Origin of the sequence: Marinobacter nitratireducens (assembly GCF_000708045.1) — a bacterium.
GTDB classification, from domain to species: Bacteria; Pseudomonadota; Gammaproteobacteria; order Pseudomonadales; family Oleiphilaceae; genus Marinobacter; species Marinobacter nitratireducens.
In genome coordinates, this window is the sequence record NZ_ANIE01000007.1 from 55,694 (window position 1) to 517,066 (window position 461,373).

Below are 461,373 nucleotides of genomic sequence, written 5' to 3' on the forward strand. Positions count from 1 at the left end.
CATCGAGCAAGGCCAGTGGCCGCGCATCTCTGTTATCATGCCGCCAGATTTCACATTACTGCAGGAGCCCACATGAGCCGCACAGTATTTTGCCGAAAATATCAGAAGGAACTCGAGGGCCTCGACTTCCCACCCATGCCCGGCAAGAAAGGCGAGGACTTGTTTGAGAATGTGTCCAAGCAAGCCTGGGAAGAATGGCAGGCCCAGCAGACCATGCTGATCAACGAAAAGCACCTGAGCCTGATGGATCCGACCAACCGGAAATACCTGCAGGCGCAGATGGAGCATTTCTTCAACAACGAGCCTTTCGACAAAGCCGAAGGCTACGTGCCACCGGAGAAATAAGTGCCGATTGAGCAAAGGCTGACCAACCGGAAAAAGAATCGGAAATTTTTCCAAGTCAGCCTTGACTCAAAACCGCTAAACCGGTTTAATAGCGCCCCGTTGCAGCACAGAGCTCAACATGCCCGGATAGCTCAGTTGGTAGAGCAGGGGATTGAAAATCCCCGTGTCCGTGGTTCGATTCCGCGTCCGGGCACCACGAATTCAATGACTTAACCCGCCTCTTGGCGGGTTTTGTCGTTTCTGGTGTCCACGAAGTGCTTTCCCCGCATCACGATTGGCATGCGTGAACAGCACCGGCATTCAGCTCATGCTCCGCCAGGCCTTTCTCAAACAAAGCTCGCTTCATCACCGAATAGTTTGTAGGGCTTGGATCCTGCTCATACACGGCTTTGGCCCAGGTTGCCTCACGGCATTTTTCATCCCACCGCGCGATTACTTCCGTCTTATTCATTGCTCATGCCTCCGTCAGCTCACTGTACAATCACCATACAAAACATCTCGGGATTGATCTCAGCAGCTTTCCGCATGAACTATGACGAAAGATGGCCCCACTGGATTGTGGGACCATTTGGAGAAGTCAGTGGGTCGTCACGCGCTTCCCGGAAGACCAATGCAGCACCTTGCCCTCAGGATCAAAGTGAACGAAGCCCTTGAAACCATCCTCGTCTTGCCAGGTTTTGACGTAACCGACGACAACCCCCTGCGCGGACACCATTTCGTAGGAAAAGTCCTTAGACCCTGACGACGAATAAGGGCTTTCAACATGAATTTGCTTGAGGCTACAACTCGGATCATCAAGAACTAATTCATCAAGAATATCTGGCTTCATAACACCCTCCGACCATGAATCGCTTCACAATAAATCTGAGACTCTAGCCAATATACTCTGCGTATATGTTCGAAAAATGACCGGGCTCAAGATTTCCTGAATATGAGAGGTATCAGGACAAAAGCCAACTAACAGCTGCGTCAGGTCAGCGCCAACAGAGCTTCGGCCAACTTCACGTCATCGTAACGATGGGTATCGCCTGCCGCGGTCGCCAGGTCCACATCAATAATCTGAACCCCCAGCTCATTGGCGATTACGTCCACCTGTTCCTGAGACGTTTTCAGCAATCGCGAATCAAACAACAGGACATCAAGCGGGCATTGGCCCGAGTTCTTCGGGGAAAGGTGGCTGCAAAGCACCCGAACCTGATCCACCAGTGTCATGCCCAGGGTCTCGAGATCCGTGCCCAGGCTGGGCACATACACCCGGGGTGAGGGGTTTTTGCTGAGCGCCTTGCTCACGCCTTTGGGCAGGAGATTGGCAATCACACTGCTGTAAAAACTGCCGGGCGGGAAAACCAGAAGTTCTGCAGAATCGATGAGTTTTCGGGTTTCCTTGCAGACTTTGGAGACGTCCTGCGTATCTACGTCGTCGGCCACCCCGGACAGCTTGATGGATTTGATCGGCGAGTCGATTTCCGCCATTTCCTTACCCGTAAAACGGTGCTGCCCGGTAATGCGCCGGCCGTTCTCGAGATCCACCTGCAGCTGCAGATCCGCGTCGGTTGTGGTTCGTACGGTACCCCGGGTTTTGATCAGTTGACCAAACAGGAAGGCGATTGGGTCCAGGGAACGGTTATGCATGAGGTAGCCGCCAGTGAGGATCAGGTTACCAACACTCGCACCCGCCAACTCGAAGCTGTCTGGCATCTGGTTGGCAAACTCCGCAATGTAGCTCTGGATCAGGGACCGCATGGGCTCTGCGATGGCCTTGAGTAATGGATGCTTGCCAGTGACCAATGCCTTCAGGTCCTGCTCAAGCAACTCCCGGCGTCGTCCTTTGTCGAGCCGGTGAGAAAACAGCGCAGCGATTTCCGGGTGACCGGTGACCGAATCATCCGCCAGCGATAACAGCCGCGCCCGCAGATCCCCGACTGCGGGCATTGCGAAGGCTTTTCGCAACTCGGCTGAACTGCCTCCGGAATCGAAAGGGGTGACGAGATGGATGGAGTTGTGAGTGTACCCCGCCAGGATCTCAGAAAAGCTCCTGAGCGCCGTTCCGCCACTGAAGAAAAGGATCTTGGGACCTAGTTCGGGGGCCTTGCGATAGCGGGCCAGTCGCAGTCCATTAGCGTTCCCGAACCCTCTGGGTAAGCTCAGGCTTGTGGCGGAGAATCGGTGTTTCGACATAGTTGGTTGTATGCTGTAAGAAATGTGTAACACAAAAGGCGACGCAGTTGCTTATAGTGTGCGCCATCCCAACGTTTTGCGACCGATGAGGCAACCCATCAACGTATCCATCCTGGAGCACCTCTATTTTCTGCGATTCGAAGTAGAAAATCACTTCGACCTGGTTGAAGCTTTTGTGACTCGGCCCAGGAGCTCCATCGCCCAGCGGCTTATCAACCGGAAGGGGTATCGAAAAACCCTGGTTGAAAAGGTCGATCTGTCCGTGGCCATGGACGTTCAGAGGCGCAAGGTGGACGGCCCGGCGTTCCAGCGCTCCAAATCCCTGGAGCGGCTCGCCCGCTTGCTGGATCAGCTCGGGCAGGCATGCATTGAGTTCACTGACATTGAATCTCTCGCAGAGACGTCCGATAAGCGCTACAAGGATTACGCCAAGCTGATACGGCGGGTGCGCAAGTCGTTGGCACTGGTGATTATCAATCCAGAGGATGCCAATACCCGCCAGGGCCTGAAGATCGGTCGACGAGCGGCCAAACTCAGCGCCAGCCTCAAGGAAACCAGCGCCCAGAGGACACCGCCCCCGAAGGGCACCCAGGACGCCAGCCCGGTTTTACACTTCCAGATTCACCGGATGATCCTGCTGCTGCGGGAACTGGCGGATGCTTTGTTGGCCGCGAATTTCGGGCCCGCCGTCCGATTGCAGAACTACAAGCAACTCAGAGACGCAGCCCACGCCTACACCGAGGATGGCGGCAGTTTCGGCGTGGAAAGGCTGGCCCTGACCCGCAGCGGCAGCACAATTGCGGCACTGAAAGCCGAGCACGACTCATCCCGTGAGTTCATGGCCGTTTATAAGGAAGGTCAGGCGGAAAAGGTACTGGAGGAAGTGTCCGGCGTAGACCAGTGGAAACAGGTTTACCCGAAGGTTGCGCCAACGGTGCTCTCTCACCACGTTGAGCAGGAGACGGATCTTGGCTCCATGATGATCGAGCACCTGCCCGGTCGCACCCTCGAAGCGCTGCTACTCAACAGCCAATGGGACGATGCCCGCCTTCTCATCAGCGAGCTCGGCAAAACCCTGCGTAAAATCTGGAAGAGTTCCCGCACCAAAGAACGGGCGGAACCCCGATATATGCAGCAGCTCAGGAACCGGATGCCGGAAACGCGCCAGGCCCACCCCTCTTTGTTCAGTGAGGGCCAGGTTATCTGTGGCATGTCGCGCCCGCGGTTTAACGCCCTGATGGATGAGGTTGAGACCCTCGAAAAGACCATACGTGCGCCCTTCTCAGTGCTGATCCACGGCGACTTCAATGTTGATAACCTGATTTTCGATGATCTGAAGAACCGAATCTATTTCATCGATCTCCACCGGGCCTCCTATTCCGACTATGTTCAGGATCTGTCGGTGCTGATGGTGTCGATCTACCGCTTGCCAGTGATGGACCCAGCCCCCCGGGCCGAGATGATGGCACTGATCAGGGAGCTGTATCTGTTTGCTCGACGCTTTGCCAAGAGCAACAAGGATTCCAGCTTCGACGTCCGCCTGGCCATTGCGCTTGCCCGGTCCTTCGCCACATCCACTCGGTTCATCTACGACACCGGTTTTGCCCGCAGGCTCGCTTTCCGGTCCGGCTATCTGCTGGAAACGGTCGCGCGGCTGGATCCGGAAAAGCTCGAAAAATTCAAACTTCCCCTGGAGGAAATTTTCAGTGATTAACAAGCGGATTGCCGTAATCGGCACCCCCGGAAAATGGTCTACGGAGGTACTGGCCGACCATCTTGAACGGCTCACCGGATTCCGCTGTGTGGTCGATATGGCTGAGGTCGTACTGAATCTTCAAACCGGGAAGCTCACCTATCGAGACGTTGTGCTCAACGAACTCGATGGCGTGATCATCAAGAAGATCAGTGAAACCTATTCCCCCGCAGCCGATGACCGGATCCGAATGCTGGACGGCCTGAGGGCCGATGGCGTCCGGTGTTTCAGCGCACCAGAGCAGGTGGGCAGACTGATCAACCGACTCGAAGGCACTGCGGCGCTGGCCAGGGGCGGTGTTCCCCTGCCCGAGACCCGGATTACCGAAAATACCCAGGCTGCACTGGCAGTGGTTGACGAGTTTGGCAAAGCAATCCTGAAGCCACTCTACTCCACCAAGGCCCGCGGCATGATCGTTCTGGAAGCCGCCGATGGCACTGAGGTGAACACCCACAAGCTGGAAACCTTCAGGACGGAACACGGCCTTTTCTACCTGCAAAAATTCGTCAACCTTGGCGGCCAGGATCTGGGCATGGTTTTCCTCGGTGGTGAGTACTTGTGCACCTATGCCCGTGTCGGCGACGCCAATGCCTGGAACACCACTATAAACAGTGGCGGCAAATATCAGGCCTACGACGCCAGTCCGGAGTTGATCGAACTGGGTTACAAAGCTCAATCGTGCTTTGATCTGAGCTTTACCACCGTAGACATTGCGCTGACGGAGGAAGGCCCCGTGGTCTTTGAAGTGTCCGCATTCGGCGGATTCAGCGGCGCACTGAAAGGTTGCGGGATCGACGCGGCCGAGAAGCTTTGTGAATATGTCCTCAATGAACTCGAGACAGGCTGAATGATCGATCTTTTTGACAATACCCAGGTCGCTCGCGCCCAATCCGCGTGCACATTTGAACTGAGCCTGAGCTTTGTTGGGTTAAGGGTCCAGGTTTTTGCCAACACCCCGGAAATCCTCGATTATCTGGATGACTACTACGCCAGCCTGACTCAGGGCGGGACTGGCACTTCTGAGATACGCGTTTTCCTGATTAACGACACGCCCGATACCGGCGGCGCCGAATGGACCCCGGTCAAACGCTCCAAACCCAGCCCACTCGGCCTGAAGGAAGCGTTTGTTGATATGCCCTCCGGTCGCTGGATCCACAAGGTTCGCACCGGCATGGTCATGTTTCAGTCCATGATCGACCCGATAGCCCTTGGGGATCTTCAACACAACCGGGCGCAGGTCGTGAACTTCATCAACAACCAGTTCCTCAACCATTACCAGCGGCAAGGCTATCTGCTCGGACATGCGTCCGCATTCGACATCGGAGGGGATACGACAGCCATCGCGGCCTGTTCCGGAGGCGGCAAATCGACCCTGATGCTGCGTGCTCTGGAGAACCCGGAAGCCCGTTTCCTGTCCAACGACAGAATCCTGTTCAGAGCCAGGGATGGGCAGACAAAAGTCCTCGGGTTAGCCAAGCACCCCCGGGTAAATCCCGGAACCCTGGTCAATTCCAGCCGACTGGCCAGTGTATTGCCAGAGTGTGAGCGAACGAGATTCGAGACCATGCCTCGCAATGAACTGTGGGAGGTCGAGCAGAAGTACGACGTGCTGATTCCGGAAATCTACGGTGAACAAAAAACTGCGCTTGAGGGGCAATTGAAAAACCTGATCCTCCTGGACTGGTCCCTTGAGTCCACAGAACCGACGGCTCTGAGCCCGGTTGATGCGCAAAGCACTCCCGAAGCGCTGGAAGGATTACGCAAAAGTGCCGGTCCCTTTTTCCAGGCCGAGGATGGGCACTTCCCGCAACAAAAGTGCGAGTCTGCCGAGACATACGCCAGCAATCTGAAAGGCGTTTGCGTCTGGCGGCTGACGGGCTCTGTCGATTTTGACCGGGCCGTCGCTCAACTGGAAAGGCAAGGCATTCTCTAATGGCAGCGATCGCCCTGATCCGACACGGCCAGTACGAACAGCTGGCAAACACGCCCAGCGCACTTCAACCCTATCCGCTGACAGCTGAGGGTATTGAACAGGTCAGGGAGGAGGCCCGGCGGTTCCGAGCGTGGCTGGAAGCGAGTGATTACCTGCTGGAACCGGAAATACACAGCTCTACACTCTTGCGGGCCTGGCAAACTGCCGAGATCTATCGCGAAGAACTGCGGCAGCTATTCCCGTCTCCCCCCATCACGAAGAGCTTTCCGGCGCTGTGTGAGCGTAGTGTCGGATCCGTGGCCAACCTGAGCGTTCGAGAAATAGAGCGCATAGTGGCGCTAGATCCCCGCCTTGAGGCGCTCCCGAAAGGCTGGAAATCCACCAGCGATTTCAAACTCCCTTTCGACGGGGCAGAATCCCTGTTGGAAGCCGGCGAACGGGTTGCCCGGCATCTCGACGGACTGGCCAGCCCTGCGCCCGACAAGCGAATCCAGCTGATCATCGGACATGGCGCGTCCATTCGTCATGCGAGTTATCATTTAAATGTCATCAACTTCGACGATATTAGACGGTTAAGCATGTTTTACGGCCATCCCGTTGTATTTGAGAGGCATGGACAAGCCTGGACACGCTTGTATGGCAACTGGAAACAGCGCCAACCTTCAGACTCCATCGACTAGCAGACCAACGCCATGACAGCTTCAGGTTTCATTCCCAAAGTACGTGAACACAAATTCCATGAGGCTGTCCTGGCGCGCTTACCGAAGGAGTGGGAACCCTGGCCGGATGATGACACCTCGGTCAACAGCGACGAGGCGCTCAGCGCATTCCTGAAACGATCCACCAAAGGGAGCTTCTCCTGGCCGAAACAACCGATCGTTTTTCTTTCCGACCCCCATGCGGATGCAGAGGCATTCGAGGCGTCGCTGATTGCAGCGGGTGTCATCAAACGCGAAGGCTCCAACCTTTGCGAATACCGGCTGACGAAGTTTGGAAAGAAGGCTGAAATTGTCATCGGCGGTGACTGCCTGGACAAGGGTCCGAGCAACCTGTCGCTGTTAAGGAGCCTGGCACACCTTTACCGGATCAACGCAGACGTCACTCTGCTTGCGGGCAATCATGACCTTCGGTTTTTGATGGGCCTGCTGGTTCTCGAGCGAAGCAAAGACATGGGCAGCCAGCACATGTTCGTTCGCATGGGACGCAAAGTTGTGCCTCTGTTCAGAGAGGTTTTTGATCAGTACCTGCTGAACACGCACTGGCAAGAAGGTCTGCCTTCTGAAGATGAGTGTCGCGAGGCTCTGTTCCCTGCTGACGACTGGTTTGAGAACTTTCCGTTCTTTGCGGCCGGCTTTCTCACCGCAGAGGGGATCGACCGGGAAATGCGGAAAATGGAATCCAAAATCGCAAGCTTCGAAGACCACTGCGCCGATGCTGGAATGTCTTTGCAACAGGTCTACGCCGCGGCAATGAAATGCCGGTCACTGTTTCTGAAAGACTCCGGCGAATTCAACTGGTTCTTCCAAAAAATGCAGCTGCTCAAGCAGCGCGGTTCCTTTCTGTTCCTCCATGCCGGCCTGGACGATCACATGGCCGCACTACTGTCCAAGCGCGGCGTTAAACACGCGAACCGGGCGTTCAAGAGGAACCTGATGACGCAGCATCTGTTCAACTTCTACTACAGCCCGCTCGCCAATACCTTCCGGACAAAATATCGTAAGGCGGACCTTCCCCTCACCCCCCGTGGTGCCAAAGCGGTCAAGAAGGCGGGCATTCACGTTCTGGTTCATGGGCACGTCAATCAGCACAATGGCCAGCGAATCGCGCTCAAGAATGACCTGGTCCATATTGAAGCGGATATCACCCTGGACTCCCATTCCCGGAAGAACGAGGGGCTGGAGGATTACGGCGTGGGCGTGACACTGATTGACAAGAAACTCGGTGTTGTTGGCCTCAGCAGCGATTACCCCAAGGCCAAAGTATTCAAACCGGGCCGAAAAGGGCAACTTACGGGAGCTAATCAATGAAGTCCAAAACCAAGTTCAGCCACGATTCGCTGCTTGATCGCCAGTCCACCCGGGAGCTATTGGTTACCCTGGCCAATGCCATCAAAAAAGGGGAACTGGAATTTCAGGAGAGTGAGGGTGATCTGGTGCTCACCCCAAAGAACCTGATTGAGGTTTCTGTCAGAGCCAGCTCTGACGACGACAAGCAGGAGGTTGAGCTGAAGCTGAAGTGGCGAACGAAAGCCAAGGAAATCTCCGACACGCCGCCGAAAATCAAGTAAAGCGGCTAGTGTGATCACATGCCATTGAGCAGAAGAATCTCGATGTAATGCCGCGCAGAGTGCTCACTGATTGAGCTGTAAAGCACCGTGCCATTGGTCAGCCTCACCTCATAACTGTATGAGCTCAAACCTCCCGGTCCGGCCGGGATACTGTGTTCCACCAGCTCCAGACAGGCATCCCTGTTGCTCCAGATTACCCTGGAATCCGGGAGGCCTGGCCCGTCTGTCAGACCTTTTTGAAGATGAGGCTTTGCGTGTGAAGTCATAACCCGGAAGTCCTGAAGTTTACAATTCACTCCAACAGCATCCCTACTTCCATGAGTAATGAATAGCGACAGATTTCCATTGTTCTAATGAACTATAGACGCTTTTAAGAACAAACGTGGAAGAAAACACGGCTTTCAAGGCCAGAATCCCACGGATCAAAAAGCAGACTGCACTTACCGGACTACCCCCTTGGAACGAAGGGTGTCCAGATAGCCTTCTTCGGGGAACAGCTCGTCCAGCACCTCCCGGGTGTGCTGCCCCAGACCTGGCGGGGGCTGGTCAGCCGTCAGTTTCTGATTGTCGAATCGAACAGGGCTGGTGACCAGGCTCAAACGTCCGGAATCCGGGTGCGAGACTTTCATCTGCATTTCCCGATGCCTCACCTGCGGATCCTCAAACACCTGCTCAATGGAATTGATGGGGCCACAGGGCACCCCCTGTTTCTCCAGAGCCCTGAGCCAGAAGGCTGAGGGTTTCGTGCGAATCAGGCGCTCGAGTTGTGGCACCAGCAAGTCTCGATTCTGAACCCGTTTGCGGTTGGTCGAGAAGCGCTCGTCGGATGCCAGCAAAGGCACATCGGCTACGTCGCAAAAGCGCTGGAACTGAAGATCGTTCCCGACCGCCAGGATGATGTGACCATCAGAGGAGGCAAACGCCTGATATGGCACAATATTGGGATGAGAGTTACCCAGCCTTCCGGGCGAATCCCCCGAAGCGAGGTAGTTTTGCGCCTGGTTTGCCAGCATGCTGACCTGCACATCCAGCAACGATATATCGATCCAGGTGCCCTCTCCGGTCCGCCCCCGCCCGATCAGGGCAGACAGAATCGACGTAGCCGCATACATGCCGGTAAACAGATCCACGACCGCCACGCCAACCTTCACAGGCCCACCGCCCTCCGCACCATCCGGATGGCCGGTGATCGACATCAACCCGCCCATTCCCTGCAGAAGAAAGTCGTAACCCGCTCTGTTGGCATAGGGCCCGCTCTGACCAAATCCTGTGATGGAACAGTAAATCAGATCAGGCTTTATCTCTTTAAGGCTTTGATAGTCCAGGCCATAGCGCTTGAGGCCGCCAACCTTGAAATTCTCAAGCACGACATCGCAAGTTGATACCAACTCACGGATAACCGCCTGCCCTTCAGGGTGAGCGATGTCCACCCCGACGGAACGTTTTCCACGATTGGCACACATGAAGTAGGCGGCATCCTTGCAGCCTTCCGGGTAAGGAGGCCCCCACCCTCGGGTGTCATCACCCCGCTCTGGATGCTCAACTTTGATCACTTCAGCACCAAGATCCGCCAGGTGCTGGCTACACCAGGGGCCGGCCAGAATGCGGGACAGATCCAGAATTCTTATACCTTCCAGGGGCTTATCCAAGCTCAGGTCTCCAGAGCGGGACCGAGTCCCGCTATTGCAACGAACGTCAGAAAAACGCCTGAATATCAGTCTGGGCACGCCCCAGAATCAGTGCGTGTACGTCATGGGTCCCCTCGTAGGTGTTCACCGTTTCCAGGTTTACCATATGACGCATCACTCCGAACTCATCAGCAATGCCATTACCGCCGTGCATATCTCGGGCAACGCGGGCAACATCCAGAGCTTTGCCACAGTTGTTACGCTTGATCAGCGAAACCATCTCGGGCGCCCAGTTACCACTGTCCATAAGGCGACCAACCTGCAGCGCGGCTTGAAGGCCCAGGGTAATTTCGGTCTGCATATTGGCGAGCTTGAGCTGGACCAGTTGGTTGGCTGCCAGAGGACGCCCGAACTGCTTGCGGTCCAACGTGTACTGACGGGCCGCATGCCAGCAGAACTCGGCCGCACCCAGGCTACCCCAGGCGATGCCAAAGCGCGCCTTGTTCAGGCAACCAAACGGACCGGACAGTCCACTCGCATTGGGAAGGAGGTTTTCTTCAGGGACGAATGCTTCATCCAGTACGATTTCACCGGTAATAGAAGCCCGTAAACTCAGCTTGCCCTCAATTTTCGGCGTGGAGAAGCCTTTGGTTCCGCGCTCGACAATAAAACCACGGATCTTGTTATCGTGAGCTTCAGATTTAGCCCAGACAACAGCCAGGTCAGCGATAGGGCTGTTGGTAATCCACATTTTCTGGCCACTGAGCAGATAGCCACCGTCCACTTTCCTGGCGCGAGTAATCATGGAACCGGGATCAGATCCATGGTCGGGCTCAGTCAGGCCGAAGCAACCAACCATTTCGCCGCTGGCAAGTTTTGGCAGGAACTTCTGCTTCTGTTCTTCCGAGCCATAAGCTTCAATCGGATACATGACCAAGGAGGACTGCACGCTCATCGCCGAGCGATATCCGGAATCCACGCGCTCTACCTCGCGCGCGATCAGACCATAGGCAACGTGATTTAGGCCCGCACCGCCATACTGTTCAGCAACGGTCGCACCCAACAGCCCCATCTCGCCCATTTCGCTCATGATTTCGCGATCGAACCGCTCTTCCCGGTACGCTGTCAAAACCCGCGGCTGGAGCTTTTCCTGGCAATACGCCCTTGCGGCGTCACTGATCTGCCGTTCTTCCGCTTCCAGCTGCTGAGTCAGCAGCAGAGGATCTTCCCAGTTAAAACCTGATGAATGTGCCATTGCTCTTCTCCTCGAATGAATGTCTGTGGCTGGAATTGACTCTGGTTTGTTGTCACGCCAAATCTGACTATACTATTTATACTAATAAATATAATGATTCAACCAAGTCGTAAAAAAAATGCGTGTGTGGCAGAATGCGACATCGATTGGAAACGGCCCCAAAATGACAGACACCAACCTTAGAATTCCGAAGCGAGTAAAACGTTCCGACCAGATTGTTGAATCTGTCAAACGCTGGATCGCCGTCAATCGGATGCAGCCGGGAGACCGGCTCCCCAATGAGCGGGAGCTGATGGATCAGTTCGAGTGCTCCAAAGGTACCGTCCGGGAAGCGCTGAAATCGCTGGAAGTTCAGGGTCTGGTATCGATCAGGACGGGCCCCAATGGAGGCGCTGTTCTGGAGAGGGTGGCATTCGAGAAGGCGAGTGAGTTGCTGCGTAACTATCTGCACTTTGAGCAGCCATCCGGACCAGACGTTTATGCATTACGCACCCTCGTCGAACCGGAGATTGCGGCACTGGCTACCCCCAGGCTGAATGAAGAGGATCTGACGCTGCTGGAATCGCTGGTAAACCGTTGCGAGAGCGATCCAGAAACGTTTGAAGAGCGCATCGACCAGCGCATTGCGGAGCTGGAGTTTCACGTTGTTCTGGCTCAACGCTGCAACAACGCCCTCCTGTCGTTTATCGGGCGTTTCCTCAACGACATGATTCGTGACCTGGTGATCTTCAAGAAATCGGCCTTGCCGGAACAACGGGAATTCTCGTGCTCCAACCACGACTATCACAAGCGTCTACTTGAGGCTTTCCGGGCGGGTAACGCGGATGAGGCCCGACAGCTCATGCACGATCACATGAAATCAGCCGAGCATTTCAACCGGGAACTGGAAGGCCAGCTGAACCAGCACTTCCTGGGATCCGGTCAATCTAACGCCTGACAAAACGCAGGTCTTTTGCGACCTCCAGCCACATCTGGCGATAAGCCTCTGCCGCCGGGCTTCTGGGATCCAGAAGCTCCAATGGCCTACCCTCTTCTCCCATACGCTCGACGACGCTCGCATAGGGAATAGATACTCCCATGGCATTTACCAAGACATCTTCTCCCCGCTCAACGAGATCCTTGTGCAGGTTTTTGCGGCGGTCTACCAGCGAAAAAAACGGGCGCAATTTCTTGGCACCGAGCTTCTTGTCCTTCATGAAATCCCGTAACTGGTTCCAGCTGTTTAGGGAGAGCCAGGTTGGAACCACGGGCACATAAACCTGGTCGACCATGTCCAGCACCTGTTCGGTCAAACGTGACAGAGTAGGAGGGCAGTCAAGAATCACCAGGCTGGTGTCCTCCGACAATGGCGCCAGCATCTGTCGAATGGTGTTACCGCCCTCTTCCTGTTCAAGACGAATGTCAAAATTCCGGAAGCTGCTGTGTGCGGGAATAAAATCGAGGTCCGGGTAGACATCTTCGTGGATATAGCGGGCTATAGGTGCTTTGCCCTCAAGAAGTTTGGACAGTTTTTTGCCTTTGACTGTCTCGGCCCCCGACAGATAAAAGCTCGCAGCTCCCTGGGGGTCCAGGTCCCAGAGCAGGGTTTTGTGGCGATGCTGGCTCGCCAGATACGCGATATTCACAGCGGCGGCGGTTTTCCCTACTCCACCCTTTGGGCTGTAGAAAGCTATGGTCCTCATCAATACCTGACTCCAAAACAGTAAACGACTCAGTCCACCACAGTACGTGGCTCACTGTCGATGCCAAGAAGCATGCGAATATAGTGCTCCTGAACAGATTTCATCAATATGGACAATTCAGCCCCCAATCAAACAAACCGCTGGCGCGGCGACAACAGCGACAAGGACTCATCCTGAGTGGCACAAGGCCTGCCCCCTCGGCAGCCTTGTGAAAGAGCGATCGATCTCTTCGGCACGCATTCAACCAATGAAATGTTTCAGTTATGTGAAACATCATACAGATCAATACCTTTCACAATTCGGTCATAGTCTTGGCGTAGCCTCGGCCTCCCATTCACAAGGAGAGCTGTACCCCATGTCTGGAGATTCCTCCCTGCTGGTTGAAAAACTGTGGCGACTGAAGCGTCGCATCGACAAAGGCGCCTGTCCGGGCGTTGAATTCGTTCACCTGAACACGCTTCTGCGAGAACCCGGTTATCGGGCAGATGTATTACGCCGCGTTGAGCAGAACGGCACGGAAGAACTGAAAGCACTCGCCAGGGAAATCCAGGCAAACGACAATGGCGCCCCCCTGATGGCCCAGAGCAATACCAGCCGGCTGTCTGCGAGCACAGACGAACCAGACAAACAATCAGGCTGGCTGCGCCGGAACAGCCTGATACTGATCCCGTCACTGGCTATCGCATCCATCGCGGTCGGCTTTACCGCGTTCGAAAATCGTGCCGTCCGTATCGACGCCGATATTACCCACGATACGACCTGGGAAAGCGGCAAGCGTTACATTCTCGAAGACACCGTTTACGTCGAGAATGCCAACCTGACCATCGAGCCGGGAGTCACGGTAGAGGGAGAGAATGGCTCCGCGCTGGTGATTACCCAGAACGCGAGGCTGTTTGCCCGCGGCAAGGCCGACAAACCGGTTGTATTTACCAGCGCCCTCAGTGAAGGAAATCGTTCCCGCGGCGATTGGGGTGGCGTGGTGATGCTGGGCCACGCACCTGTAAACGAGCCGGAAGCCGCCATCGAAGGCCTGCCCCCGGGCGAAACCCGCGGTCGCTTTGGAGGAAGCGATACTGACGATTCCTGCGGCGTGATCGAGTACACCCGAATCGAGTTTGCCGGTTTCGAGGTCTACAAGGACAACGAACTCAACGGCCTCACGCTCGGCGGATGCGGCAAAAACACCATCATCCGCAATTTACAGGTTCATCGCTCGCTGGACGATGGCATCGAAATGTTCGGCGGCAATGTGGATCTCCAGAACATTGTTATCTCCGGTGCCGGTGATGACAGTATCGACTGGGACTGGGGCTGGAGCGGACGAGTCCAGTTCGCCGTGATCCAGCAACACCCCGATGCCGGAGATAATGCCTTCGAAGGCGACAACAATGGCAGCAACCACGAAGCCTCACCCCGCTCGGAACCCACGTTCTACAACGTCACGCTGGTCGGAGCCGGAAATGCCCAGAAAAGGCACCGCGGGATGGTTATTCGCGAAGGCTCTGGCGGCCACTTCCATAACATGCTGATCGACAGCTACGGCATCGAGGCACTGGACACCCGTGACGAAGCACTCTCGCTGGTTAACCGGAATCTGTTGACGTTCAGTCATAACCTCATGGCCAACCTTGGACACCTGGGGCAAGTCACCCGGGAAGACCGGGACAGCAATGACGACTTCGGTTTCGATGAACAGAACTGGATGGAGTCGGCGGCTAACAACAACGTATTCCGGGTGGATACCGCCTTGTTTCCGAACGCCAAGGACCTGATAAACCCCAACTTTATGCCCCGCATCCAGCTACGTCAGATGAACGCAACCCGCCCTCAACAAAGCGAGTTCTTCGACGAATCTGCCAATTTCGTGGGCGCCGTCAGCCCCGTTTCCGGTAGCAGCTGGCTCGACGGCTGGACCAGTTTCCCGGAGTCGTGACCTCGGAAGCCGCTTAGCTCTCTGAATGACGCTAAGCGGCTCACCGTTCAACCCAGAATGCACTCCCGACTCAACTTCTTGCTCACCGCCCGGCGCCGCTGACGGAGTGAATTGCCCTTGTCGTTGCTGTACCCGTTTCTGAGCTGGGCCTGAATGACGTCCAGTTTGTCGCGGTAGGCAGCGCAGGCTTTTTTCCGCTTTGCCTCCGCTCTGGCTCGCGATCTGCCGCGGGATTTTACCGGGCGCTCCGGCTTAGACAGCGCCTCCTGGACCTCATCCCGTATCCGGGAAACGCGCTCGCCTTGATCCAGATTCTCGGACATGGGAACCGTCGCCACGGGTCGTACCGTGATTCTTTCATGCTCCATCTTCGAAGGCGGGTGATCGGAGAAATGGGCGACACCCTTCTCGTCAATCCAGGTATAGACGCCGGCAAGTGCCGTGCCGGAGCTGAAAACGGTCAAAACAATAGCGGCCAGAATCCTTGGCATCATCATCCACTCCCTGTGGTTTCATTGCTGAGCAACGCAGTATAGCTGAATCCGGCGGCACGGGGTTTTGACCTTGTCCCCAAAAGCCACGACCCCGACCCTTTACGCCAACACCCCCAACGCTCTCCGCTGATAGTCTGATCAACGATGGTCACGACAATCATGGAGCCCCTATGCAAAGTAATTTTCAGGTGAACAACGGTGATATATCGCTGAACGTGGTCACCTATGGCGATGCGCGCAAGGTGCCCATCGTATTGGTTCACGGTTATCCCGATAACCACAGCGTATGGCAGCCGGTAGCCACGCGGCTGGCCAGCAAGCACTTTGTCATCACCTACGATGTGCGGGGCGCTGGGGAATCGAGCGTACCAGAGCATCAGTCAGACTACCGTATGTCGATTCTCTCTGACGATCTCCGGGCGGTTGTCGACTCGGTCATTCCCAATCGGCCGTTCCACCTGGCCGGCCATGACTGGGGCTCCATTCAAAGTTGGGAGTCTGTTACATCAGGCCCTCTGCAGAAGCGTATCCTGTCCTATACAACCATTTCCGGGCCCTGCCTGGACCATATGGGCTATTGGGTACGTAACAAAACACTGAACCTGTCACCGGCTGCCAAGACCGAATTACTCAAGCAGCTGTTCAGCTCCTGGTACATCGGCTTCTTCCACTTGCCCATTCTGGCGCCCGCTGCCTGGCAGGGAGGTCTGGACAAACTATGGCCCCACTATCTCAGGCGCCGGGAACAGGTGTCGGAACCAGGGCCCAATCCGACCCAGGAAAAGGATGGCCGCAATGGCGTGCAACTGTACCGTGCAAATTTCCGCACCAAGCTGCTCCGCCCCGAGCCACGTCCCGCCCATTGCCCAGTCCAGTTGATTGTGCCGACGAGAGACAACTATGTCGGCACCCATCTGTTCGACGGTCTGCATGAGTGGGTCCCGGAGCTCTATCGCCGCGACCTGAACGCGAACCATTGGGTCCCTCTCAGCCACCCCGACCGGATCGCTCAATGGCTGGGCGAATTCATTGCCGGCGTTGAAACCGGAACCATGCCCCCAGCCCTTCAACACGCCAGGGTAAGGCCCGAGCGTCTCGGACTCCCCCTCACCGGCAAGACCGCCGTAATAACAGGTGCCGGGTCTGGTATAGGCAGAGCCACGGCCCTGCGACTGGCAGAAATAGGCGCAGATCTCGTTTGCGTCGACATCAACGAACAAGCCGCCGAAGAAACCGCGGAGAAGGTCCGTGAATCGGGCGCGAACGCCTGGAGCAGGAAAGTCGATGTCGGCTCAGCCGCCGCGATGCAAAAGCTGGCGAAATGGGTCGAGAAGGAACTGGGGTGCGCCGATATCGTTGTCAACAACGCCGGCATCGGCATGGCCGGCGGCGTGCTGGACACCACAACGAAAGACTGGGACCGCATCCTAAAGGTCAATCTCTGGGGCGTGATCCATGGTAGCCGTCTGTTCGGTCAGCAGATGGTCGATGCCCATTGCGCCGGACACATCGTCAATGTCGCGTCCGCTGCAGCCTTTGGTCCCAACCGGAAACTCGCGGCCTATTCAACCAGCAAAGCCGCAGTGCACATGCTGACCGAATGTCTGCGGGCCGAGCTTGCGGAATATGATATCGGTGTTACCTCGGTGTGCCCCGGTTTTGTGGCTACCGGCATTGCCCAGAATACGGTTTATGCCGGCCTGAGCGAGGAAGAGCAGGCGGAAAAGAGAGACAAGGCAGACAGCCTGTACCAGCGTCACGCCACCTTCACCCCGGAGGACGTCGCCGAGCGCATCTGCCAGTCAGTGCTTAGCAATCCCGCCATCAGTCTGGTGGGGCCAGAGGCGCTCGCGACACGGTTTGTAAGCCGCTTTGCCCCGAGCGTATCGCGCATGATCGCGCGGTTGGATATTACCCCGTAAGCGAGGGAAACCATCGACATGACCGACACTCAACGCCATCAACTGAAAGCCCGCAGGGTAGAATTTGATTTCCAGCAAACGCCACTGCACTGGCTGAAGGATGACCCGTTTTCAACCCACGTTATCAACGGCATCCACATGCTCCTGCCGGAGGGCGAACTCTGGTTTTGCCGGGTCTACAACAAAGCCCTGCCCCTGATCACGGACGATGATCTCAGGGCGGATGTGGAAGGCTTCATCCGTCAGGAAGCCATTCACTCCCGCGCGCACAGCAGGGCCCAGGTCTACCTGAAAGCACATGACCTGGAGCTGGATGAATACCTTGAAAGGGTCGAATGGCTATTCAAGTCTCTCCTTGGTGAACAACCGTTGGGACTGGCTGCGCTGCAACGCAAGCCTCTGGAAAAGCCGTGGCTCGTTCTACGAGTCGGCTTGATCGCTGCGATCGAACATTTCACCGGGGTGCTTGGCCAGTGGGCAATGGATAACACCAGCTGGGAAGCCAACGGAGATCCGGCGATGGTGGACCTGTTCAAATGGCACCTTGCCGAAGAGGTGGAGCATCGAACGGTGGCATTCGATCTGTTCGACCATTTGTGTCAGACACAGCTGGGGTTCTATGTCTCGAGGCAGGCGCTGATGGCGATGGTGTTTCCGCTGATAGTCTACTTCATTGCCGAGGGCGGTCGCACTCTGATGCGCCAGGACCCGAATGCCGATGTTCGAAAAATGGGACGCAAATACCTGCCGGCGGTGCTGAAGCAGTTGCAACGCACCGGACGGGCAACCAACAACGTACCCACCTTTACCTTTCTGCTAGAAGCAACCTTGCGCTGGATTGCCCCGGGGTTTCACCCGATTGATGAAGGCAATACCGAGCAGGCTCTGGCGTACCTTGCCCGTTCGCCGGCGGCTCAGGCGGCAGCCCGCCGGGAGCTTCACTGACCCAATAAAAAAGCCAGAGACTGTCGGTCTCTGGCTTTTTCTTTCGTCATGATCCAGCAATTACTGGTCGAGCAATTCAATCCAGTGCTGAACCGGGACTGACGCTTTGGTCTCCAGATGCATCTGGCAACCGATGTTCGCGGTTACAATGCGATCTGGCTGATCAATGGTCAAAGCCTCCAGCTTGTTATTCAACAACTTCTGGCTCAGTTCCGGCTGCAGTACCGAGTAGGTTCCGGCAGACCCACAGCACAGGTGCTTGTCTTTGGTTTGCGCCAGATTGATGCCCGCCTTGGTGAGCACCTGCTCAACCACGCCACTCTGCTTCATGGCATGCTGCAGTGTGCACGGACAGTGGAAGGCCACTTTGCCCGGACTCTGGTTCAGCTTGAGCTTTTCAAGGTCCTGTTTAAGCAGGTACGCGCCGATGTCGGTGCAGAGCTCACTGACCTTCCGCGCCTTCTCGGCATAAACCGGATCATCTTTCAGCAGATGGCCGTAATCCTGCACCATGGCACCGCAACCGGACGCGGTCATGATGATGGCTTCGGCACCCGCTTCAACAGCAGGCCACCAGGCATCGATGTTCTGGCGCATCCGCTCCAGGCCTTTCTCGTGCTCGGACAGGTGATAGTTCACCGCACCACAGCATCCGGCTTCCGGGGCCTCGACCATGGTGATTCCCAGCTTGTCCAGCACTCGTGCCGCAGCCGCGTTGGTGTTCGGCGTTGCCGAAGGCTGAACACAACCCGCCAGCGCCAGTACGATGCGGTTGTGACTGGCCGCAGGCCAGGGGCTGGCGTGCTTCTTCGGTGGCACCTTGGTGCGGAGCTTGCCCGGCAATACCGGGCGGAACAGCTGCCCGAGACCAAGCAGCAGGCCAAACAACTGACGGTTCGGCAGCACCCGGGCCAGCGCCCAGCGCATCCATTTGTCTTTCGGTTCCCGGGGCACTTCACGTTCGATCAGCTCACGACTGATGTCCACCAGACGGCCGTATTTCACACCCGACGGGCAGGTGGTTTCACAACTACGGCAGGTCAGGCAGCGATCCAGATGCTCCCGGGTTTTCTCGGTGACTTCCTCGCCTTCGAGAAACATTTTCATCAGGTAGATTCGACCGCGAGGACCATCCCGCTCGTCGTTCAGTTCCTGGTAGGTCGGACAGGTCGCAGTGCAGAACCCACAATGGACACACGCCCGAAGGATGGATTCTGCCTCCTGCCCCTCAGGGGTATTGGCAAATTGTTGAACCAGATTCGTTTGCATAATTACAACCAACTATAGAGACGGCCCGGATTGAAAATACCGTCGGGGTCAAACGAGCTTTTCACACGACGCTGGATAGCCTTGAGAGCCTCAGGCTGACGGTGCAGAACCTCACCGGTACGATCGCCGCCACGGAACTGGCTGACCTGTCCGCCAGCGGTTTTGGCCAGAGGCTCAAGATCCGACAGGTTAACCGCACCACGGAACCAACGCTGAGAACCGATCCAGTCGATAAACCAACGACCTTCCACATCGGGCGTGGGTGCCGTTGAGTCGACGGAAAAACGCCAGAGGGGCACATCGTTTCCGGCAAAGAACTCATGCTGCATGTCCTGCACGCTGCGCCAGAACTCGTCGCCACCTTCCATCACGTCGCCGGACCATTTTTCAGCCGTGGCTTCCACCGCCGAGCGGGCTCCAGACAAGCGCAGATACACCTTGCCGTCCACCCAGCAGGCACCGGTAATCGGCTTGGACTCACCGGCACGACGGTTCATGTATTCGATGACCTCGTCCATACCCATTTCCTGAACCAGAGTCGCACTGGCCGCAGGCTTCGGCATGACTTTCATGCTGATTTCAGTGATCGCGCCCAGGGTACCCATAGCTCCGGCCTGGAGACGTGATACGTCGTATCCGGCCACATTCTTCATGACCTGGCCGCCGAAACGCATGTGTTCGCCTTTGCCATTTAACAGCCTCACCCCCAGCACCTGATCCCGGACCGAACCGGTCCAGGGGCGCGCGGGTCCAGAAAGGTTGCAGGCCAGCGTGCCGCCGATAGTCGAGGCCTCGCCGAAGTGCGGCGGTTCGAAATGCAGACACTGCCCTTCTGCGTCCAGCGCCTCCTCGATCTCTTTGAGTGACGTACCGGCGCGTACCGTGAGTACGAGTTCTACCGGGTGGTACTCAACAATACCGGTGTGCTCAGCCAGGCTGAGCGTACCCGCATCAGCCTCGGCGGCGCGCCCCATAAACGATTTGGTGCCACCGCCAACGATATTGAGTTTCTGCCCGTTACTGCGGGCCTGGAGCACCTGCTCCTGAAGTTGCTGGGTCAGATCAGCCATGTGCGCCATCCGTCTGTTCGTGCTTGTGTTGCTTGTGCTCAATGGAACGGTATTCCTGACAGAATTTGAGGGTCGGCACCCCCTTGCCCGGATTCAGCATACCGGTCGGATCAAACGCGGCTTTGACGTCATGGAACTGCTGGAGCTCTTCGTCATTGAACTGCACAGCCATCTGGCGGATTTTCTCCACGCCCACGCCGTGCTCACCGGTGATACAGCCTCCCACTTCCACACACAACTCGAGAATCTTGCTGCCGAAGGCCTCGGTGGTCTCGAACTCGCCCGGGACGTTTGCATCGAAAAGGATCAGCGGATGCAGATTTCCGTCGCCGGCGTGGAACACGTTTGCTACCCGCAGCCCGAATTCATCGGACATTTTTTCCATTTCCAGCAGTACATGGGCCAGGTAGCGACGGGGAATGGTGCCATCCATACAGTAGTAATCCGGGGAAATCCGGCCTACGGCAGGGAAGGCGGACTTCCGTCCTTTCCACAGCAGGGCCCGCTCCTCTTCACTCTGGGACGTTCGAATCGACGTCGCCCCCAGTTTGCGGAAGACTTCCTCGGCCTCCGCTATGTGCTCATGCACTTCTTCCTCGGTGCCGTCGACTTCACACAGCAGCAACGCCTTGGCGTCGCGCGGGTAACCCGCCTGGGCAAAATCATCGGCGGCAACAATCGCGTGGCCGTCCATCATTTCCAGGCCGCCCGGAATAATGCCGTGGGAGATGATGCCGCCCACGGCATCGCCGCCCTTCTCGACACTGTCGAAGCCGGCCATGATGACCTGGGCCACCTCCGGCGTCGGCAACAGCTTGACCTTCACTTCGGTCACCACACCCAGCAGGCCTTCGGAGCCGGTGATCAATGCCAGCAGGTCCATGCCACAGCTATCGAGGCCGTCGCTGCCGATGTTGATCAGCTCACCGTCTGCGGTGACCATTTCGACACTCAGAATGTTGTGGACGGTCAGACCGTACTTGAGACAGTGCACACCACCTGAATTCTCAGCCACGTTACCGCCGATGGTGCAGGCAATCTGGGATGAGGGGTCCGGACCATAGTAGAGGCCGTACTGGGCCGCCTCCTCACTGATGGCCAGGTTGCGAACACCGGGCTGGAGCCTGGCCGTTCGACCAATGGGATCAATGTTGATAATCCGGTCGAACTTCGCCAGCGAGAGCACCACCCCTTCCTTGTGCGGCATCGCGCCGGCACAGAGTCCGGTCCCCGCACCGCGGGCAACCACCGGCACATCATTCTCATGGCAGATGCGCATGACCCGCTGCACCTGATCCACGGTTTCCGGCAACACCACCAGCATGGGCATTTCGCGATACATCGCGAGGCCATCACACTCGTACGGCTTCAGGGTTTCGTCATCGGTGATGACGTAGTCCGGATCAATAAACGTCCGGAACTGCTCCGCCAACTGCGCTTTGGTAGCTTTTGGCTTGGTAGTCATAGCATTCTCTGATAATTACTGGCGTTGGGCTTCGAAATGATCGAGGCCAGCCTGGGCACAATCCATATCCTGTTGCGGAGTACCGGAACTCAGCCCGATACCGCCCACAACCTCACCATTGACGATCACCGGCAAGCCGCCACCCACCGAGCTCACGCGGCCACCCACCTCGGTATGAATACCGAAAGCCAGGCTACCCGGCGTATTGACCTTGTTGTAGTCATGAGTGGCCTTTTTGGCGGCCGCCGCCGTGAACGCTTTGTCCTGAGCAATGGTCACACTGGTAATTTTGCCACCGTCCATACGCTCGAACGCGATCAGGTTACCAGACTCGTCAACCACCGCGATGCACATCGGCACACCAATCTCGCGAGCTTTCTCGGCGGCTCCCTCAATCAGGATTCGAGCCTCAGAGAGGTCAAGCCGGTTGATCGTCAACATGTCATGTTACTCCTTGGGTATCAGCTATAAACAAGACTTGGCAGCCATGTGGTAATGGCCGGGAATACGATGCAGAGGAATACGCCCAGAGCCTGGATCGCCAGGAACACCAGCGAAGACTTGAAAATAGTCCCCATGGTGATTTCCGGAGGGCACACACCGCGGATATAGAACAACGCATAACCGAACGGCGGACTCAGGAAGGACATCTGCATGTTTACGAGGTACAGAACACCGAACCACAGCACCACGTCATCGCCCTGAACTCCCGGCATACCAAAGACACCAGGGAACTCGAGAGCCTCAACAATGGGGATGAAGATCGGCACGGCCAGCAGCAGAATGCCGACCCAATCCAGGAACATACCCAGAATCACCAGCAGCACCATCAGCAGGAAGAGGATGCCGTAGGCTGGCAGACCGGTTCCCAGGATGGACTCGGTGATAAAGTCCTGGCCACCCTGCAGAATGTAGAAACCGACAAACACCGAAGCCCCAAACATAATCCACAGAACCATGGCCGACGCTTTCGCAGTGGTCACCGAGGCATCGCGCAGCGTGGCGATGGTGAATACCTTGTGCTTCATCGCCACCAGAATGGCACCGAAGGAACCGATACCCGCAGCCTCAACCGGCGTGGCGATACCACCGAACAACAGACCAAGTACGAGGAACACCAGAATCAGCGGCGCGATCAGGTCCTTTAGCATCAGGAGCTTATCGACAAAGCCAATGCGCTCCTCCTCGGGAATCGGAGGACCGAGCTTAGGATTCAGCTTGGCACGGATCCAGACATAGAACACATACAGACTGGACAGCAGCACGCCGGGGATCACCGACCCCAGGTACAGCTCACCCACCGACTGCTGTGCCACCACGGCATAAAGGATGGCCAGAATCGATGGTGGAATCAGGATACCGAGAGTACCACCGGCCATGATCGATCCCAGGGCGATCTTGTGGTCGTAGCCGCGTTTGAGCATGGCAGGCAATGCAATAATGCCCATGGTAACCACGGCGGCGCCAATAACACCGACCATCGCCGCCAGGATGGTGGATGCCACGATGGTCGCGATGGCAAGACCACCACCAACACCGCCCATCCACTTGTAGACCACGTTGAACATCTCTTCGATCAGGCCCGCGCGTTCAAGCATCGACGCCATGAAGATGAACAGCGGGATGGCGGCCAGATCCGAGTTGGTCATCATCGGGAAGATTCGGCTGGGAATGATGTTCAGCATCAGGGAGTCGCCGACCAGATAGATAAACGCGACACCAAGACCACCGGTCACAAAGGCCAGTGGAAGCCCCATCATCAGGGCCACCAGCAGAGAGCCGAACATCAGATAGGTCAAGGGTCCGATGGAGACTCCGGAAAGGCTGCCGGCCAGTTTGAACAGAAATTTCTCGTCGCTGAACGGATCGTAGAAGAGAATATTGACGATCTCGACAAACATCACGAAGGCCAGCGCCACCGTGGCCAGAATCATCAGCCAGGTACCAAGCTTGCCCGCGAGTCCGCCGGAATTCGGAGTGTTTACAGTGGTGGAACTCATGCTTTCTGCTCCCGGCCAAACTTGATGAACAGGGCGATGTCCTTGATCAGCTTGGACAGGCCCGCCAACGTAATCAGAACTGCTCCCAGAAGCATCATGGCCTTCACCGGCCAGTACTGGATGCCCCAGGTCTCAACGGTGCGTTCATCCATTGAGTAGGAGTTCTGAAAGAAGGTCCAGGAGGTAATAATCAACGCCAGCGAGAACATGAAGAAGAACATGGAGGTGAAAATATCCATGCCGATCCGGCCACGCTCCGGCAGGAGGTTGTAGATCACGTCCACACGCACATGGGCACCGTGCAACATGGCAAAGGCACCCGCCAGCAAATACTGCATGCCGAACAGCAGGAAGCTCGCCTCGTGTACCCAGATGGTGGGCATGTTGAAGATGTAGCGCATCACCACTTCAAAGAAATAGAAGACAACCGCATTCACGGTCCAGAACGAGATAAACAGACCAGACTTGTCACTGATCCAGTCGATGATCCGGGTAAACCAGTTCTCGTAGTCGCCTTCGATGGTCTTCGACATTTCCGCTTCAATTTCCTGAAGCTTCTCGTTGGCCAGAGCATTCTTGTCCATGGCCTGGACGCCCCGGCTGCTGGACCAGCGGTCCCATGCCATCATGATCAGCGGCATAATGGCCAGCCATCCCCAGTAGAACCAGTGGGGAAGAACAAAGCCGAAATTACTCAGATCCGACATACTGTCATCACCTCAATCACAGCGCGGGGAAGGGAGAGAATGCCCTGGACCTGAAGCCCCGGCATTCCCTGCCCTTCCCCGCATTATCGTTATTGTTGAATCAGCTGGATTACATCTGCTTCTTGGCAGCCTCGAGGTCTTCCTCGGTGATGTAACCGACGGTATCGTTCATCATGTACTTGAGCTGCATGTCGAAGATCTCTTTGGCATCCTCGTTCTTGTTCGCCCAGTTGTACCAGATGGGAATCGCCGCACGACGGAACTCACGGAGATCTTCCTGGCTCAGCCGGGTGACCGTGTCTCCATCAGCCTTGAACTTTTCCATGGCTTCGATGTTGCGCTTCTGGATGGTCAGGTAGTGCTTCTGTGAGTAAATCCGCACTTCGTCTTCGACCAGTTGCTGCAGTTTCGGATCCAGGGCATTCCAGGCTCGCAGGTTGACGGTCAGGTCCATCAGATCCACCGGCTGGTAGATGGACATAACGCCCGGAGGCCCAAAGATGATGTAGTCGGTCACCTGAGAGAAGCCCAGTTCGTAGTTCACCGCGGGGCCTACATAGTCCGCTGCATCGATGGTGCCCTTCTCGAGCGCAGGGAAGATATCGGAGCCCGGCAGACTGACGGTGGATACGCCGAACTGCTGGAACACTTCAGCCACCATGCCGCCCGGAACACGGATCTTCATGCCCTTGAGATCTTCAAGACTGTTGACCGGCTTCTTCGAGTGGATGATGTTCGCATCGTGCTGAATTGGACCTACATAGAACAGGCCGTACTTCTTGTAGATTTCACGGGTCTTTTCCAGCATTCCCAGGGAATAGAACATGGTGTCCCACTGGTGGGGCTGATCCGGGCCAGCCGGGTAGGACGACAGGAATACGGATGCCGGGATCTTACCGGACCAATACAGGGTGAACGGGTTCATGCCTTGCAGAACGCCATTGCGCACCGCATCAAACAACGCGTTGTTGTCTGCGGCCACCGCTTTGGCCGGGTAGGGTTTGAATACCAGTTCACCACCGGACTTTTCTTTGATGCTCTCGCACCATTCCTCGAACAGGTCATAGCCGACGGTGCCGGCATCCCAGACAGACTGGATTTTCCAGGTAGTCGCTGCCTGAGCCTGCCCCGCTCCCATCAGCATGGCGCCAGCAAATGCAGCTCCCACAGCGGCGGTTTTCAAAAAGCTGCGACGAGGCGGCGTGTCGGCAGCCTCACAATGATTACGGATGTTCTTGTTGGAATTCATCAACTCTATCTCCGTTCACGTTATTTTTTTAAGTCAGAGTCTTAAGCAACGTTCGTTAGGTGACGGCTAAGCGGTTTGCGCCCGCCGGCATCTGAAAGATATTCGTCACGAATTCCAAAATAGTCCAGATAACGGAACACTGGTCAGACCAGTTTTTAATTTACAAAAAATGGACGAACACGACGGAATCAGCCATATTTACGGGGCTCAGGAGCACTTCAGTTGATGGATCAATCAGGTAAAATCAAAACAACGACTGGTCAGACCAGTAGCTAGAGACAGGCAACTGAATGGCAATTTCCCAGGAAATCTCATACCGGCTCGAACGGCTGATTCTTGATGGCGGCCTCGCGCCCGAACAGAAAATCCCCTCCGAGCGGCAGTTGGCAGCTCGGCTAGGCGTGTCGCGCGCGGTCATACGCGAAGCCCTTCACGAGCTTCAGGGTCGCGGAGTGATCGAAACCCGCCACGGCAAAGGTTCGTTCGTTGCCAGCATGGTGCCGCAACCGGACAACACCAGTGACCACAGCCCTCTGATGCATCTGTTCGAAGGGCATCCCCGAACCCTTTACGATCTCCTTGAGGTCCGGGAACAGCTGGAAGGGCAGGCCGCTTTCCTGGCCGCGCAACGAGCAACCAGCCTGGATCGGCACCGGATTACCAAGGCTTTCAAGGCCCTGGAAGATACCGACCCACTCAGCAACGCCCGTCCTGATCACGGCTTTCATCTGGCTATTGTCGAGGCCTCGCACAATCCCGTTCTGGTGCATGTACTCAACAGCCTAAAAAATATGATGCTGATGACGGTCCAGGCCTCCGTGGCCAACCTCAACCCCCGGGAGGAGATGCGTAAAAAGATCGTTCGCCAGCATAGACAACTCTATGATGCCGTCATGGAGGGGAAACCGGCGATCGCTCAGAAAGTGGCCACGGCCCACGTTCGATTTGTGAGCGAAGCCATGAGGGATATGGAAAAACAGGGCAGCAAGGTGATCCGGATGCCTGTCCCGGGGGAAATCCCGGCACGGGATTCGCTTCAAAACCCTCATTAATAGGTATTGATTTCCTGTTCCACAGTACGTAAAACATGCGCCTTTGAATGACAGTCCAGGAGCCACCCATGGCGGACCAAGCACCCTTGATCTGCAGGGATATACATAAAACCTTTAATAAACTGGAAGTGCTCAAGGGCATCTCCCTGGAAACCCGAAAGGGAGATGTCGTCTCCCTGATTGGCAGCTCAGGTTCCGGCAAAAGCACGTTTCTGCGCTGTATCAACCTGTTGGAAACGCCAACCTCCGGCGACATTATCGTGCACGGCGACCCAATACGGTTCAAAGAAAATCGCAAAGGCGAACGAGTTCCCGCAGACAATCGGCAAGTGGAGTTAATCCGCGCCAAGTTGTCGATGGTCTTTCAGGGCTTCAATTTGTGGTCACACATGACGGTGCTGGAAAACATCATTGAAGCACCCGTCCACGTGCTCAAGGTCCCCAAAAAGGAAGCCATAGAGCGCGCCGAGGCCTACCTCCAGAAAGTCGGTATCTACGAACGAAAGGATTACTACCCCGCCCAGATGTCCGGTGGCCAGCAGCAGAGAGCTGCCATAGCCCGGGCGCTGGCAATGGAACCGGAAGTCATGCTGTTCGACGAACCTACGTCGGCACTGGATCCCGAGCTGGTAGGCGAAGTTCTCAAGGTTATGCAAAGTCTGGCAGAGGAAGGCCGAACCATGATCGTGGTCACTCACGAGATGGCATTTGCAAGGGATGTGTCAACTCAGGTCCTGTTTTTGCATCAGGGCGTGATCGAGGAACAGGGTACACCGGATAAGGTATTCGACAATCCCGAGTCTGAACGCATGAAACAGTTCCTGGCTCCAAAGTTTTGATACCCGGTGCTATCTTGAATCCAAGTTGACATGAAAACGTCAGAAAAATAAGCCCAAAAGGCAACAACTGGAGAAGTGACACATGAAAAAACTGATCGTTGCAGCAAGCTGCGCCCTCGCCATGGCGGCAGGTACCGTCCAGGCCAAAGACTGGAAAGAAATCCGCATTGCCTTCGACGTACCCTACGAGCCATTTGAGTACAAAGATGAAAACGGCGAACTGACCGGCTTCGAAGTGGAACTGGCGGAAGCCATGTGCGAAGAAATGAAAGCCGATTGCGAGTTCGTTATTCAGGCATGGGACGGCATGATTCCCGGCCTGCTGGCACGCAAGTTCGACGCCATCATGTCTTCCATGTCCATCACCCCTGAGCGCGCCGAGCGAGTCCTGTTCTCTGAACCTTACTACAACACGCCTGGCGGCTGGTTCGGACCCGACGCTTTCAACACTGACGTCACCGACATGGATGCCATGAAAGGCAAGACTGTGGGTGTCCAGCGCGGTACCACCATGGACACCTTCGTGACCGAAAACATGGGCGGCATCGTGACCATCAAGCGCTACACCACCGCCGATGACATGGTTCTGGACCTGGAAGGCCAGCGCCTGGACGTTGTATTCGTCGACTACCCGGTAGGCGAGCAGACCGTGCTGTCCAAAGACGGCTTCAAGGAAGTCGGTGAGCCGGTCAAGCTGGGCGAAGGTGTCGGCGTTGCCATGCGCAAGCGTGACAAGGACCTGGCTGGCAAGGTGAATGCGACGCTGAAGAAGCTGAAGAATGACGGCACTTACGATGCCATCATGCAGAAATACTTCACCTACGACGTCAAGATGTAAAACCTGTCGGGGTGGCCTCGTCGGCCACCCCTGCTGACCGGAATTATCCATGCTCGATCTGAAAGGCTACGGCCCGAGCCTGCTTGACGGTGCCGTCATCACCATCGAACTGGCCTTCCTATCTCTTGCCCTGTCGCTGGCCCTCGGGCTGATTGGCGCATCCTCAAAGCTGTCAGGCAATCGGCTGGCAAAAGGTATTGCGACAGGTTACACCACCGTCGTGCGTGGCATCCCCGACCTGGTGATGATGCTGCTTTTCTACTATGGCGGGCAAGTTGCGGTGAATAATCTCTCTGACTACCTCTGGGAAGCCTACGAGATCGACTTTTTCTTCCAGTTCGATCCCTTCATCTCCGGCGTGGTGACGATTGGACTGATTTTCGGCGCGTATATGACGGAAACCTTCAGAGGCGCCTTTCTGGCGGTTGAAACCGGACAGGTGGAAGCGGCCAAGGCCTACGGTTTTACCCGCTGGCACACCTTCCGTCGAATCATTTTCCCGCAGATGCTCCGGCACGCGCTTCCGGGCATAGGCAACAACTGGCAAGTGCTGCTGAAGACCACGGCGCTGGTCTCCATCATCGGTCTGACGGATATGGTCCGGGTTGCCGAGGAGGCTGCCAAGGCAGAGCGGATGCCATTCCATTTCTTCATCCCGGTTGCAGCGGTCTATCTTGCCCTGACCGCGGGCTCGGAGCTGTTTATCAAATGGCTCGACAAACGCGCCAATGTTGGCGTGGTTCACGGGGGATAAGTGATGCCTGATTTTATCGCCCAATGGCTGAACCAGAACGACATTTTTACCGCCATGACCATCATGGAATACTGGGACGGTCTGGTCACGACGGTTCACCTGGTGTTTCTTTCCCTGGTCATCGGTCTGGTGTGCGCAATTCCGCTGGCGATTCTGCGCACGGTTAAAAACCCCTTTGTCTCCGGTCCGGTCTGGCTGTACACCTATCTGTTCCGGGGTACACCGCTGCTGATCCAGCTCTATATCATTTATTACGGCATTGCCCAGATACCCGGTATTCAGGAAACTTTCTGGTGGGAGATTTTCAGGGAGCCGTTCTACCCTGCCCTTCTGGCCTTTGCTCTGAATACCTGCGCCTATACAACGGAGATCATTCGAGGCGCGATTGTCTCCACCCCGAACGGGGAAATTGAGGCGGCCAAGGCCTATGGTATGAACTGGTGGCTGCGCACTCGTCGGATTGTGCTTCCGAGTGCGGCGCGGCGGGCGGTGCAGGCGTACTCCAATGAGGTTATTTTCATGCTGCATTCGAGTGCGATTGCCAGCGTGGTGACGATTGTGGATCTTACCGGGGCGGCGCGGAACATTTACTCGCGGTTTTATGCGCCGTTTGATGCGTTTATCTTTGTGGCATGTTGTTATCTGGTGCTGACGTTTATTCTCGTGTTTGCCTTTCGCAAACTGGAGAGTCATCTTTTGCGGCATCAGAGGCCTATTCAGAACTAGGCTCTTTGTTCCCCTTTTGGCTTTGGTGCCGGGCCAGCGGGTTCATTGCCTTCCGGGAACCGCTACGAGCACATCCATGTGCGCTTGTTTTCGGCCATCCTTGGCCTTCAACATTCCCGGAAGGCAATGAACCCGCTGACCTTCTGACACTACTCGGGGACGATGACATGGATACTTCCTCTGAACTTTTTGGATCGTCCATCGACTGGCTGGCTCATACGCTCAACCACAGTGATTCGAATATCCCAACTACCACAATCCCGCTGGTGGACGACACAGAGGTGGTCCGGCAGGATGTCGGCATTCTGGAGCTGACGCCCCCCTCATCTCGCCCTAACACAAACCACGAAGCCCTTATCATTTCCGCCGGTGTCCATGGCAATGAAACGGCACCCATCGAAGTTCTGAACGAGCTCGTTTCAGATATCCTTCAGGGCGACCTGGTGATTACCTGCCCGCTGCTTCTGATCCTCGGCAATCCTCCGGCGATGGTGGCCGGGGAGCGGTTTCTGGATGTAAACATGAACCGGCTCTTTGCCGGCGCCCATTCCAGGCCAGAGTATAGAGAGTTTCCGGAGGCTGGTCGGGCCGGGGAGCTTGAGGAGCTCTGCCGGGACTTTGCAGCCCGGCACTCGGGGTTGGCGTTGAGTCATTACGACCTGCATACGGCGATTCGCCCCTCCCGCCGTGAGAAGTTTGCGCTTTATCCGTTTGTTGAAGGGCGCGAGGTGCCCGCCAGTCAGTGCCGTTTTTTGCTGGAAGCGGATGTGGAAACGCTGCTGCTTCAGCACAAGGCTGGCACCACGTTTTCGTCGTTTACGTCATCGGAGCTCGGGGCGGAGAGCTTTACAATTGAGCTGGGAAAGGTGCGGCCGTTTGGTGAGAATGACCTTGGCCGGTTTTCCGGTATCCGGGAGGCGCTGCGGCGGCGGTTTGCCGGCGAGTCAGCCCCTGCCTCATCCTCGGATCTCGATCGGTTGACGGTGTTTGAGGTGGTTCACGAGGTGCTGAATACGGGAGACGGGTTCCGGTTTCATGTGCCGGACGATGCGTCGAATTTTACCGAATACCACCCCGGCACAGTGATCTGGGAAGACGACAACACCTCGTACCGGGTCGGCGACCGCGCGGAGGCGATTGTGTTTCCGAACCGCCATGTGCCGGTCGGGCAAAGGGTCGGTTTGGTTATCAGGCCCCGGAAGGTATCCGGGGCCTGACCGGTGCTTATGCCGGGGCGTTTTCCGGTTCCGGTACCGGCGTCCGGATCAGTTGGGTACAAACCGCCGGGATGACCAGCAGGGTCAGCACAGTGGAAGCCAGCAGGCCGGAGATGATCGCCCAGGCCATGGGCGGCCAGAGGGTGGAGCTGGAGAACGCCAGCGGCAGGAGACCCGCAACGGTCGTTGCCGTGGTGAGCAGAATGGGCCGAGTGCGCTGCTCTACCGCTTTGCGTACGGCATTACGGATATCCTCGCCACTCGCCAGTTCCCTGTCCATCACGTCCAGCAGGACAATCGCGTTGTTGACCACAATACCCACCAGGGCGATCACGCCCAATAGGGACTGAAACCCGAACGGCGAGTCCGAAAGGACCAGGCCCGGGAAGATGCCCACGGTTGCCAGCGGCACGGTCAGCAGGATGATGCCGACCCGGCGGAAGGAGTTGAACTGAAGCAACAGGAAGAAGAGCAACAGCAATACGCCAATCGGGGCGGCTGTGAGCAGGGCGCCGTTGGCATCGCCCGAGCCTTCGGCATCACCGCCCAGTTCAATTCGGGTTCCCGGTGGCAGCGGTTGTTTTTCCAGCCCGGCGTAAAGGCCTTCCAGGGCCTGACTGAAACTGTAGCCGGTCAGCAGGTTGGCGGTCACTGTGTTCATCCGCACACCGTCTCGCAGGTATCGTGCGGCCGGCTCCCAACTGGTGCTCACACTGGCCACCGCTGACAACGGGATGGCATCGCCGCGGTCGTTATAGACGTTGACCGACAACAGTCTGGAGAGCGACAGGGAGGTGCCCTCCCGGGAACGGAGCACCAGCGGGATCGGATCTTCTTCCTGGCGGTACTTTTCAGCAACCACACCGAAGCTTTGGCCGTAAAGGCTCTGCGCGACATCGGCACGGGTCAGTCCATACCGGGCTGCCGTGGCGTCGTCTACATTGATGGCGATGCTCGGCACGCCGATATCGAGATCATGGCGAACGTCTACGGTACCCTGGGTGCCACGGAGGATGGCGAAGATCTGCTCCACCGCTTCGGCCCGAGTCTCGTCGTTGGCGTGGTATACCCGAACGGCGACCGGAGCCGCCCTCGGTGGCCCCTGGCCGAGAATACCGACGGTCACGTCCAGCTCCGGCATTTCATCTTTCACGTGAGCGCGTATCCAGCTCATCATATCCGTGGTATCCGCCAGCGTCGGCGTTCGCACAACCAGCCGTGCCCGGTTGGGTGCCTGAGGTGCCCTCTGCAGGTTGTAATAGAAGGTTGGCCCGGTGAAACCAACGAACCGGTGTACTTCCAGTGCTTTGGGCTGGGTCCGGATCATCTGTTCAAGCTCGGCAGCCGCTTCGGACGTTCGGCTCTGATCGGTCCCTTCCGGCATGTAAAGCTCAACAATGACTCTCGGACGGTCCGCATTGGGGAAAAACTGCTGGGCCATGAACGGCGTCATGCCAACGCTGATGACCACAAGCAGAGCCCCTCCGACAATCAAACGCCCGGGATACCGTGAAACCAGGCTTCCCAGATACTGAGCCAGCCCAAGAAGACGATCACGGGCCGTGTTTCGACGGGGTTTCAGGAACCGGGCGGCCAGCAGCGGGACGGCCGAGATTGCCAATAGATAGCTGACAGACAACGTCAGCATGATCATCACCGGCACGCCGCGCGTGAAGTCGGCGGCACCGCCCTTGGACAGCAACAACGGCGCGAATGCCGCCAGTGTTGTGCCCGTCGACGCACCCAACGGCCCCGCAAGTTCACTGACAGACTGGCGCAGGGCATCAAGACGACGCATACCCTGATCCAGGTATCCCTGGATGTTCTCGACGATCACAATGGCGTTATCAATCAGGATACCCAGAGAAATCACCATGCCGATCACGGCGATCTGATGCAGAACGCCGCCTCCGAGGTCATACAGGCCGATACTGATCAGGGCCACCATGGGCAAAATGGAGGCCACCAGTAGGCCCATACGAATGCCCATGCCGGTGAACACCACGGCGACAATAATCAAAACCGAAAGGACCAGGCTCCAGGCCAGGTTATCCAGCCGATCCTTGACCTTGTCGGGCTGGAAAAACATTTCGCGGATCTCGTAGGGCTCGAACTCCGCCCGGATCGTCTCGATCCGATCCCGGATACGCTCACCGAACCGGATGGCATCGGTGCTGCCCTCCTCCATGATGATCGACACCAGAACCACCCGCTCGCCGTCGTACCAGGTTTCCGGTTGCCGGGGTTCGGCAGGGCCGCGCCACACGTCAGCAGCGGCAGCCAGCGGTACCTGGGAACCATCGGGTAACTCGATCGGCGTTGCGCGAATGGCATCAATACTGGCAAATTCGCTATTCGGCAGCACGGAGAGTCGACGACCGTCGCTCACCACGAAGCCACCCGGAATAGTCTGGTTTCGTCTTGCCAGGGTATCCATGACCCGGGCCGGAGAGATGCCGAGCCGGAACATCGCGGCGTCATCCAGCGCCAGTGTGATCTGCTCGTCAGCATCGCCCTCAAGGTCGATTCTTGAGACACCCGGGATATCCGCCAGATTCTGTTTCAGCCGCTCAGCAACCTTGCTCAACTCGGTGACCGAAGGCGAACCGGACACCGCCATCACCACCGCCGGTATGTCGATCAACCGGTCATCCAGAGCCATCTGGCTGACCTCATCCGGAAAATCCATTCGGGCCCGGTCCATGGCCTGGCGCACCCGATCCCAGGCCGGGGCGGTGTCGTAGATGGTATCGTTAAGCCTCAGCCTGACCAGAGCAACCCCCGTTCGCGCCGTGCCCTGACTGAAATCCACTTCTTCGACCTGACGCAATTCGTCAGCCAGTGGACGCAGCACCAGGCGCTCGACATCCTCGGCGCTGGCACCAGGGTACTGCACACTGATCAGGCCAGCGCGGTAGGGAAACGAGGGATCTTCCTGCCTTGGCATGGTGCTGTAGGCCGCCACGCCGAGCAGGCAAAGCATGGTTACGACCATGCCCAGGAGACGCTGACAGTTAAGAAGGCGGCGAGTCATCAGCGCACCTCCACCGCATCACCGTCGGTCAGCCTGGTCATACCCGCATAAACCACCTGATCACCCGGTGTAAGAGATTCCGAACGGACAACCACCCGCTCGCCAATAACCCGGTCAACACTCACCGGGACTCGTCGGGCAACACCGCCCTCGACGCGATAGACGCCCGTCCCTTCTGCCGTGCGGATTACGGACAGTAACGGTACGGTTGTCGCTTCAACCCGTACCGGCGTAATCCCCACCTCGACAGGCTGTCCAGCCTCCAGGCCGCCGACCGGCAAACGAACAAGAATCGGGTGCAGCTCACCCCGGATGGAGCCGGCCTGGGCGATCTCCACGACTACCCCCGTCTGTGCCGGCTGGGTACGATCCTGAACCGGCCACACGGGCAAGCCCTGCTGTAGCTCTACATGTTCGAGCAGGTAGGCCGGAACACGAACCTCGACTTCCCTTCCATCGGGTGAGGAAAGGCGGACAACCGGCTGCCCGGCAGCAACAAACTCATCCCGCTCCACCAACAACGCCTCAACCCGCCCCGAGAAGGGAGCCCTGAGTACACTTTCTTTCAGTAGCTGGGTCGCCTCTGCCAGGGCTGCCTCTGCCGTCGCCACACTGGCCTTGAGGCCGTCACGGCGGGCAGCAATCTGCTCCAGGCTCTGCTCGGACACCACCCCGCGTTCGTGAAGGCTGCTGGACCGCTCCCACTCTCGCTTGGCTTGCTCATACTGGGTTGTCAGCTCTTCCAGTTTGGCACGGGCGGAGTCCCGTGCCGGCGCCAGAGCCGGGTTGTATACACGAGCCAGAACAGCGCCGGCATTCACCTGCTGGCCAAGCTCTACGGATCGTTCTTTCAGCGTTCCGCTGACCTGAAAAGTCAGAGTTGCCCTCTGGCTTGCCCGGACAATGCCCGAGAATCGCAGCGGAATATCCTGGGCCTCGCCACCGGCAACCTCGGACACCCTGACCGAGACACCCGCCGATGGCGTCTCCGAAGCAACCTCACCGGCCCGGCAACCTGCGAGCAAAACGAATGCAGCCGCTAACAAGACAGTAACTGGGGATCTGAGGAGTAGCTTCATGATTCATCCTTTCATCCGTGTTCCGTTGATGATGGATTACCACGTCCGTTGGTAATCCAACTTGTGTTTTCGACATAATGTCATTCTTTGACATTTTGTCAATGATCAGGTTTCATTCGCTTTCAGGTATGATGCGACAGCAGTAACGAACAAACGGGCAACAACATGACAGAACCGCTGAAATCGCGCCGGGAGCGGGAAAAACAGGCTCGCTACGACGCCATCCTGGACGCCGCAGAACTGGTATTTTCAGAAAAGGGTTACGAGCGGACATCAATGGATGACATCGCGCGGACCGCCAGCCTCAGCCGGGCATTGCTCTATGTCTATTTCAAGGACAAAGCGGCCATTCAGCGGGGCATCATGCTCAGGGCCGGACAGTGCCTCACAGCGCGCTTTGAGGAAGCCAGGAAGACCGCAGAGACAGGCCTGGACCAGATCACCGCGATGGGCATCGCCTACTACCGGTTCTACCAGGAAGAACCCGACTATTTTTCGGCGCTGACACAGGCTTCTACCGCCATGGTTGAGGCCGACGCCGTCCAGGCGGAAGAAATGCTGTGCTCAAAATCGGAATTGATGGGGCTTATGATAGGCGCCATCCGACAAGGTCTTGAGGACGGCACCATGAGCCGGGAGAGAATCAACGATCCGGAGCAGACAGCGCTATACCTTCGCGGGGCACTGCACGGAGTGATCCTGCTTTGTCAGTCAGAGCTCGGGAATGACATGAGCAGCCAGGGCGACAACTTTCAGGCCGACGCCCTTATCCGCCATTCAATGGATATGCTTACTGCGTCCATCGCCTCTCAGAGCTGGAAGTCGTAGATCGAACCCAACCCCAGAATACCGGTCAGCTCATCCAGTGCCTTGCGCACTTCTTCCAGCAGCATGGGGTCGGCCAGGTCAGATTGTGACAGCCGATCCCGGTAGTGCGCTTCTACCCAGGTAGTCAAACGTTCGTACAGCGCATCGTCCATCAGCACCCCCCGGTGCATCGCCGCAAGCTCGTCATCGTTGAGTACCACCCGGAGGCGCAGGCACGCCGGGCCACCACCGTTTCGCATGGATTGCTTTACGTCAAACACCTCCACCGAGGTAATCGGCCCGCCAGCCTGTATCAGCTCGTCCAGGTATCGACTGACCGAGGCAATCTCGCGACACTCCCCTGGTACCGCCAGCATCATGCCGTCCGGCGTATTCAATAACTGGCTGTTGAACAGGTAGGAGGCCACGGCATCTTCGATGGGCACCTCGTCACCGGATACGCGAACAGCCTCCAGCTCAGCACCGGTCAGGCGAGCCCGAATATCCGACAGAACCTGCTCTTCATCGAGGAAAGCCATCTCATGGTAGAACAGAGCATTTCCATTGCCGACGGCGATCACGTCGTTGTGAAAAACGCCGGCATCAATGGCTTTGGGATTCTGCTGCGCAAACACACAATGCGCATCGCTCAGGCCATGCAGGCGGGCGATAGCCTGGGATGCCTCCAACGTCTGTCTCGCCGGGTACTTCGAGGGTGCGGCAGCCTGCTCATTGAACGCCACCTGCCCGTACACAAAGAGCTCGACCCCGGAGGCGCCATAGGCATTGCATAGCCGGGTGTGATTTGCTGCGCCCTCATCCCCGAACTGAGCAACAGACGGCAAAGCGGGGTGGTGGGCGAAATAGCCCTCATCCCCGAAAATGGACTTCAGCGCTCGGCCGGTGACCCGGTGTTCGATAGAACGGTGAAACTTGGCGCTCAGATTGGCCGGGGTAAAGTGCACCCGATGGTCCGCGGTGTCGGCGCTTGGGGAAACGGTCGCAGCATTGGCCGTCCACATGGCCGAAGCGGAGGACGCTGCTGCCAATAGCGATGGATTAGCCTTGACCACCTGCTCAAGCACCCGCGCATCACTGCCATCAAAACCCAACGCCCGCAGCGTTGGCAAATGTGGCCGCTCGTGGGGAGGCAGTATTCCCTGCACATACCCGCGATCGGCCAGCCGTTTCATCTTCGCCAGCCCCTGCAGCGCCGCTTCCCTGGGATTGGAGACCGAGTCTACATTGGACTTCGATGCCACATTGCCCCAGGACAGGCCCGCATAGTTATGGGTCGGCCCGACCAAACCGTCAAAATTCGCCTCAACTGCATGCTTCATAGCCATCGGTCCTGTGGTTACTTGCTGAAATCCAGGCCGGGCGCCAGGGACTCCGGGAGCTCACTTCTATCCGCCTCGAGCGAGGCCATCGGCCAGGCACAGTAATCCGCAGCATAGTAGGCACTGGGGCGATGGTTTCCGCTGGCGCCGACACCACCAAATGGCGCCGCACTGCTGGCGCCGGTCAGCGGTCGGTTCCAGTTGACAATACCGGCCCGGGCTTCTTCAACCAGCCGCTCATACAGCTTGCGGTCGTCACTCAGGATGCCCGCTGACAATCCATAATGGGTATCGTTTGCCAGCTCCAGCGCGTCATCGAAACTCTTGTAGCGGTATACCGTGAGCAGCGGACCGAAAAACTCATCGTCAGTCAGATCGACGCCGGTGGCATCAACGATTCCCGGGGAGAGAAGCCCGGTACCCGCCCTTACCTGTTTCATCTCCAGTAATGACCTGGCGCCTTGTTCAAGCATCGATGCCTGCGCATTCAGCAGTTTTTCAGCGGCGCCTGCCGAGATTACCGACCCCATAAACGGCTGGGGCTCGGCATCGAAATCACCGACCTGAATACGCGCCGCCACCGCAACCAGTCGCTCGAGGAACTCGTCACCCTTCTTGCCTTTCGGCACCAATAGCCGGCGGGCACAGGTACAACGCTGCCCGGCCGAGAGAAAAGCAGACTGGAGGGCATGATGAACCGCGCCGTCGATATCGGCCACGTCCTGAACGATCAGCGGGTTGTTGCCGCCCATTTCCAGCGCCAGTATTTTTTCAGGCTGCCCGCCAAACTGCTTGTGCAGCAGGTGCCCGACCGTCGAGCTGCCGGTAAAGAACAGCCCATCAACCATTCCGTGCCCGGCCAGGGACTTGCCGGTATCAGAACCACCTTGCACAAGATTGATTACGCCATCCGGAATGCCGGCCTTCTCCCAGAGTTTGACGGTCATTTCCGCCACACCCGGCGTCAGTTCACTGGGCTTGAAGACTACCGTGTTTCCTGCCAACAGGGCCGGCACGATATGCCCATTGGGCAGGTGCCCCGGGAAATTATAGGGGCCAAACACCGCGACCACGCCATGGGGGCGATGGCGCAGCACCGCATGACCGCCGGCCACGTCGCTTTCCGAGTGCCCCGTGCGCTCATTGTAGGCTTTCACCGAAATGGCAATTTTGCCAATCATGGCCGCCACTTCCGTCCGGGACTCCCACAGGGGTTTGCCGGTTTCCAGTCCGATTTGATGCGCCAGAGCTTCCTTGTTTTCTTCCAGCAGCCCCCTGAAGGCTTCAACCACTGCGAGCCGCTCCGCAAAACTCTTACGGCGCCAGGCAGTGAATGCATTTCTCGCCTCACGCACCGCGGCATCAACGTCTTCCAGGTTGGCGCCGACACCATCCCACACGACATCCCCGGTCACCGGCTGTACCGATTCAAAGGGCTGTCCATGGCCTTCGATCCACAATCCGTCAATAAATAGCTCGCCTGTCAGGTTTGTCATTTCAACGCACCTCCCGGTACTGGAAACTTCGTTCTCTGTGATAGTGGTTGGGCCATGGGCCGGAATCTTTCAAGGGCGCCAGCCTGACCGGGTCCCCGGATTCAACACGCAGGGCCGCAGCCACCTCCGGAGAAAGTTTGACCGTATCCGGATCCACACAGCTGATTGGAATGGTGGTCACGCGGAAATCCTGGAACGACCGGTTTGAGATCATGGCCCGTTCGGAGACAGGGACATCAAGATCAATCGGCTTTCGAGTAACCATGGCGTGGCGATTTACCGATTCACGCACCGTGCGGATGTTGTGAACAAACGCCTCGACCACCGGCCCACCGTCAAAGATGTCCACCAGACCGTTGAAGTTGAACCCCTCAGCCTGCAACATCTTCAACGCTGGCGCCGTGTTGTTGTGTACCCGGCCAACCACCGATCGGGCCGACTCCGGCAACATTGGCAAATAGATGGGATACTTGGGCATCAGCTCGGCAATGAACGACTTGTTCCCGAGGCCGGACAGAACATCCGCCTGGCTGAATTCCATATCAAAGAACTTGCTGCCCAGAGCATCCCACAAGGGGCTTTGCCCATTGCTGTCCGAGACACCCCGCATCTCGGCAAATACTTTCTCGGAGAAATGCTTTCGGAACTCATCGAGGTACATAAACCGGCAGCGGGATAACAGCAGGCCGTTGCCTCCACCCTTGTAGTCGTCGGACAACAACAGGGAGCAGATTTCACTGGTGTCCGTCATGTCGTTGGAGAGATGAAGTGTTGGCGTGCGCACGTGCACACCCAGCTCCCGGGATGCGTTAACGGTCACGCTCAGGCGATAGTTATAGAACACCTCATCCAGCCCTACACGGGCCTGGATACCGCTGATCCCCACGGTCTTCCCGGAGCCAATGTCCTCAAGAGCAAATAGATACAGTCCCGCTTCCGGCGCACAACGCTGATTGAACGTTTCCTGTGCCAGATCGATTTTCCGCTGCAGCAACTCCCGGTCAGCTGGCAGGGTTGTCAGCCCTTTTCCGGCATTCTGCGCCATGGCGTAAAGGTCATCGAGGTCACCGTTTTGCAGCGGACGAATTACCAGCATGCTTTCGCCTCCTGAATTACGACAGCGGTCATAACGGTGCAATCCTCACCGGATCTCCCGCAGTTTTTCCCAGCGCCTTCCAGGTTTTGACCGGCACCTTAACCTGATCATCCAGCGACTCATATACGGTAGTCAGTGTGCACCGGAAATCCGAGCCATTTCCTGCAGCGATCAGACAGGTATCACCACGCTCGTCATGGGAAGCGTGCAGGGTTTTGCGACGACTGGTCACGACCGTGTGAAGGCTATCCGTGCGAGCTTCCAGGACAGGCCCCGCATCGAAAATATCCAGGTGACAACCGGCCTGGAAACCCTCGCGTTTCAGCAACTCCAGATTAGGCACTGTCAACTCATGAGCCTGCCCCAAGGCCGTCTGGGCCGCCTTGGAGAGCAAGGTCACATAAATGGGATTGGGCGGCATCAACTCGGCGATAAAGGTCTTGCTGAGCACACCTGAATACTGATCGGCCGTATCGAAATCCATGTTGAAAAAATGCCGACCCAGACTGTCCCAGAATGGCACATTGCCGCTGTCTGTCTGCACCCCCTGAATTTCAACAACCACCCGACTGTTGAACCACTGTCGGTGCTCGGCAATAAACAGCATCCGTGACCGGGACAGCAGCTCGAAGGCGTTCGTCCCCCTGAGCTCGGGACGAATGGAGAACGAACACAGAAGCGTATGATCGGTCAGTCCATGTGAAGGATAAAGAACCTCGACTCTGCGGGAAATCCCAAGTTCATGGGAGGCATGGATAAGTGCATCACGTCGATAGTTGTAAAAGGGCTGACCATTGCCAGCACGGGCATCAATGGCCGCCGTGCCGTCGATGGCACCGGTTTCGGCATTCTGCAAAACAAACAGGAACCGGGCAGGCCGATCGTCAGGGGCCTTACCGTCAAACGAGAGCAGGGAATGCTCAATTTTCCGGGACAGAGCCTCGGGTTGTTTAGGCAAGGTTGAGGAGAGGCGGGCACACTGGGTGCCCGCGATTTCGAGAATCTGGTCCAGATCATCCAGCTCTGCCGGACGCACCAGCCACATAAAGACTCCTTAGGCCGCCAGTTTTTTCACCGCCGCTTCAAACCGCTCGAGTGCGTCATCAATATCAGTTTCCGGGATAATCAGAGACGGCGCCAGGCGAACCACATTGGCCCCCGCTACCAGCACCATCACGCCCTCGTCGAGTCCTGCGTTCAGGAAGTCCTTGGCTTTGCCCTGCCACTGCTCTGTCAGTACGCATCCGAGCAGTAACCCGGCGCCGCGCACTTCGCTGAAAACACCATAACGCTCACCGATGTCTGTCATCGCTTTGCGCAGGCGCTCCGAACGGGCCTTAACCCCTTTAAGAATATCTGGCTGGCTGACCGTATCGATCACCTTCTGGGCAACCGCACAAGCCAGGGCATTGCCACCGTAGGTGCTGCCATGGGTTCCTACCCCAAGACTCGCTCCTACTTTTGCCGTCGTCAGCATGGCGGCGACCGGGAAGCCTCCGCCCAGCCCTTTGGCACTGGAAAGAATATCCGGCACCACGTCATACATCTGATATGCGTACAGGAACCCTGTACGGCCGACACCCGTCTGGACTTCATCAAATACCAGCAATGCATCATTCTCATCGCAAAGCTTACGGAGCCCCTGAAGAAATTCCGGATCCGCCGGCAACACGCCGCCTTCACCCTGAACTGGCTCGACCACAATTGCGCAGGTCTTTTCCTTCGAAATCAGTTTTCTGACGGATTCCAGATCATTGAATTCTGCATGATGAATACCACCCGGCGCAGGCTCGAATCCCTCCAGGTATTTCGGTTGCCCACCGACGCTGACCGTAAACAAGGTCCGACCATGGAAGGAGTTGCGGAAAGAGATGATTTCATTCTTTTCCGGGCCGAAGTGCTCCCACGCATAGCGACGGGCCAGCTTGAACGCGGCCTCGTTGGCCTCACCGCCGGAGTTGGCAAAGAACACACGCTCGGCAAAGGTGAGGTCGCATAACGTCTTGGCAAGGCGCAATGCGGGCTCGTTGGTCATGACATTGGAGAGATGCCAGATTTTCTCAGACTGTTCCTGAAGCGCCCCCAGCAAGCCCGGGTGGGAGTGGCCCAGACAGGTCACGGCAATACCACCCTGCAAATCCACAAACTCACGGCCTTCCTGATCCCAGATTCGCGAGCCCTCCCCTCGAACCGGCACGATAGAACCGGGAGCATAATTGGGGACCATGACTTCATCGAAGAGTTCGCGACTGACGGGTTCTCTGTTCATAAATCTCTCTCGGGGAAAGCGGCTAAACCAGTAAAAATAGTTCAGTGACAGCGAAGAACAAGTAAGTACCTTCGCGGACACCTCCCCATAATATACGCCACTCAAGGCATAAGAACATCCGGCTGTCTGGCCGCGGGCAATTCAATCACCCGGAACGATTGTGAGGTTTTGCCCAGCAGTGCACTGACAAGGAGCTTGTAGGAATCGAGATCAAAGCTCACCGATTGACCGCGGAACGACATCCCGTCCAGCTCGCGCTCATCATTGACTGTCGCAACATGAACCCAGTTGTAAACCACGAGAATGTCTGTGCGATCACGCTCAGCATCGTGCTCCACCACACCCACAGGGCCTGACCAGGGCCAGGTTTTCAGCCGTAACCCGTGGAACGCAATCTGGGTACGGAGGTTGTAACGTGTCACGTCCTCAAGCGCCTCGCACGCCCCCCGGCAACGCCCCAGGGAGCGCTGGAAACACGGTCCCGGCTGCTCCGGCTCAAGCCCCAACAGGCGGTTACAGAGATCGTTTGTTGCCGCTATCCCGCTCAAGGCTCTCTCCGCATCCCGCTTGCTGCGGAAAAGCCCGAAATAATCCCCCAGTCGATGGGCTTCGATCTCCCGAACCATTCTCGCCTGCAGGTAACCAGCCTCGTTTTCCCGAAGTTCCAGGGTGACGAGGTTTTTGGCGGCACGTGAACGCCGGTTGAACATGGGCTTCAGAGTTTTGATCTGCTTCAACTCCAACAGCAATGCGCCGAGCTCTCCTGCAGTCTCTGTCCACTCAACCCTCCGCAGAGCTTCCGACATCCTTACACCGCGACTGCTGGCATGGTCCCCCGAGAAATGGGAAGCAACGCGCTGGGCAATATTGATGCTTTTACCTACATATAGCAGAACGTCGTTATCACCATAGAAGCGATAGACACCAGGGCAGGATGGAAGCCCTTCGAGCACCTCCGGCGCAAGATGTGATGGCACGCTCGGGCGTTGCAGTAAATCCCGGATCGCCTGTTCAAGCACGTGCCTGCCTCGTTCAGCCAAGGCATGCTGAAAGAAAGCCTGCATCGCGGCCACGTCTCCCATTGCCCGGTGCCTTTCAACAGGCGGCAAGCCATGACGCTCAATCAACGCGTCCATGTTGTGGCGGCGGAACCCGGGGTAGAGTCTGCGAGACATTTTGACGGTGCACAGAACCCGAGCGGAAAACGGCCGCCCTATCCTGCGGAACTCAGCCTTGACGAAGCCATAGTCAAAACGGGCATTGTGAGCGACAAACACCGAACCCTTGAGCTTTTCCTCCAACACATCCGCAATCTCGCCAAACCGGGGAGCCGTCTCGACCATCCCATCGGTGATACCGGTAAAGCTCTGAATAAAGGTCGGGATCCGGGTCTCCGGGTTTACCAGCGTTTGCCACTCACTGACAACGTTGCCATTACGCCAGAGACGCAAAGCGATCTCGGTTATACGATCGCGGGTCGAATTGCCGCCCGTGGTCTCTACATCGAGGAACGCGAAAGTGGCATCAGTCAGATATGTACTTTGGGAGGTCATGACTCATCATTACGAAACGAAAGCAACCGCAGATGTCTGTATAAAAACGAAAACCTGTTATAGACATTCGTCTAATCTCTGTACGAATTTATTTGAATTGTCACACTTTCGTAACTACTTTGTTTGTGGGTCCAACAACAATAAACGTGTGGAGACAACAACGATGCAAAGCAACAATAAACTGAGAATGGCAATTCGAGCGACGGCAGCAGCGGCTATGTTTGGTGTAGCTGGCCAGGCTGGTGCTGTCAGCTTTACTGCCGGCGACTACGACATGGCCGTGTACGGTTATGCTCGCTTCAACGCAAGTTACGACGTAGACAGCAACCAGGCTCTCAGCACCCGTTCCGGCTCTTACTCTGGCCTGGCCACAAACAGCGGTGCAGCTGAAGGCCACTTTGGCGCAGACGCGTTCCAGAGCCGCTTGGGCGTTAAAGCCACCAGCCCTGAAGGTGTGATGGTCAACATCGAGGGCGATTTCCGCGGTAGTGGTGGCGGCAGTTTCCGTCTACGTCATGCCTACGGTTCCTACCAGAACATCCTGGCCGGCCAGACCTGGTCCAACTTCACCAGCTTTGTCGGCAACACATCCACGCTGGACTTTGACTCTCTTCCAGGCGTAGCTGGTTACCAGAGCCGGACACCGCAGGTCCGCTACACGTCCGGCCCGCTGTCTCTGTCCCTGGAAGATCCGCGCTACAGCTTCGTTACCACTGCTGCCAACGACATCAGCAAGAACGGCATGCCGACGCTGACCGCACGTCTTGAAGATTCCGCTGACGCCCTGTCCTACTCTGCTGCCGTTCTGGCGCATCAGATTGCCTACGACGATGGCACCGATGACGACAGCGCGTTCGGTTTCGCAACCTTTGTTGCGGCCAAGATGGCGATCACCGACATGATCACCGTTCAGGGCAGCCTGTCCTACACCGACGGTGCCAACAGCTACCTGTACCGTTCCGGTGAGAACTTCGGTGCTGCGAGCGCCTATGTTGATCTGGCGACTGGCAGCGTAGAGACCATCTCCGGCTATGGCGGCAGCATCGGCGCCGGCATCAACATGGGTGGCGGCCGCAGCGTTAACATTGGATACGGGCTCGTTACAGTAGATTGGGACGATGCTGAAGCAGACGGCGTTGCCGTTCAGGACCAGAGTGAAACCAACTCCGCTGTTATGGCCAACTACAAGTGGACGCCAGTCAAGAACGTAATGATGGGCGTGGAATACCAATTCCTCAGCCGTGAAAACGTCAGCGGTGTGGACGGCGACGCAAGCCGCCTGCTGTTTGCAGCGCAGTACAACTTCTAATCTTCCTTAGAAGTAAAAGCGTTAACTCAGGGAAAACCCCGGCAGGATGCCGGGGTTTTTTCGTAGCCGCCTTTGACCCAAAGCCGTGCGCGCGGCACCACACCGACCCATTCAACCGAAGCATAAGCTCGAAAAAGCGCTCACCATGCTGGAAGAGCCTCTTACTCCCCGGCTCGCAGGCGCGTCCTGACTCCGCGGGTCGTCATCACCCCCAGTACCTCCATCAGCGACAGCAGGCCTCGATCGTGCTTGCGGGGGGCCTTGCCCTTTCCCATGCGGCCTAGCTGCCGCGTGTACCAGCTAACTTCCATCAAGGCCATGTTATCCACTAAGCGGATGCCAGTTCGAATCGGGCGAACGGCACTGGTGATCGACTCCCCGGCCAGAACTCTCTTGGGCAAGTCCGGCTCAACAGCCAATGGCCGCGCAAGCCCCACCAGATCCGTCGCGCCCGACTCGATTGCTTCCGCCATACCCTCACTGGTGCGGAAACCGCCGGTCACCATCAACGGAACCGATACCCGTGCACGAACCTTCTCCGCAAACTCCAGGAAATACGCCTCCCGGGCTCGCGTGCTGGCTTTAACCTGGCCGTCACCCTTTGCCATCGCCGGATTTTCATAATTGCCCCCGGATATTTCTACCAGGTCGATACCCTCGGCTGACAGCACCTCAATAACGGACAAGGACTCCTCCTCCGTGAACCCGCCCCGCTGAAAATCAGCGGAGTTCAGCTTGATGCCCACGTTGAAGCCGTCGCTGGTGGCTGCCCGTATCGCCCGATAGATCTCCAGTACAAATCGCATCCGTTTTTCCGGGGTGCCACCCCACTCATCGGTACGCTGGTTGTGATGGGGCGACAGAAACTGACTCACCAGATACCCATGCGCCCCATGAATCTGCACGCCGTCAAAGCCAGCTTTCTCCGCCAATTCTGCACTGCGGGCGAAGCGCGCTACGATGTCCTCAACCTCCGGCCCGGAAAGCGCGCGAGGAGTCGCAAACATTCCCCGGAGCTCCTTCCGGAACGGCACCGCACTGGGAGATACCGGATCCCTGTTCAGCATCTTCGGACTCTGCTTGCCCGGATGATTCAACTGCATCCAGATCTGACCACCTTCGACCTTCCCCGAGGCAGCCCAGGCTTTCAGAAGCTCCATGTCACGATCGTCTTCCAGCACCACATTCTGGGGCTCACCAATATGCCTGCGATCAATCATCACGTTACCGGTAATCGACAGCCCCGTTCCGCCGTTGGCCCAGGTTCGGTAGAGCGTCACCAGATCTTCCGTTACTCGATTATCAATGGTCCCCAGCGTCTCGCTCATGGCGGACTTGGCAAAACGGTTGGGGAGCTCCGAGCCATTGGGTAGCTTGAGCGGTTGGGCAAGAGTCTGGGCGGGGTTCATGGGTGGCCTCAATGATTGTTCTGTTATTCGTGAGCAACCATATTGAATAGCCAACCTGCCATGATCATTGGCTTTGGAGACGCGCAGATGAGGTAACGCGCCAGGAGATCGTAAACGAGGAGTCAGAACGACAAAGGCCGGCAAACCTCGCCAGAACTGTTGAGGGCCAAGGATGGCCCGAAACAAGCCCACATGGACGTGGTCTTTGCGTGTTCTGGCGAGGTTTGCCGGCCTTTGTCGCCACTCCCAACCCGAAGGCCGGGAGGGCGTTATAGAGCCAAATTAAAGCAACAGGGTTCGAATGTCCCCCAGACTCTGAGCAAGCGCCGACGTAAACCGGGCCGCATCCGCCCCGTTCACCGCACGGTGATCGTACGACAGCGACAACGGCAACATCAGCCGAGGTTGGAATTCCTTGCCATCCCAAACCGGCTTCATCGCCGCCTTGGAAACACCAAGAATCGCCACCTCCGGCGTATTCACGATCGGCGTGAACGCCGTACCTCCGATGCCACCCAGGCTGGTAATGGTGAAACACGCGCCCTGCATCTCGGCCGGCTTCAGCTGCTTGTCCCGGGCCTTCTTCGCCAGCTCGGCACTCTCGGCTGCCAGCTCCCAGAGCCCCTTCTTGTCCACATCCCGAATTACCGGAACCATCAGCCCGTGAGGCGTGTCCACCGCAATGCCGATGTGGATGTACTTCTTGCGAATCACCTCTTTCTTTTCCATGTCGATTGAGACATTGAACTGAGGCAGTTCCGCCAGCGCGTTGGCACACGCCTTCAGCAGGAACGGCAGTGGCGTCATCTTCACACCACGCTTCTCGCCGGCCGCCTTCTGCGACTTGCGGAAGTCCTCCATGTCGGTGATGTCCGCATCCTCGAACTGGGTTACGTGGGGCACGTTCAGCCAGCTACGCTGCATGTTGGTGGCCGTCGCCGCCATCATGCGTGACATGGATTCCTTCTCGATGTCACCAAACTGACTGAAGTCCGGCAGCTTTACGCCGGGAATTCCGGATCCCGTGCCGACACTACCACCTTGCTGACTCTGCTGAAGCTGGCTCTTCACATAGGCCTGGACATCGTCTTTGACAATACGCCCCTTGGGACCGCTGCCTTTAACACGAGTCAGATCAGCACCCAGCTCACGCGCCAGCTTCCGAACGGCCGGGCCGGCATGCACTTTGGTGCCCGGTGCCGGTGGCTCGTACGTCGAGCCCTGAGGTTGCGGCGCCGCTTCCGGTTTCGCGGATGGCTGCGCCGGCTGTTCCGACGCGGCTGGCTTCTCGGGCTCTGCCGCGGGAGACTTTTCACCACCTTCTTCTTCAATGGTGAGCTCAACCAGCTCATCGCCCTCAGAAACCTTGTCGCCTTCTTTTACCAGGATCTTCCCGACCTTGCCTGCGTATGGCGAGGGCACTTCCATGGTGGCCTTGTCGGACTCAACGGTAACCAGCGCCGATTCAGCCTCAATGGTATCGCCTTCAGAGACGTTGACCTCGATAACAGGCACGTTCTCCATCCCATCCAGGGAGGGTACCTTAATGGTTTCCTTGCGACTGCCTCCAGATTTCTTCGGCGCAGGCTTCGGTTCTTCGGGTGCTGCCTCGACTTTCTCCTCGGACTCTTCCGCTGGAGCGGACTGCTCGGCAGAGCCGGCATCGCCGTCGGCCGCCATCACTCCCACAACATCCCCCTCACGCACCTTATCACCCACCTTGACGGTGATTTTGGCAATCTTGCCAGCGGCAGGGGCCGGCAACTCGACAGAGGCCTTGTCAGACTCGACCGTCAGAATGGGATCCTCTTCGGCGACCGAATCCCCCTCACTGACAATGATCTCGATAACCTCGACCTCGTCTGCACCGCCGAGATCGGGAACCTTGATTTCCTGTTCACTCATGGCGGTCTCCTTAGCTCTGCACCGGGTTCGTTTTGTTGCGATCGATTCCATACTTGCGCATGGCCTCGAGAACCTGGTCCTGCTTGATCTCGCCGTCTTTTGCCAGAGCAGCCAGGGCCGTCACAGCAACGTAGTAACGATCCACTTCGAAGAAACTACGCAGCTTCTCGCGAGTATCACTACGCCCGAAGCCATCGGTACCCAGCGTCATGAAGGTCTTGGGAATAAAGGCTCGCAACTGCTCGGAGTGCAGTTTGATGTAATCCGTGGAAGACACCACGGGGCCCTGCTGCTCTTCCAGCATCTGGGTCACGTACGCTTTCCGTGGCTTGTCATCCGGGTGCAAATGATTCCAACGCTCCACATGCTGACCGTCTCGGGCCAGTTCGTTGAAGCTGGTGACACTCCAGACATCCGACGCGACACTCCAGTCCTCTTTCAGCAGATCCGCAGCGGCGAGCACTTCGTTCATGATCGCCCCGGAGCCCAGCAACTGGACTCGTGGCGATTTCTTGCGGCCCTTGGTTTCCACCGAGGAGAACTTGTACATCCCTTTGATGATGCCGTCTTCACAATCTTTCGGCATCGCCGGCTGAGCGTAGTTTTCGTTTTCAATGGTGAGGTAGTAAAAGACGTTCTTGTTCTCCTCGAACATCTCTTTCATACCGTGGCGAATGACCACGGCCATCTCATACCCGTATGCCGGATCGTACGATTTGCAGTTCGGGATGGTATTGGCCAGCACATGACTGTGGCCATCCTGATGCTGAAGACCTTCACCGTTCAGCGTTGTGCGGCCCGCTGTGCCACCAACCAGGAAGCCACGGGCCTGCATATCACCGGAAGCCCAGGCCAGATCACCGATGCGCTGGAAACCGAACATCGAATAGAACACGTAGAACGGGATCAGCGGGAACTGGTTGGTGCTGTATGAAGTCGCAGCAGCCATCCAGGTCGCCATGGCGCCGTCTTCGTTGATGCCCTCCTGCAGGATCTGACCCTTTTTGTCCTCCCGGTAATACATGATCTGTTCACGATCCTGAGGCACATATTTCTGGCCTTCCGATGTGTAAATACCGAGCTGACGGAACATGCCTTCCATGCCGAAGGTACGGGCTTCGTCCGGCACGATTGGAACAACGCGCTTGCCGATACGCTTGTCCTTCACCAGCGCACTCAGGATTCGCACAAATGCCATGGTGCTGGAAATCTCACGACCGTCCGAGCCCTCCAGTACCTGCTTGAAGATATCCAGTTCCGGAATCTGCAGTGGCTGGCAGTCCTGGTTTCGCTTCGGATAAAAGCCACCCAGGTCCTGACGACGCTTCTTCATGTACACCAGTTCCGGGCTGTCCGGTGCCGGCCGGTAGTACGGTACCTCTTCCAGTTCATCATCCTTGAGCGGAACACCAAAACGGTCACGGAAAGCTTTGAGGGTATCGATGTCCAGCTTCTTCAGGGAGTGCGCGGTATTCTGCGCTTCCCCTGCAGCCCCAAAACCGTAACCCTTGATGGTGTGAGCCAGAATTACAGTCGGCTTGCCGTTCGCCTGATTGACCGCCTTGTGATAAGCCGCATAAACCTTGTAAGGATCGTGGCCACCGCGGTTCAGTTTGCTGATATCCTCATCGGACAGGTTCTCGGCCAGCTTGGCAAGCTCGGGGTATTTGCCAAAGAATTCCTTGCGGGTGTAGGCCGGCCCCTTGAAGGTCAGGTTCTGCAACTCGCCATCACAGATCTCATCCATGGTGCGCTGCATGACGCCGTCTTCGTCTTTCTCGAACAGCGGGTCCCACATCCGGCCCCAGACCACCTTGATGACGTTCCAGCCGGCGCCACGGAAGACACCTTCCAGTTCCTGAACAATCTTACCGTTACCGCGAACCGGCCCGTCCAGGCGCTGGAGGTTACAGTTGACCACGAAAATCAGGTTGTCCAGATTTTCACGTCCTGCCTTGGAGATAGAGCCCAGGGTTTCCGGCTCGTCACACTCGCCATCCCCTACAAAGCACCACACCTTGCGGTTATCCATTTCGATCAGCTCACGGCTGTCCAGATACTTCATCACATGGGCCTGGTAAATGGCCTGAATCGGCCCGAGTCCCATGGATACCGTCGGGAACTGCCAGTAGTCCGGCATCAACCAGGGATGGGGATAGGAGGACAGGCCCTCGCCATCGACTTCTTCCCGGTACTTATCCAGCTGCTTCTCATCAAAACGCCCTTCCAGGAAGGAACGGGCGTAAATGCCTGGCGACGCATGGCCCTGAAAATAGACCAGATCAGACTCACGCTTGTCATCGCCGCCGTGGAAGAAATAGTTAAAGCCGACATCGTAGAGCGTGGCCGCAGAAGAGAACGTGGAAATGTGGCCACCCAGGTCACCGGGGCGCTTGTTGGCCCGGACCACCATCGCCATGGCGTTCCATCGGATCAGAGAACGAATACGGCGCTCCATGAACAGGTCGCCAGGCATACGGGCTTCGTTGGTAACAGGAATGGTATTCCGGAATGGCGTGGTAATGGAGTATGGCAGCTCTGTGCCATCGCGGCTGGCGCGCTCGGAGAGCCGCTCCAGAATGTATTTGGCGCGCTCTACGCCCTCGTTCTCGATCAGAGATTCCAGCGCATCAAGCCATTCACTGGTTTCAATGGGATCATCGTCCTGGTACATCAAACCCTCCCCTTGGCATCAAAGAGTGCATCGCGGGCCACGATCAGCAGCCAGTCACGTTGCGGTGTCGATAAACTGCAGTGGGATGCAGTGTGTTGTTATCGGTATGTCAGCCCGGTAGTAGCCCTGCCGCAAAGTACACAGAACCTCCACCAAGCATAGAACAGCATTCACAGTTTTCCTGTCCGCAGACCTTCGCAACCAGAGGCTTTTGACCAAACCGAAGGCGCTGCTATCTGACAGGTGATTCGCCGTTACCGCGAATCGAGTTGTATTTTTACTACACAAAGCCAGAAAACCGATTAAAACCCTGGCCAATTCTGCGGCATCACAAAGTTATTTTAGGTTAGTTACGCAATAATGACGTTTTTACCACCTATCAACAAGCATATTCAGACCAAGGTCGTAGTTTTACTACCTGACAAATTTCCTTCACACGCTAAAAATTTTTAAACCTGAATTTCGTGACCTCGGCACGTCTTTTCTGCAATTTTGGCGACAAATACCCGGGGTTACCCCCGATAACTCAAAAGAAATCCAAGGATTTTTAATTAGACCTGAAAATAAACTTCAATTTATGTATACTCGCCTGCCCGTTTTTTAACCAATGGAGCGGCGGCGATCCCGCACTCCTGTCTTTTGGCTTCTATTAATTGAGGGCGATCTATGAACTCCATCGTCAGCTTCCCGAACCGGATTCCAACCACCGAATTCGAGGAACGCCGCTTCAAGGTCTACACAGACCGCCAGCTCGACAAAATCGAGATCATCCAGAATCTCCCGGAAGAGACCCTGTTTGAGATGAAGGTCGTGGCCAGCGTGCTGCCGTTTCGCGTCAACGAGTACGTGATCAACGAGCTCATCAACTGGGACAAGGTACCGAATGATCCGATCTACCAACTTGTCTTCCCTCAAAAAGGCATGCTCAAGGATGAACATTTCGAGCGTATGGCAAAGCTGCACAGAGAAGGTGCCGACAAAAAGGAGATCCAGGAGGCAGCCAAGGAGATTCGGGACGAACTGAATCCGCACCCGGCCGGGCAGATGGAAATGAACATGCCGGAACTGGATGGCGAGGTATTGGACGGTATCCAGCACAAGTACCGCGAGACCGTGCTGTTCTTCCCGTCCCAGGGCCAGACTTGCCACTCCTACTGCACCTTCTGTTTCCGCTGGGCGCAGTTTGTCGGCGACAAAGATCTGAAGATGGCCAGCACTGATGCCGAGAAGATGCATGGCTATCTCCGCAACCACACCGAAGTGACCGACCTGCTGGTCACCGGCGGCGACCCGATGGTCATGAAGACCAAGAACCTGGTGCAATACCTGGAGCCACTGCTGGAGCCGGAGTTTGACCATATCCAGACTATCCGCATCGGCACCAAGGCCCTGACGTTCTGGCCGTATCGCTTCGTGACCGACAAAGATGCCGACGAACTGATCGAACTGTTCGCCAAGCTGGTCGACGCGGGCAAGCACGTTGCCATCATGGCTCACTACAACCACTGGCAGGAAATCAGCACTGACATCGCCGAAGAGGCCATCCGCCGCATTCGGGCGACCGGCGCCGAAATCCGCGCCCAGGGCCCGCTGATCAAGCACGTGAATGACGATGCCGATGCCTGGGCCAAGCTCTGGAAGAAGGAAGTGAAGCTGGGCATCATCCCCTACTACATGTTTGTAGAGCGGGATACCGGCGCCAAGAACTACTTCGAAGTTCCCCTCGCCGAGGCCTACAAGATCTACCGGGAAGCTATGAAGCAGGTATCCGGCCTGGCGCGCACAGCCCGCGGCCCCTCAATGAGTGCCGGCCCGGGTAAAGTGGAGATTCAGGGCATTACCGAAATCAAGGGTGAGAAGGTTTTCGTGCTGCGCTTCCTGCAGGGTCGGAATCCGGACTGGGTCCAGCGCCCGTTCTTCGCCAAGTACAGCGAGACAGCCACTTGGCTGCACGACCTGGAACCCGCTCTCGGGGAAGAGAAGTTCTTCTTTGAGGACGAGTACGCGGAGATGCAGAAAGGAAACGGCTAATCACGCCGTTCGACTGAGGGTGCCGCTAGTCCGGCGCCCTCATATAGTCTCTCGGTGAACACCCGGCCCAGCGCCGAAACGCACGACTGAAGTTTGTCACATCGGAATAACCCAGAAGATCCGCCACCTGCCCAATGCTCTTCTGGCGCAAGGCGAGCAGCCGTTTGGCGTGTTGCTCACGAATGGCTTCCACGATATCACGGAACACCACCCCCTCGGTCTGAAGCCGCCGCTGGAGCGTCCGGGGCGTCACATTCAGCTTCCCCGCCACAGTTTCCAGAGATGCAAATCCCAGCTCTTCATCAAACACCAGATCCCTGACCTGCTGCATCAGGGAACGGCCACCACCCAGACGCCCCAGTTCCTGCTTACACTGTTCTCTCGCAACCCGGGCCGCCACCGGGTCAGACATGACCAGCGGATAATCCAATATCTCAGGGTAAAAAAGGAATCCATTGAACGCACCTCCAAAGGTCAGGGGCCCGGCAATGAGGTGATCAAAGCGGTTTATGTAGGATGGCCTCGCGAAACGAACAACCCCCTCCCCCCTGAGCTTTTGACCGGTCAGGGCCTCTGCCATTGCAGCAAACCCCGTTAACAGAAACATCGCCCCAACTTCGCCAAGCTGATATCGCTCATCCCGTTCAACCAAGGACAGACGAACCCGCTCACCTTCGCGATCAAGCTTCAACTCAAGGTCAGACGAAGGAAGACCGAAATAAGCCTGCGCTATTTCCAAGGCCTCCCCCAGTGTTTTCGCCACCATCGCCGCCTGACCAATCACCCCGTGACAGGACACTTTCATTTGCAGCCCCATCAGGAAGCCAATGCCTGGCTCATCAGTCAGCGTTATCGCGCGCTGGATCAGTCGCGCAAAACTCTCCCTTGGCAGGCGAAACCCGCTTCGCAGAAGGTCTTCTGGCACCAAGCCTTCATCCGCCAGCAGCTCTTCCATCGGAATGTGCCAACGCTCCACTACATCCAAGAGTAACAGGACATAGGTGCCGGGGACTGTCGACTGGCTGGATACTATTGAAAGTGCCACCATGATTTTTGTCGTCTAATGATCGTTTTTTGTCATCTCATCATGCCCGAGATTGGCAAGCTCTCCACAACAATAACAGCAGACAGCAACGGCCACAGGTGCCTTAATGCCAAACACAAACGCTAGAAAGGTCAAAACCATGTCTGCTGACCCCAATCTTATGAGCGATGCCGAGAAAACCGATTACATCCGTCGATCCATCCTCCAAGAGGGCCGCGACCTTCGCCGCCGGCACCCCTGGCTGGAGAAACACCAGAACCTGATCGGGGCAACGATCATGGCGGTTTCACTCATGGGCATGATCGCCAGCGGAACGCTCTACGTGATGAACCTCATCCCCTGGTGGGCGTGCATTCCGGTAACAGCGATATTTGCTTCTTTCATCCATGAACTGGAACACGACTTGATTCACCTGATGTATTTCAAGAATCGTCCATGGGCAAACAATCTTATGCTCGCCCTCGGCTGGCTAGCGCGGGCAAGCACAATCAGCCCTTTCGTCCGGCGCAAGCTGCACCTCCACCACCATAAATTCAGCGGTACCGAAAGTGATCTGGAGGAAAGAGGGATTACCAATGGTGAATCTTGGGGGCTACGACGCCTTCTTATGACCGGTGACAACATGATGGCGGTTTTTCTGCGGCCATTCACGATGCAGCGCGCTGTGCGGCAGTATATTCGTGCCCAGAAAACGGACTCTCGCACTGAAAAGCGAAAAATGGGGATCCAACAGCTGTTTGCATATGCCCCACTTGGAAATGTTTACTACCTGCTGTTCCACGGCTGGGTAGCAGTCCATCTGACACTGTTCGTCGCAGAACTCAGCGGTGTTTCCATTGAACTACCATCGGGGCCCGCTTCGGCACTGAACCTGCTGGACATCTTTGCGGTGGTGTACATGCTGCCCTCATTCCTGCGCACCTTCTGCCTCCACTTCATCAGCTCCAACATGCACTACTATGGCGATGTCGAGCCCCGAAACGTGATGCAACAATGCCAGGTTCTAAACCCTTGGTGGCTGCTCCCAATGCAGGTCTTTTGCTTCAACTTCGGCAGCACCCACGCCATTCATCATTTTGCCGTGCGGGAGCCATTCTATATCCGGCAGTGGACCGCTCCGGCGGCCCATGAGGTGATGAAAAAAATGGGGGTTCGGTTCAATGACTACGGAACCTTCCTGCGAGGCAACCGATTCTCCAAAGACCCGGCCGGGGAGGCACGGCGGGCGGCATAGAGCCGCCTGCCAAAGTGCGCGTTCTTGCGGCGACGATGCTCGGGTCAGTGCATTAACGCGTACAGCTTTCTGCGATAGGTCCGAACATCAGGGTTGCTGTTGCCAAGCTTGTCGAATAACTCCAGCAGTGTCGTCTTCGCCACCTCATCCTTGTACTTGCTGTCTGCACGCATCAGGCGAATCAGCAACTCCATGGCATCGGCGTTGTTTTCCTGCAGCACGAAATGCAGCGCCAGCTGGTGCAGCGCATCGGGATTATTCGGATCCTGAGCCAGCATCTCTTCCAGCTCTGCTTGCGGCGTCAGCTCAGCCGACTGCTTGAGAAACTTCACCCTTGCAGCCAACTGCTTCGCCTGGTGCTGCATTTTTTCTTCGGGGGGCAGACTGTTAAGTACCTGCTCGGCGGTTTCCAGATCACCCATTTCGGCCTTCAGCTGGGCCAGGTCGATGAGCACCTTCAGGTTCTCCGGATCTTTCTGGTTCATTTCGGAAAGCACAGCCAACGCACCTTCGGTATCGCCATCGTTCCAGAGCCTATGGGCCTTGTCATACGGATCCTCCTGCGGCGCCTCCACGTGCTTGTCGAGCACCTGGCGAATTTCTCCCTCGGGCAGGGCACCATTGAAGCCATCCACCGCCTGACCATCCTTGACCAGAATCACCGTGGGCAGGCTTCTCACTCCCAGACTCGCTGTCAGCTGCTGCTGTTCGTCGGCATTCACCTTAGCCAGCAGGAAAGCGCCCTGATACTCGTCCGCCAGCTTTTCCAGCAATGGCATCAGCTGCTTGCAGGGGGCACACCACTCCGCCCATACATCCACCAGAATCGGAGTATTGGCAGAGGCATCCATCACCTGCTGCTGGAAGTTATCCATGGTGGCTTCGAAAATGTACGGAGAGCTGCTCATTAATAACACCTGCGTAAATGGTCTGGACTGACAGCAATCACTGATCGCCGATATGGAGGACTGAATGGGGGCAGTTCGAGCAAAATCAACCGTCTGCCAGTGTTCCCCATCGTCTTGAAAAAACCGGATTTGACGTTACATAGCCTATATCACACGTCTCCGGAACCGGTTTCCGGACCTTATCACAACTCTCGGCATGGGACGCTCCCGGCATGAATGACGAAAACCCGAAAGATACGTTTGAGGAATTCGAGGAAGACGTAACCGAGTACATCGGCAAGGACGAGCATTCCAAGAGTCTCGCTCTTCCGCAACAGATGATGCCACAGCGCATGTACGTTCTGCCGGTGACCAATCGGCCGTTTTTCCCGGCCCAGGTCCAGCCCATCATGGTCAACCAGGATCCATGGCAGGAAACCCTGAAGCGGGTCGGCGAAACCGATCACAAGGTCCTCGGTGTTTGCTTTGTCCCCGAGCAGGACATCGAGGATGGCACCCCCGACAGTGAGAGCCTGGAAACCATCGGCTGCGCCGTCCGGGTTCACCACGCCCAGAACGAGGAAGGCAAGGTCCAGTTTGTTGCGCAGGGGCTTCAGCGCTTCCGGATCGTCCAGTGGCTGAGGCGGAAACCGCCCTACCTGGTGGAAGTCGAATATCCGACCGAGCCGGAGGAGGATGCCGACGAGCTAAAAGCCTATACCCTGGCTATCATCAGTGCCATCAAAGAGTTGCTGAGGACAAACCCGCTCTACGGCGAGGAGGTCAAGCAGTACCTTTCTCGGTTCGGCCCCGACGACAGCTCCCCGCTGGCCGACTTTGGCGCCTCAATGACCAGCGCACCAGGCGCAGAACTTCAGGATGTTCTGGACACGGTGCCACTGCTGCGCCGCATGGAAAAAGTACTCCTGCTCATGCGTAAGGAGCAGGAAGTCGCCAGACTTCAATCCGAGATCAGCGAAGAGGTGAACGCCAAGGTCCAGAAGCATCAACGGGAGTTTTTCCTCAAGGAACAGCTGAAGGTCATTCAGCGGGAACTCGGAATGGCCAAGGACGACAAGACGGCGGACATCGAGCGTTTCGAAGCCCGGATGGCCGAACTGAGCCCGCCTGAGCAGGTTCAGGAACGCTTCAAAGACGAGGTGCAAAAACTGCAGGTACTGGAGCAAGGATCCCCGGAATATGGGGTTACCCGAAACTACCTGGATTGGCTGACCCAGGTGCCATGGGGCATCCACTCGGAGGACCACTTTGACCTTGCCGAAGCGCGCCGTATTCTCGACCGGGATCACGACGGCCTCGACGACGTGAAATCCCGCATCATCGAGTTTCTCGCCGAGGGCACCTTCAAGGGTGAAGTCAGCGGCTCCATACTGCTGCTCGTCGGCCCTCCGGGCGTTGGTAAGACGTCGATCGGGCGCTCAGTTGCTGATGCGCTCGGCCGTGATTTCTACCGGTTCAGTGTTGGAGGCATGCGTGACGAGGCGGAGATAAAGGGCCATCGCCGCACCTACATCGGCGCCATGCCGGGCAAGTTCGTGCAGGCCCTGAAGGACACCGGGGTGTCCAATCCGGTGATCATGCTCGATGAGATCGACAAGATCGGCGCGTCGTACCAGGGAGATCCGGCGTCAGCGCTGCTGGAAACGCTGGACCCGGAACAAAATCGCGAGTTCCTGGATCACTACCTCGACGTGCGCATGGATCTGTCCAAGGTACTTTTCGTTTGCACGGCCAACCAGCTGGACACCATTCCCCGGCCACTACTGGATAGAATGGATGTCATTCGCCTGTCGGGCTACATCGCGGAAGAAAAGGTGGCCATCGCAAAGCACCATCTCCTGCCACGACTGCTGAAACGCGCCGGGCTCAAGAAGAAGCAGCTGAATATTACCGATGCTGCCCTTAAGCAGGTCATTGATGGGTACGCCCGGGAAGCCGGGGTCAGGAACCTGGAAAAGCATCTGCACAAGATCATCCGGAAAGGCATAGTGAAGCTGCTGGAAGGTCCGGACACACCCATCAAGGTTGGCGTTGCAGATCTGGCGACCTACCTCGGCCAACCAATCTTCCGCAAGGAAAAGTCCCTGAAAGGCACCGGGGTAGTGACCGGCCTGGCCTGGACGGCCATGGGTGGCGCTACCCTGAGCATCGAAGCATCCCGAATTCACAGCAGCCAACGCGGCTTCAAACTCACCGGGCAGCTCGGGGATGTCATGCGGGAGTCGGCCGAGATTGCGTACAGCTACGTATCGTCGAACCTCAAACGCTTCAAGGGTGACCAAACGTTCTTCGACAAATCGTTCGTTCACCTCCATGTGCCGGAGGGCGCCACGCCCAAGGATGGCCCAAGCGCGGGCGTGACCATGGCAACCGCATTGCTCTCCATTGCCCGCAAAGAAGCGCCACAGCATAACATTGCGATGACCGGTGAGCTCACACTGACGGGGCAGGTGCTGCCAGTCGGAGGGATTCGTGAAAAAGTGATTGCCGCCCGGCGCCAGAGGATCAGCAACCTGATTCTCCCCGAGGCCAATCGGGGCGATTACGAGGAACTACCGGACTATCTCAAGGAAGGACTGAGCGTGAACTTTGCGAAGCACTATAACGATGTTTTTCAGGTGTGCTTCGGCAACAAACCGAGGAAAGGCTCCTCGGTTCACTGACCATTACTCAGGAACGGGGCCGGATGATGGCATTCGGCTCCGCCCGGCGTCAGGCCCGCTCTTTCCAGCCGTCGTCTTTCAGAACCGGCCCCACATCCAGCACCGGTGAAGCATCAATATCATCCGCATCCATCATATTGGCCACGCGCTGCAGGGACGCCAGAATCATAGTTTGCTCCCACTCGTGCAGGCTCTGAAACTTCTTGATGAAGTCCTCCTGAAGCGGGTTTGGTGCCCGGGAGAGAATCTCCGCGCCCTGCTCGGTCAGATGAGCATGGACTTTACGCTTATCCCGGGTACTACGAACCCGATACACCAGTTGACGATGCTCCAATCGATCCAGAATGGTCGTGACCGTCGCCTGGCTGAGACTGACCTTCTCTGCAATGGTGCCGATGGTGACCTCACCCAGATCCCGAATACTTCGCATGATCAGCAACTGTGGCCCCGTGAGACCTGCATGCTTACTCAAGCGTTTGGAGTGAAGATCCGTTGCCCTGATCACGCGCCTGAGCGCCACCAGGACCTTTTCGTAGTTATCGTCTGAAATGCTCCGATCCGACGTCATGGGTGTCTGAATTCCATACGGCCAAATTTATTTATACCACTAACTATTAGAGGTCTCTGGATCATAAAAAGCAAGTGGTGAATATTACCTAGCAACCGCCGACAGGTGCATTTTTTCTGTTTGCCACTATGGTAAGGTCACACGTTTCGTGAAATCCCGACAACGGAAACCACTTGATGATCGACAGACGACTGCTTCTCACCGGAGCGCGATGCCAATCTTCCGCCGCCCACCGCGGCTCGCCATCATTTCGAATACTAGCCACCGTATTCGCAGTGCTGCTGCAGATATTCGCTTCGCTGTCACACGCCCAGAGTGACGAAAGCGCCGCTGCACCGGAACGGCAGGATGTCACCTCAGAAGATGTGGCGGCAGCGCTGTCGGACCTTGAAGAGCCCATGTACACCCCCTTCATTGAGCTGTATCTGCTCGAAGAGAGCAAAGCCCTCCGCAAAGAGATGCAGAACACCCGCGCGGAACTGATTGAAAAGGTGGTCGACAAAGAACTGTCGGTGGCAGACAAAACCATGGCCTACGCCACCGATACCGTTACCTACTTCTTTTACCTGATTGCCGGCGCGACATCCGTGCTGGTGGTCTTCGGCTGGAACTCGATCCGCGATATGCGCAATCAGCTCACGAGTCTTGCCGAGAAGCGGGTCAACGAACTGGTTGTGGAGTATGAGTCACGCCTGAAGTCCATTGAAGAGCAACTCCAGCAGAAGTCCGACATCATTCACCAGAACCAGGCAGAGATAGAGCGCACCAACGAGGTGCATTCGCTCTGGCTTAAGGCAAGCCAGGAGACCTCACAGCAGAACAAAATCGCCGCCTACGACCAGATTCTTGACCTTCGGCCCGATGACGTCGAGGCTCTCAGTTATAAAGCCGATGCGGTTCTGGAAATGCAGGAACCGCTTTGGGCCATCAGCCTTTGCCTGCGAGCCCTCAAGCTGGCTCCGGATAACGGACATGCCCACTACCAGTTGGCCTGCGCCTATGCAGAAATCGGCCGCTGGGAAGACGCCATCGCCACATTGCAGAAAGCCATCGACATTTCAGAAGCCTATCGGGATGATGCCTCCGTCGATATGAGCTTCGAACACCTGCGCGAGCACGAAAATTTCCGCGCACTTGTATTTAACGACCAGGACGAACTCGACGACAGGGACGCGTGACAGCTCTCAGAACGGCACAGGGTTTGCTATACCTTCGAGGACAGTCAGTCTTACAAGGCGGGAGTCGTCTCAGCCTCCGCCAAAAAGCAACTCTGTGTTCCCGAGCAAACTATGGCCCGATCTGCTTGACAAGCAGCAGGCTGTGGTGTTTGTTTAACTCTCTGAGAACACAAGAATAACCCTGAACCAGACAGGACAGAACCCAATGAGAACTCCAGTTAAAAAACTCGCAATCGCTGTCAGCACATCCATTGCCCTCCTTGGCGCGGGCCAGGCCGCTGCCGAGATCCAGGTAGGCATCGCCGGCCCGATGACCGGCCCCGTTGCCCAGTATGGTGACATGCAGTTCTCCGGAGCCCGCATGGCCATTGAACAAATCAATGCCAACGGCGGCGTTAACGGCGAAAAGCTGGTGGGCGTCGAGTATGACGACGTCTGCGACCCCAAACAGGCCGTTACCGTTGCCAACAGTCTGGTCAATGATGGCGTCCGCTTTGTGGTCGGCCACCTCTGCTCCAGCTCCACCCAGCCCGCGTCCGACATCTATGAGGATGAAGGCATCCTGATGGTAACCCCAGCCTCTACCAGCCCGGAAATCACCGAGCGTGGCTATGAGCTGGTATTCCGCACCATCGGTCTCGACAGCATGCAGGGACCGGTTGCCGGAAACTATATCGCCAGCCTGAACCCAGAGCGTGTCGCCATCGTTCATGACAAGCAGCAGTATGGTGAAGGTATCGCAACCGCCGTGCGTGACACCCTCAAGGGCCAGGGCGTTGAAATCGCCATGTTCGAGGGCATCACGGCTGGCGACAAAGACTTCTCGTCTCTGATCACCAAACTCAAGCAAGCTGACGTCGACTACGTTTATTACGGTGGCTACCACCCCGAGCTCGGCTTGATTCTGCGCCAGGCACGCCAGGCTGACCTTGATGCCACCTTCATGGGCCCGGAAGGCGTGGGCAACAAGGACATCAACACCATCGCTGGCGAAGCCGCCGAAGGTCTGCTAGTAACCCTGCCACCGAGCTTTGACCAGAAAGCTGAAAACCAGAAGCTGGTTGCCGCTTTTGAGTCCAAAGGTGAAGACCCGTCAGGCCCGTTCGTCCTGACGTCCTACGCTGCCGTACAACTGATTGCCGAGGGCATCGAGAAGGCCGACTCAACCGACCCCTTCGACGTCGCCGAAGCTCTGCGCAGCAACAGTTTCGAGACGCCCATTGGCACCGTTGAGTACGACAAAGCCGGCGATATGAAGTCATTCGAATTTGTTGTCTACGAATGGCATTCAGATGGAAGCAAAACTCCGGTAAAATGAGCCAAAATCGTTAAAAAACGGTAATACTGAGAGCACCTTCTCACCGCGATCCGGGAGAAGGTGTTTTTCTAGGCTCCTGTTGAACCTCCCCCATGACTGGCACGGATAACCCGTTCCGGGGATGCGGAAGCGGAGGGAGCAGGCTTTCGGAGCTCCAAAACAATGCAAGACCTCCTGTACTTTTCCCAACAGCTCATTAACGGGCTAACGATCGGGAGCGCCTACGCCCTGATCGCCATCGGTTACACGATGGTTTACGGCATCATCGGCATGATCAACTTTGCCCATGGTGAAATCTACATGATTGGCGCATACACCGCGCTGCTCGCCATCACCGGACTCGCCACACTCGGCGTGACCTGGTTGCCTCTGATACTTCTCATCGCGCTGATTTGTGCCATGATCGTTTCCAGCTCCATGGGCTGGGCCGTCGAGCGTGTCGCCTATCGGCCAGTCCGGGGACGACACCGCCTGATCCCGCTGATCTCAGCCATCGGCATGTCGATTTTTCTCCAGAACTACGTCCATCTGGCCCAGGGATCCCGCAATATCGGCTTCCCGGCGCTGATTGAAGGCGGCTTCCAATTCGGCTCATCAGGCGCATTCCAGATGTCCCTCTCCTACATGCAGATCACCATCTTCATAACCACCCTCATCTGCATGACCCTGCTCTCCCTGTTCATATCCCGTTCCCGCACCGGCAGAGCCTGTCGGGCTGTGTCCCAGGATATTGGGATGGCCAATCTGCTAGGCATCGACACCAACCGGATCATTTCCGCCACGTTCGTGATTGGTGCCGCCCTGGCGGCCGTTGCCGGCCTGTTGCTGGGGATGTACTACGGTTCTATCGACCCACTGTTCGGATTCATCGCCGGCCTCAAGGCCTTCACTGCAGCAGTACTCGGCGGCATCGGCAGTATCCCGGGCGCTATGCTGGGCGGTCTGATCCTGGGCGTATCCGAGAGCATGACCTCAGGCTACCTCAGCGGTGAATACAAGGACGTGGTTTCCTTCGGCCTACTCATTCTCATTCTGCTGTTCAAACCCACCGGCCTGCTCGGCAAACCGGAGGTTGAGAAAATCTGATGGCTGCTAACAACCTCAAGCACGCGCTGTTTTGCGCGGTCGTAACGCTCGTTATCGCCTACCCGATCCTGGGCCTCAACCTGGAAGCCCAGGGCATCAACGTCACTCTCGAAGGCGCCGACGCATCCACCGTGATCTCGGTTCTGGCTGCGGCTGTCGTGGTCTTCCTGTTCCAGCTGTTCCGGGACAACATCCTGTCCGTCCTGAAGAGCGTCCCATCGCCGCTCCCCAAAAGCCAGAAGGAGCCCATGGCGGAGAACAAGCGCGCACGGATTGAATCCTGGGTGCTGACGGGGATTGTGATTCTCGCCCTGTTCTGGCCGTTCTTCGTGTCCCGCGGCGCCGTGGATCTGGCCACACTGGTGCTGATTTACATCATGCTGGCGTTGGGATTGAACGTCGTGGTCGGCCTGGCCGGCCTGCTGGATCTGGGCTATGTCGCCTTTTACGCCGTAGGGGCCTATACCTTCGCCCTGCTCTCCCAGTATGCCGGCGTGTCTTTCTGGGTAGCCCTGCCCATTGGTGCGTGCCTGGCCGCGCTGTTTGGTTTCACTTTGGGCTTTCCGGTACTGCGACTGAGGGGGGATTATCTCGCCATCGTCACCCTCGGGTTCGGCGAGATCATCCGGATCCTGCTCAACAACTGGACCTCCCTGACCGGTGGCCCGAATGGCGTGGGCGGCATTCCCGACCCGACACTCTTCGGCATGGAATTTGGCCGGAGGGTAAAGGAAGAAGGCAATGTTTCATTCCATGAAACCTTCGGTATCGCCTACAGCGGTGAACACAAGGTTATCTTCCTCTACCTCATCGCCCTGGTCCTGGCGGTCTTTACCGCACTCGTGATTCGCCGCTTTATGCGCATGCCGGTCGGACGCTCCTGGGAAGCGCTGAGAGAAGACGAAATCGCCGCGCGTTCTCTGGGCATGAGCCGGACTGCCGTCAAGCTGTCCGCGTTCACCATTGGTGCGTTTTTCGCCGGTTTTGCCGGAACCGTGTTTGCCTCAAAGCAGGGTTTCATCAGCCCTGAATCGTTCGTCTTCCTGGAATCCGCCATCATTCTCGCCATCGTCGTTCTCGGCGGAATGGGCTCCCAGATCGGTGTGGTACTGGCAGCAATCGCCGTCACCATATTGCCCGAGCTGGCCCGGGAATTCTCAGAATACCGGATGCTGATTTTCGGTGCCGCCATGGTGCTGATGATGATCTGGCGACCACAGGGCCTGATGCCTGTGCGCCGCATCCACATTGAACTCAGCAAGCAGGAGTGACGGACGATGCTTGAAGTACAGAATCTGTCCATGCGCTTTGGCGGCCTGCTGGCTGTTGATCAGGTGTCCCTGGACGTAAACGAGCGTGAAATCGTGTCGATCATCGGCCCAAACGGCGCCGGAAAGACCACTGTATTCAATTGCATGAGCGGTTTTTACAAGCCCACGGGCGGCAAGATCCTGTTTCAGGGCCAGGAAGTTCAGGGCAAGCCTGACTACAAGATTTCACGGCTGGGTATGGTGCGCACCTTCCAGCACGTTCGCCTGTTCAACAACATGACCGTGGTAGAAAACCTGCTGGTCGCCCAGCACCGGCATCTCAATACCAACCTGCTGGCCGGGCTGCTAAAAACGCCCGATTACCGCGAGCGGGAGCGGAAGTCCCTGGACCGTGCTGCCTACTGGCTCAACCGGGTCGGCCTCATGGACATGGCCAATCGGGAGGCCGGCAACCTGGCCTACGGTCAGCAGCGCCGTCTGGAGATCGCACGGTGCATGGTGACTGAACCCAAGCTGCTCATGCTGGACGAACCGGCAGCAGGCCTGAACCCGGCGGAAACCAAGGACCTCAACCAACTGATCGTCAGCCTTAAAGAAGACTATTGTGTGTCTGTCGTGCTGATCGAGCACGATATGAGCCTGGTAATGGACATCTCGGACCGGATCAATGTCATCAACCAGGGGCGCCCCCTGGCCAGTGGCACCCCGGAAGAAATCCGCCAGAATGACGACGTGATCAAAGCCTATCTGGGTGAGGCCTGAGGAAAAACCATGCTAGTACTAGAAGATGTCCATACGCATTACGGCAAAATCGAAGCACTGCACGGCGTCTCGGTTGAGGTCAACAAAGGCGAAATCGTCTCCCTGATCGGCGCCAACGGAGCGGGTAAAACCACCCTTCTGATGACCGTCTGTGGCAACCCACAGGCCAGCTCTGGCCGCGTCATTCTGGAAGGCCGGGATATCACCCGTGCACCAACCGCCGAGATCATGCGCTCCGGCATATCCATTGTGCCCGAGGGGCGGCGTATTTTCTCTGGCTTGACCGTCGAGGAAAACCTCTTCATGGGCGGTTTCTTCAATGGCAAAGCCGAAAACCGGAAGACCCTGGAGCACGTCTACGAGCTGTTCCCGCGCCTGAAAGAGCGGGAACTCCAGCGTGCAGGCACCATGTCCGGCGGCGAGCAGCAGATGCTGGCCATCGGTCGGGCGCTGATGAGCAAGCCAAGAATGATCATCCTTGATGAACCATCGCTTGGGCTCGCCCCCATCATTATCCAGCAGATCTTCGAGATTATCGGGCACCTTCGGGATGAAGGTATTACCGTGTTTCTGGTAGAACAGAACGCCCACCAGGCCCTGAATCTGGCTGATCGCGGATATGTCCTGGAAACAGGGCGCATCCGCCTTCAGGATACCGGCAAAAACCTGCTCGCCAACCCGGACGTCCAGAACGCCTATCTGGGCGGCTGAGCCTGCGAGGGCCCCAAGCACAAAAAAGCCGGAGCATGTCACCATGCCCCGGCTTTTTTGTCTCAGGCACCGCGTTTACTTAACGCTTTTGATCGTGCCCTTGTAGCCTTCAACAGTCACGTCAATGGTGCCGTAAACGACGTAGTCGTTTTTCTTGACGGTGTAGCGCGGAGCCACAATCACGTCAGCACCGGATGCTGAAATGGCGTTGTACGCGGCTGCAGATTTCACTGCGGAAACCGGATCGAGGCCGCCCAGACCCAGGCTGCTGCCACCGCCGTTACCATAGGCCATACCATCCGCGTATTCGTTGTCATCACTCATGGTGAAGAACAGAATTTTGGTGGCGGATGAGGTGCCAGTGATTTTCTCGCCAACTTCGATATCAGCCTTGATATCCGTATCAACAGAGCCGTTCAGGGGAACGGGGCTGGAGCTGACGTTAAGGGAGGAACAACCGGTGAGGGCGCCGGCCAGTACGAGACTGGAAGCGATAAGTACGTTTTTCACAAAAAACTCTCCATGTGTTTGTCGATCAGCCTTCATGGCTGCGCGCACTATACTGAATTCACCTTTATGTAACAATACGCAATTTAAAATCTCTGTTTAGACACTTTTGAAATATGAACACGTGATCAGATTTCTCCGGATTCTTGGGCCAAATCAATAACTCACTAATCTTTAAGCTTGCAGATGCAGGATTTGAACTATACTCAAGCCAACGGTCGTTCTGTCTCCACAAAACAGTCAGGGCCGTTCAAGCATTCACCACCCGACCGCGGTGGCGAAATGTGCGACGACAGCTAAAAAACCACATAAAGGAGTGGATAATGAAAAAACTGATCGCAGGTGCAATTCTTCTCGGCGCTTCCTCCATGGCTTTCGCACAGCCTGGCTGTGGCGTTGGTGCCATGATCTGGAAAGGACAGTCCGGTATTGCCCCACACGTCCTGGCCGCAACCACTAACGGTACTTTCGGTAACCAGACTTTCGGTATGACCACCGGTACCCTCGGCTGCTCCACCAACCAGGCCGTACAATCCATGGCCATGTACATGGACAGCAACATCGACAAGGTTGCCCGTGACATGTCCCGCGGATCCGGCGAAAACATCGACACCCTGGCCGTACTGCTGGGCGTTGAAGAAGCCGATCGTGACACTTTCCGCAAGACCCTGCAGGACAACTTTGCGACCATCTTCCCGAGCTCTGACACCACCTCTGGTGAAGCGGTAGACGCCATCGTTGCCCTGATGGAACAGAACGACGATCTGAGCAAGTACGTCGCAGCCTGATCCAGGCCGCACTGAAGGAATCGCTCATGCGCCAGGGACGGCGCATCATTTCTCAAAATCCTCCAACTTCCGGACAATGATCAACAGCCATGGGCAACCTGCTTCGCCTTGGGCCAGCCTTGTTATTGCTCGCCCTCACTCTACCCGCCCAGGCGGACACACACACAAACGACGAAGCCCTGTACCAGGATCCAGCCTGGCTCATTCTTGGCCACTACCAGGAGGACACCTGGGGCGACGGCTACACCAGCCAGGCCGACGATCCCGATTTTTTCCTCAGCGATCTCGGCAAGCATTCGCCGCAGGCCGAACTGCAGGCCACGCTCAGCGCGATACGTCAGCCCGGTAACGGTGACGAACACGCACGCTGCCGTTTTCCAGCCCGCACCGAATGGCTGCAGCAACGCCTTGGACTGGAGCTGCCTCCGATCGAATGCCCCTCCTATGACGAGTGGGTAAATACCCTGAATACAGAGACAGTGACACTGGTCTTCGCTGCCTCCTACCTGAACAGCCCTTCCTCCATGTTCGGGCACACGTTCCTGCGACTCGATCCGCCCAGCGATGACGAACAAACCAATCTCCTGTTGGCCAGCACGATTTCCTACGCCGCAGACGCCGCCGCTCATGACAGCGAACTCCTGTTTGCCTACAAGGGGATCTTTGGCGGCTATCCCGGCATCACCACCGTCCAGCCCTATTACGAAAAAATCCGCCTCTACTCGGATATTGAGCACAGAGACCTCTGGGAATACACCCTGAACCTCGACCAGAGCGAAGTGGACTTGCTGCTTGCCCATGCCTGGGAAATTCGGGACCACAATTTTGACTACTACTTCTTCGACGAGAACTGCGCCTACCGCCTACTCGCATTGATTGACGTGGCACGCCCGGGCACTGACCTGCTGGGCGAAGTGAGCACCCACGCCATACCATCAGACACCGTGCGTTGGGTTGTGGACAAGGACTTGGTCAGCGACGTCTATTACCGCCCATCGGCAGCCACATCCGTCGCCTACAGCTTGTCTACGCTGCCATCCGAGCATCAGACCTTGTCGGCGGCCATCGCCAACGGCTATGTCGAAGTGGATTCCGACGAGGTTACCGAATTGCCGCCCAAAGCGCGTGCCAGGGTTCTGGATGCAACCTATGATTATGTCCGCTACCAGAGCGAGGCGGAGGGCTGGCCAAGGGATATAGCCGCGCCGTTGTCCCACGACCTGCTGAGAGCCCGCAGCAGGATCGACCACGCAGCAGCACCAGAAACGCCGCCGGAGCCGGGCGTCAGGGATGATCAGGGCCACGACACCTTTCGCCTGAGCCTTGGCGGAGGCCAGCATGCGCACCGGGAGTTTACTCAGGTGACCCTGCGTCCGGCGTACCACGACGTTCTCGATCCACCGGCTGGTTATCGTGGCGGAGCCCAGTTGCAGTTCCTCCGCATGGACGCGCGCTATTACACCGACAATGATGAACTCCAACTGGAAAAACTGACGGGCGTGGAAATACGTTCCCTGAGCCCCCGAAACCAGTTTTTCTCCCCGCTGTCATGGCAAGTCGGGTTCGGCGGGCGCAGGACGGATATCGGTAACAAGAGGGTCCTGACCCCTTACCTCGAAGGTGGCGCCGGCGGCAGCTGGCGGCTTGCCACCGGCACCCAGGCCTTTGCCATCGCCACTGCCGATCTGGAAATCGACGACGACCTTCGCCGGGGCTACGACGCCGCCCCTGGCGCTGACCTTGGTCTGCTGTTTCAAAGCGACCGCCTGAGCCTGATAGCCGGCGCCAAAACCAAAGCATGGATCGTGAGCAGCCAGCATCGACAGGACCAGGCCTACGCCAAAGCCAATTGGCACTTTGGCCGCGAATTCAGCCTATTTGCCGAATTCACCCGGGAAGATCACTACGACAGGTACCAGAGTCTATGGCAGGCAGGATTGCACGCTTACTTCTGACATCGCCAACGGGCAGTTCACTCCAACCCGGGCGTTTCAGGCAGGCTATAGTTAGCCTACTGCTGATCACCGCGGCCTTATTAAGCGGGGGCTGCAGCAGCGTGTTCTTTTATCCGGATAACGTAACTTACATTACCCCGGACCGATTGAACCTGGAGTATGAAGACATCTACCTCGACACACCCGACGGCGAACGCCTTCATGGCTGGTGGCTCCCGGCAGCAAACGACAACGCCCCTGTAAAAGGCACCATCTACTACCTGCACGGCAATGCCCAGAACATCAGCAGCCACCTACTCAACGTTGCCTGGTTGCCCGCTGAGGGCTACAACGTCTTCACCATCGACTACCGCGGCTACGGCAAGTCCAGTGGCGCCCCAGACCTTGAGGGCGCCTTACATGACGTGGAAACCGGCCTGCGATGGCTGGGCGCAAAAAACGGCGTTAGTGATCGCCCACTTTACCTTCTGGGCCAGAGCCTCGGCGGCGGACTGGGCATTGCGCTTGCCAGCGAATGGGTCAAGCGCGAGGAACAGCCAGCACTGAATGGTGTGGTCCTGGACAGCACCTTTTCCGGTTTCCGCCTGATTGCACGCGAAAAACTTGGCTCATTCTGGCTCACCTGGCCTTTCCAGATCCCCCTGAGCTGGACCATCCCCGACGACTATGAGGGCATCGACCGAATCCCGGAGATCAGCCCCACTCCGGTCATGATCATCCACAGCGCCCGTGACGGAATCATTCCCTACCACCACGGCGTCGCACTCTACGGCGCAGCGAAAGAACCCAAGACGTTCCTTAAAACGGATACCCCACACGCGGCTACTTTTGTGATACCGGCGTACAAAGGGGAAGTTTTGGAATTCTTAGAAAAACGTTCAGAAAAATAGCGAGTCAAAAAACTGGGCAGGCGCGATCATTATTTGGGGTGAGGTTCGGGCGGTGGTTTCCAAAACTGTTGAGGGCCATGGACGGCCCGAAACAAACGCACATGGATGTGCTAGTAGTGTGTTTTGGAAGCCACCGTCCGAATCTCACTAGCACCATGACCCGAACACAAGACACAAAAAAACCCGCCAAAAGGCGGGTTTTTCAAGACTGTAAAAACTAACCAGTCTTAGTCAGAAAAGTCAGTCGGCTGCTCGCCTTCCTGAACTTCCTTCATGGACAGCTTAACGCGACCACGATTGTCCACATCCAGCACTTTAACCAGAACTTCCTGACCTTCGCTCAGCTCGTCAGAAACATTCTCGATGCGACGCTCGGAGATCTGGGAGATATGAACCAGACCATCCTTACCCGGCAGAATGTTTACAAACGCACCGAAGTCCACAATCCGCTCAACGCGGCCCTTGTAGATGGCACCAACTTCAATCTCAGCGGTAATTTCCTTCACCCGATTCACGGCCGCTTGAGCCGCCGCCTGGTCGTCCGCATAGATCTTCACATTGCCGTCATCGTCCAGATCGATAGACGCACCGGTTTCTTCACAGATGGAGCGGATGGTTGCACCACCCTTACCGATCACATCGCGGATCTTGTCCGGATTGATCTTGATAGCGGTAATGCTAGGTGCACGGGCAGACAGCTCCGGACGGGACTCGGCGATCACCTTGTTCATCTCACCCAGGATATGCAGACGTGCAGAATGAGCCTGCTCCAGAGCGATTTCCATGATCTCGTCGGTGATGCCGTTGATCTTGATATCCATCTGCAGAGCAGTAATACCGTCTTTGGTACCGGCAACCTTGAAGTCCATGTCGCCCAGGTGATCCTCATCACCCAGGATATCGGTCAGAACCGCGAAACTCTCGCCTTCCTTGACCAGACCCATGGCAATACCCGCAACTGGCGCCTTCAGAGGAACACCTGCGTCCATCAGTGCCAGACTGGAACCACAGACAGAGGCCATGGAGCTGGAACCGTTGGATTCAGTAATCTCGGATACCGCGCGGATGGTGTACGGGAATTCTTCGATGGTCGGCATAACCGCCGCAACACCACGCTTGGCCAGACGACCGTGACCGATTTCACGACGGCCCGGGCTGCCCATACGACCAGCTTCACCAACGGAGTACGGAGGGAAGTTGTAGTGGAACAGGAACGGATCCTTGCGCTCACCTTCCAGAGCATCAATGATCTGCATGTCACGGGCCGTACCCAGAGTGGCCGTTACGATGGCCTGGGTTTCGCCACGGGTGAACAGAGCAGAACCGTGAGTGCTCGGCAGAACACCAACCTCAACCTCGATCGGACGAACGGTCTTGTTGTCACGACCATCAATCCGTGGCTTGCCGTCGATAACCTGCTGACGAACAACCGACTTCTCGATCTTGCCGAAGTACTTCTTGACCTCTTCCTCGGAAGGCTGGCCTTCTTCCTCACCGGCAAACTTTTCAACCGCTGCGGTCTTGATCTCGCCAAGACGAGCGTAGCGATCCATCTTGTCACGGATGCTGTAGGCTTCTTCGATGGCACCGGAGAACTCCCCTTTCAGGGCGTTCAGCAGCTCGGTGTTTTCCGCTTCCGGAGTCCACTCCCAGCGCGGTTTGCCGTTCTCGGCAGCGAATTCCTTGATCGCGGTGATCGCGGTCTGCATTTCCTGGTGAGCAAACAGAACGCCACCCAGCATCTGGTCTTCGCTGAGGCCTTTCGCTTCGGACTCAACCATCAGTACCGCGTCTTCGGTACCGGCAACGACCATATCCAGCAGAGACGTTTCCAGCTCTTCGTAGGTCGGGTTCAGGAAGTAGCCACGCTCGTTGGTGAACGCCACACGGGAAGCACCGATCGGACCGTCAAACGGGATACCGGAAATAGCCAGCGCTGCAGACGCAGCCAGCATAGCGGCAATGTCCGGATCCTGGGTTTTGTTGGCAGACATCACAGTCAGGACAACCTGAACTTCGTTCATGTAGCCATTGGGGAACAACGGACGAATCGGACGGTCGATCAGGCGGGAGGTCAGAGTTTCCTTTTCGGACGGACGACCTTCGCGCTTGAAGAAACCACCTGGAATTTTACCAACCGAGTAAGTCTTCTCGGTATAGTTAACGGTCAGCGGGAAAAAACCCTGTCCCGGCTTCGGCTCTTTGGCACCAACAACCGTACCAAGTACGGATACGTCGTCGATGGAAACGAGAACCGCACCGGTTGCCTGGCGCGCAATCCGACCAGTTTCCAGAGTGACCGTCTTGCCACCCAGTTCAAATGTCTTCTTTACGGGATTCAGATCCACAAGTAACTCCTGATATATCTTTTTCAAATTGATTCGATCCACGCACCCCTGTGCGTTGATCGTTTATCTGCAGGTCACCGCCGTGGGATCCGAACCCAACCCGTCTGAAAGCTAACAGGCTGTTGCAAAACCCCGGAAACACCAAGGCCCGGGCCTTCCAACAACCTGCTATCAATTTCGGCTTTCCATTTAACGACAGGGAATTCCTCGAACTCACTGACAGCATCGCTGCAATACTTGCTTAGCTAAAAAGCACAACCGGCGAGACTTCAAAGAGCCCCGCCGGTTGTTGGCTGGTGCCGGCCGGGGCCGAACCAGCCTTCAGGTCGAAAAGACCGGATTAGCGACGCAGACCCAGACGCTGGATGAGATCCAGGTAACGGTCAGCGTTTTTGCGCTTCAGGTAGTCCAGCAGCTTACGACGCTGGTTTACCATCCGAATCAGACCACGGCGGGAATGGTGATCCTGCTTGTTGGTCTTGAAGTGATCCTGCAGCTTGTTGATGTTGGCGCTCAGCAGTGCAACCTGAACTTCAGGAGAACCGGTATCGCCTTCACCTTGCTGAAAATCCTTAACGATCTGTGCCTTTTCGTTGGCTGAAAGAGCCATAACTCACCTCATTGTTTGCGATGCTTTCGAATACGGCCGGACCGCGCATCTCTACAGCCCGGCTAGACAGCAAAGGGATTAACGCCTGTTGCTGCTTTTCACCAGACGTCGTGGCACCAGCTTGGTGACCTCGCCGTCCGGGAATGCTTCTGCCAGCCCCACAAAACTGCCCTTTTCGCCGTTACCGGCATACAGGCGAACAAAACCTTGCTGAGGCTGATGCGATATTCTAACCGGTTGTCCGTTCAATATCGACACCAGGGAGGCGCCTCCCAGCGCCACTTCCGGGAACATGGACAATGCCGCATCCGGTGCCACCAGCAGCCCATCCAGGCTCTCACCACGCTCCCGTTTTTCCTCCAGATCCGGCACTTTATTGGTGTCCGCCAGAGTGAATCCGGATGCCATTGTGCGCCGCAATGCCGTCACATGGGCACCACATCCCAGCGCCTCACCGATATCCTCAACCAGTGAGCGAATATACGTACCCTTGGTGCAGCTAACCGCAATATCCAGCTCGCCGTCACGGACATCCAGAAGGGTCAGCTCGAAAATGGTTACCGGCCGGGCAGGACGCTCGACTTCAATACCCTCACGGGCATATTCATAGAGGGGACGGCCCTTGTGCTTGAGGGCGGAATACATCGAGGGAACCTGCTGAATGTCTCCGCGAAACTGCTCCAGAACAGGTTCAAGGGTCTCTGCTGTCAGATCTGACGGTACAGGTTTTTCTTCAACAACAGCGCCTTCGCTGTCACCGGTCTCCGTGCGTACACCCAGGCGTGCCGTAGCGATGTATGCCTTGTCGCTGTCCAGCATCATCTGGGAGAACTTGGTCGCCTCACCGAAACACAGGGGCAGGACCCCCGTTGCCAGCGGATCCAGGGCGCCCGTATGCCCCGCCTTGGCCGCGCCGTAAAGACGCTTGACCTGCTGGAGAATACCGTTGGAGGTGACACCCTGGGGCTTATCGATCACCAGGATGCCATTAACATCACGACCTTTGCGTCTTCGACTCAAGCGTCTCGCTCCGGGTTGTCCGAAACCGGGTCGTCGTTATCGTCCCGTGGCACAGCCGGGTGTTCACCGACAGCCTGACGAATCAGACTGTCCATATGCCGACTGTATCCCTGCAGCGTATCGAAGTGGAAACGAAGGTGTGGCACAACCCGCAACTTCATCGCTCGCCCGACCTGACCACGCAGGAAACCCGAGGCTTTGTTGAGGACGGCCAGAGAATCCTTGACCTCCGGCGATTCCTCAGTGAGCTCCTCAGTGGACAGCAGCGACACGTAAATGTCCGCATAGCCCAGATCACGGCTCACCTTGACGGCATTCACCGTGACCATACCGACGCGGGGATCCTTGATCTCCCTCTGAATCAGCTGGGCCAATTCGCGCTGCATCTGATCGCCGATGCGATCGGTGCGACTGAACTCTCTGGACATCAGGCCCCCGTGGACTCGAGCTTGCGCTCGACCCTGACGCGATCAAAGACCTCGATCTGGTCACCGACCTTCACGTCGTAGCCCTTAACACCGATACCGCACTCCATGCCGTTCCGGACTTCCGGCACGTCATCCTTGAAGCGACGCAGGGATTCCAGCTCGCCTTCAAAGATGACGACGTTGTCCCTGAGCACCCGGATCGGCTTGTTCCGGTAAACCGTGCCTTCCGTAACCATGCAGCCGGCAACCTGGCCAAACTTCGGCGAACGGAACACGTCCCGAACATCGGCGATACCGACAATGTCCTCACGGAATTCCGGAGCCAGCATACCGGTCAGCGCAGCTTTAACATCATCAATCAGGTTGTAGATGATGCTGTAGTAACGCAGATCCAGGCCTTCCTGCTCCACCAGACGCTTGGCAGACGAATCCGCACGAACGTTGAAGCCGAAGATAACGGCGTTGGTTGCTGCCGCGAGGCTGACGTCGGTCTCGGCGATACCACCGACACCAGAGGACACCACTTTCACCTGAACTTCTTCATTACCCAGATCCAGCAACGCCTTGGTGATGGCTTCCAGAGAACCGCGTACGTCGGTCTTGAGGATAACGTTAAGCGTCTTAACCTCATCCTTACCCATGTTCTCGAACATGTTCTCCAGCTTGGCCGCCTGCTGACGCTGCAGACGCTGCTCACGCTCGCGGGTCTGGCGGAACTCGGCAAGCTCCTTGGCTTTCTTCTCGTCCGCAACCGCGAAGAACTCATCACCGGCGTCCGGCGTACCGTTCAGACCGAGAATCTCAACCGGGATAGACGGTCCAGCAGTTTTCACCTGCTTTCCGGCCTCGTCGGTCATCGCACGAACCTTACCGAAGAAGGAACCGGCAACCACCATATCGCCCTGACGCAGGGTACCGTTCTGAACCAGAACCGTCGCCACAGAACCACGACCACGCTCGAGGCTGGACTCAACGACCACGCCTTTTGCCGGCGCATCCGGCGAAGCTTCAAGCTCAAGCATTTCAGACTGCAGCAGAACGGCCTCAAGAAGGTCATCAATACCCAGGCCGGTATGAGCAGAAACCGGTACAAACTGAGTATCACCGCCCCAGTCTTCCGGAATCACTTCCAATGCGGCCAGCTCGTTCTTGATGCGGTCGGGATCGGCTTCTTCCTTATCCATCTTGTTGACGGCGACCACGACAGGTACACCGGCGGAGCGGGCATGCTCTACGGCTTCTTTGGTCTGTGGCATAACACCGTCATCGGCAGCGACAACCAGGATAACAATATCCGTGCACTGAGCACCGCGAGCGCGCATGGCCGTGAAAGCTGCGTGGCCCGGGGTATCCAGGAACGACACCATGCCGTGGTCGGTTTCTACATGATAAGCGCCGATATGCTGGGTAATGCCACCGGATTCGCCTGCAGCAACCTTGGTACGACGGATGTAATCCAGCAGTGAGGTTTTACCATGGTCGACGTGACCCATGACGCTCACAACCGGCGCACGTTTGGTTTTTTCCATGCCTTCGACGCCTTCGCTGATTTCACTCAGCACTTCTTCTTCGAAAGCATCTTCGCTGACGGTCTTGGCCTTATGCCCTAACTCTTCCGTCACCAGGATTGCAGTTTCCTGATCCAGGGCCTGGTTGATGGTGGCCATGACTCCCATGCCCATCAGGGTTTTGATGACATCTGCTGATTTGACAGCCATGCGCTGAGCAAGGTCACCCACCGAAATTGTTTCTGGAATTTCTACTTCTCTGACCATTGGTTTGGTCGGCCTCTCGAAGCCGTGACGCTTCTCTTTCGGTTTCTTTTTCATACGCAGCGATTTACGCGGCGCAGACTCTTCTTCGTCCTCGGACAAAACAACCGGCTCTTCAACCGGGCGACTACGAGGACCACGGTGACCAGCCTGCTTCTTCTTCGGCTTGCCTTCTTCCTCATCACCGCGCTCACGACCCTTTTCTTTCTTCTTCTTGGCCTTGCGATCCTTGCCATCCTTCTCAGGCGGAGGAACAGGAATGTCTTCCGGCTGAACCACCGGCTCAGCCGCAACTTCGGGTTCCGGTTCTGCCGCTTTTTCCTCGGACTTGGATTCTTCTGTCGCCGGTGCCTCTTCTTTGACTTCAGGCTCGACCGGCGCCTGCGCCTCAACCTCAGCGGCACCCGTTTCTACCTTCGGAGCCTCTTCCGCCGGTGCTTCAACGGCTGCCTGCTCTTCTACCGGTTCTTCAGGCTTAGCGACCTCCGGCTCAGGCTGCAATTCTGCGCGCTTGACGTATGTCCGGCGCTTGCGAACTTCCACGTTGACCGTCTTCGCCTTACCAGCTTTGAGTGTCGTCGTGGTTTTCCGCTTCAATGTAATCTTGCGGGGCTCGGCTTCTGCCTCACCGTGAGCTTTTCTCAAATAGGCCAGCAACTGCTGCTTCTCATCGCTGGACACAGAATCCTCTGCAGAACGCGCCGTCAGGCCCGCTTCTACAATCTGCTTCAGCAAACGATCCACGGGAGCGCCTACATCCTCGGCCAGTTGTTTTACCGTTACTTCCGCCATACTGGTCCTCCTCCCGAATTACGCCTGGTCTTCAAACCAGGGGGCACGTGCAGTCATAATCAACTGACCCGCACGCTCTTCATCCATATCGTCAATTTCGAGCAAGTCGTCTACCGACTGCTCCGCCAGGTCCTCCATGGTACGAACACCCATGCCCGCCAGCTTGAACGCGAGGCCACGGTCCATACCATCCATGCTCAGGAGGTCCTCTGCCGGCTCAGCGCCCTCGAGCGCCTCTTCACTGGCCAGGGCCTGATTCAAAAGCACATCTTTTGCGCGCCGACGAAGCTCGGTAACGGTTTCTTCATCGAAACCATCAATGGCGAGCATCTCTTCCATGGGCACATAGGCCACTTCCTCAAGAGAGGTGAAACCTTCCTCGATCAGCACGCCCGCAAATTCTTCGTCCACATCCAGGTTGGCGGTAAAGTGTTCCACCAAGCGGCCGTATTCCTGTTCCTGGCGCTCGCCGGCCTCTTCTTCAGTCATCACGTTCAGAGTCCAGCCAGTCAGTTCAGTTGCCAACCGGACATTCTGGCCGTTCCGACCAATAGCCTGAGCCAGATTATCCTCGGCAACCGCAACGTCCATGGTGTTACGGTCCTCGTCCATCACAATGGAGGCAACTTCCGCCGGTGCCATCGCGTTGATCACCAGCTGCGCCGGGTTATCGTCCCAAAGCACGATATCAACACGCTCGCCACCCAACTCGTTGGATACGGCCTGAACCCGCGAACCACGCATACCGACGCAGGCGCCGACCGGGTCAATCCGACGGTCATTGGTCTTCACTGCGATCTTGGCCCGCGAACCGGGATCACGAGCCGCGCCACGGATTTCAATGAGCTCTTCAGCGATCTCGGGCACCTCGATGCGGAACAATTCGATCAGCATCTGCGGGGCGGTTCGACTCAGTATCAGCTGGGGACCACGGTGATCGGTTCGGATTTCGAGCAGCAATGAACGAACACGGTCGCCCATCCGGAAGGTCTCCCGGGGGATCAGGTTCTCACGAGGAAGCAGGGCTTCCGCGTTGGCGCCAAGATCAACGATAACATTGTCCCGTGTCACCTTTTTAACGGTACCGGAGACCAACTCACCAACCCGGTCACGGTAGCTGTCAACAATCTTGGTACGCTCGGCTTCGCGCACCTTCTGGAAAATAATCTGCTTGGCAGCCTGAGCCCCGATACGGCCAAAAGCAACAGACTCGATCTGTTCTTCGTGAATGTCGCCCGGCTTCAGGTTGGTGTCGATTTCTTCCGCTTCTTCAAGCGTCAGTTCGGTACCAAGTGCCGGAACCGCGTCGTTATCTACGACCAGCCAGCGGCGGAAGGTGTCGTACTCACCAGTCCTGCGATCAATGGCAACCCGGATATCGGCCTCTTCTTCCTCATAGCGCTTCTTGGCGGCCGTGGCGAGCGCCAGCTCGATCGCCTCGAAAATCACGTCCTTCTCGACACCTTTTTCGTTCGAGACGGATTCAACCACCAGCAAGATCTCTTTACTCATTGGATTGCCCTGCCCTTAAAAATAAAACGGTACGTCCACTGACTTTTCAATACGGTTTACTCGAACACCGGAACGATGTGCGCTTTCTCGATACTGTCAAACGGCAACAGGTATTCGTGATCATCTACCACGATCACAACCTCATCGCCTTCAACGCCCTTGATCAGCCCGAGGTATTTTCGACGGCCCTCAAAGGCCATTCGCAAACGAATTTCCACCTTGTGACCAACGAACGCCTGATATTGCTCTGGCCGAAACAGAGGCCGGTCCATGCCCGGAGAGGAAACCTCAAGGGTGTACTCCACCTGAATGGGATCTTCCACATCCATAACACCGCTAATCTGGCGACTGACTTTTTCACAGTCGTCGATGCCTATGCCATTTTCGACATCATCAATAAAGACCCGGAGCAAGGAGTGGCGGCCCTGGGAGCGGAATTCTAGCCCCCAGAACTCATACCCCAGACCTTCAACCACCGGCCGAAGGAGGTCTTCCAGTTGTGTTAGCTTGGCTGACACGTTATGCCATCTCCGTATTCAGATTTTCCGGCTACAAAAACAAAAAAAGGGCTGTCGACCAGCCCTTTTTATGCACCAGGGCCCTTTGCGCCAGGCCCCTTAATCAAAAAGCCCCTTGAAATGGGGCTCTTTGTTGCAAGAACTCGCAGGAAGCAAAACGATATACCGCATTCCTGCTGACAGACACCTGGCCTGCCGGAGCCCCAAGGACCTAAGTCCGCTGGCTCCAATCTCCGCCGGAGTATAGAGATGCCGGCAGAACTGGTCAAGGACTGACCAAAAAAAACGGCCTGGGAATTCCAAGCCGTTTTTTATTATATGGTGCCCGGGGCCGGACTCGAACCGGCACGGCTTTCGCCACTACCCCCTCAAGATAGCGTGTCTACCAGTTTCACCACCCGGGCATCATTCTTACTCGAGTTCAGGGAGGCCTTGCTCCCCACCCTCGGCTTCAGCTGGCTGAGCCGCATCTTTTTCAGCAGCCTGCTCGACCGGAGCCGCAACATCGCTGGATTCCTCAACAACCGGAATACCTGCTTCGCCTGCCACTTCCGCGCGCTGCTTTGCAAAAACAGCCAGTGAAAAACTTGTCACAAAGAACACGATTGCAAGGATAGTCGTTACACGGGTCAGAAAGCTTCCGCTACCCTGGCTACCAAACACAGTCTGGGAAGCGCCACCACCAAATGCCGCTCCAGCATCAGCACCCTTACCCTGCTGAATCAGAACCAGACCCACCAGTGCCACCGCGATCACCACGTGCACAACGACTACCAGTGTTTCCATCCAATCCATATCGACTCTCGCGAACCTTAATCTTTAGCTACCTGCCGGCATTGCCCGGCAAATGCTCACAAAATCTTCTGCTATCAGCGATGCTCCGCCGATCAAGCCGCCATCAATATCCGGCTCGGCAAAAAGAGCGGCTGCATTATCCGCTTTTACGCTACCGCCGTAAAGTACTGAAACGTCTTTTGACGGCGCACCAATCCCTTCAAGCACCTTACGAATCGATGCGTGCATAGCCTGCGCATCTTCCGACGTCGCTGTTTTACCGGTCCCAATTGCCCATACAGGCTCGTAGGCAACAACAACACGCTCCCACTGACTGACTTCAACCTTCGCCAGCCCGCGCTCAATCTGCGCAGCGACTACAGCTTCGGCGTCGCCTGCCTCGCGCTGCTCGAGCGTCTCGCCAACACAAACAATGGCAACCAGACCATCTCCCAGCACTCGCGCCACCTTATCAGCAACCACCTCATCGGTTTCGCCGAAAAGCTGACGACGCTCGGAATGACCAACCAGTGCGTACCCGCACCCCTGATCAACCGCCATACCTGAGGAAACCTCCCCGGTATAAGCTCCGGCTTGCCAGCCACTTACATTCTGAACGCCAACGGCCAAGTCACCAGCCGCCTGCGCGACAACATCACTGATGTAAATAGCGGGCGGAATGATAACAACCTCCACGCCATTATCAAGCGACCCGGCCTCAGACCGGACATAGCCAACCAACTTTTCTGCCAGGTCTTTCGACCCGTTCATTTTCCAGTTTCCGGCTACGATCTTACGGCGCATAACAGTTCCCGAATGTAAGGGAGGGCGAACTATACAGCACTACCTGCAGACAGACAACCGCCCCCAGACACAAAATCAGCCCACGGACCGCTCAACGACTGCCGCAAGCTCTTCAGCGATTCGAGCGATGTCAGCAGCGTCTTGCCCTTCTGTCATTACCCGTATCAGAGGCTCGGTTCCGGATGCCCTCAACAGCACGCGCCCCGCCGCGCCCAGCTCTGCCTCGGCTTTACGAACAGCGGCGACAATATCCTCGCGCCCCAACGGGTCAAAGCGTTCAGCGACACGCACATTGATCATTGTCTGCGGCAACTTACTCATACCCTGGCGCAACTCGGACAGGGAGCGACCGGACTTGCGCACCGCCAACAAAGCCTGCAACGCCGACACAATACCATCACCGGTCGACGTGCAGTCGCGGATAACCATGTGTCCGGACCCCTCACCACCCAGAACCCAGTTCTGCGCGAGCAGGCGCTCCATCACATATCGATCACCTACCTTCGCGCGCTCGAACTCGATGCCGATCTCCTTCAACGCCAGCTCGACCCCGAGGTTGGTCATCAGGGTACCTACAACTCCCCCTTTGAGCCGACCTTCGGCGTATCGCTGGGAGGCAATTACATACAGCAATTCATCGCCGTCAACTTCAGAGCCATCGCGATCGACCATCAGCACCCGGTCACCATCGCCGTCAAAAGCGATACCGAGATCCGCGCCCCGATCCATCACCGTCTGGCGCAGCGCACCCAGATGAGTAGAACCGACGTTCAAATTGATGTTCAGACCATCCGGCTCATTCCCAATCACAGTCACGCTGGCGCCCAGCTCACGAAACACCTTCGGCGCAACGTGATAGGTCGCGCCATGGGCACAATCGAGGACGATGCTCATCCCTTCCAGGGAAAACTCATTTGGCACGGTGCTCTTGCAGAACTCCACGTATCGGCCCGGCGCGTCGTCAACCCTCGAGGCCTTGCCCAGCTCAGAGGATTCACACACCTGAATCGGCTGATCCAGCCAGTACTCTATCTCGGCCTCGAGATCGTCATCCAGCTTGGTGCCATTGGCGGAAAAGAACTTGATGCCGTTGTCATGGTGAGGATTGTGGGAGGCACTGATCACGATACCCGCAGAGGCTCGGAATGTGCGAGTCAGGTAGGCGATGGCCGGCGTCGGCATTGGCCCCAACAACTTGACGTCTACACCGGCGGCCGCGAGCCCGGCCTCAAGCGCCGATTCGAACATATACCCGGAAAGACGTGTATCCTTCCCAATCAACACACTATTGCGCTGGCCATCCCGCTTGAACGCCTGCCCTGCAGCCCACCCCAGGTGAAGCATAAACTCCGGCGTGATTGGAAACTCACCTACGCGGCCACGAATGCCATCCGTGCCAAAATACTTTCTCTCGGCCATTAACCCGACTCCCTCATCGCCGCCACTACCTTGACGGCATCCACTGTTTCCCGAACATCATGCACCCTCAGGATGCTGGTCCCTTTCATTGCCGATATTGTGGCGGCCGCCAGACTCGCCGGCAAACGCTGATCGACTTCCCTGCCGGTTATGGCTCCAAGCATCGACTTCCTGGAGATCCCTACTAACAGCGGATGCCCCAGAATATGCATCTGATCCAACGCGGACAGCAACTGCAAATTATGCTCCACGGTCTTACCAAATCCGAAGCCCGGGTCCAGAACAACGTTATCCGTACGAACGCCAGCAGCTTCAGCTACCCTCACCCGCTCGGTCAGAAATGCACTGACCTCTCGAAGGACATTTCGGTAAGCCGGGCGATCCTGCATGGTGTCCGGCTCACCCTGGATATGCATCAGACAGACTGGAATTTCTGCACGCGCGGCGGCCTCCGGCGCCCCCGGGCGCTGCAAAGCACGCACATCATTGATCAAACCTGCGCCCAGCCGGGCCGTTTCAGTCATCACTTCCGGCGAACTGGTATCGACAGAAACCACAACATCCAGGTCGCGAGTGATCGCCTCGACAACTGGACAGACCCGATCCAACTCCTCCTGAAGCGACACCGGCTCGGCACCTGGTCGGGTTGATTCACCACCAACATCGATAAACGCCGCACCCTCGGCAGCCATGGCTGAGGCACGAGCCAACGCACTATCCGGGCAATTAAACTTGCCACCATCGGAAAAGGAATCAGGCGTTACATTCAGAATGCCCATTACGTGACAGCGGGACATATCCAGCACCCGCCCGGCAAAATTCATTTCCATAACCTTCCCGCACAGCAACAAAAACAAACGCCGCCCGGAGTCCGGGCGGCGTCGTGATCACCTCATTTTAAAGGCAGCAGAGACTCAGTGCTCTCCGGCCGGACGACCGACACCCGGCTGACGACCGTCGTCCGCCCCCTTGGACTCAGGAGCAGCGTCCGCGTCATCGGCCTTCACTCCGCCAGTCGGGCCGTTATCCCCCCAACCTTTTGGCGGACGGGGCACCTTGCCTTCCATGATGTCATCAATCTGGAAGCGGTCGATTGTCTCGTACTTCATCAGGGCATCAGCCATCAGGTCCAGCTTGTCCCGATTATCAACCAGGATCTGCTTGGCCTTTTCGTAGCAGGTATCAATGATATTACGAACCTCTTCATCGATACGCTGCGCCGTTTCAGGCGAATAGACCGTCTGAGCCTGACCTGCGGAGCGACCCAGGAACGGCTCGTCTGAGTCTGTATCGTACTGCAACGGTCCCAGCTTTTCCGACAACCCCCAACGAGTCACCATGTTTCGGGCCAAACTCGTAGCACGCTCGATATCGTTCGAAGCGCCCGTCGTCACTCCTTCGAACCCAAGAGTCAGTTCCTCAGCAATGCGCCCGCCGAACAGGCTGCAGATGGAGCTGTCCAGATAACGCTTACTGTGGCTGTACTTGTCCTCTTCCGGCAGGAACATGGTTACACCCAGTGCCCGACCGCGGGGAATGATACTGACTTTGTACACCGGATCATGCTCCGGCATCAGACGACCAACAATGGCATGCCCGGATTCATGGTAAGCCGTGTTGAGCTTTTCTTTTTCGCTCATCACCATAGACTTGCGCTCAGCGCCCATCATGATCTTGTCTTTGGCGAGCTCAAACTCTTCCATGGATACCAGACGCTGATTGCGGCGCGCTGCGAACAGAGCAGCCTCATTAACCAGGTTGGCCAGATCTGCGCCTGAGAAGCCAGGGGTACCACGGGCGATCAGCGCGGGCTCCACGCCATCCGCCAGGGGTACCTTCTTCATGTGCACCTTGAGGATCTGCTCACGGCCAATGATGTCCGGCAGACCGACAACAACCTGACGGTCGAAACGGCCCGGGCGAAGCAATGCCGGGTCGAGAACGTCCGGACGGTTGGTGGCAGCGATAACGATAACGCCTTCATTGCCTTCAAAACCGTCCATTTCCACCAGCAGCTGGTTCAGGGTCTGCTCACGCTCGTCGTGACCACCGCCCATGCCAGCGCCACGATGGCGACCTACGGCATCAATCTCGTCAATAAAGATAATACACGGGCTCTGCTTCTTCGCCTGCTCGAACATATCGCGAACCCGGGAGGCACCCACGCCCACGAACATCTCGACGAAATCGGAACCCGAGATGGAGAAGAAAGGCACTTTCGCCTCGCCCGCAATCGCTTTCGCGAGCAGGGTCTTACCAGTACCTGGCTGACCAACCATCAGAACGCCCTTGGGAATGCTGCCACCCAAACGCTGGAATTTGCTTGGATCGCGCAGGAAGTCCACGAGCTCCTTCACATCTTCCTTGGCCTCATCGACACCCGCCACGTCGGCGAAGGTTGTCTTGATCTGATCCTCACTCATCAGGCGCGCTTTACTCTTGCCAAACGACATGGGGCCTTTGCCACCACCGCCGCCCTGCATCTGGCGCATGAAGAAAACAAACAACGCAATGATGATCAGGATGGGAAACGCCGCGACCAGAAGCTGGGTCCACAGGCTCTGGCGCTCAGGCTCTTTACCGATCACTTCAACGTTGTTTGCCAGCAGATCGTCCATCAGCTTGTTGTCCGCCACCTGTGGGCGAATGGTCTGAAACTGGGAGCCATCGCCACGGGTGCCCTGGATTTCCAGGCCGTCGATGGTTACCCGGTTGACCTGGCCCTGCTGGACCATCTCAACAAACTGGGAATAATTGACTTGTTGCCCGCTGGTGGTGGGAGAAAAGTTCTGAAATACCATCAGCAGCACGGCGGCTATGATTAGCCAGAGAACCAGATTTTTTGCCATATCGTTCAAGGATCGTCACCTGTGAATTGAAGGGTGGCCCATGCAGGCCCAACCCCTTTTTGACACCTTACACCAATTGTACGCCTGTCCACCAGAAACGGCCCATCCGTATCGGCCACAGGCCGGCTGAACTCCTCAGCCCTTAAACCCCTTGCAAACCTGATAGATTTCCCGGGACCGGGCCCTGGAAGAATCCGGCTTGCGACTGACCACGGAACTGAAACTTCCCCGCATGTCTGCCAGCAGTGCATCAAAGCCCTCGCCCTGGAAAACCTTGGCAACGAAGGTGCCACCGGGCCGCAATACTCGTTGCGCCATATCAAGGGCGAGCTCGACCAGCCCCATCGCTTTTGGAATATCTACGGCAGCCATACCACTCATATTGGGCGCCATATCCGAAATTACAACGTCTGCCCGGCGATCACCCAATAATTCCAGCAATTCCTCGAACACGTCGTCCTCGGTGAAATCGCCCTGAACAAAGTCCACACCTGCGATCGGATTCATCGGCAAGATGTCACTGGCGATCACCACGCCGGAATCACCGACACGCTCAACAGCAACCTGAGACCATCCGCCTGGAGCGGCGCCAAGATCCACGACAAGCTGCCCCTGACGGAATAGCTTGTCTTTCTTATCAAGCTCCACGAGCTTGTAACTGGCGCGGGAACGGTAGCCATCTTCCTGGGACTTTTTGACCCAGACGTCATCAAAATGTTCCTTGAGCCAGCGATCACTGGACTTCGAGCGGGCCAAATTCAACCTCCATCAATCGTTGTCAGAACAACCTTTATCCGCACCGATAAGTGTTAACGGCGATTTTTAGCGGGCGCTGATCTGTTACACTTCGCCGATTATACGTTTATGGCAGCGAAACCTCCGCTGACCTTTTGTTAATTGCACCTATTAAGAGATTACATCATGAGCGTTTCACCGGAACAGCGCCGGGAATACCGTGCCATTGCCCACAACCTGAAACCCGTCATCATTGTTGGCGACAAAGGTCTGTCCGAAGGGCTCCAGGAAGAATTGGAGCGGGCGCTCAACGACCACGAGCTTATCAAGATCAAAATCGCCAGCACGGACCGCGAGGCTCGCCAGGAAGCCATCGCAGAACTCTGCCAAAGCTCCGGCGCCGAACTGATCCAGACCATTGGCAAAATTGCCGTTATCCTACGCCGAGCCAAGAAGCCCAATCCGAAGCTATCCAACCTGCTTCGCCACAAGCGCTGAACAAGCGAGCGCCAAATCGCAATAACTGTTTTTTCAGGCTCAAACAAAAAAGCCGGCTGCGAATCCCCAGCCGGCTTTTTTATGGTTGCACCAAAATCAGATGTACTCGACTTCTCCAATTTCGTACTCGACGGTGCCTGAAGGAATGCGGATGGCTACCACATCGCCTTCATTCTTGCCGACGAGGGCGCGCGCGATCGGAGACGAGATGGAGATCTTTCCGGCTTTAATATCAGCCTCATCTTCGCCAACGATCTGATATTTGACCTCTTCGTCGGTTTCCATGTTGATCAGGTGCACCGTGGTACCGAAAATCACCTTCCCGGTGTTCTCTATGGTCGTCACGTCAATCACCTGGGCTGCGGAGAGCTTGCCCTCGATTTCCTGAATGCGCCCTTCAATGAAACCCTGTTGTTCACGGGCCGCATGATATTCCGCATTCTCCTTCAGATCGCCGTGCTCGCGAGCTTCGGCAATAGCCGCGATCACCTTGGGGCGATCGTCGGACTTCAGTTTCTGAAGCTCCTCGCGCAGACGGGCTTCGCCCACCTTGGTCATGGGTACTCTTTCAGACATAGCCTTATTTTCCTGCGTGAAGATCCTGGAGACGACGTACCGTGCGTTCCGGGCCGAACTTGATCGCCCGACAGAACGCCTCGCCACCTGCCAGAGTCGTTGTGTATGTTACCTTGGTCTGCAGCGCGGACTGTCGGATCTGCGCCGAATCCGAAATGGCCTTGCGACCTTCAGTGGTGTTGATAATTAACTGAACCTTGCCATTTTTAATGGCATCCACGATGTGCGGCCGACCTTCCCGAACCTTGTTCACCCGCTCCACGTCGATACCGGCCTCGGCCAACGCCTTGGCAGTACCGGTGGTAGCTACAATCTTGAAGCCGGCTTCCACCAGATCCCGGGCAACACTGGCAGCGCCCGGCTTGTCGACATCACGTACAGACATAAAGGCCGTACCCTTGGCCGGCAAACGCTCGCCAGAAGCCAGTGACGCCTTGGCAAAAGCCTCATCGAAGCTGTCACCCAGCCCCATCACCTCACCGGTGGACTTCATTTCCGGCCCCAGAATCGGGTCAACGGCCGGGAACTTGTTGAACGGGAATACAGACTCCTTCACGGCGTAGTACTCCGGCACGATTTCCTGGGTAAAGCCCAACTCCGCCAGGGTCTTGCCGGACATGACCCGGGCCGCAACAGCCGCCAGGGACTCGCCCACAGCCTTGGACACAAACGGTACCGTACGGGACGCACGTGGATTGACTTCGATGACGTAGATTTCGCCGTCCTGCCAGGCCAGCTGAACGTTCATCAGACCAACAACCTCGAGCTCGATCGCCATCTTGCGCACCGCTTCACGCATCTCGTCCTGCACGTCCTTCGGCAGGCTGTATGGCGGCAGCGAACACGCGGAGTCACCGGAGTGCACACCGGCCTGCTCAATATGCTGCATGATGCCACCGATCACCACATCCGTGCCGTCACAGATAGCATCGATGTCGACCTCAATGGCGGCATTCAGGAAGTGATCCAGCAGAACCGGGCTGTCGTTGGAGACCAGAACCGCGCTGCGCATGTAACGCACCAGCTCGGTTTCATCGTAAACGATCTCCATGGCACGACCGCCAAGCACGTAGGACGGGCGAACGACCAGCGGATAACCGATTTCACGAGCCGCCAGGATACCTTCTTCGTGGCTGCGAACCGTCGCGTTTTCCGGCTGCTTCAGACCCAGACGCTGAATCATCTGCTGGAAGCGCTCGCGATCTTCCGCACGGTCAATGGCATCCGGACTGGTACCGATGATCGGCACACCGGCCGCTTCCAGGCCTCGCGCGAGTTTCAGCGGTGTCTGGCCACCGTACTGCACAATCACACCCTTCGGTTTTTCAAGCTCGACGATCTCAAGAACGTCTTCCAGGGTGATGGGCTCGAAATACAACCGGTCGGAGGTGTCATAGTCGGTGGACACCGTCTCCGGGTTGCAGTTGATCATGATGGTTTCGTAGCCATCCTCACGCATGGCCAGAGCCGCGTGCACACAGCAGTAATCGAACTCGATACCCTGGCCGATCCGGTTCGGGCCACCGCCAATGACGACGATCTTTTCACGATCGCTAACGTCCGATTCGCACTCTTCCTCATAGGTGGAGTACATGTACGCGGTGTCGGATGCGAACTCGGCCGCACAGGTATCAACCCGCTTGTAGACCGGTCGAATATCCAGCTCATGGCGCAGTTTACGCAGGCTGACTTCGGAGATACCCAGCAGCTTGGCCAGACGGGCATCGGAGAAACCTTTGCGCTTCAGACGGAACAGGGTCGCCTGATCGATATCCGCTTTACCGGCACTCTTCAGCGCCTGCTCTTCGCGGATAATGTCTTCAATCTGCACCAGGTACCAAGGATCGATCTTGGTGTGCTGGAACACATCGTCAACGGTCAGGCCGGAACGGAAGGCATCGCCGAGGTACCAGATGCGATCGGCGCCCGGAACATTCATTTCCTGGATCAGGGTTTCCTGCGAATTCTCGGATTCGAGCTCTTCCAGCTTTTCATCAAACCCTTCCGACCCGACTTCCAGACCACGGAGCGCCTTCTGCAGGGATTCCTGGAAGGTCCGCCCGATCGCCATGACCTCACCCACCGACTTCATCTGGGTCGTCAGGCGGGCATCAGCCTGCGGGAATTTCTCAAAAGTGAACCGGGGAATCTTGGTAACGACATAGTCGATGCTGGGCTCGAACGAGGCCGGAGTTATGCCGCCGGTAATATCATTGCTCAGTTCGTCCAGGGTGTAGCCCACGGCCAGCTTGGCGGCCACCTTGGCAATCGGGAAGCCGGTCGCTTTGGACGCCAGGGCCGAGGAGCGGGACACCCGCGGGTTCATCTCAATGACCACCATACGGCCGGTCTCCGGGTTGATCCCGAACTGCACGTTGGAACCACCAGTTTCCACACCAATCTCACGCAGCACCGCCAGCGAGGCGTTCCGCATGATCTGATATTCCTTGTCCGTCAGCGTCTGGGCCGGCGCAACAGTAATGGAATCGCCGGTATGCACGCCCATCGGATCGAAGTTTTCGATGGCACAGACAATGATGCAGTTGTCCGCTTTGTCGCGAACCACTTCCATCTCATACTCTTTCCAGCCAATCAGGGACTCGTCGATCAGCAGCTCGTTGGTCGGAGACAGGTCCAGACCACGCTGACAGATCTCTTCGAACTCATCCTTGTTGTAGGCGATACCACCGCCAGAGCCACCCATGGTGAAGGACGGGCGAATGATGCACGGGAAGCCGATGTCTTCGGAAATGGTCCAGGCTTCCGCCATGGTATGGGCAATGGAGGCACGCGGGCATTCGAGGCCGATTTTCTTCATGGCCTTATCGAAGCGATCCCGGTCTTCCGCCTTGTCGATGGTATCGGCATTGGCACCGATCATCTCAACGCCGTGCTTTTCCAGAACGCCATGTTTTTCCAGATCAAGGGCACAGTTCAGCGCCGTCTGGCCGCCCATGGTGGGCAACAGAGCGTCTGGCTGCTCTTTCTCGATGATCTTTTCGACCGTTTTCCAGGTAATCGGCTCGATGTAGGTGGCATCGGCCATCGCCGGATCGGTCATGATGGTCGCCGGGTTCGAGTTAACCAAGATAACCCGGTAACCTTCCTCGCGAAGCGCCTTACAGGCCTGGGCTCCGGAGTAATCGAATTCGCACGCCTGCCCGATCACAATAGGGCCGGCCCCCAGGATCAGGATGCTTTTGATGTCTGTACGTTTTGGCATGTCTTGATAAACCTGTCAGCAACTTTTGAATTCTTGCAGCGCAAAACGCGGCGCGTATGAGCTATCCACGGCGAACTGCCCTCAGGCAGTTCGCTTTTCCATCAACCGGATAAACTCGTCAAACAAAGGCGCCACGTCATGAGGACCCGGGCTCGCTTCCGGGTGCCCCTGGAAGCTGTACGCCGGCTTATCGGTCCGGCGAATACCCTGCAGCGTGCCATCAAACAGGGATTTGTGGGTGGCCTCGACGTTGGCTGGCAGCGTGGACTCGTCCACGGCGAAACCGTGGTTCTGGCTGGTGATCATGACGGTACCATCGGCCAGATCCTGTACGGGGTGGTTGGCACCGTGGTGGCCATGCCCCATTTTCATGGTGCCCGCACCGCTGGCGAGCGCGAGCAACTGATGACCAAGACAGATACCAAAGACCGGGATTTCCGTTTCCAGCACTTCGCGAATCGCGGCGATGGCGTAGTCACAGGGCTCGGGGTCGCCCGGGCCGTTGGACAGAAAGATACCGTCCGGGTTCATCGCCAGCACGTCTGAGGCTGGCGTCTGAGCTGGTACGACCGTGATGTCGCAACCGCGGGCCGCCAGCATGCGCAAAATGTTGTATTTAACGCCGTAATCCCAAGCCACCACTTTGAAGCGGCTTTCGTTGCGATCGCCGTAGCCACTATCAAGACTCCACTCGGACTGACTCCATTTGTACCCGTTGTCACAGGTGACTTCTTTGGCCAGATCCATTCCCTTGAGGCCGGGGAAGGCTTTCGCCAGCTCGAGAGCCTGCTCTGCCGTAGCGCCTTCGCCTGCAACGATGGCACCATTCTGCGAGCCCTTGTCACGAAGAATGCGGGTCAGGCGACGAGTATCGATGTCAGCGATGCCAACGATGTTGTTGCTTCGCAGGTAGTCATCCAGGGTTTGTTCGTTGCGCCAGCTGCTGGCCAGCAGCGGCAGGTCCCGGATAATCAGGCCAGCAGCCTGAACGCGATCGGACTCCACATCCTCCTTGTTAACACCGGTGTTGCCGATGTGAGGATAGGTCAGGGTTACGATCTGGCGGGAGTAGGACGGGTCGGTCAGAATTTCCTGGTACCCGGTCATGGCGGTGTTAAACACCACCTCACCACTGGTTTCTCCGTCAGCGCCAATGGCGGTGCCGTAGAACAGGCTTCCGTCTGCGAGTGCAAGGATTGCAGGTGTGCTCAAGGCTTGTATCCTCATCGAGTGGCGTATCGGTTCGTCACGAACAGGAACGCAAGCGCAAATTCAGGTCGCAAAAAAGCGAGAGGGAGTCAGTACTCCGTCCCGCTTTTTTGTTGTCCGGGAACGATTTGCGTTCCCTGGGCGTTATCAAAGCTACGCTTGGTGCAGTTAAACCGCCTTATTGTAGGAAATATGGCAGTTTTTGTCCACGGCAATTAGCCCTTCAAACCCAAGACATCCTGCATATCGTACAAACCTGCCGGCTTGTCACTCAGCCACAGCGCTGCCCGCATCGCACCTTTCGCGAAGGTCATCCGGCTGCTTGCCTTGTGAGTGACTTCGATACGCTCGCCTTCAGTGGCAAAAAGCACCGTGTGATCACCCACAACATCGCCAGCGCGAATGGTTTCGAAACCGATTTCCTTACGGGTACGCTCGCCGGTAAAGCCTTCACGCCCATAGACAGCACACTCCTTCAGATCGCGACCGAGCGCGTCGGCAACGACCTCGCCCATGCGCAGCGCGGTGCCTGAGGGCGCATCTTTCTTATGGCGATGGTGCGCCTCAATGATTTCCACGTCGTAGTCGTCACCCAGGGTCGCAGCCGCCGTGCGCAGCAGGTTGAGGACGACATTAACACCAACACTCATATTCGGCGCAAAGACCACGGGTATGGCATCCGCATTCAAGGCCAACTGCTCTTTCTCGGCCTCGGTCATACCGGTCGTGCCAATGATGAGCATCTTGCCGTTGGCATTGCAGAACGCGGCATTCTCCAGGGTCAGGTCAGGAAAGGTGAAGTCGACGAGTACGTCAAAATCGCTTTTCACATCCTCCAGACTCCCGGCCATCTTCACGCCGGTTTTACCGATGCCGGTCATTTCTCCTGCGTCAGCACCAATGAGACTGCTGTCCGGCTCGACAATCGCCGCGCCAAGCTCCAGCCCTTCGGTACCATCGACCGCTTCAATCAGGACCTTGCCCATACGCCCGGCGGCGCCAATGATTGCTACCCTCATGGTCGGATTCCTTTTACAACCGATCAGAATTTCATTTCATCGAAGAAGCTTTTTACTCCCTCGAACCAGGACGTCTTTTTAGGCGCGTGATGGGTACCGTTGCTGCCACCGAGAGTTTGCTGAAACTCATCCAGCAGCTCTTTCTGGCGCTTGGTCAGATTGACCGGCGTTTCAACAATGACGCGGCACAGCAAGTCACCCGCAGCGCCACCCCGAACCGGAGCAACACCCTTGTTGCGAAGGCGGAACAGCTTTCCGGTCTGGGTTTCGGCCGGGATCTTCAACTTCACGCGGCCATCCAGGGTCGGTACTTCCAGCTCGCCCCCCAGGGAAGCATCGACGATGCTGATCGGCACTTCACAGTAGAGGTTGCGGCCATCACGGGTAAAGATGGAATGCTCGCGAACAGCAATCTGCACATACAGATCTCCGGGAGGCCCACCATCAACGCCCATCTCGCCTTCACCTGACAGGCGAATACGATCACCGGTATCAACGCCCGGCGGCACCTTGACCGACAGCGTCTTCTCTTCCTGAACACGCCCCTGACCATGACAGACTTTACAGGGGTTCTTGATTACCTGGCCGGAGCCACGGCATGTCGGGCACGCCTGCTGGACCGTGAAGAATCCCTGCTGCATACGCACCTGCCCCATACCCTTACAGGTACCGCAGGTCTCAGCGCTGGAGCCTTTTTCGGCGCCACTGCCATCACAGGAATCGCACTCTTTGTGGCCCGGCACCTTGATCTGGACGGTCTTGCCTTTCACCGCCTCTTCCAGATCCAGCTCAAGGGTGTAGCGAAGGTCAGCACCACGGGTGTTGCGACCTCGACCGCCACCACCGCCGAAAATGTCGCCGAACACATCACCAAAGATATCGGAGAAGCTGGCACCGCCGCCTCCGAAGCCACCACCACCGGCCTGACCATCAACACCGGCATGGCCGAACTGGTCGTAAGCGGCTCGCTTGGACTGATCCGCAAGTACTTCGTAGGCTTCGCTGGCCTCTTTGAACTTGTTCTCGGCTTCAGTGTCGTCCGGGTTACGGTCGGGGTGATACTTCATCGCAAGCTTTCGATACGCTCGCTTGATTTCCTTCTCGTCCGCGTCCCGGGAGATCCCGAGAACTTCGTAATAATCGCGCTTGGCCATGCTTTAAAAACCCTGCTTTTTATACACGGAAAACGCGGGGAGATTCCCCGCGTTTTCCAACTGCCTGATGTACTTCAGAATTACCGCTTGTCGTCGTCTTTGACTTCTTCGAACTCAGCGTCGACAGCATCGTCAGCCTGCTGGGCCTGGGCATCTTCCTGGCCGCCAGCCTGCTGAGCCTGATCACCGTGCTCGGCGTACATCTTCTGAGCCAGCTCGGAGGATACTTCGGTCAGCTTCTGGGTCTTGGCTTCGATGTCTTCTTTGTCGGAACCTTCCAGGGCCTGCTCCAGATCCTTGATGGCCGCTTCGATCGACTCTTTCTCGCTGTCGGTCACCTTGTCACCGGCATCGGTCAGAGTCTTGCGTACAGCGTGAACCATGGCGTCGCCTTGGTTACGGGCCTGCACCAGCTCCTCGAACTTGCGATCTTCCTCGGCGTTGGCCTCGGCGTCCTGAACCATCTTCTCGATTTCATCATCGTTCAGACCAGAAGAGGCCTTGATGACGATGGACTGCTCTTTGCCAGTCGCCTTGTCCTTCGCGGACACGTTCAGGATACCGTTAGCGTCGATATCGAAGGTGACTTCGATCTGCGGCACGCCACGCGGAGCCGGCGGAATGTCGGCCAGGTCGAAACGACCCAGGGACTTGTTCTGCGTCGCCTGCTTGCGCTCACCCTGAACCACGTGAATGGTCACGGCCGTCTGGTTGTCATCCGCAGTTGAGAAAGTCTGGGACTTCTTGGTCGGGATGGTGGTGTTCTTCTCGATCAGCGGAGTTGCCACGCCACCCATGGTTTCGATACCCAGGGTCAGCGGAGTAACGTCCAGCAGCAGAACGTCCTTCACATCACCAGACAGGACCGCAGCCTGGATCGCAGCACCCATGGCCACGGCTTCGTCCGGGTTTACGTCCTTGCGCGCTTCTTTGCCGAAGAACTCTTTCACCTTCTCCTGCACCAGCGGCATACGAGTCTGACCACCAACCAGGATAACTTCGTCGATTTCACTCGCGCTCATGCCAGCATCCTGCAGAGCCACTTTGCACGGCTCGAGGCTACGCTGAACCAGGTCTTCAACCAGAGATTCCAGCTTGGCACGGGTCAGTTTGACGTTCATGTGCTTGGGACCGGACGCATCGGCGGTGATGTACGGCAGATTAACGTCGGTCTGCTGGCTGCTGGACAGCTCGATCTTGGCCTTCTCACCAGCTTCTTTCAGACGCTGCATGGCCAGGGAGTCGCCACGCAGGTCGATGCCACTGTCTTTCTTGAACTGGTCTGCCAGGTATTCGATAACCTTCAGGTCGAAATCTTCACCACCCAGGAAGGTGTCGCCGTTGGTTGCCAGCACTTCGAACTGATGCTCGCCATCAACGTCTGCAATCTCGATGATGGACAAGTCGAAGGTACCACCACCCAGGTCGTATACAGCCACGGTACGGTCGCCGCTCTGCTTGTCGAGGCCGTAGGCCAGGGCTGCTGCGGTCGGCTCGTTGATGATCCGCTTCACTTCCAGACCGGCAATTCGACCGGCATCCTTGGTCGCCTGACGCTGGCTGTCGTTAAAGTAGGCCGGAACGGTGATAACCGCTTCAGTCACCTTCTCACCCAGGTAATCTTCCGCAGTCTTCTTCATCTTCTTCAGAACTTCTGCAGAAACCTGAGGCGGCGCCATCTTCTGGCCTTTCACCTCAACCCAGGCGTCGCCGTTATCTGCCTTGGCAATGGTGTAAGGAACCATCTTGATGTCTTTCTGAACCACGTCGTCTTCAAACCGACGACCGATCAGACGCTTGATCGCGTAGAGGGTGTTTGCCGGGTTGGTAACCGCCTGACGCTTTGCAGACTGGCCAACCAGCGTTTCACCGTCTTCTGTGTACGCGATGATGGAAGGCGTGGTGCGATCGCCTTCTGCGTTTTCAATAACCTTAACCTTGTCGCCATCCATCAGGGCAACACAGGAGTTTGTGGTTCCCAGGTCAATACCGATAATCTTGCTCATTGAATCACTCCAAATCTTCTGAATGCTTTCCCGGAGATTCTGCCCCGGCTTTCGCCATTTAATGGCTATATTGGCGCTTTAATCGGCTTTTCAAGCCTGCTCATCGATTTTTGGTGCATCATCGGCCTTGGCCACGACCACCATCGCCGGACGGACCACACGACCATTCAACAGATAACCCTTCTGCACTACTGCCACGACGCTGTTCGGCTCCGCATCCGGAGCCGGCACCATTGACATGGCTTCATGGTGCTGCGGATCAAACGGCTCACCAACCGGATTAATTTGCTCCACATTGAATTTCTTCAGGCTCGACATGAAGAGATTCAACGTCATCTCGACGCCTTCACGGATAGAGGCAACCAGCTCTCCGGATTCTTCATGACCCTCGGTGCTTTCAACCGCTTTTTCGAGACTGTCCGCGACAGGCAGGAGCTCCTTGACGAACTTCTCAACCGCAAACTTGTGCGCTTTCTCGACATCCATCTCGGCCCGGCGACGAACATTCTGCATCTCAGCCTGGGAGCGCAGCACCTGATCCTGAGCCTCCTTCACCTGAGCCTGGAGAGCCTCCAGCTCAGAGCCCCCACTTTCATTGGCCTCACCTTCGCCAGGCTCTGCGCCTTCGGCAGCCGCCTCAACGGCATCCTTCAGCTCTTCCTCAAACTGTTCGTTGCGATTTTCGTCAGTGCTCATGACTACTCCTGCTGGATATATCTAGCTGCCGGCGCGTTGCCGACCAATTAAACGTGGCTTCCGGCCGAAGCATGCCGGAAAACTGTAGATGCGAACCGATATGGGGCCCGTCTGCCAGGTTTCAACCACCAACGACTGCAAACCTGAAGAATTTCGTGATTGTGCATTTGCAAACAGCAAAAACCCTGTATATATTCACAGTCACTGTATGAACGAACAGTATTCAAGGAACGCGGAGGGTCATCTCTATGCTTACCCAGCTTACAGTCTCCAATTACGCCATTGCCGAACGAGTCGAACTCCAGTTCAGCAAAGGCATGACCGCGCTCACCGGTGAAACCGGTGCCGGCAAATCCATCGTACTGGACGCACTGGGACTGGCCATGGGCGGGAGAGCAGATGCCGGCGCAGTGCGCCACGGCGCCAAACGTGCGGGCATCACCGCGTCCTTTGACGTCTCCAGCATCCCGGAAGCGCTCCAGTGGCTCGAGCAGCACGAACTTGATGACGACAAGGACTGCATCCTTCGCCGCGTCATCAGCAAAGACGGTCGCTCCCGTGCCTACATCAACGGACAGCCATGCCCGCTTGCCCACCTGAAAGATCTGGGCGGCCTGCTGATGGACATTCATAGCCAGCACCAACATCAATCTCTCCTGCGCAAGGAGACTCACCGCAAACTGCTGGATGAATTCGCCGGGGCCGAGCAACTGGCCGCTCAAACCCGCGACGCCTGGAAAGCGTGGAACACCACCCGCCAACGTCTGGACGAACGCCAGCAGAATGCCGATGAGGCAGAAGCCCGACTGCAGCTGCTGCGCTATCAGGTGGAAGAGCTGGATCGACTGGCCCTGAGCGAAGGCGAGCAGGCCGATCTTGAGCAGGAACAGGAGCAACTGAGTCAGGCGGATACCGTTCTTCACAGCAGCCATCAGGCCGCCTTGCTTTGTACAGAAGAAGAAACCAGCGCAGCGGATCTCGTTCGCCAGGCGCTGCAACAGCTGGAGCAACTTCCCATCGAGGTACCGGCACTGGCAGACACCATCCAGATGCTCAATGAAGCACAGATCCAGATCAGCGAGGCTGGCGACAATCTCCGCCGTTTTGTGGAGGATTACGAAGCCGACCCTGCCAGACTGGCCGAGGTGGAAGAGCGCCTGAGCGCCATTTTCCAGCTGGCCCGTAAGCATCGGGTGCTACCCGAGGAACTGCCGGAACTGCACCAGCGCCTGAGCACCGAACTGGCAGAACTCGATGGCGGTGAAGGCAGCCTGGAACAACTGGAGGCTGAGCTGGACAAGCAGCGCGGCGATTTTGACAAGCTCGCCAGCGAGCTGTCCGGCGTGAGAGAAAAGGCCGCTATCGAACTGGACCACCGGATTGCCGGCGAACTGGCGCAGCTGAGCATGCCATCGGTTCAGTTTGTGAGCCACCTGAACCGTAACGACAATGACGAACCCGCTCCTCACGGCATGGAAGACGTTGAATTCCTGGTAAGCGCTAACCCGGGACAGCCGGCGCGCTCGCTGGCCAAAGTGGCCTCCGGCGGCGAGCTGTCACGCATCAGTCTGGCCATCCAGGTGGTTGTCGCGCAGACCTCCACGACACCGACTCTGGTGTTTGATGAGGTGGACGTGGGCATTGGCGGCGGCACTGCTGAGGTTGTCGGTCGCCTGCTCCGGACCCTGGGTGGGAATGGGCAGGTTCTTTGCGTCACTCACTTGCCACAGGTGGCAGCACAGTCCCACCAACACCTGTTTGTCAGCAAGTTTACCGAACAGGACGCAACCTTCTCGAAAATTGAAACACTGGACGACCAGGGAAGAATCAGCGAAGTGGCAAGAATGCTGGGCGGCGTGGACATGACAGATCACACAATTGCGCACGCACGGGAGATGTTTTCCAAGGGGCAGGCGACCCATCACTAAATCGCCACAAATCCCTACCCCTCTCGATCCTGAGAGCTGTTGGGCGGGTTAATCCCCGCCCTTTTTTCATCCTACGATCAGGACTTGGCGGGCTTCACGTATAGAATGAGGCTGTGGTCGACAATCTCGTAACCACGCTCCTCGGCGATCTTCTTCTGACGCTCTTCGATCACCTCATCCACGAATTCGATGACTTCGCCGGTCTGGGTGCAAACCATGTGGTCGTGGTGATCATCACCCGCCATTTCGAACACGGCATGACCGCCTTCAAAGTTGTGACGCAGCACCAGGCCCGCTGCTTCAAACTGGGTCAGTACCCGGTAAACCGTCGCCAGACCCACATCATCTCCCTGATCCAGGAGCTTCTTGTAGACATCTTCAGCACTCAGGTGATGCTCGTCTGCATTCTCCAGAATGTTGAAGATCTTGACGCGTGGCAGTGTGACCTTGAGCCCGACTTTTCTTAATTCGGCGTTTTCAGATGACATGTTACTATTCACTCTTTGGTGTGCCTTACGGCTTCCGGTATGATGAAGCCGCCATTTTAACGGATACCCCGTGTCACACCTGCCCCAGGCAGGCGAATTCAAGATAGAGGATTTCCCCCGGCGATGCAAAAGCTCACAGCTCTGATTCTCACTCTCGTTATGTCCGGCTGCATCTTCCCGGGCGTTTACAAGATAAACGTCCAGCAAGGCAGCATTGTCACAGACGAGGAGCTTACGGCATTGACCGAAGGTATGCCCCGTAGCCAGGTTCATGCGGTCATGGGATCGCCACTGATGCTGAACCCGGTTGATCCTTCACGGGAATACTATGTGTACACTTTCCAACGGCGGGGAGGAGACATCAAGGAACAACGCATTGTTGTTTACTATGATGACGATCGCTTCTCTCACTATGAAGCCCAGCTTCTGGAAGAAACGCCCGCCTACTGAGACAAAGCTCAGGCTTTCTTTTTCGCCCGGTTCAAGCGCGCCTGTTTGGGATCGATCTTGAGCGGGCGATACAGCTCCACCCGGTCCCCGTCCCGCAGTTCGTGATCAGCAGGGGCTTTGATCACCTTGCCGAAGATGCCCATATCGATACTATCCGGGTCCACCTCCGGAAAAATCCCGGTAATCCCTGACAGTTTTACCGCCTCCAGTGCTTTGGTCCCCCGCGGCACCTGAAAGGATACGATTTCCTGTTTGTCCGGCCTCGCGTACGCCACTTCCACAGAAATCATCAGGCACCTCCTCGATACAGGTCGTCAGCTCTTCGGCAGAATGCATCCACCATGGTGTTGGCAGCCTGGCTGAAGACCGAGCCGAAAGCCATCCGTGAGAGCTTGCCGGAGAACTCGAATTCCAGGGTCAGAATGACCTTGCAGGCATTCTCATCCAGCGACTTGAAATGCCAGCGCCCGGTCAGGTTCTGAAACGGGCCGTCCACCAGACTCATCTCGATGGCCTCGGGCATCAGCAGCTGGTTCCGGGTGGTCAGCGTATGCCGGATGCCGCCCTTGGCAATTTCCATAGATGCGGTGATCTGGTCCCCACCCAGCTCGTGCACCTCCGTGCTCGCACACCAGGGCAAAAATTCGGGGTACCGGGCCACGTCGTTGACCAGGTGAAACATGCGCTCCGCGGAGTGCATCACAAGCGCGGATTTGTCTATCTGATGAGCCATCGAGAGGAACTAACCTGCCAAATACTTAACGAGATATACGACTTCAAAACGAAGACGGCTTTGAACTAGACGCTATGATAAAGGATATCATCCTCTTTTGGGGCATTTTCCCTGCCTTCGACGCCTTCGTCCACCTCTCCGGTCTCCTCGATTTCCTCAGCTGCCGGGGTTTCGCCAGGCACAACATCGATGACCGCAGACCCTCCTGTTTCATTCTCATCAGGCCCTGGACCGTCCTCCCCGGTGTCGGCAGCCCCTTCAGCCTCATCCGTGCCAGGTTGGGCCACGACCGGCTCGGGCTTCTGGCACCACATCGCGCTGTTGCCGTCAATGCACAAGCTATTCAAAGAGAAGGAGGTATAGAGAATGCCGATGTAGGCCACCACCACCGGCAAAACCAGGCGCATCACCCAGTACCAGATAGCCGCAAACAACGCCGGCGTCTTGCCGAGAATTCGGTGAGAGAAACTGCGGGTCAGGCACCAGCCGGTGAAAACACAGATCAACACCGCAACAATGGGTATCAGAAGGCCTCCAGTAATCAACTCGAGCCAGCGGAAGATGGTCGCGCCCGCCAGCCGCTCCTGAGACCACACATTGAACGACAGCAATGACGCCAGCCCAACAAACCAGGCTCCCAGCCCAATCAGTAACGCCGACCAGCCCCTGGGTGACCCCGTCCACTCACGAAACCAGCCGACAACCGGCTCCAGCAAGCAGATGGATGTCGTCCAGACAATCAGCACCACCAGGAGGAACACAGCTGCAATCACAAACTGGCTGCCCGGCAACTGCGCCAGCGCCACCGGCAATGAAACAAACAGCAGACTGAAACCACGCTCTCCATCCAGACTGACATCGCCGGCGGCCACCGAGAAAATCATCATCCCCGCCATCATGGCCACGAGGGTATCCATCAGCACGGCGGCCAGAATCGATCGTTTGAGCCGTGTATTCGGTGCGGTATAGGCGCCAAAGATAGACCACACACCCATCCCAAGGCCCAGAGTAAAGAAGGCGTGAAACAACGCTGCCTTCACACTTTCAATACTGACGTCGTCCGGGTGCATCTCCAGTATCTGACTAACCGAACCGTCCATCTTCCCCTGCCAGGCGGCTAAACTGAACAGCGCTATCATCAGCAATAAGGTCCCCGGCACCACAACCCGCAAGGTGCGCTCAACGCCCTTCACCACACCCTGAATGGAAACCCAGGCCACCAGAATCAGAAAGGCCGCATGCCACCCCATGAAGACCCGGTAGTTCCGGGGGTCCGACACCAGATCGGTGAGAATGCCCGTAGCCCCCGAGGCATCCGCATCCGCGAAATAGCCCATGGCACCATAGAACATGTAAGCCAACGCAATGGCCCCGAAGACCGCGGTAAAAGAGAGCACCAGAAACGCCGCCAGAATGCTCAGCCGACCCGCCAGCATCCACAGTCGGGACACCTGGGCGCTGCGAACAAACCCGTCCATGGCCAGCACGATGCCATGGCGGGCGTAACGGCCAAACGAGGCCTCCGTCACCATCAAAGGAAGGGTGACCACCAGCACGCAGGCCAGGTAAATAAGGACAAACAGCCCACCGCCGTGCAAACTTGCGAGATACGGGAACTGCCACAGATTGGCGAGGCCGACCGTCGCACCGACGGCCGCCCAGAAAAATGTTGATTTGCGTGTGAAGGACCCGATCGGAGTCTGATACGGCGTTGGCATTCATGCCCCCAGGATCATGTGGGCCAACATTGTAGCCGAACAGCAGCGAATGGCACGACCTACAAACCGGTAACCCGCCTATTTCGTGACCGGTCTGGCACTCCTGCGCTACAATGGTCGTTTTGCCGGACATCGACCACCCGGCATTATCCATCTACTGGTCTACCCCGGATTTAGAGATACATGAGCAAGAAAAAGCCCGGAACTCCGAGCAGCACCATCGCCCTCAATAAAAAGGCGAAACACGAATACCACATTGAGGAACGCTTCGAGGCGGGCCTCTCCCTGCTTGGCTGGGAAGTCAAATCCCTGCGCGCAGGAAAAGCTCAGCTCGTCGATGCCTACGTGTTACTCAAGGATGGCGAGGCCTGGCTCCTCGGCGCTCACATCACCCCCCTGAGCACGGCATCCACCCACGTCATCGCGGACCCGACCCGGACCCGCAAGCTGCTCCTGCACGCCAAAGAAATCGCCAAGATCGTCGGCAAGGTTAACCAGACCGGCCACACCTGCATTCCGCTGGCGCTTTACTGGAAGAAGAACAAGGTGAAGTGCGAGATCGCGCTGGTGAAAGGCAAGAAGCAGTTCGACAAACGGGCGACCGAGAAAGAGCGTGACTGGAACCGTCAGAAGCAGCGGATCATGCGCGAGAACAACGTCTGACGCCTCTGACTCAACCTCCTCTTTACTGATCCGGGTCAAAAGCGGCACCAAATAATATGTCGCATACTCACTCTCTTTGCCCATAATGGCATGATGCCTATACTCGGTAGTCCCGGTGCAGGGCAAGGAGAGAGCTTATGTCACCCAACCAGACGCCCATGACCTCCGTAGATCGGGCCTGGCTCAAAATGGACACCCCTGAGAACCCGATGATGATATCGGGCATACTCGCCCTCGAGAAGCAGGTTTCCATCAACCGGCTGAAACGGCTGCTGGAAGAGCGTTTTCTGCGGTTCCGACGCTTCCGCCAGCGCATCGTCGAGCATGGCGACAAAGCCTTCTGGCAGGACGACCCGCTGTTTGATCTGGACAACCACCTGCATCAGATCGCCCTGCCCGGTAAAGCCGATAAAGCCGCGCTCCAGCAACTCGTGGGCGATCTCAACAGCACCTCCCTGGATTTCCGCCGCCCTCTCTGGCAAATGCACTACATCGACAACTACGAGGGCGGTGCCGCCCTGCTGGTGAGGATTCACCACTGCATTGCCGATGGCATTTCCCTGGTGCGGGTCATGCTGGCTCTGGCCGACAAGACCCCGGAACCCAGACTGACCAAAGTCGCGGCCAATCAACCGGCTTCCGTGCCCGGTGAACGCTCGTTCCTGCAGAATACCCTGCACCGGGCGGTAGACAACATCCACACCGCCGTCGATCAGACCAGCCTGTTTGTGAAGTCGGTGCGAGAGCAGCCCAACTACCCGATCAAACTCGCCTCCACTGCCGGCGACATCGCCATGGATCTGCTCAAGCTCGGTCTGGCACGTTTCGAGCCGGAGACCGGATTGAGACACCCCCTGAGTGGCCGCAAACAGGTGGCTTGGGCCGAACCGCTTGACCTGGCGGAAGTAAAAGCCTGCGCAAAAGCCCTTGGCGGAACAGTGAATGATGCACTGCTGTGTGCGGCCACCGGTGCCATTCACCGCCTGTTCAAGGCCAATAAAGAAGCCATTCCGGATTGCGGCATTCGGGTCGCCGTGCCTTTCAACCTGCGCCCCCTGGACCAACCTATCGACACTCTGGGTAACGAGTTCGGCCTGGTTCTGGTGACCCTGCCGGTTGAAGTGGCGGACCCCGTGATGTGCTTCCGCCAGGTGCAGGAAAACATGAACCGGATAAAGCGCTCGTATCAGGCCCAGGTCACCTACAGCCTGCTTGATTTGTTCGGACGAGGCCCCGATATACTGGAACGGCGGGCACTGGGCCTGCTCAGCCACAAGGCCTCCGCCGTGCTGACCAACGTACCCGGTCCGAAAGACGCCCTCTACCTGGCCGGCAGCAAGATCACGCAACCGATGTTCTGGGTCCCCCAGAGTGGCACCATCGGCATTGGCATGAGCATCTTCAGCTACGCTGGCACCGTGCAGTTTGGGATCACCGTGGACAAGGCCATCCAGGCCAAGCCGGATGCGGTGATGAAACACTTCCGGGAAAGCTTCCAGGCCCTGAGCCACGCCGCGCTGGCCGGACGACAGGGCCCAACCGGCCAGCCACCGGGGCGCCAGGCGGTGTAGGTACAACTACCGGACCGAAACTACAAAAGTTACACAAAGATGTCTTGAAGTCCGGGAATGCGCACCCATATACTAACTATGCAAGGGGACGACTTGGCTTCGACGCTGGTGGCGAACCCTTGGGTGCATGTCGAGATGGCAGCCAATCTCGTTAATCGAAAGCTGCAATTTAATAGTCGCAAACGACGAAAACTACGCACTGGCGGCGTAAGCCGTTCCAGTCGTCCCGGCTAGGATGCCTGTAACCTAGTAGCAACATCCCGGGACGTCATCGCTAACAGGATGCTCCGTTAATCAGATCTCACTGTTTAACGGCTAAGATTTAAAGAGATCGCCTCTTACACCCTGACCTTCGGGTCGTTTGAGGTTAAACGAATAGAAGGATGCTAAACATGTAGACCTCAAGGCAGAGTACTGGCGGACGCGGGTTCAATTCCCGCCGTCTCCACCAAACAACCAAGAGAAAGCCCCTGATTTCAGGGGCTTTTTTTCGCGCAAACTATTTCACCTAGCATGAGTGTCAACCAGACGTCAACGTTATCAATAGTCCTCAACCCAGAGAATAGTGTTTGCATGCATTGACGAACCGTGCAAATCAGGAAACAAAGAAAGATGGTTGATATTCATTCTATTCAAGTTTTTTAGTGCTATATCATACTCATTCGAAGGAACCAGAATACGGAGAAGAACAGCCCCTCCCTCGTTGCCTCTCTCTTGAAAGTTTCCATAAACCCAATCGATAACGCACTCCCCATCCAAGCACCTGGTGAAGAGTCCTTGCTGACTTATCAACCTCGCGTTGTCATCTGTGAGAGGGTTTACAAACCTGAGAACATGATCGCCTTCCCCGGACTCAGCAAGCTCGTCAGACTTTGCCATAACCGAGTCCTGGTGAAGCGCGTAGATTGCGCAGTATTCGGAGTCAACCTTGTTGGCACCTTCGAAAGCGAAAAAAGCAGCCACGTAAGGGGAAAACGTCCAATCTAACAAAGGGGTTGCCAAGCCATAATGCTGGCCAAGAGCCCACCAATCATCTTCATTCTGAAGCAAAGGCGGGTTTGCACCTCGCCGGCCGCGAATAGAGAACTTAAACCTCTCTAGGTGTTGAGCGCGAACATCATCATCAGTGGGATCAGGCCAGCTCTCAGTGCTTTCCAAAATCCGATCTAAGAGAGGCAGGAGCTCCCAGTCGACAGATGAGTGGCCACGGAAAACGTATCCCGTGTACTCGAAAAGGTAGGAATTCAGAAACTCGGTAAAGCCTAGCCATGAATGACACACCGCATCCATTATCCCGTTTGTAGGTGATTTGAGTTCCCAACCTTCCGATTTTCCCGATTTAAATCCAAACATAGTTTTAAACCAAATTAAGCTCACTACCCTGCTGAGGGGCCCAGTCTGACGGCGTCCTCCAAGTGATCAGGGGATAAATGTGCATACCTCATAGTCATCGCAATGGAAGAATGTCCCAAAATTGCCTTCAAGGTCAAAATATTACCGCCGCTCATGATGAAATGACTCGCGAAGGTATTTCTCAGAATGTGCGCACACTGCCCCTTGGGCAACTGGATACCGGAGCGATCGACGGCTCTCCGAAAAGAACATATAGAGGAGCACCAAAACTACCGTAGTGCTCCAGATGCTTCTTAATTGTTTCATAGAGTTCCTTGGAAATTGGCACTGAGCGCTTTTTACCTGACTTTGTTTGGTCGTATGTGACGCGGTAGGGCTTGAGTCTATCAATTGTGAGACCTTCTGCTTCTGACCATCTAGCACCAGTCTCGAGAGAAAGTCGTGCTACCAATATTGCATGAGGGTTTGTTGTTCGTAATCTCAGCTCGGTAAAGATCGCCCGGATCTGTTCCTGATCCAGATATCCCATTTCCCGCTCCTGGATCTTAATGGGACGGATTTTTCCGAAAGGATTTGAGTAAATGATTTCACCAGTTCGGTGAAGCTCATTGAACACCGCATTGAGATAGCCGAGATCGTTGTTGCATGTCTTAGGTGAGATTCCGTCTTGTATTCGCACCGCGCGATAGACCAAGTAATCATTAGCCGTAACTTTTGCCGCTATCGGGTTTCTAAACGATTCCGCAATTCGTTTGAGTTGACGATAGCGGCGCTCCCCATCCCTCAGATATTTGCCATGTGCCAGGTACCAAGTTTCCAGAATTTCTAAAAGCTTGCGCCGATCACTTTTCAGCTGGGGAATATTCGCTCCAGAGTCATGCTGACTCATTGCCCAACGCTCAAACCGTAGCGCTTCTGCTTTGGAATCAAAGGATTTCCGGACGCGTTTCTGCCCTCTTCCACCTGGCTGGATATCGACCTGCCATCGTCCCGACGGTAGCTTTTTGATCATGCAGCCACCTTTGTCAGTAGTCGTCGTTTTATGAGTCCATCCTGGACGAGCTGGAACAGCTCGTTCTCATAGATCTCCCGTCGTCGGTAATAGGCGCACACAAAAGACCCTATGTGTTCAGGCTTGAACGAACAGATAGATACCCAGAACTTCTGTTATTTATGACGAAAAAAATACTGGACGCTTGCGAGATTGAAAATAGAAACGAGGTTTACGAGAAGGTGTTATCAGGTCAGTTTACTTGGCTAGTTGACGAAAATGGCAACTTTAACAAAAGGTCGATGCATCAAAAGCCATAAACGAAAACCAATCAGAACTCTCCCTGCAGTCACACAACTATGCAGGTGTCGCGCTTGCCACGCATCCCTGCCAGCGGTGAGCCCTGGTCTCTCTAGCCGGGTGGCTCAGGAGAGAAGTTTGCCATGATGGTCCACTCAAACCAGCCTACCTCTCCTAACCAGTCGTAAGAGATTTCTTACAATAAAATCATCTGCCAATTGCACCACGAATAAATTAACGAAGTCCTGTTGCGAATGACTAGTGAAAAGAAACTGAGAGACAGACAGATATATGTGACCCGGAACGTTGATGATCTATTGGTTAAGCACATCCAGACGGCGTGGAAAGAAGGGGTGTAGCTCTTGAGTGACAATAAACAGTATCCACCTCAAAAGATCTCAAGCAAAGGCGTGAACAGTCTCGAGGTGATTGGGAAAGTAGTATGGGTCGGAAAAGATTTATAGGGCGATCCAAGAACGCCCTATAAATCAACTAAAGACATAACCACTCAAACTATTCTCGCCATCATCATGGGAGCGCCCGACCTTGCGCCTACTACCTTGGCGAAGAAGCCCACGAGGGCGATGGTGCAACTTATCAGAACTCCAAAATTCGGCATTCCAGAAATCGTCATCTACAACTGAAACAAAGTTTTGTTGGTCCATATACGAAGCAGCCTCGATAAGGTCAGCGTAATAATCAGCCAAAATATCATTTTCGCAAATAAGCGAAATATCTGAATTTAAACTCTTAATGGAAAGCTCATCAAAGCCAACATCTGGCCTCGAAAAACGCAAAACGCTCTCAATCGCGGCCCGGGCTTGATCATCTGCAACAGAGTACGGATCACGATCTCTTTGTATCGAAGAAGAAACTTCTTCGCCACCCTTTGCCTGGACCAAAGAAGCCGCCAAACGCTGAACTTCTACGACATCTGCTCGAAGCATAGAAGCTGCACTATCAATCGCATCCATTCTTTTCGAACGAATGAGGTATTGATTAACAGTTAACACGACAACTATTAACGCGACCACTAGAGCAAGCCAGATCATCGTTTTCTCCAACTATTTTCGACCAACAACATCTCGTATAACTTCCGTGTTCGTTTGAATTGCACTTCTACAATCAACTATTACAGAAGCACACCTTTCGAGACTGTTATTAATCCTTGATGATTCAAGATGATTAAGAATCAATTTAGTAAAAAAATAAGCCAATCCGCCAAATATGATTGCCAAAAGCAAAAACTGAATGAAGCCATGCAACTCGCTAAAAGCTCTGATGGCCCCTTCTATATATTTTACTTTTTCCATAAAGCCATCCCTTGCTTACTTTAAAAGGCCCAGCTCTCTGGTGATAGAAAGCTTTTTCTTAGCCCTTTGTAATTCTTCTATCACTTCATCGATATCATCTTCACTCATCTCAATAACGAACTCATCGTCATCGGCATCAAATGAAACAATAACCATGTGAAGACATTTCTTTATCTCTTCTCTTTTGATATCAAAAACCGGCCTAATATCAACCGTAGCATTAACATCTTTAAATCGATTAAAGCGATCTTTTAGCTCTTGCTCTTTTCTAGAAAAAATAAAGTCATCGATGAAATTTTTGTTAGTCCTAAGCTTGGCCCAACCGGCAGCAACCTCATCATCATCGCCCGCAAGCTTTGCAAAAACAGCATCGACCTCCGAAAACTCTTGCTCAAAATCCTTAGCTGTAGCCAATCCTCGAGCAAGGTGGTTTAAAACTCTAAACAACCCTCTGACATCACCATCGTCTCCTAAAGCTACCTCTATCTCTCTAATAACTTCAGCTCGGTCAACCGGACTAGATTTTTCTCTCCCTGCAACATTTAGAAATTTTGTCAGGAGGTCATCGTCCAGCTTAGAAAACAACCGAAGATCATCAGTAATATCCATCTACAGTCTCTAATGCCAAAAGGTTATAAGTAGGTTGCGCCTCAGTCCGCCCAAAAATCACACAGTTTGTAGCGAAAAGATAGCAATAATACGCTCAAAGAGCCAACTAGACCATTTATACAATCTACTTGGGCGGAGAATCTCAGGAACCGAGCGCCTGTGCTGGAAATACCCACCGAACTATCTTAAATCTAACTACAGGCCTCTCCCTGAAGTCACTTTGCAGGTGTCGCGCTTGCCAGGCATCCTTGCCGGCGGTGAGCTCCGGTAGTCCTAACCGAGGGACTCGGGGCAAGTGTAAAGAACTCCAGATCTGCCTCAACACTACATTTCCGAAACCCATGTGAGCCTTTGCCTACACACTAAGTCTGATCAGCGTTAGATGAGGCTGCTGCAGCTTGCTCGTGCTGCCTATTTAAAATCAAAATCTCGCCCGTAATTTTACGAAGCGTTTCTTCAAGACCATCTCGTTCCGGTTGCACCAAGCCTTCAGGAGTTTCGGAATCCCACCGTGCCATTAAGCGTTTGATTCTGTATAGATGGTACCAGCTGCTCCTTTGCGCTAATTCTCGAAGCGTGGAATCAACTTCAGAAATTACCTCCTGAACCACTGCTGCATTTTTCTCTTTGATCAAACGTTTACACACCGCCCTAGTATTCTCGACAACATAGCGCGGTAGCGATTGGTCAGAAAGTTTTGCACTGAGCTGCTCGATGCTAGAAATATATTCCTGCTGGGACTCAAGCACTGAGGGCAACTTGCTAATGAAAGTGATCTTATTCGCCATGAACGGATCGCTTTTCGACAACTCCCTGGTAGCGTTTCTTATGGAATCGGCGAAACTCGCACCATCCAAAGCAAAAAAACGCTCTTCCAAAGCTAATCCGAACTGTTCGGCTTGATCCTTGTTCACTTGAAGTGATTCCTCGTCGACTGGAACGCCCAACCCTCCTAGATCACCAATCAAAGACTCTACAGTGTTCGATAAGCTACCTTTTACGTCCTCAGAATGAGACGAGAGGGTGATTCTTACCTGCATCACGAGGAACAATGCGTGCCTAACAGACTGCTTTGCCTCTAACCTGGTCTTGTAAGCAAAGGCGATCGCAGCAACGAGGGCCGAGAATACAACTCCGTTTTGCTCAACAACGGGGAACACCGATTCCGAGAGGAACGCCATTATGTCCTGCATTATGAGATTTCCTTTCCTTGGATAAGACTCTTCACCTCATCCACAGTAAGCGTGCGGTTTCTTCTACGGTGAACTATGGTGTGGCAATTTGCACACAGTGGTACCAGGTCTGTCTCCGGGTTTACATACTGAGCTTCACCTGCTTCGAAAAGCGGCCTTATGTGATGAATGTGTATCAAGCCTTTTCCGTAAGGGCCATAAGTCTCCCCGAAGTTGAAACCACAAGCTTTGCAGGTCAATCCGTGAATTTCGATGGCTTGCGCCCTTAGGTTACTGTCTCTCTCGTAAACCGTGCTATAGACAACCTTTTTCTTACCTTCGATGCTGGTAGAAGTAAGGCGACCCTGGCCGCCATCGCGACCACTATCTGAGGTTAAGGGAAGGCTGGTAGCCTTGCTCAAGATATGTTCGAAAACAGCTTGAGAGATATCTCTGACACTTCGGCGCCAATAATTAGATTTCTGCTTCTCGGGGATCTCTTCTAAAGGTTCGCCATCCACTTTATGGAGGACGGCCTCTGAAAACTCACGGTAGCCATCTATGTGGGCAATCAACTCGCCACCCTGCTCCCCATCAACCCGCTCGATACTTGAAATCTCTGCTACCGCAAAATAGTGAGGATCGTGGTACTGCACACCAGTCTCATCATCCCATTTAGATTCGTCGTTTTCTGTGATGACGGCGAAGCCTGTCGACATCGCAAATCTCCTTTTGCCAATTCATTCAAAGAGTACCAGGCATAAATTGAAGGCGCGAAGCAAACTAACGATGAATTAGATTGCTCTGCCGAGTGTCAACAAAGTGTCCACGGCTTTGCGTTTATGTGTGGTCCTATGTGGATGTGATTTTTAGCAACTTTCTGTTTTTACGAAAATTGTGGTTTTCTGTGGTGCTCCGAAGACGCGCGGCATCGGGTTCAATTCCCGCCGTCTCCACCAAACAACCTCAAAAAAGCCCCTGATTTCAGGGGCCTTTTTTATGCCTGTAACCGAGCCTCACGCCCCCAACCAAGCCGCTCCCCGAACCCCACTAGAATCCCCATGAACCGCCCTTACCACTGGCGTGTCACACTCCCCACCAAACACGTACCTCGGTAGTCGCTCGGGCAACTGCTCGTAGATCTGTTCAGCATTGCTCATACCACCACCCAGCACGATGATGTCCGGGTCCAGCACGTTGACAACGGCGGCGAGGCCTCGCGCCAGGTGCTCCAGGTAGTGATCCATCGTTTTGCCTGCCTCCGGGTCTCCTTTGCCGGCATCTTCAGTAATGGTATGGGCCGGTGTTTGCTGGCCCGTGAGGAGTTGGTGCGTGAGGGACAGGCCGGTGCCTGAGAGAAAGGTTTCGTTGCAACCGTGGCGGCCACAAAAACAGGGGCGTTGCTGCAGCTCGGTTTCCGGGGTCCAGGCCAACTGATTGTGCCCCCATTCACCGGCCACGCCGTTCGGACCGCTGAGCAAGCGCCCATTGACGCTCACACCGGCACCGCAACCGGTGCCGAGTATGGCGGCGAATACGGTGTTACAGTCCTTCGCGGCTCCGTCTGTTGCTTCCGAGAGGGCAAGGCAGTTGGCATCGTTGGTGAGGGTGACTGGCCGGTGCAACAGTTGGCGCAGGTCCTCCTGCATGGGCTGACCGTTTATCCAGGTGGAATTGGCGTTTTTGATGCGTCCGGTTTTGCGGGAGATGCTGCCGGGAATGCCCACACCCACTGGGATGCCCGTCGTGCCTGCCTGGGTTTCGGCTTCGGCCACCAGGCTCTCGATGGTCTGGAGAGTCGCCTGATAGTCGCCAGTTATGGTGGCTCGGCGGGTCCGGAAATGCTCCCGGCTCTGTCGGTCCATCAGGATGACTTCGGTTTTGGTGCCACCGAGGTCGACACCGATCAGCCACTTCTGGTCCATGGGCATAATTTTTTGATTACTTGCTTTAAACAAAGCCCCTGAAATCAGAGGCTTTGATACGCCAACCAGCGATCAACCAAACTCGAAAAACGCCAGCTTATTTCCGTCCGGGTCCCGCACATAGGCGCCGTAGAATTGATCCGGAATACGCTGCCCCGGCTCACCGTCACAGGAGGCGCCCAGCTCAATCGCTTTCTTGTAAAGCGCGTCCACCGCTTCCTTGGAGCCCGGCGGAATGGCCAGCATGTTGCCGTTGCCCGGGTGATTGGGTTCGCCGTCAAACGGGGTACACACGGCCAGCATGGGCTCTTTCATGCTTTTGCCGATGAAGGCGATGCGGCCCATGTCCAGCAGCACTTTCGCGCCCAGATCGCCCAGCAGGTTCGAGTAGAACTGTTTGGCCCGGGCCATATCGCTAACGCCGAGTGTTACGTATCCGATCATGGTGTTTCTCCTTTGTTTTGGATGTCCGAGTATAGAGGGAATCTTCCTTTCGGGTGAACCTGTCACCAAATGATACAAACCTACCCACTGCGCCTTCCGGCAAAACTGCTAATATTGCAGAAACATGTGGCACATAAACTACTTATCATTCCATTGACACTTTCGTGCCCAAAACCCTTTGGATTAACCCTATGTCCGGCAAGACCAAACAGTCCCAGAAACTTCTGCTTTTCCAATTGGCAGGAACGCGCCTGTTCGGGTTAGGCACCCTGAAGATTCGTGAAATTCTTCCGATGATGCCGCTGACGAAGCTGCCTCAAAGCCATCATGCCGTCATCGGGACAGCCACCTTTCGGGGGTCCGCTGTACCGGTTATTGATATGGCGTCGGCCGTCGGCTACCCGCCGCTGACACCTGAGGAGCGGGAGTCTGCATCCATCATCATTACGGACGTGCAGCGTCAGGAGATCGGTTTTCTGGTGCGCGGCGTCCGGCAGATTATCGAGGCAGACTGGAAGCACGTCATGCCACCGCCCAAGGCGCTTGGCAGCAAAGCTTTCATCACCGGGTTGCTGGACGTGGAGGGCGATATCATCCAGCTGCTGGATGTAGAGCTACTGCTGGCAAAGGTGTATCCGGAATCGTTGGATGCGAAGGAAGTGATGCTGACGGATATTCAGAGCGAGACGCTGAAATCCCTGAATATCCTCCTGGTGGACGATTCCCAGGTGGCCCGCAAGCAACTCAGCGATGTGCTGGACAGCAAGGATATTTCCTATCAGGTCACCTCCAACGGGGACGAGGCGCTTCAGATCTTGCTCAAGGAAGATGAACTGGGCCGGCCCATTGATATTCTGGTGAGCGACATCGAAATGCCCGGCCTGGATGGCTACGAACTGACGTTCAACGTGCGGGACAACAGCAGTCTCAGCCAGCCGTACATCATTCTGCACACGTCACTGAACAGCGAGATGAGCCTCAGCTATGCCAACCAGGTGGGCGCTAACGAGGCGCTCACCAAGTTTGACGCCGAGGAGCTGCTTCAGGCCATGTTGCGAGGGGCAGGACAAACCGAATGAGCCGTCAGATGGAAAACCAGTTCTGCTTGATCTGCTCATACTGATCGCGGCTGATCACGCCGGCTTCAGAAAGACGCCTCATGTCCGCCACCGCCAGGGGGACTCTGCCCTTACCATCGGGCAGATGGCGTTGGCCCCGGAGGATGCCCTCCCTGAGTTCCGTCAGGAACAGATCCACCCGTTCACGGCTCGGCGTCCGGGCATCGATGGTGAACAGCACCACATCACTGTTCAGAGCCCGGAACTCAAACACATGCCGACCCGAGCGTATGGCGGAGAACATGAAAGCCACTGCCGCAAACAGCGGCACCACCAGCCACGCCAGCGGGGCCGGAAAGGCCGCGTAGAGAACGGCCGGCACGGCCAGGCAAAGTGCACCAGCCAACCACAGCCAGAACCGGTAATCCCGGATTTCTCTCGGCTCCTCCTGCACAAACGTTAGATCGATCACCTGCTCCGGCAGGTCCTTTTTCCGCCGATTGGTCTGTATCAGCAGGTAGTGGCTACTGAACCGGGTGAACAGGGTGCTGGTTTTGGCCGACACCCGGGTCTGGCGCAGCCGGCGGTCAATCCGCCAGCTGTCGCGGGGAGGTACAATCCAACAGTCACGTTCCAGTTCCAGGTCCGGCACGCTCCACCGGTCCAGTTCTATGACATCGTCGTGGCTTACTGCAGTCGTCACGGTACGTCTCCCTGCTTATGGTGTCGGAAACTCGAACTTTTCCGGGTCGTTATAGATGTGCGCACCGGTGTCGAGCCATTCCGCGATCAGTCTCAGTTCCGCCCGGGTGAGCATGCCCTGATGGCTCTGGCGGATGGCGGCCGTTTCAGCGGTTTCCACTTCGTATTCATCATCGTCCGGGTCATCGTCGAACAGGCTGAAGAAGCGCGCGCTGGCTATGGCGCCACGGCCACTCATCAGGCGCCGAGCAAAGCAGACGCCGGGCTCGGGCAGAATGGTCATGTCACCCTGAACCCCATCCGGGCACTGGGCATCCAGATCGGCCGAGTCCACTTCCACCCAATCGCCGGTTTCGGTTTCCCGGAGGTAGTAGTCCGGCTCGAACAGCTCTACATAAGATTCAAGCTGTCGGTTGTCCCAGGAGGCATTACCCGATCCCAACAGCAGATTGGTGCTGGCGCCACCGCCGCCAACGCCGTCCGGGCAGGATTTGCTTTCGGCTGCGCGGTGGCAGTTCTGACAGGAAGTCACTACATTCTGGTTCGGGTCGACACGGCACGCGTTCCAGATCGGCTGGATGTGCTCCTTGTAGTTGATCGTGGACTTGCAGTTCGCATTCCAGTCGGTCAGGCAATTAACATCTGCGACGGGCACTGGCGTTGTCAGCCCACTGTAGGGAACTTCGAATGCCAGTGAAGGCTCCGGCGGATTGTTCCAGAAATCCTCGTAACGCACGGTGTCTGCCCAGGTCGCCTGAAGGCTGTTCAGGGAATCCACCAGGGCCTGGGCCATGGTGTCTTTCCAGCGATAGGCGCGTATTTGCGGGTTGGCGTTCGGGAAGGCCATGCCATCTCCCGGGGCGCCCGGGTTCGCAGACGCCAGCTCCACGTCTGTCCGGGCGTGAGGAATGTCCACTTCCGGGTCATGGCAGCCATAACAGGTCAGTTTTTCACCCTCTTCCAGCAACAACGGACGCGGGTGCTGGGTCAGGTAGTTGTAGTTGTAATCCGGCGCTGCAATCAGCTCTACGCGCTTGCCGTACTTGTTCACCACTTCGAAACTGAAGTTGGTGTCTGCGGGCACCTTCACCATCGCCGACCCATCCGGCTCAACCATGGCGTAGGACAGCACATCGTAGAGGGTTCGGTTACCGGAGCCCACCAGCGGGGTCAGTCCCAGTGGCGGCTGAGGGCCGGAGGGTGGGTTCAGAACTTCGTCACTGAGGATCGCCTGCTCCAGCTCCGGTGGGATCTGGCGCACGCCCAATACGCGGATAAAGCGCTCGGAGCGATCATCCGGTTGAGTCAGGCTGGGGTCGCGGCGGGTTTCAATGCCACCGTCGAACTGCTCGGCCATATCAGCGCCGTCAAGATCGTAGATGCTGCGGATCTCGAACAGCGCCGAGTTCTCTTCCAGGTCCAGCTTGTGACGTTCACCAGTGTAGGGCCGGGCCAGCTCGTTGTAGTCGGCAATCACAATGTCGGTGTACAGAGCCCGTTCGTGGCCCTGCACAACCGGCAACCGGGTATTGGTGGCCGGATCAATGGTCCAGATGCCGTACCTCGGTTCACCAAGGCTTTCCGTCGTGGCACTACCTTCGCAGGGCGTACTGGTCTCGCCATTGGAGGTGAGGCACTGGGCCCAGCTGGTAAGCATGCGGCCAGTGCCATCGTTATACGGCGCGACGGAGCTGTACCAGCCAGTCGGGGAGACCTGGTTCGGGTAGAAGTTCACCAGCCCCGGTGTCATGGATTCCTCCGCCTCTCCGGTAATGCCCTCCGTCACCGGCTGGCCGACTGCAAAGAAATTCTGGCTGTTAATCTTCACCACATCACCACCGTAAATCGGGTTATAGATGTGGCGCATGGTGGTCAGCAGGTTGCCGTCATCCAGGGGAATCGGGTCCATGTAGTGAATGAACGAGGCATCAGAGAACTCTTCACTCAGACTGCCGAAATACCGGTGCACATTGCCGCCGGCGGGAGTGATACGGTACATGCTGAGCACGTCTTCAACAAAGACTCGCTCGCCATCGACCTCGCCGGCCAGGGAGGCACTGCACTTATCATCCACCGTCCATTCTTTCGGATCTTCGAGACCGGAGGGGAAGCCACTGCCGTTGCCCTGACCATAACCGCCACCGTGGGGGTGCTGGTTGAAGTTGGGGTCGTCGATATTTTCCAGGGTGCAATCCTGAAGCGTTTCGTAGATCCGGCCAAATCGGATGAAAACCACGTGCCCATCGTTCATGGTGGCGGGCTCGATATCGTGGAACTGGCCGAAGGTGATCTGGGCCAGCTCGGTACCATCGGGTTTTACCGAATGCAGCAGTGAGGCCGGCTCGTTGAAGTCTTCGAGGTATTCACGGAGATCCAGAGCCTGCCAGTCTCCACGAGAAGACTGGCGACTGGATGAGAAGATAATCCTTCCCTCGTTGGTATAGGTCGGATTGGTGTCCTGGCCGGAATTAGCCACAAGATCATCCTGGAATATCCGGCGTACCTTGCCACTGGCAAAGGTGTATTCGAAGATATTCCAGGTGAAATTGTTGGGGCTGTCCGCAGGACCGTGGGCGGCAAACACCATGCGTTCACCGTCCGGAGAAACATCCAGATCCTTAACATCGTATGCACCTCCGAAGTACCCCTCCAGGGCATGCCTTTCCCCGGAACTCAGGGCAATCCGATCACGAACCATCAGCTTCGCGCCGGGATTAAAGGCATAGGGGGCACGGGGGTCCAGAGGCGGCCGCACATTCACGGACGACGTGTCCCCCATCTCGGGGTAGCCCCTCACCACGTAAGCGAAGGGCTGGTCCGAGAGCATTGCCTCCTGATTGTCACTCAGCTCACCCTCAAAGCAGCCGGTGAGTGAGACCAAACCCAGGGTGGCAAGGGCCAAAAGGCGCATTCCTCTGTTTATTCTGATCATGGTGTTTCTCCTACCCGATCAACCAGGCATGAAATCAAACTTGTAGTTCACGGGTGTTGCGGCCACGTCTTCCGGACCGAACGAGATCATCTGGATCCGCGCCAGCAGTTTGAGCTCCAGGCGCTGGTCCTCCAGTTGGCTGTCTACCAGGTCGATACTGGAGATACTGCCATCCGGCTCGATCACGATGTGGAAAACGAACTTGCCCTGCAGTCCGGGATCGCTGCGCAATGCCCGGTTGTAGAGCGCGTAGATGGCCCCTTTGTGCTGCTCGAAGACGCGACGAATGGATTCCATATCGCGACCGCCGGCCACCGACGAGCGACTGGAACCACCATTGCCGCTGGCACCACTGCCACCGCCACCGGTCCCGCTGCCAATGGGGCTTTCCACCGCAGTGGAGCCTTTGCCTGCCAGCTGTGTACCGGAACCGGTGTCGTTCATCACCGAGCTGTTCACGCCGCCACTGGTTTTGGTGGCAGAGGTCGCACCCAGTACCGAGCGGGCGGCTTTCGCTGCTGCGCCGGTTTTCACGTTAGTGTTCCGGGCCTGAAGCTTGGCGACATTCAGCGAGCTACGCAGTGAAGAGAGTTCCTTCGAGAAGGCTGCCACGCCCATGTTGGATACCTTTTCACGGGCCTTTTTCACTTCTTTGGCCGGCGCCGGCTCCGGAGTCTTTTTAACTTCCTTCGTCGGTTCGGTTTTCTCTTCCTGCTTCACGGGTTCGGGGGGCGGCGGCGGAGGAACCACTTTTCGCTGTTCAATCAGAACCTTGGCCAGCGTCGGCGGTACCCGCTCCTTTTCCTCTCGATCAATCTCCGGCAACGGCAGCCAGGGGAAGGCCACGGCCAGAAGCAGGAGCAACAGCAGCAGGCGCTTGAGAATGCGCTTGAAGCGGCTGTCCTCCTCGCCACTCGCTTCCCAGGGCAGCGCGAAGTCGTAGGGTGTTGTTGTCATTGCAGTCATTGAGTCCCTCCCGTTACGCGCCGCTGCTGCCGGATATCCGGGAAACAGCCATGGAGAGATCCCGATAATCCGCCTTGGCACAGGTCAACATCACCCGTTTCAGAAGCTCATAAGGAATCTCCTGGTCGCCCAGGATGGTCACTGCCCGTCCGAGGCTCTTCTCACGCTCGGTCAGTTCCTCCCGCTTGCTGGCCTGGAAGCTCAGTTCCTGCATCAGGCCATCAATCAGGCCATTGGAGGTGATTACCTCATCAATGGTCGCCACCGGCCGGCCATCCACGAGGATGTCGTCCTCGGTAATCGTGACCACGGTGGTTTCCCTCGGGCGCTCCTCAGCCGTGGAGTCCGGCAAGGCCACATCGTTCACCTTGATCAACTGGTTACTACCCGAGTTGAGCAGCAGGAAGAACACCAGAATGGTGAAGATGTCCATCAGCGACACCAGGTTGAGCTTGGCCGGTTTCATGAAGGTCTTGGCGCTGCCCTGCAGGCCGAACGAAGTCATCTTATCGCTCATGACTTGCCTCCTTTGGCCGGGGCATCACCCAGGGAAATGTCGGGAAACAGTTCCACGTCCACGGCGTCGGTCACCACCAGGGTCTTGGCCACCCGCAGGGTGTCCATAGTGGACACCAGGGACTGGTAGGTCACACCGGGCTCGGACAGCAACAGCGCATCACTCTTGGCGATGTTCTTTGCCGCCAGCTGGCTCTTGATCTCCTGCAGCACCTTGGAAAGCATTTTGAAGTCATGGTGAGCATCCGCGCCTTCGGCTTCCGGCTCGACCTTGTCGATACGCTTCACCAGGTTACCGCTGGGGTAATAGACCTCGATTCCGGATTGCCGAACCACCACTTCCAGCTGGCGGTTCTCTTCTGCACTGGCCGTCTGGGCGCCAGTCAGGTCGGGCAGGTTGAGCTCCAGAATCGAGATATGGTTGAACACCATACTCATCAGCAGCACCGGCACCAGAACGATCATAAGATTCATGAACGCGGTGATATCGATGTCTGCTTCTTCCTGTTCTCTGCGTTTTGCAAACATAACGAATTACCCGCTGTGATCAGGCGTCGGAAGCACGTGTATTAACTGAGTTACGGTTGCTCCGAACGATAGTGTTCAGCGCCTTCACGCCGGCCATTTCGATACTTTCGACAATTTCCAGGGTCTTGTTCTGCAGCAGGGAGTGAATCAGCAGCAGCGGGATAGCGGCGATCAGGCCAAACGCAGTGGTGTTCATCGCCACGGAGATGGACTGGGACAGCAGCGTGGCCTTATCCGCCGGATCGGCGTTGGCAACGGCGGTGAAGGCTGCGATCAGGCCAATGATGGTACCGAGCAAGCCCAGCAGCGTGGACACGTTGGCCAGGATAGACAGGTAGTTGGTGCGCTTCGACAGACGCGGAATGCTCTCCATCACGCCTTCCTGCATGGCAGCATGAATGTCGTCACGACGGGGAGAAGCGCGCATGGTGTCCAGGCCCACGGCAACCAGGCGGGCAATGGCAGCGGTGTTGGACTCCGCGGCTTTCTCAGCCTGCTCGAACTTGTTCTCGTTCATCAGCGGCAATAGTTCACTGTAGGCGGCACGGTTGGACTTGTAGGCACGCTTGAGGAAAAACCAGCGCTCTACGGCGATTGCCAGGCCGATCATCAGCACCAGGGCAATCGGAAACATGAAGGCACCGCCTTCCTGGAAGAATGAAACAATGCTTGTGTAAACGTTCATGAGTAGTTCTCCAGACAGTTCTGTTCGTATTTCTTGGTGTTTCAGTTGGTGCTTTGCCCTGAGGTCCCGGCAGGGCTCTCGAGGGAAAGTTCGTCATAGAAGCGCATGGTTCGGGCGTGAACGTCCCGATCGACGACTTCGAATACCCGACCGGACACGGACGTGATCGATCGATACAGGTTTTCCGGTCCTTCGGGTGGTTTCCAGGGGATGAAGTAGCTCACCGACGGCTGTTCCTTGTCGCCGACGAAGGTGCTCTCCAGATCAATGGACTCTTCAGCGCTGGCCGCGCCTGCCAGAACTCCACTCAGGAGTAGGACGGCAAAGCGGCTGGTGTTTTTATTCCACATGGTCATGACCACCTCTTAGCCTTGTTCTTCAGACTTGGCAGGCGCACTGCTGCCGGCATCGGCCGAGACAGCCTCACCCGCGGCATTCGTATTTGCAGGCACCTCTGGAACTTCCGGAACCGGCGGCGGATTATCGATAAAGCTGGTTTCGATACCGGTGCGACGACGAATCTCGATCAGCCAGTTCGCAACCCGCTCATCGGTTTTTCCGGTGAGGAAGTCATAAGCCTCGTAATGGGGCTGCGCCTCCTCCGGCAGGTTCATGTAGAGGTCGTACAGAATGGCCAGGTTCAGATGAGCCTCGGGGTAGTCCTTCCACACCTGCAACGCGGCCAGGTAGGCATCCCGGGCGTTATTAAACTCGCCCTGGCGACGCTCGAACATCGCCTGCTCGATGTAGGCATTGACGTTATTCGGGTTCACTTCCAGCGCCTTGTGGTAGTACTCCCGCGCTTTTTCCGGCTTTTCCCGCTGTTCGGACAGGCCTGCCAGTTGAACCCAGGGGCCGGAGAGCGTCGGAAACTCCTTGGTCATGGCACGGAAACCTTTGCGGGCCATGCGCAAATCACCGTTCTCCCGTTTGGCCCTCGCGTCCGCAAACGCGGCCTTGGCAGCCGCAGGAACCAGTGTTACCTGCTGGGTGTAGGGATTCGGGGCCGCCACATAGGGGATCTTCTTGCCCTGGGCGTCGTAGCCCTGCTGTGGCAGGTATTTCCCTTCAACGGCCGGGGCCGTGCTCTGCTCGGCCACTTCTTGAACCGGCTCGCGCTCCACGGTTTTTGGCTCGGGGTCAGGCTGACTGACCGGCAGGATACCGGCACAGCCCGAGAGCATGGCCAGCATCATGACCGCCACCGGGCGGGATGCCTTAACGGATACCATCGCCATACGCCACCTTTACTTCCTGTTTGTCGAACCGGGCGGGGTTCAGCTTGGCCATCGCCTCGAAGCTGCGCTCGATCCACGGGTTGAATGTGCCGCTCCATGAGCGTTCGATGTTGGCCTGGTGCACTTCGATCGCCAGGTCCTCGAAAGGGATTGCCTGTTCTTCCAGTACCAGTTCGTATTGCATGGCCTCCAGCTGGCTCAGCCCCTTTGGTCGGGGAGCATCCATCAACTCGCGGGCGAACTGACCATACAGATCGGCGATATTGAAGGTGGCCCGAGTGGTCTGATCCATCACCTCGTAAGCAGCCGCCTGCTGGTAGCGGTCAAGGGCGTTTTTCAGCTTCTCGTTCTTGCGCGGAATGCTCTTGTTCAGCGGGTGCTTCAGCCGAACCCGATCAAACTCGATGCGCCAGTAATCGCCGTACTTGTTGTTGGCCCAGGCTGCCAGCCACTGGGAACGGTCGGTCTTCCAGTTATCCGGCGCCTTGTTGTGGCCATCGATGACGCGGCGCAGCCAGTAGAGGTGGCGGTGATAATCGTCCCGACGCTCGTACAGGTAGGCCACGTGATAACGCGCCTCCATACGGGTATCGAAGGGTTCTTCGTAGTCGAATGCCCACTTCTTGAAGTAAGCCAGGGCCTGATCCTCATCACCGGCTTTCTCGTAGAGTTCGGCGGCGAGGAACAGGGCATCCCGGCGCACGTCGGCGCGCTGGTCGGTTCGGTAGATCTGCTCATACTCGGTCGCAGCCATTTGCCACTGTTCGTCCTGCTCATACGTCCAGGCGATCTTCTGGGACAGGTCTTTGGCCAGTTTGTGGCGCGGGAACAGGCGGCGCAGTTCCAGCATCTCGGTCAGGGCTGGCTCCCACTCTTCCAGGGTCAGCAGATGAGTCGCCGCATCAAACTGCGCGACGACACGCACATCGGTTTTCGGCGCCACGGTTTTGATGCGCAGGAAATGCTCGACCGCCTTTTCCAGGTTGGAAGCTGTGATGGCCTGCTCACCCTGTTTGTAGATGGTGACCGCCATACGCTCGGTGACGCTCTGGTATTCCGGATCGGTCGCGTCGATGTATCGCAACTGGCTCAGGTAGCCTTTTTCCGCCGCGGCGAAATCACCCAATTCGTATTGGCTATGAGCAATCACACCCCAGGCAGTCCGATTCAGCTCGCGATCCACCTCACCGGCCTGGCTGACGATTCCGGTGGCCACTTCCAGGGCTTTTTCATAGCGGCCCAGGGCAAACAGTTCTTCCGAGGTTTTCGCCAGTACAGCTCCGGAACGTTCGTCATCCCGGAAGGTCTGTACGAAACGAAGCTGGCTTTCTACGCCTTTGCTTCGCCAGGCCCGGAGCTTTTCGCCGCCTTTGCCGGACTCGGCAATCAGGCGTTCAGCCTCTTTCTGATAAGCGATGATCGCGGCATACCCCGAGTCGGCGCCGAACTCGGAGTTCTTGAACTCGTAGGCCGTGCGCTCGTAGTGGGTAATTGCCGTGGGATAGTCGCCGCCATCGAAGGCCGCCTCGGCGCGCATATACACCATCTCGGGCACTTTCGGATCGTCCGGGAAGGTTTCCTCGAACTCGCCGTAGAACTGGGCCGCTTTCAGGAAGCTGGTCTGACGGCTGGCTTCGGTGCTGGCCACCGCAGATGCCTTGATGGCGCCATCCGCCAGTTCGCGGGTCAGGCGCTGGCCAGTGGCGTGGTAGTGGCGGGCCAGTTCGTCGATGTAGGTTTTCAGGTTCGGAATGACCTTGGCTTTAATCTCTGCCGGCTTGGTCTTCCAGAACTCGGAACGCACACCGTAGTTACGAACGTAGTTTTCCTTCTCCGGCAGAACCTGCTGGGAAAACTCACCATCCACGTAGGCACGGATCATCTCCGCGTGCATTTCCGGCGCCCGCTCGGAGTCCGGGTTCTGCACGACGAACGCTCGGAAGGAAGAAGCGGAATCTTCGTACCGTTCTTTTTCCAGGTAGTGCTGACCCAGGCTGGAGTAGAGAATCCAGGTGTACTTCTTCGCCTCAGGCCGGTTGGCAAACATGCTGTCGATCTTCGAAGCCCCGCCGGCATAGGCCAGGCCCACGCTCATGATGCGCAGCGTATCGTCCACCAGGGAGCGGTTAACCTTGTCGAGCGTCTCCACTTTGCCGTCTGCCGGCACCAGACGGTCGAGCACACGGGAGAACGACTGCAGGCTGCGGTCGTAATCCGACAACTTGTACTGGGACCAGCCCAGCAGGTACCAGGAGTTGTTCAGGAACGGGGATTCGTTACCGATGGCCACCACCGCGCGGTAGGCCCGCTCGGCCTGCTCATACTCCTCGTGGCGGAAGTGGATATCACCCTTACGGAAATAGACCTCCGCCAGTCGTTTAGAATGGGGGTGTTCGGTAATGAACTCCTCAAGAACCGCCTTGGCCTCCTGATCCCGACCATCCAGATCGTAGGCCTTGGCAAGCTGGTACATGGCCTCGGCATTGCGTTCCGAGTCCGGGTACTTGTTCAGCAGCTCGTGATAGGCGGAAATCGCTTCGGGGAAGTAGCCGTCGTCGCCGGGCATCACCCCGCGCAGTTGATCGTAGTCCCCCTCCAGCATGTAAACGCTGGCAATACGACGCTCGATTTGCTCGTAGAGGCGGCGGTCTTCGATGGTCTTCAGCAGTTCCTGATATTCCCGGCGCACGTCTTCGTGCATGACCCGCGGCAATGGCAGGTCTTCCAAAGGTTCCTGCTGCTTCTGGAGCCCGGCGATCGTGGTCGGGTTCTGGAACGAGGCACAGCCGCTTACCATGATACTCAGCAACAGGAGGCTAGATCTTTTCATCACGGTTTCCCTCCTGTGGGGCAGCCTGACTCTGCGCCTGAACGGCACCGCTCTCATCAAGTATTTCGTCCTCAGGCTCCAGGGTCTGCAGTGAACGATCCAGGATCCGGACCTTGGCGAGCTGGGCCTCAACCTGATACTGCTCAAGACGATGCTGGTGGATATCAAGCTCGGTGCGAACCAGGGTCACCATGACATCCTCCAGGCGGGTGATGAGGCTTTCGGTGCGAACGAGCTCGGCATCAACATCCGCCATCCGTCCGGTGACCTGCTGTTCGAAGTGGGCACTGCTGGCCAGGCTGTTACCCGCCTGCAGTGCTTCAATCGCGGTCTCCGCCTTGCTGATTTCGAACGTCAGTTCCTCCAGCAGCCAGCGAATGGATGACTGCTTGTCTTGCGGTAACTGCGCCAGCCGCGTAGCCAGTTGCTCACGCTCACTTAGAGCCTCATTGAGCTGGCGCTTAATGACTCGGATACGGCCACCGTGACTGGCCCCTCCCGCACCGCCAGCGCGGGCTGCCAGGATGGTATCGAAGTCCGAACGGCGCGCTTTCCAGCGTTCAAGGTTGTTGCGAATGGCATACAGGTCACGCAGGTCCTTGAGCACGGACTGAAAGCTGTGATCCGACATCAATTGCACCAGGAAAGGCGACAGGCGGTTGACCGCGACGGACGGTGCCCGGCCGAACCAGTCGCTCTCATCGAGAACGTCATTGAGGTTGCGAACAAACAGCTCCAGCACGTCTGAGCGATCGAGGGTCTCACGGGCGTCATCCAGCTCTTTCAGCGCATGCCGAAATCGGCTGTCTGCGGCGATAAAGCCCCGGGCTGCACGGCCTTCAAGCCCCATCCGCTCGTAGACATGAGGACGCAGAAGTACGGCTTCCTGCACTTCCGGCAACGCCATGGAACGGGCCGTCAGAACGTCCAGTGGCGCCAGAGCCTGGCGAAAGTCACCGGCGTTGATGGACATCCAGCTGGCGCCCAGAAGGCCGCGATTGGAGTAGGCCCCAGTGGTGTTGATGCTGGTGAGCTGTAACCCGGCGTTGAGCGTGTCTTCGTGGCTGGCATACACGTAGGCGAGCGCCATCCGCGCGCGGTCCGCCAGCCGCTGCAATTCGGCGGAACCGTCGTTGAGTGCGATCACTCGATTCAGCGCCTCGATGGCATCGTCCGTACGTTCCTGCCCCTCCAGGGCAATGGCGAGATTAAAGTAGAAATAGGGTGCGTAAGGGCTATCCTGCTCAATGGTTTCCGCAACAGCTTCGCCGGCATCCAGATAGCCCAGCTTTACGTTCACCAGTGCGGCCAGATATCGGTACTCGGCATCCACAGCTGCTGGCAGCTCACCCCGTATCTGGTTCAGATTTCGGGCCGCTGTATCTGTCTCACCGCGCAGATATTGCATCTTGCCCAGAAAGAAGCGGGCCCGATTGCGTACCGGCTCGCTCAGATTGCTGGCTGCCAGCCGATCGAAAATGTCTTCGGCCTGCTCATCAAGCCCATAGGAAAGGCTCACCCCACCTTTAAGCAGCTCCGGATAGGTGCCGTGGTTGGCGATACCGCCCTGCTCTTCCGCCCAGGCGTACTCAACCAGTGTTTCGAAATAATTCTGCTGGTAATACTGGAACAGGACCGCGCCGTACTTTAGATCACGGGCTTCGGTTTCAGCGGCCAAGACCGGTGTCGCCGTGGTTGCTGACAGCGTCAGCACCAGCGACGACAACAACGCCTTGGCGCGAGGGGGAAACGATACCTGGGAGAATGCCGACCGTGCCGCCATGGTTTACCACTCCCGGACCGAAAACTCGGGCTGCTGACGGGCTTCGGAATCGGCCACGGCCAGTTCGACGAACTTCGGCCCCTGGCTTTTGGTGAACTTCAGGCTGCTGCCGCGCTTGTATTCACGACCGTTCGGGCCTTGCCCGACGAAGAACGCTGACAGTGTGTGCTTACCGGGGCTGAGGTTACCGAGGTAGAGCTGGTGCTTCCCGCCTTTGGCCAGCGCCTGGCGTTCTTCACCACTGTAGAGGTAACTGGTAACCACGTCGTTATCCAGCCGCAGCTCCACGCCTTCAAGCCTGAAATACTCCCCGACGTTCAGAGACACGAACACATGGAACCGGGTGTTCGCGGGGAATAAAAGGTCTTCCTCCAGCACCCGAAGGTCTTTGTTCAACGCCACAACGTTTTGCTTGAGGCCCTGAATTTCCCTGGATAGCTCATTGACAGCACGCTGGGCCCGTTCCCGGCTCTCGCGGACGGAAAGCGGCGTTTCAATGATCCGCTCAAGCGCAACACCGGCATCACCGGCGGATTTCGCGACCGCTACTTCGGGGACGGTCGCCCCCTCCTGCGCGAATCCCTGACCACTCACCAGTGCGAGACACACAAGCACCAGACTTGCCAGACGCCCTAATGACAGGCCTCCGGAAAGAGCGCTTGATCCACTTTTCTGTTGAAAATCCACCATCCTGCTCCTGCGCCGACTCGCACACATTGTTGTCGACGAGTTCTGTTGAACATTCTGGGGACTGACTTGTTTGAGGTAACTGACTCTTGCTCGGAGGGGCTCTTTTTGGACGGCCTTTCACTGAGATGTCGGTCAGTTTTTTTATTGAGAACGCTTCAATCGTCAAATCGTGTTAAATAACCTATCACATGTTCTCAATGTTAATACGAAGCTTTTGACATCCGATTTTCATTCTGAGAAGGCCATCTCAAAAAAACATCGTGACAGTTGCCTAACGACCAGCCGCGCTCCAGAGTTCCCTTTAATTTTTAAATTTTCCCTTTAAAAACATTTATTTACATTTGTTAACGCATTTTAACAATTGGCACAGGTGGGCTCTCTGGTGATCAGTACGAACAGAAAGACAGGTAAGCCAGCCCGGCGACATTCCCTGCCCGGAGTCAGGCAGTCGGTGGGATCGGCGCTGACTGCGGTTCTTGTCGCGCTCGTCGGTAACGGCACGGCACACGCTGAAGACGCCGTACCGGCGCTGGAAGTCAGCGACCCGTTTATTGAACTGCACACAGCGCCCGGGCGCGGGTATCCCATTTTCCATGTCATTGAGAAAGGCGAGCAGGTCGAACTGCTGAAGCGCAAGACCAACTGGTACAAGGTCCGGGCCGCCTCGGGTGAAACCGGGTGGACCAAGGCCAGTCAACTCGGCCGCACACTGCAGCCAACGGGACTGCCCGCAGACCTGCCAGAGGTGAGCCATGGGCAGTATCTCGAGTCCAGCTGGCGAGTGGGGTTCACTGCCGGTCAGCTTGAGCAGTCCCCGAGTTTCAGTCTGACGGCCGGCTATCGCCCCCTGACCTGGCTGGGAGCGGAAATTGAGGCAGGAAAGATTTACAACCAGTCAGTGACCAGCGACTACTACGGCGCCAACCTGATTCTGGAACCCCTGCACCAGTGGTCCCTGACACCCTACGCACTGATTGGCTACAGCCAGTTCTCGTTCGATGCCAGGCAGAAAGTCCTGCTCAGCGATCTGGGAGACGCCGATGGCGTCACCCTGGGCGGCGGCCTGGGTTATTACATCGGTCGCAACTTTTTGATCCGTGCCGAGTACCGGGTGTACTCGGTGTCGTCCAACTCTGACAGCACAGGTTTAAGCGAATGGAAAATCGGACTGAACACTTTCTTCTGAGCAGCCTTCGCGGGCTCAGTAAAAAATCCGCCTGGTTTGCCGGGTTGCTTGCGCTGGTACCATTGGGCGCGGCGCAGGCACAGGAAAACGAATCAACTTCCGCGCCAGTACAGGTCATTGAGCCGGACATCAGTCCCCGCAGCATCAGCGAGGCGAATCTCGACACCGAGTTCTTCGAAGTGGGCGCCTTTGCCGGCCTGCTCTCCATCGACAATTTCAGCACCGAGCCCCTATATGGCATCAGTGCCGCCTTCCATGCCACGGAAGACTTTTTCATCCAGTTCAATTACGGCATGAGTGAAGCAGGGCTGACCTCATTCGAGGAACTGAGCGGCTCCAACGTCCGGCTGCTGACGGATGATGACAGGGATTACAGCTACTATGATTTTCTCGTGGGATACAACATCTTTCCGGGGGAGATTTTCTTTAGTGACTCGCTGACCTTCAACTCAGCGTTTTATCTGGTAGGCGGTGTCGGTAACACCGAATTTGGTGGCGAAAGCAACTTCACCACCACCCTGGGAACCGGGTTCCGGATCGTACTGCTGGACTGGCTCACGGTACACGTGGATTTCCGCGATCACATGTTTAACAGCGACCTGATCCGGCAGTCTCAGCTGACGCACAATATCGAACTCTCTTCAGGATTCACCCTGTTCTTCTGAACACCAGCTTACAGATCCGGGCCAGCTCTCAACGCTGGCCCAGATCTTCAAAGAAGGCCTTCATGTCATCCCGGATCTCGTCGAGGCGCTCTTCCCACTGGCCCCGGTATTCGGCCCAGGTCTCACTGCTGAGGCGACTCAGACGCTCACCGGTGGCAGCGATGGAACGGCTGGCATCGGCAAGGTGCTCAGCGGTAGGCTCTTCCAGCGCATCCGCTTTCTCACCCAGATCCCAGGACGCTTGCTCCAGGATTACCCGATCCTCCGCGGGTGCCTGCTCGTTATCCTCAAGGGCCTCATCCAGCGAGTCTTCCAGATCCTTCATGGCATCACGAAGCTGATCCCCGAAGTCGCTCATAGCTTCGTCGGTCTGACGGCGCAGATCATCAGAATACGCTTCCAGATCCCGGGCGAGCTCGTCCATACGCTGGCTCAGGTCGTCGGATGACTGATCAAAGCTCTCGGAAAGTTTCTCACCCAGCTTGTTTAACTGCCCCATCAGGCCACTGAACGGAGACGGGTTGAGGATGGGGTCACCGGTACGCTCATAGTCCACAACCCAGCCATCTTCAGCAGACACCAGATAGGTAATCAGCTCCAGGCGTTCGCCTTCGGAACCTTCCTCTGGGGGCAACCGGGTGACAATGGACGCCTCACGCTCTTCAATAACCACGCGGCCAAACGAGGGAACCGCGTTGGTCCAGCCACGCTTGTAGCCGTCAAACTGGCTCGGCGATGTGAGTGTGGATAACGCCACAACTTCGTCTGCATCGTTGTCAGCCACTGACTGCCAGAATGCCGCAGCCACCTCCTGAGGCGTCTCAGGTCTGCTGCACCCCGCAGACACCAATACCGCAACCAAGACCAACAGCCAACCAAGCCGGACATTCATAATCGGTTTGTTCCTTTCAGTGGATCCAGCGCTATCATACAACGCTAGAGCGGGCAGGTCAGTTGCGCCAGCTCTTCATCAAACACCCGTCGGTTCTCACTGTAATCCACTGGCACCTCAACAAGATGCACGCCGCCCGCCGACAGCGCGCGCTCCAGGATCGGGCGCAATTCATCGGTGCGGGTGACCCGATGGCCAACGGCACCGTAAGACTCCGCGTACTGCACGAAATCCGGGTTACGGTAGTCCAGCCCGAAATCGGCAAAGCCTTCCTGACCCTGTTTCCATTTGATCATGCCGTAGGCGCTGTCGCTGATAATAAGCACCACCAGATTCAGCTCCAGACGGACCGCCGTTTCCAACTCCTGGCTGTTCATCATGAAGCCGCCATCGCCGCAGATGGCCATGACCTTGAGGTGCGGATAGAGCATGGATGCCATCATCGCACTGGGCAGGCCGGCGCCCATCGATGCCAGCGCGTTATCCAGCAGCACGGTATTGTTGTCGTATGCCGGATAATTCCTGGCAAACCAGAGCTTGTACATGCCATTGTCCAGGGCGATGATGCCGTCCTCCGGCATCACCCGACGCACATCGTGCACGATACGCTGAGGGATGACGGGAAAGCTGTCGCTCTCTGCGCGATCCCCCAGGTGCTTATCCACCGCCGCCTTCACTTCCATAAAACGGCTGAAGTCGTGATTGGTGCACACGCCGCAGTGGTCAGCCATGTATTCAACGCTGTTAGCGATATCCCCTACTACCTCATGCTGGGGGAAATAGACCGGATCGACATCTGCGCCTGAAAAATTGACGTGGATAACCTTCTTTCCCCCCGGCTGCATAAAGAAAGGCGGCTTCTCGACCACGTCATGGCCGACATTGATTACCAGATCGGCATGATCGATGGCGCAGTGGATAAAGTCTCCGGCGGAGAGCGCCGCGTTGCCGAGATAACGGGGGTGCCGTTCGTCCACCACCCCTTTCCCCATTTGTGTCGTGAAGAAGGGGATACCGATCACGTTCACCAGGTGAATCAGCGCCTGGGAGACCCGCTTACGGTTGGCTCCGGCACCGATCATAATCAATGGGTGACGCGCTTCCCGGAGCATATCGCAGGCCATTTCAAGGCTTTTCGGGCTGGCAGACGGCCGCCGGGCGTCGCTGGGGGAGAAGATGTGGGTGTCCGGCGCGGGCGCCTCGGCGGCGATGTCCTCGGGAAGCTCAAGATGAACCGCTCCGGGGCGTTCTTCGGACGCCAGCCGGAATGCCTCCCGGATCTTGGCCGGTATGGTGTTGGCGTTACTGATCTGCCGGGTGTATTTGGTCAACGGCCGCATCAGATCCACCACATCCAGAATCTGGAACAACCCCTGCTTGGAGGACTTGATCGGCTTCTGGCCGGAGATCATCAGCATGGGCATACCACCGAGTTGGGCATAGGCGGCCGCCGTGACCAGATTGGTGGCCCCGGGCCCCAACGTAGACAGGCACACCCCAACCTGACCGGTCAGGCGGCCGTATGTGGCTGCCATAAATCCCGCGGCCTGTTCGTGCCGATTCAGAACAAGCTGGATGCTGCTGCCCCGAAGCGCCTCAAGCAGGGCAAGATTTTCCTCCCCCGGAACGCCGAAAATATACTTTACGCCCTCATTCTCGAGTGCCCGGATAAACAGCTCTGCACCGTTGCTCGCTTGCCCCTGCTCTGCGGTCATAAAGTCGCTCCTGCCTGGTCGTTTTTCTGGCTCTACCCTTGTGGCGAAGGCTCGGCCTGCAGGCCGTCTGACGGCAACCGGTCCGCGCCCCAGGTACGATGCACCCCATCCAGTACCCGCGCCAATTCCTCCTCACTCACATCCGCCGGCTCCCCACGTTCCAGTGGATCGAAATGGAAGATGTAGAGCCTTGAGGTGAATTGCTCAAACGGGAGCGACGATTCGCCAAAACGTTCGCCATGCCCTGCCGTACTTACGCGCACGCCATCTCCCCAGTTCTGTCCGCTGTCGTTATTGGGGTTGAAGAAGTAGACGCGCATAGCGTTTTCTGGATCCAGTGCCACACGAAGAATGGTGATCGCATGCCAACCGATGAATCGGGCGGCGGAATCCGTAACCGCAATACCGGCGGGCTGGGGATGAATCAGCGGCTGATTGCCGTTGTAGTAGGGGTGGTAACTGGCATAGAAGTGACGGACGAAACCGGGTAGATCGTCCAGTTTGCCGGTGGCGACGTCCACATTGATGGCGAAGCCCCGGCCAGCAGACCAGCCGTGAAACTCCGGATTTACCCAGCGATGCGGGTCCCCTTCACGACCGGCGCAGAGCCGGCCCATTTCGGCGTAAATCCGGTCCAGATGGGGAACCACGATCAACGACACCGGATCCAGATCCAGCGTCACTTCCGACGCCACCCCGCCAAGACTCGACAGGGAAGACACTGGCTGACCTTCGAAGTGCATCATGATCTCGTTGTCCCGGGCAGCCCAGGCCACCATTTGTAACAGGTAGTCGGGATCGTTGTAAGCCCACATGGACAACGCACGGGCGGACTGGCAGGTCGGATTGTTACCCTGGCCCACGCCCAGGGGTTGCCCCAGCATGTTCAGCACGCCCTGGAGCAGCCAGGCCCCCGGTTGCGGTTGATAGCCATAGGCCAATTGCAGCCGTTCCCGGGCTTCCGCACAGAGCGGCAGCCTGACCTGCCGCCAGAGCGCCGGGGCGACCGGCGGCTGGTAAAGAATGCCGCGTTCCAGCATCAGGGCAAGACCGTAGAGCCCCTGGGCGGTCTCCGGGAAGATGCCATCGGTAATGAGAGCGTGCACCAACTCCCGATAACACAGCAAGCAGTCCCGCCCGGTACTGGACAGGCCCAAAGCCTCACTGAGCAGGGTATCCCGATCTTCCAGAATAAACCGCACGAAGGCGGCGTGATAGGGCGATACCAGCCCGGTATCGTGCATGGATCGGGCGAAGCCCGTGGCCTCATTCTGCAGGGCCTGTGCGTCCATCGACGCGAGCCGCTGCTCGTATACCACCACTCCCGGGTCTTCGCTGCACGCCCGGGTAGGGCCGTAGAGGCTGGAGATCAGCCGATCTGCGCCACCACCAGCACCGCCGAGATCCGCATTCGGATCGGCCCGGCACATGGCGATCTGGGTGATCATCCTGCGCACGTCGGCAACCTGAATTGGGCGCTGCTGGAGGATTCGCCAGATCTCCTCGATCAGGCTTTCGATCACGTGTTCGTAACCGATCTGCTGAGCCACATACTGCACCACAGCCTGACCGATCAGCGCCAGCTTGCCCTGCTCCCGCTCGGCCTCACCGGTCATACCGAACAGTAGCCCCAGGTTAATGGCCAGCACCTGGGTCAGGTAGTGGTGGGCCTGTTCGGCGGAAACCGACGGATGGAAATAGGTCCCCCTGGCCACCGCCAGTAATCGAAGCTCACTGATGGCCTCGACAACCACGGTATCGGCACTCTGGCTCTGGAGGGAAAAGGTGGTCAGAGATGGCAGCAGGATGGCGGGGTCAGCCCAATCGGTGCCAACAAACACCCCCGCCTGTTCAAGGCGCTGCGCTCGAGCCTCAACAATCTCGCAACCACCCGGTTGCTGAAGGATTCGCCGGGCAATATCGAATACACGAGGAAGCTTGCCAGCCCTGGCAAAGGGCCGGCTCTGCTCAAGCGACTCTATCGAATGATCAAGTCTCTCTGCCAACGCGTCCATATTAACCGCTGGCACTGCGCTGCCCGGCTGGCGATCGTTCAACGACGTTCTCCTGAGGGCCTGCACCAAACCCGTTATTGTTAATGGCTCTCCTGATTATACATAGAAATCGAGATCTTCCTGATGTTTCAAAAGATCCCGCATCCGGTAGGGATCGTCACCGAAGAAGTAGACCAGCCCCCAGTGGGTTCCGAATGCCGTTCTCTTGGTCACCGTTGCCTCAAGTGGCGGTGTGAGCTCGTGGCTCTCGAAATACTCGTGATTTTCCGTTTCTTCAGGCACCTCCAGGCGGCTAACCACTCGCAGGCGCGGGTACACGCCGAAGCATCCGGCATACCCTTTCGCACCCACCACTTCCTCGGGGAAGAAGGCCTCGATTTCTTCGTCGGTTGTTTTCGGGTCGAAGGCCAGTATCAGCCCCTGATAGGCATTGAATCCATAGGCCCTCTCAAGCAGTTCGAACACCTTGAATCCCGGCGGTCGATAGGCCACCTCGCCGAAGTACATGGTGCCATCGCTGGTCACAAAGTATTCCGGGTGGACAAAGCCGAAATCGATATCGAAGGTTTTGATCAGCTTCTCGATTTCAGCCGTGATCTGGGGCCGGTATTTCTCAAGGTCAGGCGTTGCCGGGACAAACACGGAATAGCCCAGAGTGACGTACTCGGAGATATTCAGGAAACGGATCTTGCCATTGTGGATCCACGCCTCGACGGCAAACTCCCAGCCATCCAGGTGGGACTCCATCAAAACGGGAAATTCCTCGTCCGGGATCGTATCAACCTCATCCGGGGTGCGAATCACCCGGTGCCCGAGGCAGCCCGCTTTATCGAAGGCTTTCAGGTGGATCGGATCGTTGGGATCCCCATCCAGTTTCAGCAGGGTCTGGTTGACCCGCTTCAGGAAGCGGATGACATCGTCTTTGTCATGGGCTTCCTCAAAAATCCCTACTCGAATACCCCCGAGCTGCGCCCGCCGCTTCATCAGCGCCTTATCCCGCAAAAGCATGGCCTGACCGAACAACCGGGGCTTGTCCATCAGCACAGAATTGATGGCGCCGGCCCACTCCACCGTTTCTTCGAACAGGGGAATGGCCACATTCACCCCCATATCCTTTAGTGTCTGGGCGATTTCAAATGATCGGTCATTGAGCCGCTCGAAGTTCCACGGTACGTAGGGGATATCGTGCTCTTTGCAATACGCTTCGGCCCAGTCCGGAGCCACAACCACATATCGGCGGTCGAACTTGTCCGCGGCCTCTACCGCATTCAGGCTCCATCCAAGCAGGGCGACATATCCCTTGGAAGGGTCGTATTTTTGCTCGCTCATGCGCGTTCTCCTTTTTTTAAAGGGCATTACCTAACCCTAGGAGCCCTGAGAAGAATCGCAAACCGGAAGCGACCGGAACACCGGCCAAAAAAAAAGCGGACAGTTGCCATAGCCCCTGTCCGCCGCACCTATCCGGCATTCTATACCGTTTAGTTATATCAGTTGAGTTTGAGGGTGGACAGCGTCCGTTCGCGGACCTCGTTCAACAATGCCTCATTCTCAACCAGCGATTGCCCGTAAGAAGGCACCAGCGTTTTCATACGCTCCTGCCATTCCGGTGTTTTCATACTCTCCGGGAAACAGCGCTCGAGCACATTGATCATCGCATTCGCCGCCGTGGAGGCTCCCGGGGAAGCTCCAAGCAACGCCGCCAGCGTGCCATCTTTAGCCGCCACGATTTCAGTACCGAATTCCAGTTTGCCCCCGCCATCGGACGTCTGCTTGATGATCTGCACCCGTTGGCCAGCCATCTGCAGTTTCCAGTCGTCCTCACGGGCATCCGGGAAGAAGTTTCTCAGAGACGACACCCGATCCCCGTGAGACTGGAACACTTCCCCAATCAGATAACGGGTCAGGTCCATATTACTCTTGCTGACCGACAGCATCGGCTTCAGGTTAGTCGGCTTAACCGAACCGAACAGGTCGAACACCGATCCCTGCTTCAGGAAGCGGGTCGTGAAACCGGCAAACGGGCCGAACAACAACGCTGGCTCGCCGTTAATGATCCGGGTATCCAGGTGAGGTACGGACATCGGCGGCGCGCCAATAGGCGCCTTGCCGTAGACCTTGGAATGATGCTTTTCGACAATGTCCGGTTTGCCGCACACCAGCCACTGGCCGCTGACCGGGAATCCGCCATAACCACGGGCTTCCTCGATACCGGATTTCTGCAGCAACGGCAGAGCACCGCCACCGGCACCCAGGAAAACAAAGCCCGCTTCCAGCTTGGTCAGTTCCCCGGTTTTCTGGTTCTTCACCCGGACTTTCCAGCGCCCATTGTCCCGCTGATCAATGTAATGCACCGGGCAGCTCAACATCAGCTCGAAATTAGGCTGACTTTCCAGGTACTTCACCATGCTGCGGGTGAGCGAGCCGAAATCGACATCCGATCCGTGCTTGATCCGCGTGGCGGCAACCGACTGCATGGGGTCACGGTGGTTGACCACCAGCGGCATCCACGTTTCCAGTTCCTCCGGAGACTCGGTGTACTCCATCTCCCGGAACAAGTGGTGGCTACTGAGCTTCTCGTATCGGCGCTTGAGGAAGGCTACGTCTTTCTCTCCCCAGACAAAACTCTGGTGCGGCGTGCGGTTAATGAAACTCTTGGGATCGGGCAACATGCCCTGCTCAACCAGATGCGACCAGAACTGGAGGGACACTTCGAACTGTGCGTTGATCTGGAGAGCCCGCTCAATGGCGACATCGCCATCGTCGGTTTCGGGGGTGTAGTTAAGTTCACAGTAGCCGGCGTGGCCGGTGCCTGCATTGTTCCATCCGTCGGTGCTTTCATGGGCAACGTGGTCTAGACGTTCCACCATGACGATGTCCAGGGACGGATCCAGTTGCCTGAGCATCATGCCGAGAGTGGCGCTCATGACGCCACCGCCGACCAGCACTACATCTGCCTGTCTAACGGCCATTGGTTTTTACCCTAGCTAGTATTGAGCCTGTTCACTCCTCCACGATCAGCAAAGGAGCCTTTCGGAAACCGGTCGCACGCGTGATAAAAAGCGTTGCCGTCTGCTTCCTGTCTGAATTTGGGCGCAATTATCCCGATTTTCGCCGAAATAATAAATTGCGATTATCAATCAGGGCACCTGAATCGGCCTGTTGTCAGTTGATCCAGGTAATGTGTGTCCCACTTAAGAACAGTGGTTTGCTGCAGGTCAAAGGTCTAAAATCCGGCCCCACAATCTTGCCTGGCCATTCTTTGGCCCTATCGAAAACCTGGACGGGATTTTCCCAATGTCTGCCCTTGAAGCTGTATTAATTATTTTTGCTGTACTCGCGCTGCTTGGCGTTATCTTCGAAGAGGTCACCCACGTCAACAAAGCCAAGGTAACGCTTTTCTTCGGCACCCTGAGCTGGATTCTGCTCTTTCTGGCCAGCCCTAACGAGGGTGAAACGTCTGCAATTTCGACCGGCCTTACCGAGAGTATCGCGGAGATCGCAGGTCTATGGCTGTTCCTGGTCGCCGCCATGACCTTTGTGGCCTACCTGAACAAGAAAGGAATGATCGAGAATCTGATTTATCTGATCATGCCGAAACAGGTAAGTGAGCGAAAACTGCTGTTCCTGACCGGTCTGTTTTGCTTCATTTTCTCCTCTTTAGCAGACAATATCACCGCCACTTTAGTCTCATGCTCCCTGATCCTGTCCCTGGATCTGGAGCTCAAGAAACGCCTCCAGTTTGTTACCCTGGTGGTATTCGCGGTGAACTCAGGCGGCGTCTCCCTGATCACCGGCGATGTCACCACGCTCATGATCTTCCTCGCCAAAAAGGTTGAAATACTGACACTTTTGACCCTGGCGATACCCGCGTCCATCACCGTTTTCATCCTTGCTGTGTTTCTCTCCAGAGGTTTGACCGGCACCATCACACTGAGCGCGACCAAGTCGGAACTCCGGCCCGTGGACATTACGATTGCCGGCCTGTTTTTGTTAACAATCCTGAGCACCATTGCAGGCAACGCATTGTTCAGTGTGCCTCCGGTCCTGACCTTCCTGTTCGGTATGTCTGTCATGTTCCTGGTATCCCGGTTCATGAGTAACGATTCGGACCTGGATCCGATTCTCGAGTACATCCGTATCATCGAGTTCGAAACCTTGCTTTTCTTCCTTGGCATCCTGCTGTTGGTTGGCATGCTCAAGGAGATCCACGCCCTGGATTCGTTTGTGGCGATCTACGATCTCCTGCCACCGCTGTACGCCAATTACCTGATGGGTATTTTCTCGGCCGTGATCGACAACGTGCCGCTGACTGCTGCGCTGCTCAAAGCAGGCATCACCATGACTCCGGGCGAATGGATGGGTCTGACCTATGCCGTTGGTGTCGGCGGCTCCTTGCTGGTGATCGGTTCCGCGGCAGGTATTGTCGCCATGAGTAAGATTCCGGGGCTGACCTTTGGTGCCTATTTGAAGTATGTTGTGCACCTTCTCGCGGCCTATACACTTGGCTACGCGGGGGTATACATACTCGGAACATTCATTCACTGAGGCTTTTCTATGCTTTTGCCGATTGGCGCAATCCTTGCCGGGCTGGTGCTGCTGGTCTGGAGTGCCGATAAATTTGTTGAGGGCGCTGCTGCGACCGCAAAGCACCTGGGCATGCCCACACTGCTAATTGGTATGGTAATCATTGGCTTCGGAACCTCCGCGCCGGAGCTGGCTGTGTCCGCCATGGCGGCCTCTGACGGCAATCCCGGCCTGGCTCTGGGTAACGGCTATGGCTCCAACATCACGAATATCGCGCTGATCGTTGGCCTGACGGCGGTGATCGCGCCCATCGCGGTTCATTCACAGGTGGTTCGCAAAGAATTGCCGCTCCTGGTTGTACTGACCCTCATCGCTGGCGCCCAATTGCTCGATGGCGAACTGTCCCGTCTGGACGGCTGGGTCCTCCTGGCCGTCTTCGCTGCGGTGATGGGCTGGTCGATCTATCAGGGCCTTAAAGGTAAGGCAGATCCTCTGGCCAATGAGGCCGATGCGGAAATGACCGAAATGATGGAACATCCGATGCCACTGAAGTCCTCGCTGATGTGGCTGGTGGTGGGGCTGGTTCTGTTGATTGTCAGCTCGAGGCTATTGGTCTGGGGCGCGGTATCCATTGCCCAGAGCCTGGGTGTCAGCGATCTGGTCATCGGCCTGACCATTGTCGCCATCGGTACCTCCCTGCCGGAACTCGCCTCAGCCCTCGCCGCCGTGAAGAAAAATGAGCATGATCTGATCCTGGGGAATATCCTTGGCTCGGGCATTTTCAACACCCTGGCCGTGGTAGGCCTGGCCGCTGCAATCCAGCCGCTAACGGTTGACCCAGAAGTGCTCTATCGCGACTGGACGCTGATGCTGGCCTTAACGCTGGGACTTCTTGCCATGGGCTTCGGTTTCACTGGCAGTCGCAAACTGATCAGCCGTTTCGACGGAGCCGTGTTACTCGTTGCCTACGTTGCCTACACCGGTTACCTCCTGTCTACCGTGGTGACCGCGAGCACAGCCTGAACCGGATTCGGGGCCGATTACTCGGCCTCGCCATCCCCCAACAACGTTTCGATACGACTGCGCACTTCCTGCATGATTTCCGGCAGGTCTTCTTTGGTTTTACCCGAGGTATCCAGGGGCTCACCAACGCGGACGTCTACAGGCTGTCCCAGGTTGATCTGCCAGCTACGAGCCGGCAGCACCCTGTGAATACCGCGAATGGCCACGGGGACAATAACGGCTTCGGTATCGAGCGCCAGGTGAAAACACCCTTTCTTGAACGGCAACAGCTTTCCATCCGGAGAGCGGGTGCCTTCCGGCGCCGCCCAGAGCACAATACCGCTTTCCATCATTTCCTTTGCCCGCGCCAGGTCCTTCACGGCCTTCTGACGATTCGAGCGGTCCACCGAGGGGAAATCGCCCGCCTTCATGGCCTGTCCCAGAAGCGGAATACTGAACAGCTCTTTCTTGGCCAGCATGCGTATCGACCCGGGCAAAGACACAAAGGACACCGGGATATCGTAGTGGCTGGCGTGAGTACACATGACGATGTACCGGCGACCGTTACTGAAATCCGGCACTTCACCACGAACCGTCAGGCTTGAGCGCACCAGTCGCAACAAGCCGGCAGACCACTCCCGGCAATACTTATCCATCATGGGACGATCAAGACGACCGAACATTGCCCGGAGAAGGACCATCAGCGAGTAGATCGCCGTCAAGCCCACCGAGCCCAGCACCACGACTGCTCGCCAGAGCAGGGTCGCGGATTCCGTCAGCGGGTTCAGTTTCAGTCGGTTCATGCTTCCCTGAACACCATGGCAATGGAGTTCAGGCAGTAGCGCTGACCGGTTGGAGGCGGGCCATCAGGGAACACATGCCCGAGGTGGCTATCACAACGAGGACAGCGGATTTCGGTACGAGTCATCCCGAGGCTGCTGTCTTCCAAGTATCGGATATGCTCCGGATCGAATGGCTGGAAGAAGCTTGGCCACCCGGTGCCTGAATCAAACTTTGCGTTCGAGCTGAACAGCGGCAGGTCGCACAGGCGGCAGTGATAAGCGCCCGTTTTCTTGTTGTCCAACAAAGTGCCACAAAAAGGATGTTCAGTACCATGATCCAGCAGAACCCTGCGCTCTTCTTCCGTGAGGTCCGCAGCCTTCTGTTCGATCTCGTCGCGGGTCAACGGCGTCAGGTCATAACCTGCGGCAGAAACGCTCATGCTTTGCCTCCTTCGGCATCGGTATCCTGGTTGTCGGTATATTCCGGCTTAAGCCTGTCCCCATAATAATCCGTCAGCTTTTCCATTTTTGGAGCTGCGACAGCCATAATGTACGGCTGCCAGGGGTTTCGGGCTGCAAAGTTCTGATGATAGGCCTCTGCCGGGTAGAAAGCCTCCAGAGGTTCCAGCGTCGTGACGATCGGCTCGGGGTACACGCCAGCGTCGTCCAGCTGCCGGATGTAGGCCTCGACCACGTCTTTCTGTGCCTGCGTCTCGTAGAACACGGCCGAACGGTACTGGGTTCCCCGGTCATTGCCCTGGCGATTGAGCTGAGTAGGATCGTGGGCCACCGAGAAGAACACCTTGAGCAGCTCACCGAAGCTGACTTTGGTTGGATCATAGTGGACATCAACAACCTCAGCATGGCCCGTGGCCCCGGTGCACACTGCTTCATAGTTCGCAGTATCGGCCTGGCCACCCGCGTAGCCCGACTCAACACTTTTCACCCCGTTTATCGCGATCAACACGGCTTCGACACACCAGAAACAACCGCCAGCCAGGACCACGCGGGCGTCGTCGCCAGATTGTTCCAGATTCTGCTCCGGGTCCGGAAACCGACTCCGGGGAACCGTCAGCCCCGGTATATCACAGGAAGTCGCCATCGTATCCTCGCTTTCATCCTAAGGTGAGTGTATTCGTGAATTGTGGCGGTTACGGACAGACTTTGCCAATGATTCAATACCCGGGCCAAACATGAACAAAACCACAACGCAGTTGCATCCCCGCCTCTGAGATCCATAATGACAGACAGGGTTTGCCGCTTTTTCAGAACGGTAATAGCCCGCTCGGCATATCAAGGACAGAACAATGACCGCAAGGGCTCATACACCTGAAAACCAGGATGAGCTGCTGGAATATCGCCTCAGCCTGAGATTGGGGCCTGTTCATGCTCGCCAACGACTCGGAATAGAACGGGAAGCCGAAGCCCTGGTTTTCGGAAAAGATCATCGCTCCTTTCACCTGGAGAACATCACCTCAGCTCCGGGCTTTATCCGTTTTTGCCTGAAAATGGCCGGCCTTTTCCGGCGGGGCCAGGAAAACAGTCGGAAGCTGACCGTTGCCCGGAACCACTTTCACCTGCCGGATCTGCCGGAAGCCTTTGAGGGGTTCCGCATCCTGCACCTGACCGATCTGCACGTCGACATGGATGAGGCCAATCTGCAGGCGGTGATGCAGATTATCGAGCCATTGCAATACGACCTGTGCGTACTGACCGGGGATTACCGAAAACAGACCTGGGGTCCCGTGGACGCTGCCCTTGATGGCATGTCCCGCCTGCGCAGCAGCATCCGGGGGCAGGCCTGTGCGGTACTGGGCAATCACGACAGTGTGCGCATGCTGCCAGGCCTTGAAGACATGGGGTACACGTTGCTAATGAATGAGATGCTGCCCATCCGGTACAAGAACGAAGAGATCTACCTTGCCGGCGTCGATGATGCCCATTTTTACAAGGCTCATAATCTACATCAGGCGGGCAACGACATCCCTGCAGGCGGCGTGGGCATCTTGCTCAGCCATACGCCTGAGATCTGGCGCGAGGCAGCTCACGCCGGATACGACGTGTTCCTCTGCGGCCACACCCACGGCGGCCAGATCTGCCTGCCCGGCGGTATTCCTGTCACCCTGGATTCAGACTGCCCCCGGCACCTGGGCCGCGGTTACTGGCGAGCCAACGGAATGCAGGGATATACCTCACCGGGGGCCGGTACATCGGTAGTCAATGTCCGTCTGAACTGTCCTCCGGAAGTGACCATACACACCCTCACCCGCGGCCCCAGGTAAACCAGCGCTCGTCAGTGCGGGTGTCGGCGTATCCCGACGCGGTAAAGAATGGGTGAAAAGTAGATATTGGAAAGGGTAAACAGAGCAACAATGAGCAGCCCATCCAGCAGACTCAGTGGCAGCCAGAACAATGCAAGCAGCATCGGAAGCAGAGCCTCCGGAATCTGATCCAGCCCCAACGCGCGGCTACTGGAAGGCCTCCCCAACCGACGCTTTACGAAGCTACTGATGAGATCCCCGATCAATGCCAGCAGGCCGAAGGCCGCACCAAACAGGAAACCAAGCCCGGCAACCAGGGAAAACAGCGCACAGGATAAGGAGCCGGCCGCCAGCCCCCGCCAGGTTTTGCTATGACCAAAGACCGGCCTGCCATCTCGCCAGGTACGCCCCCCGTCAACGGATAGGGCCCAATGGCCTTTGAGTAACTTGGCCACAACAACCGGAGCGCCGTTGGCAAGTACCAGCATGGCAAACAGCTCAAACGGAATCAGCAAGCGCCTGCACTCCCTTCCCTGCCCGGCGAGGTCTGATCGATGGCAGCCCAGGTCAGGCCAGGCCGCCCCGGGTCAGCTTCAATGGATCCATCAGCTCTTCGAGTCGTTTTCGGCTCAAACCACTTCGTTCTTCAGCCACATCGATTACCGGCCGTCCTGTACGATAGGCCTCTTTGGCGATATCCGCGGCCAGGCTGTAGCCAATTTCCGGGTTAAGTGCTGTGACCAGTACGGGGTTCCGCCCCACGCCGGCATCCAGCGTCTCGGTGTTTACCGTGAAATCCCTGACCGCCCTGTCCGCCAGCATCGTTGACGCGTTGCTCAGCAGTTCGGTCATATCCAGCAGGTTAGCCCCGACCAGGGGCAACATCACGTTGAGCTGGAAATTACCGGACTGCCCTGCAATGGTGACCGCGGTATCCAGCCCCATCACTTGCGCCCCGACCATCGCAACGGACTCCGGAATCACCGGATTGACCTTGCCCGGCATGATACTGCTTCCGGGTTGTAACGCCGGCAGGCTGATCTCTGCCAAACCGTGGATAGGGCCACTGTTCATCCACCGCAGGTCGTTTGCGATCTTGGTGAGCACCACAGCCACGCCACGCAGCTGCGCTGACAGCGCTACCGGCCCATCCACAGCACTCTGCCCCACGAACTTATGCTCCAGAGTCCGGAACCCGTAGCCGGTGCTGTTTTTCAGAAACCGGACGAACTGATCCGCAAACTCTGGCGCTGCATTCACACCCGTTCCAACAGCGGTCCCGCCCTGAGGTACGGCCAGCAGATCATCACTGGCCCTCTCGACCCGCTCCTCTGCGGCCAACAACTGCTCGCGCCAGGTACGAAGCTCCTGCCCTAGAGTGACCGGCATGGCATCCATCAGGTGGGTTCGTCCTGTCTTTACCTGTTCCGAGAAGATCGCCTCGCGCTCATAGATAATGCCCCTCAGATGCGTCAGCGCGGGTATCAACATCTCCTTGACGGCCATTACCGTACTGACGTGAATAGCCGTCGGAACCACGTCGTTGGAGCTCTGACTCATATTAACGTGATCGTTCGGGTGCACCTCGACGCCCGCTTTGGCTGCGATTGCGGCGATTACCTCATTGACGTTCATGTTGGTGCTGGTGCCGGAACCAGTCTGATACCGATCCACCGGAAACTGGTCCCTGTACTCACCGGCAACCAGTTGGTCACACGCCTGCACGATGGCATCTCTCAGAGCATTGTCCAACAGACCCAAGCTGGCATTCGCCTCGGCTGCGGCACGCTTGATGTGGGCAGTGGCTGCAATAAACCGGAAAGGCATACCCCGCCCGCTGACAGGGAAGTTCTCCACCGCCCTCTGAGTCTGGGCACCCCAGAGCGCATTTGCCGGAACCCGAACCTCACCCAGGCTGTCTGTTTCGGTTCTGTATTCGCTCATGCTACCTCCTTTTCAGGATCAGCCGTCCCCGTGGGACTTCAGTCTGACATGGTCGCAAATGCCGGTTACCTGCTCAAAATTCAGCACCAGTGTATGAACAGTGTTGGTGTAGGTGTCATGAAGGTGAAATTTGTACCGCTGCTGTTTCTCACCCTGAAGCCAAGCATCGTATTCGCGCACCAGCTCCCGGACGTCGCCGCCATCGCCCTTGCTCCAAGTTGCATTAAAAGGTCCCAGCACAGCACCGCCAGCCAGGCAAATCGTGACTTCATGGTTGGTAAGACCATTTTCCTGAACACTCATAATCATCCTCGCTTGCTTTGGTTCGACCGTCGTTGTTCCGATAAGTTTAGTCGCTCCGCGAGCGAGCGCTCGAACTCGACGCCAGTTCGTATTTTGCCAACTCCGTCACAGCCCTCGAGGAATTGCTTGAAGCGCATCGCGTTTGTAGGAAGTTCCTACAAACGGGTTACTCAACTGCTGGTACCCTCGATCCAATGGGTAAAGGGACGTCACAGAATATGGATCGTTGCCAACGGCCACTGATCATTCTCCGATACGACAAGGATGTGGAGCGCGAGCACTTTGAATATCAGTTTGAGGCAGATTTCCGAATCATCGCCTTCAATTCTGATCTCGCCGTGACGGACTATCTTGGCCAGGATGAAACCACGCCAGTAGCCCTGTGCCTGATGTCCGACCAGGCAGGCGATCCCGACCGGCGTACTCTTCTCGCACACCTCCGCGATCGGCACCCGGCGGTATTACGGGTTCTGATGACAAACACCATGCCCCTGAACCTGCTGAGCTCCATGTTGGAAAACGGCTTGGTGGATCGATGCTTTGAAAAGCCGCTGAACGAAGATCTGGTACGGTCCCATATCCTGACTGCGGCACTCGCCCCGGCGCTCCCACTTTCAAAGACCCCAGACAAGAAAATCAGCGGGTGCTCCGGGAAAACCGCTGTTCTGATCGTGGACGACGAACCCGCCGCAACACACTATCTCGCCCGTCAACTGGAACGGCTGCAGGACGAGTTTTCCGTCATCTGTGCTGAGAACGCCACGGCAGCGCTGTCCCAGTTTCACGCTCATGGCGACAGAATCGCCGTCATCATGGCGGACCAGAGAATGCCTGGCATGCAGGGAAACGAACTGCTGGATCAGCTAAAACGATCTCACCCGGATGTCGTTCGGATACTGACCTCGGCCTATGGCGAGGTGAATGTGGCAATGGATGCGGTCAATGAGGGCCGGATATTCCGCTACCGTCAAAAACCGTGGCGCGCAAGTGAGCTCATGGCGCTGTTTAGAGACGGCATCCGGAAGCACCGCGAGCTTGTCGAATCACGAGACAGGGACAATGCTCAGACCTTATCCCGGTTCGACAAAATCCGTGCTCGGCGGCAACGCCGCCTTAGTCAGACATTGTCACCTGTGGTTGATTCTCACGTTGTCGATCGTTTCTTGAACGCTCTGCTCACGATCAACACGCTCCCGGCAAGCTCATCACATTTGCGGGCCAGCCTGGAAACGCGCCTGGAGTCCGAGCTGATTGATCGCTTTGAGCACACGGCCATTCAAGCCATCACATTAATAGATCGGGCGTCTTCACCTGCGCGCGCGTTGACCGTGGAGAACCTGACTCACGCCCTCGAACACACCGATGGCTCAGGGAGCCATGCCTCCCCGGACTCTTTGTCGTTGCTGGAGCTGTTTGCCCACTTCCTGAATACTCTTCTCAGGGCTTCTGGAATGCACCGTTCCGAGCTCACGCTTGACGCTGAATCAAGCTCAGGCTCGCTACGCCTGTTTCTGACGTCTCCCCTGAGGATCTATTCGCACCTATTGTCCCCGATCACCCGCGTCTCTTCTCCGCTGCTGGAGCAACAAGTCGCGCTACTCGCACTCTATGCCTGTGTTGCCCGTCTCAGTGGAGACATCGATAGCCGGGGCGGCCATCAGGTGTGTGAGCTTTGCATCCGGCTCCCCACCAAAACCTCTGAGGAAGGCTGACGGTGAAGCCCCATCGCAGCATCCGCCTCTTTGTCACGGTCGGTCAGCGACTGTTCAGGGACAGTCTTTTGTTTCAGCTTTTACAGCAGGACGAGGTCGATCTGGTGGGTGAATCCGAAACCGGCATAGACACCCTTAACCGCCTCCTGAACGCTGATGTGAATGTCCTGATCATAGAGGAGAATCTCAGGGACAACGATGGCCTCACCATCGCAGAGAACGCGTTGAGTCTATGCCCATCGATGTCAGTGCTACTGATATCCGATAGCCCCGTCAGCGCGAGCCGTATGTCAATTTACCTGGAAGCAGGCATCAAATCGGTCGTTTCCAAGACCCACCCGATTCAGGAATTGATCAAGACCCTGCTCTATATCCGGAACGGTCAAACGTACGTCAGCAGCTGGCATACCCACTCTCCGAAGGAGACCGAACTGGAAGCTTACACGGAGCTCTCGGGGCGGGAGAGGGAGGTTGCGAAAATGATGGCCAACCGCATCCCGGTAAAAGAAATTGCTGAGCAGTTGGGTGTTTCCTGCAAAACCGTCCACTCCTACAAGGACCGAATTTTTATCAAGCTTGGATTCGAACGCTTGCCCGAACTCATTCTGTTCATGAAACGACATCAGAACGCGGGGATGGCATGAGGTTTCTTCACGGTGTCGACCAAATTCGACAGCTACCCGAAAGGCGCCAAAAACGCTTCGAGCGCTTTTACACACAACAGACCCGCTACCGGATCCTTCCTCTTTTCGCGGACGTCTCGCTGGCAATCACCTTTATTGGGACTTTGCTGTTCGCGGCAGGGGTGATCGTCAATCCGGATAGTGCCGACACCAGCGCAACCGGGCTGATCGTTTACACTACCGTGCTGGCCGGTTTGATTGTTGCTCACCGCCGAACCCGTCTGCGCAGGGCGTCGCCTGCCGTCGTGTATCTTGTTTACCTCCATATGGCGGTGTTCAGCTATCTTGGCTACATAGCCTCCCAGGCGTCGCTTCCAGCGATTGTCGGCCTCTTTTTTTTCATCAGCTCAATCGGCGTGGTGACACTATCCCTGAGGCACACGGCGATCATCCTCGCTCTTAACCTGACTCTGCTCGTAATAGCGACGTCGTTCGCCGTTCCGCCGTCAGATCTTGTCGCTGCACTCGGCCGAGTCCTGAGCAACTGGTTGATACTGATGTGTCTGATCATACCGCCACTGTCGGCGCACTATTTCCGGATATTCCTGCGAAACCTGCTGGCCTTGCAGTTCCTGCTCAAAGACCGAAACCGGCTCTTGTCCAAAACGCTGACAACCCTGGAAGCGACAGAGGATCGGCTCGCCCAGGAACAAAAACACCAGGCGCTTAGCCTCATGGCAAAAGGCCTGCTTCACGAGATCATGAATCCCCTGAACTGCGCGAGCCAGGCCGTGGACTATGCCACTGCGATCAACGAGGATGAGGAGATTGGAGAAGCACTCGTCGACGCGTCACTGCATCAGCAGCGGATCGCAGCGATTGTGTCGGACCTCATCGAGTTTGCCAAACCCGAGCCAGATCATGCTCTGGACAACGCCGATCTCTCGGTCATCGTCGCAACCGCACAGCGCATCTGCCAGCATCACTTGCGTGGCATCACCGTCACACTGGAAATCCCCGCCAATACCCGCCTTTCCTGTTACTCGTCTTCGATGGTTCAGGTGTTTGTTAATCTGCTGTTGAACGCCAGTGCTGCGATACAGAACGACCATAGGCACGCGCCTGGCCGCATCCGGATAAAAAGCCAGACCCTGGATAACCGATTGCTCGTGTCTGTCTGGGATAACGGTCATGGCATTGAATCTCAAGCCATCCAGAAACTCACAGATCCGTTCTATTCAACGAACGAGACCCCTGACAATCTAGGACTCGGACTGAGTATCTGCCAGACGATCGTGCGGCATCACAAAGGTCAGCTGAGCATTACCAGTGAACCTCAGGAGTGGACGGAAGTGACCCTGGAACTGCCTCAGGGTGATCGGCAGGCGGCCTGACATTTTTTAAAGCCGCAGGACAACTCGAACCGTCGTTGCACTGCCATCTGGGTCCGGAGACAACGCATTGCCGCTGATCTCCGGAAACAGGTGATTCAGTCGTAACTGGAAGCTTTTGCCGAGGTAATAAGCTAGCCCAATCAGCGTCGTGGAAGCTTCCGCCCCGAGACCATGATCGCGAAGGTCCACCGTGCTGTATCGCATGACCACTTCAAGTGCACCGAGGGTGCTCGCAGGCTTCACACGCCGCAAGCCTCCCCGACGGTACTTTCTGTGATCGTCCGAGATAAACGCCGATAACTGCAAATAGCTACCGGAGAACGTCCACCACTGCCCGGTGTCCCGTCGGACCCGTTGCATCATGAATTCGGAGACCAGGGTATAGCGACCGACTATCCCGGCAAATTCAAGTCCGCCGAGAATGCTCTCTTGAGCATCGAACCGTGCGCTTCGGACGATGTTGTCTGCACTGGGAACCTCACCGTCATCCTTGATCTGAAACCGATCACCGTTGTAATTCCGCCAGGAACCAGCCACCCCGAGATGGACGAGCCGGTTGTTGTCATGCACTGGGGCAAGCGTCACTCTTCCGGTGACTGCACGGGAGGATTCGCCCTCCGGTTCGTTGGTGAATACACCCAACTCGAGCGTCTTCGATTCATGGGCTTGGCCGAAAACCAGCCCCTGAGAACGCCCGGGCGCAAATGACGAGGTCGCCATGGACCGCTCGCTGGTAACAAGCCGCGAGTAACTCTCCAGCCTTTCGAATCCAAATGGTTCCTTGAACCGCCCCAGACGGAGTTTGAGGGACTCCCAACCACGGTACTCCACGTAGGCGTCCCCAAGATCCAGATCTCGATCACCCCTCTTCCATTCATAACTGCCATCCACCTCAGCTTCCCAGGCATCTCCAACCAAGAATTCAAACTCCAGCTTGGCATTACGCAAAATGCCCTGCGTGGTATCAGGCTCACCGTCCTCATCCCAGAACGCACCGTAGTGATCAAGACCGCCCGCGATGTACCCGCCGGGTTCCACAGCAAAGGTGCCCGCCAAAACCAGGACCGGCTGAAAAAGAAAACACAACGATATGGAGAGAACCAACCAGGCGAACCTGAAATCAGCTTTCATGCCCAGGCTCCTGACGGAAGTGCATGCGTAGCATCGCGGTGTCTCGCAGATAGCTAATTGAGACGATATCAACGCGAAATACATCCAGTCCGGTTCGCTGCCGCAGGTCGCGGATCAACTCATCACGGCGCCCGCAATGGATGTTCTCAATCTTCTCGTACTCGACGTCTTTCTCGCCGTGACGCGGCAACAACACCCGTGTTTCGAGGATGATTGCCAGAATAAGGACCAGGGTATTCAGTAAAACAAGCTCCCAATGGAGCATGGACCCAACCGCAGCCAGCAGTGCCATGGCAATGACGAGAAACAGGTAGGTCATCTCCTTTATCCCGAGGGCCTCGGTCCGATAGCGCAGCATGGAAAAAACCGCAAACAGCCCGAAGGCAAAACCCATGGTCACCGTCACGGAGTGAAGCAGAGAGGTGACAAGAAATACGCCGAGCCCGAATAGAATGAAAGAGGCGGCATTTTCCCGATGCCGGGAAAAGACGTAATAGCATCGAATCAGGGCAAAAACCGAGACGGTGTTGATGACCAGCCTGACCACAAAGTGCAGGTCAATTGCAGATTCCATTTAGGCTCCTCAACTGGGATTTGAAACGATTGGTTTTCAGTTCCTCGGGAAACAGCAGGGCCGAGCCAATGCAGTACTTACTGAAGGAGGTTGATCGCACCCCAATGTCCCGCAGGCGATCCAGCATTGGGGACGAGCCGGCCTTGCGTTGATATTTGACCTCAATAACCGCCTGGCCGTGCAACGAGACCCGTCGGAGACGATCTGGAGACTGAAATTGCAGGTCTGTATCCAGGGTGATGCGCTCATGTCCCTTACGGCTTATCAACGTAACCCTGCGATAATCGACAAAAAGAGTCGGCAACATCCTTGTCACCGACTGGCCCGCTTGCTCCAGCAAAAACGTGTCAACACCACCATTGGCGATCTCCTGGCCAGTCACGGGAACCCTCTGCTTTATGGTTCGCATGCCCTTTAATCGCCTTTTCACCTCGAGGAACACCTGGCCCGTCCCGAGGTAATGCCTGAACCGGACCTTAGTCCGGTTGAGCTTGCCGTTGTGATGATCCAGGTAGAACTGACGGGGGGGTGTATCCAGGTAGAGCGTGTGATACTCAAAACGCCGGCAGTCACCCTGAGCCAGAACGGTATAATGCTCATCCAAACCGATCAGACAGGCCCGAAGCTCCGCTTCCGTCACCAGAAATTTGGTGTCCATCCGATCCATCAGCTCAACCCGAGCCTGGTCTGCCAAAGAATGGGATGCAAACCCCTCAATCGGCTCCAGAACGGCCATGTTCATTGCGCATCGGCTCCGAACTCGAGAGTTGCCTTGACAGACAGTTCCACATCCCCTTCCGCTGCACCGCTGCCAGCACTGGTCACGATGACGGAGCCGTCAGCACCCAACGCCAACGTCCTGACATCTCCCGGCGCAGACTCATCAACTTCGAATAGCAAGGCATTGGTGGCAAAACCATGAAAGTCATGGGTTCCGGGGGTGTAATCCGGGGATTCAATGAACAGCTGCAGTACGTAGGGCGTGTAATTGTCGTTGGTGTCCGCTCCGATCATCAGCAGACTGACAACCGAGGGGGAAGCCTCGGTATCCAGAGAGTACACCAGGCTGTCTACTTCAAATGCCGCAAGCGTGAGGCTGGCATTGACCTCACGCCCATCGGGCAACGTAAACTGGAATGCCCCGGTGTCGTAGCCAGATGCCGCTTTTGCAGTAACCGATAGCCGCGTCGTTTGAGGTTCCCGACAATCCGGCTCCACATCCTCCAACCGGTATACCTCACCGGACGCCTCGGGTTCGGCCAGCGCCGCCAGGACAGTGTCGCGGCGAGATGCGATGAAGACTTCCAGGCTTTCGGTGGCCGCGGCTTCGGTTCCTGTTAACGTGCGGATTCTCTCCAGCTCCGCCAGTAACTGGGTTTCATCCCAGTTCTGCTCCAGTTGATGTTTCAAGGCCGTCTCGTAGCGGGCCCGGTACTCCGGAATCTCATAGAGACGGTCAGCAAGCGAGAAATTGCGATAAAGCACACCGGTCAGTGGCTTGATCGGGTGCTTGCCCCGGAAAGCGGTATCCGGCCCCCAAGGTATGAAATGAAAACGGCCATCCCCGGTGGGGCGATAAATATGGAAATTATTGGCGTTGCCAGTGGCCGAGTCCCAGGCCCCCAACAGCGTTTCCACCGCCCAGAAGGTTATGAACTGATCAAGATTCACCAGCTGTGGAAGGACATTGACCATTTGGTCGTCAGGCAGGGCCAGTGCATCAGCTACGGTTTTCAGATCGCTGCGATCATTGGCACTCTCATTGGTCTTCTTCTCAAACCTCTGCCCTGACCAGGTACCGAAATCCGCTGTCTGTGCCTCGTACTGATTGCCAGCATCGTCTCCGAAAGCCCGCCTCAGAAAAGGTTTCTTGATGGGTTCGACGTTGCTGTAAACGCCAAGATCCTCACCGTTCACAGAGATACGCGCATAGTTGCATCTCGGCGCAGCAATACCTGCATCCCGGAACTGCTGATACGCCAGGCACTGCCTCGCATTCGACGGGTCCTGGCGATTGTTGTTCAGTGTCATCCGCGAATAATGCTGATAGGTCCTTCCATCCCATAAATCGTTAAAGTCCAGTTTCAGCGAAGGCACATTGGCACTCAGGGAGCCGAGGTATCCCTTTTTCCGGATGACAACCTGTTGCATCAGATCTCCGTCAATACGAACACTGGCGGTGAACTCGGTGTACTCGTAATCGGGAGGGCATTGTCGATCGGCGCTGGCCAGGGTTCGACCTTCCCCCCTGAGCGTCCGGAACTCGTCCTGCGACATGGAAATCTGAATATCCAGCATCCGCTCGGGATCATAAAGATCCCCGTCACCGCCAACATTGATCGGCTCGGCCGGCGGATCGAAGTCGGACGGTGACGACACCGTGTGATCGCCTCCGCCCCCGCCACACCCTGCGAGGAACGCCAATGAGAGAATACCCGTGACTCGTACCCGGGTACTGATTCGCCCGGCTACGCTGCTGCCTCCGTTCATCCTTTACTCCCCAGAAGTCCATTACTCAGCACGTTGCTGTCTGAGGACCAGTATTGAGTCAGAGCGAAGGAGCTGTCTGTAAGAACGTCCTACTCGGGGAGGAGCGTTGCGCTCAGCGGGGGGATAGAAGGCTGGCCAGGAGTGCCCGGATTCGGTTGGGCTTGACCGGCTTGTTCAGTACCGGCAGATACTGCGCGCGAAGCAATTTGCGGGTTTCGTCACTGCGGTCTGCTGTGATGATGGCCGCCGGAATGTCCTTGTCCAGACTACGCCGGATGTTGTGTATGGCTTCACATCCCGTGCGTTCATTGTCCAGATGAAAATCCGCCAGGATTACCTGCGGCACATCGGTGAGCTCTTCAAGCGCATCGACATCGCTGGCGGCACCGGTAACGTCACACCCCCACCGTTCGAGCAATGCGATCATACTCTCAAGTATCGCGGGTTCATTATCGATCACCAGAACCCTCAAGCCCGCCAGACTGCTGCCAAACTCAGGCAGTGAGGGCTCGCTGGGCACCGGCTGCTGATCGGTGAGTGCTTCGGCTGGTATCCAGACTGCAAACCGGGATCCGCGGCCCGGCCGGGACACCACATCAATGCGGTAACCCAGTACCCTCACCATCCGTTCAACAATCGCCAGACCAAGCCCAACGCCCTGACGGCCTCCGGTGCCCTGGGGGAGCAGCTGATGGAATTCGGTAAAAATATCCTGCAGTTTGTTCTCTTCGATACCAACGCCGGTATCCCAGATTTCAATGCAGAGATCCCCGCCACGGAATCTCATGGACAGCAGGATCCCACCCTCCCGGGTATACCGGAAGGCATTGCTCAGCAAGTTACGGACAATACGCGCCAGCATCCGCTGATCGGTTTTGACCAGACCGGGACAGGTGCGAATTCTGAAATCCAGACCGGCATTGCCGGCTACGGCATCAAACTCCTCGCCAAGCGCCTTGAGCAGGAATTGCAGATCTACAAAGGCCAGATCGGGGTTCATCGCCTGCTGATCCAGCTTGGAGATATCCAGCAGATCGGCCAACAGGTCTTCAGCGCCTTCCAGAGCTCGATGAATCTGATGCACCATGCGGGTTTCGGCGCTCGGCAACTGGCTGTCCTGCAAGGCGGACACCATCAATCGCGCCGCATTCAGGGGCTGGAGCAGATCGTGGCTGGCAGCTGCCAGGTATTTATCCTTGCTCCGGTTTGCCTCTTTGGCGGCTTCCATCGCCACCACGAGCTCGCGCTCCACCTTCTCCCTCTGCTCGATCTGGTAACGCAGACCAACGTTGGCGTTCTGGAGCGCCTCCGTTCTCTCCTCAACCCGGGCCTCCAGATCAAGGTTCAACTGCTCCAGTTTCTGGCGTGCCTGGACCCGTTCGGTGATATCCGCGACAAAGGCTTCAACCACTTCGGGACCAAGATCGGGGCGGCGCAGAAGGGTAATAGCAACGTGCACCGGAGTCTGATCCGCTTTACGGAAAAGCGTCTCACGGGCACTCAGGCTGCCGTTATCGAGGAGCTCCTGACGGACCTCGTCAAACTCTGCAACGCTGTAGAACAGCTGCTCCCGCAACCGAATGATCCGCTTACTCAAATCCTCAGCACTGTCGTAACCACAGATCCTTGCCATGGCCGGATTGCACGCCAGAAAGCCGCCCCGGAGGTTGGCCTGAAAGATGCCATGCAAAGCATGCTCGAACAGCCACTTGTAGTGGTTTCGCTCCTTCTCCAGTTCGTCCAGACGTTCCTGAAGCGCGGGATAATAGTTTTTGCGTACCGACTGGCTTCCAAGCCCCAGAAGATCGCCGATACCGTAACCACTGTCCTGCTCCTCAGAGGGCTTCTTCATAGACCACCTGAACATCCCGCAACGACGACTTGCGCGGATTGGTGAGAATGCATGGATCCTGTAAGGCAAACCCGGACAGGTGCGGAATATCCGAAACCGTAACGCCAAGCTGGGCCAGCCTGGCTTCCAGGCCAACTTTTTTCTTCAGCTCAACGATGCGGTTCATCAATCGTTTCTTGATCTCCGGTTTACTCATGCCCCGGGTGTCGATATCCATGGCCTCGGCCACACGACGGAAACGGTCCTCTGCAGAGTTAAAGTTGTAGGCCACCACATGCTCAAGCAGCAGCGCATTACAGAGGCCATGGGGCAGATCAAGGAACCCGCCGAGACTGTGGGACATGGCGTGAACCGCACCCAAAATTGCATTGGAAAACGCCAGGCCGGCCTGCATGGACGCCAGCATGATCTGCTCACGAAGGTAGGGGTCGGCGGTATTCTGGATCAGCGGCTCGAGATTCCGGTTAATCAGCCGGATGGCTTCCAGTGCGTGGGTATCCGTCAATGGACCGCTGCCGGTGGAGACGAAAGCCTCGATGGCGTGAACCATGGCATCCACGCCGGTGCAGGCGGTGAGATAGGCATCCATGGTTTCCGTCACCTGCGGGTCGATGAGTGACACATCCGGCACCACAGCTTTGCTGATGATCGAAAATTTGAACCGCCGGTCCGGATCGGAAATGATCGCGAACTGAGACACATCCGCCGAGGTCCCTGCCGTTGTTGGGATCAGAATCAGCGGAGGCGGCGGTGTGGTGATGGTATCCACCCCCTCAAACTCAAGGATGCTGCGGCCATCGGTCGCCACAATTCCGATACCCTTGGCACAATCCATCGGGCTCCCGCCACCGATGGCAACGATGACGTCGCATTCGCTGGCCTTGTAGAGTTCGGCTCCGGCCATCACCTCTTCCGCTTTCGGGTTGGGCGAGACCCCGGTAAATACCGTCGTCCGAATACCGGCCTCTGTCAGTAAATCAATGATTTCCTGAACCCAGCCGGCCGCAGCCACCCCGGGGTCAGACACCAGGAAAACATGCCGGGCACCGAAATTACTGGCGAAATTGGCCACCGACTTCCGGGAACCGGCGCCAAAGACGATCTCAGGAGAAACAAATTTGCGGAGAGAAGAAATATCGTGACTCATTGGCCTGCGCTCGCCCGTTTGTTCTTATAGGAATAACCGAGAGTTTAACTCAAGTTTTCCACAGGATCATCGGACTTTCGGCCAACCTTTTCAGGCCACTTGCGACTTAACGAGGCTTGGCACCGGCACCATCAAACAGCGAAGCCGGTCGCAACCAGAGTCGCTCATCGTCCAAGGGTGTTTCTGCGGGAAGCAGCGGGTTTTCAAGCCGGATCAGGCGACGTTCCTCCAGCCGGGCACGTTCCAGAACTTTACCGTGATATTTCTGGAAGATCGTCTCCAGTTCGCCGCTTTCGATGATTCTGTCCAGCCCGACCTCCAGCCGCGTGGCCAAGGCCTCATTGTCTTTCGCCACAAAGAAGTAGTAAGGCCAGGGGTAGTAGATCAACAGATTTTGCTCTACCGCCAGGTCAGGCAGATCGTTCCGGCGAGCCTCGAATTCGTCAAATACTTCATTGACTCCCCGGGGAAACAGCAACGCGCGGTCGGCCTCAATCATCCGGAACAGGCTCTCATAGGGGGAGGTAATCACCTCCGCGCCATAAGCGTTAAAGATCTCTATATCGCCCCAGCCGGTGCCCTGAACAATTCGCACGCCTTTCAGATCGTCAGGACTCTGGATCCTGTCCACCGTCGACTGATCGCCTTTGTGGATCAACGAAATACGGAAGGACAAAAGGCCGCGGCGCAAAGGGATGCGTATGGGCCGAACTTTTTGTTCACGTTCTTTTGAGGTGGATGTCCAGATAAGGTTCGGGGTCCGCCCTGCCATCAACTCATGTACGTACCGGCGTGAGGTCATCACTTGGGTCGAGGGCCGCATGCGGAATGGCCCGAAGTCCGGCTCTGTTGCCGTTAGAACCGCCTCCAGGATAGCCACAAGATCGTCAAAACGGCGGTCATCAACTGATTCTGCCGCCGGATACACAACGTTGAGCACATCAGCTCTCGCAGGAGCCGCTAAACAAAACGCCAGAAAAAGCAGGGTTACATGGCGCCACATCGCTTCTGACCTATAAACGGGCTTTCCTTATCAGTGTTTCTCGCAATGCCGGAAAACACAAATTTTCTGTCGACATCGGCCCGGAAAGAGTCAGGATTCAGTCAGTCGCCATACCCCCGTGGTGCCGGTAGAACCGCAAGAGATTTCTAAGCACGGAGGCCTGATTCTGAGCCTGCCGGAATCCATGCCCCTCGTCCTCGAAAACATGGACCTCCACCGTCTTTCCCTGGGCTTCCAGCGCCGCGGCCATTTGCCGTGTCTGCTCGGGCACCACAACTGGATCCTGCAACCCCTGGAAGAAAATGGCGGGACAGGCGATACGCTCCGCCAGGTGGGTCGGCGTCACTGAACGCCAGTTTTCACCTGACGCCCCGGGATCGCCCAACAGCCAGTCCAGGTAACCCGATTCAAAACGATGGGTAGCCTTGCGTAGATTGAGAGGGTCAGACACCCCGAACAGGCTGGCTAACGCGCAGAACTCTCCGCCAGAAACCGCCGCCATCAGGGCGGTATAGCCACCAGAGCTTCGCCCCTGAATAAACGCCCGACTGCCGTCACAGTAGCCCCCGGCGTCCAGGTAACGAATCATACGGTCCATGTCCTCGACATCCGCCCTGCCCCACCGCCCTTTCAGCGCCATGCGATACGCGCGACCAAAGCCGGTGCTTCCGGTGTAATTGACATCCACCACGGCGAAGCCACGCTGACACCAGAACTGAACCTGAGGGTTGTAGACGGCGTAAGCCGCCGAGGTTGGCCCGCCGTGGGCAACGACAATAATGGGCGGAGGTTCCGGATGGTCAGAGACCGGCGGGTAAAGGAATCCCTGCAGCGGGAATGGAAAATCGGGTTCAGGCGGCACATTCACCGGCTCTGGACGTACCAGATGTCCGGCAACTGGCGGCACATCACCTCCCTGTAGCACGGTGACGTTGCCGGTTACCGGGCACACCTCGATAATGGCATCCAGCCGGCAAGCGGACTTCGCGATACACAGAAGCTTTTCATCCCGACAGGTCAGGGACCGAAAATCCGTGAAGTCCACTGCGACCCGGCGCCCGCCATCGTTATTTTCCAGCCAGAGTTCCCCGATGCCATCCCGGTAGCACACCCGAGCCCAGCCCGTGTTCAGGTGACAGCTGTGGCTTTCAGCAAGCTGCCAGGGGGCATTAGCATGGTCAAGATTCGGGGCCTGAGCACCGCACCAGCGGCCATTCTCGCGAATATGGAACGGCTGCCACCAGCCCGCGTGATCGGACAATACCCACAGATCCGATCCAACGAAGCCCGGTTGCTGCACCGATCCCGGCGCGGGCGGATCGATTGTGGTCGAGGTTAGAAGTCGGCCGGCCACATCCAGTTCACCAACCCAGAGCCGTGTTCGGTACCAGGGCATATCGGGAAGCGCCCAGCTGTACCAGGCAATTTGGCGACCATCGGCACTGAGGGCCGGGGCGCTGTAGAAGTCTTCGCCGGTGTGCAGGGCCGTCGCGATGCCATCATCCGGCGTAACAGCAACCAGGGACTGGCAACCATCAACTTCTCGTACCGCCAGAAGGCGGTTCCGAACCGTATCCGGCGTCAAACCGCCCCAGGCTTGTCCGCCTGCCGGGACCAGAAGACGTCGCTGACCGGTTCGCCGATCCAGGCACCACAACGCTTGCGCATCGGATACCCAGAATACGAAGTCCGGCAGCACTGCAAAGGCACCGCCACCGTACCCATTCAGCCGGCTGCGAACCCCGTCCGGTCCGGTGTCAATGGCAGCCTTACCTGCAGCGCCGGCACGCCACAGTCGAACTTGGCCAGAGTCCGGTTCAGAAGCCAGCCAGAACACGTCCCCCTCGCAGACACTGAGTTCCGCAAACTGGCGGAACCCGGCGCAGGCTTGCTCGGCGGAGAGTTTGTCAGCTTCGGAAGAACAGTCGGGAGTTTTCTGCATTGCGGAAGGTCAGCTCTTCAATGCCCGCGGTGGCATGATCTGCCGCTCGTCTGGCCGAGAGGATCCTGTCGTGGTGAGGAGACTTGCCACACACCGGATCGGCGTTATCCGCATTGCCCGTCAGCATGTAAGCCTGGCAGCGGCAGCCGCCAAAGTCCTTGCCTTTCTCGTCACAGGAACGACAGGGTTCCGGCATCCAGCTGTCACCCCGGTAATGGTTGAACCCCGGGCTGTTGTACCAGATGTCTTTCATCGACATCTCGGTGACATTGGGGAAATCAATGGGCAGTATGCGGGCACTGTGACAGGGCAGAGCCGTGCCATCCGGAGCAACCGTCAGAAACAGACTTCCCCAGCCATTCATGCAGGCTTTCGGACGTTCCTCATAGTAATCCGGGGTCACAAAGATCAGCTTCATGGCCGAACCGGCATCCAGCAAACGGGCGCGGTAAGCATTCACTTCCGCCTCAGCCTTCTCCAGCTGGGCCCGGGAAGGCATCAACCCCTCCCGATTCTTGAATGCCCAGCCGTAGTACTGACATGTCGCCAACTCGACGTAATCGGCCCCCAGCTTGTCGCACAGGGCGATGATGTCGTTCATCTGGTGAATGTTGTGACGGTGGATCACGAAGTTGAGCACCATCGGGTAGCCGGCTTCCTTCACCGCACGGGCCATGGCCAGCTTCTGGTCAAACGCTTTACGCGAACCCGCTACGGCGTTGTTCAGCTCGGGGTCAGACGCCTGGAAACTGACCTGAATATGATCCAGCCCGGCCTCGGCGAAGGCTTCCACCTTGTCGGCATTCAGCCCAAGCCCCGAGGTAATCAGATTGCTGTAGTAACCGAGATGGCGCGCTTCCGAGATCAGTTCCGACAGGTCCTGACGCACCAGCGGCTCGCCCCCGGAAAAGCCAAGCTGCGCAGCCCCCATGGTTCGCCCCTGGCGTAGCACATCCACCCACTGTTCGGTGGTCAGCTCCTGATCGGCACTGGAAAAATCCAGCGGGTTCGAGCAGTAGGGACACTGAAGCGGGCAGCGGTAGGTCAGCTCCGCCAGCAGCCACAATGGTGGGCCAACGGATACGCCATCTGCTTGCTTGCCCGGTGCGTTCATACCATTTCAATCCAGTGCTGGTTCGCCGCTTCCTGCAAAAATGCCTCAACATCCTTGGCCAGAGGCCCGGCGTCCGGAAACGCCTGTTCCAAGGTCGCTACAATCGTCTCGACACTGCGTTCGCCATCCACTTCTTTGAGGATAGCACCGGCACTGCCGTTCAGCTTCACCATCCCTTCCGGATAGAGCAGCACGTAACTCTCCTGGGCCGGCTCCCACTGGAACCGGAACCCGCGACGAAGTTTCGGTGTCTTTGCCATAACCGTGTCCATCACAGCCCCCGGTGCCAGACCTGCTGGTCGGTGACAGTGTGGTACGGGGGCGTTTGATGCATGTAGGCCATAGTCAGCGCATCCAACATAGACCATAGGATATCCAACTTGAATTGCAGTATGTCCAGCGCCCGGGTCTGCTGGGCCGCTGTGGTGAAGTGATCCAGGGTGATCTGCAGGCCGTGCTCAACATCCCGACGAGCTTCGGACAACCGCTTGCGGAAGTAGCTGTATCCGCCCTCTTCAATCCATGGGTAGTGCTGGGGCCAGCTGTCCAGTCGGGATTGGTGGATCTGCGGGGCAAACAGCTCGGTCAGGGATGAGCATGCGGCCTCCTGCCAGGTCGCCCGGCGGGCGAAATTCAGATAGGCATCCACCGCAAACCGCACGCCCGGCAGCACGTGGCGCTGGTCGATGACCTCTTCGCGAGTCAGGCCAACGGCCTCGGCCAGGCACAACCAGGCCTCGATACCGCCGACATCGCCCTCATGGCCGTCGTGATCCAGAATGCGCTGCAACCAGAGCCGGCGTACAGAGGCATCCGGGCAGTTCGCCATGATGGCTGCATCTTTCTGGGGGATGTTGATCTGATAGTAGTATCGATTCGCCACCCAGCCGCGAATCTGCTCCGGCGTGCACTGACCGCCGTACATGGCCTTATGGTAAGGATGATGGATATGGTAAAGCTGGCCTTTGTCCCTCAAGGCCTGTTCGAAATCCTGTCGATTCATCACGGTGTTGGCGATTGCGTTCATGGCTGCCCCGACAAGTCGATGTGCATCCCGTCCCAGGAGACCTCAATACCGTGCTGGCCCAGTTCAGCCCGCTCGGCCGAGTCCTCGTTGAGGATCGGGTTGGTGTTGTTGATATGGATGAGGATCTTGCGGCTGGCCGGCATGCTGTCCAGCACTTCAATCATCCCCCCCGGTCCGGATTGAGCCAGATGCCCCATGGCCTGGCCGGTCTTTGTCCCCACTTCCTGGCGGATCATCTCGTCGTCATGCCAGACCGTGCCGTCGACCAGCAGGACATCGGCTTTGCGCATCCAGTCCAGGATGCGCTCGTCAGGCTCGCCCAGACCCGGCGCATAAAGCACCTTTTGCCCGGTACGGGTGTCTTCCAGGAAGATCCCGATGTTGTCCCCCGGGTGCGGGTTGTCCCGCCGGGGTGAATAGGGCGGCGCGTTGCTTAACAGCGGGATGGCGGTCAGCTCGATGGAAGGCGCGCAGGGAATGCGGAACGGCGTCTGTTCAGACGCTTCAATCTCACGCCAGTTAAGACCACCATTCCAGTGCTTCAGCATCCTGAACAGGGGAAAGCCAGCGCTGAGGTCGTCGTGTACCTGCTCGGTACACCAGACGTCCATGGGCAAACCTTCCCGGAGTGAGAGCAGCCCCGTGGTGTGGTCCACCTGGCTATCCATCAACAGGATGGAGCTGATGCCCGTGTCCCTCAGTTTGCGAGCCGGTTGCATCGCGTCAAACGCGGCCAACTGGGCACGAATATCCGGTGAGGCGTTGAAGAGAATCCAGTGCTCGCCATCTTCGCTGACGGCAATGGAGGATTGGGTACGGGCTTTGGCGTTCAGGGTTCCCTTGCGGAAACCGTCACAGTTGGCGCAGTTGCAGTTCCACTGGGGGAAACCGCCGCCGGCTGCGGAGCCGAGGATATGAATCTGCATGATTGGGATCCCGGAAACAAATGCGGCCAGCGTTTTGTTGCTGGCCGCCCTGCCACTTAGCGGTTGGCGAAGTACATGGTGACTTCGAAACCGATGCGCAGATCTTCATAGGCTGGTTTGGTCCACATAATGCTCACCTCTTATCGTCATTGTCAGGCATTGTTGGTGTATTACCGGCGTTTCCGATAACCCGAATTCCATCGTAACGGGGGTGAACAGGCCCCAATATGCTACTTTGGGACTGTTTTTCAGGGGTCTTAGGGCGGATATTTCAATGTCTGAAAGTCGCGGATTTCGGGCACAAAAAAAGGCCCTGGGAAGGACCTAAAGAGAGTGACAAGAAAACCCAGAGGCTCCCGCAGGAGCAACCCCGGCCAGACACCGGGGGCTTAAGGTGCACATCCTGTGCTGACTCACATGCGGGCCCGTGTGGAAGGACCCGCGGTTCCGCTCTTGCAGATCAGAAGAAGCCCAGCGGATTGGTGTCGTAACTGACCAGCATGTTTTTAGTCTGCTGGTAGTGCTCCAACGCCATCTTGTGGGTTTCACGGCCAACACCGGACTTCTTGTAGCCGCCGAAGGCAGCGTGAGCCGGGTACGCGTGGTAGCAGTTCATCCAGACTCGACCGGCCTGAATGTTGCGGCCCATGCGATAGGCCAGGTTGGTGTCACGGGTCCAGACGCCCGCACCCAGACCGAACTCGGTGTCATTGGCGATCGCCAGGGCCTCTTCTTCGGTCTTGAAGGTGGTGACACCCACAACCGGTCCGAAGATTTCTTCCTGGAAGACACGCATCTTGTTGTCGCCCTTGAACAGGGTCGGCTGGATGTAGAAGCCGTCGTTGAAGTCGGCATCCAGGTGCTCACGGTCACCACCGGTCAGCACAACAGCGCCTTCCTGCTTACCGATTTCCAGGTAAGACATGATCTTGTCGAACTGTTCCTTACTGGCCTGGGCGCCCACCTGAACGTCCGTATCCAGCGGGTTGCCGCGTTTGATCGCCTTGGTGCGCTCAACCACTTTCTGCATGAATTCTTCGAACATGTCTTCCTGCACCAGGGCGCGGGACGGACAGGTACAGACTTCACCCTGGTTGAAGAACGCCAGAACCACACCTTCAACGGCCTTGTCGATGAACTCGGGCTCGGCCTTCATAACGTCAGAGAAGTAGATGTTCGGGGACTTACCGCCCAGCTCTACGGTTGACGGAATGATGTTCTCAGCCGCGCACTTCATGATGTGAGCGCCGACCGGAGTGGAGCCGGTGAAGGCGATCTTGGCGATGCGCTTGCTGGTTGCCAGAGCCTGACCTGCTTCGACACCATAGCCGTTTACGACGTTCAGTACGCCCGGCGGCAGCAGGTCACCGATGATTTCCATCAGCACCAGGATGCTGGCAGGCGTCTGCTCAGCGGGCTTGAGCACGGTGCAGTTACCGGCAGCCAGGCAGGGGCCCAGTTTCCAGGCCGCCATCAGCAGCGGGAAGTTCCAGGGAATGATCTGACCAACAACGCCCAGCGGCTCATGGAAATGGTAAGCCACGGTGTTGTGGTCGATTTCACCCATATGGCCTTCCTGGGCACGGAGACATCCGGCGAAGTAGCGGAAATGATCCGCCGCCAGAGGGATATCGGCGTTCAGGGTTTCGCGAACGGCCTTACCGTTGTCCCAGGTTTCTGCAACAGCCAGCTTTTCAAGGTTGGCTTCGATGCGATCAGCGATCTTCAGCAGGATGTTCGAACGCTCAGTCACGGAAGTCTTGCCCCAGGCCGGCGCAGCTTTGTGCGCGGCGTCCAGAGCCAATTCGATGTCTTCAGCGGTAGAACGAGGAATCTCACAGATAACACCACCGGTTACCGGGGTGATGTTTTCGAAATACTGGCCTTTAACCGGGGCGACCCACTCGCCACCGATGTAGTTCTCGTAACGGGATTTGAAAGAAACGACGGAGCCATCCTTTCCTGGTTGTGCGTAGATCATGGTGTCGACCTCTTGTTGTGTTTGTCGCAGGGCAACGCGGCCTTTCGCGTTTACCTGTTCAATGTAGACGCCGAACCAGGATTGGTGAATGATCCGATGGGGGTGAAAAACTCCTCCCTTGGTAGTAGATGGTCCGGACCGCCCTACTGGGCAGCGGCGGGAACAAGGCGACGGCCTGCCAGAATCAGCAGGAACCCGAAGCCGTACATCAGCACGCTGTAGACAACGGCCGGAATAGACATTTCACTGGATTCAAGCAGCGTTAACGTGACCATCAGCGCGATGGTGCCGTTTTTGATACCCAGTTCCACGGCGACCGCAAGCGATTCACGCTGGGAAAGCCCGACGAGCCGACTGCTGGCCAGGCCGAGGCACACACCCACGAGGTTTAACAGGAAAGCAGCGGGGCCGGCCTGAGTCAGCAGCTCCAGCAGGCGATCCCGAGCCCCCCACATCAGGGCGATAATGAGCACCAGCAGTACAATCCCGCCAAAGATGCTGACCACCCCTTCCGCCTTTTTCGCTCGCTCCGGCATCCGCGTTCGAATAAACATACCAATGGAGACTGGCAGCAGGACGATCACGACCAGCATGGCAATGGTCTTGCCCACGGGTAAGGACACATCTGCGCCCTCACCGAAGTACATTTGCAGCGCGTAGTTGGTGAAAAATGGCAGGCTCACAATGGTGATCAGACTGGCGGAAACCGTCAGCAGTATCGACAGCGCGATATGCCCTCTGGACAGCAGTACAAACAGATTGGAGGTAGTCCCCCCCGGACAGGCTGCAATAATGACCAGCCCCACCGCCATCGCAGGCCCAAGCCCCAGAATGAGCGCGATGGCAAACGCCACCAGAGGCATGACCAGAATCTGGGCCACGGTGCCAACGATCATACCCTTGGGGTTCATGGTTACCTGCCCGAAATCCTTGAGGGTCAGTGTCAGCCCGATGCCAACCATGATGATAAACAGAGAGATCGGCAGGCCGATCGATATCAGCGGACTGGTTTCCATGTTGCACTTCCTCTTTTTTGTTTTATTTATTTGGCCCTTCAATCAAGGGCAGCGATGTGCGCCTTCAGCTCGGAAGGGTTGGTAATCGTTACTTTGCCATAATCCAGCCTCAGCAAACCGAGCGACTCGAACTCCTTGATACGACGATGCACGCCCTGGCGGGTCATGCCCATCATGTTCGCAATTTGCTCACGGGTCAGCCTCAAGACCACAGCGTCTGTGTCCGAAATCCGGATTCCCTGAATCTCCGCCAGGAACAACAAGCGTCGCCCAAGGCGGGCCGAAACCCCTCTCAGGGCATCGTCCTCCAGGATCGATATCGCCGACCAGAGCCGGCGACTCACCATATCCAGCACCACGGGGTAACTCTCGGGGTACTTTGCCAGCAATTGCCGGAACCTCTCCCCCGGCAGTTCGATGACGGTCGCATCTTCGTGCGCCGTTACCCCATAAACCCTCGGCATACCGGGAGAAAAAACCGTATCACCGAACCAGGAGCCCTCGTCAAAAATAATCAGTGTGGCTTCCCGGCCCGCCGGATTGACCGACGTTACTCTCACGGTTCCGATGGCAATGATGCACAGCGTCGATTGCATGGAGCCGCGATCGTAGATTGTTTGTCCCGCACTGAAACGGCGGACTTTTGCCATCAAGCCGGCTTCATCAAATGCCGGCTCTGGAAGGGCCTTCAATAGCGGGCAGGATCTGAGCGCGGTTTTGATATCCGGCATTGGAATCAGGAGTCTCCGACAAGTCTAATGATGCAGCCACAAATACAATGTAAACGATTTGACAGTGTCATGCTCATCAATCCGCCTAGACTGATATTCGTCAAAGACAAAAACAACGCCTTGTCGAGAGAGAGGATTACCAAATGTCAGAGCCTCTGGCCATTCCGTCCAAGAAGCACCAGGTCACCGAGGAAGAGTGGCAACTCCGTGTTGACCTTGCCGCCGCCTACCGCCTGATCGCCCACTACGATTGGGACGACCTGGTATTCACCCATATTTCGGTGCGTATACCGGGTCCCGAACACCACTTCCTCATCAACCCCTACGGCATGATGTTCGATGAGATCACCGCATCAAGCCTGGTGCGTATCGATCAGGACGGGAACAAGATCAATCCGGACGATTTCGATGTAAACCCGGCCGGATTCACCATTCACAGCGCGGTGCATGCGGTTCGCGAAGACGTCTCCTGTGTCATGCACACCCACACCACGGCAGGCGTCGCCATCTCCACCCAGAAGGAAGGTCTGCTGCCGTTGTCTCAGCAAAGCCTGTTCCCGCTGTCGAACCTGGCCTACCACGATTACGAAGGCGTTGCCCTGCGTGAGGATGAGAAGGCTCGGCTACAGGCAGACCTGGGAGAAAACAACTTCATGATCCTGCGCAATCACGGCCTGCTGACAACGGGCAGCAGCGTCGCAGAGGCCTTCCTGGGCATGTACATCCTGCAGACCGCCTGCGAAATCCAGCTCCAGGCTACCGCTTCGGGCCAACCTCTGGTTCATATCCCGGATGAGATTCTTAGCACCATTCAGGCCCAGGCCAAACAAGCGACCAAGGGCATGGGCGGAAAACTGGCCTGGCCGGGTCTGCTGCGCAAGCTGGATCGGATCGACCCGGGCTTTCGGGACTGAGAGGAGATTGAGAAATGAGTGATATGAACGCCCCCAAAGCGCAGTTCCACCATATGAAAGATGGCACAGCAGAAGACTGGAACCTGATCGCGAGTCAGTTCGGCCAGTTTGCCAAGGCGCTGCCCGATCGCATACTGGAACACCTGATGCTATTGCAAGGTGACTTCGGCGGGTTCCCGATTGATCGCCTGTCTCACTGCCTGCAAACCGCAACCCTGGCCCATCGCGACGGCAAGGACGACGAGTATGTTGTCTGCGCACTGCTGCACGACATTGGGGACACCCTGGGCAGCTACAACCACGCCGACGTGGCCGCCGTGCTGCTGGAACCGTTTGTGAGTGAAGCCAACCACTGGATGATCAAACACCACGCGATCTTCCAGGGTTACTATTTCTTCCATTACCTCGGCATGGACCGGAACATGCGTGATGGGTACAAGGATCATCCACACTTCAAGCGCACCATTGAGTTCGTCAGCAAGTACGACTCACCGGCGTTTGACCCGGAGGGGGAAATCCTGCCGCTGGACTACTTTGAGCCCATGGTTCGCAAGGTGTTCGCAAAACCGGTGAAGTCCCTTTATAAGGAAGCCGAGTCGGTAATGGAATAAAGGTCTCAACGCCCGGTGCAGCAATAAAAAAAGGTCGCCCGAGGGCGACCTTTTTCATCATGAAGCCAGAGTATTACTTGCTGGCAACACGATCCTTCGGCAGTTTGAAGGTCCAGATGGAACCACCCTGGTTGAAGTCCTTGACCACCTTGGCCACTTCACCACCCCAGAGCGGCACCGCGCCACCCCAGCCGGAGGCCACGGAGACATACTGCTCACCGTCCATAGTCCAGGTGATCGGGGTACCGACCACACCGGAGCCGGTGTTGAAGCGGTACAGTTCTTCACCCGTCTTGGCGTCGAACGCCTTCAGGTAGCCTTCCGGCGTACCGGTAAACACCAGATTACCCGCGGTTGTCATCACACCACCCCACAGAGGCGCGGTGTTCTCGTAACGCCACACTTCTTTACCGGTCTTCGGGTCCATCGCACGGAGCACACCGATGTAATCGTCGTTAGCCGGCTTGATGGTGAAGCCCGCACCCAGGAAGGCGGCGCCTTTCTTGTAGGATACGTTTTCGTTCCAGATATCCATGGACCATTCGTTGGAAGGAACATAGAACAACTCGGTCTCCTGGCTGTACGCCATCGGCATCCAGTTCTTGCCACCCAGGAATGCAGGTTGAGCTACGACAGTCTTGCCCTTTTTACCTTCCATATCAGCCGGGTTACCGGGACGACCGCCTTCGGTATAGATCGGACGACCGGTTTTCGGATCCAGACCTTTGGCCCAGGTGATCTTGTCAACAAATGGGAAGCCTCGGATGAAGTCGCCGTTCTCACGGTTCAGAACATACATGAAACCGTTACGATCAGCGGTGGCCGCTGCCTTGATGGTCTTACCGCCTTCCTTCAGGTCAAAGGAAACCAGCTCGTTAACACCATCGTAGTCCCAGCCGTCGTGCGGGGTAGTCTGGAAGTGCCACTTGATGCTGCCGTCGTCCGGGTCGATGGCCAGACGTGAAGAGGAGAACAGGTTGTCCCCCGGACGCAGGTGCGAGTTCCAGGGAGCAGGGTTACCGGTACCGAAGAACAGGGAGTCGGTTTCAGGATCGTACGTACCACCCAGCCAGGTTGCAGCACCGCCGTTTTTCCACATATCGCCCGGCCAGGTTACACCGGCCTTGCCGCCAGAGATGCCATTCTCGATGGCTTTGCCATCCTTGTAGACATACCCCATGTGGCCTTCAACGGTCGGACGGGTCCAGACCTTTTCACCGGTGTTGGCATCATAGGCTTCCACCTTACCAACGATACCGAATTCACCACCGGACACACCGGTAATGATCTTGCCTTTGACAACCAGAGGCGCGGCGGTAATGGCGTAACCCGCCTGGTAGTCCGCAACCTTCTTGATCCACATCGGCTTGCCGGTGTCCTTATTCAGGGCAACGAGCTTGGCGTCGAGGGTACCGAAGATGACTTTGTCGTCGTACAGGGCAACGCCCCGGTTTACAACGTCACAGCAGGGCATGATGCCGTCCGGCAGGCGGGCGTCGTACTGCCAGAGCTCTTCACCCGTCTTGGCGTCGATGGCGTAGACACGAGAGTAGGAGGCGCTGACGTACATAACGCCATCCTTGACCATGGGCTGGGTTTCCTGCCCACGCATTTTTTCGCTGCCGAAGGAGAAAGCCCAGGCAGGCTGCAGGAACTTGACGTTATCCGTGTTCAGATCTTCCAGGGAGCTGAAACGCTGGCCCTGTGTACCCATGCCATAGCTGACAACATCTTCAGGGGTATTGGCATCGTTCATGATATCTTCGTCGGTCACCGCCTGGGCACCGTAGGAAACAGCCAGCGCCAGCGCGCTGGCAGCAATGCGAATCCCGAACTTGTTCGTTCTCATGGTTGCGCTCTCCAATTCTCTTGTTTTCAGTTTCTCGGCGAACCGGGAACTTTTCCCGCCTCTGAGTTGATTCTTCTTTTTATGGGAAAACACAACAATTAACCCCCGGCACAGGTTTTCTCATCACTTGGTAGTAATACCTTCCCGGAACGAAAAAGCCCGCGAGGGTCTCGCGGGCTTTTTCAGGCACTGGACTGGAGCTCAGAGTCTGCCCTCAGCTTTGGCCAGAGCTTCCTCACTGAGGAATTCTTTGTAGTACTGCGGCACGCTGTAACGGAGCTGCAATCCGGAGAACATCTGGTCCAGGCTACCCGATTTCACCAACTTGCCGATGACGTCCTCAAGCGCATATCCAAGCTGCCGATGGTTCTGCTTGATCGCCATGCCGACGTCCCAGACCTGCTTACCAATGCCGGGAAAGCCATTTTCGGCCTGACGGAACGTCTTGTTTACAGGCTTGGCAAGTTCATGATCAATCTCTGCCCGCATACCCATAACCGCTGATACCTCACCCTCGCGCATGGCGGCGAACGCGTCTTCAACACTCCGGTAATGCCGGACCTGATCCCTCAACCGACCCCGCAGGCCCGAGCTCAGATAGAAATCAGGCAAGGTATCGATCTCAACGCCGATGGGGTGGTACTGAAAGACGGCGATGGTCTGCACCGATTCCAGCTGCTCCGGGTTGTAGGCGATCTGCCAGGTTTCCTGCTGGTAGGGACCGAACATGACCACCTGCTCATTGACATATTCACCGGTGGAGTCCTGCATGTAGGCGTACTGCTTATCGTAAGGAACCCGCAGCATGACGTCGGCAAGACGCTGCTTGGCCAGGTAATGTCCTTTCCAGACATTGTTTCTCAGGTCATCGCCGAGGTTCTCGTCAGGCACAATCCAGTGCACCCTGAATTCCAGCCCCATCTCCTCGGCAATCCGCTTTCCCAGCTCGACATCAATACCTCGGGGCTCACCGTCCACTTCATAGGAATAGGGCGGAAAGTTCTCGTAGACGCCAACCTTGAGATAACCGGATTCCATGATGATGTCATAGGTGCGATCAGCCGGACGGTTCAGCAGCTCGTTACCATCGTCCGCTTCCTGGGCACCCACCCATTGGAAGGCCAGCATTAAGATAAAAATATGGGCAATTTTTTTCATTGTAATCTCCCGGGCAAGCTCGCCTTAACGACGAAGGGCCGGCACAAGGCCGGCCCGCAAACAGACCTTTCTGGTGAACGCTCCCACCTGTTACTCAGGCTTTGGCAGAGACTCCACGTAGGTCTTGATGGCCCACATGGCGTTCTGATCCAGCGTCTTCTTCCAGGACGGCATACCACGATCAGTACCGTTGCGAACACGCGTAATGAAGTACTCGTCATCCCAGATGGTCAGCTCGCGAAGGTCTGGCGTCAGGCCGCCTGACATGGCGCGAATGCCGTGACAGCCTGCACAGTTGCCCGCGTAGGCACTCTCACCGATCTTTACCGCTTCTTCCTGCATATCTCCGTGGGCGTTACCTTCCCGGAACGGATTCTCGATCAGGACCTCATCGCCCAGGTTGGGCAGGTCCCCGGTATCGACGGCTTGCGGTGTCACGTTACCGTGCGCGATAGCCAGGCCAGCGGCACCAAAAAGCCCGGCGGCGATCAATGCTTTGAGTGAAAAGGACGTTGTCATTGTGTCTACCTCTGTTATTTCCCCGTGCGCTGGCTAATTGGAGTTATGGAAAGCCAACTTGCTGACTTCTAGTCTAGGAATCCCGAGAGCGGATCCGAATGCCACTTTGGGGGATTTAATTTAGTTCCTTGGTAGTAGACGGAGAGAGTGAGCGACCAGCCATAATATGATGCAAGTCATTGAAATCAGGGAATCAGGATTTCCATATCGCCCGAAAATTAGTTCCTAAGTAGCGCCACTTTGCTACTTTCTGAATATTTTCGCCCCCTCCCCCCTTTCACTAAGCTGGAACCACAACAATAACCTGGAGATTCCCATGGCGTTCTCGAAGCGGCTTTTCGCCGCGACGCTCGCAGCACTGACAATTGCCCTCCCGGCTCAAGCCGAGGGCCTGAACGTGCGGATTGGATACGTCCAGTGGATTCCGGACCAGGGGCCGGTTCTATCCAACGTCATTCCCGAGCCCGAAGACTCAGGATTGCGCGGCGCGCAACTGGCCATTGAGGACAATCGCACCACCGGAAAATTTCTGGGCCAGGAATACAATCTTGAAAGCCTGGTAGCGGACTCTGAGGCTGCCGCAGCCGCAGCCTTTGAAGCAATGCAGAGCGACGGCATTGACCTCTTCGTTATCAATGCTCCCGCCAGCACCCTAGAGATGCTGGCATCCAAATCAGGCGACAACACACTGCTATTCAATGCAGGCGCCAAAGAGGACTCGCTTAGAACCACCGAATGCCACGCCAATCTCCTTCACACCCTGCCCAGTTACAGCATGCTCACGGATGCGCTGGGGCAGTGGCTGAATCAGCGTCGATGGAAAGAAGTCTTCCTGATCACCGGTCCCACCAGTGCGGACGAGGGCTGGGCGAACGCGTTCCGGCGCTCGGCCAAGCGGTTCGGATTGGAAATCGTCGAAGACAAGCCCTGGACCTTTAATGCCGACCTGCGCCGCACTGCCTCCAAAGAACTGCCTCTCTTTACTCAGGCCGATGACTACGATGCCGTTGTCGTGGCGGATGTGCGTGGCGATTTTGGTGAGTACGTGCCGTTCAATACCTGGCTACCACGGCCGGTGGTTGGTACCCAGGGAATGACGCCAGTGACCTGGCACAGGGTGGTTGAGAGTTGGGGTGCTGCACAGCTACAAAGTCGCTTCCAGGAATTGGCGGGACGCCACATGAACGGCGAGGACTACGCCGCCTGGGCGGCTGTTCGCTCAATTGGCACCGCGGTTACCCGGCTGAATGCAACCGACGCCTCAGACATTCGCGCATTCCTGTTCAGTGACAAGTTCCAGCTCGCCGCCTTCAAAGGCCGCAAGCTGACTTATCGCGGCTGGAACGGGCAGCTCCGACAGCCAGTCCCTCTGGTACACCCGCGCGGTCTGGTGGCCCGGGCACCGTTCGAAGGCTTTTTGCATCCCCGAACCACCATGGACACGCTCGGTTTTGATCAGCCGGAAAGTGACTGCCGAATCAATAATTGAGCCTCAGGGCATTTAGGTTTCAGAACAAAAAGGAGCGACAACCATGAACAGATTACTCAAACGGACCGCCCTGGCAACGATGATTGGTCTTTCCGGCCCAGCCATGGCCAGCATGGCTTATGTGTCCAACGAGAAAGACAATACCTTGTCGATCATCGACACCAACACCCAAGAGGTTGTCGAGACAATTGATGTGGGCCAGCGTCCGCGGGGCATCCTGCTCTCGAAAGACCATTCCAAGCTTTACATCTGTGCCAGCGACGATGACACCGTGCAGATCATGGATCTCGCCACGCGGAAGATCGTCGATACCCTGCCTTCCGGCGAAGACCCGGAGCAGTTTGCCCTGCACCCGAACAACAAACATTTGTATATCTCCAACGAAGACGACGCAATCGTGACCGTGGTTGACGTATCCACCAAGGACGTACTTGCCCAGATTGACGTTGGGGTCGAACCCGAAGGCATGGCGGTGAGCCCCGACGGCAAGTGGGCGGTCAACACCTCGGAAACCACCAGCATGCTGCACTGGATCAACACCGAAACCTTCGAGATCGAAAAGAACATTGTCGTGGGCCAGCGCCCGCGCCACGTGGAGTTCAGTAAGGACAGCAAGGTTGCCTGGGCCTCGGCTGAGATTGGCGGCACCGTTCACATTATCGATGTGGACAACCTGGAGCAGATCCACGAAATGACCTTCAAAGTACCGGGGGTGAACCAGGATCGCGTTCAGCCAGTCGGTATCGAACTGACCTCCGATGGCAAGTACGCCTTCATTGCCCTGGGCCCCTCCAACCACGTTGCCGTGGTGGACGCTCAGACATACGAGGTGCTCGACTACCTTCTGGTCGGCGCCCGGGTATGGCAGCTGGACCTGGACAAGGATGAAAAACACCTCTATACCACGAACGGTGTGTCCGGCGATGTGTCCATCATTGATATAGAGGACATGAGGGTGATCAAATCCATCAAGGTGGGCCGCTACCCCTGGGGTGTGGTTATCGATCCGACGTCATGACCATTGAAGCCCGAAGCCTCAGTTTTCGCTACGGCGACAAACCGGTATTGAGAGAGGTCAGCTTCGCGCTGACCTCCGGGCGCTTTCACGCCTTGCTCGGCCCCAACGGCGCAGGCAAGTCCACCCTGTTTGGCCTCCTTACCCGTCTTCTCGCGCTCCAACAGGGCGATATCCTCCTTGCCGGTCAATCCCTGAAGAAGCAGCCTGCTGAAGCTATGCGTCAGATTGGTGTGGTGTTCCAGCAAAACGCGCTGGACCTCGACCTCACCGTTCGCCAGAACCTTCAGTACCACGCGGCCCTGCACGGACTTTCCCGCAAAGAGGCCAGGCTCAGGGGCGACCAGGAGCTGGAGCGCTTCAACCTGCTTGACCGGGCCAACGATGCCGTTCGGCAGTTGAACGGCGGTCACCGTCGCCGGGTCGAAATCGCCCGCGCCTTGCTCCACAAACCGTCGCTACTGCTGCTGGATGAGCCCACTGTCGGGCTGGACGTTGCCAGCCGTAAAGCGCTGAACGCCTATGTTCGCACGCTATGCGAAGAGGACGGACTGACCGTGCTCTGGGCCACTCACCTGATCGAAGAAGTCCGCAATGATGATCGGGTTCTGATTCTGCATCAGGGCCAGCTACTGGCCGATGGTGACGGCCATGAAATCTGCGAGGCCGAGGGCACGCAGGATCTGGCCGAAACCTTCCACTCACTGACCGGAGCCGGTTGACCATGAAAGCCTCGCACTACTGGCACTGTTTTGTCGGCATCCAGACCCGGGAATGGTTGCGCTTCTGGCAGCAACGAACCCGCTTCGCCAGCGCACTGGTGAGGCCTTTGCTATGGCTGGTGGTGTTTGCTGCCGGCTTCCGGGCGGTACTGGGCATTTCCATCATTCCGCCCTACGAAACTTACATCACCTACGAGACCTACATTGCCCCTGGCCTGTGTGGCATGATCATCCTGTTCAACAGCATGCAGGGAGCCCTCTCGATGGTGTATGACCGGGAACTGGGCAGCATGCGCGTGTTATTGATGAGCCCACTGCCTCGCCCGTTTCTGCTGGTCACCAAACTGCTGGCCATGGGCGTGGTCTCCATCGGCCAGGTGTATGTGTTCCTGTTGCTGGCGCTTCTGGTGGATGTCGAACCGCCGCTCTGGGGCTATCTGGCGATTCTGCCAGCGCTGATCCTGACCAGCCTGATGCTGGGCGCATTGGGACTACTGATTGCAACCTGGATCAAGCAGCTTGAAAACTTTGCGGGCGTGATGAATTTCGTAATCTTCCCGATGTTCTTCATGTCGTCCGCGCTCTATCCGCTGTGGCGGATGAACGAAGCCAGTCCCTGGCTCTACTGGATTTGCCAGTTCAATCCATTCACCCACGCCGTGGAAGCGATCCGGTTTTCACTCTATCTGGAGTGGAACCCAACAGCCTATGGGATCACGGCGGGTGTCACTGTCGTGCTTGCCGTGTTCGCAACGGCAGGATTCCGACCGCAGCGTACTCGCATCCTGGGGAGTAAAGCAGCCTGAGATGTGACTAATCAGTACACTCTCTGGTCCTGAGTTTGTTCAACAGTCCTTGAACCACTCCTTTGCCATCAACAGGCTTGTCCCACTTTAACTTTGCTGGCCTGCCGTCCAAATACCAGAGTCGGTTGGCAAGGATGTCGGCGTCGTTCGCATCGTGAGTGACGCATATCATCGCCATGGCCGGGTGGGCGTCGAGAATCCGGGCAATCAACTGTTTCAGTTCATCCGCCATCACCGGATCAAGAGACGCAAACGGCTCGTCCAGCAGCAGCAAATCCGGCTTTACCGCCAAACAGCGAGCAAGGGCCGCACGACGGGCCATACCAAGGGAAAGCTGATCCGGGAAATAATCGCCGTACCCATTCAGCCCAACCTGGGCCAGCAACTCTTGCGCCTCACCCCTGGTTGCCCCTACAAGTTTCAGGTTGGCTTTCAGGGTTCGCCACGGTAGCAACCGGTGCTCCTGAAACAGGTAGCCAACCCGGTGGTTCTCACGCCCGATAACTGCTGAGTCGGGGACCGATACGTCCAGGCCGGCAATCGCATTCAGTAAGGTAGTTTTCCCGATCCCGGATGGCCCCAGAAGACAAATGCGATCCCCGGCTCCAACGGTCGCCCTCACTTGACCGAGAACTGGGCGGCAAAAATCCCGACCCTCAATCTGCAGTTCAAGCATGGGCAACCTCCGGCTGACGCCAGCGGTTGGCCCGACGTTCCAGCGGCTGCAGGACAGCCAGTTCAATTAACTGCACGACCGCTATAAACGCCAGGCTATACGCCAGAATAGACGCCACATCGAATACCTGAAAAGCCATGTGTAGCTGGAACCCGACACCACTGGACCGGCCCAGCAACTCCACGACGAGAACAATTTTCCAGATCAGCGCCAGCCCGCCCCGGGTCGCGGCCATCAGGTAGGGAAACAGTTGTGGCAGCCAAACGTCCCTCAACCGCTGCCAGCGCGAAAATTGATAGACCGTGGCCATGTCCTCCAGGCGTCGATCCAGGCTGCGGGCGCCTTCCCGAACCGTCACCGCGACATTGGGCACTTTGTTGATGACGACCGCCATCACGGCCGCCACTTCCACCAGACCGAACCAGACGTACATCAGGATAATCGTGACCAGAGCAGGCAGGTTGAGCAGTAAGACCAGAAGCGGATCAAATAGCGCGTTGGTTGCAGTGGAGCGTCCCATGGCGATGCCAATAAATGTGCCCAGCAACATGGCCAGGACGAAGGCGACAGCAACTCTCGCCAGGGTGGCTCCCAGATGATGCCAGAGGGCTCCGGATCCGGACTCCCGGACCAGCGCATCCAACACCTCGACAGGCGTTGGCAGCAGGGGCGATTGTAGCGTGGATGCAATCACACCCCAGATGACAACCAGCATCGGCAGCACAACCCAGTAGCACCAGGCTGGTGGATGACCGGCGTTCCCGTTCACTGCCCGCCCCTGTAAAAGAGCTCCTCCGGCATCACTGAGCCTGCCTCGGTTCCGGTCAGCTCCAGCAGGTGGTGAAGATCCCCAATGCGGCTCTCGGTGAGTAATGAAGGGGTCCCGACGAGGAAGCCCTTTCTGAGCGCCTCGAACACACCGTCCGACGGATTCCCCATCAAAGGGCGAAGCCTTTGCCAGTATTCGGAATGGCCCGCCAGCTCGGTTTTGGTGTCATTCAGGGATTGGGAAAACCGTTCGATCAAGGAGGCGTGCTTCCCGGCCCACCCAGCTGGGAACACATACCCCAGTACCGGCAGATTAGTATCAAGATCCATAGCCTCGAGCAGGTCTGCCATACCAAACGCAGACCGCCAACCGCCAGAACCTTTCAGGCGAGCAGCGAAATGCCAGTAGGTGACAATGGCATCGACCCGCCCCCGCTTGAGGGCCTGGCTGAGCAAGGGGGGCGCTGCATATTGGACGTCCGCTGAGACCGCCAGATTAACCCCCTGCTTGGCGGCCACATTCTGCAGCAGAATCCAGCCTTTGCTGTCCGGGCCACCTGCGACACCAATGCGTTTTCCCGCCAGATCGTCCACGGAATCAATGGTCGAGCCTTCGGCGACAACAATATCGCCGATTTGGGACGAAAACGGCACATAGAGATACGGACTACCAGCCTCGTACCGGGCCTGGGCCCACAGCAGGTCTGCCACCGCGCCATCCGACGACCCACTGGTCACCGCGAGCCTTGAGGCTGACAGGTTGGCAACCGGCTTCAAGACCAGGTCATAGCCGTTTCGGTGATCCAGCTCCCGGTGCTTGAGATGATCCAGCTCCCAGTGCGCGGTTCCGAATTGCAGCACGCTGATGGTCAGCGTCGGCAACGCCGACGTAGCCGCTGCGGCACCACCGGACGCGCACACCGTGAACGCCAGAGAGATCAGGCAGGCACTGGCGGCCCGAAGGATTCGGGAGCCGGAACGGTTGGCGGTTGTTGTTTGTTGTTGGTCCATACCCCCACGATACGAACCCCGGGATTCACCAAGAATAGTACTTTAGTGCCTGTTTTTTGGTGCGATGGTCTCATTCAACTCAAGGCCTGTATGGCGTGTAATGGAATCATCACAATAATAACCAGAGGCCCGGTGCCGCGAGCCAATGCTGCCAGACCTCATACATAGGAGGCCGCCATGTTGAATGAGCCCGATGCCGCACTCTCTTCGGAAACCAGCTATCATGGTTCTGAACCTACTCCTGATACCGACAACAAGCAGGTAGAAACATTCATGGAGCCGGCTTACAAGATTTTGATTGCCGACGACCACCCTCTCTTCCGTGAGGCCATCACCAGCGTGATTTCCTCAGGCTTTGAGGGCAGTGAGATCATAGAAACCGACGACCTGGACAGCGCACTGGACGTAACCCGGGAAAACGACGACCTGGACCTGATCCTGCTCGACCTGAACATGCCCGGCATGCATGGCCTGAACGGCCTGATCACGCTGCGTAATGAAGCCCCCACCATTCCTGTGGTGATTGTCTCGGCAGAAGAAGACAAGCAAGTGGTGCTGCAGGCCATTACTTACGGCGCGGTGGGATTCATCACCAAGTCCTCACCCCGGGACCAGATGACCGAAGCCATAGAGCAGATACTGAACGGTAATGTGTACCTGCCCTCCGACATCATCCGGACCGGCAAGGAAAGCTCCAGTCGGCGCTCCCGCGGCGATGAGAACCCGATTTCACCGGAACTGCTCAACTCCCTGACCCGTCGCCAGCTGCTGGTGCTTGAGCGCATGTCCAAGGGGGAATCCAACAAGCAGATCGCCTACAACCTCAACATCGCGGAAACGACGGTCAAGGCGCATGTCTCCGCTATTCTCCGCAAACTTGGGGTTCACAATCGGGTTCAGGCCATTCTTTCGGCCAGCGATGTCGACTTCAGCCAGTATCTGAAGCGCTAGACCGGAGTATCGAACCGAATGAGAAAGCCGGGAGAAATCCCGGCTTTTTTTATGGCTGGATCCGGCCGCCACACCGGATAAGGTGATTGAGTGTGCTGCGCAGTTTGAGAGGCTTCACCGGCTTGTTCATCAACACATGGCCGAGCCCTCGGATGTGCTGCTTCAACTCATTGGTGTAGTTAGCGGTAATCATCACCACTGGAGCCGGGTCACGGCGCCGATCATTAATCGTCGCCACCACGTTCACGCCGGTTTCGTCATTGTCGAGATGGTAGTCCGCAAGGATGACGTCGACCGGGCTTTCAGCAGGATCCAGCTGACGCTCAAGGTCCGCTAGCGAAACGGCGGTAATCACCTGACAATCCCAACCTTCAAGCAGGGTCTGCATGCCCTCACAGATGGAATGATCGTTGTCGATCACCCAGACCCTTGCGCCACCCATGCCATGATCAACGGAAGGCTGACGCAGGTCGTCCGACCCAGGACGCTTGGGCGCCAGCTTACCCAGCGGAACCCGGACACTGAACACGGACCCCCGCCCCTCTATGGAGGACACGGTGACCTCATGCCCGAGCATGCGGGAGATCTTGTCCACAATGGCCAGGCCAAGACCGAGGCCTTTATCGGCTGGCGCACCTTCCGGGCGGATACGCTTGAATTCCTGGAAGATTTCAGAAAGCTTGTCCTCAGGAATCCCCGGACCGGTATCCCAGACCTGCAAAAGCACGTGATCCCTCTGCCTCCGACATCCCAGCAGAATGCGGCCACGACCGGTATAGCGGATGGCATTGGTGAGGAAGTTCCGCAAGATACGCGCAAGCAACTGCGAATCCGACTCCACAACCGCCGACGACGGCACAAAATCGAGACGCAGTCCGCCCGCAACCGCCATCTGACGGAACTCCCTGGCGATGTTGTTCAACAGGTCCCGAAGATCAAACGCCGTGACATCCGGCTTGATCACACCGGCATCCAGTTTGGAGATATCCACCAGCGTGCCCAGCAGGTTTTCCACATCGTCCAGCGAGGTACTGACGGATTTAACCAGCCCTTCGGCTTTTGGCCCGAATGACTGTTCCTGCAAGGCACTGGTAAACAGCCGGGCCGCGTTCAGCGGCTGCAACAAATCGTGGCTCACCGCCGCCAGGAACTTGGTTTTCGACAGGTTCGCGCGTTCAGCCTCAAGCTTGGCATCCCGCAACCGGGCTTCCACTGCAGCCCGCTCGCCGATCTCCTGGCGCAACTGATTGTTCAGCCCGGTCAGCGCGGCAGTTCGCTCCTTCACCCGACGTTCCAGATGATCGTACGCCTGTTCCAACGCCAGCGCGGTTTTGCGACGCTCGGTAATATCCCGGATCAGCACGAAGAAGCCGATGATGTCGCCCTGTTCATCGAAGTTCGGCACATAGGAACGAAGCATGTAGCGTTCCTCGCCCAGTTCCCCGGTTTCCTCAAACTCGAACGTCACATTGTGACCATCCAGCACTTCAAGAATCTGCGGCATCAGCCGCTGATAGAACTCCGGCGAGTGGATGTCCTGTAGATGCTTGCCAAGCGGCGATTCACCACGACGCCCGTACCAGGATTCATAGACCTTGTTGCAGAACTGAATCGTCAGGTCCGCGCCGACGTAGGCAATGAGGGCAGGAACATGATCCGTCACCACACGTATCCATCGTTCGCTTTCCTCAAGCGCCTTGATGCGCCGGGCCATCTCGCTGTTCTTGACGTCCGTAATATCGGAATACAGCACCACCAGACCGCCCTCACGGGTAGGACGCTCGGTCATCTGCACCCAGCGCTGATTGGAGAGCAGAAAAACCACACCTTCCGAGTCCGGATGGCTGTGCTCTTCCACAATCAGACCACAGGTGATGGCCTGCTGTTTCATGTCCACGATGGCCGTGCCTGGTTCAGGCGGATTGGCGCCGGCATGGCGCCAGTAGCTGCGGAAACGGCTGTTGCTCTGGATCAGCCGGTGTTGGTGATCAAACAGAACAAAGCCGTCGGCAATGCTTTCTATAGCATCACTGAGGCGCTGACGGGTGGTTTCTGCTTCTTCGCGGGCACGGTTCAGGGCCTTGTTGCTGCCCTTGAGTTCCTCCATGGCCTGGTTCAGCGCTTCGGTGCGTTCCCTCACCTGCTCAGCCAGCACCACAGAATGCTCGAACGCCGCGTAGGGCTCGGGCTTGTGGGAAGACCCGGATTCCACGCGCACAATCAGGGCATCACGAATCCTGCGGAGACGCTCATTCTCCGCTTCGAGTTCAGCAATCCGCTGATCCCGGTCGTCGCCTTGCAAGGGCGAGGGATCAGAACTGCCCGGAACTGGCATCAGGCTGGCCAATGACCACCCCCGTGAACGTCTGATTGATATGCATGCCGTCAAACTGCTCGCCGTAGGTATTGAAGCCAATCACCTTATGATGCCGCAAAAATTCCGACACGGCCTCAACTTCACCGGTGAGCTCCGCTTCCAGGCGTCGCAGGAAGCAGTCGCACCCAATGGTCACCAGCGGCGGCCCGACACTCCGTTCGGAGGCCTCGATCTGGGTCCGAACACTGTCCAGCAACGACTCCGGCTCCATCGCTGTCATCACGATGCCGGTTTCCACGGCGCAATAGAAGGTCAGGCTCTTGTCCGGGTTGACGCGCTGAATGGAACGGATGAAATAGTGTCCACCGATTTTCACGCCCAGTGGTCGCAGGGCAAACACTTTGCGGTCAAGCTCATCAACACTCAGACCAACCGCCCGGGCGTAGGCTTCAGCGGCCGGCTCCGCATTGAGCTCATGCACAGTACGGCTCTCGGCACAGGCTTTGGTGACCACGAGTTTTTCGCTTCGATCCACCATATGGTGTGTGGAGAATACGCGAAAATCCAGCGGCGTATTGACCAGCAGGACAGTCGCTGCACCGGTGTGAAACTTACCATCGTAAAAAACATGCGTGTTTGCCAGACGCTCGTCGTCACCGGCTGAACCACCAAATTGCGGGATCGACCCCAGGGCCGCGTTCAGGGTTGCCAGTACCAGCTCTTCACGGCTCGACAGGCCGTCCAAAAGCGTGATAGCGAAGGTATTGCCTTTGACAGGGGCAAGCTGGGCATTTCGACACGTCGTCAACAAGCCGTCGATGACACCCTGAGCGTCCTGAAGCGTAAACTGATCCAGCTCACTGATCAAAGCACAATCGATGGCAAAATAACGCTCGTCAAACCCGATGGCAGTAATGCAGCCCCGACCATAACCATCCGGGGTGATTTCACCCGCAGAGGTACACCCGCAGACCCGAACATCGCCAAAAGCATGTTCCAGGGCAATACCAAGACGCCCGAGATCGTATTCCGCCGAGCAGAAGAAAAGGACACATCCAAGATGTTCGTGACTAAGCTGACTGGCCAGGTTCGTGGCCGCCAACATTGGATCGCGCACATGGGAGCTTGCGACGCGAACAGCGGGCAGGGTTGTCGCAGACTTCATTTCGACAGGCTCCAGGCGCGGATGGGTTTCTTCCGATTTTACGGAATCCACGTAGGCAGCCAATGCGACTTCAGTGCTTTTAATAGGCGCGCCAAAATGATCATAAGCCATTGATTTAAATACCTCCTGAATCAATGCCCGGCGGCGCTGCCAGCTCACAATGGAACAAACCGGCACTTTAGTCTTAGTACAGGCGCTCCCGACACCGGCATCCGTACCGTGCCGGGAGCTGGCCCTCGTTACGTAAACGCTCAGAACGTAACGATGGCACCCAGTGCAATCGTATCTGCGTCGGCAGCATCGGCACCGGAGGACTTCACGGTCTGCTCAAACATGTTGTATTCGGCAACCAGTTTGAAGTTGCTGTTTACATCATGGAACAGGGCCACTGAAGAGTTCTCGGTTTCGAAATCGGCCTGATCAGACTCGGTTTCACCGTAGGAGAGCACGAAACGATTACTTCCCAGGGTGTACGAACCCTGCAGCAGGTAACCGCTGGCATCTTCTTCGGTGGTGAGGTTCGCGTCGGTGATCAGGACGGGAATATCACCTTCCGAGTTGAAGCCGGACGCGGTAACAGACAGGCCGGCAACCGCAGCGCGAACACCGTAGCCAACGCCGGTGGAGCTGATAGACGTCGTTGCATTTTCAGACTTCTGGGAACGGCCGTTGACCCAGCCGGTCAACGCCACACCACTCAGATCCGCACTGTAGGTAAGCTCAGCCTCAATACGCGGTGCAGACTGCTCAGACTGCGGTCCCGGTGTCGTGTTGGCCGGCTCAAGAACACCCGCGGCAACCTTCAGACCACCCATGTCCGGAGAGCGGTAGGTAATCTGCGCGGATGGATTCGGATACGGATAACCAGAGCGGATATTGCCGAATGAAACGCCGGTAGCCGCGCCTGGAGAGCCGAAGCCCATCAGGATTTCATCCAGGAAAATGTTGTTGCGAGCGTAGAGGCCAAAGTCCTTACCGATCAGAACCTGACCAAAGCTGCCATCCACCGTGGCATACAGCTGACGAACGTCAATAGCGGTATCCGTCGGAGACTGCAGACTGTCGTTGATTGTGGACCAGAAAGAAGAACGCCCACCCATCGTCAGGTCGCCTACTTCCTTACTGAAATTGAAACCAATGGTGTTGGGCAGAAAACCCATCTTGATGTCAGAGTTGCGGGTATCAGCAATCTTGTCGTCACGGTTCACGTAGAACGCGTTAAAATAACCGTCGACAGAGAAGGTCGTGCCGTCTTCGTTATATACCTCAACAGCTGCGTTGGCACCAGCGCTTGCGCCCATCGCAGCTACCATGGCCATCGCCAGCCCTGACTTTCTGAAGTTGTTGTTTTTCATAATTCCCCCGGTTGTTTTTGGAAATCTGGGTTCTGGATACCGGACAGCCCGGTTATCCGAGGCGTGGTCTGTCGCCTGAATTCCATGGTCGGTCAGGGGGGGAAATTGGGAAATGCGTCAAGGGAGCAGGTTTTCTGCTCATTTGGGAGGCATTGGAAACAACACTTTGGGATTACGACCCGCCTGGAAACTGCTCCAGTTCCAGCAAGCAATCGGTCAGGAAGGTATCCGGATTTGCCAGTGTTGCCTCGTCGGCAACGACGCCAAACTGAACCTGGCCGCCATAGCTAACGATACTGACGCCCAGCCCGATATCGCCTGCCTGGGGCACCCAGAACATCTGTTCGGTTATCGGACAACCCGCCAGGTATCGGGGCTCCGGGGTTCCGGGAACGTTGGAGACCACCGCACTCGCCTTGTGATAAAGCACATCGGCAATGGGCTGGCGTAGCGTCTCAGGGATTAAAGAAGCGCTTGATGCCAGTCCCCAGGAGATGCCCGGCTGCCAACTCTTCTTCAGCCGGCGGGTTTCATGCTTGATACGGTAAAGCCGTTCAAGCGGGCTCTCACCATCAACCGGCAAAGGCACGAAGACCGTTCCAAAAAAGTTTCCAAGCTCGCCAGCTTCGGGCTTGAGTTCATCCGGCAGGCGACTGCGGATATCCACCGGGATAGCGGCGTGAAGCACCGCGTCGTCCAGTTGCTCCTCATCAAACCCCAGGCGAGTTCGAACCGCCGCAGCCACGCAACTAAGCAGCACGTCATTGATGGTGACCCGGGTACTCCTGGCAATCGCACGAAAACGATCCAGTGGTACCGGGGCGGACCAGCGGCACAGCCGCCTTCCCAGCAATGGCCGCTTCAGCTCCGACGGCGAATCGGCGGGTTCCACCAGGAATTCAGTGAGCTCATGGACCAGTTTCACGCCCTTATGGGCCACTCGCTCCAACATTCCACCAACCTGAGACCGCTGGCTGGCCTCCCCTTCCTGATCCGGCGCTGGGCCGGGCTCCAGGGTTGTTTCACCGGACTGAACCAGTTGTTCAAGCCAGGCCTGGGCGGCGGTGGTCCATCGTGACAGGTCCGATTTCTCGGCCGCACCATAGATGGCCGGGTGCTGTTGGGGAGAAGGCGGGCACAGTCGATCAAAGATACCGAGGAGTGACAAACCGTCGGCGTAACAGTGGTGCACCCGCAGTAGCAGGGCCGCGCCTCCTTCTGCGTTGGGAGCCAGCCAGAACTTCCAGCGCGGACGGTAGAGCGCCAGAGGCTGATTCAGGCGGGCGGAGACCCACTCCTGCAACTGATCCCGGGTAAACCTGTCGATCACGACATCAAGATGGTGCTTCAAATCAAACACTGGGTCCGGTTCCCAGCGCCAGACAGCCCCACTTTTGACGGGCATAAACCGGAATCGCTCCCAGGCCATCCAGTAGACCCGGAGAAACTCCCTGAATCGGGCAGCGGTCAACCCTTCCACCCTCAACATGACCGTGATGGTCATCGGGTTCTCCGGGCGTTCCAGAGCCAGCCAGGCTGAATCCGCAGGCAGCAGGAGATGCGATTGCTCGTGGCTCAAACCTGAACGTCCCCGGGTGATTGATGAAGGTAAGTAAAAACCGAACTCCGCATTGTGCCAGACAACCCCCACAGGCTCCATACAGCAAACCAGCGAGCAAAGTTACAAAAAGTTACACGTGAACAACCGTTCATCCCTATACTGGTTATAAGCCTTGATGCAATGGTTATTAGCTGGCCCGAACCAACGACAGTTGGCTCTGGATCATCAAAAATCCGGTTGCCAGCGCCAATAAACGGCGCCTCGTTTCGCGGTACAAAAGAATAACCAGCCACTTCCAAGATTAATAAAAGGCCATTGCAGTGCTGGTGGGAGAGCAGTTATGAAAGCAAGCCATGTACGTAAACTGATCAAACCGATTGATAGCGCTTACTCCGAAATGTTTTCGGGAAGGGTTTATCGCGTCGGAAAAGGGGCCGTTTCGGTCCGCAATCACAGCGGCAAGGCCGAGCAGACCGTCGTTGGCGTCCATGGGTTCCTTGAGAACCACTGCTACTTCACCCAGGCCTATGAAGCACCGACCACGGAGCTGATCCTGCTGACCTGCAGCAACTACCACATACCGGTTAACGGGGTCACACCCGAGAAGCCTCACTGGGAAGTGCCCATCAAACACCTGGAAGCGACCATTGAGTACGATGCCTGCATCCTGAACCAGGCGCTTTCAAACCTGCCCACGACCCAGAACATCCGGGTGCATGGTCACTCTCGCGGCGGGGCTGTGATCCTGGAAGCCATCAAGCAGTGGCCAGAACTCTACGAGAACATTGAGGTTGTCCTGGAAGCGCCGGTTCTGCCCCAGGGACGCCTGCATGCACTGGTCACCATGCTACTGGAGCCGGTCAGCCACGGCATGTGGCCCTGGCTGATCCGACTGATCAACAGCGCTCCTTCGTCGGCCTATGGCCAGACCTTCTTCGGCCGAATGAATCCACGGAAAAAGCAGCTCCTGGACAAGCTGTTCTCGTCAACCCGGGATCATCTAACCATCGTGCGCAACATTGAGAACATCATGGATTGGATGACACGGACAGACACGTCCGTGTACAACCACGTTCGCCACGGCACCTTCCTGATTCCAGCCGTGGACCGGATCCTCGACCGCAGCGCGATGCTGGCCAGTGCCCGCCAGAGTCCGACCACCATGCGCATCGTGGAAACCGAGGCACCAAGCCACTTCATTACCCTCGACAGCAAAGAGTGGGTACCGGGCTTCGAGACCCTGCCGGCTGCAGCCCAAAGCTGAGCTACTGCATCCATGGCCAGGCTCCGTTAAACTAGCCGACCTCTGACAGCAGGTTTAACGGAGCCCAGCACCATGTACCGAGAGCGCCTGGTCAATACCCAGGTCCATTCAAACAGCGCCCGTCGTCTGCAACGCCTGCTGCTGGATTATCATGACTTTCGCCAGCATAAGGCGGCCCACCCATTGCACCCCGACACGTTTGTTGTCGCCGACTGGCAGGCCGAGCGGCTAAAAGCAACCCATCGGGATCTGTACGAACATCCTGGCTATCACACCGGGCTGGAGTTTCTGCTGACCGACCTCTATGCGCCGGCAGGCATGACTCACAGGGATGACAATATCGACCGGGTCTTCCCCAAGATGGTGAAATGGTTGCCAGACAACCTGCTGGATACCTTTGCGGGACTGGTGGAACTGAACCTTTTGACTCAACGTCTGGATCTTGAGCTGGCAGAGCAGTTCGTAAGCAAGGGGCTCCGAACCGAATCACTGAGTGCTGAGCAGTATTGCGCCGCCTATCGTGAGGGCAACCAACAGCCTGCGCGGGAACGGCAAATCGAACTCGTGGCGGAAGTCGGGCAGCAGCTGGACCGCTATGTTCGCAATCGGACGCTGGGCTGGCTCCTCACCATGACCCGGACACCGGCAGACATGGCGGATCTCAGCGATCTACACGACTTCCTGCACCGGGGATACAACGCGTTCCGCAAAATGGATGACGTGAACACTCTGATCGACAGGCTGGTTATCCGTGAGCGACGGGTCATGGAAAACATTCTGACAGGTCACCCGGAACCTTTCCGATTGCCGGGTGACCTGTAGCCCTCAACCGTTACCGACGATCTGATCCAGCTGACTGTGAATTTCCTGCTCGATTTTGGATTTGAAGGGCCTCAACAACATACCGAGCTCAAGGTGAATGTGCAGATCGGCGTGATCAATCGTCAGTTGTCCCTTGACGCCACTGCGCTTGAACCGAAGCACGTCCCCTTCCCACTGATAATTGACGTCGAACTGTTTTGACAGATCCTGGGCCAGGGTTTCAGCCGCCTGACGGGCGTGAGCCTTGTCGAGACTGTGGGGGCGGTGTACATCAATGACAGACATGAATCAGTTTTCTCTCGGAAATTGAACGGTTTTACAGTGTAAGGCCGGATTAAACTTGCCGCTACCCTTGTCGCGCCCCCCCCAACCGTTAGAATACGGGGTTCAGATTCAGACAGGACATCTCTCATGAGCGAACAACAAACGCCAACTGGTCAGGCCGCGAACGGCCAGAATCAGGATGACGTCACCCATTTCGGCTTTCGCAACGTCCCCAAGAGCCAGAAGGCTGGCCAGGTTGCCGAAGTGTTTCACAGTGTGGCCGGCAAGTACGACCTCATGAACGACCTCATGTCCATGGGCATTCATCGTCTCTGGAAGCGTTTTACCATTGAGCTTTCAGGCGTCCGCACTGGCCATCAGGTTCTCGACATTGCTGGCGGCACCGGTGACCTGACCATGAAGTTCTCGGACCTGGTCGGCCCAACCGGCAAAGTCGTTCTCGCAGACATCAATGCCTCCATGCTACAGGTCGGCCGCAGCCGTCTGACAGATCGCGGCTATGCCGGCAATATCGAATACGTTCAGGCCGACGCTGAGCACCTGCCATTCCCGGATAACAGCTTCAATGCGGTCTCCATTGCCTTCGGTCTGCGAAACGTCACCGACAAGGACCAGGCCCTCCGGGATATGACCCGCGTCCTCAAACCCGGCGGCAAGCTCATGGTTCTCGAGTTTTCCAAGCCGACAAATCCACTGCTCAGCAAGGCGTATGACACATACTCCTTCAGTGCTCTGCCGCTTATGGGCCAATTGATTGCCGGCGACAGCGAAAGCTACAAGTACCTGGCGGAATCCATCCGGATGCACCCGGATCAGGACACCCTGAAGGGCATGATGGAAAATGCCGGCCTGGTTAACTGCAAATACCACAACATGACCGGCGGCATCGTTGCCCTGCACGTGGGAATCAAACCCTGATGTTTCCCGGCCCCACCCTGCTCGCCGCCGTGTCGGCAATCGTCGAGGGCGCTCTCAATCGCGCCCTCGCGCTGGATCCGGCCGGCCACAAAGCGCTGCTTGAGGCATTGCAGGGGCCGGTGCAGTTCAACGTCACCGCTCCTGTTCAGCTCACCTACGCCCTCCATCGGGTAGGCGAGCAGGTCAAGGTCAGCAGCCAGCCCGCTGATGCGCCCGCGCTGGAGATCAGCGGCCCTCCCGTTGCCTTCGCCGCCCTCGCCCTCGGGGACGACGGCGTATTCAATGACGGCCGCCTTAATGTGACAGGCGATACAGCTCTGGCCCACCAGCTCCAGCGGGCGCTTAATACGCTTGATCCGGACTGGGAGGCGGCCATGGCCAGCCACCTTGGCGATATCCCCGCTCACTTTTTGGGGAAACGCATCCGCAACGCCGTCAAGTGGAGTCGCCAGGCATTCGATTCCATGAATGCCAACCTTGAGGAATACGTGCATGAGGAAAGCCGCGTGCTTCCGGGACGCCGCGAGCTGGATGCCACCTTTGAGGACATCGACGACCTGAGCCTCAGGACCGAACGCCTGGAGGCCCGCCTGAAAGTCATGGAAAACCGCGGCAAGACCGACACACCGGAGAACACGTGACCCGCCTGCAACGCCTGATTCGAATCGCCTGGGTATTCTGCCGCTACCGGCTGGACACCTTCCTGCCGCTATCAGAGCTGCCGGGCCCCTTGAAGGTCTTTTTCCTTCTGGCTCCCTGGCACCTGTTCCCCCAGCCCAAACTCAGTCGTGGTGATCGTCTGCGCCTGGCGCTGGAAGAACTGGGGCCGGTCTTCGTCAAGTTCGGGCAGATCCTTTCCACCCGTCGCGACTTGCTGCCGGACGATATGGCGGAGTCCCTCAAGCACCTGCAGGATCGGGTTCCGCCATTCCCCAGCGAGACTGCGCGGCAGATTATCGAAACCTCCCTGGGAGCGCCGGTTTCCGAACTCTTCAGCGAGTTCAGCCCTGATCCGATGGCATCGGCCTCCGTGGCCCAGGTTCATGCAGCCCGGCTTCCCAACGGCCAGAACGTCGTGGTCAAGGTCCTCCGGCCCGGCATCGAGCGGGTGATCCGCCAGGATCTCGCCCTGATGTACCTGATGGCGCGGCTGCTGGAAAAATACTGGTCCGAGGGTAAACGCCTGCACCCGGTGGAGGTGGTTGCCGATTACGACTCCACCATCCATGACGAGCTGGACCTGCAGCGGGAGGCAGCCAACGCCAGCCAGCTGCGCAGGAACTTCGAGAACTCGTCGCTGATCTACATTCCCTTCATCGACTGGAACTACACCCGCAAATCCGTTCTGGTCATGGAGCGTATCCACGGCATCCCCATCGCCGATGTGCCGGCCCTGAACGCGGCCGGTGTCAACATGAAGCTGCTGGCCGAAAAAGGCGTGGAGATCTTTTTCACCCAGGTCTTCCGGGACAGTTTTTTCCATGCGGACATGCACCCGGGTAACATTTTTGTGGACGTCAGCAACCCTGCGGATCCCAAATACATTGCCATCGACTTCGGCATTGTCGGCACCCTGGCACCGGACGATCAGAGCTATCTCGCCCGCAATCTGCTGGCCTTCTTCCGTCGCGACTACCGTCAGGTGGCCCAGCTGCACATCCAGTCCGGCTGGGTACCGCCGGAAACCCGGATCAACGAGTTCGAGGCCGCCATCCGAACCGTCTGCGAGCCCATTTTCGAAAAGCCGCTGAAAGACATTTCCTTCGGCCACTTCCTGCTGCGTCTGTTCCAGACGGCACGGCGCTTCAACATGGAAGTGCAGCCCCAGCTGGTCCTGCTGCAGAAGACCCTGCTGAATGTTGAGGGTCTCGGTCGACAACTCTATCCGGATCTCGACCTCTGGAGCACGGCTCAGCCATTTCTGGAAAGCTGGATGCGCAAGCGCATCGGCCCCTCTGGTCTGATCAAGTCCCTGCAAAGTCACTTGCCATCCTGGCTGGAGCAGTCACCGGAGATGCCGCAACTGGTTCACGACGCGCTTCTGCAACTCCGTCACACAGGACCAACGGAACAGCAGAACAACGCCTCCCTGGAGCTTCTGAGGGAACAACAGATACGCGCGGACCGGCGATGGCGTCGCGGCATTGTGGCCGCCATGCTGGTGGCAGGCGCCCTCGTCGGCACCCAACCCGAAGCCATCACCTGGATTCAGAGCACGCCACCCTGGACCTGGGCATTGCTGGGGGCCGCCGGCATACTGGTGCTCCGGGGCAGCCGATAACATTCAAAGCGATCAGGATTCACGAACATGCAAAACTCCTCCGATACTGTCGATAACCCTGGCTGGCTGGACGCCATCCGCTGGAACGCCGACGGCCTGGTTCCTGCCATCGCCCAGGATGCCGAAAGCGGCGACATTCTCATGATGGCCTGGATGAACCGGGAATCCCTGCGCCTTACCGCAGAGGAAGGTCATGCGATCTACTGGTCCCGCTCCCGAGGCAAACTGTGGCGCAAAGGGGAAACGTCGGGGCATCAACAGGTGATCAAGGATATTCGCCTCGACTGTGACGAGGATGTCATACTGCTGAAGGTGGAACAGAAAGGCGGCATCGCCTGCCATACCGGACGACGCAGCTGCTTTTACCGGACCCTGAAAGACGGCGAATGGACCAGCGTCGAGCCCGTCCTGAAAGACCCGGATGCCATCTACGGCAGTAACTGAATAGGAGCAAGCAAGTTGAGTGACGTACTGGTACGCCTGGCGCAGGTGCTCGAAGAGAGAAAGAACGCCGATCCGGATAAATCCTATGTGGCCAGCCTGCACGCCAAAGGCCTGAACAAGATTCTTGAAAAGGTCGGTGAAGAGTGCACGGAAACCCTCCTCGCCGCCAAGGATGCGGAACACTCTGGCGAAAACGACGATGTGATCTATGAGACTGCGGATCTCTGGTTTCATAGCATGGTCATGTTGTCCCGCCTTGGCCTTGGACCGACAGAGGTGCTGGACGAGCTGGCACGTCGATTCGACCTGTCCGGTCTGGAAGAGAAGGCGTCACGGAGCAAATAATCAGCTACCTCTTACGGGGGGCTCCGCACTCGCGCGCTGATAACGTACAATGCAACAAAATGGCAACATCAAGACGAGGACCCCGTAATGGGTATCAGCATCTGGCAACTTTTAATTGTACTGGGCATTGTGATCCTGTTGTTCGGAACCAAGAAACTGCGCAACATCGGCACTGACCTCGGTGGTGCCATTCGCGGCTTCAAGAAGTCCATGAACGAGGATGACCAGAAGACCGCAGACCAGGACAACCTGGAACAAGACAACCAGGCGCAGAACCAGCAGGCGAACGCTGACGACAAGCAACGGGACAAGTCCCACAGCTGAGACTGGCTGAATGTTCGATATCGGCTTCCTTGAGCTGCTGATTTGCGGCATCATCGCCCTGCTCGTGCTGGGCCCGGAACGTCTACCGACGGCAGCAAGGGCTGCCGGTCGGTGGATTGGCGGTGCCCGTCGCATGGTCAACCAGTTCACCTCGGAACTGGATCGGCAGCTCAAAGCAGAAGAACTCCGCGAAGAGCTTCGCAAGGCCGGGGATGTGGGCCTGGATGATGTCCAGAGCACAGTCCGGGGTGCACTGGACGAAGCCCGTCAGTATGAACACATGATTCTGTCCGACGACAAACCCCGGAACGCCACACCATCCCCGGATACGCGCAAAACAGCCGGGAAAGATGACCAAGACACCTCAAGCACCGAACAGGCTCCCCCGGAAAACCGTTCATGACTTCACAGCCAACCGGCAACCAACACCCGCCCGAGCAGCAGGAAATGCCCCTCGTTGAGCACCTGCTGGAGTTGCGAAACCGTCTGCTCAAGATGGTTCTCGCCGTCGTCATCTGCTTTGCGGTTATCTACCCGTTTGCCAACGAACTCTACCTGTGGCTCTCGCAACCGCTTCGGGAACTTCTGCCCGTTGGCCAGACCATGATCGCCACCGATGTGACCTCCCCTTTCTTTGCGCCACTGAAGCTGGCACTGGTGGTGGCATTGTTCGCGGCAATACCAATCATTCTGTACCAGCTCTGGAGTTTTGTGGCGCCGGGTCTCTACGCCCATGAGAAGCGACTGGCCTTCCCACTGCTGTTTACCTCGGTGCTGTTGTTCTATGCCGGGGCCGCCTTTGCGTATTTCGTGGTCTTCCCACTGGTATTTGGTTTCTTTACCGCCATTGGTCCGGAGGGCATTGTTGAGCTGCCAGACATCAGCAGCTACCTGAACTTCGTATTGAAAATGTTCTTCGCTTTCGGCGTGGCCTTCGAAATTCCCATTGCCACGGTGCTTCTGATCCTGACCGGTGCCACCACCCCGGAGGATCTGGCCGCCAAACGTCCTTATGTGGTGGTTGCCTGCTTTATCATCGGCATGCTTCTGACTCCACCAGATATCATTTCCCAGACCCTGCTCGCCGTGCCCATGTGGGTGCTGTTTGAATTTGGCATCATCTTTGGCCGCCTGGCCCGCAGGGACAAGGACGCCCCCGAACAAGACGAGTCCGCCAGCGAATGAACCTCGCGCTGCTCTTCGACGAGGATTTCATCGACGAGAATCGTGCACGCCTGACCGGCCGGCGGCTGGAACACCTGCGCAGCATTCTCAAGACCGACGCGGGCGAGAGCATTACCGTTGGCCGCGTCAACGGGAACATGGGCACCGGGCGCGTCGTCCGGTTGACCGAGTCCGAAGCGGAACTGGAGATCTCGCTCAGCACGCCCCCGCCAGCGCCCCTGCCTTTGACACTGGTTCTCGCCATGCCCCGGCCGAAAATGTTCCGCCGTGTGTTGCAGACCTGCGCCACGCTGGGCGTAAAAGACATCTGGCTGATCAACAGCTACAAGGTGGAAAAGAGTTTCTGGCAGACGCCCTGGTTATCCGATGACAACCTTCGGGAGAACCTGACGCTGGGGCTGGAGCAGGCAAGGGACACCACTTTGCCCAGCGTCCATATTCGCAAGCGCTTCAAGCCCTTTGTGGAAGACGAACTACCTGCGCTGCTTTCCGGAAAGCACGCCCTGGTCGCGCATCCCGGCACGGACACACCCTGCCCGACACATCTGAACGCGCCGACGGCCCTGTGCATCGGTCCAGAAGGCGGATTCATTCCTTATGAAGTCGAGAAATTGCAGGAAGCTGGCTGCCAGGCAGTCCATCTCGGCGCCCGTATTCTTCGTGTCGAAACCGCCGTTCCAGTGCTGGTAAGCCGCCTGTTCGACGCCAGCCTCTGAACACCCGGATCAGCCAGCCCCGGCCGAACGCCGATTCCAGAGCTTGATCAGCGGCGTCAGAACCGCCACCAGGACAGCCCCCGCCAGCACACCGAACATGCCGTTTGCGAGCGTTGGTATCAGCCCGGCGGCAATACTCCCAAAGCCCTCAGCAAAGTGATGAATGGCATTGTAGATCGGGGGCAGGCCGTGGGTCAGGATACCGCCGCCGACCAGAAACATGGCGATGGTGCCCAACACGGACAGGGTTTTCATCATGTAGGGCGCCAGCCACAGAATGGCCCGCCCAACCTTTTGGGTGAATTCACCGTCCCGTTGGCTCAGGTACAATCCGCCATCGTCCAGCTTGACGATGCCCGCCACCAGGCCGTAGACGCCGACGGTGATCATGACAGCAACCACCGTGAGAACCAGGAACTGCAGTCCGATGCTCTCGCCGGCCACCGTTCCCAGGGTGATAGCAATAATCTCAGCAGACAGAATGAAATCGGTCCGGATTGCCCCTTTGATCTTGTCTTTCTCCAGGGCTTTCAGATCCACATCGGGGTTCTTCAGGGCTTCCGTGAGCTCGGATTTGTGCTCGGCGTCCGCCTGACCGTGAAGGAACTTGTGGGCCAGCTTCTCAAAGCCCTCAAAACAGAGAAAGGCTCCCCCCAGCATCAGCAACGGCGTGACCAGCCAGGGCACAAAAAAACTGATCGCCAGGGCGGCGGGCACCAGTATTGCCTTGTTGACCAGCGACCCTTTGGCAACGGCCCAAACCACCGGCAATTCGCGAGCCGGCTTCACGCCCGTCACCTGCTGCGCATTCAGTGCCAGGTCGTCACCAAGAACTCCGGCGGTTTTCTTGGTGGCGGTTTTGGTCATCAATGAGACATCGTCCAGAATCGTGGCGATGTCATCAATCAGGGCGAGCAGACTGCTTCCTGCCATGAGTGGGCTTCCTTAAACGTTCCGGTTTTGATCGCCCGAGTGTATCCGAAACGAGACCCGATCAGGAACCCAGCCTTTTCAGTGCCCCCACCACATCGTTCAACGTAGACTCTCCCACAAGCTGCTGGCTTGGAGCCTCTGGCTGACCATTGAAGAACAGAACCGCAGGCGGACCAGGTACGCGCCAGCTTTCCAGTTGCACTTTCTGGGCCTCGGAAAAATCCGTAACATCCAGCTTGATAAAGCGCACCCGATCCGACCACGCCATCACATCCCCGGTACTGAAGACTTCTTCATCCATCACTTTGCAGCTGATGCACCAGTCGGCGTAGACATCCACCATAACGGGCTGCCCCTGGCGAATCGCGGCCTGCAAACGGCCCACATCCTCGATAACCTCGAACCGCTCGGCCGGCACACTGGCCTCGGTCGCGGCTACACCCACGCCCGACAGAGGCTGCCATACCGAGCCCTGCCCCCGGGCAGCACCAATCACCAACAGCAGGCCCCAAAGAGACAACAGCACACCCGCCGTTTTGCGTGACCCCGTCCAGCCCGATGTCACCTTATCCAGTGCGCCCAGCTGAATACCACACCACAGCAACAGGGCACCCCAGAGAGCCAGGCTCGCGGATTCCGGGATGATCCGCTCGACCAGACCGATCGCCACAACCAGCAAGCCGACACCAAACAGCTGCTTGACCCGCTCCATCCATACGCCTGCCTTGGGCAGGATCCGTGCCCCCGTGGTACCAATCAGGATCAGCGGCACCCCCATGCCCAATGCCATGGCAAACAGGGCTCCGCCACCAATCACGGCATCACCGGTGGTGGAAATATAAAGCAGGGCGCCCGCCAGGGGCGCCGATACACAGGGAGATACCACGAGCGCAGAGATCAGCCCCATGAGCGCCACCCCAAACCACTGTCCACCTTTCGATTTCTGACCAAGGCGATCCAGGCGATCCCTCAGTGCCGCCGGCAACTGCAGTTCATACAGCCCGAACATGGACATTGCCAAGAGCACAAACAGGACCGCAAACACAATGATCACGGCCGGCTGCTGCATGGCTGCCTGGAGATTCGCCCTGGCACCAAGGTATCCCACCGCGACACCGAGCGCCGTATAGGTCGATGCCATCCCGAGCACATACGCAACCGACAGCGAGAACCCCCGGGTCATGGATGCCGGCTGATTCTGGCCAACAATGATGCTGGAGAGAATCGGCACCATCGGCAGCACGCACGGCGTGAATGTCAGCCCCAGGCCCAGAAGAAAGAAGGTCCCCAGGATCACCGGCAGCCCGGCACTGCTCAGCAGCCCCGCCAGGCCCTCAGCTTCACTGCCGCCTTCGCCAGCATCCCCGGTTGGTAATGGCAAGACCGATGCTGATGAGGCTTGGGCTGTGTCTGCGACCGGGGCCGGAGCCGCCGGACCAAACGTCACCGTGCGGGTCTGCGGCGGATAGCACAGACCCGCTTCCGCGCACCCCTGGTACCGGTACCGGATCTCGGTCGGCGCTTCCAGAGCGAGTGGCGCTCGCCAACCGGCTTGCTCATGAAACACTGCCTGTTCGCCAAACCAGGGATCGTTCTTGATTTCCGGCTCAACGGTAAAGCTCCCGGCAATGTCCTTATCTCCCCGGGATACGGCGATCCGGGACTGGTACAGGTAATAACCGGGAGCAATGTCCCAGGTCAGCGCCAGTTCTCCGTCCCGATATTGCGCCTCAGCCTGGAACGCCTCGTCGACTGGCAGGAACTCCTCCTCTTCATCCGCAGCCACTGCTGGCACCGAGACCAGAGCCATTAACAGGCAAAACAGTATCCCCACATCCGGGATCATTCGGGCCAGTTGCCCAAAGGGCAGAGGGGGACAATGCTTTTGCGTCATAACAGTTCTCCGGGAAACGAATTCAGATACATCGGGTTTCAGTATCTCTGGCAAGCCTTAAGCCTTCCTTAAGCTTCCCCCCATACACTGGTTTCAGTTATCTACCGGAGCCTTGCCTATGACACTGATCACACTTTCGCCGCTTCGCCAGCTTGGCGCGGCCACCACGCTCGCACTGGCCATCGGCCTCCCCGCCCTGGCCCAGGCTGCGGAGCCCGCGCCTGCACTGGAGCTTCCAACCCAGAAAGGCACCGTCAGTCTTGAAGATCTCAAAGGCAAGGTCGTGCTTCTCGACTTCTGGGCGTCCTGGTGTGGCCCCTGCCGCCAGTCTTTCCCCTGGATGAACGACATGCAGGCCAAGTATGGCGATCAGGGCTTTGAAGTGGTTGCAGTCAACCTGGATCAGGATGAAAACGCAGCGGCCACGTTCCTGGACCAGATTCCGGCCAACTTCACCGTCGCCTACGACGCGGAAGGGAAAACCCCGGAGGCCTATGAGGTGATGGGCATGCCCAGCGCCTACCTGATTGACCGCAATGGCAACATCCACAGCCAGCACATCGGTTTTCACAATGACCGCAAGGAAAGTTACGAAGAGGATATTCGTAGCCTTCTGAGCGCTGCACAGAACTGACAAGGAGAGACTCATGTCCTTCAGCAACTGGTTCACCCGTCGCCGTCTCCGGCAGGCGGCCACACTGCTGACGATCTCGGCAACCCTGGCAGCCGCCGGCTGCAGCAATCTGGGCGTCAAACCCTGGGAACGGGATCTGTTGGCAGAACCCGACATGCAGCTGACCGTCTCAGGCGTTGATGCCGGCCTGGATGATCACATTTATTTCAGTAAGGAAGCGTCCAGCGGTGGGCGTGGGTTTGGCGGAGGAGGCTGCGGATGCAACTGATCAACGATAAGAAGAATGGCAAACCGGTCGGGCGTGCGTTGGCCACGGCAACCTGTGCCTTGCTGGGCGTTCAGGCCACCACGGCCATGGCCAAGGATCAACCCGGTGAGTGGGATGTCGAGACCGCTCTGCTGGTTTACTCGGAAACCGACGATCGGGTTCAGGCCGCGGAGCCTGTCATCAGCGCTACCCGGAACTTCGATGGTGACAAGAAACTGAACTTGAAGCTGGTGGCAGACACCCTGACCGGTGCTTCGCCCTCTGGTGCAACACCCAGCGATCTGGTGCAGACCTTCACCCGGCCCTCAGGCATCGGCAACTATACCGTAGAGGCAGGCGAGGCGCCGCTGGATGACAGCTTCAAGGATACCCGTGTGGCGGTATCCGGCTCCTGGACGGCCCCGCTGAATCGCGACTACACCTATTCCGTGGGCGCTTATGGTTCCCGGGAGTATGACTACATTTCCACGGCGGTAAACGGCAGCCTCACACGCTATCTGAACAACAAGAACACTACCCTGACCGGCGGCCTCTCGCTGGGCATGGATCTGATAGATCCCGTCGGTGGTGCTCCGATCGGCCTGTCACGCATGGCCCTGCGAGCCAACAATACAGAGGCCCAGTTCGACCAGGAATTCGCGGCTACCCGCGAGAGCGATGACACCAAGACCCTCGTTGACGCCCTGTTCGGCGTTACACAGGTGATCAACCGCCGCACACTGATGCAATTTAACTACGGTGTCAGCTACTCAAGCGGTTACCTCACCGACCCGTACAAGATCCTGAGCGTGATCGATGAAGCCGCGGGCGCCAACTATGGCGGCAATCTCATCGGTGCCGATGGTAATCCGATCTATCTCTATGAAGAGCGTCCGGATACCCGGATGAAGCACTCCCTTTACTGGCAGACCAAATACATGCTGGAGAACGGGGACGTCATGGACGGTTCTTACCGGTTCATGGTGGATGACTGGGGCATTACCTCCCACACCATCGACCTGAAATACCGTTGGCGACTGAGCAACAGCTATCTGGAACCCCATTTCCGGTACTACATGCAGTCCGAAGCGGATTTCTACAAACGCTATCTGACCGAGAGCGAATACAACGGCGGTGTGCCGACGGTCTCGGAAGCCAGTGCGGATTACCGGTTGGGCGAACTCACCGGTATGACCTTCGGTGCCAAGTGGGGCTACCGCCTGGATGAAGACCGGGAGCTGGCAATCCGCGCCGAGTACATGATCCAGAGTAATGATGGTGATGAAGGCTTTGGCAAGCTCACCAACCACGATCTGTACCCGGACACCAACGCCATGTGGCTGCAGCTCAGCTATAATTTCTGATAACTGCCATAGCCACTAATTTGCCCCGCGCTCTCCCGTTTCTCTTCAGGGAAAGCGCGGGGCATTTGTTCAGGACACCATGACCAGCATCACCATTCCCGCCACGGATAATCCAGCACATCACCCTGACCCTACGCTTCAGGGTTCCGGTCGCCAATGGCAGGGCCGGTTCGAGGCTATGGCCAGTCCTTGCGAAATCCTGCTGGAAAACGTAAATGAGGCCGAGGCGAGAGAAGCACTCCAGTTTGCAGCCCGGGAAACCTGGCGCATGGAGCACAAGTTTTCGCGATACGTAGCCGGCAACCCGGTAGACCGGATCAATCAAAGCCATGGAACTCCCATCCACGTTGATAACGAAATGGCCCTGATGCTGGACTACGCCGCCCAGTGCTTTGAGCTCAGTGACGGACGTTTTGATATCACCTCAGGCGTGCTTCGACGAGCCTGGAAATTCGATGGCGGAAACCATCTGCCCGACAGAAGCGAGACAGATGCGCTGCTTCGACTCGTGGGGTGGAACCGGGTTCAGTGGGAGAAGCCTTCCCTGACACTGCCTGACGGCATGGAAATCGACTTCGGCGGTATTGGCAAAGAATACGCCGTGGACCGGATACTGCTGGATCTTAACCGCATATTGCCAGAACAAGCCTCCGTACTCGTTAATTTCGGCGGAGATCTCGCCTGCAACGGCCCCCGAGCCAACGGCAACGCCTGGGTGGTTGGTGTCGAAGACCACAAGAAACTGAGCGACAGCACCGAAACGCTTTCACTGCGTGGAGGCGCGCTGGCCACCAGCGGCGACAGCCGGCGATACCTGATCAACAACGGCGTTCGCTACGGTCATATCCTGGATCCGCGCACCGGGTGGCCAATCCCGGATGCGCCTCACAGCGTAACCGTAGCGGCTCCCACGTGCACGCTGGCCGGCATGCTCGCCACCTTCGCCATGCTTCAGGGCGGCGAAGCGGAAGCGTTTCTGCAAGAACAGCAGGTTCCGTTCTGGGTACAGCGATCCTGAGGCGGGGCTAGCGCCTGATTCCCATGGCCTCGGCCGCAATCCGGTTCTTGATAGGGCCAAGCTGATCAAGCCAACGCATCCCGGTATTGCGCAGCCAGCGTAGCGGCAGTTCATCACGGGCAAACAGCTGCTTGAACGCTTCCATCGCGGCCATCATGGTCAGGTTCTCACCCTTGCGCCGGCGCTGGAAGCGGGCCAGCACGCTAACGTTGCCGGGGCTGAGCCGACCTCGCCTGGCTCGGGACAACTCGTCCAGCAGCGCGGCCACGTCACCATAGCCGAGATTGGCCCCCTGTCCCGCCAGCGGATGAATCGTATGGGCCGCATCGCCCACCAGCGCAAAGCCCGGGGCAATGTAATCCTTGGCATGGCGCTGCCTGAGCGGGAACGCAAATCGCCTCGATACGGTTTCCACGGCACCAAGCTGACGCTCAATCGCCTGCTCCAGTTCAATCCGGAAGGCCGAATCGTCCAGCGCCATGAGACGGCGCGCTTCATGAGTGTCCTGAGACCACACAATAGAGCAGTAGTGATCGTCGCCCTGTTCGTTTAGCAAGGGCAGGAACGCCAACGGCCCCGAGGGCGAGAATCGCTGCCAGGCGGTGTATTGATGGCGCTGGCTGGTTTTCACTGTGCAGACAATGGCCTGCTGATCATAATCCCATTCCCGGGTCGGTAAACCGACCCACTGGCGCAGCCGCGACTGAGCGCCATCGGCCGCCACCACCAACTGGGCCGACAGCTCGCGACCGTCTGCCAACTCCACCACTCGCCCGTTGGTGCCCGGCCGGCAACCAGCCACCTTTTCATCGTCCATGACGTCCACATCACTGGCCACCAGGGCGGCCATCAGGGCGCGGACGATATTGCGATTTTCGACAATTGTGCCCAGGGAGCGGGCCTGAAGCTCGGCAGAATCAAACTGGATACGCCCGGTTCCGTCGCCATCCCAGACCGTCATGGCTTGGTAGCCACAGTGGCGATGGGCACGGACCTCCCTCCAGACACCCAACGTCTCCAGCAACGTCTGACTGGCCAGCGAAATGGCGCTGACCCGGGGCTCAAAGTCATCAACGCCGCACGCAGGTGATGGCTCGGCTAACATATCCTCGCGGGCACTGGCTTCGAGCAACCCGACCTGCCAGCCCTGCCTCGACAGCCCCAGCGCAAGCGCCGAGCCAATCATGCCCGCACCAACCACCAACACATCGTATGTTTGGGATTTACTCATGTTCCATTTGCTCCCTGGACGCACTACCCGGGCTATGAATCACTGCACGACGCCCACCGGTTCCCATGGCTTTGCGCGCAAACCAGCGTTTGGCTCCAGGTAACAGATCAAGGCCAACCAGGCCGGCATCCCGGGCCGCCAGGACCGGTACGGAGCTATCCCCAAAGACACGGATCAGTGAATCCGAAAACTGCACGGTCTGCTGCCAGTCCTGGCGGTGCAGTTCCTGATACCGTCGCAAGACAGACAGGTCACCAATGGATTGCCCCGACGCATGGGCAACACGGAACTGCTCCACCAGAGTCATCAGGCCGCGCAGGGCCAGGTTGAATCCCTGCCCCGCAACCGGATGCAGTGCATGGGCAGCGTTACCCACCAGGGCAACGCCGGCGCGAACCGGTTCGTCCACTGTCGTCAGAGTGAGCGGGTAATGATTGCACTGACCGATGTGGGTAAAACGCCCCAACCGCCACCCGAAGCGATCCTGGAGGCGCCGACATTTTTCCGGATCCGACAGCGACAGAACCTGCTCAAGGTCCTGATCCGTGAGGGTCCACACCAAAGCCGACTGGGACCCGGCAAGGCTTGCAGAGCCGTGGGGTAGCAGCGCCATCGGTCCGGCATCGGTGAATCGTTCGTAGGCGGTAAACCGGTGACTGTCGCTGGTGCTCACGTTCGCAATCAGAGCATTCTGCCCATAGGCCTGCTGGCGAGTCTGGAAACCCAGCGTCTCCCTTAGCCCCGAGCGCCCGCCATCAGCAACCACCAGGCACTGAGCGGTCAGCGACCTAACCTCGGAGTTTTGCTTTATCGCGACGTCCACACCACCGGCGATGGGCGTCATATCAACCACTTCGCCAGGGGCTTGCCACTGCACGCCCGTGTCAAGCAGCTCGCGCATCAGGCACAGGCCCATCCAGCGGTTGTCCGCCACATAGCCCAAAGCCGGCTGGCCATGGCTTTCAGCATCCAGCCGGGTGGCGCCAAACCGCCCCCGATCTGATACATGGATGTGCTGAATCGGCGTCGCGTGTTCGGACAATCGCTGCCAGAGCCCCAGTTCCTCAAAAATCAGGCGAGAGCCCCAGGCCAGGGCCGTTGATCGGCTATCGTAACTGGGCTGGTAGTCGTCAGGTACCGCATCCGGTGACAACGGGAAGGACTCCACCACCGTCACCCGCAGATCGGGGACCGCGCGGGACAGTGCCAGTGCCAGGGTCGCGCCCGCAAGGCCGCCTCCGGCAATGATCAGATCGGTATCGGTTGTTGCCACAGGATTATTCCGCCATCAATGCTTCAATCTCGGCGACCGTTTTCGGGACTCCGTCGGTCAGCACCCGACAACCGTCCTTCGTCACTACGACATCGTCCTCGATGCGGATGCCAATGCCTCGCCATTTTTCATCCACGTCGGTGTTATCCGGCGCGACATAAAGACCGGGCTCAACGGTCAGCACCATGCCCGGTTCCAACTCCCGCCAGGCATCCCCGACCTTGTAGTCACCAACATCGTGAACATCCATGCCCAACCAGTGTCCGGTACGGTGCATGAAGAAGGGCTTATAGGCCTCGTCTGCAAGGGCCTCTTCAAGGGAACCACTCAGCAAGCCGAGGTCGATCAAGCCCCGGGTCAGCACCTTCAGAGCCGCCTCATGGGCGTGATTCCAGTGATTACCCGGCCTCACCGCCTCGATGGCCTCGTACTGAGCCGCCAGGACCACTTCGTACAGTGCGCGCTGCTCGGGGCTGAATTTGCCGCTGACCGGGAAAGTGCGGGTAATGTCGGAGGCATAACATTCCAGCTCGCAGCCCGCATCAATAAGCACCAGATCGCCCTCTTTCAGGGGCGCACTGTTCTCGATGTAATGCAGGATGCAGCCATTGGCCCCTCCACCGACAATCGACGGGTACGCCGTGGAGCGGGCGCCGTTATCCATGAAGGTGTGGATCAGTTCAGCTTCCAGGTTGTACTCGTAGCCGCCCCTGCGAGCCCGTTTCATCGCGCGGCAATGGGCTTCGGCACTGATGGCCCCCGCCTTGGCCATCACCTTGATTTCATTGGCACTCTTGTAGAGCCGGAGATCGTGGAGCATGTATTCCAGAGCGACAAATTCACCCGGCGGGTGCGCGCCCGTGCGAACTTTGCTGCGGATGGTCTTGACCCAGTCCATGACCCGGCTGTCGAAACTGTCGTCCTTGCCGAGGGGATAGTAGACCCGGCTGCGGCCTTCGATCATGCCAGGCAGGATATCGTCGATATCGGAGATCGGGAAAGCATCGTCCAACCCGAAGCGTTCGATGGCACCCTCGGGCCCTGCCAGGAAACCGTCCCACAGTTCTTTCTGTGGGTCCCTTTCCTTGCAGAACAGCACCGATTCCCCATGCTCACGGCCAGGGATCAGGGCCAGCACCGCTTCTGGCTCATCGAAACCGGTCAGATAATGGAAATCGCTGTCCTGGCGAAACGGATGCAGCACATCCCGGTTACGCACACGCTCCGGCGCGGCGGGAATAATGGCAATGCTCTCCGGCGCCATCCGCTCCATTAGCTTGCGGCGGCGTTCAGCGAATTCCTTGACGGGTATCATGGGCGACATAGGTTCTCCCGCGGCTCAGACGCTGCTCAATGCAGGGTCGGTGATTTGGAGTCCGGCGCTTCCGGCGCGTTGAATTCAGTGTATACAGCCAACGCTCCGAGACGGATGTATTCGGTAATCTCGAGGAGTTGCTGTTCGCTCTCCTCGTCGGCTTCTTCCTCATCGGAAAGCTGGCTGATCGCCACCATGTCCTCGATCAGCTCACGGATCTCGTCCGGTGCCTGTCCCAGGGATTCACCGGCAGCCAGCGCCATGCCTTCAAGAAAGCCACGCACCCAGGCCACAAGTGCCTCCAGACGCTGCTCAATGGCGTATTCGTCATCCGGCAGCAATGGATGGAAACTCATGTCCGCCGCCTTCAACAGCTCCAGGGTCTGCTCATAGGCCCGGTTCATGAAGGGCGCCAGATCCTCGGATTCCTCAATGGCGGCGTCGGGCAGTCCCATGTGTTCGCATACCATGGCCAACCAGTCAGGTTCTTCGATGCGATTGCCAGCAGCAAGACGGCCACAAAGGACGCCGTGCAGTTCGGACGGGTGACTGAATGCCTTGTGGGCAGTGAAAACGTTGGCCCAGCGCTCAAACTCTGCGGCGCGGGCAGCACCAGAGGTGTCAGCTTCTGACATGTACCGGAGCAATCCTGTGTTGTTGAGTGAAGTGCCTATCGTAGCATTCGGGCAGCACAGAGGCACTGATCGGTTGCTTTTCTGGCCTGGCTTTATAATTATGTTATAACATACCAATCACCTAGGAGTTCTGTAGATGACTCTCAACCATTTGCGCACACTGGCCACGCTTGCGCTCGCCCTCAGCGCACCGCTTTATGCCGCCGACAACCCCTCAGCCCATCAGCACGGCCATGCTGAACTGCAACTGGCCATCAGCGGTGATCGCGCAGACCTGTTTTTTACGTCTCCCGCACACAACCTGCTTGGTTTCGAACATGAAGCGCGAACCGACGAACAGAAACAGCACGTTCACAGCGTTCGCGAATGGCTGGCAACGACGCCCCTGATCAGTACCGGTGACATCGACTGTCAGATCACCGATGCCAACGTCGATATCGAAGCCATGGAGCACCGTGGCCGCCATGATGAAGATGACCATAACCACGAGTACGACGATCATGACCAAACTGAGCAGCAAAGCCACTCGGACATCGAAGTAACTCAGGTCCTCAACTGCCCGGGAATCGATTCAACCAAAGCACTGATCACCGCTCTACCCGAGCAGTTCACAGCCATTTCACAGCTGGAAATCTCCTGGGTCAGCTCCTCAGGTCAGGGCTCAGCTCGACTGAAAGATGGCGAAACAACGTTCAGCCTGGCCCCCTAATATTGCTCGTAGGGAGACACGGCGTCCGCACTGATGGCATAGGATGAGGTACCAATGTCATTCTCGGTGCGCTGAATCATCACCGTTCCCTCAACCCAGATCGGATCGTAAAGAGCCTCGATGGTAAACCCCTCAGGGTATTTGACATGGATAATCTGGTTCGGCGGCGGCGGCGGCACATGAATGCAGGCGCCGTAGTAAGGCACAAGGAAAAACTCGAGGATACGCATGTCCTCGGTTGTTTTCAGCGGCACCACAAACCCCGGAATCCGCCCGGTAACGTTTTCCATCTCAGGAACCACGCGGCCGGTCATGATTTCGTCAGGGAGCAGCGCCGGGCCATCGCCCTGATGCTCGACTTCTGGCATATTCTCCAGCAGCGCCAGATCTTCAGCTGGCATCAGCTCCAGCCAGTCAATTTCCCGAAGCTCTGCATTGGCGCCCATGGCCGCAAACAGCAGGCTTGCCATGGCAACCAGGTGCATCAGTGCCCGGGATGATTTGAGAAAAGCAGGAAGCATCAGATAACGTTCTCCACAAGACGATTTGGACGCCAAAGCATCATACACGGGCAAAGCCACGAGCAACATGAACACAGAGACAGAATCCATGCCCTCAGGTTCCCGAACCACTGCTCCGGCCCTGACCGTGAGTGATCTCCATTTTCGCTGGTCCGCAGACCAACCCTCGCTGTCATTCCCGGACATCCGGCTCGCAGCAGGCGAACACCTGTTCATCCACGGCCCCAGCGGCTCCGGAAAAAGTACCTTTCTGAGCCTGCTGGCGGGAATGCTAAGTCCAGAGAGCGGGACCATCCATATGCTTGGCAACGACATTCACAAAGCCCGAGCCGGGGATCGTGACCGCTTTCGGGCCGACCACATCGGAGTCATCTTTCAGCAGTTCAATCTGGTGCCTTACCTGACGGCGGAAACCAACGTCACACTGCCCTGCAGACTGTCGGATTCCCGCCGCGACGCCACCCATCCCAACCCCATGGCGGAAGCCCATCGCCTGCTGACCGCCCTGACCATCCCCGAGGATCATTGGCATCGCAAGGTCACAGAACTGAGCATCGGCCAGCAGCAGCGCGTTGCTGCCGCCCGGGCGTTGATCGGGTCGCCGGAACTGGTCCTTGCCGATGAGCCTACCTCGGCCCTGGATACCGACAACCGGGATCGTTTTCTCGACTTGCTGCTCACCCTGGCCGAGGAACGCAATACGTCTGTACTGTTTGTCAGTCACGACCGCACGCTGGCGCCGCACTTCCATCACCAGATCGAACTTGATGGAGGCGTGCGATGAAAGCAGCACTGGCGCTCTCGCTGGCACGCGCAAGCCTCTGGCACCGCCGCAAGGTCCTGGCACTCGTATGCCTGACACTGACCCTGAGCGTGACCCTGCTGCTCGGCATCCAGTACCTGCGCACCGAGGTGAAGCAGTCCTTCACCAACACCATCTCCGATACCGACCTGATCATCGGTGCCCGGAGCGGTCAGCTCAACCTGCTGCTCTACACCGTGTTTCACATCGGCAACGCCACCAATAACATCCGCTGGTCCACGTTCAAGCAACTCGAGCAGGACGAACGAATCGACTGGCTGATCCCTATCTCCCTGGGGGACAGCTACAAAGGCTACCGGGTCGTGGCGACGGACGAGCGCATGCTGACTCACTTCCGCTACGGTCAGGGACACGCTCTGGCCATGGCTGAGGGCCAATGGTTTGATGGCGTCTTCGATGTTGTTGCCGGTGCCTCGGTTGCGAAAAGCCTCAACCACAGAATCGGCGACCACATTGTGCTGTCTCATGGTGGCGGCCGCACCAGTTTTTCCAACCACGACCAGACACCTTTCACCGTAACCGGAATCCTCGAGCCAACCGGCACCCCGGTGGATCAGGCGGTATACATCAGCCTGGATGGTATGGAAGCTATGCACATTGGCTGGTCCTCCGGTGTCGCCATCCCCGGGCGCACGCTGACCCCAGAACAGGCCGAAGAGCGCACCTTCACACCGGATGCCATTACGGCGGCCTTCGCCGGACTCGACCGGAAGATCCTGACCTTCCGCGTTCAGCGACAGATCAATGAGTCAACTGCCGAGCCCCTGTCAGCCATCCTTCCGGGCGTAGCCCTCAGTGAACTCTGGCGATTGATGGGTCAGTTCGAGCGCGCCTTGCTGGGCATCACCGGCTTTGTTGTGATCACCAGCCTGATTGGCCTCGTCGCCGTTCTTCTCACCCTGCAGGCCCAACGGGCTCACGAAATCGCCGTACTGCGGGCCATCGGTGCCTCTCCTGCACTGATCGCGGCGCTCTATGTGATCGAGTGTGTGTTGCTGGCGCTGGTTGCCAGCGCGCTGGCGTTGGTACTGGGCGCAGGAGTCATATTGGCCCTGAGCCCCTGGCTACTGGCCGAGTATGGCCTGTACATCCCCCTGCGACCGCTCGACCACACCGAATGGCTGATGCTTGCCGCTGTGCCGGCTGCAGCGTTGCTGGTTGCTCTCTTGCCCGCCCTCAGCACCTGGCGCCAAAGTCGCTCACTGGGGCTGGGAGATACCGGTGAGAAGTGACAGAAGTCACGCCACATGGGCCATGACAACCCTGTAAATTGACCGACTTAGCGTCCACACTTATAGTTACTTGGATTCACAACAACCGATGTTGGGCAAGCCATGGAACAGTCCGAAGTACAGGCATTAGCGGACAAGCTGGACAAGCTGATAGAGCGCTGTCAGAAGCTGGAACAAGACAACGCCACCCTGCGGGAACTGCAGGACGACTGGAACCGGGAACGGGCCCAGCTCATGCACAAGAATGATCTTGCCAAAAACAAGATCGAAGCCATGATTGGCCGCCTTCGCGCCCTGGAGCACCACTGATGTCACAGCAACCCACCACCGTTGAGGTGAAGATTCTCGACAAGGAATACCTGGTGGCCTGCCCGGAGGAAGAGCAGCAGGCGCTGATTCGCGCCGCCCAGCATCTGGATAGCAAAATGCGCGAGATCCGCGCCAGCGGGAAGGTGTTTGGTACCGAGCGCATAGCGGTTATGGCGGCCCTGAACATCACCCATGAACTGCTGGAGCAGGACACCATGTCCGATGCCACCAGCACACTGCTCAAGGCCATGAGCGGCAAATTGGACAGTGTTCTGGGTGAAAAAACCGACACCTGACCAGGCATAGGCGTTTTCCAAATCAGGTGTTGCAATCGGCCCTGCTTATGCCCGTATAATGAGTACAACTTCCTGGGCTGTTCGCGATGGTCGGATACGTCCTCGAGCCGATGCGCACTACCCAGGTGGCTACTTCAGGGCATTGTGAGCACGTCCCCTCGCGGGGAAAGCCTAATATGTCACAGCGGCCACCGACCTTGAACTTTGGGTTCAAGGGCCACATCCGATAACGGCAGCCCGGGAAGCTTTATTTTGAGCCAGTTTATCGCCCCCCAACCCTTCGAATCCCATCCGGATAACCTGACACGAAGCCAACTCAGGCGACACATTCGCCAGCTTCGGCGCTCCCTGAGCGTTGAACAGCAGCAACGGGCATCTGAATACCTCGCGCTTAACCTGCTTAATCATCCGGACCTGCATCGCGCCAGGCACATTGCGATTTACCTGCCCAACGACGGCGAAATCGACCCTCATCTGTATATGAGCATGGCCCGCCGCAAAGGCATTACGTTTTATTTACCGGTACTGCACCCGATCCACGAAGGTCATCTGGTATTCAGCCCCTACCACGACGGTATCAAGCTGACAGCTAACCGTTTTGGCATTCCAGAGCCCTCTTTCAGCGATGGGTTGAAGAGGCCACCCTGGGCACTGGATGCGGTTTTGTTCCCGCTGGTCGGGTTTGACGAGCATGGCGGGCGCCTGGGAATGGGAGGAGGCTTCTACGATCGGACGTTCGCATTCAGCCGATTGCGACCAAGACTGGCGCCGAAGCTCATTGGACTGGCGCACGACTTTCAGAAGGTCAAGGAACTGCCGGTTGAGCCCTGGGATGTGCCCTTACATGGCGTGGTGACGGATCAGCGGTGTTACCGCTTCAGGGGATCATCCAGTCCCTGAACAACGCCAACCGTAACGCTTTCCTGGACCCTGGGCCTGTCTTCTGAGGCCTGAAGGGACGTGAAACCAGTGATTACAAGACCGACAGCAAAGATCAGCACAACGGCTTTAATGATGTCAGGTTTGCCCCCCATGGTACGCGAGTCCTTCAGATGCTTTTGGTAATTTGCAGAAAAATCAGCCAGCTATTTCTGACTTCGAGAATTAGACGAAAGACTAACACGCATCTTCATTTTTACAATTTTTCACTGATTACTATTCTGTAATAAATGCACATTTCTCGGGGCCTGGATAGCCGGAAAATCTCCGGAACTGTGCGGAGCCCGGGATGGCGGAGCCCAAGCGCCACATGGATGTGCTTGAGCGTGTTCCGGCAATTTTCCCGCTATCCAGGCCAACCCCCTATCGAAGCGGGTTATTTCTGATTTCCCGCTCCCAGGAACAACCGATAAGCCTCATTGTCAGTCATGTTCTCGTAGCGGAAACCTACCTTGTCCAGCATCTTCTCGAAATCCGCCACTTCATCATGCTCAACCTGAGCCCCCAGCAGCACTCGGCTATAGGCCGCACCGTGGTTACGATAATGGAACATGGAAATATTCCAGCGAGTACCCAGCGACATCAGGAACTTCAACAGCGCACCGGGGCGCTCCGGGAATTCGAACTGGAAGACCTTTTCATTGGTAATGGCCGGCGCATGGCCACCTACCATATGGCGAATATGCTGCTTGGCCAGATCACTGTCGGTCAGATCGACAACGGAGTAGCCGTTTTCCCGCAGATCCTGCACCAGCTCATCACGGCCATGACCGCCCGCCTGAATCTGGATACCGACAAAAATGGTGGCCTCTGCGCTGTCGGCATAGCGATAGTTGAACTCGGTGATGCTGCGCTTGTGCAAGGCATTGATAAAGGTCTTGAACGCACCTGGCTTCTCCGGGATGGTCACCGCCAGGATGGCTTCGCGCTTTTCGCCAATTTCCGTGCGCTCGGAGATATATCGCAGGCGATCGAAGTTCATGTTGGCGCCGCTAAGCACCCCTGCGAGGTTCTCGCCTTCAATCTGCTCGCGTTCAATGTACTTTTTGATGCCAGCCACAGATAGGGCACCGGCCGGCTCTGCAATGGAACGGGTATCTTCGAACACGTCCTTTATGGCCGCACAGATTTCGTCGGTGCTGACCGTGATCACCTCGTCCACATTGTCCTTGCAGACTTCCCAGGGCGCTTCACCAATCTGTTTGACGGCAACACCGTCGGCGAAGATCCCCACTTCATCGAGCACCACCCGCTTGCCGGCCTTCATCGCTGCCTGGAGACAGTTGGAATCTTCCGGCTCGACACCGATCACCTTGATTTCCGGGCGCAGGTACTTGATGTAGGCCGCCATGCCAGCCACCAGGCCACCACCACCGACCGGGATAAACACCGCATGCAGAGGTTGGGAGTACTGCCACATCATTTCCATGGCAACCGTGCCCTGCCCGGCGATCACGTCAGGATCATCGAACGGCGGAATGTAGGTGTATCCGTGCTTCTTGATCAGCTCCTGGGCATGGGCAGCGGCTTCGTCGAACGCATCGCCCTTGAGGACAACCTTTGCTCCGCGATCACGGACGGACTTCACCTTGATATCCGGTGTCGTCTGGGGCATCACAATGACGGCTTTGATACCCAGTTTCTTGGAGGCCAGTGCAACTCCCTGGGCATGGTTACCCGCCGAGGCGCAAATCACACCTTTGGATTTCTGTTCTTCCGACAACTGCGCAATCCGGTTATAGGCACCACGAATCTTGAAGGAAAACACCGGCTGAAGATCTTCGCGCTTGAGCATAATGTTGTTCGCAAAACGCTTTGACAGGCTTCGGGCTTCAGTCAGGGGTGTTTCGACGGCCACGTCATAGACGCGTGCGTCGAGAATCTTCTTGATGTAGTGCTGCGGCATAGTGGTTCCGGTTGCTGGTGAGTGTCTCGCGAGAAAAGGCCACAGTGTAGAAAGTTTGAACGGTAGCCGTCTATAAGCAGAGCGCCCTAAAAGGCTATAATGCGCGCAAAACCACCCAGATTTTCTGCCGGAGCCCAACATGACCCAGGACGAACTCAAGAAAGCCGTCGCAAAAGCCGCCGTGGACTACATTGCCCCCCACCTGCAAAGTGACAGCATCGTCGGCGTTGGTACCGGCAGCACCGCCAATTTCTTCATCGATATGCTGGCCGAGCTGAAAAACGAATTTGACGGCGCCGTCGCCAGCTCCGACGCTACCGCCGAGCGCCTGAAAGGCCACGGCATACCGGTTTATGACCTCAACAGCGCTGGTGAAATCGAGTTCTACGTGGATGGCGCCGATGAAAGCAATGAGCGGCTCGAACTGATCAAAGGCGGCGGTGCCGCCCTGACCCGGGAAAAAATCGTGGCTGCCGTAGCCAAAACGTTTGTGTGCATTGCCGACGAGTCGAAAATGGTAGGAGTGCTCGGCAAGTTCCCCCTCCCGGTTGAGGTGATCCCGATGGCGCGCAGCCATGTGGGGCGTGAAATCGTCAAGCTGGGTGGTGACCCGGTTTATCGGGAAGGCGTGGTGACCGACAACGGCAACATTATTATCGATGTTCACAACATGGACATCTCCCGCCCGATTCATGTTGAAGAACAGCTCAACAACATTGTTGGTGTGGTCACCAACGGCCTTTTCGCACGTCGCGCAGCCGACCTGCTCCTGCTAGGTACCAAAGAGGGCGTCAAGAGCATTCCCCGCCAGGGCGCCTGACGCAGCCCGAAGGCAACACCACAGAAGCTGGCCTGTCAGGCCAGCTTTTTTATTGCCCGCCCAAAACACAACCAAGCGCTTGCTTGGTAGAAACATTTGCGCGACACTCCGGGTATTCACATCACCAACAGGGAGGCCAGCGTGTCCGACTATTTCAATGATATTCATGAACAAGCACGCCTGAGTGCCCGCAAGTTTGTAAATACCCACATACTCCCCCACATTGATGACTGGGAAGAGGCGGGTGAATTTCCGAGAGAGCTTTACGAGAAGGCGGGCGATGCAGGGCTTCTGGGCATCGGCTTCCCCGAGTCACTGGGCGGCACCGGGGAGGGTGATGTATTCCTGAAGGTTGCCGTATCCGAAGAGCTGATGCGATCCACCTCCGGTGGTCTGGTTGCCAGCCTCGGTTCACTGGATATCGGGCTGCCCCCTGTGGCCAAGTGGGCTCGCTCAGAAGTTCGCGACGAGATCGTGCCGCCGGTTCTGCGGGGCGAGAAGATTTCTGCCCTTGCCATCACCGAGCCCGGCGGTGGCTCGGATGTGGCCAATCTGAAAACCCGTGCCGTTCGGGACGGCGATGATTATATCGTCAACGGCAGCAAGACCTTTATTACCAGCGGCATTCGTGCCGATCATTACACGGTTGCGGTTCGCACTGGCGGCGAAGGTCATGGCGGCATCAGCCTGCTGCTGATCGATCGTGATATGCCTGGTTTCTCCCGGGGCCGAAAGCTGCGCAAGATGGGCTGGTGGGCAAGCGATACTGCAGAGCTCTTCTTCGAGAATTGCCGCGTGCCGGCCAACCGTCTGATCGGCGCTGAAAATGCCGGCTTCATTGCCATCATGAGCAACTTCCTCGCGGAGCGTCTGATGCTCTGCATCATGGCCTATATGACAGCCCAGATCGCCTACGAAGCCGCCGTTGAATACACCCGGCAGCGTCAGGCCTTTGGGCGCAATATATCCGGCTTTCAGGTGACTCGTCACAAGCTGGTGGATATGGCTACCCGTATCGACATTGCCCGGGAATACACCTACCGCTGCGCTGCCTTGATGCAGGCGGGCAAAAATCCGGTCAAGGAAGTGGCGATGGCGAAGAACTTTGCCGTCGAGGTTTGCGAGGAGGTTACGCGGGAGGCGGTTCAGCTGTTCGGTGGTATGGGATACATGCGGGAATCGGTGGTGGAACGCCTGTACCGGGATGCCAAAATCCTGTCCATTGGCGGTGGCACGACCGAAATCATGAAGGAATTGATTGCCAAACAACTTCGGCTTTAGACGCCCTTAGCCCTTTTTACTCAGAGTTAGGGGCAGGTCAGCCTGCTTTCCAAAACCCGCTCCTTGCGGCACATCCATGTGGCGCTTGAGCTCCGCCATCCATGGCTGCGCACAGTTTTGGAAAGCAGGCTGACCCGCCCCGTCAAACGCTGTGCGGGTCCTCCCTGAATTGCCATTCAATTTTCAGAGAGCAATTGCAGTACCTCGGCGTCAATCTGGTGAAGCCTTCCGAAAACGTGGAGCGCCAGGGATGGCGCGACCGAGCCCTACACGGACGTATTCACGGGCGCTTTTCGGAAGGCTTCACCAGATCGATGCTCGCACCATCGCGGGCAGACCTACCAAGGTTTAGTTTCGAACTGCAGCGGACTTCCGTATAATTGCGCCCACTTTTTAACCGCAGTTAAACGTACCTTACGTACCAGGAAGGATCGCACATGCAATTCGATAACATCCCCGCAGGCAAAAACCCGCCTGAAGATATCTACGTAGCCATCGAGATTCCGGCCAACAGCTCCCCGGTCAAGTATGAACTGGACAAGGACATGGGCGCCCTGTTGGTAGACCGCTTCATGGCTACCCCGATGTTTTACCCGGCCAACTACGGTTTCATTCCCCACACTTTGGCCGACGATGGCGATCCTCTGGACGTGCTGGTTGTGACTCCTTACCCGGTTCAGGCCGGCTCTGTCATCCGCTGCCGCCCGGTTGGCGTTCTGAACATGGAAGACGAAGCCGGTGGTGATGCCAAGCTGGTTGCAGTTCCCCATGACAAGCTGACCACCACCTACCACGACGTTCAGGAAATCACTGACCTGCCGGAGCTGCTGCGCAACCAGATCCAGCACTTCTTCGAGAACTACAAGACTCTCGAGCCCAACAAGTGGGTCAAGGTTCAGGGGTGGGATAACGCCGCCGCGGCCAAGAAAGCCATTGAAGAGTCCATCGCAGCCTACAAGGGCTGATTGTTCGGATTCTGCAAGGCATAAAAAAACCGGGCTTGAGCCCGGTTTTTTTATGCTCGAATCGCCCCCCGATTCAGCCCCGTGACAGCAGATCCCGCATGTCACTGATCGCCGCGTTGGCGCGTGACAGGTAGGCTGCCATGGTCAGGGAGTGGTTAGCCAGGACTCCGAAACCACTGCCGTTGAGGATCACCGGACTCCACATGGCCTCTTGAGTACCTTCCAACTCAATAATGATCTGCTTAACGCTGGCCGTGGCGTTCTTGTCCCGGAGAACCTTGCGGAAATCCACCTCGATGGCGCGGAAGATATGCAGGAGTGCCCAGGCGCTGCCACGGGCTTCGTAGAAGGTGTCATCAATCTTGGTCCACGGAGTCTGCACATCAATCGCTCCGGTTTCTTCCGCCAGCGGGTCGTCCTCGTCAACGTTAGCGACCGCATCAGAAACTGAAGCCTTGCCGACACTCTCACCAAGAGTCCGGGAAAGGCTGCCCAGGCGGGTTTCGAGATCGGCCAGCCAGTTGTTCAGGTTATCAGCCCGGGCAAAGAACTGGGCATCCGCCTGCTCCGGTGCAGACAGTCGGTTCAGGTAGCGTTTAAGCGCCTCAATACCCCGTCGATATTCGGCTTCCGTGGAGGGAATCGCCCAGCTTTCGCTGTCGAAGTGGAACTGCGGCTCAGCAATGGTCAGGTCGGCATCCTCTGCGGACTGACTCTGAGAGCGGCTGATATCCTTGCGCATGGCTCGGGAAAGATCACGCAGCTGGACCAGTACGCCGTATTCCCAGTTCGGCATGTTGTCGAGCCAGAGCCCCGGAGGGAAGATGTCGTTGGAAATATAGCCGCCCGGCTTATCCAGCAGGGTTTCGGCAATACGGATCATGGTGACCGTGGTGGCAAAACCCGTCACCGGCTCTCGCTGCATGGCGTTGGCCACGGATCGGGTGTGTTCGCGGACAGAGAACGTCTCGGGCTCGCTGCTCCAGTACATGCCGAGGATAATAGCCACCAACAGGTAGATCACCAGCACGAAAAGCACAAACTTGCCGATTACTCCACTCCCGCCGGCGTAATCCTGTACATCGTCTTTCCGATCCCTGAAATACTGTCTGATCTTGCCTGGCATAGACTCTCAATCCCCTGTCGAATGGTTGTCGGCGGCATACGGCCTGCCAAGATGGTACCCCATGGCCCCGTCGATACCCAGCCCACAGAGTACCGAGTATTCCGCCGCAGTTTCCACCCCAGTCGCAAACACTCTTACGCCCCTGCTGTGGGCAATGCCGATCACGGACTCCACATAGAAGCGATTGTCTGCGTGCGTATCAATATCGTGTATGAAGCTATTGTCGATACGTAGCGCCTGGAATCTCAGATTTCTGAGGTAGGAGAACGGCACACCGCCCACACCAAAACGATCAACCAGCACCGGGATCCGAAGCCGTTCCAAGGCCTTCATAAGCTGCCCTACAGCCGTCCGATGGTGATGTATCGTCTGTTCAGAAATACCAATCCACAGGTTGGATGCCAACGGCCCGGCAGATTCGAGCATAGCGATAACATCGTTGCGGAAACTCTCACTGGCAATCGAGGCACTACCCAGTGAAACGGCCAGAGACCGGTTACGATCGCTCTGCAACCGCTGCAGCACGCGCTGAATCAGCAGACGATCGATATCAGCAATCAACCCGAAACGTTCGGCCATAGGCACGAATATACCGGCCTTGAGCGTGCCCTCGGGGCTGGTGATGCGCGAAAAAACCTGGTGGTAAAAGGGCTCGCTCAGGTTTTCACAGACCATGGGCTGAAGCCAGAGGGACAGATTCTGCTCGCGGATGGCTTGCGAAATAATGACCCGCCAGGTTTCCAAGTTGTGGTGCCCATCCTTGCCGCCATCCGTATGGTGGCACGTGGTTTCTTCCGATCCCTGGGCAACCCGCAGGGCTTCGTCCGCTGCGGACAGCAGATCCCTGATGCCCTGCCCTTCCTGAGTACGGGCCAGCCCTGCATGCACCGCCGTATCCATTGGCGAGGCAAGGTCCGCGTAGACCCCATCCACACGTGTCACGAGCTCACGACACCAGACTCCGGCATCCGCCGGCAGCGCACCCGGCACAAAAATGGCAAACTCGGCCCCGGTTCTTCGACCGGCAAAGGCGTCCGCGTGCTGACTGGTAAATTCATCAACCACTGCAGCGACCTGGAGCAGCAACCGGTCCGCCTCGGCACGACCGTATGCCTGGTTGTAATCCGCAAATCCGGCCAGATGCATCAGTATCAGCACCCCCGGAGCGGCCTTCTCTTCTGACTCGACTTCCACCTTGAGGCGCTGATCAAAGGCGCTGCGGCTGGAAAGTCCGGTCACCGGATCTTCGTTATTTACCTTTCGAAGGTGCTGAATGAGCTTTGCCTGCCCCTCAAACAGCCGCCCCAGATCATCCGTCATCTGGTTCATCGCCTCGGTCACCTGGTTCAGCTCACGGGTTGATCGAACCGTGACCCGCTGCCGGAAATCCCGCTGCCCCAGCGCTTTTGCCTGCTTTTCCAGCTCACCCAACGGTTTGAGTGTTCGTCGAAGCAGGATATAGAGCGCAACGAGCCCAACACCGCCAAGAATCAGCGTGCTCGCCACCAACCAAATCGAAATACGCCAGAGGTCCTCATAGGCGCGGCCGGGATGGCTCACCACCTCCACGGTGCCCAGACGATTCCAGCCCCGCACCACTTCGGCCCGGGCAACAGGCAGCGGGAGCTCTACAACCACCAGAAACCAGGCTGGCACCTCCGCCTGCTGCAAGCCGATGGAGCGGCCGGCGATTTCATTGCCATGGTGATCCAGATAACTGATGGACAGATAGCGACCACTGTCAAACACCGCATCAATCACCGACGACGACGCCACGGGATCGCGGGCGTCAATCGCGTTGGAAAGGGAGAGACCGATGGCCGTGGCGCCATCGCGGGCATGACCGGCTAACTGGCCCGAGACATAGTCCCGGAAAAAGTTATAACTGGTCACGAAGCTGGCGGCCAGAACGAGCACCAGCAGGGTTCCAGTGAAGAGAAGCAGGAGTGCACGCAGGGTTGCCACCCCACGTTGACGGCCTTCCTGTCTGATGCGCTTCCGTGCCATGAGAGCATCTCCGATTGGCTGTGCGCCAGCCGGCTTGAGGTTTGTGACCTGCGCCGCAGAGTTGACAAACATTTACATAGAACAACCTACGCCGACAACTCTAAACACTATAGACTCTCGAAAAGGATTAAGGTTGAAAAATAATCGTCCAGTCAGGGAAGGACGACCAAAAACGGAAGCAGACAGGCCGGAGCACCATGAACGACGAAAGCCAGAAAGAGAAACTCAGGCAGCATTTCGCACGACGTGTGACAACCCAGGCCCGGGTTGTTCTGGACACCTGGCAGAAGATACGCGAGCACAACGACCTGGCCGGTGCCCATCGCGATGAATTCCTCGCAGCCACCGACAAACTGGTTCGTTACGCCCAGCGCTTCGAAATGCACAGTCATGCGGAAGCCGGCCAGAAAATTCTGGACCTTGTCAACAACTGGGGCTCTGGCGAGCCGTTGGATGGCCAGTTGGAGCGTCAGCTCCAGGACGCACTGGAAGCCCTGTCCCAGTGCACCTGTCGGCGGACCGACCAGAACAGCAGCGAAACCCCCAACCAGTACCGGAGAACACCGGTTTACATTGCTCTGGCCAACGAGGAAATGGCTGGCCGCCTGATCCGCCAGCTCGAGTTTTTTGGTTTCCGTGCCTCTGCCTTTTCCAGCTCGGAACAATTGATCGAGGCTTGCTCCCTTCACAAGCCCGAAACCATCCTGATGGACGTGAACTTTGGCGGGGAGAAGAACGCAGGTATCGCATCCATTGAGCAACTGCAGGAACGCCACGACACCCCCATTCCGATCATTTTTGTCAGTGACGAGGATGGCAGCATTGAAACCCGTCTGCGCGCGTCCCGCTGCGGTGGCGAGGAGTTCTTTTTCCCGGCGGTTGATCCCGGCCAGCTGATCGAGAAGATCGAAACCTATACCCATGGCAACACGGTAGAGCCATACAAGGTTCTGGTTCTGGACGATTCCAGAGCGCAAGCCAAATACATGGAGACGGTGCTGAAAAAAGCCGGCATGACGGCTCACATCATTACCGATCCGATGGCCATCATTACCGCGCTTGAGGAGTTTTCTCCGGAGATCATCATCCTCGACATGTACATGCCCGGCTGCACCGGCATGGAAATCGCCCGGGTCATCCGGCAACAGGATCGCTTTCACAGCGTACCGATCATCTACCTGTCTGCAGAAGACGACGTCAGCAAACAACTGCACGCCATGAGCCTCGGTGGCGACGACTTCCTGACCAAGCCTATCGATCCCAAACACTTGATATCCACAATCCATAACCGGGGGCGCCGGGCCCGCTCACTGCTGGCGTTGATGATCCGTGACAGCCTCACCGGCTTGTATAACCACACGCACACACTGCACCTGCTTGAGCAGGAAATTGTTCGTGCCCGCCAGAAAGACCAGCCGCTGTGCTTTGCGATGATCGATATCGATTACTTCAAGAAGGTCAACGATACCTTCGGGCATCCGATTGGCGACCGGGTGCTGCGCAGCCTCTCGATGTTCCTGAAGCAGCGCTTGCGCAAGAGCGACCACATCGGGCGCTACGGTGGTGAGGAGTTCGCCATCATCCTGCCAAACACCCAGGCCAGCGATGCCCGGAACGTTCTGAATGAGATGCGGGAAAGGTTTTCCGAACTTCTGCAGCCTGCAGGAGACCGGGAATTTAACGTCACCTTTAGCTGCGGCGTGGCGGCCTGGGAGGGAGATTCCTCCCAGGCCCTGTGCGAACGGGCCGACCAGGCGCTGTATGCCTCCAAAAATGCCGGCCGAAACTGCGTGACTGCCTCAACCTGACAATCGGACCGCGCTGGCGCTGGTGGATTCAGTCATCCACCAGTGTCATGAACACGGCTGTCTGGTTCAGCAACTGATACGCCACCTCCCCGAACGTCACCGGGCCTGTCAGGCCTGGCGTTTTCTTCCCTTCCAGCCCTGAATGCAGATAGTTAAGGATACAGTTGCACCCAAACACGATCCGACCGGGATTCGACGGCATAGCCTGGGCGAACGCGAGCGGATAGTCACTGACCGGCTTGGCAACACGGTACTGAATGCCCCGAAATACCGGGGCATAGAACTGCACCTCGCCACTGCCCGAGTCGACCGATTGGATACTGACGTTAACCATGGCACCGCAGTAATCCGCTAGCAGGGGCTGACGAGTATCTACACCACGGTCTTCGAAATACTCAGGCAACGCCTTTTGCTCGCCGTTGACCAGGCCCTGCCGGGCTGAGAATCCAGTCTCGGCAAATTCGATATCGTCACCTTCATCCGGCTCGAACAGATTGATCGCATGCACGATGGCTGACGTTCCCGGCGGCAGGCTCCCATGGAGCACCACTGCCTGGTTCTCGTATGATTCTCCGGTCAGGCCGTTGACCACCCTCGGCGTTGTCGCCCCCAGATCGTCCAGGTGCATTCCCGCCACCCAGCCAACCACCGGCTTCAGGTACATCTCCGGGAATCCGGGGGCATTTTCGGCGTATGAACGATGAACCTCGCTACCGGCAGGAAGAATAATGATGGAATAGCCATGCTCAGGTGCGTCCTCCAGAAACGACGGCAGCGACTCCATGTCGTAGGTTTCAATGGAGACCTGCTCGGCATCAAGCACCTGTGCAAACACCCGGTTTCGGTCACAAACGCCGGCTTCAGCTGTCATAAAGTAGGGAGTGGTGCCGGCGATCCAGTTACCTTGAGGCAAAGCGGCCAGCACGGACTCATCACCGGCCAGAGCCAGCGGTACGCCTTTGCCGATCAGTGCCGACACTTCTGCAACGCTCAGGAGGCTGCTGTTTGTGTCACTCATTCTGAGGTCTCCTTCTCGCGAACAGACCTGAGACTCTGCAACTGATCAATCTCATACCCAAGCTGTTTCCGGTGTTTTACAAAGAAACGGCGAATCTCATTAATCCGTATCATCCGCGCTGATTCATCCTCAAGCCGGCCAAATTCCTGCCGGGCACGCGTGAGCAGAAGCCGCAGGCTCAAAAGTCTCGGATTGAGCGATCCCTCTGAGCTGAGAAGCCTGCGCCACGCCGGATCAGAGACAGGCGGGATATCCGGTAGTGCATCCTGCCCGATATCTGCTCCCATCGAATCCGCCAGGGCGGTCAGTTCGGTACCCAGCATGCCCTCCTGAATGGCGTGACGGATCTGCCAGGCCAGATGCACATCAATGTCGAGCAGTTGGCACACCTCCCGGTAGCGCAGCCCCGCCTTCAGGCAGTCAGTGACCTTACGTGCGAGGCCGGTGGTAAATTCTGTGTCAGGCCGCCCGATAAAGCCCACCCCCTTTTCTTCGTCGGACAACCCATCCGTGACGGTCGCGTGGATAAAAGCTTTGTATGCCCCCACATTACTGTGGCGCCAGCGGGATTTCGGCTGGTCAGGCACAACTCGCGCCAACCACCCCTGGCCGCGACCGACAAACGCGTGCAACTCCCGGGTCTGGGTATCAATCCTCAGACGATTGATCGTCCAGGGTTCCTCAATGCCAAGCAGGCGCCGGCATACCTCCGTATCCCTCATAGCGACATCTCCTACATTATTTTTGTTGAGCCGCTTGACAGTGTCTCGCTCTGCAACCCGGGACTAAACTGAACGTTGGCAGCGTATGACCACGACTTCAGAAGCAATGCCACCGACCAGCCCGGCAACTCGAAGGCATCGTAGCCGCGGGTTATGAAACCAACGTCGTATGGAAGTCCGTCACACCCTTGACGACAATGATTGTCATCAGCGGAAAGAACCTGTTGGAATTTGAATGCCGTCTTTTTACGACCAATGGACGACAGGGAAGATTGTCAAAAAGTGTTGATCTGAGAGAAACAAGTACGCACCATTGTGAGAACGTGCTGTGATTTTCGGCGATCCTCTAAAAAAAGACACAAAAGGCAGGCAAAACCATGTCGACAATTCTGGTGCTCCACGGCCCCAACCTCAACATGCTCGGTACACGCGAGCCTGAGGTTTATGGCCACGAGACCCTGGCCGACATCGACGACAGGCTGAAACATCAGGCGGCGGAGAGCGGGCATCACCTGCTTCACCTTCAATCCAATGCCGAATACGAACTGATTGATCGGGTTCACGAAGCCCGGGCCGAGGGCGTGGATTTCATCATCATCAATCCAGCCGCCTTCACCCACACCAGCGTCGCTCTCCGGGACGCCGTGCTCGCTTCGGATATACCGTTTATTGAAGTGCATCTTTCCAACGTGCATGCGCGGGAATCATTCCGTCATCATTCCTATTTCTCTGATATCGCCGAGGGCGTTATCTGCGGATTGGGTAGCCAGGGATACGACTTTGCCCTGCAAGCAGCCCTGAAACGAATTAACCGATAGACCTGACAAAACGGGACTGGATTCACTATGGATATTCGCAAGATCAAGAAACTTATCGAGCTGCTCGAGGAATCTGACGTCGAAGAGCTTGAGATTCAGGAGGGAGAGGATTCTGTTCGCATCTCCCGTCGTCGTGAGCAGGCTGCCGGCACGCAGTACATCAGCCACGTTCCGGCCCCTGCTCCGCAGCCGGCCGCTCCCGCGCCTGCGCCCGCCGCAACGGCTGCAGCTCCGGAAGAGTCCGCACCGGCCGCAGTCAACGGTCACGCTGTGAAATCACCGATGGTTGGCACCTTCTACCGTGCTCCGTCACCCACCGCCTCTGTTTTCGTTGAGGTCGGACAAACCGTGAAAGAAGGCGACGTGATCTGCATTGTGGAAGCAATGAAGATGATGAACCAGATCGAAGCCGACAAGAGCGGCACCGTTACTGAAATTCTGGTCGAGAACGGCCAGCCGGTGGAGTTTGATCAGCCCCTGATCGTCATTTCCTGAACTCGGTGATAGCTACCCATGGCCATGCTAGAAAAAGTACTGATCGCAAACCGGGGTGAAATTGCCCTCCGGATCCTGCGTGCCTGCAAGGAGCTGGGCATCAAGACCGTTGCCGTGCACTCCCAGGTCGACCGCGACCTGATGCACGTCCGCCTGGCAGACGAATCTGTCTGCATCGGCCCGAACAGCCCGCTGGAAAGTTATCTCAACATCCCGACCATCATCAGCGCCGCCGAGGTCACCGATTCCGTGGGCATCCACCCGGGTTACGGTTTCCTCGCTGAGAACGCGGACTTTGCCGAACAGGTGGAGAAAAGCGGCTTCCGTTTTATCGGGCCGTCTGCCGACACCATTCGACTGATGGGTAACAAGGTTTCCGCGATTGAAGCCATGGTCAAAGCCGGCGTCCCAACCGTTCCCGGCTCCGACGGCCCGCTGACCGACGACGATGAGCGCACGCTGAAGATCGCCCGCCGGATCGGCTACCCGGTCATGATCAAGGCCGCTTCCGGTGGCGGTGGTCGCGGCATGCAGGTGGTTCACTCGGAAGCCGCCCTGCTCAAGGGTGTCCAGATCACCCAGAGCGAAGCCCGCAATGCCTTCGGCGACCCGACAGTCTACCTGGAAAAGTTCCTGGAAACCCCGCGTCACGTCGAGGTACAGGTTCTGGCCGATATGCACGGCAACTGCATCCACCTGGGCGATCGCGACTGCTCCATGCAGCGTCGCAATCAGAAGGTAATCGAGGAAGCCCCGGCTCCGAACATCAACCAGGAGTCCCGAGCGCGCACGCTTCAGGCCTGCGTGGACGCCTGCAAGGAAATTGGCTATGTCGGTGCGGGCACCTTCGAATTCCTGTACCAGGACGGTGAGTTTTACTTCATCGAGATGAACACTCGGGTTCAGGTCGAGCATCCGGTCTCCGAGATGGTTACCGGTGTTGATATCGTCAAGGAGCAGCTGCGTATCGCCAGCGGTCTGCCACTGCAATACACCCAGGACGACATCAAGATCTCCGGTCACGCCATTGAATGCCGGATCAACGCCGAAGACCCGAAGACTTTCGTGCCCAGCCCCGGCAAGGTGAAGCATTTTCACGCTCCAGGCGGCAACGGCATCCGGGTGGATTCACACCTCTACAGTGGCTACACCGTACCGCCATATTACGACTCGCTGGTCGCAAAACTGATCAGCTGGGGAGACGATCGTGACGTTGCACGCCGGCGCATGAAGAACGCGCTGGACGAGTTGGTGGTCGAGGGCATCAAGACCAATCAACCCCTGCATAGAAATCTGGTGCGCGATGGTGGCTTTAAACAGGTAGACTTCACCATTCATCACCTTGAAAAACTGATGCGGGACTGACGTCCTGCATCAAATTGCAGGAAACACTATGCCCTGGATACAACTCCAGATCCCAGCTGATCCCGATAATGCGGATCAGCTGGAAGATCTGCTCATGGAACTCGGTTCTGATGCCGTTTCCATGGAAGACGCCGCCGATCAGCCCCTGTTCGAACCCGACCCCGGCACCACCCCACTGTGGAACCAGACCACCGTGACGGGCCTTTTCCAGTCCGACCGCGACATCGACCAGATCTGCGCCGAACTCCGGGATGCCTGGCATCAGCGCACCCAGCAAACGCTGCCGGAAATCGACGTTACCCTGGTTGAGGACAAGGACTGGGAACGCGCCTGGATGGATGATTTCCACCCCCTCAAGTTCGGTGAACGGCTGTGGATAGTTCCGAGCTGGCACGATGCGCCGGATCCGGACGCCGCCAACCTGATGCTCGACCCGGGCCTGGCCTTCGGCACCGGCACCCACCCGACCACCGCCCTGTGCCTGGAATGGCTCGATGGCAAGGACGTCACGGACAAGCAGGTGACCGACTACGGTTGCGGCTCCGGCATCCTTGGACTGGCCGCGTTGCTGCTTGATGCAAAGCATGTAATCGGTGTCGACACGGATCCACAGGCACTCGAAGCCAGCCGCGACAATGCCCGCCGTAACGGTGTCGAAGACAGCAAGCTGGACCTTTACCTGCCCGAGAACGAGCCGGACACCCAGTGCGACATCATGCTCGCCAACATCCTGGCCCAACCACTTATCGGCCTCGCACCCCATCTGGCCAAGTTGACGAAGCCGGGCGGTGACCTGGTACTTTCCGGCATCCTCTCCAACCAGGCCCGGGATGTGATGGAAGCCTACGAGCCCTGGTTTATCATGGACGAGCCGGAGCAGCGCGAGGAGTGGATACGCCTCACAGGACGGCGCAACGACAGATGACGAACGTTCGTGTAACGTCTAAACTCCGACAGTCGTAGTCCAACCGCTTTCAGGAACGAAGCATGCCCCCAAGCAGCCTGCAGACACAGTGCCCGAATTGCCAAACCCGTTTCCGGGTATCCGATGAACAACTTGGTATCGCCAAGGGCAAGGTACGTTGCGGCAACTGCATGGCTGTGTTCAATGCCATTGAGCACCAGGTCAAACCCGGAGCGCCGGCGGACAACTCACCGGAACCGGCTGAAAAGGCAGACGCTCCGGCGGATGCCGGCCCGTCAAACTTCACCGAGGAGGACTTTGTCTTTCAGGACAACCCGGAGGAAGATGCCACCGAGGGTCAGTACGCTGGCACTAAATTGGGGTTCTCCGATGATGAGCTGAGCGACAGTTTCCGGGATATTGACGAGAGCACCGGCCCGTCGGCCTTCCATGATGATCATGACGACGGCGAGTTCGAGCATGTCGACGAAAGCTGGGCCGAGGACATCCTTGCGGAGCCAGACCACGCGCCGCAGGGCAAACCCGCTCCGGAACCCAAGGCCCCGGAGCCGGCGCGGGAGTCCCTGAACCCAGAGCCAATTCAGCCTGAAGCCGCAGAACCTCAGAGGACAACCGAGCAGCCGCACTTCAAAGAAAAGCCCTCGGAAGACAGCTTCTTTATCGAGATTGAAGAAAACGACGAACCGGTCGCCGATGTCGATCCGCAGTCGGCACAACCCGAAGCCCCCATGAGTGCCGCGCCCCCCTTCAAAGATTTACGCCGGGAACCGGTGTCCGTCGGCGACGGTGGCAGCGGAAAGCTGCGCACCTTCTTTTGGTCACTGATTGTCCTCGCATTGATCGGCGTTCTTGTTGCCCAGGTCACCTGGTATCAGTTCGACCGCCTGTCAGCCATTCCAGAGCTACGACCGTTCTACGAGAAAGGCTGTGAGTTCGCAGGGTGTGAACTGAAACCTCTGGTCAACGTTGGCGAGATCCAGAGCAGGAAACTGGTGGTTCGCTCCGACCCGGACAACCGTAACCAGTTGATCGTCGACGCCGTCATCATCAACCGTGCGGAGTTTGAGCAGCCGTTCCCCGCCATCGCACTGACGTTCTCGAACCTGAACGGCGATATCGTGGCCCAGAGTGTTTTCACGCCAGACGAGTACCTTGCCGGGGAAGGCCGCGATCTAGAGGCCATGCCCAGGGAGACGCCGGTGCGAATTGCCATCCAGATCCGCGATCCGGGTCGCGATGCGGTGAATTACAACATCAAGTTCCGCCCCAACAACCGCTAACGACGTAAGCAGGTGTTCACTGAACGCCAGGGCTCAGCGCCCATCGAAGCGAGCAAAAGTCAACCAGAAAGGGCGAAAAATAATCAGTTTTTTCGCTCCGAAGCCCCTTCAATCATGTCGCCCCCAGCGGTATCATTAGCGCCCTTCGGAACACAGATCGATCACTAATTGACCAGCTGCGTCGTTCATACGCTTGCTCAACTCGTTGTAAAAACGGATTCAGATCATGCTGCCGACGGCAAAAATCGGGCCGTACACTTTGCCCAATCCGCTGATCGTTGCGCCCATGGCCGGCGTAACCGATCGCCCGTTCCGGCTCCTGTGCCGGAAACTGGGCGCAGGCCTGGCAGTTTCGGAAATGGTGATCGCGGACAGCAAACTCTGGCATACACGGAAGTCCCGCACGCGCCTCAACCATGAGGGTGAGCCGGAGCCCAGATCCGTGCAGATCGCCGGAGGCGATCCGCAGATGCTGGCCAACGCCGCCAGGATGAACGCTGAGTTTGGAGCCCAGATTATCGACATCAATATGGGATGCCCCGCCAAAAAGGTGTGCAACAAGGCGGCGGGGTCAGCCCTGATGAAAGACGAGCATCTGGTGAGAGAGATTCTGGAAGCGGTTGTCGATGCCGTGGACATCCCGGTCACCCTAAAAATGCGCACCGGCTGGGATACAGACAACCGCAATGCTCCAGTTATTGCCCGAATGGCTGAAGACGCCGGTATTAAGGCTCTTGCGGTTCATGGCCGTACCCGCGCAGACAAGTACAACGGCGACGCGGAATACGACACCATTGCCGAAGTCAAATCCAGTGTCGGGATCCCGGTATTTGCAAATGGGGACATTACTTCTCCGGAAAAGGCACGTCATGTGCTGGCACACACCGATGCCGATGGCTTGCTGATCGGCCGAGGAGCTCAGGGCCGCCCCTGGATATTCCGGGAAATCCTTCATTACCTGGAAACCGGGGAGCACATGCCAGCGCCCTCTCTGGATGAGGTAGAAGCCATCCTGACCGGGCACCTGACAGAACTGCATCATTTCTACGGCGAGACAATGGGCGTACGCATCGCCAGGAAGCACGTGGGCTGGTACCTGCAGTCCCATGACCCGAGCAAGCAATTCCGAAAAAGCTTTAACGCCATCGACGATGCGTTGGAGCAGAGAGACGTTATTCAACAGTATTTTGAAGGTTTACGAAATCAAGAGGTATTCGCAGCATGACCGCTGAGACTTTGGCAAACGACAACCTGAGCACTCCTGCCAGTGACGACATTCACCAGCTCCAAACGGTGAACAACAGTGGCAACGCCGTCACACTCCGTGACAGCGTCGAGCTTGCTCTGAAGAACTATTTCGCCCAACTGGATGGCGCACCGGTAACCGAAGTTTACCAGCTGGTACTCTCTGAAGTGGAAGCGCCTCTTCTGGAGCAGGTGATGAAGTACACCCGCAACAACCAGACCAAGGCATCCACCATGCTCGGTCTGAACCGCGGGACCCTGCGCAAGAAGCTGAAGCAGTACGGTCTGCTATAATCCAGACACCCTGATTTGATAAGGGCCTCCCGGACACCATTCGCGAGGCCCTTATTCGTTCATCTCCAGCGAAGAAAGTGACTCATGGCAAACCAGGCTAACACCCCCGTCCGTCGCGCATTGATCAGCGTGAGTGATAAAACCGGCATCGTCGAATTCGGCCGTGCCCTCGCCGACCGTGGCATTGAACTGCTCTCAACCGGCGGGACCTTCCGTCTGCTCCGGGAGAACGACATCCCGGTGACCGAGGTGTCTGATTACACAGGCTTCCCGGAGATGATGGACGGCCGCGTCAAGACGCTGCACCCCAAGATTCACGGAGGCATTCTCGGCCGTCGCGGTACCGATGATGCGATTATGGGCGAGCATGGCATCAACCCGATCGACATGGTCGTCGTGAACCTTTACCCGTTCGAACAGACGGTCGCCAACCCGGACTGTGACCTCGCCACCGCGATTGAGAATATCGACATCGGTGGCCCCACCATGGTTCGCGCTGCGGCGAAGAACCACAACGATGTTGCCATCGTGGTGAATGCCTCCGACTACACCCGGATTCTCACGGAGCTGGAAGCAAACAACGGTGAACTGCCCTATGAGACCCGCTTTGATCTGGCCGTGAAAGCGTTCGAACACACCGCGGGTTACGACGGCGCCATCGCCAACTATCTGGGCGGCCGCACCCCGGACAACGACAACGCGGCCTTCCCCCGCACCTTCAACGCCCAGTTCGTTAAGGTTCAGGACATGCGTTACGGTGAAAACCCCCATCAGCGCGCGGCCTTCTACGCCGAACGCGCGCCGAAAGAAGCCTGCGTGGCAACCGCCAAGCAGCTGCAGGGCAAAGAGCTGTCCTACAACAACGTCGCCGACACCGACGCTGCACTGGAGTGCGTGAAGCCGTTCGCCGATCCGGCTTGTGTTATCGTCAAGCATGCCAACCCCTGCGGCGTGGCCATTGGCGCTGACATCCGGCAGGCCTACGACCTGGCTTTCGCCACCGATCCCACATCGGCCTTCGGTGGCATCATTGCCTTTAACCGTGAGCTGGATGCGGAAACTGCCAAAGCCATCGTTGACCGCCAGTTCGTGGAAGTGATCATTGCCCCGACCGTCGCGCCGGAAGCCGCGGAACTGGTAGCCGCCAAGAAAAACGTACGTCTGCTGGCTTGCGGAGAGTTTGATGGCGAGCGCGCTCAAACCATGGATTACAAACGCGTGACTGGCGGCCTGCTGGTTCAGGATCGCGACCTGGGCATGGTGGCCATGGAAGACGTCAAGGTGGTCACCGAGCGTCAGCCGTCCGAACAGGAACTGAACGACCTGCTATTCGCCTGGGAAGTCGCCAAGTACGTCAAATCCAACGCCATTGTCTACGCCAAGGCCGGGCGCACCATCGGCATTGGCGCCGGTCAGATGAGCCGGGTATACAGCGCCAAGATCGCTGGCATCAAGGCCGCAGACGAAGGCCTGGAAGTACCGGGATCGGTCATGGCCTCCGATGCGTTCTTCCCCTTCCGCGACGGCATCGACGCGGCAGCCGCTGCTGGCATTAACGCGGTCATCCAGCCGGGTGGCTCCATGCGCGATCAGGAAGTGATCGACGCTGCCAACGAGCACGGCATCGCCATGGTATTCACGGGCATGCGCCACTTCCGTCACTGATACCGGACACAGAAGGATTCCGAGCATGAACATTCTTGTTATTGGCAGTGGCGGACGCGAACACGCCCTGGCCTGGAAAGCGGCCCAGTCTCCCGACGCAGACCGGGTATTCGTTGCGCCCGGCAACGCCGGTACCGCCCGGGAGCCGAGGCTGGAGAACGTCAACATTGACGTTATGGATATTGAGGGCCTGGCCAGCTTTGCCACCAGCAATCAGGTCGGCCTGACCATCGTGGGCCCGGAAGCGCCTTTGGTGGCCGGCATCGTCGATACCTTCGAAGAGCGCGGCCTTCGCGTCTTCGGCCCGAGTGCGGGTGCGGCCCAACTGGAAGGTTCCAAAGCCTTCACCAAGGATTTCCTGGCACGCCAGAAGATTCCGACTGCGGGTTACGGCAACTTTACCGATGTGGACGAGGCGCTGGCCTATGTTCGCAAACAGGGCGCTCCGATCGTGGTCAAAGCCGACGGACTGGCCGCCGGTAAGGGCGTTATCGTCGCCATGACCCTGGAAGAAGCCGAAGACGCCATCCGTGACATGTTGGCAGGCAATGCGTTCGGCGACGCCGGCAGCCGCGTGGTGATCGAAGAGTTTCTGGAAGGTGAGGAAGCCAGCTTTATCGTGATGGTCGATGGTGAAAACGTGCTGCCAATGGCCACGTCCCAGGATCACAAGCGGGTTGGCGACGGCGACACGGGCCCCAACACCGGTGGCATGGGTGCCTACTCACCGGCTCCGGTGGTGACCGCCGATGTACACCAGCGCATTATGGACGAAGTCATCTACCCCACGGTTCGGGGCATGGCAGCCGAAGGCCATCCCTACAAAGGCTTCCTGTATGCCGGCCTGATGATCGACAACAGTGGCGCCCCCAAGGTCATTGAGTTCAACTGCCGGTTCGGCGATCCGGAAACCCAGCCGATCATGCTGAGAATGCAGTCGGACCTGGTGGCTTTGTGCAACGCCGCCATCGACGGCAAGCTTGACCAGTGCAGCTCCGATTGGGACGACCGCGCGTCCGTCGGCATCGTGCTGGCTGCAGGAGGTTACCCGGGCAGCTATAACAAGGGCGACGTAATTTCCGGGCTGCCGGAGTCAGAAGTGGAAGGCGAGAAGGTGTTCCATGCAGGCACCAAACTCAACGGCGATGACGTGGTCACCAGTGGCGGCCGTGTAATCTGCGCCACGGCTCTGGGCAGCACCGTCACTGAGGCCCAGAAGCGTGCCTACGATCTGGCATCCAGGATCAGCTGGGACGGTTCGTTCTACCGTAAGGACATTGCCTATCGGGCCATCGTCAGAGAGCAATCCTGACCCAGTCCACGGTATCCGAGCCCGGTCATTGACCGGGCTTTTTATTTCGATACCTTAAGCTCTTGCTTCGCGGATCCAACCAACATTCAGGAGTCTTTGATGCCCCGCCCCTTGTCGTTTTTGCTCTTACCTGCACTGCTGGCTGTGCTTCTTGGCGGCTGTTCACGCTATGAGCTGTATCAGAGCGCCATTGATCTGGAGCGCTCGAGTTCCGGCCTTCAGTCAGACACCGTCAAGGTAGGCTCACTGGACATCGCCTACCTCAAGAATCAGGAGGCCAACACCGGAGACACCATTGTCATGGTGCATGGGTTTGGTGCCAACAAAGACAACTGGACCCGACTCGCCAACGAACTCACGGACGACTTTAATGTTATTGCAGTAGACCTTCCTGGTCACGGAGAGAGCAGCAAACCACTCGACCTGGACTATTCCCTGACCGGTCAAGCCAGGCGTCTCGCAACGATTCTGAACGCCCTGTCCCTGGATGAATTCCATATGATGGGTAACTCAATGGGCGGCGCTATTACCGCCCTTTACTCGGCCATATACCCGGAGCAAGTCAAGAGCGCCGTGCTCTTCGATCCGGCGGGCATTTTCGAGTACGAGAGTGAACTGGTTGAGCTGGTTACCAACGGCGAGAACCCCCTGATTCCCAGCCAGGAGGGCGATCTCGAGCGCCTGATGGCCTTTGCGCTGGAGGAGCCGCCTTTTGTGCCATGGCCGATCCTCGGAGTAATGGAAGAAAAGGCCATCGCCAACCGTGAGATCAATCAGGTCATTTTCGCGGCCCTCCGGGAAAGTAATGATGACCCGGCCTTCAAAGAACGCATTTCCGGAATCCAAGCCCCCGTTTTGCTGATCTGGGGCAAGGAAGACCGGGTCATAAACTATCAGAATGGCCAGGTTTTCGAGGCGACCATTCCCAATGCAGAATTGATTCTGATGGACGACATCGGTCACGCACCAATGATCGAAGCGCCAGAAGAGTCAGCCCGACTTTTTCGTGAATTTCTGGCATCACGCGCATCACGGTAGCGGTCGACAGCTTCCACCTTGATCCACTACATTGGCGCGCAAAAACAGGATAGCCTTACAGCAATACAATAACGCCTGAATAACCTGAAACATGCCTGAAGCTCTCTGGATCTCATTCGCGTTCGCCCTGGGCCTGTTGGTCAAGGGCGTTGGACTCCCACCTCTCGTGGGCTACCTGGCCGCCGGATTTCTGCTTAGCGGGCTATCCGATGTAACTGGCATGGACATTGGTCCAACGGAAATACTCGGCCACATTGCTCACGTCGGGGTGCTCCTGCTTCTGTTTACCGTTGGTCTGAAACTCAAGCTGAGGTCCATCATCAGCCCTGAGGTCATCGGCGGTAGCCTGCTGCACTTTGCCATCACCTGTGGCGTCTTCACCCCCGGGCTCTATCTGCTCATGGAGTTGCCCTGGAGTACGGCATTACTGCTCGCCATTGCGCTGTCATTCTCCTCGACGGTTCTGGCGGCGAAAGTCCTCGAATCCAAGCGTGAGCTACGAGCCTTTCATGGACGCGTTGCCATCGGCATCCTGATCATGCAGGACCTGATCGCACTGGTGGTCATGAGTCTCGCCGGTGGCGAGACGCCGTCCCAGTGGGCGCTGATCGTCTTCGGTTTGCCGCTGTTGCGGCCTCTACTCTTCCGTCTACTCGACGCCAGCGGCCACGATGAATTGCTGGTCCTTCTTGGCCTTCTTCTGGCGCTGGTTCTCGGCGGTTACGGTTTTGAAAGTATCGGATTGAGCTCGGAACTCGGAGCACTGGTGTTTGGCGCCATGCTTGCCAGCCACCCCCGGGCTCAGGAGTTGTCCAAATCCCTGTGGAGCGTGAAGGAAGTGTTCCTGGTGGGATTCTTTCTGCAGATTGGTATCGGCGGCCTGCCAGACAGTCAGGCTCTCACGTTCGCTATCGTCGCCATGCTGGTTCTGCCCCTCAAGGGCCTGCTGTTCTTTTTCCTGTTACTGGCCTTCCGACTCCGGGCCCGGAGCGGTTTTCTCAGCTCTCTGGCGCTGACTAATTACAGCGAGTTCGGGCTGATTGTCGCCAGCATTGCGCTGCCGGAATGGCTGGTCCCTTTGGCGATTTCCGTGTCCTTGTCCTTTGTACTTTCCGCACCGCTGAACCGTTTTGCCCACAACCTGTACGAGCGCTTTGCGCCGGCACTCAGCCAGTTCGAAAGTCAGAAACATCACCCGGACGAGCAGCCGCTATCCCTGGGCAGCGCCCGCGTGCTGATTATGGGCATGGGGAGAACCGGCACAGCCGCCTACGATTGGATTGCCCCCAAAGCAGAGGAACTGATCGGCCTGGATTCCGACCCGGCGAAAGCCGATGAGCACCGCAAGGCCGGCCGGCACGTGGTCTTTGCCGATGCCGAGGACGCCTCCTTTTGGCATGGCCTGCACATGCCGGAAGTGCACTCGGTTATCCTGGCGCTGGGCGACATTGAGGGCAAGCTGATTGCGGCCCGAATGCTGAGAAAGCTGGGATTCAGGGGCTACATCGTTGCCCATACTATGTATGAGGATGAGGCCAGGCAGATTCGCGAAGCCGGTGCCAACGACGCCTACCTGACCATGAACGAAACCGGCGTTGCCCTGGCCAGCCATATCATCGGGCGCGACAGCGGTCAGGCGGGTTGAGCAAGCCTCAGAGAGCGCAGCTGCGGAAACCGGTATACACATCATTCCTCTGCGGCAGGTAGGCCTGCCGATAGGTTCCCCGGATCAGGCAGGATGAGGTGGCACAACTGCCACCCCGGGTTACCTTGTGATCCCCAAACTGCAAGGTCGACATGAATGGGTACATATCCACCTTGAACCCATCGTAGGGCAGAAACTGGGTGCTGGTCCATTCCCAGGCGCTCCCGATCATTTGCCGGCAACCGAAGGGGCTGTCTCCGGCAGGGAAGTCAAAGACCGGGTGCTGGCCCATGCCCTGCCCGTCCAGATCTGCCGAGGCGCCACCTGGCACCTGATTACCCCAGGGGAATCGTTGAAATGGCTCACCCGGCCGGTTGGCCAGCGCAGCCACTTCCCACTCGAACTCCGACGGCAGACGGCGCCCCGCCCAACGGCACCAGGCTTCGGCTTCCCAGTAACTGACGTGCAGAACCGGGGCGTCAATCTTCAATGGCTGCCAATGATCAAACACACGCTCCTGCCACTGGTTTCCGTGCCAGCGCCAGTAAAGTGGATGCCGGGGCGCCCGGAACATCGGTTCGCGGCAGCCGTGAACCAGGGCCACGTCTGTCTCGGTATCCAGCCACTTACGCCCACCAAATGACCAGAGTTCTGTCCGTTGATACCCCCCATCCTCCACAAACGCGAGGAAATCCCCGTTGGAAACCGGCTGTTTCGAGATAGCGAATGCCGGCAATTCAACTTCGAAACGCGGCTTTTCACAGTCAAAGGCAAAGTCGTCAGTTGCATAACAGCCGGACTCTCCCGGCATACCGATCAACCAACGCCCTGCCGGAATGTCGGCATCACCGGGCACCGGATCACCCGGCGCGGGACGATCCCCGGAGAACGACGAGGGGGCCGGATAGCCCACCGTTTGCCGGCACCAGATCAACGACTCGATGTGCATGTTCTGGTGGAAGATGGCATAGCGGTAGAGGTAGAGCGCGCGGTCGGTGAGCGGCTGTTCGCGAATCCGTTCCGCAATCCGACTGTAAACCGTATCGAAATACTGGAGTGTGGCGTTTCTCGCGGGGAACAGATCCCGGCGCCAGCGATCCGGATGGTCCACATGGAAGGAATCCCAGAGATCGTCCATGGAAGGGTCGATACTCGGCACGCCATCCAGCAGATTGAGCACAAAGACCTCATAGAAAAAGGCCGAGTGCCCCATCTCCCAGAGCGGCGGGTTCACACCACGATGGTAGGGAACGTCGAGGGCTGCATCCGGCAAGGATGTCACGAGTTCACGGGTACGGGTTCTGGCCTTCTCAAGCGCCGCCAGCAAACCATCACGTGTGGCGACCTGCTCCGTCACCATTTGTGTTTCATCCACGTTATCGACCTCACCCACAGATTCAGAAACCCAGAATAGCAAACCAGCCAGAGCCAAGCACAACTCGAGGTCAGGGCATCGCCATGCCCGATCGCACCTCAGTCACAAAAGAGCACACAAAATGAACCTTAGCTCACAATGGCCTCATGAATCTCTGTTAATGTTAGTTCTGCATACAAGCTTCCCCCGACCCCGGAAGCGCGGCTGAGCGCCGCAGTTCGTCAAGGAAAACAACCGCAGGGATTATATATGTCAGAACAACTCTATCAGATCGTTTTTACCGGCCAGGTTCTGGAAGGCTTCGATAAAGAACAGGTCAAAGCCAACCTGAAAGACCTCTTCAAGGCATCAGAGGGCCGCATCGACAAGCTCTTCTCACCGGAGCCCTCTGTACTCAAGTCTGGTCTGAGCCAGAAACATGCCGACATCTACGAACAGCGACTGACTGCGGCGGGCGCCGATATCCGGGTCATTCCGGCCATCGACACGGAAAAGGTTGCAGCCACCGATACCCCGATCAACCCACCCACACCACCGACCGAGCCGTCCAGACCGGACACCGGGCCAACCCGTCGCGCGGCGCCATTTTCATTCACCGGTCGCGGTGGCGAGTACTTTGGGATCTGGATTGTTAACATTCTGCTGACCATTCTGACCCTCGGGATCTACTCAGCCTGGGCCACAGTCCGCAACAACCAGTACTTTTACGGCAACACGCAGCTCGACGATTCCAGTTTCCAGTACCTCGCCAATCCCATCACGATTCTCAAAGGGCGATTAATCGCACTGGCGGTCCTGGTAGCCTATGCCGTGCTGTCCGAACTCTTTATTGAGGCAGCCATTATTTTCGCCATCGCTTTCGTCTTCGCAGTGCCCTGGATCATGATCCGGTCGCTTCGTTTCAAGGCCATCAACAGTGCGTATCGCAACATCCGGTTTGATTTCAAAGGCAGCTATGGCGCCGCCTTTATGGTGACCTTTGTGTGGCCGCTCCTGAACGTGTTGTGCCTGCTCCTGCTGACCCCTCTGGTGTTCCGAAAGACTCATGAGTTTGTCGCCAATGGCAGTCACTACGGCACCACACCGTTTGAGTTCCAGGCAACCAACGGCGACTATTACCGCCTCTTCGGTATCGCTCTGCTGATCGGGCTTGGCTTTGGCGTCGCAGCCTTCCTGGCGATGCAAACCGGCAGCATGACGCTGGCCATGCTGATCGGTGTTGCCGGTTACCTGACAATTTTCGGCTTTTTCATGGCTGGCGTTGCCAACCTGTTCTTCCGTTCGGTGACCCTCGAAAAGCACGGATTCGAATCGGGTCTCAAGCCCGCCCAGATGGTCTGGATCTACCTGAGCAACAGCTTTCTTGTGGTCCTGACTCTGGGTTTGTTCACCCCCTGGGCAAAAGTCCGAATGGCCCGTTACCGTGCCGATTGCACCACTATGCAGATTGCCGGTGACCTGAACCATTTCGTGGCGGCAGAGAAAAACCGCACCAGCGCACTAGGCCAGGAGCTCGGAGACGCCTTTGATGTCGAATTTGCCGCGATCTGAACTGGTCATTAGCGGACAGTTCTATTCCGGCAACAGCTCCGATCGGCAGGACGCGCAATTGCGTTCTGCCGATGGCGCCGTACTGATCAGTGCCGGCGCCATGCGGCTTGCTCTGTCACAGGACCAGATCCGAATCTCCCCCCGTATCGGCGACACGCCCAGATACCTCCATCTGCCCGATGACGCCGTTTTCGAAACTAACGACAACAAACGTGTGGACCAGCTCAGCCGAAGCATCCGCAAAGGCCGAGGCGGTCGCATGCTGCATTACCTGGAGCATCATCTTGGTCTGATCCTGGTGGCTGTCGTGGTGACCATTGCAGCTTCTGCACTCACCTTCGTCCACGGCGTCCCCTGGACGGCCAGGCTCGTGGCCCAGGCGCTGCCGGCCGCTGTGGCCGAACAACTGGGCGAAACCACCCTGATGTCGCTGGACGAAACCTGGCTGGCCCCCTCCGAGCTTCCGGAAAGTCGACTGCAGGAGCTCCGGCAAAGCTTCTTGCCCTACCTGGCGCCCGTCAGTGATACCCCCCTTAAGGTTGTGTTTCGCGCATCCGACACTATCGGCGCCAATGCCCTGGCCTTACCGGACGGCACGGTGATTTTTACCGACGACCTGGTGAGCCTGGCCGAACACGATGATGAACTGATCGCCATTCTGACTCACGAGATTGGCCATGTAGCCCACCGTCATGGTCTTCAGGGCATGGTGCAGTCGTCACTGACCTTCTGGCTGTTTGTCATGATGACCGGCGACCTTTCCGCATTCTCAGATACAACCGTCGCTGTGCCGGCGGTGTTGATGAGCCTGTCCTATTCCCGTGAAATGGAGCGGCAAGCGGACGCCTACGCACTTCAAACCATGAAGTCCCGGGGGCTGGATCCGGCACACTTTGCCAATATCCTGGCCCGCTTATCGGAGTCCCACGGCGCGGAAATCTCTGACACCGAAAAGAGTCACTGGGATCAATTGGGAGATCTGCTTTCAAGCCACCCCGCGACCCGGGAGCGAATCGAGCAGATTCGGCAGCAGAATATAACCGCTGACTGAATTTCAGGCATAAAAAAACCCCGCCAGTGGCGGGGTTTCTGGTGACTCCCGGCAAAGCCGGGAGCGACTACCTGACCGTTCGATTAACCGAACTGGTTCATGGTGTTGTCTTTACCACCGGCCTTCAGGGCCGCATCACCAGCGAAGAATTCCTTGTGGTCGTCGCCGATGTTGGAACCAGCCATATCCTGGTGCTTAACAGTGGCGATACCCTGACGGATTTCCTTGCGCTGAACACCAGCAACGTAGGCCAGCATGCCTTCGTCACCGAAGTAGCCCTTGGCCAGGTTGTCAGTGGACAGAGCCGCGGTGTGGTAAGTCGGCAGAGTGATCAGGTGGTGGAAGATACCCGCTTCGCGAGAACCGTCGCGCTGGAAGTTCTGACACCACTCGTCTGCCAGCTGACCCAGCTCGGTGTTGTCGTACTCTTCGCTCATCAGCTTGTCGCGGTCGTAGGCAGATACGTCCTTGCCTTCTTCCTGCCATGCGTCGAATACCTGCTGACGGAAGTTCAGAGTCCAGTTGAAGGACGGGCTGTTGTTGTAAACCAGCTTGGCATCGGGAACAACTTCCTTGATGCGGTTAACCATGGAAGCGATCTGGCCAACGTGCGGCTTCTCGGTTTCGATCCACAGCAGGTCAGCACCGTTCTGCAGGCTGGTGATACAGTCCAGAACTACGCGGTCTTCGCCAGTGCCCGGCTTGAACTGGAACAGGCCGGAAGCCAGACGCTTCGGACGAACCAGCTGACCGTTCTGCTTGATCACAACGTCGCCGTTGTTGATGTCTTCAGCCTTCTCGATGACGTCGCCATCGATGAAGCTGTTGTACTGGTCGCCCAGATCACCCGGCTCTTCAGTCACGGCGATCTTCTGGGTCAGGCCAGCGCCCAGGGAGTCGGTACGGGCAACGATTACACCGTCGTCCACACCCAGCTCGAGGAACGCCAGACGAACAGCGTTGATCTTGGACAGGAAGTCAGCGTGTGGCACGGTTACCTTGCCGTCCTGGTGACCACACTGCTTCTCGTCGGAAACCTGGTTTTCGATCTGGATGCAGCAGGCACCGGCTTCGATCATCTGCTTGGCCAGCAGGTAAGTCGCTTCAGCGTTACCGAAACCAGCGTCGATGTCAGCGATGATGGGCACAACGTGAGTTTCGTGGTTGTCGATCTGAGCTTCCAGCTCTTTGGCCTTGGCAGTGTCGCCAGCGTTCTCAGCTTCTTCCAGAGCACGGAACAGATGGTTCAGTTCCCAGGCATCCGCCTGACGCAGGAAGGTGTACAGCTCTTCGATCAGACCGGAAACAGCAGTCTTCTCGTGCATGGACTGGTCAGGCAGCGGACCGAACTGTGAACGCAGTGCGGCAACCATCCAGCCAGACAGGTACAGGTAACGACGCTCGGTCTTACCGAAGTGCTTCTTGATGGAGATCATCTTCTGCTGGCCAACGAAACCGTGCCAGCAACCCAGGGACTGAGTGTACTTGGAAGTGTCAGCGTCGTACGCTTCCATGTCTGCGCGCATGATCTTGGCAGTGTACTTGGCGATGTCCAGACCAGTCTTGAATTTGTTCTGGGCGCGCATGCGGGCAGCGTGCTTCGGGTTGATCGCGTTCCAGGTCGGGTTCTGCTTCACGAGGGCAGCGATTTGGTCAACGTCTTGTGCGTAGGGCATGATCTCATTCCTTTCTACGTTGGTTATCTATCTGGTTACGGAGAAGCCGGCAGCTACTTCCGCGGCCACCAACCTGCTCATTTTTTGAGCGCGCCGGTGACATTGACCGTTACTTTAGTGCTTTCAAATTTATAATTGAAATTTATATCATCTATATTCGGCATTTTTTTGGTGAATGGAGAATCCTCACCGGCCGATCAACCTCCATCCGTCAGCGAAAGCACCAGCAATCGATCAGCCGGACGGATGTCGAGATAGGACTTCCTGGGCGGGTTGAGCTCCAGGTGACGACCAGCCCCGTTTGGTTCTGCCCGATAAATGCCCAGAGCAATCTCCCCTTCTGAAGCCACGATTTTTTCCAGAAGCTGGAAATCCACGCTCGCGGGAAGCGGATAGTCCTCCGGGTCACGAAACTGGATTTCCGCGCCCCCCACCGTAAACAACTCATCCAGCACCACCCGCAATTCCCGACGCAACGCTACCTGACCCAGCACATGGCTGAGAATCATCGGACTGATCAGCATCTCACTCTGGTGCCCGTCCAGCAGGTGGCGATTGTCCGGATCGCTGAGCTCCATGATCAGTTGCGGGCGCCGCTGACCTTCCTTGAGGATGTCTTCCAACTGCAGGTAACCCACCATGGCTCGCGCATCCGCCTCTTCGTCGGAAGCCAGACGATCACTACTGAGCAGAATCACACTGTCGTATCCGGCCGGATCAACCCGCCGCAGATCATCTTCTACCATGTAGTCCGCTTCAATATGATGACAGCGTACCCGGGAGCCCTCCCCCACATAGCGTGCGATGGCCTGCTCTCGCTCCACCACAGGCACCACTGACACCAGATCGACCTCAAACCCCAGTTGCCGGTAACTGGCAAATTCTGCGATCAGGCTGGGAACTCGACGATTCCAGCCCAGAATTAAAACCCTGTGGCTATTCTTTATCGCGTGAGTTGGCCGATGCAGGATCTCTGTGCGACTGACCTCTGGCAAAGGGGCAAGTTTCGGATTGGCATCGGTTTCCGAGTAGTCCCGGGCCAGCATGATGACCCGGTCACTGCTTTCAATCCGGGTGTCAGAGCGGGCGACCAGGCGGACATCCCAGCCGGTTCCCTGCTGCCGCAACAGCCCCAGCACAATCACCCGGGGCCGCGCTGAAGCCACTTCAGACAAGGTCATGCCGGCAACGGATTCACCGCCGCGCACGTAGATCTCGTTACCGTCCCCTGCGGTAAGCAGTTCGTTATAAACTTCGGAGAGGCCCGGATGCAGCAGGTTCTGCACCATCAGCCGGCTGATGGTGGCGTCACCCGCCACCACTTCCACGGCCCCCGGATATGCACGTTCAATGACCGGCAATTTGCGAACATCCTGAATCTCTGCAACCACAAACGGCAGAGGCGAATGAAAGTGTCTCGCCTGGGCTGCAATCGATAGCAACGCCTTGACGGTTTCCACGTCGGAGGTCACCAGGCTACCGGCCTCATGGGCTGCGCTGGGCACAATAACCGCGGCAGCATCCAGGCACGCGACCCGATGCAACGCCTCCGGTTGGATGGCCGATCCGGATCGGAGAATGATCTGCCGGGCCCGGCGTCCAATCCCCGGCTCGGCGCGCAACTCATGAACCTGATCGGCCGAGGCATCCTCCGACAGCACCACCAGGTTGAGTCTCTGGGCATCGTGTTTTTCGAGGAAACGCCGCATCCGGCCCGAGGTGCCAAGAAGCTCCGCCAGTAAGGGCAGGGTCTGACTGGTCCATCCCAGTATGACGATGTGGTTTTTCAGGGTGACCGGCGTCAGCCCCCGCTCGAGATCCGCCATCTTGGCGATCAACCAGCGGGTAAGAATGGCCACCAGGGTGCCCATAAACACCACGTACCCGCTGACCGTCAGCATCGTGGAGACGATACGCTGCCAGACGCCGACGTCATCCCCCAGATACCCGGGATCGGTCAGACGCAGAAACGCCCACCAGATCGCAGCGCCCGCATCGTCGAAGGACTCGCCCAACGGCACCACAAGCAGCCCGCCCAACAACGATATAAAGGCGATAAAAGCAGCCACCACAAGGAGCTGGAAACCAGCCCCTTTGACCAACTGCCTTTCTACGAGAAATTTAATTCGATCAATGATCCGAAACGGAAGCATGCGCTGTCCTGTACTGAAATCTTGGGAGTATCGCTAGCATAGCTGATACGCCGCTGATTTCAGTACTGTTTCGGACATCACATCTGCCGGACCAGTGCCAATGCCTGATCCAGGGACGGCGCAAAATCACTCACTCCCTCAATGGGTTTGACGCCGGCGCGGGCCAGGGTGCGGAGCGGTTGAAACTGAAGGTCGGCAATGACAATGCGCGTGCCATCTTCCCGACAGGTAGCGATCAGCTTGTTCAGCGCGGCCAGGCCGCCGGCGTCGAGGATGGTTACGCCGTCCATGTAGAGAATGATATTCCTGTCATCCGCGGACAACGCAGCCAGCTCCCCGAACACTCGGTCTGCTGCAGCAAAGAACAGGGGACCGTTGATCTTGAAAATGCGCCAGTTGTCCGGAACGTGAGCATTCGCAATCCGCTTGCTGTCGGTGATGTCTGTCACCTTGGTCATCTGTGCCATCTCCTGCATGAACAGGATTGCGGCGAGAAGGACACCGGTGGTGATGGCAATCACCATGTCCATCATCACGGTCAGAGAGAAGCAGGTCAGAAAGACCAAGATGTCCCGACGGGGCGCCACCTTGAGCAAGTGCAGGGATTTCGGGGCCTCACTCATGTTCCAGGCCACCATCACCAGCAACGCAGCCATGGCCGGCATTGGCAGATAGGCCAGGACGCCCGCCAGGGACACCAGCGCCAACAGAACCACACCCGCGTGCACCATGGCCGCAATCGGAGATTCCGCACCAGCCCGAAAGTTCGCTGCAGACCGGGCAATGGCGGCTGTCGCTGTAATGCCACCAAAGAACGGGGTGACGATATTACCGATTCCCTGCCCCATGAGTTCACTGTTGGCACTGTGGCGCTTGCCGGTCATGCCATCAAGCACCACGGCACAGAGCAGCGATTCGATCGCCCCTAGCATGGCAATAGCAAAGGCGGACGGAAGCAGTTCCCGGACCATATCCCAGGACAGTCCAAGTACAACGCCATCGGCACCCGGCTGAGTCCATGGCAAGGCAAATTCCGGCAGAAACGGCGGAATGCCGGCACCACTGGAGCCATCGGGCAACAAATAGCTGAATCGTGACCCGATGGTATCAACAACAGCACTGTCGGCGTTGAACCAGAGCGCAATCAGACTGCCAATAATCACCGCCGGCAAATGGGGCGGTATCGGGGTCTTCAGCCGGGGCCAGATCAGCATGGTTGCCAATGTGACCGCCGCAACCGTGGTGCTGGCCGGATCCAGTGAGGGTAACGCCTCGGCCAGCGCCGCCAGCTTATCCCAGAAATGTTCGGGCATGGATGCCAACGCCAGGCCGAAGAAGTCCTTGACCTGCAGCGTGGCAATGACCACCGCAATCCCGCCGGTGAAGCCAAGGGTCACGGGCTCCGGGATGTACTCGATCAACCGGCCGAGCCGCATGGCCGCCATCAGCACCAGCATGACTCCGGACATGAGTGTGGCCACCAGAAGCCCCCCAAGACCGTATTCCTGGGCAATCGGGTATAAAATGACAACAAAGGCTGCAGTGGGCCCGGAAATACTGAAGCGACTGCCGCCCGTGAGTGCGATCAGGAAGCCGGCGATAAACGCGGTGTAAAGACCATATTGCGGCGGCACGCCACTGGCAATGGCCAACGCCATGGACAACGGGATCGCAATGATACCAACCGTCAATCCAGCCAATACATCACGGAGCAACCGGCGGCTTCCATAGGGCTCGTCGATGCATGCCTCGCGGAATGCGTGGGCTAGCCGGAGTGAAAAAAGGTGGGCACGATGGGACATATCATGTGACCTGTTGCAGTACGTGTATTTTCATTATATGGTCATCACATATTCATTCAATGTTAATCTGATTAACATGCAACAATCACCCGAGCACTTGCCTGCACACTGGACGAGATATCAGACATCGTTATGGAAAAGCGCACCGCACGCCTGACACTATTGATCGACCCTGACAAAAAAGCGGCTTTCGAAGCTCTGTGCAAGGAAGAGGACGTCACACCCTCCCAGAAAGTACGCCAGTTCATCCGGGAATATGTCGAGCAGAAACTCGGCCAGGACTGGCGGGACCAGGGGCCGCAATCGTAAATCGCCAAAGGTCCGCACCGATGAAGCCAGCTCTGATCGCCGTCATACTTGCCCTGCTGAATGGGTGCATGAACATGTCCGCAGCGTTGCCCCCACCACAAAGCCAATACGATGCCGTGATCGTCAACCCGGTTGACGGTAAGGCCATGACCATCGATGAACTCGCCGAGCGCCTGATGAAAACCGATGTTGTCGTCATCGGGGAATACCATGGGCATCATGGCAGTCATCTGCTTCAGTCCCGCCTGCAGCAGGCTCTCCATCGACAGAGACCAGCTCAGGTATTGTCCATGGAGCAATTCGACGCCAATCACCAGAAGGATCTGAACCGGTATCTGGCTGGCGAGATGGGTGAATCGGAACTCATCGAAGATTCGGAAGCCTGGGACAACTATCGGGCTTCCTATCGTCCGTTGGTGGAGTATGCCCGCTTGAACCAGCAACCGGTCATTGCTGCCAATGCGCCTGCTCGGGTGGTCCGCTGCGTCGGTCGCAAGGGTCCGGACTACCTTGATCAGCTGTCACAGGAACTGCAGCAATTCCTGCCCGATGAGCCTTTCATGGATACGGCCTCTTACCGGGAGAAGTTTGTCGACACGATGACCGGCAGTCATGGCACCGGCACGGATGCAATGAGCGAACGCATGTCGAACCGTTACCAGGCTCAGCTCCTCAGGGACAACACCATGGCAAGCCGCATCCTGGAGGCTACGCAAACCTATCCGGACCACCAGATCGTGCACCTGACCGGCACGTTCCACAGCGAGGAACGGCTCGGCACGGTGGCCTTGCTGCATAAACGGGCGCCCGGACTCAGCATCGCTGTTATCTCTCCGATTTTCCCGGATGACGAAGATCTTTCAAAGATGATCCGGGAAAATCGGCACAAGGGGGATATTCTGTACGTGATTCAACCCTTGCCCGTTGAGTTCGTCGACGAAGAAAGAGGCCGCGAGGCGATGATGGAACGATTCCGTCGCTCGTCCAGCAAACCCTGCGACTGAACCTGCTAGCCATACGCCTCGATGGCATCACGAAACTCGGAGAGGTCCTGCTCACTGAACAGGACGAACCGGACCAGGCGTACGGAGGTTAGAGTCGGTCGAACATTGATGACGCTGCGAACCGCCACCCTTGCCGCCTCCGCTATGGGATAGCCAAAAACCCCGGTGGATATCGCCGGGAAGGCAACCGATGCCAACCCCTTTCGATCGGCCAGCAGAAGAGCATTGCGATAGCAGTCTGCGAGCAGCTCTTCCGACGGCTCATCCACACCGTAGACCGGCCCTAGACAGTGAATCACATGGTCATTTGGCAGGCTGTGCCCGGAACTGATGACCGCCTGGCCTGGATGAATCGGTGCCAGTGACCGGCATTCCTCTGCCAGCCCCGGCCCCGCCGCATCGTGTATGGCACCGGCAACGCCACTGCCGGGCAGAAGCGAGGCATTGGCGGCATTCACCACCGCATCCACATCCGGTTGGGAGGCAATGTTCCCGCGGACGCACTCAACCTTCACATCTGTCATCGTTATCCCCCTTTCCGCATCGACCATGAGGCGCTAGTCTGGAACCTGATTTCAGGATAGCAGGCACCGCACCGGTGCGAACCACAGGGAACCCTCTATGAAAGTTGTTGTCTCGCTGATTCTGGCCTTCGCGGCCATCGCCTCCGCATCCATCATCGCAGAAGGGCTGACGGATCTTCGCACCGGCGATCGGTATGTCACCGTCAAGGGTGTCGCAGAGCGGGAGGTGAACGCCGACGTTGCCCTCTGGCCCATTCGATTCGTCGCCACCGGAAGCACCCTGGAGGAAGCCCAGACGAAGGCGGGCCGGAGCCGGGATGCGATTATGGCTTTCCTGAAACTCCAGGCGATCGAGCAAGACGCCGTTGAGCTTCAGCGTCTGGATGTGACAGATTCCCGAGCCAATGCCTACCAGCCCAATCAGGTAGAGCAGAAGTTCATCATCCATCAGACCCTGATGGTGCGCACCGCGGATATCGACAAAATCCGGCAGGCAGCGCAGGGCGTCAGTGAGTTAGTGGACTCCGGTGTGGTGCTGTCATCAGATTACGGACAATCGGGCCCGACCTATCTGTTTACCGGACTCAACGACATTAAGCCGGAGATGATTGCCGAAGCCACCTCGGCCGCCCGGGAAGCCGCCAATCAGTTCGCCAAGGATGCCAATGCCGAGCTCGGAGGCCTGCGCCGGGCCAACCAAGGCGTGTTCCAGATTCTTGCCCGGGACCAGGCACCGGGCATCATGGAAGGACAGCAGCCGATGAAAACCGTACGGGTGGTGTCTACCGTTCAGTACTATCTACGCTGATCAATCCCGTACATCCGGGGGCTACTGGGTAGCGACCATGTCATCCGTCACCTGGTACTCCCCCGCCAGCCAGCGCAGGATCTCGTTCGCTGCCGGGTGATCGAAACCATCATAGGTATGCTGGAGACTTTGCCGTTTTTCATCACTGATCCGGCCCAGTCCGGCATCCTGGAGCACCAGCAGGTCAGCGAGCACCTGCTCCGCCAGCTCATGCCCCAGCACCTCCCGCGCAACGTGCCGGAACACCTGGCCGTATTCGTAACTCGGTCCGAGCCGGTAAGATTCGGCCAGTGAGATGGCCGGTATCGTCGTCAGCATAGGCTGCAGAGCGGGATTGATGCAGTGCCCCGCCAGATGGGCCGCATTCGCCGCCGGTCGGCCGGTAAAGGCTCGGAGATGAAGGTGGCGGGACATGCGCTCGCCATCATTCACCGGGTAGTTGTCCCACAACACCGGCTTGCGTCCCAGCAGATCACCTATCCGCTTCAGGTGTCCGGGTGAAATCTCCCGCGAACAGACCTCTTCCCCGGTCCAGAAAACCCCCACCGAGTGCTCCAGCTCACGACCCAGAGTTTCCAGGTAATCGGCAGGTCTTTCCCCGAACACCCGGTCCAGAACCGGATCGTCGGAATAGTAGGTTGGACACATACTCAGGTTTTTTGCACTGGAATGGTCCCGCACCCAGCGCATGATCTCGGCCTGGGTACGGGCCAGATCAACAGCGTCAGAACGCATGTCATCGAACAGAATCGCCAGATCATCAATACCGATGCGGTCCAGTAACGCCAATTTCTCAGCCAGGGCACGCCTGGCGTCGTCGTCAAACCGGTTAAAGATCTCATAAGGACTCAACCCAACTCCGAAACGCACGCCTTCCCCCCGGCAGAATCGGGAAAACGCCGCCAGCTCCGCAGCGGCCGCCGGTGGGTGCGGTTCCTGCCAGCGTTTGCGCAGGAAAGGATCCGCCTTCGGGGCGTAGAAGTATTGACCGTAGCCGTGGGGCGCCAGCGTGCGAACCAGATGGCGGCGTTCCTGCCAGTTCCACATCGGCCCGTAAAAGCCTTCAATAATTCCCAGTGTGTTGGTCATGATCCAGCTCCCTGCAATATCCCTGTCGACAATTCGCCAACCGTTCTGTACATCCTATACCGGTAACCCGTGGGGGGTATATCTCAGCCCGCTGAAACTTGACTAGACTATGAGAAATCAAAGCGATCACTGCCTCGGAACCCGGGAGTCCGCCATGGAAATAAAAACATTCGAAGACCTGATTGACTGGACCCGCCAATTGCATGCCCATCTGGCGAAATGCCTCCATGAGGGCGCTGAACAAAACCCCAACGAACGTGCAGCGGCCTTGCTGGATTATGTGAGTCAACATGAACAGATGCTGGAGAAGGCGGTTGCCGAGTTCGAAAGACAAGCCGACCCGAAGGCCATGCACACCCGTCTGTACGATTACGCCAATCACAAACCCATCAGGTCGCATCGCACCTGTGAGACACATTATGCCGAGCTGGACTTCAAAGGCATTGCCAGAGAGATCTTCGATTTCCACGATCAGGTCATGGCACTGTATGACAGCCTCATCGGTAAAGCCGAAATTCCAGAAGCCAAAAGCCTGCTCGAAGATCTCAAATCCCTGGAAGAGCACGAGGCCATGCGTTTGGCCAGCCAGATCGGCAGGATGGATGACCTCTGACACCTCACCGCTAAGACCAAAGTCGTAATAGAGGCTGATTTTCGTTTCAACACTGGGCGATCATTGCTAAGTTGAACTACCTTAGGGAGTTACCAATCCCCACAGGGATAGAATCGACTCACAACAACGACAATAGAGGATAGAAGAGCAATGAAGATCCGTTCTGTTCTTTCCGCGGCTGTGCTGGCTGTGGCAACCACCTTTGCCTCCACGCAAGCCCTTGCGCAGGAAAAATTCACCCTACGCCTTGCAGAAACCTGGGGACCTAATTTCCCGATTTTCGGGGACACTACGAAGAATTTCGCCAAGCTCGTCGAGGAAATGTCCGACGGCCGTTTGCGCATCCGTATCGACTCGTCCAACAAGCATAAAGCGCCGTTTGGCGTGTTTGATATGGTCAAAGCCGGTCAATACGACATGGGCCACTCAGCATCCTATTACTGGAAAGGCAAAGTCCCCGAGACCCTGTTCTTCACCAGCATGCCCTTCGGTATGACCGCCATCGAACAGTACGCCTGGTTCTACTATGGCGATGGCATGGAACTGATGCAGGAGGTTTATGCCCCCCAAAACATGCTCTCCTTCCCGGGCGGTAACACCGGCATTCAGATGGGCGGCTGGTTCCGCAAGGAAATCAAATCGCTGGATGACCTGCAGGGCCTGAAAATGCGTATCCCCGGCTTTGCGGGTGAGGTCTTCGCCGAAGTGGGTGTGAGTCCGACCAACATTCCGCCTGGAGAGCTGTATACCGCCCTCGAGCGCAACACCATTGATGCGGTTGAGTGGGTTGGCCCGGCACTGGACCTTCGTCTCGGTTTCCAGCAAATTGCCGATTACTACTACACCGGCTGGCACGAGCCTGCTACTGAACTGCAATACCTGGTTAACAAGAAGACCTGGGAGAAGCTGCCGAGCGATCTTCAGACGATCCTGAAAACCGCCATGCGGGTTTCCGCCTACGACATGCTGGTCCTCTCACAGCACGAAAATGCGAAAGCCTGGGCCAACATCAAGAAAGAGTACCCGGACGTGCAGATCAAGAACTTCCCGGAAGACGTGTTCCAGGCTATGTACGATGCCAACAAAAAGCTGCTGAAGGAGGCAGCCGGCAAGAACGACCTGGCCAAGCGAATCGTGGAGTCGCAGGAAGAGTATCTTGAAAAGACCCGGGCCTACACAGACATTTCTGAGCGGGCCTACCTAAACACCATGGCCGAAGTCGAGTAAAATATCGACGTAGACAGGGCCGGGATCGCTCTATGAGTGATCCCGGTTTTGTCGTTTATAGCAGCCCCAAAATCGCCAGCCCGCTTAGCGGAGGTAACAGCACTAATGCGGTGGATTATCAAACTCGACGAGGGCCTCGCCCGACTCTCCACGTTCTGTGGCTGGATCGCCTGTATCGCAATGATACTGATGACAGCCAACGTTTTTTACGATGTTGTCGCCCGATACGCGTTTAACTCTGTCTCCATTGGCATGCAGGAAATGGAATGGCACCTATACTCGGTGGTCTTTCTCCTCGGCATCCCCTACGCCCTGCGGAACGATGCGCATGTTCGCGTTGATGTTTTTTACACCAACTGGAGCAACACCACCAAAGCCTGGGTTAACCTGATCGGCGCCATCATCTTTGTGATTCCGTTCGCCTATCTCATCGCCAACTATGGCTACAGCTTTGCCGTGGACTCTTACAATATGGGAGAGGGCAGCGGCGACCCCGGCGGCCTGCCAAACCGCTGGATCATCAAGGCGGTGATCCCCTTTGCAGCCTTCTTCATTGCCACTGCTGGTCTGAACATGGTGACCTTCGCTCTCCGCGTGATCTCCGGCGAGAAAAGCTATGAAGTCGAACACAGCGGAGGGGACCTGGCATGATCGGTATCATCATGTTTGGCGTGGCCCTGGTCATGCTGATGCTGGGTTTCCCGGTTGCGTTTACCTTCGGCGGTGTTGCCCTGTTCTTCGGTATCTATGCCGAGGGCATGGAGCTGTTCGCCTTCATGCCATTCCGAATCATGAGCGTCATGCAGAACACGGTTCTGATGGCGGTGCCCCTATTCATTTTCATGGGCGTGGTTCTGCAACGCACCAAACTGGCCGAGCAGCTGCTCACCTCCATGGGTCGACTGTTTGGCGGGCTTCCTGGCGGCCTGGCCATTTCCACCATTCTGGTTGGTGCCCTGCTGGCCGCCTCTACTGGTGTTGTCGGGGCCAGTGTTGTGGCCATGGGCCTGATTTCCCTGCCGGTCATGCTTGCCCACAAGTACGACAAGCGGCTGAGTACTGGCACCATCTGCGCATCCGGAACCCTGGGGCAGATCGTGCCGCCCTCCATCATCCTGATCATTCTCGGGGATGTCCTGGGCCTGCCGGTGGGAGACCTGTTCAAAGCGGCGGTATGGCCAGGTGTCGTGTTGATTGGTCTGTACATCATCTACATCCTGGTACTGACTCGACTGAAGCCAGAAACAGCACCAGCGATGCCGGTGGATCCCGGCCGGTCCCGCAAGCAGGAGGTGATCTCCGCTCTGATCGCAATCATCCCGCCGCTGGCCCTGATCGTGGTGGTACTGGGATCGATTTTCTCCGGAATTGCAACGCCGACCGAGTCATCGGCTCTGGGCGGTGTCGGAGCCGTGGTTCTGGCCATCATTTATCGGCAGTTCTCTTTCCGGATGATCTGGGATGCCGCCCAGGACACGGTCAAAGTCACAGCCATGGTCTTCGCCATCCTGATCGGTGCGACCGCGTTCTCCATGGTGTTCAGCTACACCGGTGGTGATTACCTGCTCGAAGACTGGCTGCACATGCTGCCCGGTGAACAGTGGGGCTTCATCATCCTGGCCATGGCCGTCATTCTGATCCTGGGGTTCTTCATCGATTTCGTGGAGATCTCCTTCATCATCGTGCCCATCCTGGCACCGGTCGCCGAGGCCATGGGTATCAACATGCTGTGGTTCGCCATTTTGATCGCCATGAACCTGCAGACCAGCTTCCTCACGCCCCCATTCGGGTTTGCGCTGTTCTACCTGAAAGGTGTGGCTCCGCCGGAGGTGAAAACGGTGGATATCTACAAAGGGATTATCCCCTTCATCGCCATCCAGATTCTGGTACTGGCATTGATCGTGATATTCCCCGAGTGGTTTGGCATGAGCGCCACCTACTAACGGTCTCCAAAACCGGGCTTCAGGGCCCGGTTTTTTTTCGTACTCCCCATCCTCCCGAACAATAGCTGCCGGCTATCGGTTGCAAGCTGACAAAACCTCACGGTTTTCTATACTGAACAAAAAACCGGCAATTCTCAGCTAGGCATTCGAGACACGCTCTTGCACCCAGACGCTCACCTGTTGGCGAGCGCCTGGATTATGGTTAAGAGGGAGAGAAGGGTTTATGGCTCCGAGTACCGCCGAAAAACAGGAACATAGCGACAAAGAACGTGCTTCTCACATTCTCAGGCTTCCTCTGGACGCAACCAGGGTAGACCGGGAGCCACACAGCTATGAACGCTGGATGGTGGCAAAACTGATGAGAATGGCAGGCTCGCCACCGATTTGCTTCCGACTCTGGAACGGTGACGTGATCCCGCCGGAATCAGGTGAAGCGCGTTTTACACTTTATCTGGCAGACCCCAAGGCACTCTATTCCCTGGTTGCCAACCCAAACCTGGCCTTCGGTGACCTTTACAGCGCCGGCCGGCTGCAGGTGGAAGGGGACCTGGCCGAGCTGCTTGAAACGTTATACAGATCCGTCCACGCAGCCCGTCAGAAATGGCCCAGGTGGCTGGACACACTCTGGCGAAACCACAACCCGCGGGCAACCGGCATTCCCGAAGCCAAGGAAAACATCCAGCACCACTACGACCTGGGCAACGCTTTCTACCAGCTATGGCTGGATCACGCCGAAATGCAGTACACCTGCGCCTATTACGAGCAGCCGGATCTGTCTCTCGAACAGGCGCAACTGGCAAAACTGGAACATGTCTGCCGCAAGCTGAGACTCAAACCCGGGATGACAGTCGTGGAGGCCGGCTGTGGCTGGGGCGGCCTGGCTCGCTACATGGCCCGCCAATATGGCGTTCGGGTTCACTCCTACAACATTTCACGGGAACAGCTGGCCTATGCCCGGGAGCGGGCCCGGGAGCAGGGGCTGGATCACCTGATCACCTATGTGGAAGACGACTACCGGAACATCGAAGGGCAATACGATGCCTTTGTCTCCGTCGGGATGCTTGAGCACGTGGGTAAGGACAACTATGCGGCACTCTCAGAGCTGATCAAGCGCTGCCTGAATCCCGAAGGCATCGCCCTGCTCCATAGCATCGGCCGAAACCGGCCCATGCTGATGAATGCCTGGATCGAAAAACGGATCTTCCCGGGCGCCTACCCGCCCAGCATTGGCGAGTTCATGGGCATCTGCGAACACGGGGACTTTTCCGTGCTGGACGTAGAGAACCTCCGCCTGCATTACGCCCAGACTCTGACGCACTGGATGGCACGATTCACGGAAAACGAGGACAAGGTCACCGACATGTACGACGCCCATTTCACGCGGGCATGGCGCATGTACCTCGCCGGCTCCATTGCCGCGTTCCGGGCTGGCTCACTCCAACTGTTCCAGGTGGTATTCACCCATGGTGACAACAACCTCCTGCCACAGAACCGAGGCGATCTTTACACTACACCAGCGGCTCCCGGAGAGGCTTGATGGATTACTACGACCTGATCATCGTTGGGGCAGGCCCGGCCGGGTCAACGCTTGCCCATGCTCTGCGGGACAGCGGAAAACGCGTGCTGATTATCGACAAGCAGGTGTTCCCCCGGGACAAGACCTGCGCGGGCTGGGTCACGCCGGCGGTTATGTCCGAGCTCCAGATTGACACCGAAGCCTATGGCGTCGGACGCACCCTGCAACCCATTCGACGCTTCCGGATCGGGATGATGGGGCAATCCGCCGTGGAGAACGACCACGGAGAGATCGTGAGCTACGGCATTCGCCGGTGTGAATTCGACCAATACCTGCTGAACCGCGTAAAGGGGCCCAAGGTACTGGGAACGCCGGTCAAGAGTATCGTCAGGAACGGTGGCAACTGGCGGATCAATGATCGCTGGGAGGCTCCACTGGTGGTCGGCGCCGGCGGCCACTTCTGCCCGGTCGCCAGGTTGCTCGGTGATGGCCCCGGCAGCCACGAAACGGTAGTGGCTGCCAAGGAAGTGGAATTCGAGATGACGCCGGAACAGGCCTCAGCATGCGAAGCCCGCGGTGACACGCCAGAGCTCTGGTTCTGTCGGGATCTCAAGGGCTACGCCTGGATTTTCCGTAAAGGCAATTACTTGAACATCGGCCTCGGCCGTGAAGACAACCACAAGCTTTCTGAACACCTGCAGGCGTTTGTCGAGGAAATGAAGGATGCTGGCCGGATTCCGGATAGCCTGCCGGCGCGCTTCAAGGGGCACGCCTACCTTCTCTACGCCCACGCTGAACGACCGCTGGTAGACGACGGGGTGATTCTGATCGGTGATTCAGCCGGTCTGGCCTACACCCAGAGCGGCGAAGGCATTCGTCCGGCCATTGAGTCCGCACTGATGGCCGCTGACACCCTGCGTAAAGCCGAAGACTACAGCGCTTCATCCCTCCAGGTTTACGGCGATGCGATTGTCGAGCGTTTTGGCAATCGGGCCGCCGACGTGGAAGATGCCTGGCAGGTTCCGGACTGGATGAAGACCGCTCTGGCCAGCCCGCTTATGCGCTCCCACTGGTTCACCCGCAAAGTGGTGACTGAAAAGTGGTTCCTGCATCAGGATGTCTCGCAACTGACGGTTGCGGTATGACAAAGCCGGGGCAAAGGCGCTGGCCCCGGCTGGTACGTCATCGGCTGTGCCCGACCAGGATTAACGAATCTCGTAAATGGTCGTGGTACCGCTCACTTCATTACCCACAATCAGCAACGGCCGATCACCCGGCGCGTCAGCCGCACTGACATACAGGATGCTTTCTGGACCGAGATCTCCTGCTGCGTGGGCGGGTTCGCTACCGTCGTCGATATCGTCCTCAATGGCGTAGTCAAAGTCACGATTATTGAGGTACTGAACATACTCCGGGCTGTATGGATTGCTGATGTCATACACCATAATGCCGCCTGTGCGCTCCAGGCCGATGAATGCGTAGGTATGGCCGTTGATGCGCGCCGCTTCGATTGCTTCGGGTTCCGGGCCCTTGGCATCACTTCGGCTGTCACCGCTGTTCTCATCGTTGTCGTTATTGAAATCATCACCCAGCAGATTGGCCGTGATGACTTCAAACTGGCTTCCACTATCGGCAATCATCTGACCTGCCGAATTCAGAATGCTGAAGCTCCGGCCACCAAACGCCAGCGCCTGATCAAGCTCACCATCACCATCGGTATCGGCTGTCAGAGTGGTGGTCAGGCGGCCCACACCGGTTTCATCGGTGAAATCCCATTGTCCGAGATTGAACGGCGCAACGTCTGCCAGGGGCGCATCCTCGAAACGAATTTCCTCAACAAACGCGTCATATTCACGGGCATCGCCTTCGTTCGCGGTCAGGTAATAAACCTCACCGTTTATCTCGATCGCCTTGATGGAATCCGGCATGTACATGCCTTTGACCGGCCAGCTGGTGATGTTAACGGCATCATCTTTATCCGACACATCCAGCTCATTACCCGGGATACCATGGTTCTTGGTTCCCAGTGCAACGATGGACTTAACACTGGCCTGAGCAATATCCACCACGGCCACGGCGTTGTTTTCCTGTAGCGTCACCCAGGCTTCGGAGCCATCCGGCGATACCGCGACGTACTCCGGCTCAAAATCCTGGGCGACAGAAGACTGGCCGTCATGCAGATAGACGGTCAGACCGGCGACGCCAGCAGCGGCCACCTCAGTATCGCCGTCAAAATCCGTCGTCAGGGTAATCGTGTTACCAGCCACCGACGCGACCCGGTATGGCAGCGGATCACCTTCGGTGCTGGCAATCGTCAACCAGGAACCCGCTACCACGGCAGACGCATCGTCCACGGTAACGCTCGCAGGATCGGTATCGGTGAACGCGGTTACCGCCAGCTCTGAGCGACCGAAGTTGCCGAACACCCTGACGTCCTCAGGCAGTTCGTCAGCACGGGAACCACCAACATTGAAATCGGCGAAGGAAACAGACTCGACGGCGGGATTATCCGGATCGGTGGCATCCACAATGCTGACAGTGCCCTCCGGGTCGATACTATAGTCGCCATTGGGTTCACCCTCGTTGGCCACCAGAATCTTCGTTCCGTCGGGGGTAAAGGTCAGCATATCGGGCAAGGCGCCCACCTCAACCTCACCCCGGAACTGGAGGTCCGCAGCGTTGTAAATCTGGACCCGCCCGTTCGAGGTCTTGGTATCGTGCTCTACCGCCACGGCGACCAGCCCTCCTGATACAGAGACACTGTTAATCGCCCCTGCATCGGCCCATTGCACGGTTGCATCGAGCGTGGCCTGCTTGGTGGGGTTGGCCGGATCCTGAAGATCCAGAACATCAACAGAACTCTGCTGTGCGTTGACGACAAACACCCGGGCCGATGCCGGATCATAAGCCACGATTTCCGCGGCACTCTCGTCAAACTCGTTGTCATCGACGGCAAAGCGCCCAACCTGGACCAGAGAGACCTGGCCCGCAGTCAGATCCTGGCCGTCAGCACCAGTGGCCCCATCATCACCTTCACAGGCCGTCAGAAGTGCCGTTGTTGAAATGATGGCAGCCGCAAGCACAGATTTCCGGAATTGCATACGTTCCCCTTTGTATTCTTTACGTCATGTGTAACGACACAACGTAGAGATCATCCATGACAAAGAGGTGTCAGTAATAAGTCTCTGACAAGTCAGTACTGTGACAGGAAAAAGGGCGAGAACGAAAAATGGCGGCCACTCGGCCGCCATTTTTGGGTCCTCTCGCCAGGGCTCAGTGCCCGAGGTAACTGCGGTACATCCAGACCGTCTTTTCCTGCTGGGAAATATAGTCACTCATCAGGGCAACGGTCCCCTCATCCTCGGCATCGCCGGCCAGCGCCAGCAGATCCCGCTGTTTGCCGATCAACGTGGCAAAACTTTCAACGATGTTTTGCATCGCCTGTTTACCATCAGACACATCTTTACACTCCTTAACTTCCGAGCGCTCGATGTACGAACTGTAGGAGTGGCTGGGGCGATGCCCAAGGGTCAGCACACGTTCGGCAATTTCATCGACCTTGAGCAGCAAGTCGTCGTACAGCTCTTCAAATTTGACGTGCAGCTCGAAGAAATCGCTTCCTTTGATGTTCCAGTGGAAGCCACGCACGTTCATGTAAAAAATCTGGTAGTTGGACAGCAGATCGTTGAGAGAATCCGCAAGTTTCTCCGTTTTCGCCGTATCAAGACCGATAAAGTTCTTACCCATCAGAAGTCTCCTTGACTATTGGTTATTGAAAATCTGCTCTCAACATAGCGCAGTTGCGCGGAGGTGGTGAAGTATAGATGGCCAATACAAAATATAGGCAAAACCTATCAAATAAGAGAAAACAATTTATTTGGAAACAATTCCCATTACCGGTTCAATATCATTCACAGACTGATCATTGCAGGAGCCGATCATGAGTGCCTTGAAACTGTTCGTTCACAACCACGGAGCCAATGGCGATCAATCTCTGGTCAAAACCATTACGTTTGCGATTACACACTTTACGGTGGCGTTCACAGTCGCATTCGTGTTGACTGGGGATATCATCGTGGGCGGCCTGATTGCCATGGTCGAACCCGCGATCAATACCGTGGCCTACTTCTTCCACGAGAAGATCTGGAGCCGACGCCAGCAAAATACAAGGTCGTCCTTCAACACGGCCCATTCCGTCTGATCTAAAGTTTCCGGCGAACCACTGAGGACATAGATTAAAAAATGGCTTAAGCTCTGCACGTTAACCCCGTCTGAATCAGGAGACAGCGACGTGCAGAATTATTGGCCGGAATTCCTTACCGTGGCGCTGGTGCACCTGCTTGCCGTTGCAAGCCCGGGTCCGGATTTCGCGGTCATGCTCAGACAGGCTTTGAGCCAGACTCGCGGCAAGGCGCTACTGACCGCCCTGGGCGTGGGCCTGGGCATTCTGGTTCACGTCGGCTATTCGCTCCTTGGCATCGGCTTTATCATTCAGCAGTCAATCTGGCTGTTCAGTGTTCTGAAAATCATTGGCGCCCTTTACCTCACCTGGATTGCCATCCAGTGTCTGCGTTCCCGCGCATCCGACATTGACGTGAAAACCACGCCAGGCGACCTTCAGTCTTCTTGGGCAGCACTGCGTCTGGGCTTTCTCACCAATGCCCTGAACCCGAAAGCCACACTGTTCTTTGTCTCCCTGTTCTCTGTGGTGATCAGCCCAGGAACGCCGGTAATGGTTCAGGCGGGTTATGGTCTATACATGGCCGCAGCGACGGCTCTGTGGTTTGCCATGGTCGCAGTCTTTTTCACCCTGCCCGGTGTCCGCCGGGCCTTTAACCGGTTCGGCCACTGGCTGGATCGGGTCATGGGAGGCGTCCTGATTCTTCTCGCCGGGCAACTGCTTTTCTCTACAGTGAGCGGATCAGAGCCTCAGTCTGCTCCCATCCCAGACATGGATCGGTAATCGAACAACCATAGAGCAGATCAGCACCGTCGTCTTGGCGCCCCGGTTCCAGGAAGCTCTCCAGCATCAGCCCACGAACTTGATGCAAGCCACCTTCATGCTCTGCCATGACTTCACGGGCAATGTCTGCCTGGCGCTCCGCCACTTTGCAGGCATTGTCGTGACTGCAATCCACCATGATCGCGGAGGAAAGCCCCGAATCCACCAGGGTCCTGACGGCTGAGCGTATACTGTCGGCGTCATAGTTGGTGATGCCGCGTCCACCCCGAAGCACAAGGTGCGTGTCGGGATTGCCCGGCGTCGTAATCATCGCCGGCGCACCCGATGCCGACAGTCCAAGGTGGTGATGAGCATGGGCTGCCGACTTCATGGCATTCACCGCCACACCGATGCTGCCATCCGTTCCGTTCTTGAAGCCTGTCGGCATCGGCAAGCCACTGACCATTTCCCGATGGACCTGAGATTCAGTAGTTCGGGCGCCAATGGCCGTCCAGGTCACCAGATCCCCCAGGTAATCCATGACCAGCGGGCTGAGCGCTTCCGTGGCCAGCGGTAATCCGATGCGGGCCAGGTTGAGCAGCAAACGACGGGAACGCACCAGACCTTCGCGGAGATCTCCGGAGCCCGTGCGCTCCGGATCATACAAAAGCCCTTTCCATCCAACCGTGGTTCTCGGCTTTTCCAGGTAGGCCCGCATGACAATCAGGAAACGGTCGCTCACCGCGTCGGAAAGCGCCTTCAGCTTCTCGCCGTACTCCAGGGCGGCAACTTCATCGTGAATGGAGCATGGACCGACCACGATCAGGGTGCGGCTATCCTCTCCCCTGAGAATACGGCGGACGGCATCCCGGTGCGACCGCACCTGACAACGTATTGTCTCATCCAGCGGCAGCTGCTGGTTCAACTCCCGGGGGGTGGGCAGAGTCATTTCCTGACGTTGGTGAATCCCTGTTTCGGACTCTGGCTGCGTCAGCGCATCGGTGCTTAAAGGCATGTTCATGTCGGCGGTCCCGTTTTCCCTGTATCAGAATCAAAAAAGCCCCGGCTGGGCTACCAGTCGGGGCTTTTCGAGTCCGGTGGCAGCCTGGATATCTGCCGGGCTGCCTTCCTCTATGTTCGGTCGATGAAGAGCTTAGGGGCGGCCCGGGCTGTGGCTAAAATAAAAGCCATAACCAAACCACCAAAAAAACACAGACGCGACCGCCGCCATCGGTTTTTCACCGAAAGCTTGCAGAACATTCAATTGACAGGTCGCGTGTGTCGTCTTCATGCTTTTCAATATATACCTGCTGTTTTCCCGTTGGCAACCCGTGATCCGGATTTTTTCCCGGCACCTTTCCAGGAGATCCAATGCATTCGATTCCAAGAACCGCCGCGACAGCCCGTCCAATATCGCTTGTTATGGCGCTTGTCCTGCTTGCGGGAACGCTCCTGGCAAGCTCTGATGCGCTCGCCGAAGCCCGGGTCTACGAACTCAAAAACCGCCCGGCCGAGGACATCGCCAACCAGATCAGGACGCTATACCAGAACACGCCAATCACGCTCACCGCCCGGGGAGCCCAGCTTGTGATTCGCGGCGAGCCAGCCTTACTGGATGAGATCAGCACCCTGATCGACACCATGGATGTCGCACCGACCCAGCTCAGGATCAGTGTGCGTTCCAGCGAAGATATCGGAGGCAAGCAGTCCGGCGCCGGCGTGAGTGCTTCAAACGACCGCATCGGCGTGTCGGTGGAACGCAAGGTCATCACCACTGGCAACCAACGGGTGCGCTCACTGATTGTCCAGGACGGTCAGTCGGCTCACATCACCTCAGGCAAGGTTCGAACCCTGCCGTTCGTCGTTCGGGGCGGGCGTAATCCAGCAGCGGTTCTGCAGCAGGTCGAGACCCGCAGTGGATTTCTGGTCAGCCCCCAGGTTATTTCCGATCGCGCCATCGAACTGAACATCGTGTCATTTGAAGAAGACCCGGCCGCCATGCCTGGCTATGAAACGGAGGCCCTGATGACCATTCGCCGCGTGGAACCAGGCCAATGGGTGTCGCTTGGCAGCACCTCCACGGAGACCAGGAACCGCGAGTCCGGAATCACGTACAGCGTTAAGGGAAACCGGCAGGAGAACCGCCGCTTTGAGGTGAAAGTGGAGCTGCTGCCCTGAAGACTCAGGCCCGGTATTTCTTAAGCAGGGTGGCTTTGGCCTCGTTGATTTTGGCCGCCAGGTAATCGTTGCCGCCGCGATCGGGATGAAGCTTCTGAATCAGCCGGCGGTGCGCCGCCACAATCTCTGATTCGGAGCAGCCCGGCTGAACACCGAGAACATCACAGGCTTCGCTTTCAGACATGGCGTCCGATCGGTCATTTTCATTGCCACCGTTTGTTCCGTGGCTGTGCCCATCCCCCCGGGCGCCTGATGCTCCCATGAAACGTCTGAAGGTTGGAATGTGGTGAATCAAGGCCGGCAGCTTCCTGAGCAGAGGTAACACGGCAGCGACGGCAGCAGTCAGCACGTGCACTCTGCCGGTCAGCACCATGAACAGCAACAGGGCACCACCGACCACCAACGCCGTTTTCCAGGCAGCGGATTTTTTCTTTTCCGGCGTCAGGGCGCCCCACTGTTTCAGAATCACAAAAACGGCCGCTGCAAGCGCGATACCGAGAATCCACTGCATGCATTGATCCCTGGACTGATTGGAGTCGTAATTTTGTCACCGTAACCTGGGAAAATGCCAGTCGCCAGACGACAGAAAAACGATCAGAAATGATTTCTAACCCGATTTACTGACAAACCGGTGACAAGCATTACCATTGTTTTATAGGATGCTATCATTCGTAACATACAATTAATCTAACAAGGCCGCCTTCCTGCGGCCTAACTTGATCGGCAAGGGAATGCGGGTCCTCGTTGTCCGTCCCCTGTTGCTTAATACCAGACACAATACCGATTCCCAGGAACTGAACTATGCGCACCGCCTCCCGTTTCGTGATCGTTATCATTTTCCTTGGCATCGTCCTTGGTGGAATCTTCGGCTATAAAATCTACCAGTTCGGCCAGTTTCAGAAACAGATGAGCCAACCCCAGCCGCCGGCTCAGATTTCTGCGACCCGCGCCACCACCGAGCAGTGGACTCCCAGCATCAAGGCCGTTGGTAGTATTGAAGCGGTCAATGGAATCGAGATCGCCAACGAAGTCGCCGGTGTTGTCGAAGAGATCAACTTCGAGTCCGGCGACCGCGTCAAGCAGGGAGATGTCCTGATCAGGATCGACTCTGCCATCGATGAAGCCGCACTGAGAACCCGTCGTGCCGAGGCCCAGCTCGCACAACAGGAGTTCAAACGAGTGTCTGACCTGCTGCCCAAGCGTGCCGTTTCCCAGTCCCAGTACGACGAAGCCAAGGCCAACTACGACGCTGCCAAGGCTCGGGTGAACGAAGCCGAGGCGCAACTCAGCAAAAAGATCATCCGCGCACCGTTTGACGGAACGCTCGGCATCCGCATGGTCGATCAGGGTGAATACATCGCCACCGGCACCTCCATTGTCGAGGTCAACATGCTGGATCCGATTTACGTCGATTACACCCTCTCCGAGAAGAACCTCCCGAACGTTGCGACCGGGTATCCCGTCGCAGTGACCGTTGCCGCTGTGCCCGATCAACAATTTGAGGGCAGCGTCAGCGCCATCAATACCTCCGTTAATCCGGAGACTCGTACCGTTCGCATCCGGGCCACCCTCGAGAACCCCAAGGGACTTCTGCGACCCGGTATGTTTGCCACGATCCAGACCCAGCAACCTCAAGACAACGAGGTCGTTACTGTGCCACGCACCGCCGTTTCTTTTAACACCTACGGCGATTTCGTTTTTGTTGTGGCAGACAATGACGAAGGCCAGCAGGTAGTCAATCGGCGCACCATTGTCTCCGGTGAAACCCGAAATGGCCGGGTGGCGGTCATGTCCGGGCTTGAGGCAGGTGAAACAGTGGTCGCCAAAGGCCTCCTGCGCCTGCGAGCCGGCCAGAGCGTCGTCATCCAGGAAGGAGACGAGCAGTCCCAGGAGGACTCTGAATAATGCGATTCACCGACATATTTATCCACCGTCCGGTGCTGGCGACGGTGGTCAGCCTCCTGATTCTGCTGCTCGGCGCCCGGGCGGCCATGGAAATGGAGATACGTCAGTATCCTGAACTGGAAAGCACCACCGTCACGGTAACAACCGCGTACCCTGGTGCCAGCTCCGACCTGATCAAGGGCTTCATCACAACCCCATTGCAGCAGGCCATCGCGGAAGCCAGCGGCATTGATTACCTGACCTCCACCAGTTCTCAGGGCCGCTCCACCATCGAAGCGAAGATGGTGCTCAACTATGACGCTAACGCCGCACTCGCCGAAATACAGGCCAAGGTCGCCAGCCAGCGCAACGTCTTGCCAGCAGAAGCCCAGGATCCTGTCATCACATCCACAACCGGCGACTCAACGGCTCTGATGTACATTGCGTTCTACAGCACAGAGCTGGCCGTTCCTCAGATCACCGACTACCTGACTCGGGTTGTTCAGCCCAAGCTCCAGGCCCTGTCCGGTGTTGGTAAAGCGGAACTTCTGGGCCGAAAATTTGCCCTGCGGGTATGGCTCGATCCAGAGCGCCTGGCGGCAGTGGACATGACGCCGACAGAAGTGGTCGGAAAACTCCGCGCCAATAACTATCAGGCTGCTGTCGGCAACACCAAAGGCCGGTATACCGAAATCAGCATGACCAGCGATACCGATGTGGCGGACCCGGACGAGTTCCGCAACCTGGTGGTTAAACAGGCTAACGGCACACAGATTCGCCTCCAGGATATCGCCCGTGTCGAACTGGGTTCTGAGAGCTATGACCAACTGGCCTTGTACAAGGGCCAGCCGGCAACCTATGTCGCGATTGAGCTCGCTCCGGGCGCCAACCCGCTGACCGTTGCCGATCTGGTCAAGGCAGAGCTGCCCGACATCGAGTCGCAGCTGCCATCGGGACTCAAGGTTCGACTCGCCTACGATGCATCCGACTTTATCGAAGACTCCATCAACGAGGTGATCAAGACCCTGTTCGAGGCCCTGATCATCGTCCTGGTGGTGGTATTCCTGTGCCTTGGCTCAGTCCGGGCGTCGGTGGTGCCGTCTGTTGCGGTGCCACTGTCCCTGGTCGGCGGGGCTTTCATCATGTTGATGTTCGGCTTCTCCCTGAACCTCCTGACGTTACTCTCGATGGTTCTTGCCATCGGCCTGGTAGTCGATGACGCCATCATCATGGTCGAAAACGTCCACCGGCACATCGAACATGGCGAGTCCAGAATGGATGCAGCCATCAATGGCGCCCGGGAAATGGCGGTGCCGATCATTGCCATGACCACCACGCTGGTTGCCGTGTACGCTCCGATCGGCTTCATGGGCGGATTGGTAGGCTCCCTGTTTACCGAATTCGCATTCACCCTGGCGGGTACCGTTGTAATATCCGGCATCGTGGCCCTGACCCTTTCGCCCATGCTGTCGGGCAAAATCCTCAAGCCTCACGGCGATCCGGGCAAGTTCGAGCAACTGGTTGAAAAAGCCTTTAATGGACTTTCCAACGGCTACAAAACCGCGCTGAGCTCTCTCATGGAAACCAAGTCCGTGGTGGTCTTCTTTGCCGTGGTCGTACTCGCATCGATCTACTTCATGTTGATGATGAGCCAGAACGAACTGGCGCCCACGGAAGACCAGGGAATTTTGTTCTACCAGGGCCTCGGCCCCCAGACATCGACGCTCGATTACCTGCGGGAACACGGTGATGAAGTACAGGAGCGCATGTCGGCTGTCCCCGGCTACAACGAGGACTTCATGATCCTCGGCATCACTAGCCCAAATGCCGTGTTCGGCGGCTTCAAGCTGGCCCCCTGGAGCCAGCGGGATATCAGCCAGTTTGAGGTTCAACCGATGCTGGATGCGGAGCTGAAAAAGGTCACCGGTCTGCAGACTGCGGTTTTCCCCAGGCCATCCCTTCCGGGCTCCGGGGGCGGGCTACCGTTCCAGTTCGTGATCACGACAGGCAACAGCTATGACCAGCTCGATCAGGTTGCCGATGAGTTGCTGGGCAAGGCCATGGCGAGCGGTAATTTCATGTTCCTGCAGAAGTCCATCAACTTCGATCGCCCGGTGACACGCATCAACGTGGACCGGGATCGTGTCGCGGACCTTGGCCTGTCGATGCAGGACGTCGGGCAAGCGCTGTCCAGTATGCTGGGCGGCGGCTACATCAACCGCTTCAGCATGGAAGGCCGCTCCTATCAGGTTATTCCACAGGTGGACCAGAATTTTCGCCTGGATGAACAGGCGCTGAATGACTACTACATCCGCGCCGATACCGGCGACCTGATTCCGTTGAGCAGCGTTGTCAGCTTCACCCGTGATGTAGAGCCGTCCAACCGCACCCAGTTTAACCAGCAGAATTCCCTGACGCTTCAGGGAGTCGTCATGCCGGGTGTTGCTGCCGGTTCCGCCATGGAGTTCATGGAAAAAACCGCCGGAGACGTATTCCCCCAGGGCTTCAGCTTTGACTACACCGGCCAGAGTCGACAGTTGGCCAACCAGGGAAGCGCCCTGATCGTAACTTTCTTCCTGTCACTGCTGGTGATCTACCTGGTTCTGGCTGCTCAGTTTGAAAGCTGGAGGGATCCGTTCATCATCCTGGTTTCCGTACCCATGTCTGTGGCGGGTGCCATGGCGTTCATCGTGCTTGGCTTTGCAACGATGAACATATACACCCAGGTAGGTCTGATCACCCTGATCGGCGTGGTATCGAAGAACGGCATTCTGATCGTGGAATTTGCCAATCAGCTGCAGATCGAGAAAGGTATGGACAAGGTCAAGGCTGTGATCGAGGCGGCGGCGATCCGACTGCGCCCGATCATCATGACCTCCCTGGCATTGATCTTTGCCATGGTGCCATTGTTGATCGCCATCGGCGCCGGTGCCGAGAGTCGTTTTGCCATCGGGCTAACCATCAGCGCGGGCCTGGGTATCGGTACCTTGTTCACCCTGTTCGTGTTGCCGGCGTTCTACATCCTGCTGGCACGGGATCACAACAGCGAAACGCACTGACCCGCGGCAGTCACAAAAAAGCCCGGCTCGCGCACAAGCGAACCGGGCTTTTTTATACCCCGGCGGTCTGCTCGCTGGTGACCGGTACTTCGTGTCCATCAGGCAGTCTTCTCCGCCACTGGACCGTCTCACTCGGGAGCTCACCAAAATGTTCGCGATACAGCGCCGCGAATCGGCCTAGATGGGTGAACCCCTCATCCGCCGCATACCATGAGATGTGAGGCGTCTCACACTGACAGTCCACCAGTCGCCGACGAACACGGATCAATCGGCTGCGCTGGAAATACCGATAGGGCGTCATCCCCGTCTGGCGCTTCATCAGGTAATACAGGTTACGTTCGCTCACGCCCGAATGCATCGCGAGTTCCTTCAGATCGAATTCCCAATTCGCATCACCATCAATCTTCTCGATGACCCTGAGGACCCTTCGGTCACTGGCCTGCGGGCCAGGCATTGAGTCAGGCTTATCTCCGCACAACACCCCCACCAGAGTGCAGAGCATACTCGCGGTCTGACTTTCCGCATGTCGGTGGTCACGGAAGAAGCGGGCCTGATTAAGATAGTGCTCCAGAAGACGGGTCACTTCCAACGCAGGAATCCGACTCGACGCCTGAATGTTGCCAACGGACAACGCGGGATCCGGCCTGACAATGAGCAGTTGGCTCTCAGGCGCCATGCGAATGGAAGAGAGAGCATGCGGGTAGACTATGGCAAGACCATCAAGAGGCTGCCATCGCCTCCCAAGGACGGAGAATTCCGCAACGCCACTGAGGGGCAACACCATCTTCGGGCCGATATTCCGGCATCCGGACAGATCAAATCCATGGGTGGCGTGCAGTACGGTAACACTTCCACCCTCAACCTCAAGAGAGGCAATCGCGCCAATCGTGGCAGGATTACCATGGGGTCTGCACTCCAGGTCATCACAACCGGAAAGCACCTTCGCAGCCGCCAGCCATTCCCCAGGGGATGCTCGATTCAGCCTCAGGTACGACGCCAGCTCCAAGACTGGAAATTCATTAGGCATAACAGTGAGGAATATCAAAAATTTCCTCATATTCCTGCACCAGGGAGGCATCACCAAGCCATATATTGCAAAGCCTGAACGATTCGTCACCTTTCTGCCCAAGCTTTGATTTTAATCAATCAGCTGCGCCTTTATTTCCCTCCAGGGAGCCGGCCTGGCCAGAAGAAAGCCTTGCCCTCGATGGCAGCGAAAGTCTCTCAGTTGTGCCAGTTGCTGCGCATGCTCTATGCCCTCTGCGACAACCTCCAACCCCAGGGCATCTGCAATACCCAGAATAGCGGAGACAATGCGGGCATCGGCATGCTCTTCTCCCAGTCTGCGGACAAACTGCCGATCAATCTTGAGAGTATCAACGGGCAATGCATGCAAATACGCCAATGAGGAGTAGCCCGTTCCAAAATCGTCAATGGCTATCTTCACCCCCTGGGCCCCGAATGCCTCCAGTCGGCCAAGACTCGCTTTCGACAGGTTCATCATATGGGTTTCTGTGATCTCTATTTCCAGCTGCCAGCCGATGCGCCCAATTTGCTCGAACAAAGGCTTCAGCGCAGCGTCAAGCCGAGCATCGGTAATCTGGCGAGCGGAAATATTGATAGCCAGACGCAATCCGTGCACGACGTCATCCACAGTGTCCGGCAGGTCATGGATCACGCACCTCACCAGCTGCTCCGTGAGCTCATGGATATGACCACGTTGCTCTGCGATGGGAATAAAATCGGCCGGAGAAACCGAGCCCAATTCAGGATGCTCCCACCTCAGCAATGCTTCGATACCCACGACAGAGCCGCACGCCAAATGGTACTGGGGCTGATAGACGACATTGAACTCTTCCGGTGCCGTTTTCAGGGAGACAACAAGCGCTTCCGAAAGCCGTTGCTCATAACGACCCTGTTCGGAATCTCCAGCACAGTAGATTCGGTAACAGGCGCGCCCCGCAAGCTTGGCCATATACATGGCACTGTCGGCATTCTGGAGCAGCTCGCTACCGGTTCGGCCGTGCTGCGGGAACAGAGCGGCTCCGACCGAAACCGAAAGAAAGTACTCATGCCCCAGGTCTTTAACCGGCTGTTCAAACGCCAGGGCCACTCGTTGGCAGACATGGTCAAGCCCGACTTCCGAGTTAAGTTCTGCAATCACGGCGAACTCGTCTCCGGACAGCCTCGCGACCACATCACCCTCGCGCAACACCCCCCGGATGTTTTTCGCGGCTTGCTGGAGTACCCGGTCTCCGCAGTCATGTCCATGCAGGTCATTGACTGATTTAAAAAAGTCCAGATCAATGAAAAGCACGCCAAAGCCCTCGGCGTCCAACTGGCGACGGGAAACCCGGGCCCTCAGGAATTCCTGAAAAAGAGACCGGTTGGGCAGTTCAGTCAAAGGATCGTAATACGCAAGGGACGCCAGTCTCTCATCGCAGGCGGTGATGTCACCCAGATCCATAAACACACCGGCAAAAAAGTCTCTGCCCTGAAATCTGACCGGATAAATGGTTAACCATTGAGGGTAGGTTTCCCCATTCTTGCGGCGATTCCAGATCAGGCCATCCCAGCGCCCCGATCCCGAGAGGCTGCTCCACATGGACTCGTAGAAATCCACGGAATGGAGCCCGGAGCTCAGCACCGATGGTGGTTGTCCAACGACCTCGTCAGAACGGTATCCCGTCACCGATCGAAACATGTCATTCACATAGGCGATTCTGGGTTCGGTCGTCGCCAACATGATGGCGCGCGGGTGAACATCCACCAGTGCCTTGAAATCTTTTTGTTGTAGTACGGGCATGGTCAAAAACTCCCTGTCACTGACGAACTGCTGACCCACACCCAGAATACGGGGGTATTCCCATCAACCTAGCCATTTACTGCAAAAAGCTCTTATTAATTGGTCGATATGTCGTGTAACCCACCTCAATATCGGCACTTTTGCAATATAGGGATACCCCTGCGTCAGGTTTCAACCATAGTGAACCGACAATAAAACACGATCCAGCTGGAAGAATCGGCTATGCGCAGAAATGAACCCGTCAGCGGGAAAGAGAGACGCTACCCACCGCACTATCACCTGATTACCACTACGGATATCAAAGGCCGCATTACCGCAGCAAACACAGAGTTTGCCGAGGTCGCCGGGTTCGAGATTGATGAACTGGTAGGCCAGCCTCACAACATCATCCGACATCCGGACATGCCAGAGGGCGCCTTCAAACACCTGTGGGAAACCATCAAAGCCGGCGATTCATGGCGCGGCATGGTCAAAAATCGTTGCAAGAACGGCGATCACTACTGGGTGGACGCGTTTGTCACCCCGATCAGAAAACACGGACAAATCGTTGAGTTTCAGTCGGTCCGAACGTTACCGACTCAGGCCCAGATCGACAGAGCTGAGCAGGTCTACAAAGCCTGGAACCAGGGTGTCATCTCCAGGCGATTCCTCGCCACCAGCCCTCCGCTCACGCTCAAGCTCATGACTCTGTGGCTGGTGCTGGCGGGAGGGGTAGGCGCCCTGACCGCCCATCACCTGGCACCGGGTGTCATGGTGGCAACCCAGGCCCTTATTTTCCTGGTATTTTCGGTGCTGTACTGGCTCGCACGGCCCACACTCAGAATCGCGCGCGATACCTGCTGCGATGCCCACCCCGCCATGCCCTGGATCTATACCGGAAGGCGTGACGAGGGCGCCTGGATCGAGTTCGACCGGCAAAAGCGAAATGCGACCCTCAGGGCGGTCTCAGCCCGCATGCACTCAAACATCGATAAACTCCACGGACGCAAGCAGCGCACCATGGAGTGGGTCTCAAATTCAGTGGCCAGCATCCGCAGCCAGCAGGATGATATCCAGGATATTACCCGGGCCTTTGCCGCCCTCGGGGAGAGCGTTGCCCGGGTGAGTGAACTGACATCCCAGACACACGAAGCCACCCACAATGCCCATCGCTCTGCAGATATGTGCAGAGACCGCATGTCCATTATGAATCAGGCGCTTTCTGGCCTGGAAACCCAGCTCGCCACCGCCAATCAGCGCATTGACCGCCTGGCCGAACGGAGCGACTCCATTGGTCTGGTTCTTGAGGTGATCTCCGGCATTGCCGAGCAAACCAACCTGCTGGCACTGAACGCAGCCATCGAGGCCGCCAGGGCGGGAGAATCAGGCCGAGGCTTTGCTGTGGTCGCGGACGAGGTACGTGGGCTTGCACAACGCACCCACGAGTCAACCCGGCAGATCGATGAGATGATCGCCACGCTCCAGCAGGAAACACGCGCTGTCGTGGATGTCATAAACAACGGCGTATCCTGCTGTGAGGAAACCGCCGCCGTCGCGTTGGAAGCCAGCGAGGCCCTGGACGCGACGATGACCGATGTATCAGTGATTTCCGACTGCGCACAGGAAGTCGCGAGCGCAACGGAGGAACAATCCGCCTTGAGCCTGCAGGTAGAGCGTCAGGCCACCCGGTTGATTGATCTCGGCAATGACTCGGTCAAGAGCAGTGAAAGCGCCCGAGAAGAATCGGAACAGTTGGGCAGTAACGTCGACCAGGCGCAGCTGCTGACCAGTCACTTCCTCCAGATGCTCTGCGACACATTGATTCCCGGCTCCGAAGAACATCGGGATAAACACCAGCGATTCCCCGAGCCTGCGCAATAGGGTAGTCTGACGATCCATTTGCCCTCTGACATGACCGATAAGATCGACCGTGACACTATCAACCCTGTTCTGGCTTTTTGTGGCCGCCACCAGCATCTGGTACTGGTGGCGGGCAAAAGCCATCAAGGATTTTGTTCTCCAGGCAGCAAAGCAGTACTGCGAGACCATGGACGTTATGCTGCTGGATGATGCCGTCTACCTCCGGGGACTCTGGTTCAAGCGGGACCCGGAGGGCAAGCTCCGGGTCTGGCGCCGATTCCTGTTTGATTTCACCTCAACCGGCGAAGAACGGTATACCGGTCGAGTCATCATGCTTGGTCAGCGCATTCTGCACATGGAACTGGAGCCTCATCGGTTTTGAGCCTGCATTACCTTTTGAGAAACAATCCGTTACAGGGCTGAAACCTGACTGTCATATTTCTGTAGCATTCTGGACGCCTCTCAGATTTTTCCCGGATAGAAGGATTCCGAATGCTGCCCTCCACACTCCTCAAGCGTCCCCTGGCGCGGCGTCTCACCCTGTTCTGCTCGCTGGTATTTGGCTTACCACTGGTCAGTCATGCCAACGATCTGGAGATCCATGGTTCCAACACCATCGGCGCCCGGCTCGCCCCGATGCTGATGACGGCCTATCTCCAGCAGTCGTCGGGTACCAAGGTCACCACACGCCCCAATGGCAAGGAAAACGAGCGTCTCCTGCTAACCTCCGTGGATGGCAAACCAGTCAGAGTTCTGGTGGCCGCTCATGGTTCCAGTACCGGCTACAAGGCCCTGGCCGCGAATCGAGCCGATGTCTGGGCAGCCTCGCGTCCGGCTAAAGCGTCAGAGATTGCCTCACTGAAAGCACGCGCAGACCTGACCTCCATGGATAGCGAACACGTTATCGCCATCGACGGACTCGCGGTACTGGTTCACCCGAGCAACCCGGTCGATCAGTTGAGCATCGATACCCTCGGCAAAGTGTTCGCCGGGCAGATCCGAAACTGGGCGCAACTGGGCGGCCCCGATCGTCCTATCCACCTGTATGCGAGAGATGACCGTTCCGGCACCTGGGATACGTTCAAGAGCCTGGTGCTCGGTAAAACCTACAAACTGGATGCCTCAGCCAAACGTTACGAGTCCAATGACCAGCTGTCTGACGATATCAGCCAGGATCCTGCCGGTATCGGCTTTGCAGGCCTGGCTTCTGTTCGTGACAGCAAGGTTCTCGCCATTTCCGATGGCAACGCACCGGCCCTGAAACCAAACCAGCTCACCGTCGCAAGCGAGGATTACCCGCTGGCCCGGCGCCTGTTCATGTACACACCCGGCCCGGAAACCACCGCCATGGCCTCGGATTTTCTGGAGTTTGTGCTTGGTTCAGAGGGACAGGCCATCGTTTCCAGATCCGGATTCATATCGCAGAACCCGATTGCTGTCAGGCCCGAGTTTGACGACTCTGTTCCAGCCACGTTCCAGAGACTGACCGCCAACTACAGTCGCCTGACTGTAAACTTCCGCTTCTCGGAAGGCCGTACGAAACTCGATAACAAGGCCCAACGGGACCTGAAGCGGGTAGCCGACTACCTGGCCAGTGAACGGCTGGTAGCCGACGACCTGATGCTGATCGGGTTTGCGGACCAACAGAGCAATGAGCTGCGGGCCCAGATGATCTCAGAGCTCCGCGCACTGTCGGTCCGCAAGGCACTTCAGGCCGAAGGCATCGCCGATGTCGCCTACACCGGATACGGTCACTATATGCCTGTTGGCACCGCCGGCGGCAATGCCGGCAAGCAGAGAAACGGTCGCGTCGAAGTATGGGTGCGCAACCATTGAGCCAAGCAGGCCGCCCCCGGGCGGCCTGACGCAGTCGACGAAAGTCGATACCCAAAATGCGGCAATCCCCTATCCCTGGCTGGATCACAGATATGTTTGGGTTTCCTATACTGACGGTGTCACTTCCAACCAACAGATCGGGAAAATGGACATACACTCAGACCACCGCTTTGCAATCAACCTGAACGTTCGCGGCATCCAGCCTTCATCCACTCTGCGCATCAACGAACTGAGCAACCAACTCAAGTCCGAAGGAAAAGACATCATCAAACTTGGGCTGGGACAGTCTCCTTTCCCGGTTCCCGATCGTGTGGTCGAAGCGCTACAGACCCATGCTCACGAAAAAGACTACCTGCCCGTGAAAGGACTCAAGGGCCTTCGTGAGTCCATTGCCGGCTACATCAACCGCAGCCAGCGCACCCGGTGTTCCTGGGAAGACGTCCTCATTGGCCCCGGCTCCAAGGAACTGTTGTTCATTCTTCAACTCGCTTACTACGGCGACCTGCTGATTCCGCGCCCAAGCTGGGTTTCCTATGCGCCACAGGCTCGCATCATCGGGCGCTCAGTGCACTGGTTACCAACCCATGCCGAGAACAATTGGCAGCTCACTGCCGAGGAGCTCGACATCATTTGCCGGGACGACCCGACCCGCCCACGCATCCTGATCCTCAACTACCCCTCGAACCCGACGGGTTGCACCTACACCGACGATCAGCTGCTGGCCATCGCCAACGTCGCCCGCAAGTACAAGCTGATCCTTCTCTCCGACGAGATTTACGGCGAGGTTCACTTCGAGGGCAAGCACAAGTCCATTGCCCGCTATTATCCTGAGGGCACCATCATCAGCACCGGCCTGAGCAAATGGGCAGGTGCAGGCGGCTGGCGGTTAGGGTCGTTCATCTTCCCGCCGGAACTTCGTCCGCTTCTCGACGCCATGGCCATCATTGCCAGCGAAACCTTCACGTCCACCAGCGCTCCAATCCAGTATGCGGCGATTACCGCATTCAATGGCGGTGAGGATATCGACGAGTACCTGGTCCATTCACGGCGGGTTCTGAAAGTTATTGGCGAGTACATTCACCGCCGAATGACGGATATGGGTGCCATCGTGCAAAAACCCCAGGGCGCTTTCTACCTGTTCCCGGACTTTTCCGCGTTCCGGGAACGACTGGACCGGAAAGACATCAAGACCAGCCAGGCGTTCTGCCAGGCATTGCTGGAAAACACCGGCGTGGCCATTCTCCCCGCCAGTGACTTCGGCTTTGTTCCCGACCACCTGGCCGCCCGGCTGGCATTCGTGGACTTCGATGGGGCCGAGGCTCTGAAGCTGTCCGCGGGGGATTTCGCACAGATTGAGCTGGGCGACGACTTCGTGGCCCAGGCCTGCCCCCGTTTGGTCAAAGCCATGGACAAGATGCAGAGCTGGCTGAACAGCCTCTGACCCTGCCGTGCTAAACTGGCGCCCTCACTCATTTTCGAGATCCTGGGGGCGCCATGTCCGATCCTGTTTCCCTTGTCGACATCACCGACTTTGCCGAATCCCTCGCCCGTGAGGCTGGTGAACTGATCCAGCAGGAGCGTGAACAAAACACTCTGCGCACCGATTACAAGAAACAGACCGAGTTGGTAACCCACGCCGATGTGATGGCGGACGAGTTCATTACCGGAGCCATCCGGCAACGGTTCCCGGACCATCGGATTCTTTCCGAAGAAACCATGCCCGACCTGAGCCAGGCCGAGGAACTGGAGACACCACTGTGGATCGTTGACCCCATCGATGGCACCGTTAACTATGCCTATGGTCATCCCCAGGTCGCCGTGTCCATTGCCTACGCCGAGAAGGGCCGGGTTCAGGCCGGCGTTGTTCACGCACCTTTCCCCGCTGAAATCTTCCGTGCCACAAGGGGCAGAGGCGCTACCCTCAATGGTTCCTCCATCACCCACAGCGGCGCGACTGTGCCCCGCGAGTCCCTCTTCGCCACCGGGTTCCCGTACACCAAGGACGATCTGGAACCGCTGGTTAAACGCCTGGATGCCATGATCCACCAATGCCGCGATCTTCGCCGGATCGGCTCTGCTGCTCTGGATATCTGCTGGGTGGCGTGTGGGCGACTGGACATCTACTACGAAAACGTCAGCCCCTGGGACTTCGCCGCCGCCCGCCTGATTGCCCTGGAGGCCGGTGCCACCGCAGGCCACTTCAGCGACGTGCCGGATGGGTACCCGGCTGACTTGTGGGGTCGAGATATTTTGATCTCAGCTCCTGAGATCTGGGAGCCCATCCGCGCTATTCTTCGGTCCGCCTCAGGGTACGAATGAGCTTGAGAGTTTCCGGTTAGTATCTTGCCCCAAGCCCTCGAGGTGTGGGGGCTGGAACGGGCGGGGCACGCCTCCACAGAACCGCTACGGGCACGTCCGTGTGCGCTTGTTTCCGGCCGTCCTTGGCCTCCAACATTCTGTGGAGGCGCACCCCACCCGTTCCGAATCTACGTTGATTGCAGACCGCTGAATGGCGCAAGTCTAATCGGGAGGGTTGTTTAAAACGTTTTTCCTTGCGGATATCGAGATGCCGGAGAAGCAGTGTCGGGAAGGGCGTTTCCGGAATGTCGGAGGCCATGGATGGCCGGAGTCAAGCGCACATGGATGTGCTCGTAGCGGTTCCGGAAACGCCCTTCCCGACACTGCCAACCTCCCCAGCCTTCAGGCTACGAACCGAGGGCAAACACCCAAGCTCACCCCCAAACGGCCTCAGAAACTAACCCCCAACTTTCATCAAACTCGGAAGACGGCAACCGGGAGAACGAAGAGCGGACGAAGCGCTGGATACGGCCCTCTATGAACACCATCACGAAGTCAGAACCGCGGGCAGCGCTGGTACGTGGGCGCAGGCCCTGGCGGATTTCACCTTCCTTGAGGGTCTGGCGAATCTGGGTTTCCAGGCGTTCGTAAAACTGCGAGGCCCGCTTTCGAAGCGCTTCGTCTTCGCCCATGAGCGCATCGCCGGTGAGCACGCAGCATAGCCCCGGATTACGCTCGGAGAACACCAACACCAGATTGGCGAGTTGCTGCAAGCGGGTGCGGACATCCTCCTGCTCCTGAAGGATCACCTGGCAACGGGAGAACACCGCTTCCTCGGCAAACTCGATAAGAGCTTCGAACATTTTCCGCTTGCTGGGAAAATGGCGGTACAGGGCGGCTTCGGTAACGCCGACGGAGCGTGCCAGGCCGGCCGTGGTGATGCGGGCACCGGGGTCCTGCTCCAGCAGGGCCACCAAAGCATGGAGTATCGCCTCACGGCGACTGGGTTTCTGGTCGGTCATGTTGGAAGTACAGCGCTGATTAGTCGTTATCGGGGCCGGTCATTCGGTGCCAGCCCTCGTTTATTGGAATTCGGGATTGTGCCCGAGATCAGAAAAAGGTGCCATCAATGGGCGAGGATGCGCTCGCATAGAGTTTTTTCGGCATCCGGCCTGCCAGGTAGGACTCGCGCCCTGCTTCGATCCCCAGACGCATGGCGTTCGCCATCCGGATCGGATCCTTGGCCTGGGCAATCGCGGTGTTCATCAGCACGCCATCACAGCCCAGTTCCATGGCGATGGTGGCGTCCGAGGCGGTTCCCACGCCAGCATCCACCAGCACTGGCACGCTGGCATTTTCAACGATCAGGCGGATATTGTAGCGGTTCTGAATGCCCAGACCGGAGCCGATGGGTGCACCGAGGGGCATGATGGCCACGCAGCCCATCTCTTCGAGGCGCTTGGCAAGCAGCGGGTCATCGGAACAGTAAACCATGATCTTGAAGCCATCCTTGATCAGCTCCTCCGCAGCGACCAGGGTTTCGGTCATGTTCGGATAGAGCGTCTTCTCCTCACCGAGGACCTCCAGTTTGACCAGGTCATGGCCATCCAGGAGTTCACGGGCCAACTTGCAGGTACGGACCGCGTCTTTGGCGGTGTAGCAGCCGGCGGTATTCGGCAGAATGGTGTAGTGCTCCGGCGAGATCACGTCCAGCAGGTTCGGCTCATCCGGATTCTGGCCCAGATTGGTCCGGCGAACGGCAACGGTTACGATCTCCGCACCACTGGCTTCGATGGCGTGGCCGGTTTCCATCATGTCCCGGTATTTGCCTGTGCCAACAAGCAGCCGTGATTGATAGGTCCGGCCGGCAATCTCAAGGGGTTTATCTTCGGGAAGCTGAATCGCTGGGGTCTCGCTCATGTTGTTCCTGGAGTGTTGATAAATGGAGTTTCGTGGCTTCAGCAGGTACGGACGGTCAGCCGCCACCAATCGCATGGACCACTTCCACCCGGTCACCATCACTGAGCACAAAGTCAGGATGCTGGCTGCGGGGCACAATATCCTCATTCACTTCTACGGCCAGGCGTTTACCCGCCAAAGCCATCTGTTCGATCAGCGTGGCCACGGTGGCGCCGGAAGGCAACTCCATGGCATCACCATTCACTTGAACTTGCATTGATGCTTTCAACCTCTGATTGACGTTGGTGTTGCCCGCGGTTTCAGCGGCGAAGTGCTGCTACCGCCAGCAGGATCCAACCCACCATGAAACAGACACCACCGAGCGGCGTAATCGGGCCTATCCCGCGGATGTCGGTGAGAACGATCAGGTAGAGGCTGCCGGAAAACAAGACAATCCCCGCGAAGAAAAAGCCAGCACCGATGCCCAACAACCGTTGACTCAACCCTGTCGCAGCTAAAAGTCCCACCAGGATCAGCCCGAGAGCGTGGTACATCTGGTAGGTTACAGCCGTCTGGAATACCTCGAGCCCCCGCGCATCCACAATGTGCCGTAAACCATGGGCGCCAAAAGCGCCCGCCATCACCGCGATCAAGGCACAAATGGCGCCGAGCACCACAGGCCACTTCAGAGCACGCTCAGCAATCACAGTGAATCTTTTCTCCGGTGTCCAGGTTCATGATGGTCAGGGCGCCGCCCCATACGCAACCGGTGTCCAGCCCGACAAACTGGTCATTGCCGGTCTGTCCTTCCAACGCCGCCCAGTGGCCAAACACCACCCTGGCAGTATCCCGCCGGGCAAATTGGAACCAGGGCGCAAACCCTCCGGGAGCGTGATCGGCCGATTCCTTCGTCGCCAACTCAAGGGTGCCATCCTCGGCAATGAACCGCATCCGGGTAAAGTAGTTGGTGATGATCCGCCACCGATCCATCCCTGCAAGGTTATCATCCCATCGGGCGGGTTCGTTACCGTACATATGGCTGAAGTACTCGGTCGCCTCCGGCCCGCGAATGACCGCTTCCACTTCCCGCGCGCAGGCCACGCCCTGATCAATACTCCAGATATGGGGAATGCCGGCGTGTGCCATCACCAGGTTTCGTTCCGGGTCATGAATACAGAGATTCTGCTGGCGCAGCCAGGCAATCAGCTCGTCATGGTCCGGTGCTTCGAGAATGTCCGAAAACGTATCTTTCTTGCGAACCTGGTGTCCGCCAAGGGCGACCGCAAGCAGATGCAGATCATGGTTACCCAGCACGACGACGGCAGAGTCACCCAGCCCCGACAGGTATCGAAGGGTGTCCAGGGACGAAGGGCCGCGATTGATCAGGTCACCAGCCACCCATAGGCGATCCCGCGACGGGGAAAAATCAACCCGTTCCAGGACCTCCAGCAGCCGCAGATAGCAACCCTGAATGTCGCCAATGGCGTAGTCAGTCATGACTTACCTCTTCAGCCTCCGAATCGCTCGACTTGTTGTCATACACCAGGTCCGCAATCTTCACGAAATCCGCCAGGCTCAGGTTCTCCGGGCGGAGGCCATCGTTGATACCGAGAGACTGCAGCTGATCCACCGTGACCATGGCCGCCAGCGCCTTGCGAAGGGTTTTCCGACGGGCATTGAAGGCTGTCCGGACGACCGCCTGGAGGGTGGACAGGTCCCGGGCAGGATGCGGCAAGGTGTCGTGGGGCACCAGCCGAACGATGGCCGAATCCACTTTCGGCGCAGGCCTGAAGGCTCCTGGCCCCACTTCAAACAGGGGCTGAACCTTGCAGAAATACTGGGCCATGATCCCGAGACGACCGTAGTGGTTATCCCCGGAGACTGCCGCCAGTCGCTGCACCACTTCTTTCTGCAACATGAAATGCATGTCTTGCACCACCCCGGCCTGCTCCAGCAGGTGGAAGATCAGGGGGGTAGAAATGTTGTAGGGCAGGTTGCCGACAATCCTCAATGGCTTGCCATCCCGGACCAGCTGGCTGAAGTCGAACTTCAAGGCATCCGCTTCATGGATTCGGAATTCCGGGTAGTTGAAGAACTTGGTGCGCAACACCGGAATCAGGTCACGGTCCAGCTCTACCACCTGCAAAGCCGGGTTAACAGAGAGAATCTCTTCGGTCAGTGCGCCAAGCCCGGGACCGATTTCAACCATCACATCGTCCGGTTTGGGGTTGATGGCGCGCACGATCTTTTCGATGACACCGGGATCGTGCAGAAAGTTCTGGCCGAAACGTTTTCGGGCCTGATGTCCGTGTTTGTTGCTCACAACTGATTCTCTTGATTGGCGGCTTTACGGCCCTTGGCCATCTGGGCACCGACCCGAATGGCGGTATGCAGGCTACCGGCATCGGCCTTGCCGGTACCGGCCAGATCCAGCGCTGTGCCATGATCCACCGAGGTTCGCACGATGGGAAGGCCGAGGGTGATATTCACAGCCCGGCCAAACCCCTGAAATTTCAGTACCGGCAGCCCCTGATCATGATACATCGCCAGTGCGGCATCCGCCTGATCCAGCCAGTGTGGGGTAAACAGGGTGTCTGCCGGCAACGGCCCAACCAAATCGAGGCCTTCCGACCGGAGCTTTTCCAGAGTCGGTTCGATGACATCAATTTCTTCAGTACCAAGATGGCCACCTTCCCCGGCGTGGGGGTTCAAGCCAGCCACCAGAATTCTCGGTTTTTCAATGCTGAAGAATGTTTTCAGGTCCGCCGCCAGTATACGGCTGACCTGGGACAGCCGGTCTGGCGTGATCGCCGCAGAAACATCTTTGAGCGGTAAATGAGTGGTCACCAGGGCCACGCGTAAGTCTTCCGTGGCGAGCATCATGACCACCCGCTCCACACCACACAGTTCCTGCAGGAATTCGGTGTGTCCACTGAAGGCGATGCCGGCGTCGTTGATGACACCCTTGTGGACCGGCGCGGTGACCATGCCGTCAAAATCGCCGGCCAGGCAACCTTTGGCCGCTACCGTCAGGGTTTCCAGAACATAACCACTGTTTCGGGCATCCAGCACGCCAGGCTGATAGTCAACGCAGCCTTCCACATGTCGGACCGACAAACGCCCGGGCTCGGTTTCCGCTGGCTGACCAGGCACCCAGTCATGCAGGGCTACCGTCTGGCCCAGCTGTTCTGCTCTGGCCTCAAGCAGCGCCCGACTGGCCACCACAACAATGCCCGCGTCCCGCGCTTCCAACGCCAGCTGCAGGCACAGCTCCGGCCCGATGCCGGCTGGCTCACCCGCAGTCAGCGCAAGAATGACGGGCGCATTCATGAGTTCTCGCCCTCAGCCTCCGGCTCAGGTGCATACGGACCCTTGAATTCAACAAAGGCCTCGTCACGGATTTCCCTCAGCCAGTTCTGCAGCTCGGTCTCAAACTTGCGGCGGTATATGGTCTGGCGGGCCTCGGCCTCTTTGACCTCACCGCTGACGTCTCTCTGGCGACGCTCCTGAACCTGCAGGATATGCCAGCCAAACTGAGAGCGGAATGGCCCTTTGAACTCGCCGATATCGGCATTGAGCATCGCACGCTCAAACGCTGGTACCATCTGGCCTTTGCTGACCCAATCGAGATCACCGCCAGCCGATCCGGATACCGGGTCATCGGAGTATTCCCGGGCCAGTTCCGCAAAGTCGGCGCCATCCTGGAGCTGTTGGTAGATATCTCGGATTTTTTCTTCCGCCAGCGCCTCCGGTACCGCCTCGGACGGCCGGATCAGGATATGGCGGACCTTATGCTGCTGGATCACCTTCTTTTGGTCACCGCCGCGCTTATCCATCACCATGACCAGGTGGAAACCGCTATTGTTCTTCAGAACCTCAGACGGCGTACCCACCGCCAGGTCCGGTACGATCGGAGCGACCAGCGAAGGCAGCTGGCTCTCGCTGCGCCAGCCCATATCGCCTCCTTCGAGCGCGTTGGCGGCATCCGATTCAGCAACGGCAACCTCACGGAAATCACGTCCGTTCATAATGTCCTGGCGGAGCGATTCCGCCTTGCTCCGGGCCCGGGCCACCGCCTCTTCGTTGGACGGATCCGTGACTTCGATATAAATGTAGGCCAGACGGTACTCCGCACCATTACTGCCCCGGTCATCCAGTGCCTGAAGGTAGTTTTCCACTTCACGGTCGGTGACCCGCACCCGGTTACCCACCTGCCGCTGTTGCACCCGACTGGTGAGCATTTCGTTGCGGATCTGTTCACGGGCCTGACGGTAGGTCACGCCCTCGGCCGCCAGTTGCTGCTCAAAATCCGCCATGGTCATGCCGTTGCGCTGGGCAATGTTTCGCATGGTCTCGTTGAGTTCGTTGTCACTGATGCGCATCCCCATCCTGTCAGCTCGCTGAAGCTGGATGGATTCTGTCACCAGCTGCTCGAGCACCCGCTGTTCCATGATGCTTCTCGGCGGCAACGCGGTACCCTGGGAACTGAGCCTGTTCGAGATGGTGTTGATTCTGGCATCCAGCTCGGTCTGCAGAATGACGTCGTCCTCAACAATCGCCACCACCTGATCCAGCAACTGGCGCTCGGCCTGCACCGTCGTGGTAATGGAAACCGCCAGAAACATCAGCAACGTCTTAATACCCTGGCGAAGAGTCGCCTTCATAAACACCTCTTGATCAAAGTTAGCTGAGCGCGATGCCCGCGGTTAGTCCTCTTTTCCGTCACGGAGTTCCGAACCGGCGACGCTCGCGCTCATCAAAGCCGTAGATGGCCTCGGAGATCCGGGACGACGAACCGCCACTGCCTCCAAGCCCTTTGAGTTGAACCTGGAACAGTATCCGACTGTCCAGCTCCTGATCGTCGGTCAGGTAGTTCTGATGCACCACCTGAACACTCCAGCAACAGTTGTTATATTCCACGCCTGCCAGCGAACCTACCGTCCGATCCAGAATTGAATCGTGCACCCAGCGACCGATCAGACTGACCTGGTCGGTCACCGGCAGGACACCGGCAATGTCCGTCTGCTCCAGCTCGGCCCGGCTATAGGTATGGCCAATGCTGGCGAGGTATCGGTAATCGTCGGAGTGGAAGATCAGCTGGCTGCGCCCTTCTTCGGTATCTCCGGTATCGGGATCCCAGAGACCGGACGACCGGATTTCCAGCGTGTCCAGGGGGTGCAACACCAGTTCACCCGCAAGCGGAGATCGGCTACGGGTACCCGCACCTTCGCCGAACAGCGTCACTTCCCGATCCTCAAAATACTGCACCTGACCGATGCTGAATCGAGCACGCTCCGCACCGGTCACCAGGTCATTGAAACGGCTGGTCAGGGCAACGGTCAACTGGTTGGCATCTCCCACCCGGTCACCGCCGGAAAAACGGTCCGGCTGAAAGAGCTGATCAAATCGGAAGGTTTTCAGATCCGTGTCAAAATCCGGGATCTCGTTCTGGTCGGCATCGGCATCAGCCCAAACATAGTAAAGCCTCGGCTCCAGGGTCTGGTTGTAGGGCACATCAAACAATGTCGACCGGCGATCGAAATAGAGCCCATTATCCCATTCCGCCACCGGCACGGTGCGGTCGAATCGGCCATCTCCCAGGGAATAGTCGTCCAGTTGGTAGCGAGTGTAATCCACACTCACCGAGGGTCGGCTGAAGCCCCACAGCGAACGCATGGGCAGCGCCAGCTCAGGAATCGCCCGCAGACGCTGTCCGGTGGCCCGATCCAGGCCGGTCAGGGTTTCGTTGTCTCGATCGAACCAGGTGTACTGGCTTTCCAGACCGGCCTCGAACCAGCCAAGCTCCGCCGTGCCGCCGTAGAGCACTTCCGGCAGCTGCGCGTAGGGTTTGTCGACCTCTGCGATCCGGTCAGCAACGGTCTGGTAATCATTCAGGTAGATTTCAAAATACTGGGCATCACTCCGGTAACGCAGCCCGCCCTTGCGCTGAAGATGGGTGGCCGTATTGATCGCCAGGCTGCGGTTCAGGTCTCCCAGATAATCCTCGTCGCTGACCACAGAGAAATCGCCGTACCCTGACCAACCATAACCAAACTCGGCGCGGGTGGTCGCATCCAGCGCCCATCGCTCGCCATCCGCTCCCGGGTTCTCATCCTCGTACGCGGAATCGTTGCCGATGTAGCCAACCTGCAAAACGGTCTCTCCGAGACCGCTCAGATAACGTCCTTCGGCTTCGGTAAACAGTCCGCGGCCATGGTGGTACTGGGGGGTCAGTGTGGCGTCGTAGTGCGGCGCCAGGTTGAGATAGTATGGAACCGCCAGGAAGGCCCCGCTACCGGCACTGGAGGAACCGAATTGCGGGTACAGGAAACCGGTCTTGCGGCGGTCATCAATCGGAAAGCTGGCCCACGGCCAGTAGAAGACGGGCACATCCAGCACTTCCAGGCGCACATGTTTTGCGGTGCCGAAGCCCTCTGCCCGTTTCAGTTCGATTTCCGATGCAACAATCGCCCAGTCATTCCGACCCGGCCCACAAGTGGTCAGCAGCCCATCCCGGATGTCCACCTGGTCACCTGCCAACCGGGTCAGGCTTGCCGCGCTGCCGCGCATTTCCGGGCCATGCAGGAGGAAGGTCGCGCTATTAATGTCAAACCGACCGGTATCAACCTGATAGTCCGCACGCTGGCCGGTCAGCAGGAAGCCCTGCCCCCGACTCACCAGTGGCCCGGATATGGAAACGGCATTCTGCTGCTGATCGTAGCGAGCGGACGATCCGTTCACCTGGAAACCACCCTGCCTGAGCTGAACGTCACCATCCAACTGCAGCGTCTGATCAATCTCATAACGGGCATTGAGACTGCTGGCTTCCAGGGGAGCGACAGAACCGGTTTCGGCTCCGAGTGCATCTCCAACCCCGTCGCCTGACGGCAAGTAGCCGCCCTCGCAGAAGGCAGGCAGCCTGTTTCTGACAGACTCCGGTAATTCGGCCTTTGGCCGCCAGTCCATCTCGGCCGCAGTGGGTGCCGGCTCCGCCAGCGACTGCCCGCTCACCGCGCCAACCACCAGCAGCCCGGCGATCCGGCACACAGGCTTCAGCAAAGGGCGTTCGGGAAATGGCACAGTCGCGAATTCCTGTTCCGGATGAGTGGTGGGTATCGTGTCATTTAACAGGCGCCTAGTTTACACGTGCCCCTCAGGCTTGTTAACGGAAACTCCGCTGCAAAACCGATTTACCCCCTTTATACTCCTCTGCTAACTTTCGAAGACAGTAACAACCCATTATTCAGGAAGACCAACCAGACCATGGATACACGCCTGCAGGAGCTGACCGACTGGGTCAGACAGTTCCCCGGATTCGACCAGGCCTCCGCCGAACCGGTCTCCGGCGATGCCAGCTTCCGACGCTATTTCCGGGTTTGGCGAAATAACAGCACTTCCACGCCAGTGATCGTGATGGATGCGCCTCCCGAGCACGAAGATTGCGGGCCATTCGTCGCCATTGCGACACATTGGCACCGGCAGGGAATTGACGTACCCGAGATCCTGCAGCAGAACCTGCAACGCGGATTCCTGCTGCTGGAAGATCTGGGCGACCACCTCATGCTCGGGCAGCTCGACAATGACTCCGCAGACCGTCTCTACCGGGGCGCGCTGAGAGAGCTGGTTGATATCCAGAAGGCAACGCCACCGGCGGATTACCCTTTACCGCCCTATGACCAGGCATTGCTGGACCGGGAAATGGCCCTGTTCCCCGACTGGCTACTGGAAAAGCAACTAGGCATGGAACTGAGCAACGGCGAGCGCTGCCTGCTCGACACCGCCTTTGCCTTTCTCCGTGAGAGCGCGCTGGCGCAGCCAGAGGTGACCGTGCACCGGGACTACCACTCGCGCAACCTTCTGGTTCGCCCTGGAACTGACCGCCCCGGCGTCATCGACTTCCAGGACGCCGTCAGCGGCCCGGTGACCTATGACGCGGTGTCCCTGTTAAAGGATTGCTACATTGAGTGGCCCGAGCCGAAAGTCGCCGAGTGGTTGGAGTTCTTCCGGCAGCTCAGCCTGGACGCTGGCCTTCACAAGGCCGACCCGGAGACGTTCCGTCAGTGGTTTGAGCTGATGGGCATGCAACGACACCTCAAGGCCTCGGGCATTTTTGCCCGGCTCGCGATTCGCGACGGCAAGACCGGTTACCTGAACGACATTCCTCGCACCGTCGGTTACCTCATCAGCGCCAGCAGCCGCCAACCCGCCCTCCGCCATTTCCATGAGTGGCTGCTCGAAGGGGTAATGCCGGTGGTCGAACAAAAACTCGGCACCCCATCCGACACGGAGCTCTGACACCGGTGAAAGCCATGATTCTTGCTGCTGGCAAAGGCGAACGCATGCGCCCACTTACCCTGACCACCCCCAAGCCCTTGCTTGAAGTCGGTGGCAAGGCGCTGATCGTGCACCATCTGGAGAATCTGGCGCGGGCCGGCTTTCATGACGTGGTGATCAATCATGCCTGGCTCGGCGAGCAGATCGAAACGGCTCTTGGCCACGGGGAACGTTTTGGGCTGACCATCGAATACTCCCCCGAGGGCTCGCCGCTGGAAACCGCAGGCGGCATTGTTCGCGCACTGCCACGACTGACCAAGACTGGCAGCGAGTGGTTTCTGGTGATCAATGGCGACATCTGGAGCGATTTCGACCTGACTACTCTGACGCCACCAAAAGACCGGGATGCGCTGCTGGTGCTCACCGATAACCCACCCCATCATCCGGACGGAGATTTCCACCTTGGAGCCGACGGTGTGGTCTCCGACACCGGTGAAAGCCGGCTTACGTTCACCGGCATCAGCCTGTTGCACCGGCGCCTGTTTGACGGTCTGGATGATCAGGCCGGAAAGCTCGGACCAGTGCTGCGCCAGGCCATGTCACGGAACCGGGTGGCCGGCCTCTACCACCCCGGGCACTGGGTAGACGTGGGTACGCCGGAGCGTCTTGGCGAACTGGACCAGAGACTAAGAGCCGGAGCGTATTGAGTCGTGACCAGAAACAGCCCACCACCCACATTGCCTGCACGGATGGAAGCGGAGTTTTCCGGCCTGCTGCGGGAACTGGCCGCGTGCGGGCATCAGGCGCCGACCCTTCTCGACCGGGCTCGACTGCCCGGCTGGTGCCGGCGACCGCTGTTTTTCTTTCTCGGTTACATCGCCAAGGCCGAGGGCCGGGTCACCGAGGCAGACATTGGTTATGCCGAGGGCGTCATCAAGGCCCTGAAGCTGTCCCAGCGCCAGAGAAAACGAGCCATCAACTGGTTCCAGGAAGGCAAATCGGTCAACGAATTACCGCGCGTCAGGGGGCTGTCATTCCGCTTGAGCAACCGCCTCTGGCCGGCGCCTGCCATCACCGTGGCCATCTGCCTGTGCCATGGCTCGCAATTAAAAGGGCAGCCCGGCAAGTCCCGCCGATACCGGTGCGAGGATGCCATCGACCAGATGGGCCTGCCGGTCTCCGTCAGCGACGACATTTTCGAGAGCTACGCCAGCAAAGTCTGGCGGCGCCAGGCAGACAATCTGCCGCAGCCAACAAGCTATGAACAGGCCTGCCAGCTGCTGGGCGTCACTAGACGCGAGACTCTGACCGACATCAAGCGCGCCTATCGACGCAAAGTCTCCGAGTGCCACCCGGACAAACTGGCACAACAGCACATGGACGCCATCGAACAACGCGCCGCCAAGGACCGCCTACTGCGCTACCAGCAAGCCTGGGAACTGATCAAACGACGTCACAAGGCCGCCCGCTAAAGGTACGGAAACCCGTCCTTATCCCGACGTGGACGTCTTCGTTAGCCAGGCCGCAATCCGGCTGGCCATCGCCTCACCGGACAATTCCAGTTCCAGCACCTGAAGGCCATTTGCGGCCTTCCGACGCTCAGCCACGGCAAGCTTCTGCGTCGGATAAAACACCGGCTCCACCCAGATCAGGCCCACGGGTTCGGTGCCCTCCCAGGCTTCCTCGACCAGATAATTGCAGGCATGCCCAACGCCCACCAGCGCGATCCTCTGGTACCCCTGCCCGGCAAGATCCGCCAGCCCGGCTTCCACCAGCTTACGCACATGGGCATAGTGGCGCTCCAGGGGATCATTACCTGTGCCGGATTCGTCCATCATATCGATCATCACCGACGAGCCACCCTGCTCGCCGCCATCACTCTTCGCCTCGTCACCAGCATCCGACGCCACCACCGGCTGCTCCAGCAGGCGCTGCAATCCGGGCCCCGGCGCTTCCATCCCGAGAGTCAGCGCCGCCCAACCCCGTTCCGCCAGGTGACGACCCAGATCGCCGGCAAGCCCCGAGGCCGCCGTTTCACCAACATCCGCCAAAATCAGAGCCGCGCCGGCCGCCGGCGGATCCTGCTCGGGAAACATCAAGCCAAGCGCCCGGCCATCATTCTCCAGCTCCAGCCAACGGGCGGCGTCGGGAAAGCGTTCAGCGAGGGACTGCTGCCCCACACCAGTATAGACCGCTGACCGCGCCTGCTCATCGCCCGACACACCCTCACACAGCCCTGTAAACAGGGCCAGCAAAAGCAACAAAAAACGTCTTTGACGATTGAGCATGAATACGGCTCCGAAAAAACCATCCAAACTGTTAGACTAGCACTCGATTTAGCGTGCGGCAGGCGCTGCACAACTATTGCCCGAGATCGAGAGAGCCGCCATGAATCCCTACCTGATCGCCCCGTCCATCCTGTCCGCCGATTTTGCTCGCCTGGGCGAGGAAGTCGATAACGTCCTGAATGCTGGTGCCGACGTTGTTCACTTCGACGTCATGGACAACCATTACGTACCAAACCTGACAATCGGCCCCATGGTCTGCGAGGCTCTCCGCAAACACGGCGTCACAGCGCCCATCGACGTGCACCTGATGGTATCGCCGGTCGACGATCTGATCCGCATGTTCATCGACGCAGGGGCCAGTTATATCACTTTTCACCCGGAAGCCAGCAACCACATCGACCGCTCACTTCAGCTGATCCGTGACGGCGGCTGCAAGGCCGGTCTGGTTTTTAATCCGGCGACCCCGCTGAGCTACATCGACCATGTCATGGACAAGCTGGATATGATCCTGCTGATGTCGGTGAACCCGGGCTTTGGTGGCCAGAAATTCATTCCCGGCACCCTCGACAAACTGCGTGAAGCCCGCAAGCGGATCGACGCCAGCAACTACAACATCCGGCTCGAAATCGATGGCGGCGTGAAAACCGACAATATCCGTGAAATTGCCGAAGCCGGTGCCGACACCTTTGTGGCCGGCTCTGCCATCTTCAACACTGATGATTACAGGGCCACCATCGACGCCATGCGCGCCGAACTCGAGCAGGCCCGCAGGGCTGTCGGCCAATGAGCCTGAGCGGCCTGTTCAATGCCCGCTGGCCAGGCGTTGCCCTGTTCGACCTGGACGGCACTCTGGTTGACAGCGCTCCGGATCTCGCGGCCGCCGTTGACCAGATGCTTGAACATCTGGGCCGCACGCCCGCAGGTCTGGACAGGGTGCGCGATTGGGTCGGCAATGGCGCTGCGATCCTGGTGCGTCGGGCACTGGCCGGAAAGACCAATTGGGAGCCTGCGGAACCGAAGGACGACGCTCTTTTCAAGGACGCCCTGGCTATTTTTTATCACTGTTATGGTCAGCACAACGGTCGTCACGCCCAGGTCTTTGAGGGTGTAGTGCCCTGTCTTGCGCACCTGAAAGCGCTGGGCTGCCGCCTGGGAATCGTGACCAATAAACCCGATCAGTTTGTGGCTCCCTTGCTCGAGCAAACCGGACTGGACCAATGGTTTGAACTGTCGATTGGTGGCGATACCCTGGCCGTCAAGAAGCCGGACCCTGCTCCGCTGCTGCATGCCATGGAACAGCTCGGGGGCAGCCCCGGCACCACGGTCGTGATTGGGGACTCCGCCGCAGACGTGAATGCCGCACTTGCAGCCAATATTCCATGCGTTGCCGTGCGCTACGGGTACAACTTTGGCGGCTCCGTCGATAGCCTCGGCGCAGACGCAGTTGTTGATTCGCTGGCCGAGCTTTTGTAACCTCCAAGGACGTTCTCATTGAATACTTCAATTTTTCGGGAGATTCCTGCCGTGCAGGGACTGAATCTGACAGCAGCGCGAGGCATCCTCACAACCCGCGCAACACGATGGTGGCGATGGCGCACCGGCTGAGTAAGCCCGGCGGCTGACTGGCGCCTGCCTGTCGAGACCGCACCACCAGCGAAGAAGCCATCGGGGCTTTTCCTTCGCTCACGCAGATCAGATTTCAGGAAACCGAGACATGACACCCGAGCAATTTTCCGAGCTCGCCCAAGCCGGCTATAACCGAATCCCCGTCTTCCGCGAAGTACTTGCCGATCTCGACACGCCACTGAGCACCTATCTCAAGCTTGCCAGCGGCCCCTATTCCTACCTGTTCGAATCCGTGCAGGGCGGTGAGAAATGGGGTCGATACTCGATCATTGGCCTGCCCAGCCGAGAAGTGCTCAAGGTCTATGACCACCGCATCGAAATAAGCCGAAACGGCGAGATCGTGGAACAATCCGAGGTGGCAGATCCACTGGCCTTTGTGGACGAGTACCAGGCACGTTTCAATGCGCCGGATCTTCCGGAGCTGCCCCGTTTCAATGGCGGGCTGGTCGGCTACTTCGGCTACGACACCGTGCGCTACATTGAGAAACGCCTGCGCCCCAGCTGCCCGCCCGACAAGATCGGCACACCCGATATCCTGCTGATGGTGTCGGATGAGATCGTTGTCTTCGACAACCTGCGTGGCAAGCTGCACCTGATCGTACACGTAGATCCGGCCGATCGGGGCGCGTTCGAACAGGCCCAGGCAAGGATCGATGAGCTGGAAGCCAAACTGCACCGGCAGACGGCCAACGCGCCCAGAACCCCGGAACACCTGCGCGGAAAGGTGGTTGATGAAAGCGACTTTGTCTCCGGCTTTACCCAGGACAAGTTCGAGGCCGCGGTCGACAAGATCAAGGAGTATGTGCTGGACGGAGACGTGATGCAGACCGTCATTTCCCAGCGCATGTCCATTCCGTTCGAAGCACCGCCCCTGAACCTCTACCGCTCGCTGCGAGTACTGAATCCGTCGCCTTACATGTACTTCCTGGACCTGGAAGACTTCCACATTGTGGGCTCGTCGCCGGAAATTCTGGCCCGGGTCGAGGATGAAGAGGTCACGGTGCGCCCCATCGCCGGCACCCGTAAACGCGGCGCAACCGATGCTGAAGACAATGCACTGGAGAAGGAGCTGCTGGCCGACCCCAAGGAAATCGCCGAGCACCTGATGCTGATCGATCTGGGCCGAAACGATGCCGGCCGGGTCTCGGAAACCGGCACGGTGAAGCTGACCGACAAGATGATCGTGGAGCGCTATTCCCACGTTATGCACATTGTCTCCAATGTGACCGGCCGCTTGAAAGAAGGCACCAGCTGCCTGGACGTGCTGCGCGCCACGTTGCCTGCCGGCACGCTTAGTGGCGCTCCCAAGATCCGCGCCATGGAAATCATCGATGAACTGGAACCGGTCAAGCGCGGCGTCTACGGCGGCGCGGTCGGTTACCTCTCGTTCAACGGCAACATGGACACCGCGATCGCTATTCGTACCGCCGTCATCAAGGACGACACGCTGCACATCCAGGCCGGTGCCGGTGTGGTGGCCGACTCTGTTCCCCGCCTCGAGTGGAAGGAAACCATGAACAAGGGGCGCGCCATTTTCCGGGCCGTCGCCATGACCTATAACGACTACGATCACTGAGGCGGAGGAACGAATTATGTTGCTGATGATCGATAACTACGATTCCTTCACCTATAACGTGGTCCAGTATCTCGCCGAACTTGGCGCCGACGTTCAGGTATACCGCAATGACGAGATCACTGTGGAGCAGATTGAAGCCCTGAAGCCAGAGCGTCTGGTGGTTTCTCCGGGCCCCTGCACCCCCAACGAGGCCGGCATTTCCATGGACGCGATTCGGCATTTCGCTGGCAAGCTCCCCATTCTCGGCATCTGCCTTGGCCACCAGTCCATCGGGCAGGTATTCGGTGGTGACATCATCCGCGCCGGACGGGTCATGCACGGCAAGGTATCGCCGGTGTACCACAACGATATTGGTGTGTTTCGCGGGCTGAGCAATCCGTTGCAGGCAACCCGGTACCACAGTCTGGTGATCGACAAGAATACCCTGCCGGATTGCCTGGAAGTCACCGCCTGGACACGCAATGAAGACGGCTCCATTGAAGAAATCATGGGTGTCCGCCATAAAACCCTGCCGATCGAAGGCGTTCAGTTCCACCCCGAATCCATCATGACGGAACAGGGCCATGAATTGCTGCGCAACTTCCTGAGAACATAACAAGAGGCTGACACATGGACATGAAAGAAGCTCTTAACCGCATTGCCTCCAACCTGGACCTGTCCCGGGAGGAAATGAAAGATGTCATGCGTATCGTCATGAACGGCGAGGCAACGGATGCCCAGATCGGTGCCTTTCTCATGGGATTGCGCCTGAAAAGCGAAACCATCGACGAGATTACGGGTGCCACCGAAGTCATGCGCGAACTGGCCACCGGCGTAACCGTGAATGCCTCCCCACTGGTGGATATCGTGGGAACCGGTGGTGACGGCGCCAACCTGTTCAACGTGTCCTCGGCAGCCTCGTTTGTGGTGGCTGCGGCGGGTGGCTATGTCGCCAAACACGGCAACCGCGGCGTGTCATCCAAGAGCGGCAGTGCCGACCTGATCGAGAAGGCAGGCATCAACCTGAACATGACCCCGGAGCAGGTCGCCCGCTGTGTCGAGCAGATCGGCGTTGGTTTTATGTTTGCTCCGGCCCATCACGGCGCCATGAAGCACGCCATCGGCCCCCGCCGTGAGCTTGGTTGCCGCACCATCTTCAACATCCTCGGCCCGATGACCAACCCGGCCGGCGTGAAACGCCAGTTGATCGGTGTGTTCACCCGGGAGCTGTGCCGACCGATGGCCGAAGTCCTGTCGCGTCTGGGCGCGGAGCACATCATGGTCGTGTGCTCCAAAGACGGTCTTGATGAGATCAGCCTGGCCTCAGCGACCCACGTGGCGGAGCTGAAGAACGGCGAAATAACCGAGTACGATCTCACGCCGGAAGAGCTTGGCATCAAGAGCCAGTCGCTGGTCGGGCTTTCCGTGGAATCCTCCGAGGAATCCCTGGCACTGATCAGGGCAGCCTTTGGTCGCACACACGACGAGGTCACCGAGAAAGCCAGGGACATGATCGCCCTCAATGCTGGCGCGGCCATCTATGTCGCAGGTCTGGCGGAAACGCCCAAAGCCGGTGTCGATATGGCTTTGGATGCGATGGGTTCCGGCCTGGCGGCGGGCAAGATGTCCGAGCTGGCTGATTTCTCTCAATGTTTCTAACCGCCTGAAGGCAATCATGATCTCCGGGAGCCGCCGGTCAGCGGCTCTGGCACCAGAGTCCGACACTATGAGCAACAGACACCTGGATAAAACACCTACCATTCTGCGCAAAATCGTTGACCGTAAGTGGGAAGAAATCGACGAACGGAAGCGGAAAGTTTCCGTGGATGACCTGAAAGCGATGGCGGGAGACCAGCCAGCGGCTCGCGGGTTTGCCGACGCGCTTCGCGCACGCATCGAGCAACAAACACCGGCCGTTATCGCCGAGATCAAGAAGGCATCGCCGAGCAAAGGCATTCTCCGTGACCCTTTCGAGCCTGCCCGTATTGCAGAAAGCTACGAACAGGGCGGAGCCGCTTGTCTCTCTGTGCTCACTGACCGGGATTTCTTCCAGGGCCACGAAGACTACCTGAAAGCCGCCCGCGCAGCCTGCAGCCTGCCGGTCATCCGCAAGGACTTTATGGTGGCGCCCTATCAGGTGTATGAAAGCCGGGCCATCGGAGCGGACTGCATCCTGCTGATTGCCGCCTGCCTGACCAAATACCAGATGCAGGAACTGGAAGGCATTGCCCATGAGATCGGGCTGGATGTGCTGGTCGAGGTGCACGACGGTGAAGAACTGGAAGATGCCCTGACTCTGAGCACCCCTCTGGTGGGCATCAACAACCGGAACCTGCACACGTTCGATGTCTCACTCGATACCACCTTCAGCCTGCACGAGCGCATCAGTGCGGATCGGTTAACAATCACGGAAAGTGGCATCATGACCCGTGAAGACGTAGACGCCATGACCAGCCGAGGCATCTATGGCTTCCTGGTGGGAGAGTCCTTCATGCGGGCACCAGAGCCCGGCGACAAGCTCCAGGAGCTGTTCTTCCCGGAAGGCTGATCAGCCTTCCGGTTCCTCCAGTGCTTCCTGCAACAAACTCAGCAGGTGGGCTGGCATCCCCTCCGCCAGCTTCAACGCCGCTTCATGGCCCCTCGGCGTCATCTTGCCCCAGGTCCTGCGCACAATCCTCAGCCATTTTTCCTTATCGTAATCCGGGTTGTCCTCGAAGAACTGAGCGAAGTAGCGTTCCAGAAACACCATGCAGGCCACATCTTCCAGCAGCTGAGTATCCGGATCCTGTCTCAGCTCGCGCTTGGTCAGGATGGTTTCCACGCGACTGCATTCCTCCTCAGGATAACCACACGCAGCCATGATTTCGGCCGCTCGCCGGCCGTGCATACGTCCACAAGCCTGACGCCACGCGTAGTAGCCTTTGCGTCCTTCCGGATACTCGCTTCGAGCCAGGGTCCAGCGTTCGATGTGCTGGGCACGGCAGGCAATCTGCATACGCTCAGAGGGCGCCGGCTCGAGCGCCTGTAGCCAGCGAGTCATATGCAGGCTGTAGGCGTATTCACGGGGCAGAGCTTCACCCTCGACCGTCTCGCGATTGGGGTCGCTCCGGTTGGCCTGGTCAATACTGTCCAGGGCGCACTGCAAGGCATCCGGTGAGTTCATCGTCAGTCCTGTTACTGTCGGAAATCGTGTTCAAAGAAGCCCAGTCATTTTCAGGGCAACCGTCACCGGGTCACCATGGTCTGGGCATTCCGGACCAACTGTTCGGCATCCCGGGGGCGTTCCGGTTTGCGAACACCAGTCTGGCATCCCGGACGAGCATACAGTTCGTTAACCCATCGTTCCAGGTTATCCAGCCCCTCCATCGACACCCCCGACCAGTTGTAGGTCCGCACCCAGCACCAGTTGGCAAAGTCGGCAATGGTGATCTCATCTCCGGCCAGGTAAGCGGATTCGCCCAGCCGTGTATCAAGCACTTCGAACAGCCGGCGGCACTCATGCTGGTAGCGGTCGATGGCAGGCTGGATTTTCTCAGGAAAATAGCGGTAGAAAACGTTCGCCTGTCCCATCATCGGTCCGACGCCACCCATCTGGAACATCAGCCATTGCAGCGCTCTGGATCTGACCTTCGGATCGGTCGGATAGAACTGGCCATACTTCTCGGCCAGGTAGACCATGATGGCGCCGGACTCGAACACCACAAAATCGTCGTTATCACGATCCACAATGACCGGAATGCGACCGTTGGGATTCATCCCCAGAAACTCCGGAGTCTTCTGCTCATTCTTCGACAGATCAACCGGGATCAGGTTGTACTCGACGCCCATTTCTTCAAGCAAGACCGAAACCTTGTGTCCATTGGGAGTCGGAGAGGTATAAAGATCAATCACATTGGCCTCCAGGCACGTCTGATGTGGAGCAACCCAGGTCAAACCTGGGCAGAAGGGCGGGCCTTGATGCGGTCAAACCAGGCCTGGAGATTGGTCTGCTCGGGTTTGATCCGGATATTCACGACCCGGGCAAAGGCGAGCGTGGTGAAGGCGTTGATGTCTGCCGCGGTGAAACGATCGCAACAGATGTACTCTTTGCCCTCAAGGTGCTTGTTCAGGAAGTGCATGAACTTTTCGACGTTCTGACCACACTCCTCACCCCATTCCTTGATCGGGTTCATGCGGTCCTTGAAGTAGCCACTAGTATGCTGGAAACACATGCCGGTGGGCATGAAAAAGAACAATTCGATCCAGCGCATCCATTGTTCGATATGGGCCTTCTCCAACGGTGTATCACCCAGAAGGTGGGGCGTATCCGGGTAGCTTTCTTCGAAGTAACGGCAGATGGCCATGGTTTCGGCAATGCAGGTACCGTCGTCCAACTCCATCACCGGCACTTTCTTCATCGGGTTGCGAGCAGCAAACTCCGGAGTGAGGTTCTCTCCCTTCTGAATATCAACCTCAACAAACTCTGCCTTTTCCAGCAGCCCCTTTTCCGCCATAAACATGCGGACTCGGCGGGGATTGGGGGCAGTCTTGGTTTCGAAGATTTTCATTCTTGTCGGCTCCGTTCCGGGGTATCAGGTTCTGATGGACTGTTTTGTCATTCCAGAGACTGACGTGAAAAAAGAGTTGCGTCAAGCAACCTTACCAGCGAGAGATCCAGTCAGACATCTGGCGCAGAATCCACTCCGGTTCATCCAGAGGCAGGTCGTGGCCCGCATTCGGATGGACTTTCAGAGTCCACTGCCAACGCTGTTCAAGTACGGAGCTACACCTCCAGTGCACCAGGCGATCACCCTGACTCGCCAATAACAGAGCTTCCGGCATCGGTCGCTTTTTGCCCGGGGTGTATCGGGCAGCCGCAGACAGTTGCCTGAATGCGTTCCCCGGACTGACCGGGCGCTGGCGCTGAATGCGATACCATTGCTTGACCAACTCCAGGGACGGCTCGCGGTTAGAGGTCAGCCGGAGGATATCCCGCTCCCGCTCAAACAATTCCCTGCGAGCGATCAATCGGACAACCCTGGGCCATACACCGGGCCGCATTCGCCGCCAGGGCGGACTGAATCCCGAGCTGGTGTTGATCAGCACCAGATGCTGAATTTCACCCTCTGGCGCATTCTGCGCCCAGTCCAGAGCGACCATCCCACCCATCGATAGGGCCAGGATACTGAAGGGTCGGGGAATGTGGTCCACCTGGCGGCGCACCGCTTGCCGGATGGCGGGAATGTTGTCGGGGCTGGGGTCATGAAAATGCACACCGGTGCCCGGAAGGTCCACGGTGTGAAAATCGTGTTCCGGAAACGCGGATTTCAGCTGCTCGGGGAATGCTCCCCAATGTCCCTGCTCCCGGGTTAGTCCACGCAATAGAATCCAGTGCATGTTATGGCTGGTCCCGATACCAGTGCATGATGGCCGCTTCCCTCAGCATGGACTCCTCTTCCCTGGCCGGCAACCAGTTTTCATGGCTCGCTGCGGCATGCATCAGAAAGTCGATCCAGGTCAGATGTGTCCGCAATACCCGTTTGTGGCGATGAGGCACCAGCGGATTGAAAAATCCCTGCAACCGAAGCAACTGCCTCGGGCGTTTACGTATCCAGCGCCAGGAGCCCATCTCGAGGGTTAGCGGCAGGAAAACGCCCGCATTGTCGCGATTGATCTGCTTGTAGAAATAATCCCAGAGGTCGCCGTGGGTCAGGTAATGGCGGGACTGAGGCTCGAACTGGTAGTCATGGTTGGGATAGGCCTGCTCCCAGATTAGTTTGAGGGCCATCACTGACGCGATGCGCCGCATTGGGCGTCGTCGATAGGCATAGGGAAACCAGATCTGATCCTGCCAGCCAAATCCGGAATGGCAATCCAGCGCCAGGCTGAATGGCCGACCCGGAAGCAGCTCCCGAATCACCGACTCAAGGGCCTGATTCTCTGCCTCCATGCCCTGTTCCGGGTCACCCGTGTACCACGGCAGCCGGGGAGACAGGCGTTGACCTCCGAGCAGGAAGGCACTGCGATCCTGAGCCGTGATCGGCGCATTGCGCATCAGATCGACACCGTTTGGATTGCTACGCTGATTGAGGTACATACCTCCCGGATTCAGAATTGGCAATACAGTGATCCGGACTCTCTCCAGCAGTTGCCGGAAGCTGTCATCCCAACGCAGCCTGGCCAGGGCCGAACCCAGCCACGCCAGTACCACCTGGCTGCCAATCCGCTCAAGGCCATGAACCCCGCCAACCAGCAGTATGACCGGCGCATCAGGCCGGTCGCTGCCAAGATCAGCACGGTATATGGGCAAGGCGAGATCCTTGAGGCCGACCCGGTCGACAACGGATGTGGAGATCAGGTCAGGAGCCTCTGCAAGAAGCCGTTCCAACTGGATCATCTCCGGAAGGAATAACCGTAATAGCCGCCGCTGCCGGCTGTCACGTGTCGCCTGTTCTGCGGGGATCGCAGCATGGGGTGTGATTGCTCGCAACTCTGTCATGCGGAACTCCTCCCTAAACGGTCGGAGTTTAAAGATGGAATACTACAACTGTTTGACGACCACGCGGATTACAAGTCAGGCAACAGGCGCTATGATAACAATAAGCGCCGCGCTGCGGCCCATTGGTCAAATCACCATGCCGAAATTATTGATTACCCTTTGCCTGTTGGCTCTGACGGCCTGTTCACCGTCGGAAGAACCTGTCGGGGAACAGGCACCACAAAATCCAGCGACACAGAATGGCGAGACTTCAAACGCCACGATGCCTTCTCCCACCAGACCCGATGCCGTGGTTACGATTGCTGCCGATCCCTGGTGCCCTCACAACTGCACCGCAGGCAGCCCGGATGAGGGCTACGCAGTGGATATCGCCCGGGAAGCCTTTGCCCTCTCGGGTATCAAGGTACAATACGTGAATATGAGCTGGGCCCGAGCGCTGCAACAGACTGAGAGTGGGCATATCGATGCCGTCGTCGGCGCCTTTGTGTCCGATGCGCCAAACTTCGTGTTTCCCGATCAGGCCAGCGGATACTCACGAACCGCACTATTCACGAACCCTGAAAGTGACTGGCAGTGGGAGGGTATTGAGTCCCTTCAGGATCAAACCTTGATGGTGATCAATGGGTACTCCTACTCCCCGGAAATCGATGCCTACGTCGATCGTCACAAGGACGATCCTGCAAGGGTATTGGTGCTCTCGGGCACATCGCCACTGAACCGGGCGATTGAGCTTCTGGAGCAGGGGCGATCCGATGTGTTTCCCGAGGATCAGGCGGTCATGAACTGGACAATCCGGAATTCCGACCACAGCATCGTTCCTCGTCAGGCTGCGATGATCTATGAATCACCGTTCTACATTGCCTTTTCGCCCGCCAAATCCGATTCACCCAAACTGTCAAAACTGCTTTCACAGGGGATCATCAAGCTTCGCGAGTCCGGGAAGTTCGAGCAGATCCTGGCGCCCTATGGCTTGTCACAACCCTAATGGGTTGCGGTGATATTCCTCCCGCCTTCCGAGATCAACCGGAGCTCTCCGTTTCGACCGATCGTAAGCCTTGAGGCCTGCCCCAGCATCTCCAGAAAACGTTGTTCCTGCGCCATCAGTTCCGACGCGCACGCCATCCGGGTCGAAACGATCCCCGTGACAACCAATCTCCCCTCCCCCGTCAACCTGTATCGGCCACTAAAGCGATTGCACGAAGCCTCCCCGGCAATTCGGTTGTCCGCGAGGAACCGGATCGTTGCACGAGAGCGCTCAATGAGTGCGTCATTGCCAAGTTTCTGAACCTGCCACTCCACCCCCCGGAACAGTCGCTCGGGGTCGCCACCGCATCCATTGAAGACCTCACCATTGACGTCAAGTTGAGCCTGATTAGGGAATTGGGCATCTGACATGGTGTCTTCGCACAGTTGCCGGGCCACGGTGAGAACCACCCGGATATTTTCCCCCTCGGCACCAAACACTCGGCCATGCCGGTTCGATTCAATCACCTCAACAGGCAAGGTCAGAGCAGGGCCTTGTTCGTAGGGACGAAGCAAAACGAGGTTTGACGAATCCACCGTCACATGCCAGAACGGCTCGTTGCCGCCAGCTTCAAACGGCATGCTGACATCACCCGGCTGCAAACACTCGGGGTAGGTCTCGCCCTGAACCGTAAACCGCGCTTTCTCACCCTTGCTCCAAAAGCGGGTATCGTCCTCCCCTGGCGCAATGTACAAAGCTCCGGACGCACTCTCGGACGATTTGAGTAACAGATGCTTGTCCTGATACTCGACATTCAACAGGTTCGATTTCTCCCCCCTCGACACCCGGATGTCCAGCTCCCCGCAGGCGTACGCTATGCCTGAAGAGTCATCGGTTCCTGACAGTGTTGAGCAGGCGGATAACACGACGTTGATCACAGTCACGACGGACAGCATCCATACTCGTCGCAAAGTCATATTGAGTTCCCTTTCTGAAATGGACAGCGGGCTACAGTGTACTGCCCGCCATTGGTCATCGCCATCGAAGTTATCGGACAGGAAGAGAAACTGTGATACGTAAAATTATTTGACAGTATTTAACAAAAAAGGGCTGCCGTAGGCAGCCCTTTTGATACAACTTGGCGAATCAGGCCTTTCTGCGACGGAAGGCCAGGCCAGAGAGTCCGAGACCCAGCAGAGCGAGAGTACCCGGCTCAGGAACGGATACCGGAGGCTGCTCGGTGATTTCCTCGACCTTGGTGTCGATGAAAGACTTGGTGAACGACTGCGCATTGGCGCCGCCACTGCGGAGGATGTTCAGATCCCAGCCGGCACCACCACTGGCAAGCGCCAGGTCCACGTAGTCGGTTTCTGTAGTTCCGTATCCATTGCCAACAATGCCGTCACCCGCGCACTCAGTGTAACCACCGGAACCGTCTGCCTGGAAACCGTTCGCATCGCTGTCCACACCAATTGCGGAACCCGCGCCATCACAGGAGAACGGGTTATTCACGACCACGTTCAGGAGGGCGTTCAGCCCGCTAAGACCAGACAACAGCGACGAGGAGTCCAACGCGCCGTTAGTGTTATCGCGGTCCTCGTCTGTCACCAGGACGAAGTTAACAGCCGCGTCACTCCGGTAGCTCAGATTATTGATCGCCCAATCCAGAGCATTCCAACCGTCCTCAGTACCACCCGTAGTCACCAGTGAGCCGGTGGCTGTTGCAAAGTCGGAGGAGCTACCCCAGTCCGACCCACCCATGTCGTGGGCATGAGGATCCAGATGATTTCCACTGTAATAGGAATCAGCGCCACCGAAGCCCACCAGGGAATAGCGGTTGGCATCGGTGACACCCACACCCTCGGCCTGAAGCCCGGATTCGAGACTCGCAATCATCGTGCTAAGCCAATTGTGCTCACCACTCATTGAGCCGGACTCATCCACCAGGAACACCACATCGGCAGTAATCGGTGCCGCCATTGCAGCAGAACTCATCATCATTGCGGCAGCAACACCCGCTGTTCCCGCGATCCATTGTTTTTTCATGATTAAACTCCTTTTTTTCAGGTCTTTCGTTGCCTCACGACCTAAGCGGATTCCTTGCCAAACTCAACTATTTATTTTTATTTCATGCAATTAGAAACATACTCAGAGCCACAATCATGCCTGTGCGTAAAATCACTCGACACTTGACCCGCGGGCGGGCTGTGTTTGCCTCCCTCTTCATCTGAATCCGTTCGAACGCTATCCTTTGGGCTCAGCATCAGGAGGCACCTCATGGCCATCAAGCTCTATCAGTTCGCTATTTCCCATTACTGCGAAAAAGTTCGCTGGGCTCTCGATCATAAGCAGATCAATTACCAGACCGTGACGCTGCTTCCAGGTCAGCATGTGAATGTGATTCGGCAACTGACCGGGGCAGATTCGTCCGTTCCGGTGCTGGATCATGATGGGCATGTGGTGCAGGGCTCGGCCCGCATTATCGACTATCTGGATGAAACGTTTCCCGAACGGTCGCTAACCCCTGACGATCCGTCGATCCGCGAACAAGCCATCGCCTGGGAGAAACGACTCGACGATGAACTCGGGCCGGCCGTTCGCTGCTACTCCTACCACCATTTCCTGCAGCGCCCCAAAGCTGTGGTCCCCTTGCTGACTGCCGGGACTCCCTTCTACAACCGGTTTCTGGTCAGCCTTGCTTTCAGCCGCGTCAATGAAGTCATGCGGAAGTGGATGAAAATCAACGACAAGACGGCTGAGACGTCCCGGGAGACTATGGAAAGCCTGCTGACTGAGCTCACGGACCTATACGGGAAACAGCCATTTCTGGCTGGCAATCAATTCTCCCGCGCCGATCTGGCGGCGGCGGCCCTGTTTGCGCCCCTGTTCCAGCCCGACGCCTATCCCGTGCCCTGGCCGAAAGACCGGCAGATCCCTAAGGACGTCAAGGCCTGGCTGGAACGTTGGAACCCCCGACTCCAGACCATTGCCGAAATCTACAACCAGCATCGCAAGGCGGGACAATAACTGGCTCCGTGGCGGAAAACGCCAGTAGCCCTGACGGAATGGGACACCGGCGATACCGGCCCCGCGTGCCACAATGGGTAAGCATTAACATGACACCCATAGGTATTTCGCATGGCTCTGACCGACATGATCCTGGCCGTTTTCGAAGACAGCGGCCTCAAAGCCCTCTGGGAGACACTTGCGCCCTGGCTGGCGCTGGATGAGCGCCAACTCATTTTCGTCGTTGCCACGCCGGTTTTCGTGATCGTGGCCGTCTGGGAGTACCTGAAGATACGCCATGACCCCAAACTCATGGATACGCGTGAAGCCTTCCGCAACTTTGCCCTCGGCGCCGGCTACCAGGTCACCGAGTTATTGTTCGCAGGCATCATCGCCTTCCCGGTCTATGCGCTCTGTTACCACTACCGGCTGTTTGATCTGGAACTGAACTGGCTGACGGGCTTGCTGACCTTTGTCGGAGTGGATCTCTGTTTCTACTGGATGCATCGCGCCAGTCATCGTATGCGCTGGTTCTGGGCGGCTCATGTTGTCCACCATTCCTCGGAGCGCATGAACTTCTCGACCGCCATGCGTCAGAATGCCACGAATATTTTCAATGGCATGTGGGTGTTCTACCTGCCCATGGCCCTTCTCGGCTTCAATCCAGTATGGATCGGCATCGCCTACGCGCTGTCACTGGTGTATCAGTTCTTCATTCATACCACCCTGATCAGGCGCCTTCCGGGCTGGATCGAATTCATCTTCAACACCCCCAGCCACCACAGGGTCCATCACGGCCGCAATCCCGGTTACATCGACCGTAACTACGGCGGCACGCTGATACTCTGGGACCGCCTGTTCGGCACCTTCGTTTCCGAAGATGCCCAGGATCCACCGGAATACGGCATCACCCGGCCGGTCCCTTCCAATAACCTGCTTGTACTCTGGACTCACGAATACGTGGATCTGTTCCGCGACATGGCACGCCCTGGCAGATTAATGTCTCGACTCAAACATTTATGGAAGCCGCCGGAGTGGGAACGCCCGGCACCCACCAACCCGGAATCACAACATGCAGGAACACACATTCACCCTGACGGGCCTTGATCAGCACCTTATCCATGGTGTGACCATTAGCCCTACCAGCCCATCCGCCATGCTGGTTATTGCCCATGGCATGGCCGAACATTCCGGACGATACACCGGGTTTGCCCGCTGGCTCGCGGAGCGAGGTATCGCGGTGACGACCTACAATCACCGCGGGCATGGTCCGAATTGCGGGCCCGAGACACTCGGCCTGTACCATCAACAGAGTGGATGGCATAAAGTCACAGACGATCTGCACCGGATTCTCATAGACGCACGTGCCCGCTTCCCCAGCCTCCCCTTGCTGTTATTGGGACACAGTATGGGGTCGTTCATCGCCCAGAGCTGTATCCAGCAACACCCACTCGCGGCAGACGCGCTGATCCTCAGTGCTACCAATCGCATTAACCCTTTTGAACTGAAATCATCACGCCTCCTGATCGGAATAATCCGTGCCTTTTTTGGCCCGGAGCACCGCAGTAAGTTTCTGGCAACCATGACGTTCGGCAAGTTCAATCGGCGCTTCCGCCCCAATCGAACAACCTCCGACTGGTTGAGCAGAGATACCACTCAGGTCGACCAGTACCTCAGAGATCCACTGTGTGGCTTTGAATGCACCACAGGGCTCTGGCATGACTTTGTCAGTGGCATGCTGACGATCGATCCTCAGAGCTGGCGCAAGGATCTGCCCGTGCATCTGTTTGCCGGCACCTGTGATCCGGTCGGAGAAATGGGCGAGGGCGTCAGACGCCATTTTCAGGCCATCCGTAATGCTGGCGTTGAGCAGGTCACGCTGCGGCTGTTTGAAGGGGGGCGCCATGAAATGCTTAATGAAACCAACGCCGACGAAGTATGGAGCTATGTCCTGAGCCTGATAGAATCACAGGCCGGGGTCCGGGAATACGCGGACCAGTCGCAAACGCTGGAAACCGCCTGATGCCTGACGTGCCGTCACCGTTCAAACTGAATACCTGCATACATCGAGTCCTGCTGGTGGCAGCAATGATCTTATCGGCCCCGCTCGCCGGGGCAGGCGAGGTCCGTGTGGCGATCGCTGCCAATTTCACGGACACCGCCCGCGCACTGATCAGCGCCTTTGAACAGACCACGCACCACCTTGTCTCGGCAAGCTACGGTTCGACCGGCAAACTCTACGCCCAGATAGAGCACGGAGCGCCTTTTGACGTGTTCATGGCGGCTGACATTCGCCGCCCCCAATTGCTGGAAGAAAACGGTCGGGGTGTTGCAGGAACCCGCTCCACCTATGCACAAGGCAAACTGGTTCTCTGGAGCCCTCGGACGGAGCAGTTCAGTGATCCCGTTCGCTGGCTGTCATCCGCCGACTTCAGGAAACTGGCCATTGCCAATCCCAAGACCGCCCCCTATGGTGCCGCGGCGGAGCAGGTCCTGACCAACCTGGATTTGTGGAACCCAATTCAGCCCCGCCTGGTTCGCGGCGACTCCATTGCCCAGACCTTCCAGTTCGTTGCCACACACAATGCCGATGCGGGATTTGTAGCTCTGTCCCAGGTCAAGGCCTGGGATCGTGGGGCCGGATCGAGCTGGCCTGTCCCCCAGCAGTACTACTCACCGATACAGCAGCAGGTTGTTTTGCTGACCAGGGGCGAGAAGAATGACGCCGCGCGAGCCTGGCTTCAGTTTCTGAGTGAGCAAGAGGCCAAGACGATCATCCAGCGCTTCGGGTACGATACACCTCTCTGATTCATCATTCCGGGCGACCCATGGATCCATATTGGCAACCTATCTGGCTGACCATAAAACTGGCGGGATCAACGACCTTGCTTCTGCTCCTCGTGGGCACGCCGATCGCGTGGTGGCTTGCCCGGAGCAAACATTGGATCCGCCAGCCCGTTGCCGCCATTGTGGCACTGCCGCTGGTTCTCCCGCCCACCGTTCTCGGGTTCTATCTGCTGGTTCTGCTCGGCCCCAACGGCCCGATTGGAAGCGCGATGGATTCCCTTGGGCTGACGCTACTGCCCTTCACATTCGAGGGCCTGGTGATCGCATCCATGATCTATTCCCTGCCCTTTACCGTTCAGCCTCTGCAGAATGCCTTTCAGAACGTTCATCACCGATATCTCGAGGCCGCTGCCACGCTGAGCGCATCCCCGATCGATCAGTTTTTCTCGGTCGTGGTGCCCATGGCGCGAGCCGGGTTCCTGAGCGCCGCCGTACTGACATTCGCCCACACTGTCGGCGAATTTGGTGTGGTTCTGATGATTGGCGGCAACATTCCCGGCGAGACCAAGGTGTTGTCCGTGGCCATCTATGACCATGTGGAATCCCTGGAGTACGTCCAGGCACATTGGCTGTCGGCCGGTATGATTGCGTTCTCGTTCCTCGTCCTTGTTACGCTCTACTCCATCAACGGACGCATTGGAGCAGGAGCGCTCAAATGACTGTCGGGCCGGGCATCAAAGCCCGCTTTCAGTGCCGATACCCGGGGTTTGAGCTGGCAGTGGACCTCAAATTGCCGGGTAGCGGGGTGACCGCCCTGTTTGGCCACTCTGGTTGCGGCAAAACCACCCTGTTGCGCTGCATGGCGGGATTACAACGTGCCGCCGGGACCATGTCGGTTAACGGCGATTGCTGGCAGAACGACACTCAGACCCGCCCGGTCCATCACCGTCCGCTGGCCTACGTATTCCAGGAGACCAGTCTTTTCCCCCACCTGACGGTCCGGAAGAACCTGCTGTACGGCTATCGACGAACCCCGAAGGCAAACCGCCGCATCCAGATGGATCAGGCAATTCAATGGCTGGGGCTGGAGCATCTTCTGGATCGCATGCCCGGAGGCCTGTCCGGCGGGGAGCGTCAGCGCGTTGCCATTGGCCGGGCCATACTGACCAGCCCAAACCTGTTGTTGATGGACGAACCTCTGGCAGCGCTGGATCAGGCCAGCAAGCAGGAGATCATGCCGTACCTGGAATCGCTCCGGGACAGCCTGTCCTTGCCCATCATCTACGTATCGCATTCGGCCGCGGAGGTAGCCAGGCTGGCGGATCACATTGTGATGATGGACCGCGGCCGGGTGGTTGCCGAGGGCCCGCTGCAGGAGACGCTGGCGCGGACCGATCAGCCATTCGGTCTGGAAGAGGATGCCGGTGTCATACTGAACGCCACGGTGAGGGAAATGGAGCCCAATTGGCACCTGGCGCGGGCGGAATTCGAGGGAGGACATCTGTGGATCCGCAGCCGTGACTCTCTCCATCAAGGGCAACGTATCCGACTGCAGGTTCTGGCCAGAGATGTCAGCATTGCCCTGAAAGAGCATTCTGATCAAAGCATCCAGAACCTGATACCGGCGCGGGTCGATGAGATTGCCACGGACCTGAGTCCCGGCACGGCGATGGTCCGGCTGGTCGCCGGAAACACCCCGTTTCTGGCGCGATTGACAAGCCGCTCTGTGGAATGCCTGGACCTGCAACCAGAGCGTAGGGTCTGGATGCAGGTAAAATCAGTGGCAATTGTTGACTGAGAAAGCGTTGGGCTTTACCGGGTACCGTAGACCACCATGGTCTTGCCCTTGACCCGGACCAGTCCCTGATCTTCGAGGGTTTTCAGAACCCGACCCACCATTTCGCGGGAGCAGCCGACGATCCGGCCGATCTCCTGGCGGGTGATCTTGATCTGCATACCATCCGGATGCGTCATCGCGTCCGGCTCCTTGCAGAGATCCAGCAGTGTACGGGCAACACGACCGGTAACATCCAGGAACGCCAGGTCCCCGACCTTGCGCGTGGTCTGGCGCAGGCGGGATGCCATTTGTTCGCCAATAAAATAAAGAACACGCGGATCCTGCTGGGCAATCTCGCGGAATTTGGTGTAGGAGATCTCGGCAACTTCACACTCGGACTTCGCTTTCACCCAGGCACTGCGGGAATCCATGTTGTCAAACAGCCCCATCTCACCGAAGAAGTCTCCAGCATTGAGGTATGCCATGATCATCTCACGGCCATCGTCATCCTCGATGATTACCGTAACCGACCCCTTGACGATGTAGAACAGGGAGTCACTCTTGTCACCGGCGTAAATGATGGTGCTCTTGGCTGGGTAGCGCCGGCGATGGCACTGGGAAAGGAAATAATCGAGATGTTTGGTCTTCTGCTCAACCGGCTTGACGATAGTAGCCATAATGCGAGTCGTGCCTCCTCAAATACTGGCGGGTCCCAATGGTTGTTATGCACCCGGCTTTCCCTGCGGGTTCGTTCATTTTTATTCAAAATCAGCGCAACTTATAACAAGAAGGCCTGATTTGGGCAACCGGAAACAGTATACATAATGTATCCATCCCGCGCCCTGACCACTGCCACAGAATTGCGACTGTGCTAGCATCCAGCAACCAGACAAGCATCCCGGCGCATGCATTGCCCTGCGCCAGAACCCAAGCCAACGGAGATCAGGTTTTATGAAAGCAACCGTCGACTGGACAGGCAATGCCAGCTTTAAGGCCACCAGTGGCAGTGGCCACAGCGTACAGTTGGACGGCCCTCCGGATCATGGCGGCGAAAACCTGGGGCCTCGCCCGATGGAATTGCTGTTGATGGGTCTCGGAGGCTGCTCCTCTTTTGATGTCATGAGCATCCTGAAGAAAAGCCGCCAGGACGTGACCGCTTGCCACGCCGACCTGGACGCCGAGCGTGCCGACGCCGTTCCCTCTGTCTTCACGAAAATACACCTGCACTTTGTGGTGACCGGAAACAACCTGAAAGAGAACCATGTCAAGCGCGCGGTCAGCCTGTCCGCGGAGAAGTACTGTTCTGCTTCCATCATGCTGGAAAAAGCCGGCGTCGAGATCACTCACAGCTACGAAATCCGCGACGCTGAATAACACATCCGGCCCTTCAAATAGGGCCAGAAAAGGGCCTCTGGCATCCGCCGGGAAGCAGTAACAGATACCGGTGCTAAAATGTGCTTTCACAGACTATCCAATGTCACGTCCGGTGTGCATAATACGCACCCTCTCCGCCGGTCTGCGCAAAAGGTGAACAGCCTGGTCAGTAGTCGGTGGCGGCCTCGGCAGGGCGGAATAGGCTCGCCCTGCAGTCATTCATCTCCATCATCCGGAGGGGCTGAGCATGGAAACCAAACTCCAATTGCACGGTTTCAACAACCTGACCAAATCCCTGAGCTTTAACATCTACGACATCTGTTACGCGCAGACCGAAGAACAACGCGAAGCCTACATCGACTACATTGACGAGATGTACAACGCCGAGCGTCTGACCCAGATTCTGACCGACGTGGTTAAAATTATCGGCGCCAATGTACTCAACATTGCCCGTCAGGATTACGAGCCTCACGGTGCGTCCGTCACCATGCTGATTGCGGAGCATGAACTGACCAACGGCGAGGCAAACAACGAAGAATCGCCAGGCCCCCTTCCGGATACCATCGTGGCGCATCTGGACAAGAGCCACGTCACGGTTCACACCTACCCGGAAAGCCACCCGCACGACGGTGTCAGCACCTTCCGTGCGGACATTGACGTTTCGACCTGTGGCCTGATCTCACCACTGAAAGTGTTGAACTACCTTATCCACAGCTTCGATTCGGACGTTGTGACAGTGGATTACCGGGTCCGGGGCTTTACTCGCGATGTGGATGGTACCAAGCATTACATTGATCACGACATCAACTCGATCCAGAACTACCTCACGGAAGATACGCAAAACGCCTATCAGATGATCGACGTGAACGTGTACCAGGAAAATCTGTTCCACACCAAGATGATGCTGAAAAACTTTGATCTCGATAATTACGTTTTCGGGGTGAATGCCAGCGACCTGGACCCCGACGAAGCCAAGTCCATTGAGGAACGCCTGCGCCGGGAGATGCTGGAAATCTTCTACTCCCGGAATGTGGAATAGGCTGGCAAGGCGCGCCCCGGGCGGCGCGCCGAACATCCATCAGTTTTTTTGAACAAAGCCTCCAAGATTCTCCGATTTCATCCTATCTGCTCTAGCTGTTCAATAGTCCCATCACATTCCAATGTCCTTGGAGGCTATGAACATGAAGAACATTCTCGTTGTTACCGCAAGTATCTTTGGCAAAGACGGCCAATCCTCGCAGTTGGTTGAAAAAACGCTTGAGCAGCTTCGCCAGACCCACGGCGAGATCCAGGTCACGACACGGGATCTTGCCGCCGAGCCGGTCCCGCACCTGGATGCGACCCGTTTTGGTGCTTTCCTTGCCTCGGCGGACGAGCGCAACAACGACCAACAGCAAGTCGTGGATTATTCAGATTCATTGATCGATGAAATCCATAACGCCGACATTCTGGTTCTCGGAGTCCCGATGTACAACTTCGGCATTCCCTCCGCACTCAAGGCTTACTTCGATCACATTGCACGGGCAGGGATTACCTTCCGCTACACTGAGAATGGCCCGGTTGGTCTGCTTCAGGATCGCCCCGTCTATGTACTGGCGGCCCGCGGTGGCATCTATGCCGGGACAGCGAATGATTCGCAGACTCCGTTCATTCGCTCGTTCCTGGGCTTCATCGGCCTGACCGATCTGCACTTTGTTTATGCCGAGGGGCTCAACATGGGTGATGAGCAGAAGCACAATGCCCTGACTGAAGCCAGCCGGGACATTGCAGCCCTGGCATCCTGAGACGTTCGAAACAATGCCGGTTGGCAGGAGGTAGCTGATGACAGAGCGCATGCTGAAACAGGTCATTCCCGGTGCCGAGACATCCGATGGCGCCGGCGTTCGGATCAAACGTTCCCTCGGACAGAACCCGTCGGTTCGGCTGGACCCGTTCCTGATGCTGGACGAGTTTGGCTCGGAGAGCGCAGAGGACTACATCGCGGGATTCCCGTCGCACCCGCATCGCGGCTTTGAGACCGTCACCTATATGCTTGATGGCCACATGTTGCACGAGGACCACCTGGGAAACCAGGGCGATCTGTGCACGGGTGGTGTCCAGTGGATGACCGCCGGGCGTGGCATCATTCACTCGGAGATGCCTCAGCAGACCGAGGGCCTGATGCGGGGCTTCCAGCTCTGGCTGAACCTGCCTGCCGCCGAGAAAATGACCGACGCGGGCTATCAGGACCTTCAGCCGGAAAGTATCCCCGAGTTCACCTTTGCAGGAAGCAAACTCAAGCTGATCGCAGGCACGCTCGAACTCGGCGAGCAACGCTGTCTAGGGGCAGTCACGGATCGCAGTACCCAGCCGATTTATGCGGATATCCACCTGGAACCCGCGGCAAAGCTCACGCTGCCCATACCCGAGGGCCACAACGCAATGCTCTACCTGTACGAGGGCGAAGCCAGCGTTGGCCGGACTCCCCTGCGTGCCAGCGCCGCCAGTGTACTGAGCGATGGTGACCATATCATCCTGACCGGCGGGGCTGAGCGGGCTCGTTTGCTGTTGATCGCGGGCAAGCCGATTGGCGAACCGGTCGTACAGTACGGCCCATTCGTCATGAACACCCGGGAAGAGATCGAACAGACTCTCCGGGACTATCGGGATGGTCGCCTGACAGCCTGAACAGGTGTCAGGCAAACGGCTTCTGGGCCATCAGCTTCTGAACCATGGGTCTGACCAACAGATCCATGGCCAGAGCCATCTTGGTTCCCGGGATAACCAGCGTATCCCGACGGGACAGACTGCTACCGGCAATCACCTGAAGCAGATAAGGGAAGTCCACTTCCGACGGGTCGCGAAAGCGGATCACCAGCATGCTTTCGTCTTCCGAGGGCACATCCCGCACAACAAAGGGATTGGATGTGTCCACCAGGGGGATACGCTGGAAGTTGATGTGGGTGTGAGAAAACTGCGGCACAATGTCGTGTACGTAGTCGTCCATCCGGTTGATGATGGTTTCTACGACAGCCTCCTGGCTGTATCCCCGTTTGTGGGTGTCCCGGTGAATTTTCTGGATCCACTCCAGATTCACAATGGGTACCACTCCGATCAGCAGGTCAACATACTGTGCGATGTTGAAGGCCTCGCTGACCACACCGCCATGCAACCCTTCATAGAACAGCAAATCGGTATCTGCCGGCAATGATTGCCAGGGTGTAAAGGTGCCTGGCTTGTGCCCTGCGGAGACGAGGTTACGGTCTTCGTCGTGGACGTACTGGCGATAACGGCCATTGCCAGTATGACCGTAGTCGTAAAACAGCGCCTCCAGCTTGTCGATGTGATTGGCCGCCAGGGCAAAATGGTTGCGCTCGCCAAATTGGCCCTTGGCCGCCAGACGCGCCATCTGCTCACGGTTGTAACGATGAAAGCTGTCGCCGCTGACCATAGCCGCGTTCAGTCCCTCGCTGGCAAACATGCGGCTGAAGATCTGACCGGTGGTCGTGGTGCCTGCACCGGACGAGCCGGTCACAGCAATGATCGGATGACGCTTCGACATGATTGGAAAACCCTGGAAATCAGGTGAGAGTGTCGAGCAACCTCGGTTTCTCGACGACGAAACCCTGAGCGTAGTCCACACCCAGTTGTCTCAGCATATCCAGAATATCCCGCGATTCAACCTGTGATGCGATAACTTCACGGTCCATGTAATGCGCCATATCGACCATGGAGCGCACCATGGCCCGGTCTGTCTCGCTGGTGGTGAGCTGGCCAATAAACGCGCTATCAATCTTGATCAGGTCCACCGGCAGCGAACGCATGAACTGGAAAGAGCTCGGGCCGCTGCCGAAGTTCCCCAGACAGAAACGACACCCCAGCTCTTTCATTTCTTCAATGAATTCGGCAATTGCTGCCACATCGTTGATCGCGGAAGCTTCCGTGAGTTCGAACCAGAGCCGCTCTATAGGGGCATTCTTCTCACTCAGTTTCTCGTAGATGAACTCCAGCAGGGACTGATCATTCAGTGAGTAGCCAGACAGGTTGATACACATGCCCCCGAGATGCCTGGGGTCCGGAGCCTTGTCCCGCAACCAGTCAAGCATATGACCCACCACCCAGCGATCGACCGCCTGCATGCGGTCGTAGCGCTCCGCCATACGAACGAAATCATGGCCGGTAATCAGGTTCCCCGCGTCATCATACATACTGATCAGCACTTCATACTGCGCCGACATATTGGCCTTGGGATGAAGCGGAATGATCTTCTGACAACGCAACAACATGCGCTCCTCGTTCAAGTCACTCAGGCTCGCAACCTTCTCGGCAATCTGTTCCTGACGAGCCTGCTCTGACGCGTCGGGCATATACTCGGCAATTTTGCCATGCCCCAGCTGCTTGGCCGAAGACAGTGCCTGTTCCGAGGCCCTTAACCAACGCTCTGCGTTCACCAGGGTGGGCAACTGAGGCACCACCCCGGCACTGGCCGACAATTTGTAGCTGCGACCCCCGAAGGTAAATTCGGCGCTTTCCACCGACGACACCAGTGCCCTAGCCGACTCCAAGGCCGTCTCGGCGGGCACCAGCAGGGCAAACTCGTTGCCAGCCAGGCGCGCCAACGGCATGCCGTCTTCTACTTTTTGGCCCAGTAGCCTGGCCACCTCTTTCAACGTATCGTCGCCGGCCTGGTAACCCGCCGTGTCATTCAGCAGCCGGAAACGGCGCAGGTCTAACCGAACCAGGGCACGATCATCTTCCCGTCTCGCCAACTGCTGATCCAGCATGCGTTCAAATTCTCGGCGCCCGAGCAACCCTGTCAGCTCATCATGGGTCGTTGCCCAGGAAAGCTGGTCATAAACATTGCGAACCATACGGTCAATGCTTTCATCCACAAGCGGCCGCTCATACTGGCTATCCGGAACAATCACGCCTTTACGCATCTGCCGGGCCAGCGCTTCCAGCTCCAACTCCACCACCCGCATGCCCTGGTGATTGACGAACACAAAGCGGCTGAAGCCCCGGGCAATCCACACCAGTCGGATGTACTGGGGTTCCTCTGGGTTGTCCTGATCTCGCAACCAGTCTCCGGTTCGCAGCTGCTGCGCCCTGTTGATCCAGCGTTGCAGGCTCCGCTTCTCCCGCTCAGACAGTTTATTGGTGCTTTTTTCCTCTTCCTGCATCGCCGGCACCTCGACCATTTCTGGCAAGGTATCGGGGCTGCGCACGAGAAACTGCTTGAGCTCATCACGGATCTGCGACGAAGGCATGTGATTGCTGGAGATCGACGCCAGGCCGTCCTGAATCACTCGCAAAAGCTCCGGCAAATTGATGGGGCTCGCCGGGTCCTCAGCGAATGCCAGCAAGGAATCGATCACCGACAGGTAGTCCTGCCATAACTGGCTGTCTGCCCCCTGACGAATCCAGGTCAGCGACAGCAAATCACGCCAGCCTCCGTCCAGCAAACTCAACACCGCTTTGGGAACCTTGCGACCGGCCAGTTTTTGATTAAGCACCTCAGAGACGGCCGCCTTCGAGTCTGAAACCTTCTGTGCCCCCTCAGCCGCTGCCGTAACCCGCTCGACGTTGCGCCGGTACACAAGGTTCTGCCGATCGATCAGAGTATCGAGTTCCTGTACGGTCTGCTCAAAGACACCGGTATCCTGCTCGAAGTCATTGGTAATGCGGGTAACCAGCTCGTCCATACGGCGCTGAACCACAGGGTTGATTCGCCCGCCTTTCACTCCCAATTGGGCCAGGCGATTGAGCACCCCGCGAACTGGACTGTCCTGATCGTCAAAGAACTCTGGATCCCTCATGACTACTTTGAGGACAGGCACCTCCAACTGTCGCATGCGCGCCTGAGCGTGCTCGCTGAGCTTGGGGCTCTCGACAACCGAATGGAAAAACCGATCGACAACGTCGAGGGTTGACTGCTGCTCTTCGTTCAGCCGGTTATCGCCACTTTCCTTGACCTTCTCGACCACACGCTCGCGGAGCGGCAGCGCCTCGGCCCCGGGGGCCTCAACCTGCAACTGTTGCAGCTCCCGCTGCAGTTCGCCGGAGGACAACGGGCGAGCATTCGGGGCAAACGCGACGGGTTCTGCATCACCCCGCGCTACGCGACTGGCATTGAGCGTCGTCAGCAGATTTCTGACGGTGGCAAAGGCCGTCTGGGCGGCCTGGGCATAGCCCCGAAACTCGTTCCCGGTCTTACCGGGTTGGCTTGTCGGTTTTTCCCGCTCGGCGGGAGCTGCGGCTTTCTTCACCGACTCTGTAGGCGCTTTAGGCTTGGGCTGCGGTTCCTTGGTGTTCGCAGCCTTGTCACTCAGATATTTGGTCAGATCCAGATCAGGCAGAACGCCGTGGCGAATCAGTATGTTGTTTAGCTCTTTGTAGAGCGGCCCCAGATGCTGCAGAACCGATTGTTCAAAGACTTTCAGGCAGACTTTTTCCACCTCGCGGGAAGTCTTCATCTGGCTCAAGCCCGCGTGAAACGCTTCACAGACAAGGGATGGCCCGAGGGGATTGTGGTGACCGGTTGCGTTAGCAATGCCAAGCTTGTCGAGGCGCAGCTTAAGCTGAAGCAGATCTCCCCGATACAGGGTGTCGGCTTTGGTGACCATCACACGAATGGTCAGCCAGTCCTCAAATTCACCTTTGTCGACAACGGACAACTCCGACCCTGGAAATCCCTTGGGGGCCGGTTTCAAGGGCGATTCAAGGCTGCGGGCCATTTGATGCCAGATCACGCGTTGCCGGGCCTGAATCTGCCCGGAGGCGTCCATGTACTCATTGGCCAACTGATCGCTTGACGCTTTCTGCGCCGCGGCCTTGAGGCCGGACACCATCTGCACAAAGCAGGCATCCATGAGCGGCTCGATAAACTGAATCACCGCTTTGGCAGACTGGTGCAGAACAAACTGGATCCGATCGCTCGGTGCCCGGAGCGATGCCCTCTGCTGGCTCGAAGAACCACCACACTGCTGAAGCATGGCACCAACGGCTTCCGGGTTCGGTCGGGTAAAATTGACGCCCATGGCACCATCAATGCGACGCACAATATTCACATACAACTCGTGGCGGTGACTGCCATCGACGCTGCGAAACCGGACTACGATTTCCGGGGGCGTTCCACCTGCGAGTGCCTGATCAAGCTTTCGTGACGTATCACCGGAATAGCGTACAAACAGCCCCTCGGCGCAAAAGTCCGCGATCTGACAGGGCCAGGACTCACCCATACCCAAGTCAATCTGGGCTGCAAGCTTGATGGGCTGCCGGGGGCTGCTTCGACGTTCTCTAGGATCCATGAACTACCTGATATTTCAGCAAGCCACAGCCGTTACCAAAGCCGACCTGTGTGACTCACATCCCTGAAAATGGCGGCCTTGGCCACCTGCTACTTTGGGAACCATGTCTGTAATATAGCGGTCAGATCCGATCAGACAACCGACCTTGATTACAACATTGTGATTAATGAAACAGCTTAGCCAGATATATCTTCTTTTACTACTGGTAACAGGCCTCTCGGGGTGTACGACCATTGGCTACTACACCCAGGCGATAGGAGGTCACCTGTCACTGATGACGTCCGGCGAACCCGTGGATGCCTTGCTGTCCGGAGACCACACCGACCCCGAACTTCGTTCAGCCCTTCAGACAGCGAAACAGGCGCGACTTTACGCGCAGGAAAAGCTTTCGCTCCCGATCGGCGATGCCTTCACAGAGTATGTGCAACTCAATCACCCGTGGGTGGTGGTCAACCTGGTCGCCGTGCCGGAATTCTCCCTGGAGCCACACCGTTGGTGTTATCCGGTACTGGGCTGCCAGGCATACCGTGGGTACTTCGACATTGACGATGCTCGGGCGGAACAGGCGATTTTCGAAGCTGAAGGCTATGACACACTGATTGGAGGTGTTACTGCCTACTCGACTCTCGGGTGGTTTGACGACCCGCTACATTCCGGCTTCACCCGACTCAGCGAAGATCGCATGGTGGCGCTGATGTTTCACGAACTCGCGCATCGTGTTGTCTATGTCGACGGTGATACCGCTTTCAACGAAAGCTTTGCCACAGCGGTGGAACTCGAGGGCCTCAAGGGATGGCTGGTCCAGGCTGGCAAGCCGCAGCTGTTCGAACTGGCCCTGGAACGGCTGCAGCAACGCCAACAGACCCTGGAGCTGGTTCGGGAAGCCGCCAACAGCCTGAAAACCCTCTACCGCCAGCAGGGGGCGCGCCCGGAAGAGGAGCTCAGACGTGTTAAAGCTGACATCCTCAGTGATCTGCTGGCTTCCTACAACGAGCTGACAGAACATTGGGCGCAACCCGGCCCGTTCGGCGCATACCCTGAACAGCTCAACAATGCCAACCTTGCTTTATTCCAGCAGTACAACCAGTACGTACCGGGTTTTCGAGAGCTCCTGAGAGAGCTGGACCACAACTACCCGGCGTTCTACAACGCGGTGAAAGGCCTCGCGAAACAGCCTGCCAGTACGCGGTCGGCAACCCTGGAGAAGCTGTCAGAGCGGTTTACAGAAGACCTTTGAATTTCTCTGGGCATTGTAGGAAGCCAGTTTTGGGCCAGGCAAAGACTGCACGGAAGTCGGCTGAAAACCGCGCTCCCGAAACCAGTGTTCGGTCTGGGTGGTAAGAACAAACAACTTGCCAAGCCCCTGGCCGCGGGCCAACTTCTCGACCATGGCCAGAATCTCGTCACCTCGACCGGAGCGCCGGTAGGATGGGTCCACCGCGAAGCAGGACAACTCTCCCGCCCCTTCATCCGGGTACAGATGCAACGACGCACAGCCAACAATGGTGCCGTCCCGTTCGGCCACGACAAAGCGGTCGATTTCGGTCTCCAGCATTTCCCGGGATCGTCTGACCAGAATCCCCTGTTCTTCCAAGGGCTGAATCAATTCCAGAATGCCGCCGATATCCTCAACCCGGGCCTGCCGAATCTGCTCGTAGTGGTCGCCACTGACCAGGGTGCCGGAACCATCACGGGTAAACATCTCTTCCAGCAGCGCACCATCCTTCAGGTAGCTAATAATGTGCGCCCGACGAACCCCTTTTACGCAGGCATCGCAGGCAGCCCTGAGCAAGTCGGCATCATGACCGGTCACCGCGCCAGACGCCAAACGCTCTGATGCCTGCCTTGCCGAGAGTTCCCGGATCAATGAGCCGTCTTCCTCCAGCAACCCCTGATCGTCTATGAACACGATCAACTTTTCCGCCTGAAGCGCCGCCGCAACCTGGCTACCCACATCTTCATAGGACAGGTTAAAGGCATCGCCAGTGGGCGAGTACCCCATAGGCGGCAGCAACACGATATGGCCCAGCTCAAGGAGCTTTTCAATGCCCGCCACATCGACCCGGCGCACCCGGCCAGTGTAGCCATAATCAATGCCATCCAGGACACCGACAGGCCGGGCGGTCACGTAATTTCCGCTACTGACCCGAATCCTGGCATTGTGCATGGGTGAATTTACCAGCCCCATGGACAACTGGCTTTCGAGGTGTGCCCGCAAACCGCCGATGGCTTCCATCACCAGCGGCAATACCGATTCCGGCGTCACGCGGAGGTTGCGGGCGAACGAGGATTCAAAACCGGCACTGTCCAGGCGTGACTGAATCTGCGGTCGGGCGCCGAACGCCACCACTAATCGCACCCCGAGACTGCTCAACAACGCAATGTCGTGAATGATGTTGATGAAGTTTCTGTCGGCAATGGCGTCCCCGGGAATGGTCAACACCACCGTACGACCGCGATGGGCGTTGATGTAGGGGGATGAGTGCCGGAACCCATGCAGCCAGTCGTTAGAATTCAATCACTTCTCCATATCAGTCAACAATAGTGGGCTACAGGCAGAACTGCCGGATCAGGCCCTTGAGAATCTTCACGGTGGGCTCAAGCTGGGACAGCTCCAGAAACTCATCCGGCTGGTGCGCCTGATCAATTGATCCAGGCCCCATCACGAGGGTTTCGAGCCCCAGCTTCTGAAGCCAGGGTGCCTCGGTGGCGAAGGCAACGGCGTGAGCCGTATGCCCGGTCAACGTTTCACAGACTCTCACAAGCTCCGCGTCGGCGGCGGTTTCGAAGGGAGGGACGCCGTCAAATAACGGCTCGAACACCAGCCCCAGCTGCCGGCGCTCGGCGACCGGCTGAATCTTATTCATGATGGCCTGACGCAAGGTCTCCATATCCATTCCCGGCAGCGGGCGGAGATCAAAATGCAGCTCGCAGCGAGCACAAATCCGATTCGGATTATCGCCGCCATGAATACAACCCAGGTTCATAGTCGGAACCTGGACCTCAAACGCGGCATTCTGGTAACGGGCCTGCCACTGTGACCTCAACTCCAGGAGTTCACCCAATGCTTCGTGCATGCCCTCCAGGGCATTATTTCCGAGCGCTGGATTGGAGGAATGCCCTGACTGCCCCTCAAAAGCCAGCCGCTCCATCATGATGCCCTTGTGCATGCGCACCGGGCGCAACGCCGTCGGCTCGCCAATCACCGCATAACGGGCTTTCGGAGTACCTGCCTCGGCCAGGGCGCGAGCACCATTCATTGAGCTTTCCTCGTCCGCCGTGGCGAGGATAATCAGCGGCTCTTTCAATGGCTGGCCTGCGTACTCTCGCGCGGCTTCGATCGCCAGGGCAAAAAAGCCTTTCATGTCACAGGTGCCAAGACCATACCAGCGGTCGTCACGCTCGGTCAGACGAAAGGGATCACTCTGCCAGCGCTTGTCATCAAATGGCACGGTATCGGTATGCCCGGACAGAACAAGCCCGCCGGGACCGCTACCCAGGGTCGCAATGAGATTGAACTTTCCGGGCATCCCGGGCACCGCGAGGATCTCCACCGAGAACCCCAGGGGCTTGAGCCAGTCCGCCAGGGTGTGGATCACCGCCTCGTTGCTATGATCCCAGTCGGGAGACGCACTACTGATGGACGGTAGGGAGATCAGGCGGGTCAGCATCTCCCGGATACCCGGCACGGCCTCCACATTTACGGTCGTCTGCGACATCGTTCTCTACCCTCCCGCGGGCTTACTGGCCGCGCCCAAGGCGCCAGACCTCGAAACGGGCAATGGCGCGGATCAGCATGGGATAGGCCACTTCGCCGCCGGCAACCACCCGCGCCACTTCAAGCTCGCGGTCGCTGACGCTGACCAGCCTGCCTTCTACAACGTTCTCGTTGTTCAGGGTCACCCTGACCTTGCGCCCGACCCACTGCCCGGCACTCGCAACACTGTCGGCGTACCAACCCGGTTCACCTGCAACTTCATCAGACCCGGTTTCCACGGGCGCCACCGCAGCTTCAACCACCGGCGGTAATTCCCGGAGATAGACTTCAGGCACCACAGCGCCATTATAAGAAACCGACCAGCCTTCAAGGTCTGCACCGCCCTGCGCCTCAGGGTATACCGGGATACCAGCAAAGGGCGCCGCCGGATCCAGCCTGAGCGAGAGTTCTCCGCCTTCGGTTAACCACTGCCGATACAATGCCAGCAACTGGCTGCTGGCATTGAGGCCACGAGCCTCGAACCCCTTGCTCATCGCCTCGACCGCCTGAGCGGCCCATGCCGGAACATCCAGCCCGGTTTCACGGGCACAATAGGCGGCCACTCTGCGCATCAGGCCACCATCTCTGACCGTGACGTCCATCGCACCGGAGGCGTTTTCAAACACACGCTCTGGCTCCATCGCAGCCAGTTGCGCACCCGGCCAGTCAATCTCAAGACTACCGGTGCCAGCGGTACTGACCTCTGCGTACAGGCCGTCAGGGCGCTGACGAACCATCACCTCGCCGCTGATGCTGGTGACGCCCATTCGCCTCAAATCCCCGCTGCCAAGTTGCTGGCGAGAGTCCGGCGCGCAGGAAAGGACGATGAGCGCCGGTTCGCCCTCGCTGGTCTCTCCCTCCGCGGTCACCCAGTTGCGGAACATGGTCGATTCGAGCGCCAGGCCGAGCCCTTCCGCTCTCAGGGTCCAACTGACGGGCATCAATTCAGGGTCAGCCAACACACTCAGCAAGGTCAGCGGCGAGCCGGCATCAAACTCAAGCTTGCCAATCTCCAGCGGCCGGGTCAGACGAAAATCCTGCCAGCTCCCACCCGTGAGCACCAACCGGCCATCCAGACCGGACCCGATCGTCCCGCGCTCAAGGACGCCCCAGGATTCCAGACTGGTCCTGGCTTCAGCCAGGCGTTCATTCGCCAGCCACCAGACCCCGGCCTTGAACCCGCCAACCACAACCAGCGTCAGCACAATTAGAAATGTGATCAGGCGCTTCATCCGGAAACTCCTCAGGGCATACCGTCAGTTGCGGGAAATCAGGGTACCGACACCCTCGTCGGTAAAGATTTCAAGCAGGCAGGCATGCGCTACCCGACCATCAATGATGTGAGACGTTCTGACACCGTTTTCGACCGCGCTCAGCGCACAGCGGATCTTGGGCAACATTCCGCCATGGATGGTGCCATCTTCGATCAGCTCATTAACCTGCTGAGCAGTAAGCCCCGTCAGCACCTTGTCGTCCTTGCTCTTCAGCCCGGACACATTGGTTAGCAGAATCAGTTTCTCCGCTTTCATGGCTTCGGCAACCTTGCCCGCCACGAGATCCGCATTGATATTGTAGGAGGCACCGTCAGGCCCGACGCCGATTGGAGCAATAACCGGGATGATATTGCTCCGGGTCAGCATATCGATGGCATCCACATTGACGCTGGCGACCTCGCCAACATGGCCAATGTCGATAATTTCCGGCTTTTCCAGCTCCTCCGACCGGTTCACAACCTCCAGCTTGCGGGCTCGAATCAGGTTGGCATCCTTACCGGTGAGCCCCACGGCCGTGCCCCCGTGGGAGTTAATCAGGGAAACGATCTCCTTATTGACCTGCCCCCCAAGCACCATCTCCACCACGTCCATGGTTTCCGCATCGGTCACCCGCATACCATTGACGAAGCGTGACTGGATGTTCAGGCGGTCGAGCAATTCGCCGATCTGAGGGCCACCACCGTGAACCACAATCGGGTTCAACCCCACCAGCTTCATCAGCACCACATCGCGGGCAAAACTGCTTTTAAGGTCTTCGTTTTCCATGGCGTTACCGCCGTACTTGATCACCACGGTTTTCCCGGTAAACCGTTGAATGTAAGGCAGGCCTTTACTCAGTACCGAAGCCACCTGCATTGCTGTTTCACGATCCAGCGCCATGTTTTTGCCTTAATGATCCATAATTGATTCGTTTGAAATTCGGAGCGTCAGAACTCGGCGACCACATCCGGAGCGGCCTTGCTCAGCTGTTCCCGGAACACACCTTTGATCCGCTCCAGAGCATCCTCGTTCTCAGCTTCAAAACGCAACACCAGAACCGGCGTGGTGTTTGACGCCCGGCACAACCCCCAGCCATCGGTATAGTCCACCCGGATACCGTCAATCGTGCTGATATTACCATCGCCAAAATCGCCGACTTCACCGAGACGCTCGATGATCGAGAATTTGTTCGCTTCGGTCACTTCGACATTCAGCTCGGGGGTACTGATATCCTCAGGGAAGTCTTCGAACACGTCTTCACTATGGCGATCCTCGATGCCCAGGATTTCCAGCAGACGAGCCGCTGAATACAGGCCATCGTCAAATCCATACCAGCGCTCACCAAAGAAGATGTGGCCACTCATTTCGCCAGCCAGCAAGGCTCCGGTTTCTTTCATTTTCGATTTCATCAGGGAATGGCCGGTTTTCCACATAATTGGACGGCCGCCCGCCTCGGACACCACGCCAGCCAGACGACGGCTGCATTTGACGTCGTACAGTACATCCGCGCCCGGATTCCGGGACACCACATCCCGTGCAAACAGCATCAGCAACCGGTCCGGCCAGATAATCTTGCCTGTATTGGTCACCACGCCGAGCCGGTCGCCATCACCGTCAAACGCCAGGCCGATATCGGCACCTTCCTCTTTGACCCGGGCAATCAGATCGGCCAGATTCGCAGGTTTGCCTGGATCCGGATGATGATTGGGGAAATCGCCATCAATCTCGCAGTACAGCGGGATTACCTCACAACCCAGCTCTTCCACCAGCATCGGGGCCAGCTCGCCAGCAATGCCATTACCCGCATCAACAACGACTTTGAGGGGAGCGGCAACGGCAATATCTCCGACGATACGGTCCAGGTAGGCCCGGCGAACGTCCTGAGGGTTCTGGCTGCCCTGGCCACGGGCAAACTCACCGCTCTGGATGCGCTGATGGAGCTTCTGAATGGCTTCGCCGGACAGGGTTTCACCGCCCAGCATGATCTTGAGGCCATTGTAATTTGCCGGATTGTGACTGCCGGTCACCATGACGCCAGAACCGGTACCGAGTTCATGGGTTGCGAAATATAGAACCGGAGTCGGCACAGCACCAATAGGGATAACATCACATCCGGTGGACATGATACCCGCCCCCAGAGCGTCAGCCAGCTCGGGGCTGGAGTGCCGGCCATCATAGCCGATGCAAATGGCCGTCACGCCACGCTCAACGGCTTCGGAACCGATGGACTGCCCGATAACACGGACCACCTCTGGCGACAGCGTTTCTCCGACAATACCGCGAATGTCATAGGCGCGAAATATATCCGGAGACAGTTCAACGCCGGGATTGGGCGTCTCCTCAAGCCCCGACAGATCATCATCCCCAAAGCCCAGGACATCTTCATCGCCATCCAGCATGTCGATGTCCGGCATATCGGAGTCCTGGAACAGAGGCTCATCTTCAGAGGATGCGGGCTGCCTGCCTGTCTTTTTAGGCCTGGCCGCCTCCACTGCCTTGGCAAGCCGTTTTTCCACAGTCTGGGACAGGCGGTATAGCACTTCACCGGCAGAAGCAATCAGATCCCAACGAAACGGCGGCAACTTGGCGCGCTCTCCGCCAAACACCTTATGTGACCACTGAATCAGGGCAGCCACATCCTGGCGCAGCCCCCGTTGCGCTCCGGAGATCAGGATCCAGCCAATGATAGCGGCAATCAGCGCCGGAACCACGACCAGGATGGCAATCATCACAATATCAACCGGTGCGCCCACCATCCGGGCGGGCTTGTAGGTAACCGACCAGTCCGGATTGACAAGCGGACGGGACATTTCCGTCCCGCTGCCATTGCCGTTGCTAACAACGGCTCGGGACGAACCAGATATAGTCTGTACCAACGCCAGTTGCCCACCCAGTTCAGCATTGACAACCTGCAGCAGCGGGCGAAGCTGAGCCGCGTCAAAAATGACCAGCAGACTGCCGGTCACGGCATTGCTTTGTGGGTTGCGCACAGTCGCGGCCATCTGCACAAACCACTTGCCATCTTTGGGAAACGCATCCGGAAGCATAGGGCTGGCGAGCTCGGCTTTTCTGGCCAGCTCCAAGCCAGCGAAGCCCAGCAACCCATCGCCATTGGCCGTGCGGGGCACCTTCCGGTAGGGGAAAAGGTGGGCCTCCACAACGCCTTCCAGCGGTGCTGTCAATCGAGCCTCAACCTGAGCAACTCCCGAAGTCCCCGCCACGGCTTCCCGCACATCCATCCGGGAGGCCAGACTATCGACACTGTCCTGCAGCAGGGCAAGATACTGATTGATGCGGATGGCCGCGGAATCAACCTCAACCGAGGCAGCCTGCTGCTGCCTGTCTTGTGCTGCCGGTTCCACCACCAGAAACTGGATCAGGGCAGCCGCCAGAACTGCAGCCAGCACCACGGCCATAGACTGGTTGACTGCTACCGAGGTGAGTTGCCGGAGCTTGGGCCCCTTGCCAGCGTTTTTCTTGTCAGCCTTCGCCGCCTTCCTGGCAGTTTTTTTGTCCTCAGGGGCGTCGGAATCGGAAGTCTTCTTACCCAGCTTCATAATTCATCCTGCAATTTATTATTTCGTCCTGGCCAAGCACTTATGCGCAAAGTATAGACGCCGACAAGTGTCAATGCGTCGCCGAGCTGAGTCTCAACGGGTACCGGTGGAACCGAACCCCCCCTCGCCCCGGGCACTGGCATCAAATTCGGAGACAATTTCAAAATCGGCCTGCACGACGGGAACCAGCACCAGCTGGGCGATCCGTTCACCGATATCGACAGTAAAGGTGGTGTGACCGCGATTCCAGCAAGAGACCATCAACTCGCCCTGATAGTCCGAGTCGATCAACCCGACAAGATTACCCAGAACAATACCGTGCTTATGGCCCAGACCGCTGCGGGGAAGAATCATGGCAGCAAGGGACGGATCGGCAATGTGAACGGAAAGGCCGGTTGGAATCAGTTCGGTTTGCCCCGGTTCCAGTGTAAGAGGTTCCTTCAGGCATGCTCTGAGATCAAGGCCGGCAGATCCTTCGGTGGCGTACTCGGGAAAGGGAATCTGTTCGCCGATGCGGTTATCCAGCACCCGAACCTGAAATGTCTGTCTGGTCATGGGGAGTCCTTTAGGTGTTCTGAAATCAGTTCGATCAGTGAACCGGCAACCTGCTGCTTGCTGGTCGGCCCGATAGAGCGCTGCCCACCAGGCCAGAAGACTGTCACTGCATTGTTATCACTGTTGAAGCCCAGACCGGGCACGGATACATCATTGGCCACAATCATCCGGAGCTTCTTCCGTTGCATCTTGTCTGTCGCGTATTTAGCCACATCCGTGGTTTCCGCGGCAAAACCCACGGTAAAGGGCGCATCCTTGCGGTCTGCGATGGTTGCCAGCGTATCGGGATTGCGCACCAGAGCAAGGGCCATTTCCTCACTGGATTTCTTGATTTTGTCCCCGGCACAGGTCTGAGGTCGATAATCCGCAACCGCAGCGCTGGCAATAAACAGGTCACATCCCTCATCGACTGCGGCCGAGGCGGCCTCAAGCATATCCTGCGCCGTGGTAACATCTTGTACGTCCACTCCCTCCGGCGACGGGATAGTGACCGGCCCGCTGATCAGCACCACCTTTGCCCCGGCATCGCGTGCAGCGGCAGCCAGAGCGTAGCCCATCTTCCCCGAGCTGTGATTGGTGATATACCGAACGGGGTCGATTGGCTCTCGGGTGGGGCCAGCGGTGATCACCACCCGCTTGCCCGATAGTACGCCGTCCGTTGATGCCCCCTGAATCCGTTCCAGCAGGGCCTGAGGTTCAAGCATCCTCCCTGGACCGGTGTCACCACAGGCCTGCTGCCCCTGATCCGGTCCCCACAGGCGAATCTGAGGATCATCTTCCAGAAGCTTTATATTGCGCTGCGTCCGATGGTTCCGCCACATCGCCTGATTCATTGCAGGCGCCAGAGCGATGGGAGCCTCGGTCGCCGAGCACACGGTGGTGAGCAGATCATCGGCCATACCCTGTGCCAGCCGGGCGAGAAAATCGGCTGACGCGGGCGCCACTACAACCTGATCCGCCCATTTCGCCAGCTCGATGTGCCCCATGCCGGACTCTGCCTCCGGATCCAGCAGCGAGGTTCGCACCGGCTCACCACTCAAAGCCTGGAACGTCAGGGGAGTAACAAAGGCTTCCGCACCCGATGTCATGACAACACGGACGTCGTAGCCGGCTTTCTTCAACAACCGCACCAGCTCAGCGCTCTTGTAGGCGGCAATACCTCCGGTGACACCCAGAAGGATTCGTTTGGCGGCCATAGGGCTCCGTATCCTCATAAAAATAAAGGTTTATAACATAGCATGGTCTGGCCACTCAGGCAGCCCGCAAGACGCGCTCAACGGTTACGCTTTTTCACTCTTTCGCGTAATCTAATGTAACACTGAGACTCACATCCCGGTGCAGGACGCACCACAACACCCAAATCCAAGGACAAGGACATGTCAGACTCCCCCTGGCCCACGGACGAGCGACCGCGAGAGCGGCTGCTGCGCCACGGCGCCAACACTCTCTCCGATGCTGAGCTACTGGCCATTTTTCTGCGCACCGGCACCGCCGGCGTGCCCGTTATGGCCATGGCCCGCAATCTCATTGACAGCTTTGGCGGCCTGCGGGGACTGATGACGGCCTCCCAACGGCAGTTCTGTGGTGTGCGCGGGCTGGGTAGCGCAAAATACGCCCAGGTTCAGGCCGCCATGGAGATGGCCAGGCGGGTGATGGATGAACCGCTGCGCCAGGGTGACCCACTGCGCTCACCCGAAGATACCCGGCGTTTTCTGACCAGTCGGCTATCCACCTACCCCCACGAAGTCTTCGCCGGCCTGTTCCTCGACAACCGGCACCGCGTCATCCAGTACCACGAACTCTTCCGCGGCACCATTGATGGCGCCGCCGTTTACCCGAGAGAAGTGGTTCGCCAGGCACTTGAGCACAATGCGGCGGCGGTCATTTTCGCCCACAACCACCCCTCCGGGGTTGCCGAGCCAAGCCAGGCCGACGTTTCGCTGACCCGTAGGCTCAAAGAGGCCCTGTCACTGGTGGATATCAGGGTTCTTGACCATATGGTTGTCGGCCATGGTGAGGTAATATCGCTGGCAGAACGGGGTATGATGTAAATCCGTCGGGGCCATTGCCGGAAAACTGGCCAAATTCCCAACAATTTTTTGCGTTGGGGGGTGAGTTCTGGTATAAAAGCGTCCCTTTCTGGCGGCGTCTGGCAGGCAGCGTTCCGTTTATTAGGCGCGAACAGGGAGCAAGTGAGCTCCCCGGCAACCAGAGACGCATTTAAAACGAATTCGTATTGATTAAGACCACTGCTCAGGTCGGAGGCAAGTATGTCCAGAGTTTGTCAGGTTACCGGTAAGCGTCCGGTCACCGGTAACAACGTTTCCCACGCGATGAACCACACTCGTCGCCGTTTTCTGCCGAATCTGCAGAACCATCGTTTCTGGGTTGAATCCGAGAAGCGTTTTGTAAAGCTGCGCGTATCCACCAAGGGCATGCGCATCATCGACAAAAAAGGCATTGACGCTGTGCTGGCCGATCTTCGTGCCCGCGGCGAGAAAGTTTAAGGAGCCGCATCATGCGCGAAAAAATCAAGCTGGTATCTTCAGCAGGCACTGGTCACTTCTACACGACCATCAAGAACAAGCGTAACACCCCGGAAAAGATCGAGATCAAAAAGTACGATCCGGTTGTCCGTAAGCACGTTGCGTACAAGGAATCCAAGATCAAGTAATATCGATCTCCGGCATCCTGATGGCCAGCTCCGGCTAGGCCAGACGAACAACAAACCCTCGCCCCTGGCGGGGGTTTGTTGTTTAAAGACCCGCCTCTCTTCGCAACAACTCGCGCTTACGCTCAACTCCCCAGCGATAACCCGACAAGGCTCCATCACGCCGAACCACCCGGTGACAGGGAATAGCAACCGCCAGACAGTTGGCTCCGCAGGCACGGGCAACGGCGCGCACCGCCTTCGGCTCCCCTATGCGTTCAGCCAGATCAGAATAGCTAACCGTGACCCCCACAGGAATTTCGCGCAACGCTTCCCACACTCGCTGCTGGAAGACCGTGCCCTGAATATCCAGCGGCAGATTCAACGCTGTGCCGGGCGCCTCAACCACCCCCACCACTTCCGCAACCATTCGCTCAAAAGCACGATCTCCGCCAATCAGCTCCGCCTTCGGGAAGCGATCCTGAAGATCCCGGACCAACGCATCCGGTTCATCCCCCAGCAGGATGGCGCAAACGCCTCGCTCACTTTGAGCCACAAGAATCGACCCGAGCGTACATTCGCCAACCGCAAACCTGATCACCACCCCCGCACCACCGGCACGATATTCTCCCGCACGCATCCCCAACACCTGAGCAGACGATTCATAAAACCGGCTACTGGAGTTATACCCGGCACCATAGATGGCATCAGTCACCGTGCCCTCGGCAGCCCCCAGCTCATCCCGAACCTTTCGGGCGCGACAGGCAATTGCATAGGCCTTGGGCGTCAGCCCTGTTTCCGCCTTGAAGACACGATGAAAATAATGGGGACTCAAGCGGGCCTGTGCCGCCAATTTACGAAGGTCGGGCACGTCCTCCGATGATTCGATGAGACGACAGGCTTCACGGACAAGCGCGATGCGATTGGAAACAACTGCGGTTCGGTCACCCTGAGGGCGACGACTTGGGCGATAGCCGGCCTTTTCAGCGAGATCCGCAGAGTCAAAGAACTCGACGTTCTCCCGTTTTGGCAACCGAGACGTGGCGCTGGGACGGCAATAAACACCGGTCGTGCGCACCGCATACACGAAACAGTTATCGGCACGCTCATCCCTGCCAACGATTGCTTGCCAGCGAGCCTCGTCCGTTCCGTAATCTGACACTTCTGAGCCCTGGACAGTCATTGCACGCTCCCTGATACCCAACCAAGAGATATCAGGATAGACAGCCGCTTAATCATGAGAACTCGGTTTTTTGCTCTTGAATTCCACTCCCCCGAAAAACAGTCAAAACGTTTCCAGGTATCCCTTGGGCAATGCGATATCCATTGCGATCGGCAGGTGATCCGACATCGGATAGCTCACTACTTCCGAACGACGAATTTCCAGAGATGGGCTGACCAGAATATGATCCAGCGCCTTTTCCGGACGCCAGCTCGGGAAGCTGTGCGCAGAGTCGGGCAACGGCACCAAGTCCGTTTCCTTCAACGGGGTCTGTGTCAGCAATTCTTCGGCATGATTGTTCATATCACCCATCAGCACCACATGCTGATAGTCCGCAATTTGCTCCCTGACAAATCCAAGCTGTCGCTGCTGCGCCGCTTTACTCAGCGAGAGGTGCATCTGCACCAGAACCAGGGGGTCCTCTTCCGATCCATACCGGGCAATGATAACCCCACGCCCGGGAATCAGTCCCGGCAACTTGTGCTCAGTTACATCCAGCGGCCGATACCGGCTCAACAGGCCGTTGCTGTGCTGGGCAATCTGACCAAGATTCCGGTTAAGCTGCTGATACCAATAAGGAATGCCGGCGGCTTCGGCAAGATACTGGACCTGATTGATGTAACCGCTTCTGAGACTGCCGCCATCGCACTCCTGCAACGCAATGACATCGTAGTTGCTGATCAGCTGCGCGATACGATCAAGATTCTCGATCCGGCGACGGTGCGGCAGGATGTGTTGCCAACTGCGAGTGACGTAGTGACGGTAGGAAGACGTGTTGATGCCGACCTGGATATTGAAGGTCAGAAGACGGATGTGCCGGTGCGGCTCGAATTCAGGGACATGCTCCAGCCCCGAGCAGCGACCTCTCGGCGGACGCTCCGGCTTGAGCATGGTATCAATCTGTTTGCGAAGTCGCTTATACATACGTCGGCAATCTCACCCTGCCCGCAGGTTACTGATCGACACCAACCTGCGGCCCGGGTACCGATCACTGTCCAGCGGCGTGTTCCTTTTCCACCAGGTAATCCAGGACTTTCAGCACTGCTTCATGTCCACCAGCCATGGATGCCGTAACAAGGTACTTTCCATTTACCAGCATAGTCGGTGTACCGGTAACGCGCGCGCCGCGGACTTTGGCTTGGGCCTGCTGCATCCGTGCATTCACACCAAAACTGTTGTAGTTATTGAGGAAAACCTCGGGATCGACCCCGTAACCGGAAACGAAATCCGCCAGGGATTCGCCGTCATTCAGAGGCCGATGCTCGCCAGCGAGTGCATCAAACAAGGCATCATGCACCGCCTCGCGCTGACCCATGGCCTCCAGAGCATAAAACGCCTTTGCGTGGGGCTCCCAGGAGCGACCCAGAGCCGCAGGTATGCGGACATAGTTCACGTAATCAGGCGCTTTCGCTTCCCAGGCTTCGGCCAGGGGCTTGAAGTTGTAGCAGTGCGGACAGCCGTACCAGAATATCTCAGCCACCTCGACACCCTTGTCACTCTCGGTGCGCACCGGGGTATCAAGCTTTTTGTAGTGAGTACCTTCTACCCAGGGCTCTGCGCTGGCCAGCCCGCTAAAGGCGACCGCCATAGCAACAACCACTGCCATACCAAGTGCTCTGATCATTCAACGTCTCCAGATTCCAGAATTCAGTTTGAGGAAGATTATGACCCAGGCACCGGCAAAAGTTCCATAACGGCCCGAGCTTCAAGAATTACAGGACGGTAAGCCAGCAACAAAAAACCCCGCCGTGGCGGGGTTTCTTCAGGAACTCATCGATCAGTTCAGGCCAGACACGTAGTTGGCGACTGCTTCGATCTCGGCATCCGTCAGCTTGGCTGCCACGTCCATCATGATCGCAGAGTTGCTGTCCGTTGCACGAGTACCGTCACGGTAAGCTTTCAGCTGCTTGATCACATAATCCGCATTCTGACCACCCAGCATCGGGTAACCAGCCGGCTCGTTGCCCTGACCGCGCGGGTTGTGACAACCGGCACAGGCAGGAACGCCAGACGCCATGTTACCACCGCGGTACAAGGCTTCACCCTGCTCAAGGCCCTCGGGGCTCGCCTGGTTAACAATCATTTCATTGCTATCAAAGTAAGCTGCCAGGTCTTGCAATTCCTGATCAGACTTTCCGTCCAGCAGGCCGGTCATTTCAGGGATCGCCCGATCACCCGCCTGGATAGCAACCAGCTGTTTGTGAAGGTAGGTTTCACCAAGGCCAGACAGTTTCGGGTAGTTACCCATAATGGGCTTCTGGCCACCCTGGCCGTGACAACCGGCACACACCGCTGCGTTCTGTTCACCCGCTTGAGGATCTCCAGCCCCGTGAGCCATCGCTGTGAGGCTAACGCCGAGAACAACTCCTGCGATCAGTTTTTTCATGCTCGCTCCGCTTCTCTCATCTTTAAAGGTATTCTTCATTATGCAGCCGGCAGGGCTCAATCCAGGCTGGCTCAAAACCGGGCCAGGCAGGCTCAAAACCGGGGCTGACAGCGGTGACAAAAAGGCGCACCGCCCGGATTTGGTGTAGCATTATACATTAATCCCCGATAACTGAAATCCGAAGGAAACCCAACCGCTGTGGACCCTGATCTGACTCAAAAAACCATCTCTTTTAATAGTGCCCGTTTCCTGATCAGCGCCTCACGACTGGACGAGTGTCCTGAGGACATCGGTGCCGAGGTCGCTTTCGCTGGCCGCTCCAATGCCGGCAAGTCCAGCGCACTCAACGCCATTACCGCCAATGGCAAACTGGCACGAACCAGCAAGACGCCCGGACGCACCCGGCTGATCAACTTCTTTTCCCTGAACCGCGAGGGCTGTCGCCTGGTGGATCTGCCAGGTTACGGCTATGCCAAAGTGTCCAGGGATATGAAAGACGACTGGCAACAGCACCTTGGCCACTACCTTAATGACCGGCGCTGCCTCAGAGGCCTGGTTCTGGTCATGGACATTCGACACCCCCTGACCGAGTTCGATCAAATGATGGTGGAATGGTGTGAGCATAACAACCTGCCATTGATGATCCTGGCCACCAAGGCAGACAAACTGAAGTTCGGACAGGCGAAGAATGCCATGATGGGCATTGCCAAAAGACTCAAGCCGTTCAGCTGCGTTGAGCACCTGATCATGTTTTCGGCAACCTCGAAGCGTGGCATTGAGGAGTGCAGGGAAGCTCTGACGGACTGGCTGGAGTCTCCTGAGACCGCAGAAATGCCCTGATTTGGCATAAAAAAACCGGTCTGTCGGCGACAGACCGGTGAAACGTCAGGGTTTGCGACGTGCTAAAACCTGAGAACTCACTCAGGAGACGCAAGAATGTCCGGATTCCCACGTCATTACCTTCGACAAAGACATTCGACGAAAGTTCCAAATCAGATCACTTTTTAACCAACCCTTTCTTTCCTCGCAACCACTTTCACTGGGGCCCCGCCAGCTGCGGGCAGTGAAGGCCGGTACCTTTCCCGCAATGCCACCACCCGATCCCGATACTCCGGTGTCAGGTAAGGCATCTGCATGGTCAGCACCTGATAGATGCCCTGCTTGAGCTCAGTGATGGTCAGACTTGCCGGCTCGTCCCCCGCATGAGCGGTTTTCAGGAAGGCCATCCAGTTTGTCACCACCAGCCAGACATTCAGTGAGACGGCGGCACGCAGATCCTCAGACGTCAGCTCGATGATTCCCGCCTCCGTCAACTTCCAGAATATCTCCTGTATGGATGACAGGCATCGGTTGGTGAACTCCCGATAATCCTTTCGCAGCCTCGGGTCGGTATCCAGCAGATATTCGAGATCCCGGTGAAAGAAGCGATAACTCCAGAGACCATCGAACACCGATTCAAGATAGAACGTCAGATCATCCAGAGTAAGCGCCCTGTCCTGGGGAATATCCAGATAGAAGTCCACCAGCTTTTCATACTCCAGAAAGATCTCGTAGATGATGTCCGACTTGTTCCGGAAGTGGTAATACAGGTTCCCGGGCGAAATCGCGAGGTGCGCCGCGATGTGATTGGTGGTGACGTTTCGTTCCCCACGCTCGTTGAACAGTTCCAGACTGGAAAGCAGGATCTTGTCTCTGGTTTTCATAAACTCGTCGGCAATTGTTGTTGTCTGTCTCTTTTTATCCGGAGCCCCGATGGCCCGATCGGCCACGGGGCCCGGCTTGACTACCTAGAGTATATACTCTAATAATACCGGTGAATGCAAACTGAACACAGATTAACCACCCAAGAACAACAGGCTGTTTGCCGCTTCACAGCCGCGTATCAGGCAGCCGCATTGCGGAGAAGATCATGGGAGCCACCGTCGTTCAACTCACCGAAAGCAAAAAGCAGATCCAGCACACTCACCGGGTGTTCGAAAGCCAGAAAAGCGCCTTTCGAAGTAACCCCATGCCCTCGCTGACTGAGCGACTGGAAAACCTGAAACGTCTGAAGCGTGCGCTGCTGAGCAACCAGGACAGGATACTGGAAGCCATCGACCGGGACTTCAGCTGTCGCTCGAAGGATGAATCGCTGATTGCCGAGGTGATGCCTTCCATTCAGGGCATCAACTACACCCTGAAGAACGTCAGTGACTGGATGAAGCCGTCCAAACGCCACGTTTCCGTGCTGTTCCAGCCAGCCAGCAACAAGGTTCACTATCAGCCCAAAGGCGTCGTCGGTGTCATTGTGCCCTGGAACTACCCGCTTTATCTGGCGGTCGGGCCACTGGTTGCCTCCCTGGCAGCGGGCAACCGCACCATGATCAAAATGTCCGAGTTCACACCCCATACCTCGGCATTGTTCAAGGAAATTATTGAAGCCGCGTTCTCCGAGGATCTGGTATCGGTGATTACCGGCGAGGCCGATGTCGCAGCGGACTTCTCGTCCCGGCCGTTTGATCACCTGCTGTTCACCGGGTCGACCTCCGTCGGCAAGCTGGTAATGCGGGCGGCGGCTGAGAACCTGACACCCGTTACGCTGGAACTGGGCGGCAAATCCCCCGCCATCGTGTCACCGGATGTTCCCATGGAGGACGCCGCACAGCGCATCGCGTTTGGCAAAGCCTTCAACGCTGGCCAGACCTGCGTTGCTCCGGATTATGTCCTGTGCCCGGCTGATCGGGTACAGGCCTTCGTAGACGAGTTCCGAAGCCAGTTTGCCGAGATGTACCCGAGCCTCCGGGACAATGACGACTACACCGCGATCATCAATGAACGCCAGTACGACCGTCTGCGTGGCTACATTGAAGATGCCCAGGCCAAAGGTGCCGAAATCATCGAAATCAATCCGGCGCGGGAAAACCTCCAGGACGGCACCCGCAAGATTCCCCTGACGCTGATCCTCAATACCACTCCGGACATGCGAGTCATGCAGGACGAAATCTTCGGTCCGTTGATGCCAATTGTCAGCTACAACGGCCTCGACGAAGCCATCCATTACATCAATGACCGCCCCCGGCCACTTGCCCTGTACTTCTTCGGCTACGACCGCGACGAGCAGCAGCACGTTGTCCACAACACACATTCCGGCGGTATGTGCATCAACGATTCACTGATGCACGTCGCCCAGGACGATTTGCCATTTGGCGGTGTCGGAGACTCCGGCATGGGCCATTACCATGGCAAGGAAGGCTTCCTGACCTTCTCTCATCACCGCGCGATCTTTACCAAGCAGAAGTTCAACAGCGGCAAGTTTGTCTACGCCCCCCACGGCACCGCCGCTCACAAAATGGTGTACAAACTGTTTATTCGCTAAACAGCCGGTACTGCGTGCAGGCAGGCCACGGATTTGGAACCGGAGGCCTGCCCGTATCGTCAACCCAGAAGCGTGACTGAAAACAAACCACAACAATAACGAGACCTAATGATGACCAGTCTACCCGACGACACATTGCATCAATCTGATGCTCCTGGGATGGATCGCCGAAGCTTCCTGAAAACAGGAATCGGGGGCGCATTTTTTCTTGGCACGGTCAGTGTGAGCGCCGGACTCAGCGGCTGCGCGACCCAACCCGCGGGATCGCTCGGCGACAGCACAACTCGCCCGGCCTCCAGCTATCAATTCCGGTTTCTGACCCGCGACGATATTGCGCTGTTCGAAGCGCTGCTACCTGCCATCGCTGGCCCGAACCTGCCCGAGGATCCCCAGACCCGGCGCGCCGCAATCGCAGGCACCATCGAACGGATCGACAGCGGCATCCACAACTTCGGCCCCGCCAACCAGAAAGAGCTGCGCCGGCTGTTCGATCTGCTCAACTTCGGCCTGACCCGAGTCACCGTTGCCCGGGTCTGGTCCAGCTGGCCCAACGTCAGTACCGATGAAGCCCACGCCTTCCTTGAACGCTGGCGTACCAGCAGTATCGGTCTGTTCAACAATGGCTACATTGCTCTGACCAAGATCAGCAATGTGGCGTTCTATGGCTACAGCGACAACTGGCATTTGTCAGGCTACCCGGGGCCGCCCCAGTATGCCGTCGATGCCCTGCCCCAGTTCAAGAACGCCTGACCCCAGCTGATCAACGGAGTTACCCATGCAGTTAAAAGACCGTATTGCCCAGGGCTATGAATCCGGCTGGAAAGTCACTGACGGAGCCACCCTGACTGAAAACCAGACCTTCGAAGCCGACGTTGTGATTATCGGCACCGGTGCCGGCGGAGGCACCACCGCAGAAATCCTGGCCCAGAGCGGATTGTCCGTCATCCTGGTGGAAGAGGGCCGTCTGTACTACCAGAAAGACTTCAAGATGGACGAGCTGACCGCCTACGCCAGCCTGTACCAGGAAGGCATGAGCCGGGTCACGAAGGACGGCGCCATCGCCATCCTTCAGGGCCGCTGCGTCGGCGGCTCCACCACCGTCAACTGGACCAGTAGCTTCCGCACCCCGGACGAGACTCTGAACCACTGGGCCAACCGATTCGGCCTCGACAGCCTCAGGCCCGACGCTATGACCCCCTGGTTTGATGGTCGTGAACAACGCCTGAACATCGAACCCTGGGCCGTCGACCCCAACCCTAACAACGACGTGCTGCGCCAGGGCTGTGAAAAACTCGGCTATAGCTGGAAAGTGATTCCCCGCAACGTCAAAGGCTGCTGGAACCTGGGTTACTGTGGTGTCGGCTGCCCCACCAATGCCAAACAAGGCTCCCTGGTAACCACGGTACCGGGCGCGCTGGAAAACGATGCCCACCTGATCTACGGCCTGCGGGCCGAAAAGCTCGTCGCCAACCAGGACCGGATAGAACACCTCCAGGCCACCGCCATGTCCGCCGACGGCGTCACCCCCTCTGGCATCACCGTCACCCTGAAAGCCCGTCACTTTGTCTCCGCGGCCAGTGCGATCGGAAGCCCCGGCCTGCTGCTCCGCTCCGAGCTGCCCGATCCCTATGATCGCGTAGGCAAACGCTCCTTCATCCATCCGGTCAACGTTACAGTGGCGGAAATGCCGGATAAAATAGATCCCTTCTACGGTGCCCCACAGTCCATCTACTCCGACCACTTCAACTTCAGTGGCGGCGTCGACGGCCCCGCCGGCTACAAGCTGGAAGTACCGCCCATGCACCCCGCCATGGCAGCCGGTGTCATACCGAACCACGGCCAGGCCCAGGCCACCAACATGGCCGGCCTGCCCTGGACCAACGCCGTGCTGGCACTGATCCGCGACGGCTTCCACCCGGACAGCCCTGGCGGCACCATCGGCCTCCGGGACGACGGCAGCCCCTACCTGGACTACCCGGTAACCGACTACCTCTGGGACGGCTTACGCCGGGCCTTCCATACCATGGCTGAAGTCCAGTTCGCCGCCGGCGCCAAGCGGGTACGCCTGATGCACCTGGATTCGGACTGGTACACCAACCTGGCCGACTGCAAGGCCGCCATCGACGACGTCCCCATGGAACTTCATCGAGTCCGCCTGTTCACCGCACACCAAATGGGCGGCTGCGGCATGGGCGCCAATCCGGAAGAATCGGTGGTCAACGCCTTCGGTGAACATCACCACATCAGCAACCTGAGCGTCCACGATGCCTCCATCTTCCCCACCAGCATCGGCGCAAACCCCCAACTGTCCGTGTACGCCCTGGCGGCAAGAAACAGCTCAAGGCTGGCCAATAAACTGAAGGAATAACCTACCCCGCTGCCGGCAGTCTGGCACAGCTGTCTGATCGGCCACTCTGGCGGGTGCGTCTGGAAATGTGCGAAGCCAAGGATGGCGAAGCCCAAGCGCCCCAGGGACGGGCCGAAGGAGCGTTTTCCAGACGCGCCCGCCAGAGTGGCCAGCCACCGGAACTTAGCTGACCTCGCCCATCTACAGAACCCCACCAATTATTGCTATGATGGCGCCCAGCAATAAAAGGAGCTGTGCGCATGCCGAAAGTCATCTACCCGGGCACCTTTGACCCCATCACCAACGGCCATACCGACCTGATCGAGCGTGCTGGCCGCATGTTCGATGAAATCGTCGTCGCCGTCGCCTATAACCCCAAAAAGCAGCCTCTGCTGAACCTGGAAGAACGCTGCGACCTGGTCCGGAAAGCGACAGCCCACATCCCCAACGTGACCGTCACCGGTTTCAGTAACCTGCTGGCCGAATTTGTGCAGGAACAGAATGCAAGCGTCATCCTGCGCGGCCTGCGCGCGGTCTCTGATTTCGAGTACGAATTCCAGCTGGCAGACATGAACCGGCGCCTGGCTCCGGACGTGGAAAGTGTTTTCCTGACCCCGGCAAACCACCTCTCCTACATCTCCTCCACCCTGATCCGGGAAATTGCGTCCCTGGGCGGCGATGTTTCAGAGTTTGTTGACCCGGCAGTGGAAGCTGCCCTGAAGCAGAAGTTTAACTGAGCCAGAGGAACAGCAGATGGCACTGATGATTACCGACGAATGCATCAACTGCGACGTCTGTGAACCAGAATGCCCGAATGAGGCCATATCACCGGGCGACGAGATTTACGTGATTGATCCGAACAAGTGCACCGAGTGCGTTGGCCACTACGATGAGCCACAGTGCCAACAGGTCTGCCCGGTGGACTGCATCCCGCTGGACCCGGAGCACAAGGAAAGTGAACAGCAGCTGATGGACAAATACCATCAGCTCACCGGAAACTGAAAAGCCCCGAACGGGGCTTTTTTTATAGCTGGGATTTCGAGTCAGAGCAACGGCGGCAGTGGTATTTCCTGGCCATTCACATTGACCATCAGATCCTTCATGGTCGCATTGACCACCAGCCGGTCCCCGTCCTGAACCAGCCACCCCTGCTTGATCATTGGCGCCACCTGCATCCGGATCTCCGGGTACTCTTCCGCCAGCGCCAGAGGCATGCTCACATCCAGCTCACCCGTCAGCCGGTGCATCACCATCAGCATCGCAGCCTTTTCCTGCGCAGACAGCTCCGGGTGGCGAATCGTCAGATGGCCGCGAATGTCCCCCTCCGGCGTTGCCATCGTCAACGTTGGCACGCTAAGAGAGAAACCCGCTGCCGATAAATCACGCAACGCCTTATTGAGCACCTGCATTGCCATCATTTGCTGCTCGATACGAGCCTGCGGGGGCGTGGCCGGATCAAGGGAAGCCGTCTGCATACTGCTCAGGGCCTCGCTGAAGGCATTCCAACTGGCCGTCTCGAAGTTTTCCAGGGACACCACAAATTGATGCGGGCCGTAGGACGCCGACTCGGTGCCAGCCTTGCGGACGCTCAGGTCCAGCGTGGAATCGATCCGCTCGCCATCATCCGTTGCAGTGGTGGATGCCAGTACGGCGATACCCTGAACCTTCACGGTTTCATCGTCGCGAGGCGTAACCGACACGGTATCCACAGAAAAGTCGGCATCGCCGGTCCAGACGTCCCCGATCAGGTGTGCCATCGTCTGCTCAAGACGGACACCAGACACCTCAATCTCCGCTTGCGGCCCCGTCAATCGCACAGACGGCCAGTCCATCGAGGCATCCACCGAAGCACCCGCATCCGTCACCCCAAGCTCCAGCCTTCCGGCGGATGACTGAAGGACTTCCCCGGTGTTCGGGTCTGTCAATCTGGTGTCAGGGACATCAAGGTTCATCACCGCACTGCCCCATAGTCGGGTTTCTACCGTCAGGCTCGGCTGGGAGCCTGAAAACCAGTCAGCACCCTCTGGTTGCCAGCCATCGGCCGGAGCCAGGTCCAGCAGGCTTCCAGTCACACCGTGGGTGATATTGCCGCGATACCCGAATGACCGGGACTCGCCCGTCTCCGGGTTCAACAAGGTAATCTCGCCGTGAACCTGAGAGTTGAGATACCCTCGACGATAGTCCTCCGTGTTCAACTGGAACAGCGGCTGGCTCCGATTCACCTCCTGAGTCGCCAGCTGCCACTGCTTTTCTGTCACCTGCCCCACGATCCAGGGCATCCCCCCTCCGGCGACCAGGGCAACTGCGCCAGCAATCATCCATTTTTTCTGCAAAAACGTTCTCCGTCTCAGGGTTTACCGGTCAAACGATCCAACAGAACCAGCTGTGAGGCAAATCGCTCCTCACCTTCCACCGGCTGGCTCTGAACATAACTGCCGTCGGATTGCAGCAACCAGGACTGGCAATTATCGGCCAGATACGTATCCAGATCCTCTCGCACCCTGGCGGCCAGGGAAGCGTCATCCAGAGGGAATGCCGTCTCCACACGGTTCATCAAATTACGCTCCATCCCATCGGCACTGGAGCAGTACACATCCGGGCGACCATTATTGCCAAAATAGTACACCCGGGTGTGCTCCAGGAAACGGCCAATGATGGAACGGACCTGAATATTCTCGGAAAGCCCCGGCACGCCTGGCCGCAGACAACAGATACCACGAATAATCAGATCGATCTTCACCCCGGCCTGAGAAGCACGGTAGAGCGTTTTGATCAGTCGGGGCTCCGTCAGGGCATTGAACTTGAAAATAATCCGGCCGTTCTCGCCAAGTTCAGCCTCACGCTCGATCAGACTGAGTATCCGTTTGTGCATGGTGAAGGGGGCGTGGAACAACTTCTTGATCTTCAGGGCCTTGCCCATGCCCGTCAGCTGCTGGAACAGTTTGTTGACGTCGTCTCCGATGGACTCGTCACAGGTCATGAAGCTGTAGTCTGTGTACAGACGCGCATTGCCAGCATGGTAGTTACCGGTGCCCAGGTGCACGTAACGTCGCAACCGCCCCTCTTCCCGGCGAACGATCAGAATCATTTTGGCGTGTGTTTTATAACCAACCACGCCGTACACCACGATGACCCCCGCCTCCTGAAGCCGGCTGGCCAGCTCCAGGTTCTCAGCTTCACTGAAACGGGCCCGCAGTTCGATGACAGCGGTCACTTCCTTGCCCCGTCGGGCAGCATCAGCGAGGGCTTCAACAATCTCTGAATCCACCCCGGTGCGATACAGTGTCTGCCTGATCGCGAGAACCTGGGGGTCCTTGGCCGCCTGCCTCAGCAGATCGACCACCGGACTGAAGTTCTCATAAGGGTGCAGCAGCAGGATCGGCTGCTTTCGGATGGCATCAAACATCGAATCCTTACTGCGGATCTGCTTGGGGATCGATGGCGAAAACCCGGAATAGGTCAGGTCGGGCCGATCCACCAGTCCACTGACCGCCATGAGGCGTGTCAGGTTTACCGGACCATGCACCTGGTAGAGATCCCGCTCGGTCAGACCGAATTCGGTTAACAGGAACTGAACCAGCTCCTCCGGGCAGTTGTCAGCCACCTCCAGACGCACGCCATCCCCGAAACGACGACTGAGCAGCTCACCTCGCAAAGCCGAAGCCAGGTCTTCAAGATCGTCTTCAAGCTCAAGGTCCGCGTTACGGGTCAGACGGAACTGGTAGCAGCCTTTCACTTCCATGCCCGGAAACAGCTCATCGGCATGGGCGTGAATCATCGACGAAAGGAACACCAGATTCTCCCCACCGTCACAGACCTCATCCGGTAACCGCACGAGGCGAGGCAGGGAACGAGGTGCCGGAACAATGGCCATTCCGGTTTCACGCCCGAACGCATCCTTGCCATCCAGTTCAACAATGAAGTTCAGGCTCTTGTTCACCAGTCGCGGGAACGGGTGAGACGGATCCAGCCCGATGGGACTGACCACCGGCAGGATCTCATCCTCGAAATAGTTACGCACCCACTCTGCCTGCTGCGGCGTCCACTCACGACGACGGACAAAGTGAATGTTTTCACGCTCCATTTCCGGAATCAGTACGTTGTTCAGGATGTCGTACTGTTCATGGATGTAGTCGTGCGCGACCCGACTGATCTCCGCCAGGACCTCATCGGGCATCATGCCATCGACACCCACAGCCTCGCGGCCGTACTTCATCTGCTGGCGCAGACCCGCCACCCGGATTTCGAAGAACTCATCCATGTTGCTGCTGAAGATACAGCAGAAAATCAGACGGTTAATCAGCGGATGCGTGGAATCCAGCGCCTGCTTCAACACCCGGTAATTGAACTGAAGCTGACTCAGCTCACGGTTGAAGTAGTTCTCGCTGGCGTCCAGATTGATCTCTTCCCCTGCCGGCAGATCCATCGGGGCCGGGACAGTCGGACTATCCTCTGCAGTCAGGTTTTTCGCTGTTTCCGTCGTCATGATTCCTTGATCCAGTCAGGCGGGTGTAGGGTTGCCACCCGTGGAGTTGTCAGGTTGAACGCTGATGCTCCCGCATCAGCCGTGCGGCTCTCACCGCAAAATATGTCAGAATGCCGTCCGCCCCGGCGCGACGCATGGCCATCAGGCTTTCCATCATCACCGCATCGCCGTCCAGCCAGCCATTTTCCGCAGCGGCCATGTGCATCGCATACTCACCGCTGACCTGATACACGAATGTGGGCACCTGAAGCTCGTGCTTGATCCTGTGGACGATATCCAGGTAGGGCATGCCCGGCTTGATCATCACCATGTCGGCACCTTCCGTCAGATCCATGGCAACCTCGTGCAGCGCTTCATCGCTGTTGGCCGGATCCATCTGATAGGTCGACTTATTGCCTTTGCCAAGATTCCCCGCGGAGCCGACCGCATCGCGGAAGGGGCCGTAATAGCTGGACGCGTACTTGGCAGAGTAGGCCAGAATGCGGGTATTCACATAGCCGGCAGATTCCAGGGCCTCTCGGATGGCCGCAACACGTCCATCCATCATATCGGAGGGAGCCACCACATCAGCACCTGCATCGGCATGGGACAGGGCCTGATTCACCAGCGCCTCGACCGTCACATCATTCAGCACGTAACCGTCGTTATCGATAATGCCGTCCTGTCCGTGGGTGGTGAACGGGTCCAGGGCGACATCCGTAATGACACCCAGTTCCGGATGGGCCTTTTTCAGCGCGCGAACAGCCCGCTGGGCGAGACCGTCGGAATCCCAGGCACCCGAACCCGAGAGATTCTTGCGTTCCGCGGGCACGACAGGAAACAGGGCAATGGCCGGGATACCCAGCTCGACCAGCTCCGCGGCCTGCTCGACAAGGAGGTCAATGCTCAGCCGTTCCACACCGGGCATGGAAGGGACCGACTCCCGCTGGCCCTCACCCTCAAGCACAAATACCGGATAAATCAGGTTATCCGGCGTCAGCTGGTGCTCACGTACCAGACGTCGGGAAAAGTCGCTGGCCCGGTTACGACGCAGACGGGTAGCGGGGAAGGTACGGGGAGTTGGGCGCGACACGGCAAACCTCCTGATTGGCACGACAGGGAATCCTGCAGTTGATGGCAGCGCCGGTACGGCGCAGGTCTTAGCCATCATCATACACGGCCCGGGGCGCCGGTTGCAGACTCCCGCGAAAGCTTACGAATGATTTGTGACAATCAGGTTACCGAATGGAATCCAGCGCCTTGGCACGAATTCTTTCGGCACCATTGAAATGGCTGTTACGCAGGCGTTCCAGGGCCGCCTCGACCTCGGGGCCGGCCAACCCCGACGATGCCAGCAGTTCGTCGCGCGCTGACGAGTAGGCTTGCCAGCGCCGATTCCAGTCCTGCTGCTTCTGCTCCAGCTCGGCCAGACGCCCGGCGGCCTCGGCGCCGAATGCGTCCTCTCTCCAGGCATTCAGGGCCTGCGGATCGTCGGCCAGGGTCTGCTGAACCTCCTCGTACTCAGAGAAACGACGGGTCTGCTTTCGAGCCGTTCTGACTGGCTCGGGCAACGCCGATTCTGCCTCAGCGAGGGCAGCTGCGCGCTGTTCCGGATTCAGGGCGTCATTGCTCAGAATACGACGTTGGGCAACCTGGAATTCATCGACGGCCTCTTCATTGGCAAAGAACGCGCCAACGGTATCCGCATCAAACCAGGTACGCCTGAGAGCATGAATTTCCCTCATTCGCCGCTCCATGTCGGCTGGATCAGCCGAACTGTAGGCCATTTCAAGATCGGCAACCGCCAGCTTGTAGTCCAGATAAGCGCCCAACGTCTCCAGCGCCTGGCTCCGGGCAGGCTCCTGCAACTGCGAGAGTGCCTGCTCGATTCGGGCCACCAACTGGGGCATGGATTCCTCTCCAAGCGCCGACAGGTAATACTCGAACAGTTGTCGAAGCTGGGACGTAGGGATCAGGGCGCCGGTTGCGTCCACCCTCTGCCAGCCGGACGGCACCGACGTGCCAGACAAGGATGCAGGAAGCTGCTCTGGAATGGCGACCGGTGTAGAGGTTCCCACCAGTTCAGAGGGCCGCAGTCCGGGCGCCGGCCCTGACGCGTCATTCGCCGGCGGCTCGCCCGCCTCAACGAGTAGATCTGAGTTGCCGGTTTCAGCGACACTGCCAGCCGGCTCGAAGGGCCAAAATGCCCAGACCAGACCGGCCGACAACATTGCCGCCAGAGCTGACAGTTGAAATGCTCTGCTCCTGCTCACGGTTCACACCCGCTTGAGACTGCCTTATTCACCGAATCGTGCACGACGATTCCGGTAACCAAACCGCAGAATAAACGACATCGCTCAAGCGTACCGAGAACAGGATCAAAAACGGGGCCTGGGACAGCCCGACCCCGGAACCGGTTCAGAATGAACGGTTGTTAAAGCCTACGTCGACCTTGCGAGGAGCATCATTGCGAAAGGCCGTATCCACTTCCTCAATCTGCCCACCCTGGCTAAGAAAGGCTTCAATATCCGATTGCAGTTGTGCCCTGATACGGGCACGTCCGGCAACAGAATGATTATCGTCGCTGTCGCTAGCCCAGTTTCCGGGCTGCTCCAGATTGCTTTCGTCGAATTCACTCATAGACTCATCTCCATCAACGAAAACAGAACATCGAGTGCATGGCGATCATTCGGCGCTACACTCCACCTCGACGAAAGGCCGGCTGCGGCATCGTCTTGGCGTCTTTATAATCCGGTTTTCGTGACGGCGCTATTTCCAGGCAACGACTTTTTTGTATCTTTTTGTAACAAGCCATAACCCATTAAAAATAAAAGACTTTATGTAGAGCGCCCGCAGAGATAGAAGATTGACACAAAGAATGAATAATGATTCACTACTTATAAAGGACAACCATGGCCTATCGCGAAACTGAAAAAATGCGCCAGAGGAAAGCTCTGGCGCGGGAAAAGATCATTAACTGCACTTACGAGTGTGTCGCGGAAGGTGGATTCCGAAGTGCCCGAATCACCCGGATCGCCGGTTTGGCTGAGGTGGCAACAGGCACAATTTATCGCCACTTCGAATCCAGGGAAGATCTGTTTGCCGAAGTTTTCCAGCTGGCAACACAGAAGGAAGTGGACAAGGTCGCCGAGGCTCTGAACACCTCCGGTGATGCCGCTGCCCGACTGGAAGCCGCACTGCGTCAGTTTGCAGGTCGCGCACTGAGAGGCCCGGTTATGGCGTGGTCACTGCTGGCTGAGCCGGTAGACCCGAAAGTGGAAGAAGAACGGCTGGCTTACCGCAAGGCCTACGCCAGCCTGTTTGAGAAAACGATCCGGGAAGGCATCACCGAAGGGTGCTTTCCCGACCAGAACGCCCAGCAGAGTAGCACCTGCCTGGTCGGAGCAATTGCTGAAAGCCTGGTGGGCCCGCTGTCGCTGACACAACCCAACCGGGAAAACGAAGACAATGACCCGCTGGTCGACGCCATCATCCGATTCTGCATGCAGGGGCTGACCGGCACCAGGAGATAGCCATGATCGCACGGCAGCCTTATCCCGAAACCCCGGATCAAGCAGATGATTCTCGTTACCTGGCGAGCACCCACGAAGTTTTCAACCAGCCCCCGGCGCTGGAGGACTACAACCTGTTTGAACAGGACACCGCTCTGCGAGAAGCCGCAGACAGGGAAGGTGCCGGCGCAGCTGCCCCGGAACTGAGCCGGTTCGGCGCCTTGGCCGGCGCCGCGGAAACCATCGATCTCGGTTTCCGCGCCAATGCCAACAAACCAGTGTTCAACACCCACGATCGATTCGGCCACCGGATCGACGAGGTCGACTTCCATCCCGCCTATCACGACTTGATGCGCATCGCCCTGGAAAACGGGCTGCACAGCAGCCCCTGGACCAACCCGGGACAGGGCGCCCATGTTGCCAGGGCAGCAAAATATTACATGCACTCCCAGGTAGAGGCCGCACATTGCTGTCCGATTACCATGACGTTCGCGGCCATTCCCTCAATCCGCAACCAACCCGAGCTGGCCAGGGACTGGGAACAACGCATCCTGGCCAACAGCTACGATTCCCGCAACCTTCCCGACAGCCAGAAGAGCTCCGTCACCATCGGCATGGCGATGACCGAGAAACAGGGCGGCAGCGACGTGCGTGCCAACAGCACCAAAGCCTACGCCGTCGGTGCCGAAGGCCCCGGGCAGGCCTACGAGTTGGTTGGTCATAAATGGTTCGTGTCTGCCCCCATGTGCGACGCCTTCCTGGTGCTCGCCCAGACCGCCAGCGGACTGTCCTGCTTCCTAATGCCGCGCTGGCGCCCGGATGGCACCAAAAACCCCTGGCAGGTCCAACGCCTCAAGAACAAAATGGGCAACGTCGCCAACGCCTCCAGCGAAGCTGAACTCCGTGGAGCCCTGGCCTGGATGGTTGGAGAAGAAGGTCGCGGCGTACCGACCATCATCGAAATGGTCGCCATGACCCGCTTCGACTGCATGATCGGCAGCTCTGCCGGCATGCGCCAGGCCGTGGCCCAGGCCACCCACCACTGCCGCCATCGCAGCGCTTTCGGAAACCGCCTGATAGAACAGCCGCTGATGCAGAACGTCCTGGCCGACCTCGCCCTGGAAAGCGAAGCCGCACTGGCGTATACCATGCGCATTGCCCGGGCTCTGGACAACCAGGATCAGGAACACGAACGCCTGCTGGCACGACTGGCCACACCGGTCGGCAAATACTGGATCTGCAAACGCACCCCCAACCACGCCTACGAAGCCATGGAATGCATCGGCGGCAGCGGCGTGATGGAAGACTGCATCATGCCACGCCTGTTCCGGGAATCCCCGGTCAACGCCATCTGGGAAGGCAGCGGTAACGTCCAGTGCCTGGACACCTTGCGCGCTCTCCAGAAAGAACCCAGCACCCTGGACGCCTTCTTCCAGGAGGCCGCCCAAGCCAAGGGCGCCGACACCCGTTTCGATCAGTTCCTGCTGAAACTCCAGAATGATTTCACTAACGTCTCGGACTTCCAGTACCAGGCCCGCAACCTCGTCGACCGCATGGCTCTGGCCCTTCAAGGCTCCCTGCTGCTGCGCCATTCCGACAAAGCCGTCGCCGACGCCTTCTGCGCCTCACGCCTGGAGTCCAACGGTGGCATCAACTACGGCAACCTTCCAACCGGCACTGACGCCGCGGCCATTATCAAACGGGCCACGCCTGTAGTAGGCTGAGGTTCTCGCAACCTGACCCTGTCACTCCTGAGGCCGGTCGATACGCGAGGAACGCAACTCAGAATTCGATGAGCGGGCGGGGTTCTGTCTTCCAAAAATGTGCGGAGCCATGGATGGCGCAGCCCAAGCGTCCCATGGACGGGCCGAAGGAGCGTTTTTTGGAAGACAGAACCCCGCCTGCTCCAGCACGGAACCAGCCATGTCAGAAGCCCTGCGAAAACTCCTTAAGGAAGGCAACGCCAACCAACCCACCGTCATCACCCCACACGTGGGCCTCCTGACCCTGCACTTCCAGCTCTATGGCTGTGAGGATCTGAAAGCCAAACGCAAAGCCTTCACTGCACTGCGCGCCATCTGGGGCAAAGAACCGGACCTCGCCGTATCGGAAACCGCCGACCAGGAAGCCCTGGACTGCGCGACTTGGACCGTCGCCGCCCTCGGCACCTCATCCCAACAGATCACCCAACGCCTGGACCAGGTCGAAAAAGCCATTGAGGAACGGATCGACGCTGCCATACTGGATGTACACCGGGAAATTCTCTAGCCCGGCCATCATCCCGATCCGAGGCCTTCTGGCGTAACGTCTCACCACGCCTTATACTACGGCCCCTCAGGGATGCCAGTACGCCTGCAAGCGGCAGGCGGTCAGTTATCAATGCCGGATCGACAGACCGGCTCCGTCCGTAGAGCTTCCGGAACCTGCTCCGCGGATGACCACTGAAAGCGTGTGGTACCTATGACCGGAAAGAAAAAAACCGCCCAGGCCTCGGTCGAGGCGATGTATCGCGTATTCACGGTGCCCGAAGCACCGGAATCGACGCTGAGCCGAATCGACCAGGACGTATCCCGCAACCTTGCTGGCTTCCTGCAGGAGCACATCGTTGCCGTGGAGCGTGACCTCGCGGACGTTGAAAAAAACTTTTCCGACTACAGCATCCCGGAAAAGCCGGTGTTCGTCTCCGAGCAGGCCCAATTCCTGCTGGACAAGCTGGTCGCCAATTCCGTTCATACCGCTTCGCCCGCATTCATTGGTCACATGACATCGGCACTGCCCTATTTCATGCTGCCACTGTCGAAAATCATGATTGCTCTGAACCAGAACCTGGTCAAAACCGAGACCTCCAAGGCTTTCACCCCTATGGAGCGTCAGGTTCTGGGCATGATCCATCGCCTGGTTTACGAGGAAGATGGCGCCTTCTACCGGAAATGGATGCACGATCCCAGGTACGCCCTTGGAGCCATGTGCTCAGGCGGAACCGTTGCCAACCTGACAGCGCTCTGGGTTGCCCGAAACCGCGCCTTCCCCGCTGAAGGCAGCTTCCGGGGCCTGCATGAGGAAGGCTTGTTTCGGGCGTTGAAATACTACGGGCACGAGGGGGCCGCCATACTGGTATCCAGGCGAGGACACTATTCCTTGCGCAAGGCCGCGGATGTTCTTGGACTCGGGCGGGAAGCCCTGGTGCCAGTGGATACTGACGACGACAACCGGATCCTGACCGACGCGCTGAGGGACAAGTGCCTGGAGTTGCAGCGTCAGAAGATCAAGGTGATGGCCATTTGTGGCGTGGCCGGAACCACGGAAACCGGTAACGTCGACCCTTTGGACGCTATGGCAGACATTGCCCGGGAGTTTGGCGCTCACTTCCACGTCGACGCAGCCTGGGGCGGACCCACCCTGTTTTCCCGCACCTATAAACACCTGCTTCGAGGGATAGAGAAAGCCGACTCGGTCACCTTTGACGCCCACAAGCAGCTCTACGTGCCCATGGGCGTGGGATTGGTTGTGTTCAAGGACCCCAGCCTTGCCAGCGCCGTCGAGCACCATGCTCAGTACATCATCCGGAAGGGCTCCAGAGACCTGGGCACAACCACCCTCGAAGGCTCCCGCCCGGGCATGTCGATGCTGATTCACTCTGGCCTGAAAATCCTGGCCCGGGAAGGCTACGAAATCCTGATTGATCAGGGCATCGAAAAAGCTCGCACCTTTGCGGATATGATCTCGGCAGCACCCGACTTTGAGCTGGTAACCAGCCCTGAATTGAACATCCTGACTTATCGCTACTGCCCGGAGAATGTGCAGCAGGCACTGTCGATTGCCGACCCTCTGCAGGCGGAAAAGCTTAATACCTGCCTGAACCGGATCACCAAGTTCATCCAGAAAACCCAGCGGGAACGGGGTAAAGCCTTTGTTTCACGGACACGCCTGGAGCCGGCTCGCTATTTCCACTTCCCTTGTATTGTGTTCAGGGTGGTGCTGGCGAATCCGTTGACCACGCCAGATATTCTTGCGGATATTCTAGAGGAACAGCGGGAGTTATCCGGGGAAGAAGGTATTCAGGATGAGATGGATATTCTGAATCAGATGGCTGAGGCGGTTCTCAAGCAGGCCAACCCTGAGGTGCGCCTCGGGTAATTCAATTTGGACTTCTCGCCATCCATGGCTCCGCACGGTTCCGCGCAACGGGGCTGCGCTTCACCGCTATGAGTCCGCCTTAAAACACAGTGCTCAGTAGAGCGCTTCCTCGTCCTCAAGAACGTCGTGAATAATTTCCAGGAACATCTTGTCTGCTTCGCTCCAGTTTTCCGGAATGCGGATTGTGGTATTGGCGCTGATGTCCCGGGCAATCAATTCTTTGGCATTGGGCTCTGAGCGATGCTGACGGGCGATCTCCATGGACTTCACGGCGATGGTGGGGTCACTCAGAACCTTTTTGATGAACACTCTCAGCTCGTCAATCATTTTGGCCTGACGGCTTTCAGCGGACGTACTCATACTTCACTCCCGGGACAATTGGATGCTCGGGGGGGTGAACCACCCCCTCTGTAATCATCATAGTATGGTCAAACAGGCCGGTTGCAACCAGCCCAAGGTATCAGATCAGCAGCCCGCGCAGGGTGAAAAACAGGATCGCTGCCATGATCGCTGAGGCCGGTACAGTAATAATCCAGGCCGCCGCAATTTTGGTCAGGTGGGAGCGCTTGACCATCTCTTCCCGATAGATCTTTTTCAAACGCTTGCGCTCGGATTTGGACAGGGGCACCTGTTTTTTCTTCTTGGCCTGCTGCAACAACCGCTCCATTTCTTCCACAGACGCGTTGCGGAAATCATCCAGGAAGGGTCGCAAGCGCTCCTGCTCGTCCGGATCATGCTGCTCCATGATCTTATGCAGCTGAGTCGCATAGTTGGACTTGAGGTACTCACGCAGGAAACCAACGCCAAAGACACCGCCGATGGCGATGTGGGTGGAGCTGACCGGCAGGCCCAACTGGGAAGCCAGGATAACCGTCAATGCAGCCGAAAGAGCAACACAGAAGGCGCGAGTCTTATCCAGCTCGGTGATTTCGCTACCTACTGTTTTGATCAGCCGTGGGCCGAACAGCATCAGGCCAACCGAAAGCCCCAGAGCCCCCACCATCATCACCCACAGCGGGATGCTGGCGGAGGTAACAACACCACCGGAAGACAGCGCGTCGTTGATCGCTGCCAGCGGACCGATGGCATTCGCTACGTCGTTAGCACCGTGGGCAAAACTCAGCAGCGCGGCGGCAAAGATCAACGGCCAGGTAAACAAGCCGCTTACACCGGCGGGGCTGTTCTCCATGGTGGCCGCTTTCCGGCTCACCAGGGCACGCACAGCGAGGAAGACCACTACCGCAGCGGCAAAACCGATCAGCGCAGCGTCAACAAAATCGACCTTGATGACCTTCTTGACGCCCTTGATCATCAGATAGGTACCAAAGGCCCAGGCCATGATGGCCACCAGCCAGGGCACGAAGGTGCGCGCGGCCGGAACCACGTCTTTGCGATAGAGCACGCTCTTCTTGATCAGAAACAGGAACAGCGCCGCCAGTGCGCCACCCAGTACCGGTGAGATCACCCAGCTCGCGGCAATCTTGCCCATGACGGCCCAATCAGCAATACCCCAGCCGCCCGCGGCGATCCCGGCACCCAGTACGCCACCTACGATGGAGTGAGTCGTGGACACCGGCGCTCCCATCCAGGTCGCCAGGTTCAACCACAGGGCGCCGGCCAGCAAAGCCGCGGTCATCAGCCAGACGAACGCCCGCTCTTCGGTCAGGGTCGTGGGGTCAATGATGCCGCCTTTGATCGTGGAAACAACGTCGCCACCGGCGATCAGAGCGCCGCTGGCCTCGAAGATAGCCGCGATGATCACCGCCGCGCCGAGGGAGAGCGCACCCGAGCCCACGGCTGGCCCCACATTGTTGGCAACGTCGTTGGCGCCGATGTTGATCGCCATATAGCCACCGATAACCGCCGCTGCCATCAGCAGCATGCTATTCGGCATATCCTTGCTTAGTGCACCTACGATCAGCCAGACGCCGAGAAGGAATAGCAGGCTGATACCGACCCTGTATCGTTCCGTGGTGGGGCTGGTAAGAAGAGTGTCAAGGAATCCGGTTGAACGGGCCATAGCAGAGTTAGTCTCACTTGGTCGGAGTGGAAATCTGAAATTGCGTGGCAACTATAGTTTTTTTGATGCCAAAATGAAACAAAGCGGTCATATTCCAAACAGGTCACAACTGCCACCGAGAACACTCCCATCTTCCGATAGATTGACCCATAATCGACCCCAAAAGCGTCAAAAATAACAACTTCGACCAGGCCGCCATGCCCAACCACACAGATAACGGCTCCAGATCCGCTGGAGATAGCGAGGAGGCTCAGGTCTCCCGATTGTTAACCTGGCTTTCCGTCATGGCCATCGTGTTCCTGGTGGGTATTGGCAGCAAGGCCTGGTATGCCGGTCACAGCACCCACAGTTACACCTTATGGTCCTTTGCGGTACTGGTCGGCCTTAACATGCTCTATTTCGCCGCTACGACCAACCGGGCCGCCCAGAAAGGGGGACTATTGGTCGTCGTCGGGCTGCTGTTCACTTACCTCATTGCCTCAGGGGGCGAAAGTAATACCGGTCCCCTCTGGTTCTATGTGTTTCCGCCCCTGCTTTTTTATCTGACAAACCTTAAGGCCGGCACAGCCATGTTGCTGTTCTGCTTCCTGCTGGCGGTCATCGTATTCCAGTTTCCAGAACTGCCATTCGTGACCGCGGAATACAGCATGGATTTCAAGATTCGTTTCTTCGCCACGCTGATTTTCGAGTCCATTTTCTGTTTTGTGCTGGAGGCTGGGCGCCTACGGGCACGAGGCCGCCTCATTGAACTGGCCCAAAATCACGAATACGCGGCCCGGACTGACGAGCTGACCGGCCTGTCGAACCGGCGCGACATGCTCAACCGGCTAGCCGGTGAGTTTTCCAGGTATCAGCGGTCCGGCCATCACTTTTCCATCGCCCTGATTGACCTGGACCTTTTCAAGACCATCAATGACCGGTTTGGCCATGACGCTGGCGATGATGTGCTACGCAGGTTTTCTGATCTGATAAAAAACGTGATACGCCAGACGGATATTGCCGCCCGTTGGGGAGGCGAGGAGTTTCTGGTACTACTCCCGGACACCTCGCTACTGCAGGCGCTGACCCTGGCGGAACGCCTACGTGCCGAGGTAGCGGACACCCGTTTCGAATCTGGCAAATCGCACATCCCGGTCACCATCAGCGCCGGCGTGTGCTCCATTGCTAACGCCAATACCCTCGATGATTTGCTAAAACAGGCCGACATAAACCTGTACAGCGCGAAGGAAGCGGGAAGAAACCAGATAGCACCCCGTGTCCGCAGCCGCGAGCAGAAGGGTGCCTGGTCTGCAACTTGAGCACACTCACCACGGACAGTATGATCAGCCGCTTCTATCCTGACCAACTCACTACAGGACCAACTATGACTGCCATCCGCATTCTGGTGGGAAGTGTCTATGGCGGCGCGCTGCTTACTGCCAGAGAGATCAAGAAAGACCTCGAAGCCGTCGGGCATCAGGTCACCGTGCTCGAAAACCCGAGCGTGAGCGACATGACCGGCAACACTGACGCACTGTTGGTTTGCACCTCGACAACCGGACAGGGTGAGGTTCCAGCCAACCTGTTACCTTTCTATGCGGAGCTTCGCGATACGCTGCCGCAACAGCCTGGCCGGCCATTCGGCATCATCGTGCTCGGCGACAGCTCATATGGCGATACGTTCTGCGGCGCCGGAGAGCTGATGGAGGAGGCGCTTTATGAAACGGCCGCTCGCAAAGTCGGAGACACCCTTCGTATCGATGCGCTGGAAACCATGGAACCGGAGAACGAAGCCCTACCCTGGGCGAGGGCCTGGGCAGAACAGCTCTAACAAGGTTGGCGTTTTAACCAGACCACGACACGCTCGCCTCTCAGGGGCTTGAGCCGCCGATAGCGACAGTCCATACTCAGGCTATAACGACAACAATACGGTAGCACCGTGACAAGACAAACCTGGTTGCGATTATTGGCGGCAATGGTCCTGCTGTCTCTGTTTATAGCCCCTGGCATTGGGGCCGCAGCGTCGTACGTTCCCGATATCGAATACCTACGCCTGTCGCCTGGGCAGCAACTGTCGGCGGCGCAGGCGTTTGAACGCGACGATTGGAAGAACTACGAGGGCAACAACCCCAATTTTGGCTACATCCGGGATACGATATGGATTCGGATGCCGGTCAAAAGCGATCCTGCCATTGACCTGCTTGAGGTCCAGTACTCCCAACTCGACCATCTGCAATTTTTCCTTTTTGAAAACGGCAAGCAGGTCCAGCATTACGAGACAGGTGATCACCTACCTTTCGCTCAGAGACCCATTCAGGATCGTCATTTCCTGTTTCCCATTGAGAAAACGTCTGGCCGGAATTATCAGATTCTTCTCAAGGTCAACACGCTTGGGGCCATGCAGATCCCGGTAAAACTGTGGAACACCACCGAGTTTTATGAAGCCTCCTCGGTCCAATCCCAGCTGCACTCCGTTTACTACGGCATCCTGATCACGGTCATATTCTTCAACCTCTTCATATTCACCGCCCTGAAAGAGGCGGTCTACCTGGTCTACGCACTGTCGACACTCGGCTACCTTCTGCTGATTGGCAATCTGAATGGCACCGCCTATCAGATGCTATGGCCCAACTACCCCGGGCTCCAGAACCATGCGATGCTGCTGGCGGTCCCCCTCGCAGTGACCTTCACGCTGCTGTTCTCGAGATTATTCCTCAAACTCAGGCAAACAGCCCCGGCCTGGAACCGACTGATCGGATTTGCATTACTCCTGAACCTGATCATTGCCGCCTATACGTTTTTCACCGATTACAGCATCGGCAGCCGTCTGACCGTGGCGTTCGCCATCCCAAGCTGTCTCCTGCTCACAATCCTTGGCCCCTACCAATGGTACAAGGGCAATCCCCAGGCGGTTTACTACACCATTGCCTGGGGAGCGCTGACCATCGGCAGCGCGGTCACAGCGGCCAACAAGTACGGGTTCTTTCCCAATAACTTCTTCACCACCTACGGCATGCAGATTGGCTCGGCGCTTGAGGCAATCCTGCTGACGCTGGCTCTGGCCATGCGCCTCTACCAGGAGCGCCAGGATAAAGTCGTCGCTCGGGAAGCTGAGCTCAGTGCCATGGCGGCTCGACGATCGGCTGAGCTCAAGCTGATGGATAACGCCCTGCACAACCCGCTGACAGGACTCCCCAACCGCAGCAGTTTCGAAATGGTGTTGAATGATCTGATGATGCGAAGTCCGGATTGCCGGTATGGCGTTGCCATCATCCGCCTCAACAATCTCGATTCGGTCACCAAAACCCTGGGTCATCGCAACAGCGACCGGATACTGGAACTGGCCTCCAAACACTATAATGCGGCCATCCGTGATCTCCCGGGCGCCCTGCCGGTTGAGCAAAACGACCAGCATATCTATTTTGTCGCGGCCCTGGACCCACAGACGTTTGCCTGTGTCGTCAATGCGAATACCGCCGAAGCTGCACCGCGGGCCGTCATCTCCACCCTGGAAGTACTGCGTTTTCCGGTCGACTACCTGGGCATGCAGATTCCCATGGATGTCCGCATCGGCGTGGCCGTCTTCCCCGAGCACGGCAAGGATGCCAACACACTCATTCGCAGGGCCATTATTGCGGAGGGCTCCGACCGGGCAACAGAGCGAGGCATGGCTTACTACAAGCCGTCCCGGGATTCGTTTAGCGCTGACCGCCTGACCATTGCCTCTGAACTCCGCCGGGCCCTTACGGACAACCAACTGGCTCTTTACCTGCAGCCCAAACTGTCGCTGTCGACCAATACTGTCGTCGGTATGGAGGCCCTGATTCGGTGGCCGGAGAAGATGGGGACGATACGTCCGGATGAAATCATTGAACTCGCGGAACAAACGGGGTTGATCAAGCCACTGACGCGCTGGGTTCTGGAGCAGGCACTGAATCTCAGGGCCCGCTTAAAGGAACAGGGATGGGATCTGGGAATCTCGGTGAACATCTCACCGAACAACCTTCGAGAGCCCGACTTTCCCATGTTTGTGCAAAGACTGATGAGCAGTTTTCACAACCACCAGGGCACCATCACCTTTGAAGTGACGGAAACCTCCATGATGCAGGACCCGGCCAATTCCCTGATGGCTCTGAAATCACTCAATGCCGCCGGCATACCAGTGTCCATTGATGATTTCGGGTCCGGATATTCCTCGCTGTCCTACATCAAGCAACTGCCGGCAAGCGAAGTCAAAATCGACCGCTCCCTGGTCACCGATCTGGCCACGGAGTCTGAGGACAGGGTTATCGTGCAGACGACCATCAACATGTGCCACAGCCTGGGTTATCAGGTCGTTGCGGAAGGTGTGGAGGATGAAGCAACAGCAGACATCCTCAGGGACATGGGGTGCAATATGATTCAGGGATATCTGCTGACACCCCCGCTACCTTTCGATAAAGCATTGGCCTGGCTGCATGGCGCCGACGGCCGGCAACAGGGGCTAGGCTGACCATCAGCGCTGGCGAATCAGCGCCTCCTGTGTGGTCGAGGCCACGAGAACGCCTTCCTGATTAAAGAAATTGCCGCGATTGAAACCCCGCCCGGCGGAAGCGCTGGGGCTGTCTTTATCATACAGCAGCCACTCATCCATTCGAAAATCCCGGTGGAACCAGATGGCATGATCCAGACTGGCCACTTGCATGTTTTTACTCATGAACGTCACGCCATGGGGATTCAGGGACGTTCCGAGAAACTGGAAGTCGGAGGCGTAGGTCAGCAGGCAGCGATGGAGTACCGGATCGTCCGGCAGCTGTCCCTGAGCCTTGAACCAGCTTTGCTTGTAAGGCGGCCGTTTCTCGGGCTGAAAAGGGTTCACCGGGTCCACCGGGCGGATCTCGATGGGACGGTCCCGGGTCAGAGAATCCCGCATTTTCTCCGGAACGTGAGGGGCAATGATCTTGCCCCACTCGTGTTCTGACTTGATGGTTTCGGGATCCGGTGCCTGAGGCATGTCCAACTGGTGCTCAAACCCCTCCTCGGCGTTCTGGAACGACATGGAACCTGTCAGAATTTCCTTGCCACCCTGGCGTGCAATCACCCGCCGCACGGAAAAACTGCCGCCATCGCGAACCCGCTGAACTTCATAGTCAATCGGCATGCTGTGGTTGCCAGGGCGCAAGAAGTAGGCATGGAGGGAGTGGCACAGGCGATCTTCGACAGTGCGACTGGCCGCCATCAAAGCCTGCCCAAGCACCTGCCCGCCAAACACATTGGGAAAACCAAGATCTTCGCTATCGCCCTGAAAATGGTCGTCGCCGATGGGAGAAAGATCCAGCAACTCCACCAACTTCTTTGTCACTTCAAGCATGCCTGCTCCTGTCGATTCGTTAGCACACGAAGGAGTTTTCTACCCCAAGCAGACTATTTTCGCAACGAAAAACAGGCCAGTACAGCAGAAGTTCCGGTCCGGACAGCCGCCGGACCGATTGGCGAAACGGCGTATCAGCCGTGAATCGGGGGAACTTCTTTTGAAAGCGCCTGCTTTTCAACCGCGAAACGGCCAGTCAGCGCAAACCCCAGCGAGAACCCATCCGGCCCCCGGAAAATTGCCTTGACGTCAGAACCGTCCTGTTCGACCTGCCATTCACCCTCGGCGCCGGTCGGTGGAGGGCATACCGCAGTCGGGCAGCAAGGGGTTTTGATCATCACCGGCATGGTGCCGTAACTCACTTCGGTACGGTCTCCAGCCAGGGTTTTCGCCAGGGCGCGGGCGCAAGCCATCAAAGGCAAAACATAGAGCAGCACGTGGCCGTCCACTTCCGCACAGTCACCAAGTGCGTAGATATCACTGGCCGACGTCTCCAGCGCCCGGTTCACCACGATACCACGCTCAACGGTCAGCCCGGCAGCCTTGGCCAGCTCAACCCGCGGCCGCAGCCCGACAGCCGAGATCACAAGGTCGGCGTCAATCTGCTCGCCATTGGCAAGACTGAGGCGCACCCCGTTGCCCTCGCGATCAATCTTCTCCACCACCGTTTCAAGATGAAACCGGACACCGAGGTTTTCCAGCTCCCGCTGAACGGCATTGGCCGCGACCGGCGGCAACAGGCCCGGCATGACAACATCGGACGGAGCGATGATGTCTACGTCGTAATCGCCATTTCGCAGATCGTTGGCGAATTCACAACCGATCAGGCCTGCGCCCATAATGGCAACACGCTTCCCACCTTCCAGTGCCTGCCGGAACGCCCGGTAATCCATCAGATCGTTGATCGAGAATACGCGATCCTGGCCATTGCCCGGGATGTCCAGGCGAATGACGTCCGCTCCCCAGGCCAGAACAAGCTTGCTGTAGGCAATGCGCTCGTCACCCACGACCAGCTCATGGGCCTCTGCATCGATGGCGGTGACTGTCGCGAAGGTTCTCAGTTCGATATTCAGCTGCTCAGCCATGGCTTCGGTAGAAGCCTGGGCCAGCCCGTCCGCATCCTTACCTTTTGTGAAACCGGTGGACAGCATGGGCTTGGAGTAGCTGACACCATCATCAGCCGTCACCATGATAATCGGCGTGTCTTTGTCCTGCTTTCGGATTTCCCGCGCCAGCGAGTAGCCGGACAAACCTGTGCCGACAATGACGATGGGGGCCTGCTCAGTCATAACCTTGCTCCGTAGGGATCAGCGATCAGCCAATCTCGATCATTTCAAAGTCTTCTTTTCCAACACCACAATCCGGGCAAACCCAGTCTTCAGGAACGTCTTCCCACTTGGTGCCCGGCTCAATTCCGTCCTCCGGCCAGCCTTCGGCCTCATCGTAAATCAGGCCACACACAACACACTGCCACTTTTTCATTGTATTTCTCCCAATTACCTTCTTTTCCCGCAGCTTTTGACGGGCAACAGCACGCCATAATAATTGTCAGACAATCATGCACGCAAGTGCTTTCTCGAGCTGCCCTGTCGCTGGCGTCAAGATGACAAGGCCGGAGGTAATGATACCCACCACGTCCCTATTCACCAATGCCACTGACGACGCTGCTTGCGCTTGTTTTCTGCCAATAGCCACAAATACAGACCTGATCACCGGCGCTCGCCCCTCCCTTCCGACGAGCCACTCCGGTATAATCGCCGGTTTTACGACAGGATCCGACCGTTATGACCGATACCGTCGCCGAAATGAACAAGGTAATGGACGAAGCCGACTGCCTGGTTAACGAACAACAGGTACAGGCCGCCATTGGCGAGCTGGCAGACGCCATCACTGACCGGCTCCGGGACAGCAACCCCCTGCTATTCTGCGTCATGAACGGGGGCCTGATACTCACCGGGCAACTGCTGACACAACTGAACTTTCCGGTGCAGGCAGAATATCTGCACGCCACCCGCTATCGCCAGGAAACCACCGGTGGCATCCTGGAATGGAAACTCCAGCCGGAAGCCGATATGGCCGGGCGCACCGTTCTGATCGTTGACGACATTCTCGACGAAGGCACAACTCTCTGCGCGATTGCCGACTACTGCAAAGCCCACGGAGCCAGCGAGGTCCTGACCGCCGTACTGGTCGACAAGAAACACGATCGCAAGGCAAAGCCGGACCTCAAGGCGGATTTTACCGGCCTCGAGGTTGAGGACCGATTCCTGTTCGGTTTCGGCATGGACTACAAGGGCTACTGGCGAAACGCGCCCGGTATATATGCCGTCAAAGGACTGTGACATCGACTTCTGTACGCCCGAGCTGTCAGCCAATCCCCGCACCCTGAGCGTACCCCGCACCGAGTGGTATGATTCTCTTGCCGCTGCCGGTCTCAGGAACGCCGACGTCCACGGCCCTGCCCGTTACTGGCTTCAGGTGGAAGGCTCATTCACCAGGGCTTTGCAGCAACAGTGCCGGCACTCGTTTCACGTCGAGATTCATTACGAGGGCTTTTCCCGGCCCTCACTTGAAGAAGCCAGACATTTGGGCATTCCCGGACGCCAACACGCCTGGATTCGCGAGGTTCGCCTGTGCGGCGATGGCGCTCCCTGGGTGCTCGCCCGCACCATTATCCCCCTGGCCTGTCTTGACGGTGAAGGTCGCCGGCTTCGACACCTGGGCAACCGTCCACTGGGCGCGTACCTGTTCAGCAACCCGCTCTGGCAACGCGGTCCCATTGAAACCGGCCTGTGCCTCCCTGAGTTTCCGGGCCAACCCGAGATAGCCCGACGCTCCGTGTTCCGAAATCAGTCCAGGTCCCTTCTGGTGGGCGAGTACCTGCTACCACGGCTCTATCGTTGACATCCAGCCTTTAACCCGCCGACCATCGCTCGCTATAATCCCGTTACCCCGCTCACCGGCACACCTGACGGATTCCAGACTATGCTCCTGAACGCCTTGCCCGAACATATTCAGAGTCGCCTGACCGACTACGCCAGACTGCTCAGGGTTGATCGCCCCATTGGTTCACTGCTGCTGCTCTGGCCGACCTATTGGGCGCTTTGGCTCGCGGGTGACGGCAGCCCCAGCATCGCCAATATCCTCATTTTCACCCTCGGTGTGTTTTTCATGCGGGCCGCCGGCTGTGCCATCAATGACTTTGCAGACCGGGACTGGGACAAACACGTCAAGCGCACCATGGACCGGCCACTAACCGCGGGCCGGATCCAGGCCTGGGAGGCCGTGGCGCTGTTCGCCGGGCTCTGCCTGGTGTCGTTCCTGATGGTCGTGCTGTTTACCAACACGCTGACGTTGTATCTGTCATTCGCCGGCGCCCTGCTGGCCTTCATCTACCCTTTCATGAAGCGCTACACCCACCTTCCCCAACTGTTTCTGGGGGCGGCGTTTTCCTGGGCGATCCCCATGGCCTGGGCCGCCGAAGCCAACGAGCTGAGCCAGGTAACCTGGCTGCTGTTCACCGCCAACGTACTCTGGACGGTTGCCTACGATACGCTCTATGCCATGGTCGACCGCGATGACGACTTGAAGGTTGGCATCAAGTCCACCGCCATCCTGTTCGGCGATGCTGACAAAGCCATCATCGGAATTCTCCAGGCACTGGTGCTGCTGATTCTGATCATCGTTGGCGTACGTTCTGAACTGGGCACCTTTTTCTACCTCGGCGTCGCCGGCATGGCCAGTCTGTTCGTCTATCATCAGTACCTGGCTCGGGATCGTGAGCGGGCCGGATGTTTCAAAGCTTTTCTCAACAACAATTGGGCGGGATTCTCAGTGTTCGCCGGCTTGTTTATCGACCTAATAATTCGCTGACAGTGTCATATACTTGTAATACTAGGGCGTTGTAATGAGGCAGCAACATATCTAGGTCTGACACAGGTTATTGCATATGTCTGGAAAAACTGTCCTGATCGTCGATGACGAAGCGCCCATCCGGGAGATGATCGCTGTCGCCCTCGAGATGGCGGACTATGACTACATAGAGGCAGAGGACGCCCGGGAAGCCCATGCCCTGATTGTCGACAAACACCCGGATCTGGTTCTTCTCGATTGGATGCTACCCGGCACCAGTGGTGTGGAGCTCGCAAGACGACTCAAGAAAGAGGAATCCACCGCCGACATTCCCATCATCATGCTCACCGCCAAGGTTGAGGAAGACAACAAAATCCAGGGGCTGGAAGTGGGTGCCGATGATTACATCACCAAACCCTTCAGCCCCCGCGAACTGGTCGCCCGCCTGAAGGCGGTGCTCCGCAGGGCTACGCCCCCCGGTGTCGATACGCCGATCGAGGTGGATGGCCTGACGCTGGATCCTGTCGGCCATCGGGTGACCACCCATGACGGCGCCCTGAATATGGGACCGACGGAGTATCGCCTGCTCCAGTTCTTCATGACCCATCAGGAACGGGTGTATACTCGCTCGCAATTGCTGGATCAGGTCTGGGGTGGCAACGTATACGTGGAAGAGCGGACTGTCGATGTCCATATCCGTCGCCTGCGCAAGGCACTCGGAGACCGGTATGATCATCTGATCCAGACTGTCCGGGGAACCGGCTACCGATTCTCCACCAAAGCCGCATAGAGCTTACGGGCCCCAGGTCAGCGGCAGCCCAAATCAACACAAGGCGGTGTTTGATGCAGTACAACTGGTCACGCTACTTACGCATTATCATTAGTGGCTTGATTGGCACGACCCTGGTCGGCCTGATCTTTGGCGAACCTCTGTACGGCCTGACCGTGGGCCTGGTGATCTACCTCTGGTGGACGCTGGTTCAGGCCCGCCGCCTCTACCACTGGCTGGCCAATCCCAGCGCCGCCGAGGAGGCACCCCAGAGTGTCGGCCTCTGGGGCGACATTTTCGACAACCTGCACAAGCTCAACCAGAACCATCTTCGGACCCAGGACCGGCTTCGCGCCCAGATCAATCGGGTTCAGGAATCCACCAACGCCATGCGCGACGGCGTGATCATGACCAACGCTCAGGGCGCCATGGAATGGTGGAATGGTTCAGCCGAATACCTGCTTGGATTCCGGCGCAACACGGACCAGGGCCAGTACATCCACAACCTGATCCGAACACCGGTATTCAAAACCTATTTCGATTCCCGGGATTATCGGGAGCCCCTGGAACTGAACTCCCCCTCCAAACCCCACATCCACCTCCAGATCCAGATCAGCCTGTTTGGCGATGACGACCGTCTGATCGTTGCCAAGGATGTGACCCGCCTTTATCAGCTGGAACAGATGCGGCGGGACTTTGTCGGTAACGTCTCCCATGAGATGCGCACGCCACTGACCGTGATCAGCGGATACCTGGAAACCCTCGTAGACAATGCAGACGACCTTCCCCCGAAATGGCGGCGGGCCATCAACACCATGTCCATCCAGTCGTCCCGGATGGAAGCCCTGATTACCGATCTGATCCTGCTGTCAAAAATTGAGACCGGCGAACAAACCGTTCACGATACCCTGACGGAAGTGGACACGATGGTCGAGGAAATCTGTCGCGATGCGCGGGCGCTGAGCGGTGACCAGAAGCACGAAATCACCGTCAATGTAACCGACCACCGGATGTTGCGGGGTGACGAAAGCCAGTTACGCAGCGCCTTCTCCAATCTGATTTTCAATGCGGTCAAATACACGCCGGCCGGCGGACATATCACGGTCACCTGGAGCACGAATCGGGAGGGCGCGCACCTATCCGTCAAGGACACGGGCATTGGCATTGACCCGGTCCACATTCCGAGGCTGACCGAGCGTTTCTACCGGGCAGACCCCAGCCGTCACAAAGACACGGGCGGAACCGGTCTGGGACTGGCGATCGTCAAGCATGTACTGCTGAACCACGACGGCAACCTGGAAATTCACAGCCGTATCGGCGGCGGCAGCGAGTTCATCTGCCATTTCCCTCGGGAACGACTGGTTGAGCGGATTCCGGAAAAGCAGGCGTAAACACTCAAGCCTCAGGCCCGGCCGGCCCGGAAGCGAGCGACAAATCGGGAGAGGTCTTCCAGTTTCTTGGGGTCTTCGTCGACAAAACGGATTGTCACACTGACAAAATCCGTGTCCTGACGCTTATCCACGGCCTGTAGCTGGTGCACATACCCGTTCAGGCGGGCCATTTCGCCCTCCCCGATGTCGATGTCCACAACCGCCTGATCAAGGATACCGGGGAAAACCTGGTCACGTTTTGCCACCACCTTCACTTCGGTCAGATTGATGTCTTTGACCACCGACTTGAGGGCGCTGTCGGCAAACCTGACCGATGCGAGGTTCATGGACGGTTTGCCGGCTGCTGGCTTCTTCGCGGGCGCAGACTCTGGCTGTGACGATGATGCAGACTGAGCGCCGGGCTTTGCGGGTACCGTTGCGGCCTCCCGTTTCTGGGTCAACAGGGTCGCAGATTCCTTGAACGCATCCGCGGGGCCGGCCATGGACTTACCGCTGCTATCCATTGCCTCCTTCAGACGCCGACCCATGACCTTGATAATTTTCTTGCTCAGCCCTTCCGGACTGAAGGGTTTACCCAGATATTCCGACACCCCTTCCTGCACGGCCTCGATGACATGATCCTTGTCTCCGCGGCTGGTGATCATGATGAATGGCACCGTCTTGCACTGCGGCTGCTGGCGCATCCATTGAAGCAGCTCCAGCCCGGACATCTCCGGCATTTCCCAGTCACAAAGCACCAGATCGAACGCATTTCTCGACATCAGCGACTGCGCCCGCTTGCCATTCTGCGCATCCGTCGTCTCGATCACGGGGAAACGCTGGCGTACCGTTCGCTTGACCAGATCCCTCACGAAGCTGGCGTCATCGACTACCAGCGCCTTCAACATTGCCATGATTCAGACCTTCCGTTACCAGAGCCATCCTGTCCACCTTGACCAACTATAGATCAAAGCCCCTGCCCGGAAACCCCATCGCTACAAAAAGACGACATAACCGCCACAAGCAGGAAGCCACGGAACCCCGAGGTTAAACAATTGTCACAAGCGCTGGCCTGATTCAGTATTTTCATGGCGCACAAACGCGATACCATGAGCGTCAGGATTTCTACCACACTTTACCCTGACCGAGGTTTTGCGTGTCGAACATGTTTGCAAGGATTCTTCCCCGCAAGAGCACCCACAGTCGCGTTTCACTCGCGGTGTATCTGACTCTACTGGCAGGGACCTCACTGGCCCAACAGGAGGCGCCGGAGGCAGCACCCGACTCCGCCTTTGATCAATGCAAGATGAGCCTGCAGGACAAAGCCATTGCCGCAGGCGTCAGCGCAGAGACGGCCCGAAGCGTCATGGCGGATGTCAGCCACCTCGACAGGGTCATCGAACTGGATCGCCGACAGCCGGAATTCACCACAACCTTCGCCGACTACCTTAATCGTAGGGTGAATGACACCCGGGTCAGCAAGGGACGCGAAATGCTGGCCGAACATCGCGATCTGTTGAAACAGGTCACTGCGGAAACCGGCGTGCCAGGCCCCTATCTTGTGGCCTTCTGGGGGCTGGAAACCAATTTCGGAAGCTATTTTGGCAAAATGTCGGTGCCCAGTGCCCTGACAACCCTGGCCTGCGACGCCCGGCGTAGCAGCTTTTTCACCACCCAGCTCATCGCCGCCCTGCGCATTATTGACGAGGGCGCCATCGCAGCCGACCAGATGGAAGGTTCGTGGGCCGGTGCCATGGGCCACGTTCAGTTCATGCCGACAGTGTTCCTGAAACACGCCGTGGATGCCGACGGCGATGGCAAGCGCGACCTCTGGAACAGCGTCCCCGATGCCATGATGTCCGCTGGCCGTTTCCTGCAATCAATGGACTGGAACGGCGACTACCGCTGGGGCCGGGAAGTGCTGCTGCCCCGGAACTTCGATTACTCCCTGGCTGATGGGCGTCGTCTGTCGCTGAAGCAGTGGCGGGACATGGGCATCACAGATGCCTTTGGCCATGCCCTGGCCCGGGAACCGATCAAAGCCTCACTGGTCGTCCCTGCCGGGCATGAAGGGCCGGCCTTCCTGGCCTATCATAATTTCCGGGTCATCATGGGCTGGAACCGGTCAGAGTTCTATGCCATTGCGGTTGGTCACCTTGCGGACCGGATCGCCGGCGCAGGAAAGCTCCAGAACCCTCCGCCGGAGGATCTTCCTGCGCTTTCCCGTTCGGCGATCCTTCAGCTTCAGGAGAACCTGAACAATCGCGGATTCGACAGCGGAAAGCCTGACGGCATCATGGGTCCTGGAACCCGCTCGGCTATTCGCCGGTTCCAGGCCTCCGCAGGCCTTGTGGCTGACGGTTACCCCGGTGATCAGGTGCTTCAGAAGCTGGATATCACGACAGGGCGGTAACCCGTAATGGACTCGATCACCCAAGTTGCCCTCGGCGCGAGTATCGCGGGCGCCGTTGCCGGCAAGACCCTGGGGCGGTCCGCCTTACTGGTCGGCGCGGCCCTGGGTACGCTCCCGGACCTTGATGTGGTCATTGACTACGGCTCTGCGGTCGCCAACTTTACCTATCATCGGGGCTTCAGCCATTCCCTGTTTGTACTGGCGCCACTGGCGCTCTTACTGGCCTACCTTCTCCGGCGCTGGAAGCCCCAGCTCTCGTTCCGGCGATGGCTGGCGTTAACCGGACTGGTGCTGATAACGCATCCTCTACTGGATGCCTTCACGACCTATGGTACCCAGCTGTTCTGGCCCTTCGGTTCTCCAGTCGCGATCAGCAGCATTTTCATTATTGATCCGCTCTACACGGTGCCACTGCTCGTCGGCTGCCTGGCATTTTTCATCACCCCCCCGGCCCGGAGCGCCCTGGCGGCAGGCCTTGCACTGTCAACTCTGTACCTGGGCTGGACTGTGGTCGCTCAGCAGATCATCACTGAACGGGTACAACCCGTCCTGGCCAACGCCGGCATGGCATCCGCCAATCTTCTCATCCAACCCATGCCGTTCAACACCATTCTCTGGCGAGTGACCGCTATGTCGGACACTCAGCATGTTGAGATTGTCACCGGGTTTCTGGACGGCGATGCCAGCCCGACGCCGGAGTATTTTCCCCGTCACCCTGCGCTGGCACAGTCGGTCTCCGATTTCCCGGAAGTGCAGCGACTCGAATGGTTCACCCGCGGCTTCCTGAGCTACACCGAAGAAGACGACCGGATTATGGCAACCGATATCCGTTTGGGACTGCCTGGAGCACACCCGTTTACGTTCGTCCTTGCCCAGCATTCAGGTAAGCGGATAACCCCGCTCACCAGCACCCAACTGCCAAGGCCATCCGTTGATCCCCGGGCACTGGGGGTCCTCTGGTCGAGAATCACCGGTGATATCCCTGTGCTCTGCCTCGCCAGTCTGGCACCACCCAGCCAGGGCCAGAGCTGCTGACAATGAGACTGGATCAGTTCATAGCACAATGCTCTACTCTCTCCCGCAAAGATGCCAAACGCGCCATCGGTACAGGCCGAGTTCAGGTGGATGGGCAATCCTGCACCTCGGCCAATCTCAGAGTAACCGAAGATTCAACCGTCACACTTGATGGAGAGCGCTGCCAGCTACCTGGCGAGCTGTACCTGATGCTGAACAAACCCGCGGGGGTAATCAGCGCAACCCGGGACAGCGATCACCCAACGGTGTTGGATCTGCTTCCGGCAGATCTGGCCAAAGATCTTCACATCGCCGGTCGTCTCGATGCCGACACCACCGGCCTGGTATTGCTGACCAGCGATGGTCAATGGTCACACCGGGTCACATCCCCCCGACGACAATGCGAGAAAATCTATCGGGTGACCCTGAGCGCGCCACTGACGGAGCAAGCCGTCCGTGCACTTGAGGGCGGCGTGCAATTGCGCAACGAGGCAAAGCCAACAAAACCGGCACAGGTGAGAATGCTCGAGGACAACGTCATAGAGCTGACCATAACGGAAGGACGCTACCACCAGGTCAAGCGAATGCTGGCTGCGGTTGGCAACCATGTGGACGCGTTACATCGTGAATGCATCGGGGGGATTGCCCTGGATCCGACATTGGGTCCGGGCGAGTATCGAGAATTGACTCCAGACGAGATCAACTGCGTCAACTGAGCGTCAGACTCGCTCAAACTTCTGGGCCTTGAGGTTCTTACGCGCCGAACCGGCCTCGAAGACCTCTCCGTTCATGGCAATGTAAACCCCGTGCGGCAGCAATTGCACCGATGCCCAGGCAAAGCCGATATTGAACACTGCATCGGTCCTGCGCATGCGTGCCGGCTGCATGGCCCCGGTGAGTACAATGGTCTTACCGGTCACCTTCGCCAGAGCTGCCGCCGTTTCAGCCATGGTATCAGTACCATGGGTGATCACAATACGACTGCAATCGCACTCGGCTACGGCCCCTACTACCAGCTCCCGGTCTGTATCGTCCATTTCCAGGCTGTCCTTGCGCAACAACTCCCGCAGTCGGTAGCCCTCATGAATGTTTGACTCGGACAGCAATTCCGGCAGGGTCGAGTGTCCCACCTCGAACTCACTGTTGGCGTCGTGATAGACCTTGTCGATGGTCCCGCCGGTGGTAAAAATCTGGATCATGCTGGGCAACTCCTGCTCATGCTCAGTGGACAGCCGTCGCGCTGTTGCCGGCAGCGGCATAATCAGCATTTTTTTCCTGCTCATACCGGCGAGCGGCTCGAGCCACCTTACCGGACGCACCGGTATCCAGCCAGCGCTTGATCCTTCCGGCATCGCCCATCGGCGACCGGGTTCCCAGGGAGTCCAGAAGTACCGTAATGACTTGCTTTCCGTTCATGGCCGACACCATCACCAGACACCGCCCTGCTTCGGTCAGATAGCCAGTCTTGCTTAGCTCAACTCCCCAGCTTTCACGGTGCACCAGGGCATTGGTGTTACCAAAAGATAGGCTGTAGCGGGGGTTTCGGAAGTGTCCACGGTAATAGCCTGTCGTCGAATACTCCTGAATTTCCGGGTGTTTCATCGCCGCATTCACCAGCCGCACCAGATCAGCCGCCGTTGACCGATTGCCAGCGGACAATCCGGTGGGGTCAACAAACCGGGTTCCCGTCATGCCGAGCTGCTTCGCCTTTGCATTCATGGAATCTACAAAGGTATCGAAACCTCCCGGCTGGCTTCGAGCCAGGGTGTAAGCGGCAAAATTCTCAGACGACATGAGAGCGATGCGGAGCACATCCGCACGCTTCATCCGTGAACCCACACGAATTCGGGTGTACGCATTGGCTGCGGCTGGCTGATGCCTCTCCTCGAACGTCAGCCACTCATCGAGGACCTCCCCGGAATCCAGAACCACCAGGGCGGTCATCAATTTTGTGATGGATGCAATCGGAACCGACCGATCCTCATGCTTGCCGAACACCAGTTCATCATCGCCAACCACGGCTACCGCCGCATTAACAGAAGCCAGGTTCGGCCCGGAACCTGCCAGCAAGGCTGGCACGTAACACAACCATAACGCCGAAACCTGAACGAGTGTTCGCAAACTCACTATATCGTGTCCTGTTCTATGTCCGTGGACTCCCAACTATACCAGCCTGACAAGGGAGCATTCATGTCATCATTGTCATCGAACGCCCGGAAGACTCCGCCCGTTGAGGCAGCAGTGTCGTCCATTCATGGTTTCCAGAGCAAACGACTTGCCGGCATATAGACCCTACACTGACCGGATCCAGTCACAGCACATGCTCATTGCCATTGAGATCGGACACACCATGGCCAGAAAACCCAGACAACAACGTGCCAAAGCAACGGTCGACGCCATCGTGGAGGCCGGATTCATCGCCATGGCAGATCGGGGGCCAGCCGGCACAACAACTCGGCAGATCGCTGACATTGCAGGTGTTGGGGTCGGCTCACTGTACGAGTATTTCGAGAACAAGGAAGATATTTTCACGGCCATGAGCCAGCGTTTCGTGACCGACACCATCGCCATGATCCAGCCCCAGATACCCATCATCGTTCGCAAGCCGATCCGGGAAGCCGTCATGGAGCTTCTGAGCCTCTTTCGTGATTTCCTGCAGGCGGATGAAGCCCGGTACCTGAAATGCGCCCGCTACGCCATGGCACTGGACTTCGAACAATATGTCGAACCGCTGCAGAAAACCTTGTCAGAGCTGGTGACCCAGTACCTGATGCACCATCCTGAAACGCTCCGAATCCGCAACATCCCAACCATGAGCTACATTATGATTCATGGCGGCATCTATTCAGTGGTCCGTCAGCTTTGCGACCCCACCCCTCCTATCAGCTTCGATGAACTGGCCGCAGGCCTTGCCGACATGGTCGGCCATTACATCGAGCGGGAAATGGCCCTCGCGGGCCATGACATACCGGCTAGCTGACCCAAACAGACGTCAACGACCAATCAACACGGTTCCAGAGCCCACGGTTACGCCGCCGCAGGATACCGCGCCACCGGTAACGGCGGCAGGCTTGCCGTTGATCATTACGGAGGCAGATCCCGCGGCAATCTGACGCGGATGAGGGGGGTGTTTGGGCTTGGAGTGAACGGCCAACGGATCGCCCACACGGGCAACCGGTTTACCATCAATCAACACGTCCGGAGATCCGGCAATCACCGGAGTTGGGGGGAAGCCCTGATGATCTGTCCCCAGATCACCGAGCAGCACAACAGCCTTGCTCATTTTCAGATTCCTTTCTAATCGATTCCTTTCTGCAGACTCTTCCGTAATCCGCAACCCAGTCAATAGCGAGACTTGTCTATGCTAGCGGAAACGGGCTCGAACACCAAACCACGGTGCTCTGCCACCTGGGCCAACACATCGGATGTCATTCGGATGACCTACATCAAGAGGGCACACTGACGCAGCTCATAGAATGGCTGACATGATCCTATTCACGGAGCTCCGTCATGCCATCGCCCATCACCACTGAGACGGTGCCTGACACCGGATCGTCCTGCCCGGAGTTTCAACTCTGGCGCAGGGGTTACGGTGAAATCAGGCATTCTGATGCCACCTGCAATCACGTAATTGCATTGGCAGAAAGGCTTGTCAGTTCAGGCCTGCAACCAGACCAGGCCACGGTTTTCAGCAAGCTTCGAGCCCTGGACCTGCTGACCAGCGCCGGACTCTGGCTGGTTGTCCACATGACCTACGCAAACCGGGTTGATCCCACCGGAGAAGCCCTGGCGGCCCAGGATTTCAAATCCAGCCCTGAGGGCCACACCGGGGGCGCCCTCAATATGGTGCCCGCCTACGCAGCTTACCTCACACTGAACAATCTGACCGGCACCACCCGCAGCTGGCTGATGGGCCAGGGGCATTGCGTGGCTGCCGTGGACGCATTGAATGTGCTGACCGGCAACCTCCACCCCGAACAGCAGGAGCGCTATCAGAGCCCCGACGGCCTGTCCCGGTTGGTTTCTGACTTCTACAGCTATCGGCAAAACCCCGACGGTACCATGGCCGCTCCCCTGGGGAGTCATGTTAACCCCCACACCGCAGGCGGTATTCTGGAGGGAGGATACCTCGGCTTCGCCGAGCTTCAATACGCCCACATGCCACTGCCCGGTGAGTCTCTTGTTGCATTCCTGTCAGATGGCGCCGCCGAGGAACAGCGAGGCAGCGACTGGATTCCTCGCTGGTGGCGGGCCGAGGACTGTGGCTTGGTATTACCGGTGATGATTGCCAACGGGAGGCGGATCGAACAACGGACCGAGCTGGGCACAAGGACTGGTCTTGAGCGTTTCGAATCCCACCTCGAAGAGCGAGGATTTGATCCATGGCGGTTCGATGGTCGAGACCCTGCCGCCTTTGTATGCGCACTGTTCGAGATGGAACACGCTTTAAAACTGAACGCTGACAGTGCCTTCCGAGGTGAAAGTCGTTACCCGGTCAGAATCCCTTACGGAATCGCCGAATCCGTCAAAGGCTACGGTTTTTATGGGGCGGGCAGTAACGCCGCTCACAACCTGCCGCTGCCTGGCAACCCGAGACTGGACGCCAGGGCCAGAGAGCTATTCAACGAGCACGCAAGCCATCTTCACGTGCCACCAAAGGCCTTGGCTGACGCCATTACGAATCTGAATGAACACTCGACCCAGTGCCGCCCGCTCGAGCGGGACCACCCGCTATCGAAAAGGAACCCGCCAAAGCCGGCCATCCCGACGTTGCCGGAAGACACTGATGGCGTGTCCCCCATGCGGGCTGTGGATGATTTTTTCCGGGCGCTGGTCAGGGAAAACCGGCAACTGCGGGTTCGCGTGGGCAACCCCGATGAGCTGGCAAGCAATCGACTCGGGGGGATTCTCAACGATCTCAAGCACCGGGTAACCGATCCGGAGAACGATCAGGAATCGGTCAATGGCAGCGTCATCACCGCCCTGAACGAAGAAGCCGTGGTCTCTGCCTGTCTCGCCAACAAGGCAGGTCTGAACCTGGTCGCGAGCTACGAGGCCTTTTGCGTCAAAATGCTGGGGGCCATTCGCCAGGAACTGATTTTCGCCCGGCATCAGAAAGAAGTGGGGCGCCCGCCTCAGTGGCTCGGGTTCCCGGTGATTGCCACGTCCCACACCTGGGAAAACGGAAAGAATGAGCAATCGCATCAGGACACGACGTTCTGTGAAAGTCTGCTTGGCGAGATGAGTGACGTCTCCAGGGTTCTTTTCCCGGCGGATTACAACAGCACTCTCGCGGCACTGCCGGGCGTTTACACAGACCGTGGCCGGATAACCTGCATGGTGATCCCCAAGAGGGATCGTCCCTGTGTCTTTGACACCAAAGAATCCGCCATTCTAGCCAGGGACGGTGCCCTGGTGGTGGATGAAGATATCTCCGAGGGCGAACCACTGCTGCTCATCGCCAACGGCGCCTATCAACTGTCTGAAGCCATCCGGGCCTGCGAAAGACTGCGGGAAACAGGCACGCCGTTCCGTCTGGTTTACATTCAGGAGCCCGGCCGTTTCCGCCAGCCCCGGGATGTCACCGAAGCGGCAACCTGCCTGTCCGAGTTGGAGCGGGAGCGGCTGTTCCCGAAACGTCTGCGGAGACGTGTCGCCCTGACCCACATGCGCCCGGAAGTATTCCTTGGCCACGTTCATCCACTCTTCCCGGCACCGGCGACTTCCCGTGTGCTCGGTTACATCAACCGGGGCGGAACGCTGAACGATGCCGGCATGTTGTTTGCCAACCAGTGTTCCTGGGGCCATACACTGCTTGCCTGCGCGGATGTGCTGGACAAACCTCCGGGCGAGTGGCTGTCCAGTGCCGAGCTTGCCGCCGTGGAGGGTCGGGGAGACCCTGCGGTTATTACCCGAGGGCTCCCCTGAACGGCGCTCAGGTCGTCGGCAAAATCGACCGATTTCCAGGCCCGGGCAAAACGCGCCGGGATGCGGATCGGGCGTTGTCCGGGGCATATTCCCGGGACTTGATGGTATCGACAAAGTGCCAGTCTGCACGCGCTTCCTCGGGCGTAAAGGTCACGACCATATAGCCACGCTGGTTCAGGTTCAGGTAATCCAGATCGTCCACCAGCAGACCTATCCCCTGCTCGGCACCGGCAATGGTCTCGTCAGTCAGCCCCAGATAGTCTTCAAGACCCGGAGAAGACACTGACGAGGTGGCGAATTCGACCCCGATCTGATCACCCTGAATATCCTTCAGGTTGCTGCCCCAGGCGTTATGGGTATCCCCCGCCAGCACCACGAGATTCTTGTTCAGCGCCTTGGCCGTGCCCAGCACCACTTCCCGCTCGTATTGATAGCCATCCCAGGCATCAAGGTTGTAGGGGGCGACGGTGTTGATCCGAGCCAGTTCCTCAGGAGTCAATGTCGGATCGCCAGCGAGAGCCCGCCCTTTCAACTGAGCCAGCTCCGCCAGATTGGCTGCCACACCATCCAGCTGCCCGGTGGCAATGGCCAGTAGCAACTCGGCCGGCAAATTCATACGCCCCATCAGCACCTGCTGTCCGAGGACCTGCCAGGTGGCCGAGGAGTAGCCCATGGTCGCCTGCAGCCAGAGCAGTTGTTCCGCGCCCAACAGGGTCCGGTTTTCGCTGCCCACGTCGGCGGTGAAGCGCGCCGCATCGAGGCCCGTAGCGGTCAAATAGTCCTGATAATCGAGCTGCTGATCTCGCCCGATTACCCGGGTGTCCAACATGTGCAGATCCACCAGGTTACCGAAACGGAAGGTCCGGAAGATGGCTTCGTCGCTGCCGTCCAGAACCGGTCTTACCGGCATCCATTCAAACCAGGCCTGGAGAGCATTAAGCTTGCGAGCGGTAAAGTCACCTTCACCCTCATTATGATTCTCGGCGCCGTCTTTCCAGGTGTCATTCGCCACTTCGTGGTCATCCCAGACCACGATGAATGGCAATTTCCGATGCAGCGCCTGGAGGTGCTCATCATTACGATAGATGCCATAGCGGCGGCGATAGTCTTCCAGTTCAATCAGCTCGAGATTGTTATCGTCCGGGAAGGTTCGTCCCAGGGCCTCGGCATCAGCAGCCGCGTAGCTACTGCTGTCACTGCTGTATTCGTAGATGTAGTCCCCCAGATGCACCACCGCGTCGAGATCGTCTTGCAGGCTGATTTCACGGTACACATTGAAATATCCGGCGGGATAGTTGGCACAGGAAACCACCGCCAGGCGCACCGAATCCACACTGCCTTCTGGCAGGGTCCGCGTCATGCCGACTGGCGAAGCGCTGCCGGGGGTAACAAACCGGTAAAAATAGCTCTGCCCCGGCGCCAGGCGACGGACATCGACTTTGACAGTGAAATCGTGAGCTTCGCTGGCCTGGGCCGTGCCGGTGTGTATGGTGTTCGTGAACCCCTCGTCGGTGGCGATTTCCCAGCCCACGTTGACGGGCTTGCTCCTGTTACCGGAGGGCTCTGCCCGGGTCCATAAAATGACGCCGTCGGCAAGCGGATCGCCGCTGGCCACGCCATGGGTAAACCGGATGCTGCGATCGTCGTCACTGTCCAATACACACCCAGCCAACCCCGTAGAGATGGCCACAGCCCCCATACCGAGGGCCGATGCCTTGAGAAAATCCCGTCTTGTCAGTCGCTTCATATCGTTATCTGTCCTGAACCTTCATTCCGATATCGGGTGCCGTTTGTTATGGAATCTGATGGCACCTGTCCAGACTCAGACGCTAATCCGGCGTTGTTAAGAACACATTGCCAAATTACGACAGGCCGATGGCAAATCACGACAATTATCGACCGTGGGAGGCGGCGCACAAAAAAGGGAGCCTTCAGGCTCCCTTTTCAAGGTTTTCAGGTCCGAATATCACACTGGCCTAGCCGCTGACGAAGACAGGACCAACACCAAAGTTCCACAGAATCACCGAGCCGACCCGCGTGGACACCAGAATGACCAGAGCGACGGTCAGCAGTGCTCCACCGTACATCACGGCCCGTTCTTTCTCGATCCCCATCACAATCGGCAAGCCGTCGTACATCAGCCAGGCGCCGTAACAGGCCGCAATCAGAAAGACGATGGCATTGAACCAGGGCACCGGATAGAGCAGCGCAAAGCCAGCCAGAAACAGCGGGGTGCAGGAATAAGACGCCAACGCAATGCCGTTAGAAGGAACATGCTCCTCCTTCGCACCATAGGTTCTCGCCATCCAGTTGACCGCATAGCCAAGCGCAAAAACACCGATCAACATTGATATGTAGGTGAGAATGCTAAGCTGCATGGCGCTGATTTCCGTCAGCTTGATCAAACGTTCATTGCCAACGGTCCAGCCAAAGTAGGCTGTGGAGATATAAGCACAAACCGGCGCAATCGCCGCCAGTACTACGACATAGGCTACATAGAGCCTGCGTGGATGTTCGTGTTCTTTTCGAATGGAAGCCCATTCTTCATCAGGATGTGTGAAGAGACCAAACGCATGGGACAGGAGCATGGATTACCCCCTTGCTTTACTGTTGTTGGTATTGTGAGGTACGTATTGAGAGCCACGCCGGATCAACAGAGGTTCCTGTCCTTAACTATAGTCAAGAACCGCAAGGGCGAAAGTAAAAGGTGAAAGAAACTGCCGAAAAAATGTGCGGAGCCGTCCAGTTAAAACAGGGCCGCCACGGCGTGACGGCCCGTCAGATCACGGCTGGCGAGGGTCGGTTTGTTCCACCCAGGGCTTATGCTTGCGACTGTCCCGGAAGGACAGCAGGCTTTCAACGCCGGTCCAATCCACCAGATCGCGGAATTCCATCCAGTCAACCATGCAATAGAGGCAGATGGACGGGTAGTTCCACTCTTCGAATTGACCATCATCAACCATCGCCGCCAGCGTTCGAAGCGTCATCATGATCCGCTCACGCTGAAGGTTCCAGAACATAAGATCTTCTTCGACGTTGATGCCGGATTTCTTGGACAGCAGCAGGGTGACGGCCGAGTCATTGGCTCCGTCGATCAGGGTTAGCTGGTTCTGCTGGTCCCAGGTCAGCGGATCCCGGCCCTGTTTGGCACTGAGGTAGCGGGCAATGATCCGGGAGTCGAAAATTTCCTGCCCGTCATCTTCCAGAACCGGAATTTTCAGAGCCGGATTATTCTTGCGCAGTTCATCCCGCCCCTCACCGTAGATGTCCAGGTTAATGAACTCGTACGGTTCTTCGTCCAGCAGGATGCGAATGCGCCGAACATAGGGGGACGTAGTGGATCCAATCAGCTTCATGGTATCTCCAGCAAGGATTCAGGGTCTGTATAGGCATACCCGGTCGCCTCGGCAACCTCTTTGTAGGTCACCTTGCCGCCAATCACATTCAGGCCAGCCAGCAAGTGTGAATCCTCCCGCATGGCAGCCATCGCCCCCTTGTTGGCGAGCGCGACGATGAACGGAAGGGTCGCGTTGTTGAGCGCGAGAGTTGAGGTACGCGCAACCGCTCCGGGCATATTTGCAACGCAGTAATGTACCACACCATCCACCACATACGTCGGCTCATCATGGGTGGTTGCGCGGGATGTTTCGGCACAACCGCCCTGGTCAATGGCAACGTCCACAATCACACTTCCCTCCGGCATTCGGCGCACCATGTCCCTGTGGATCAACTTGGGCGCCGACGCCCCCGGGATCAGCACACTGCCAATGACCAGATCCGCCTCCGTTACCGCCTGATCCAGAGTTCGGGCTGTCGAGTACAGGGTGGTGATGCGGTTTCCATACAGATGATCCAGGTTGCGCAAGACATCCATGGTGCGATCCAGCACGGTGACATGCGCGCCCATGCCGATGGCCATCACCGTCGCATTCTGACCGACAACACCCCCGCCAATCACCGTTACCCTGGCCGGACTGACGCCCGGCACTCCTCCCAACAAGACGCCCCTGCCGCCCAGGGCTTTTTCCAGACAATGGGCGCCTGCCTGTATCGACATTCGGCCGGCAACCTCCGACATCGGTGCCAGCAGAGGTAAATGGCCGTGACGGTCAGTCACGGTTTCGTAGGCGATGCAGGTGGCTCCTGACTGCACCAGATCATCGGCCTGGGGTTTGTCCGGCGCCAGGTGGAGATAGGTAAACAGCGTATGCGCCTCTGTCAGCAACGCCCGCTCCCGGGGCTGCGGCTCCTTGACCTTGACGATCAACTCCGCCGTGTTGAACACCTCCTCCGCGGTTCCAAGCACGTCTGCGCCCGCAGAGCGGTAGTCGTCGTCACAGAATCCGATTGCCGCACCAGCGTTCGTCTCCACGTATACCTGATGGCCATGACTACAAACCTCATGGACAGCCGCGGGAGTCATACCAACTCGGTACTCGCGATTTTTGATCTCTTTCGGCACACCCACTCTCATGGATTACCTCCTGCATTCGTGAGTCTTACCGGAAAGTGTAGTAAAAAGGGGGAGCACCGGCGGAAGCCATTGAAGGCATCGGTTTTCCGGTTACCGGCGTAAAAGCCGGAACGATGACACCCGAACCACAAGGAGCAGGAACCATAATGAAAACACTGACCAGCGCAGCTATTGCAGCTTTTATTTCGATGACGACCACACAGGCCCTGGCGGAAATGCAAACCGAGACGGTCGAGTACAAGGTAGGTGATCAGGCCTTCACTGGCTATCTGGCCTGGGATGACCAACGCGAAGGGAAACGTCCAGGCGTTTTGGTGGTCCACGAATGGTGGGGACACAACAAGTTTGCCCGCAGCCAGGCCGAAAAACTGGCTGAAGCGGGCTACACGGCGTTCGCGCTCGATATGTATGGCTCAGGCAAGGTCGCGGACCACCCGGACACCGCCAAGAAATTCATGGAGGAAGCCACCAGTGATGCCCAGCAGATCAAGACCCGTTTCGTAACCGCCATGAATATCCTGAAAAATCATGACAGTGTCGATGGGGACAGGATCGCCGCCCAGGGTTATTGTTTTGGGGGCGCCGTCGTTCTCAATATGGCCCGGCTCGGCGTCGACCTGGATGGCGTGGTCAGTTACCACGGAGCGTTGGGTAGCCCGATCAAGGCAGAAGCGGGCGCCGTAAGCGCGAAGGTTCAGGTATACACTGGCGGCGCCGACAAGATGGTGCCATCGGACCAGGTTGCCGGGCTGGTCAAAGAAATGCAGGACGCGGGCGTGGATCTGACGCTGGTCTCATTCCCTGGTGTGATGCATTCATTCACCAATCCGGGGGCCGATCAGTTCGCGGAGAAATACGGTATGCCGGTGGGATATGACGAGGATGCGGCCAACCGTTCCTGGCAAGGCACCATGCGCTTCTACGAGCACATTTTCAGCGAATAACCGCGACAGGTAACTCTGACAGACACAAAAAAAGGCAGCCGAAGCTGCCTTTTTGGCGGTTGCGCCTGAATCCAAAAGGATTACAGAGCTACAACATTCTCCGCCTGAGGACCTTTCTGGCCCTGGGTAACGGTGAACTCAACCTGCTGGCCTTCTGCCAGGGTTTTGAAACCGCTGCCCTGAATAGCGCTGTAGTGAACGAATACGTCCGGGCCGTCTTCACGAGTGATAAAACCAAAGCCTTTCGCTTCGTTGAAGAACTTAACAGTACCGGTAGTAGTAGACATACTTAAACTTCCTGAAATCAATCATTTAATCTGTGACCGGCCCCGATCGTGGAGCAAGTCAGCCATTACGGAAATACAGAACTCGCGGAATCAAAAACAGGACGGTCACTACTTACTACGAAGGTACGTCTTATTCATGAATTGCTTTGCTGAATCTTTCCTACACAAGTCACTCTACTCTGGAATTCGGGGCTTGCCAAGCGGATTTTCAATAATTTATGTAGGTATAGGTACCCACGTTGGCGGTGGCCCCAAAAGCATTATCCACGAAGCAGTCCGAACGAATAGATGCCAACGGCAGTCATCATCAGGGAACCGATGACATGGGCCAGGATACCGATCACAGCCATCGCGAATTTGCCCTCCTGCAGCGCGGAGAACATTTCCAGGGAAAAGGTCGAAAACGTGGTCAGGGCACCACACAACCCGGTGATGGCAAACAGGCGCCACTCCGGTGAAAGGCTGCTGCCATGGGTAAAGAAGCCAATGAGAAAACCGATGAGCCAGCCGCCACTGAGATTCGCGATCAGCGTGCCGTAGGGAACGGCATGATACGTGCTATTCAACCAGAGGCCGAGAACCCAACGCAGGTTTGCGCCGACCACCGCACCCCCACTCACTGCCAACACTGATAACCACATTCCGCCAGACTCACCTGAGATTCCATGGATTTAACCGGCAGCCCGAATCACCAGGCTGCCGGTTCCAGTATGCCGTCAAAACGGCACGGTATCACGCGGGATTGTGGTCGATGACGGTATCCTTGTTGCGAGCAAACTCGTCGAACGGGAAGTCGTCCACGGTCAGCATCTCCAGCACCACAGCTTCATACTCGCGCATGAACTCTGCTTCTTCCTTACTGAAAATACCCGCCTCCAGTGCAGCCTCGAATCGCTCCTCCGGGTGCAGTGCCGTCATAGGCAGCTCGCCCTTGGCGTAGGCCTTCGCGGACTTGCGGTAAAGCTGTTCCGCCTTGTCGTAATCCTTGAGCAAGCGGTTGTAACGCGCCACCGGATTGACCACATCGCCGTCGCCCTCGGAGCTCCAGATGCTGGAAATCAGTTTGTGGCGTACCGGCGTATCCGTGGAAATGGCCCGGGCCAGTTTCCGCGCCAGGTCATCGTGAGGCGCATCCCAGCGACGGCCCAAAGGCATGGTGATAGCCCGTAGCGCCAGCGCGGCGGGACGATTCGGGAGGTTCTGCAGGAATTCGGCCAATGCACTTTCCGTGCGGGAAAGCAGCAGTTCCAGGCTGTACTCCATGACCTCCTTTTCCCCTTCAACGGGCTGGGTCTCGTGCCAGTTTTTCAACACCATGGAGGCCAGATAGAGGTTGGACAGCATGTCGCCAAGGCGTGCAGAAATCAGCTCGCGCATTTTGAGTTCGCTGCCAAGCGTCGTCATGGCAGCATCCGAGCACAGACCAAAGGCGGCACTGAAACGGGCCACGGCCTGGGCATAGCGGCGACTTGAGCTATCGAAGGGCACGTCAGCCCGCCCCAGCCCCAAAGCCTGGGTGAAGGCCCTGGCCGCGTTTCCGAAGATCAGACCGGCATGGCCGAAGAAGGCCTTGTCGAATGCAGTGATGTCGTCGTTGTCTTTGGCAGCCAGTTCTTCCAGCACATAAGGGTGACAACGAATCGCACCCTGACCGAAGATCATCAGGCTCCGGGTCATGATATTCGCGCCTTCCACGGTGATGGAGACTGGCGTGCCGCTGTATCCGATACCCAGATAGTTACGTGGCCCCAGGGTCACCGCCTTGCCACCGTGGACATCCATGGCATCGGCCAGGACACCGCGCTGGAATTCCGTCAGATGGTATTTCAGGATTGCCGACGGCACCGCCGGCTTCTGGCCATTATCAATCATATTGGCGGTGTGGTTGACCGCAGACTGGGCAATGTAGGTCTTCGCGGCGATGCGGGCCAGAGGTTCCTGCACGCCTTCCATGTCAGCCACTGGCGTATTGAACTGGCGTCGTACGCGGGTAAAGCCACCGGCCGTGGCGACTGCGGTGGCAGCACCACCAGCAGCCCCGGAGGGCAGAGTGATACAACGCCCCACCGACAGACACTCAACCAGCATCCGCCAGCCCTGGCCAGCCATATCCTGGCCACCAATGATGTAATCCATCGGAATGAATACATCCTTGCCCTTGATGGGACCGTTCAGGAACGGTGTCCCAATGGGGCAATGCCGGCGCCCGATTTCCATGCCATCCGTGTCACGGGGAATCAGCGCACAGGTGATGCCATAGTCCTTGGTATCCCCAAGCAGTCCATCCGGATCAAACATCCGGAAGGCCAGCCCGACCACAGTCGCGATTGGCGCGAGGGTGATCCAGCGTTTCTCAAAGTTGAGCTTGATGCCAACAACTTCTTTGCCATCAATTTCGCCCTTGCACACGATACCGGTGTCCGGCAGCGAGGTGGCATCGGAGCCGGCCCTTGGCCCGGTCAGGCCGAAACAGGGAATTTCACGGCCATCCGCCAGGCGCGGCAGGTAATGCTTCTTCTGTTCTTCGGTGCCGTACTTGACCAGCAGTTCCCCGGGCCCAAGGGAATTAGGCACGCCCACGGAAACCATCAGCATTTCATTGGACGCCAGTTTCTGCAGGACCGCTGTCTGGGCCTTGGCCGAGAAATCCAGCCCCCCGTATTCCTTCGGAATGATCATGCCGAAGAACTTCTCTTTCTTGAGAAACTCCCAGAGCTCAGCAGGCAGGTCTGCACGTTCGACCGCCAGATCCCAGGCATTGCACATGGAGATGGCCTGGGTGCACTGATTGTCCACAAACGCCTGCTCTTCCTCACTCAGGCCGGTATTCCTATTGATCAGCAGGTTGTGCCAATCGGGACGGCCAGTAAACAACTCGCCATCCCAGCCGACGGTTCCCGCTTCCAGGGCCACTTTTTCAGTTTCGGACACTTTGGGGGCCACCTTTTTGAAAGTGGCAAAGATACGAGGCGTCAGCCAGCTACGGCGGAAGCCGGGCAGACCCGCAGCAGCGGTAACCGCGGCGCCAGCAAACAACAACAGGGCAAGGCCACCGGAGGCAAAGATCAGGGACAGCAAGCCGGTGACAGCCATCACCCCGATCGCAGCCCCGGCACCGGCTTCGCGGCGCATCACAATCAGCAAGCCAGCGAGCGCCAGCAGAAACAGAATCAAAGTCATCATAGGTTCTCTCTGTCTTCCATGGATGGGAAATTCGAAGACTACAATTCGTTACGTTCAAGGTATCGCATCGGATGAGGCCTGACCAGCGAATCCTCCACAGTCAGGCACTTATGCGACAAAGCTAACGGATCAGGCGGTTACAATCACCCGTATTCCCTCCAGCGCCAGGGAGGCATGACTGATCGCATCCCGGGCTGCCGACAGTTGATGCCGGAAATAGTCAATTTCTTCATCCCGAATGGCCGGATTGACTTTCTGCAGCGCCTCCAGGCGACGTATTTCCGGATCCAGCAACGCATTCACCCGCTCCAGCGCCTGGGCCTTCATGGGTTCAAGATGTGGTTCCGACAACCGCTCCACATGGTCAACCATGGTTTCCACCTCAGACCGGATCTTCGGTACGATCGCCTGAGCCGTGCGGCGGCGGATGTTGGAACACAGGTCGTTCAGGCGATCGTGGGGCAACGCGGCAGACAGTTCCTTACCGTTCACGTCCACCAGCAAACGCAGGGGAGACACCGGCAGATAGCGGGTCAGCTGCAGAGCATCCGGTGCCGGGCAATGCACACTGAACATGGCCTCCAGCAACAGCGTACCCGGCGGCAGCGCCTTGACCGACAGGCTCGCCAGAGCGGCCTTGCCCAGACCGGAACTGGTGACCGAATCCATGACCCCGGTCACCAGGGGGTGCTCCCAGCTCATGAAGGCCAGATCTTCCCGCTCCAGCGCCTGCTGGCGACTCCAGGTGACGGTAATGCCTTCCTCCGGCAGCTCGGCCACATGGCCAGCGTGGTAATGCTCTCCCGGGCGCAAAACGTCGGACTCTTCGCTGTGGTCCTCAACATCCACACCCAGAATGTCGAACGCCTCAATCATGTATTCCCGTACCTGGGCGGAGGTTTCCTCTTCCTCAATCCCGGCAATCAACCGGTCAGCCACCTCCGGGCGGCAGGAGTTGAGTTCAATCAGCGCATCCCGCCCATTCTGCAGCAGGGTGCGAAGCACATTCGCCTCACTGGTGGTGTCGGACACCAGCTTGTCCAGAGCCGACAATTCGCCGGCAATGACCGTATCCCACAACGGCCGGACCTTTTCCTGCACGGCGACGCCCACCGCACAGCTTTCGGCAAAGGCATTGAGGCCCTCATGGAACCAGCGGTATTGAGCTTCCTGGGCGGTGCCTTCGAGATACGGGATGTGGATATCGATGGTGTCGGTCTGGCCAATCCGATCCAATCGACCGATACGCTGCTCCAGCAGGTCCGGGTTGGCCGGCAGATCAAACAGGACCAGGTGATGGGCGAACTGGAAGTTGCGGCCTTCACTGCCGATTTCCGAGCAGATCAGCGCCTGCGCACCCTGTTCACTGTCCGCAAAATAGGCTGCGGCACGATCCCGTTCGACCAGGCTCAGGTGCTCATGGAACGCCGTGCTGCGGATACCCGCGCGCAATTGCAGGTGATGCTCCAGAGCCATGGCGGTTTCGGCCCTGGCACAGATAACCACCACCTTGGACGGCCGCAGGCTAACCAGAGTTTTCTCCAACCAGCTGACCCGAGGGTCCTCGGCCAACCACTGCTCCTCAGCCACGGACTGCTCTGGCGCCAAAGCTGCCACGCCCCAGGAGTTCTCGTCATACATCGCGGGACACGGCAGTGGCGTGGGGGTTGGACGGCGCTCAGGGAAGCCCTGGATGGCGGCACGGGTATTACGGAACAACACCCGGCCGGTACCGTGGCGATCCAGCAAAGCATCAATGACCGCCTGATGAGCATCCTCTTGCGCCAGCAGACGCTCCAGGTCATCTCCCAGCCAACCCTCAAGCGCCTCCCGATCGTCCGCAGATGGGCTGGCATTTTCATCCTGTAACCGGCGAACAACCGCGTTGATGGCTTCGTACTGCGCCTCTTCCTTACGGAAGCTTTCAAGATCATGGAAGCGGGCCGGATCCAGCAGTCTCAACCGGGCGAAATGACTGGCGACGCCCACCTGTTCCGGGGTTGCCGTCAGCAACAATAGCCCGCGACTGACTGCTGACAAACGTTCAACAACCTGATATTCCTCACTAACCGCTTCCGGCGACCATGCCAGGTGGTGGGCCTCATCCACGATCATCAGGTCCCAGCCTGCGGCCTCTACGTCCTTACAGGCCTGAGCACTACTGACCAGGAAGTCCAGACTGCACAGGACCAGCTGTTCAGACTCAAAAGGATTGATCGCGTCATCGTCCCCAAAAATATGATTCACCAGAGCATCGACGTCGTCTTCCTCGTCTTTCAGGGCGTCGTAACGTCCCTGGTCCACGATAGAGAAACGCAGGTTGAAACGGCGCAGCATTTCGACCAGCCATTGGTGCATGAGCGAATCCGGCACCACGATCAGCGCCCGACGGGCTCGGCCGGTATGCAGCTGATAGTGGAGAATCAGGCCTGCTTCGATGGTTTTACCCAGCCCCACTTCGTCTGCCAGCAGAACCCGGGGGGCATGGCGTTTGGCCACTTCATGGGCAATGTAGATCTGGTGCGGCAGGTGCTGGGTCCGGGCACCAATAAGCCCCTGGGCCGGAGAAGCCCGCAACCGGTCCATATGCTGAAGCGTCGCGACCCGCAGCCGGAAAGCGCCGTTTCGGTCAAACTGGCCCGCGAACAGGCGTTGATGTGGAGCTGAGAAGTTCACGGAACTGCTCAGTTTCACCTCGGAAATCTGTTGGATGGCCTCGCCATCGTCGGCGTGGTACATCAGAACACCACCGATGTCTTCCACCGAACGCACGATGTAGGCATCACCGTCAAAGGTTTCTATCTGTTCCCCGGTCTGATAGACAATCCGAGACAGTGGTGCGTTATCGATGGCATAGGTGCGCTCTTCATCAGCAGCAGGGAAACCCAGAGTGACCCTGCGGCCGGAAATATCCGTAACGATCCCCAATCCCAGGGCGGTATCGCTATGACTGACCCAGCGCTGACCAATGACAAAATCCGATGTATCCAAGAAACCTCCGAACTGGTTTATTGACGGGTCGCGCCGTTCTCGCGTACCCAATAGGCCGTCGCACCACACACGGCGGCAGGAACAACAACAAGATTCAAGACCGGGACCATAGCGGCCAACGCAACCGGCAGACCAAAGCCGAACGCCGACAGACGGGTATCCCCCAAAAGCCTCCGCAAGGCCTTGAAGCTGACCTTGTGGTTATCCGCCGGATAATCGACGTACTGCAACGCCATCATCCAGCTGTTGAATAGAAACCAGAGCAACGCTGCCACCAGATTGACGACCGGGATAAGGCCGATGATGATCAGACCAATGGCCCTGGGCAGGTAATAGAGAATTTTCTGCACCTCGCGCCAGAGCGCCCTCGGGATATCCCGGATAATGGCCGCCCAGCCCTCTTCAGTACTGACCTCCTGGCCAGTGAGGTGCTTCTCGGTGAGTTCGGCCAGATAGCCGTAAAACGGGGAGCCGATGAGATTGGCGACGATGACGAAGCCGTATGCCAGCATCAACAGAATGACGCCGCCGTAGAGAATCCAGAACAACCAGTCCAGCGCCTGCAACCACTGCCAGTCGGGCAACCAACCCATGACCGTGGCGATCAGAACAGTGAAAGCTTCAGCAAGGAAATAGAAGAAAAGGCCGAACAGAACGATGTTTATTACCAGCGGGATCAGCACGAACAGGCGCAGTCCGGGCTGACGAATCAGGCGGAAGCCTTCCCCCAGGTAGCCCAGTCCACGAAAAAAATTTCCCTTGAGCATGGCCGGAAGGCCCTCCGTTTCAATGACATTGACGGGGCGCAAAGCATATCATGTTGCAGACATTCCCACAGCCCGGAGCCAGTTACGGAAAATCCCCATGGCATCCCTCAATCAACACGTTCGAACCCTGCTGAATGCCCGCGCACTGTGGCGGCTGGCATTATTGGTTTCCGTCGCAGCCATTGTATATCTGGCCACTACGAGCCAGAGCTACCCGATTCCCGCTTCCGCAAACGACAAGGTCAATCACCTGATTGCCTTTCTGGAGCTGACACTGCTGACCCGCCTTGCCTGGCCGGAACTCAAACCCTGGTGGTTTGCTCCCGCACTGCTGAGCTTTGGTCTGGGTATCGAAATGGTGCAGGCCAACCTGCCCTACCGGGATTTCTCCCTGGCAGACCTCGCCGCCGATGCCGCCGGAATAGCAATCGGTCTGCTGCCGTGGCCGTTCTTCAAACACATCACAAAACAGCCTTTAAGAAATTCGCCCAACTCCCTGTGAGATATATCCTACAACATTGTGCGAACTTACAGTCCTGAAGCGTGCGCGGGCTCAGCCTGCCCCCAATTGATTTCGCCTAACCTGTTGATACAGATATTTAATTGAGTAACTGACCATTTACCCACCGGAAACGACGTGCATACGTCACAAGTTTGTAAGGAATCGGCTGGTATATTGTTTTCAGTCAAGGATGACAGGGAAAGGGACGACGCACTGGATGCACCCCGGCAAGGATTAGCAGGGAGAGGCAGGGACACAGGGACGCCTCGCTTTAGGGACAATATTCGGATGGCCGGCTCGGAAGCCGGCACCAGGGAGCGGCATAGGGAACTCGCAACACGGCTGTTGCCCAATGCGCAAGGACGCGCCGACCTGTTTCGATTAGGGTAGCCTCCGGGCTACCCTTTATTTTTGCCCGGACCTCACGACGACTCCCCCGCCAGATAGATTCTCACCTGATTAAATTCCTCGAACTCATTCAGATCCGGCCAGGTACGGGCCTCGATAACGGTCTGCAGGGCGTACCGATCATCGTTCAGGTTTCGGACTCGCGAATCCGCCAACAGCACCCTCGGGGCTGAGGATCGGAACTGCGCCAATAGCGGACGGTTTTCCGGGTCGTAAAGCACATCGGCGGCGGTAATGACGTCGAGATCGTCGGGACGTTTACTCCAGTCTTCACAAAGAGTAACCCGCACACCATTCAGTTCGGCATTGGCGGCCACCGCATCCAGAGCCGCCAGATCGATATCGCAAGCAATCACTTCCCGGGCTCCGGCCTTGGCAGCAGCAATAGCAACGATGCCTGACCCGGCACCGAAGTCCAGAACTGTTCGGCCAGAAACGGATTGAGGATTTTCCAGAATCCAGCGAGCCAGTACCTGACCACTGGCCCAGCAAAATGACCAATAGGCCGGTTCCGCCACCACCGCCTGGGCCTCATCGTGACTCAGCGGCCCTTCCAGAACCGAGGGATCAAACAGGTAGAGCGCCAACTGAGGGCAACCCGCCGGCCGGGATTCCGCAACCCGGCCCCGACTGAGGGTTTTCTGTAACTGGGCATCGAGGCGTTCAGGTGTCACGAGAATCTCCGGCTCATCAGAATGTCATTGGCGCGCCATTGTATCGGGCAATCCGGCGTCAATCAGCGCGTTTCGGGCAGAAAACTGCCATTTCCGCTATACTGCCGCCTCATTCCGGCAACCAGTTATCCCACGAAATGGCATCCAGACCCGACACCGACGACTACCTCTCGCTGTTCCTTAACGACGTCCCGCTGATGGATGTACGAGCCCCGGTGGAGTTTACCAGGGGCAGCTTCCCAGAGGCACAGAATGCGCCGCTCATGAATGACGAGGAGCGTCACCGTGTGGGCATCTGTTACAAGGAAAAGGGCCAGGACAAGGCGATTGAACTGGGCCACCAACTGGTGTCGGGCGACATCAAGGCCCAGCGCATCGAGGCCTGGAAGCGCTTTATTGCACAGCATCCCGATGGCTACCTGTTCTGCTTCCGGGGCGGCCTGCGCTCACGACTGACCCAACAGTGGATACGGGATGCCGGCATTGACTACCCGCTGGTAAAGGGTGGATACAAGGCCCTTCGGCGTTTTCTCATCGACAGTTTGGAAGAGCAGATCGAGAGCAGCGAATTCCGCATCCTCAGCGGCAGAACGGGAACCGGCAAAACCCGGGTCCTGAAAAAGCTCCCCAACCCGGTAGACCTCGAAGGCCTCGCCAATCATCGGGGTTCGAGCTTCGGCCGACGGGTATCTCCCCAACCGTCACAAATCGATTTTGAAAACCGTCTCGCCGTCGCCATGCTCAAATCAGCAAACCTGAAAGGTGGCCCCGTCTACCTGGAGGATGAGAGCCGCCTGGTAGGGCGCTGCTGCCTTCCGGAAAGGCTGCGGGAACGGATGGCGGAAGCCCCCCTGATGGTGCTTGAACAGCCGCTCGCGGAACGAATCCGCATTATCCGTCAGGATTATGTGGAGGAGATGGTTCGGGACTATCAGGCGCGGGATGGTGAAGAGGCCGGCTGGCTCAATTTCCGCGATTACCTGCTCAGTGCCCTGGATCGCATCCAGAAGCGGCTTGGCGGTGAGCGCCACAAGCAACTGAGAGCCCTGATGGAACAGGCGCTGGAGCAACAGGAAAAGCAAGGCAATGTGGAGGGCCATCACGCCTGGATTCGGGCTCTGCTTGAGGACTACTACGACCCCATGTACGACTATCAGCTGAGCCGTAAACAAGGCACCATTCTGGTGCAGGGCGGTCCTGGCACCATTATTGATTGGGCCAACAGACCTGTTGCAAACAGGTAAGCAGCGTCCGGGCTATACCACTGACACAATTGTCTGCTATATAAAGTGGCAGAATGATCCAAGCGCCTCATAGAAGTCGTACCGCCCTATCCCCACGAAAATACTAATGAACAAGGAGTCCCTTATGGAAAACCTGTTTGGAGAGAATGGAAATGCCTCCGAGCTGATAGACCAGGCAATCGCTCTGGTTATGACCTACGCCCCAAAAGTCGTGCTAGCCATCATCACCCTGGTCGTGGGCCTATGGCTGATCAATCGGTTTATTGCCGTATTGGACAAGAAGCTGAGCGCCAAGGACCCCACTCTCAATAAGTTCCTGTGTGGGCTTATCGGCGCTATCCTGAAGATCCTGCTGCTGATCTCAGTTGCCTCAATGGTGGGCATTGCCACGACGTCCTTTGTCGCCCTGGTCGGTGCTGCAGGCTTGGCGGTTGGCCTGGCGCTGCAAGGCAGCCTGGCCAACTTCGCCGGTGGTGTGCTGATTCTTATTTTTAAGCCGTTCAAGGTTGGCGACACAATTGAGGCCCAGGGCTACCTGGGTGCCGTCGATGAGATCAGCATCCTCTACACCATCGTCAACACCTTTGATAACCGTCGAATCGTTATTCCCAATGGCAGCCTGTCAAACGCCACGCTGGTTAATGTGAGCATTTACGACAAACGTCGATGCGACATGACGTTTGGCATTGGCTATGGCGACGATATCGACAAAGCCAAATCCATTCTCAAACGCCTTATGGAAGAGGACGAGCGCTCGCTGCAGGATCCTGCCCCACGCATTTGTGTGGCTGGCCTCGGGGAAAGTTCGGTTGATCTGATGTTCCGGGTGTGGGTAGCAACCGACAACCTGTGGCCGTATTACTGGGATATGCAGGAGAAGGTCAAGAAAGCATTTGATGCCGAAGGCATCAGCATCCCTTTCCCACAACGCGACGTGCATATGATCAAAGACGAATAAGCGACGGAACCGTTTCTCATTGATACAAGCTGTTACTCGCAAACTGAGCATCCTCAACTAAGATAGGCAATTAAGGAGGGGCACAAATCGCCCCTCCTGCCCGCGGGAGCCCGGCATACAACAATGAACGGCTCCGAAATGCTGTCATTGCTGGTAGGAGGTTGTCGCTATGCCGGTACAGCAGTTGAAGGAATTTCTCGATCAGGCAGGTGTCGAGTACATGTGTCTGACCCACCCCCCGGCCTACACGGCTCAGGAACTGGCTCACCACGTTAAAATCGCAGGCGACCGTGTCGTCAAAACCGTCATTATCGAACTCGACGGCAAGATGGCCATGCTGGTGATGCCCGCCACCTGGCGCGTCCGCTGGGACCGGCTCTCCAACATTCTGGACACCGATTTCGTGGATCTTGCCGACGAACAGGAATTCCAGTCCCGTTTCCCCGACTGCGAGGTCGGCGCCATGCCCCCCTTCGGTGGCCTTTTCGACATGTCTGTTTTCTGTGCCGAAGCATTGACGGAACAGCCTGAGATTGCCTTTGCCGCCGGCAGTCACACGGAATCGGTACACATGAAAATGGCGGATTTCCTCGAACTGGTCCAGCCCATGGTTCTTAACCAGGGCTTTAACAAACCGGGGGCCCAGAAACCGGCCTGGCTTATGAAGAACCGCCAACGGCCGGAACATTCAGGCCGACAAAGAGCCTCGGGAATGGCGGGTTACTAGGGACTTTCGCTGCGGCTTGATCCGGGTCGCTTGTCTGATGGCTGCCATCGCGTAAACTGTTGGCATCAGACAGGAACCCGATATGACGCAAGCATTCGATATTGTAGTTGTCGGCGCCGGCATGGTCGGCGCTGCCCTCGCAACCGGGCTGGGCCGCGACGGTTTCAAGATCGCCGTCGTTGACCGTGCCCCAGCTCCGGACAGTGCGCTCCCCTCCGCCCCCGACATCCGCGTCTCTGCCCTGAGCGCTGGCAGCGAACGCTACCTCCGGAGCCTTGGCGCCTGGGCCCCCATTATCGCCATGAGAGCCACCCCCTATCGGCGGCTCGCCGTATGGGACGGCACTGAACATCCCCTCAGCGGCCTGATTCCCAGAGGCATGACCCGGGTGGAATTCGATGCAGGCGAGCTTGCTGCCCTGCATCTCGGCCATATCGTTGAAAACTCGGTCACCCAGCGAGCCCTGTGGCAATGCGCCGAAGCCGAACAGAACGTGACGACGGTCAGTGGCCACGGGATCTCAGCGCTTAACCAGACGGCCGATCAGGCAACGCTGACCCTGGATGACGGCAGGGAGTTGCACGCCAGGCTGGTGATTGGTGCGGATGGTGCCATGTCCCGAACCCGGGATCTCGCCGGCATCGGCGTGTCACGGGACCAGTATGGTCAGCAGGCCATGGTGATTTCCGTTCGCTATCAGGGCCCGGTTCAGGACATTACCTGGCAGGGTTTTCAGCCATCCGGTCCAAGGGCGTTCCTGCCCCTGCACAGCGCCGCTCCCGATCACCCCGGTGAAAGTTGGGGATCGTTGGTGTGGTATGACTCACCAGAGCAGCTGGAGCGGCTCAAGGCCCTCCCTGCCCCGGAACTGATGGCAGAGATCCAGACCGCGTTCCCCACAGAGCTTCCCCCGCTCACCCATATCGACGCCGTCGCCAGCTTTCCAATCGCCCGCCAGCACGCCAAACACTACTATGCCGGTCGCGTCGTGCTGGCCGGAGACGCTGCTCACACCATCAACCCGCTGGCCGGACAGGGCGTTAACCTTGGTTTCCAGGATGCCCAGTGTCTGCAAGCCATACTCAGGGAAGCGAAGAGAGCCGGAGAAGACATCGGCTCCTCATCGCGTTTGGGCGAATACGAGCGTCGGCGTCGCCCCGCCAACCGCCGGATGATGCTGACCATGGATCTGTTTTACTATCTGTTCAGCAATCGGGTGCCACCCGCGCACCTGGTGCGAAACATCGGTTTGGGGGCTGCCCGGGCCCTGCCCTTTGCCCGCAACCGGGTCGCCCGCTATGCCATGGGTCTGGATTCGGAATTGCCGGCCTTAGTGCAACACATGATGACTCGACTGCCCGGACTTAACCGTCTTTAACCCACAAGGAGCGAACATGTCAGAAACGATTTTCACCAAGATCATCAACCGGGAGATTCCCGCAGAGATTCTCTACGAGGACGACATCAGTCTGGCGTTCAGTGACATCAATCCTCAGGCACCGGTGCACTTCCTGGTGATCCCCAAGAAAGCCATTGCCACCATCAATGATATTGCCGAGGAAGACCGGGAACTGGTGGGCCACCTGTACCTTGTGGCTGCAAAAATTGCGAAGGAAAAAGGGTTTTCAGACGACGGTTACCGGGTCGTCATGAACTGTGGCGAGAATTCAGGTCAGACGGTGTTTCACATCCACCTCCATGTTCTGGCAGGAAAGCCGCTGGGCTGGCCGCCCTATACGGACAAGATGAAACAGGCCTGATCGACGCAAAAGAAAAAGGGGGCCCAGAGGCCCCCTTCTGATATTGATCGGGATTACCCCCCAACCACTTTCTCGGCATCTTCCATGCTGGCGTGGCGAATATCCTCACCCTTTTCCATGAAAATGACGTTCTCTGCGATGTTGCAGGCGTGATCACCTACCCGTTCCAGTGACCGAAGCACCCACATCACGTTCATACAACGAGAGATATTGCGGGTGTCTTCCATCATGAAAGTCAGCAGCGTGCGCGCTGCGGCCTGGTACTCCTCATCAACGCGTTTGTCTTCTTTCTTGACCCGAAGGGCCTGCTCAGAGTCCAGACGCGCAAAGGCATCCAACGCATCATGGAGCATGGTCAGCACATGTGTACCAATGTGACGGACTTCGACATAGCCCCGAGGAGCCTGCCCCTCTTCCGACAACTGAATCGCCAGCTTGGCAATTTTCTTGGCCTCATCACCGACCCGCTCAAGGTCAGAAACCATTTTGATCACGGAGACAATCAGACGCAGGTCCCGCGCCGCCGGCTGACGCCGGGCAATGATCAGGGTCGCTTCCTCATCAAGCTCGACCTCCATCTGGTCGACCTTCTTGTCATTCGCTCGAATCTCGTCCGCGAGGTGACCGTCACCGTCGATCAGGGCCTGGATCGACTCTCCCAGCTGAGTCTCAACCATTCCACCCATTTTCAGGAACTGGGCCTTCAGTTCCATCAATTCATCGTTGAATGCGTGGGACGTGTGATCCCCGTAAACATCGTCCTTCTTTGTAGGCATAGTGTGCTTCTCCAGAGTTCCTCGGGCCCGCGCTTAACCGAAGCGGCCAGTGATGTAGGATTCGGTCATTTCATGCTCCGGTGAGGTGAACACCTTATTGGTATCGTTCACTTCCACCAGGTGCCCCAGATGGAAATACGCCGTGCGGTGCGATACACGGGCAGCCTGCTGCATGGAATGAGTCACGATCACAATGGTGTAGCTCTCTGACAATTCTGCGATCAGCTCTTCCACCTTGGCCGTGGCAATGGGATCCAGTGCCGAGCAGGGCTCGTCCATCAACACCACTTCCGGGCTGACGGCAATGGCCCGGGCGATACAAAGCCGCTGCTGCTGGCCACCGGACATACCCGTCGCCGTGGCATCAAGGCGATCCTTCACCTCGTCCCAGAGGCCTGCCTTACGCAGACTGTTCTCCACAATCTCATCAAGGTCGGACTTGCGATTGGCAAGCCCATGGATCCGGGGACCATAAGCAACATTGTCATAAATGGACTTCGGGAACGGGTTCGGCTTCTGGAATACCATGCCGACACGAGCCCTCAGCTCCACAACATCCCGCTTGGAGTTGTAGATATCATCCCCGTCAAGCTCGAGCGATCCCTTCACGCTACAGATATCGATACTGTCGTTCATCCGATTCAGGCAGCGTAAAAACGTTGACTTACCGCAGCCTGAAGGGCCAATGAAGGCAATCACTTCATTCTTGGCAATGTCGAGACTGATCTTCTTGATTGCCCGGGATTCTCCGTAGAACACCTCCACATCCCGAAGCCGGAATTTGGGGTCATCGACGTAGGGAACACCCACCGTTTTGCCTTCTTCCAACTCCGCCTGTTCAGGGCGCGGGTCTTCCACCGGTTGTGTTTTCTGCTCTTGCTCTTCCACAGCGACATCTCTGGTTGCAGTCGTGTTCATAGTATTCATATAGACTCCTTACCACCGGCGCTCAAGACGCTTGCGCAGCCAGATGGCCATGGCGTTCATGGTAATCATAAAGGTCAGCAGGATCATGATGCCGGCGGATGCCAGCTCCACAAAGCCCTGTTCTGCACTGCTGGCCCAAAGGTAAATCTGGACGGGAAGAACCGTAGCGGAACTGAAAAAGCCGTCCGGAATTTCGACAATGAAGGCCACCATACCGATCAACAGCAACGGTGCGGTTTCACCCAGCGCCTGTGCCATACCGATGATGGAACCGGTCATCATGCCTGGCATGGCCAGAGGCACCACATGGTGCAGAACCACCTGCATCTTGGAAGCACCCATGCCCTCAGCTGCTTCGCGAATTGACGGGGGAACACTCTTGATGGCGGCACGGCTGGAAATGATGATGGTCGGCAACGTCATCAGCGCCAGCACCAGGCCACCCACCACGGGGACCGAGCGAGGCATACCGAACAGGCCAATAAACACTGCCAGACCCAACAGACCAAAGATAATCGACGGCACCGCTGCCAGGTTGTTGATGTTGACCTCGATGAAGTCTGTGAGCTTGTTCTGGGGCGCAAACTCCTCCAGATAGACTGCGGCGGCCACCCCCACCGGGAAAGCAATCGCAATGGTCACAACCATAGTGAACAGAGAGCCGACAATGGCGCCGAGAACACCCGCGTTGGACGGTTCACGGGAATCGCCCCGGCTGAAAAAGACATCGTTGAAAGCCGTTTCAACAACGCCTTTTTCTACCAACTCATCCACCCAGCGCTGTTGCTGCTCGGATAACCGGATGCTGTAGGCGTCACTGCCCGCATGCTTGACGTAAACCGATACCGTGTCGTGTACGAGGAACGTCATCGTCTGCGTCGTACCCAGCAACTCCGGTTGCTCGGTCAGCAGATTGCGCACCCGGTTGCCGGCATAACTCCCCACCAGCCGCTTGAGCTCCCTTACATCCTTACGCCCGGTTGCTTCCGGAAAATATTCCTGTAGCGCCGAAATAATCGGCGCCTGGAAATCCGCCATCGACAGCTGATCCTTGTCCCTGGCATCTTCCAGGTACATCGCTTCACCATCCAGGCTCACATCCAGGGTGATGGTCGTTTTGATGAAGCCCGTATAGCCCTTACCCACGATGTCCGTGAACAGAATCAGCAATGACAGCAGTGCGACCGCGATCGCAGCCATACCGTACAGCCGGAAACGGCGTTCCTTGCGGTAACGCACCTTGAGTGACTCGCGGACAATCTCCGCTTGTGAACGTTGATCAGTCATACTGTTCCCTATACTTGCGAACGATCTTCAGGGCCACGATGTTGAGGGCAAGTGTGACGATAAAGAGCATCATGCCCAGGGCGAAGGCCGAGAGTGTTTTCGCACTGTCGAACTCCTGGTCACCGGTCAGCAACGTCACAATCTGTACCGTGACGGTTGTAACCGAGCTCAGCGGATTGGCAGTGAGATTTGCCGCCAGGCCCGCCGCCATGACCACGATCATGGTTTCACCAATAGCGCGCGAGGCTGCGAGCAGGATACCGCCCATAATACCCGGCAGGGCTGCAGGGAAAATCACATTCTTCATGGTCTCGGACTGGGTCGCCCCAAGCGCCAGGGAACCATCCCTCAGGGTTTGCGGAACTGCATTGATCACATCATCAGAGAGCGAGGAGACGAATGGAATGATCATTACGCCCATTACCAGCCCTGCCGCCAGCGCGCTTTGTGCGGAGGCTTCCAGGCCGATGATGTCCGCCAGGTCACTGATGAATGGCGCCACGGTCAGGGCCGCGAAAAAGCCATAAACGACGGTCGGAACACCCGCCAGCATTTCCAGCAAGGGTTTGAGAATGGCCCTCCCACGCTTGGATGCGTATTCCGAGAGGTACACGGCAGACATCAGGCCAACCGGTACCGAGACCACCAATGCGATGAAAGAAATCAGCAATGTGCCGGTAAACAGGGGAATAACCCCGAAAGCGCCTTCCGAGCCTACCTGATCAGCACGCAAAGCTGTCTGTGGACTCCATGTCGTTCCGAACAGGAACTCGGTAATCGGTACCTTGCCAAAAAAGCGAACAGTCTCGAAAATCACCGAAAACACAATGCCGACGGTTGTCAGGATCGCGACACCCGCGCAGATGAAGAAAATCCAGCGCAAGGTCCGCTCAACGTTTTCCCGGGCATTGATGTGAGGCTGCACCCGCGACCAGGCAAACCCGCCGCCAAGCACCGCGATCAGAATGACCAGCATGGTCTTGAAGTTACTGCTGCGATCCCTGAGGTTTTCGAGTAGATCCGCGGCTCCAACCACCGGTTTCGGGACAAAGTTCGGATCCAGCTTTCCCGCCGCGACGTTGCTGATTTGAGACAGCACCAGGCTGGCCTCTCCTTCAGACTTGGGCGCAACATCCGCTGGCAGGGAGGAAACCACCACATTCTGGATAACCTTGCCTTCGAAGGCCGTCCAGGCACCAAGCAGAATCAACGCCGGGATAGCACACCACAGTGCGGCTCGGGCAGCGTAATAAAACGGCAACGCCTTGAGGTTGCGAATACCACCAAATGGTTCAGCCACGGTGCGTGACCTCATAAAGGCCAGCATGTAAGCAACCACGGCGATCACAAGAACCAGGGGAAGCAGGTTGGCCGTATGCATAGAGTTCTCTGTTTCGTGTGAATGTCGAGTTCTAGAACCATTCAGCCCTGTCGGCTGAACGGGCCTGCGTATTGAGCCACTTGAGCCCATCCAGACGCAACAAAAGAACGCGAACCTTCGGGCTCGCGTTCTTTTCTATCATCCCTGATAACCTTCTTTATTAATACTTCTGACCAGTCAGCCTTACAGCTCAGCAGCTGTCAGCGGGGTCAGGTTCTTGACGCGCTTGACCACTTCCATGCGAGTTTTGCGCGGGTTCGGGATCAGGCCTACATCAACCAGGTAGCCGTTGTCACCCCAAGCGCCTTCGCTGGTGAACTCGGCAACATACTCCTGGATACCAGGAACAACACCAACGTGAGCGTTCTTGATGTAGAAGTACAGGGAACGCGCTACCGGGTAGGCTTCGTCAGCAATGGTTTCCGGAGTCGGACCAACACCGTTGATGGTCGCAGCCTGGATCTTGCCGGAGTTTTCCATCAGGAAGCTGTAGCCAAAGATACCAAATGCGTGGTCATCCTGCTCCAGACGCTGAACGATCAGGTTGTCATTCTCACCAGCTTCAACGAAAGGACCGTCTTCACGCATGCTGTGGCAGATGGACTTGTACTTGGACTTGTCCTGCTTCTTGATCGCCTTGATCCAGTCATACTTCTTGCAACCACCTTCCATTGCGATTTCAACGAAGGCGTCACGGGTACCAGAGGTCGGAGGCGGACCCATAACGAAAATCTCTTCGTTCGGCAGGCTGGAATCGATATCGCTCCACTTCTCGTACGGGTTGGCAACCAGTTTCTCGCCACCCTTCGGATCAGGAACTTCCTTGGCCAGGGCCAGGAAAATCTGCTTCAGGGACAGATCCACGGCAGGGCCGTTCTTGGAGTTGGCAATCACGATACCGTCAGAACCAATCTTCACTTCGGTGATGTCTTCAACGCCGTTGCTGGCACACAGCTCAACTTCGCTCTTCTTGATACGACGAGAGGCGTTGGTGATGTCAGGATGCTGGGTACCGATGCCAGCACAGAACAGCTTCAGACCGCCGCCAGAACCGGTGGACTCGAGCTTCGGAGTCGGGAAGTCGGTGTTACGGCCAAAACGCTCGGCAACCACGGTAGCAAACGGGTATACAGTGGAAGAACCCACGATGTTAATGGTATCACGAGCCATGGCCGGTGCGGACACCGCTGCAATGCTGCCAGCCAGGGCAACAGAGGCAACAACTGATTTAAGCTTCATCACGTCAAGTCTCCATTTATTTGGTTTGGACGTTGTCTTGATCTCGGATCTGCTTTACCGATGAGGGCAGACTAATGGCTCTGTGTGACAGCTTTGTTACAACCACTGAAATAATAGTCACGTTTGCAGAAAACTGCTTGCAGCATGGCCTCAGGCCATTAACATGCGTGGATAAAACAATTCCAGGCTCAAAAAGGCAGAATCCATGACAGCACTTGATGACGACAAACCCGCCCCACGCGGCGAATTGACCATCCAGGTTATCCCCCTCCCTTCTGACACCAACGCAAACGGCGACGTATTCGCGGGCTGGCTGGTCAAGCAGATGGATATGGCCGCGGCCACCATGGCAGGACGCATTTCCCAGGGTCGAAATGCCACCGTTGCCATGGATCGCATGGAATTCCTGTCTCCGCTGCGGGTGGGTTCCCAGGTCGGGTGTTACTGCGAGCTGGTGGACATCGGTCGCAGCTCAATGAAAATCAAGGTAGAGGTCTGGACGCTGGACCGAACCGCCAAGCACCCGCGGAAAGTAACCGAAGGACTGTTTGTGTACGTGGCCATTGATGAGCACGGCCGCATTCGCGAGGTTCCCGAACAGAATCGCTGATTGCCCTTCCCCCGGATCAGCCAGCTCGTCTCAGGGACCACAGACCAAGCACTGGTCCGGGCACCAGAAGCAGGACAACCCAGACACCAAACTGGCCCCACAGGCCACTGGTCAACCAAATCGCCGGCAAGGTCAGTCCAAACCCAACCGCGTTCATCACCGCCAGCGATGACCCAACCGACTCCCTGGGCGCCGCGGCGGACGCCAGCGCAGAAAACTGCGGCGAATCGGTCACCACGGCCACACCCCAGACCAGCAGCAAGAGCACCAGCAGAGCCGGCGACCATCCGCTCAGTAACGGGTAGACCAGGCACATGGTCCCTGAAACCCTGAGCGCCCACCCGGCGACCCACTCGCTGCCCCTGCCACGACTCAGCCATCCACCGACAAAGCAGCCAATGCCACCAATACCAATGATGGCAAACGAGAACCAGGGGATCAGGGTTTCCCCCCCTTCCATACGGGCCAGTTCTCGACCCACCAAAAGCGGCACCAGAGTCCAAAACGCGTATAGCTCCCACATGTGCCCGAAGTACCCCCCTGCGACCGCCCGGAACCGGGAAACACGTAATGCGGCCAAGCCCTGCTGCAGGGGAATCGCCCCCCGGCTTGTCGGCAGATGCGGACCATCACCCAGAAGGTAGATCAGGCCGCCCCCCAGCAACGCCAGCAAAGAGGCTCCCCAGAGCGGCCACTCCCAGGGCATCCCGGGTGTTGCGCCCCGCATGAGATGTGGCAACGCCGTTCCCAGGGTCAGCATACCAACCAGCCAGGCCAGCGCTGAGCCGGCATATTTTGGCGTCCAGGCAATCACCATTTTCATACCCAGGGGATAGATACCAGCGAGACATAGGCCGGTTATGAACCGGAACAGAAAAGCAGATGCCGGGTCATTGGCGACCAGAACGAAAACTCCGTTGGACAGAGCCCCGACAAGACTGGCCACCGCAAAAATCCGGCTGGCCCCAAAGCGATCCGCCAGTCCGGTGACCGCCAGTGTCAGCGTCCCGGAAATAAAGCCTGCCTGAACCGCCAGCGTCAGACGACCAAGATCCACCTCCGTCAGCCCCAGCTCATGGGACAGCGACAACCAGACGCCATTGATACTGAACCAGAGCGAGGTCCCGAACAGTTGCGCCAGCACGATCACCAATAACGGATTTCGCCTGAGAAAGGTGTTCATGATTGTTCTTCTTTTTCCGAGGGCATGACATCACTCTATATTCTGTGTGCCGGTAAAACCCATGCTACTTTGGTGCTTTCACCAGGTTTGGGAGTGCTTCATGCAGGCGCAGGATGCCTCTCGGGCAACATGACCGAGAGAAGGGAAGCCGTCGCCACCAGCAAGGTAGATATCCACAGGCAGGCTTCCAACCCGTATACCTGATAGATCCAGCCGGAAAGCACCGTTCCCAGCAGCCGACCTGCCGCGTTGGACATGTAGTAGAAGCCCACGTCCAGTGACACACCATCGCCCCTGGCGTAGCTGACAATCAGATAGCTGTGCAGGGAGGAGTTGATCGCAAACAGAACCCCAAACAGCAATAGCCCGCCGACAACCACGAAATGCGGCGATCCGCCGGCGGCCAATCCGACAGCAATGGCGGCAGGTACCAGAGCAAGAGAGACAGCCCACAGCACGACCGCCTGTTTGCCTTCACGGTGACCGGTCAGACGTGGCGCAACAGTCTGCACAAAGCCATAACCAACGACCCAGATCGCCAGGAAGCCTCCGACTTTCCAGAAATCCCAGCCAAATACCGTGTGTAAATAGACCGGCAACGCCACCACGAACCAAACGTCCCGGGCTCCAAACAGAAACAGGCGAGCGGCGGACAACACGTTGATGGCCCGGCTTTGGGAGAACATATCGGTGAACTTGGGCTTGGCCTTGCTCTTCCCCAGCTCCTGCCTGAGCAGGAACAGGCTGGCCAGCCAGACCAACCCAAGAGCCACGGCCATGGCTATGACTGCCCCCTTGAATTCCAGGGTCATCAACAAAACGCCACCGAGGAAAAAGCCCACACCTTTAAGCGTGTTCTTGGAGCCGGTCAGGATCGCGACCCATTTGTAGAGCCTCCCCTGCTGCTCATTCGGCACCAGTAGCTTGATGCCACTCTTCGCCGACATCTTGTTCAGGTCCTTGGCGATGCCAGACAATGCCTGGGCTGCCATCACCCAGGGCACCGTGAGCATGGCGGCCGGCACCGCAAGCATCCCCAGCGCCACAATCTGGAGAAACAGTCCCAGATTCATGGTCCGGTTCAGCCCCATGCGGGCACCCAGATACCCGCCCACCAAATTGGTCACCACCCCGAAAAACTCGTAGAAGATAAACAACAACGCGATTTCCAGCGGCGAGTAGCCCAGCTGGTGGAAATGCAGCACTACCAGCATACGCAGGGCGCCATCCGTCAGGGTAAAGGCCCAGTAATTGCCGGTGATCACAAGGTACTGACGGATGGCGGATGTCATATCAGGCGAGACCCACCCTGAGCGCAAGCTCTGCTGTCCGGTTGGCATAGCCCCACTCGTTGTCGTACCAGGCATAGATTTTCACCTGGGTACCATTGATCACGAGCGTCGACAGGGCATCGACAATGGACGACCGGGGGTCCGTCTTGTAATCAATTGACACCAGGGGGCGCTCCTCGTAGCCCAGAATACCGCTCAACTCGCCCTCTGCGGCCTCTTTCAGCATTCGGTTCACCGCTTCCCGGTCCGTCGGCTGCTCCACTTCAAACACGCAGTCGGTCAGCGAAGCATTGGTCAGTGGCACCCGCACGGCATGGCCATCGAGGCGGCCTTTCAGCTCCGGGAAAATCTCGATGATTGCGGTTGCCGAACCGGTCGAGGTTGGTATCAGCGAACTGCCACACGACCTCGCCCGACGCAGGTCCTTGTGGGGGGCATCGATGATGGTCTGGGTATTGGTCAGACTGTGGATCGTAGTGATGGAGCCATGCCTGATACCCAGGTTCTCATGAATAACCTTCACAACCGGTGCGAGGCAGTTGGTGGTGCAGGAGGCGGCGGTCACAATCCGGTCAGTGGCCGGATCGAAAATGCCCTCATTCACACCGAGCACGATGTTCTTGGCGCCCGCTTCCTTCACTGGGGCAGTCACCACAACCCGCTTCACGCCCTGATCCAGGTACGCCTGAAGGACATCCACTTTCCGGTTCACACCACTGGCTTCGATCACCAGATCGCAAGCGGACCAGTCCGTCTCTGCAATGGAGCGGTTATGGGTCACCCGGATACGCTGGTCACCAATAGCGATTTCCTGGCCATGGGCGACCGCTTCATGGTCCCAGGTGCCATGCACACTGTCGAAATTCAGCAGGTGCGCGAGTGTGCCGGAGTCCGCGCCGGGATCATTGATGGCAACGAACTCCATTTCTGGCCAGCCCCAGGCCGCTCTCAGTGCCAGGCGACCAATACGACCAAACCCGTTGATTCCTACTTTGATCTTTTTCATGACGTTCTCCCGTCAAACCTGTTCCTTGAATTAAACGCGCCGGACATTACGAGCATGGGACACCGGAAAGCTCGTTCATCAGTCGTAACCGCTGCACCGGAATCTCAATAAGGTGACGACTGTTGTCCGCGGCCGCCTGAACAATCTGCTCAACCCAGGACGGTAGCTCCGGACGGAGCGAGTAATAGATCCACTGCCCCCGACGTTCGGAATGCACCAACCCTGCTCCTCTGAGTGTAGCCAGCTGCCGGCTCACTTTCGGTTGCGGCACATCGAAAGCCTCGGTCAACTCGCACACGCACAAAGGGCCGTTATCAAGGATCAACAACAGCGCGCCAAGCCGGAAGTCATCCCCCAATGCCTTGAGTACTTTGACCGCGTCCTGATCAGCCGGTTTCGATCCGACACTTTTTGCCTGATTCATCACAAGGGTTCCACTGACTGTACCGCTCGACATATTCGATTTTTCGAATATGCCTTTATACTGCATACTAGTCAGCCCCGAACATCACGTAAAGGACAAGGCAACCAGATGACCACCGCCAACCTTCCGAACGTCAACCCAGATCTGTTCAACGCTCAATCTGAGACTGGAAACACCCATGGGATTCTTTGAACGTTATCTGTCGGTATGGGTGGCACTGGCCATCGTCGCAGGCGTGGCACTTGGCCAGTGGGCACCTGCAATACCGGAAACCCTCTCCCGCTTTGAATACGCCCAGGTTTCCATCCCCATCGCCATCCTGATCTGGGCGATGATTTTCCCGATGATGGCTCAGATCGACTTCAGTGCCGTGGTTGGTGTCCGGAAAGAGCCGAAGGGACTGGCCATTACCACCATCGTCAACTGGCTGATCAAGCCCTTCACCATGTTTGCCATTGCCTGGTTCTTCCTGATGGTGGTGTTCGAACCGTGGATATCCCGGGAGCTTGCCAGCGAGTACCTGGCCGGCGCGATCCTGCTCGGTGCGGCGCCCTGTACCGCCATGGTGTTTGTCTGGAGCTACCTGACCCGCGGCGATGCGGCCTACACCCTGGTTCAGGTCTCCCTGAATGACATCATCATGCTCTTCGCCTTCGCGCCGATTGTGGTCTTCCTGCTCGGCATTTCCGATATCCGGGTGCCCTGGGACACAGTGATTCTCTCCGTGGTTCTCTACATTGTGATTCCGCTAACCGCCGGCTATCTCACTCGCCGCATCCTGATTGCCCGCCACAACACGCAATGGTACGACGAGGTGTTCATGAAGCGGCTGGCCCCGGTCACACCCGCTGCATTGATCGTGACGCTGGTGCTGCTCTTCGCGTTTCAGGGTGAGGTCATCCTGAACAACCCGCTGCACATCGCCCTGATTGCCGTGCCGCTAATCGTACAAACGGTATTTATTTTCCTGTTGGCCTACGGCTGGGCCCGACTCTGGAAAGTCCGGCACTGCATCGCAGCCCCAGGTGCCATGATCGGCGCAAGCAACTTCTTTGAACTCGCCGTTGCCGCTGCGATCGCCCTGTTTGGCCTGCAGTCGGGCGCAGCACTGGCCACCGTGGTGGGCGTACTGGTAGAGGTGCCGTTGATGCTGGCGCTGGTCAGAATTGCCAACCGCACCCGGGATCATTTCCCTCAATAGCGCTTCAAGCCCTCCCTCAATTTTGGGGAGGGCTACCGCCCTGTAACTGTTCAGCCCTGCGGCACCCTGCTAATATCCGACCCGGTTTTCTGAGCCGATACGCCAACCCACGGAATCGAATGGACTGATCATGGATCTATTCCAGGCCCTTTTTCTTGGCCTTCTTCAAGGACTGACCGAATTCCTTCCCATTTCCAGCTCCGCACACCTGATCCTGACGCCGGCGTTTTTCGGCTGGACCGATCAGGGTGTCGGTTTTGACCTCTCCGTGCATGTAGGCACCCTGCTCGCCGTGGTGTTGTACTTCCGCCGGGACGTGTTCGGGATCGCAAAAGACGGCCTGGTTTCCATGGCCCAGCGCAAGATCGTCGGCCAGGGCGCCTTGGCCTGGTACCTGGTAATCGGCACCATCCCCGCAGGCCTTGCGGGGCTAGCGTTGATTGACATGATCGACAACGAACTCCGTGGTGCCGGGGTTATCTTCGTCACCACGCTGGTGTTCGGCATCCTCCTTGGTATTGCCGACTGGCTGCCAAGACGCGAACGCGCGCTCGATTCCCTGAACTGGAAAGACGCCCTGCTGGTGGGTATCGCTCAGGCCTTTGCCTTGGTACCCGGCACCTCCCGCTCCGGCGTCACCATCACCGCGGGCCTGTTCCTGGGCATGAGTCGCCAAACCGCTTCCCGGTTTTCTTTCCTGCTGGCGATTCCGATTATTGTGCTGGCGTCCGGGGTGAAGCTTCTGGAAGTAGCCTCGTCCGATGTCATTGTCGATTGGAATGGGTTTCTGATTGGCGGGATAACGTCGTTCGTAATGGCGATTACAGCGATCCACTTCTTCCTGAAGTGGCTGAACACCGTTGGCATGTGGCCCTATGTTATTTACCGGATCGTTCTGGCGGCTGTGATATATGCTGTTTTGATGTGATTGCCTGCGGGCTTGGTGCTAGAGGGGCCTGTTGGCTTTGGTGGTTTGGCCGGATTGGCTGGGGTGAGTTAAAAAACGCTCCTTCGGCACGTCCTTGTGACGCTTGGGCTCCGCCATCCATGGCTCCGCACATTTTTAACTCACCCCAGCCAATCCAGCCTTCTATCAATCGAATGACCTGACAGCACCTGCCCATGAAGCTCCTGGACAACCACGCCACATCCGAAGATTGAGATAACGGGGAAAATCTCACGGAAGGCACGCAAGGCGTCCGAAGTACAGGTTTTGTCGGGTCGTCCAAAACTGTGCGGAGCCATGGATGGCGTAGCTCAAGCGCCACATGGATGTGCCGCCAGGAGCGGGTTTTGGACGGCCCGACAAAACCTGTACCAACGCCCGAACCTGCGAAAAACACCCAACATCAGCAAGCTTCTAACGGAGCGTAAGCCAACACCAGCCACTTGGGCCCATCATCAAAGTTCACCTGAACCCGGGTATGATGCCCCGAACCTTCGCAGTTCATCACGATGCCCTCCCCGAACTTGGGATGGCGAACCCGCTGCCCAAGGCTGAAACCAGCCTGCTGGGCCGAATCCTGGCTGAACATGCTTTCATTGGGACGCTCCACCATCGCCGGACGGGTCACGGTGTTCCGCAGCCTTACTTCCTGGACGCAGTCCGCCGGGATTTCCCGAACGAAGCGGGACAGGGCGTTAAATTTCTCCTGCCCGTACAAACGGCGGGATTCGGCGTAAGTAAGCACCAGCTTTTTCATGGCCCTTGTAATGCCGACGTAGGCCAACCGGCGCTCCTCTTCCATGCGCCCCGGCTCTTCCAGGGACATGCCGTGCGGGAACAAGCCCTCTTCCACCCCGGCCAGGAAAACCATCGGAAATTCCAGCCCCTTGGCCGAGTGCAGGGTCATGAGCTGAACGCTGTCTTCATGGGCTTCGGCCTGGGACTCACCAGCATCGAGCGCCGCTTGGGCAATGAATTCGGAAAGCGGATCGACGCCGTCCTCCACTTCGAAGTCCGACAATGCGTTCACCAGCTCTTCCAGGTTCTCGACCCGGGCCTGGCCTTTCTCACCTTTTTCGCTGGCGTGGTAGTCCTTCAAACCACTCATCTCGATGGTCTGTTTCATCAGGCCATGCAGTGAGGAATCATCCACCAGTTCCGACAGACTCTCGATCATGCCAATGAAAGACTGAAGCCCGGTCTTCGCCCGACCCTTAACCTGGCCGGCTTCCAGCAGCCGCTCCGCGGATTCCCACAGGGAAATACTCTGTGCGGTGGCGTACTCCCGCAGTTCGCCCAGGCTCTTGGCGCCAATGCCGCGAGTGGGCACATTAACCACCCGCTCGAAGGCCGCATCATCCCGGCGATAGTGCACCAACCGCAGGTAAGCCAGTGCGTTACGGATTTCCTGGCGGTCGTAGAAGCGCAGGCCACCATAAACGCGATAAGGAATGCCCTGGCGCATCAGGGCCTCTTCCAGCACCCGGGACTGGGCGTTGGAACGATAGAGGATCGCCGTTTCACTGCGCAGATTGCCTTCCTGCACCCAGGCGGAGATGCTGTCTGCGATGTAGTTGGCTTCGTCCTGCTCGTTGAAGGCCGCGTAAAGGCTGATCGGCTCGCCCTCGGGACCGTCCGTCCAGAGCTGTTTTCCCAAACGCCCCTGATTGTTGGCGATGACCGCGTTGGCGGCTTTCAGGATGGTCTGTGTGGAACGGTAGTTCTGCTCAAGGCGCACCAGTCGGGCGTTGGGAAAATCCCGCTGGTACTGCTGGATGTTCTCGATTTTGGCGCCGCGCCAGCCGTAGATGGACTGATCGTCATCGCCAACCACGGTCAGCGGCACCCGGTTGGACGCCAGCACCTGCAACCAGGCGTACTGGATGGTATTGGTGTCCTGGAACTCGTCCACCAGGATGTGCTGGAAACGTTTCTGGTAGTGGGCCAACAGTTCGGGGCGGTGCAACCAGAGTTCGTGGGAGCGCAACAACAGCTCACCAAAATCCACCAGCCCGCCCTGCTGACAGAGCTGCTCATACTGCCGGTAGATCTTCAGCATGGTTGATGTGAAGTGGTCTCCAGGGTTGTCCTGGATATGATCCGCCCGCAAACCTTCGTCTTTCTGGCTGTTGATAAACCACTGGGCCTGCTTTGGCGGCCAGCGGCTCTCGTCGATCTGATTCTCCCGCATCACCCGCTTGATCAGGCGAAGCTGGTCGTCGCTGTCCAGCACCTGAAAGTTCTCTGGCAATCCCGCGTCTTGCCAGTGGGATCTCAGCAATCGATGCGCGATCCCGTGAAAGGTCCCGAACCAGAGTCCCCGTGCCGGAATCTGCATCATCTGCTCGATCCGGTAACGCATCTCCTTGGCGGCCTTGTTGGTAAAGGTCACCGCCAGGATCCCGGTCGGCGGCACCCGATCCACCGTCATCAACCATGCAATTCGATGCACCAACACCCGGGTTTTACCACTGCCGGCACCGGCCAGTACCAAGAGGTGATCGTTCTGTGCCGTTACAGCCTCACGCTGGGCATCGTTAAGGGGATCGATGATGTGGGAGACGTCCATAGGGATATAATTCGCTACTGGCTAAATAAACAGGGTTAGGAGTATAACAGGACTTGGGAGGGGTTGTCGGGGGGTGGATAACTCTCAAGTTCCGGAGTTAACGCACAGGGGAGGTGATGCTGTTCAGGACACGCTACGAGCACATCCGTGTGCACTTGGGTGTGGCCTTCCCTGGCCACACCCAGTCCTGAACAGCATCACCTCCCCTGTGCTTTTAAGCTTGAGAGTAGGTTTTTCTGATTTAGAAGCCTCTCGGTACGGTTTGAGCTTCGACGAATTCAAACAAACCTTCGAGACCACCTTCGCGGCCGATACCGGAGGCTTTCATGCCGCCAAATGGCGCTTCTGGTGTTGGTCCAGTGCCGGTATTCCAGCCAACGTGGCCGAAACGAAGACCACCAGCGACGCGCTGGGCCCGCTCGGGGTCGGCGGTGAATACGTAAGAAGCCAGTCCGAATTCGGTGTCGTTGCCCGCCGCGATGACTTCTTCCTCTGAACTGAACAGTGCCATCGGTACCAGCGGGCCAAAGGTTTCTTCCTGGTAACAACACATCTCGCGGTTCACACCAAGCACCACGGTGGGCGGGAAGAACAGGCCATCACCAAGTTCAGCTGGCTGCTTGCCCGCCACCAGGGTCGCACCCTTGCCCAGGGCATCTTCGAGATGGCGTTTGACCTTGTCAAAGCCCTGCTTGTTAACAAGAGGGCCGATATCCACACCTTCTTTCATGCCATCACCGACGGTCATCCTGTTAACTCGCTCCGCCAGTTTCTCACCAAAGGCCTCTGCAACCTTTTCATGGACAAATACCCGGTTGGCGCAGACGCAGGTCTGTCCGCCGCCACGGAATTTATTGGCGATGAGGTTGTCTGCAGCAGCGTCCAGATCCGCATCGTCGAAGACGATGAACGGGGCGTTACCGCCCAGCTCGAGTGCGAGCTTTTTCACTTGCGGCGCGGAGTCCACATAGAGCTGACGACCGACCTCGGTAGACCCGGTAAAGCTGAGCATCGGAACGTCCGGATGTTCGCACAGAACCCGTCCGATCATGCTGGCCTTGCCCATGATCAGATTCACCATGCCGTCGGGCAGGTCAAGCTTGTCCATCAGGCTGAAGAGAGCAATCATCGTCAGCGGCGTTTCACTCGCCGGTTTGATCACCGAGGGACAACCAGCGGCCAGGGCCGCGGACAGTTTCTTGGCGATCATACCGATCGGGAAGTTCCAGGGCACAATCAGGCCGGTGACGCCAATCGGGCGATAGTGAACGGTCCAGGTGCAGTCCTTGGGCTTCTCGGGAATGGTATGGGCGTCCAGCGCCTGAATATGCTTGGCGCAGTAGTCAAAGAAACCGGCCGCATAATCCACTTCGCCCTGGGCTTCAGGCCATGGTTTCCCGTGTTCCATACACAGAATCCGGCCGACCTCTTCTTTGTTCGCTTTGAGGGCGTCGCGAATATCTTCCAGCCACTTCCGACGGGTTTCTATCGGGTATGGGGACGTCAACCGGAGCGCAGACTTGCCGGCCTCGACCGCCTTCTTCACCTCATCCTCGGTCATCGAGGCCGCTTGCGCGATCACCTCACCCGTTGCCGGGTTGTAGACGTCGAAAGTGTTTCCCTGCTCATTGCTTGTCCAGCGACCGTTGATATAACCAGTCAGCTTTTCCAGCAGTGGTGACTCGATCATCTCGACTCCTCGTCTGTCTTGGCTGCATCCCCTCTGGGATCCGGTTTGCGTCAATGGATTCTGTCTTCCATAGTGGATGCAGAACCTCTGGCTGTAAAGTCGATAGCCACGCTTTTGACCATCACCGGACGACACCTATACTCGGAGAATCGGAAACTCAGGAGACCGGCTCAATGAAAGCGTTTTTTCATCCCGCGCAGGATCAGCATATTCCCAAGACCTACTTCACCCGCGGCCAGATGCGCGAGCCTCAGGAAGTGCCGGACCGGACCGGCCACATGCTGGAAGGCCTGAAACAGATGGGCGTTCAGGTCTTGCAGCCGTCGGATCAGGGCGCCGGGCCGATCTCCAAGGTCCACGACCTGGGCTACCTGCGGTTTTTGGAGTCCGCACATCGGCGCTGGGCCGCGATGGGAGACTGGGGCGATGAGGTCATTTCGAACATTTTCGTCCGTTCGCCCAACCACCTGACGGGCGTTCTGGCCGAAGCGGCGCGTTACCAGGCCGACGGCAGCTGTCCGATTGGCGAAAATACCTGGGATGCCGCTTACTGGTCGGCTCAAACCGCACTGGGTGCGGCAGACGCACTAATCGCCGGTGACCGCACCGCCTACGCGGTATGCCGCCCGCCTGGTCACCACGCCAGGCGCGATGCCGCCGGCGGCTTCTGTTATTTGAACAATTGCGCCATCGCCGCCGAACACATGAAATCCCGATTCCCAAAAATAGCCATTCTCGACACGGACATGCACCACGGCCAGGGCATTCAGGAGATTTTCTACGATCGCAGTGACGTGCTCTATGTGTCGATTCATGGTGACCCCACCAACTTCTACCCGGTAGTGACCGGGTTCGAGAACGAGCGCGGCGAAGGCGACGGTTTCGGTTACAACATCAACCTGCCGATGCCACACGGCTCCACGGAGGACGACTTCTTCAACCGGCTGGATGAAGCCCTGGCGGCGCTCCGGCTCTTCCAGCCGGATGTGCTGATCCTTGCCCTGGGCTTCGATATCTACAAGAACGACCCTCAGGCCAAGGTGTCTGTCAGTTCGGAAGGTTTCTGTCGTCTGAGCACTGACATCCGCAGACTCGGGCTGCCGACACTGGTCGTTCAGGAAGGCGGGTATGACCTGGACGCCCTCAGCGAGAACGTCCAGCAATTCTTCAAGGGACTGGCAGGCTGAATCAGGAGGCGGGCGCGTACACCTTGATGTTGCTGTGCCCTTCCGCTTTCAGGTGAACGGCGTGCATACGACTCATGGTGCCCCGATCACAGTAGAGCAGATACTGCCGGTTCGCCGGCAGGTCTCCAATTTTCTGATTCAACTCGTAGAACGGGATCTGGAGGATATCGTTGTTGGTCAGTGTCAGAGGTGACTGTTCGCCCTCACTGGGATGCCGGACATCAATGACGACGTCATCCACGCCCGGCGTCTGAACCAGTTCGACTTCCTCCGGCGTGACCGTGGTGTCCATCAGTTTGGTCAGGGGAGTCTCTTCCCGGCTCTCAATCGCCCTGGCCAGCACCTCAGGGTCCATCTGGGCCTCATCGTGCTCGACCCGATGCAGTTTGGCCCGGGTCGCCGGCTTCTGGGAAATCACACCACAATATTCCGGCATGGTCCGCGCAAACGGCTCGGTGCCGATTTCCTTGGCGGTGGCGATGATGGTTTCCTTGTCCATTGAAATCAGCGGGCGTAACACCACTTCGTCACTGGCGCGGTCCACCACGTTCAGATTGGTCAGGGTCTGGCTCGACACCTGGGCCACCGCATCCCCGGTTACCAGGCCATTGGCGTTGTTGGTCTGGGAAATCTCACAGGCCGCTTTCAGCATCTGGCGCTTCAGCACTACGCCCCAATGACGGTGGTTTACCGATTTCATGATTTCGGCAATCACACCATCAAACGGTACAGAAATGAACTTGGCGTTGTGGGACGAGCCGTAGCGCTCCCAGAGGTAATGCACAACCTGACGCACACCCACTTCATGGGCGGTTCCACCGAGGTTGAAGAACAGGAAGTGAGTACGCAGACCACGGCGCATCATCAGATAAGCCGCCACGGTGGAGTCGTAACCACCTGAAATCAGTGTCATCACATTCTCGACACTGCCGAGCGGAAAACCGCCCAGGCCACGGTGTCGGCGGTGAGCAATGTGAAACTGGTTGTCCTGAACCGCGATGTTGACTTCTACCTGCGGGGACTTGAGATCCACGCCGGCAGGATGGGCTTTCATGAACAACGCCGCTCCGACGGCCCGCTCCAGGTCAATGGAGCGGAAATCGTGATCGCCCTGACGCTTGACGCGGACCGCAAAGGTTTTACCCTCAATCCGATCGGCAAACGCATCAACGGCCTTGTCTGCCACATCGTCCACGTCAATGAACGGAAAGACACCGATTTCCTGGATGCCGGAAATACCGGGAATTCGGGTCAATTCATCAATGACCGCGCCCGCCAGGCCACGACCTTCTGGAACCTCAACATTCACCCGGTCCCAGGTGCCTTCCACCACAATCTCCGGATCCAGGCGGATCAGAATCTTGCGGATATTCTGGCGCAGATGGCGCATCTGCTGACGACGAACGGGCTTACTTTTGATAGCGACCTCAGCGGCCGGGCGGATAAGAAGTTTCATAAAATCGGAATAATGTCGGCTGGCGTGTAGGGCGGAAAGCGCCTAGTGTACCTTTTTGCACCAGTGCCTCAAAATCAGGCTTTGCCGAAACAATAATCAGGCCTGTGGCCAAGCCGGCACACCCAGCAACAATTCAGGAGCACCACCGTTCATGCAGGAACCCACCATCAATGCCCTGGTCTCTCCCGAGGGCAGCCTTGAGATCCTCTCCAACTACGAGGTGAACCGCCTTAAGGACCGCAGCGAAGGCGGCTTGTATCGACTGTTCCGCCAATGCGCCCTGGCGGTACTGAACACGGGCGTCGAAACCGACGACTGCAAGGATCTGATGGAATCTCACGCGGATTTTGATGTTCGCCTGGTTCCGCAGCCCCGCGGCCTCAAGCTGGAGCTGATCAACGCACCGGCCCATGCCTTTGTCGACGGAGAAATGCTGCGTGCCATCCGCGAGCATCTGTTTTCCGTGCTCCGGGACATCGTTTACTCCAACACGATTCCCCAGAGCCTGACCGGTTTCCGCCGGGACAATCCGGAGGATCTGACCAACCTGGTTTTTCATATTCTCCGCAATGCGGGCGTTCTCGAGGCCGGTCGACAGCCAGACCTGGTAGTTTGTTGGGGCGGCCATTCCATCAGTCAGGACGAATACCAGTACAGCAAGGAAGTGGGACACCAGCTCGGGTTGCGAGCACTAAGTATCATCACAGGATGTGGTCCCGGCGCCATGAAAGGCCCCATGAAGGGCGCAACCATCGGTCACGCCAAGCAGCGTGTGAGAAACGGACGGTACATCGGCATTACCGAGCCGGGCATTATCGGTGCCGAGGCTCCCAATCCGATTGTGAACGAGCTGGTGATCCTGCCGGACATCGAGAAGCGTCTGGAGGCGTTCATCCGTTGTGGCCATGGTGTGATTGTGTTCCCCGGCGGTGTCGGAACAGCGGAAGAGATCCTTTACCTGCTGGGCATCCTGCTGCATCCGGATAACTCGGACCTGCCCTTCCCGGTTGTGTTCACCGGTACCCGGGAGAACGCGGACTATTTTGGAATGATCGACAAGTTCATCCGCAATGCCCTCGGTGACGAGGCCGCCAGCAAGTACGAGATCATCATTGACGATCCGGCGCGAGTGGCCCAGACCATGAGGAAAGGGATGAAAGAGGTGGAGACCTTCAGGCGCGCCATGCAGGACGCGTATTACTTCAACTGGATGCTGAAGATCGATCCCGTGTTCCAATTACCGTTCGAACCGGATCACGACAACATGCGGGCGCTCGAACTGCACAGAGACCAGCCGGCGCACCTGATTGCTGCCAATCTGCGCAAGGCATTCAGTGGAATTGTCGCGGGTAACGTCAAAGAGGCGGGCATTCGCCGCGTGCAGGAGAAGGGCCCCTTCGAGATTGCGGGCGATCCGACGTTGATCAAACCGCTGGAAGCGATGTTGGAGCAATTTGTTGCACAGAACCGGATGAAACTGCCCGGTAGCTCGGCCTATCGCCCGAGTTATCGAATCGTCAGCGGAGCGGCTTGAACGCCGCTCCGCTGAGGTCGGGCTTGCTTACTTGCCACCAGCAGGGAGGCTGGAGAAGTAGGCCGCCAGGTTGGCAATGTCGTCATCGCTCAACGCAGCCGCCTGACCTTGCATGATGGCAGCCTGGCCGCCGTTACGCTGTTTGGCCTTGTAGGCTTTCAGGGCAGACACCAGGTACTGCTCGTTCTGCCCGGCCAGGTTGGGGTAGGTAGGAATTTGCGCAATACCGTTCTGGCCATGACAGGCCGCGCAGACAGCGGCCTTGGCTTTGCCCGCAGCGGCATCGGCGGCAGAAGCAGCCATCGGAACCGCAGCACTCAGTGCAAAAATACCCGCGACAGCATAGTGTTTCAGACTCATGGACATTAACCTCTCATCATCGTTTTTTAGCATTTGCAAACCGGCCCGTTTAGCCGGACAGTAACCTGTTTTGCACTTATAGCACAGCAGTGGCCTGACTCAAATGTGATTGATCAAGGCTTTTTGTTCGACGTTTGTCCTCTTTTAATCGTCCAAGTATAGACGGAGAGTACGAATACGCCCGCGCCCCAGATTAGCTGATTTGTCGGAAAGACACTTGGAGAAACACGTTCATGTCCATCGAGGTCCAGGAACTTGCCTGCCGGGAAGGCCATATCGGTCTGTTGACACTTGATTCACCCAAAACCCTGAATGCCCTGACCGAATCCATGGTCCGTGATGCCCAGGACGCCCTCGACAGATGGGCCGAAGACGATCGCATCTGTCTCGTAGTTCTGCAGGGGCGTGGTGAAAAGGCCTTCTGTGCCGGCGGCAATATCCGCCAGATGTACGGTGCCATGACGGGTGACGGCGATACCGAGGCGCCCGATCGCTTCTTTACCCGGGAATACCGCCTGGACTATACCCTGCACGGCTTCCCCAAACCCGTGCTCGGCATTGCCCACGGAGTGATTATGGGGGGTGGCATGGGTCTTTTGGCCGGCTGCCGCTATCGTCTGGTTACGCCGGACATCACCATGGCCATGCCGGAAATATCCATTGGGCTGTTTCCGGATGTGGGGGCCAGCTGGTTTCTCAACCGCCTGCCCGGGCGCATCGGCCTGTTCATGGGATTGACCGGCGCCCGCCTGAATGTGACTGACGCCATCCGGATTGGTCTGGCGGATATGGTCCTGCTACCGGAGGACCGGGATGCCCTGCTTGCGCAGTTACAGGAACAACGCTGGACCGGTGAAGCCGCTGCCGACGACAACCGTCTGTTCAGGCTTCTGAACCAGATGCATTCCCCCGATTACCGATCCCTGGAAACCAGTCATCTGGCCCAGCACGAGCAGCAGATTGCCCGTCTGAGCGCCGGTGACGACCTGTCGGTGATTGTGGATCAATTGCTGTCAGCCGATATCAGCAGCCCCTGGTGGCAGGCGTGCATGGACAGCCTTCGCTCCGGCTGCCCGGTCACCGCCTGGCTGGTGTGGACCCAGCTCAAGAAAGCCCAGCAGATGTCCCTGAAGGATGTGTTCCGGATGGAACTGGCCATGGCCCGGGAGTGTGTGCGCCGACCCGACCTGGCAGAGGGCATCCGGGCCAGACTGGTCGATAAGGATCAGAATCCGGCCTGGAGCTACAACAGCGTTGCGGATGTTCCTGCGGACGTCATTGAGGCCCACTTCCAGCCGGAATGGGACGATGAGACCGACCCCATGCAACTGGGCTGAGCCTTACAGCTCGGCTCCAGCCTGGACCAGCAGCATTTCCAGATCCCGGTGATTGTGCGCCCGGGCCACGTCCAGGGCGGTACGGCCGTCCGCGGACCGGAAGTTCACGTCGGCACCGGCTGCCAGCAGCATTTCCGCAGTCAGCAAATCGCCGTTGCCGACAATCTTCATCAGCAGCGAATCACCACCCTGGCTGACGTTCACATTGGCACCCGCTGTGAGCAGAAGCTTGACCACCGAAAGGTTGCCTTTCTCGGCCGCCCGGATGACCGGCGTGTAGCCGTCACGATCGGCGGCATTCACATCAGCACCAGCAGACAGCAGCAACTGAACAAGGCGACGACTGCCTGTCGCTGAGGCCACCATCAACGGTGTTTCAGCATTGGCTCCCGCGAGATCAGGATTCGCGCCTTCGGAAAGCAGGTACCAGGCGACCCGGTCCTCGCCTGCCGCAACGGCCGCCATGAGGGGTGAGCCTTTCTCCGTCAGGGTGTTCAGAGAGGCTCCCGCCTTTGCCAATGCCATGACCCCATCAAGATCACCCGCCCGGGCGGCTTCGAAGAGAGGGGTACCGGCCGCCGTGCCGGATTCTCGGGAGAGGTTACTCGGTTCCGAACTGGTCGCACAGCCGGACATTTCGGGCAGTATCAGTACAAACGCAGTCAGTATCAGGGGGTAGACGCCGGATCCCTTGGCCATAGTGTAAGGTCTCTGTTTTTTTAGTTTGGCCTATTCTGGGCAGCCGGCGACGAGAATTAAATCGAGCGGTTCACAACTCCGGTTCATTCTCCCGCGCCCGGCTCGAGCAGTTTCCGGGTCAATGCCCGCAGACGGTCCTCCCCATCGCGCTGCCCTGTGCACAGGCCGGCCTTTTGCAGTCTGGACCACTTCCATTGCAGGAGCACCGCAGCGCACCACAGTGCCGCATCCCCCTGATCCAGAATCTGTTCCATTCGCCCTGGTGTCAGGCACAGTTTTTTCAGTACCGGCAAGCTGAGCAGGTAGCCCCGATGCCCGTCCGCAAAACTCCCGGCATCACGAATATCGTCCTCGCCAAGCTCGACACTCACGGGCAGAGCGGCCGTCAAGCGGCCCAGCAAGCCAGGCTCCATCGCCGCCCAGGCCAGTGGCACCAGGGTCAGCCAGTGCTCTGTCAGTCGCGATTGCAGGCGTTCCGCAAGGTCTACCCCGGCAGAATCCAGGCCAGCCATCATCTGTACCGGGTATTCGCCACTGGTTGCCTCCCGTTGAAGTCCCACCCGAACCAACCGAAAACCGCAGCTCTGCCAGAAGTCCAACAGGTCACAACTGCCACCAAAACTGGTGCCAATGGCATTCAGCCCCTCATCGACCATGGCATCCCGTGCGGCAGCCACCAGCCGTTGCCCGATTCGCTGACGCCGGGCATGGTCGGCCACAGCAATGCGTACCACACGAAAACAACGCTGACAGGCTGCCTCCGGGAAGCCACTGTGGCTGGCCAGGGACTGGGGCAACAGATGCCCGCGCAACCGTCGATTTCCGAGCATGACCTGCTGTGCAAGTTCCGTATCCAGCCCCCCTTCCACGGCCCCCCAAAGCAAACCGACAACGTGATGGCCAATCCTCGCCCGCCAGGTCCTGGCGCTCGGATCATCGAGCCACTGCCGGAGATCCGCCGGCGTGGTTCGGTAATGAGCCTCCACCAGCAAGCCAAAGGCCTGGGACAGTTCCGTTTCGGGCGCACCAGCCGGGCTCCAGGGTTCGATGATCAGCTCTTCCGTGTCCGGGGCGAGTTCGGGCGTCTGGTCACTGTCTGAGGCAAGCAGAAACAGGTTCGAAATCACTCGTTCCAGTGGATCGCCCTCTGCCCAGCGTATGGGGCGCACCATGGATACCGCACGCCATTGGGGGGTTTCCTGCTCCAGTACCCGACGGAACCGGATGGAAAATCCCCGACCCGCCCCCTCATAACCGTGAACCGTGGATGCAAAGGCAACGCGGGGCCACCCCTGCAGTATCTGCTTGAGTAAAAAAGCAGGAATGGCTGCTGCCTCGTCCACCAGTATCGCCTCGGCAGAAGGGCTTTGGGCGATTAACTCCTGAACCGGGAGATACTCAAGAACGGCACCATTGGCGCTTTCCAGCCTGTTCTCGTCCACTGAAACCGCACTGTGACCAAGCGACTGCCGGGCATGGCGGAACAGGGTGGTGACATTATCCCGGTTGGGGGAGGTAACGAGGATATGCTTCCGCCCCTTGCGCAACAGCTCAGCCGCAGCCATTCCCAGGGCAGCGGATTTCCCACGCCCACGATCGGCGGTAATCACCAGCGGGCGCTTGCGCCGACCAAGACCAAAGCCAACGAGTTGCTCGACCACCTGCCGCTGATCTTCGGTGGTCTGAATGGCAAAGGTGCATTCAGGCTTGGGCAATGTCGGGCAGCCTTCCCCATCGGACACAGGCACGTGGATCACATCCGGGTCCGCCGCCAGGATGTCCGCCATCCGGGCAGCAAACGAGTGCCCCTCAGCCTCATCCAGCCCGGTTCGCCGATAATCCGGGTCCTCGAATTGCCGCCACTGGGCAAGCGGCGGCATCAGCCAGAACAACAAGCCGCCTGCCATCAGGGTGCCGGACAAAGCCGCAAAAGCGTCCGGTGGATTGCCCCACCAGCCATCCCAGACGGCAAGCGATAACTCGCTGCCCAGTAACGACCTCGCCTTTGACGATGGGATTTCGGTGAGGCGTGAATCCGGGGACTCGCCGCTGGCACCAACCCAGACTCCATGCTCTACCCGAAGCGACGGCAACAAACGCTGCAACCAGATCAGACTCTGTTCCCGCTCCCCATCAAGCAATACCAGCCGGCGTTCACCCCGGCGTGCCAGCTGCTGCTGAAACTGCGCCCATTGCTCAATATCGGGTGTGGCCGTCGTGGCGTCGGTCATGATGTCAGATCCGTAACAGAATTCGCTGCGGGCAATTATGCGGGACTGCTATCGGCACTACCAGTTGGCCGTTACAATACCCGCCATGCCTTCTAACGCCCCCACCACCCCAGACAGTGACCTGCCCGGATTCCTCACCGATGAGCAGCGCGCCATCATTACCGCCGGTTTTGAACATGCCTTGATTACGGCGGTGGCGGGCAGCGGCAAGACCTCGACGCTTGCCTGGCGCATTCGTTACCTGCTCCAGCAGGGGCACGATCCGGACCGGATACTGGTGCTGATGTTCAACCGCAGCGCGCGGGTTGACTTCGAGCGTAAACTGCAGGAAATCTGCCTCCCGACAGGACTCGCCGCACCGGAAGTCCGCACCTATCACGCCATGGGATTCAGACTCTACAAGCGCTTTGTCCGGGAGGGCTATCTTCCGGCCTTCTCGGAAAAGATCCTGACCGAGCAGGAAATCAGCTTCCAGGCCTGGCAATTGACCCGCCGCCTGGCGCCAGCAGACCTGGCTGACGACATCCGGCGCAACAAAAAGGATTTCGTGGAAACCGCAACGGGGTTTATCGATCTGGTCAAAACCACGCTATCCCCCGCCGAGATCGTGTTTGAGGAACTGGGCTATGGCGACAAACACCGTTACCTGGTTGATCTTTTCCATGCCTTCGAGCAATGGCGTAAGGGCCAGAGCCGGATCAGTTACGCCGACATGCTCTACGAACCGGTCATGGCCATCCACCAGAATCCGCCGCTGCAGCGACTGGTCGGCAATAAAATGGACCTGGTCCTGGTGGATGAGTATCAGGACACCAATGAAATCCAGCACCTTCTCCTGCGCTACGTCGCCGGTGACCGGGCCCGGGTGACCGTTGTCGGCGATCCGGACCAGACCATCTATGAATTCCGGGGGGCCAAACCCGAGTTTATCCTAAAGCGTTTCAGCGACGAGTTCGAAAGCCCGCTGGAACAGACCCTCAGCTACACCTTCCGGTACGGGCACCAGGTGGCCCTCCTCGCCAACCATCTGATCTGCCGCAACACCGGTCGGAAGGACGTACTTTGCCATTCCCACCCATCAACGCCGGCCACACTGGCCGAGCTGCACCGTACCAACAATGATAGCGAGGTCATCCTCAGCATCCTTGATCAGCCATCGCAACTCACTCCGAATGACACCGCTATCCTGTTTCGGGTCTGGAGCCAGAGCGTCCCCATCGAGCTGAAGTTGCTGGCACGGCAAATCCCCTACCGCATTGACTCAGGAAAAGGCGCCCTGTTCAGCCGCGAGGTCCAGTCGATCACGGCGCTGCTGATGGTTATCACCGGGAGACTCGGACACGTGTCCGATGAGGATCGCCTGGACATTGCCCGGCACCTGCTACGGTTTCCCCACGTCGGCCTGAAAGAAGCGGAACTGGAACAGCTTGCTCGCAATCTCGCGGGCAGAACCGAACGCTGGGCCGAGTTTCTGCTGGCGATGGATTTCGATGCCCTGCCACCGATGGCCGGCCGCAAGTTGAAAAAGCTGGGCGAAGTGCTTGCCCAGGTCCACGGATACGCCGGTGCCGTTGCCGGCCTGATTACGGTCTACGCCGAACACACCGATTTGTACGAGGGTGTGCGAAGCCTCGCCCTCACCCACGAGAGTGCTGAAGAACGTATCGACACGATTCATGGCTTCAGGGAGTACCTCAAGAGCCTGGGGGTCAGCCCGGATCAGGCTCTGGACCATCTGAAAGCCTTGAAGCAGCAGGCCGGCGAATCCCGGGAGGATGGCGTCTTGCTGTCCACCATTCACCGAACCAAGGGTCTGGAATGGCCCCGAGTGATTATTCCCGGGCTACAGGAAAAATACCTGCCCTACAGCCCTAGGAAGCAGGACGATGTCCGGGCCTTTCTGGAAAGCGAGCGCAGGCTTCTGTATGTGGGCATGACCCGGGCAAAAGAGGAACTCCACCTGATCAGCCGCCCGGCCAGCCGTCAGCCTCACCTTGATGGGGACCAGGGCCCCAGCCGGTTTGTTGAAGAGAGTTGCGTGGACCTGTCACGGGAATTCGGCCATTGGCTCGATACCCGGATTCCCGACCAGGACACTATGATCCGACTCAGCGCTCCGCGAACCCCGGTCAGCCAACGCTATGGTCAAAGGGAAGGCGTCACCCTCGAAGACAACGGCATCAAGTCCTCTAATGACAAGGAACCTATTTGGCACCAGCAACGTGTCAGCCATGTGATCTTCGGTGCTGGTGATGTGGTGGCTGAGGATGAGCGCTCTTTTGAGGTCCGCTTCGACAACGGCGACACCCTGAACTTCAGCAAACAGAGTGCTCACCTCTACTTCACCCAACTGGCCTGACCGGACTGCGCACGGTCTCCGGTGATCGAAGTACACTGTTTAACGTAACGGTAAGTATCAAAGTTTTGTCTTTTGTGGACATTTAGCCTAGATTCCCCGTGTATACACGGGTTTAACCCATCCCGTATCCAAACGAACTACGAACAGGAGGTTCCGCATGAGCATCATGCGTCCGCTCGCGATGGCTACCATCGCTACAACTCTGGCAGCCCCGGTGGTTGCGGCCGAGCGCCAGGAAACCATCTACATCAACCCATTCGCTGCCTACCAGCTGTTTGACGACAAGCGCGACTTGAGCGAGACAGGAACCTTCGGTGTCGGCGTTGAGTACCGCTTCCTGCCGAACTGGGCTGTTGAAGCCCTCTACTCCCGAGCAGATGCCGACCGCAAGTATGTGCCTGGCGCATCCGAGTTTGATGAAATTCGGGTTGATGGCACCTATTACTTTGCCGGCCCGGAAGAGACCTGGAACCCGTATGTGTCTGTTGGTGCTGGCCATGCAGATTTCGGTACAGATGCCAACGGTCCGTTCACCGCCGGCAGCAATCACGATGAAACCCGAGTCAACGTTGGCACCGGTTTCCGGTACAACCTGAGCGACAGCGTCTCCCTGCGCGGCGACCTTCGCGAATTCCACGGAATCGACGAGAGCACCTTTGACACCCAGGTATCTCTGGGCCTGAGCTTCGCCTTCGCCCGAACCGTGTCTGATGCCGCTCCGATGCAATCAGAGCCGATGGACACCGACGGTGACGGTGTCGCCAACGGTCAGGACCAGTGCCCGGGGACCACTGCCGGCGCCATGGTCGACAGCAGCGGCTGCGAGCCAGATGCGGATATGGACAGCGTTGCGGACGCCCGTGACGCCTGCCCGAACACGCCCCGTGGTGCTGAGGTCAACAGCCGCGGCTGTGAGCTCGACAGCGACAACGACGGCGTCGTGAACAGTGCCGACCAGTGCCCGAATACAACCGCAGGCGCGGATGTCGATGCCACTGGCTGCGAAGGTATCACCGAGACCATCCAGACATTCGAAATCGAAGTGCAATTCCCGACCAACAGCTCGGTCATCGGCGATACCTACGACGACGAAATCCGTCGCGTGGCCGATTTCCTGAAAGAGAACCCGGGAACCTCTGTTGAAATCGCCGGTCACTCTGATAGCCGTGGCGCTGCCGACTACAACCAGTCTCTGTCCCAGCGTCGTGCGGAAGCCGTCGCCACGCGCCTGACCGATGCACTGGGTGTGGATGCTGACCGCGTCAGTGCAATGGGTTACGGTGAAGAGCAGCCGGTAGCCTCCAACGACACTGCCGCTGGCCGCGCCGAAAACCGCCGAGTTGAGGCCCGTATTCAGGTTCAGCGCTGATCGTTAGCTCTGTCTCTGAATAAGTGAAAAGGCGCCCTCGGGCGCCTTTTTTATTGGACATGTCCATGATCCGGATATTACTGATAACAGCAGCCCTGAGTCTGGCCGCCCTTGCACATCCTGCGGATGTTTTTCGATGCGAGGGGCCGGATGGGGTGATGTATTCAGACCATCCCTGTGGTGATAGTGCGGAAACGGTCCAGGTGATCGATAACCGGATCGGCGGAAGTCTGGACCGGAACCTGCCCCCACCCCGGCAGAAGGAACAAACCGCCGAGTCCCAGCTTGATAAACACGAAGCCCAGAGCCGGGAAGAGGCCTGCCGATTTATCAATTCAACGGACCTGAGGCGCTACATCATCAAGGAACAGGTGGTGAAAGGAATGACCCGGGATCACGTCAGACGGGCTTTCGGCAACCCGCCAGAAACCTACACCGACCCGCAGGAAGTCTGGATCTACCAGACCCGCTACTATGGTGCTCTGTACGAACTGACTTACGTGTATTTCCGGGACGGATGCGTCGAACGCGTGGTCTACCGCAAGCCCTGATACTCGGCATCAATCAGCAGGTTTCTCGGTGTCAGCTCGCGGGCACAGAACTCACCGACCCGGACCCGGTATCCCTGTTCTTCCAGGTAAACCGCGTAATCCAGCACCATCCACAACTCTAACGGGCGACGGAACAGGTGGCGGACCAGCTCATAGCGCCGAACTCGCTGCAAGCGTTCCATTCCGAAGGCCAGCCAACGTGAAGAGTCAATGGAATCCGGCAATGAAATCCCTTTTTTCGCTGCAGCCCAACGACAGAACGATTCGAACCCCTCCTGAAGTAACCGGGGTGGATAGGACGGCACGGGCAGATACTCATCCACGCCCCGGATTTCCCTCTGCAAACCATCAAACGCCAGCCGCCACTGGCTTACCCGGCGCGTTTGCGCTCGCACCCGAGCAGGGGCCGTTACCGTTTCCTGAACGGCGAGCCGGAGATCCGCAACGCGTACCCGAAGCCTCCCGACATGCTGCTCAGCCTTCCGGGAAATGGACCGGTAATCGCTGTCCGCGGAGAGGTGATAACAGCAGGGCGAAAAGCTCAGCCTCGGCATGCGACTCCCGGCGCCACGTCGCAGGAGCTGTCGATGTAAATCCCCGCAGGCATGCAGAGCCACGCCGTGCACCCCTTCGGGCAAGCTGAGATCCGTAGCCATCACATCCTGGCACCGCACCGCCACCCTTTCGCCATACTTGTCCGCCATCCGGTTGCCATCGCGGACCAGCTCGGAGTTCCACTCGAAGCCTGTTACAGGTTGCGAACAACTGGCCGCCAGCGTCCGGGACAGATGCCCTTTACCGCTACACCAGTCCAGCACAGGTAGCGACAATGGGCTGACAGATGCCGTGAAAGCGCCAGCCTGCAGCCGCTTGCGACCTGGCATATCCTTAGCCCGAACCTCAGGCAGGGTTTCCGAGACCACCACAGATTCGTCAGGTGCCAGATCTGGCACCTGAATCAAATACTCGTAGTCAGCAAGCGAGGGCAATGCCTCAGCTGCCAGCACAGCAAACGCGACTGAATCATGCTCCAGTCGCTCGCATTGTTCCTCGGTCAGGCCGGAAACCAATCGCGCCAGTTCGGGACAAAGCGAGACCCACGCGGGCTCAGGTTCAGTAAACGGAACCGATTGCCAAAATGCGCGATGCCGGACCAGCCAATCATTGAGGCGGCACCAACGAGCATCGAAGCCATCAATCGTATCGCGATAACTACTCACTGAAACGCCCCGGTCGGAAGGCATCCAGGCAGACGGCGGGCGTACTCCCCTCAATCACGTCCGCAATGACACTGGCGCTGCCGGCTGAGAGCGTCCAGCCAAAGGTGCCATGGCCAGTATTAAGAAACAGGTTTTCCCGGGGGCCTTTGCCGATAATCGCCGGTCCGTCCGGCGTCATGGGCCGAAATCCGGTCCAGGTTTCCGCAGTATCGAGATCGGCACATCCGGGAAACCGGGATTCCACGGATTTTCGGATCGTAGCCAGGCGAGCGTCGGGAATATCGCGATTGAAATCGGTCAGTTCCACAAACCCGGTGGCCCGCAGGCGATCACCCAGCCGCGTCGACACCACCTTGTAGTTGTCATCATGGATCGTGGACGTTGGCGCGCGGGCGCTATCGGTCAGGGTCGCAGTCAAACTGTACCCCTTGACCGGGTAGATGGGCAGATCCAGCCCCAGCGGCTTCACCAGTTGCCCGGACCAGCACCCGGCACTGACCACAAAGACATCACCACAGATCCTCTCCAACTGCCCATCCACACCCCGGATGGCAAGCGCCCGCACCCGATCCGGGTCCGCCTCCAGGCTCTCGACTTCAACGTTATAGCGGAAATCGACACCCGCCCTCTCACACGCCTGCGCCAACTCTCGTGAGAACAAGTGGCAGTCACCGGTGCCGTCGGTGTCGTAACTGAGCGCGCCATAGAGCGGGCCATCACCCACCATGCCCGGCTCGGCCTCCCTGACCTGATCCGGCGTCAACACGCGAGACGGGATACCAAGCTCCGCCAGCAGCCGATGAACCTCCTGATAACCGTCCAGAGCTGCGGGCGTGCTGGCCAGATGCAGCAAGCCGCGGTGTTGACCGTCAAACGGCAGGTCCAACTCGTCTTCCAGGGCCAGAAAACGTTCCCGGCTGTGAATACCCAGGCGCAGCATGGCCCTCCGGTTCAGTCCAAAAAGCCCCGGTGACCAGGCATAGCGCAGGGTTGAGAGCATGAAGCGGAGGGTTTCCAGCGAGGGCGGCACACGCATTTTCAGCGGGCCGTCCTGTTTGACAAGCCAGGGCAGGGCCTTGAACACCATGGCCGGATCCGCCCATGGGTACACCACGCCATAGGATCGCTGGGCAGCGTTGCCCTTGCTGGTCTCGTTACCAGCCCGGTCATGGCGCTCCAGCACCATAACGTCGTGTCCACGACGATTCAGCTCCCAGGCTGTTGTTACCCCCACGACACCGCCACCAACGACTGCAATGCGCATGTATGCCTCCCTGTCTTCAACCGAGTTTTGAATTCCGGATGCCTACTTCACTCCATTCCGGGCCAGTATACGCCGGTACTCATCCAGCACCTCCTGATCCTCCCGGGGATACTCCGGCGCCAGTTCCTGCAACTGGTCCGCCAGAATGGCCGCGACAATTGCCCGGGCCTGAGGCTTGTCATCCCCCGGCACGATCATCCAGGGTGCCTCGGGCGTGTGAGTGCTGGCCAGAGCCTCTTCCGCATAAGACTCATAGTGCTGACGTTTTGCCCAGCCATCTATATCGGATTGATCGAATTTCCATCGTTTCCGAGGTTTGTCCAGGCGCTTGAGCAGGCGTTGGCGATGTTCGTCTTCCGACAGGTTCAGCCAGAATTTCAGGACGGTGGTGCCCTCCTCCGTCAGATGTTGTTCAAAGTTCCGGATAGAGCGGTACCGGTTGTCCCAGTTGTATTGTTCGGCCGCAAGCACTGGCCAGACTCGCTCACCGATCACGGCCTCATGATGGCTGCGATTGAACGCAACCATCTCCCCGAACGCCGGTAGAAACGGGACAACCCGCCAGAGAAAGTCATGCCTGGCTTCTGCCCCCTGGGGCCGGGAGAAGGACCAGGCGTGGAATCCGGCCGGATCAGCGTAAGTGGCCAGGGTACGAATCAGGCTGTCCTTGCCGCTCGTATCCGGACCGTGAATAACCACCAGCAGCGCCCGGCGGCGATTGGCCCATAGCCGTCTCTGGTATTCCCCGATCAGATCGAGGCTTTCCTCCAGATCCCGTAATTTGGTGTCTTTATCAAGTCGGGTTGAGTACTCACCGAACCGCTTTCGTGCGGGATCGTAACACCATCGTCTGGCGAACTCGGACAACTGCATGCAAGAAACTCCTTATCGCGTACACCTGGGGTGGCGGTGGCTCAAGATGGTAAACTGACGCCAGTAAATTTTCAGGATAGCAGCACCCGTGGTGCTGCGATGGAGTTGACCCCCTGCCCATGAGCAAGAAACGTCGCGAAATTCCGGTCTTCGATCAGCCGATCATCGAAACCCACTGCCACCTTGATTACCTCAAGGATCGGCCCCTGGATGAAACCCTCTCCCTATCCCGGGATGTGAACATTGAGAGGGTGATTACCATTGCGGTGTCACCAGACAATCTCGCCCGGGTTCGCGAACTCAGCCAGGTAGCCCCGTGGGTCTATGGCACCCAGGGAATCCATCCACACGATGCCGAAAGCTACTCTGATGCCGTGGAAGCCGAAATTCGCGCTCACGTGGGAGACGACAAGATTGTCGCCGTCGGTGAGATCGGCCTGGACTACTTCTATGACAATTCAGACCGGGAGGTGCAGCGCTCGGTCTTCCGCCGGCAATTGCAGATCGCCTGCGATACCGATCGTCCGGTCGTTATCCACAGCCGTGAAGCCGATGAAGACACCATCGATATTCTTCGCGAATTCGAAAATACACTCACCCGGCGCGGTGTCATCCACAGCTTCACATCCGGCCCCGGTCTTGCCAGATACGCACTGGACAACGGCTGGTGCCTTGGCTTCAATGGCATTACGACCTTTAACAAAGCCGAGAATGTGCGCGACATTGTCCGGATGACGCCCATTGACCAGATACTGCTGGAAACGGATTCGCCATTTCTCACGCCCGTTCCCTATCGGGGACGCGAAAACGCGCCGTTCTACCTTCCCTTTGTGGCGGAGCAGATCGCTGAGGTCAAAGGGCTCGATCTGGCAGAAGTCCTGACCAAGACCTATAGCAACAGTCTGAGGACGTTTTTCCCGGAACGATGATCAAACGCATCCCCATCTCCGAACTCAAGGTCGGCATGTACATCACCGACCTGAACAACGACTGGATTCCTCATAATACCCGTCGCAAACGCGGTGTGATCAAAAAAGAGGAAACCATCGCCAAGGTTCGTGATATGGGGGTCAAATTCGTCTATATCGACGTATCAAAAGGGCTCGACTGCCAGGACGGCGAACCCGTGGCCGATGTTGACAGACGCAACGAATCGGCGCTGATGGAGGCTGGCGAGGCTCCGCCCGGTCTGCAGCAACACGTCCCGATGGCGGAAGAAATCGTGAGGGCTCAACAGATTCACAACCAGGCCCAGGGGCTGGTGGGTGAATTCATGAACAACATCAAGATCGGTGGTGCCATGGATGTGGCGCCCATCCACCAACTGGCCGACGAACTGCAGAACTCCGTTCTCCGCAACGCTAACGCCCTGAGTTGCCTGGGGCGAATCCGCGAGAAAGACAATTATCTGATGGAACACTCGGTCAACCTGAGTGTTCTGATGTCCCTGTTCGGCAACTATCGCAAATTATCAACCGACGTCATGCACCAGATCATTGTCGGTGCCCTGCTACACGATCTCGGTAAAATTCTGACCCCGGACGAAATCCTCAACAAACCCGGACGACTAAGCCCCGAAGAGTTCGAGGTCATGAAGCTGCATGCCCGGAACTCGCGAGACATCCTGGCTACGACGGAAGGCATTGGCGAACTGACGGTCATGACGGCCGCTCAGCACCACGAGCGGATGGACGGCAGCGGCTATCCCGCAGGCCTCAAAGGCGAGGAAATCTCGGTGTATGGACGAATGGTCGCCATTACCGACGTCTACGATGCCATCACGGCTGACCGGGTCTACCACAAGGGCATGACACCGACGCAGGGGCTGAAAAAACTGCTGGAATGGAGCGGCGATCATCTCGATCCGGTTCTGGTCAAACAATTCATTCGCTGTATCGGCCTTTACCCGGTAGGCTCTCTCGTGCTTTTGGAAAGCGGTCGACTGGCCGCAGTCGTGGAAGCCAACGAGCACGACCAGCGGCTGCCTGTGGTCAGGGTGATGTACAACACCAAATTTCGATTGCCGATTCCGGTGGAGACCATCGATCTCGCCAGGCCCGGCACCCAGGACCGCATTCTTCGCTCGGTCGATCCGGACGACTACAAGATCGACATACGCAAGTTCATGACCTGAAGAGCCGGCCACCATGACAGAGTCCATATTCCAGGTATTAGGTGGCCTCGCACTGTTCCTGCTGGCCATGGAGATGATGACCGACGGGCTCAAGAGCGCCGCCGGCCACCACCTGCGACATCTGCTTGGCACCTGGACCCGCACACCGCTCCGGGGCTTTGCCGCCGGGGTACTGATCACCGGCATCGTTCAGTCCTCAAGCGCGGTAACGGTAGCCACCATCGGCTTCGTCAATGCCGGTCTGCTCAACCTGGGGCACTCCCTGGGTGTGGTTTTTGGCGCCAACGTCGGCACTACCATGACGGGCTGGCTGGTCAGCCTTGTTGGCTTCGGGTTCAAAATTGAAGCCTTTGCCATGCCCATGCTTGCCTTTGGCATGGCCCTGCGCCTGATGGCTTCAGAGCATCGGATAAAGTCCATTGGCCAGGCCCTTGCTGGCTTTGCCCTCTTCTTTCTCGCCCTGGCACTGCTCAAGGATTCTCTCCAGGGATTGACCGGAGGAGTGGACAGCACTGTGCTCTCTGCCCGGCACTATGGTCTGCCCCTGTTCGTCCTGGCCGGTTTCCTTGCCACCGTGCTGACACAGTCATCCAGTGCAGCTCTGGCCATCATTCTCAGCGCGGCAGCCGGCGGTTTGCTTCCGCTGGAAGATGCTGCAGCAGCGGTCATCGGCGCCAACCTGGGCACCACGTCCACCGCCGCCATTGCGGTGATGAGCGCAACCGCCAATGCCCGTCGATTGGCTCTGGGGCATGTGCTGTTTAACCTCGTTACCGGAGCCATCGCGCTCATCATCCTGCCATTGATGCTCTGGGCCATCGCCGCGGTCACCCACTGGCTGGAACTGGATACCAACGAGGCGGTTTCTCTCGCACTGTTCCACACCCTCTTCAACCTCCTGGGTGCTATGATCATGCTGCCACTGGCGCCCCGTTTCGGGCATTTTCTGAGTCGCCGCTTCCGCAGCAAGGAAGAGGACCACGCCGAACCCAAATATCTCGACAGCACGCTGGTGACAACCCCGGCACTGGCCGCAAGCGCAGTCGATCAGGAAATGAAACGCCTCATTGGCCACGTGCGGGGACTGCTACGGGTCTGCATTGATCGGGAGGGACTCAAACCCGAACATATCCGGGCAAAAATCGAGGCCGCCACGGCTCTGAATCAGTCAATCAATGACTATGTATCCAGAGTCCGTGCAGAAGAGATGCATCCGAGCATCGTGGACAGCCTGAGCCTCAGCATCCGTACCTGTCGGTACCTGGCCGAAGTCACAACGCTGACCCCTTCATTGATCGGTCTGAAAGCCAGCAGGCATCGAACGGAGCTACACGCGGTCGCGGAAATCATAGATCAATACCTGACAACCCTGAGGGTGCTGTTCTCCGGGGAGAAGCCGTTGTCGGCCACGCTTGAGCAAACGGAGCTGGAGTATCACCAGTTGAAAGCCCGATTGCTCGACATGGTGGTCCGAACAGACATTCCCACCTCTCTGGGCGAAAGACTTCTGGATGAGCTAAGCGGGGTTCGCAGGTTGACGGATCAATGGTTCAAGTCGCTACAATGGTATACGGCCAGCCCCAATGGCAACTGAAGACTTCCGTTCAGACCTTACCCTCACTGAAACGGCAGGATTGATTCTTACCCAGATGCTTGGCCCTGTACATGGCCTGATCTGCCTGTCGGAGTAGCTGATCACCATCCAGATCCGTACCGTCTTGCGGGTACAGGGTGTAACCCACGCTGACCGACACTTCAACGCTATGATTGCTGACCCACACAGGTGCCGAAACCATTTCCAACAACCGTGACAGCAGGCTCTCCAGGGCAGCCTCATCGCCGACATTCACCACGATGGCAGAGAACTCATCACCGCCCAGGCGGGCCAGAGTATCCTCCTCCCGGAGGGCCTGGCGCATCCGTTTTGCCACTTCCACCAGAAGGCGATCGCCAGCCTCATGACCGAAGGCGTCGTTGACCGGCTTGAACTCGTCCAGGTCAATATAGAGAACGGCAAGCCGGAAACCCTGGCGCCGGGCATGGGACATCGATTGCTGGAGACGGTCCGCAAACAGCACCCGATTCGGCAGGCCAGTCAGGGCGTCGAAATGGGCCATCAGGCGCAGTTTGCGCTCCTGTTCTTTGGATTTTGTGATATCGCTGAACACCCCGACAAAGTGCCCGATGTCTCCATGCTCATCCCGCACACCGCTGATGGTCAAGGTAAGCACGATGGTCTCGCCCGTCTCCCGACGTGCCTCAAATTCGCCGCTCCAGAACCCATCCTGGCGGGCGCTCTGGAACACGCCGCTTCCCTCTTCCATTGGCAATGGTGGCGTACTGCCAATGGCGGACTCCCGGGAACGCCCGGTGATGCCAGCATAGGCATCATTGACATCAATCACCGTACCGTGGGCATCGGTAATGAAAATGGCTTCACGAGCATGATCAAAGACGCTGGCTGCGAGACGCTGGCGCTGCTCGGCATTCCGGCGCCGGGTAATGTCGTACCAGGAACAAAGTATCAGTGGCTCCGGTTCCCCTTTCTCATGAATCGGCGCAAGGGTCATATCCACCCACACCTCCGAGCCATCGGAGCGCGCCAGCTTCCATTCACAAGCCTGAACCTCACCATGAACCGCACGTCCGATCAGGGTGTGGAGCTTCTGCTGGGATATTCGGCCGTCTGGCTGGACCTGGGGCGAAAACGCGGAGACGTCTTTCCCAATCAGGGAATTCCGGGAGGTATACCGTAACAAATCCACCGCCGCCCGGTTGCTGTCAACAAACACCCCGTCCCGGATCACCAGCATGGGTTGGGGCCAGCCCAGAATCATTCGCCGCTGCCGTCGTTGCTCAACGCCAATCATCCGCTTGCGACGCCCCAGCCATAGTGATGAGGCGATCAGCAGAATGACCAGCACGACAATCGTGAACACCCACAGCCGATACTGATGGATCACATCCACCCAGGTCACCATCGGAACCTGGTCATAAGGCGGGATACGAAGGGTGCGCGCCAGATCTTCAACTGACTGGTAATCCATTGGCGGAGCAAAGCCCGCGATGCCGGCAGCGACCGCCGCAGGGTCAGTTCGTTCCAACGCAAACAGCGCAGAAGCCACCTTGCGCACAACAGCGCTATCCACATGCGGCAAGGCCGCCAGTGGCCATTCCGGATAAAGCCGGGTTGAGACCCGGAACGGAAACCCGGAAAGGTTCTGCGGATGAATAACCTTCAACCGATTCGGCAAATCCGGATCCTCAAGGGCCATCTGCTCGATGATCCCGGTCCGGACAAATCCCGCATCCACATCACCGGACAGAACCGCCTGGATAACCCGGTCATGGCGACTCAGCTGTTTAACTCTGCGAATATCCCTGGCACGGACGCCGGCCTCACGAAGTTCCAGCATCTGCGCCTGGTACCCCCCCAGGAAAAATATGCCCGGCGACGCAATTGTCTGACCGGCGAGGTCCTCCAGGGTGGCGATATCCTCTCTTTCGGCAAGCGTAACCACCACACCACCGAGACTGGCAGTCTGGTTCTGCTCCCAGCGGCGCACCAGGGTTGCCAGGACCCCGGTCAGACTGCGTTCACTGCGGATGACCAAAAAGTGGCTTGGATTGGTCAGCACGAAATCCAGACGATTCGATGCCAGAGCCTGATTGAGGTCCGGCTGATCCAGAATTTCCAGCTCAATCGGTACACCCACTTCCCTCGACAGGTACTCCGCCATGGGTTTGTACTCTTCCTCCATGACGGCATCCGGGCGATAGGCAAACACCCCGAACGTCAGCGCATGATCAGCAGAGACCGGAATAGGAAAAACACTGGATAACAGGAAAAAAAGGAGCAGGAACGACCTCAAGCAACACTCCTGGGCAAAAAGGAGGCATCGCAAAAACGATAATTCAGGGGAACCTCCGAAATCAGTCCTTCAGACGACATGATATGGGCAAGTTTCAGTACCACGGCCTCCAGGCGACCGGTGGGCGCAAGGTAACGCTGATTAGCCGTCAGGTCCGGCAAGGCAACGGTGGCCAGAGCTCTGCGTACCGCATCCACCGAGATATTCTGACGGGTCGCCACTCGATAAATCGCATCATGCTGATTGCGAACCAGGTGATTAAGGCCTGCAAAGTGCGCCTGCAGCAGATCCTTTACCGCAGCTTTACGACTACGAGCTTTTTCCTGTCGGACTACGAGAACATCGAAAATCGTTTCGGGCAACTGCCGACTGTCAAACAGGCGATTGGCTCCCAGACCTTCAAGCGCAGACGCCGTTGGCTCATAGCAGATGGAAACATCCACTTCACCGCGGCGCCAGGCTTCAGGATGTTCATTGACCGGAAGATTGATTTCAACGATGTCGTTTCTCTCTAACCCCGCTCTCTGAAGCAGTTCCACCAGCATGACGCCAGAAACGCCCGAAAGTTCCACGGCGACTCTCTTGCCCCTGATATCTCGCAGTGTCTGAATGGCGGGGTCTGCCATCACCACATCGGCCCCGACAGAGACATCAGCCACGCCCACCACGACCACATTGACCCCGTGATCATGCAATCTCAGTGTTTCATCCAGTGTCAGGGCGGCGCCGTCGAGACTTCCATCCATCAAACCCTGCAATGAATCAGTCGATGACTGCCCCTTAACCAGCCGCACCGAGTCGGCAAGCCAGCCGAACTCCTCCGCCAGGTAGAGCGGCTCGTATCCTATCCACGGGTGGATGCCAATGCGCAAAGGCGTGCCAGGTTGACAGCCCGTCAACCCGCCCAGTGACAACCCGGCTGCGATAGAGAGTCCCAGGAATTGACGGCGGTGCATTAAGGATCCTACGCCAGAAAAGGTTAACTTCCGTTAATAAAACATACTACTCACTACAATGGTAGCTAAAAACGGGCCTTTGGTATTGCACGGGATCAATTTATCCCAGGGACAGGAAGACACCCATCAGTACCGGTGAGAGGAAGGACAACAGGAAACCAGAGGCAATTGCGACAGGAACACATTCAAGCCCGCCGCTACTACGGATAACCGGCAAGGTGAAATCCATGGCAGTGGCCCCGCCATAGCCAATCGCAACGGCGGGACGCGCAGCGATCACCAGAGGAATGATCGCCAGGGCAATGATTTCCCGGAGCACGTCATTCATGAAAGCAACGCCGCCCCAGGCTGGTCCGAGGGCATCCCCAATAACAATACCCGAGAGCGAGTACCAACCGAATCCCGAGGCCAGTGCCAAAACATCATGCCAGGGCAGGGCCAGGAAAGGGATCAGGACACAGCCGGCAACCAGCGACGTGGCGACCAGCGTCAACGCAATGCCCAACCCCTGTCGATTCATCAGCAGTCGCCGCAGGGACAGGCCGGCGTTACGTAGTTGAAGTCCAATCAGAAACAGCAGCAGCATCAATGACCAGGTCGCAAGCTGCTCTGTCATGGGCAACTTCGGCAACACATAGTAGCCAGCCAACAGTCCCGCCACCACCGCAAGTAACGGTTTGAGGCCCGCTAGAAATAACCGTTGATAACCCGTGTCGCACTCGCCATTCTGCGCCTGCAGAACCATTGGCAGACACCGATGGAAGGTCCACAGCCCCAACACATTGAATACAAAAAGAACCAGGACAAGCAGCAGCACCTGAACGGCCATGCCTCCAAGCTGCTCCGCCAGCCCATCCATCTGCCCCAGGCCCAGCCCCAGCAGGGCAAGGATGAAATACACCAGAAGCTCCACGCCATGGTGAATCGCCGTCATGATTCGACGATTTTCAAGTGGCAGTGCAAAACCCAGGAACAATGGCGCAAGAATGAGCAGCGCTCCGGTCAGCATGGGAGTCCTTGATACATCAGGGAGGCTAGGCGTATCGACGCTGCATCAGTGAAGTTTCTGGTCGTGACGATCCTGAACCAGTACCCAGGGAGCAATAACGACCGCCCAGAGTTCGGTGTTCTGATCGAACCAGGATTGCGCCAGGTCGGGCGGCACGTCCCCCACCTGGCCGGAAGACATCCACTGCTCAAACTGGGCTTTATTGTCTGCAGCGAGCTCGGAGGCAACGCCAATGAGATCCAGCTCCGAGGCCACACGAACAACCTGACCACGCGCAAAGTAGGTCTGCAACTCGTGCCAGCGTATGCGGGAGGTCTCCAGATTCAGCTTGGATTTCAGATCATCGGGGGAATGACTGGACAACATGGGAAGCCTCAACTCAACTATTCAGGCCGCGTAGGGTAACCGAATCACCAACGCCGAGGCCAGCGTCCGCCTCCGGTCATGCCAGCCCTTCCCAGATTTCCCGGATACGATCCGAGAGTGTCATGGGGTCAAAAGGCTTGGGAATGACCGCTACGGCCCCCAGAGACAGATATTCATTGACCTCCTCCGGCTGCACTTTGGCGGTCATGAAAATCGCCGGAACGTCTGCAAAGTCGCCGGTCTCCTTGATGGCTCTGAGCGTCGAGGGGCCATCCATCTCCGGCATCATGACATCCAGCAATATCAATTGCGGGGAGAATTCGGCCAGCTGTTCAAGCGCTTTTCGGCCCGAATCACAGGTTCTGAGGTTAAACCCACCAACGGCTTCCAGGGCCAGTTCGGCAACGGCCCGGATATCCTCTTCATCCTCAACCAGCATAATACGCTGTAACGCCGATACTGCGTCAGACATTGTTCTGTTCCTCATTACGGGCCTGCTCTGCCACGGAGTTCTTGTACCACTCTTCAAGCCCCAGATGCCGCATAATCTTTGAACAGTCTGGGTGCTTGTCACCGGGCCCAGCCATTAAACCTGCGGCCCGCATCACCATGTGGTTCTGGGTCACATTCTCCCGCGACAGTGCGTGAACCGCCCCAATCATCTGCCTCAGTTCCAGGGGCAACCTCCACTGCACCTTGAGCTGGTTTCCGTAGCGCTGGGACCATTCCTTGAGTGCCGTTTCAAGCTCATCTTCACCAACCGAGCCGCCACCATCCTGCATAAACTGGTCCACAACTTTCAGCACCGCCAGTTCCCCCACCCGACTCAACAGGCCCGCGGTCTGGAACTCGGGGCCTCGCTTTCCCATGGCAAGGGCAATCTTCTGGGCTTCCGCGGCAACGGCCTCTGCCTGCGACTGGAATCGGGCAGCGCAGTCCCGCAATGAATCGGTGGTGAAATCGGAGGCGACGTTCAGGGCCATGGCCAATGCCTGGCTCAGCGCCATCGGCACCCCCATCACCGAGATTGCATCACGAACACTGCTCACCGGCTCCCCGGTGCGGCGGAACGACGACCGGTTTGCCACTTCCAGCAGCCGGGCGCACAGTGCGACCTCCTTCTGCCAGCGGTCTGCCAACTGGGCCCCGGAGATGTCCGACGCACGCTCAAGCAAAGCGAGAATCCCACCAACATCCAGGCGCCCCGAAACGTGAATTCCGGACTCAAGCCCCTCCGAAAGACTCTCGGCGAGCGTTCTGTTCGACGTTTCGGGTGGCAGCTTGTCCCCGATCATGCCCAGTAGCCGATTGTGCAGCATCTCGACATCAAAGGGTTTACTGATATAGCCGCTGATACCGTAGTGGGCCGCTTTGAGAATCGACTCCCGGTCCGCCCGGGCGGTGATCATCACCACAGGCACCTGCTTGTCCACAGCACGTATATCCCGCAACAGAGCCAGGCCCGAACCATCTGGTAGCGTCCAGTCGATAATATAGAGCTCCGGATTCTGGGACTCCCACAGCTGGTGGGCGTCGCTGACGGTAGGCGCCTGGAATATCCTCAAAGCCGGGTGAAGACCGGCAACAACGGTCTCCAGCAGATCCGCCATCAGGTCGTCGTCTTCAACGATCAGGACGTGCACTGGACAACCTTCCCTGCTGAGCCAATGTCCGCTTCGCCAAATACCGACACGCCATTACGCCCTCTGGACTTTTGAACGTACAGCGCCTGATCGGCGGCTTCAATGGCCTCTTCCCCATTCTCAAACGCTGCCAGCGGCGCCAGGCCGATGCTCACGGTCACAAAAAACTCCTGGCCCTTTGAGGTGTAACTGATTCTGCGCATCTGCTCACAAACCGCCTGTAATGCCTCAACGGCATTCTCCAGAGAACAATCCGGCATCACCACGAGGAACTCTTCGCCTCCATACCGGCCAATCACATCGGTCTTGCGCAGGCGATGTCGAAGCAGGTTCGCCAGTCCCTTGATGACAAGGTCGCCAGTTCGATGCCCGAAGCGGTCATTGACCAGCTTGAAGTGGTCCAGATCCAGCATTGCGACGACGGAATCCTGTCCAAACCGGCGACAACGCGAATGCTCCTTGCCCACTTCCTGTTTTACCAACGAATGTTTGAGCAGCCCGGTAAGACTGTCTCTCGATGCCAGTTTAGCCAGCTGTCTGGCCCTGTTGCATTTTACCCTGACCGCCCGAAGCAGGAAGCTGTCAGAAATCGGTTTGGTAAGAAATACATCGCCACCTTTGGACAGAGCATCAACCTGAAACTCACGATCATCTTCGGAGGAGAGAAAAATGATATGCAGCCCGACCCACTCCGGATCAAAACGAAGCATTCTCGCCAGCGTCGGGCCACTGTAATGCCCCATCTGCACATCCATCAGCACCAGATCCGGCTGAAATTCCGAGAGAGCGCCCAACAGTTCAGAGGGTGACCGGACCTTGTGAACGTTCATGCCCCCGTCTTCCAGCACCAGACCATAATGCTCCAACAACTCCGGATCATCATCGACGATCAGCACACGTCCCTTACCCAGTTCAAGACGCTCGCCGATCAGGCGCTCGATGTAATCCGCGAGCAGCGGTACATCGACAGGCTCTGGAAAAAAGCCATCGGCGCCATTCTCCGCCAGCTTGTAGCGGTCATCAAAACCGTCAACTGAGCCAACGCAGATAATGGGGGGAAGCGTGACGTCGGTTCCGAACGTGTTACCGCCTGCAGAAAACAGACTGTCTCGCACCAGCACGGCCGAGGCATCAACAAGGACCCTTTCCGGCACATCCAACAGTCCAGAGTAACTGTGAATGATAAAACCATGATGGGTCAGTGCCGAGGCCAGGGAGCGCGCCCTGTCTGGCTCCGGCTCAACGAGGACAACCATTGGCTCGGCAACGTCTCTTAGCCCTTCTTCCAACGCTGAACCGGTCGGAGTGCTCTCTGATCCACCGCCGGAAACCATGTCCGACAAACCCTCAACACGGCGCATGAACGACTGGTCCAGAAACTGGCTGACATCATCATGGGTACCAGGCGCCTTCTCGACAAAGGGCTTTATGATCTGCTCCAGTTCCCGTGCTTCCCGCCCCAGCGCCGAATACCCAAAGGTACCCGCAGAACCCGCCAGACGGTGCAAGGATTGGTAAGCCGAGAGTATTTCACCGGAATCCACTCCGGAAGAATGCACCCGACTCAACGATTGTTGCAGCGAACTCAGCGCGCAAAGCGCCTTCTCTCTGAACCGCATTTTCAGCAGAGCCAGCTTCCTTGCCACATCCGCGCTGTTTTGATCTGCCATAACTGCTCAATCCGGATAAGGGACTAAGTATAATTGTGCCATACTGCCCCTTAAAAAGTTCGTCTTTCAAACCAAAGTACCATCAAGGAAGCCGCTTTGCCCTCATTCTCACTAGGCACACGCCTCGCTCTCGTCATTCTGCTGGGAACGATTGCGACCGTCGGATCTGTGCTTCTGGTGGCCTACAACGCTCTGGTGGAGGACTTTGAAACGCTTCTGACCCAACAGCAACTGGCCGAAACCCGACGCATCTCAGCCGAGGTGGATCAGCGTCTGCAATTAAAACTAGACGTTCTGGCTGAATCCGCCAGCCTCCTCAACGACGGCAAGACGCTCCATTCCCTTTCAGAAATCAGTGCCCAACTGAACCGGCAAGCCCTTCTCCAATCCCTGTTTCCCGATGGTATCCTCGTCCTGGACGAGCATGCGACGGCCATCTATGAGAGCTTCCATGTGCCGGGGCGGCTTGGCACCAACTACGCGGACCGTCGACATTTCCGGCGCGCTCTGCAAACCCGGGAACCGGTGATCAGCCGGCCCATTATCGGAAGAACCACAGGTGTCCCGCTGTTGTCATTTCTTGCGCCGATTGAGTCAGACGAGGGCGATTTGCTCGGATTCATTGCGGGCACGATCAAAGTGGGACAAACCAGCCTGATACCACCAGGACTTCTGCGAAGTATTCGAGACAGCGACGCCAGCTTCAAGGTCGTCGACATGGACAATTTTCTCTTCATTGAGGGGGGCCCGTCCGATCAGCGCGACATTGAGTCGCTCCCGCCTCCCGGACAGGATCCACTCATCGATGCAGCGCTTTCAGGCACCGGTTTTGGTCGGGTTATTGACAATAACGGCCATGAACTGATTTTTGCGGCCAGCCATCTGCAGAGGCTTGGCTGGCTGTTTGTAAGGGCCGTGCCTTACGAGAGAGCCTCCGCGCCGGCAAAGAAATCATTTTCCCGCTTTCTAGGGATCAGCCTGGGCATCGGGTTGATGATTGCGCTACTAAGCTTCATCGCCAGTCGCTCCATCACACGACCGCTGGATCGCATGACACGTGCGATCAAAAGCATGGTCAGAAAGCCTGAAAAGGCGGTCCGGTTGTCCCTTAATGGCCCCCGGGAAGTTCAGAACCTGGCCTCCGCCTTCAACCGTCTTATGGATGAACGTGACGCCATGAGCGAGATGAAGGAGCACTTTGTCTCCAACGTCAGTCACGAACTTCGAACCCCCCTCACCTCGATCAACGGTGCCTTACGTTTGCTCGAGTCGGGAGCTGCCGGTGAATTGCCGGAGAAAGCCCAGCAAATGAGCACACTAGCACTGCGTAATGGGGAACGATTGCAGATGCTGATTTCGGACCTTCTGGATTTCAGCAAGCTAACCGCGGGGCAAATGTCGGTCTCGCTGAGGACACAAGCGCTTGATCCGATTATCGAAGCGGCCATTGCCAGCAACCAGTCGATGGCCTCCGAGTATCAAGTGCGCCTGGAGAAGCATGAGGACTCCAACTTCCAGATCGTTGCAGACAATCACCGACTTCGACAGGTACTCGATAACTACATCAGTAATGCCATAAAGTTTTCACCGGCTGAGCAATGTGTCCGGGTCACCGCCGAGGAGGCCGACCACGACTTCGTCCGGATCGTGGTAAGCGATCGCGGCGACGGTGTACCGAAGAACTTCATTCCCAAACTTTTCGAGCGCTTTTCACAGGCGGAGGAGGGCACCACTCGATCGGTCAAAGGAACGGGACTTGGGCTTGCCATTTGTGCTGAGCTCGCACAACTGATGCATGGGCGCGTCGGTTATTACTTTGATCGGGGCGCTCATTTCTGGATTGAAATACCACGCGACGGCAAGCCCCGGGGAGAACCATGACAACACCTAACACCCCCACGGAAGCTAATGGCCCCGTGACAGAGCGAGAATCTGAAGTCTACCGCGAACTCAAGCAAAGCGAGCGGCGGGCGCGATCCGTTATTGAGGGCACCAATGTTGGTACGTGGGAATGGAATATCCAGACCGGGGAAACCATCGTCAACGCACGCTGGGCTCAAATCTGCGGGTATCGACTGGAGGAGCTGGAGCCGGTCAGCATCCAGACCTGGCTTGACCTGACCCATCCCGAAGATTTGAAAGAGGCAGAGCTAAGGCTCAACGCACACTTCAACCAAACCGAATCTGTGTACGATTTCCGGGGCCGGATGCGCCACAAAGACGGGCACTGGATATGGGTGCATACCCGGGGCCAGGTCTTTGAGTGGACGCAAGACGGCGCTCCGCTGATGATGTACGGCACCCAGGCCGACGTCACTCAGGAAACGCATAATCTGCAGCGGATCCAGCAGCAGAACACCGCGCTTGGCATACTCAATGAGCTTGCCCTGGACCCCGAAACCGACGATACCGCAAGGATCCAGAAAGCCCTGCGACTTGGTTCGGAATACCTGACGTTGCCGCTTGCGATCGTCAGCGAGATTACCAGTGAGGTCTATACCATACGATGGTTCCACGCGCCGGACGATGCCGGCCTGGAGATCGGTGCCCATTTTCCACTCAGCCAGACCTACTGCTCTATCCTGATTGAAGAAACGCAAGGGCAAAGCCTGGCCATCGACCACATGGGCAGGTCTCGGCACTGCTCTCATGACTGCTATGAGGCGTTCGGCCTCGAAAGCTATATTGCCGCACCCATCATGGTTCGGGACCGGCTGTTCGGCACCCTCAACTTTTCATCATCGGAGCCACGCCACACGGCCTTCTCCGATACCGAGATTACGTTTGTGACTTTGCTGGCGCGCTGGATCGCAGGTGTCATCGAGCGGAAAATAAGTACCGAGTTGCAGACAAAGTTGATAGAACAAGTCCCCGGTGTACTCTACCAATACCGACTCTGGCCGGATGGCCATTCCGCTTTTCCTTTCGCCAGTCCGCACCTCGAGCACATCTACGGCGTAGAGCCAGCAGATGTCCTTAATGACGCGTCCGCCGTGTTCAAAAGCATCCACCCCGACGACCAGCGGGACGTGGAAAACTCCATTTCAGAGTCCGCCGCCAACGTGGCGATCTGGCAGCATCAGTACCGTGTCAAGCAAGGCTCTCACGCCTGGCGCTGGGTTGAGGGGCAAGCATCACCAGAGGTGCTGCCCGATCAGAGCATCATGTGGCATGGCTATATTGCAGACATTGACGACAAAAAACGCATTGAGCTCGCGCTCAAGGAGAGCGAGGCACAGCTGCGTCGGCTCTATGAACTCTCTCCCATCGGTATCGCACTGAATGACTACCATTCCGGCGACTTTCTCGATGCCAATGAGTCTCTGATGGCCCCAACCGGCTACACCGGCAAGGAACTCACATCATCGACGTTTCGGCGGCTTCTGCCCTCCAGTGCTGCCACGCTGATCGAGAGGATTATCGCTGAACTTCGCGAAACCGGGCGCTACGGTCCGTACGAACTGGATATCCTTCGCAAAGACGGGACAACCTACCCGGCGCAGGTTCGCGGTATGCGCATTACCAACGCGTCAGGGCGAGCGCTTGTGTGGAGCCTGGTCGAAGATATCTCGGAACGGCGCAAAATTGACCGGATGAAGAGCGAGTTTATCTCGACCGTGAGCCATGAACTTCGGACGCCTTTGACCTCCATAGCAGGTTCTCTCGGCTTGGTGTCGAGCGGCACCCTCGGGAAACTGCCGGATCAGGTCACGAGACTCATTTCGATTGCGCATCGAAACAGTGAACAACTTAAAGCGCTTGTTGATGATCTACTGGACATGGAAAAACTGATGTCCGGACGGATGACCATGCACCTTTCCGACGAGCAACTGCTCCCAATTGTCCAAGAGGCTTCAGACCGTCTCCGGACCTACGCCATCGACAGCGGGGTTTCTGTCGTCATTGAAAACGCAGACCCCGACGCAACGGCAACCATCGACCGGGCCCGGCTGGACCAGGCGGTCACCAACCTGCTTTCCAACGCCATCAAATTCTCGCCGAACCATGGCACCGTCAACGTGGCAATACAGACGGATGGGCAGCAGGCTCATATTCGGGTATCTGACGAAGGACCGGGGGTACCCAACAATTTTCGGCCCCGAATTTTCCAGAAGTTTGCCCAGGCGGACAGTTCCGACACCCGCGGCAAGCGAGGGACAGGACTGGGGCTCGCAATTACTAAAGAGATCATGACCCAGATGGGCGGCAACGTGGATTTCACGTCTGTTGAGGGTAACGGAGCCACCTTCTGGTTGTCGATGCCAATGACCGGGCCTCAGGGCGAATCATGATGCTTCACCAGAAAGATCGACTATTCCATACTCTGATCTGGGCTGCTCGGGTAGCCATGATCACGCTGATGTTCGCGGTCGCGTTGATACTCGACACGGCCAGCACCGAACGCTTCCGCACGGAGATGCGTCAGCATTGGCAGCAAAAAGCCGCTGACGTCAGCCTGCAACTTCGGAAAGCCATTTTACAGAACGTTCAAACGGTATGGGGACTGGCCGCCAGCGTCTCTGTGGAGCCCGAGCTTGCGGGGACGCGTTTTCAAGACCTCGCCAGCGTCATTTTCAGGCTAGCACCAGAGTTGAGAAATATTGGACTCGCCCCGGACTTTGTGATTCGACATATCTATCCACTTGAGGGTAATGAGGCCGCTCTCGGACTGGATCTCACGGACCAAAGTCTTTCACCACAGCAGATTGAAACTTTACTGGAATCCGAGAGAGCGCTGTTCAGCGGGCCGATCGATCTGGTTCAGGGTGGGCAGGGACTTGCCGCCAGAATTCCCGTCTTTGAGAGTCGCAATGGCGAGTTCTGGGGCCTCATTTCGGTCATCCTCGACCTCCCCCGGCTCTACAGAACGGTCAATTTGTCACAAGCGGCAGATGATGGCGTATTCGCGCTGTCCACTTCGGATGATCCCGAGGATTCGGCCAGTGTTTTCTACCTCAGCGCAAGAACCACCTGGGACCAACCGGTTATTGCCAAACTTCAAATGCCAGGCACCACCTGGACACTGTTCGCCCAGCCCAGAGGTGGCTGGCCATCCCACCCCAAATCGCCGGGGCTGACTCGAGGTATCCTTTTTGTGATGGGACTTCTGGTTGCCGGCGCCACATTCTGGCTGACCCAGTTGCTGCTGAAAGATCGGGAAATGCAGAAACGGTTCTGGGGTCTGTTTGAGCTGGCGCCAGTCGGCATCGGTCTATACGGAGCAAACCGCCGGACATTGCTGCGGGCCAACCAGAGCTTTGACCGGATCGTTGGAAACAACGCTGACTCCATCGATTATTTTGAATCCGCCTATGACCAGAACGGCGCTAAACTTGAATCCGGCCTGAACATTACCCAATTACTGAAAGGCCAGTTCCGCTTCAGCGGTCTGGAAACGACTATCCCGACAAAGGACGGTACGCTCAGACCGGTCCTGCTGCACGGCTTGAAGTTAGAGACCAGGGACAGCGAGCCCGTGATCTGGCTGATCGCTGAGGACATCAGCGAGCGCCAGAAAGCAGACAGAATGAAAAACGAGTTTGTCTCGACCGTCAGTCACGAACTCCGCACGCCTCTGACGTCGATCTCGGGATCGCTCGGGCTGCTTGCCAACGGCGCTGCTGGTGAACTTCCGGAACAGGCCGCCCGGCTGGCATCTATCGCTTACAGAAACAGCAAACAGCTGACGTTCCTGATCAATGACTTACTTGATATTGAAAAGCTGGTCGCGGGAAAGATGATCTTCCAGATGGAACCACACCACCTACCTGGTATAGTTCTGGAGTGCATTGAGGAGATAGAGCATTTTGCCGGCGAAAAGAACGTTACCCTCAAGCCTTCCGAGCTCGGTGACGTCGTTGTCGAGATAGACCGCCGACGATTCTCCCAGGCTCTACACAACCTTCTTTCAAACGCCATCAAGTTTTCACCGGAAGGCGCGGTGGTGGACATCTACACAGAACGTCACGATCAGCAGGTCAGGGTTTGCGTCAAGGATCAGGGTGATGGCGTGTCAGCGGATTTCCAGGATCTCATTTTCCAGAAGTTTTCGCAGGCCGACGCATCAGACCGACGAGCCAAGGGTGGCACCGGTCTCGGTCTTGCCATCACGCGGGAACTGATGACGCACATGGGCGGGGTTGTCGACTATGCGTCGCCCCCCGGGCAGGGGGCGACCTTCTGGCTAGAGCTACCAGTCATCAAGCCGACTTGAGCATCTCTCTCACCACGTAGTGAAGAATGCCGCCATGCCGGAAGTACACAGCCTCGTTAGCGGTATCTATCCGGGACTTGACCTCACAGCTATCCGTCGAGCCATCTTTGTAGGTCACGGTCAGGGTCAGACTCTGGCCCGGCTTGATGTCTCCTGACAATCCTTCGATGGTGATCGTTTCCTCGCCGGTCAGTTTCAGGCTATTGCGGTCCACTCCCTCGGGGAACTGCAATGGCATTACCCCCATGCCAATCAGGTTGGACCGGTGAATCCGCTCATAAGATTCCGCCACGACCGCTTTCACGCCCAACAAGCGTGTGCCCTTGGCAGCCCAGTCACGACTGGAGCCGGTACCGTATTCCTTGCCGGCAATCACCACCAGCGGCGTACCCTGCTCCTGATACTTCATGGCCGCATCGTAGATGGCCATCTGCTCGCCACTAGGGACAAATTTTGTGAAACCACCTTCAACGTCATCCAGCATTTCGTTCCTGATGCGCACGTTGGCAAAGGTACCGCGCATCATGACTTCGTGGTTACCCCGGCGGGAGCCATAGGAGTTGAAATCTTTCGGCTCGACGCCGTTATCCTGCAGGTATTTGCCCGCCGGTGTATCGGGTTTGAAGGAGCCGGCCGGAGAAATATGGTCCGTCGTGACGGAATCACCCAGCAATGCAAGGATGTTGGCGTCCCGAATATCTTCAATGGCCTCAGGTTCCTCGCCCATGCCCTCAAAGAAGGGAGGATGCTGGATGTAGGTGGATTGATCAGACCACTCGTAGACTTTGCTCTCAGGCACCTTGATCGATTGCCAGGTCTCATCGCCGTCGAACACCTCGCCGTATTCCTTGCGGAACATGCCGGTCTTCACCTTCTCCACAGCGTCGGCAATTTCCTGCTGGCTGGGCCAGAGATCCTTGAGGTAAACCGGATGTCCGTCCTGGTCCGTGCCCAGAGGATCCTCGCTGAGGTCCAGCCGGACATTCCCCGCCAGAGCATAGGCCACCACCAGGGGCGGCGAGGCCAACCAGTTGGTTTTCACCAGCGGATGCACCCGGCCCTCAAAGTTGCGATTTCCCGACAACACAGAGGCAACCGTCAGGTCACCGTCATTAATGGCCTTCTCCACCGGTTCCGGCAGAGGACCTGAGTTGCCGATACAGGTGGTGCAGCCGTAACCGACCAGGTTGAAGCCAAGCTTGTCCAGGTCGTCCTGCAGGCCGGCCACCTCAAGATACTCGGTGACAACCTTGGACCCCGGGGCCAGCGATGTTTTCACCCATGGCTTGGTTTTCAGGCCCCTGGCCAGGGCTTTCTGTGCAATCAGCCCCGCCGCCATCATGACGCTGGGATTAGAGGTATTGGTACAGGATGTAATCGCCGCGATAACCACCGCACCGGGATCCAGCCGGAACGTCTCACCGTTCATTTCGACCTGCTGACTGGCCCGGTGTTCGTAGCTGTCTTCAATGCCGACAGCGGTTTGTCCGCCCTCCGACTCCAACTTCGCCTCAGGCTCGTCAGCCGGCCCCTCAGCAGTTTCCATCAGCAACTCGAAGGCGGACTTCATGTTTTTCAGGGCAACCCGGTCCTGCGGCCGCTTCGGTCCGGCGAGACTGGCTTCCACGTCCCCCATATCCAGTTCCAGGGTATCGGTGTACACCGGTTCATGACCTGGCTCACGCCAGAGCCCCTGGGCTTTTGCGTAGGCCTCCACCAGTGCCAGTTGTGCCTCATCCCGTCCGGTCAGGCGCATGTAGTTAATGGTCTGCTCATCCACCGGGAAAAAACCGCAGGTGGCACCATATTCCGGGGCCATATTGGCGATGGTGGCGCGATCCGCAACCGGCATGTCCTTGAGACCATCGCCATAAAACTCCACAAACTTGCCAACCACACCCTTCTTACGCAGCATTTCAGTGACTGTGAGTACCAGATCCGTGGCGGTAATGCCTTCGCGAAGCTTGCCGGTGATCCGGAAACCGATAACTTCCGGAATCAGCATCGACACTGGTTGCCCAAGCATGGCTGCTTCCGCCTCGATACCGCCAACCCCCCAGCCCAGAATGCCGAGACCATTGATCATGGTGGTGTGGGAATCGGTGCCAACCAGTGTGTCAGGGTAGGCAATGGTTTTGTCGCCAACCTCTTTCTGCCAGACCGTCTTGCCCAGATACTCCAGGTTGACCTGATGGCAGATCCCGGTGCCCGGCGGCACCACCCGGAAATTGTCAAAGGCCTGCTGCCCCCAACGCAGGAACTCATAGCGTTCCTGATTGCGCTCCATCTCAATGGCGACGTTTTCCTTGAACGCGGACGGGTTACCGTACTTGTCCACCATTACCGAGTGATCTATCACCAGATCCACCGGTGACAGCGGATTAATCAGGGCCGGGTCCTTGCCGGCTTTTTTGACCGCTTCCCGCATGGCCGCGAGATCAACGACCCCGGGTACGCCAGTAAAGTCCTGCATCAGCACACGGGCGGGACGATACTGGATCTCGGTATCCGAATGGCGGTCTTTCAGCCACCGCACCATGGCGTCAATGTGGCTTCGATCGACCGTAGCGTCGTCTTCGTTTCGCAGCAGATTCTCCATCAGCACTTTCAGGGAAAACGGCAGGCAATTCAGATCGCCCACGGATTCGGCTGCCTTGGGCAGGCTGTAGTACTGGAAGGTCTGACCTCCAGCCTCCAGTGTAGAGAGAGTATTCAGGCTGTCTTTGCTCAGGGATGACGTAGACATGGGTTGCCTCCTCTTCGAAACCTCCAATAACTATTGCAGCCACAAGCGAGACTTCAACCAAAGGATGGTGAATAACCGGAATTCCCTGGCTGAATAGTCTCCGTTACTCCCGTCAACAGAGCCGATCACGCTCCGTGGGAAACGGATCATACGCACTTTCCAACGTTGACAATCGAGCACCAAATAAACAATCCTTCGCGTTCCAGGAAGGTGATACCACGAAACAGATAACGGAAGAATGTTTCACACAGTGCAAACCATCGCGCTTTAATCCATTTGTTCACACCGGATTCTTCTGAGTATTACCTTGCTGCCATTCGACTCCTTTTTCGTGCTCTCAGCGATACCCACCGGGAAATTGATCCAGGGCGAGTATAACCTCGCTCTGGTTGCCCTCTCGTTGCTGATTGCTGCTGCGGCCTCCTTCATGGCGCTAACGCTGGCCGGCGCTGCCCGACGCAGCAACAGCCGCTTCATGGAACGCTTTCACCTGGTGACCGGCTCAACGGCACTGGGTTTCGGCATATGGTCCATGCACTTTATCGGCATGCTGGCCTTCCAGATGCCCGGGCAAACTCGTTACCACCTCGGTCTGACCGCATTGTCTGCCGTTCCCAGCCTGTTGGCATCGTGGGTCGCCCTGAGCCTGCTCGCCCGCAAAGAGCTGACTGGCTGGCGTCTGGTGAGGGGTGGGGTTACCGTCGGGTCCGGCATCGGAACCATGCACTACATGGGTATGGCCGCCATGGAAATGGGGCCGGACCTGAAATACGACCCTCTGCTGTTTGCGGCCTCCATTGTGGTTGCTGTCCTGCTCGGCACGCTCGCACTCTGGGTCAACTTCGGCCTGCGCCAAAAAAGGCGGGTGCGCGGGTTTAAACGACGTTTGCTGGCTGGCAGCATCATGGGGCTGGCCATTGCCGGCATGCACTACACGGCCATGGAAGCCGCCCGCTTTATTGGCGGCACTGGCCAGATTCCGGAATCGGGTACTGACAGCCAGGCTCTGCTGGCCATCGCCGTCGCGGTGATCGCCGTCACCCTGGGATCGATGGCCGGAGGTATCAATGCATTGGCCCGCTACCGGGGTATGATGCACCGCAGTCAGGAAACCGCGAGCGAATTGCAGGCGATCATCGACGCAGCCGTTGACGGCATCATCAAAATCTCCGATCGCGGGATTGTGCTCTCCTTCAACAGTTCGGCCGAGCGTATCTTTGGTTATTCAGCAGGCGAAGTGATCGGTCGTAACGTAAACATGCTGATGCCTAATCCTCATCAGGATGCCCACGACAGCTATCTGAAGAACTACCTGCGCACTGGTGAACGCAAGATCCTGGGATCCGGCAGAGAGGTCATGGCCCAACACAAGGATGGCCGACAGATACCTGTTCGTCTGGCTATTGGTGAATCTCGCCTCGGCGGCATCAGTACGTTCGTCGGTTTCGTGACCGATTTTTCGGAACGTCATCGCATGGAAACCGATCTGCGCAGGGCCAAAGAGGAAGCCGAACAGGCGGCCGAGGCCAAAAGTGCTTTCCTGGCCAACATGAGCCATGAAATTCGCACGCCAATGAACGCCATCCTCGGGTTCACCGATCTGGTGCTCGACACCAAACTGGGCGATTCCCAGGCCAAGCATCTTTCCATTGTCAAAAACTCGGCCCGCTCGCTGCTGGCGCTGCTCAATGACATCCTGGACACCGCGAAACTCGACAGCGGTAACACAGAACTGGAGCACCGGGATTTCAACCTGCGGTTACTGTGCGAACAGATCATTGCGACCCAGTCCCTGGCAGCGGATAAAAAAGGCCTTACCCTGAGTCTTGATTACCAGGCAGGCAAACATTTCCGGGGCGACCCGCTCCGGATCCAGCAGGTCGCCCTGAACCTGGTCAGCAATGCCGTCAAGTTCACCGAAAAGGGTGGCGTCACGCTCACCGTCCGGCAATCCGGGCCAAACGTTGTCACGCTATCGGTTGCGGACACCGGTATCGGCATCCCCGCTGACCGGATTGACTCTATCTTTGAGCCGTTCACCCAGGCAGACGCCAGCACCACCCGACGTTTCGGCGGCACCGGCCTGGGCACCACCATTGCCCGCCAGCTGGTCGAGTTAATGGGCGGGAATATCAGCGTTACCAGTACCGTGGGTCAGGGCTCTGTATTCGAAGTCAACCTGCCATTGAACGAAGGCGAGGAGGTCGATGACGGTTACAGTGAACAGGAAACGCCATTACCTGCCCTGAAAATTCTCGTCGCAGACGATGTTCCCCAAAATCTGGAGTTGCTCCGCAATCTGCTGGGCCAGCGTAAGCACGATGTGGTATGCGCCAGCGACGGCCACGAGGCAGTCGAGCACTTCCGGGTTCAGGCTTTTGATCTGGTGCTCATGGATATCCAGATGGCCGGCATGAACGGGCACGAGGCAACTCAATCCATCCGCCAGCTGGAGAAGTCTCAGAAGCGCCGGCACACCCCGGTGATTGCCTTGACTGCGGGCGTCCTGGAAGCGGACCGGCGGGAAGCGCTGAGCTCCGGTATGGATGGGTTTGCGGTAAAGCCCATTGATTTGCCACAACTGACTGCGGAAATCGCCAGCGTTCTGGATCTCAGGGTAAAAACAACCTCACCATCGACACCGCCATCCGCGAAACCAATAGTGGACCCTGCCACCGTCAAGCAGCTGTGGCCAGATGCCGAAAAACACGATCAGGCACTGACGGAGTTTCTGTCAGCACCGGGCAACCAGCCGGGCAACCTGAGACACTTAGCCAATGCCGAGTCAGCCGCCGCTGTCCACCGGCTACGTGGTCTTGCGGGCAATCTGGGATTGGCTCAGCTGTCGTATACCCTGGGCGAGCTGGAGCAGGGACTTCGCTCGGACCAGACACCCGGACAGGATTTGTGGGATGAAGCCGCGCGCAGATTCGGGGACGTCAGCCAGTGGCTGGCCGACCATTCTCCGGAACCCGGAGGCGCCAGGAAACGCGCATCCGTCCCTGCAGAAAGCGCGGTTGACGCCACCACGCTCGACCAGCTAATCAAGTTACTGAATCAGGGCGAAATCCCCGACCAGGCCTTTGCCCGGATCAAATCCGTGCTGCCCGAGTCAGTCGCCTCGGCGGCTAGCCAAGCGATGGACGATTTCGATCCCCAGAAGGCAGCAAGCATTCTCGCCACCTTCAGCCAGAGCCCGGAGGAATCCTGATGTTGTCTGATACCAAAACCCTGTTGCTGGTGGACGACGAGCCGGCCAACCTTCAGGTTCTCCGAAACATTCTCGGCGATGATTATCGATTGCTCTTTGCCAAGGATGGAGACCGGGCCCTTGAGTTGGCACACAAAGAATCGCCGGACCTGATCCTGCTGGATGTCATGATGCCGGGAAAATCTGGCCACGCGGTCTGCGCAGCCCTCAAGGCCGACCCAACCACCCGCAAGATTCCGGTGATTTTCGTAACCGCCCTGGCAGACGCGGAAAATGAAGCCAGAGGATTCCAACTGGGGGCTGTGGATTATGTCACCAAGCCCATCAGCGCTCCGGTGGTGCGCGCCAGGGTGAAGAATCACCTGTCCCTGGTGCGGGTGGACGAACTGGTCGAATCCCGACTGGCTGTTGTGCAGCGCCTCGGTCGGGCCGCCGAGTACAAGGACAACGAAACCGGGCTTCACGTCATCCGGATGAGCTATTTCTCGCGCCTGATTGCCCTGGAGGCTGGCATGAGCAACGCCTGGGCAGACACGCTGCTCAACGCGGCTCCGATGCACGACATTGGCAAGATCGGCATTCCCGACGCGGTGCTCCAGAAACCGGGGAAACTCAACCCCGAAGAGTGGGCGGTGATGCAGAAACACGCAGAGATCGGGGCCGAGATCATTGGTGAGGACGGCTCCGACCTGCTCCAGATGGCCCGGGAAGTCGCCCTTCACCATCATGAAAAGTGGGATGGCAGTGGCTACCCCAAGGGATTGAAAGGTAAAGACATCCCGTTATCCGCGCGCATTGTGGCGCTGGCCGACGTGTTCGATGCGCTCACCAGCGAACGACCATACAAGAAGGCATGGTCAATTGAGCAAGCCACCGATCTGTTGAAGGAGCAAAGTGGTCAGCATTTCGATCCCGAGCTGGTAGAGGCTTTTTTCAGAAGCCTGCCGGATATCCTGGACGTCCGGGAGCGCTGGCAGGAAAGCCAGATCTAATGTGAACGGGTCTGATGCGAGGCGACCCCAGTTCTGTCATCATAAGTGGCTGATTTCTGATGGATCAGGAAACCACTGTGAAACACGATTGCCATTACCATCCCGGGGCGCCTGCCAAGTGGCACTGCGGCGAGTGCCAGCTGCACTACTGTAGCCGGTGCATGCCCGATGCAGACGCCCGCCAGCGCCGGGCGCTCTGCCCTCATTGCAGTAAGGCCATGCGCTACCTCGGCGCGGCAACCGAGGTTGTGCCCTTCTGGAATCGGATTGGCGCCTTCTTCCGATATCCCTTCCATACGGATCCGCTGATCGTTATCGCCATCTGCACGCTGGTACCACTGCTCGCTCCAGCGAACCTGCTGGGGGTCCTGATTTGGCTGGTACTGGCGCTGGCGCTGTTCAAGTACACCTACGAGGTGATCAATCACACCGCGGAGGGCCATCTGAAGCCACCCCCGGTTTCCGCCGCTTTTACCGGCAGCGGCTTCAGCATCGTCTTCCTGCAATTGCTGGTGTTTGTCCTGATGGGCGGGCTGGTCGGCGCCGCTGCCATGATTGGCGGCCCTATCCTGATGATGCTGGCCGTGGCTTTCGTGGTACTGGCATTGCCCGCGAGCATTATGGTTCTGGCCATGGAGCGGGCCGTTGGGCCCGCCGTTAACCCGATGAACCTGGCCGTGCTGATATCCCGGATCGGCACGCCCTACTTCCTGCTGTATGGCTACCTGATTCTACTGACCCTGGCATCCGGCGCAGCCCAGGACTTTGCGGTCAATCATTTCCCGCTCTGGGTGGCCCAACCCCTGGCGGGCTTCCTGAACAGTACCTTCACACTCATCCTGTTCCACATGCTCGGCTACCTGCTGTTCCAGTATCAGGAAGAACTGGGCTTCGCCTCCGACCTTCAGGATGAAGCACCAACGGAAGCGCAGCACGAACGCAACCGCAGTGCCCGCTTCGATGCGGACATCGATATGAACCTCAAGGATGGAAACTACGATCGGGTTCAGTCGATGCTCAAGGACGCCCTCAAAAACGATCGTGACAACCCTCTGCGCATCGGCCAGCTTTACCAGCTCCTGATCGCCCGCAATGACACGGCAGAGCTCTACCGTTACCACCCGAGAATCCTGAGCTGGCTGGCGAGTCGTAATGATGGCGATGGCATGGCGTCACTACTGGAAGCGATCCAGCAGGCAGAACCGACCTTCCGGCTGGAAGACCCAGAGCTTGCGGTTCAATGTGCCCGAACACTGTATCACCGGGGACAGTTCAAACCGGCACTGCGTCTGCTTCAGGATTTCCACAAACGCTTCCCCGACAGCGACCAGCTGGCACCGGCCTATTTGCTGGTGGCCCAGACGCTGGCAAACGGTCTTGGCCAGTGGGAAAAAGCGACGGCGTTCCTGACCTTTATCCAGAAACGCTGTTTGACTCACCCGCTGCATGAGCAGATTGGGACGTATCTGGAACAGGCCGCCAACAAGGAGCCGTTAAAAGGCCCGAAAGCGTCGTTCGCACTGCCCGATCAGGAGCGGTGAACAGGGCCTTCAGAAACCGTGCGGAGCCATGGATGGCGGAGCCGAGTGTACAGGGACGTATTTACAGCGTGTTTCTGAAGGCCCTGTTCGCCGCTCCGTGGCAGGATCAATGGCCCGCTTGAAGTAACTGCCGATAATGCCGGGCCTTCGGCTCCATCTGCTGCTTCTCGAATTCCGCCACCAGCAGGCGGCAGGCCTCGGAGGTTAACACCTCATTGCCGCTGTTCCGAAGCCGCTCGAATGCCTTCTCTGCAGACTTCATGTCATGCTGCTTGAGACTGGTGAATAGCACCCGATTGTGATCTTCCGCGGCCAGGGGCTGGTGAGACTCGCCCTTGCTCAGATACTCCTGCCACACCGCCACCATCTGTTCCGGCTGCTGGCGCTTCATGGCGTCGTCCATCAGCTGTCGGGTTCGACTCAGGTATTCGGGCAGGTCCGGCCTCAGCTTTGCCAGGTTATAGAGATGTTCCAGCAGGATCGTGCGCTCCGGGTAATGCTCGAAGAGCGCCTCGAATTGCCGCCGGGCAAGGTCAAACTCCATGCGGCCAAGGCTGGCCATCGCTTGCCCGTATCCGTTGGTAAACCGGGCGTCCTGTTCGGCATCCTCGGGTTCATAGAATTCTTCCCGAACCTGGAGCCAGCTACGGCCCAGCAACCATACCAGGCCGGCACCGGCAATCAGCCCCCCGGCATGGGCCATGTAGGCAACCCCCGTCGCGCCGGCAAACCAGTAATCGTAGATTTCCTTACCCACCCACACCGGCAGGATGGCCAGAGCCGGAGCCCGGAAATAGTTGAAATACACACCCAGGAAGTAGAAAAAGCGGATTTTCTGCAGGCCATATATGGCCACATACATACCCATCAACCCGGAAATGGAACCGGAGGCGCCCACCAAAGGAATATGGCTGCCGGTTGAGAATGCCGAGAATACCAGTCCGGATAATGCACCGCAGACCAGATAAGCCAGCAGATAGCGACCGGGCCCCAGGGCCTTTTCCACAGTGAAACCGAGCAGGAACAGGAACACCAGGTTACCGATGATGTGCCCCCATCCCCCGTGCAGGAACTGGTAGGTGATCAGCGTGTACAGGGAGAGATCAGCCGGGACCAGGCCCAGCTGGTTGGCGCTGAGCTGCTGGATGTAGTTTTCCTGAATGGCCACCCGGGCTTCCAGCCAGCGTTCGCGTTCTGCCGGCGCCCAGATGATGTCCTGATTCTCAAGCAGGTACTGGTAGAACTCCGGGTCCATCAGCAGACTGACGGCGATCCAGAACGGTTCACCATCCTGCCGCAACTCCTGGAACTGTTGCAGTTCGAGTATGCGGCTTTCCTCTCCGTCAAAGCGTATCAGACGATCGAGATAGTCCTCATAGGCAGGTGCTTCCAGTTCCTGCAGATCCGCGTCCAGATATTGCTCGATGGCCTCTTCCATTATCCGGTCATCACCCGCCTGGTAGAACATGAACACCAGCAGACAGGCCAGCATCAGGCCCAGGGTGACCCAGGGCGGACGTTTCCAGTTAACGGCGTTTTCGGCAGGAATAATCAGCATGGGCGGTCACAATTCATCATAATCTGTCCCTGAAAACCTGTTTTTTACCACAGTGAGGCCCTATTTTCCCGCTCAAATGGTGTCCGGCAGAGGGTTAACAGGGGTGGCAACCGCGGAAGTGTGCACAGCCGCTCAGATGCAGAATGTCGACAAATCCGGTGCGCTGTCATCCGGAGGTCATAGAAATGACATTCAATCGGCCTCATCAGGTCGAACCACTCCTTATCGACCATTCGCCAATTGTGGTTATTCCCACCACAGCCAATAGTGGAAGGGAATAACAAGAACAACCGGATACTGGAATCGAGGATATCGCCATGACCGTACTCGTCTTGGACAACCCGGAACTCATCGCGCAGGCCGCGATTGCCTCCGGATTCATCCCTGCGCACTCTGTCAGCGACGTAAAGCGTCCGCACCGAATGAAGTTTCACTACGGCTTCAATAAACACTCACTGGATCAGACCGACGATACGATCCTTGAGCAACACGCCTGCTACCTGAGGCTGAACCCGGGCGTCAGAGTCCGCATCCACGGTCACGCCGATAACTTTGGCGGCGAGGGCTACAATCAGTTCCTGTCCAGGCTCAGGGCCAATGCGGTTGCCCGGCGTTTGATTGAGGCCGGCGCCTCGGAGTCCCAGATTATTCTGACCGGTTGGGGCTCGAAGCGCCCGCTGGCCACCCCGGACGACCATGCTGCCAATCGCCGCGTGGAGCTGGAATACCTTGACCAGGAAGTGGCCCAGGCACTGCAGGGCTGAGACAAATCGGCAAAAAATAAAAAGGGGGCCTGAGCCCCCTTTTTGTGTCACGCCCGGTGACTGAGACCGGCTCAGCCGTATACCTGCCAGACATTCCACAACAGCAGAATGGCAGCCACCAGAATCGCCAGCCATGTCAGCACTATGCCAATCATACGCGCCCAGTGCGTTCCACCACGGCCGTTAATCATGCCAAAAGCGTGAAGCAAACGACCCACAACCAGCCCCATTCCTGTCCAGTACACCAGCCCCGCCGGCACACCATTCAACTCCGCCAGTCCCAGCATGATCAGGCCCAGAGGCGCGTATTCCACCAGGTTGGCGTGCGCGCGCACGGCAGCCTCAAAGGCCACATCGTCGTTGGTGCCCATACCTTTGCGGTATTTGAGACGGTATTTGACGACCTGGGCAGACAATACCAGCAGAAGAATTCCGATAACCGCCGCGAATACTCCAGTAACAGGTACGATCATGTTCAGGCCTGCTTGATCTTGCTGACAATGGCGAGCAACAGCACGGCACCGACCGTTGCGGTCACCAGTTCACCCACGGCACCCTGCGCCGCCAGACCCAGCAGCCGAAATACGAAGCCGCCGATGATCGAGCCGACGATACCGATACCGATATTGGCCAACACCCCAAAGCCACGGCCCTTCATGATCAGGCCCGCCAACCAGCCGGCGACACCGCCGATAATCAGAAACAGAATCAGGTTCATCTCGTGCCTCTCCCTGAGGATCGTTGATGGAAGTATACAGACGGGAAAAGACTGCCCTGTTTGGACAGTCGCTTCAACAATTTCCGAACGATTTTAAGGACCTGATTACAGTCCAGCGATGGCCTCAGCCATCTGCTTGTGGCATCTCGCCATCAAATCCGGAAGATCGTCCGGAGACAGGCCCTGGGTCTCCACCGGCGGAAGAATCCGCATCGGAACCGTCTCCCGGCGGCCGCACCACCCCCGGGTCTCGTCCTTGTAGTCGGCGACGCAGACCATGGTTATGGGAGCGCCTGAGGCAATCGCCGCATGAAAAGCGCCCTTCTTGAAGCTCTGCAGGCCGTTGCCATGGCTGCGCGTGCCTTCAGGGAAGATCCACATGCTCTTGCGGTCCCGGACCAGAGCATCGCTGATGGCCTGCATGGCAGCCACTGCTTTCTGGGATCGAGCCCGATTAAGGATGACGTTGCCACCCAGCCAGAATACCTGTCCGAAGAACGGCACCCAGACAAGGGCGGATTTACCGACGGCAACGGTACGGGGCGGCAGCAAATCCCCCATCAGGAAAAGGTCGTCGTTATGTTGATGATTGGCGATAACGACGGTCGGACGATCCTGGGGCATATTCTCCCAGCCCTGGAGCGGGCGCTCCATTCCAAGGAGCCATCGCCCAATCTTGGCGACAATCCAGCCAAGGATGCGGTTATTGTCAGGATTGAAGGGCCGGGCCAGGTACATCACCAGGGCAAACAGGCAGATGACCGGTACGCTGAGCCAGGCCAGAAGTTTTCGTAGGGCACCCATGAATTGCAACTCTGCTATCAAATTTGGCGCACAAGTGTACGCCAATATCAGGTGCCAACAACAGTTTCAGTTTGTACCTTTTGTTCCAGGACGGCAGGCCCCCCTGCCCGGGCCTCCACCACATACCGGAGCGGACCACCCGCATCCACGCTATCAAAGGGATAGCAGGTGACCAGTAGCAGCGTATCGTCGCTCAGCCGGAGGGTATCGATCTGCTCAATGCGACTGTCCACAATTCGCGTCCTCAGGACCCGGTATTCGTGCCAGCCGCTGTCCTGATCCTGAAGCCGCAGTTCGCTGCCGGGCTCCAGGTAACGCAACTTCCGGAAATGCGTGTCCCGGTGCCCGGCGATCACCAGCGGCCCCTGCCCCGATTCATTGCCCAGAACCTGACCGGGCCCGAAGGCCAGGCTTTCGCCATGGCCACCGGCCAGAACAATCATCGAATCCCCCAGTCCCGGCATGGTCAGCCGGGCCACGGGCCAGGTATCGGCCCAGGGCCAGGGCCGGGTCTCCAGTTGCCGGGCCTGGCTCTCGGCCCACGCCAGCTCCAGCAATTCCTGGGCAACCACCGCCTTGATGGGAATCCACAATCCGAACACCAACAGCGTTGCGGAGGTCGTGAACAGCAGAAGCAGTAAACGGCTCATGCCACTTCCCTCCGTTGCAGCAGAACAATCGCAGCAGCAAACATCAGCCCGGTCAATCCAAGCGCCGTCATCAGTGGCCCGTAGGTGGCCGTTTGCGGGTAACGGAGCATGCCTGACGTACTCCCCTTTGGCAGCAGGGTCGGCAGTTGCTCGGTACTCAGCGGATCGGTTTGCCCCCTCACCGGGGTTTCGTCCACGGCTACAAAGCTGGTGTATGGCGACATCAGCCCATGCGCAACAGCCAGTTCCGTCACCAGCGCCTTGTCCACCTCACCACCCGTGAGGTTCCCCGCATCCAGCAGGCTGTCGATTTTCTCCCGGGCCCATTGCCGGCCGATGCCAACACCCTCGGCGGCCTGCTGGAGATCCAGTGTTTTTTGCCAGGTGCTGCCGTCCGCTTTCAGTGCGCTGATTTTCAGCTCACCAGCCGGCGCCGAACCGCGAACGACCTGGATCAGAGGATCACCGGCGAACAGATCACCCGGACGCCGGGGGAAGGATTCAGCCTGTCCGGTCTGTCCCGGCCACTGCACGTCAATATTCGTCAGCACAGGAGATTCCATGGCTGAGAACAGAGTATCGAGAGGACCACGGACATCCGACGGATCCTGGATGGCCGTGTAGGTACCACGGCCCCAGCGGGCGGCTTCCCTCATGAAGTGCATATTCGGTGCGGAGCCAATGCCCACAGTGAACAGTCTCTGGTTTTTGAGTCCGGTCCGGATCTGTCGGAACAGAGCCGCTTCGTTACCCACAGCGCCGTCGGTGATAAACACGAGCTGGCGCACCCGAGCACCTGCTGTCTCCTCAAACGGCTCTGACTGCTCCATCGCCAGGCTGAGGGCAGAGGCCATCTCGGTGCCACCGTCGGCATTCAGTCCGGCGACATAACGTCTGGCTCGCGCGAGATTGGTGCCCGTTGCCGGTACCGGCTGCATAAACATGGCATGGGCCTGACTGCTGAAACGAATGATATTGAACCGGTCATCCCTCTTGAGGGTGTCCAACCCACGCTCTAACGCAGCCTGAGCCTGGCGGATGGATTCCCCGGCCATGGACCCCGAGGTGTCGATTACAAAGACCAGCTCTCGCGGCACCGACCGGACCGGACCGGTGCCGGGCACCAGCATCGTCATCAGGTAGTCCTCGTCCTTCCAACGCTGATGAAATACCGCCGCGGTCGGCTCCTGGCCTGCCAGCGGCCGCCAGCGCACGACGAAATCCCGGTTCATCAGGACATCCCCACCCTCGGGCGTCACCATCACGGCCTGCCCGTCCTGGCGGCTTTCCAGCCGGTGGCTCGGGCTGAATACTCTCGCCAGCGGAAGACCCGCGTCGATTTTCATCTGGATCCGCGCCCGGTGGCTGTTGGCATCCACATCCCCCGGCAGTACGGTAAACGGACTGATGGCGCTGGCATCCGGGACCTGAGTCGTCGGAACCGACCAGCCACCTTCCCACTGCGATGACGTGCCGGCTACCGGCGTTCCCGGCATATACCGCGGCGTCAGCGTGGTCGGCAATCGCAACTCGAACTCACCAGCTCGGTATTGCACTGGCTGCTGAAACTGAAGATCCACCGTCACGGTCTCACCGGGTGGGATATTCGCAACCCTGGCGGTAAAAAGGTTGGGCCGCTGCTGCTCCACATTGGCCGCATGACGCCCCTCCTTCTTGGCCGTTTCGTAGATTTTCCGGGCTTCTGGTTTCGGCCTGACCTTCCCCACAATGGTCCGCTCGCCGACCTTCATGGTGAGGCCGTACACGCTGGCGTCGTCAGGCAGCGGAAAGACAAACACACCTTCCCGCCACTGGTCCCCGGTATTGCGGAAGCTTCTGGACAGCCGGCTATCAGCAATCAATCCGCTCACACGGATATCGAATTCGCTGTCGAGAACCAGGGCAGGCTCCTGCCAGCGCCCCGCGTCATCCACGAAACGCAGAATGCCGGCGTTCTCCACATCCGCGCTGCCAGACAGGCTTGCCTCCGCGTACAGGGGATGAACAAACAGCATCAGCATCACAGACAACCAGAGGGAGACACCTTCGACAGCGTGTCGTAGTCTCTTGTTTTGTTGACCGTTTTTCAGGGCGGTGCGTCCCGGCAACCGAATGGCAAGTATCATGTCGGATTCCTTCTTGTGCATGACTGAATGACGTGATCGCTATTTCAGCAATGCCGAAGGACGGGAAGGTGGCGAATCCGGGCAGTCCGGTCGCGAAAAGTGATCAATTATGGCAAGCCGCCCGGGCGCCCTTGCTCCCGTGGCCTGGCGTGTTTAAATAGAGGCTCATTGGCCTGAGCAGTTGCGGTTACCATGAAAAAACATGTTGTTCTGATCGAAGATGAACCCGCTATCCGGGATAACTACCGGGTCGCATTCGAACGCCGAGGGTACCAGGTGTCTGCTTACGGAGACCGGCCATCGGCCTGGCAGGTCCTGCGTCAGCAGCTGCCGGACCTGGCCATCATCGACGTCGGTCTGGGCAGCGAACCGGAAGGCGGTTTCGACCTGTGTCGCGATCTGCGCAACCAGTCCCAGACCCTGCCCATCATTTTCCTGACCGCCCGGGACAGCGATATCGACTCGGTACACGGGCTGCGACTCGGCGCCGACGACTACGTCACCAAAGACATGAGCCTGGACCACTTGCTGGCACGGGTGACCGCGCTGCTCCGGCGCGCCGATGCCTGGGCAGAAGCCCTGCAGAAACCCGATGAGGTCGTGCTGCGGGGGCGCCTGGCCCTCAACGTCGACCGGATGACCGCCGCCTGGAACGAACAGCCGGTGGACCTGACCGTCACTGAATTCTGGATGCTGCACTCCCTCGCCCAGCACCCCGGCCACGTCCGCAGCGCCGACCAGTTAATGGACGCCGCCAACGCGTACCTGGCGCCGAACACCGTAACCTCGCACATCAAGCGCATACGAAAGAAGTTCACGGCGCTCGACGACCAGTTCGATGGTATCCAGACCGCCTATGGCATGGGGTACCGCTGGAACGCCCGTGAGGTCTGACCTTTGAGCCTGAAGCGCCAACTGCTGATCGCCAGTCTGCTGATGCTGCTCATCCCCTGGGCCGGCCTGCAGTTTGTTCTGGAACTGGATGATGCCCTCAGGAAACAGGCGCGCGAGCAGTTGCGGGATCAGGCCGTGCGCCTGGCCGACATTGCCGGGGACCAGCTGATCGGGCAGGAACCCGTCACGTCCGATACGCCGGTAATCTATGTTGAACCGGTGGATTACGCCATTCGCCTCGATGGTTATGGCGATGAATGGCCAGGCTTCGAAGAGGGCGAGGCGACTGACCAGTGGCAGTTTCCCTCCAACGACAAAGACAGCAGACTGAAATGGCAGGCAGTCTCCGAGGGTCGGCATCTCTACCTGCTGATTCGTGTAACCAATCGCCAGCCTGTGTTCTTCAACCCAGGCAATCCCGGGCAGCCCCACGATTATCTCGACCTGTGGCTGCAAGCGCCGGCCAACACCGTTGGAAAATCACCTTCACCACAATCCTGGCTGATCCGGACACCCTCGCCGGGCCAGTTCTACGCCAGCCAAGCTGACCAGTCAGACCGCCCTGATTACCGGGTATCGGCTAACTGGCAGCCACTGGGAAACAACTGGCAGATCGAACTGCAGCTGCCCTCCCCCGAGCCGGGAAGCCGGCTGGGGTTTACCGCCCATTGGCTGGAGGATGGAAATAACATTGCCCTGGGCACCTCCACGGCTCCTCTGCCACTACTGCGACGCAGAGATCAACACCTGGAACGCCAACTGGGCCAATACCTGAACCGCGGCCAGCATGCCCGGGTCCTGGAGCCTGCAGGATGGCTGATTGCCAGCAAACAGGCGGCGACCGGGCCGGAATCTCCCGAGTTCGATGAACTGAGCCCGCTGCAGGTCCTTGAACAGATCAGCCTTAACGCACTCCGGGCCCTCGTCCAGTTCTACCAACCGGCCCCGGAGGCGGTGGATCTTGATCGGATGCGTCTGGCACCCGAGGAGTGGCCGAGCGAGCCCCTGGTACGCCATCGCGATGGCAGCCTGTGGATGCTTACCCGTGAACCGGTTTTTGGCGGCCGCACGCTGCTACTGGAGCAATCCCTGGACCAGCTTCTGACACTGTCGGGTTCAACCCTGGGCTCCGTTATCGCCCGCAGTACACTCATCATCATCGGCCTGACCCTGGTCCTGCTGGGGTATGCCAGCTGGCTGTCCTGGCGCATCACCCGGTTACAACGGGCGGTCAATGCCAGCGTCGATCCCGATGGCCGGATCACTAGCACACTTCCCGCCGGCAGAGCGAAAGATGAGCTGGGTCAGCTCCAACACCACTTCAGCCAGATGATTGATCGCCTTCAAGGCTACAACCGCTACCTGGAAAGCTTCTCCCGGCGTCTCTCCCACGAACTGAAAACCCCGGTCGCCGTTGTGCGCTCCTCCCTTGAAAACCTGGCCCACAGCCAGTCCGACGAAGAACGGAACCAGTACGTTGAGCGCGCCACGTCCGCTACCGAGCGGCTGAGCCAGATTCTCAACGGCATGAGTGAAGCGGCGCGGCTGGAACAGAGTTTCGATCATGCAGACAACGAAACGTTTGATCTGGCGGTGGTCGCCAGCCAGGCGACGGAGGCGTATCAGGCGCTCGATAACGGACACCGTATCCAGTACCGGGGACCAGACGAGGGGTGCCCGATGCACGGCTCACCGGAGCTCGTGGTCCAGCTTCTCGACAAACTGGTGGATAACGCCCGGGATTTCACTCCCAATCAGGGCCTGATCCTGGTTCAGCTGGAGAAATCCGCCACCGATCTTTGCCTCTCCGTATTTAACGAAGGCTCAGCCCTGCCGAAGGGAGGTGGCACCGACATTTTCGACCCATTCGTATCACTCAGGGACGGCCAGCAGGAGGGCCATCTCGGGCAGGGGCTGCTGATTGTACGACTGATTGCTGACTACCACCGCGCCCGTGTCACCGCTGCCAATGAGGTCGAAGGTGCCATTGACGGCGTGCGCTTCCGCGTTATCATCCCCCCAGCCAACAGCTGATTACAGGACATTGCCGTGAGCGCCAGACTGGAATACCTGGACATTCATCCACTTCGGGATGACCTCTACAACGAGCTGCACTCGCGGCCTTTCCAGGTGTTACCGACACCTGCCCGCATCACCCAGATGTCCGTGCTGACCTCTCCCGAGCAGCGTCAGCAGCAATTTGAACATCTTCAGGACCTTCATCGACAGCTTGGTTACCCGGTTCCCGAAAAAGAGGTCGGCTGCTTCGAGCAGACCTTCGGCAGCCTGCGTGTGCGCCGTGAAATGCACATGGAGTTTGCGTCCTACACCTTCACGAACCTGGCTGTTGGCGACGAGGCTCCGTTCTCCGAGACCGGAATCTCACCGCTTCCGGAAGGTTGGCTGGAAAAGCTGGTGGGTACGGTTGTCGCCGCCTTCCATCTTGAAATCCGCCCCGGACAGGAAGACACCAATGCCGACCTGGCCTATGTGCGCAACCACTTTGAAGGCTTGCGACTGGTGGGCAGCAGCCCGCAGGAAGGTGCTGCACGGGTGTGGGGCACGTTCAAACTGCATAGCGACGGGTTTGGCCGATTCATGGTACTCAACCACAGCATGTCCAACAGCCAACTGGGCCGCCTGACCCAGCGCCTGATGGAGATTGAGACCTACCGTTTGATGTCGCTGCTCGCCTTACCCGTGGCCCGGGAGATCACACCAAGCCTGAATGACATGGACCAGAAACTCGCGGTGATCACTCAGGGGCTGGCCGACAATCAGGACGTGGACGAAGAAGAGATGTTGGCACAACTGACCAACATCGCGGCCCGGATCGAGGCCTTCCGAGCTCATTCCACCTTCCGGTTCTCGGCCACCCGAGCCTATCACCAACTGGTTCTGAGCCGTCTGGAGCAGCTTCGTGAAGATGAGCTCTCCGGCCACCTGACCATCACCGAGTTCATGACCCGGCGGCTGACCCCGGCGGTCAAGACCTGCGAGGCCGTCAGCGAGCGACTCGAAGACCTGTCCCGGCGGGTGGACCGCGCATCGGACATGATGCGCACCCGGGTTGAACTCGCCATCCAGAGCCAGAACCAGCAACTGCTCACCTCCATGGACCGCCGTTCCAAGATTCAGCTGATGATGCAGCATACCGTGGAAGGCTTCTCAGTGGTGGCCATCTCCTACTACCTGGTCGGCCTGCTGAAGCTAGGACTGGGCGCGCTTTACGATGCCGGCGTTGTTTTCGACAAGTCGATGGTTCTGGGCATTGCCATACCGACCACGCTGATTTTGGTGTTCTTCGGAGTCAGGGCCGTCCACCACCGGTTCATCAAACTGGCCAAGAAACAGTAATCTAGTCCTGACCACCGCCGAACTGGCGGTAGAATTGCTGAGCCGTCCGGCCGTTGCGCACGCCCTTGGCCGCGGCAAAACGAATCGCCTCGCGATGCAACTGTTCCCGGTCTTTCACTGTCGGGAACAGTGCGTCCACAGCCTCCAGGTATACCTGTTGGGAGAACGCATAAAACGATAGCTGAAGCCCGAACCGGTCCGCCAAAGAAACCTGCTCTTCGATCGCCTCCGCCGGATGTAATTCGCCATCGCGCATCTCACTCTTCAGATTGTCGGCCATAAACTCCGGCATCAAATGACGGCGATTGGACGTGGCATAAACCCTCACATTTTCCGGAGGCAGTTCCAGCGAGCCTTCCAGCACACTTTTCAGCGCTTTATAGCCCGACTCTCCGACTTCAAAAGACAGGTCATCGCAGAAAATTACAAAGCGATAGTCAAGATCACAGATGTCATCCACAATCTCCGGGAGATTGACCAGATCGTCCTTGTCCACCTCGATGATCCGCAGCCCCTGATCCCGGTAACGGTTTAGGAGTGCCTTGATCAGTGATGATTTCCCAGTGCCGCGGGCGCCCCACAGCAAGGCGTTATTGGAGGGCTCGCCCGCCAGGAAACGCTCGGTATTGCGGGCAAGCGCCTGTTGCTGATGCTCAATACCGGTGAGCGATTCCCACTTTACCGGGTCAAGGCGCCGGATGGCCCGCAGCCCGGACCGGTGACGGCGCCATACCGCCGCGGGCGTGATGTCCCAGTCCACCGCATCATCTCCACTCATAAACTGCCTATCCCTTGATGGTTTGGAATTCCAGAGACTTTATCTCACTTTGCCGGAGTACCGTCACTCCAGCCGCTTGAAATGTCAGCGCACGAACGCTATCTGATTATCATGCAACTGCGGAGAAACACCATGCCCGAACCCCTTCAGATCAAATGCCCCCATTGTTTGAAAACCAACAGAGTGCCCCCAGACCGATTAACAGACAGGCCCAATTGCGGAGCATGTAAACAGCCCCTGCTTTCCGGTGACGTGGCCAACCTGAACGACGCCTCCATGGCCTCCTTTGTGAACCATTCCGACCTGCCCGTGCTGGTGGACTTCTGGGCCAGCTGGTGCGGCCCCTGCAAGGCCATGGCACCGGCATTTCAGGAAGCCTCCCGACAATGGGCCGGCAAAGTCACCTTCGCCAAGCTCAACACCGAAGAGGCCCAGCAAGCCGCCGGGCAGTACGGTATTCGCAGCATTCCGACATTGATCCTGTTTCGGAATGGCCGTGAGGTCGCCCGTCAGAGCGGCGCGATGCCAGCTGCGCAATTATCCGCGTGGTTAAATCAACAGCTGCAATAACCGCCATGTTTTCTGGGTAATCCCGTACAAAAAAGCTACACTGAAAGCATGGCGGACACGGATTATCGACTCCCTGATGTTTGAACAATCTACCCGGGTTTTCAAAACCTGCCTGCTGTGGCTGGTGCTGTCGTGCTTCATTATCATTGGGGTGCCGGGGGGTGCGAAAGCCGAGACTGAGCAAACCGACGGACTCCCCCCGGTCTCAATCGGTATCGTCGCCGAGAACAAGCCCTACTCCTTCATCGAGGGGCGCTCAGTCAATGGATTTTCCATTGATCTCCTGCGTGAAATCGCCAGCAAAAGCGGCCTTGAATTCGATTTCCGGATCGGTAGCTGGCCCGAGATCTACTCCGCGTTCCAGCGCGGGGAGCTGGATGCCATCGACGGCATTTCCTACGAGAGCCAGAGAGCCCGGAGCATCCTGTTTACCGCGCCCTACCATGTGCGAGAGACCGTGCTCATGCACGATGTTGATCGTCCCGTGGGCAAAATCGACACGTTAAGCGATCTCAAAAACCTGCGAGTCGGCGTGGTCGAGGACATCTATTACCGCAACCTTCTGACCGAAAACGGCATTACCCCTCAAACCTACAGCTCGCTCGCTGATCTGGTCCGGGCGCTTGCCTTTGACTGGGTCGATATCATCATAGGCCCCCGCCTCACGCTTGAGTTCTCCGCTAACGAAGCCGGATTCAGGTTTCTTGAAGTCACCGGCAAAGCCCCGCTAGGTCGGCTCGCTCTGGAGGACCTTAGGCTCGGCGTATCCAGGAGTAATCCGGACCTGTATGAACGCCTCAAGGCTGGACTGGAGGCAATTCCAGAACAGCGAAAGGCCGAATTGTTGAGACGCTGGCAAGAATTCGGAGGAGCAAGTCTCGCTCAGCCTCCCGATTTCCGACTGACCTCCAAACAACGGGGTTACCTTAACGACCTCGGTCCGGTTCGTGTGGGTCTGATGCGCGATTATGCACCCTTCAGTTTCAAAGATGGGGGCAAGCTGCAGGGACTGACCGTGGATGTTCTGGACAGACTCGCCGACCTCACTGGTCTGCAAGTGATTCCGGTCGCTGGCCAGTGGTCAGAGCTGTTTGCCATGCTCAAAAGTGGACAAATCGACGTACTTGCCAATATGTCCAAAAACCAGGCGAGGGAGGTATTTACGCGATTTACGGAGCCCTACCACAGCATTCCCAATGTTGCCTTCACCCTGGACGAGACGCTCGAATTCAATGGCCTTGAAAGCCTGCGGGGTTACACCATCGCTCTCGGCTCCGACATCTACTATGAGGACCAGGTCGTCCGGATTCTGGGCAACGATGCCAGAGTGTTCTCGACTCAGGAGGCCATGTTCCAGGCCCTGTCCAGGGGAGATGTCGACGCCGTGCTCGCGGCCCTCCCAAACGGGAACTTCTGGATCCGTGAGCTACAAATTCCCGGCGTCCATATCGCTGGAGAGCTGAAGCTCAATGGCCAGTCCGGTGAAGATCTCCGGTTCGGCGTTACCCGCCCAGAGGCGCCGCTGGCCGACATCCTGAACCAGGCACTGTCGGCCATCAGTGCCACCGAAATGCGCACGATCGAGAACCGGTGGCTGGGTGCCTCGTTCAATAGGAACCTCAGACAGACCGGTGAGATCGAACTTTCCCTTGGCGAAAAGGAATGGTTAGAGCAGCGGCATAGTGCACTGACGTACTGCATCGACAACGACTGGTTGCCATTGGAGGGACTGGACAGTTCCGGGCATCATGTCGGCCTTTCTGCGGAAGTTCTGCGCCTGTTCACCGAACGCAGCGGCATTCAGTTCAACCGGGTGCCCACTCGATCCTGGCCGGAGGCCCTGGAGGCAGCACAAAGCCGAACGTGCGACCTGCTCTCTCTGGCGATGAAGACACCGGAGCGATCTCGCTACCTGGATTTCACCGAACCCTACGTGCAAGTGCCCAATATCGTACTGGGACGAATCGAAGCGCCATTCATCGAGAGTGTTGCCGAGCTCCGCGAAAAGCCAGTGGGGGTGGTTCAGGGTTACGCGTTTCTCGAACTGTTGAGAAATCGCTATCCCGCGCTACAGCTTCATGAGGTGTCTGACGAGAAAGAAGGCCTGCGATTACTGCAGGAAGGAAAACTCGCGGGTTACGTAACGACGCTGGCCACCGCCAGCTACCATATGCAGGACATGGGGCTCGCCGACCTGAAAGTGATCGGGCGAATCCCTGCCGACTGGTCTCTGTCGGTTGCCGTGAGGAATGACCAACCCGTGCTACTGGGCATACTCCAGAAGCTGGTGGACAGCATCACCCCCTCCGAACGCAGCGAACTGGAGGGCTACTGGCGAAATATCCACATAGAGCAATCCGTCGACTACTCCATTATCTGGCAGATTCTCGCCGTTGTGGCCCTGATCGCCGCCCTCCTGATCTATTGGAACCGCAAACTGGGTGTGCTGAACCGGGAACTGGCTGAAGCCAATGAAACGCTCGCTCGACTGAGCGTGACGGATGACCTTACTCAGCTGGGTAACAGAAGCTACTTTGACCAGGAATTTCGCAAAGGCTTCCAGTGGTGCCAACGCCACGAGACAGGCTATGCAATTGCCATGGTGGACGCCGACCTGTTCAAACAGATCAATGACACCTACGGACACGAAGCCGGGGATCGTTGCCTGATCAAACTGGCCGAGATCATGCGAGGGCATTTCCGCCGGGAAACCGACCGCCTGTCCAGATTCGGAGGTGAAGAGTTCGTTATATGCACCAGCTACCAGGATCGGAACGACGTCATCAACAGGCTGGACAGTTTCCGGCGCGCCCTTGAACAAACGCCCATCCCGTTCAACGACCACGAAATCCATCTCACTGTCAGCATCGGCCTTGCCACTGACATTCCCTCGCCCGACGATACGCCGGCTGAGTTCCTGCGGCTTGCCGACCAGGCGCTCTATGCCGCCAAGGAGAATGGCCGGAACCGACTGGAGGTGCGCGCAGTCAAAGAGTGAGTGATGTTATGATGCCGAAAAACGACAAGGAGCAAGCCATGGCACGTATCTATCAGGACAACTCACTCTCCATTGGAAACACCCCACTGGTCCAGCTGAACAGCGTCAGTGACGGGGCGACCATCTGGGCGAAGATCGAAGGCCGGAACCCGGCTTACTCGGTGAAATGCCGGATCGGTGCGGCCATGATCTGGGACGCGGAAAAACGGGGCACTCTGAAGCCGGGCATGACCATTGTTGAACCCACCAGCGGCAATACCGGCATCGCCCTCGCCTTTGTCGCCGCAGCGCGCGGTTACAAACTGAAGCTCACCATGCCATCGTCCATGAGCCTGGAGCGCCGCAAGGTACTGAAAGCGCTTGGTGCTGAACTCGTGCTGACAGAGCCCGCCAAAGGCATGCCCGGCGCGATTGCCAAGGCCGAAGAGATCTTCGCCGCCGATCCGGACAATCACTTCCTGCCCCAGCAGTTCCAGAATCCGGCCAACCCCCGGATTCACGAGGACACCACCGGCCCGGAAATCTGGAAGGACACCGACGGCGAAGTGGACATTTTCGTGGCAGGCGTGGGGACCGGCGGCACTCTGACGGGCGTTTCCCGCTACATCAAGGGCACCTGTGGCAAGAAGATCACCACCGTGGCGGTCGAGCCCACCGACTCCCCCATCATTACTCAGGTGATGAACGGCGACGACCCGAAACCCGCGCCCCATAAGATCCAGGGCATCGGAGCCGGATTTATTCCCAAGAACCTCGATATGGACATGGTGGATCAGGTGGAAGCCATCACCAACGAGGAAGCCATGGACATGGCGCACCGACTGATGCAGGAAGAAGGCATCCTGTGCGGTATTTCCTGCGGCGCAGCGGTTGCGGCCGCGGTGAAGGTCAGCAAGCAGCCGGAAAACCAGGGCAAGAACATTGTTGTGGTGTTGCCGGATTCTGCCGAGCGTTATCTGTCATCTGCCCTGTTCGCCGACCGCTTCGGTGAGCTTGAAAACGTGCAGTGATTGATCAGTTCCGGGGCTCAGCGGTTCGCTGCGCCCCGAAATCCCCCTAATCGTTAACTTGCAGACATTTCCTACGCAACGCCTCAAGATCTGCTTACGCCCCCTGCTGGCAACCAACGGCCAATAACGCTAAATTCCGCACCCCCACCAGAATGAGGAGTACGGAATGGAATCTCAGACCCCGGCCAGGGAAAGCAAATGGCAGGCAGCGCTGATGCAAGGCATGAAGAAATATCTTCTGACCATCATCGGTTTCCTGTTCGCCGCTTTCCTCTCAATGTCATCTTTTTTCACCACGGAACTTGGCTACACCTACGTGGTTCAGGACACCCTGTTCGGTAGCATTCGTGTGTTCAGCGAACCCGGAGTGCATTTCAAAGTACCTTTTTTCTCGAACGTCTATACCTACAATCAGGCCATGACGCTCAACTTTGGCAACCAGGAAATCGGCGAAAAAATCAAATCAACCCGTCAGCTCACGGAAGTCGAAGTGCAGTTTGCCGATACCTACACCGCGCGGATCCCCGCCACATTTCGTTTCCGGTTGTCCGCTGATCCCAAGAAAATCATCGCCATGCACCGTGAGTTCCGGAGCTACGACAACCTGATCGATTCGCTGCTGATCAAAAATGCCAAAAACGTCACCGTCGTGACCGCCACCCAATACACCGGCGAGGAGTTTTTCCAGGGTGGGCTAAACAAGTTCAAGGTGCAGCTGGAAGACCAGTTACAGAATGGTCTGTATGAAACAGAACGCCGGCAGGTGGAAGTCGAGCAAACGGACCTGGCGGCCGTCTCTTCCGACAACGAAGACGGTGACAAACTGGAGCGAAAAATTCAGCTGGTCTGGAAAAACATCATCCTCCAGGACTCTTCCGGCCAGGCAAAGCGCATCGCCAATCCCCTGGACTCTTATGGCATTCAGGTTCGACAGGTCACCATCGGGCGTCCACTTCCGGAGAAACGCCTGGATGACCTGCTGGTCAAGAAGAAAGACCTCGTTGCCAAGCGCATAACCGCCATCCAGGCCCAGGAAACGGCCCGCGCTGAAGCCAAAACCGCGCAACTCGAAAAGGAAATCGAAAAGGCCCGCGCCATTCAGGATGCCCAACGCAGCAAAGAACTGGCCATCATCTCAAAGCAGAAAGAAGTCGAGATGGAACGCCAGCAGGCGGAGCTGGAGCGGGTTCGTAAAGAGAAAGAAAAAGCGGTAGCCGTGCTGGAAAAGCAGAAGCAGCTTGAAATTTCAGTCGCCGAACGGGACATCCAGAAAGCCAACGCGGAAGCCGCCACCTACGCCGCGAAAGCCATTCGTGAGCAAGGCCTGGCGGAAGCCGAGGTCGCCAAGGCGCACCTACTGGCCAAGCAGGCCGCCCGCGATATCTACATGGCAGAGATCCAGCGGGATATCGCGGAAGTCATGTACCCGGCCCTGAAGAACGTGACCATCGACATGCCCGACTACTATGTCCAGGGACAGGAAACCGGGGCCCCAGTCAGCAGCCTCGAGGTGTTCACCAGCCTCGGAGCAATGGAGCAGCTACGCCGCTCGACGGCAAGCCCAGCCACTCCGTGAGACCCATTAAGACGGCGCCTCTCGGCGCCGTCTCTGGCTCTTACCGACCGTTCACCATGCCCATACAGTTGGCATAGTAGGTGACGGTTGCCGGCCAGTCCGCGAAGATGGCCATCACACCCACGTCCTGTG

At 57.6% G+C, this 461,373-nt stretch carries 415 protein-coding genes, 2 tRNA genes and 2 other RNA genes (1 of these 419 running past the window's edge); 192 read left to right on the plus strand and 227 right to left on the minus strand.

Annotation, left to right across the window (positions count from 1 at the left end; translation table 11 throughout):
- Positions 1 to 72: 72 nt before the first annotated feature.
- Together D777_RS11435 and D777_RS11440 are read left to right on the plus strand one after the other, a co-directional pair.
- Complete coding sequence (locus D777_RS11435) at positions 73 to 345, plus strand: oxidative damage protection protein (protein ID WP_036132251.1); 273 nt, start codon at positions 73 to 75, stop codon at positions 343 to 345.
- Between the two features lie 120 nt (positions 346 to 465).
- A tRNA-Phe gene (locus D777_RS11440) sits at positions 466 to 541 on the plus strand.
- A 72-nt stretch (positions 542 to 613) separates the two neighbouring features.
- Here D777_RS11440 and D777_RS11445 read toward each other — a convergent pair.
- The 3 genes from D777_RS11445 to D777_RS11455 all read right to left on the minus strand — a co-directional run bounded on the left by D777_RS11445 (position 614) and on the right by D777_RS11455 (position 2,523).
- Complete coding sequence (locus D777_RS11445; RefSeq protein WP_036132254.1) at positions 614 to 796, minus strand: hypothetical protein; 183 nt, start codon at positions 794 to 796, stop codon at positions 614 to 616.
- Between the two features lie 126 nt (positions 797 to 922).
- A complete protein-coding gene (locus tag D777_RS11450) occupies positions 923 to 1,174 on the minus strand; it encodes a hypothetical protein (protein ID WP_036132257.1) in 252 nt (83 codons plus the stop codon).
- 140 nt (positions 1,175 to 1,314) lie between these two features.
- Complete coding sequence (locus D777_RS11455; RefSeq protein ID WP_051669075.1) at positions 1,315 to 2,523, minus strand: GAK system CofD-like protein; 1,209 nt, start codon at positions 2,521 to 2,523, stop codon at positions 1,315 to 1,317.
- An 85-nt stretch (positions 2,524 to 2,608) separates the two neighbouring features.
- Between D777_RS11455 and D777_RS11460 the strand changes: the two genes are divergently transcribed.
- Genes D777_RS11460 through D777_RS11485 form a run of 6 tightly spaced genes read left to right on the plus strand, consistent with a single transcriptional unit; the run spans position 2,609 to position 8,496 of the window.
- A complete protein-coding gene (locus D777_RS11460; protein ID WP_036132259.1) occupies positions 2,609 to 4,237 on the plus strand; it encodes an aminoglycoside phosphotransferase family protein in 1,629 nt (542 codons plus the stop codon).
- Positions 4,230 to 5,123 carry a GAK system ATP-grasp enzyme gene (locus D777_RS11465; protein WP_036132262.1) on the plus strand — a complete coding sequence of 298 codons (894 nt, stop codon included), beginning with the start codon at positions 4,230 to 4,232 and terminating at the stop codon, positions 5,121 to 5,123. Before D777_RS11460 ends, D777_RS11465 begins: the two co-directional genes overlap by 8 nt.
- Complete coding sequence (locus D777_RS11470) at positions 5,124 to 6,209, plus strand: HprK-related kinase B (RefSeq protein WP_036132264.1); 1,086 nt, start codon at positions 5,124 to 5,126, stop codon at positions 6,207 to 6,209. It begins immediately after the preceding gene.
- On the plus strand, positions 6,209 to 6,889 hold the full coding sequence (locus tag D777_RS11475) for a histidine phosphatase family protein (RefSeq protein WP_036132266.1): 681 nt from the start codon (positions 6,209 to 6,211) through the stop codon (positions 6,887 to 6,889). Before D777_RS11470 ends, D777_RS11475 begins: the two co-directional genes overlap by 1 nt.
- Positions 6,890 to 6,901: 12 nt before the next feature.
- The gene (locus tag D777_RS11480) at positions 6,902 to 8,236 is read left to right on the plus strand and encodes a metallophosphoesterase (RefSeq protein ID WP_036132268.1); all 1,335 of its coding nucleotides are present in this window, start codon (positions 6,902 to 6,904) and stop codon (positions 8,234 to 8,236) included.
- A complete protein-coding gene (locus D777_RS11485; RefSeq protein WP_036132272.1) occupies positions 8,233 to 8,496 on the plus strand; it encodes an amphi-Trp domain-containing protein in 264 nt (87 codons plus the stop codon). The genes D777_RS11480 and D777_RS11485 overlap by 4 nt, the downstream gene beginning before the upstream one ends.
- 14 nt (positions 8,497 to 8,510) lie before the next feature.
- On the opposite strand, the gene D777_RS11490 is transcribed toward D777_RS11485, so the two are convergent.
- The 3 genes from D777_RS11490 to D777_RS11500 form a co-directional block, all read right to left on the minus strand.
- Complete coding sequence (locus D777_RS11490; protein WP_036132275.1) at positions 8,511 to 8,762, minus strand: hypothetical protein; 252 nt, start codon at positions 8,760 to 8,762, stop codon at positions 8,511 to 8,513.
- Positions 8,763 to 8,936: 174 nt separating this feature from the next.
- Complete coding sequence (locus tag D777_RS11495) at positions 8,937 to 10,145, minus strand: CaiB/BaiF CoA transferase family protein (protein WP_036132277.1); 1,209 nt, start codon at positions 10,143 to 10,145, stop codon at positions 8,937 to 8,939.
- A gap of 46 nt (positions 10,146 to 10,191) precedes the next feature.
- Complete coding sequence (locus tag D777_RS11500; protein ID WP_036132282.1) at positions 10,192 to 11,379, minus strand: acyl-CoA dehydrogenase; 1,188 nt, start codon at positions 11,377 to 11,379, stop codon at positions 10,192 to 10,194.
- Positions 11,380 to 11,542: 163 nt separating this feature from the next.
- Between D777_RS11500 and D777_RS11505 the strand changes: the two genes are divergently transcribed.
- Entirely contained in the window at positions 11,543 to 12,316 is a 774-nt protein-coding gene (locus D777_RS11505) for a FadR/GntR family transcriptional regulator (RefSeq protein ID WP_036133018.1), read from the plus strand.
- On the opposite strand, the gene D777_RS11510 is transcribed toward D777_RS11505, so the two are convergent.
- Positions 12,306 to 13,061, minus strand: a complete 756-nt coding sequence (locus D777_RS11510; RefSeq protein ID WP_036132285.1) for a ParA family protein — start codon at positions 13,059 to 13,061, stop codon at positions 12,306 to 12,308. The two genes, D777_RS11505 and D777_RS11510, sit on opposite strands and share 11 nt — an antisense overlap.
- A 355-nt stretch (positions 13,062 to 13,416) precedes the next feature.
- Between D777_RS11510 and D777_RS11515 the strand changes: the two genes are divergently transcribed.
- Positions 13,417 to 14,994, plus strand: a complete 1,578-nt coding sequence (locus D777_RS11515; protein ID WP_036132288.1) for a hypothetical protein — start codon at positions 13,417 to 13,419, stop codon at positions 14,992 to 14,994.
- Positions 14,995 to 15,041: 47 nt separating this feature from the next.
- On the opposite strand, the gene D777_RS11520 is transcribed toward D777_RS11515, so the two are convergent.
- Positions 15,042 to 15,488, minus strand: a complete 447-nt coding sequence (locus tag D777_RS11520; RefSeq protein ID WP_227501751.1) for a DUF4124 domain-containing protein — start codon at positions 15,486 to 15,488, stop codon at positions 15,042 to 15,044.
- 170 nt (positions 15,489 to 15,658) lie between these two features.
- Here D777_RS11520 and D777_RS11525 point away from each other — a divergent pair, with 170 nt between their 5' ends.
- Positions 15,659 to 17,410: an SDR family oxidoreductase gene (locus D777_RS11525; protein ID WP_036132291.1), complete on the plus strand. Its 1,752-nt coding sequence runs from the start codon at positions 15,659 to 15,661 to the stop codon at positions 17,408 to 17,410.
- A gap of 18 nt (positions 17,411 to 17,428) precedes the next feature.
- Positions 17,429 to 18,355 carry a metal-dependent hydrolase gene (locus D777_RS11530; protein WP_036132294.1) on the plus strand — a complete coding sequence of 309 codons (927 nt, stop codon included), beginning with the start codon at positions 17,429 to 17,431 and terminating at the stop codon, positions 18,353 to 18,355.
- 60 nt (positions 18,356 to 18,415) lie between these two features.
- Here D777_RS11530 and glcF read toward each other — a convergent pair whose 3' ends face one another.
- From glcF to dctP, 7 genes are all read right to left on the minus strand, one after another.
- Positions 18,416 to 19,624 (minus strand): glycolate oxidase subunit GlcF, encoded by a 1,209-nt coding sequence (gene glcF, locus D777_RS11535; RefSeq protein ID WP_036132296.1) that lies wholly within the window; start codon positions 19,622 to 19,624, stop codon positions 18,416 to 18,418.
- 2 nt (positions 19,625 to 19,626) lie between these two features.
- On the minus strand, positions 19,627 to 20,694 hold the full coding sequence (gene glcE / locus D777_RS11540; RefSeq protein ID WP_036132299.1) for a glycolate oxidase subunit GlcE: 1,068 nt from the start codon (positions 20,692 to 20,694) through the stop codon (positions 19,627 to 19,629).
- The gene (locus D777_RS11545) at positions 20,687 to 22,159 is read right to left on the minus strand and encodes an FAD-linked oxidase C-terminal domain-containing protein (protein ID WP_036132301.1); all 1,473 of its coding nucleotides are present in this window, start codon (positions 22,157 to 22,159) and stop codon (positions 20,687 to 20,689) included. Before D777_RS11545 ends, glcE begins: the two co-directional genes overlap by 8 nt.
- Positions 22,160 to 22,174: 15 nt before the next feature.
- Complete coding sequence (locus tag D777_RS11550) at positions 22,175 to 22,600, minus strand: GlcG/HbpS family heme-binding protein (protein ID WP_036132302.1); 426 nt, start codon at positions 22,598 to 22,600, stop codon at positions 22,175 to 22,177.
- A gap of 20 nt (positions 22,601 to 22,620) precedes the next feature.
- Positions 22,621 to 24,159: a TRAP transporter large permease gene (locus D777_RS11555; RefSeq protein WP_036132304.1), complete on the minus strand. Its 1,539-nt coding sequence runs from the start codon at positions 24,157 to 24,159 to the stop codon at positions 22,621 to 22,623.
- A complete protein-coding gene (locus tag D777_RS11560) occupies positions 24,156 to 24,866 on the minus strand; it encodes a TRAP transporter small permease subunit (protein ID WP_036132306.1) in 711 nt (236 codons plus the stop codon). Before D777_RS11560 ends, D777_RS11555 begins: the two co-directional genes overlap by 4 nt.
- A 109-nt stretch (positions 24,867 to 24,975) precedes the next feature.
- Positions 24,976 to 26,115, minus strand: coding sequence for a TRAP transporter substrate-binding protein DctP (gene dctP / locus D777_RS11565; protein WP_051669076.1), 1,140 nt, complete (start codon positions 26,113 to 26,115; stop codon positions 24,976 to 24,978).
- Between the two features lie 290 nt (positions 26,116 to 26,405).
- On the opposite strand from dctP, the gene D777_RS11570 reads away from it, so the two are divergent.
- The 6 genes from D777_RS11570 (at position 26,406) to astE (ending at position 31,541) form a co-directional block, all read left to right on the plus strand.
- A complete protein-coding gene (locus D777_RS11570) occupies positions 26,406 to 27,167 on the plus strand; it encodes an FCD domain-containing protein (protein ID WP_036132308.1) in 762 nt (253 codons plus the stop codon).
- A gap of 68 nt (positions 27,168 to 27,235) precedes the next feature.
- Entirely contained in the window at positions 27,236 to 28,006 is a 771-nt protein-coding gene (locus D777_RS11575; protein ID WP_036132309.1) for an ABC transporter ATP-binding protein, read from the plus strand.
- 82 nt (positions 28,007 to 28,088) lie between these two features.
- The gene (locus D777_RS11580; protein ID WP_036132310.1) at positions 28,089 to 28,844 is read left to right on the plus strand and encodes a transporter substrate-binding domain-containing protein; all 756 of its coding nucleotides are present in this window, start codon (positions 28,089 to 28,091) and stop codon (positions 28,842 to 28,844) included.
- Between the two features lie 49 nt (positions 28,845 to 28,893).
- The gene (locus tag D777_RS11585; RefSeq protein ID WP_036132311.1) at positions 28,894 to 29,598 is read left to right on the plus strand and encodes an ABC transporter permease; all 705 of its coding nucleotides are present in this window, start codon (positions 28,894 to 28,896) and stop codon (positions 29,596 to 29,598) included.
- Between the two features lie 3 nt (positions 29,599 to 29,601).
- A complete protein-coding gene (locus tag D777_RS11590) occupies positions 29,602 to 30,324 on the plus strand; it encodes an ABC transporter permease (RefSeq protein ID WP_036132312.1) in 723 nt (240 codons plus the stop codon).
- 167 nt (positions 30,325 to 30,491) lie between these two features.
- Positions 30,492 to 31,541, plus strand: a complete 1,050-nt coding sequence (gene astE, locus D777_RS11595) for a succinylglutamate desuccinylase (protein ID WP_036132314.1) — start codon at positions 30,492 to 30,494, stop codon at positions 31,539 to 31,541.
- A 7-nt stretch (positions 31,542 to 31,548) separates the two neighbouring features.
- On the opposite strand, the gene D777_RS11600 is transcribed toward astE, so the two are convergent.
- Both D777_RS11600 and D777_RS11605 read right to left on the minus strand, forming a co-directional pair.
- On the minus strand, positions 31,549 to 34,575 hold the full coding sequence (locus tag D777_RS11600) for an efflux RND transporter permease subunit (RefSeq protein ID WP_036132316.1): 3,027 nt from the start codon (positions 34,573 to 34,575) through the stop codon (positions 31,549 to 31,551).
- A complete protein-coding gene (locus tag D777_RS11605; RefSeq protein ID WP_036132317.1) occupies positions 34,575 to 35,654 on the minus strand; it encodes an efflux RND transporter periplasmic adaptor subunit in 1,080 nt (359 codons plus the stop codon). The genes D777_RS11600 and D777_RS11605 overlap by 1 nt, the downstream gene beginning before the upstream one ends.
- 165 nt (positions 35,655 to 35,819) lie before the next feature.
- On the opposite strand from D777_RS11605, the gene D777_RS11610 reads away from it, so the two are divergent.
- On the plus strand, positions 35,820 to 36,482 hold the full coding sequence (locus tag D777_RS11610; protein ID WP_036132318.1) for a TetR/AcrR family transcriptional regulator: 663 nt from the start codon (positions 35,820 to 35,822) through the stop codon (positions 36,480 to 36,482).
- Here the strand turns inward: D777_RS11610 and astB are convergent.
- From astB to D777_RS11640, 6 genes are all read right to left on the minus strand, one after another.
- Positions 36,464 to 37,801 (minus strand): N-succinylarginine dihydrolase, encoded by a 1,338-nt coding sequence (gene astB, locus D777_RS11615; RefSeq protein ID WP_036132319.1) that lies wholly within the window; start codon positions 37,799 to 37,801, stop codon positions 36,464 to 36,466. The genes D777_RS11610 and astB overlap by 19 nt on opposite strands.
- Before the next feature lie 17 nt (positions 37,802 to 37,818).
- The gene (gene astD / locus D777_RS11620) at positions 37,819 to 39,297 is read right to left on the minus strand and encodes a succinylglutamate-semialdehyde dehydrogenase (protein WP_036132320.1); all 1,479 of its coding nucleotides are present in this window, start codon (positions 39,295 to 39,297) and stop codon (positions 37,819 to 37,821) included.
- Position 39,298: 1 nt separating this feature from the next.
- Positions 39,299 to 40,393, minus strand: coding sequence for an arginine N-succinyltransferase (astA, locus tag D777_RS11625; protein WP_051669077.1), 1,095 nt, complete (start codon positions 40,391 to 40,393; stop codon positions 39,299 to 39,301).
- A 28-nt stretch (positions 40,394 to 40,421) separates the two neighbouring features.
- On the minus strand, positions 40,422 to 41,438 hold the full coding sequence (locus D777_RS11630; protein WP_036132321.1) for an arginine N-succinyltransferase: 1,017 nt from the start codon (positions 41,436 to 41,438) through the stop codon (positions 40,422 to 40,424).
- 9 nt (positions 41,439 to 41,447) lie between these two features.
- Positions 41,448 to 42,662, minus strand: coding sequence for an aspartate aminotransferase family protein (locus D777_RS11635; RefSeq protein WP_036132323.1), 1,215 nt, complete (start codon positions 42,660 to 42,662; stop codon positions 41,448 to 41,450).
- A 101-nt stretch (positions 42,663 to 42,763) separates the two neighbouring features.
- Positions 42,764 to 44,215, minus strand: coding sequence for an exonuclease domain-containing protein (locus D777_RS11640; protein ID WP_036132324.1), 1,452 nt, complete (start codon positions 44,213 to 44,215; stop codon positions 42,764 to 42,766).
- 163 nt (positions 44,216 to 44,378) lie between these two features.
- Here D777_RS11640 and D777_RS11645 point away from each other — a divergent pair, with 163 nt between their 5' ends.
- Positions 44,379 to 45,524, plus strand: coding sequence for a DcaP family trimeric outer membrane transporter (locus D777_RS11645; RefSeq protein ID WP_036132326.1), 1,146 nt, complete (start codon positions 44,379 to 44,381; stop codon positions 45,522 to 45,524).
- A 161-nt stretch (positions 45,525 to 45,685) separates the two neighbouring features.
- On the opposite strand, the gene D777_RS11650 is transcribed toward D777_RS11645, so the two are convergent.
- The 3 genes from D777_RS11650 to aceE all read right to left on the minus strand — a co-directional run bounded on the left by D777_RS11650 (position 45,686) and on the right by aceE (position 51,512).
- The gene (locus tag D777_RS11650; RefSeq protein ID WP_036132328.1) at positions 45,686 to 46,933 is read right to left on the minus strand and encodes an NADH:flavin oxidoreductase/NADH oxidase family protein; all 1,248 of its coding nucleotides are present in this window, start codon (positions 46,931 to 46,933) and stop codon (positions 45,686 to 45,688) included.
- A gap of 282 nt (positions 46,934 to 47,215) precedes the next feature.
- Positions 47,216 to 48,838, minus strand: coding sequence for a dihydrolipoyllysine-residue acetyltransferase (aceF, locus tag D777_RS11655; protein WP_036132330.1), 1,623 nt, complete (start codon positions 48,836 to 48,838; stop codon positions 47,216 to 47,218).
- Positions 48,839 to 48,848: 10 nt separating this feature from the next.
- On the minus strand, positions 48,849 to 51,512 hold the full coding sequence (gene aceE / locus D777_RS11660; protein ID WP_036132332.1) for a pyruvate dehydrogenase (acetyl-transferring), homodimeric type: 2,664 nt from the start codon (positions 51,510 to 51,512) through the stop codon (positions 48,849 to 48,851).
- A 666-nt stretch (positions 51,513 to 52,178) separates the two neighbouring features.
- Between aceE and D777_RS11665 the strand changes: the two genes are divergently transcribed.
- A complete protein-coding gene (locus D777_RS11665; protein ID WP_036132334.1) occupies positions 52,179 to 53,543 on the plus strand; it encodes a KamA family radical SAM protein in 1,365 nt (454 codons plus the stop codon).
- A gap of 25 nt (positions 53,544 to 53,568) precedes the next feature.
- Here the strand turns inward: D777_RS11665 and D777_RS11670 are convergent, their stop codons facing one another.
- On the minus strand, positions 53,569 to 54,591 hold the full coding sequence (locus tag D777_RS11670) for an AraC family transcriptional regulator (RefSeq protein WP_036132336.1): 1,023 nt from the start codon (positions 54,589 to 54,591) through the stop codon (positions 53,569 to 53,571).
- 136 nt (positions 54,592 to 54,727) lie between these two features.
- On the opposite strand from D777_RS11670, the gene D777_RS11675 reads away from it, so the two are divergent.
- Complete coding sequence (locus tag D777_RS11675; protein WP_036133024.1) at positions 54,728 to 55,822, plus strand: fatty acid desaturase; 1,095 nt, start codon at positions 54,728 to 54,730, stop codon at positions 55,820 to 55,822.
- Positions 55,823 to 55,866: 44 nt separating this feature from the next.
- Here the strand turns inward: D777_RS11675 and trxA are convergent, their stop codons facing one another.
- Positions 55,867 to 56,730 carry a thioredoxin gene (trxA, locus tag D777_RS11680; protein WP_036132338.1) on the minus strand — a complete coding sequence of 288 codons (864 nt, stop codon included), beginning with the start codon at positions 56,728 to 56,730 and terminating at the stop codon, positions 55,867 to 55,869.
- 212 nt (positions 56,731 to 56,942) lie between these two features.
- Here trxA and lon point away from each other — a divergent pair, with 212 nt between their 5' ends.
- Positions 56,943 to 59,393 carry an endopeptidase La gene (gene lon / locus D777_RS11685; RefSeq protein WP_036132339.1) on the plus strand — a complete coding sequence of 817 codons (2,451 nt, stop codon included), beginning with the start codon at positions 56,943 to 56,945 and terminating at the stop codon, positions 59,391 to 59,393.
- 49 nt (positions 59,394 to 59,442) lie between these two features.
- Here the strand turns inward: lon and D777_RS11690 are convergent, their stop codons facing one another.
- Positions 59,443 to 59,961: a MarR family winged helix-turn-helix transcriptional regulator gene (locus D777_RS11690; protein ID WP_036132340.1), complete on the minus strand. Its 519-nt coding sequence runs from the start codon at positions 59,959 to 59,961 to the stop codon at positions 59,443 to 59,445.
- Positions 59,962 to 60,137: 176 nt separating this feature from the next.
- On the opposite strand from D777_RS11690, the gene D777_RS11695 reads away from it, so the two are divergent.
- From D777_RS11695 to D777_RS11720, 6 genes are all read left to right on the plus strand, one after another.
- Positions 60,138 to 61,139 carry a TPR end-of-group domain-containing protein gene (locus D777_RS11695; RefSeq protein WP_081849537.1) on the plus strand — a complete coding sequence of 334 codons (1,002 nt, stop codon included), beginning with the start codon at positions 60,138 to 60,140 and terminating at the stop codon, positions 61,137 to 61,139.
- Between the two features lie 205 nt (positions 61,140 to 61,344).
- Positions 61,345 to 62,457: a branched-chain amino acid ABC transporter substrate-binding protein gene (locus D777_RS11700; RefSeq protein WP_036132341.1), complete on the plus strand. Its 1,113-nt coding sequence runs from the start codon at positions 61,345 to 61,347 to the stop codon at positions 62,455 to 62,457.
- A 162-nt stretch (positions 62,458 to 62,619) separates the two neighbouring features.
- A complete protein-coding gene (gene livH, locus D777_RS11705) occupies positions 62,620 to 63,543 on the plus strand; it encodes a high-affinity branched-chain amino acid ABC transporter permease LivH (RefSeq protein ID WP_036132342.1) in 924 nt (307 codons plus the stop codon).
- Positions 63,543 to 64,814, plus strand: a complete 1,272-nt coding sequence (locus D777_RS11710) for a high-affinity branched-chain amino acid ABC transporter permease LivM (protein ID WP_036132343.1) — start codon at positions 63,543 to 63,545, stop codon at positions 64,812 to 64,814. The genes livH and D777_RS11710 overlap by 1 nt, the downstream gene beginning before the upstream one ends.
- 6 nt (positions 64,815 to 64,820) lie before the next feature.
- Entirely contained in the window at positions 64,821 to 65,576 is a 756-nt protein-coding gene (livG, locus tag D777_RS11715; RefSeq protein WP_036132344.1) for a high-affinity branched-chain amino acid ABC transporter ATP-binding protein LivG, read from the plus strand.
- 9 nt (positions 65,577 to 65,585) lie between these two features.
- Entirely contained in the window at positions 65,586 to 66,287 is a 702-nt protein-coding gene (locus tag D777_RS11720; protein WP_036132346.1) for an ABC transporter ATP-binding protein, read from the plus strand.
- Positions 66,288 to 66,362: 75 nt separating this feature from the next.
- Here the strand turns inward: D777_RS11720 and D777_RS11725 are convergent, their stop codons facing one another.
- The gene (locus tag D777_RS11725; protein ID WP_036133028.1) at positions 66,363 to 66,797 is read right to left on the minus strand and encodes a hypothetical protein; all 435 of its coding nucleotides are present in this window, start codon (positions 66,795 to 66,797) and stop codon (positions 66,363 to 66,365) included.
- A 320-nt stretch (positions 66,798 to 67,117) separates the two neighbouring features.
- On the opposite strand from D777_RS11725, the gene D777_RS11730 reads away from it, so the two are divergent.
- The 3 genes from D777_RS11730 (at position 67,118) to D777_RS11740 (ending at position 70,427) form a co-directional block, all read left to right on the plus strand.
- Entirely contained in the window at positions 67,118 to 67,582 is a 465-nt protein-coding gene (locus tag D777_RS11730) for a DUF3015 domain-containing protein (protein ID WP_036132348.1), read from the plus strand.
- An 89-nt stretch (positions 67,583 to 67,671) separates the two neighbouring features.
- Positions 67,672 to 69,537 carry an Lnb N-terminal periplasmic domain-containing protein gene (locus D777_RS11735; protein ID WP_036132350.1) on the plus strand — a complete coding sequence of 622 codons (1,866 nt, stop codon included), beginning with the start codon at positions 67,672 to 67,674 and terminating at the stop codon, positions 69,535 to 69,537.
- Positions 69,538 to 69,638: 101 nt separating this feature from the next.
- Positions 69,639 to 70,427, plus strand: a complete 789-nt coding sequence (locus tag D777_RS11740) for an alpha/beta hydrolase (RefSeq protein WP_227501753.1) — start codon at positions 69,639 to 69,641, stop codon at positions 70,425 to 70,427.
- A 227-nt stretch (positions 70,428 to 70,654) separates the two neighbouring features.
- Here the strand turns inward: D777_RS11740 and pnp are convergent, their stop codons facing one another.
- The 14 genes from pnp to rlmE all read right to left on the minus strand — a co-directional run bounded on the left by pnp (position 70,655) and on the right by rlmE (position 86,029).
- Positions 70,655 to 72,769, minus strand: a complete 2,115-nt coding sequence (gene pnp, locus D777_RS11745; RefSeq protein WP_227501769.1) for a polyribonucleotide nucleotidyltransferase — start codon at positions 72,767 to 72,769, stop codon at positions 70,655 to 70,657.
- A gap of 346 nt (positions 72,770 to 73,115) precedes the next feature.
- Complete coding sequence (rpsO, locus tag D777_RS11750) at positions 73,116 to 73,385, minus strand: 30S ribosomal protein S15 (RefSeq protein ID WP_036132354.1); 270 nt, start codon at positions 73,383 to 73,385, stop codon at positions 73,116 to 73,118.
- A 78-nt stretch (positions 73,386 to 73,463) separates the two neighbouring features.
- On the minus strand, positions 73,464 to 74,405 hold the full coding sequence (gene truB / locus D777_RS11755; RefSeq protein ID WP_036132356.1) for a tRNA pseudouridine(55) synthase TruB: 942 nt from the start codon (positions 74,403 to 74,405) through the stop codon (positions 73,464 to 73,466).
- Positions 74,402 to 74,833 (minus strand): 30S ribosome-binding factor RbfA, encoded by a 432-nt coding sequence (rbfA, locus tag D777_RS11760; RefSeq protein WP_036132358.1) that lies wholly within the window; start codon positions 74,831 to 74,833, stop codon positions 74,402 to 74,404. The genes truB and rbfA overlap by 4 nt, the downstream gene beginning before the upstream one ends.
- Complete coding sequence (infB, locus tag D777_RS11765; protein ID WP_036132361.1) at positions 74,833 to 77,397, minus strand: translation initiation factor IF-2; 2,565 nt, start codon at positions 77,395 to 77,397, stop codon at positions 74,833 to 74,835. Before infB ends, rbfA begins: the two co-directional genes overlap by 1 nt.
- 18 nt (positions 77,398 to 77,415) lie before the next feature.
- Positions 77,416 to 78,909, minus strand: a complete 1,494-nt coding sequence (gene nusA, locus D777_RS11770; RefSeq protein WP_036132362.1) for a transcription termination factor NusA — start codon at positions 78,907 to 78,909, stop codon at positions 77,416 to 77,418.
- A 56-nt stretch (positions 78,910 to 78,965) separates the two neighbouring features.
- The gene (gene rimP, locus D777_RS11775; RefSeq protein WP_036132364.1) at positions 78,966 to 79,427 is read right to left on the minus strand and encodes a ribosome maturation factor RimP; all 462 of its coding nucleotides are present in this window, start codon (positions 79,425 to 79,427) and stop codon (positions 78,966 to 78,968) included.
- A gap of 319 nt (positions 79,428 to 79,746) precedes the next feature.
- Positions 79,747 to 79,831: transfer RNA gene (locus D777_RS11780), tRNA-Leu, on the minus strand.
- A gap of 7 nt (positions 79,832 to 79,838) precedes the next feature.
- Positions 79,839 to 80,222, minus strand: coding sequence for a preprotein translocase subunit SecG (secG, locus tag D777_RS11785; RefSeq protein ID WP_036132365.1), 384 nt, complete (start codon positions 80,220 to 80,222; stop codon positions 79,839 to 79,841).
- 24 nt (positions 80,223 to 80,246) lie between these two features.
- Complete coding sequence (gene tpiA / locus D777_RS11790) at positions 80,247 to 81,005, minus strand: triose-phosphate isomerase (protein WP_081849538.1); 759 nt, start codon at positions 81,003 to 81,005, stop codon at positions 80,247 to 80,249.
- A gap of 75 nt (positions 81,006 to 81,080) precedes the next feature.
- Positions 81,081 to 82,424 carry a phosphoglucosamine mutase gene (glmM, locus tag D777_RS11795; protein ID WP_036132368.1) on the minus strand — a complete coding sequence of 448 codons (1,344 nt, stop codon included), beginning with the start codon at positions 82,422 to 82,424 and terminating at the stop codon, positions 81,081 to 81,083.
- A complete protein-coding gene (folP, locus tag D777_RS11800) occupies positions 82,424 to 83,254 on the minus strand; it encodes a dihydropteroate synthase (protein WP_036132369.1) in 831 nt (276 codons plus the stop codon). Before folP ends, glmM begins: the two co-directional genes overlap by 1 nt.
- Positions 83,255 to 83,338: 84 nt before the next feature.
- Positions 83,339 to 85,282, minus strand: a complete 1,944-nt coding sequence (gene ftsH, locus D777_RS11805) for an ATP-dependent zinc metalloprotease FtsH (protein ID WP_319802604.1) — start codon at positions 85,280 to 85,282, stop codon at positions 83,339 to 83,341.
- Positions 85,283 to 85,408: 126 nt separating this feature from the next.
- Entirely contained in the window at positions 85,409 to 86,029 is a 621-nt protein-coding gene (gene rlmE / locus D777_RS11810; protein WP_036132373.1) for a 23S rRNA (uridine(2552)-2'-O)-methyltransferase RlmE, read from the minus strand.
- Between the two features lie 165 nt (positions 86,030 to 86,194).
- Here rlmE and D777_RS11815 point away from each other — a divergent pair, with 165 nt between their 5' ends.
- Positions 86,195 to 86,506, plus strand: a complete 312-nt coding sequence (locus D777_RS11815) for a YhbY family RNA-binding protein (RefSeq protein WP_036132375.1) — start codon at positions 86,195 to 86,197, stop codon at positions 86,504 to 86,506.
- A gap of 96 nt (positions 86,507 to 86,602) precedes the next feature.
- Here D777_RS11815 and greA read toward each other — a convergent pair whose 3' ends face one another.
- From greA to grpE, 7 genes are all read right to left on the minus strand, one after another.
- Positions 86,603 to 87,082, minus strand: coding sequence for a transcription elongation factor GreA (gene greA / locus D777_RS11820; RefSeq protein WP_081849539.1), 480 nt, complete (start codon positions 87,080 to 87,082; stop codon positions 86,603 to 86,605).
- A 4-nt stretch (positions 87,083 to 87,086) separates the two neighbouring features.
- Positions 87,087 to 90,305 carry a carbamoyl-phosphate synthase large subunit gene (gene carB / locus D777_RS11825; protein ID WP_036132378.1) on the minus strand — a complete coding sequence of 1,073 codons (3,219 nt, stop codon included), beginning with the start codon at positions 90,303 to 90,305 and terminating at the stop codon, positions 87,087 to 87,089.
- A gap of 81 nt (positions 90,306 to 90,386) precedes the next feature.
- Positions 90,387 to 91,517 (minus strand): glutamine-hydrolyzing carbamoyl-phosphate synthase small subunit, encoded by a 1,131-nt coding sequence (gene carA / locus D777_RS11830; protein ID WP_201443369.1) that lies wholly within the window; start codon positions 91,515 to 91,517, stop codon positions 90,387 to 90,389.
- 212 nt (positions 91,518 to 91,729) lie between these two features.
- On the minus strand, positions 91,730 to 92,533 hold the full coding sequence (gene dapB, locus D777_RS11835; protein WP_036132383.1) for a 4-hydroxy-tetrahydrodipicolinate reductase: 804 nt from the start codon (positions 92,531 to 92,533) through the stop codon (positions 91,730 to 91,732).
- A 23-nt stretch (positions 92,534 to 92,556) separates the two neighbouring features.
- Positions 92,557 to 93,687 (minus strand): molecular chaperone DnaJ, encoded by a 1,131-nt coding sequence (gene dnaJ / locus D777_RS11840; RefSeq protein ID WP_036132386.1) that lies wholly within the window; start codon positions 93,685 to 93,687, stop codon positions 92,557 to 92,559.
- 80 nt (positions 93,688 to 93,767) lie between these two features.
- Entirely contained in the window at positions 93,768 to 95,693 is a 1,926-nt protein-coding gene (gene dnaK / locus D777_RS11845) for a molecular chaperone DnaK (RefSeq protein ID WP_036132388.1), read from the minus strand.
- A gap of 90 nt (positions 95,694 to 95,783) precedes the next feature.
- Complete coding sequence (gene grpE, locus D777_RS11850) at positions 95,784 to 96,389, minus strand: nucleotide exchange factor GrpE (RefSeq protein WP_036132391.1); 606 nt, start codon at positions 96,387 to 96,389, stop codon at positions 95,784 to 95,786.
- A gap of 248 nt (positions 96,390 to 96,637) precedes the next feature.
- Between grpE and recN the strand changes: the two genes are divergently transcribed.
- Positions 96,638 to 98,317 carry a DNA repair protein RecN gene (gene recN / locus D777_RS11855; protein ID WP_036132394.1) on the plus strand — a complete coding sequence of 560 codons (1,680 nt, stop codon included), beginning with the start codon at positions 96,638 to 96,640 and terminating at the stop codon, positions 98,315 to 98,317.
- 77 nt (positions 98,318 to 98,394) lie between these two features.
- On the opposite strand, the gene fur is transcribed toward recN, so the two are convergent.
- Positions 98,395 to 98,805, minus strand: a complete 411-nt coding sequence (gene fur, locus D777_RS11860) for a ferric iron uptake transcriptional regulator (protein WP_036132396.1) — start codon at positions 98,803 to 98,805, stop codon at positions 98,395 to 98,397.
- Between the two features lie 123 nt (positions 98,806 to 98,928).
- On the opposite strand from fur, the gene D777_RS11865 reads away from it, so the two are divergent.
- The gene (locus D777_RS11865) at positions 98,929 to 99,255 is read left to right on the plus strand and encodes an outer membrane protein assembly factor BamE (RefSeq protein WP_036132398.1); all 327 of its coding nucleotides are present in this window, start codon (positions 98,929 to 98,931) and stop codon (positions 99,253 to 99,255) included.
- An 8-nt stretch (positions 99,256 to 99,263) separates the two neighbouring features.
- On the opposite strand, the gene D777_RS11870 is transcribed toward D777_RS11865, so the two are convergent.
- From D777_RS11870 to D777_RS11880, 3 genes are all read right to left on the minus strand, one after another.
- Complete coding sequence (locus D777_RS11870; protein ID WP_201443370.1) at positions 99,264 to 99,545, minus strand: RnfH family protein; 282 nt, start codon at positions 99,543 to 99,545, stop codon at positions 99,264 to 99,266.
- Positions 99,545 to 99,988, minus strand: a complete 444-nt coding sequence (locus D777_RS11875; RefSeq protein ID WP_036132402.1) for a type II toxin-antitoxin system RatA family toxin — start codon at positions 99,986 to 99,988, stop codon at positions 99,545 to 99,547. The genes D777_RS11870 and D777_RS11875 overlap by 1 nt, the downstream gene beginning before the upstream one ends.
- Positions 99,989 to 100,053: 65 nt before the next feature.
- Positions 100,054 to 101,706, minus strand: coding sequence for a sodium-dependent transporter (locus tag D777_RS11880; RefSeq protein WP_036132403.1), 1,653 nt, complete (start codon positions 101,704 to 101,706; stop codon positions 100,054 to 100,056).
- A 183-nt stretch (positions 101,707 to 101,889) separates the two neighbouring features.
- On the opposite strand from D777_RS11880, the gene smpB reads away from it, so the two are divergent.
- From smpB to ssrA, 3 genes are all read left to right on the plus strand, one after another.
- Positions 101,890 to 102,369 carry an SsrA-binding protein SmpB gene (gene smpB, locus D777_RS11885; RefSeq protein WP_036132406.1) on the plus strand — a complete coding sequence of 160 codons (480 nt, stop codon included), beginning with the start codon at positions 101,890 to 101,892 and terminating at the stop codon, positions 102,367 to 102,369.
- A gap of 137 nt (positions 102,370 to 102,506) precedes the next feature.
- A complete protein-coding gene (locus tag D777_RS11890) occupies positions 102,507 to 103,940 on the plus strand; it encodes a wax ester/triacylglycerol synthase family O-acyltransferase (protein ID WP_051669078.1) in 1,434 nt (477 codons plus the stop codon).
- A gap of 84 nt (positions 103,941 to 104,024) precedes the next feature.
- Positions 104,025 to 104,391, plus strand: a transfer-messenger RNA (tmRNA) gene (gene ssrA, locus D777_RS17750).
- Between the two features lie 89 nt (positions 104,392 to 104,480).
- Here ssrA and D777_RS11895 read toward each other — a convergent pair.
- The 9 genes from D777_RS11895 to D777_RS11930 form a co-directional block, all read right to left on the minus strand.
- Positions 104,481 to 105,293, minus strand: coding sequence for an FRG domain-containing protein (locus D777_RS11895; protein WP_081849540.1), 813 nt, complete (start codon positions 105,291 to 105,293; stop codon positions 104,481 to 104,483).
- A 23-nt stretch (positions 105,294 to 105,316) separates the two neighbouring features.
- Positions 105,317 to 105,505 (minus strand): tyrosine-type recombinase/integrase, encoded by a 189-nt coding sequence (locus D777_RS18250; protein WP_264673444.1) that lies wholly within the window; start codon positions 105,503 to 105,505, stop codon positions 105,317 to 105,319.
- A complete protein-coding gene (locus tag D777_RS18255) occupies positions 105,475 to 106,305 on the minus strand; it encodes a phage integrase (protein WP_264673445.1) in 831 nt (276 codons plus the stop codon). Before D777_RS18255 ends, D777_RS18250 begins: the two co-directional genes overlap by 31 nt.
- 767 nt (positions 106,306 to 107,072) lie before the next feature.
- On the minus strand, positions 107,073 to 107,636 hold the full coding sequence (locus tag D777_RS11905; protein ID WP_036132410.1) for a hypothetical protein: 564 nt from the start codon (positions 107,634 to 107,636) through the stop codon (positions 107,073 to 107,075).
- 276 nt (positions 107,637 to 107,912) lie between these two features.
- Entirely contained in the window at positions 107,913 to 108,506 is a 594-nt protein-coding gene (locus D777_RS11910) for a hypothetical protein (RefSeq protein ID WP_036132412.1), read from the minus strand.
- 362 nt (positions 108,507 to 108,868) lie between these two features.
- On the minus strand, positions 108,869 to 109,699 hold the full coding sequence (locus D777_RS11915) for a hypothetical protein (RefSeq protein WP_036132416.1): 831 nt from the start codon (positions 109,697 to 109,699) through the stop codon (positions 108,869 to 108,871).
- Complete coding sequence (locus D777_RS11920) at positions 109,699 to 110,397, minus strand: HNH endonuclease (RefSeq protein WP_036132418.1); 699 nt, start codon at positions 110,395 to 110,397, stop codon at positions 109,699 to 109,701. The genes D777_RS11915 and D777_RS11920 overlap by 1 nt, the downstream gene beginning before the upstream one ends.
- 297 nt (positions 110,398 to 110,694) lie before the next feature.
- Positions 110,695 to 111,609, minus strand: coding sequence for an ROK family protein (locus D777_RS11925; protein ID WP_227501754.1), 915 nt, complete (start codon positions 111,607 to 111,609; stop codon positions 110,695 to 110,697).
- A 66-nt stretch (positions 111,610 to 111,675) separates the two neighbouring features.
- A complete protein-coding gene (locus D777_RS11930; protein WP_036132420.1) occupies positions 111,676 to 112,047 on the minus strand; it encodes a VOC family protein in 372 nt (123 codons plus the stop codon).
- Positions 112,048 to 112,238: 191 nt separating this feature from the next.
- Between D777_RS11930 and D777_RS11935 the strand changes: the two genes are divergently transcribed.
- Positions 112,239 to 113,126, plus strand: coding sequence for a chemotaxis protein (locus D777_RS11935; RefSeq protein WP_036132422.1), 888 nt, complete (start codon positions 112,239 to 112,241; stop codon positions 113,124 to 113,126).
- A gap of 4 nt (positions 113,127 to 113,130) precedes the next feature.
- On the opposite strand, the gene D777_RS11940 is transcribed toward D777_RS11935, so the two are convergent.
- From D777_RS11940 to D777_RS11990, 11 genes are read right to left on the minus strand one after another with little or no spacing between them, the layout of a single operon-like run.
- Positions 113,131 to 113,808, minus strand: coding sequence for a hypothetical protein (locus D777_RS11940; RefSeq protein ID WP_036132425.1), 678 nt, complete (start codon positions 113,806 to 113,808; stop codon positions 113,131 to 113,133).
- 15 nt (positions 113,809 to 113,823) lie between these two features.
- Positions 113,824 to 116,739, minus strand: a complete 2,916-nt coding sequence (locus D777_RS11945) for a PD40 domain-containing protein (RefSeq protein ID WP_150112642.1) — start codon at positions 116,737 to 116,739, stop codon at positions 113,824 to 113,826.
- Positions 116,740 to 116,757: 18 nt separating this feature from the next.
- Positions 116,758 to 117,705, minus strand: a complete 948-nt coding sequence (locus D777_RS11950) for an AgmX/PglI C-terminal domain-containing protein (RefSeq protein ID WP_051669080.1) — start codon at positions 117,703 to 117,705, stop codon at positions 116,758 to 116,760.
- A gap of 13 nt (positions 117,706 to 117,718) precedes the next feature.
- Positions 117,719 to 118,222 (minus strand): ExbD/TolR family protein, encoded by a 504-nt coding sequence (locus tag D777_RS11955; protein ID WP_081849541.1) that lies wholly within the window; start codon positions 118,220 to 118,222, stop codon positions 117,719 to 117,721.
- Entirely contained in the window at positions 118,219 to 118,749 is a 531-nt protein-coding gene (locus D777_RS11960; RefSeq protein ID WP_036132431.1) for an ExbD/TolR family protein, read from the minus strand. Before D777_RS11960 ends, D777_RS11955 begins: the two co-directional genes overlap by 4 nt.
- A 19-nt stretch (positions 118,750 to 118,768) precedes the next feature.
- Positions 118,769 to 119,434, minus strand: a complete 666-nt coding sequence (locus D777_RS11965; RefSeq protein ID WP_036132433.1) for a MotA/TolQ/ExbB proton channel family protein — start codon at positions 119,432 to 119,434, stop codon at positions 118,769 to 118,771.
- Between the two features lie 41 nt (positions 119,435 to 119,475).
- Positions 119,476 to 119,790 (minus strand): hypothetical protein, encoded by a 315-nt coding sequence (locus D777_RS11970; protein WP_201443371.1) that lies wholly within the window; start codon positions 119,788 to 119,790, stop codon positions 119,476 to 119,478.
- A 9-nt stretch (positions 119,791 to 119,799) separates the two neighbouring features.
- The gene (locus tag D777_RS17685) at positions 119,800 to 120,672 is read right to left on the minus strand and encodes a tetratricopeptide repeat protein (RefSeq protein WP_051669081.1); all 873 of its coding nucleotides are present in this window, start codon (positions 120,670 to 120,672) and stop codon (positions 119,800 to 119,802) included.
- Positions 120,653 to 123,502, minus strand: a complete 2,850-nt coding sequence (locus tag D777_RS11980) for a tetratricopeptide repeat protein (protein WP_036132436.1) — start codon at positions 123,500 to 123,502, stop codon at positions 120,653 to 120,655. The genes D777_RS17685 and D777_RS11980 overlap by 20 nt, the downstream gene beginning before the upstream one ends.
- Positions 123,489 to 125,285 carry a tetratricopeptide repeat protein gene (locus D777_RS11985; protein ID WP_036132439.1) on the minus strand — a complete coding sequence of 599 codons (1,797 nt, stop codon included), beginning with the start codon at positions 125,283 to 125,285 and terminating at the stop codon, positions 123,489 to 123,491. The genes D777_RS11980 and D777_RS11985 overlap by 14 nt, the downstream gene beginning before the upstream one ends.
- Before the next feature lie 3 nt (positions 125,286 to 125,288).
- A complete protein-coding gene (locus D777_RS11990) occupies positions 125,289 to 125,975 on the minus strand; it encodes a hypothetical protein (RefSeq protein ID WP_201443372.1) in 687 nt (228 codons plus the stop codon).
- Between the two features lie 382 nt (positions 125,976 to 126,357).
- Here D777_RS11990 and D777_RS11995 point away from each other — a divergent pair, with 382 nt between their 5' ends.
- A complete protein-coding gene (locus tag D777_RS11995) occupies positions 126,358 to 127,161 on the plus strand; it encodes an SH3 domain-containing protein (protein ID WP_160171438.1) in 804 nt (267 codons plus the stop codon).
- On the plus strand, positions 127,131 to 127,826 hold the full coding sequence (locus D777_RS12000; protein WP_036132442.1) for an outer membrane beta-barrel domain-containing protein: 696 nt from the start codon (positions 127,131 to 127,133) through the stop codon (positions 127,824 to 127,826). Before D777_RS11995 ends, D777_RS12000 begins: the two co-directional genes overlap by 31 nt.
- 28 nt (positions 127,827 to 127,854) lie before the next feature.
- Here the strand turns inward: D777_RS12000 and D777_RS12005 are convergent, their stop codons facing one another.
- The 5 genes from D777_RS12005 to mqo all read right to left on the minus strand — a co-directional run bounded on the left by D777_RS12005 (position 127,855) and on the right by mqo (position 135,417).
- Complete coding sequence (locus tag D777_RS12005; protein ID WP_036132445.1) at positions 127,855 to 128,718, minus strand: hypothetical protein; 864 nt, start codon at positions 128,716 to 128,718, stop codon at positions 127,855 to 127,857.
- Between the two features lie 44 nt (positions 128,719 to 128,762).
- Complete coding sequence (locus D777_RS12010) at positions 128,763 to 130,433, minus strand: acetolactate synthase large subunit (RefSeq protein WP_036132448.1); 1,671 nt, start codon at positions 130,431 to 130,433, stop codon at positions 128,763 to 128,765.
- A gap of 32 nt (positions 130,434 to 130,465) precedes the next feature.
- Entirely contained in the window at positions 130,466 to 132,490 is a 2,025-nt protein-coding gene (locus D777_RS12015; RefSeq protein ID WP_036132452.1) for a hypothetical protein, read from the minus strand.
- A 54-nt stretch (positions 132,491 to 132,544) separates the two neighbouring features.
- On the minus strand, positions 132,545 to 133,777 hold the full coding sequence (locus D777_RS12020; RefSeq protein WP_036132454.1) for an ATP-grasp domain-containing protein: 1,233 nt from the start codon (positions 133,775 to 133,777) through the stop codon (positions 132,545 to 132,547).
- Between the two features lie 158 nt (positions 133,778 to 133,935).
- Positions 133,936 to 135,417 carry a malate dehydrogenase (quinone) gene (mqo, locus tag D777_RS12025; protein WP_036132457.1) on the minus strand — a complete coding sequence of 494 codons (1,482 nt, stop codon included), beginning with the start codon at positions 135,415 to 135,417 and terminating at the stop codon, positions 133,936 to 133,938.
- A gap of 325 nt (positions 135,418 to 135,742) precedes the next feature.
- On the opposite strand from mqo, the gene nhaD reads away from it, so the two are divergent.
- Complete coding sequence (nhaD, locus tag D777_RS12030; RefSeq protein WP_036132459.1) at positions 135,743 to 136,993, plus strand: sodium:proton antiporter NhaD; 1,251 nt, start codon at positions 135,743 to 135,745, stop codon at positions 136,991 to 136,993.
- A 9-nt stretch (positions 136,994 to 137,002) separates the two neighbouring features.
- Entirely contained in the window at positions 137,003 to 137,995 is a 993-nt protein-coding gene (locus tag D777_RS12035; protein WP_036132462.1) for a calcium/sodium antiporter, read from the plus strand.
- A 17-nt stretch (positions 137,996 to 138,012) separates the two neighbouring features.
- On the opposite strand, the gene D777_RS12040 is transcribed toward D777_RS12035, so the two are convergent.
- Genes D777_RS12040 through msrA form a run of 3 tightly spaced genes read right to left on the minus strand, consistent with a single transcriptional unit; the run spans position 138,013 to position 139,858 of the window.
- Positions 138,013 to 138,777, minus strand: a complete 765-nt coding sequence (locus tag D777_RS12040; protein WP_036132464.1) for a lysophospholipid acyltransferase family protein — start codon at positions 138,775 to 138,777, stop codon at positions 138,013 to 138,015.
- The gene (gene msrB / locus D777_RS12045) at positions 138,774 to 139,196 is read right to left on the minus strand and encodes a peptide-methionine (R)-S-oxide reductase MsrB (protein ID WP_036132467.1); all 423 of its coding nucleotides are present in this window, start codon (positions 139,194 to 139,196) and stop codon (positions 138,774 to 138,776) included. The genes D777_RS12040 and msrB overlap by 4 nt, the downstream gene beginning before the upstream one ends.
- A complete protein-coding gene (msrA, locus tag D777_RS12050) occupies positions 139,193 to 139,858 on the minus strand; it encodes a peptide-methionine (S)-S-oxide reductase MsrA (protein ID WP_036132469.1) in 666 nt (221 codons plus the stop codon). Before msrA ends, msrB begins: the two co-directional genes overlap by 4 nt.
- Before the next feature lie 205 nt (positions 139,859 to 140,063).
- Here msrA and D777_RS12055 point away from each other — a divergent pair, with 205 nt between their 5' ends.
- Entirely contained in the window at positions 140,064 to 141,038 is a 975-nt protein-coding gene (locus tag D777_RS12055; protein WP_036132472.1) for a metallophosphoesterase, read from the plus strand.
- Between the two features lie 11 nt (positions 141,039 to 141,049).
- On the opposite strand, the gene D777_RS12060 is transcribed toward D777_RS12055, so the two are convergent.
- The 3 genes from D777_RS12060 to D777_RS12070 are packed head-to-tail and all read right to left on the minus strand — an operon-like array spanning position 141,050 to position 143,264.
- Positions 141,050 to 141,532 (minus strand): CDP-archaeol synthase, encoded by a 483-nt coding sequence (locus D777_RS12060; protein WP_036132473.1) that lies wholly within the window; start codon positions 141,530 to 141,532, stop codon positions 141,050 to 141,052.
- Between the two features lie 52 nt (positions 141,533 to 141,584).
- Positions 141,585 to 142,961, minus strand: a complete 1,377-nt coding sequence (locus D777_RS12065; RefSeq protein ID WP_036132475.1) for a class II fumarate hydratase — start codon at positions 142,959 to 142,961, stop codon at positions 141,585 to 141,587.
- An 18-nt stretch (positions 142,962 to 142,979) separates the two neighbouring features.
- Entirely contained in the window at positions 142,980 to 143,264 is a 285-nt protein-coding gene (locus D777_RS12070) for a hypothetical protein (RefSeq protein WP_036132476.1), read from the minus strand.
- A gap of 218 nt (positions 143,265 to 143,482) precedes the next feature.
- Here D777_RS12070 and D777_RS17690 point away from each other — a divergent pair, with 218 nt between their 5' ends.
- From D777_RS17690 to D777_RS12085, 3 genes are read left to right on the plus strand one after another with little or no spacing between them, the layout of a single operon-like run.
- Positions 143,483 to 144,976, plus strand: a complete 1,494-nt coding sequence (locus D777_RS17690) for a response regulator (protein ID WP_051669083.1) — start codon at positions 143,483 to 143,485, stop codon at positions 144,974 to 144,976.
- A gap of 2 nt (positions 144,977 to 144,978) precedes the next feature.
- Positions 144,979 to 145,620 (plus strand): response regulator transcription factor, encoded by a 642-nt coding sequence (locus tag D777_RS12080; protein WP_036132478.1) that lies wholly within the window; start codon positions 144,979 to 144,981, stop codon positions 145,618 to 145,620.
- Positions 145,617 to 146,993 carry a sensor histidine kinase gene (locus D777_RS12085; RefSeq protein WP_036132481.1) on the plus strand — a complete coding sequence of 459 codons (1,377 nt, stop codon included), beginning with the start codon at positions 145,617 to 145,619 and terminating at the stop codon, positions 146,991 to 146,993. The genes D777_RS12080 and D777_RS12085 overlap by 4 nt, the downstream gene beginning before the upstream one ends.
- Positions 146,994 to 146,999: 6 nt before the next feature.
- Here D777_RS12085 and D777_RS12090 read toward each other — a convergent pair whose 3' ends face one another.
- The 16 genes from D777_RS12090 to D777_RS12165 form a co-directional block, all read right to left on the minus strand.
- Complete coding sequence (locus tag D777_RS12090) at positions 147,000 to 148,124, minus strand: OprO/OprP family phosphate-selective porin (protein ID WP_036132484.1); 1,125 nt, start codon at positions 148,122 to 148,124, stop codon at positions 147,000 to 147,002.
- Positions 148,114 to 148,698: a DUF4956 domain-containing protein gene (locus D777_RS12095; RefSeq protein WP_036132486.1), complete on the minus strand. Its 585-nt coding sequence runs from the start codon at positions 148,696 to 148,698 to the stop codon at positions 148,114 to 148,116. The genes D777_RS12090 and D777_RS12095 overlap by 11 nt, the downstream gene beginning before the upstream one ends.
- Positions 148,682 to 149,440 carry a polyphosphate polymerase domain-containing protein gene (locus D777_RS12100; RefSeq protein ID WP_036132488.1) on the minus strand — a complete coding sequence of 253 codons (759 nt, stop codon included), beginning with the start codon at positions 149,438 to 149,440 and terminating at the stop codon, positions 148,682 to 148,684. The genes D777_RS12095 and D777_RS12100 overlap by 17 nt, the downstream gene beginning before the upstream one ends.
- Positions 149,437 to 151,188, minus strand: coding sequence for a CotH kinase family protein (locus D777_RS12105; protein WP_051669084.1), 1,752 nt, complete (start codon positions 151,186 to 151,188; stop codon positions 149,437 to 149,439). The genes D777_RS12100 and D777_RS12105 overlap by 4 nt, the downstream gene beginning before the upstream one ends.
- A gap of 112 nt (positions 151,189 to 151,300) precedes the next feature.
- Complete coding sequence (locus D777_RS12110; protein WP_036132490.1) at positions 151,301 to 153,040, minus strand: hybrid sensor histidine kinase/response regulator; 1,740 nt, start codon at positions 153,038 to 153,040, stop codon at positions 151,301 to 151,303.
- Complete coding sequence (gene ercA / locus D777_RS12115) at positions 153,024 to 154,187, minus strand: alcohol dehydrogenase-like regulatory protein ErcA (RefSeq protein WP_036132493.1); 1,164 nt, start codon at positions 154,185 to 154,187, stop codon at positions 153,024 to 153,026. Before ercA ends, D777_RS12110 begins: the two co-directional genes overlap by 17 nt.
- A 106-nt stretch (positions 154,188 to 154,293) precedes the next feature.
- Entirely contained in the window at positions 154,294 to 155,127 is an 834-nt protein-coding gene (locus D777_RS12120) for a substrate-binding periplasmic protein (protein ID WP_160171439.1), read from the minus strand.
- Between the two features lie 160 nt (positions 155,128 to 155,287).
- Positions 155,288 to 157,132: a S9 family peptidase gene (locus D777_RS12125; RefSeq protein ID WP_081849545.1), complete on the minus strand. Its 1,845-nt coding sequence runs from the start codon at positions 157,130 to 157,132 to the stop codon at positions 155,288 to 155,290.
- The gene (gene pqqE / locus D777_RS12130; protein WP_036132499.1) at positions 157,098 to 158,246 is read right to left on the minus strand and encodes a pyrroloquinoline quinone biosynthesis protein PqqE; all 1,149 of its coding nucleotides are present in this window, start codon (positions 158,244 to 158,246) and stop codon (positions 157,098 to 157,100) included. The genes D777_RS12125 and pqqE overlap by 35 nt, the downstream gene beginning before the upstream one ends.
- Positions 158,243 to 158,521 (minus strand): pyrroloquinoline quinone biosynthesis peptide chaperone PqqD, encoded by a 279-nt coding sequence (gene pqqD, locus D777_RS12135; protein ID WP_406564780.1) that lies wholly within the window; start codon positions 158,519 to 158,521, stop codon positions 158,243 to 158,245. Before pqqD ends, pqqE begins: the two co-directional genes overlap by 4 nt.
- The gene (gene pqqC / locus D777_RS12140; protein WP_036132510.1) at positions 158,518 to 159,273 is read right to left on the minus strand and encodes a pyrroloquinoline-quinone synthase PqqC; all 756 of its coding nucleotides are present in this window, start codon (positions 159,271 to 159,273) and stop codon (positions 158,518 to 158,520) included. Before pqqC ends, pqqD begins: the two co-directional genes overlap by 4 nt.
- On the minus strand, positions 159,270 to 160,199 hold the full coding sequence (pqqB, locus tag D777_RS12145) for a pyrroloquinoline quinone biosynthesis protein PqqB (RefSeq protein ID WP_036132511.1): 930 nt from the start codon (positions 160,197 to 160,199) through the stop codon (positions 159,270 to 159,272). The genes pqqC and pqqB overlap by 4 nt, the downstream gene beginning before the upstream one ends.
- A gap of 56 nt (positions 160,200 to 160,255) precedes the next feature.
- Positions 160,256 to 160,327, minus strand: coding sequence for a pyrroloquinoline quinone precursor peptide PqqA (gene pqqA, locus D777_RS12150; RefSeq protein ID WP_007153157.1), 72 nt, complete (start codon positions 160,325 to 160,327; stop codon positions 160,256 to 160,258).
- Between the two features lie 332 nt (positions 160,328 to 160,659).
- Complete coding sequence (gene exaC, locus D777_RS12155) at positions 160,660 to 162,180, minus strand: acetaldehyde dehydrogenase ExaC (RefSeq protein WP_036132513.1); 1,521 nt, start codon at positions 162,178 to 162,180, stop codon at positions 160,660 to 160,662.
- 143 nt (positions 162,181 to 162,323) lie between these two features.
- Positions 162,324 to 163,196, minus strand: a complete 873-nt coding sequence (locus tag D777_RS12160) for a bile acid:sodium symporter family protein (protein WP_036132514.1) — start codon at positions 163,194 to 163,196, stop codon at positions 162,324 to 162,326.
- Between the two features lie 38 nt (positions 163,197 to 163,234).
- Positions 163,235 to 163,927, minus strand: coding sequence for a Crp/Fnr family transcriptional regulator (locus D777_RS12165; RefSeq protein ID WP_036132516.1), 693 nt, complete (start codon positions 163,925 to 163,927; stop codon positions 163,235 to 163,237).
- A gap of 143 nt (positions 163,928 to 164,070) precedes the next feature.
- Between D777_RS12165 and D777_RS12170 the strand changes: the two genes are divergently transcribed.
- Positions 164,071 to 164,841: a class II aldolase/adducin family protein gene (locus D777_RS12170; RefSeq protein ID WP_150112643.1), complete on the plus strand. Its 771-nt coding sequence runs from the start codon at positions 164,071 to 164,073 to the stop codon at positions 164,839 to 164,841.
- Positions 164,842 to 164,864: 23 nt separating this feature from the next.
- Positions 164,865 to 165,452, plus strand: coding sequence for an HD domain-containing protein (locus D777_RS12175; RefSeq protein ID WP_227501770.1), 588 nt, complete (start codon positions 164,865 to 164,867; stop codon positions 165,450 to 165,452).
- Positions 165,453 to 165,525: 73 nt separating this feature from the next.
- On the opposite strand, the gene D777_RS12180 is transcribed toward D777_RS12175, so the two are convergent.
- From D777_RS12180 to pedF, 3 genes are all read right to left on the minus strand, one after another.
- A complete protein-coding gene (locus D777_RS12180; RefSeq protein ID WP_036133059.1) occupies positions 165,526 to 167,301 on the minus strand; it encodes a PQQ-dependent methanol/ethanol family dehydrogenase in 1,776 nt (591 codons plus the stop codon).
- Between the two features lie 201 nt (positions 167,302 to 167,502).
- The gene (locus D777_RS12185) at positions 167,503 to 168,459 is read right to left on the minus strand and encodes a substrate-binding periplasmic protein (RefSeq protein ID WP_036132519.1); all 957 of its coding nucleotides are present in this window, start codon (positions 168,457 to 168,459) and stop codon (positions 167,503 to 167,505) included.
- 90 nt (positions 168,460 to 168,549) lie between these two features.
- Positions 168,550 to 168,978: a cytochrome c-550 PedF gene (pedF, locus tag D777_RS12190; protein ID WP_036132522.1), complete on the minus strand. Its 429-nt coding sequence runs from the start codon at positions 168,976 to 168,978 to the stop codon at positions 168,550 to 168,552.
- Between the two features lie 316 nt (positions 168,979 to 169,294).
- On the opposite strand from pedF, the gene D777_RS12195 reads away from it, so the two are divergent.
- Genes D777_RS12195 through D777_RS12210 form a run of 4 tightly spaced genes read left to right on the plus strand, consistent with a single transcriptional unit; the run spans position 169,295 to position 173,010 of the window.
- Positions 169,295 to 170,467 carry an ABC transporter substrate-binding protein gene (locus D777_RS12195; protein ID WP_036132524.1) on the plus strand — a complete coding sequence of 391 codons (1,173 nt, stop codon included), beginning with the start codon at positions 169,295 to 169,297 and terminating at the stop codon, positions 170,465 to 170,467.
- Positions 170,468 to 170,510: 43 nt separating this feature from the next.
- On the plus strand, positions 170,511 to 171,485 hold the full coding sequence (locus tag D777_RS12200; protein ID WP_036132525.1) for a YVTN family beta-propeller repeat protein: 975 nt from the start codon (positions 170,511 to 170,513) through the stop codon (positions 171,483 to 171,485).
- Positions 171,482 to 172,204 carry an ABC transporter ATP-binding protein gene (locus D777_RS12205; RefSeq protein WP_036132526.1) on the plus strand — a complete coding sequence of 241 codons (723 nt, stop codon included), beginning with the start codon at positions 171,482 to 171,484 and terminating at the stop codon, positions 172,202 to 172,204. The genes D777_RS12200 and D777_RS12205 overlap by 4 nt, the downstream gene beginning before the upstream one ends.
- Before the next feature lie 2 nt (positions 172,205 to 172,206).
- Positions 172,207 to 173,010 (plus strand): ABC transporter permease, encoded by an 804-nt coding sequence (locus tag D777_RS12210; protein WP_036132527.1) that lies wholly within the window; start codon positions 172,207 to 172,209, stop codon positions 173,008 to 173,010.
- A 7-nt stretch (positions 173,011 to 173,017) separates the two neighbouring features.
- On the opposite strand, the gene D777_RS12215 is transcribed toward D777_RS12210, so the two are convergent.
- From D777_RS12215 to D777_RS12225, 3 genes are read right to left on the minus strand one after another with little or no spacing between them, the layout of a single operon-like run.
- On the minus strand, positions 173,018 to 173,686 hold the full coding sequence (locus tag D777_RS12215; protein ID WP_036132528.1) for an ABC transporter ATP-binding protein: 669 nt from the start codon (positions 173,684 to 173,686) through the stop codon (positions 173,018 to 173,020).
- A complete protein-coding gene (locus tag D777_RS12220) occupies positions 173,679 to 174,401 on the minus strand; it encodes an ABC transporter permease (protein ID WP_051669110.1) in 723 nt (240 codons plus the stop codon). The genes D777_RS12215 and D777_RS12220 overlap by 8 nt, the downstream gene beginning before the upstream one ends.
- Before the next feature lie 50 nt (positions 174,402 to 174,451).
- Positions 174,452 to 175,465: an ABC transporter substrate-binding protein gene (locus tag D777_RS12225; protein WP_036132529.1), complete on the minus strand. Its 1,014-nt coding sequence runs from the start codon at positions 175,463 to 175,465 to the stop codon at positions 174,452 to 174,454.
- A gap of 273 nt (positions 175,466 to 175,738) precedes the next feature.
- On the opposite strand from D777_RS12225, the gene D777_RS12230 reads away from it, so the two are divergent.
- Entirely contained in the window at positions 175,739 to 176,416 is a 678-nt protein-coding gene (locus D777_RS12230; RefSeq protein ID WP_036133063.1) for a response regulator transcription factor, read from the plus strand.
- A 49-nt stretch (positions 176,417 to 176,465) separates the two neighbouring features.
- Here D777_RS12230 and D777_RS12235 read toward each other — a convergent pair whose 3' ends face one another.
- The 4 genes from D777_RS12235 to D777_RS12250 all read right to left on the minus strand — a co-directional run bounded on the left by D777_RS12235 (position 176,466) and on the right by D777_RS12250 (position 182,832).
- Positions 176,466 to 178,751 (minus strand): hybrid sensor histidine kinase/response regulator, encoded by a 2,286-nt coding sequence (locus D777_RS12235; protein WP_051669112.1) that lies wholly within the window; start codon positions 178,749 to 178,751, stop codon positions 176,466 to 176,468.
- On the minus strand, positions 178,729 to 179,898 hold the full coding sequence (nosP, locus tag D777_RS12240) for a nitric oxide-sensing protein NosP (RefSeq protein ID WP_036133067.1): 1,170 nt from the start codon (positions 179,896 to 179,898) through the stop codon (positions 178,729 to 178,731). The genes D777_RS12235 and nosP overlap by 23 nt, the downstream gene beginning before the upstream one ends.
- Before the next feature lie 251 nt (positions 179,899 to 180,149).
- Positions 180,150 to 181,253, minus strand: a complete 1,104-nt coding sequence (locus D777_RS12245) for a porin (RefSeq protein ID WP_036132530.1) — start codon at positions 181,251 to 181,253, stop codon at positions 180,150 to 180,152.
- A gap of 172 nt (positions 181,254 to 181,425) precedes the next feature.
- Positions 181,426 to 182,832, minus strand: coding sequence for a WS/DGAT domain-containing protein (locus tag D777_RS12250; protein ID WP_036133069.1), 1,407 nt, complete (start codon positions 182,830 to 182,832; stop codon positions 181,426 to 181,428).
- A 322-nt stretch (positions 182,833 to 183,154) separates the two neighbouring features.
- Between D777_RS12250 and D777_RS12255 the strand changes: the two genes are divergently transcribed.
- Both D777_RS12255 and D777_RS12260 read left to right on the plus strand, forming a co-directional pair.
- Complete coding sequence (locus tag D777_RS12255; RefSeq protein WP_036132532.1) at positions 183,155 to 184,078, plus strand: hypothetical protein; 924 nt, start codon at positions 183,155 to 183,157, stop codon at positions 184,076 to 184,078.
- A gap of 72 nt (positions 184,079 to 184,150) precedes the next feature.
- Entirely contained in the window at positions 184,151 to 184,900 is a 750-nt protein-coding gene (locus D777_RS12260) for an FFLEELY motif protein (RefSeq protein ID WP_036132534.1), read from the plus strand.
- A 3-nt stretch (positions 184,901 to 184,903) separates the two neighbouring features.
- Here D777_RS12260 and D777_RS12265 read toward each other — a convergent pair whose 3' ends face one another.
- A complete protein-coding gene (locus D777_RS12265; RefSeq protein WP_036132536.1) occupies positions 184,904 to 185,185 on the minus strand; it encodes a polyhydroxyalkanoic acid system family protein in 282 nt (93 codons plus the stop codon).
- 126 nt (positions 185,186 to 185,311) lie between these two features.
- On the opposite strand from D777_RS12265, the gene ubiE reads away from it, so the two are divergent.
- The 9 genes from ubiE (at position 185,312) to D777_RS12310 (ending at position 191,398) form a co-directional block, all read left to right on the plus strand.
- Entirely contained in the window at positions 185,312 to 186,103 is a 792-nt protein-coding gene (gene ubiE, locus D777_RS12270) for a bifunctional demethylmenaquinone methyltransferase/2-methoxy-6-polyprenyl-1,4-benzoquinol methylase UbiE (protein WP_036132539.1), read from the plus strand.
- Entirely contained in the window at positions 186,103 to 186,744 is a 642-nt protein-coding gene (locus D777_RS12275; protein WP_036132540.1) for a ubiquinone biosynthesis accessory factor UbiJ, read from the plus strand. Before ubiE ends, D777_RS12275 begins: the two co-directional genes overlap by 1 nt.
- Positions 186,741 to 188,384 (plus strand): ubiquinone biosynthesis regulatory protein kinase UbiB, encoded by a 1,644-nt coding sequence (gene ubiB / locus D777_RS12280; RefSeq protein ID WP_036132543.1) that lies wholly within the window; start codon positions 186,741 to 186,743, stop codon positions 188,382 to 188,384. The genes D777_RS12275 and ubiB overlap by 4 nt, the downstream gene beginning before the upstream one ends.
- Before the next feature lie 27 nt (positions 188,385 to 188,411).
- Positions 188,412 to 188,828 (plus strand): phosphoribosyl-AMP cyclohydrolase, encoded by a 417-nt coding sequence (gene hisI / locus D777_RS12285; protein ID WP_036132545.1) that lies wholly within the window; start codon positions 188,412 to 188,414, stop codon positions 188,826 to 188,828.
- 15 nt (positions 188,829 to 188,843) lie between these two features.
- A complete protein-coding gene (locus tag D777_RS12290) occupies positions 188,844 to 189,173 on the plus strand; it encodes a phosphoribosyl-ATP diphosphatase (RefSeq protein WP_036132547.1) in 330 nt (109 codons plus the stop codon).
- Between the two features lie 87 nt (positions 189,174 to 189,260).
- Positions 189,261 to 189,497: a Sec-independent protein translocase subunit TatA gene (gene tatA, locus D777_RS12295; protein ID WP_036132551.1), complete on the plus strand. Its 237-nt coding sequence runs from the start codon at positions 189,261 to 189,263 to the stop codon at positions 189,495 to 189,497.
- Positions 189,498 to 189,507: 10 nt separating this feature from the next.
- Complete coding sequence (tatB, locus tag D777_RS12300) at positions 189,508 to 189,900, plus strand: Sec-independent protein translocase protein TatB (protein ID WP_081849548.1); 393 nt, start codon at positions 189,508 to 189,510, stop codon at positions 189,898 to 189,900.
- Positions 189,897 to 190,682: a twin-arginine translocase subunit TatC gene (gene tatC, locus D777_RS12305; protein WP_036132553.1), complete on the plus strand. Its 786-nt coding sequence runs from the start codon at positions 189,897 to 189,899 to the stop codon at positions 190,680 to 190,682. Before tatB ends, tatC begins: the two co-directional genes overlap by 4 nt.
- Entirely contained in the window at positions 190,679 to 191,398 is a 720-nt protein-coding gene (locus D777_RS12310) for a 16S rRNA (uracil(1498)-N(3))-methyltransferase (protein ID WP_036132556.1), read from the plus strand. The genes tatC and D777_RS12310 overlap by 4 nt, the downstream gene beginning before the upstream one ends.
- A 9-nt stretch (positions 191,399 to 191,407) precedes the next feature.
- Here D777_RS12310 and D777_RS12315 read toward each other — a convergent pair whose 3' ends face one another.
- A complete protein-coding gene (locus D777_RS12315; protein ID WP_036132560.1) occupies positions 191,408 to 192,331 on the minus strand; it encodes a DUF808 domain-containing protein in 924 nt (307 codons plus the stop codon).
- A gap of 61 nt (positions 192,332 to 192,392) precedes the next feature.
- A complete protein-coding gene (gene dsbD / locus D777_RS12320) occupies positions 192,393 to 194,225 on the minus strand; it encodes a protein-disulfide reductase DsbD (protein ID WP_051669085.1) in 1,833 nt (610 codons plus the stop codon).
- Between the two features lie 118 nt (positions 194,226 to 194,343).
- Between dsbD and D777_RS12325 the strand changes: the two genes are divergently transcribed.
- The 4 genes from D777_RS12325 to D777_RS12340 all read left to right on the plus strand — a co-directional run bounded on the left by D777_RS12325 (position 194,344) and on the right by D777_RS12340 (position 197,488).
- On the plus strand, positions 194,344 to 194,859 hold the full coding sequence (locus D777_RS12325; protein ID WP_051669086.1) for a TlpA family protein disulfide reductase: 516 nt from the start codon (positions 194,344 to 194,346) through the stop codon (positions 194,857 to 194,859).
- A gap of 13 nt (positions 194,860 to 194,872) precedes the next feature.
- Positions 194,873 to 195,127, plus strand: coding sequence for a DUF4266 domain-containing protein (locus D777_RS12330; protein WP_036132561.1), 255 nt, complete (start codon positions 194,873 to 194,875; stop codon positions 195,125 to 195,127).
- Positions 195,118 to 196,470, plus strand: coding sequence for a DUF3570 domain-containing protein (locus D777_RS12335; protein WP_036132562.1), 1,353 nt, complete (start codon positions 195,118 to 195,120; stop codon positions 196,468 to 196,470). The genes D777_RS12330 and D777_RS12335 overlap by 10 nt, the downstream gene beginning before the upstream one ends.
- 79 nt (positions 196,471 to 196,549) lie before the next feature.
- The gene (locus tag D777_RS12340) at positions 196,550 to 197,488 is read left to right on the plus strand and encodes an FAD:protein FMN transferase (RefSeq protein WP_081849549.1); all 939 of its coding nucleotides are present in this window, start codon (positions 196,550 to 196,552) and stop codon (positions 197,486 to 197,488) included.
- Positions 197,489 to 197,495: 7 nt separating this feature from the next.
- Here D777_RS12340 and D777_RS12345 read toward each other — a convergent pair whose 3' ends face one another.
- From D777_RS12345 to D777_RS12360, 4 genes are read right to left on the minus strand one after another with little or no spacing between them, the layout of a single operon-like run.
- Positions 197,496 to 198,719, minus strand: coding sequence for a UbiH/UbiF/VisC/COQ6 family ubiquinone biosynthesis hydroxylase (locus tag D777_RS12345; protein ID WP_036132563.1), 1,224 nt, complete (start codon positions 198,717 to 198,719; stop codon positions 197,496 to 197,498).
- Positions 198,712 to 199,992 carry a 2-octaprenyl-6-methoxyphenyl hydroxylase gene (ubiH, locus tag D777_RS12350; RefSeq protein WP_036132565.1) on the minus strand — a complete coding sequence of 427 codons (1,281 nt, stop codon included), beginning with the start codon at positions 199,990 to 199,992 and terminating at the stop codon, positions 198,712 to 198,714. The genes D777_RS12345 and ubiH overlap by 8 nt, the downstream gene beginning before the upstream one ends.
- A 4-nt stretch (positions 199,993 to 199,996) precedes the next feature.
- Positions 199,997 to 201,316: a Xaa-Pro aminopeptidase gene (pepP, locus tag D777_RS12355; protein WP_036132567.1), complete on the minus strand. Its 1,320-nt coding sequence runs from the start codon at positions 201,314 to 201,316 to the stop codon at positions 199,997 to 199,999.
- A 26-nt stretch (positions 201,317 to 201,342) separates the two neighbouring features.
- Positions 201,343 to 201,942, minus strand: a complete 600-nt coding sequence (locus tag D777_RS12360) for a UPF0149 family protein (RefSeq protein ID WP_036132568.1) — start codon at positions 201,940 to 201,942, stop codon at positions 201,343 to 201,345.
- Positions 201,943 to 202,078: 136 nt separating this feature from the next.
- Between D777_RS12360 and D777_RS12365 the strand changes: the two genes are divergently transcribed.
- Positions 202,079 to 202,651, plus strand: a complete 573-nt coding sequence (locus tag D777_RS12365) for a ZrgA family zinc uptake protein (protein ID WP_036132570.1) — start codon at positions 202,079 to 202,081, stop codon at positions 202,649 to 202,651.
- Here the strand turns inward: D777_RS12365 and D777_RS12370 are convergent.
- Positions 202,648 to 203,136 carry a DUF3299 domain-containing protein gene (locus D777_RS12370; protein WP_150112650.1) on the minus strand — a complete coding sequence of 163 codons (489 nt, stop codon included), beginning with the start codon at positions 203,134 to 203,136 and terminating at the stop codon, positions 202,648 to 202,650. The two genes, D777_RS12365 and D777_RS12370, sit on opposite strands and share 4 nt — an antisense overlap.
- A 103-nt stretch (positions 203,137 to 203,239) precedes the next feature.
- Between D777_RS12370 and D777_RS12375 the strand changes: the two genes are divergently transcribed.
- The 6 genes from D777_RS12375 (at position 203,240) to D777_RS12395 (ending at position 206,732) form a co-directional block, all read left to right on the plus strand.
- On the plus strand, positions 203,240 to 203,956 hold the full coding sequence (locus D777_RS12375; protein ID WP_036133079.1) for an ABC transporter ATP-binding protein: 717 nt from the start codon (positions 203,240 to 203,242) through the stop codon (positions 203,954 to 203,956).
- Positions 203,953 to 205,227 carry an ABC transporter permease gene (locus tag D777_RS12380; RefSeq protein WP_036132576.1) on the plus strand — a complete coding sequence of 425 codons (1,275 nt, stop codon included), beginning with the start codon at positions 203,953 to 203,955 and terminating at the stop codon, positions 205,225 to 205,227. Before D777_RS12375 ends, D777_RS12380 begins: the two co-directional genes overlap by 4 nt.
- Before the next feature lie 102 nt (positions 205,228 to 205,329).
- A complete protein-coding gene (locus D777_RS12385) occupies positions 205,330 to 205,536 on the plus strand; it encodes a TIGR02449 family protein (protein ID WP_036132578.1) in 207 nt (68 codons plus the stop codon).
- Positions 205,536 to 205,832: a cell division protein ZapA gene (locus D777_RS12390; protein WP_036132580.1), complete on the plus strand. Its 297-nt coding sequence runs from the start codon at positions 205,536 to 205,538 to the stop codon at positions 205,830 to 205,832. The genes D777_RS12385 and D777_RS12390 overlap by 1 nt, the downstream gene beginning before the upstream one ends.
- 66 nt (positions 205,833 to 205,898) lie before the next feature.
- Positions 205,899 to 206,080: non-coding RNA, 6S RNA (gene ssrS, locus D777_RS17755), on the plus strand.
- Between the two features lie 4 nt (positions 206,081 to 206,084).
- A complete protein-coding gene (locus D777_RS12395) occupies positions 206,085 to 206,732 on the plus strand; it encodes a 5-formyltetrahydrofolate cyclo-ligase (protein ID WP_036132582.1) in 648 nt (215 codons plus the stop codon).
- A gap of 415 nt (positions 206,733 to 207,147) precedes the next feature.
- Here the strand turns inward: D777_RS12395 and ilvA are convergent, their stop codons facing one another.
- Positions 207,148 to 208,722, minus strand: a complete 1,575-nt coding sequence (gene ilvA, locus D777_RS12400) for a threonine ammonia-lyase, biosynthetic (protein ID WP_227501772.1) — start codon at positions 208,720 to 208,722, stop codon at positions 207,148 to 207,150.
- Positions 208,723 to 208,816: 94 nt separating this feature from the next.
- Here ilvA and rpiA point away from each other — a divergent pair, with 94 nt between their 5' ends.
- From rpiA to ppa, 3 genes are all read left to right on the plus strand, one after another.
- Positions 208,817 to 209,497 carry a ribose-5-phosphate isomerase RpiA gene (gene rpiA / locus D777_RS12405; protein ID WP_036132587.1) on the plus strand — a complete coding sequence of 227 codons (681 nt, stop codon included), beginning with the start codon at positions 208,817 to 208,819 and terminating at the stop codon, positions 209,495 to 209,497.
- 141 nt (positions 209,498 to 209,638) lie between these two features.
- Positions 209,639 to 210,778 carry an acyl-CoA dehydrogenase family protein gene (locus D777_RS12410; RefSeq protein ID WP_036132592.1) on the plus strand — a complete coding sequence of 380 codons (1,140 nt, stop codon included), beginning with the start codon at positions 209,639 to 209,641 and terminating at the stop codon, positions 210,776 to 210,778.
- Positions 210,779 to 211,215: 437 nt separating this feature from the next.
- Positions 211,216 to 211,743: an inorganic diphosphatase gene (ppa, locus tag D777_RS12415; RefSeq protein ID WP_036132596.1), complete on the plus strand. Its 528-nt coding sequence runs from the start codon at positions 211,216 to 211,218 to the stop codon at positions 211,741 to 211,743.
- A 73-nt stretch (positions 211,744 to 211,816) separates the two neighbouring features.
- On the opposite strand, the gene D777_RS12420 is transcribed toward ppa, so the two are convergent.
- Together D777_RS12420 and D777_RS12425 are read right to left on the minus strand one after the other, a co-directional pair.
- The gene (locus D777_RS12420) at positions 211,817 to 212,869 is read right to left on the minus strand and encodes a DUF2333 family protein (protein ID WP_036132601.1); all 1,053 of its coding nucleotides are present in this window, start codon (positions 212,867 to 212,869) and stop codon (positions 211,817 to 211,819) included.
- Between the two features lie 6 nt (positions 212,870 to 212,875).
- Complete coding sequence (locus D777_RS12425; protein ID WP_036133082.1) at positions 212,876 to 214,876, minus strand: bifunctional diguanylate cyclase/phosphodiesterase; 2,001 nt, start codon at positions 214,874 to 214,876, stop codon at positions 212,876 to 212,878.
- Positions 214,877 to 215,073: 197 nt separating this feature from the next.
- Between D777_RS12425 and D777_RS12430 the strand changes: the two genes are divergently transcribed.
- A complete protein-coding gene (locus D777_RS12430; RefSeq protein WP_036132602.1) occupies positions 215,074 to 216,684 on the plus strand; it encodes a diguanylate cyclase in 1,611 nt (536 codons plus the stop codon).
- Positions 216,685 to 216,712: 28 nt separating this feature from the next.
- Here the strand turns inward: D777_RS12430 and D777_RS12435 are convergent, their stop codons facing one another.
- Positions 216,713 to 217,702, minus strand: coding sequence for a DUF6976 family protein (locus D777_RS12435; RefSeq protein WP_036132604.1), 990 nt, complete (start codon positions 217,700 to 217,702; stop codon positions 216,713 to 216,715).
- Positions 217,699 to 218,424 carry a hypothetical protein gene (locus D777_RS12440; RefSeq protein WP_036132606.1) on the minus strand — a complete coding sequence of 242 codons (726 nt, stop codon included), beginning with the start codon at positions 218,422 to 218,424 and terminating at the stop codon, positions 217,699 to 217,701. Before D777_RS12440 ends, D777_RS12435 begins: the two co-directional genes overlap by 4 nt.
- A 377-nt stretch (positions 218,425 to 218,801) precedes the next feature.
- On the opposite strand from D777_RS12440, the gene aroQ reads away from it, so the two are divergent.
- From aroQ to D777_RS12495, 11 genes are all read left to right on the plus strand, one after another.
- A complete protein-coding gene (gene aroQ / locus D777_RS12445; protein ID WP_036132608.1) occupies positions 218,802 to 219,242 on the plus strand; it encodes a type II 3-dehydroquinate dehydratase in 441 nt (146 codons plus the stop codon).
- Between the two features lie 27 nt (positions 219,243 to 219,269).
- Positions 219,270 to 219,737 carry an acetyl-CoA carboxylase biotin carboxyl carrier protein gene (gene accB / locus D777_RS12450; protein ID WP_036132614.1) on the plus strand — a complete coding sequence of 156 codons (468 nt, stop codon included), beginning with the start codon at positions 219,270 to 219,272 and terminating at the stop codon, positions 219,735 to 219,737.
- An 18-nt stretch (positions 219,738 to 219,755) separates the two neighbouring features.
- Positions 219,756 to 221,102, plus strand: a complete 1,347-nt coding sequence (accC, locus tag D777_RS12455; RefSeq protein WP_036132618.1) for an acetyl-CoA carboxylase biotin carboxylase subunit — start codon at positions 219,756 to 219,758, stop codon at positions 221,100 to 221,102.
- Between the two features lie 28 nt (positions 221,103 to 221,130).
- The gene (prmA, locus tag D777_RS12460; protein ID WP_036132621.1) at positions 221,131 to 222,027 is read left to right on the plus strand and encodes a 50S ribosomal protein L11 methyltransferase; all 897 of its coding nucleotides are present in this window, start codon (positions 221,131 to 221,133) and stop codon (positions 222,025 to 222,027) included.
- A 62-nt stretch (positions 222,028 to 222,089) separates the two neighbouring features.
- Positions 222,090 to 223,307 (plus strand): DUF3426 domain-containing protein, encoded by a 1,218-nt coding sequence (locus D777_RS12465; RefSeq protein WP_036132624.1) that lies wholly within the window; start codon positions 222,090 to 222,092, stop codon positions 223,305 to 223,307.
- Between the two features lie 226 nt (positions 223,308 to 223,533).
- Entirely contained in the window at positions 223,534 to 224,532 is a 999-nt protein-coding gene (gene dusB, locus D777_RS12470) for a tRNA dihydrouridine synthase DusB (protein WP_036132627.1), read from the plus strand.
- Positions 224,529 to 224,846 (plus strand): DNA-binding transcriptional regulator Fis, encoded by a 318-nt coding sequence (fis, locus tag D777_RS12475; protein ID WP_036132631.1) that lies wholly within the window; start codon positions 224,529 to 224,531, stop codon positions 224,844 to 224,846. The genes dusB and fis overlap by 4 nt, the downstream gene beginning before the upstream one ends.
- An 84-nt stretch (positions 224,847 to 224,930) precedes the next feature.
- Entirely contained in the window at positions 224,931 to 226,511 is a 1,581-nt protein-coding gene (purH, locus tag D777_RS12480; protein WP_036132632.1) for a bifunctional phosphoribosylaminoimidazolecarboxamide formyltransferase/IMP cyclohydrolase, read from the plus strand.
- Between the two features lie 25 nt (positions 226,512 to 226,536).
- Positions 226,537 to 227,823, plus strand: coding sequence for a phosphoribosylamine--glycine ligase (gene purD / locus D777_RS12485; RefSeq protein WP_036132633.1), 1,287 nt, complete (start codon positions 226,537 to 226,539; stop codon positions 227,821 to 227,823).
- Positions 227,824 to 227,922: 99 nt separating this feature from the next.
- Positions 227,923 to 228,861, plus strand: a complete 939-nt coding sequence (locus tag D777_RS12490) for an alpha/beta fold hydrolase (RefSeq protein ID WP_036132637.1) — start codon at positions 227,923 to 227,925, stop codon at positions 228,859 to 228,861.
- Between the two features lie 91 nt (positions 228,862 to 228,952).
- Positions 228,953 to 230,506 (plus strand): cation:proton antiporter family protein, encoded by a 1,554-nt coding sequence (locus D777_RS12495; protein WP_036132642.1) that lies wholly within the window; start codon positions 228,953 to 228,955, stop codon positions 230,504 to 230,506.
- Between the two features lie 7 nt (positions 230,507 to 230,513).
- Here D777_RS12495 and senA read toward each other — a convergent pair whose 3' ends face one another.
- Positions 230,514 to 231,881 carry a selenoneine synthase SenA gene (gene senA / locus D777_RS12500; RefSeq protein ID WP_227501757.1) on the minus strand — a complete coding sequence of 456 codons (1,368 nt, stop codon included), beginning with the start codon at positions 231,879 to 231,881 and terminating at the stop codon, positions 230,514 to 230,516.
- 249 nt (positions 231,882 to 232,130) lie between these two features.
- Here senA and D777_RS12505 point away from each other — a divergent pair, with 249 nt between their 5' ends.
- Entirely contained in the window at positions 232,131 to 233,432 is a 1,302-nt protein-coding gene (locus D777_RS12505) for a YjgN family protein (RefSeq protein WP_051669087.1), read from the plus strand.
- Positions 233,410 to 234,483 (plus strand): M48 family metallopeptidase, encoded by a 1,074-nt coding sequence (locus D777_RS12510; protein WP_036132644.1) that lies wholly within the window; start codon positions 233,410 to 233,412, stop codon positions 234,481 to 234,483. Before D777_RS12505 ends, D777_RS12510 begins: the two co-directional genes overlap by 23 nt.
- Positions 234,484 to 234,566: 83 nt before the next feature.
- Here D777_RS12510 and D777_RS12515 read toward each other — a convergent pair whose 3' ends face one another.
- From D777_RS12515 to dauA, 3 genes are all read right to left on the minus strand, one after another.
- On the minus strand, positions 234,567 to 236,159 hold the full coding sequence (locus tag D777_RS12515) for an isocitrate lyase (RefSeq protein ID WP_036132648.1): 1,593 nt from the start codon (positions 236,157 to 236,159) through the stop codon (positions 234,567 to 234,569).
- 197 nt (positions 236,160 to 236,356) lie between these two features.
- Entirely contained in the window at positions 236,357 to 238,312 is a 1,956-nt protein-coding gene (locus D777_RS12520; protein ID WP_036132660.1) for a CASTOR/POLLUX-related putative ion channel, read from the minus strand.
- Between the two features lie 77 nt (positions 238,313 to 238,389).
- Positions 238,390 to 240,114: a C4-dicarboxylic acid transporter DauA gene (dauA, locus tag D777_RS12525; protein WP_036132663.1), complete on the minus strand. Its 1,725-nt coding sequence runs from the start codon at positions 240,112 to 240,114 to the stop codon at positions 238,390 to 238,392.
- Positions 240,115 to 240,246: 132 nt separating this feature from the next.
- Here dauA and D777_RS12530 point away from each other — a divergent pair, with 132 nt between their 5' ends.
- Together D777_RS12530 and D777_RS12535 are read left to right on the plus strand one after the other, a co-directional pair.
- Complete coding sequence (locus D777_RS12530) at positions 240,247 to 240,423, plus strand: ribbon-helix-helix domain-containing protein (protein WP_036132665.1); 177 nt, start codon at positions 240,247 to 240,249, stop codon at positions 240,421 to 240,423.
- A 20-nt stretch (positions 240,424 to 240,443) separates the two neighbouring features.
- Positions 240,444 to 241,427, plus strand: coding sequence for a ChaN family lipoprotein (locus D777_RS12535; protein ID WP_227501758.1), 984 nt, complete (start codon positions 240,444 to 240,446; stop codon positions 241,425 to 241,427).
- Positions 241,428 to 241,432: 5 nt separating this feature from the next.
- Here the strand turns inward: D777_RS12535 and D777_RS12540 are convergent, their stop codons facing one another.
- Positions 241,433 to 241,951, minus strand: a complete 519-nt coding sequence (locus D777_RS12540; protein WP_036132666.1) for a macro domain-containing protein — start codon at positions 241,949 to 241,951, stop codon at positions 241,433 to 241,435.
- Positions 241,952 to 242,048: 97 nt separating this feature from the next.
- Between D777_RS12540 and D777_RS12545 the strand changes: the two genes are divergently transcribed.
- Positions 242,049 to 242,759, plus strand: coding sequence for an SIMPL domain-containing protein (locus D777_RS12545; RefSeq protein ID WP_036132669.1), 711 nt, complete (start codon positions 242,049 to 242,051; stop codon positions 242,757 to 242,759).
- A 21-nt stretch (positions 242,760 to 242,780) separates the two neighbouring features.
- On the opposite strand, the gene D777_RS12550 is transcribed toward D777_RS12545, so the two are convergent.
- Positions 242,781 to 243,848 carry a beta-N-acetylglucosaminidase domain-containing protein gene (locus D777_RS12550; protein ID WP_036132672.1) on the minus strand — a complete coding sequence of 356 codons (1,068 nt, stop codon included), beginning with the start codon at positions 243,846 to 243,848 and terminating at the stop codon, positions 242,781 to 242,783.
- Between the two features lie 154 nt (positions 243,849 to 244,002).
- On the opposite strand from D777_RS12550, the gene D777_RS12555 reads away from it, so the two are divergent.
- The 6 genes from D777_RS12555 (at position 244,003) to D777_RS12580 (ending at position 250,292) form a co-directional block, all read left to right on the plus strand.
- Positions 244,003 to 244,461, plus strand: coding sequence for a hypothetical protein (locus tag D777_RS12555; protein ID WP_036132674.1), 459 nt, complete (start codon positions 244,003 to 244,005; stop codon positions 244,459 to 244,461).
- 150 nt (positions 244,462 to 244,611) lie between these two features.
- Positions 244,612 to 245,688 carry a TRAP transporter substrate-binding protein gene (locus D777_RS12560; RefSeq protein WP_036132677.1) on the plus strand — a complete coding sequence of 359 codons (1,077 nt, stop codon included), beginning with the start codon at positions 244,612 to 244,614 and terminating at the stop codon, positions 245,686 to 245,688.
- 105 nt (positions 245,689 to 245,793) lie between these two features.
- Positions 245,794 to 246,339, plus strand: coding sequence for a TRAP transporter small permease subunit (locus D777_RS12565; RefSeq protein WP_036132680.1), 546 nt, complete (start codon positions 245,794 to 245,796; stop codon positions 246,337 to 246,339).
- Complete coding sequence (locus D777_RS12570) at positions 246,336 to 247,631, plus strand: TRAP transporter large permease (RefSeq protein ID WP_036132682.1); 1,296 nt, start codon at positions 246,336 to 246,338, stop codon at positions 247,629 to 247,631. The genes D777_RS12565 and D777_RS12570 overlap by 4 nt, the downstream gene beginning before the upstream one ends.
- 223 nt (positions 247,632 to 247,854) lie before the next feature.
- Entirely contained in the window at positions 247,855 to 249,168 is a 1,314-nt protein-coding gene (locus tag D777_RS12575) for an SAM-dependent methyltransferase (RefSeq protein WP_036132685.1), read from the plus strand.
- A complete protein-coding gene (locus tag D777_RS12580; RefSeq protein ID WP_036132687.1) occupies positions 249,168 to 250,292 on the plus strand; it encodes an NAD(P)/FAD-dependent oxidoreductase in 1,125 nt (374 codons plus the stop codon). The genes D777_RS12575 and D777_RS12580 overlap by 1 nt, the downstream gene beginning before the upstream one ends.
- Positions 250,293 to 250,352: 60 nt before the next feature.
- Here the strand turns inward: D777_RS12580 and D777_RS12585 are convergent, their stop codons facing one another.
- Both D777_RS12585 and D777_RS12590 read right to left on the minus strand, forming a co-directional pair.
- Positions 250,353 to 252,248 carry a choice-of-anchor I family protein gene (locus D777_RS12585; protein ID WP_036132690.1) on the minus strand — a complete coding sequence of 632 codons (1,896 nt, stop codon included), beginning with the start codon at positions 252,246 to 252,248 and terminating at the stop codon, positions 250,353 to 250,355.
- A gap of 172 nt (positions 252,249 to 252,420) precedes the next feature.
- The gene (locus tag D777_RS12590) at positions 252,421 to 252,894 is read right to left on the minus strand and encodes a Dps family protein (RefSeq protein WP_036132692.1); all 474 of its coding nucleotides are present in this window, start codon (positions 252,892 to 252,894) and stop codon (positions 252,421 to 252,423) included.
- Positions 252,895 to 253,087: 193 nt separating this feature from the next.
- Between D777_RS12590 and D777_RS12595 the strand changes: the two genes are divergently transcribed.
- Together D777_RS12595 and D777_RS12600 are read left to right on the plus strand one after the other, a co-directional pair.
- Positions 253,088 to 253,348 (plus strand): DUF2061 domain-containing protein, encoded by a 261-nt coding sequence (locus tag D777_RS12595; RefSeq protein WP_051669088.1) that lies wholly within the window; start codon positions 253,088 to 253,090, stop codon positions 253,346 to 253,348.
- A gap of 90 nt (positions 253,349 to 253,438) precedes the next feature.
- The gene (locus D777_RS12600; protein ID WP_036132694.1) at positions 253,439 to 254,110 is read left to right on the plus strand and encodes a LysE family translocator; all 672 of its coding nucleotides are present in this window, start codon (positions 253,439 to 253,441) and stop codon (positions 254,108 to 254,110) included.
- Here the strand turns inward: D777_RS12600 and D777_RS12605 are convergent.
- Positions 254,055 to 255,110 carry a 3-deoxy-7-phosphoheptulonate synthase gene (locus tag D777_RS12605; protein ID WP_036132696.1) on the minus strand — a complete coding sequence of 352 codons (1,056 nt, stop codon included), beginning with the start codon at positions 255,108 to 255,110 and terminating at the stop codon, positions 254,055 to 254,057. The two genes, D777_RS12600 and D777_RS12605, sit on opposite strands and share 56 nt — an antisense overlap.
- 350 nt (positions 255,111 to 255,460) lie before the next feature.
- Here D777_RS12605 and D777_RS12610 point away from each other — a divergent pair, with 350 nt between their 5' ends.
- Entirely contained in the window at positions 255,461 to 256,267 is an 807-nt protein-coding gene (locus tag D777_RS12610; protein ID WP_051669089.1) for a secretin N-terminal domain-containing protein, read from the plus strand.
- A gap of 4 nt (positions 256,268 to 256,271) precedes the next feature.
- Here the strand turns inward: D777_RS12610 and D777_RS12615 are convergent, their stop codons facing one another.
- Positions 256,272 to 256,778, minus strand: coding sequence for a DnaJ domain-containing protein (locus tag D777_RS12615; protein WP_036132698.1), 507 nt, complete (start codon positions 256,776 to 256,778; stop codon positions 256,272 to 256,274).
- A gap of 290 nt (positions 256,779 to 257,068) precedes the next feature.
- Here D777_RS12615 and D777_RS12620 point away from each other — a divergent pair, with 290 nt between their 5' ends.
- Together D777_RS12620 and D777_RS12625 are read left to right on the plus strand one after the other, a co-directional pair.
- The gene (locus tag D777_RS12620) at positions 257,069 to 258,172 is read left to right on the plus strand and encodes an efflux RND transporter periplasmic adaptor subunit (protein WP_036132700.1); all 1,104 of its coding nucleotides are present in this window, start codon (positions 257,069 to 257,071) and stop codon (positions 258,170 to 258,172) included.
- Positions 258,172 to 261,210, plus strand: coding sequence for an efflux RND transporter permease subunit (locus D777_RS12625; RefSeq protein WP_036132702.1), 3,039 nt, complete (start codon positions 258,172 to 258,174; stop codon positions 261,208 to 261,210). The genes D777_RS12620 and D777_RS12625 overlap by 1 nt, the downstream gene beginning before the upstream one ends.
- Before the next feature lie 52 nt (positions 261,211 to 261,262).
- Here D777_RS12625 and D777_RS12630 read toward each other — a convergent pair whose 3' ends face one another.
- Both D777_RS12630 and D777_RS12635 read right to left on the minus strand, forming a co-directional pair.
- The gene (locus D777_RS12630; RefSeq protein WP_081849550.1) at positions 261,263 to 262,237 is read right to left on the minus strand and encodes an AraC family transcriptional regulator; all 975 of its coding nucleotides are present in this window, start codon (positions 262,235 to 262,237) and stop codon (positions 261,263 to 261,265) included.
- A 111-nt stretch (positions 262,238 to 262,348) separates the two neighbouring features.
- Positions 262,349 to 264,016, minus strand: coding sequence for a putative bifunctional diguanylate cyclase/phosphodiesterase (locus tag D777_RS12635; protein ID WP_036132704.1), 1,668 nt, complete (start codon positions 264,014 to 264,016; stop codon positions 262,349 to 262,351).
- Positions 264,017 to 264,238: 222 nt separating this feature from the next.
- Between D777_RS12635 and D777_RS12640 the strand changes: the two genes are divergently transcribed.
- The 5 genes from D777_RS12640 to D777_RS12660 all read left to right on the plus strand — a co-directional run bounded on the left by D777_RS12640 (position 264,239) and on the right by D777_RS12660 (position 270,010).
- Entirely contained in the window at positions 264,239 to 265,876 is a 1,638-nt protein-coding gene (locus tag D777_RS12640) for a methyl-accepting chemotaxis protein (protein ID WP_036132706.1), read from the plus strand.
- A 49-nt stretch (positions 265,877 to 265,925) separates the two neighbouring features.
- On the plus strand, positions 265,926 to 266,237 hold the full coding sequence (locus D777_RS12645) for a DUF3301 domain-containing protein (RefSeq protein ID WP_036132708.1): 312 nt from the start codon (positions 265,926 to 265,928) through the stop codon (positions 266,235 to 266,237).
- 110 nt (positions 266,238 to 266,347) lie between these two features.
- Complete coding sequence (locus D777_RS12650; protein WP_081849551.1) at positions 266,348 to 267,691, plus strand: substrate-binding domain-containing protein; 1,344 nt, start codon at positions 266,348 to 266,350, stop codon at positions 267,689 to 267,691.
- 145 nt (positions 267,692 to 267,836) lie between these two features.
- Complete coding sequence (locus tag D777_RS12655; RefSeq protein ID WP_036132710.1) at positions 267,837 to 269,132, plus strand: pyridoxal phosphate-dependent aminotransferase; 1,296 nt, start codon at positions 267,837 to 267,839, stop codon at positions 269,130 to 269,132.
- Between the two features lie 53 nt (positions 269,133 to 269,185).
- On the plus strand, positions 269,186 to 270,010 hold the full coding sequence (locus tag D777_RS12660; protein ID WP_036132712.1) for an inositol monophosphatase family protein: 825 nt from the start codon (positions 269,186 to 269,188) through the stop codon (positions 270,008 to 270,010).
- A gap of 413 nt (positions 270,011 to 270,423) precedes the next feature.
- On the opposite strand, the gene slmA is transcribed toward D777_RS12660, so the two are convergent.
- From slmA to D777_RS12705, 9 genes are all read right to left on the minus strand, one after another.
- Positions 270,424 to 271,011 carry a nucleoid occlusion factor SlmA gene (gene slmA / locus D777_RS12665; RefSeq protein WP_036132714.1) on the minus strand — a complete coding sequence of 196 codons (588 nt, stop codon included), beginning with the start codon at positions 271,009 to 271,011 and terminating at the stop codon, positions 270,424 to 270,426.
- An 88-nt stretch (positions 271,012 to 271,099) separates the two neighbouring features.
- The gene (locus D777_RS12670; RefSeq protein WP_036133097.1) at positions 271,100 to 271,909 is read right to left on the minus strand and encodes a thiazole synthase; all 810 of its coding nucleotides are present in this window, start codon (positions 271,907 to 271,909) and stop codon (positions 271,100 to 271,102) included.
- Between the two features lie 55 nt (positions 271,910 to 271,964).
- Positions 271,965 to 272,165, minus strand: a complete 201-nt coding sequence (gene thiS, locus D777_RS12675) for a sulfur carrier protein ThiS (protein ID WP_036132716.1) — start codon at positions 272,163 to 272,165, stop codon at positions 271,965 to 271,967.
- A gap of 43 nt (positions 272,166 to 272,208) precedes the next feature.
- On the minus strand, positions 272,209 to 272,562 hold the full coding sequence (locus D777_RS12680) for a DUF423 domain-containing protein (protein WP_081849562.1): 354 nt from the start codon (positions 272,560 to 272,562) through the stop codon (positions 272,209 to 272,211).
- Between the two features lie 22 nt (positions 272,563 to 272,584).
- Positions 272,585 to 273,385 (minus strand): symmetrical bis(5'-nucleosyl)-tetraphosphatase, encoded by an 801-nt coding sequence (locus tag D777_RS12685; RefSeq protein ID WP_036132719.1) that lies wholly within the window; start codon positions 273,383 to 273,385, stop codon positions 272,585 to 272,587.
- The gene (gene rsmA / locus D777_RS12690; RefSeq protein ID WP_036132720.1) at positions 273,378 to 274,211 is read right to left on the minus strand and encodes a 16S rRNA (adenine(1518)-N(6)/adenine(1519)-N(6))-dimethyltransferase RsmA; all 834 of its coding nucleotides are present in this window, start codon (positions 274,209 to 274,211) and stop codon (positions 273,378 to 273,380) included. The genes D777_RS12685 and rsmA overlap by 8 nt, the downstream gene beginning before the upstream one ends.
- Complete coding sequence (gene pdxA, locus D777_RS12695) at positions 274,208 to 275,218, minus strand: 4-hydroxythreonine-4-phosphate dehydrogenase PdxA (RefSeq protein WP_036132721.1); 1,011 nt, start codon at positions 275,216 to 275,218, stop codon at positions 274,208 to 274,210. The genes rsmA and pdxA overlap by 4 nt, the downstream gene beginning before the upstream one ends.
- Positions 275,215 to 276,552, minus strand: coding sequence for a peptidylprolyl isomerase (locus D777_RS12700; RefSeq protein WP_036132723.1), 1,338 nt, complete (start codon positions 276,550 to 276,552; stop codon positions 275,215 to 275,217). Before D777_RS12700 ends, pdxA begins: the two co-directional genes overlap by 4 nt.
- A 58-nt stretch (positions 276,553 to 276,610) precedes the next feature.
- Positions 276,611 to 278,854: an LPS-assembly protein LptD gene (locus tag D777_RS12705; protein ID WP_201443376.1), complete on the minus strand. Its 2,244-nt coding sequence runs from the start codon at positions 278,852 to 278,854 to the stop codon at positions 276,611 to 276,613.
- Between the two features lie 297 nt (positions 278,855 to 279,151).
- Between D777_RS12705 and D777_RS12710 the strand changes: the two genes are divergently transcribed.
- Genes D777_RS12710 through D777_RS12720 form a run of 3 tightly spaced genes read left to right on the plus strand, consistent with a single transcriptional unit; the run spans position 279,152 to position 281,634 of the window.
- Positions 279,152 to 280,183 (plus strand): aminoglycoside phosphotransferase family protein, encoded by a 1,032-nt coding sequence (locus D777_RS12710; RefSeq protein ID WP_036132725.1) that lies wholly within the window; start codon positions 279,152 to 279,154, stop codon positions 280,181 to 280,183.
- Between the two features lie 5 nt (positions 280,184 to 280,188).
- Positions 280,189 to 280,869 carry an N-acetylmuramate alpha-1-phosphate uridylyltransferase MurU gene (murU, locus tag D777_RS12715; RefSeq protein ID WP_036132726.1) on the plus strand — a complete coding sequence of 227 codons (681 nt, stop codon included), beginning with the start codon at positions 280,189 to 280,191 and terminating at the stop codon, positions 280,867 to 280,869.
- 3 nt (positions 280,870 to 280,872) lie between these two features.
- Positions 280,873 to 281,634 carry a DnaJ domain-containing protein gene (locus tag D777_RS12720; RefSeq protein ID WP_036132727.1) on the plus strand — a complete coding sequence of 254 codons (762 nt, stop codon included), beginning with the start codon at positions 280,873 to 280,875 and terminating at the stop codon, positions 281,632 to 281,634.
- 18 nt (positions 281,635 to 281,652) lie between these two features.
- On the opposite strand, the gene D777_RS12725 is transcribed toward D777_RS12720, so the two are convergent.
- Positions 281,653 to 282,450: a DUF3530 family protein gene (locus tag D777_RS12725; RefSeq protein ID WP_051669091.1), complete on the minus strand. Its 798-nt coding sequence runs from the start codon at positions 282,448 to 282,450 to the stop codon at positions 281,653 to 281,655.
- A 100-nt stretch (positions 282,451 to 282,550) separates the two neighbouring features.
- Between D777_RS12725 and rpe the strand changes: the two genes are divergently transcribed.
- From rpe to trpC, 6 genes are all read left to right on the plus strand, one after another.
- The gene (gene rpe, locus D777_RS12730; RefSeq protein WP_036132728.1) at positions 282,551 to 283,237 is read left to right on the plus strand and encodes a ribulose-phosphate 3-epimerase; all 687 of its coding nucleotides are present in this window, start codon (positions 282,551 to 282,553) and stop codon (positions 283,235 to 283,237) included.
- Entirely contained in the window at positions 283,234 to 283,923 is a 690-nt protein-coding gene (locus tag D777_RS12735) for a phosphoglycolate phosphatase (protein ID WP_036132729.1), read from the plus strand. The genes rpe and D777_RS12735 overlap by 4 nt, the downstream gene beginning before the upstream one ends.
- Before the next feature lie 241 nt (positions 283,924 to 284,164).
- Positions 284,165 to 285,652, plus strand: a complete 1,488-nt coding sequence (gene trpE, locus D777_RS12740; protein ID WP_036132730.1) for an anthranilate synthase component I — start codon at positions 284,165 to 284,167, stop codon at positions 285,650 to 285,652.
- Positions 285,653 to 285,668: 16 nt separating this feature from the next.
- On the plus strand, positions 285,669 to 286,247 hold the full coding sequence (locus D777_RS12745) for an aminodeoxychorismate/anthranilate synthase component II (protein ID WP_036132732.1): 579 nt from the start codon (positions 285,669 to 285,671) through the stop codon (positions 286,245 to 286,247).
- A 14-nt stretch (positions 286,248 to 286,261) separates the two neighbouring features.
- Positions 286,262 to 287,290 carry an anthranilate phosphoribosyltransferase gene (trpD, locus tag D777_RS12750; protein ID WP_036132734.1) on the plus strand — a complete coding sequence of 343 codons (1,029 nt, stop codon included), beginning with the start codon at positions 286,262 to 286,264 and terminating at the stop codon, positions 287,288 to 287,290.
- 67 nt (positions 287,291 to 287,357) lie between these two features.
- On the plus strand, positions 287,358 to 288,179 hold the full coding sequence (gene trpC / locus D777_RS12755; protein ID WP_036132735.1) for an indole-3-glycerol phosphate synthase TrpC: 822 nt from the start codon (positions 287,358 to 287,360) through the stop codon (positions 288,177 to 288,179).
- Here trpC and D777_RS12760 read toward each other — a convergent pair whose 3' ends face one another.
- The 5 genes from D777_RS12760 to D777_RS12780 form a co-directional block, all read right to left on the minus strand.
- Positions 288,180 to 288,794 (minus strand): DUF4202 domain-containing protein, encoded by a 615-nt coding sequence (locus D777_RS12760; RefSeq protein WP_036132737.1) that lies wholly within the window; start codon positions 288,792 to 288,794, stop codon positions 288,180 to 288,182.
- Positions 288,795 to 288,856: 62 nt separating this feature from the next.
- Positions 288,857 to 289,522, minus strand: a complete 666-nt coding sequence (locus D777_RS12765) for a glutathione S-transferase family protein (protein WP_036132738.1) — start codon at positions 289,520 to 289,522, stop codon at positions 288,857 to 288,859.
- Between the two features lie 38 nt (positions 289,523 to 289,560).
- The gene (locus D777_RS12770) at positions 289,561 to 290,178 is read right to left on the minus strand and encodes a glutathione S-transferase family protein (protein ID WP_036132739.1); all 618 of its coding nucleotides are present in this window, start codon (positions 290,176 to 290,178) and stop codon (positions 289,561 to 289,563) included.
- Positions 290,179 to 290,269: 91 nt separating this feature from the next.
- Positions 290,270 to 291,007 carry an alpha/beta fold hydrolase gene (locus D777_RS12775; RefSeq protein WP_036132741.1) on the minus strand — a complete coding sequence of 246 codons (738 nt, stop codon included), beginning with the start codon at positions 291,005 to 291,007 and terminating at the stop codon, positions 290,270 to 290,272.
- Between the two features lies 1 nt (position 291,008).
- Entirely contained in the window at positions 291,009 to 292,109 is a 1,101-nt protein-coding gene (locus D777_RS12780; protein ID WP_036132744.1) for a M14 family zinc carboxypeptidase, read from the minus strand.
- A gap of 91 nt (positions 292,110 to 292,200) precedes the next feature.
- Here D777_RS12780 and D777_RS12785 point away from each other — a divergent pair, with 91 nt between their 5' ends.
- Positions 292,201 to 293,094: a substrate-binding periplasmic protein gene (locus tag D777_RS12785; protein ID WP_227501759.1), complete on the plus strand. Its 894-nt coding sequence runs from the start codon at positions 292,201 to 292,203 to the stop codon at positions 293,092 to 293,094.
- Here D777_RS12785 and D777_RS12790 read toward each other — a convergent pair.
- Together D777_RS12790 and D777_RS12795 are read right to left on the minus strand one after the other, a co-directional pair.
- Positions 293,091 to 294,050: an META domain-containing protein gene (locus tag D777_RS12790; protein WP_227501760.1), complete on the minus strand. Its 960-nt coding sequence runs from the start codon at positions 294,048 to 294,050 to the stop codon at positions 293,091 to 293,093. The two genes, D777_RS12785 and D777_RS12790, sit on opposite strands and share 4 nt — an antisense overlap.
- Before the next feature lie 169 nt (positions 294,051 to 294,219).
- Complete coding sequence (locus tag D777_RS12795) at positions 294,220 to 295,119, minus strand: PEP-CTERM sorting domain-containing protein (protein ID WP_036132746.1); 900 nt, start codon at positions 295,117 to 295,119, stop codon at positions 294,220 to 294,222.
- Between the two features lie 231 nt (positions 295,120 to 295,350).
- Between D777_RS12795 and D777_RS12800 the strand changes: the two genes are divergently transcribed.
- From D777_RS12800 to modC, 6 genes are all read left to right on the plus strand, one after another.
- Positions 295,351 to 296,100 (plus strand): glutathione S-transferase family protein, encoded by a 750-nt coding sequence (locus D777_RS12800; RefSeq protein WP_036132748.1) that lies wholly within the window; start codon positions 295,351 to 295,353, stop codon positions 296,098 to 296,100.
- A 111-nt stretch (positions 296,101 to 296,211) separates the two neighbouring features.
- A complete protein-coding gene (locus D777_RS12805; protein ID WP_036132750.1) occupies positions 296,212 to 297,186 on the plus strand; it encodes a sterol desaturase family protein in 975 nt (324 codons plus the stop codon).
- Complete coding sequence (locus D777_RS12810) at positions 297,152 to 298,102, plus strand: alpha/beta fold hydrolase (RefSeq protein WP_036132751.1); 951 nt, start codon at positions 297,152 to 297,154, stop codon at positions 298,100 to 298,102. The genes D777_RS12805 and D777_RS12810 overlap by 35 nt, the downstream gene beginning before the upstream one ends.
- On the plus strand, positions 298,102 to 298,887 hold the full coding sequence (gene modA, locus D777_RS12815) for a molybdate ABC transporter substrate-binding protein (protein ID WP_051669092.1): 786 nt from the start codon (positions 298,102 to 298,104) through the stop codon (positions 298,885 to 298,887). The genes D777_RS12810 and modA overlap by 1 nt, the downstream gene beginning before the upstream one ends.
- Positions 298,888 to 298,907: 20 nt before the next feature.
- A complete protein-coding gene (modB, locus tag D777_RS12820; RefSeq protein WP_036132752.1) occupies positions 298,908 to 299,585 on the plus strand; it encodes a molybdate ABC transporter permease subunit in 678 nt (225 codons plus the stop codon).
- Positions 299,582 to 300,664: a molybdenum ABC transporter ATP-binding protein gene (modC, locus tag D777_RS12825; RefSeq protein ID WP_036132753.1), complete on the plus strand. Its 1,083-nt coding sequence runs from the start codon at positions 299,582 to 299,584 to the stop codon at positions 300,662 to 300,664. Before modB ends, modC begins: the two co-directional genes overlap by 4 nt.
- A 14-nt stretch (positions 300,665 to 300,678) precedes the next feature.
- Here the strand turns inward: modC and crp are convergent, their stop codons facing one another.
- Positions 300,679 to 301,320 (minus strand): cAMP-activated global transcriptional regulator CRP, encoded by a 642-nt coding sequence (gene crp, locus D777_RS12830; RefSeq protein WP_036132755.1) that lies wholly within the window; start codon positions 301,318 to 301,320, stop codon positions 300,679 to 300,681.
- A 274-nt stretch (positions 301,321 to 301,594) separates the two neighbouring features.
- Here crp and D777_RS12835 point away from each other — a divergent pair, with 274 nt between their 5' ends.
- From D777_RS12835 to D777_RS12850, 4 genes are all read left to right on the plus strand, one after another.
- Positions 301,595 to 302,017: an OsmC family protein gene (locus D777_RS12835; RefSeq protein WP_036132756.1), complete on the plus strand. Its 423-nt coding sequence runs from the start codon at positions 301,595 to 301,597 to the stop codon at positions 302,015 to 302,017.
- 247 nt (positions 302,018 to 302,264) lie between these two features.
- Positions 302,265 to 303,056, plus strand: coding sequence for an adenosylmethionine decarboxylase (speD, locus tag D777_RS12840; protein WP_036132758.1), 792 nt, complete (start codon positions 302,265 to 302,267; stop codon positions 303,054 to 303,056).
- Positions 303,057 to 303,198: 142 nt separating this feature from the next.
- Complete coding sequence (locus tag D777_RS12845; protein WP_036133108.1) at positions 303,199 to 303,801, plus strand: FMN-dependent NADH-azoreductase; 603 nt, start codon at positions 303,199 to 303,201, stop codon at positions 303,799 to 303,801.
- 37 nt (positions 303,802 to 303,838) lie between these two features.
- Entirely contained in the window at positions 303,839 to 304,684 is an 846-nt protein-coding gene (locus D777_RS12850; RefSeq protein ID WP_036132760.1) for a pirin family protein, read from the plus strand.
- A gap of 7 nt (positions 304,685 to 304,691) precedes the next feature.
- On the opposite strand, the gene D777_RS12855 is transcribed toward D777_RS12850, so the two are convergent.
- Positions 304,692 to 305,558 carry a phosphoribulokinase gene (locus D777_RS12855; protein WP_036132761.1) on the minus strand — a complete coding sequence of 289 codons (867 nt, stop codon included), beginning with the start codon at positions 305,556 to 305,558 and terminating at the stop codon, positions 304,692 to 304,694.
- Positions 305,559 to 305,577: 19 nt separating this feature from the next.
- On the minus strand, positions 305,578 to 309,303 hold the full coding sequence (locus tag D777_RS12860) for a DUF1631 family protein (protein WP_036132762.1): 3,726 nt from the start codon (positions 309,301 to 309,303) through the stop codon (positions 305,578 to 305,580).
- A 166-nt stretch (positions 309,304 to 309,469) separates the two neighbouring features.
- Between D777_RS12860 and D777_RS12865 the strand changes: the two genes are divergently transcribed.
- Positions 309,470 to 310,540: an aminopeptidase gene (locus D777_RS12865; RefSeq protein ID WP_036132764.1), complete on the plus strand. Its 1,071-nt coding sequence runs from the start codon at positions 309,470 to 309,472 to the stop codon at positions 310,538 to 310,540.
- On the opposite strand, the gene argA is transcribed toward D777_RS12865, so the two are convergent.
- The 7 genes from argA to coaBC form a co-directional block, all read right to left on the minus strand.
- Positions 310,514 to 311,821 (minus strand): amino-acid N-acetyltransferase, encoded by a 1,308-nt coding sequence (gene argA, locus D777_RS12870; protein ID WP_036132765.1) that lies wholly within the window; start codon positions 311,819 to 311,821, stop codon positions 310,514 to 310,516. The genes D777_RS12865 and argA overlap by 27 nt on opposite strands.
- 31 nt (positions 311,822 to 311,852) lie before the next feature.
- A complete protein-coding gene (gene argE, locus D777_RS12875; protein WP_036132766.1) occupies positions 311,853 to 313,022 on the minus strand; it encodes an acetylornithine deacetylase in 1,170 nt (389 codons plus the stop codon).
- A 22-nt stretch (positions 313,023 to 313,044) separates the two neighbouring features.
- A complete protein-coding gene (locus D777_RS12880; RefSeq protein WP_036132767.1) occupies positions 313,045 to 314,292 on the minus strand; it encodes a hypothetical protein in 1,248 nt (415 codons plus the stop codon).
- 24 nt (positions 314,293 to 314,316) lie between these two features.
- Positions 314,317 to 315,213 carry an acetylglutamate kinase gene (gene argB / locus D777_RS12885; RefSeq protein WP_036132770.1) on the minus strand — a complete coding sequence of 299 codons (897 nt, stop codon included), beginning with the start codon at positions 315,211 to 315,213 and terminating at the stop codon, positions 314,317 to 314,319.
- A 47-nt stretch (positions 315,214 to 315,260) separates the two neighbouring features.
- On the minus strand, positions 315,261 to 317,870 hold the full coding sequence (locus D777_RS18320; protein ID WP_036132772.1) for a phosphomannomutase/phosphoglucomutase: 2,610 nt from the start codon (positions 317,868 to 317,870) through the stop codon (positions 315,261 to 315,263).
- A gap of 93 nt (positions 317,871 to 317,963) precedes the next feature.
- Positions 317,964 to 318,425, minus strand: a complete 462-nt coding sequence (gene dut, locus D777_RS12895) for a dUTP diphosphatase (RefSeq protein ID WP_036132774.1) — start codon at positions 318,423 to 318,425, stop codon at positions 317,964 to 317,966.
- On the minus strand, positions 318,422 to 319,621 hold the full coding sequence (coaBC, locus tag D777_RS12900; RefSeq protein WP_036132777.1) for a bifunctional phosphopantothenoylcysteine decarboxylase/phosphopantothenate--cysteine ligase CoaBC: 1,200 nt from the start codon (positions 319,619 to 319,621) through the stop codon (positions 318,422 to 318,424). The genes dut and coaBC overlap by 4 nt, the downstream gene beginning before the upstream one ends.
- Before the next feature lie 180 nt (positions 319,622 to 319,801).
- On the opposite strand from coaBC, the gene radC reads away from it, so the two are divergent.
- The 3 genes from radC (at position 319,802) to rpmG (ending at position 321,099) form a co-directional block, all read left to right on the plus strand.
- A complete protein-coding gene (gene radC, locus D777_RS12905; protein WP_036132779.1) occupies positions 319,802 to 320,476 on the plus strand; it encodes a RadC family protein in 675 nt (224 codons plus the stop codon).
- 219 nt (positions 320,477 to 320,695) lie between these two features.
- Positions 320,696 to 320,932 carry a 50S ribosomal protein L28 gene (gene rpmB, locus D777_RS12910; protein WP_011786975.1) on the plus strand — a complete coding sequence of 79 codons (237 nt, stop codon included), beginning with the start codon at positions 320,696 to 320,698 and terminating at the stop codon, positions 320,930 to 320,932.
- Positions 320,933 to 320,943: 11 nt separating this feature from the next.
- Positions 320,944 to 321,099 (plus strand): 50S ribosomal protein L33, encoded by a 156-nt coding sequence (rpmG, locus tag D777_RS12915; RefSeq protein ID WP_036132783.1) that lies wholly within the window; start codon positions 320,944 to 320,946, stop codon positions 321,097 to 321,099.
- A gap of 82 nt (positions 321,100 to 321,181) precedes the next feature.
- Here the strand turns inward: rpmG and ada are convergent, their stop codons facing one another.
- The 4 genes from ada to D777_RS12935 all read right to left on the minus strand — a co-directional run bounded on the left by ada (position 321,182) and on the right by D777_RS12935 (position 324,683).
- Positions 321,182 to 322,258 (minus strand): bifunctional DNA-binding transcriptional regulator/O6-methylguanine-DNA methyltransferase Ada, encoded by a 1,077-nt coding sequence (ada, locus tag D777_RS12920; RefSeq protein ID WP_036132785.1) that lies wholly within the window; start codon positions 322,256 to 322,258, stop codon positions 321,182 to 321,184.
- Between the two features lie 102 nt (positions 322,259 to 322,360).
- Positions 322,361 to 323,221 (minus strand): endonuclease/exonuclease/phosphatase family protein, encoded by an 861-nt coding sequence (locus tag D777_RS12925; protein ID WP_036132787.1) that lies wholly within the window; start codon positions 323,219 to 323,221, stop codon positions 322,361 to 322,363.
- Between the two features lie 64 nt (positions 323,222 to 323,285).
- Complete coding sequence (locus D777_RS12930) at positions 323,286 to 323,921, minus strand: thiol:disulfide interchange protein DsbA/DsbL (protein ID WP_036132789.1); 636 nt, start codon at positions 323,919 to 323,921, stop codon at positions 323,286 to 323,288.
- 153 nt (positions 323,922 to 324,074) lie between these two features.
- Complete coding sequence (locus D777_RS12935; protein ID WP_036133109.1) at positions 324,075 to 324,683, minus strand: c-type cytochrome; 609 nt, start codon at positions 324,681 to 324,683, stop codon at positions 324,075 to 324,077.
- Positions 324,684 to 324,881: 198 nt separating this feature from the next.
- Here D777_RS12935 and yihA point away from each other — a divergent pair, with 198 nt between their 5' ends.
- Positions 324,882 to 325,523, plus strand: a complete 642-nt coding sequence (gene yihA / locus D777_RS12940; RefSeq protein WP_036132791.1) for a ribosome biogenesis GTP-binding protein YihA/YsxC — start codon at positions 324,882 to 324,884, stop codon at positions 325,521 to 325,523.
- A 164-nt stretch (positions 325,524 to 325,687) separates the two neighbouring features.
- On the opposite strand, the gene D777_RS12945 is transcribed toward yihA, so the two are convergent.
- Positions 325,688 to 326,386 (minus strand): TetR/AcrR family transcriptional regulator, encoded by a 699-nt coding sequence (locus D777_RS12945; protein ID WP_036132793.1) that lies wholly within the window; start codon positions 326,384 to 326,386, stop codon positions 325,688 to 325,690.
- 206 nt (positions 326,387 to 326,592) lie between these two features.
- Here D777_RS12945 and D777_RS12950 point away from each other — a divergent pair, with 206 nt between their 5' ends.
- From D777_RS12950 to D777_RS12970, 5 genes are all read left to right on the plus strand, one after another.
- Entirely contained in the window at positions 326,593 to 328,038 is a 1,446-nt protein-coding gene (locus D777_RS12950; RefSeq protein ID WP_036132795.1) for a coniferyl aldehyde dehydrogenase, read from the plus strand.
- A gap of 108 nt (positions 328,039 to 328,146) precedes the next feature.
- Positions 328,147 to 328,788: a hypothetical protein gene (locus tag D777_RS12955; protein ID WP_036132797.1), complete on the plus strand. Its 642-nt coding sequence runs from the start codon at positions 328,147 to 328,149 to the stop codon at positions 328,786 to 328,788.
- Between the two features lie 25 nt (positions 328,789 to 328,813).
- A complete protein-coding gene (locus D777_RS12960) occupies positions 328,814 to 330,406 on the plus strand; it encodes a GMC family oxidoreductase (RefSeq protein WP_036132799.1) in 1,593 nt (530 codons plus the stop codon).
- Positions 330,407 to 330,645: 239 nt separating this feature from the next.
- Positions 330,646 to 331,122, plus strand: a complete 477-nt coding sequence (gene coaD, locus D777_RS12965) for a pantetheine-phosphate adenylyltransferase (RefSeq protein WP_036132801.1) — start codon at positions 330,646 to 330,648, stop codon at positions 331,120 to 331,122.
- 16 nt (positions 331,123 to 331,138) lie between these two features.
- A complete protein-coding gene (locus D777_RS12970; RefSeq protein WP_036132804.1) occupies positions 331,139 to 331,387 on the plus strand; it encodes a YfhL family 4Fe-4S dicluster ferredoxin in 249 nt (82 codons plus the stop codon).
- Between the two features lie 41 nt (positions 331,388 to 331,428).
- Here D777_RS12970 and D777_RS12975 read toward each other — a convergent pair whose 3' ends face one another.
- The 5 genes from D777_RS12975 to D777_RS12995 all read right to left on the minus strand — a co-directional run bounded on the left by D777_RS12975 (position 331,429) and on the right by D777_RS12995 (position 337,490).
- Positions 331,429 to 332,718: a DUF945 family protein gene (locus tag D777_RS12975; RefSeq protein ID WP_150112645.1), complete on the minus strand. Its 1,290-nt coding sequence runs from the start codon at positions 332,716 to 332,718 to the stop codon at positions 331,429 to 331,431.
- A gap of 14 nt (positions 332,719 to 332,732) precedes the next feature.
- Positions 332,733 to 334,871 carry a polyphosphate kinase 1 gene (gene ppk1 / locus D777_RS12980; protein ID WP_036132806.1) on the minus strand — a complete coding sequence of 713 codons (2,139 nt, stop codon included), beginning with the start codon at positions 334,869 to 334,871 and terminating at the stop codon, positions 332,733 to 332,735.
- Positions 334,872 to 334,920: 49 nt separating this feature from the next.
- Positions 334,921 to 335,943 (minus strand): porphobilinogen synthase, encoded by a 1,023-nt coding sequence (gene hemB, locus D777_RS12985; RefSeq protein ID WP_036132808.1) that lies wholly within the window; start codon positions 335,941 to 335,943, stop codon positions 334,921 to 334,923.
- A 145-nt stretch (positions 335,944 to 336,088) separates the two neighbouring features.
- On the minus strand, positions 336,089 to 337,123 hold the full coding sequence (locus tag D777_RS12990) for a lipase secretion chaperone (protein ID WP_227501761.1): 1,035 nt from the start codon (positions 337,121 to 337,123) through the stop codon (positions 336,089 to 336,091).
- A 145-nt stretch (positions 337,124 to 337,268) separates the two neighbouring features.
- The gene (locus tag D777_RS12995) at positions 337,269 to 337,490 is read right to left on the minus strand and encodes a hypothetical protein (RefSeq protein ID WP_036132813.1); all 222 of its coding nucleotides are present in this window, start codon (positions 337,488 to 337,490) and stop codon (positions 337,269 to 337,271) included.
- 272 nt (positions 337,491 to 337,762) lie between these two features.
- Between D777_RS12995 and D777_RS13000 the strand changes: the two genes are divergently transcribed.
- The 4 genes from D777_RS13000 to panP all read left to right on the plus strand — a co-directional run bounded on the left by D777_RS13000 (position 337,763) and on the right by panP (position 342,499).
- Entirely contained in the window at positions 337,763 to 338,383 is a 621-nt protein-coding gene (locus D777_RS13000; RefSeq protein ID WP_036132815.1) for a TetR/AcrR family transcriptional regulator, read from the plus strand.
- Positions 338,384 to 338,385: 2 nt separating this feature from the next.
- Positions 338,386 to 340,086 carry an isovaleryl-CoA dehydrogenase gene (locus tag D777_RS13005; RefSeq protein WP_036132817.1) on the plus strand — a complete coding sequence of 567 codons (1,701 nt, stop codon included), beginning with the start codon at positions 338,386 to 338,388 and terminating at the stop codon, positions 340,084 to 340,086.
- 199 nt (positions 340,087 to 340,285) lie between these two features.
- Positions 340,286 to 340,630, plus strand: coding sequence for a DUF503 domain-containing protein (locus D777_RS13010; RefSeq protein WP_036132819.1), 345 nt, complete (start codon positions 340,286 to 340,288; stop codon positions 340,628 to 340,630).
- Between the two features lie 192 nt (positions 340,631 to 340,822).
- Positions 340,823 to 342,499: a pyridoxal-dependent aspartate 1-decarboxylase PanP gene (gene panP / locus D777_RS13015; protein WP_036132821.1), complete on the plus strand. Its 1,677-nt coding sequence runs from the start codon at positions 340,823 to 340,825 to the stop codon at positions 342,497 to 342,499.
- A 93-nt stretch (positions 342,500 to 342,592) separates the two neighbouring features.
- Here the strand turns inward: panP and D777_RS13020 are convergent, their stop codons facing one another.
- Both D777_RS13020 and D777_RS13025 read right to left on the minus strand, forming a co-directional pair.
- Positions 342,593 to 342,859: a hypothetical protein gene (locus tag D777_RS13020; RefSeq protein ID WP_036132823.1), complete on the minus strand. Its 267-nt coding sequence runs from the start codon at positions 342,857 to 342,859 to the stop codon at positions 342,593 to 342,595.
- Between the two features lie 100 nt (positions 342,860 to 342,959).
- On the minus strand, positions 342,960 to 344,519 hold the full coding sequence (locus tag D777_RS13025; protein WP_036132824.1) for an inorganic phosphate transporter: 1,560 nt from the start codon (positions 344,517 to 344,519) through the stop codon (positions 342,960 to 342,962).
- 197 nt (positions 344,520 to 344,716) lie between these two features.
- Between D777_RS13025 and D777_RS13030 the strand changes: the two genes are divergently transcribed.
- The 3 genes from D777_RS13030 (at position 344,717) to D777_RS13040 (ending at position 348,990) form a co-directional block, all read left to right on the plus strand.
- Entirely contained in the window at positions 344,717 to 345,817 is a 1,101-nt protein-coding gene (locus D777_RS13030; protein ID WP_036132826.1) for a GGDEF domain-containing protein, read from the plus strand.
- A gap of 65 nt (positions 345,818 to 345,882) precedes the next feature.
- The gene (locus D777_RS13035) at positions 345,883 to 346,329 is read left to right on the plus strand and encodes a flavodoxin (protein ID WP_036132828.1); all 447 of its coding nucleotides are present in this window, start codon (positions 345,883 to 345,885) and stop codon (positions 346,327 to 346,329) included.
- A gap of 108 nt (positions 346,330 to 346,437) precedes the next feature.
- Complete coding sequence (locus D777_RS13040) at positions 346,438 to 348,990, plus strand: EAL domain-containing protein (RefSeq protein WP_227501762.1); 2,553 nt, start codon at positions 346,438 to 346,440, stop codon at positions 348,988 to 348,990.
- Between the two features lie 3 nt (positions 348,991 to 348,993).
- Here D777_RS13040 and D777_RS13045 read toward each other — a convergent pair whose 3' ends face one another.
- From D777_RS13045 to D777_RS13055, 3 genes are all read right to left on the minus strand, one after another.
- Positions 348,994 to 349,848: an acyl-CoA thioesterase gene (locus D777_RS13045; protein ID WP_036132832.1), complete on the minus strand. Its 855-nt coding sequence runs from the start codon at positions 349,846 to 349,848 to the stop codon at positions 348,994 to 348,996.
- A gap of 134 nt (positions 349,849 to 349,982) precedes the next feature.
- Positions 349,983 to 351,137, minus strand: a complete 1,155-nt coding sequence (locus tag D777_RS13050) for an NAD(P)/FAD-dependent oxidoreductase (protein WP_036132834.1) — start codon at positions 351,135 to 351,137, stop codon at positions 349,983 to 349,985.
- Positions 351,138 to 351,162: 25 nt separating this feature from the next.
- Positions 351,163 to 351,330: a rubredoxin gene (locus D777_RS13055; RefSeq protein ID WP_008173532.1), complete on the minus strand. Its 168-nt coding sequence runs from the start codon at positions 351,328 to 351,330 to the stop codon at positions 351,163 to 351,165.
- 302 nt (positions 351,331 to 351,632) lie between these two features.
- On the opposite strand from D777_RS13055, the gene D777_RS13060 reads away from it, so the two are divergent.
- The 5 genes from D777_RS13060 to phoR all read left to right on the plus strand — a co-directional run bounded on the left by D777_RS13060 (position 351,633) and on the right by phoR (position 355,860).
- Positions 351,633 to 352,190, plus strand: a complete 558-nt coding sequence (locus tag D777_RS13060) for a hypoxanthine-guanine phosphoribosyltransferase (protein WP_036132852.1) — start codon at positions 351,633 to 351,635, stop codon at positions 352,188 to 352,190.
- Entirely contained in the window at positions 352,171 to 352,752 is a 582-nt protein-coding gene (locus D777_RS13065) for a chorismate--pyruvate lyase family protein (protein WP_081849552.1), read from the plus strand. Before D777_RS13060 ends, D777_RS13065 begins: the two co-directional genes overlap by 20 nt.
- An 81-nt stretch (positions 352,753 to 352,833) precedes the next feature.
- Positions 352,834 to 353,721 (plus strand): 4-hydroxybenzoate octaprenyltransferase, encoded by an 888-nt coding sequence (ubiA, locus tag D777_RS13070; RefSeq protein ID WP_036132854.1) that lies wholly within the window; start codon positions 352,834 to 352,836, stop codon positions 353,719 to 353,721.
- Positions 353,722 to 353,797: 76 nt separating this feature from the next.
- Positions 353,798 to 354,490, plus strand: a complete 693-nt coding sequence (phoB, locus tag D777_RS13075) for a phosphate regulon transcriptional regulator PhoB (RefSeq protein WP_036132856.1) — start codon at positions 353,798 to 353,800, stop codon at positions 354,488 to 354,490.
- Between the two features lie 53 nt (positions 354,491 to 354,543).
- Complete coding sequence (gene phoR, locus D777_RS13080) at positions 354,544 to 355,860, plus strand: phosphate regulon sensor histidine kinase PhoR (RefSeq protein WP_036132857.1); 1,317 nt, start codon at positions 354,544 to 354,546, stop codon at positions 355,858 to 355,860.
- An 11-nt stretch (positions 355,861 to 355,871) separates the two neighbouring features.
- Here the strand turns inward: phoR and D777_RS13085 are convergent, their stop codons facing one another.
- Positions 355,872 to 356,753 carry a response regulator gene (locus tag D777_RS13085; RefSeq protein WP_036132859.1) on the minus strand — a complete coding sequence of 294 codons (882 nt, stop codon included), beginning with the start codon at positions 356,751 to 356,753 and terminating at the stop codon, positions 355,872 to 355,874.
- 251 nt (positions 356,754 to 357,004) lie between these two features.
- Here D777_RS13085 and D777_RS13090 point away from each other — a divergent pair, with 251 nt between their 5' ends.
- From D777_RS13090 to rsuA, 3 genes are read left to right on the plus strand one after another with little or no spacing between them, the layout of a single operon-like run.
- On the plus strand, positions 357,005 to 358,252 hold the full coding sequence (locus tag D777_RS13090) for a lytic murein transglycosylase (RefSeq protein ID WP_036133115.1): 1,248 nt from the start codon (positions 357,005 to 357,007) through the stop codon (positions 358,250 to 358,252).
- A gap of 6 nt (positions 358,253 to 358,258) precedes the next feature.
- Positions 358,259 to 359,287 (plus strand): metal-dependent hydrolase, encoded by a 1,029-nt coding sequence (locus tag D777_RS13095; RefSeq protein WP_036132861.1) that lies wholly within the window; start codon positions 358,259 to 358,261, stop codon positions 359,285 to 359,287.
- 2 nt (positions 359,288 to 359,289) lie between these two features.
- Complete coding sequence (gene rsuA, locus D777_RS13100) at positions 359,290 to 359,982, plus strand: 16S rRNA pseudouridine(516) synthase RsuA (protein WP_036132863.1); 693 nt, start codon at positions 359,290 to 359,292, stop codon at positions 359,980 to 359,982.
- A gap of 3 nt (positions 359,983 to 359,985) precedes the next feature.
- Here the strand turns inward: rsuA and D777_RS13105 are convergent, their stop codons facing one another.
- Positions 359,986 to 360,465, minus strand: a complete 480-nt coding sequence (locus D777_RS13105; RefSeq protein WP_036133117.1) for an asparaginase domain-containing protein — start codon at positions 360,463 to 360,465, stop codon at positions 359,986 to 359,988.
- Between the two features lie 22 nt (positions 360,466 to 360,487).
- Entirely contained in the window at positions 360,488 to 361,393 is a 906-nt protein-coding gene (gene pbpG / locus D777_RS13110; RefSeq protein WP_227501763.1) for a D-alanyl-D-alanine endopeptidase, read from the minus strand.
- Positions 361,394 to 361,586: 193 nt separating this feature from the next.
- Between pbpG and D777_RS13115 the strand changes: the two genes are divergently transcribed.
- Positions 361,587 to 362,246 carry a TetR/AcrR family transcriptional regulator gene (locus D777_RS13115; RefSeq protein WP_081849553.1) on the plus strand — a complete coding sequence of 220 codons (660 nt, stop codon included), beginning with the start codon at positions 361,587 to 361,589 and terminating at the stop codon, positions 362,244 to 362,246.
- A gap of 12 nt (positions 362,247 to 362,258) precedes the next feature.
- Here the strand turns inward: D777_RS13115 and D777_RS13120 are convergent, their stop codons facing one another.
- Complete coding sequence (locus tag D777_RS13120; RefSeq protein WP_036132865.1) at positions 362,259 to 362,549, minus strand: type VI secretion system PAAR protein; 291 nt, start codon at positions 362,547 to 362,549, stop codon at positions 362,259 to 362,261.
- Between the two features lie 227 nt (positions 362,550 to 362,776).
- Between D777_RS13120 and D777_RS13125 the strand changes: the two genes are divergently transcribed.
- Positions 362,777 to 365,194 (plus strand): phosphoketolase family protein, encoded by a 2,418-nt coding sequence (locus D777_RS13125; RefSeq protein WP_036132867.1) that lies wholly within the window; start codon positions 362,777 to 362,779, stop codon positions 365,192 to 365,194.
- A 7-nt stretch (positions 365,195 to 365,201) separates the two neighbouring features.
- On the opposite strand, the gene D777_RS13130 is transcribed toward D777_RS13125, so the two are convergent.
- From D777_RS13130 to ald, 4 genes are all read right to left on the minus strand, one after another.
- The gene (locus D777_RS13130) at positions 365,202 to 366,941 is read right to left on the minus strand and encodes an alkaline phosphatase D family protein (RefSeq protein ID WP_036132869.1); all 1,740 of its coding nucleotides are present in this window, start codon (positions 366,939 to 366,941) and stop codon (positions 365,202 to 365,204) included.
- Positions 366,942 to 367,170: 229 nt separating this feature from the next.
- On the minus strand, positions 367,171 to 367,782 hold the full coding sequence (locus D777_RS13135; RefSeq protein ID WP_036132871.1) for a Yip1 family protein: 612 nt from the start codon (positions 367,780 to 367,782) through the stop codon (positions 367,171 to 367,173).
- A gap of 195 nt (positions 367,783 to 367,977) precedes the next feature.
- Entirely contained in the window at positions 367,978 to 368,550 is a 573-nt protein-coding gene (locus D777_RS13140) for a glutathione S-transferase family protein (RefSeq protein WP_036132872.1), read from the minus strand.
- On the minus strand, positions 368,547 to 369,668 hold the full coding sequence (gene ald, locus D777_RS13145) for an alanine dehydrogenase (RefSeq protein ID WP_036132874.1): 1,122 nt from the start codon (positions 369,666 to 369,668) through the stop codon (positions 368,547 to 368,549). The genes D777_RS13140 and ald overlap by 4 nt, the downstream gene beginning before the upstream one ends.
- 146 nt (positions 369,669 to 369,814) lie before the next feature.
- On the opposite strand from ald, the gene D777_RS13150 reads away from it, so the two are divergent.
- On the plus strand, positions 369,815 to 370,612 hold the full coding sequence (locus tag D777_RS13150; protein ID WP_036132877.1) for a dienelactone hydrolase family protein: 798 nt from the start codon (positions 369,815 to 369,817) through the stop codon (positions 370,610 to 370,612).
- Positions 370,613 to 370,692: 80 nt separating this feature from the next.
- Here the strand turns inward: D777_RS13150 and cspE are convergent, their stop codons facing one another.
- The 5 genes from cspE to cysZ all read right to left on the minus strand — a co-directional run bounded on the left by cspE (position 370,693) and on the right by cysZ (position 377,840).
- The gene (cspE, locus tag D777_RS13155) at positions 370,693 to 370,899 is read right to left on the minus strand and encodes a transcription antiterminator/RNA stability regulator CspE (RefSeq protein WP_036132879.1); all 207 of its coding nucleotides are present in this window, start codon (positions 370,897 to 370,899) and stop codon (positions 370,693 to 370,695) included.
- Between the two features lie 260 nt (positions 370,900 to 371,159).
- Positions 371,160 to 371,540: a fluoride efflux transporter CrcB gene (gene crcB, locus D777_RS13160; protein ID WP_036132881.1), complete on the minus strand. Its 381-nt coding sequence runs from the start codon at positions 371,538 to 371,540 to the stop codon at positions 371,160 to 371,162.
- A 91-nt stretch (positions 371,541 to 371,631) separates the two neighbouring features.
- Complete coding sequence (locus tag D777_RS13165) at positions 371,632 to 374,082, minus strand: acyl-CoA dehydrogenase (protein ID WP_036132883.1); 2,451 nt, start codon at positions 374,080 to 374,082, stop codon at positions 371,632 to 371,634.
- A 129-nt stretch (positions 374,083 to 374,211) separates the two neighbouring features.
- Positions 374,212 to 377,073: an RNA polymerase-associated protein RapA gene (rapA, locus tag D777_RS13170; RefSeq protein ID WP_036132887.1), complete on the minus strand. Its 2,862-nt coding sequence runs from the start codon at positions 377,071 to 377,073 to the stop codon at positions 374,212 to 374,214.
- A 17-nt stretch (positions 377,074 to 377,090) separates the two neighbouring features.
- Positions 377,091 to 377,840 carry a sulfate transporter CysZ gene (gene cysZ / locus D777_RS13175; protein WP_036133122.1) on the minus strand — a complete coding sequence of 250 codons (750 nt, stop codon included), beginning with the start codon at positions 377,838 to 377,840 and terminating at the stop codon, positions 377,091 to 377,093.
- 97 nt (positions 377,841 to 377,937) lie between these two features.
- On the opposite strand from cysZ, the gene D777_RS13180 reads away from it, so the two are divergent.
- Positions 377,938 to 378,342: a VanZ family protein gene (locus D777_RS13180; RefSeq protein WP_036132889.1), complete on the plus strand. Its 405-nt coding sequence runs from the start codon at positions 377,938 to 377,940 to the stop codon at positions 378,340 to 378,342.
- 422 nt (positions 378,343 to 378,764) lie between these two features.
- Here D777_RS13180 and D777_RS13185 read toward each other — a convergent pair whose 3' ends face one another.
- On the minus strand, positions 378,765 to 379,424 hold the full coding sequence (locus D777_RS13185) for a class I SAM-dependent methyltransferase (RefSeq protein ID WP_036132891.1): 660 nt from the start codon (positions 379,422 to 379,424) through the stop codon (positions 378,765 to 378,767).
- 137 nt (positions 379,425 to 379,561) lie between these two features.
- Here D777_RS13185 and mnmH point away from each other — a divergent pair, with 137 nt between their 5' ends.
- The 5 genes from mnmH (at position 379,562) to D777_RS13210 (ending at position 384,113) form a co-directional block, all read left to right on the plus strand.
- On the plus strand, positions 379,562 to 380,668 hold the full coding sequence (gene mnmH, locus D777_RS13190; RefSeq protein ID WP_036132893.1) for a tRNA 2-selenouridine(34) synthase MnmH: 1,107 nt from the start codon (positions 379,562 to 379,564) through the stop codon (positions 380,666 to 380,668).
- A 124-nt stretch (positions 380,669 to 380,792) separates the two neighbouring features.
- Positions 380,793 to 381,626, plus strand: coding sequence for a mechanosensitive ion channel family protein (locus tag D777_RS13195; RefSeq protein ID WP_036132894.1), 834 nt, complete (start codon positions 380,793 to 380,795; stop codon positions 381,624 to 381,626).
- 169 nt (positions 381,627 to 381,795) lie between these two features.
- On the plus strand, positions 381,796 to 382,353 hold the full coding sequence (locus D777_RS13200; RefSeq protein WP_036132896.1) for an aminoacyl-tRNA deacylase: 558 nt from the start codon (positions 381,796 to 381,798) through the stop codon (positions 382,351 to 382,353).
- Positions 382,354 to 382,435: 82 nt separating this feature from the next.
- Positions 382,436 to 383,731, plus strand: a complete 1,296-nt coding sequence (locus tag D777_RS13205; RefSeq protein WP_036132898.1) for an FAD-dependent monooxygenase — start codon at positions 382,436 to 382,438, stop codon at positions 383,729 to 383,731.
- Positions 383,732 to 383,747: 16 nt separating this feature from the next.
- A complete protein-coding gene (locus D777_RS13210) occupies positions 383,748 to 384,113 on the plus strand; it encodes a histidine triad nucleotide-binding protein (RefSeq protein ID WP_036132900.1) in 366 nt (121 codons plus the stop codon).
- Positions 384,114 to 384,166: 53 nt separating this feature from the next.
- On the opposite strand, the gene phoU is transcribed toward D777_RS13210, so the two are convergent.
- From phoU to D777_RS13235, 5 genes are all read right to left on the minus strand, one after another.
- Complete coding sequence (gene phoU, locus D777_RS13215; RefSeq protein WP_036132902.1) at positions 384,167 to 384,889, minus strand: phosphate signaling complex protein PhoU; 723 nt, start codon at positions 384,887 to 384,889, stop codon at positions 384,167 to 384,169.
- Between the two features lie 33 nt (positions 384,890 to 384,922).
- Complete coding sequence (pstB, locus tag D777_RS13220) at positions 384,923 to 385,816, minus strand: phosphate ABC transporter ATP-binding protein PstB (protein ID WP_036132904.1); 894 nt, start codon at positions 385,814 to 385,816, stop codon at positions 384,923 to 384,925.
- Between the two features lie 9 nt (positions 385,817 to 385,825).
- Positions 385,826 to 387,103: a phosphate ABC transporter permease PstA gene (gene pstA, locus D777_RS13225; protein WP_036132906.1), complete on the minus strand. Its 1,278-nt coding sequence runs from the start codon at positions 387,101 to 387,103 to the stop codon at positions 385,826 to 385,828.
- Complete coding sequence (pstC, locus tag D777_RS13230; protein ID WP_036132908.1) at positions 387,096 to 388,484, minus strand: phosphate ABC transporter permease subunit PstC; 1,389 nt, start codon at positions 388,482 to 388,484, stop codon at positions 387,096 to 387,098. The genes pstA and pstC overlap by 8 nt, the downstream gene beginning before the upstream one ends.
- Before the next feature lie 183 nt (positions 388,485 to 388,667).
- Entirely contained in the window at positions 388,668 to 389,723 is a 1,056-nt protein-coding gene (locus D777_RS13235) for a substrate-binding domain-containing protein (RefSeq protein ID WP_150112646.1), read from the minus strand.
- 205 nt (positions 389,724 to 389,928) lie between these two features.
- Here D777_RS13235 and D777_RS13240 point away from each other — a divergent pair, with 205 nt between their 5' ends.
- Positions 389,929 to 390,333, plus strand: coding sequence for an acyl-CoA thioesterase (locus D777_RS13240; protein WP_036132913.1), 405 nt, complete (start codon positions 389,929 to 389,931; stop codon positions 390,331 to 390,333).
- 16 nt (positions 390,334 to 390,349) lie between these two features.
- Here D777_RS13240 and D777_RS13245 read toward each other — a convergent pair whose 3' ends face one another.
- From D777_RS13245 to D777_RS13260, 4 genes are all read right to left on the minus strand, one after another.
- Positions 390,350 to 391,516, minus strand: a complete 1,167-nt coding sequence (locus tag D777_RS13245) for an MFS transporter (protein ID WP_036132917.1) — start codon at positions 391,514 to 391,516, stop codon at positions 390,350 to 390,352.
- A 98-nt stretch (positions 391,517 to 391,614) separates the two neighbouring features.
- A complete protein-coding gene (gene arsJ, locus D777_RS13250) occupies positions 391,615 to 392,808 on the minus strand; it encodes an organoarsenical effux MFS transporter ArsJ (RefSeq protein ID WP_036132922.1) in 1,194 nt (397 codons plus the stop codon).
- Position 392,809: 1 nt separating this feature from the next.
- A complete protein-coding gene (locus tag D777_RS13255) occupies positions 392,810 to 393,814 on the minus strand; it encodes an ArsJ-associated glyceraldehyde-3-phosphate dehydrogenase (protein WP_036132924.1) in 1,005 nt (334 codons plus the stop codon).
- 46 nt (positions 393,815 to 393,860) lie between these two features.
- Positions 393,861 to 394,238: an ArsR/SmtB family transcription factor gene (locus D777_RS13260; RefSeq protein ID WP_051669115.1), complete on the minus strand. Its 378-nt coding sequence runs from the start codon at positions 394,236 to 394,238 to the stop codon at positions 393,861 to 393,863.
- Between the two features lie 178 nt (positions 394,239 to 394,416).
- On the opposite strand from D777_RS13260, the gene arsB reads away from it, so the two are divergent.
- Both arsB and D777_RS13270 read left to right on the plus strand, forming a co-directional pair.
- A complete protein-coding gene (gene arsB / locus D777_RS13265) occupies positions 394,417 to 395,439 on the plus strand; it encodes an ACR3 family arsenite efflux transporter (RefSeq protein ID WP_051669093.1) in 1,023 nt (340 codons plus the stop codon).
- Between the two features lie 130 nt (positions 395,440 to 395,569).
- On the plus strand, positions 395,570 to 396,367 hold the full coding sequence (locus tag D777_RS13270; RefSeq protein WP_036132929.1) for an undecaprenyl-diphosphate phosphatase: 798 nt from the start codon (positions 395,570 to 395,572) through the stop codon (positions 396,365 to 396,367).
- A 421-nt stretch (positions 396,368 to 396,788) separates the two neighbouring features.
- Here the strand turns inward: D777_RS13270 and uvrD are convergent, their stop codons facing one another.
- Complete coding sequence (gene uvrD, locus D777_RS13275; RefSeq protein ID WP_036132935.1) at positions 396,789 to 398,954, minus strand: DNA helicase II; 2,166 nt, start codon at positions 398,952 to 398,954, stop codon at positions 396,789 to 396,791.
- 241 nt (positions 398,955 to 399,195) lie between these two features.
- Positions 399,196 to 400,644, minus strand: coding sequence for an NAD-dependent succinate-semialdehyde dehydrogenase (locus tag D777_RS13280; RefSeq protein ID WP_036132937.1), 1,449 nt, complete (start codon positions 400,642 to 400,644; stop codon positions 399,196 to 399,198).
- Positions 400,645 to 400,817: 173 nt separating this feature from the next.
- Between D777_RS13280 and D777_RS13285 the strand changes: the two genes are divergently transcribed.
- Entirely contained in the window at positions 400,818 to 401,831 is a 1,014-nt protein-coding gene (locus D777_RS13285) for a histone deacetylase family protein (protein ID WP_036132939.1), read from the plus strand.
- 1 nt (position 401,832) lies between these two features.
- Here D777_RS13285 and thiI read toward each other — a convergent pair whose 3' ends face one another.
- Positions 401,833 to 403,287, minus strand: a complete 1,455-nt coding sequence (thiI, locus tag D777_RS13290) for a tRNA uracil 4-sulfurtransferase ThiI (protein WP_036132943.1) — start codon at positions 403,285 to 403,287, stop codon at positions 401,833 to 401,835.
- Positions 403,288 to 403,438: 151 nt separating this feature from the next.
- Here thiI and ppnN point away from each other — a divergent pair, with 151 nt between their 5' ends.
- Positions 403,439 to 404,821, plus strand: coding sequence for a nucleotide 5'-monophosphate nucleosidase PpnN (ppnN, locus tag D777_RS13295; protein ID WP_036132944.1), 1,383 nt, complete (start codon positions 403,439 to 403,441; stop codon positions 404,819 to 404,821).
- 27 nt (positions 404,822 to 404,848) lie between these two features.
- On the opposite strand, the gene D777_RS13300 is transcribed toward ppnN, so the two are convergent.
- Complete coding sequence (locus D777_RS13300; RefSeq protein WP_036133127.1) at positions 404,849 to 405,181, minus strand: c-type cytochrome; 333 nt, start codon at positions 405,179 to 405,181, stop codon at positions 404,849 to 404,851.
- A gap of 233 nt (positions 405,182 to 405,414) precedes the next feature.
- Between D777_RS13300 and D777_RS13305 the strand changes: the two genes are divergently transcribed.
- A complete protein-coding gene (locus D777_RS13305; RefSeq protein WP_036132945.1) occupies positions 405,415 to 406,518 on the plus strand; it encodes an enoyl-CoA hydratase/isomerase family protein in 1,104 nt (367 codons plus the stop codon).
- A gap of 3 nt (positions 406,519 to 406,521) precedes the next feature.
- Here the strand turns inward: D777_RS13305 and D777_RS13310 are convergent, their stop codons facing one another.
- Together D777_RS13310 and D777_RS13315 are read right to left on the minus strand one after the other, a co-directional pair.
- Positions 406,522 to 407,217 (minus strand): ankyrin repeat domain-containing protein, encoded by a 696-nt coding sequence (locus tag D777_RS13310; RefSeq protein ID WP_036132946.1) that lies wholly within the window; start codon positions 407,215 to 407,217, stop codon positions 406,522 to 406,524.
- Between the two features lie 83 nt (positions 407,218 to 407,300).
- Positions 407,301 to 409,448, minus strand: coding sequence for a tRNA(Met) cytidine acetyltransferase TmcA (locus tag D777_RS13315; protein WP_051669094.1), 2,148 nt, complete (start codon positions 409,446 to 409,448; stop codon positions 407,301 to 407,303).
- A 37-nt stretch (positions 409,449 to 409,485) separates the two neighbouring features.
- Between D777_RS13315 and D777_RS13320 the strand changes: the two genes are divergently transcribed.
- From D777_RS13320 to D777_RS13330, 3 genes are all read left to right on the plus strand, one after another.
- Positions 409,486 to 411,807, plus strand: coding sequence for an ATP-dependent helicase (locus D777_RS13320; RefSeq protein WP_036132948.1), 2,322 nt, complete (start codon positions 409,486 to 409,488; stop codon positions 411,805 to 411,807).
- A gap of 157 nt (positions 411,808 to 411,964) precedes the next feature.
- Entirely contained in the window at positions 411,965 to 413,176 is a 1,212-nt protein-coding gene (locus D777_RS13325; RefSeq protein WP_036132950.1) for an OmpA family protein, read from the plus strand.
- 65 nt (positions 413,177 to 413,241) lie between these two features.
- Entirely contained in the window at positions 413,242 to 413,727 is a 486-nt protein-coding gene (locus D777_RS13330) for a DUF4124 domain-containing protein (protein WP_081849564.1), read from the plus strand.
- On the opposite strand, the gene D777_RS13335 is transcribed toward D777_RS13330, so the two are convergent.
- The 3 genes from D777_RS13335 to D777_RS13345 are packed head-to-tail and all read right to left on the minus strand — an operon-like array spanning position 413,712 to position 417,084.
- Positions 413,712 to 414,947, minus strand: coding sequence for a methyltransferase (locus tag D777_RS13335; protein ID WP_051669095.1), 1,236 nt, complete (start codon positions 414,945 to 414,947; stop codon positions 413,712 to 413,714). The genes D777_RS13330 and D777_RS13335 overlap by 16 nt on opposite strands.
- Complete coding sequence (locus tag D777_RS13340) at positions 414,940 to 416,211, minus strand: D-amino acid dehydrogenase (protein WP_036132955.1); 1,272 nt, start codon at positions 416,209 to 416,211, stop codon at positions 414,940 to 414,942. The genes D777_RS13335 and D777_RS13340 overlap by 8 nt, the downstream gene beginning before the upstream one ends.
- 42 nt (positions 416,212 to 416,253) lie before the next feature.
- Positions 416,254 to 417,084, minus strand: coding sequence for a polyphosphate kinase 2 family protein (locus tag D777_RS13345; RefSeq protein ID WP_036132956.1), 831 nt, complete (start codon positions 417,082 to 417,084; stop codon positions 416,254 to 416,256).
- A 119-nt stretch (positions 417,085 to 417,203) separates the two neighbouring features.
- On the opposite strand from D777_RS13345, the gene D777_RS13350 reads away from it, so the two are divergent.
- From D777_RS13350 to D777_RS13360, 3 genes are read left to right on the plus strand one after another with little or no spacing between them, the layout of a single operon-like run.
- The gene (locus D777_RS13350; protein ID WP_036132959.1) at positions 417,204 to 418,013 is read left to right on the plus strand and encodes a TatD family hydrolase; all 810 of its coding nucleotides are present in this window, start codon (positions 417,204 to 417,206) and stop codon (positions 418,011 to 418,013) included.
- On the plus strand, positions 418,010 to 419,218 hold the full coding sequence (locus D777_RS13355; RefSeq protein ID WP_036132960.1) for an HD-GYP domain-containing protein: 1,209 nt from the start codon (positions 418,010 to 418,012) through the stop codon (positions 419,216 to 419,218). The genes D777_RS13350 and D777_RS13355 overlap by 4 nt, the downstream gene beginning before the upstream one ends.
- A 13-nt stretch (positions 419,219 to 419,231) precedes the next feature.
- Entirely contained in the window at positions 419,232 to 420,812 is a 1,581-nt protein-coding gene (locus tag D777_RS13360) for a Na/Pi cotransporter family protein (protein WP_036132962.1), read from the plus strand.
- 10 nt (positions 420,813 to 420,822) lie between these two features.
- Here D777_RS13360 and D777_RS13365 read toward each other — a convergent pair whose 3' ends face one another.
- From D777_RS13365 to D777_RS13395, 7 genes are all read right to left on the minus strand, one after another.
- Positions 420,823 to 423,090: a PhnD/SsuA/transferrin family substrate-binding protein gene (locus tag D777_RS13365; protein WP_051669096.1), complete on the minus strand. Its 2,268-nt coding sequence runs from the start codon at positions 423,088 to 423,090 to the stop codon at positions 420,823 to 420,825.
- Positions 423,087 to 424,046, minus strand: a complete 960-nt coding sequence (locus tag D777_RS13370; protein WP_036132964.1) for an ABC transporter substrate-binding protein — start codon at positions 424,044 to 424,046, stop codon at positions 423,087 to 423,089. Before D777_RS13370 ends, D777_RS13365 begins: the two co-directional genes overlap by 4 nt.
- 100 nt (positions 424,047 to 424,146) lie before the next feature.
- Entirely contained in the window at positions 424,147 to 425,055 is a 909-nt protein-coding gene (locus D777_RS13375) for a lysine exporter LysO family protein (RefSeq protein ID WP_036132965.1), read from the minus strand.
- A 45-nt stretch (positions 425,056 to 425,100) separates the two neighbouring features.
- Positions 425,101 to 425,421 (minus strand): DUF2288 domain-containing protein, encoded by a 321-nt coding sequence (locus D777_RS13380; RefSeq protein ID WP_036132966.1) that lies wholly within the window; start codon positions 425,419 to 425,421, stop codon positions 425,101 to 425,103.
- A gap of 76 nt (positions 425,422 to 425,497) precedes the next feature.
- On the minus strand, positions 425,498 to 425,893 hold the full coding sequence (locus D777_RS13385) for a response regulator (protein WP_036132967.1): 396 nt from the start codon (positions 425,891 to 425,893) through the stop codon (positions 425,498 to 425,500).
- Positions 425,886 to 427,064: a response regulator gene (locus tag D777_RS13390; RefSeq protein WP_051669097.1), complete on the minus strand. Its 1,179-nt coding sequence runs from the start codon at positions 427,062 to 427,064 to the stop codon at positions 425,886 to 425,888. Before D777_RS13390 ends, D777_RS13385 begins: the two co-directional genes overlap by 8 nt.
- Positions 427,052 to 428,734, minus strand: coding sequence for a diguanylate cyclase (locus D777_RS13395; RefSeq protein WP_036132968.1), 1,683 nt, complete (start codon positions 428,732 to 428,734; stop codon positions 427,052 to 427,054). The genes D777_RS13390 and D777_RS13395 overlap by 13 nt, the downstream gene beginning before the upstream one ends.
- 96 nt (positions 428,735 to 428,830) lie before the next feature.
- Here D777_RS13395 and D777_RS13400 point away from each other — a divergent pair, with 96 nt between their 5' ends.
- From D777_RS13400 to D777_RS13410, 3 genes are read left to right on the plus strand one after another with little or no spacing between them, the layout of a single operon-like run.
- A complete protein-coding gene (locus D777_RS13400) occupies positions 428,831 to 430,615 on the plus strand; it encodes a sensor histidine kinase (protein WP_036132969.1) in 1,785 nt (594 codons plus the stop codon).
- Positions 430,612 to 433,026 (plus strand): PAS domain-containing protein, encoded by a 2,415-nt coding sequence (locus D777_RS13405; RefSeq protein WP_081849556.1) that lies wholly within the window; start codon positions 430,612 to 430,614, stop codon positions 433,024 to 433,026. The genes D777_RS13400 and D777_RS13405 overlap by 4 nt, the downstream gene beginning before the upstream one ends.
- A complete protein-coding gene (locus tag D777_RS13410; RefSeq protein WP_036132970.1) occupies positions 433,023 to 434,948 on the plus strand; it encodes an ATP-binding protein in 1,926 nt (641 codons plus the stop codon). Before D777_RS13405 ends, D777_RS13410 begins: the two co-directional genes overlap by 4 nt.
- Here the strand turns inward: D777_RS13410 and acnA are convergent.
- Entirely contained in the window at positions 434,935 to 437,694 is a 2,760-nt protein-coding gene (gene acnA / locus D777_RS13415) for an aconitate hydratase AcnA (protein WP_036132971.1), read from the minus strand. The genes D777_RS13410 and acnA overlap by 14 nt on opposite strands.
- Before the next feature lie 307 nt (positions 437,695 to 438,001).
- Between acnA and D777_RS13420 the strand changes: the two genes are divergently transcribed.
- The 3 genes from D777_RS13420 (at position 438,002) to D777_RS13430 (ending at position 443,438) form a co-directional block, all read left to right on the plus strand.
- Complete coding sequence (locus D777_RS13420) at positions 438,002 to 440,905, plus strand: MHYT domain-containing protein (RefSeq protein WP_036132972.1); 2,904 nt, start codon at positions 438,002 to 438,004, stop codon at positions 440,903 to 440,905.
- On the plus strand, positions 440,905 to 441,897 hold the full coding sequence (locus tag D777_RS13425) for an HD-GYP domain-containing protein (RefSeq protein WP_036132973.1): 993 nt from the start codon (positions 440,905 to 440,907) through the stop codon (positions 441,895 to 441,897). The genes D777_RS13420 and D777_RS13425 overlap by 1 nt, the downstream gene beginning before the upstream one ends.
- Before the next feature lie 77 nt (positions 441,898 to 441,974).
- Positions 441,975 to 443,438, plus strand: a complete 1,464-nt coding sequence (locus D777_RS13430) for a hypothetical protein (RefSeq protein ID WP_036133141.1) — start codon at positions 441,975 to 441,977, stop codon at positions 443,436 to 443,438.
- Between the two features lie 106 nt (positions 443,439 to 443,544).
- Here the strand turns inward: D777_RS13430 and D777_RS13435 are convergent, their stop codons facing one another.
- The gene (locus D777_RS13435) at positions 443,545 to 444,996 is read right to left on the minus strand and encodes a rhomboid family intramembrane serine protease (RefSeq protein WP_036132974.1); all 1,452 of its coding nucleotides are present in this window, start codon (positions 444,994 to 444,996) and stop codon (positions 443,545 to 443,547) included.
- A gap of 317 nt (positions 444,997 to 445,313) precedes the next feature.
- Here D777_RS13435 and D777_RS13440 point away from each other — a divergent pair, with 317 nt between their 5' ends.
- Positions 445,314 to 445,760, plus strand: coding sequence for an OmpA family protein (locus D777_RS13440; RefSeq protein ID WP_036132975.1), 447 nt, complete (start codon positions 445,314 to 445,316; stop codon positions 445,758 to 445,760).
- Between the two features lie 71 nt (positions 445,761 to 445,831).
- Here D777_RS13440 and D777_RS13445 read toward each other — a convergent pair whose 3' ends face one another.
- The 5 genes from D777_RS13445 to D777_RS13465 form a co-directional block, all read right to left on the minus strand.
- Positions 445,832 to 446,233 carry an MAPEG family protein gene (locus D777_RS13445; protein ID WP_036132976.1) on the minus strand — a complete coding sequence of 134 codons (402 nt, stop codon included), beginning with the start codon at positions 446,231 to 446,233 and terminating at the stop codon, positions 445,832 to 445,834.
- A 2-nt stretch (positions 446,234 to 446,235) separates the two neighbouring features.
- Complete coding sequence (locus D777_RS13450; protein ID WP_036132978.1) at positions 446,236 to 446,478, minus strand: GlsB/YeaQ/YmgE family stress response membrane protein; 243 nt, start codon at positions 446,476 to 446,478, stop codon at positions 446,236 to 446,238.
- 105 nt (positions 446,479 to 446,583) lie between these two features.
- A complete protein-coding gene (locus D777_RS13455) occupies positions 446,584 to 447,282 on the minus strand; it encodes a lysophospholipid acyltransferase family protein (protein ID WP_036132979.1) in 699 nt (232 codons plus the stop codon).
- 47 nt (positions 447,283 to 447,329) lie between these two features.
- A complete protein-coding gene (locus D777_RS13460; protein ID WP_036132980.1) occupies positions 447,330 to 447,932 on the minus strand; it encodes a class GN sortase in 603 nt (200 codons plus the stop codon).
- The gene (locus D777_RS13465) at positions 447,929 to 450,058 is read right to left on the minus strand and encodes a marine proteobacterial sortase target protein (protein ID WP_036132982.1); all 2,130 of its coding nucleotides are present in this window, start codon (positions 450,056 to 450,058) and stop codon (positions 447,929 to 447,931) included. Before D777_RS13465 ends, D777_RS13460 begins: the two co-directional genes overlap by 4 nt.
- A 192-nt stretch (positions 450,059 to 450,250) precedes the next feature.
- On the opposite strand from D777_RS13465, the gene pdsR reads away from it, so the two are divergent.
- The 3 genes from pdsR to D777_RS13480 are packed head-to-tail and all read left to right on the plus strand — an operon-like array spanning position 450,251 to position 454,309.
- A complete protein-coding gene (pdsR, locus tag D777_RS13470; RefSeq protein WP_036132984.1) occupies positions 450,251 to 450,952 on the plus strand; it encodes a proteobacterial dedicated sortase system response regulator in 702 nt (233 codons plus the stop codon).
- 3 nt (positions 450,953 to 450,955) lie between these two features.
- Positions 450,956 to 452,986, plus strand: a complete 2,031-nt coding sequence (locus tag D777_RS13475) for a histidine kinase dimerization/phospho-acceptor domain-containing protein (RefSeq protein ID WP_036132985.1) — start codon at positions 450,956 to 450,958, stop codon at positions 452,984 to 452,986.
- A gap of 15 nt (positions 452,987 to 453,001) precedes the next feature.
- The gene (locus D777_RS13480) at positions 453,002 to 454,309 is read left to right on the plus strand and encodes a DUF3422 family protein (protein WP_036132987.1); all 1,308 of its coding nucleotides are present in this window, start codon (positions 453,002 to 453,004) and stop codon (positions 454,307 to 454,309) included.
- Between the two features lies 1 nt (position 454,310).
- Here D777_RS13480 and D777_RS13485 read toward each other — a convergent pair whose 3' ends face one another.
- Complete coding sequence (locus D777_RS13485) at positions 454,311 to 455,087, minus strand: ATP-binding protein (protein WP_036132989.1); 777 nt, start codon at positions 455,085 to 455,087, stop codon at positions 454,311 to 454,313.
- 132 nt (positions 455,088 to 455,219) lie between these two features.
- Between D777_RS13485 and trxC the strand changes: the two genes are divergently transcribed.
- The 4 genes from trxC to D777_RS13505 all read left to right on the plus strand — a co-directional run bounded on the left by trxC (position 455,220) and on the right by D777_RS13505 (position 461,241).
- Positions 455,220 to 455,657, plus strand: coding sequence for a thioredoxin TrxC (trxC, locus tag D777_RS13490; protein WP_036133143.1), 438 nt, complete (start codon positions 455,220 to 455,222; stop codon positions 455,655 to 455,657).
- Between the two features lie 76 nt (positions 455,658 to 455,733).
- Positions 455,734 to 458,655: a transporter substrate-binding domain-containing diguanylate cyclase gene (locus tag D777_RS13495; protein ID WP_081849557.1), complete on the plus strand. Its 2,922-nt coding sequence runs from the start codon at positions 455,734 to 455,736 to the stop codon at positions 458,653 to 458,655.
- A gap of 38 nt (positions 458,656 to 458,693) precedes the next feature.
- On the plus strand, positions 458,694 to 459,665 hold the full coding sequence (gene cysK, locus D777_RS13500) for a cysteine synthase A (protein ID WP_036133148.1): 972 nt from the start codon (positions 458,694 to 458,696) through the stop codon (positions 459,663 to 459,665).
- Between the two features lie 166 nt (positions 459,666 to 459,831).
- Positions 459,832 to 461,241, plus strand: coding sequence for an SPFH domain-containing protein (locus D777_RS13505; protein ID WP_036132991.1), 1,410 nt, complete (start codon positions 459,832 to 459,834; stop codon positions 461,239 to 461,241).
- 40 nt (positions 461,242 to 461,281) lie between these two features.
- Here D777_RS13505 and D777_RS13510 read toward each other — a convergent pair whose 3' ends face one another.
- A protein-coding gene (locus tag D777_RS13510; RefSeq protein ID WP_036132993.1) for a glycerophosphodiester phosphodiesterase family protein crosses the window boundary here: on the minus strand, positions 461,282 to 461,373 show its end. It continues 1,222 nt past the right edge of the window; 92 of the gene's 1,314 nt are visible here — the last part of the coding sequence; its start codon lies beyond the right edge, outside the window; its stop codon occupies positions 461,282 to 461,284.

Excerpts from the sequence above, each read along its gene's own strand:
- D777_RS11435 (WP_036132251.1), top strand. The coding sequence starts at position 73 with ATGAGCCGCACAGTATTTTGCCGAAAATATCAGAAGGAACTCGAGGGC.
- D777_RS11445 (WP_036132254.1), bottom strand. The coding sequence starts at position 796 with ATGAATAAGACGGAAGTAATCGCGCGGTGGGATGAAAAATGCCGTGAG.
- D777_RS11450 (WP_036132257.1), bottom strand. The coding sequence starts at position 1,174 with ATGAAGCCAGATATTCTTGATGAATTAGTTCTTGATGATCCGAGTTGT.
- D777_RS11455 (WP_051669075.1), bottom strand. The coding sequence starts at position 2,523 with ATGTCGAAACACCGATTCTCCGCCACAAGCCTGAGCTTACCCAGAGGG.
- D777_RS11460 (WP_036132259.1), top strand. The coding sequence starts at position 2,609 with ATGAGGCAACCCATCAACGTATCCATCCTGGAGCACCTCTATTTTCTG.
- D777_RS11470 (WP_036132264.1), top strand. The coding sequence starts at position 5,124 with ATGATCGATCTTTTTGACAATACCCAGGTCGCTCGCGCCCAATCCGCG.
- D777_RS11475 (WP_036132266.1), top strand. The coding sequence starts at position 6,209 with ATGGCAGCGATCGCCCTGATCCGACACGGCCAGTACGAACAGCTGGCA.
- D777_RS11480 (WP_036132268.1), top strand. The coding sequence starts at position 6,902 with ATGACAGCTTCAGGTTTCATTCCCAAAGTACGTGAACACAAATTCCAT.
- D777_RS11485 (WP_036132272.1), top strand. The coding sequence starts at position 8,233 with ATGAAGTCCAAAACCAAGTTCAGCCACGATTCGCTGCTTGATCGCCAG.
- D777_RS11490 (WP_036132275.1), bottom strand. The coding sequence starts at position 8,762 with ATGACTTCACACGCAAAGCCTCATCTTCAAAAAGGTCTGACAGACGGG.
- D777_RS11500 (WP_036132282.1), bottom strand. The coding sequence starts at position 11,379 with ATGGCACATTCATCAGGTTTTAACTGGGAAGATCCTCTGCTGCTGACT.
- D777_RS11505 (WP_036133018.1), top strand. The coding sequence starts at position 11,543 with ATGACAGACACCAACCTTAGAATTCCGAAGCGAGTAAAACGTTCCGAC.
- D777_RS11510 (WP_036132285.1), bottom strand. The coding sequence starts at position 13,061 with ATGAGGACCATAGCTTTCTACAGCCCAAAGGGTGGAGTAGGGAAAACC.
- D777_RS11515 (WP_036132288.1), top strand. The coding sequence starts at position 13,417 with ATGTCTGGAGATTCCTCCCTGCTGGTTGAAAAACTGTGGCGACTGAAG.
- D777_RS11520 (WP_227501751.1), bottom strand. The coding sequence starts at position 15,488 with ATGATGCCAAGGATTCTGGCCGCTATTGTTTTGACCGTTTTCAGCTCC.
- D777_RS11525 (WP_036132291.1), top strand. The coding sequence starts at position 15,659 with ATGCAAAGTAATTTTCAGGTGAACAACGGTGATATATCGCTGAACGTG.
- D777_RS11530 (WP_036132294.1), top strand. The coding sequence starts at position 17,429 with ATGACCGACACTCAACGCCATCAACTGAAAGCCCGCAGGGTAGAATTT.
- glcF (WP_036132296.1), bottom strand. The coding sequence starts at position 19,624 with ATGCAAACGAATCTGGTTCAACAATTTGCCAATACCCCTGAGGGGCAG.
- glcE (WP_036132299.1), bottom strand. The coding sequence starts at position 20,694 with ATGGCTGATCTGACCCAGCAACTTCAGGAGCAGGTGCTCCAGGCCCGC.
- D777_RS11545 (WP_036132301.1), bottom strand. The coding sequence starts at position 22,159 with ATGACTACCAAGCCAAAAGCTACCAAAGCGCAGTTGGCGGAGCAGTTC.
- D777_RS11550 (WP_036132302.1), bottom strand. The coding sequence starts at position 22,600 with ATGTTGACGATCAACCGGCTTGACCTCTCTGAGGCTCGAATCCTGATT.
- D777_RS11555 (WP_036132304.1), bottom strand. The coding sequence starts at position 24,159 with ATGAGTTCCACCACTGTAAACACTCCGAATTCCGGCGGACTCGCGGGC.
- D777_RS11560 (WP_036132306.1), bottom strand. The coding sequence starts at position 24,866 with ATGTCGGATCTGAGTAATTTCGGCTTTGTTCTTCCCCACTGGTTCTAC.
- dctP (WP_051669076.1), bottom strand. The coding sequence starts at position 26,115 with ATGAATTCCAACAAGAACATCCGTAATCATTGTGAGGCTGCCGACACG.
- D777_RS11570 (WP_036132308.1), top strand. The coding sequence starts at position 26,406 with ATGGCAATTTCCCAGGAAATCTCATACCGGCTCGAACGGCTGATTCTT.
- D777_RS11575 (WP_036132309.1), top strand. The coding sequence starts at position 27,236 with ATGGCGGACCAAGCACCCTTGATCTGCAGGGATATACATAAAACCTTT.
- D777_RS11580 (WP_036132310.1), top strand. The coding sequence starts at position 28,089 with ATGAAAAAACTGATCGTTGCAGCAAGCTGCGCCCTCGCCATGGCGGCA.
- D777_RS11585 (WP_036132311.1), top strand. The coding sequence starts at position 28,894 with ATGCTCGATCTGAAAGGCTACGGCCCGAGCCTGCTTGACGGTGCCGTC.
- D777_RS11590 (WP_036132312.1), top strand. The coding sequence starts at position 29,602 with ATGCCTGATTTTATCGCCCAATGGCTGAACCAGAACGACATTTTTACC.
- astE (WP_036132314.1), top strand. The coding sequence starts at position 30,492 with ATGGATACTTCCTCTGAACTTTTTGGATCGTCCATCGACTGGCTGGCT.
- D777_RS11600 (WP_036132316.1), bottom strand. The coding sequence starts at position 34,575 with ATGACTCGCCGCCTTCTTAACTGTCAGCGTCTCCTGGGCATGGTCGTA.
- D777_RS11605 (WP_036132317.1), bottom strand. The coding sequence starts at position 35,654 with ATGAAGCTACTCCTCAGATCCCCAGTTACTGTCTTGTTAGCGGCTGCA.
- D777_RS11610 (WP_036132318.1), top strand. The coding sequence starts at position 35,820 with ATGACAGAACCGCTGAAATCGCGCCGGGAGCGGGAAAAACAGGCTCGC.
- astB (WP_036132319.1), bottom strand. The coding sequence starts at position 37,801 with ATGAAGCATGCAGTTGAGGCGAATTTTGACGGTTTGGTCGGGCCGACC.
- astD (WP_036132320.1), bottom strand. The coding sequence starts at position 39,297 with ATGACAAACCTGACAGGCGAGCTATTTATTGACGGATTGTGGATCGAA.
- astA (WP_051669077.1), bottom strand. The coding sequence starts at position 40,393 with ATGCTGGTAATTCGTCCGCTGCAAAACGGTGACCTCGATGACCTTTAC.
- D777_RS11630 (WP_036132321.1), bottom strand. The coding sequence starts at position 41,438 with ATGTGGCTGGTGCGTCCGGCAGAGCTGGATGATCTGGACCAGATTCTC.
- D777_RS11635 (WP_036132323.1), bottom strand. The coding sequence starts at position 42,662 with ATGAACAGAGAACCCGTCAGTCGCGAACTCTTCGATGAAGTCATGGTC.
- D777_RS11640 (WP_036132324.1), bottom strand. The coding sequence starts at position 44,215 with ATGACCTCCCAAAGTACATATCTGACTGATGCCACTTTCGCGTTCCTC.
- D777_RS11645 (WP_036132326.1), top strand. The coding sequence starts at position 44,379 with ATGCAAAGCAACAATAAACTGAGAATGGCAATTCGAGCGACGGCAGCA.
- D777_RS11650 (WP_036132328.1), bottom strand. The coding sequence starts at position 46,933 with ATGAACCCCGCCCAGACTCTTGCCCAACCGCTCAAGCTACCCAATGGC.
- aceF (WP_036132330.1), bottom strand. The coding sequence starts at position 48,838 with ATGAGTGAACAGGAAATCAAGGTTCCCGATCTCGGCGGTGCAGACGAG.
- aceE (WP_036132332.1), bottom strand. The coding sequence starts at position 51,512 with ATGTACCAGGACGATGATCCCATTGAAACCAGTGAATGGCTTGATGCG.
- D777_RS11665 (WP_036132334.1), top strand. The coding sequence starts at position 52,179 with ATGAACTCCATCGTCAGCTTCCCGAACCGGATTCCAACCACCGAATTC.
- D777_RS11670 (WP_036132336.1), bottom strand. The coding sequence starts at position 54,591 with ATGGTGGCACTTTCAATAGTATCCAGCCAGTCGACAGTCCCCGGCACC.
- D777_RS11675 (WP_036133024.1), top strand. The coding sequence starts at position 54,728 with ATGTCTGCTGACCCCAATCTTATGAGCGATGCCGAGAAAACCGATTAC.
- trxA (WP_036132338.1), bottom strand. The coding sequence starts at position 56,730 with ATGAGCAGCTCTCCGTACATTTTCGAAGCCACCATGGATAACTTCCAG.
- lon (WP_036132339.1), top strand. The coding sequence starts at position 56,943 with ATGAATGACGAAAACCCGAAAGATACGTTTGAGGAATTCGAGGAAGAC.
- D777_RS11690 (WP_036132340.1), bottom strand. The coding sequence starts at position 59,961 with ATGACGTCGGATCGGAGCATTTCAGACGATAACTACGAAAAGGTCCTG.
- D777_RS11695 (WP_081849537.1), top strand. The coding sequence starts at position 60,138 with ATGATCGACAGACGACTGCTTCTCACCGGAGCGCGATGCCAATCTTCC.
- D777_RS11700 (WP_036132341.1), top strand. The coding sequence starts at position 61,345 with ATGAGAACTCCAGTTAAAAAACTCGCAATCGCTGTCAGCACATCCATT.
- livH (WP_036132342.1), top strand. The coding sequence starts at position 62,620 with ATGCAAGACCTCCTGTACTTTTCCCAACAGCTCATTAACGGGCTAACG.
- D777_RS11710 (WP_036132343.1), top strand. The coding sequence starts at position 63,543 with ATGGCTGCTAACAACCTCAAGCACGCGCTGTTTTGCGCGGTCGTAACG.
- livG (WP_036132344.1), top strand. The coding sequence starts at position 64,821 with ATGCTTGAAGTACAGAATCTGTCCATGCGCTTTGGCGGCCTGCTGGCT.
- D777_RS11720 (WP_036132346.1), top strand. The coding sequence starts at position 65,586 with ATGCTAGTACTAGAAGATGTCCATACGCATTACGGCAAAATCGAAGCA.
- D777_RS11730 (WP_036132348.1), top strand. The coding sequence starts at position 67,118 with ATGAAAAAACTGATCGCAGGTGCAATTCTTCTCGGCGCTTCCTCCATG.
- D777_RS11735 (WP_036132350.1), top strand. The coding sequence starts at position 67,672 with ATGGGCAACCTGCTTCGCCTTGGGCCAGCCTTGTTATTGCTCGCCCTC.
- rpsO (WP_036132354.1), bottom strand. The coding sequence starts at position 73,385 with ATGGCTCTTTCAGCCAACGAAAAGGCACAGATCGTTAAGGATTTTCAG.
- rbfA (WP_036132358.1), bottom strand. The coding sequence starts at position 74,833 with ATGTCCAGAGAGTTCAGTCGCACCGATCGCATCGGCGATCAGATGCAG.
- infB (WP_036132361.1), bottom strand. The coding sequence starts at position 77,397 with ATGGCGGAAGTAACGGTAAAACAACTGGCCGAGGATGTAGGCGCTCCC.
- nusA (WP_036132362.1), bottom strand. The coding sequence starts at position 78,909 with ATGAGTAAAGAGATCTTGCTGGTGGTTGAATCCGTCTCGAACGAAAAA.
- secG (WP_036132365.1), bottom strand. The coding sequence starts at position 80,222 with ATGGATTGGATGGAAACACTGGTAGTCGTTGTGCACGTGGTGATCGCG.
- tpiA (WP_081849538.1), bottom strand. The coding sequence starts at position 81,005 with ATGCGCCGTAAGATCGTAGCCGGAAACTGGAAAATGAACGGGTCGAAA.
- glmM (WP_036132368.1), bottom strand. The coding sequence starts at position 82,424 with ATGGCCGAGAGAAAGTATTTTGGCACGGATGGCATTCGTGGCCGCGTA.
- folP (WP_036132369.1), bottom strand. The coding sequence starts at position 83,254 with ATGGAAATGAATTTTGCCGGGCGGGTGCTGGATATGTCCCGCTGTCAC.
- D777_RS11815 (WP_036132375.1), top strand. The coding sequence starts at position 86,195 with ATGAGCGTTTCACCGGAACAGCGCCGGGAATACCGTGCCATTGCCCAC.
- greA (WP_081849539.1), bottom strand. The coding sequence starts at position 87,082 with ATGTCTGAAAGAGTACCCATGACCAAGGTGGGCGAAGCCCGTCTGCGC.
- carB (WP_036132378.1), bottom strand. The coding sequence starts at position 90,305 with ATGCCAAAACGTACAGACATCAAAAGCATCCTGATCCTGGGGGCCGGC.
- dapB (WP_036132383.1), bottom strand. The coding sequence starts at position 92,533 with ATGAGGGTAGCAATCATTGGCGCCGCCGGGCGTATGGGCAAGGTCCTG.
- dnaJ (WP_036132386.1), bottom strand. The coding sequence starts at position 93,687 with ATGGCCAAGCGCGATTATTACGAAGTTCTCGGGATCTCCCGGGACGCG.
- dnaK (WP_036132388.1), bottom strand. The coding sequence starts at position 95,693 with ATGAGCAAGATTATCGGTATTGACCTGGGAACCACAAACTCCTGTGTT.
- grpE (WP_036132391.1), bottom strand. The coding sequence starts at position 96,389 with ATGAGCACTGACGAAAATCGCAACGAACAGTTTGAGGAAGAGCTGAAG.
- recN (WP_036132394.1), top strand. The coding sequence starts at position 96,638 with ATGCTTACCCAGCTTACAGTCTCCAATTACGCCATTGCCGAACGAGTC.
- fur (WP_036132396.1), bottom strand. The coding sequence starts at position 98,805 with ATGTCATCTGAAAACGCCGAATTAAGAAAAGTCGGGCTCAAGGTCACA.
- D777_RS11865 (WP_036132398.1), top strand. The coding sequence starts at position 98,929 with ATGCAAAAGCTCACAGCTCTGATTCTCACTCTCGTTATGTCCGGCTGC.
- D777_RS11870 (WP_201443370.1), bottom strand. The coding sequence starts at position 99,545 with ATGATTTCTGTGGAAGTGGCGTACGCGAGGCCGGACAAACAGGAAATC.
- D777_RS11875 (WP_036132402.1), bottom strand. The coding sequence starts at position 99,988 with ATGGCTCATCAGATAGACAAATCCGCGCTTGTGATGCACTCCGCGGAG.
- D777_RS11880 (WP_036132403.1), bottom strand. The coding sequence starts at position 101,706 with ATGCCAACGCCGTATCAGACTCCGATCGGGTCCTTCACACGCAAATCA.
- smpB (WP_036132406.1), top strand. The coding sequence starts at position 101,890 with ATGAGCAAGAAAAAGCCCGGAACTCCGAGCAGCACCATCGCCCTCAAT.
- D777_RS11890 (WP_051669078.1), top strand. The coding sequence starts at position 102,507 with ATGTCACCCAACCAGACGCCCATGACCTCCGTAGATCGGGCCTGGCTC.
- D777_RS11895 (WP_081849540.1), bottom strand. The coding sequence starts at position 105,293 with ATGTTTGGATTTAAATCGGGAAAATCGGAAGGTTGGGAACTCAAATCA.
- D777_RS18255 (WP_264673445.1), bottom strand. The coding sequence starts at position 106,305 with ATGATCAAAAAGCTACCGTCGGGACGATGGCAGGTCGATATCCAGCCA.
- D777_RS11905 (WP_036132410.1), bottom strand. The coding sequence starts at position 107,636 with ATGATCTGGCTTGCTCTAGTGGTCGCGTTAATAGTTGTCGTGTTAACT.
- D777_RS11910 (WP_036132412.1), bottom strand. The coding sequence starts at position 108,506 with ATGGATATTACTGATGATCTTCGGTTGTTTTCTAAGCTGGACGATGAC.
- D777_RS11915 (WP_036132416.1), bottom strand. The coding sequence starts at position 109,699 with ATGCAGGACATAATGGCGTTCCTCTCGGAATCGGTGTTCCCCGTTGTT.
- D777_RS11920 (WP_036132418.1), bottom strand. The coding sequence starts at position 110,397 with ATGTCGACAGGCTTCGCCGTCATCACAGAAAACGACGAATCTAAATGG.
- D777_RS11925 (WP_227501754.1), bottom strand. The coding sequence starts at position 111,609 with ATGCCCATGGACCAGAAGTGGCTGATCGGTGTCGACCTCGGTGGCACC.
- D777_RS11930 (WP_036132420.1), bottom strand. The coding sequence starts at position 112,047 with ATGATCGGATACGTAACACTCGGCGTTAGCGATATGGCCCGGGCCAAA.
- D777_RS11935 (WP_036132422.1), top strand. The coding sequence starts at position 112,239 with ATGTCCGGCAAGACCAAACAGTCCCAGAAACTTCTGCTTTTCCAATTG.
- D777_RS11945 (WP_150112642.1), bottom strand. The coding sequence starts at position 116,739 with ATGATCAGAATAAACAGAGGAATGCGCCTTTTGGCCCTTGCCACCCTG.
- D777_RS11950 (WP_051669080.1), bottom strand. The coding sequence starts at position 117,705 with ATGACTGCAATGACAACAACACCCTACGACTTCGCGCTGCCCTGGGAA.
- D777_RS11955 (WP_081849541.1), bottom strand. The coding sequence starts at position 118,222 with ATGAGCGATAAGATGACTTCGTTCGGCCTGCAGGGCAGCGCCAAGACC.
- D777_RS11960 (WP_036132431.1), bottom strand. The coding sequence starts at position 118,749 with ATGTTTGCAAAACGCAGAGAACAGGAAGAAGCAGACATCGATATCACC.
- D777_RS11965 (WP_036132433.1), bottom strand. The coding sequence starts at position 119,434 with ATGAACGTTTACACAAGCATTGTTTCATTCTTCCAGGAAGGCGGTGCC.
- D777_RS11970 (WP_201443371.1), bottom strand. The coding sequence starts at position 119,790 with ATGACCATGTGGAATAAAAACACCAGCCGCTTTGCCGTCCTACTCCTG.
- D777_RS17685 (WP_051669081.1), bottom strand. The coding sequence starts at position 120,672 with ATGGCGATGGTATCCGTTAAGGCATCCCGCCCGGTGGCGGTCATGATG.
- D777_RS11980 (WP_036132436.1), bottom strand. The coding sequence starts at position 123,502 with ATGAAAAGATCTAGCCTCCTGTTGCTGAGTATCATGGTAAGCGGCTGT.
- D777_RS11985 (WP_036132439.1), bottom strand. The coding sequence starts at position 125,285 with ATGGCGGCACGGTCGGCATTCTCCCAGGTATCGTTTCCCCCTCGCGCC.
- D777_RS11990 (WP_201443372.1), bottom strand. The coding sequence starts at position 125,975 with ATGGTGGATTTTCAACAGAAAAGTGGATCAAGCGCTCTTTCCGGAGGC.
- D777_RS12000 (WP_036132442.1), top strand. The coding sequence starts at position 127,131 with ATGGAAAATCGGACTGAACACTTTCTTCTGAGCAGCCTTCGCGGGCTC.
- D777_RS12005 (WP_036132445.1), bottom strand. The coding sequence starts at position 128,718 with ATGAATGTCCGGCTTGGTTGGCTGTTGGTCTTGGTTGCGGTATTGGTG.
- D777_RS12010 (WP_036132448.1), bottom strand. The coding sequence starts at position 130,433 with ATGACCGCAGAGCAGGGGCAAGCGAGCAACGGTGCAGAGCTGTTTATC.
- D777_RS12020 (WP_036132454.1), bottom strand. The coding sequence starts at position 133,777 with ATGAGCGAGCAAAAATACGACCCTTCCAAGGGATATGTCGCCCTGCTT.
- mqo (WP_036132457.1), bottom strand. The coding sequence starts at position 135,417 with ATGGCCGTTAGACAGGCAGATGTAGTGCTGGTCGGCGGTGGCGTCATG.
- nhaD (WP_036132459.1), top strand. The coding sequence starts at position 135,743 with ATGTCTGCCCTTGAAGCTGTATTAATTATTTTTGCTGTACTCGCGCTG.
- D777_RS12035 (WP_036132462.1), top strand. The coding sequence starts at position 137,003 with ATGCTTTTGCCGATTGGCGCAATCCTTGCCGGGCTGGTGCTGCTGGTC.
- D777_RS12040 (WP_036132464.1), bottom strand. The coding sequence starts at position 138,777 with ATGAACCGACTGAAACTGAACCCGCTGACGGAATCCGCGACCCTGCTC.
- msrB (WP_036132467.1), bottom strand. The coding sequence starts at position 139,196 with ATGAGCGTTTCTGCCGCAGGTTATGACCTGACGCCGTTGACCCGCGAC.
- msrA (WP_036132469.1), bottom strand. The coding sequence starts at position 139,858 with ATGGCGACTTCCTGTGATATACCGGGGCTGACGGTTCCCCGGAGTCGG.
- D777_RS12055 (WP_036132472.1), top strand. The coding sequence starts at position 140,064 with ATGACCGCAAGGGCTCATACACCTGAAAACCAGGATGAGCTGCTGGAA.
- D777_RS12065 (WP_036132475.1), bottom strand. The coding sequence starts at position 142,961 with ATGAGCGAATACAGAACCGAAACAGACAGCCTGGGTGAGGTTCGGGTT.
- D777_RS12070 (WP_036132476.1), bottom strand. The coding sequence starts at position 143,264 with ATGAGTGTTCAGGAAAATGGTCTTACCAACCATGAAGTCACGATTTGC.
- D777_RS17690 (WP_051669083.1), top strand. The coding sequence starts at position 143,483 with ATGGATCGTTGCCAACGGCCACTGATCATTCTCCGATACGACAAGGAT.
- D777_RS12085 (WP_036132481.1), top strand. The coding sequence starts at position 145,617 with ATGAGGTTTCTTCACGGTGTCGACCAAATTCGACAGCTACCCGAAAGG.
- D777_RS12090 (WP_036132484.1), bottom strand. The coding sequence starts at position 148,124 with ATGAAAGCTGATTTCAGGTTCGCCTGGTTGGTTCTCTCCATATCGTTG.
- D777_RS12095 (WP_036132486.1), bottom strand. The coding sequence starts at position 148,698 with ATGGAATCTGCAATTGACCTGCACTTTGTGGTCAGGCTGGTCATCAAC.
- D777_RS12100 (WP_036132488.1), bottom strand. The coding sequence starts at position 149,440 with ATGAACATGGCCGTTCTGGAGCCGATTGAGGGGTTTGCATCCCATTCT.
- D777_RS12105 (WP_051669084.1), bottom strand. The coding sequence starts at position 151,188 with ATGAACGGAGGCAGCAGCGTAGCCGGGCGAATCAGTACCCGGGTACGA.
- D777_RS12110 (WP_036132490.1), bottom strand. The coding sequence starts at position 153,040 with ATGAAGAAGCCCTCTGAGGAGCAGGACAGTGGTTACGGTATCGGCGAT.
- ercA (WP_036132493.1), bottom strand. The coding sequence starts at position 154,187 with ATGAGTCACGATATTTCTTCTCTCCGCAAATTTGTTTCTCCTGAGATC.
- D777_RS12125 (WP_081849545.1), bottom strand. The coding sequence starts at position 157,132 with ATGCAGAAAACTCCCGACTGTTCTTCCGAAGCTGACAAACTCTCCGCC.
- pqqE (WP_036132499.1), bottom strand. The coding sequence starts at position 158,246 with ATGAACGCACCGGGCAAGCAAGCAGATGGCGTATCCGTTGGCCCACCA.
- pqqC (WP_036132510.1), bottom strand. The coding sequence starts at position 159,273 with ATGAACGCAATCGCCAACACCGTGATGAATCGACAGGATTTCGAACAG.
- pqqB (WP_036132511.1), bottom strand. The coding sequence starts at position 160,199 with ATGCAGATTCATATCCTCGGCTCCGCAGCCGGCGGCGGTTTCCCCCAG.
- exaC (WP_036132513.1), bottom strand. The coding sequence starts at position 162,180 with ATGATCTACGCACAACCAGGAAAGGATGGCTCCGTCGTTTCTTTCAAA.
- D777_RS12160 (WP_036132514.1), bottom strand. The coding sequence starts at position 163,196 with ATGGAAACCAGTCCGCTGATATCGATCGGCCTGCCGATCTCTCTGTTT.
- D777_RS12165 (WP_036132516.1), bottom strand. The coding sequence starts at position 163,927 with ATGCCGGATATCAAAACCGCGCTCAGATCCTGCCCGCTATTGAAGGCC.
- D777_RS12170 (WP_150112643.1), top strand. The coding sequence starts at position 164,071 with ATGTCAGAGCCTCTGGCCATTCCGTCCAAGAAGCACCAGGTCACCGAG.
- D777_RS12175 (WP_227501770.1), top strand. The coding sequence starts at position 164,865 with ATGAACGCCCCCAAAGCGCAGTTCCACCATATGAAAGATGGCACAGCA.
- D777_RS12180 (WP_036133059.1), bottom strand. The coding sequence starts at position 167,301 with ATGAGAACGAACAAGTTCGGGATTCGCATTGCTGCCAGCGCGCTGGCG.
- D777_RS12185 (WP_036132519.1), bottom strand. The coding sequence starts at position 168,459 with ATGAAAAAAATTGCCCATATTTTTATCTTAATGCTGGCCTTCCAATGG.
- pedF (WP_036132522.1), bottom strand. The coding sequence starts at position 168,978 with ATGACAACGTCCTTTTCACTCAAAGCATTGATCGCCGCCGGGCTTTTT.
- D777_RS12195 (WP_036132524.1), top strand. The coding sequence starts at position 169,295 with ATGGCGTTCTCGAAGCGGCTTTTCGCCGCGACGCTCGCAGCACTGACA.
- D777_RS12200 (WP_036132525.1), top strand. The coding sequence starts at position 170,511 with ATGAACAGATTACTCAAACGGACCGCCCTGGCAACGATGATTGGTCTT.
- D777_RS12205 (WP_036132526.1), top strand. The coding sequence starts at position 171,482 with ATGACCATTGAAGCCCGAAGCCTCAGTTTTCGCTACGGCGACAAACCG.
- D777_RS12210 (WP_036132527.1), top strand. The coding sequence starts at position 172,207 with ATGAAAGCCTCGCACTACTGGCACTGTTTTGTCGGCATCCAGACCCGG.
- D777_RS12215 (WP_036132528.1), bottom strand. The coding sequence starts at position 173,686 with ATGCTTGAACTGCAGATTGAGGGTCGGGATTTTTGCCGCCCAGTTCTC.
- D777_RS12220 (WP_051669110.1), bottom strand. The coding sequence starts at position 174,401 with ATGCTGGTTGTCATCTGGGGTGTGATTGCATCCACGCTACAATCGCCC.
- D777_RS12225 (WP_036132529.1), bottom strand. The coding sequence starts at position 175,465 with ATGGACCAACAACAAACAACAACCGCCAACCGTTCCGGCTCCCGAATC.
- D777_RS12230 (WP_036133063.1), top strand. The coding sequence starts at position 175,739 with ATGGAGCCGGCTTACAAGATTTTGATTGCCGACGACCACCCTCTCTTC.
- D777_RS12235 (WP_051669112.1), bottom strand. The coding sequence starts at position 178,751 with ATGCCAGTTCCGGGCAGTTCTGATCCCTCGCCCTTGCAAGGCGACGAC.
- nosP (WP_036133067.1), bottom strand. The coding sequence starts at position 179,898 with ATGAAGTCTGCGACAACCCTGCCCGCTGTTCGCGTCGCAAGCTCCCAT.
- D777_RS12245 (WP_036132530.1), bottom strand. The coding sequence starts at position 181,253 with ATGAAAAACAACAACTTCAGAAAGTCAGGGCTGGCGATGGCCATGGTA.
- D777_RS12255 (WP_036132532.1), top strand. The coding sequence starts at position 183,155 with ATGAAAGCAAGCCATGTACGTAAACTGATCAAACCGATTGATAGCGCT.
- D777_RS12260 (WP_036132534.1), top strand. The coding sequence starts at position 184,151 with ATGTACCGAGAGCGCCTGGTCAATACCCAGGTCCATTCAAACAGCGCC.
- D777_RS12265 (WP_036132536.1), bottom strand. The coding sequence starts at position 185,185 with ATGTCTGTCATTGATGTACACCGCCCCCACAGTCTCGACAAGGCTCAC.
- ubiE (WP_036132539.1), top strand. The coding sequence starts at position 185,312 with ATGAGCGAACAACAAACGCCAACTGGTCAGGCCGCGAACGGCCAGAAT.
- D777_RS12275 (WP_036132540.1), top strand. The coding sequence starts at position 186,103 with ATGTTTCCCGGCCCCACCCTGCTCGCCGCCGTGTCGGCAATCGTCGAG.
- hisI (WP_036132545.1), top strand. The coding sequence starts at position 188,412 with ATGCAAAACTCCTCCGATACTGTCGATAACCCTGGCTGGCTGGACGCC.
- tatA (WP_036132551.1), top strand. The coding sequence starts at position 189,261 with ATGGGTATCAGCATCTGGCAACTTTTAATTGTACTGGGCATTGTGATC.
- tatB (WP_081849548.1), top strand. The coding sequence starts at position 189,508 with ATGTTCGATATCGGCTTCCTTGAGCTGCTGATTTGCGGCATCATCGCC.
- tatC (WP_036132553.1), top strand. The coding sequence starts at position 189,897 with ATGACTTCACAGCCAACCGGCAACCAACACCCGCCCGAGCAGCAGGAA.
- D777_RS12310 (WP_036132556.1), top strand. The coding sequence starts at position 190,679 with ATGAACCTCGCGCTGCTCTTCGACGAGGATTTCATCGACGAGAATCGT.
- D777_RS12315 (WP_036132560.1), bottom strand. The coding sequence starts at position 192,331 with ATGGCAGGAAGCAGTCTGCTCGCCCTGATTGATGACATCGCCACGATT.
- dsbD (WP_051669085.1), bottom strand. The coding sequence starts at position 194,225 with ATGACGCAAAAGCATTGTCCCCCTCTGCCCTTTGGGCAACTGGCCCGA.
- D777_RS12325 (WP_051669086.1), top strand. The coding sequence starts at position 194,344 with ATGACACTGATCACACTTTCGCCGCTTCGCCAGCTTGGCGCGGCCACC.
- D777_RS12330 (WP_036132561.1), top strand. The coding sequence starts at position 194,873 with ATGTCCTTCAGCAACTGGTTCACCCGTCGCCGTCTCCGGCAGGCGGCC.
- D777_RS12335 (WP_036132562.1), top strand. The coding sequence starts at position 195,118 with ATGCAACTGATCAACGATAAGAAGAATGGCAAACCGGTCGGGCGTGCG.
- D777_RS12340 (WP_081849549.1), top strand. The coding sequence starts at position 196,550 with ATGACCAGCATCACCATTCCCGCCACGGATAATCCAGCACATCACCCT.
- D777_RS12345 (WP_036132563.1), bottom strand. The coding sequence starts at position 198,719 with ATGAGTAAATCCCAAACATACGATGTGTTGGTGGTTGGTGCGGGCATG.
- pepP (WP_036132567.1), bottom strand. The coding sequence starts at position 201,316 with ATGTCGCCCATGATACCCGTCAAGGAATTCGCTGAACGCCGCCGCAAG.
- D777_RS12360 (WP_036132568.1), bottom strand. The coding sequence starts at position 201,942 with ATGTCAGAAGCTGACACCTCTGGTGCTGCCCGCGCCGCAGAGTTTGAG.
- D777_RS12365 (WP_036132570.1), top strand. The coding sequence starts at position 202,079 with ATGACTCTCAACCATTTGCGCACACTGGCCACGCTTGCGCTCGCCCTC.
- D777_RS12370 (WP_150112650.1), bottom strand. The coding sequence starts at position 203,136 with ATGCACCTGGTTGCCATGGCAAGCCTGCTGTTTGCGGCCATGGGCGCC.
- D777_RS12375 (WP_036133079.1), top strand. The coding sequence starts at position 203,240 with ATGAACACAGAGACAGAATCCATGCCCTCAGGTTCCCGAACCACTGCT.
- D777_RS12380 (WP_036132576.1), top strand. The coding sequence starts at position 203,953 with ATGAAAGCAGCACTGGCGCTCTCGCTGGCACGCGCAAGCCTCTGGCAC.
- D777_RS12385 (WP_036132578.1), top strand. The coding sequence starts at position 205,330 with ATGGAACAGTCCGAAGTACAGGCATTAGCGGACAAGCTGGACAAGCTG.
- D777_RS12390 (WP_036132580.1), top strand. The coding sequence starts at position 205,536 with ATGTCACAGCAACCCACCACCGTTGAGGTGAAGATTCTCGACAAGGAA.
- rpiA (WP_036132587.1), top strand. The coding sequence starts at position 208,817 with ATGACCCAGGACGAACTCAAGAAAGCCGTCGCAAAAGCCGCCGTGGAC.
- ppa (WP_036132596.1), top strand. The coding sequence starts at position 211,216 with ATGCAATTCGATAACATCCCCGCAGGCAAAAACCCGCCTGAAGATATC.
- D777_RS12420 (WP_036132601.1), bottom strand. The coding sequence starts at position 212,869 with ATGCCAGGCAAGATCAGACAGTATTTCAGGGATCGGAAAGACGATGTA.
- D777_RS12425 (WP_036133082.1), bottom strand. The coding sequence starts at position 214,876 with ATGGCACGGAAGCGCATCAGACAGGAAGGCCGTCAACGTGGGGTGGCA.
- D777_RS12430 (WP_036132602.1), top strand. The coding sequence starts at position 215,074 with ATGAACGACGAAAGCCAGAAAGAGAAACTCAGGCAGCATTTCGCACGA.
- D777_RS12435 (WP_036132604.1), bottom strand. The coding sequence starts at position 217,702 with ATGAGTGACACAAACAGCAGCCTCCTGAGCGTTGCAGAAGTGTCGGCA.
- D777_RS12440 (WP_036132606.1), bottom strand. The coding sequence starts at position 218,424 with ATGAGGGATACGGAGGTATGCCGGCGCCTGCTTGGCATTGAGGAACCC.
- aroQ (WP_036132608.1), top strand. The coding sequence starts at position 218,802 with ATGTCGACAATTCTGGTGCTCCACGGCCCCAACCTCAACATGCTCGGT.
- accB (WP_036132614.1), top strand. The coding sequence starts at position 219,270 with ATGGATATTCGCAAGATCAAGAAACTTATCGAGCTGCTCGAGGAATCT.
- accC (WP_036132618.1), top strand. The coding sequence starts at position 219,756 with ATGGCCATGCTAGAAAAAGTACTGATCGCAAACCGGGGTGAAATTGCC.
- prmA (WP_036132621.1), top strand. The coding sequence starts at position 221,131 with ATGCCCTGGATACAACTCCAGATCCCAGCTGATCCCGATAATGCGGAT.
- D777_RS12465 (WP_036132624.1), top strand. The coding sequence starts at position 222,090 with ATGCCCCCAAGCAGCCTGCAGACACAGTGCCCGAATTGCCAAACCCGT.
- dusB (WP_036132627.1), top strand. The coding sequence starts at position 223,534 with ATGCTGCCGACGGCAAAAATCGGGCCGTACACTTTGCCCAATCCGCTG.
- fis (WP_036132631.1), top strand. The coding sequence starts at position 224,529 with ATGACCGCTGAGACTTTGGCAAACGACAACCTGAGCACTCCTGCCAGT.
- purH (WP_036132632.1), top strand. The coding sequence starts at position 224,931 with ATGGCAAACCAGGCTAACACCCCCGTCCGTCGCGCATTGATCAGCGTG.
- purD (WP_036132633.1), top strand. The coding sequence starts at position 226,537 with ATGAACATTCTTGTTATTGGCAGTGGCGGACGCGAACACGCCCTGGCC.
- D777_RS12490 (WP_036132637.1), top strand. The coding sequence starts at position 227,923 with ATGCCCCGCCCCTTGTCGTTTTTGCTCTTACCTGCACTGCTGGCTGTG.
- D777_RS12495 (WP_036132642.1), top strand. The coding sequence starts at position 228,953 with ATGCCTGAAGCTCTCTGGATCTCATTCGCGTTCGCCCTGGGCCTGTTG.
- D777_RS12505 (WP_051669087.1), top strand. The coding sequence starts at position 232,131 with ATGTCAGAACAACTCTATCAGATCGTTTTTACCGGCCAGGTTCTGGAA.
- D777_RS12510 (WP_036132644.1), top strand. The coding sequence starts at position 233,410 with ATGTCGAATTTGCCGCGATCTGAACTGGTCATTAGCGGACAGTTCTAT.
- D777_RS12515 (WP_036132648.1), bottom strand. The coding sequence starts at position 236,159 with ATGCCCTACGCACAAGACGTTGACCAAATCGCTGCCCTCGTGAAGCAG.
- D777_RS12520 (WP_036132660.1), bottom strand. The coding sequence starts at position 238,312 with ATGCTTCCGTTTCGGATCATTGATCGAATTAAATTTCTCGTAGAAAGG.
- dauA (WP_036132663.1), bottom strand. The coding sequence starts at position 240,114 with ATGTCCCATCGTGCCCACCTTTTTTCACTCCGGCTAGCCCACGCATTC.
- D777_RS12530 (WP_036132665.1), top strand. The coding sequence starts at position 240,247 with ATGGAAAAGCGCACCGCACGCCTGACACTATTGATCGACCCTGACAAA.
- D777_RS12535 (WP_227501758.1), top strand. The coding sequence starts at position 240,444 with ATGAAGCCAGCTCTGATCGCCGTCATACTTGCCCTGCTGAATGGGTGC.
- D777_RS12540 (WP_036132666.1), bottom strand. The coding sequence starts at position 241,951 with ATGACAGATGTGAAGGTTGAGTGCGTCCGCGGGAACATTGCCTCCCAA.
- D777_RS12545 (WP_036132669.1), top strand. The coding sequence starts at position 242,049 with ATGAAAGTTGTTGTCTCGCTGATTCTGGCCTTCGCGGCCATCGCCTCC.
- D777_RS12550 (WP_036132672.1), bottom strand. The coding sequence starts at position 243,848 with ATGACCAACACACTGGGAATTATTGAAGGCTTTTACGGGCCGATGTGG.
- D777_RS12555 (WP_036132674.1), top strand. The coding sequence starts at position 244,003 with ATGGAAATAAAAACATTCGAAGACCTGATTGACTGGACCCGCCAATTG.
- D777_RS12560 (WP_036132677.1), top strand. The coding sequence starts at position 244,612 with ATGAAGATCCGTTCTGTTCTTTCCGCGGCTGTGCTGGCTGTGGCAACC.
- D777_RS12565 (WP_036132680.1), top strand. The coding sequence starts at position 245,794 with ATGCGGTGGATTATCAAACTCGACGAGGGCCTCGCCCGACTCTCCACG.
- D777_RS12570 (WP_036132682.1), top strand. The coding sequence starts at position 246,336 with ATGATCGGTATCATCATGTTTGGCGTGGCCCTGGTCATGCTGATGCTG.
- D777_RS12575 (WP_036132685.1), top strand. The coding sequence starts at position 247,855 with ATGGCTCCGAGTACCGCCGAAAAACAGGAACATAGCGACAAAGAACGT.
- D777_RS12580 (WP_036132687.1), top strand. The coding sequence starts at position 249,168 with ATGGATTACTACGACCTGATCATCGTTGGGGCAGGCCCGGCCGGGTCA.
- D777_RS12585 (WP_036132690.1), bottom strand. The coding sequence starts at position 252,248 with ATGCAATTCCGGAAATCTGTGCTTGCGGCTGCCATCATTTCAACAACG.
- D777_RS12590 (WP_036132692.1), bottom strand. The coding sequence starts at position 252,894 with ATGGGTAAGAACTTTATCGGTCTTGATACGGCGAAAACGGAGAAACTT.
- D777_RS12595 (WP_051669088.1), top strand. The coding sequence starts at position 253,088 with ATGAGTGCCTTGAAACTGTTCGTTCACAACCACGGAGCCAATGGCGAT.
- D777_RS12605 (WP_036132696.1), bottom strand. The coding sequence starts at position 255,110 with ATGAACATGCCTTTAAGCACCGATGCGCTGACGCAGCCAGAGTCCGAA.
- D777_RS12610 (WP_051669089.1), top strand. The coding sequence starts at position 255,461 with ATGCATTCGATTCCAAGAACCGCCGCGACAGCCCGTCCAATATCGCTT.
- D777_RS12615 (WP_036132698.1), bottom strand. The coding sequence starts at position 256,778 with ATGCAGTGGATTCTCGGTATCGCGCTTGCAGCGGCCGTTTTTGTGATT.
- D777_RS12620 (WP_036132700.1), top strand. The coding sequence starts at position 257,069 with ATGCGCACCGCCTCCCGTTTCGTGATCGTTATCATTTTCCTTGGCATC.
- D777_RS12625 (WP_036132702.1), top strand. The coding sequence starts at position 258,172 with ATGCGATTCACCGACATATTTATCCACCGTCCGGTGCTGGCGACGGTG.
- D777_RS12630 (WP_081849550.1), bottom strand. The coding sequence starts at position 262,237 with ATGCCTAATGAATTTCCAGTCTTGGAGCTGGCGTCGTACCTGAGGCTG.
- D777_RS12635 (WP_036132704.1), bottom strand. The coding sequence starts at position 264,016 with ATGCCCGTACTACAACAAAAAGATTTCAAGGCACTGGTGGATGTTCAC.
- D777_RS12640 (WP_036132706.1), top strand. The coding sequence starts at position 264,239 with ATGCGCAGAAATGAACCCGTCAGCGGGAAAGAGAGACGCTACCCACCG.
- D777_RS12650 (WP_081849551.1), top strand. The coding sequence starts at position 266,348 with ATGCTGCCCTCCACACTCCTCAAGCGTCCCCTGGCGCGGCGTCTCACC.
- D777_RS12655 (WP_036132710.1), top strand. The coding sequence starts at position 267,837 with ATGGACATACACTCAGACCACCGCTTTGCAATCAACCTGAACGTTCGC.
- D777_RS12660 (WP_036132712.1), top strand. The coding sequence starts at position 269,186 with ATGTCCGATCCTGTTTCCCTTGTCGACATCACCGACTTTGCCGAATCC.
- slmA (WP_036132714.1), bottom strand. The coding sequence starts at position 271,011 with ATGACCGACCAGAAACCCAGTCGCCGTGAGGCGATACTCCATGCTTTG.
- D777_RS12670 (WP_036133097.1), bottom strand. The coding sequence starts at position 271,909 with ATGAGCGAGACCCCAGCGATTCAGCTTCCCGAAGATAAACCCCTTGAG.
- thiS (WP_036132716.1), bottom strand. The coding sequence starts at position 272,165 with ATGCAAGTTCAAGTGAATGGTGATGCCATGGAGTTGCCTTCCGGCGCC.
- D777_RS12685 (WP_036132719.1), bottom strand. The coding sequence starts at position 273,385 with ATGACTGACTACGCCATTGGCGACATTCAGGGTTGCTATCTGCGGCTG.
- pdxA (WP_036132721.1), bottom strand. The coding sequence starts at position 275,218 with ATGAATGCGCCCGTCATTCTTGCGCTGACTGCGGGTGAGCCAGCCGGC.
- D777_RS12700 (WP_036132723.1), bottom strand. The coding sequence starts at position 276,552 with ATGAAGGCGACTCTTCGCCAGGGTATTAAGACGTTGCTGATGTTTCTG.
- D777_RS12705 (WP_201443376.1), bottom strand. The coding sequence starts at position 278,854 with ATGGACTGGCGGCCAAAGGCCGAATTACCGGAGTCTGTCAGAAACAGG.
- D777_RS12710 (WP_036132725.1), top strand. The coding sequence starts at position 279,152 with ATGGATACACGCCTGCAGGAGCTGACCGACTGGGTCAGACAGTTCCCC.
- D777_RS12725 (WP_051669091.1), bottom strand. The coding sequence starts at position 282,450 with ATGCTCAATCGTCAAAGACGTTTTTTGTTGCTTTTGCTGGCCCTGTTT.
- rpe (WP_036132728.1), top strand. The coding sequence starts at position 282,551 with ATGAATCCCTACCTGATCGCCCCGTCCATCCTGTCCGCCGATTTTGCT.
- D777_RS12735 (WP_036132729.1), top strand. The coding sequence starts at position 283,234 with ATGAGCCTGAGCGGCCTGTTCAATGCCCGCTGGCCAGGCGTTGCCCTG.
- trpE (WP_036132730.1), top strand. The coding sequence starts at position 284,165 with ATGACACCCGAGCAATTTTCCGAGCTCGCCCAAGCCGGCTATAACCGA.
- D777_RS12745 (WP_036132732.1), top strand. The coding sequence starts at position 285,669 with ATGTTGCTGATGATCGATAACTACGATTCCTTCACCTATAACGTGGTC.
- trpD (WP_036132734.1), top strand. The coding sequence starts at position 286,262 with ATGGACATGAAAGAAGCTCTTAACCGCATTGCCTCCAACCTGGACCTG.
- trpC (WP_036132735.1), top strand. The coding sequence starts at position 287,358 with ATGAGCAACAGACACCTGGATAAAACACCTACCATTCTGCGCAAAATC.
- D777_RS12760 (WP_036132737.1), bottom strand. The coding sequence starts at position 288,794 with ATGAACTCACCGGATGCCTTGCAGTGCGCCCTGGACAGTATTGACCAG.
- D777_RS12770 (WP_036132739.1), bottom strand. The coding sequence starts at position 290,178 with ATGAAAATCTTCGAAACCAAGACTGCCCCCAATCCCCGCCGAGTCCGC.
- D777_RS12775 (WP_036132741.1), bottom strand. The coding sequence starts at position 291,007 with ATGCACTGGATTCTATTGCGTGGACTAACCCGGGAGCAGGGACATTGG.
- D777_RS12780 (WP_036132744.1), bottom strand. The coding sequence starts at position 292,109 with ATGACAGAGTTGCGAGCAATCACACCCCATGCTGCGATCCCCGCAGAA.
- D777_RS12785 (WP_227501759.1), top strand. The coding sequence starts at position 292,201 with ATGATAACAATAAGCGCCGCGCTGCGGCCCATTGGTCAAATCACCATG.
- D777_RS12790 (WP_227501760.1), bottom strand. The coding sequence starts at position 294,050 with ATGACTTTGCGACGAGTATGGATGCTGTCCGTCGTGACTGTGATCAAC.
- D777_RS12795 (WP_036132746.1), bottom strand. The coding sequence starts at position 295,119 with ATGAAAAAACAATGGATCGCGGGAACAGCGGGTGTTGCTGCCGCAATG.
- D777_RS12800 (WP_036132748.1), top strand. The coding sequence starts at position 295,351 with ATGGCCATCAAGCTCTATCAGTTCGCTATTTCCCATTACTGCGAAAAA.
- D777_RS12805 (WP_036132750.1), top strand. The coding sequence starts at position 296,212 with ATGGCTCTGACCGACATGATCCTGGCCGTTTTCGAAGACAGCGGCCTC.
- D777_RS12810 (WP_036132751.1), top strand. The coding sequence starts at position 297,152 with ATGCAGGAACACACATTCACCCTGACGGGCCTTGATCAGCACCTTATC.
- modA (WP_051669092.1), top strand. The coding sequence starts at position 298,102 with ATGCCTGACGTGCCGTCACCGTTCAAACTGAATACCTGCATACATCGA.
- modB (WP_036132752.1), top strand. The coding sequence starts at position 298,908 with ATGGATCCATATTGGCAACCTATCTGGCTGACCATAAAACTGGCGGGA.
- modC (WP_036132753.1), top strand. The coding sequence starts at position 299,582 with ATGACTGTCGGGCCGGGCATCAAAGCCCGCTTTCAGTGCCGATACCCG.
- crp (WP_036132755.1), bottom strand. The coding sequence starts at position 301,320 with ATGGCTACTATCGTCAAGCCGGTTGAGCAGAAGACCAAACATCTCGAT.
- D777_RS12835 (WP_036132756.1), top strand. The coding sequence starts at position 301,595 with ATGAAAGCAACCGTCGACTGGACAGGCAATGCCAGCTTTAAGGCCACC.
- speD (WP_036132758.1), top strand. The coding sequence starts at position 302,265 with ATGGAAACCAAACTCCAATTGCACGGTTTCAACAACCTGACCAAATCC.
- D777_RS12845 (WP_036133108.1), top strand. The coding sequence starts at position 303,199 with ATGAAGAACATTCTCGTTGTTACCGCAAGTATCTTTGGCAAAGACGGC.
- D777_RS12850 (WP_036132760.1), top strand. The coding sequence starts at position 303,839 with ATGACAGAGCGCATGCTGAAACAGGTCATTCCCGGTGCCGAGACATCC.
- D777_RS12855 (WP_036132761.1), bottom strand. The coding sequence starts at position 305,558 with ATGTCGAAGCGTCATCCGATCATTGCTGTGACCGGCTCGTCCGGTGCA.
- D777_RS12860 (WP_036132762.1), bottom strand. The coding sequence starts at position 309,303 with ATGGATCCTAGAGAACGTCGAAGCAGCCCCCGGCAGCCCATCAAGCTT.
- D777_RS12865 (WP_036132764.1), top strand. The coding sequence starts at position 309,470 with ATGAAACAGCTTAGCCAGATATATCTTCTTTTACTACTGGTAACAGGC.
- argE (WP_036132766.1), bottom strand. The coding sequence starts at position 313,022 with ATGTCGCAGACGACCGTAAATGTGGAGGCCGTGCCGGGTATCCGGGAG.
- D777_RS12880 (WP_036132767.1), bottom strand. The coding sequence starts at position 314,292 with ATGAAGCGCCTGATCACATTTCTAATTGTGCTGACGCTGGTTGTGGTT.
- argB (WP_036132770.1), bottom strand. The coding sequence starts at position 315,213 with ATGGCGCTGGATCGTGAAACAGCAATGCAGGTGGCTTCGGTACTGAGT.
- D777_RS18320 (WP_036132772.1), bottom strand. The coding sequence starts at position 317,870 with ATGAAGCTGGGTAAGAAGACTTCCGATTCCGACGCCCCTGAGGACAAA.
- dut (WP_036132774.1), bottom strand. The coding sequence starts at position 318,425 with ATGACCAGACAGACATTTCAGGTTCGGGTGCTGGATAACCGCATCGGC.
- coaBC (WP_036132777.1), bottom strand. The coding sequence starts at position 319,621 with ATGGCCGCCAAACGAATCCTTCTGGGTGTCACCGGAGGTATTGCCGCC.
- radC (WP_036132779.1), top strand. The coding sequence starts at position 319,802 with ATGTCAGACTCCCCCTGGCCCACGGACGAGCGACCGCGAGAGCGGCTG.
- rpmB (WP_011786975.1), top strand. The coding sequence starts at position 320,696 with ATGTCCAGAGTTTGTCAGGTTACCGGTAAGCGTCCGGTCACCGGTAAC.
- rpmG (WP_036132783.1), top strand. The coding sequence starts at position 320,944 with ATGCGCGAAAAAATCAAGCTGGTATCTTCAGCAGGCACTGGTCACTTC.
- ada (WP_036132785.1), bottom strand. The coding sequence starts at position 322,258 with ATGACTGTCCAGGGCTCAGAAGTGTCAGATTACGGAACGGACGAGGCT.
- D777_RS12925 (WP_036132787.1), bottom strand. The coding sequence starts at position 323,221 with ATGTATAAGCGACTTCGCAAACAGATTGATACCATGCTCAAGCCGGAG.
- D777_RS12930 (WP_036132789.1), bottom strand. The coding sequence starts at position 323,921 with ATGATCAGAGCACTTGGTATGGCAGTGGTTGTTGCTATGGCGGTCGCC.
- D777_RS12935 (WP_036133109.1), bottom strand. The coding sequence starts at position 324,683 with ATGAAAAAACTGATCGCAGGAGTTGTTCTCGGCGTTAGCCTCACAGCG.
- D777_RS12945 (WP_036132793.1), bottom strand. The coding sequence starts at position 326,386 with ATGAAAACCAGAGACAAGATCCTGCTTTCCAGTCTGGAACTGTTCAAC.
- D777_RS12950 (WP_036132795.1), top strand. The coding sequence starts at position 326,593 with ATGGGAGCCACCGTCGTTCAACTCACCGAAAGCAAAAAGCAGATCCAG.
- D777_RS12955 (WP_036132797.1), top strand. The coding sequence starts at position 328,147 with ATGATGACCAGTCTACCCGACGACACATTGCATCAATCTGATGCTCCT.
- D777_RS12960 (WP_036132799.1), top strand. The coding sequence starts at position 328,814 with ATGCAGTTAAAAGACCGTATTGCCCAGGGCTATGAATCCGGCTGGAAA.
- coaD (WP_036132801.1), top strand. The coding sequence starts at position 330,646 with ATGCCGAAAGTCATCTACCCGGGCACCTTTGACCCCATCACCAACGGC.
- D777_RS12970 (WP_036132804.1), top strand. The coding sequence starts at position 331,139 with ATGGCACTGATGATTACCGACGAATGCATCAACTGCGACGTCTGTGAA.
- ppk1 (WP_036132806.1), bottom strand. The coding sequence starts at position 334,871 with ATGACGACGGAAACAGCGAAAAACCTGACTGCAGAGGATAGTCCGACT.
- D777_RS12995 (WP_036132813.1), bottom strand. The coding sequence starts at position 337,490 with ATGAGTGAATTCGACGAAAGCAATCTGGAGCAGCCCGGAAACTGGGCT.
- D777_RS13000 (WP_036132815.1), top strand. The coding sequence starts at position 337,763 with ATGGCCTATCGCGAAACTGAAAAAATGCGCCAGAGGAAAGCTCTGGCG.
- D777_RS13005 (WP_036132817.1), top strand. The coding sequence starts at position 338,386 with ATGATCGCACGGCAGCCTTATCCCGAAACCCCGGATCAAGCAGATGAT.
- D777_RS13010 (WP_036132819.1), top strand. The coding sequence starts at position 340,286 with ATGTCAGAAGCCCTGCGAAAACTCCTTAAGGAAGGCAACGCCAACCAA.
- panP (WP_036132821.1), top strand. The coding sequence starts at position 340,823 with ATGACCGGAAAGAAAAAAACCGCCCAGGCCTCGGTCGAGGCGATGTAT.
- D777_RS13020 (WP_036132823.1), bottom strand. The coding sequence starts at position 342,859 with ATGAGTACGTCCGCTGAAAGCCGTCAGGCCAAAATGATTGACGAGCTG.
- D777_RS13025 (WP_036132824.1), bottom strand. The coding sequence starts at position 344,519 with ATGGCCCGTTCAACCGGATTCCTTGACACTCTTCTTACCAGCCCCACC.
- D777_RS13030 (WP_036132826.1), top strand. The coding sequence starts at position 344,717 with ATGCCCAACCACACAGATAACGGCTCCAGATCCGCTGGAGATAGCGAG.
- D777_RS13035 (WP_036132828.1), top strand. The coding sequence starts at position 345,883 with ATGACTGCCATCCGCATTCTGGTGGGAAGTGTCTATGGCGGCGCGCTG.
- D777_RS13045 (WP_036132832.1), bottom strand. The coding sequence starts at position 349,848 with ATGCTTGAAGTGACAAAGAAGTTGGTGGAGTTGCTGGATCTTTCTCCC.
- D777_RS13050 (WP_036132834.1), bottom strand. The coding sequence starts at position 351,137 with ATGACTGAGCAGGCCCCCATCGTCATTGTCGGCACAGGTTTGTCCGGC.
- D777_RS13055 (WP_008173532.1), bottom strand. The coding sequence starts at position 351,330 with ATGAAAAAGTGGCAGTGTGTTGTGTGTGGCCTGATTTACGATGAGGCC.
- D777_RS13060 (WP_036132852.1), top strand. The coding sequence starts at position 351,633 with ATGACCGATACCGTCGCCGAAATGAACAAGGTAATGGACGAAGCCGAC.
- D777_RS13065 (WP_081849552.1), top strand. The coding sequence starts at position 352,171 with ATGCCGTCAAAGGACTGTGACATCGACTTCTGTACGCCCGAGCTGTCA.
- ubiA (WP_036132854.1), top strand. The coding sequence starts at position 352,834 with ATGCTCCTGAACGCCTTGCCCGAACATATTCAGAGTCGCCTGACCGAC.
- phoB (WP_036132856.1), top strand. The coding sequence starts at position 353,798 with ATGTCTGGAAAAACTGTCCTGATCGTCGATGACGAAGCGCCCATCCGG.
- phoR (WP_036132857.1), top strand. The coding sequence starts at position 354,544 with ATGCAGTACAACTGGTCACGCTACTTACGCATTATCATTAGTGGCTTG.
- D777_RS13085 (WP_036132859.1), bottom strand. The coding sequence starts at position 356,753 with ATGGCAATGTTGAAGGCGCTGGTAGTCGATGACGCCAGCTTCGTGAGG.
- D777_RS13090 (WP_036133115.1), top strand. The coding sequence starts at position 357,005 with ATGTTTGCAAGGATTCTTCCCCGCAAGAGCACCCACAGTCGCGTTTCA.
- D777_RS13095 (WP_036132861.1), top strand. The coding sequence starts at position 358,259 with ATGGACTCGATCACCCAAGTTGCCCTCGGCGCGAGTATCGCGGGCGCC.
- rsuA (WP_036132863.1), top strand. The coding sequence starts at position 359,290 with ATGAGACTGGATCAGTTCATAGCACAATGCTCTACTCTCTCCCGCAAA.
- D777_RS13105 (WP_036133117.1), bottom strand. The coding sequence starts at position 360,465 with ATGATCCAGATTTTTACCACCGGCGGGACCATCGACAAGGTCTATCAC.
- D777_RS13115 (WP_081849553.1), top strand. The coding sequence starts at position 361,587 with ATGCTCATTGCCATTGAGATCGGACACACCATGGCCAGAAAACCCAGA.
- D777_RS13120 (WP_036132865.1), bottom strand. The coding sequence starts at position 362,549 with ATGAGCAAGGCTGTTGTGCTGCTCGGTGATCTGGGGACAGATCATCAG.
- D777_RS13125 (WP_036132867.1), top strand. The coding sequence starts at position 362,777 with ATGCCATCGCCCATCACCACTGAGACGGTGCCTGACACCGGATCGTCC.
- D777_RS13130 (WP_036132869.1), bottom strand. The coding sequence starts at position 366,941 with ATGAAGCGACTGACAAGACGGGATTTTCTCAAGGCATCGGCCCTCGGT.
- D777_RS13135 (WP_036132871.1), bottom strand. The coding sequence starts at position 367,782 with ATGCTCCTGTCCCATGCGTTTGGTCTCTTCACACATCCTGATGAAGAA.
- D777_RS13140 (WP_036132872.1), bottom strand. The coding sequence starts at position 368,550 with ATGAAGCTGATTGGATCCACTACGTCCCCCTATGTTCGGCGCATTCGC.
- ald (WP_036132874.1), bottom strand. The coding sequence starts at position 369,668 with ATGAGAGTGGGTGTGCCGAAAGAGATCAAAAATCGCGAGTACCGAGTT.
- D777_RS13150 (WP_036132877.1), top strand. The coding sequence starts at position 369,815 with ATGAAAACACTGACCAGCGCAGCTATTGCAGCTTTTATTTCGATGACG.
- cspE (WP_036132879.1), bottom strand. The coding sequence starts at position 370,899 with ATGTCTACTACTACCGGTACTGTTAAGTTCTTCAACGAAGCGAAAGGC.
- crcB (WP_036132881.1), bottom strand. The coding sequence starts at position 371,540 with ATGTGGTTATCAGTGTTGGCAGTGAGTGGGGGTGCGGTGGTCGGCGCA.
- D777_RS13165 (WP_036132883.1), bottom strand. The coding sequence starts at position 374,082 with ATGATGACTTTGATTCTGTTTCTGCTGGCGCTCGCTGGCTTGCTGATT.
- cysZ (WP_036133122.1), bottom strand. The coding sequence starts at position 377,840 with ATGCTCAAGGGAAATTTTTTTCGTGGACTGGGCTACCTGGGGGAAGGC.
- D777_RS13180 (WP_036132889.1), top strand. The coding sequence starts at position 377,938 with ATGGCATCCCTCAATCAACACGTTCGAACCCTGCTGAATGCCCGCGCA.
- mnmH (WP_036132893.1), top strand. The coding sequence starts at position 379,562 with ATGGCATCCAGACCCGACACCGACGACTACCTCTCGCTGTTCCTTAAC.
- D777_RS13195 (WP_036132894.1), top strand. The coding sequence starts at position 380,793 with ATGGAAAACCTGTTTGGAGAGAATGGAAATGCCTCCGAGCTGATAGAC.
- D777_RS13200 (WP_036132896.1), top strand. The coding sequence starts at position 381,796 with ATGCCGGTACAGCAGTTGAAGGAATTTCTCGATCAGGCAGGTGTCGAG.
- D777_RS13205 (WP_036132898.1), top strand. The coding sequence starts at position 382,436 with ATGACGCAAGCATTCGATATTGTAGTTGTCGGCGCCGGCATGGTCGGC.
- D777_RS13210 (WP_036132900.1), top strand. The coding sequence starts at position 383,748 with ATGTCAGAAACGATTTTCACCAAGATCATCAACCGGGAGATTCCCGCA.
- phoU (WP_036132902.1), bottom strand. The coding sequence starts at position 384,889 with ATGCCTACAAAGAAGGACGATGTTTACGGGGATCACACGTCCCACGCA.
- pstB (WP_036132904.1), bottom strand. The coding sequence starts at position 385,816 with ATGAATACTATGAACACGACTGCAACCAGAGATGTCGCTGTGGAAGAG.
- pstA (WP_036132906.1), bottom strand. The coding sequence starts at position 387,103 with ATGACTGATCAACGTTCACAAGCGGAGATTGTCCGCGAGTCACTCAAG.
- pstC (WP_036132908.1), bottom strand. The coding sequence starts at position 388,484 with ATGCATACGGCCAACCTGCTTCCCCTGGTTCTTGTGATCGCCGTGGTT.
- D777_RS13235 (WP_150112646.1), bottom strand. The coding sequence starts at position 389,723 with ATGAAGCTTAAATCAGTTGTTGCCTCTGTTGCCCTGGCTGGCAGCATT.
- D777_RS13240 (WP_036132913.1), top strand. The coding sequence starts at position 389,929 with ATGACAGCACTTGATGACGACAAACCCGCCCCACGCGGCGAATTGACC.
- D777_RS13245 (WP_036132917.1), bottom strand. The coding sequence starts at position 391,516 with ATGAACACCTTTCTCAGGCGAAATCCGTTATTGGTGATCGTGCTGGCG.
- arsJ (WP_036132922.1), bottom strand. The coding sequence starts at position 392,808 with ATGACATCCGCCATCCGTCAGTACCTTGTGATCACCGGCAATTACTGG.
- D777_RS13255 (WP_036132924.1), bottom strand. The coding sequence starts at position 393,814 with ATGAAAAAGATCAAAGTAGGAATCAACGGGTTTGGTCGTATTGGTCGC.
- D777_RS13260 (WP_051669115.1), bottom strand. The coding sequence starts at position 394,238 with ATGAATCAGGCAAAAAGTGTCGGATCGAAACCGGCTGATCAGGACGCG.
- arsB (WP_051669093.1), top strand. The coding sequence starts at position 394,417 with ATGGGATTCTTTGAACGTTATCTGTCGGTATGGGTGGCACTGGCCATC.
- D777_RS13270 (WP_036132929.1), top strand. The coding sequence starts at position 395,570 with ATGGATCTATTCCAGGCCCTTTTTCTTGGCCTTCTTCAAGGACTGACC.
- uvrD (WP_036132935.1), bottom strand. The coding sequence starts at position 398,954 with ATGGACGTCTCCCACATCATCGATCCCCTTAACGATGCCCAGCGTGAG.
- D777_RS13280 (WP_036132937.1), bottom strand. The coding sequence starts at position 400,644 with ATGATCGAGTCACCACTGCTGGAAAAGCTGACTGGTTATATCAACGGT.
- D777_RS13285 (WP_036132939.1), top strand. The coding sequence starts at position 400,818 with ATGAAAGCGTTTTTTCATCCCGCGCAGGATCAGCATATTCCCAAGACC.
- thiI (WP_036132943.1), bottom strand. The coding sequence starts at position 403,287 with ATGAAACTTCTTATCCGCCCGGCCGCTGAGGTCGCTATCAAAAGTAAG.
- ppnN (WP_036132944.1), top strand. The coding sequence starts at position 403,439 with ATGCAGGAACCCACCATCAATGCCCTGGTCTCTCCCGAGGGCAGCCTT.
- D777_RS13300 (WP_036133127.1), bottom strand. The coding sequence starts at position 405,181 with ATGAGTCTGAAACACTATGCTGTCGCGGGTATTTTTGCACTGAGTGCT.
- D777_RS13305 (WP_036132945.1), top strand. The coding sequence starts at position 405,415 with ATGTCCATCGAGGTCCAGGAACTTGCCTGCCGGGAAGGCCATATCGGT.
- D777_RS13310 (WP_036132946.1), bottom strand. The coding sequence starts at position 407,217 with ATGGCCAAGGGATCCGGCGTCTACCCCCTGATACTGACTGCGTTTGTA.
- D777_RS13315 (WP_051669094.1), bottom strand. The coding sequence starts at position 409,448 with ATGACCGACGCCACGACGGCCACACCCGATATTGAGCAATGGGCGCAG.
- D777_RS13320 (WP_036132948.1), top strand. The coding sequence starts at position 409,486 with ATGCGGGACTGCTATCGGCACTACCAGTTGGCCGTTACAATACCCGCC.
- D777_RS13325 (WP_036132950.1), top strand. The coding sequence starts at position 411,965 with ATGAGCATCATGCGTCCGCTCGCGATGGCTACCATCGCTACAACTCTG.
- D777_RS13330 (WP_081849564.1), top strand. The coding sequence starts at position 413,242 with ATGATCCGGATATTACTGATAACAGCAGCCCTGAGTCTGGCCGCCCTT.
- D777_RS13340 (WP_036132955.1), bottom strand. The coding sequence starts at position 416,211 with ATGCGCATTGCAGTCGTTGGTGGCGGTGTCGTGGGGGTAACAACAGCC.
- D777_RS13345 (WP_036132956.1), bottom strand. The coding sequence starts at position 417,084 with ATGCAGTTGTCCGAGTTCGCCAGACGATGGTGTTACGATCCCGCACGA.
- D777_RS13350 (WP_036132959.1), top strand. The coding sequence starts at position 417,204 with ATGAGCAAGAAACGTCGCGAAATTCCGGTCTTCGATCAGCCGATCATC.
- D777_RS13355 (WP_036132960.1), top strand. The coding sequence starts at position 418,010 with ATGATCAAACGCATCCCCATCTCCGAACTCAAGGTCGGCATGTACATC.
- D777_RS13360 (WP_036132962.1), top strand. The coding sequence starts at position 419,232 with ATGACAGAGTCCATATTCCAGGTATTAGGTGGCCTCGCACTGTTCCTG.
- D777_RS13370 (WP_036132964.1), bottom strand. The coding sequence starts at position 424,046 with ATGCACCGCCGTCAATTCCTGGGACTCTCTATCGCAGCCGGGTTGTCA.
- D777_RS13375 (WP_036132965.1), bottom strand. The coding sequence starts at position 425,055 with ATGCTGACCGGAGCGCTGCTCATTCTTGCGCCATTGTTCCTGGGTTTT.
- D777_RS13380 (WP_036132966.1), bottom strand. The coding sequence starts at position 425,421 with ATGTTGTCCAGTCATTCCCCCGATGATCTGAAATCCAAGCTGAATCTG.
- D777_RS13385 (WP_036132967.1), bottom strand. The coding sequence starts at position 425,893 with ATGTCTGACGCAGTATCGGCGTTACAGCGTATTATGCTGGTTGAGGAT.
- D777_RS13395 (WP_036132968.1), bottom strand. The coding sequence starts at position 428,734 with ATGGCAGATCAAAACAGCGCGGATGTGGCAAGGAAGCTGGCTCTGCTG.
- D777_RS13405 (WP_081849556.1), top strand. The coding sequence starts at position 430,612 with ATGACAACACCTAACACCCCCACGGAAGCTAATGGCCCCGTGACAGAG.
- D777_RS13410 (WP_036132970.1), top strand. The coding sequence starts at position 433,023 with ATGATGCTTCACCAGAAAGATCGACTATTCCATACTCTGATCTGGGCT.
- acnA (WP_036132971.1), bottom strand. The coding sequence starts at position 437,694 with ATGTCTACGTCATCCCTGAGCAAAGACAGCCTGAATACTCTCTCTACA.
- D777_RS13425 (WP_036132973.1), top strand. The coding sequence starts at position 440,905 with ATGTTGTCTGATACCAAAACCCTGTTGCTGGTGGACGACGAGCCGGCC.
- D777_RS13435 (WP_036132974.1), bottom strand. The coding sequence starts at position 444,996 with ATGCTGATTATTCCTGCCGAAAACGCCGTTAACTGGAAACGTCCGCCC.
- D777_RS13440 (WP_036132975.1), top strand. The coding sequence starts at position 445,314 with ATGACCGTACTCGTCTTGGACAACCCGGAACTCATCGCGCAGGCCGCG.
- D777_RS13445 (WP_036132976.1), bottom strand. The coding sequence starts at position 446,233 with ATGATCGTACCTGTTACTGGAGTATTCGCGGCGGTTATCGGAATTCTT.
- D777_RS13450 (WP_036132978.1), bottom strand. The coding sequence starts at position 446,478 with ATGAACCTGATTCTGTTTCTGATTATCGGCGGTGTCGCCGGCTGGTTG.
- D777_RS13455 (WP_036132979.1), bottom strand. The coding sequence starts at position 447,282 with ATGGGTGCCCTACGAAAACTTCTGGCCTGGCTCAGCGTACCGGTCATC.
- D777_RS13460 (WP_036132980.1), bottom strand. The coding sequence starts at position 447,932 with ATGAGCCGTTTACTGCTTCTGCTGTTCACGACCTCCGCAACGCTGTTG.
- D777_RS13465 (WP_036132982.1), bottom strand. The coding sequence starts at position 450,058 with ATGATACTTGCCATTCGGTTGCCGGGACGCACCGCCCTGAAAAACGGT.
- pdsR (WP_036132984.1), top strand. The coding sequence starts at position 450,251 with ATGAAAAAACATGTTGTTCTGATCGAAGATGAACCCGCTATCCGGGAT.
- D777_RS13485 (WP_036132989.1), bottom strand. The coding sequence starts at position 455,087 with ATGAGTGGAGATGATGCGGTGGACTGGGACATCACGCCCGCGGCGGTA.
- trxC (WP_036133143.1), top strand. The coding sequence starts at position 455,220 with ATGCCCGAACCCCTTCAGATCAAATGCCCCCATTGTTTGAAAACCAAC.
- D777_RS13495 (WP_081849557.1), top strand. The coding sequence starts at position 455,734 with ATGTTTGAACAATCTACCCGGGTTTTCAAAACCTGCCTGCTGTGGCTG.
- cysK (WP_036133148.1), top strand. The coding sequence starts at position 458,694 with ATGGCACGTATCTATCAGGACAACTCACTCTCCATTGGAAACACCCCA.
- D777_RS13505 (WP_036132991.1), top strand. The coding sequence starts at position 459,832 with ATGGAATCTCAGACCCCGGCCAGGGAAAGCAAATGGCAGGCAGCGCTG.